The organism is Nocardioides sp. Root151 (assembly GCF_001427925.1).
Taxonomy (GTDB): domain Bacteria; phylum Actinomycetota; class Actinomycetes; order Propionibacteriales; family Nocardioidaceae; genus Nocardioides.
In genome coordinates, this window is record NZ_LMGG01000001.1 from 631,064 (window position 1) to 956,934 (window position 325,871).

315 protein-coding genes, 1 tRNA gene, 2 pseudogenes and 1 riboswitch are annotated in these 325,871 nt (G+C 69.6%); of the genes and pseudogenes, 98 read left to right on the plus strand and 220 right to left on the minus strand.

Annotation, left to right across the window (positions count from 1 at the left end):
• Nucleotides 1-383 precede the first annotated feature (383 nt).
• Nucleotides 384-800, plus strand: a 417-nt coding sequence (locus ASD66_RS25125; protein ID WP_235529944.1) for an HNH endonuclease signature motif containing protein, incomplete at its 3' end; no start/stop codon positions are given.
• Nucleotides 801-1,074: 274 nt separating this feature from the next.
• On the opposite strand, the gene tsaD is transcribed toward ASD66_RS25125, so the two are convergent.
• The 10 genes from tsaD to glmS form a co-directional block, all read right to left on the minus strand.
• A complete protein-coding gene (gene tsaD, locus ASD66_RS02935; RefSeq protein WP_056681638.1) occupies nucleotides 1,075-2,118 on the minus strand; it encodes a tRNA (adenosine(37)-N6)-threonylcarbamoyltransferase complex transferase subunit TsaD in 1,044 nt (347 codons plus the stop codon).
• Nucleotides 2,115-2,567, minus strand: coding sequence for a ribosomal protein S18-alanine N-acetyltransferase (gene rimI / locus ASD66_RS02940; protein WP_056889991.1), 453 nt, complete (start codon nucleotides 2,565-2,567; stop codon nucleotides 2,115-2,117). The genes tsaD and rimI overlap by 4 nt, the downstream gene beginning before the upstream one ends.
• The gene (gene tsaB / locus ASD66_RS02945; RefSeq protein ID WP_056889992.1) at nucleotides 2,564-3,202 is read right to left on the minus strand and encodes a tRNA (adenosine(37)-N6)-threonylcarbamoyltransferase complex dimerization subunit type 1 TsaB; all 639 of its coding nucleotides are present in this window, start codon (nucleotides 3,200-3,202) and stop codon (nucleotides 2,564-2,566) included. Before tsaB ends, rimI begins: the two co-directional genes overlap by 4 nt.
• 66 nt (nucleotides 3,203-3,268) lie before the next feature.
• A complete protein-coding gene (gene tsaE, locus ASD66_RS02950) occupies nucleotides 3,269-4,189 on the minus strand; it encodes a tRNA (adenosine(37)-N6)-threonylcarbamoyltransferase complex ATPase subunit type 1 TsaE (RefSeq protein ID WP_056889993.1) in 921 nt (306 codons plus the stop codon).
• The gene (locus tag ASD66_RS02955) at nucleotides 4,186-5,286 is read right to left on the minus strand and encodes an alpha/beta fold hydrolase (protein ID WP_056889994.1); all 1,101 of its coding nucleotides are present in this window, start codon (nucleotides 5,284-5,286) and stop codon (nucleotides 4,186-4,188) included. Before ASD66_RS02955 ends, tsaE begins: the two co-directional genes overlap by 4 nt.
• A 49-nt stretch (nucleotides 5,287-5,335) precedes the next feature.
• The gene (alr, locus tag ASD66_RS02960) at nucleotides 5,336-6,493 is read right to left on the minus strand and encodes an alanine racemase (protein WP_056889995.1); all 1,158 of its coding nucleotides are present in this window, start codon (nucleotides 6,491-6,493) and stop codon (nucleotides 5,336-5,338) included.
• A 37-nt stretch (nucleotides 6,494-6,530) separates the two neighbouring features.
• Nucleotides 6,531-7,205 (minus strand): lysophospholipid acyltransferase family protein, encoded by a 675-nt coding sequence (locus ASD66_RS02965; RefSeq protein WP_056889996.1) that lies wholly within the window; start codon nucleotides 7,203-7,205, stop codon nucleotides 6,531-6,533.
• A gap of 9 nt (nucleotides 7,206-7,214) precedes the next feature.
• Nucleotides 7,215-8,603, minus strand: a complete 1,389-nt coding sequence (locus ASD66_RS02970; protein ID WP_056889997.1) for an NAD(P)H-hydrate dehydratase — start codon at nucleotides 8,601-8,603, stop codon at nucleotides 7,215-7,217.
• Nucleotides 8,604-8,639: 36 nt separating this feature from the next.
• The gene (locus ASD66_RS02975; protein ID WP_056681646.1) at nucleotides 8,640-8,990 is read right to left on the minus strand and encodes a holo-ACP synthase; all 351 of its coding nucleotides are present in this window, start codon (nucleotides 8,988-8,990) and stop codon (nucleotides 8,640-8,642) included.
• Between the two features lie 124 nt (nucleotides 8,991-9,114).
• The gene (gene glmS / locus ASD66_RS02980; protein WP_056889998.1) at nucleotides 9,115-10,959 is read right to left on the minus strand and encodes a glutamine--fructose-6-phosphate transaminase (isomerizing); all 1,845 of its coding nucleotides are present in this window, start codon (nucleotides 10,957-10,959) and stop codon (nucleotides 9,115-9,117) included.
• 56 nt (nucleotides 10,960-11,015) lie between these two features.
• Between glmS and coaA the strand changes: the two genes are divergently transcribed.
• Nucleotides 11,016-11,993: a type I pantothenate kinase gene (coaA, locus tag ASD66_RS02985; protein ID WP_082563808.1), complete on the plus strand. Its 978-nt coding sequence runs from the start codon at nucleotides 11,016-11,018 to the stop codon at nucleotides 11,991-11,993.
• Nucleotides 11,994-12,045: 52 nt separating this feature from the next.
• Here coaA and ASD66_RS02990 read toward each other — a convergent pair whose 3' ends face one another.
• The 6 genes from ASD66_RS02990 to rplM form a co-directional block, all read right to left on the minus strand.
• Entirely contained in the window at nucleotides 12,046-12,822 is a 777-nt protein-coding gene (locus ASD66_RS02990) for a hypothetical protein (RefSeq protein WP_056889999.1), read from the minus strand.
• 7 nt (nucleotides 12,823-12,829) lie between these two features.
• A complete protein-coding gene (locus ASD66_RS02995) occupies nucleotides 12,830-13,876 on the minus strand; it encodes a GNAT family N-acetyltransferase (protein ID WP_156388516.1) in 1,047 nt (348 codons plus the stop codon).
• A complete protein-coding gene (locus ASD66_RS03000) occupies nucleotides 13,873-14,877 on the minus strand; it encodes a GNAT family N-acetyltransferase (protein ID WP_056890001.1) in 1,005 nt (334 codons plus the stop codon). The genes ASD66_RS02995 and ASD66_RS03000 overlap by 4 nt, the downstream gene beginning before the upstream one ends.
• A gap of 165 nt (nucleotides 14,878-15,042) precedes the next feature.
• A complete protein-coding gene (gene glmM, locus ASD66_RS03005; protein WP_056890002.1) occupies nucleotides 15,043-16,392 on the minus strand; it encodes a phosphoglucosamine mutase in 1,350 nt (449 codons plus the stop codon).
• Between the two features lie 20 nt (nucleotides 16,393-16,412).
• Nucleotides 16,413-16,922 (minus strand): 30S ribosomal protein S9, encoded by a 510-nt coding sequence (rpsI, locus tag ASD66_RS03010; RefSeq protein WP_056684904.1) that lies wholly within the window; start codon nucleotides 16,920-16,922, stop codon nucleotides 16,413-16,415.
• Between the two features lie 20 nt (nucleotides 16,923-16,942).
• Entirely contained in the window at nucleotides 16,943-17,386 is a 444-nt protein-coding gene (gene rplM / locus ASD66_RS03015) for a 50S ribosomal protein L13 (protein ID WP_056681660.1), read from the minus strand.
• 356 nt (nucleotides 17,387-17,742) lie between these two features.
• On the opposite strand from rplM, the gene ASD66_RS03020 reads away from it, so the two are divergent.
• Genes ASD66_RS03020 through ASD66_RS03030 form a run of 3 tightly spaced genes read left to right on the plus strand, consistent with a single transcriptional unit; the run spans nucleotide 17,743 to nucleotide 20,460 of the window.
• The gene (locus ASD66_RS03020; RefSeq protein ID WP_056890003.1) at nucleotides 17,743-19,062 is read left to right on the plus strand and encodes a citrate synthase; all 1,320 of its coding nucleotides are present in this window, start codon (nucleotides 17,743-17,745) and stop codon (nucleotides 19,060-19,062) included.
• Nucleotides 19,063-19,108: 46 nt separating this feature from the next.
• The gene (locus ASD66_RS03025) at nucleotides 19,109-19,921 is read left to right on the plus strand and encodes a ceramidase domain-containing protein (RefSeq protein ID WP_056890004.1); all 813 of its coding nucleotides are present in this window, start codon (nucleotides 19,109-19,111) and stop codon (nucleotides 19,919-19,921) included.
• Nucleotides 19,922-19,929: 8 nt separating this feature from the next.
• Complete coding sequence (locus ASD66_RS03030; protein ID WP_056890005.1) at nucleotides 19,930-20,460, plus strand: DoxX family membrane protein; 531 nt, start codon at nucleotides 19,930-19,932, stop codon at nucleotides 20,458-20,460.
• A gap of 36 nt (nucleotides 20,461-20,496) precedes the next feature.
• Here ASD66_RS03030 and ASD66_RS03035 read toward each other — a convergent pair whose 3' ends face one another.
• The 4 genes from ASD66_RS03035 to ASD66_RS03050 form a co-directional block, all read right to left on the minus strand.
• Complete coding sequence (locus tag ASD66_RS03035) at nucleotides 20,497-22,071, minus strand: long-chain-fatty-acid--CoA ligase (protein WP_056890549.1); 1,575 nt, start codon at nucleotides 22,069-22,071, stop codon at nucleotides 20,497-20,499.
• A 110-nt stretch (nucleotides 22,072-22,181) separates the two neighbouring features.
• Nucleotides 22,182-23,882 (minus strand): ABC-F family ATP-binding cassette domain-containing protein, encoded by a 1,701-nt coding sequence (locus ASD66_RS03040; protein WP_056681668.1) that lies wholly within the window; start codon nucleotides 23,880-23,882, stop codon nucleotides 22,182-22,184.
• Between the two features lie 55 nt (nucleotides 23,883-23,937).
• Complete coding sequence (locus tag ASD66_RS03045; RefSeq protein WP_056681672.1) at nucleotides 23,938-24,969, minus strand: hypothetical protein; 1,032 nt, start codon at nucleotides 24,967-24,969, stop codon at nucleotides 23,938-23,940.
• Complete coding sequence (locus ASD66_RS03050; RefSeq protein ID WP_235529945.1) at nucleotides 24,962-25,465, minus strand: SigE family RNA polymerase sigma factor; 504 nt, start codon at nucleotides 25,463-25,465, stop codon at nucleotides 24,962-24,964. The genes ASD66_RS03045 and ASD66_RS03050 overlap by 8 nt, the downstream gene beginning before the upstream one ends.
• A 143-nt stretch (nucleotides 25,466-25,608) precedes the next feature.
• On the opposite strand from ASD66_RS03050, the gene ASD66_RS03055 reads away from it, so the two are divergent.
• The gene (locus tag ASD66_RS03055) at nucleotides 25,609-26,628 is read left to right on the plus strand and encodes a phosphatase PAP2 family protein (protein ID WP_082599299.1); all 1,020 of its coding nucleotides are present in this window, start codon (nucleotides 25,609-25,611) and stop codon (nucleotides 26,626-26,628) included.
• Between the two features lie 37 nt (nucleotides 26,629-26,665).
• On the opposite strand, the gene ASD66_RS03060 is transcribed toward ASD66_RS03055, so the two are convergent.
• From ASD66_RS03060 to ASD66_RS03070, 3 genes are all read right to left on the minus strand, one after another.
• On the minus strand, nucleotides 26,666-27,265 hold the full coding sequence (locus ASD66_RS03060) for a class I SAM-dependent methyltransferase (protein ID WP_056681681.1): 600 nt from the start codon (nucleotides 27,263-27,265) through the stop codon (nucleotides 26,666-26,668).
• Entirely contained in the window at nucleotides 27,258-28,094 is an 837-nt protein-coding gene (gene truA, locus ASD66_RS03065) for a tRNA pseudouridine(38-40) synthase TruA (protein ID WP_235529946.1), read from the minus strand. Before truA ends, ASD66_RS03060 begins: the two co-directional genes overlap by 8 nt.
• A gap of 69 nt (nucleotides 28,095-28,163) precedes the next feature.
• Nucleotides 28,164-29,075 carry a PfkB family carbohydrate kinase gene (locus ASD66_RS03070; protein ID WP_056890008.1) on the minus strand — a complete coding sequence of 304 codons (912 nt, stop codon included), beginning with the start codon at nucleotides 29,073-29,075 and terminating at the stop codon, nucleotides 28,164-28,166.
• 48 nt (nucleotides 29,076-29,123) lie between these two features.
• Between ASD66_RS03070 and ASD66_RS03075 the strand changes: the two genes are divergently transcribed.
• Nucleotides 29,124-29,483 (plus strand): GntR family transcriptional regulator, encoded by a 360-nt coding sequence (locus ASD66_RS03075; protein ID WP_056681691.1) that lies wholly within the window; start codon nucleotides 29,124-29,126, stop codon nucleotides 29,481-29,483.
• A 78-nt stretch (nucleotides 29,484-29,561) separates the two neighbouring features.
• Entirely contained in the window at nucleotides 29,562-30,299 is a 738-nt protein-coding gene (locus tag ASD66_RS03080) for a DUF2786 domain-containing protein (protein ID WP_056890009.1), read from the plus strand.
• 80 nt (nucleotides 30,300-30,379) lie between these two features.
• Here ASD66_RS03080 and rplQ read toward each other — a convergent pair whose 3' ends face one another.
• From rplQ to rpsJ, 35 genes are all read right to left on the minus strand, one after another.
• Nucleotides 30,380-31,051 carry a 50S ribosomal protein L17 gene (gene rplQ / locus ASD66_RS03085; RefSeq protein WP_056681697.1) on the minus strand — a complete coding sequence of 224 codons (672 nt, stop codon included), beginning with the start codon at nucleotides 31,049-31,051 and terminating at the stop codon, nucleotides 30,380-30,382.
• A 236-nt stretch (nucleotides 31,052-31,287) separates the two neighbouring features.
• On the minus strand, nucleotides 31,288-32,304 hold the full coding sequence (locus ASD66_RS03090) for a DNA-directed RNA polymerase subunit alpha (RefSeq protein WP_056681700.1): 1,017 nt from the start codon (nucleotides 32,302-32,304) through the stop codon (nucleotides 31,288-31,290).
• A gap of 109 nt (nucleotides 32,305-32,413) precedes the next feature.
• Nucleotides 32,414-33,022 (minus strand): 30S ribosomal protein S4, encoded by a 609-nt coding sequence (rpsD, locus tag ASD66_RS03095; RefSeq protein WP_056681703.1) that lies wholly within the window; start codon nucleotides 33,020-33,022, stop codon nucleotides 32,414-32,416.
• Nucleotides 33,023-33,052: 30 nt separating this feature from the next.
• Nucleotides 33,053-33,460 carry a 30S ribosomal protein S11 gene (gene rpsK, locus ASD66_RS03100; protein ID WP_056681707.1) on the minus strand — a complete coding sequence of 136 codons (408 nt, stop codon included), beginning with the start codon at nucleotides 33,458-33,460 and terminating at the stop codon, nucleotides 33,053-33,055.
• 76 nt (nucleotides 33,461-33,536) lie between these two features.
• On the minus strand, nucleotides 33,537-33,911 hold the full coding sequence (gene rpsM, locus ASD66_RS03105) for a 30S ribosomal protein S13 (protein WP_056681710.1): 375 nt from the start codon (nucleotides 33,909-33,911) through the stop codon (nucleotides 33,537-33,539).
• Nucleotides 33,912-34,089: 178 nt separating this feature from the next.
• Nucleotides 34,090-34,203 (minus strand): 50S ribosomal protein L36, encoded by a 114-nt coding sequence (rpmJ, locus tag ASD66_RS03110; protein ID WP_056681713.1) that lies wholly within the window; start codon nucleotides 34,201-34,203, stop codon nucleotides 34,090-34,092.
• A gap of 74 nt (nucleotides 34,204-34,277) precedes the next feature.
• A complete protein-coding gene (gene infA / locus ASD66_RS03115; protein ID WP_026145687.1) occupies nucleotides 34,278-34,499 on the minus strand; it encodes a translation initiation factor IF-1 in 222 nt (73 codons plus the stop codon).
• A 290-nt stretch (nucleotides 34,500-34,789) separates the two neighbouring features.
• Nucleotides 34,790-35,857, minus strand: a complete 1,068-nt coding sequence (locus ASD66_RS03120) for an LLM class flavin-dependent oxidoreductase (protein ID WP_200949844.1) — start codon at nucleotides 35,855-35,857, stop codon at nucleotides 34,790-34,792.
• Between the two features lie 133 nt (nucleotides 35,858-35,990).
• Entirely contained in the window at nucleotides 35,991-37,163 is a 1,173-nt protein-coding gene (locus ASD66_RS03125; protein WP_056681717.1) for a hypothetical protein, read from the minus strand.
• On the minus strand, nucleotides 37,156-37,653 hold the full coding sequence (locus ASD66_RS03130) for a SigE family RNA polymerase sigma factor (protein ID WP_235529947.1): 498 nt from the start codon (nucleotides 37,651-37,653) through the stop codon (nucleotides 37,156-37,158). The genes ASD66_RS03125 and ASD66_RS03130 overlap by 8 nt, the downstream gene beginning before the upstream one ends.
• 197 nt (nucleotides 37,654-37,850) lie before the next feature.
• Nucleotides 37,851-40,454, minus strand: a complete 2,604-nt coding sequence (locus ASD66_RS03135) for an FHA domain-containing protein (protein ID WP_082599302.1) — start codon at nucleotides 40,452-40,454, stop codon at nucleotides 37,851-37,853.
• A gap of 54 nt (nucleotides 40,455-40,508) precedes the next feature.
• Nucleotides 40,509-41,330 (minus strand): type I methionyl aminopeptidase, encoded by an 822-nt coding sequence (gene map / locus ASD66_RS03140; protein WP_056890010.1) that lies wholly within the window; start codon nucleotides 41,328-41,330, stop codon nucleotides 40,509-40,511.
• Nucleotides 41,331-41,334: 4 nt separating this feature from the next.
• Nucleotides 41,335-41,904, minus strand: coding sequence for an adenylate kinase (locus tag ASD66_RS03145; RefSeq protein WP_056684915.1), 570 nt, complete (start codon nucleotides 41,902-41,904; stop codon nucleotides 41,335-41,337).
• Between the two features lie 20 nt (nucleotides 41,905-41,924).
• Nucleotides 41,925-43,226 (minus strand): preprotein translocase subunit SecY, encoded by a 1,302-nt coding sequence (secY, locus tag ASD66_RS03150; RefSeq protein WP_056890011.1) that lies wholly within the window; start codon nucleotides 43,224-43,226, stop codon nucleotides 41,925-41,927.
• A 194-nt stretch (nucleotides 43,227-43,420) separates the two neighbouring features.
• Nucleotides 43,421-43,861: a 50S ribosomal protein L15 gene (gene rplO / locus ASD66_RS03155; protein ID WP_056890012.1), complete on the minus strand. Its 441-nt coding sequence runs from the start codon at nucleotides 43,859-43,861 to the stop codon at nucleotides 43,421-43,423.
• Nucleotide 43,862: 1 nt separating this feature from the next.
• A complete protein-coding gene (gene rpmD / locus ASD66_RS03160) occupies nucleotides 43,863-44,045 on the minus strand; it encodes a 50S ribosomal protein L30 (RefSeq protein ID WP_056681735.1) in 183 nt (60 codons plus the stop codon).
• Entirely contained in the window at nucleotides 44,045-44,656 is a 612-nt protein-coding gene (rpsE, locus tag ASD66_RS03165; RefSeq protein ID WP_056681737.1) for a 30S ribosomal protein S5, read from the minus strand. Before rpsE ends, rpmD begins: the two co-directional genes overlap by 1 nt.
• 28 nt (nucleotides 44,657-44,684) lie before the next feature.
• Nucleotides 44,685-45,068 carry a 50S ribosomal protein L18 gene (gene rplR / locus ASD66_RS03170; RefSeq protein WP_056681741.1) on the minus strand — a complete coding sequence of 128 codons (384 nt, stop codon included), beginning with the start codon at nucleotides 45,066-45,068 and terminating at the stop codon, nucleotides 44,685-44,687.
• A 2-nt stretch (nucleotides 45,069-45,070) separates the two neighbouring features.
• Nucleotides 45,071-45,613 (minus strand): 50S ribosomal protein L6, encoded by a 543-nt coding sequence (gene rplF, locus ASD66_RS03175; protein WP_056681744.1) that lies wholly within the window; start codon nucleotides 45,611-45,613, stop codon nucleotides 45,071-45,073.
• 38 nt (nucleotides 45,614-45,651) lie between these two features.
• Complete coding sequence (gene rpsH, locus ASD66_RS03180; RefSeq protein ID WP_056681747.1) at nucleotides 45,652-46,071, minus strand: 30S ribosomal protein S8; 420 nt, start codon at nucleotides 46,069-46,071, stop codon at nucleotides 45,652-45,654.
• A gap of 82 nt (nucleotides 46,072-46,153) precedes the next feature.
• The gene (locus tag ASD66_RS03185) at nucleotides 46,154-46,339 is read right to left on the minus strand and encodes a type Z 30S ribosomal protein S14 (protein WP_011757321.1); all 186 of its coding nucleotides are present in this window, start codon (nucleotides 46,337-46,339) and stop codon (nucleotides 46,154-46,156) included.
• Nucleotide 46,340: 1 nt separating this feature from the next.
• Nucleotides 46,341-46,907 carry a 50S ribosomal protein L5 gene (gene rplE, locus ASD66_RS03190; protein WP_056681750.1) on the minus strand — a complete coding sequence of 189 codons (567 nt, stop codon included), beginning with the start codon at nucleotides 46,905-46,907 and terminating at the stop codon, nucleotides 46,341-46,343.
• A gap of 1 nt (nucleotide 46,908) precedes the next feature.
• Nucleotides 46,909-47,265, minus strand: coding sequence for a 50S ribosomal protein L24 (gene rplX, locus ASD66_RS03195; protein ID WP_056681752.1), 357 nt, complete (start codon nucleotides 47,263-47,265; stop codon nucleotides 46,909-46,911).
• The gene (gene rplN, locus ASD66_RS03200; RefSeq protein WP_056681755.1) at nucleotides 47,265-47,633 is read right to left on the minus strand and encodes a 50S ribosomal protein L14; all 369 of its coding nucleotides are present in this window, start codon (nucleotides 47,631-47,633) and stop codon (nucleotides 47,265-47,267) included. The genes rplX and rplN overlap by 1 nt, the downstream gene beginning before the upstream one ends.
• Before the next feature lie 118 nt (nucleotides 47,634-47,751).
• Complete coding sequence (gene rpsQ, locus ASD66_RS03205; protein WP_056681758.1) at nucleotides 47,752-48,030, minus strand: 30S ribosomal protein S17; 279 nt, start codon at nucleotides 48,028-48,030, stop codon at nucleotides 47,752-47,754.
• A complete protein-coding gene (rpmC, locus tag ASD66_RS03210) occupies nucleotides 48,027-48,275 on the minus strand; it encodes a 50S ribosomal protein L29 (RefSeq protein ID WP_056681761.1) in 249 nt (82 codons plus the stop codon). The genes rpsQ and rpmC overlap by 4 nt, the downstream gene beginning before the upstream one ends.
• A complete protein-coding gene (gene rplP, locus ASD66_RS03215; protein WP_056681764.1) occupies nucleotides 48,275-48,694 on the minus strand; it encodes a 50S ribosomal protein L16 in 420 nt (139 codons plus the stop codon). The genes rpmC and rplP overlap by 1 nt, the downstream gene beginning before the upstream one ends.
• Nucleotides 48,695-48,697: 3 nt before the next feature.
• Nucleotides 48,698-49,540: a 30S ribosomal protein S3 gene (rpsC, locus tag ASD66_RS03220; RefSeq protein ID WP_056681767.1), complete on the minus strand. Its 843-nt coding sequence runs from the start codon at nucleotides 49,538-49,540 to the stop codon at nucleotides 48,698-48,700.
• Nucleotides 49,540-49,977, minus strand: a complete 438-nt coding sequence (gene rplV / locus ASD66_RS03225; RefSeq protein ID WP_082563813.1) for a 50S ribosomal protein L22 — start codon at nucleotides 49,975-49,977, stop codon at nucleotides 49,540-49,542. The genes rpsC and rplV overlap by 1 nt, the downstream gene beginning before the upstream one ends.
• Nucleotides 49,974-50,255 carry a 30S ribosomal protein S19 gene (gene rpsS, locus ASD66_RS03230; protein WP_056681770.1) on the minus strand — a complete coding sequence of 94 codons (282 nt, stop codon included), beginning with the start codon at nucleotides 50,253-50,255 and terminating at the stop codon, nucleotides 49,974-49,976. The genes rplV and rpsS overlap by 4 nt, the downstream gene beginning before the upstream one ends.
• A gap of 6 nt (nucleotides 50,256-50,261) precedes the next feature.
• Complete coding sequence (rplB, locus tag ASD66_RS03235; RefSeq protein ID WP_056681773.1) at nucleotides 50,262-51,098, minus strand: 50S ribosomal protein L2; 837 nt, start codon at nucleotides 51,096-51,098, stop codon at nucleotides 50,262-50,264.
• 31 nt (nucleotides 51,099-51,129) lie between these two features.
• Nucleotides 51,130-51,435, minus strand: coding sequence for a 50S ribosomal protein L23 (gene rplW, locus ASD66_RS03240; protein WP_056681776.1), 306 nt, complete (start codon nucleotides 51,433-51,435; stop codon nucleotides 51,130-51,132).
• The gene (rplD, locus tag ASD66_RS03245) at nucleotides 51,432-52,346 is read right to left on the minus strand and encodes a 50S ribosomal protein L4 (RefSeq protein WP_056681779.1); all 915 of its coding nucleotides are present in this window, start codon (nucleotides 52,344-52,346) and stop codon (nucleotides 51,432-51,434) included. Before rplD ends, rplW begins: the two co-directional genes overlap by 4 nt.
• Nucleotides 52,343-53,002, minus strand: a complete 660-nt coding sequence (gene rplC, locus ASD66_RS03250; protein ID WP_056890013.1) for a 50S ribosomal protein L3 — start codon at nucleotides 53,000-53,002, stop codon at nucleotides 52,343-52,345. Before rplC ends, rplD begins: the two co-directional genes overlap by 4 nt.
• Before the next feature lie 11 nt (nucleotides 53,003-53,013).
• Nucleotides 53,014-53,322: a 30S ribosomal protein S10 gene (gene rpsJ / locus ASD66_RS03255; protein ID WP_008360994.1), complete on the minus strand. Its 309-nt coding sequence runs from the start codon at nucleotides 53,320-53,322 to the stop codon at nucleotides 53,014-53,016.
• Nucleotides 53,323-53,761: 439 nt separating this feature from the next.
• Here rpsJ and ASD66_RS03260 point away from each other — a divergent pair, with 439 nt between their 5' ends.
• On the plus strand, nucleotides 53,762-54,499 hold the full coding sequence (locus ASD66_RS03260; protein ID WP_156388517.1) for a tetratricopeptide repeat protein: 738 nt from the start codon (nucleotides 53,762-53,764) through the stop codon (nucleotides 54,497-54,499).
• 74 nt (nucleotides 54,500-54,573) lie between these two features.
• Here the strand turns inward: ASD66_RS03260 and ASD66_RS03265 are convergent, their stop codons facing one another.
• The 10 genes from ASD66_RS03265 to ASD66_RS03310 form a co-directional block, all read right to left on the minus strand.
• Nucleotides 54,574-55,974: a hypothetical protein gene (locus ASD66_RS03265; protein WP_056890015.1), complete on the minus strand. Its 1,401-nt coding sequence runs from the start codon at nucleotides 55,972-55,974 to the stop codon at nucleotides 54,574-54,576.
• Between the two features lie 5 nt (nucleotides 55,975-55,979).
• Entirely contained in the window at nucleotides 55,980-56,699 is a 720-nt protein-coding gene (gene trmB / locus ASD66_RS03270) for a tRNA (guanosine(46)-N7)-methyltransferase TrmB (RefSeq protein ID WP_056681793.1), read from the minus strand.
• 185 nt (nucleotides 56,700-56,884) lie between these two features.
• Nucleotides 56,885-57,457, minus strand: coding sequence for a mismatch-specific DNA-glycosylase (locus ASD66_RS03275; RefSeq protein WP_056890016.1), 573 nt, complete (start codon nucleotides 57,455-57,457; stop codon nucleotides 56,885-56,887).
• 219 nt (nucleotides 57,458-57,676) lie between these two features.
• Nucleotides 57,677-58,870 carry an elongation factor Tu gene (gene tuf, locus ASD66_RS03280; RefSeq protein ID WP_056681799.1) on the minus strand — a complete coding sequence of 398 codons (1,194 nt, stop codon included), beginning with the start codon at nucleotides 58,868-58,870 and terminating at the stop codon, nucleotides 57,677-57,679.
• Nucleotides 58,871-58,945: 75 nt separating this feature from the next.
• Complete coding sequence (gene fusA / locus ASD66_RS03285) at nucleotides 58,946-61,057, minus strand: elongation factor G (RefSeq protein ID WP_056681802.1); 2,112 nt, start codon at nucleotides 61,055-61,057, stop codon at nucleotides 58,946-58,948.
• Between the two features lie 56 nt (nucleotides 61,058-61,113).
• Nucleotides 61,114-61,584: a 30S ribosomal protein S7 gene (gene rpsG, locus ASD66_RS03290; protein WP_056681804.1), complete on the minus strand. Its 471-nt coding sequence runs from the start codon at nucleotides 61,582-61,584 to the stop codon at nucleotides 61,114-61,116.
• On the minus strand, nucleotides 61,584-61,958 hold the full coding sequence (rpsL, locus tag ASD66_RS03295; RefSeq protein WP_056681807.1) for a 30S ribosomal protein S12: 375 nt from the start codon (nucleotides 61,956-61,958) through the stop codon (nucleotides 61,584-61,586). Before rpsL ends, rpsG begins: the two co-directional genes overlap by 1 nt.
• A gap of 158 nt (nucleotides 61,959-62,116) precedes the next feature.
• On the minus strand, nucleotides 62,117-63,418 hold the full coding sequence (locus ASD66_RS03300; RefSeq protein WP_056890017.1) for an MFS transporter: 1,302 nt from the start codon (nucleotides 63,416-63,418) through the stop codon (nucleotides 62,117-62,119).
• A gap of 51 nt (nucleotides 63,419-63,469) precedes the next feature.
• Nucleotides 63,470-63,919, minus strand: a complete 450-nt coding sequence (locus tag ASD66_RS03305) for a MarR family winged helix-turn-helix transcriptional regulator (protein ID WP_056681812.1) — start codon at nucleotides 63,917-63,919, stop codon at nucleotides 63,470-63,472.
• A gap of 50 nt (nucleotides 63,920-63,969) precedes the next feature.
• Nucleotides 63,970-64,599 (minus strand): hypothetical protein, encoded by a 630-nt coding sequence (locus ASD66_RS03310; RefSeq protein ID WP_056681814.1) that lies wholly within the window; start codon nucleotides 64,597-64,599, stop codon nucleotides 63,970-63,972.
• 195 nt (nucleotides 64,600-64,794) lie between these two features.
• On the opposite strand from ASD66_RS03310, the gene ASD66_RS03315 reads away from it, so the two are divergent.
• From ASD66_RS03315 to ASD66_RS03330, 4 genes are read left to right on the plus strand one after another with little or no spacing between them, the layout of a single operon-like run.
• Nucleotides 64,795-65,559: a hypothetical protein gene (locus ASD66_RS03315; RefSeq protein WP_056890018.1), complete on the plus strand. Its 765-nt coding sequence runs from the start codon at nucleotides 64,795-64,797 to the stop codon at nucleotides 65,557-65,559.
• 22 nt (nucleotides 65,560-65,581) lie between these two features.
• Nucleotides 65,582-66,277 (plus strand): class F sortase, encoded by a 696-nt coding sequence (locus ASD66_RS03320; protein ID WP_056890019.1) that lies wholly within the window; start codon nucleotides 65,582-65,584, stop codon nucleotides 66,275-66,277.
• A gap of 22 nt (nucleotides 66,278-66,299) precedes the next feature.
• The gene (locus ASD66_RS03325) at nucleotides 66,300-67,013 is read left to right on the plus strand and encodes a YcnI family protein (RefSeq protein ID WP_056890020.1); all 714 of its coding nucleotides are present in this window, start codon (nucleotides 66,300-66,302) and stop codon (nucleotides 67,011-67,013) included.
• Entirely contained in the window at nucleotides 67,013-68,689 is a 1,677-nt protein-coding gene (locus tag ASD66_RS03330; RefSeq protein WP_056890021.1) for a copper resistance protein CopC, read from the plus strand. The genes ASD66_RS03325 and ASD66_RS03330 overlap by 1 nt, the downstream gene beginning before the upstream one ends.
• A gap of 36 nt (nucleotides 68,690-68,725) precedes the next feature.
• Here the strand turns inward: ASD66_RS03330 and ASD66_RS03335 are convergent, their stop codons facing one another.
• A complete protein-coding gene (locus ASD66_RS03335; RefSeq protein WP_056890022.1) occupies nucleotides 68,726-70,216 on the minus strand; it encodes an NCS2 family permease in 1,491 nt (496 codons plus the stop codon).
• A gap of 95 nt (nucleotides 70,217-70,311) precedes the next feature.
• On the opposite strand from ASD66_RS03335, the gene ASD66_RS03340 reads away from it, so the two are divergent.
• Nucleotides 70,312-70,581: a DUF2530 domain-containing protein gene (locus ASD66_RS03340; RefSeq protein WP_056684921.1), complete on the plus strand. Its 270-nt coding sequence runs from the start codon at nucleotides 70,312-70,314 to the stop codon at nucleotides 70,579-70,581.
• Between the two features lie 150 nt (nucleotides 70,582-70,731).
• Nucleotides 70,732-72,897: an RNA polymerase recycling motor ATPase HelR gene (gene helR, locus ASD66_RS03345; RefSeq protein WP_056890023.1), complete on the plus strand. Its 2,166-nt coding sequence runs from the start codon at nucleotides 70,732-70,734 to the stop codon at nucleotides 72,895-72,897.
• A gap of 45 nt (nucleotides 72,898-72,942) precedes the next feature.
• On the opposite strand, the gene ASD66_RS03350 is transcribed toward helR, so the two are convergent.
• Nucleotides 72,943-73,728: a DUF3027 domain-containing protein gene (locus tag ASD66_RS03350; protein WP_235529948.1), complete on the minus strand. Its 786-nt coding sequence runs from the start codon at nucleotides 73,726-73,728 to the stop codon at nucleotides 72,943-72,945.
• 121 nt (nucleotides 73,729-73,849) lie between these two features.
• Here ASD66_RS03350 and ASD66_RS03355 point away from each other — a divergent pair, with 121 nt between their 5' ends.
• On the plus strand, nucleotides 73,850-75,364 hold the full coding sequence (locus tag ASD66_RS03355) for an MFS transporter (RefSeq protein ID WP_082599303.1): 1,515 nt from the start codon (nucleotides 73,850-73,852) through the stop codon (nucleotides 75,362-75,364).
• 33 nt (nucleotides 75,365-75,397) lie between these two features.
• Here the strand turns inward: ASD66_RS03355 and ASD66_RS03360 are convergent, their stop codons facing one another.
• Nucleotides 75,398-75,793: a cold-shock protein gene (locus tag ASD66_RS03360; protein ID WP_056681834.1), complete on the minus strand. Its 396-nt coding sequence runs from the start codon at nucleotides 75,791-75,793 to the stop codon at nucleotides 75,398-75,400.
• A gap of 103 nt (nucleotides 75,794-75,896) precedes the next feature.
• The gene (locus tag ASD66_RS03365) at nucleotides 75,897-76,523 is read right to left on the minus strand and encodes an HAD family hydrolase (RefSeq protein WP_056890024.1); all 627 of its coding nucleotides are present in this window, start codon (nucleotides 76,521-76,523) and stop codon (nucleotides 75,897-75,899) included.
• Between the two features lie 113 nt (nucleotides 76,524-76,636).
• Between ASD66_RS03365 and ASD66_RS03370 the strand changes: the two genes are divergently transcribed.
• Nucleotides 76,637-78,763, plus strand: a complete 2,127-nt coding sequence (locus ASD66_RS03370; RefSeq protein WP_056890025.1) for a S8 family serine peptidase — start codon at nucleotides 76,637-76,639, stop codon at nucleotides 78,761-78,763.
• Between the two features lie 129 nt (nucleotides 78,764-78,892).
• On the opposite strand, the gene ASD66_RS03375 is transcribed toward ASD66_RS03370, so the two are convergent.
• Genes ASD66_RS03375 through ASD66_RS03395 form a run of 5 tightly spaced genes read right to left on the minus strand, consistent with a single transcriptional unit; the run spans nucleotide 78,893 to nucleotide 84,994 of the window.
• The gene (locus ASD66_RS03375) at nucleotides 78,893-79,735 is read right to left on the minus strand and encodes an ABC transporter permease (protein WP_056890026.1); all 843 of its coding nucleotides are present in this window, start codon (nucleotides 79,733-79,735) and stop codon (nucleotides 78,893-78,895) included.
• On the minus strand, nucleotides 79,732-80,928 hold the full coding sequence (locus tag ASD66_RS03380; protein WP_082599304.1) for an ABC transporter ATP-binding protein: 1,197 nt from the start codon (nucleotides 80,926-80,928) through the stop codon (nucleotides 79,732-79,734). The genes ASD66_RS03375 and ASD66_RS03380 overlap by 4 nt, the downstream gene beginning before the upstream one ends.
• Nucleotides 80,929-80,959: 31 nt before the next feature.
• A complete protein-coding gene (locus ASD66_RS03385; RefSeq protein ID WP_056890027.1) occupies nucleotides 80,960-82,207 on the minus strand; it encodes an RDD family protein in 1,248 nt (415 codons plus the stop codon).
• Between the two features lie 16 nt (nucleotides 82,208-82,223).
• Nucleotides 82,224-84,179, minus strand: a complete 1,956-nt coding sequence (locus ASD66_RS03390; protein WP_056890028.1) for an FHA domain-containing protein — start codon at nucleotides 84,177-84,179, stop codon at nucleotides 82,224-82,226.
• Nucleotides 84,176-84,994: a PP2C family protein-serine/threonine phosphatase gene (locus ASD66_RS03395; protein ID WP_235529949.1), complete on the minus strand. Its 819-nt coding sequence runs from the start codon at nucleotides 84,992-84,994 to the stop codon at nucleotides 84,176-84,178. Before ASD66_RS03395 ends, ASD66_RS03390 begins: the two co-directional genes overlap by 4 nt.
• A gap of 345 nt (nucleotides 84,995-85,339) precedes the next feature.
• Here ASD66_RS03395 and ASD66_RS03400 point away from each other — a divergent pair, with 345 nt between their 5' ends.
• From ASD66_RS03400 to ASD66_RS03410, 3 genes are read left to right on the plus strand one after another with little or no spacing between them, the layout of a single operon-like run.
• A complete protein-coding gene (locus ASD66_RS03400) occupies nucleotides 85,340-87,079 on the plus strand; it encodes a helicase-associated domain-containing protein (RefSeq protein ID WP_235529950.1) in 1,740 nt (579 codons plus the stop codon).
• A gap of 9 nt (nucleotides 87,080-87,088) precedes the next feature.
• Nucleotides 87,089-87,649, plus strand: a complete 561-nt coding sequence (locus tag ASD66_RS25130) for a CGNR zinc finger domain-containing protein (protein WP_056681856.1) — start codon at nucleotides 87,089-87,091, stop codon at nucleotides 87,647-87,649.
• Nucleotides 87,646-89,292, plus strand: a complete 1,647-nt coding sequence (locus ASD66_RS03410; RefSeq protein ID WP_056890030.1) for a DNA repair helicase XPB — start codon at nucleotides 87,646-87,648, stop codon at nucleotides 89,290-89,292. The genes ASD66_RS25130 and ASD66_RS03410 overlap by 4 nt, the downstream gene beginning before the upstream one ends.
• A gap of 52 nt (nucleotides 89,293-89,344) precedes the next feature.
• Here ASD66_RS03410 and ASD66_RS03415 read toward each other — a convergent pair whose 3' ends face one another.
• The 4 genes from ASD66_RS03415 to ASD66_RS03430 all read right to left on the minus strand — a co-directional run bounded on the left by ASD66_RS03415 (nucleotide 89,345) and on the right by ASD66_RS03430 (nucleotide 94,383).
• Nucleotides 89,345-90,022 carry a copper homeostasis protein CutC gene (locus ASD66_RS03415; protein ID WP_056681861.1) on the minus strand — a complete coding sequence of 226 codons (678 nt, stop codon included), beginning with the start codon at nucleotides 90,020-90,022 and terminating at the stop codon, nucleotides 89,345-89,347.
• A 214-nt stretch (nucleotides 90,023-90,236) separates the two neighbouring features.
• Nucleotides 90,237-90,956 (minus strand): GntR family transcriptional regulator, encoded by a 720-nt coding sequence (locus ASD66_RS03420; protein WP_056681864.1) that lies wholly within the window; start codon nucleotides 90,954-90,956, stop codon nucleotides 90,237-90,239.
• 124 nt (nucleotides 90,957-91,080) lie between these two features.
• Nucleotides 91,081-93,624: an ABC transporter permease gene (locus ASD66_RS03425; RefSeq protein ID WP_056890031.1), complete on the minus strand. Its 2,544-nt coding sequence runs from the start codon at nucleotides 93,622-93,624 to the stop codon at nucleotides 91,081-91,083.
• 6 nt (nucleotides 93,625-93,630) lie between these two features.
• Entirely contained in the window at nucleotides 93,631-94,383 is a 753-nt protein-coding gene (locus tag ASD66_RS03430) for an ABC transporter ATP-binding protein (protein ID WP_056681869.1), read from the minus strand.
• A gap of 120 nt (nucleotides 94,384-94,503) precedes the next feature.
• Here ASD66_RS03430 and ASD66_RS03435 point away from each other — a divergent pair, with 120 nt between their 5' ends.
• Nucleotides 94,504-95,127, plus strand: coding sequence for an alpha-ketoglutarate-dependent dioxygenase AlkB (locus ASD66_RS03435; RefSeq protein ID WP_056681872.1), 624 nt, complete (start codon nucleotides 94,504-94,506; stop codon nucleotides 95,125-95,127).
• Between the two features lie 7 nt (nucleotides 95,128-95,134).
• Here ASD66_RS03435 and ASD66_RS03440 read toward each other — a convergent pair whose 3' ends face one another.
• Both ASD66_RS03440 and ASD66_RS03445 read right to left on the minus strand, forming a co-directional pair.
• On the minus strand, nucleotides 95,135-95,539 hold the full coding sequence (locus ASD66_RS03440) for a YbaB/EbfC family nucleoid-associated protein (RefSeq protein ID WP_056681876.1): 405 nt from the start codon (nucleotides 95,537-95,539) through the stop codon (nucleotides 95,135-95,137).
• A gap of 9 nt (nucleotides 95,540-95,548) precedes the next feature.
• Complete coding sequence (locus tag ASD66_RS03445) at nucleotides 95,549-96,574, minus strand: hypothetical protein (protein ID WP_056681879.1); 1,026 nt, start codon at nucleotides 96,572-96,574, stop codon at nucleotides 95,549-95,551.
• A 96-nt stretch (nucleotides 96,575-96,670) separates the two neighbouring features.
• Here ASD66_RS03445 and ASD66_RS03450 point away from each other — a divergent pair, with 96 nt between their 5' ends.
• A complete protein-coding gene (locus tag ASD66_RS03450; protein WP_056890032.1) occupies nucleotides 96,671-97,309 on the plus strand; it encodes a hypothetical protein in 639 nt (212 codons plus the stop codon).
• 137 nt (nucleotides 97,310-97,446) lie between these two features.
• Here the strand turns inward: ASD66_RS03450 and ASD66_RS03455 are convergent, their stop codons facing one another.
• The 15 genes and pseudogenes from ASD66_RS03455 to ASD66_RS03520 all read right to left on the minus strand — a co-directional run bounded on the left by ASD66_RS03455 (nucleotide 97,447) and on the right by ASD66_RS03520 (nucleotide 113,459).
• The gene (locus ASD66_RS03455; protein WP_056890033.1) at nucleotides 97,447-98,052 is read right to left on the minus strand and encodes a hypothetical protein; all 606 of its coding nucleotides are present in this window, start codon (nucleotides 98,050-98,052) and stop codon (nucleotides 97,447-97,449) included.
• Nucleotides 98,049-98,666 carry a nuclear transport factor 2 family protein gene (locus tag ASD66_RS03460; protein WP_056890034.1) on the minus strand — a complete coding sequence of 206 codons (618 nt, stop codon included), beginning with the start codon at nucleotides 98,664-98,666 and terminating at the stop codon, nucleotides 98,049-98,051. Before ASD66_RS03460 ends, ASD66_RS03455 begins: the two co-directional genes overlap by 4 nt.
• A gap of 29 nt (nucleotides 98,667-98,695) precedes the next feature.
• Nucleotides 98,696-99,823 carry an MlaD family protein gene (locus tag ASD66_RS03465; protein WP_056890035.1) on the minus strand — a complete coding sequence of 376 codons (1,128 nt, stop codon included), beginning with the start codon at nucleotides 99,821-99,823 and terminating at the stop codon, nucleotides 98,696-98,698.
• The gene (locus ASD66_RS03470) at nucleotides 99,823-101,151 is read right to left on the minus strand and encodes an MCE family protein (protein ID WP_056890036.1); all 1,329 of its coding nucleotides are present in this window, start codon (nucleotides 101,149-101,151) and stop codon (nucleotides 99,823-99,825) included. The genes ASD66_RS03465 and ASD66_RS03470 overlap by 1 nt, the downstream gene beginning before the upstream one ends.
• On the minus strand, nucleotides 101,148-102,188 hold the full coding sequence (locus ASD66_RS03475; protein WP_056890037.1) for an MCE family protein: 1,041 nt from the start codon (nucleotides 102,186-102,188) through the stop codon (nucleotides 101,148-101,150). Before ASD66_RS03475 ends, ASD66_RS03470 begins: the two co-directional genes overlap by 4 nt.
• On the minus strand, nucleotides 102,185-103,201 hold the full coding sequence (locus ASD66_RS03480) for an MCE family protein (RefSeq protein ID WP_235529951.1): 1,017 nt from the start codon (nucleotides 103,199-103,201) through the stop codon (nucleotides 102,185-102,187). Before ASD66_RS03480 ends, ASD66_RS03475 begins: the two co-directional genes overlap by 4 nt.
• Complete coding sequence (locus tag ASD66_RS03485; protein WP_056681903.1) at nucleotides 103,201-104,208, minus strand: MCE family protein; 1,008 nt, start codon at nucleotides 104,206-104,208, stop codon at nucleotides 103,201-103,203. The genes ASD66_RS03480 and ASD66_RS03485 overlap by 1 nt, the downstream gene beginning before the upstream one ends.
• Nucleotides 104,205-105,497, minus strand: a complete 1,293-nt coding sequence (locus tag ASD66_RS03490) for an MCE family protein (protein ID WP_056681906.1) — start codon at nucleotides 105,495-105,497, stop codon at nucleotides 104,205-104,207. The genes ASD66_RS03485 and ASD66_RS03490 overlap by 4 nt, the downstream gene beginning before the upstream one ends.
• Nucleotides 105,494-106,348, minus strand: coding sequence for an MlaE family ABC transporter permease (locus ASD66_RS03495; protein WP_082563818.1), 855 nt, complete (start codon nucleotides 106,346-106,348; stop codon nucleotides 105,494-105,496). The genes ASD66_RS03490 and ASD66_RS03495 overlap by 4 nt, the downstream gene beginning before the upstream one ends.
• 1 nt (nucleotide 106,349) lies before the next feature.
• On the minus strand, nucleotides 106,350-107,129 hold the full coding sequence (locus tag ASD66_RS24880) for an MlaE family ABC transporter permease (protein WP_235529999.1): 780 nt from the start codon (nucleotides 107,127-107,129) through the stop codon (nucleotides 106,350-106,352).
• Between the two features lie 411 nt (nucleotides 107,130-107,540).
• Nucleotides 107,541-108,155, minus strand: a pseudogene (locus ASD66_RS03500) (ABC transporter ATP-binding protein); the annotation flags it as partial.
• Nucleotides 108,156-108,472: 317 nt separating this feature from the next.
• Nucleotides 108,473-109,735: an ATP-binding protein gene (locus ASD66_RS03505; RefSeq protein WP_056681908.1), complete on the minus strand. Its 1,263-nt coding sequence runs from the start codon at nucleotides 109,733-109,735 to the stop codon at nucleotides 108,473-108,475.
• 96 nt (nucleotides 109,736-109,831) lie between these two features.
• Nucleotides 109,832-111,037 (minus strand): hypothetical protein, encoded by a 1,206-nt coding sequence (locus tag ASD66_RS03510; protein WP_156388519.1) that lies wholly within the window; start codon nucleotides 111,035-111,037, stop codon nucleotides 109,832-109,834.
• Nucleotides 111,038-111,187: 150 nt separating this feature from the next.
• Nucleotides 111,188-112,249 (minus strand): hypothetical protein, encoded by a 1,062-nt coding sequence (locus ASD66_RS03515; RefSeq protein ID WP_156388520.1) that lies wholly within the window; start codon nucleotides 112,247-112,249, stop codon nucleotides 111,188-111,190.
• 214 nt (nucleotides 112,250-112,463) lie between these two features.
• On the minus strand, nucleotides 112,464-113,459 hold the full coding sequence (locus tag ASD66_RS03520) for a hypothetical protein (RefSeq protein ID WP_056890042.1): 996 nt from the start codon (nucleotides 113,457-113,459) through the stop codon (nucleotides 112,464-112,466).
• Between the two features lie 195 nt (nucleotides 113,460-113,654).
• Here ASD66_RS03520 and ASD66_RS24350 point away from each other — a divergent pair, with 195 nt between their 5' ends.
• The gene (locus ASD66_RS24350) at nucleotides 113,655-113,798 is read left to right on the plus strand and encodes a hypothetical protein (RefSeq protein WP_156388521.1); all 144 of its coding nucleotides are present in this window, start codon (nucleotides 113,655-113,657) and stop codon (nucleotides 113,796-113,798) included.
• A gap of 263 nt (nucleotides 113,799-114,061) precedes the next feature.
• On the opposite strand, the gene ASD66_RS03525 is transcribed toward ASD66_RS24350, so the two are convergent.
• Nucleotides 114,062-114,706: a hypothetical protein gene (locus tag ASD66_RS03525; RefSeq protein WP_056685541.1), complete on the minus strand. Its 645-nt coding sequence runs from the start codon at nucleotides 114,704-114,706 to the stop codon at nucleotides 114,062-114,064.
• 61 nt (nucleotides 114,707-114,767) lie between these two features.
• Nucleotides 114,768-115,508, minus strand: coding sequence for a hypothetical protein (locus ASD66_RS03530; RefSeq protein WP_156388522.1), 741 nt, complete (start codon nucleotides 115,506-115,508; stop codon nucleotides 114,768-114,770).
• A 366-nt stretch (nucleotides 115,509-115,874) separates the two neighbouring features.
• Between ASD66_RS03530 and ASD66_RS03535 the strand changes: the two genes are divergently transcribed.
• The 3 genes from ASD66_RS03535 to ASD66_RS03545 all read left to right on the plus strand — a co-directional run bounded on the left by ASD66_RS03535 (nucleotide 115,875) and on the right by ASD66_RS03545 (nucleotide 119,638).
• On the plus strand, nucleotides 115,875-117,149 hold the full coding sequence (locus ASD66_RS03535) for a helix-turn-helix domain-containing protein (RefSeq protein ID WP_156388523.1): 1,275 nt from the start codon (nucleotides 115,875-115,877) through the stop codon (nucleotides 117,147-117,149).
• A gap of 147 nt (nucleotides 117,150-117,296) precedes the next feature.
• Nucleotides 117,297-118,490: a helix-turn-helix domain-containing protein gene (locus ASD66_RS03540; RefSeq protein WP_056890044.1), complete on the plus strand. Its 1,194-nt coding sequence runs from the start codon at nucleotides 117,297-117,299 to the stop codon at nucleotides 118,488-118,490.
• Between the two features lie 131 nt (nucleotides 118,491-118,621).
• Nucleotides 118,622-119,638 (plus strand): HAD family hydrolase, encoded by a 1,017-nt coding sequence (locus tag ASD66_RS03545; protein WP_200949845.1) that lies wholly within the window; start codon nucleotides 118,622-118,624, stop codon nucleotides 119,636-119,638.
• 495 nt (nucleotides 119,639-120,133) lie between these two features.
• Here the strand turns inward: ASD66_RS03545 and ASD66_RS03550 are convergent, their stop codons facing one another.
• From ASD66_RS03550 to ASD66_RS03570, 5 genes are all read right to left on the minus strand, one after another.
• Nucleotides 120,134-120,901: an SRPBCC family protein gene (locus ASD66_RS03550; protein WP_056685527.1), complete on the minus strand. Its 768-nt coding sequence runs from the start codon at nucleotides 120,899-120,901 to the stop codon at nucleotides 120,134-120,136.
• A gap of 4 nt (nucleotides 120,902-120,905) precedes the next feature.
• A complete protein-coding gene (locus ASD66_RS03555; protein ID WP_056890046.1) occupies nucleotides 120,906-121,760 on the minus strand; it encodes an FAD binding domain-containing protein in 855 nt (284 codons plus the stop codon).
• Complete coding sequence (locus ASD66_RS03560; RefSeq protein WP_056685522.1) at nucleotides 121,757-124,213, minus strand: xanthine dehydrogenase family protein molybdopterin-binding subunit; 2,457 nt, start codon at nucleotides 124,211-124,213, stop codon at nucleotides 121,757-121,759. The genes ASD66_RS03555 and ASD66_RS03560 overlap by 4 nt, the downstream gene beginning before the upstream one ends.
• Entirely contained in the window at nucleotides 124,210-124,680 is a 471-nt protein-coding gene (locus tag ASD66_RS03565) for a (2Fe-2S)-binding protein (protein ID WP_056685520.1), read from the minus strand. The genes ASD66_RS03560 and ASD66_RS03565 overlap by 4 nt, the downstream gene beginning before the upstream one ends.
• A 217-nt stretch (nucleotides 124,681-124,897) precedes the next feature.
• Nucleotides 124,898-126,151, minus strand: coding sequence for a hypothetical protein (locus ASD66_RS03570; protein WP_056685517.1), 1,254 nt, complete (start codon nucleotides 126,149-126,151; stop codon nucleotides 124,898-124,900).
• Nucleotides 126,152-126,380: 229 nt separating this feature from the next.
• Between ASD66_RS03570 and mdo the strand changes: the two genes are divergently transcribed.
• The 5 genes from mdo (at nucleotide 126,381) to ASD66_RS03595 (ending at nucleotide 132,536) form a co-directional block, all read left to right on the plus strand.
• The gene (gene mdo, locus ASD66_RS03575; RefSeq protein ID WP_056685512.1) at nucleotides 126,381-127,673 is read left to right on the plus strand and encodes an NDMA-dependent methanol dehydrogenase; all 1,293 of its coding nucleotides are present in this window, start codon (nucleotides 126,381-126,383) and stop codon (nucleotides 127,671-127,673) included.
• An 85-nt stretch (nucleotides 127,674-127,758) separates the two neighbouring features.
• Nucleotides 127,759-128,955: an AAA family ATPase gene (locus tag ASD66_RS03580; protein WP_056890047.1), complete on the plus strand. Its 1,197-nt coding sequence runs from the start codon at nucleotides 127,759-127,761 to the stop codon at nucleotides 128,953-128,955.
• A 9-nt stretch (nucleotides 128,956-128,964) separates the two neighbouring features.
• Entirely contained in the window at nucleotides 128,965-130,488 is a 1,524-nt protein-coding gene (locus tag ASD66_RS03585; RefSeq protein ID WP_056890048.1) for a VWA domain-containing protein, read from the plus strand.
• 34 nt (nucleotides 130,489-130,522) lie between these two features.
• A complete protein-coding gene (gene mftM, locus ASD66_RS03590) occupies nucleotides 130,523-131,431 on the plus strand; it encodes a mycofactocin oligosaccharide methyltransferase MftM (RefSeq protein ID WP_156388524.1) in 909 nt (302 codons plus the stop codon).
• A gap of 484 nt (nucleotides 131,432-131,915) precedes the next feature.
• A complete protein-coding gene (locus tag ASD66_RS03595) occupies nucleotides 131,916-132,536 on the plus strand; it encodes an acetate uptake transporter (RefSeq protein WP_056890050.1) in 621 nt (206 codons plus the stop codon).
• Between the two features lie 8 nt (nucleotides 132,537-132,544).
• Here the strand turns inward: ASD66_RS03595 and ASD66_RS03600 are convergent, their stop codons facing one another.
• The 8 genes from ASD66_RS03600 to ASD66_RS03635 all read right to left on the minus strand — a co-directional run bounded on the left by ASD66_RS03600 (nucleotide 132,545) and on the right by ASD66_RS03635 (nucleotide 140,143).
• The gene (locus ASD66_RS03600) at nucleotides 132,545-133,228 is read right to left on the minus strand and encodes a MadR family response regulator transcription factor (RefSeq protein ID WP_056685498.1); all 684 of its coding nucleotides are present in this window, start codon (nucleotides 133,226-133,228) and stop codon (nucleotides 132,545-132,547) included.
• Complete coding sequence (locus tag ASD66_RS03605; RefSeq protein WP_056890051.1) at nucleotides 133,216-134,622, minus strand: MadS family sensor histidine kinase; 1,407 nt, start codon at nucleotides 134,620-134,622, stop codon at nucleotides 133,216-133,218. Before ASD66_RS03605 ends, ASD66_RS03600 begins: the two co-directional genes overlap by 13 nt.
• A gap of 2 nt (nucleotides 134,623-134,624) precedes the next feature.
• Nucleotides 134,625-135,845, minus strand: a complete 1,221-nt coding sequence (locus tag ASD66_RS03610) for an iron-containing alcohol dehydrogenase (protein WP_056685493.1) — start codon at nucleotides 135,843-135,845, stop codon at nucleotides 134,625-134,627.
• 82 nt (nucleotides 135,846-135,927) lie between these two features.
• Nucleotides 135,928-136,197, minus strand: coding sequence for a DUF4242 domain-containing protein (locus tag ASD66_RS03615; RefSeq protein ID WP_056890052.1), 270 nt, complete (start codon nucleotides 136,195-136,197; stop codon nucleotides 135,928-135,930).
• Between the two features lie 129 nt (nucleotides 136,198-136,326).
• Nucleotides 136,327-137,517 (minus strand): XdhC family protein, encoded by a 1,191-nt coding sequence (locus tag ASD66_RS03620; protein WP_056890053.1) that lies wholly within the window; start codon nucleotides 137,515-137,517, stop codon nucleotides 136,327-136,329.
• Nucleotides 137,510-138,631: a vWA domain-containing protein gene (locus tag ASD66_RS03625; RefSeq protein WP_056890054.1), complete on the minus strand. Its 1,122-nt coding sequence runs from the start codon at nucleotides 138,629-138,631 to the stop codon at nucleotides 137,510-137,512. Before ASD66_RS03625 ends, ASD66_RS03620 begins: the two co-directional genes overlap by 8 nt.
• A complete protein-coding gene (locus ASD66_RS03630) occupies nucleotides 138,628-139,509 on the minus strand; it encodes an AAA family ATPase (RefSeq protein WP_056685479.1) in 882 nt (293 codons plus the stop codon). Before ASD66_RS03630 ends, ASD66_RS03625 begins: the two co-directional genes overlap by 4 nt.
• Nucleotides 139,510-139,519: 10 nt before the next feature.
• Complete coding sequence (locus ASD66_RS03635; protein ID WP_056890055.1) at nucleotides 139,520-140,143, minus strand: NTP transferase domain-containing protein; 624 nt, start codon at nucleotides 140,141-140,143, stop codon at nucleotides 139,520-139,522.
• Nucleotides 140,144-140,327: 184 nt separating this feature from the next.
• Between ASD66_RS03635 and ASD66_RS03640 the strand changes: the two genes are divergently transcribed.
• The gene (locus tag ASD66_RS03640; protein WP_235529952.1) at nucleotides 140,328-140,675 is read left to right on the plus strand and encodes a hypothetical protein; all 348 of its coding nucleotides are present in this window, start codon (nucleotides 140,328-140,330) and stop codon (nucleotides 140,673-140,675) included.
• A gap of 152 nt (nucleotides 140,676-140,827) precedes the next feature.
• Here the strand turns inward: ASD66_RS03640 and ASD66_RS03645 are convergent, their stop codons facing one another.
• The 5 genes from ASD66_RS03645 to ASD66_RS03665 all read right to left on the minus strand — a co-directional run bounded on the left by ASD66_RS03645 (nucleotide 140,828) and on the right by ASD66_RS03665 (nucleotide 146,050).
• Complete coding sequence (locus ASD66_RS03645; RefSeq protein WP_056890056.1) at nucleotides 140,828-141,370, minus strand: hypothetical protein; 543 nt, start codon at nucleotides 141,368-141,370, stop codon at nucleotides 140,828-140,830.
• 188 nt (nucleotides 141,371-141,558) lie between these two features.
• The gene (gene groL / locus ASD66_RS03650; RefSeq protein ID WP_056685470.1) at nucleotides 141,559-143,196 is read right to left on the minus strand and encodes a chaperonin GroEL; all 1,638 of its coding nucleotides are present in this window, start codon (nucleotides 143,194-143,196) and stop codon (nucleotides 141,559-141,561) included.
• 207 nt (nucleotides 143,197-143,403) lie between these two features.
• A complete protein-coding gene (locus tag ASD66_RS03655) occupies nucleotides 143,404-144,612 on the minus strand; it encodes a hypothetical protein (protein WP_056890057.1) in 1,209 nt (402 codons plus the stop codon).
• Nucleotides 144,612-145,121 carry a SigE family RNA polymerase sigma factor gene (locus ASD66_RS03660; protein WP_056890058.1) on the minus strand — a complete coding sequence of 170 codons (510 nt, stop codon included), beginning with the start codon at nucleotides 145,119-145,121 and terminating at the stop codon, nucleotides 144,612-144,614. Before ASD66_RS03660 ends, ASD66_RS03655 begins: the two co-directional genes overlap by 1 nt.
• A gap of 59 nt (nucleotides 145,122-145,180) precedes the next feature.
• Nucleotides 145,181-146,050 carry an ATP-grasp domain-containing protein gene (locus tag ASD66_RS03665; protein ID WP_162254243.1) on the minus strand — a complete coding sequence of 290 codons (870 nt, stop codon included), beginning with the start codon at nucleotides 146,048-146,050 and terminating at the stop codon, nucleotides 145,181-145,183.
• Nucleotides 146,051-146,132: 82 nt separating this feature from the next.
• On the opposite strand from ASD66_RS03665, the gene ASD66_RS03670 reads away from it, so the two are divergent.
• A complete protein-coding gene (locus tag ASD66_RS03670) occupies nucleotides 146,133-146,942 on the plus strand; it encodes a hypothetical protein (RefSeq protein WP_056890060.1) in 810 nt (269 codons plus the stop codon).
• A gap of 12 nt (nucleotides 146,943-146,954) precedes the next feature.
• Here the strand turns inward: ASD66_RS03670 and ASD66_RS03675 are convergent, their stop codons facing one another.
• On the minus strand, nucleotides 146,955-147,770 hold the full coding sequence (locus ASD66_RS03675; protein WP_056890061.1) for an SGNH/GDSL hydrolase family protein: 816 nt from the start codon (nucleotides 147,768-147,770) through the stop codon (nucleotides 146,955-146,957).
• Between the two features lie 97 nt (nucleotides 147,771-147,867).
• Between ASD66_RS03675 and ASD66_RS03680 the strand changes: the two genes are divergently transcribed.
• The 3 genes from ASD66_RS03680 to ASD66_RS03690 all read left to right on the plus strand — a co-directional run bounded on the left by ASD66_RS03680 (nucleotide 147,868) and on the right by ASD66_RS03690 (nucleotide 151,205).
• Complete coding sequence (locus ASD66_RS03680; protein ID WP_156388525.1) at nucleotides 147,868-148,509, plus strand: hypothetical protein; 642 nt, start codon at nucleotides 147,868-147,870, stop codon at nucleotides 148,507-148,509.
• Nucleotides 148,510-148,513: 4 nt separating this feature from the next.
• A complete protein-coding gene (locus ASD66_RS03685; RefSeq protein WP_056890063.1) occupies nucleotides 148,514-149,392 on the plus strand; it encodes a hypothetical protein in 879 nt (292 codons plus the stop codon).
• A 181-nt stretch (nucleotides 149,393-149,573) separates the two neighbouring features.
• Nucleotides 149,574-151,205, plus strand: coding sequence for an AMP-binding protein (locus ASD66_RS03690; protein WP_156388526.1), 1,632 nt, complete (start codon nucleotides 149,574-149,576; stop codon nucleotides 151,203-151,205).
• A gap of 260 nt (nucleotides 151,206-151,465) precedes the next feature.
• Here ASD66_RS03690 and ASD66_RS03695 read toward each other — a convergent pair whose 3' ends face one another.
• The 3 genes from ASD66_RS03695 to thrC form a co-directional block, all read right to left on the minus strand.
• A complete protein-coding gene (locus ASD66_RS03695; protein ID WP_056685442.1) occupies nucleotides 151,466-151,930 on the minus strand; it encodes an OsmC family protein in 465 nt (154 codons plus the stop codon).
• Nucleotides 151,931-152,080: 150 nt separating this feature from the next.
• Nucleotides 152,081-152,359 (minus strand): MoaD/ThiS family protein, encoded by a 279-nt coding sequence (locus tag ASD66_RS03700; RefSeq protein ID WP_056685439.1) that lies wholly within the window; start codon nucleotides 152,357-152,359, stop codon nucleotides 152,081-152,083.
• A gap of 87 nt (nucleotides 152,360-152,446) precedes the next feature.
• Complete coding sequence (gene thrC, locus ASD66_RS03705) at nucleotides 152,447-153,715, minus strand: threonine synthase (RefSeq protein WP_056685435.1); 1,269 nt, start codon at nucleotides 153,713-153,715, stop codon at nucleotides 152,447-152,449.
• Nucleotides 153,716-153,724: 9 nt separating this feature from the next.
• Nucleotides 153,725-153,867, minus strand: a riboswitch (SAM riboswitch).
• A gap of 198 nt (nucleotides 153,868-154,065) precedes the next feature.
• On the opposite strand from thrC, the gene otsB reads away from it, so the two are divergent.
• Nucleotides 154,066-154,911 (plus strand): trehalose-phosphatase, encoded by an 846-nt coding sequence (gene otsB / locus ASD66_RS03710; RefSeq protein WP_056685432.1) that lies wholly within the window; start codon nucleotides 154,066-154,068, stop codon nucleotides 154,909-154,911.
• Nucleotides 154,912-155,052: 141 nt separating this feature from the next.
• On the opposite strand, the gene ASD66_RS03715 is transcribed toward otsB, so the two are convergent.
• The 3 genes from ASD66_RS03715 to ASD66_RS25135 all read right to left on the minus strand — a co-directional run bounded on the left by ASD66_RS03715 (nucleotide 155,053) and on the right by ASD66_RS25135 (nucleotide 156,661).
• A complete protein-coding gene (locus ASD66_RS03715) occupies nucleotides 155,053-155,553 on the minus strand; it encodes a LytR C-terminal domain-containing protein (RefSeq protein WP_056685430.1) in 501 nt (166 codons plus the stop codon).
• A gap of 4 nt (nucleotides 155,554-155,557) precedes the next feature.
• Complete coding sequence (locus ASD66_RS03720; RefSeq protein WP_056685427.1) at nucleotides 155,558-155,854, minus strand: DUF3263 domain-containing protein; 297 nt, start codon at nucleotides 155,852-155,854, stop codon at nucleotides 155,558-155,560.
• 195 nt (nucleotides 155,855-156,049) lie between these two features.
• A complete protein-coding gene (locus tag ASD66_RS25135; protein ID WP_235529953.1) occupies nucleotides 156,050-156,661 on the minus strand; it encodes a hypothetical protein in 612 nt (203 codons plus the stop codon).
• Between the two features lie 216 nt (nucleotides 156,662-156,877).
• Here ASD66_RS25135 and ASD66_RS25140 point away from each other — a divergent pair, with 216 nt between their 5' ends.
• From ASD66_RS25140 to ASD66_RS03740, 3 genes are read left to right on the plus strand one after another with little or no spacing between them, the layout of a single operon-like run.
• Nucleotides 156,878-157,288: a Crp/Fnr family transcriptional regulator gene (locus ASD66_RS25140; RefSeq protein ID WP_082563998.1), complete on the plus strand. Its 411-nt coding sequence runs from the start codon at nucleotides 156,878-156,880 to the stop codon at nucleotides 157,286-157,288.
• A gap of 42 nt (nucleotides 157,289-157,330) precedes the next feature.
• A complete protein-coding gene (locus ASD66_RS03735) occupies nucleotides 157,331-158,326 on the plus strand; it encodes an adenylate/guanylate cyclase domain-containing protein (protein ID WP_056890066.1) in 996 nt (331 codons plus the stop codon).
• A 44-nt stretch (nucleotides 158,327-158,370) separates the two neighbouring features.
• The gene (locus ASD66_RS03740) at nucleotides 158,371-159,807 is read left to right on the plus strand and encodes an alpha,alpha-trehalose-phosphate synthase (UDP-forming) (protein WP_056685418.1); all 1,437 of its coding nucleotides are present in this window, start codon (nucleotides 158,371-158,373) and stop codon (nucleotides 159,805-159,807) included.
• A gap of 152 nt (nucleotides 159,808-159,959) precedes the next feature.
• Here ASD66_RS03740 and ASD66_RS03745 read toward each other — a convergent pair whose 3' ends face one another.
• The gene (locus ASD66_RS03745) at nucleotides 159,960-161,504 is read right to left on the minus strand and encodes an FMN-binding glutamate synthase family protein (protein WP_056890067.1); all 1,545 of its coding nucleotides are present in this window, start codon (nucleotides 161,502-161,504) and stop codon (nucleotides 159,960-159,962) included.
• A gap of 55 nt (nucleotides 161,505-161,559) precedes the next feature.
• Between ASD66_RS03745 and ASD66_RS03750 the strand changes: the two genes are divergently transcribed.
• The 4 genes from ASD66_RS03750 (at nucleotide 161,560) to ASD66_RS03765 (ending at nucleotide 167,142) form a co-directional block, all read left to right on the plus strand.
• Nucleotides 161,560-162,807: an alpha/beta fold hydrolase gene (locus tag ASD66_RS03750; protein ID WP_056685412.1), complete on the plus strand. Its 1,248-nt coding sequence runs from the start codon at nucleotides 161,560-161,562 to the stop codon at nucleotides 162,805-162,807.
• Nucleotides 162,808-162,924: 117 nt separating this feature from the next.
• Nucleotides 162,925-164,250: a MinD/ParA family protein gene (locus ASD66_RS03755; RefSeq protein WP_200949846.1), complete on the plus strand. Its 1,326-nt coding sequence runs from the start codon at nucleotides 162,925-162,927 to the stop codon at nucleotides 164,248-164,250.
• Nucleotides 164,251-164,362: 112 nt separating this feature from the next.
• Nucleotides 164,363-165,721, plus strand: coding sequence for an MFS transporter (locus ASD66_RS03760; protein WP_056685408.1), 1,359 nt, complete (start codon nucleotides 164,363-164,365; stop codon nucleotides 165,719-165,721).
• Entirely contained in the window at nucleotides 165,718-167,142 is a 1,425-nt protein-coding gene (locus tag ASD66_RS03765; protein ID WP_056685405.1) for a pyridoxal phosphate-dependent decarboxylase family protein, read from the plus strand. The genes ASD66_RS03760 and ASD66_RS03765 overlap by 4 nt, the downstream gene beginning before the upstream one ends.
• Before the next feature lie 123 nt (nucleotides 167,143-167,265).
• On the opposite strand, the gene ASD66_RS03770 is transcribed toward ASD66_RS03765, so the two are convergent.
• Nucleotides 167,266-172,809, minus strand: a complete 5,544-nt coding sequence (locus ASD66_RS03770) for a carboxyl transferase domain-containing protein (protein WP_056890068.1) — start codon at nucleotides 172,807-172,809, stop codon at nucleotides 167,266-167,268.
• A 75-nt stretch (nucleotides 172,810-172,884) separates the two neighbouring features.
• The gene (locus ASD66_RS03775) at nucleotides 172,885-173,589 is read right to left on the minus strand and encodes a uracil-DNA glycosylase (protein WP_056890069.1); all 705 of its coding nucleotides are present in this window, start codon (nucleotides 173,587-173,589) and stop codon (nucleotides 172,885-172,887) included.
• A 129-nt stretch (nucleotides 173,590-173,718) separates the two neighbouring features.
• On the opposite strand from ASD66_RS03775, the gene ASD66_RS03780 reads away from it, so the two are divergent.
• A complete protein-coding gene (locus ASD66_RS03780) occupies nucleotides 173,719-174,498 on the plus strand; it encodes a dioxygenase (RefSeq protein WP_056890070.1) in 780 nt (259 codons plus the stop codon).
• 125 nt (nucleotides 174,499-174,623) lie between these two features.
• Here the strand turns inward: ASD66_RS03780 and ASD66_RS03785 are convergent, their stop codons facing one another.
• Together ASD66_RS03785 and ASD66_RS03790 are read right to left on the minus strand one after the other, a co-directional pair.
• A complete protein-coding gene (locus tag ASD66_RS03785; protein WP_056890071.1) occupies nucleotides 174,624-176,177 on the minus strand; it encodes a succinic semialdehyde dehydrogenase in 1,554 nt (517 codons plus the stop codon).
• A 4-nt stretch (nucleotides 176,178-176,181) separates the two neighbouring features.
• The gene (locus ASD66_RS03790) at nucleotides 176,182-177,804 is read right to left on the minus strand and encodes a GMC family oxidoreductase (RefSeq protein WP_056890072.1); all 1,623 of its coding nucleotides are present in this window, start codon (nucleotides 177,802-177,804) and stop codon (nucleotides 176,182-176,184) included.
• Nucleotides 177,805-177,921: 117 nt separating this feature from the next.
• Here ASD66_RS03790 and pdxY point away from each other — a divergent pair, with 117 nt between their 5' ends.
• Entirely contained in the window at nucleotides 177,922-178,773 is an 852-nt protein-coding gene (gene pdxY / locus ASD66_RS03795; RefSeq protein WP_056685389.1) for a pyridoxal kinase PdxY, read from the plus strand.
• The gene (locus ASD66_RS03800; protein ID WP_056890073.1) at nucleotides 178,770-179,309 is read left to right on the plus strand and encodes a DUF305 domain-containing protein; all 540 of its coding nucleotides are present in this window, start codon (nucleotides 178,770-178,772) and stop codon (nucleotides 179,307-179,309) included. Before pdxY ends, ASD66_RS03800 begins: the two co-directional genes overlap by 4 nt.
• A 153-nt stretch (nucleotides 179,310-179,462) precedes the next feature.
• Here ASD66_RS03800 and ASD66_RS24885 read toward each other — a convergent pair whose 3' ends face one another.
• The gene (locus tag ASD66_RS24885; protein ID WP_200949847.1) at nucleotides 179,463-180,224 is read right to left on the minus strand and encodes a hypothetical protein; all 762 of its coding nucleotides are present in this window, start codon (nucleotides 180,222-180,224) and stop codon (nucleotides 179,463-179,465) included.
• A 58-nt stretch (nucleotides 180,225-180,282) separates the two neighbouring features.
• A complete protein-coding gene (locus ASD66_RS03810) occupies nucleotides 180,283-180,864 on the minus strand; it encodes a TIGR03086 family metal-binding protein (protein ID WP_056685383.1) in 582 nt (193 codons plus the stop codon).
• Nucleotides 180,865-181,018: 154 nt separating this feature from the next.
• Between ASD66_RS03810 and ASD66_RS03815 the strand changes: the two genes are divergently transcribed.
• The 4 genes from ASD66_RS03815 to ASD66_RS03830 all read left to right on the plus strand — a co-directional run bounded on the left by ASD66_RS03815 (nucleotide 181,019) and on the right by ASD66_RS03830 (nucleotide 184,737).
• A tRNA-Thr gene (locus ASD66_RS03815) sits at nucleotides 181,019-181,094 on the plus strand.
• Nucleotides 181,095-181,151: 57 nt separating this feature from the next.
• Entirely contained in the window at nucleotides 181,152-181,595 is a 444-nt protein-coding gene (gene soxR / locus ASD66_RS03820; protein WP_056685381.1) for a redox-sensitive transcriptional activator SoxR, read from the plus strand.
• A gap of 23 nt (nucleotides 181,596-181,618) precedes the next feature.
• Complete coding sequence (locus ASD66_RS03825) at nucleotides 181,619-183,436, plus strand: glycoside hydrolase family 13 protein (RefSeq protein WP_082563997.1); 1,818 nt, start codon at nucleotides 181,619-181,621, stop codon at nucleotides 183,434-183,436.
• Nucleotides 183,437-183,522: 86 nt separating this feature from the next.
• A complete protein-coding gene (locus ASD66_RS03830) occupies nucleotides 183,523-184,737 on the plus strand; it encodes a DUF4032 domain-containing protein (RefSeq protein WP_056685378.1) in 1,215 nt (404 codons plus the stop codon).
• Here ASD66_RS03830 and ASD66_RS03835 read toward each other — a convergent pair.
• The 5 genes from ASD66_RS03835 to ASD66_RS03855 all read right to left on the minus strand — a co-directional run bounded on the left by ASD66_RS03835 (nucleotide 184,696) and on the right by ASD66_RS03855 (nucleotide 191,117).
• Nucleotides 184,696-186,276: a metallophosphoesterase gene (locus tag ASD66_RS03835; protein ID WP_056685375.1), complete on the minus strand. Its 1,581-nt coding sequence runs from the start codon at nucleotides 186,274-186,276 to the stop codon at nucleotides 184,696-184,698. The two genes, ASD66_RS03830 and ASD66_RS03835, sit on opposite strands and share 42 nt — an antisense overlap.
• Before the next feature lie 65 nt (nucleotides 186,277-186,341).
• On the minus strand, nucleotides 186,342-187,310 hold the full coding sequence (gene rlmB, locus ASD66_RS03840; RefSeq protein WP_056890075.1) for a 23S rRNA (guanosine(2251)-2'-O)-methyltransferase RlmB: 969 nt from the start codon (nucleotides 187,308-187,310) through the stop codon (nucleotides 186,342-186,344).
• A gap of 17 nt (nucleotides 187,311-187,327) precedes the next feature.
• Nucleotides 187,328-188,758, minus strand: coding sequence for a cysteine--tRNA ligase (gene cysS / locus ASD66_RS03845; RefSeq protein ID WP_056890076.1), 1,431 nt, complete (start codon nucleotides 188,756-188,758; stop codon nucleotides 187,328-187,330).
• A gap of 53 nt (nucleotides 188,759-188,811) precedes the next feature.
• Nucleotides 188,812-189,576, minus strand: a complete 765-nt coding sequence (locus ASD66_RS03850) for an SDR family NAD(P)-dependent oxidoreductase (RefSeq protein ID WP_056890077.1) — start codon at nucleotides 189,574-189,576, stop codon at nucleotides 188,812-188,814.
• Nucleotides 189,573-191,117 (minus strand): molybdopterin-dependent oxidoreductase, encoded by a 1,545-nt coding sequence (locus tag ASD66_RS03855; RefSeq protein ID WP_235529954.1) that lies wholly within the window; start codon nucleotides 191,115-191,117, stop codon nucleotides 189,573-189,575. Before ASD66_RS03855 ends, ASD66_RS03850 begins: the two co-directional genes overlap by 4 nt.
• Before the next feature lie 9 nt (nucleotides 191,118-191,126).
• Between ASD66_RS03855 and ispF the strand changes: the two genes are divergently transcribed.
• On the plus strand, nucleotides 191,127-191,600 hold the full coding sequence (gene ispF / locus ASD66_RS03860) for a 2-C-methyl-D-erythritol 2,4-cyclodiphosphate synthase (protein WP_235529955.1): 474 nt from the start codon (nucleotides 191,127-191,129) through the stop codon (nucleotides 191,598-191,600).
• Nucleotides 191,601-191,612: 12 nt separating this feature from the next.
• On the opposite strand, the gene ASD66_RS03865 is transcribed toward ispF, so the two are convergent.
• From ASD66_RS03865 to ASD66_RS03900, 8 genes are all read right to left on the minus strand, one after another.
• Complete coding sequence (locus ASD66_RS03865) at nucleotides 191,613-192,350, minus strand: sirohydrochlorin chelatase (protein WP_056890078.1); 738 nt, start codon at nucleotides 192,348-192,350, stop codon at nucleotides 191,613-191,615.
• Nucleotides 192,347-193,459 carry a uroporphyrinogen-III synthase gene (locus tag ASD66_RS03870; protein WP_056890079.1) on the minus strand — a complete coding sequence of 371 codons (1,113 nt, stop codon included), beginning with the start codon at nucleotides 193,457-193,459 and terminating at the stop codon, nucleotides 192,347-192,349. The genes ASD66_RS03865 and ASD66_RS03870 overlap by 4 nt, the downstream gene beginning before the upstream one ends.
• Nucleotides 193,456-193,800 (minus strand): nitrite reductase small subunit NirD, encoded by a 345-nt coding sequence (gene nirD / locus ASD66_RS03875; protein ID WP_056685357.1) that lies wholly within the window; start codon nucleotides 193,798-193,800, stop codon nucleotides 193,456-193,458. The genes ASD66_RS03870 and nirD overlap by 4 nt, the downstream gene beginning before the upstream one ends.
• Entirely contained in the window at nucleotides 193,797-196,364 is a 2,568-nt protein-coding gene (gene nirB / locus ASD66_RS03880) for a nitrite reductase large subunit NirB (RefSeq protein ID WP_056890080.1), read from the minus strand. The genes nirD and nirB overlap by 4 nt, the downstream gene beginning before the upstream one ends.
• Before the next feature lie 189 nt (nucleotides 196,365-196,553).
• On the minus strand, nucleotides 196,554-197,933 hold the full coding sequence (locus tag ASD66_RS03885; RefSeq protein WP_056685351.1) for an FAD-dependent oxidoreductase: 1,380 nt from the start codon (nucleotides 197,931-197,933) through the stop codon (nucleotides 196,554-196,556).
• A complete protein-coding gene (locus ASD66_RS03890; RefSeq protein ID WP_056685350.1) occupies nucleotides 197,930-200,074 on the minus strand; it encodes a molybdopterin oxidoreductase family protein in 2,145 nt (714 codons plus the stop codon). Before ASD66_RS03890 ends, ASD66_RS03885 begins: the two co-directional genes overlap by 4 nt.
• 7 nt (nucleotides 200,075-200,081) lie before the next feature.
• Complete coding sequence (locus tag ASD66_RS03895; protein ID WP_321163491.1) at nucleotides 200,082-201,584, minus strand: MFS transporter; 1,503 nt, start codon at nucleotides 201,582-201,584, stop codon at nucleotides 200,082-200,084.
• 295 nt (nucleotides 201,585-201,879) lie between these two features.
• A complete protein-coding gene (locus ASD66_RS03900; RefSeq protein ID WP_056685347.1) occupies nucleotides 201,880-202,365 on the minus strand; it encodes a CarD family transcriptional regulator in 486 nt (161 codons plus the stop codon).
• A gap of 214 nt (nucleotides 202,366-202,579) precedes the next feature.
• Between ASD66_RS03900 and ASD66_RS03905 the strand changes: the two genes are divergently transcribed.
• From ASD66_RS03905 to ASD66_RS03915, 3 genes are all read left to right on the plus strand, one after another.
• Nucleotides 202,580-203,365, plus strand: coding sequence for a UbiA family prenyltransferase (locus ASD66_RS03905; RefSeq protein WP_056685345.1), 786 nt, complete (start codon nucleotides 202,580-202,582; stop codon nucleotides 203,363-203,365).
• A gap of 142 nt (nucleotides 203,366-203,507) precedes the next feature.
• Entirely contained in the window at nucleotides 203,508-204,080 is a 573-nt protein-coding gene (locus tag ASD66_RS03910; protein WP_056685342.1) for a hypothetical protein, read from the plus strand.
• Nucleotides 204,080-204,823, plus strand: a complete 744-nt coding sequence (locus ASD66_RS03915) for a phosphoglyceromutase (RefSeq protein WP_056685339.1) — start codon at nucleotides 204,080-204,082, stop codon at nucleotides 204,821-204,823. The genes ASD66_RS03910 and ASD66_RS03915 overlap by 1 nt, the downstream gene beginning before the upstream one ends.
• Before the next feature lie 91 nt (nucleotides 204,824-204,914).
• Here the strand turns inward: ASD66_RS03915 and ASD66_RS03920 are convergent, their stop codons facing one another.
• Nucleotides 204,915-205,547 (minus strand): NAD(P)H-binding protein, encoded by a 633-nt coding sequence (locus tag ASD66_RS03920; protein WP_200949848.1) that lies wholly within the window; start codon nucleotides 205,545-205,547, stop codon nucleotides 204,915-204,917.
• Between the two features lie 142 nt (nucleotides 205,548-205,689).
• Between ASD66_RS03920 and ASD66_RS03925 the strand changes: the two genes are divergently transcribed.
• Both ASD66_RS03925 and ASD66_RS03930 read left to right on the plus strand, forming a co-directional pair.
• Entirely contained in the window at nucleotides 205,690-206,592 is a 903-nt protein-coding gene (locus ASD66_RS03925) for a hypothetical protein (RefSeq protein WP_056685336.1), read from the plus strand.
• 123 nt (nucleotides 206,593-206,715) lie between these two features.
• Nucleotides 206,716-208,719: a M4 family metallopeptidase gene (locus ASD66_RS03930; protein WP_082563995.1), complete on the plus strand. Its 2,004-nt coding sequence runs from the start codon at nucleotides 206,716-206,718 to the stop codon at nucleotides 208,717-208,719.
• Between the two features lie 102 nt (nucleotides 208,720-208,821).
• On the opposite strand, the gene phoU is transcribed toward ASD66_RS03930, so the two are convergent.
• Entirely contained in the window at nucleotides 208,822-209,472 is a 651-nt protein-coding gene (gene phoU, locus ASD66_RS03935) for a phosphate signaling complex protein PhoU (RefSeq protein WP_056890081.1), read from the minus strand.
• Between the two features lie 120 nt (nucleotides 209,473-209,592).
• Here phoU and ASD66_RS03940 point away from each other — a divergent pair, with 120 nt between their 5' ends.
• The 3 genes from ASD66_RS03940 to ASD66_RS03950 all read left to right on the plus strand — a co-directional run bounded on the left by ASD66_RS03940 (nucleotide 209,593) and on the right by ASD66_RS03950 (nucleotide 212,498).
• Nucleotides 209,593-210,723: a sensor histidine kinase gene (locus ASD66_RS03940; RefSeq protein WP_056890082.1), complete on the plus strand. Its 1,131-nt coding sequence runs from the start codon at nucleotides 209,593-209,595 to the stop codon at nucleotides 210,721-210,723.
• Complete coding sequence (locus tag ASD66_RS03945; protein WP_056685326.1) at nucleotides 210,720-211,397, plus strand: response regulator transcription factor; 678 nt, start codon at nucleotides 210,720-210,722, stop codon at nucleotides 211,395-211,397. The genes ASD66_RS03940 and ASD66_RS03945 overlap by 4 nt, the downstream gene beginning before the upstream one ends.
• 168 nt (nucleotides 211,398-211,565) lie before the next feature.
• Nucleotides 211,566-212,498 (plus strand): DMT family transporter, encoded by a 933-nt coding sequence (locus tag ASD66_RS03950; RefSeq protein WP_082599310.1) that lies wholly within the window; start codon nucleotides 211,566-211,568, stop codon nucleotides 212,496-212,498.
• Nucleotides 212,499-212,642: 144 nt separating this feature from the next.
• On the opposite strand, the gene ASD66_RS03955 is transcribed toward ASD66_RS03950, so the two are convergent.
• From ASD66_RS03955 to ASD66_RS03975, 5 genes are all read right to left on the minus strand, one after another.
• Nucleotides 212,643-214,025, minus strand: a complete 1,383-nt coding sequence (locus ASD66_RS03955; protein WP_056890083.1) for a peptidase C39 family protein — start codon at nucleotides 214,023-214,025, stop codon at nucleotides 212,643-212,645.
• Between the two features lie 217 nt (nucleotides 214,026-214,242).
• Nucleotides 214,243-214,599 carry a DUF1304 domain-containing protein gene (locus ASD66_RS03960; RefSeq protein WP_056685319.1) on the minus strand — a complete coding sequence of 119 codons (357 nt, stop codon included), beginning with the start codon at nucleotides 214,597-214,599 and terminating at the stop codon, nucleotides 214,243-214,245.
• A gap of 9 nt (nucleotides 214,600-214,608) precedes the next feature.
• The gene (locus ASD66_RS03965; RefSeq protein ID WP_056685304.1) at nucleotides 214,609-215,124 is read right to left on the minus strand and encodes a YbjN domain-containing protein; all 516 of its coding nucleotides are present in this window, start codon (nucleotides 215,122-215,124) and stop codon (nucleotides 214,609-214,611) included.
• On the minus strand, nucleotides 215,108-216,367 hold the full coding sequence (gene mshA / locus ASD66_RS03970) for a D-inositol-3-phosphate glycosyltransferase (protein WP_056685301.1): 1,260 nt from the start codon (nucleotides 216,365-216,367) through the stop codon (nucleotides 215,108-215,110). Before mshA ends, ASD66_RS03965 begins: the two co-directional genes overlap by 17 nt.
• Before the next feature lie 125 nt (nucleotides 216,368-216,492).
• Nucleotides 216,493-216,843 (minus strand): hypothetical protein, encoded by a 351-nt coding sequence (locus tag ASD66_RS03975; RefSeq protein WP_056685298.1) that lies wholly within the window; start codon nucleotides 216,841-216,843, stop codon nucleotides 216,493-216,495.
• A 138-nt stretch (nucleotides 216,844-216,981) separates the two neighbouring features.
• Between ASD66_RS03975 and ASD66_RS03980 the strand changes: the two genes are divergently transcribed.
• Nucleotides 216,982-217,731, plus strand: coding sequence for an SDR family NAD(P)-dependent oxidoreductase (locus tag ASD66_RS03980; RefSeq protein ID WP_056685295.1), 750 nt, complete (start codon nucleotides 216,982-216,984; stop codon nucleotides 217,729-217,731).
• 64 nt (nucleotides 217,732-217,795) lie between these two features.
• Here ASD66_RS03980 and ASD66_RS03985 read toward each other — a convergent pair whose 3' ends face one another.
• Together ASD66_RS03985 and ASD66_RS03990 are read right to left on the minus strand one after the other, a co-directional pair.
• The gene (locus tag ASD66_RS03985) at nucleotides 217,796-218,479 is read right to left on the minus strand and encodes a response regulator transcription factor (protein WP_056685292.1); all 684 of its coding nucleotides are present in this window, start codon (nucleotides 218,477-218,479) and stop codon (nucleotides 217,796-217,798) included.
• Nucleotides 218,476-219,702 (minus strand): sensor histidine kinase, encoded by a 1,227-nt coding sequence (locus ASD66_RS03990; protein ID WP_056890084.1) that lies wholly within the window; start codon nucleotides 219,700-219,702, stop codon nucleotides 218,476-218,478. The genes ASD66_RS03985 and ASD66_RS03990 overlap by 4 nt, the downstream gene beginning before the upstream one ends.
• A 171-nt stretch (nucleotides 219,703-219,873) precedes the next feature.
• Between ASD66_RS03990 and ASD66_RS03995 the strand changes: the two genes are divergently transcribed.
• The 4 genes from ASD66_RS03995 (at nucleotide 219,874) to ASD66_RS04010 (ending at nucleotide 223,840) form a co-directional block, all read left to right on the plus strand.
• Complete coding sequence (locus ASD66_RS03995) at nucleotides 219,874-220,191, plus strand: hypothetical protein (RefSeq protein WP_156388527.1); 318 nt, start codon at nucleotides 219,874-219,876, stop codon at nucleotides 220,189-220,191.
• Entirely contained in the window at nucleotides 220,175-221,605 is a 1,431-nt protein-coding gene (locus ASD66_RS04000) for a cytochrome P450 (RefSeq protein ID WP_200949849.1), read from the plus strand. Before ASD66_RS03995 ends, ASD66_RS04000 begins: the two co-directional genes overlap by 17 nt.
• A 47-nt stretch (nucleotides 221,606-221,652) precedes the next feature.
• Nucleotides 221,653-222,342, plus strand: a complete 690-nt coding sequence (locus ASD66_RS04005; protein ID WP_056890555.1) for an aspartate/glutamate racemase family protein — start codon at nucleotides 221,653-221,655, stop codon at nucleotides 222,340-222,342.
• Nucleotides 222,343-222,505: 163 nt separating this feature from the next.
• Nucleotides 222,506-223,840, plus strand: coding sequence for an ABC1 kinase family protein (locus ASD66_RS04010; RefSeq protein ID WP_235529956.1), 1,335 nt, complete (start codon nucleotides 222,506-222,508; stop codon nucleotides 223,838-223,840).
• Between the two features lie 139 nt (nucleotides 223,841-223,979).
• Here the strand turns inward: ASD66_RS04010 and ASD66_RS04015 are convergent, their stop codons facing one another.
• Both ASD66_RS04015 and ASD66_RS04020 read right to left on the minus strand, forming a co-directional pair.
• The gene (locus ASD66_RS04015; RefSeq protein WP_056890087.1) at nucleotides 223,980-225,356 is read right to left on the minus strand and encodes a protealysin inhibitor emfourin; all 1,377 of its coding nucleotides are present in this window, start codon (nucleotides 225,354-225,356) and stop codon (nucleotides 223,980-223,982) included.
• Between the two features lie 165 nt (nucleotides 225,357-225,521).
• Nucleotides 225,522-226,091, minus strand: coding sequence for a hypothetical protein (locus tag ASD66_RS04020; RefSeq protein WP_056890088.1), 570 nt, complete (start codon nucleotides 226,089-226,091; stop codon nucleotides 225,522-225,524).
• Nucleotides 226,092-226,288: 197 nt separating this feature from the next.
• Between ASD66_RS04020 and typA the strand changes: the two genes are divergently transcribed.
• Both typA and ASD66_RS04030 read left to right on the plus strand, forming a co-directional pair.
• Nucleotides 226,289-228,184: a translational GTPase TypA gene (gene typA, locus ASD66_RS04025; protein ID WP_056890089.1), complete on the plus strand. Its 1,896-nt coding sequence runs from the start codon at nucleotides 226,289-226,291 to the stop codon at nucleotides 228,182-228,184.
• A gap of 265 nt (nucleotides 228,185-228,449) precedes the next feature.
• Nucleotides 228,450-230,063, plus strand: a complete 1,614-nt coding sequence (locus tag ASD66_RS04030) for an ABC transporter substrate-binding protein (RefSeq protein ID WP_056890090.1) — start codon at nucleotides 228,450-228,452, stop codon at nucleotides 230,061-230,063.
• A gap of 223 nt (nucleotides 230,064-230,286) precedes the next feature.
• On the opposite strand, the gene ASD66_RS04035 is transcribed toward ASD66_RS04030, so the two are convergent.
• From ASD66_RS04035 to ASD66_RS04070, 8 genes are all read right to left on the minus strand, one after another.
• A complete protein-coding gene (locus ASD66_RS04035) occupies nucleotides 230,287-231,708 on the minus strand; it encodes an amidase (RefSeq protein ID WP_056890091.1) in 1,422 nt (473 codons plus the stop codon).
• Nucleotides 231,708-232,730, minus strand: a complete 1,023-nt coding sequence (locus ASD66_RS04040) for an ABC transporter ATP-binding protein (RefSeq protein WP_056688185.1) — start codon at nucleotides 232,728-232,730, stop codon at nucleotides 231,708-231,710. The genes ASD66_RS04035 and ASD66_RS04040 overlap by 1 nt, the downstream gene beginning before the upstream one ends.
• A 1-nt stretch (nucleotide 232,731) precedes the next feature.
• Nucleotides 232,732-233,769, minus strand: coding sequence for an ABC transporter ATP-binding protein (locus tag ASD66_RS04045; RefSeq protein WP_056688183.1), 1,038 nt, complete (start codon nucleotides 233,767-233,769; stop codon nucleotides 232,732-232,734).
• A complete protein-coding gene (locus tag ASD66_RS04050; RefSeq protein WP_056890092.1) occupies nucleotides 233,766-234,803 on the minus strand; it encodes an ABC transporter permease in 1,038 nt (345 codons plus the stop codon). The genes ASD66_RS04045 and ASD66_RS04050 overlap by 4 nt, the downstream gene beginning before the upstream one ends.
• Nucleotides 234,796-235,746 carry an ABC transporter permease gene (locus ASD66_RS04055; protein WP_056688176.1) on the minus strand — a complete coding sequence of 317 codons (951 nt, stop codon included), beginning with the start codon at nucleotides 235,744-235,746 and terminating at the stop codon, nucleotides 234,796-234,798. Before ASD66_RS04055 ends, ASD66_RS04050 begins: the two co-directional genes overlap by 8 nt.
• A 177-nt stretch (nucleotides 235,747-235,923) precedes the next feature.
• Nucleotides 235,924-237,639 carry an AMP-binding protein gene (locus ASD66_RS04060; protein WP_082599311.1) on the minus strand — a complete coding sequence of 572 codons (1,716 nt, stop codon included), beginning with the start codon at nucleotides 237,637-237,639 and terminating at the stop codon, nucleotides 235,924-235,926.
• Nucleotides 237,636-238,874 (minus strand): NADH:flavin oxidoreductase, encoded by a 1,239-nt coding sequence (locus tag ASD66_RS04065; protein WP_056890093.1) that lies wholly within the window; start codon nucleotides 238,872-238,874, stop codon nucleotides 237,636-237,638. Before ASD66_RS04065 ends, ASD66_RS04060 begins: the two co-directional genes overlap by 4 nt.
• Nucleotides 238,875-238,935: 61 nt before the next feature.
• On the minus strand, nucleotides 238,936-239,697 hold the full coding sequence (locus ASD66_RS04070; RefSeq protein WP_056688170.1) for an SDR family NAD(P)-dependent oxidoreductase: 762 nt from the start codon (nucleotides 239,695-239,697) through the stop codon (nucleotides 238,936-238,938).
• A 150-nt stretch (nucleotides 239,698-239,847) separates the two neighbouring features.
• On the opposite strand from ASD66_RS04070, the gene ASD66_RS04075 reads away from it, so the two are divergent.
• The gene (locus ASD66_RS04075) at nucleotides 239,848-241,482 is read left to right on the plus strand and encodes a class I adenylate-forming enzyme family protein (RefSeq protein WP_056890094.1); all 1,635 of its coding nucleotides are present in this window, start codon (nucleotides 239,848-239,850) and stop codon (nucleotides 241,480-241,482) included.
• Nucleotides 241,483-241,573: 91 nt separating this feature from the next.
• On the opposite strand, the gene ASD66_RS04080 is transcribed toward ASD66_RS04075, so the two are convergent.
• Genes ASD66_RS04080 through ASD66_RS04090 form a run of 3 tightly spaced genes read right to left on the minus strand, consistent with a single transcriptional unit; the run spans nucleotide 241,574 to nucleotide 245,581 of the window.
• Nucleotides 241,574-242,236 (minus strand): PaaI family thioesterase, encoded by a 663-nt coding sequence (locus ASD66_RS04080; RefSeq protein ID WP_056890095.1) that lies wholly within the window; start codon nucleotides 242,234-242,236, stop codon nucleotides 241,574-241,576.
• Between the two features lie 22 nt (nucleotides 242,237-242,258).
• On the minus strand, nucleotides 242,259-244,403 hold the full coding sequence (locus tag ASD66_RS04085; RefSeq protein WP_056890096.1) for an acyl-CoA dehydrogenase: 2,145 nt from the start codon (nucleotides 244,401-244,403) through the stop codon (nucleotides 242,259-242,261).
• 2 nt (nucleotides 244,404-244,405) lie between these two features.
• Nucleotides 244,406-245,581, minus strand: coding sequence for a steroid 3-ketoacyl-CoA thiolase (locus ASD66_RS04090; RefSeq protein WP_056890097.1), 1,176 nt, complete (start codon nucleotides 245,579-245,581; stop codon nucleotides 244,406-244,408).
• A gap of 251 nt (nucleotides 245,582-245,832) precedes the next feature.
• On the opposite strand from ASD66_RS04090, the gene ASD66_RS04095 reads away from it, so the two are divergent.
• Nucleotides 245,833-246,759: a 3-oxoacyl-ACP reductase gene (locus ASD66_RS04095; protein WP_056890098.1), complete on the plus strand. Its 927-nt coding sequence runs from the start codon at nucleotides 245,833-245,835 to the stop codon at nucleotides 246,757-246,759.
• A gap of 214 nt (nucleotides 246,760-246,973) precedes the next feature.
• Here ASD66_RS04095 and ASD66_RS04100 read toward each other — a convergent pair whose 3' ends face one another.
• The 5 genes from ASD66_RS04100 to ASD66_RS04120 form a co-directional block, all read right to left on the minus strand.
• The gene (locus tag ASD66_RS04100; protein WP_056890099.1) at nucleotides 246,974-247,720 is read right to left on the minus strand and encodes an SDR family NAD(P)-dependent oxidoreductase; all 747 of its coding nucleotides are present in this window, start codon (nucleotides 247,718-247,720) and stop codon (nucleotides 246,974-246,976) included.
• A 104-nt stretch (nucleotides 247,721-247,824) separates the two neighbouring features.
• Nucleotides 247,825-248,370: a TetR family transcriptional regulator gene (locus ASD66_RS04105; protein ID WP_200949850.1), complete on the minus strand. Its 546-nt coding sequence runs from the start codon at nucleotides 248,368-248,370 to the stop codon at nucleotides 247,825-247,827.
• A 255-nt stretch (nucleotides 248,371-248,625) separates the two neighbouring features.
• The gene (locus ASD66_RS04110; protein ID WP_056890100.1) at nucleotides 248,626-249,450 is read right to left on the minus strand and encodes an SDR family NAD(P)-dependent oxidoreductase; all 825 of its coding nucleotides are present in this window, start codon (nucleotides 249,448-249,450) and stop codon (nucleotides 248,626-248,628) included.
• Nucleotides 249,447-249,758 carry a hypothetical protein gene (locus tag ASD66_RS04115; RefSeq protein ID WP_056890101.1) on the minus strand — a complete coding sequence of 104 codons (312 nt, stop codon included), beginning with the start codon at nucleotides 249,756-249,758 and terminating at the stop codon, nucleotides 249,447-249,449. The genes ASD66_RS04110 and ASD66_RS04115 overlap by 4 nt, the downstream gene beginning before the upstream one ends.
• Nucleotides 249,758-250,921: a Rieske 2Fe-2S domain-containing protein gene (locus ASD66_RS04120; protein WP_056688142.1), complete on the minus strand. Its 1,164-nt coding sequence runs from the start codon at nucleotides 250,919-250,921 to the stop codon at nucleotides 249,758-249,760. The genes ASD66_RS04115 and ASD66_RS04120 overlap by 1 nt, the downstream gene beginning before the upstream one ends.
• Before the next feature lie 148 nt (nucleotides 250,922-251,069).
• Here ASD66_RS04120 and hsaA point away from each other — a divergent pair, with 148 nt between their 5' ends.
• Together hsaA and ASD66_RS04130 are read left to right on the plus strand one after the other, a co-directional pair.
• On the plus strand, nucleotides 251,070-252,236 hold the full coding sequence (gene hsaA, locus ASD66_RS04125) for a 3-hydroxy-9,10-secoandrosta-1,3,5(10)-triene-9,17-dione monooxygenase oxygenase subunit (RefSeq protein ID WP_056688140.1): 1,167 nt from the start codon (nucleotides 251,070-251,072) through the stop codon (nucleotides 252,234-252,236).
• Nucleotides 252,237-252,264: 28 nt separating this feature from the next.
• A complete protein-coding gene (locus ASD66_RS04130) occupies nucleotides 252,265-253,518 on the plus strand; it encodes a DUF1214 domain-containing protein (protein WP_056890102.1) in 1,254 nt (417 codons plus the stop codon).
• Between the two features lie 71 nt (nucleotides 253,519-253,589).
• Here the strand turns inward: ASD66_RS04130 and ASD66_RS24355 are convergent, their stop codons facing one another.
• Entirely contained in the window at nucleotides 253,590-253,754 is a 165-nt protein-coding gene (locus ASD66_RS24355; RefSeq protein WP_156388529.1) for a hypothetical protein, read from the minus strand.
• A gap of 237 nt (nucleotides 253,755-253,991) precedes the next feature.
• On the opposite strand from ASD66_RS24355, the gene ASD66_RS04135 reads away from it, so the two are divergent.
• Nucleotides 253,992-254,429, plus strand: coding sequence for a VOC family protein (locus tag ASD66_RS04135; protein WP_056688135.1), 438 nt, complete (start codon nucleotides 253,992-253,994; stop codon nucleotides 254,427-254,429).
• Nucleotides 254,430-254,498: 69 nt separating this feature from the next.
• Here ASD66_RS04135 and ASD66_RS04140 read toward each other — a convergent pair whose 3' ends face one another.
• The 3 genes from ASD66_RS04140 to ASD66_RS04155 form a co-directional block, all read right to left on the minus strand.
• A complete protein-coding gene (locus ASD66_RS04140) occupies nucleotides 254,499-255,851 on the minus strand; it encodes a cytochrome P450 (RefSeq protein WP_082599312.1) in 1,353 nt (450 codons plus the stop codon).
• Between the two features lie 99 nt (nucleotides 255,852-255,950).
• Entirely contained in the window at nucleotides 255,951-256,337 is a 387-nt protein-coding gene (locus ASD66_RS04145) for a hypothetical protein (RefSeq protein ID WP_056890103.1), read from the minus strand.
• A gap of 404 nt (nucleotides 256,338-256,741) precedes the next feature.
• Nucleotides 256,742-257,029: a hypothetical protein gene (locus ASD66_RS04155; RefSeq protein WP_056890105.1), complete on the minus strand. Its 288-nt coding sequence runs from the start codon at nucleotides 257,027-257,029 to the stop codon at nucleotides 256,742-256,744.
• Nucleotides 257,030-257,392: 363 nt separating this feature from the next.
• On the opposite strand from ASD66_RS04155, the gene ASD66_RS04165 reads away from it, so the two are divergent.
• A complete protein-coding gene (locus tag ASD66_RS04165) occupies nucleotides 257,393-259,228 on the plus strand; it encodes a DUF6461 domain-containing protein (RefSeq protein WP_414858561.1) in 1,836 nt (611 codons plus the stop codon).
• A gap of 158 nt (nucleotides 259,229-259,386) precedes the next feature.
• Here ASD66_RS04165 and ASD66_RS04170 read toward each other — a convergent pair whose 3' ends face one another.
• Both ASD66_RS04170 and ASD66_RS04175 read right to left on the minus strand, forming a co-directional pair.
• On the minus strand, nucleotides 259,387-260,922 hold the full coding sequence (locus ASD66_RS04170) for a DEAD/DEAH box helicase (protein ID WP_235529957.1): 1,536 nt from the start codon (nucleotides 260,920-260,922) through the stop codon (nucleotides 259,387-259,389).
• 832 nt (nucleotides 260,923-261,754) lie between these two features.
• Nucleotides 261,755-262,123: a hypothetical protein gene (locus tag ASD66_RS04175; protein WP_056890109.1), complete on the minus strand. Its 369-nt coding sequence runs from the start codon at nucleotides 262,121-262,123 to the stop codon at nucleotides 261,755-261,757.
• An 818-nt stretch (nucleotides 262,124-262,941) separates the two neighbouring features.
• Here ASD66_RS04175 and ASD66_RS04185 point away from each other — a divergent pair.
• From ASD66_RS04185 to ASD66_RS04200, 4 genes are all read left to right on the plus strand, one after another.
• A complete protein-coding gene (locus tag ASD66_RS04185; RefSeq protein WP_162254245.1) occupies nucleotides 262,942-264,684 on the plus strand; it encodes a P-loop NTPase fold protein in 1,743 nt (580 codons plus the stop codon).
• A 116-nt stretch (nucleotides 264,685-264,800) separates the two neighbouring features.
• Nucleotides 264,801-265,466: a hypothetical protein gene (locus ASD66_RS04190; protein ID WP_156388531.1), complete on the plus strand. Its 666-nt coding sequence runs from the start codon at nucleotides 264,801-264,803 to the stop codon at nucleotides 265,464-265,466.
• Entirely contained in the window at nucleotides 265,463-266,761 is a 1,299-nt protein-coding gene (locus ASD66_RS24660) for a hypothetical protein (protein ID WP_056890113.1), read from the plus strand. The genes ASD66_RS04190 and ASD66_RS24660 overlap by 4 nt, the downstream gene beginning before the upstream one ends.
• Before the next feature lie 19 nt (nucleotides 266,762-266,780).
• Entirely contained in the window at nucleotides 266,781-267,476 is a 696-nt protein-coding gene (locus tag ASD66_RS04200; RefSeq protein WP_056890114.1) for a TatD family hydrolase, read from the plus strand.
• 292 nt (nucleotides 267,477-267,768) lie between these two features.
• On the opposite strand, the pseudogene ASD66_RS04205 reads toward ASD66_RS04200, so the two are convergent.
• Nucleotides 267,769-269,026, minus strand: a pseudogene (locus ASD66_RS04205) (IS256 family transposase).
• Nucleotides 269,027-269,503: 477 nt separating this feature from the next.
• Between ASD66_RS04205 and ASD66_RS04210 the strand changes: the two are divergent.
• Nucleotides 269,504-269,926 (plus strand): hypothetical protein, encoded by a 423-nt coding sequence (locus ASD66_RS04210; RefSeq protein ID WP_156388532.1) that lies wholly within the window; start codon nucleotides 269,504-269,506, stop codon nucleotides 269,924-269,926.
• 46 nt (nucleotides 269,927-269,972) lie between these two features.
• On the opposite strand, the gene ASD66_RS04215 is transcribed toward ASD66_RS04210, so the two are convergent.
• The 10 genes from ASD66_RS04215 to ASD66_RS04260 all read right to left on the minus strand — a co-directional run bounded on the left by ASD66_RS04215 (nucleotide 269,973) and on the right by ASD66_RS04260 (nucleotide 280,218).
• Complete coding sequence (locus ASD66_RS04215) at nucleotides 269,973-271,055, minus strand: DUF1214 domain-containing protein (RefSeq protein WP_056890116.1); 1,083 nt, start codon at nucleotides 271,053-271,055, stop codon at nucleotides 269,973-269,975.
• A 15-nt stretch (nucleotides 271,056-271,070) separates the two neighbouring features.
• Nucleotides 271,071-272,258 carry a hypothetical protein gene (locus tag ASD66_RS04220; protein WP_056890117.1) on the minus strand — a complete coding sequence of 396 codons (1,188 nt, stop codon included), beginning with the start codon at nucleotides 272,256-272,258 and terminating at the stop codon, nucleotides 271,071-271,073.
• A gap of 69 nt (nucleotides 272,259-272,327) precedes the next feature.
• Entirely contained in the window at nucleotides 272,328-273,245 is a 918-nt protein-coding gene (locus ASD66_RS04225; RefSeq protein WP_056890118.1) for a VOC family protein, read from the minus strand.
• Between the two features lie 49 nt (nucleotides 273,246-273,294).
• On the minus strand, nucleotides 273,295-274,479 hold the full coding sequence (locus tag ASD66_RS04230) for an acyl-CoA dehydrogenase family protein (protein ID WP_056890119.1): 1,185 nt from the start codon (nucleotides 274,477-274,479) through the stop codon (nucleotides 273,295-273,297).
• A 98-nt stretch (nucleotides 274,480-274,577) separates the two neighbouring features.
• Nucleotides 274,578-275,378: a MaoC/PaaZ C-terminal domain-containing protein gene (locus tag ASD66_RS04235; protein ID WP_056890120.1), complete on the minus strand. Its 801-nt coding sequence runs from the start codon at nucleotides 275,376-275,378 to the stop codon at nucleotides 274,578-274,580.
• Nucleotides 275,375-276,547 carry a lipid-transfer protein gene (locus ASD66_RS04240; protein WP_056890121.1) on the minus strand — a complete coding sequence of 391 codons (1,173 nt, stop codon included), beginning with the start codon at nucleotides 276,545-276,547 and terminating at the stop codon, nucleotides 275,375-275,377. The genes ASD66_RS04235 and ASD66_RS04240 overlap by 4 nt, the downstream gene beginning before the upstream one ends.
• Entirely contained in the window at nucleotides 276,544-276,969 is a 426-nt protein-coding gene (locus ASD66_RS04245; RefSeq protein WP_056688089.1) for a MaoC family dehydratase, read from the minus strand. The genes ASD66_RS04240 and ASD66_RS04245 overlap by 4 nt, the downstream gene beginning before the upstream one ends.
• On the minus strand, nucleotides 276,966-278,090 hold the full coding sequence (locus ASD66_RS04250; protein WP_056890122.1) for an acyl-CoA dehydrogenase family protein: 1,125 nt from the start codon (nucleotides 278,088-278,090) through the stop codon (nucleotides 276,966-276,968). The genes ASD66_RS04245 and ASD66_RS04250 overlap by 4 nt, the downstream gene beginning before the upstream one ends.
• On the minus strand, nucleotides 278,090-279,061 hold the full coding sequence (locus tag ASD66_RS04255) for a bifunctional MaoC family dehydratase N-terminal/OB-fold nucleic acid binding domain-containing protein (RefSeq protein WP_056890123.1): 972 nt from the start codon (nucleotides 279,059-279,061) through the stop codon (nucleotides 278,090-278,092). Before ASD66_RS04255 ends, ASD66_RS04250 begins: the two co-directional genes overlap by 1 nt.
• Nucleotides 279,058-280,218: an acyl-CoA dehydrogenase family protein gene (locus tag ASD66_RS04260; protein ID WP_056890124.1), complete on the minus strand. Its 1,161-nt coding sequence runs from the start codon at nucleotides 280,216-280,218 to the stop codon at nucleotides 279,058-279,060. The genes ASD66_RS04255 and ASD66_RS04260 overlap by 4 nt, the downstream gene beginning before the upstream one ends.
• A 115-nt stretch (nucleotides 280,219-280,333) precedes the next feature.
• Between ASD66_RS04260 and ASD66_RS04265 the strand changes: the two genes are divergently transcribed.
• Nucleotides 280,334-280,936 carry a TetR/AcrR family transcriptional regulator gene (locus tag ASD66_RS04265; RefSeq protein ID WP_056890559.1) on the plus strand — a complete coding sequence of 201 codons (603 nt, stop codon included), beginning with the start codon at nucleotides 280,334-280,336 and terminating at the stop codon, nucleotides 280,934-280,936.
• A gap of 89 nt (nucleotides 280,937-281,025) precedes the next feature.
• Nucleotides 281,026-281,601 (plus strand): flavin reductase family protein, encoded by a 576-nt coding sequence (locus ASD66_RS04270; RefSeq protein WP_082599315.1) that lies wholly within the window; start codon nucleotides 281,026-281,028, stop codon nucleotides 281,599-281,601.
• A gap of 113 nt (nucleotides 281,602-281,714) precedes the next feature.
• Here the strand turns inward: ASD66_RS04270 and ASD66_RS04275 are convergent, their stop codons facing one another.
• Nucleotides 281,715-282,608 carry an IclR family transcriptional regulator gene (locus tag ASD66_RS04275; protein WP_056688077.1) on the minus strand — a complete coding sequence of 298 codons (894 nt, stop codon included), beginning with the start codon at nucleotides 282,606-282,608 and terminating at the stop codon, nucleotides 281,715-281,717.
• 171 nt (nucleotides 282,609-282,779) lie between these two features.
• On the opposite strand from ASD66_RS04275, the gene ASD66_RS04280 reads away from it, so the two are divergent.
• From ASD66_RS04280 to ASD66_RS04290, 3 genes are read left to right on the plus strand one after another with little or no spacing between them, the layout of a single operon-like run.
• Nucleotides 282,780-283,634: an LLM class F420-dependent oxidoreductase gene (locus ASD66_RS04280; RefSeq protein ID WP_056688074.1), complete on the plus strand. Its 855-nt coding sequence runs from the start codon at nucleotides 282,780-282,782 to the stop codon at nucleotides 283,632-283,634.
• Complete coding sequence (locus ASD66_RS04285) at nucleotides 283,634-284,128, plus strand: nuclear transport factor 2 family protein (protein ID WP_156388533.1); 495 nt, start codon at nucleotides 283,634-283,636, stop codon at nucleotides 284,126-284,128. Before ASD66_RS04280 ends, ASD66_RS04285 begins: the two co-directional genes overlap by 1 nt.
• Nucleotides 284,125-284,901, plus strand: coding sequence for an SDR family NAD(P)-dependent oxidoreductase (locus ASD66_RS04290; protein WP_056890125.1), 777 nt, complete (start codon nucleotides 284,125-284,127; stop codon nucleotides 284,899-284,901). The genes ASD66_RS04285 and ASD66_RS04290 overlap by 4 nt, the downstream gene beginning before the upstream one ends.
• 103 nt (nucleotides 284,902-285,004) lie before the next feature.
• On the opposite strand, the gene ASD66_RS04295 is transcribed toward ASD66_RS04290, so the two are convergent.
• Together ASD66_RS04295 and ASD66_RS04300 are read right to left on the minus strand one after the other, a co-directional pair.
• A complete protein-coding gene (locus tag ASD66_RS04295; protein WP_056890126.1) occupies nucleotides 285,005-285,844 on the minus strand; it encodes an SDR family NAD(P)-dependent oxidoreductase in 840 nt (279 codons plus the stop codon).
• A 61-nt stretch (nucleotides 285,845-285,905) separates the two neighbouring features.
• Nucleotides 285,906-287,504, minus strand: a complete 1,599-nt coding sequence (locus ASD66_RS04300; protein WP_056890127.1) for an ABC transporter substrate-binding protein — start codon at nucleotides 287,502-287,504, stop codon at nucleotides 285,906-285,908.
• Nucleotides 287,505-287,702: 198 nt separating this feature from the next.
• Between ASD66_RS04300 and ASD66_RS04305 the strand changes: the two genes are divergently transcribed.
• A complete protein-coding gene (locus tag ASD66_RS04305; protein ID WP_056890128.1) occupies nucleotides 287,703-288,467 on the plus strand; it encodes an IclR family transcriptional regulator in 765 nt (254 codons plus the stop codon).
• Between the two features lie 62 nt (nucleotides 288,468-288,529).
• Here the strand turns inward: ASD66_RS04305 and ASD66_RS04310 are convergent, their stop codons facing one another.
• The 3 genes from ASD66_RS04310 to ASD66_RS04320 are packed head-to-tail and all read right to left on the minus strand — an operon-like array spanning nucleotide 288,530 to nucleotide 291,620.
• Nucleotides 288,530-290,143: a class I adenylate-forming enzyme family protein gene (locus ASD66_RS04310; protein ID WP_056890129.1), complete on the minus strand. Its 1,614-nt coding sequence runs from the start codon at nucleotides 290,141-290,143 to the stop codon at nucleotides 288,530-288,532.
• Between the two features lie 26 nt (nucleotides 290,144-290,169).
• Nucleotides 290,170-290,994: an SDR family NAD(P)-dependent oxidoreductase gene (locus tag ASD66_RS04315; protein WP_056890130.1), complete on the minus strand. Its 825-nt coding sequence runs from the start codon at nucleotides 290,992-290,994 to the stop codon at nucleotides 290,170-290,172.
• Nucleotides 290,991-291,620: a PaaI family thioesterase gene (locus ASD66_RS04320; RefSeq protein ID WP_200949852.1), complete on the minus strand. Its 630-nt coding sequence runs from the start codon at nucleotides 291,618-291,620 to the stop codon at nucleotides 290,991-290,993. Before ASD66_RS04320 ends, ASD66_RS04315 begins: the two co-directional genes overlap by 4 nt.
• A gap of 98 nt (nucleotides 291,621-291,718) precedes the next feature.
• Between ASD66_RS04320 and ASD66_RS04325 the strand changes: the two genes are divergently transcribed.
• Genes ASD66_RS04325 through ASD66_RS04335 form a run of 3 tightly spaced genes read left to right on the plus strand, consistent with a single transcriptional unit; the run spans nucleotide 291,719 to nucleotide 293,867 of the window.
• A complete protein-coding gene (locus tag ASD66_RS04325) occupies nucleotides 291,719-292,600 on the plus strand; it encodes an LLM class F420-dependent oxidoreductase (RefSeq protein ID WP_056890131.1) in 882 nt (293 codons plus the stop codon).
• Nucleotides 292,597-293,067: a nuclear transport factor 2 family protein gene (locus tag ASD66_RS04330; protein ID WP_056890132.1), complete on the plus strand. Its 471-nt coding sequence runs from the start codon at nucleotides 292,597-292,599 to the stop codon at nucleotides 293,065-293,067. Before ASD66_RS04325 ends, ASD66_RS04330 begins: the two co-directional genes overlap by 4 nt.
• The gene (locus ASD66_RS04335; protein ID WP_056890133.1) at nucleotides 293,064-293,867 is read left to right on the plus strand and encodes an SDR family NAD(P)-dependent oxidoreductase; all 804 of its coding nucleotides are present in this window, start codon (nucleotides 293,064-293,066) and stop codon (nucleotides 293,865-293,867) included. Before ASD66_RS04330 ends, ASD66_RS04335 begins: the two co-directional genes overlap by 4 nt.
• A 9-nt stretch (nucleotides 293,868-293,876) precedes the next feature.
• On the opposite strand, the gene ASD66_RS04340 is transcribed toward ASD66_RS04335, so the two are convergent.
• Nucleotides 293,877-294,524 (minus strand): hypothetical protein, encoded by a 648-nt coding sequence (locus tag ASD66_RS04340; protein WP_056890134.1) that lies wholly within the window; start codon nucleotides 294,522-294,524, stop codon nucleotides 293,877-293,879.
• A 127-nt stretch (nucleotides 294,525-294,651) separates the two neighbouring features.
• Here ASD66_RS04340 and ASD66_RS04345 point away from each other — a divergent pair, with 127 nt between their 5' ends.
• Genes ASD66_RS04345 through ASD66_RS04355 form a run of 3 tightly spaced genes read left to right on the plus strand, consistent with a single transcriptional unit; the run spans nucleotide 294,652 to nucleotide 297,438 of the window.
• On the plus strand, nucleotides 294,652-295,497 hold the full coding sequence (locus tag ASD66_RS04345; protein WP_056890135.1) for a 3-hydroxybutyryl-CoA dehydrogenase: 846 nt from the start codon (nucleotides 294,652-294,654) through the stop codon (nucleotides 295,495-295,497).
• An 11-nt stretch (nucleotides 295,498-295,508) separates the two neighbouring features.
• A complete protein-coding gene (locus ASD66_RS04350) occupies nucleotides 295,509-296,687 on the plus strand; it encodes a thiolase family protein (protein WP_056688032.1) in 1,179 nt (392 codons plus the stop codon).
• A 1-nt stretch (nucleotide 296,688) separates the two neighbouring features.
• Complete coding sequence (locus ASD66_RS04355; RefSeq protein WP_056890136.1) at nucleotides 296,689-297,438, plus strand: enoyl-CoA hydratase/isomerase family protein; 750 nt, start codon at nucleotides 296,689-296,691, stop codon at nucleotides 297,436-297,438.
• A 130-nt stretch (nucleotides 297,439-297,568) separates the two neighbouring features.
• Here the strand turns inward: ASD66_RS04355 and ASD66_RS04360 are convergent, their stop codons facing one another.
• From ASD66_RS04360 to ASD66_RS04385, 6 genes are all read right to left on the minus strand, one after another.
• A complete protein-coding gene (locus ASD66_RS04360; RefSeq protein WP_056890137.1) occupies nucleotides 297,569-298,399 on the minus strand; it encodes an SDR family NAD(P)-dependent oxidoreductase in 831 nt (276 codons plus the stop codon).
• A complete protein-coding gene (locus tag ASD66_RS04365) occupies nucleotides 298,396-298,881 on the minus strand; it encodes a nuclear transport factor 2 family protein (RefSeq protein WP_056890138.1) in 486 nt (161 codons plus the stop codon). The genes ASD66_RS04360 and ASD66_RS04365 overlap by 4 nt, the downstream gene beginning before the upstream one ends.
• A gap of 99 nt (nucleotides 298,882-298,980) precedes the next feature.
• Nucleotides 298,981-300,330, minus strand: a complete 1,350-nt coding sequence (locus tag ASD66_RS04370) for an MFS transporter (RefSeq protein WP_162254246.1) — start codon at nucleotides 300,328-300,330, stop codon at nucleotides 298,981-298,983.
• Nucleotides 300,331-300,414: 84 nt separating this feature from the next.
• The gene (locus ASD66_RS04375) at nucleotides 300,415-301,077 is read right to left on the minus strand and encodes a nitroreductase (RefSeq protein WP_056688017.1); all 663 of its coding nucleotides are present in this window, start codon (nucleotides 301,075-301,077) and stop codon (nucleotides 300,415-300,417) included.
• A 76-nt stretch (nucleotides 301,078-301,153) separates the two neighbouring features.
• A complete protein-coding gene (locus tag ASD66_RS04380; protein WP_235529959.1) occupies nucleotides 301,154-301,771 on the minus strand; it encodes a TetR/AcrR family transcriptional regulator in 618 nt (205 codons plus the stop codon).
• Nucleotides 301,768-303,414, minus strand: coding sequence for an AMP-binding protein (locus tag ASD66_RS04385; RefSeq protein WP_056890140.1), 1,647 nt, complete (start codon nucleotides 303,412-303,414; stop codon nucleotides 301,768-301,770). Before ASD66_RS04385 ends, ASD66_RS04380 begins: the two co-directional genes overlap by 4 nt.
• A gap of 118 nt (nucleotides 303,415-303,532) precedes the next feature.
• Here ASD66_RS04385 and ASD66_RS04390 point away from each other — a divergent pair, with 118 nt between their 5' ends.
• Together ASD66_RS04390 and ASD66_RS04395 are read left to right on the plus strand one after the other, a co-directional pair.
• The gene (locus tag ASD66_RS04390) at nucleotides 303,533-304,702 is read left to right on the plus strand and encodes an acyl-CoA dehydrogenase family protein (protein ID WP_056688009.1); all 1,170 of its coding nucleotides are present in this window, start codon (nucleotides 303,533-303,535) and stop codon (nucleotides 304,700-304,702) included.
• Complete coding sequence (locus ASD66_RS04395; RefSeq protein WP_056688005.1) at nucleotides 304,702-305,463, plus strand: SDR family NAD(P)-dependent oxidoreductase; 762 nt, start codon at nucleotides 304,702-304,704, stop codon at nucleotides 305,461-305,463. The genes ASD66_RS04390 and ASD66_RS04395 overlap by 1 nt, the downstream gene beginning before the upstream one ends.
• Before the next feature lie 163 nt (nucleotides 305,464-305,626).
• On the opposite strand, the gene ASD66_RS04400 is transcribed toward ASD66_RS04395, so the two are convergent.
• The 4 genes from ASD66_RS04400 to ASD66_RS04410 all read right to left on the minus strand — a co-directional run bounded on the left by ASD66_RS04400 (nucleotide 305,627) and on the right by ASD66_RS04410 (nucleotide 308,677).
• The gene (locus tag ASD66_RS04400) at nucleotides 305,627-306,511 is read right to left on the minus strand and encodes a DUF559 domain-containing protein (protein WP_056890141.1); all 885 of its coding nucleotides are present in this window, start codon (nucleotides 306,509-306,511) and stop codon (nucleotides 305,627-305,629) included.
• Between the two features lie 267 nt (nucleotides 306,512-306,778).
• Entirely contained in the window at nucleotides 306,779-306,925 is a 147-nt protein-coding gene (locus ASD66_RS24055; protein WP_082564138.1) for a DUF1059 domain-containing protein, read from the minus strand.
• Nucleotides 306,926-306,945: 20 nt separating this feature from the next.
• The gene (locus ASD66_RS04405) at nucleotides 306,946-307,851 is read right to left on the minus strand and encodes an alpha/beta hydrolase (protein ID WP_056890142.1); all 906 of its coding nucleotides are present in this window, start codon (nucleotides 307,849-307,851) and stop codon (nucleotides 306,946-306,948) included.
• 58 nt (nucleotides 307,852-307,909) lie between these two features.
• Nucleotides 307,910-308,677, minus strand: a complete 768-nt coding sequence (locus tag ASD66_RS04410) for an N-acetylmuramoyl-L-alanine amidase (protein WP_082599317.1) — start codon at nucleotides 308,675-308,677, stop codon at nucleotides 307,910-307,912.
• A gap of 213 nt (nucleotides 308,678-308,890) precedes the next feature.
• On the opposite strand from ASD66_RS04410, the gene ASD66_RS04415 reads away from it, so the two are divergent.
• Entirely contained in the window at nucleotides 308,891-310,033 is a 1,143-nt protein-coding gene (locus ASD66_RS04415; protein ID WP_056890144.1) for an LCP family protein, read from the plus strand.
• A 2-nt stretch (nucleotides 310,034-310,035) separates the two neighbouring features.
• Here the strand turns inward: ASD66_RS04415 and rfbA are convergent, their stop codons facing one another.
• Nucleotides 310,036-310,896, minus strand: a complete 861-nt coding sequence (rfbA, locus tag ASD66_RS04420) for a glucose-1-phosphate thymidylyltransferase RfbA (protein WP_056890562.1) — start codon at nucleotides 310,894-310,896, stop codon at nucleotides 310,036-310,038.
• Between the two features lie 41 nt (nucleotides 310,897-310,937).
• Between rfbA and rfbB the strand changes: the two genes are divergently transcribed.
• Both rfbB and ASD66_RS04430 read left to right on the plus strand, forming a co-directional pair.
• Nucleotides 310,938-311,924, plus strand: coding sequence for a dTDP-glucose 4,6-dehydratase (gene rfbB / locus ASD66_RS04425; RefSeq protein WP_056890145.1), 987 nt, complete (start codon nucleotides 310,938-310,940; stop codon nucleotides 311,922-311,924).
• Nucleotides 311,924-313,303 (plus strand): sugar nucleotide-binding protein, encoded by a 1,380-nt coding sequence (locus ASD66_RS04430; RefSeq protein WP_056890146.1) that lies wholly within the window; start codon nucleotides 311,924-311,926, stop codon nucleotides 313,301-313,303. Before rfbB ends, ASD66_RS04430 begins: the two co-directional genes overlap by 1 nt.
• Nucleotides 313,304-313,337: 34 nt before the next feature.
• Here ASD66_RS04430 and ASD66_RS04435 read toward each other — a convergent pair whose 3' ends face one another.
• From ASD66_RS04435 to ASD66_RS04455, 5 genes are all read right to left on the minus strand, one after another.
• Nucleotides 313,338-313,631, minus strand: a complete 294-nt coding sequence (locus tag ASD66_RS04435; protein ID WP_056687985.1) for a DUF2516 family protein — start codon at nucleotides 313,629-313,631, stop codon at nucleotides 313,338-313,340.
• 211 nt (nucleotides 313,632-313,842) lie between these two features.
• Nucleotides 313,843-314,502, minus strand: a complete 660-nt coding sequence (locus ASD66_RS24890) for a hypothetical protein (RefSeq protein ID WP_056687983.1) — start codon at nucleotides 314,500-314,502, stop codon at nucleotides 313,843-313,845.
• 55 nt (nucleotides 314,503-314,557) lie between these two features.
• Nucleotides 314,558-314,938, minus strand: coding sequence for a helix-turn-helix domain-containing protein (locus ASD66_RS04445; protein ID WP_056687980.1), 381 nt, complete (start codon nucleotides 314,936-314,938; stop codon nucleotides 314,558-314,560).
• Nucleotides 314,939-315,073: 135 nt separating this feature from the next.
• Nucleotides 315,074-316,033 carry an asparaginase gene (locus ASD66_RS04450; RefSeq protein ID WP_056890147.1) on the minus strand — a complete coding sequence of 320 codons (960 nt, stop codon included), beginning with the start codon at nucleotides 316,031-316,033 and terminating at the stop codon, nucleotides 315,074-315,076.
• A 33-nt stretch (nucleotides 316,034-316,066) separates the two neighbouring features.
• Nucleotides 316,067-316,453, minus strand: a complete 387-nt coding sequence (locus tag ASD66_RS04455; RefSeq protein ID WP_056687973.1) for a hypothetical protein — start codon at nucleotides 316,451-316,453, stop codon at nucleotides 316,067-316,069.
• A 54-nt stretch (nucleotides 316,454-316,507) separates the two neighbouring features.
• Here ASD66_RS04455 and cysC point away from each other — a divergent pair, with 54 nt between their 5' ends.
• The 3 genes from cysC (at nucleotide 316,508) to ASD66_RS04470 (ending at nucleotide 319,869) form a co-directional block, all read left to right on the plus strand.
• Nucleotides 316,508-317,743, plus strand: a complete 1,236-nt coding sequence (gene cysC, locus ASD66_RS04460; RefSeq protein WP_056890148.1) for an adenylyl-sulfate kinase — start codon at nucleotides 316,508-316,510, stop codon at nucleotides 317,741-317,743.
• A 234-nt stretch (nucleotides 317,744-317,977) separates the two neighbouring features.
• Nucleotides 317,978-319,123, plus strand: a complete 1,146-nt coding sequence (locus tag ASD66_RS04465; RefSeq protein ID WP_056890149.1) for an FAD-dependent monooxygenase — start codon at nucleotides 317,978-317,980, stop codon at nucleotides 319,121-319,123.
• Nucleotides 319,120-319,869 carry an IclR family transcriptional regulator gene (locus ASD66_RS04470; protein ID WP_056890563.1) on the plus strand — a complete coding sequence of 250 codons (750 nt, stop codon included), beginning with the start codon at nucleotides 319,120-319,122 and terminating at the stop codon, nucleotides 319,867-319,869. Before ASD66_RS04465 ends, ASD66_RS04470 begins: the two co-directional genes overlap by 4 nt.
• Here the strand turns inward: ASD66_RS04470 and ASD66_RS04475 are convergent.
• Genes ASD66_RS04475 through ASD66_RS04510 form a run of 8 tightly spaced genes read right to left on the minus strand, consistent with a single transcriptional unit; the run spans nucleotide 319,866 to nucleotide 325,816 of the window.
• Nucleotides 319,866-320,261 carry a RidA family protein gene (locus ASD66_RS04475; protein ID WP_200949853.1) on the minus strand — a complete coding sequence of 132 codons (396 nt, stop codon included), beginning with the start codon at nucleotides 320,259-320,261 and terminating at the stop codon, nucleotides 319,866-319,868. The two genes, ASD66_RS04470 and ASD66_RS04475, sit on opposite strands and share 4 nt — an antisense overlap.
• Complete coding sequence (locus ASD66_RS04480) at nucleotides 320,258-320,620, minus strand: hypothetical protein (protein WP_056890151.1); 363 nt, start codon at nucleotides 320,618-320,620, stop codon at nucleotides 320,258-320,260. The genes ASD66_RS04475 and ASD66_RS04480 overlap by 4 nt, the downstream gene beginning before the upstream one ends.
• A complete protein-coding gene (locus tag ASD66_RS04485; protein WP_056890152.1) occupies nucleotides 320,620-321,702 on the minus strand; it encodes a Rieske 2Fe-2S domain-containing protein in 1,083 nt (360 codons plus the stop codon). The genes ASD66_RS04480 and ASD66_RS04485 overlap by 1 nt, the downstream gene beginning before the upstream one ends.
• A gap of 1 nt (nucleotide 321,703) precedes the next feature.
• Nucleotides 321,704-321,922: a recombinase-like helix-turn-helix domain-containing protein gene (locus tag ASD66_RS04490; RefSeq protein ID WP_056687956.1), complete on the minus strand. Its 219-nt coding sequence runs from the start codon at nucleotides 321,920-321,922 to the stop codon at nucleotides 321,704-321,706.
• Nucleotides 321,915-322,535 carry an alpha/beta fold hydrolase gene (locus tag ASD66_RS04495; RefSeq protein WP_200949854.1) on the minus strand — a complete coding sequence of 207 codons (621 nt, stop codon included), beginning with the start codon at nucleotides 322,533-322,535 and terminating at the stop codon, nucleotides 321,915-321,917. Before ASD66_RS04495 ends, ASD66_RS04490 begins: the two co-directional genes overlap by 8 nt.
• Before the next feature lie 5 nt (nucleotides 322,536-322,540).
• Nucleotides 322,541-324,238 carry a thiamine pyrophosphate-binding protein gene (locus ASD66_RS04500; RefSeq protein WP_056890153.1) on the minus strand — a complete coding sequence of 566 codons (1,698 nt, stop codon included), beginning with the start codon at nucleotides 324,236-324,238 and terminating at the stop codon, nucleotides 322,541-322,543.
• Between the two features lie 25 nt (nucleotides 324,239-324,263).
• The gene (locus ASD66_RS04505) at nucleotides 324,264-325,049 is read right to left on the minus strand and encodes an SDR family oxidoreductase (RefSeq protein ID WP_056890154.1); all 786 of its coding nucleotides are present in this window, start codon (nucleotides 325,047-325,049) and stop codon (nucleotides 324,264-324,266) included.
• A 23-nt stretch (nucleotides 325,050-325,072) separates the two neighbouring features.
• Entirely contained in the window at nucleotides 325,073-325,816 is a 744-nt protein-coding gene (locus ASD66_RS04510) for an SDR family oxidoreductase (RefSeq protein WP_056687947.1), read from the minus strand.
• Nucleotides 325,817-325,871 lie beyond the last annotated feature (55 nt).

The following is a 325,871-nucleotide window of genomic DNA, read 5'->3' on the forward strand; positions in this document are numbered from 1 at the left end:
GGGTGACACCGACACCCTCGGCCAACGCAAGGCCAAGGCCCTCGGCGTGATCGCGGATCGGCAGGCCAGCGCAGACCTCCTCGGCCTCATCGGCGACGACAACGGGACCGACGACCATGCCAACAGGAACCGTGACGGCGACGGCAACCACGACGGTGCAGGAGTCGGTGAAGGCGACGGCGACGGCGATGCAGCCAGTGAAGGCGACGGCGCCGGCAGTCACGGTGCGGGCAAGCAGGTCACGCCGCGCAAGTCCTACCTCAAGACCCGGCTCTACATCCACGTGAACCTCGCCGACCNGCACCACAACCACTGGAACCAACGACTCAGCCACTGGCACCGCCGGAACCGACTGCGCCGGTGACCACGAGACGGCACCGGGGATGGCGGACACGAACCTGTTCGGCGCCGTCACGACCGAGAAGATCCTCGACTGGATCCGTGACCTCGGCCCCGACGCCACCCTCACCCCAGTCATCGACCTCAACCACGACTGGGCCGTCGACCAGCACGACCCACCCGAAGCCATGCGCGAACAAGTCATCACCCGCGACCAGCACTGCGTCTTCCCACACTGTTCGGTTGATTCGAGGCGTTGCGACCTCGACCACATTGAGTCCTACGACGACCACGGGCCACCGGGCCAGACCAGCCCCGACAGACTTGCCCCGTTGTGTCGACGACATCACCTCGCCAAAACCCATGGCCGGTGGTCCTATGTCAGGAACAAGGACGGGACCTATACCTGGACCAACCAGTACCGCCGGACCTGGCTGGTCACCACCCACGGGACCATCGAANGCGGGCAACGTCATCCGCAGCAGCTTCGGGAACAGCACAAACAGCACCGGCCCCACAGCACCACCAGCGCAAGCCCCGCCACCACAGAACACGGTGAACGGGGCCACCGCCACGCCCGCACCCGCCCACACCAACTGCACTGGCCTGGCCAAGCGTGGTCTCGAGACGGCACTGGCGCGCCTCCTCAACCACCGACGCGAGCGGCACTGGCGCGCCTCCTCAACCACCGAGAAGGGCACACGAAGCGGACGCGGCCTCCTCAACCAGCAGAAGTCAGACCAGGACCGTCGTGATCGGCTGGGAGGAGTCGGCGGGGAGGTCGAGGGCGGAGGGCGTGCGGCCCCGGGCGACCATCTCGGACCCGAGGGCGGCCACCATCGCGCCGTTGTCGGTGCACAGGCCGGGCCGCGGGACCCGCACCCTGATGCCCCGTGCCGCGGCGCGTTCCTCGGCCAGCACCCGGAGGCGTGAGTTCGCCGCGACCCCGCCGCCGATCAGGATGTCGTCGATCCCCTCGGAGACCGCGGCGTCGATCGCCTTGCGGGTGAGCACGTCGCAGACCGCCTCCTGGAACGAGGCGGCGACGTCGTTGACCGGCACCGGCTCACCGGAGCGCTCGCGGGCCTCGACCCAGCGGGCGACCGCGGTCTTGAGCCCGGAGAACGAGAAGTCGAAACGGTGTCGCTCCAGGTCGCGTCGCGAGGTGAGGCCACGGGGGAAGTCGACGTACACGCTGGAGCCCGAGGCGGCAGCGCGGTCGATGAACGGGCCGCCGGGGAACGGCAGGCCGAGCAGGCGGGCCACCTTGTCGAACGCCTCGCCGGCCGCGTCGTCGATGCTGGCGCCGAGCGGGTCGACGCCGGTGGTGATGTCGGCGACACGGAGCAGCGAGGAGTGACCGCCGCTGACCAGCATCGCGATGCACGGCTCGGGCAAGGGCCCGTGCTCCAGCTGGTCGACCGCGACGTGCGAGGCCAGGTGGTTGACGCCGTAGAGCGGCTTGCCGAGTCCGAGGGCCAACGACTTGGCGGCGGCCACGCCGACCAGCAGGGCGCCGGCCAGTCCGGGGCCGCTGGTGACCGCGATCGCGTCGACGTCGCGGAGCGCGATGCCGGCCGTCGTACAGGCACGCTCGATGGTCGGCACCATCGCCTCGAGGTGCGCCCGCGAGGCGACCTCGGGCACGACGCCGCCAAAGCGGGCGTGCTCCTCCACGGACGAGGCGACCGCGTCGGCCAGCAGTGTGTGGCCGCGCACGATGCCGACGCCGGTCTCGTCGCAGGACGTCTCGATGCCAAGGACCAGGGGTTCGTTCATGAGGGGCTCCTGGACGGGCCGATCGACCGGCGCATCACGATCGCGTCGGAGCCGTCCTTGTAGTAGCGGGGTCGTACGTCGATCTGCGCGAAGCCCGACGCGGCATAGAAGGCCAGCGCCTCCGGGTTCACCGCGGACACCTCGAGCAGCATCCGGTCGGCGCCGTCGTCGTCGGCCGCGTCCAGCACGTGCTCGAGCAGTGCGGCGGCGATGCCCTCCCGCTGCCGCGACGGGTGTACGCCGATGCGCGCGAGGTCGACGAAGTCACCGGCCAGGGTCGTGATCGCATAGCCGACCGGCTCGTCGTCGTCCTCGAAGACCACGAACAACCGGCCGTCGCGCTCGAGGTCGTCGAGGAGGGAGTCCTCGTCCCAGGCCTCGGCGCCGAACAGGTTCTCCTCGAGCTCGGCGACGGCAGCGCAGTCCGCGGCGAGCGCCGGCCGGATCACGAGACCCTCTTCGGCTTGCCGGGCATCACGGCGTCGGGTCTGCGCAGGTAGAGCGGCTCGGGGTCGAGCAGCTCGACGCGCTCGTCGGCGACTGCGACCGCGAGCCATCCGGCGCCGGGACGTTGCGGACCGACCGAGGTCGGGAAGCTCTCCGGATAGAGCGCGGCACCCTCGCCGACGACGGGCATCGCGGTGGCCACGTCGGAGGGCCGGCTCACCTGAGGTTCGTCGAGACGCGCGCCCGACTCGTCGTACGGCGCCCAGTAGACCTCCTTGCGCCGGGCATCGGTGGCCACCACGAACGGCTGGTCCACCGCGCCGACTGCGACCGCCTCGACGGCCAGCACGTCGAGCGAGCACACGCCGTACACCGGCACCTCGAGCACGAAACCGAGCGTGCGGGCGGTGACCAGCCCGACCCGCAACCCGGTGAAGGGTCCGGGCCCGACGCCGACGGCAATCGCGGTGACGTCCTGCCGCACCGCACCGGCCTGGGCCAGCACCGCCTCGATCAGCGGGGCCAGCTGCTCGCCGTGCTTCATCGACTGCTCGGAACGCAGCTCGGCCAGCACGTCGTCTCCCTCGGCGAGGGCGACGGTGACCTGGGGGGACGCGGTGTCGAAGGCGAGGAGCACGAGGACGAGGTTAACCGCGTGCCGGCGCGAGCGCGATCACGAGGGTCCCGCGCGCGACGAAGCCGCTCAGACCGGCCAGGCGATGTCGGCCCAACGCAACCCCACCGGCTGTACGACGGCCTCGCGCACGTCGTGGTCCTCCAGCGACGAGACGTCACCGGTGGCCCGCAGCAGCGAGATCTCCAGGCGGTCGTCGGCCAGGCCCTCCGCGACTCCGGCGCCCCACTCGACGACGGTGACCGCCTCGTCGAGGGACGTGTCGAGGTCGAGGTCGTCGAGCTCGTCGATCGAACCGAGACGGTAGGCGTCGACGTGCACCAGCGACGGGCCTCCGACCAGCGAGGGGTGCACCCGCGCGATGACGAACGTCGGCGAGGTGACGTCGCCCCGCACCTCGAGCCCGGCCCCGAGGCCGCGGGTGAAGGTGGTCTTGCCGGCCCCCAGCTCGCCGGTCAGGATCACCAGGTCACCGGCCCGCATCAGCCCGGCGATCCGCTCACCGAACGCCGTCGCGTCCTCGGCGGTCGGCAGGGTGAACCTGCGTGGGAAGACCTTGACGAGGTGCAGGAACGCTCCTTCGCGGGCGCCGCGGACGAAGCCGTTGTGCTCCCAGAACGCGACGGAGGCGGGGAGCTCGACGCGGGCCACGACCCGCACCGACGTGCACCCGAGAGACTCAGCGTGCTCCTCCGCGGCCCGCACCAGGTCTCCGGCGACGCCCGAGCCCTGGGCGCCGGGCACCACCCCGAACCGACGCAGGGCCAGGGTTGGTCCCTCCCGGTCGAACAGCAGGGAGCCGACTGCCTTGTCGTCCTCGAGGGCCAGCAGGCCACCCTGGTCGGCGAGCGCCTTGCCGATCGACTCGACAGTCTCGGCCAGCGCACCTGCCGGCGGGTCGAGCGGTGGGCGAGCGCCGAACGCGGCGCGCACCACGGCGTACACGTCGCCCGCGGCCGCCTGGTCGACGGTCTCGATCCGCCGGCTCACGAGGGCTGCTCCCTTTCGTGCTCGAGCGCGGCCGCGAGCAGGTCGTCGAGCGCGGCGTTGACCTCGACGTGCCGCTCCATGATCACCATGTGCCCGGCGCCGTCGAACTCGACGAGGCGCGAGTGCGGCAGCAGCGAGTGCATCTTGCGGCTGTGCCCGATCGAGGTGAGCTTGTCGGCGGTGCCGCAGATGATCGTGGTCGGCACCCGTTCGAGCGCGTTCAGCACGGCGAACTTGTCGAGCGCGTCGAAGCTCGGGAAGAACTCCGCCAGCACCTCGAACGGCGTCCCAGAGAGCATCGAGTCGACGAACGTGACGTACTCCCCCGGCACGTCGCTGCCGAACGCGAAACGGTCGGTGGCCACGATCGCGAAGTCCTTGCCGAGGCGTCGTACGCCGTCGACCACGCGCGCACCACGAGCCAGCCCGGCGATCAGTCGCGTCGTCATCAGGCCGGCCACGCCGCGCGGCACCATCGGCAGCACGATGCGGTGCGGGCTCAGGCCACCGGCGGTCGTGGAGATCAGCGCGACCCCGGCGATCCGGTCGCCGAACAGCTCGGGGTGCACCTCCGCCAGCGCCACGATCGACATGCCACCCATCGAGTGCCCGACCAGCACGACGCGGCCGTGGGGCACCACCTGGTCGAGCACCTCGCGCAGGTCCTGGGCGAGCTGCTCGATGGTCGCGTTCTTCGACGACGACCGTCCGGACCGGCCGTGTGAGCGCTGGTCGTAGTAGACCGCCCGGACCAGCCCGCGGTAGCCGGCCCGCTGGAAGTGCCAGCAGTCGAGGGTGAGCGCGTAGCCGTGCACGAAGACGACGGTGAGGTCGTCGTCAGCGAGCTCGCCGGCTCGACGGGCGCCCTCGGGGGCGGTGTACTCGTCGACCTCGACGTGGAGCGGTACGCCGTCGTCGGCGATGACGGTGACCGGTGCCGAGTGCAGGGAGCCGAGCTCGAGCGCATCGCCGACACCGCGGCGGGCGATGATGCGTCGCTGCCTGACCACGCGTACGGCGGTGCCCGCGACCGTGCCGGCCGCCGCGACACCCGCCACCCCGGCGGCGACCTGCAGGACCCGTCTACGCACGCTCATTCGGGGTCCCCGCGTCGGTGCGAGCGCAGCGAGCAGCGTCGTGGGGTGTTCATGCGGGCGATCCTTCACTGTCGACGTGTACCCGCTGCAACCGGCCACCGACCCGCGTGACGATCTCGTAGTTGATGGTGCCCGCGGCCTCGGCCCAGTCCAGGGCGGTCGGTGCGCCGTCGTGCCCGGTGCCGAAGACCTCGACCCGGTCGCCAGCGTCGGCCGGTTCACCGGAGAGGTCGACCATGAACTGGTCCATGCAGATGGTGCCCCGGACCGGCCGCCGTCGTCCGGCGTACCACGCGTCGACCCGGTTGGAGGCGATGCGGGGCAGGCCCTCGGCGTAGCCGATCGGGACCAGCCCGATCGTGGTGTCGGCCTCCGCGGTCCACGTGTGGCCGTAGGAGACGGACTCGCCGGCCGCGACCTTCTTGACCATCGCGAACCGCGCACGCACGGTCATCGCCGGCACCAGCCCGAGGTCACCGGTGACGCCGGGCGCCGGGTCGAGTCCGTAGCTGGCGATGCCGCAGCGCACGAGGTCGAAGTGGACGCTGGGGCGGAGCACGGCGGCCGCACTGTTGGCCAGGTGACGCACCTCCGGCGTCAGGCCGGCCGCGTCGACCACTGCCAGCGCGTCACGGAAGACCTTTTCCTGGCTGTCGTTCGCGGGGTGCTCCGGCTCGTCGCTGCAGGCCAGGTGTGACCAGATGCCGGTGATCCGCACGTGCCCGCGCTCCTCGGCCGCGCGGGCCTCGGCGGTGAGCGCAGGCCAGTCGGCCGGCAGGCAGCCACCGCGCGAGAGGCCGGTGTCGACCTTGAGCTGCACACGAGCGGTCGTACCGAGATCGCGGGCCGCGGCCTCGATCTCGGCCAGCTCGGCCAGGGAGTACGCCGTGACGTCGATGTCGCGGGTGATCGCGGCCGCCCAGTCCTCACCGGGCACGGTCAGCCAGCACAGCAGTCGTCCGGAGTCGCCGCCGGCGCGCACCGCCACGGCCTCGTCGATGGTGGCCGCGCCCAGCCAGTCGGCGCCGCCCTCGCGGGCCGCCCGGGCGGCCTCGTGGACGCCGTGTCCGTAGCCGTCGGCCTTGACCACCGTCATCATCAGCGGTCCGGAGCCGGTCGAGCCCTTCACGATCTCCCGCAAGCGCCGGACGTTGTGCCGGATCGCCGCGACGTCGACCACGATCTCGGCGCGCGCACCTTCAGTCATGGCCGCGATTCTGTCAGGCCGAGTGCCCGGACGAACGTCAGGACTCGTCCTCGACCGGACGGTCGTTGTACTGCCCCGCCAGTTCCTGGCCGCTCAGCTGCGCGATGGCAGCCATGATCTCGTCGGTCGCCTGCCGGCGTGCCCGGCCGGCCGGCACGTCGTCGAAGCGGCCGGTGAAGTCGAGCGGTTCGCCGATCGCGACACGCACCTTGGCCAGCCGCGGCAGGCGTGAGCCGACCGGCTGGAGCTCCGCGGTGCCCTGCAGCCCGACGGGCACGACCGGCACGCCCGCGGTCAGCGCGAGGTGGGCCACGCCGGTGCGTCCGCGGTAGAGCCGCCCGTCGCGCGACCGGGTGCCCTCGGGATAGATGCCGAACGCCTCGCCCTTGCCGAGGACCTTGAGCGCCGTGTCGAGGGAGGTGAGCGCTGCCTGCGCGTCGTCACGGTCGACCGGCAGCATGCCGAGGCCCTCGAACCAGGCCTTGGACAGCGCGCCCTTGATGCCCGACCCGGTGAAGTAGTCGGACTTGGCCAGGAAGACCACCTTGCGCGGCGCCACGATCGGGATCACGAGGCTGTCCGCGAACGAGAGATGGTTGCTGGCGACGATCACCCCACCGGAGGCGGGGATGTTCTCGAGGCCGGTGATCTCCGGACGCCACACGGCTCGTGCCACGGGCGGGACGACGGCGTGCAGCGCGGTGTAGAGCATGGGGTCAACCTAGTCATGCTCCGTGCACACCATGTGAACGATCTCAGGAATGCCCCTGGCGACGTCACCGGCCACGATCGGCCCACCGTCGGAGGCCAGGGTCGCTGCCGCACCGTGCAGCCAGGACCCGACCGATGCCGCGTCGAAGGGGTCGAGGCCCGAGGCGAGCAGCGCGCCGGTGACCCCGCCCAGCACGTCGCCTGCCCCGGCGGTGGCCAGCCAAGGCAGCCCGGTGGTGGTCACCCGGACCCGTCCGTCGGGGCGTGCGACGAGCGTGTGGCGCCCCTTCAGCACGCACACCGCTCCCCACCGCTCGGCGGCGGCGCGGGCCCAGTGGAGCTGCCGGTCCTCGACCTCGGCGCGGTCGATGCCCAGCATCCTGGCCAGCTCGCCGGCGTGCGGGGTGAGCACGACGCCCTCCGGCAGGTCGGCGGGCAGGTCCACCAGTGCGTCGGCGTCCAGCACCACCGGTACGCCGTCACGCAGTGCGGCTGCTCGCTCGTCGACCGCGTCGGCACCGCCACCGGAGCCGACCACCCAGGCCTGCACGCGTCCGGCTCCCACGAGCACCTCGGGGTGTGCCGCGAGGACCTGTTCGGCGACCTCGAGGGGACCGACGTAGCGGACCATGCCGGCCAGCCCGCACGAGGCGCCCGCAGCGCTCAGCAGTCCGGCACCCGCGAAGGCCTCACCGGTGCGCAGGCCGACGACCCCGCGGGTGTACTTGTGGGCGTCCGGTCCGGGGCGGGGCACGAGTCGCGCGAGGTCGGCGGGCTGGAGCGACTCGACACCGGCCTCCGGCAGGTCGAGTCCGAGGTCGACCAGGGCCACGGTGCCGCAGGCGAGAGCGGCCGGGTCGACGAGGTGCGCGACCTTGTGTGTGCCGAAGGTCACGGTCACGTCGGCCACGACATGGGGTCCGGGTGTCTCGCCGGTGTCGACGTCCACGCCGCTGGGCACGTCGACGGCGACCACGGGCACGCCGTCGTACGCCGCCAGCTCGGCGACCGCCTCGGGACGCAGGCCCGGGCGTCCTCCGATGCCGACGATGCCGTCGACCAGCACGTCGGGACGGGCGCCACCGCCCGGCTCCCGGACCAGGCCACCGGCCCTGCGCAGGGTGGCCAGCCCGGCCTCGTGGACGCGCGTGGAGAGCAGCACCGCCTCGACCGCGCAGCCGCGGCGGGCCAGCATCGCACCGGCGTGCAACGCGTCGCCGCCGTTGTCGCCCGAGCCGACCAGCAGCAGGACGTGTCGCCCGTAGGCGCCGCCGAGCAGGTCGATGACGGCGGTGGCCAGGCCGGCCGCGGCACGCGCCATCAGCGCGCCCTCGGGCAGGCGTGCCATAAGTGCCGCCTCGGCCGCCCGGACCTGCTCCACGGTGTGTGCTCCACGCATGGAGCCCAACGTACCTACACCGACGAGAGGGCCGCGTCAGCCCTCGAGTACGACGAACGCCGACGCGATGCCACCGTCGTGGCTCAGCGAGAGGTGCACCGACGACGCACCGAGTGCGTCGGCCGCGGCCCTCACGGTGCCCCGCAGCTCGAACCTCGGTCGGCCGGAGGTCTCGGAGATCACCTCGGCGTCGTGCCAGGCCAGTCCCGCCGGGGCACCCAGCGACTTGGCCATCGCCTCCTTGGCCGCGAACCGGGCGGCCAGGGACTGCGGGTGGAGCGATGCCTCCGCGGGGGTGAAGAGCTTGTGGCGCAGCGCCGGCGTGCGTTCGAGGGAGGCGATGAAGCGCTCGATCTCGACCACGTCGATGCCGACCCCGACGATCACCGGGTGTCCTGGGATGGGGTGGTCATCGGGGTCCCCGCGGGAAGGCAAGCGAAGCGCGTTCTCGTGGGGTGATTCATCGGGGTCCCCGCGGGAAGGCAAGCGAAGCGCGTTCTCGTGGGGTGTTTCATTCGACGGTGACGGACTTGGCCAGGTTGCGGGGCTGGTCGACGTCGTGGCCCATCAGGGTGGCCAGCTCGCAGGCGAACAGCTGAAGCGGCACGACCGCGACCAACGGCTGGAGCAGCGTGGGCACCTTGGGCAGCGGGATGATCTCGTCGGCGTACTTCGCGACCGACTGGTCGTCCTCCTCCGCGAGCACGATCGTGCGGGCGCCGCGGGCCCGGATCTCCTGGATCGCGCTGACCATCTTGTCGTGCAGCTGGTCGCGGCCGCGGGGCGGCAGCACGCAGAAGACCGGCAGTCCGGGCTCGATCAACGCGATCGGGCCGTGCTTGAGCTCGCCCGCGGCGAAGCCCTCGGCGTGGATGTAGGCCAGCTCCTTCAGCTTGAGCGCACCTTCCATGGCCACCGGGTAGCCGGCGTGACGGCCCAGGAACAGCACCGCCTTGGAGTCCTTGAGCGTGGCAGCCAGCGCGTAGACCTGGTCGGCGCGGTCGAGCACCTGCTGGATCTGCGCGGGGATCTGCTGCAGGTCGCGCACGACCGAGGCGATCTCGTCACCGAACTTCGTGCCCCGAAGTTGCGCGAGGTAGAGGCCGAGCAGGTAGCAGGCCACCATCTGGGTCAGGAAGCCCTTGGTCGAGGCAACCCCGATCTCGGGTCCGGCGTGGGTGTAGATGACCGCGTCGGACTCACGCGGGATCGTGGCGCCGTTGGTGTTGCAGATCGCCAGCACCTTGCCGCCCTGGGCGCGGGCATGCCGGATCGCCATCAGGGTGTCGGCGGTCTCGCCCGACTGGCTGATCGCGACGACGAGCGTGTTGCGGGTCAGGATCGGGTCGCGGTAGCGGAACTCGTGGGCCAGCTCGACCTCGACGGGGATGCGGGTCCAGTGCTCGATGGCGTACTTGGCCACCTGACCGGCGTACGCCGCGGTGCCGCAGCCCACCACGATGATGCGGTCGATGTCGCGCAGCGCCTCGTCGTCGATGCGCACCTCGTCGAGCATGAGCTGGCCGTCCTCGGTGTGGCGGCCGAGCATCGCGTCGTACACCGACTCGGGCTGCTCGAGGATCTCCTTGCGCATGAACCAGTCGTGGCCGTCCTTCTCCGCGGCCGCGAGGTCCCAGTCGACGTGGTAGCGCCGGCCCTCGGCGGGCGAGCCGTCGAAGCCGGTCACCTCGACGCCGTCGCGGGTGATCGTGACGACCTGGTCCTGGCCGAGCTCGAGCGCCTCGCGGGTGTGCTCGATGAACGCCGCGACGTCGGAGCCGAGGAAGTTCTCTCCCTCGCCCAGCCCGACCACGAGCGGGGAGTTGCGGCGGGCGGCGACCACGCGGTCGGGGTCCTGGCCGTCGACGGCGACGAGTGTGAAGGCGCCCTTGAGGCGTCGGCACACCTGCTGCATGGCCACGGTGAGGTTGACGCCGGTGGCCAGCTCGCGCTCGAGCAGGTGGGCGGCCACCTCGGTGTCGGTCTCGGAGACGAGGGTGTGGCCCTCAGACTCGAGCTCGTCACGCAGCTCGGAGAAGTTCTCGATGATCCCGTTGTGCACCAGTGCCAACCGCGACTCCTGGCCCAGGTGCGGGTGCGCGTTGGTGTCGTTGGGGGCACCGTGGGTCGCCCAGCGGGTGTGGCCGATGCCGGTCGACGAGGTCGGCAGCGGGGCCTCGGCGATCGCCTTGTCCAGGTTGGCCAGCTTGCCGGCGCGCTTGTCGGAGGCGATCGCTCCCTCGTGCACCAGTGCGATGCCTGCGGAGTCGTAGCCCCGGTATTCGAGTCGACGCAGCCCCTCCATCACTACCTGCTGAGCCTGCTTGCTGCCGACGTACCCAACGATTCCACACATGGCGGGAAGTGTATCCGCCCGAAGCAGTGGCCCTTCCCCCTGCAACAATGCTTGGCATGTCCTCACCGGCAGGCTCCGAGAGCCGCGAGCAGGCGCGCGAGACCTCGCCGTACGTCGAACTCGACCGCGCTGCCTGGGCCGCGTTGGCCGAGCACACCGAGCAACCCCTCTCCCCCGAGGAGATCGACCGGGTCAGGGGCCTCGGCGACGAGCTCGACCTCGACGAGGTGCAACAGGTCTACCTGCCGCTCTCCCGGCTGCTGAGCATGTACGTCGAAGCGGCCGGCAAGCTCCACCGGAGCCAGCAGGAGTTCCTGGCCCGGCCGACGCCACCGCGCACGCCGTTCGTGATCGGACTGGCCGGGTCGGTGGCCGTGGGCAAGTCCACCACTGCTCGCGTGCTGCAGCAGATGCTGGCCCACTGGCCCGAGCACCCGTCGGTCGCGCTGGTCACCACCGACGGCTTCCTGATGCCCAACGCCGAGCTCCAGCGCCGCGGCCTGTTGTTGCGCAAGGGCTTTCCGGAGTCCTACGACCGCAAGGCGCTGCTCCGCTTCGTGGTCGACATCAAGTCCGGCAAGGACGAGGTCGAGGCACCGATCTACTCACACCTGACCTACGACGTGGTGCCCGACGAGAAGATCGTGATCCGGCATCCCGACATCGTGATCATCGAGGGCCTCAACGTTCTCCAGCCGGCCCGGGTCCGCGATGACGGCCGCACCGGCCTTGCGGTCAGCGACTTCTTCGACTTCAGCGTGTTCGTCGACGCCGCGACCACCGACATCCGTCACTGGTACATCCAGCGGTTCCAGCGGTTGCGCGAGACCGCGTTCCGCGACCCCGAGTCCTACTTCACCCGCTACGCCAGCCTGACGGAGTACGAAGCGGTCGCCGAGGCGACCCGCATCTGGGAGAGCATCAACGGGCCCAACCTGGTGCAGAACGTGTTGCCGACCCGTTCGCGGGCGACGTTGGTGCTGCGCAAGGACGCGGACCACTCGGTGCGCTACGTGCGGCTCCGCAAGCTCTGACCCGCACTGGTCCACTCTGCCCTGCACTGGCCCGCGCCGGCCTGCTCGACGCTCAGTCCTCGAGCGACTGGCCGATCGCCCTCCACTGCGTGTCGGTGATCCCGACCGCCGAGACGTAGCGCGCCTGCACGAGCGTCTTGGCGCCCTCGGAGGTGTCGATCGTGGTGACCGAGACCTGCGCCTTGGTCGGCAGGCAGACCCCGCTGAAGATGCTCATGTCGATGTCGATCGACGCTCGGGCGGCCGTCGTGCCGTCGTCGAGGGTGACCTCCTTGGCCACCGCTCGGGTCATCGTGCCGGTGGTCCCGTTGGCGTTGGTGCCGTAGCCGCGTGCCCAGCCGCGCGCGGCGTCCTCCGCGATGGTCTTCAGGTCGCCCGAGGGGACGGTGTCGGCCAGCACGGTCCAACCGCCCGGGACCCGTTCGCCGCCGTCCTTGCACCTGTTACCGTAGTAGTTGGCCAACGCGTGACCACTCACGTAGGCCTTGCCGCTCTTGTCGGTGAAGCTGACCGCGTAGTCGGAGGCGAAAGGTTTCCAGCTGGTGGGCGGCAATCGGTAGCTGGCCACCTCACCGGAGTCGCCGGGCATGCCGTTGACGACCTTCCAGCCGGTGTAGTCGAAGCCCGGGTCCTCGGTGGTGCTCGTCTCGGACGGCCCCGTCCCGGACTCCGTCGGGTCGCCCTTGCCGCGGACCAGGGTGCCCGAGCCGTCGGGGTCGTCACCCTGGCCGGCCGCGACACCCGCGGTGATCCCCGCGCCCAGGGTGGTCAGGACGCTCACGACAGCAAGCGCCAACGCTGCCTGGCGCAGGCCTCCCCGTTCGTTCATGACTCCATCATGACGCACCGGGATTCTTCTGAAACTCCCCCAGTCGTTCGACCGGGCGGAAGCCCAGCAGGTCGTTGACCGCCACCATGTGGTCGTTCACCTCCGCGTTCCAAGTGCGTACGACGCCCAGGTCGGGGCGTTCACGTTGCAGGGACACGAGGTTGCGCGCCTTGAGCGCCAGGCCGAGCCGGTGGCCGCGATGCGCCGACCAGACCAGGGTGCCCCACTGGTAGCCGCGGCCGCGGTCGTGGGCGCTGGCGACGATGTCGGTGTAGCCGGCCAGTGTGCCGTCGTCGGCGATGGCGACCGTGCCATAGCGGGTGCGCCCCTGCCGCTCGAGGACCTCCTGCTCCGCACGGAAGGCATCGACGTCGACGTGACTCGACTCGAGGACGAGGTCACCGGTGGGCGCCTCGGTCATCAGCGCTCCGCACAGGGCGGCGTACTCGGCGAGGAGCTCCTCGGGGATCTGCCCGGCGAACGAGCGGAAGGTGTACGACGCGTGGCTCGGCGCAGCTGAATCGACGAGGGCATGCAGGTCGTCCTCGGGGACCGGCAGGTCGAGGATGCGCTGCACGTCACCGATGCCGAAGGTGAACCCGCGGTGCCGCAGGAAGTCGGCGTACGGGTGTCCAGAGCCGTCCTGGGGCGCGTCGATCGGGTAGCTGCACTCGGCGAGCAACCGGGTGCGGCCGGCCGCCCGGGCCTGCTCCTCGAGCACCGCCAGCATGGCCGAGCCGTGCCCGTGGGTGCGATGGGCCGGCTCGGTGAAGACCTCCACCATGGCGAGGTCGCGGTTGTCGTGGTGGGTCAGCCTGAGCTTTCCGGCGACCACCGTGCGGCCCTCCAGCAGCCCCGACCACCACGCGCTCTCCTGGTGCTCCTGCACCGCCTGTCCCTGGGCCCGCAGCTCGGCCAGCGTCCAGGTGCCGGCCAGCTCCTCGCGTCCGTGTGCGTCGGCAGCGGCGTACGTCGCGTACCAGGCCTCGAAGGCCTCGTCGTCGAACGGGTCGACCCGGACGATCTCGCAGCTCATGCCCTTCCCTTCCGTCATGCCAGACGCTTCTGCACGTCGAGGCAACGCTCCACCACGCGATAGCCCATGCGCTCGTTGACCGCGTTCATCGGCGCGTTGACCCCGGCGTTGCCGGTCTCGATGAACTCGCACTCGGGGAAGAGCTCCCTCACCCGCCCGTGCGTGAGCAGCTTCATCGCCAGGCCCAGCCGATGGCCCCGGTGTTCGGGGACCACCAGCGTGCCACCGACGCCAGCGTGCCGTGGGTCGGCCCGGCTCAGGCGTACGTCGGAGAACCCGCAGACCTCAGCGGTCGGGGTCAGCGCCAGCGCCGTGACGTTGACCCGGCCGGCCTCGACGCGTTCGCGCTCGCCGAGACGGATGCGCTCGGGAGTCCACTGGGCGTCCTCGAGGTCGAGGTCACCGGACGGAATGGCACCGATGAAGACCGAGAGCACGTCGGCGAACCCCTGGACGTGCTCCTCGGGGCACGGGCCGTCGAAGACGATGCAGGAGTAGCCGTCGAGTCCGGCGTCCGCCTCGTCCTGCAGGGAACCCCACGACTCTGTCGCGGTGGCCAGGTCGACCAGCTTGGTCTCCTCGGCACTCCCCACGGGGTATCCGCGCGCGGCGGCGAAGAGCGAGCCCGGGCTCTCCCCGTCGACCGGGGCGAAGGCACTCGAGATGATCGAGGTGCGGCCGCTGCGGCGTACCCGCTCCTCGGCCTCGTCGAGCAGCTGCGTGCCGAACCCGCGCCGGCGCTGTGCCGGGTCGACGTACACGGTGACCTCGGCGAGGTGGGTGTTGTCGAGGAGGAACTCCACGACCAGTGCCGTGCCCACTGCGGCGCCCGCGTCGAAGGCGGTGAGCAGGGTGATCGCGGAGTCGGTGCGCGGGAACGGCAGCGCCACCCGCGAGACCTCCCACGCCGGCCATGCGTCGAAGGGCCGCTCCGCGCTGGCCGCGTGCCCGACCTCCCACCAGGTGCGCAGCGCGGCCTCGTCATGGACGTCGACCTCGCGGATCTCCAAGTCACTCACGGGGCGACCCTAGGCACTGGGGCAGGCCGGGTCGACCCGTTTTCGTCCCACCCCGCCCCGGGTAACGCGGGGTTACGGTCGCTCCACACGCGTCACGCCACGGGCGAACCGACCACAGCACCGCACAAGTGCGGCCCCGTATCCGTTACCCGTACCCGCGCTCGGTCAGAGCGACAGGCGCTCGCGCACGACGGCGGCGAGCTGCTCGGCCACCGAGGCGGCCTGTTCCTCGGTCGGGGCCTCGACCATCACCCGCACCAGCGCCTCGGTGCCCGAGGGGCGCAGCAGCACCCGACCGGTGTCGGCCAGCTCGGCCTCGGCCTCGGCGACCGCCGCAGCGAGTACGGCGTCCTCGTCGGCCCGCGACTTGTCGACGCCGGGGACGTTGATCAGCACCTGCGGCAGCCGGGTCATCACCGCGGCCAGCTCGGCCAGGGAGGACCCGGTCGAGGCCATCCGCTCCAGCACGTGGAGTGCGGTGAGGATGCCGTCGCCGGTGGTGGCGTGCTCGCTCATGATCACGTGGCCCGACTGCTCGCCGCCGAGGCCGTAGCGACCGGCCTTCATGGCCTCGAGCACGTAGCGGTCGCCGACCTTGGTCTGGCGCACCTTCACCGAGTTGGCCTTCATGGCCTGCACGAAGCCGAGGTTGCTCATCACCGTGGCGACCACGACGTCGTTGGGCAGCCGACCGGCGTCGCGCATGGAGAGCGCGAGTACGGCGAGGAGCTGGTCGCCGTCGACGACCTCGCCCGAGGCATCGACGGCGAGGCAGCGGTCGGCGTCGCCGTCGAGGGCGAAGCCGACGTCGGCGCCGTCCTTGATCACGGCCTTGCGAAGGGACTCCAGGTGGGTCGACCCGCAGTCGTCGTTGATGTTGAGCCCGTCGGGCTGGGCGTGGATCGCGGTGACGTCGGCCCCGGCGTCCGCGAGCGCCTTGGGCCCGGCCTCGGCGGCCGCACCTTCGGCGCAGTCGAGCACCACGCGCAGTCCGGTGAGCGGACGGGTCGTCGTACGGACCAGGTGGGCGCAGTAGTCGTCGACCGCCGCGTCGTACGTCGCCACGCGGCCGACGTCGCCACCGGTGGGACGGTCCCAGGGCTCACCCAGGCGCTGCTCGATCGCGTTCTCGATCGCGTCGTCGAGCTTTACCCCGCCCCGGGCCAGGAACTTGATGCCGTTGTCGGGCATGGGGTTGTGCGAGGCGCTGAGCATCACGCCCAGGTCGGCCTCGAGCGCACCGGTCAGGTAGGCCACGCCCGGTGTCGGCAGCACGCCGAGCAGGAGGACGTCGACCCCGGCAGAGGCCAGGCCGGCCACGACGGCAGCCTCGAGGAACTGCCCGGAAATGCGCGTGTCCCGACCCACCACGGCGACGGGGCGGTGCCCCGCGAACTCGCCGCGGTCGGCCAGGACATGTGCAGCAGCCACGGAGAGGTCCAGGGCCAGCTCTGCGGTCAGTTGACCGTTCGCCAGACCCCGGACCCCGTCCGTGCCAAACAGTTTCTGCGGCATGGACCCAGAAACCTGCGCGATCAGCGCTTGGAGAACTGCGGTGCCTTGCGGGCCTTCTTGAGACCGGCCTTCTTGCGCTCGATGACGCGCGCGTCGCGGGTCAGCAGCCCGGCCTTCTTGAGCGACGGGCGGTTCGCCTCGACGTCGATGGCGTTCAGGGCACGGGCCACGCCGAGACGCAGGGCGCCGGCCTGGCCGGTGATGCCACCACCGTGGATGCGGGCGATGACGTCGAAGCGGCCCTCGAGCTGGAGGTTCGCGAACGGCTCGTTGACAACCTGCTGGTGCAGCTTGTTCGGGAAGTACGAGTCGAGGTCGCGGCCGTTGACGGTCCACTGGCCGGTGCCGGGAACGAGGCGGACGCGGGCGACGGCCTCCTTGCGGCGGCCGGTGGCGTTCGCGGGCGCGATGGTCGCGGGACGCAGCGGGGCGTCGGCGGACGGGGCGGACTCCGAGGAGTACGCGACGCCGTCTTCGTTGGTCTCGAAGGTCTCTTCGACCTCGGCGGTCTCAGCCTGGTTCTCAGTCACGTTGATGTCCTTGTCTGCAATCACTGGGAGATCTGCGTGATCTCGAACGGCTTGGCCTGCTGGGCCGCGTGCGGGTGCTCGGGTCCGGAGTAGACCTTGAGCTTCTTCAGCATCTGGCGGCCGAGGCGGTTCTTGGGGAGCATGCCCCAGACCGCGTTCTCGATGGCCTTGCGGGCGTCCTTCTCGAGGAGGTCACCGATCGGCGTGGTGCTCAGGCCGCCCGGGAAACCGGAGTGGCGGTAGACCATCTTGTCGGTCTTCTTCTTGCCCGACAGGGCGACCTTCTCCGCGTTGACGACGATGACGAAGTCACCCATGTCCATGTGCGGGGCGAAGTTCGCCTTGTGCTTGCCGCGGAGCAGCGTCGCGGCCTGGACGGCGAGGCGGCCGAGGACAACGTCCTGGGCGTCGATGACAAGCCATTCGCGCTGGATGTCAGCGGGCTTGGGGCTGTACGTACGCACGTATGTAGCCTTTTCGTTCGTTGGGCCCGGGCAGAGGTCCTGACCGGGTGGTGACGCAGCGCTTCTGACGAACTCTGCCCGGTTCCATTTCGTCCGGGTCTGCACCCGTGCGGGCGCGGCAGGAGACGCGACTGTCAAGAATAGGCGGCGCGCTCCCCCACGGTCAAAACGGGCGAACCCACCCGATCGTGGCCACTGCCCGTCGTACGACGCACGGCGTACCGGCGCGGCTTGCTACTCACGGGTCACGACCACGATGAGGGACGCCGCGTTCGCGTCATCGACACGGACGGAATAGGTTGGCATCCGACACATATACGAGAGTCAACGACACTCTTTCACCGACAGGAGCCGACGTGACCGACGTACCGGCCGTCACTGCCAACGAGGCAGGCTCGCTCACCGTTCGAGACAACCGCACGGGCAGCGAGTACGAAGTACCCATCACCGACGGCACCATCAAGGCCGCCGACCTGGGCAAGATTCGCGTTTCCGAGGAAGAGCCCGGCCTGGCGGTCTATGACCCCGGCTTCGTCAACACCGCATCGTGCCGCAGCGCGGTCACGTTCATCGACGGCGACAAGGGCATCCTCGAGTACCGCGGCTACCCGATCGAGCAGTTGGCCGAGAAGTCCAACTTCCTCGAGGTTGCCTACCTGCTCATCCACGGCGAGCTGCCGACCAAGGAGCAGTACGACAACTGGGAACACGAGATCACCTACCACACGTTCGTGCACGAGAACGTGAAGACCTTCATGCAGGGCTTCAGGTACGACGCCCACCCGATGGGCATGATGATGGCCTCGGTGGGTGCCCTCTCGACGTTCTACCCCGACGCGCGCAACATCGGCGACCCGGACAACCGGCACATGCAGATGGTGCGCATGATCGCCAAGATGCCGACGCTCGGCGCCTGGTCGTTCCGCCACGCACAGGGCAAGCCCTACATCTACCCTGACAACGACCTCGGCTACACCGCCAACTTCCTCTCCATGCTGTTCAAGATGAGCGAGAAGAAGTTCGAGGCCGACCCGCGCCTGGTCAAGGCCCTCGACGTGCTGTTCATCCTGCACGCCGACCACGAGCAGAACTGCTCGACCAACGCGGTCCGCTCGGTCGGTTCCAGCCAGGTCGACCCCTACTCGGCGGTGGCTGCCGGCGTCGGCGCCCTCTACGGCCCGCTGCACGGTGGCGCCAACGAGGCCGTGCTGCGCATGCTTCGGCGCATCGGCAAGAAGGAGAACATCCCCGCGTTCATCGAGGGTGTGAAGGCCGGCAACGAGAAGCTGATGGGCTTCGGCCACCGGGTCTACAAGAACTTCGACCCGCGCGCCACGATCATCAAGAAGGCCTGCGACGACGTCTTCGAGGTCACCGGGGTCAACCCGCTCCTCGAGATCGCCAAGGAGCTGGAGAAGATCGCGCTCGAGGACGAGTACTTCGTCAAGCGCAAGCTCTACCCGAACGTCGACTTCTACTCCGGCCTGATCTACGAGGCCTTCCAGTTCCCGCCCGAGATGTTCACCGTGCTGTTCGCCATCGGCCGTACGCCGGGCTGGCTGGCCCAGTGGCTCGAGCTGGTCCAGGACAAGGAACAGAAGATCGCGCGTCCGAAGCAGATCTACACCGGCGACCGCCAGCTGGACTTCGTGCCGGCTTCCGAGCGCTGGAAGTGAACTGACCCAGCACCTCGACCCGGGCCCCGGACGCCGGCTTCACGCCGTGCGTCCGGGGCCCGTGGTCTGTGCCGGGGTGGTGGCCGTCGCCGGTGTGGGGCTCCTGCTCCTGGCGGCGTACGACGGGTGGCTGGGCGCCGACGTCGGCCGCGGCGACACGTTCTGCGAGGCCGCCCGCGGCGGGTTCATCAAGCAGCCGGCCAACACGTGGAGCAACCTCGGGTTCGTGGCCGCCGGACTGGCCATCGCCTGGTCGTTGCTGCGCCACAGCCCGACCCGCGGCGCCCTGGGCCGGCACCGGTCACTCGCCCCCGCGTTCGCAGTCCTGGTCGTGCTCCTCGGGCCGGCCAGCATGGCCATGCACGCCACGCAGTCCAGCCTCGGTGGCCACCTCGACATGGCGAGCATGTACCTCGTGGCCTCGTTCATCGCCGGCTACGCGCTGATGCGGCTCCTCGGCCGCGGGCCGGGCTTCCTGGCGATCATCTTCGTCGTCTTCGTCGCCGCGTGTGAGATCGCCGGGCTGTGGAGCCGCGAGATCCCGGTCGTGATGTACGCCGGCAACGTCGCGTTCGGCTTCCTCCTCGTGGTCGGCCTGGCCATCGAGGCAGTCCTGGTCCGCCGCGGTCTCTTCCCGCACGCACGGTGGGCCTGGGCCGCGGTGGCCTGCATGGTGGTCGCCTTCACGATCTGGAACCTCACGGCGTCGGGCACCGGCCTCTGCTCGCCCGACTCGCTGCTGCAGGGTCACGCCGTCTGGCACGTGCTGTGCGCGGCGTCGGCGTACTGCCTCTATCGCCACTACGCGACCGAAATCGACCGGGACCCGACTCCCGCCCGACTTGGCGGTCGGGTATGAATGGAGGCATGACTCTCGTGCGACTGATCGCCCGTCCGCTCCTCGCGACCACGTTCTTCTTCGGCGCCACCAACGCCCTGAAGAACTCCGACGCGCTGGCCGCCAAGGCCGCCAAGGTCACCGACCGGGTCGTCCCGCTCGCCCAGCGCGTCGCGCCGGGTGCGCCGGTGCCGTCGAACCCGCAGACGCTCGTGCGCCTCAACGCCGGCGTGCAGATCGCGGCCGCCGCGGCCCTGGCCCTCGGCAAGGCGCCGCGTCTGTCCTCCACGGTGCTGGCCGCGAGCCTCGTGCCGACCACCGTCGCCGGTCACCCCTTCTGGGAGGAGACCGACCCCGCCGCGAAGAACATGCAACGGCTCCAGTTCTTCAAGAACGCCGGCGTGCTCGGCGGCCTGCTGCTGGCCGGCGTCGACACCGAGGGCAAGCCGGGCGTGGCCTGGCGCGCCCGCCACGCCGCCACCTCCGCCCGCAAGGACGCACGCCGCCTCGCCAAGGACGTACGCCGCGAGGCGAAGCTGGCCAAGGCCCAGCTCTCCTGATCCCGGTCCGCCCGGCGCCGGGCGGACCGCCGCGTGCTAGACGATGGCGGAGTCGCGGCCGCCCCAGTGCAGCTTGCGCAGCTCACGCTTGAGGATCTTGCCGCTGGGATTGCGCGGCAGCGCCTCGATCACGTCGATGGAGCGCGGGCACTTGAACGACGCCAGGCTGGCCTTGCAGAACGCGATCAGCTCGTCGGCGGTGGCGGTGGTGTCCGGCTTGAGCGCCACGACCCCCTTGACCGACTCGCCCCAGGTGTCGTCCGGCACGCCGATCACGGCGACCTCGAGGACTGCCGGGTGCTCGGCGAGCACCCGCTCGACCTCGGGCGAGTAGATGTTCTCCCCGCCGCTGATGATCATGTCCTTGATGCGGTCCTGCACGTAGACGAACCCGCCGTCGTCGACCTTGCCCATGTCGCCGGTGCGGAACCACCCACCGTCGACGATGACCTCGGCAGTCTCGTCGGGCCGGTTGAGGAACCCCTGCATCAGCTGCGGCGTGCGCAGCCAGATCTCACCCTCCTCACCCACTGCCACGTCCCCGAGGGATGCGGGGTCGACGATGCGCACCTCGACTCCCGGGATCGGGATTCCCGCGGAGAGCAGTCGCTCCGGGTGGCCCGGGTCGCGGTGGTGCTCGGGCAGCAGGTGCGTGGCGACACCCGCGACCTCGGTCAGTCCGTAGACCTGGAGGAAGTCGGTGTCGGGCCAGGCCTCCATGGCGGCGCGCAGCAGCGGCGGTGGCATCGGGGCCGCGCCGTAGGTGTAGGTCTTCAGCTTCCCGAACACCTTCACCGCGTCGGGGCCGGACTGGAGCACCTGTGCCAGCACCGCCGGCACCAGGAACGTGCGGTTGGCGCCCTTCATGATGGCGCCGGCCAGTGACGCGCCGTCGGGGTCGCGGGTCATCACGCTCGGCACGCCGTCGTGCATGCCGAAGAGCACGTACGACGACCCGCCGACGTGGAACAACGGCATCGAGACCATCGACTTGTCGCCGGGCTCGAAACCCCATCCGTCGTGGGCGTTGATCGTGTGCGCGAGCATGTTGGCCTGCGAGAGCATGATGCCCTTGGGCCGGCCGGTCGTGCCGGAGGAGTACATCACCAGGCAGGTGTCCTCGGGAGTCACGTCGTCGGCGCGCCCGACCGGCTCCGATGCCGCCAGCCACCGTTCGTACTCGTCGCCGTCGGCGCCGTCGGGCGTGACCACGATGACCTTCTCCACGGCGGTCAGCCGGTCGCGGATCGCCTCGATGGTCGGCATCAGCTCGGCTCCGACGAAGAGCACGCGGGCCCCGGAGTCGTTCACCGCGTAGTCGACCTCGTCGCCCGCGGAGCGCCAGTTGACGATGGCGTTGGCGGCGCCGCGCGAGGCGGCCGCCTGACTGATCTCGACGCAGGCCGGGTGGTTCTTGTCGAGGAACGCCACCACGTCACCGCGGCCGATGCCGAGGTCGCGCAGGCCACCCGCCGCCCGGCGTACCCGGTCGTTCCACTGCGCCCAGGTCCAGGTGCGGTCGAGGTAGGTCATCGCCTCGCCGTCCGGGTCGTGCTCGGCCCACCACGCCAGCCGCTCGTCGAGGAACTGCGGGATCGGTGCTTCGGTCACGGGGATCTCCACTCGGGTCGTGTCCGCGGATGCGCTCGCCGCATTGTGACCCGCGTCACGCGCCACGGCAAGGGCGTCGTACGCCGGACGTGGCCGCCGTGTCCCGTCGCTCAGCGGACCCGCTCGACCCGGCCCTCGTCCCAGACCGGCCCGTCGGACTCGTAGACCGAGCCGTCGGACCCGTAGACCAGGAACCGGTCGAACCCGCGTGCGAACCAGCGGTCGTGGGTGACCGCGAGGACCGTGCCGTCGAAGGCGGACAGCCCGTCCTCGAGCGCCTCCGCCGACTGGACGTCGAGGTTGTCCGTCGGCTCGTCGAGCAGCAGCAGGGTCGCCCCCGACAGCTCGAGGAGCAGGATCTGGAACCGCGCCTGCTGGCCGCCCGAGAGCGACTCGAACCGCTGCTCACCGGCGTGCGCCAGCTCGTAGCGGTCGAGCACGCGTGAGGCCTGCTCGCGCCCCATCCCCTGGCGTCCTCGGCCGTCGGGCTGGGCCTCACCCCGGTGCAGGATCTCCAGCAGGGTGCGACCGACCAGCTCGGGGTGCTCGTGGGTCTGCACGAACCAGCCGGGCCGCACCCGGGCACCCAGCTTCGCCTTCCCGTTGTGGAGCACCGGTACGACGGGGACGTCGCCGACCGGCTGGTGCTCGATGTCGGGGTCGGTGCCGCCGGCGGCGAGGAGTCGCAGGAAGTGTGACTTGCCGGAGCCGTTGGAGCCGAGCACGGCCACCCGCTCGCCGTACCAGACCTCCAGGTCGAAGGGCCGCATGAGACCGGTGAGCTCCAGGGACTCGCAGACGACCGCGCGCTTGCCGGTGCGGCCGCCCTTGAGGCGCATCGTCACCTGCTGCTCGCGGGGCTGCTCCATCGGCGGCCCGGCCTCCTCGAACTTGCGCAGCCGGGTCTGGGCCGCGCGGTACTGCGAGGACATGCCGTCGTTGTACTCCGACTTGATCTTGAGCCGGAGCACGAGTGCCTTGATCTTGGCGTGCTCCTCGTCCCAGCGGCGGCGCAGCTCCTCGAAGCGCAGGAACCGGTCCTTGCGCGCCTCGTGGTACGACGCGAAGCCGCCCGGGTGGGTCCAGACCCGGTTTCCGGCCGAGCCGAGCTCGACGGTCACCACCCGGGTCGCGGTGTTGTCGAGCAGCTCGCGGTCGTGGCTGATGAACAGGATCGTCTTGTCGGACTCGTTGATCCGCTGCTCGAGCCAGATCTTCCCCGGAACGTCGAGGAAGTTGTCGGGCTCGTCGAGCAGCAGCACCTGGTCGGGCCCGCGGAGCAGGTACTCCAGCACCAGCCGCTTCTGCTCACCGCCGCTCAGGGTGGAGAGGTCGCGGTACTTCGCCCGGTCGTAGGAGACGCCGAGGGCGGCCGTCGTACAGACGTCCCAGATGACCTCGATGTCGTAGCCGCCGGCGTCGGTGAAGTCGGAGAGCGCCGTGGCATAGCGCATCTGGGTCTTCTCGTCGTCGGATTCCATCAGCGCCCGCTCGCACTCGTCGACGGCGGCCGCCGCCGCCCGCACACGGGGTGGGGCGACCGAGAGGAGCAGGTCCGCCACCGTCGGCGCCTCGGCCAGTCCGGCGTTGACCATCTGCCGCATGACGCCCAATCCGCCGGTGCGGGTGACCGCGCCGGCGTGCGGCGTCAGCTCACCGGTGACGATGCGCAGCAGGGTCGTCTTGCCAGCGCCGTTGGCACCGACCAGCGCAACCTTGGCGCCCTCCCCCACCCGGAAGGAGACGTCGTCGAGGAGCACCCGGCCGTCCGGGAGCTCGTACCGGACACCGGCGACATCGACATGGCCCACGAGCGGATTGTTCCCCGCCGTGGGCCCTGCCAGCAAACGAGTTCTTGCGCGGGGGTCAGCCCAGCGACATCGTGGCCGGGTCGACCGCGTCGAGCAGGGCGTAGTCGAGCTGCTGTGGGCCGTCACCGGTCACGATCTGGGTGCCGCCGCAGTCGCTCGAAGCGATGTCGACCAGCACCACGTCACCGACCTGGAGCCGGTGCACGAGGACCGGCGGCGCACCCTTCGACAGCGTGCACCCGGGGTCGACCTTGGCTGCGTTCGCCATCGTCCGTGTGCTGGTCAGGGCCGCGGTCAGCTGCTCGCCCTGCGCCTCCTTCAGCGTGCGCGAGGAGTCGAGCACGGGCGTGCTGCGGTCAGACCCGTATCCCCCGATGACGTAGTCGCACATCGTGACGGCTCCCTCGGCCTCCCCGAAGGCCGCGGTGCCGAACTCGATCGATGGTGCACAGCCGAGGCTGTCGGTCTCGGTGATCTCGTGGGCCGAGGCGACGACCTGGTCGAGGGTCTCCTGGTCGGCGGCGACCACGTCGAGGGTGTTGCCGGCGAGGCTGACCCGTTTGGCGACCCCGTCGCCGGCCGCGATCGGTTCCTTGGGGGTCCCGGCCAGGAAGGTCACGCCCTGCGGGCAGCTTGCCGTGCCCTCGACGTCGGGCTCGAAGTCGGCCTGGTAGGCGTCGCGGCTGATGTTGCCCGCGGGCTGGTTGGGCGCGCCCGGGATGCAGAGGTCGTACGCCGAGCCGTCGCGCCAGTCGCCGGGCACCGCGACCTCGACGTTGCGCCACGACTCCCACCGCCAGCCGTCGGGGATCTCCGGAAGGTCGGAGGCGGGGTCCGCGGCCCCCGTGTCAGGGCTCGTGCTCTCACGGGCCGCGCTGTCACGGCCACCGGAGTCGCCGCGGTCGACGAGGGCCAGCCCCAGCGGAATGGCAGCCACCACGGCCGCGGCCACGACGGCACCGCCGATCGCCGTACGCCGGCGGCCACGACGAGCCCTGGCCGCGTCGGCCAGCCCGGAGGCGTCGCCGGGTGCCTTGTCGGCCTGCCCGGCGAGGGTGTCGCGCACCCTCTTCTCGAAGTCACTCATCTGCCGTTCCCCTTTCGTGGTCGTGGTCACCGAGCTCGGCCCGCAGCGCGTCGAGCCCACGCGAGACGCGTGACCTGACGCTGCCCTCGCGGACGCCGGTGATCGCGGCGATCGCCGCGTAGTCCATGTCTTCGTAGAACCGGAGCACGATCGCGGTCCGTTGGGCCTCCGGGAGTCGACGGCAGGCCTGCCAGAGCCGGTCGTCGTACGCCGGCGGGCCGGTCACCTCTGAGCCGTCGGTGCGCACCTCGGCGACCGGGGACTCCCTGCGGCGGAACTTGCGCCACCAGGAGGTGTGCGCGTTGACCACCATGCGGCGGACGTAGGCGTCGGGGTCGTCGGCGGCACAGATCCGCGGCCAGGCGCCGATCGCCCGGGAGAGGGCGTCCTGGACGACGTCCTCGGCGTCCGCGGCGTTGCCGGTCAGCACGTAGGCGAAGCGGAGCAGGCCACCGCCGCGCGCGGTCACCCAGGACTCGAAGTCCGGATCGGTCACACCCACTCCATCCAAGGTCATCGTGCTCATGCAGAACAGACGCGTTCGGGGTCCATTGTGTTGCGAACCCCGGCAATTCTTCGTCCCGACACCTCCCGATAAGGAAATGCCACCTTTACATGGGTTGACGTAGCATTCCGCTCATGGCAGAAGCAACGGGGGACACATCGGTCCGCTCTGCCCTTCCCTCTCGACGGGGTGTGACGCGGCCCGGAATCCGGGCACTGGCCTACGCCGTCTTCGCCGTCGCGCTCGGCGCCTGGATCGTCCGGTTCGGCATTCCGAGTGACACGGTCCAGATCTTCCTGTGGTTGTGGCTCGCCACGATCTGCTGGAACGTCGAGGAGGAATGGCGGTACCACCTCAACTTCGTGCGCGACTGGTGGATACCGGTGGCCGCGCTCGTCGTCTACTTCTACAGTCGCGGCCTGGCCGACGAGCTGCTGAAGATGCCGGTGCACATCCGCATGCCTGTGCAGGCCGACCAGGCGTTGTTCGGCGAGCTGCCGTCGTACTGGCTCCAGGAGCGCATGTGCGGCTCCCCCTGCGACCCCGACAGCCCCGCCCGGTGGTACGACATCGCCCTGGCGGTGGTCTACACGAGCCACTTCGTGGCCGGCCTGATCCTGGCCATGGTGCTGTGGCTGCGCAACCGTGGCGAGTGGAAGAAGTGGATGCGCCGCTACGTCGGGGCCAACCTCGTCGCGCTCGTGATCTACATCCTCTACCCGATGGCCCCGCCGTGGATGGCCTCCGAGGACGGCTACCTCGAGCACCCGGTCTTCCGGATCACCCACCGCGGCTGGGAGGCGGTCGGACTGGGCCGCTTCCACCTGGTGCTGACCGGCGTCGGCAACCCGGTGGCCGCGATGCCCTCGTTGCACTTCGGCATCTCGTTCCTGATCGCGGTCTACGCCATCATCCGGCTCCGCTCGGGGCTGCGCTGGCTGCTGCTCGCCTACCCCGCGACCATGGGCCTGGCCCTGGTCTACTTCGGTGAGCACTACGTCATCGACATCATCTGCGGCGCCATCCTGGCCGGCTTCGTGCTTGCCGTGTGTGCCTGGTGGGAACGCTCGCGTGACACCCTCGACCGGGCGGCCCGTGACGGGCTCGACCGGGCCGAGCACGAGTCCGTCGACGAGGCAGCGCCCCTCCAGTAGGAGTCCGCTCGTACGACGACTCAGCCCGGCCGCGGGCTCAGTCGGCCCGGCGCGTCTCGAGCACCCGGAAGCCCTTGGCGCTGGCCAGCCGGGTCGTCGGGTAGCCCTGGTCGCCCAGCCACCGCTGCAACGAGTCGGCGCCCAGGTGCTTGCCCACCACCATCACTGCCCGGCCGCCGGGAGCCAGCCGGGGCAGCCAGGTCAGCAGCAGCTCGTGCAGGGCCTCCTTGCCGATGCGGATCGGCGGGTTCGACCAGATCTCGTCGAAGAGGTACGTCGAGGGCACCTGCTCCGGCGTACAGGCCACGAAGCGGCCGTCGAGCCCGAGGGACTTCGCGTTCTCGTTGGCCAGCAGCACGGCGCGGGCGTTGACGTCGACACCGGTGACGTTGGCCAGCGGCACCGCCCGGGCGACGGCCAGCCCGATCACGCCGTACCCGCAGCCGAGGTCGAGCACCTGGCCCTGGGCTGGTGGTTCGGTCTCGCGGAAGAGGATCGCGGTGCCGTGGTCGAGGTGCCCGCGCGAGTAGACGCCGGAACCGCTGGTCAGGGCGAGCTCGTTGCCCCAGACCTCGCAGGTGAAGTCCTCACGGGTGAACGGCACCGACGGGTCGGCGGAGAAGTAGTGGTCATCCATGCGGGAGCTCCCTCTTGTTGCGTGCCCGGTCGGCCTGCGCGCGCAGTTCGTCGCCGTCCGGGTAGCCGACCTCCTCGAGCGTGAGGCCACGAGCCTGCACCACGGTCACGGCCGGGTTCCGGGCGCCCGCGACCAGCACCTGTGCCGGCCACTCACGAGGTCGCCGTCCGTCGCCGACGGCGAGGAGGCACCCGACCAGGGAGCGCACCATGTTGTGGCAGAACGCGTCGGCGCGCACGGTGAGCTCGGCCAGGCCGTCGTCCGCGCGCGCCCAGTGCAGGTCGATCAGGGTGCGCACGGTGGTGGCGCCCTCGCGGCGCTTGCAGAACGACGCGAAGTCGTGGAGGCCCAGCAGGTCGGAGGCGGCGAGGTTCATGGCCTCGATGTCCAGCGGCTTGGGCCAGGCCAGCACGTGGTTGCGGCGCAACGGGTCGACGGCCGCGGCGGTGTCCGCGACCCGGTAGACGTAGCGGCGCCAGCTGGCCGAGAACCGGGCGTCGAAGCCCTCAGGGGCCGGCGAGATGCGCAGCACCCGGATGTCCGGCGGGAGGAGCCCGTTGAGCCTGCGTCGCAGCGCGTCCATCGGTGGGTCCTGGGAGCGCCCGCCGCCCTTGGCCACGACGGCTTCCTCGAGGTCGACGTGGAGCACCTGGCCACGGGCGTGCACGCCGGTGTCGGTGCGGCCGGCGACGGTGACGGTGACCTTCCCGATGCGCAGCACCGTAGCGAGTGCCTTCTCGAACTCGCCCTGCACCGTGCGGAACGCCGGTTGGCGGGCCCAGCCCCTGAAGTCGGTGCCGTCGTAGGCGAAGTCGATCCTGATGCGCACGGTCGGCAATCCTGCCATGGCTCCGGCACGCGACGGGCTGCCGGTCGGCCGGTCACTCCTCGCCCGGCCTCAGCGCTCGAGCTCGCGGCGGTACGGCGGGTCGGCGCCGGCCCGCGAGACGGTCACCGCGGCCGCCGCCGCACCGTGCGTCAACACCTCCTGCCACCCGGCCGGGTCCAGGGCGCGCAGGCGAGCTCGTGCCGGGGCCCCCAGCAGGTCCCTCGCCCACAGTGCGTCGACCACGGCCGCGGAGAAGGTGTCTCCCGCACCGATGGTGTCGACGACCTCGGTCTCCAGCGCAGCGACCTCGACGGTCGCCTCTGCGGTGAAGCACGTCGCGCCCGCGCTCCCCCGGGTCAGCACGACCGCGGCAGGTCCGAGGGCCAGGAGGGCGGCAGCCGACTCCGGCGCCGAGCGCAGCGGGAACAGGCCCTTGAGGTCCTCGTCGGAGGCCTTCACGACGTCACTGAGCCCGACCAGGTGCTCCGCCCGCCGTCGAACCTCGTCCCCGCGACCGCTGACCTCGGGGCGCAGGTTCAGGTCGAAGCTGACCGTGGCCCCGGTTCGCATCCTGGCGACCAGGTCGCGCACGTCGTCCGCACCGGGGCTCAGCACGGCGCCGAGGGAGCAGAGGTGCACGACGACCGGTGCCAGGTCGGTGGGCTGCGCCATGCGCCACTCGATGTCGAAGTCATAGCTGGCCCCGCCTCCCGGGCCGATGGTGGCGACCGCCGTCGACGTCCTCGCCAGCTGCAGCGGGTCACTGGCCAGGCCGACCCCGTTCGCGGCCAGGTGGTCGGCCAACAACCGGCCGTGCTCGTCGTCGGCCCAGCTCGTGGCCAGGAGTGTGGGCCGCTCCAACCTCGACAGGGCGACCGCGACGTTGGCCGCGCTGCCACCGGGGAACGCGGTGACGCTTCCGTCCGCCGCGTGCACGACGTCCACCAGTGACTCCCCGACGACCAGCGCGACGTTGTCCATGCCCCCTCTCTACCGCATCGGCCCCGCGCCACCTCATAGGGTGCGGGCATGGAGTTCACACCGCTCGATCCGGAGTCGGCCACGCCGCCGTACGAACAGCTGCGCGTGCAGATCGCCTCGCGGGTGGCCTCGGGCGAGCTCACGCCGGGCACGAGGCTGCCCACAGTGCGGGGCCTCGCCGGACAGGTCGGGCTGGCCGTGAACACCGTCGCCCGGGTCTACCGGGAGCTCGAGGCCGACGGCGTCGTGGTGACTGAGGGCCGGCGCGGCACGTCGGTGGCCAGCACTGCGACGGCCTCCGGCGGGGAGGCCCGGGCAGCCGCCGCGGCGTACGTCGCGACCGCGCGCCAGCTGGGCCTGGAGCTGTCGGAGAGCCTGCGCCTGGTCGAGCAGCACTGGCGCGCCTGACGATGCCTGTGGAGAACCTCCGCCGCTGTCGGTGCGGTGTCGCAGAGTTGTCCACCCACCGACGAGAGGATTCCCTCCATGCACGCTGACCACCCCATGCTGGCCAAGATCCGCAAGCTGCTGGCCAAGGCCGAGAACGACGCCTCGACGCCCGAGGAGGCCGAGCTCTACACGGCCAAGGCGGCCACGCTCATTGCCGACTACGGCATCGACCAGGCGCTCCTGGCCGCCGAGGTGCCGCAGTCCGACGTCGTGGGCGACCGCGTCGTGCATCTCGAGGCGCCCTATGCCCGCGACAAGGCCGACCTGCTCAGCGCGGTGGCGGTCAGGTTGCGTTGTCGCGCGGTGCACATGACCGATCGCACGCCTGACGGCAAGCGGTTCGCGGTGCACCTGTTCGGACACGAGTCCGACCTGGCCCGCGCCGACCTGCTGTTCACCAGCCTGCTGATGCAGGCCTCGACCTGGCTGAGCCGCACACCGGTTCCGGCCTGGGACCACAAGGCCGCCTTCCGGCGCTCCTGGCTGGCCGGTTTCCGGCTGGCCATCAGCCGCCGCCTCGAGACCGCGGAGCGCCTCGCGGAGACCGGGGCCGCGGGCCGGGCCGCCGCGGCCGGCCGCTCCATGGGCCTCGTGCTCGCCGATCGCTCTCTCGACGTCGCCCGGGCGGTCACCGACACCTACCCCCGCCTCGGCACGGCGCGGCCGCGCCAACTCTCCGGCTCGGGCCTGCCCGGTGGCTATGCGGCCGGTCAACGCGCCGACCTCGGTGGGTCGCGCCTGGGGTCCGACCAGGATCCTGCCCTGCTCCCCTGACCTCTGCCGAACCGCTGCCGGGAAATGACGAAGGCCCGCCACCGCGAACGGTGACGGGCCGACGAGTGCGAGCTGAGTGGTCAGCCGGCCTTGGTGAAGCCAGCGGCCTCGGCGGCTTCCTCGGTCTTGAACCAGACCTCGGCAACCGTCGCGTCGTACCACTGCGACTCGGTGGTGTGGAACTTCATCGAGTCCTGGTTGCCCTTGATGGTGAAGCCCTCGGGGGCCGAGCCGTCCTCGAGAGGAGCGGCAGCGTCGTCGCCGAGGTCGGCGAGACCCTTGACCTCGGTCTCGTCAGCAGCGGCCTCGGTCTCGGTGGTTTCCTCCGCGGGAGCCTCCTCGACGGGAGCAGCGGCCTTCTCGACCTTCTTGGTCGACGGGGCCTTGGGGCTGTAGGCCTCGGTCACCAGCTCGATGACCGCCATGGGGGCGTTGTCGCCCTTGCGGGGGCCGATCTTGGTGATCCGGGTGTAGCCACCCGGACGGTCGGCGAAGGTCGGCGCGATCTCGGTGAAGAGGGTGTGCACGACCGACTTGTCGCGGATGGTCTTGAGGACCTCGCGACGGTTGTGCAGGTCGCCCTTCTTCGCCTTGGTGATCAGCTTCTCGGCGTGCGGACGCAGCACCCGGGCCTTGGCCTCGGTGGTGGTGATGCGACCGTGCTCGAACAGAGCAGTGGCCAGGTTGGCGATGATGTGACGCTGGTGCGCCGGGCTTCCGCCGAGGCGGGCACCCTTCATGGGGGTGGGCATTGTGTTCTCGATTCTCCCCGGCCGTGTCAGGTACCGGAGTAGATGTTGCGGGAAGTGTGGTGCCGATGGCGACCGACGTACGAAGGTGACCCCAGGTCCGTCAGCCGCCGAGAGCGACCGACGTACGAGGGTGACCCCAGGTCCGTCGGCCGCCAGCCGACCTCAAGACGAAGCGGACTTCGACGCGAGGCCGGCAGCGAGTCAAGCGAAGCGCCGACTCGCTCGGCCAAATTCAATTAGTACTGCTCGTCCTCGACGAAGGTGTCGTCGTCGTCATCGCCGTACGCGGCGAGGGCGGTGGCCGGGTCGAAGCCGGGCGCGCTGTCCTTGAGGGACAGGCCCATCTCGACCAGCTTGCCCTTGACCTCGTCGATCGACTTGGAACCGAAGTTCCGGATGTCGAGCAGGTCCTGCTCCGAGCGCGAGATGAGCTCACCCACGGTGTGGATGCCCTCGCGCTTGAGGCAGTTGTAGGAGCGAACGGTCAGCTGCAGGTCCTCGACCGGGAGGGCGAGGTCGGCAGCCAGCTGCTCGTCGACGGGCGACGGGCCGATGTCGATGCCCTCGGCCTCGACGTTCAGCTCGCGGGCCAGGCCGAAGAGCTCGACCAGCGTCTTGCCGGCCGAGGCGATCGCGTCGCGGGGACGGATCGACGGCTTGGTCTCGACGTCGATGACCAGCTTGTCGAAGTCCGTGCGCTGCTCGACACGGGTGGCCTCGACCTTGTAGGTCACCTTCAGGACGGGCGAGTAGATCGAGTCGACCGGCATGCGGCCGATCTCGTTGTCCCCGCCCTTGTTCTGCACGGCGCTGACGTAACCGCGACCGCGCTCGACGACCAGCTCCATCTCCAGCTTGCCCTTGTCGGACAGCGTGGCGATCTTGAGGTCGGGGTTGTGCACCTCGACACCGGCCGGCGGCAGGATGTCGGCAGCGGTGACGTCGCCGGCACCCTGCTTGCGGAGGTACATCGTGACGGGCTCGTCGTGCTCCGAGGAGACGACCAGACCCTTCATGTTGAGGATGATCTCGGTGACATCTTCCTTGACGCCCTCGATGGTCGAGAACTCGTGGAGAACGGTGTCAACCTTGATGCTGGTGACGGACGCACCCGGGATGGAGCTGAGGAGCGTACGGCGCAGCGAGTTGCCGAGCGTGTATCCGAAGCCGGGCTCCAGGGGTTCGATCACGAACCGCGAGCGGAACTCGTCGACGGACTCTTCCGACAGGGTCGGGCGCTGAGCGATAAGCACTGATTCTTTCCTTTCCGGACCCACCCACTATTTGACGGGCCCGATTTCAAAGGTATTCGGCGGATAGTCGTCTGTGGTCGCAGACTGAGCATCGACCACCGAACAGGTGTTACTTCTTCGAGTAGTACTCGACGATCAGCTGCTCCTGGACCGGGATGTCGATCTGGGCCCGGACGGGGAGCTGGTGCACGAGGACGCGCATGCGGTTCGGCAGCGCCTCGAGCCAGGCGGGGACGACGCGCTCGCCGTGGGTCTCGCGAGCCACGATGAACGGGGTCATCTCCAGCGACTTCTCACGCACGTCGATGACGTCGTGGGCGGTCACCTGGAACGACGGGATGTCGACCTTCTTGCCGTTGACCTTGAAGTGGCCGTGCACGACGAGCTGGCGGGCGTGGCGGCGGGTGCGGGCGAAGCCGGCACGGTAGACCACGTTGTCGAGGCGGCACTCGAGGAGCTGAAGCAGGTTGTCACCGGTCTTGCCGGCGCGGCGCGAGGCCTCCACGTAGTAGTTGTGGAACTGCTTCTCGAGGATGCCGTAGGAGATGCGGGCCTTCTGCTTCTCGCGAAGCTGGAGGAGGTACTCGCTCTCCTTGATGCGGCCACGGCCGTGCTGGCCGGGCGGGTAGGGGCGACGTTCGAACGCCTGGTCGCCGCCGACGAGGTCGACACCGAGACGGCGCGACTTCTTGGTCATGGGGCCGGTGTAACGGGCCATTTCTCAAAGTCTCCTAAGGTCTCGGGGTGATCAGACGCGACGGCGCTTGGGCGGCCGGCATCCGTTGTGCGGAGTGGGCGTGACGTCCTGGATGGTGCCGACCTCGAGGCCGATTGCACCAAGCGAACGGATCGCCGTCTCGCGACCCGAGCCCGGGCCCTTGACGAAGACGTCGATCTTCTTCATGCCGTGGTCCATGGCCCGACGACCGGCAGCCTCGGCTGCCATCTGTGCCGCGAACGGGGTGGACTTGCGCGAGCCCTTGAAGCCGACGGTGCCGGCAGAGGCCCACGAGATGACCGCACCCGTGGGGTCGGTGATCGTGACGATGGTGTTGTTGAACGTGCTCTTGATGTGGGCTTCGCCCTGAGCGATGTTCTTCTTCTCCTTGCGGCGCACCTTCTTGGCGCCAGCCGCGGTGCGGCTCTTGGGAGGCATTCAATATCTCCTGAAGTTTGCTGGTAGCTGTGTGTACGAGGAAGTGGGCGTCAGTGCCGTGCCGTGAGGCAGCGGGTCACTTGGCCTTCTTCTTGCCGGCAACCGTGCGCTTGGGACCCTTGCGGGTACGCGCGTTGGTCTTGGTGCGCTGGCCGCGGACCGGGAGGCCCATGCGGTGGCGGCGACCCTGGTAGCTGCCGATCTCGATCTTGCGACGGATGTCTGCCTGGACCTCGCGACGGAGGTCACCCTCGATCTTGAAGTTGGCTTCGATCTCGTCACGGAGCTTGACCAGCTCTTCGTCGCCCAGCTCGTGGACGCGGAGGTTCGGGTTGACCCCGGTGGCTTCCAGCAGCTGCTGGGAGCGGGTACGGCCGATGCCGTAGATGTAGGTGAGTGCGATCTCGATGCGCTTGTCGCGCGGGAGGTCAACACCAACAAGGCGTGCCATGTGATGGCCCTTTCTGTGAAGAGCTTGCGCCCTTCGGTAGTTCACAGAGGTTTCGGTCGTGTCGCGCCCTGACGAGTGCCAGGCCCCGGCCTTCTGCTCCGGAGGTGGTTTCGGCCCTGAGGCCTAAGCGATCACGTTGTCTTGGTGTTCAGTTGTGTGGGTTGGTCGCTGTTGCGACCTAACCCTGGCGCTGCTTGTGGCGCGGGTTCTCGCAGATGACCATGACGCGGCCGTGGCGACGAATCACCTTGCACTTGTCACACATCTTGCCGACGCTCGGCTTGACCTTCACGAGGACGGTCCTTTCGGTTTGAATTCGGCTGGCACAAGCCACCGACCCGGTCACGCAGGCGCGACCGGTTGCGATCACTTGTAGCGGTAGACGATCCGACCGCGAGTGAGGTCGTACGGCGAAAGCTCCACCACGACCCGGTCCTCGGGGAGGATGCGGATGTAGTGCTGGCGCATCTTGCCGCTGATGTGGGCGAGAACCTTGTGTCCGTTGCTGAGCTCAACACGGAACATGGCATTCGGAAGGGCCTCAGTGATGGTGCCCTCGAGTTCGATCACGCCTTCTTTCTTCGGCATGTCCTCCACAATCTGTTGTAACGGATACGTCTACCGTGGTGCACTGCGACCGGATGGCCGGTCCCAGCTGGCCCGGGAACCTCTCCCACGTGAGTGGAAGTGGACCTCGTGAACCGCCGCATGGGCCTCATTTTCCCCAGACACACTCCCTCACCCGGGGGTGAGGAAACTCGATGTCCGGGCAGCCGCGAGGCACCACGAAACAGACCCACGTTGGGCCGACGCACCAGTCTAGTTGGTGGGCGCCGACATCCCTAATCAGGCCGGTTCGGCCGGTTCAGCCTCGAGGCTCAGCCCACGAACGCGGGAATCGCCGCGGCCAGGTGCCTGAGGGTCGCCTCACGGGTGGCTGCGGAGTCGACCGGCTCGCCGACGTACGACCCGGCGACGGGGTGCACCATGACCTCGTCGACGTCGAACTCCGCGGCCAGGTCCGCGATGCGCTCGGCGGCGGTGGCCGGGTCACCGATGACCCAGCGGCCGCGCATGCCGTTGACCAGTGGCAGGTGCGCGTCGGGGAAGCCGATCGCCTCGGCCTCCTCGACCAGCAGCTGGGGCCGGAGCTGCCCGCCTGTGCGGAGGGTGACCATCGCGTGCAGCTGCGGCAGCGCGAGTCGCTCGGCCTCCTCGGTCGTCTCGGCGACGGAGGCGTTCACGGTCAGGAAGGTGCGGGGCTCGGGGTTCTCGGGCGAGGGCCGGTACGTCGACCGGTAGAGCTCGAGGGCCTCCGCCGTACCGCGGCCCGAGAAGTGGTGCGCGAAGACGTAGGGCAGGCCCTGGCTGGCGGCGAGGCGGGCCGAGTAGTCGGAGGAGCCGAGCAGCCACACGGTCGCCCGCGACGCGGCCCGGGGCGTGGCCCGCAGCTCATGGGTACGTCCCGCAACGGACAGGCCGACGCCGCCCTCGTCCATCATCGCGACGATGTTCTCGACGTACTCGGGGAACCGCTCGACCGCGTCCTCACCGACCCCGCCGGCACCGTGGCGCAGGGCGAAGCTGGTCACCGGGTCGGTGCCCGGCGCGCGTCCGATGCCGAGGTCGATGCGGCCGGGGAACGCGGCCTCGAGGAGGGCGAACTGCTCGGCCACCACGAGCGGCGCGTGGTTCGGCAGCATCACGCCGCCGGAGCCGACCCGGATCCGCTCCGTGGCCGCCGCCAGCAGGGCGATCATCACCGGCGGGTTCGTCGCGGCGACGGCCGGCATGTTGTGGTGCTCGGCCACCCAGTAGCGCCGGTAGCCGGTCTCGTCGGCCACCCGGGCCAGGCCTCGGGTGGCGGCGACGGCGTCGGCAGTCGTCTGGTCGGTGCGCACGGGCACCAGGTCGAGCACGGACAGGGCAGGAGCGGGTGACGTCACACCCGGCCCAACGACGTCCGCACCGCCCCTATTCCAGCGACCCGTCGTGAGTTCGTGTCGACCTGTCGCCAGTTCTGGAACAAGCGACGGGTCGATCCGTATTCACGACAGGTCGATCAGAACAAGCGACAGGTCAACCGAGGAGACCGCGGAACATTCCCTCGCCGTCCTTGCCGGCGTACTCACCCCAGTTGACGGGCCCGGCAAGGTAGCCGCGGGTCCAGGAACTGGCCCAGGGCGCCACCGTCCGCGGAACCACAGGTGAGGCGGCGAGCGACTCGGGATCGCCCTGCGCCTTGTAGTGCCACAGGATCTGCGCGCACTCCCCCATCACCACGCCGGTCCACGCGGTCTTGCCACCGGCGCCGTTGACGCCGATCGCCAACCACTCGCCGTCGGGCTGCTCGGTGCACGGCCGGATCGGGTCGTAGTTCGCCGACGACTCCTCCACGACCTGGGCGTACTGCGCCGCGTCGTCCGTGTCGCGTCGTGCCGACCAGACCAGCGTGGTCTCGCCGCGATAGGTCATGTAGCTGCACACGGACAGGGACTCCGGCTCGATCTCGCGCAGTGTGCCGTCGGGCACGTCGTCCCACGTGGCGTCGGTGGCACAGCCGTTGGCGTCCACCTCGACCGACTCCGCCGTGGCCAAGATCTTCGTGCGGAGCTCGGGATCGTCGCTCGTGACCGTGACCGTGTCGTCCCCGACCTTCACCGTCTCGCGGACATAGCCGTTGCCGACGTCCACCGTCCCTGGCTGCACACCCACCGCGTCCAGCCAGACCGAATCCGACGTCGGCACACCAAGCTCCGACAGCTCGCGCCCGGTGAGGACCGTGCAGGCGTCGGTCATCATCACCGGACGTCCGACATACGGCGTGTTCTTCGGGATGAACTCGTAGTCGGAGCTGCCGGGTCGCACGAAGGCGGCAGCACCACAGTCGAGAGGTCGATCGTCGCCCGGGTCCACGTTGCGCATCGGCGCGCCACCCCATCCCCAGCTGGGTGGGACGCGCACCTGCACGCCGCCGTACGACTCGACCCGCCACGCGGGCGGTCCCCCGTCGTCGGTGGCCACCTCGTCGCCGCCGGTCGGTCCCGTGTCGTCACGGTCGATCGCCTGCCAGGCCAGTGGTACGCCGACCACCAGTGCGGCCGCGACGGCTGCCGCGGCGAGCCAGTTGCGTCGGCGGCCCGGGCGCGTGGCCAGCGGTTCCTCGAGGGAGTCCGCGGCCTCCTCGGCCCGTTCGGCCAGGCCCTGTCGCATGATCCGTTCGAGATCCTGCTCGGTGTACTTCTCAGTCATCGCCGGCCTCCTGCCGTTCGAGTTCGACCCGGAGGGCCGACAGTGCACGGTGGATCTGGGAGCGGACGGTCGACTCGGAGCACTCGAGGATCGCCGCGATCTCGCGGTCGCTGAGGTCCTCGTAGAAACGGAGCACCACGGCGGCACGCTGTCGCTCCGGCAGCGCCTGGCACACCCGCCAGACCGCATCGGCGTTGCTGACGCCTTCGGCCGGGTCGGGCGTACGCGCAATGTCGAAGACCTCGGCCACCGGGGACTGTCGCTTGCCCCAGCGGCGCCACGACGTGACGTTCTCGTTGATGATCATCCGCCGCACGTAGGCGTCGGGATCGTCGGTACGACGCACCGTGCCCCACCGCTCGAACGACCTGGTCAACACGCTCTGGAGCACGTCGTCGGCGGCCTCACGGCTTCCGGTGACGAGGTAGGCGAACCGGAGCAACGCGGGCACCCGCGCACTCACCCATTCGTCGAACTCGAGATCTGCCACCACCACATCCATGCACATCTCACGCCCCGGAGCCTCCCCATGTTGCACCAACCCCGAACTTTTTCTCCCCCTCCTCCGCGAACCGTGGGTTGTTGATGCGCGAGCCGTGGGTTGTTGATGCGCGAGCACCGGATTGTTGGTGGTCGAGGAGCTTGCGCCCGGGCCCGACCGCCTCCACCATCGAGGCCGGCCGGAGGTCAGTGTCGGGGGGTGGCGCTGCGGCGGACCAGCCAGAAGGAGACGGCGAGGATGATCGCGGCCAGGATCCAGAGCATGCTCATGTCGAGGATCCACTGCGCGACGGTCTGGTCGTAGAGCGAGTCGAGGTCTCGTTCGTCCTTCGGCAGGCCGCGCTTGGCCTTGTCGAGATCGACGACCGCGGCGGTGGCCGCGAACGCCCACCGCGCCGGTGCCAGCCAGGCGAGCTGCTCGAGTACGGCGCGTCCGGCGACGGGCACGAGTGCACCGCACAGCACGAGCTGCACCATCACCAGACCGACCAGCGCCGGCATGGTCTGTTCGTTGGAGGTCACCACGGCCGAGACCGCGAGCCCGAGCACCGCCATCGCGAAGGACAGTCCACCGATGGCCAGCGCCACCTCGAAGTTGCCCATGCCCAGAGCGCCGTCCTTGTCGGGACCGGGCAGGCCGACGGTGGCGATCCAGGTGACCAGCATGCCCTGCAAGAAGCACGCGGTGCCGAGGACGCTGACCTTGCTGAGGAGGTACATGCCGGGAGACAGGCCCACGGCGTACTCGCGCTGGAAGATCGGCCGCTCGCCGACCAGCTCCCGGATCGTGACCGCGGTCCCCATCAGGGCGGCGGCCATGATCAGGATCGTGAGCCTGGTCAGGGCTTCCTTGTGGTCCATCATGCCGCGCTCGTTGATCGTCCGCGCGATGCTGAACCCGTCGTCGCCGGGTACGACGCGACTCAGGCCGCCGAGCACCAGGGGCAGCAACAACAGCATCATCAACAGGAGCCGGTCGGAGACGGTCACCGCCAGGTTGCGGCGGACCAGGGTCCAGTACTGCCGGCTCATCGACTGGAGCGGCGGCTGCGTGACACCGGCATTCATCGCCGGCAGGCGGCCGGTCTCGACGGACGCCGGAGGGGCCGGGATGCGCTGCCACAGGTCGGGCTCGTCGAGCAGGTCGAACACCTGCGGGTAGTCCCTGCAACCGAAGTGCGCGAGCACGCCGTCGGGCGGCCCGAAGTAGGCACGACGCCCACCGGGCGCGAGCACCAGCACGTTGTCGCACACGTCGAGCGCCAGCACGGAGTGGGTCACCACCATCACGACGCGACCTTCGTCAGCGAGGGTGCGGAGCTGGTGCATGACGTCGCGGTCCAGGCCCGGGTCCAGCCCGGAGGTGGGCTCGTCGAGGAAGAGCAGCGGCGGTGCGGTGAGCAGCTCGGTGGCGATGGACACCCGCTTGCGCTGGCCACCGGAGAGCTGGGTGCCGATGCGGTTGTCGATCTGGCGCTCGAGCTGCATCTGGCCCACGACGCGCTGCACCCGGCTGGCTCGCTCGGCGGCCGTGGTGTCGGGAGGGAGCCGCAGCATCGCGGCGTACGACAGGCCCTGGCGCACGGTCAGCTGCGGGTGCTGGATGTCGGACTGCGGCACCAGTCCGATCTGGAAGCGGAGCTGTTCGTAGTGCGTGTAGAGGTCCTGACCCTGCCAGATGACTTGGCCGTGCGTGGCCGGGTTGGAGCCGGTCAGCGCTCCCAGCAGGGTCGACTTGCCCGCGCCGGACGGGCCGATCACCGCGGTCAGGCTGGACGGCCCGAGCTCGAACGACATGCCTTCGAGCAGCCGTTTGCCACCCTTGGCCACCGTGGTGAGGTTCTCGGCGAACAGGGTGAGGTCGGTACGGGTGGCTCGCACCGACAGGTTGGCGCCGGTCCAGCTGAAGGTCTGGTTGCCGAAGATGACCTCGTCGCCCGGGTTCAACGGGGTGCTGCCGACCAGTCGGTGGCCGTTGACGAAGGTGCCGTTGAAGCTGCCGAGGTCGTGGAGTAAGGCGACGTTGCCGAGCGCGATCGTGGCGTGCTGCCGCGACACCAGGGGGTCGTCGATCACCACGTCGCACGTGCGCGAACGGCCGATGGTCAGCACCCGACCCTGCGGCTGGTTGGACGGGATGACCGTCTGGCCGTGCACCATCTGGCCCGGCGGCGCCAGCGGGATCGAGCTCTCGCCCGCGGGGTACCACGGCTGGGTCGGTGCCCCGGGTGCCATCGGCGGCGGCTGGAACTGCTGGGGCTGGTTCGGTCCCGGGTACGACATCGGCGGGACCCCGGCCTGCGGCGGGTACGTCGACGGGCCCGTGCCTGCCCGGCCTGCGTCCGGCTGCTGTGTCTGCGGGGGCGGGAACTGTGGCGCCGGGGACTGTGCGGCCGGGGACTGTGGCATCGGCGACTGCTGCGCGCCCGGCTGACCGGTGCTGGTGCCCGGGTTCGTGAGCGGAGCCGGGACCACCTCCACCTCGAAGGCGGGGCCCTCGGTGCCGCCGACGACCACGGTCACCGGATGCCCCGCGGGCAGCAGCTCCTGCGAGACCGGACGCGACCCGATGCAGGTGCCGTTGGTGGACTCGAGGTCGACCAGCACCCAGCCCTGGCGGGTACGCCGGAACTCCGCGTGCCGGCGTGACACGTCGGGGTGCGGCAGCGAGATCAACGCCTGCCCGTCGCGACCGACCGTCACCACCGCGTCGGCGAACTCACGCGTCTGGCCGGCGACGGTCACCCGGAGGGTCGACAGCATGGCGGGCTGATGTGCCATGGTGCCCATGCGCTCCAACCTGTCCCGGATCGTCTACGTCGCGGCCCACGCTAACCGAATCGGTCAGCGTCCGCCGTACGGGACACCCAGTTCAGCGAGCTTGGCCTGGCCACCGTCGAGTGCGGTCAGGATCCACGCACCGTCGGGTGTGAGGGTGAAGGTGTGCTCGTAGTGGGCGGCCCAGCTGCCGTCGGTGGTGACGATGGTCCAGTCGTCGTCGAGCACCGCGGTGCGCTTGGTGCCGAGGGTGACCATCGGCTCGACGGCCAGGGCCAGCCCACGCACGATCTTGGGTCCGCGACCACGCCGTCCGACGTTGGGGACGTTGGGCGGCTGGTGCATCTCGGTGCCGATGCCGTGGCCGGTGAAGTCCTCGAGGATGCCGTAGTCGCCCTGCGAGCGCACATAGCTCTCGACCGCGTGGGAGATGTCGCCGACCTTGCCACCCAGGCGTGCGGCCGCGAAGCCGCGCCACATGGACTCCTCGGTGACCCGCATCAGCTCGGCGACCTCGGCAGGGACCTCGCCGATGGCGACCGTGATGGCCGCGTCACCGTGCCAACCGTCGACGATCGCGCCGCAGTCGATCGAGATGATGTCGCCCTCGGCCAGCGCCCGGTCGCCCGGGATGCCGTGCACGACCTCATCGTTGACCGAGGCGCAGATCGAGGCCGGGAACGGCGGGTCGGCGTACCCCTTGAACGAGGGGATGCCGCCGCCGGACCGGATGTTGTCCTCGGCGATCGCGTCGAGCTCACCAGTCGTGACCCCGACCTTGGCGGACCGGCGCAGCAGCTCGAGGGTCTCCCCCACGAGCAGGCCTGCGACCCGCATCTTCTCGATCTGCTCGGGGGTCTTGATCTGGATCCCGCGCTCGAACACGATCGGGTCAGCTGCCTCGGGACTCGAGGGCGTCGAAGATGCGGTGCGTCACGGCGTCGATCTCGCCCATGCCGTCAACGTCGACGACGAGTCCGCGGCCGCCGTACACCTCGATCAGGGGTGCGGTCTGCTCGGTGTAGACCTCCTGGCGGCGACGGATCACCTCTTCGGTGTCATCGGCGCGGCCTTCGATCTGGGCACGCTGGAGCAGCCGCGAGATCAGCTCTTCCTTGTCGGCGGTGAGTACGACGACCGCGTTGACCGGGTGGCCCTCGCCGACCATCTCGTCGAGCTCCTCGACCTGGGCGAGCGTGCGCGGGTAGCCGTCGAGCAGGAACCCGGGCTCCGCGTCGGGCTGGGCCAGACGGTCGCGCACCATGGCGTTGGTGAGCTCGTCGGGGACGTACTCGCCGGCGTCCATGTAGCGCTGGGCGTCGACGCCGAGCGGGGTCTTGCCGGCCACGTTGGCGCGGAAGATGTCACCGGTGGAGATGGCGGGGATACCGAAGTGGTTGGCAATCACCTTGGCCTGCGTGCCCTTGCCGGCACCCGGCGGGCCCATCAGGATGATGCGCATTCCCTTGAGGTTGGAGGTCATCAGCGGAGGAATCCTTCATAGTTGCGCTGCTGGAGCTGGCTCTCGATCTGCTTCACCGTGTCGAGCGCGACGCCAACCATGATCAAGATGGAGGTTCCGCCGAACGGGAAGTTCTGGCTGGCCTGGATCACTGCGAAGGCGATCAGGGGGATCAGCGAGATGAGACCGAGGTAAAGCGCGCCCGGGAAGGTGATCCGGGACAGGACGTAGGACAGGTAGTCCTCGGTCGGCTTGCCCGCACGGATGCCGGGAATGAAGCCGCCGTACTTCTTCATGTTGTCCGCGACTTCCTTCGGGTCGAAGGTGATCGAGACGTAGAAGTAGGTGAAGAAGATGATGAGCAGGAAGTAGATCGCCATGTAGCCCGGGTGGCTGCCGTCGACGAGGTACTTCTGGACCCAGTTGATCCAGCCCGGCTGGTCGGCCTTGCCCTGGTTGAACTGCACCGCCATGGCGGGGAGGTACATCAGCGACGAGGCGAAGATGACCGGGATGATGCCGGCCTGGTTCACCTTGAGCGGGATGTACGTCGAGCTGCCGCCGAACATCTTGCGGCCGACCATGCGCCGGGCGTATTGCACCGGGATGCGGCGCTGGGCCTGCTCGATGAAGATGACGGCCGCGACCAGGATCAGGCCGATGACCATGACGATGGAGAAGGTCAGCCAGCCCTTGCTGGTCTGCACGCCCCACAGGGCACCCGGGAACGTCGCCACGACCTGGGTGAAGATGAGGATCGACATGCCGTTGCCGATGCCGCGCTCGGTGATCAGCTCACCGAGCCACATGATCACGGCGGTGCCGGCGGTCATGGTGATCACCATGACGAGGAACGTCTGGGTGTCTTCCTTGTGCAGGAGCGGGAGGTCACAGCCCTGCAGCAGCTGGCGGTTGCGGGCCAGGGCCACGATGCCGGTGGCCTGGAGCAGCGCGAGCGCGAGCGTGAGGTAACGGGTGTACTGGGTGATCTTCGTCTGGCCGGACTGCCCCTCCTTCTTGAGCGCTTCGAGCCGCGGGATGACCACGACGAGCAGCTGCAGGATGATGGAGGCGGTGATGTAGGGCATGATGCCCAGCGCGAAGACGGTGAGCTGCAGGAGCGCTCCACCGGAGAACAGGTTGATCAGGCTGTAGACCGAGTTGTCCTGGACGTCACTGATGCAGGACTGCACGTTCGCGGTGTTCACACCGGGTGCAGGGAAGGTCGAGCCGAACCGGAAGATCACGATGATCCCCAGGACGAAGAGCAACTTGCGTCGCAGGTCCGGTGTCCGGAAAGCGTTGGCGAACGCGCCTAGCACGTGATCCTCTTTCTCAAGTCAGTCGGTGATCGAGCTCGTCGAGCGCTGTGTCGAGCCTGTCGAGATGACCACACTGCCCCGGCCGGGCCAGAACTCGGGGAAGCCTAACAGGCAACTCAATGCCGCCCGCAGTCGAGACAGGGCGAGGGGCGCCGGACGAATCCGGGCCCCTCGCCTGTACTACGAATGTTCGATCAGAGCACCGTGACCGAGCCGCCAGCGGCCTCGATCTTCTCCTTGGCCGAACCGGAGAACGCGTTCGCGCTCACCTGGACGGCGACGGAGATGTCACCCTGGCCGAGAACCTTCACCGGGTGACCGTCGCGGACGGCACCCTTGCTGATCAGGTCTTCGACGGTGATGGTGCCACCCTCGGGGAAGAGCTCCGAGATGCGGTCGAGGTTGACGACCTGGAACTCCACCTTGAAGGGGTTCTTGAAGCCCTTGAGCTTCGGCAGACGCATGTGCAGGGGCATCTGGCCACCCTCGAAGGCAACCGGAACCTGGTAACGCGCCTTGGTGCCCTTGGTACCGCGGCCCGCGGTCTTGCCCTTGGAGCCCTCACCACGACCAACACGGGTCTTGGCGGTCTTGGCACCGGGGGCAGGACGCAAGTGGTGCAGCTTGAGCGTCATGTCAGTTCACTTCCTCAACGGTCACGAGGTGGCGCACGGTCTGGACCATCCCACGGATCTCGGGACGGTCCTCCTTCACGACCACGTCGCCGATCCGCTTCAGGCCGAGCGAGCGCAGGGTCTCGCGCTGGTTCGCCTTGCAGCCGATCGTGGACTTCTTCTGCTCGACCTTGAGCTGAGCCATTACTGGGCCACCTCCGCCCGAGCCTTGAGCAGGGCGGCCGGGGCCACCTGCTCGACGGTCAGGCCACGACGGGCGGCAACAGCCTCGGGCTCTTCCAGCATGCGCAGCGCCTCGACGGTCGCGTGCACGATGTTGATCTGGTTCGAGGAACCGAGCGACTTGCTCAGGATGTCGTGGATGCCGGCGGCTTCGAGCACCGCGCGCACCGGACCACCGGCAATGACACCGGTACCGGGGGCTGCCGGACGGAGCATGACGACGCCAGCCGCCTTCTCGCCCTGCACCGGGTGCGGGATGGTGCCCTGGACGCGGGGAACCTTGAAGAAGTTCTTCTTGGCTTCCTCCACGCCCTTGGCGATCGCCGCGGGAACTTCCTTGGCCTTGCCGTAACCGACACCAACCATGCCTTCGCCGTCACCGACGACCACCAGGGCGGTGAAGCTGAAGCGACGACCACCCTTGACGACCTTGGCGACACGGTTGATCGCAACGACGCGCTCGATGTACGCGGTCTTGTCGGCCTGCTGGCCTCCACGACCGTCGCGTCCACGGCGGTCACCGCCACCCTGGCGCTCACCACCGGCGCGCTGTCCGCGCTGGGGTCCGCTCATGAGAACTACCTCTTCCTTGTCTTTGCGATCAGAACGTCAGGCCGCCCTCGCGGGCGCCATCGGCAAGGGCCGCGATGCGGCCGTGGTAACGGTTGCCAGCGCGGTCGAAGACCACGCCCTCGACGCCAGCTGCCTTGGCACGCTCGGCAACGAGCTCGCCGACCTTCTTGGCCTTGGCAGTCTTGTCGCCTTCGAAACCACGCAGGTCGTTCTCCATGGTCGAGGCCGACGCGAGCGTCTTGCCGACCAGGTCGTCGACGACCTGAACACTGATGTGCTTGGTCGAACGGGTCACGACGAGGCGGGGGCGCTCCGTCGTACCGTGCAGCTTCTTGCGACCACGCTTCTGGCGACGCAGACGCGACGCAGTGCGGGTGGCCGTGTGCTTGTTGTGCTTCAGTGAGATCGCCATGGTCACTTACCAGCCTTTCCGACCTTGCGGCGGATGTGCTCACCCGCGTAGCGAACGCCCTTGCCCTTGTAGGGCTCGGGCTTGCGCAGCTTGCGGATGTTGGCCGCAACCTCGCCGACCAACTGCTTGTCGATCCCGGAGACACCGAGCTTGGTCGGTCCCTCCACGGTGAACGTGATGCCCTCGGGGGCGTTGAACGTGATCGAGTGGGAGTAACCGAGCTGGAACTCCAGCTGGGTCGGGCCCTTCGACAGGACGCGGTAACCCACGCCGACGATCTCGAGCTTCTTCTCGTAGCCCTCGGTGACACCCACGACCATGTTGCTGATCAGGGTGCGGGTCAGACCGTGCAACGAGCGGCTCTCGCGCTCGTCGTTCGGACGCTTGACCTCGAGTACGCCGTCCTCACCGCGCTCGACGGTGATGGGAGCGGCCACGTTGTGGCTCAGGCTGCCCTTGGGGCCCTTGACCGTCACGAGGCTCTGCTCGATCTGGACGTCGACACCCGAGGGGAGCGTGATGGGGAGCTTGCCAATGCGCGACATGCTTGTTCCTCTACCTTTCCTTGCTCTCGGTGTGCCGACTACCAGACGTAGGCGAGGACTTCCCCACCCACGCCCTTCTTGTTGGCCTGACGGTCGGTCAGCAGGCCCTGGCTGGTCGAGATGATCGCGACCCCCAGTCCGCCGAGGACGCGGGGCAGGCCCGTGCTCTTGGCGTAGACCCGCAGGCCGGGCTTGCTGATGCGGCGAACGCCCGCAATGGAGCGCTCGCGGTTGCGGCCGTACTTGAGCGTGATGGTCAGCGTCTTGCCGACCTCCGGCTCGCCCTCGGCTGAGACGTTGTCCTTCACCTCGAAGGAGGTGATGTAACCCTCCTGCTGGAGGATCTCGGCAACGCCCGCCTTGAGCTTGCTGTACGGCATGGCAACCGAGTCGTGGAACGCCTGGTTGGCGTTGCGCAGACGCGTGAGCATGTCTGCGATCGGGTCAGTCATCGTCATGGCCGGATTGGCCCTTTCTCCACCGTGGTTTCGTGCCCGCATCTCGGGCACGACCTTCAGCGATCGTTTTTGGTTTGGGGTCTTACCAGGAGGACTTGGTGACGCCGGGCAGCTCGCCGCGGTGCGCCATCTCCCGGAGGCAGATCCGGCACAGGCCGAACTTGCGGTAGACGGCCTTGGGCCGGCCACAACGCTGGCAGCGGGTGTAACCGCGGACAGCGAACTTCGGCTTGCGGGCGGCCTTCACCTTGAGGGCGGTCTTCGCCATGTCAGTTGCCTTCCTTGAAGGGGAAGCCGAGCTGCTTGAGCAGCGCGCGACCCTCATCGTCATTGGTGGCGGTGGTCACGACGGTGATGTCCATACCGCGCGACCGGTCGATCCGGTCCTGGTCGATCTCGTGGAACATGACCTGCTCGGTCAGACCGAAGGTGTAGTTGCCACGGCCGTCGAACTGGTTGCCGTTGAGGCCGCGGAAGTCGCGGATGCGGGGCAGGGCCAGGGACAGCAGGCGGTCGAGGAACTCCCACATGCGGTCGCCGCGCAGCGTGACGTGCGCGCCGATCGGCATGCCCTCACGCAGCTTGAACTGCGCGATGGACTTGCGGGCCTTCGTGACCTGCGGCTTCTGACCGGTGATCGCGGTGAGGTCCTTGACCGCACCCTCGATCAGCTTGGAGTCGCGGGCAGCCTCGCCGACGCCCATGTTGACCACGATCTTGGTCAGGCCGGGAACCTGCATGACGTTCGCGAACTCGAACTCGGCCCGGAGGGCGGGAACGATCTCTTCGCGGTAGCGCGCCTTGAGACGCGGTGCGTTGGTCTGGGTCTCAGTCATCTCAGATTTCCTTACCGGTCTTGCGCGAGACGCGGACGCTGCGCTGAGCGGTGTAGGTCGAACCGTCGGAGCGACGCTTGGTGACCTCGTCGCGACGGAAGCCGATGCGGGTGACGCCGTCACCCTCGACCAGCATCACGTTCGAGACGTGGATCGGGGCCTCGGTGGTCACGATGCCACCGGTGTTCCCGCTGCCCTGGTTGACGACCTTCTCGTGCTTCTTGACGCGGTTGACGCCCTCGACGATGACGCGGTCCTCGTCACGGAGAACGCTGATGACCTTGCCCTCGGCGCCCTTGTCCTTGCCCGCGATCACCTTGACGGTGTCGCCCTTCTTGATGTTCAGCGACTTACCCATCACAGCACCTCCGGGGCGAGCGAGATGATCTTCATGAACTTCTTCTCGCGCAGCTCACGACCCACGGGGCCGAAGATGCGGGTACCTCGCGGCTCGCCGTCCGCCTTGAGGATCACGGCTGCGTTCTCGTCGAAGCGGATGTAGGAACCGTCCTGACGACGACGCTCCTTCACCGTGCGTACGACGACAGCCTTGACGACGTCACCCTTCTTGACGTTGCCACCGGGGATCGCGTCCTTCACGGTGGCAACGATGGTGTCGCCGATACCGGCGTAGCGCCGACCAGAACCACCGAGAACACGGATGCAAAGGATTTCCTTCGCACCGGTGTTGTCGGCGACCTTGAGTCGCGACTCCTGCTGGATCATCGGGTTTTCTCCTGAATGTCGTGCCGGTTCTCAGCGCCCATCCCGAGACGAACGGGGCGTGAGCCTTGCCGAACTGATATTTGACGTAGAGCTGGTGAGGGCCTGGCAGGCCCTCCGATCACTTGGCCTTTTCGAGGATCTCGACGAGGCGCCACCGCTTGGTGGCCGACAGGGGGCGGGTCTCCATGATCAGGACCCGGTCGCCGATGCCGCACTCGTTCTGCTCGTCGTGGACCTTGAGCTTGCTGTTGCGGCGAAGGACCTTGCCGTACAGCGCGTGCTTCACGCGGTCCTCGACGCTGACCACGACGGTCTTGTCCATCTTGTCGCTGACGACGAGACCCTCGCGAACCTTGCGGCTCGACCGGTCTGCCTCAACTGCGGTCTGCTCGCTCATGCGGCGCCACCATCCTTCTCGGCCTCAGTGCTGGTGCCCGGGGCGGATCGAATGCCGAGCTCGCGCTCGCGCACCACGGTGTAGATCCGGGCGATGTCCTTCTTGACCAGGCGAAGCCGGCCGTGGCTCTCCAGCTGGCCGGTGGCCGCCTGGAAACGGAGGTTGAAGAGCTCCTCCTTGGCCTCCCGAAGCTTGGCTTCGAGGTCGACGCCCGAAAGGTCGTCGAGTTCAAATGCGGTGCTCATCAGAATTCACCAACCTCACGCGAGATGAACCGGCACTTCATCGGAAGCTTGTGCGCGGCAAGGCGCATGGCCTCGCGGGCAACTTCTTCGGTGACACCGGAGAGTTCGAACATGACGCGGCCGGGCTTGACGTTGGCAACCCACCACTCCGGGGAACCCTTACCGGAACCCATGCGGGTCTCGGCAGGCTTCTTGGTCAGCGGGCGGTCCGGGTAGATGTTGATCCAGACCTTTCCGCCGCGCTTCATGTGACGGGTCATCGCGATACGAGCGGACTCGATCTGACGGTTGGTCACGTAGGACGGCTCGAGCGCCTGGAGACCGTACTCTCCGAAGGAGATGCGGGTCCCACCCTTGGCAGCACCGGTCCGCTTGGGGTGGTGCTGCTTGCGGTGCTTGACACGACGGGGCATCAACATGGCTCAGGCCTCCCCAGAGGTAGCAGCGGTTGCCTCGGCCGCGGGGGCCTCGGCTGCGGGAGCCTCGGCGGCAGGCGCCTCGGCGGTGGCCGAACGGTCCGAGCGGTTGGGACGGTCGCCACGCGAGCCACGGCTCGGGCGCTCTCCGCCACGGCCGCCACGACCGCCACGACCGGGGGCACCGGCGCGGGCAGCAGCCTGCGCCTCGCGCTCGGCACGGGTGCCGGCGACCTCGCCCTTGTAGATCCAGACCTTCACGCCGATGCGGCCGAAGGTGGTGCGAGCCTCGTAGAAGCCGTAGTCGATGTCCGCACGCAGGGTGTGCAGCGGCACGCGACCCTCGCGGTAGAACTCGGTACGCGACATCTCCGCGCCGTTCAGTCGGCCCGAGCACTGGATCCGGATGCCCTTGGCGCCGGAGCGCATGGACGTCTGGATCGCCTTGCGCATGGCACGACGGAACTGGACACGGCCGGAGAGCTGCTCGGCAACGCCCTGGGCGACCAGCTGCGCGTCGACCTCGGGGTTCTTGACCTCGAGGATGTTCAGCTGCACCTGCTTGCCGGTGAGCTTCTCGAGCTCGCCGCGGATGCGGTCGGCCTCGGCGCCGCGGCGACCGATGACGATGCCCGGGCGGGCCGTGTGGATGTCCACGCGGACACGGTCACGGGTGCGCTCGATCTCGACCTTGGAGATGCCGGCCCGCTCCATGCCCTTGGAGAGCAGCTTGCGGATCGCGACGTCTTCGCCGACGTACGACTTGTACAGCTTGTCGGCGTACCAACGGCTCTTGTGGTCCGTCGAGATGCCGAGGCGGAAGCCGTTCGGGTTGATTTTCTGCCCCATCAGGCAGTCCGTCCCTTCTTCACGTTCTTCTGCGCAGCGACGACGTCCGCCGGCTGCACAACAAGAGTGATGTGGCTGGTGCGCTTGTTGATCCGGGTGGCCCGGCCCTGCGCACGCGGGCGCCAACGCTTCATCGTCGGACCCTCGTCGACCATCGCGGTCGAGATCACCAGGGTGCCGGCGTCCAGCCCCTCGGTGGTCTCGGCGTTCGCAACGGCGCTCTCGAGGATCTTGAACACGGTCTCGGCGGCCGACTGCGGCGCGAACTGCAGCAGCGCGAGGGCGTCCTCGACGGGCAGACCGCGGACCATGTCGACGACACGGCGGGCCTTCATCGGGGTGATCCGCACGAAGCGGGCGCTCGCGAAGGCGCCGGGCTGGTCACCGAGAAGCGAATCGCGGCGTGCGCTGGTGCGCTTACGCTCTGTGACACTCATCGACGACGTCCCTTCCGGTCTTCCTTCACGTGCCCGCGGTAGGTGCGGGTCGGGGCAAATTCACCGAGCTTGTGGCCGACCATCGAGTCGGACACGAAGACGGGAACGTGCTTGCGACCGTCGTGCACGGCGATGGTGTGACCGATCATGTCGGGCACGATCATCGACCGGCGCGACCAGGTCTTGATGACGTTGTGCGAGCCCTTTTCGTTTTCGGCGTCCACCTTCTTCTGCAGGTGGCCGTCGACGAACGGGCCCTTCTTCAGGCTACGAGGCATAGTCGGTTACTTCCTACCCTTGCCGGACTTGCGGCGACGAATGATCTGGGAGTCGGAGGCCTTGCGCTTGCGCGTGCGGCCCTCGGGCTTGCCCCAGGGGGACACCGGGTGGCGACCACCGGACGTCTTGCCCTCACCACCACCGTGCGGGTGGTCGACCGGGTTCATGACGACACCACGGACGGTCGGGCGCTTGCCCTTCCAGCGCATGCGGCCGGCCTTGCCCCAGTTGATGTTCGACTGCTCGGCGTTGCCGACCTCACCGATCGTGGCGCGGCAGCGCACGTCGACGAAGCGCATCTCGCCGGACGGCATGCGCAGCGTGGCGCGCGAGCCCTCCTTGGCGACGAGCTGGGCCGAGTTGCCGGCCGAGCGGGCGATCTTCGCGCCGCCGCCCGGACGAAGCTCCACACAGTGGATCGTCGAACCGACGGGGATGTTGCGCAGCGGCAGGTTGTTGCCCGGCTTGATGTCGGCGTTGGCGCCCGACTCGACCGGCGTGCCCTGCTCCAGGCCCTTCGGCGCGATGATGTAACGCTTCTCGCCGTCGGCGTAGTGCAGCAGCGCGATGCGCGCGGTGCGGTTGGGGTCGTACTCGATGTGCGCGACCTTGGCCGGGACACCGTCCTTGTCGTAGCGACGGAAGTCGATGACGCGGTAGGCGCGCTTGTGACCGCCACCCTGGTGACGCGTGGTGATGCGTCCCTGGTTGTTGCGGCCGCCCTTCTTGGGCAGCGGGCGCGTCAGCGACTTCTCCGGAGTGGTCCGGGTGATCTCGACGAAGTCGGCGACCGACGAGCCACGACGGCCCGGGGTAGTCGGCTTGTACTTGCGGATAGCCATTTTCTCTCAGTCCTCTGCTAGAAGGCGCCGGTCAGGAGACCGGGCCCCCGAAGATGTCGATGCGGTGGCCCTCAGCGAGGCTGACGATGGCGCGCTTGGTGTCCGCGCGCTTGCCCATGCCGAAACGCGTACGACGCGTCTTGCCCTGGCGGTTGATCGTGTTGACCGACGTGACCTTGACGTTGAACACCTTCTCGACCGCGATCTTGATCTCGGTCTTGTTGGCGTCGGGACGCACGACGAAGGTGTACTTGTTGGCGTCGAGAAGGGCGTAGCTCTTCTCGGACACGACCGGCGCGATCAGGATGTCGCGGGGGTCCTTGTTCAGGGTGCTCACTTGTCGTCCTCCTCAGTGGCAGCAGCCTTCTTGCCGGCCTCGACGAAGCCAGCGGCCTCGGCGTCGGCAGCGGTCTTGAACCAGACCTCGGCCACCGTGGCGTCGTACCAACGGCCACCGGGGGCGTGGTACTTCATGGAGTCCTTGTTGCCCTTGATCTCGTAGCCCTCGGGCGCGTCGCCGTTCTCCAGCGGCTGTGCGCCACCGGCGTGGTCGGCGTCGTCGACGGCTGCGAAGGCCTTGACCTCGGCGGCCGGGGCCTCCGTGGTCTCGGACTCAGCGGCAACGGCCTTGACCGACTTGCCCTTCGGCGTACCGGCCACCAGGGCGTCGAACGAGCCCTTGGTGAAGACCACGTCGTCGGAGTGCAGGACGTCGTAGGTGTTGAGCTGGTCGACGGCCAGGATGTGGACGTTCGGCGCGTTGCGCAGGGACAGCCACGTGAGGTTGTCGCCACGCTCGAGCACGACCAGGAAGTTCTTGCGCTCGCTGAGCGAGGCCAGGGCGGCAATGGCGTCCTTGGTCGACGGCTTGGAGCCGGAGACGAGGGACTCGACCACGTGGATGCGGTCGTTGACGGCCCGGTCGGTCAGCGCGCCCTTGAGGGCGGCGGCCTTCATCTTCTTGGGGGTGCGCTGGTCGTAGTCACGCGGCTGCGGACCGTGGACGATGCCACCGCCGGCGAACTGCGGCGCGCGGGTCGAGCCCTGACGGGCGCGGCCGGTGCCCTTCTGCTTGTAGGGCTTGCGACCACCACCGCGCACCTCGGCGCGCGTCTTGGTGGAGTGCGTCCCCTGACGCGCAGCGGCCTGCTGGGCCACGACGACCTGGTGGATCAGCGGGATGCTGACCTGGACGTCGAAGATCTCGGCGGGGAGGTCGACCTTGGCGACCTTCGCGTTGGTGCTCACTGGGAGACCTCCTTCTTGACGGCCGAGCGCAGGACGACGACGCCACCCTTGGGGCCGGGAACGGCACCCTTGAGCAGCACGAGGCCCTTCTCGACGTCGACGGCGTGGACGGTGACGTTCTGGGTGGTGATCGTGTCGCCACCCATCCGGCCGGCCATGCGCATGCCCTTGAAGACACGACCCGGAGTGGCGCAGGCGCCGATCGAGCCGGGCTTGCGGTGGTTGCGGTGGGCACCGTGCGAAGCGGACACACCGTGGAAGCCGTGACGCTTCATGACACCGGCGTAGCCCTTGCCCTTGCTGGTGCCGGTGACGTCGATCTCGTCGCCGGCGGCGAACAGCTCGGGGCTGATCTCCTGGCCGACGGAGTACGACGCGGCGTCAGCGGTGCGGATCTCGACGAGGTGACGGCGCGGCGTGACGCCGGCCTTCTCGAAGTGACCCGAGGCAGGCTTGGTGACCTTGCGTCCCTCGATCTCGCCGAAGCCGATCTGGATGGCGTTGTAGCCATCGGTCTCGGGCTGGCGGACCTGGGTGACGACGTTGGTCGAAGCCGCGATCACGGTGACGGGGACGATCTTGTTGTTCTCGTCCCAGGTCTGGGTCATGCCCAGCTTGGTGCCTACAAGGCCCTTGATGTTGTGTTCAGTAGTCATGACTCCCGACCTCAGAGCTTGATCTCGATGTCGACACCGGCAGGCAGGTCGAGGCGCATGAGCGAGTCGACCGTCTTCGGCGTGGGGTCAATGATGTCGATGAGGCGCTTGTGGGTGCGCATCTCGAAGTGCTCGCGGGAGTCCTTGTACTTGTGCGGCGAGCGAATCACGCAATAGACGTTCTTCTCGGTCGGCAGCGGCACAGGGCCGGCGACCTTCGCGCCCGTACGGGTCACGGTGTCAACAATCTTCCGCGCCGAGGTGTCGATCACCTCGTGGTCATAGGCCTTGAGCCTGATGCGGATCTTCTGTCCCGCCATAGGTCTCTCTCGTCCCTTGTCTCTAGTACCGGTGTGGGTACCGCGTGCAGTCTGTCTCGACACGACTCCGGGTGAAGTCGTCCCGCCGTGCTCCGCCGACCCCCGCGGTCGGGCGTGTCGCGCTGACTTCGCGCAACTACAGCCGTGATTCCGCTGGATTTGTTGGTGGCGCCCGACGGGTTCGTCGAGCTGATCGGGTCTCCCTCTGATGGCTCAGAGCGGTGCGGACGCACGCCGACCACCGATCTCGAACTCAAGAGACGCGATTCAGTAGTCAAGTTTGCCGCACCCCGGCGACCCGCCGGAGCAACCGGACTATCTTGGCAGAGATCACCCCGACTTACCAAATCGGTTGGGGCGGGGATCCTGCGACACTCCGGTTCGGGGCACAATCGCCCCGTTGATGCCTCCGAAAGGTACCCCGTTGGACACTGAATCGGTGATTCCTGAGCAGTTGTGGGACTTCGAGGACCCCTCGTCGAGCCTCGAGAGGTTCCGGGCCCTCCGTGCCGCCGCGACCGGCGACTCACCGGCCGACTCGGTGCTGGCCAGCCAGGAGGCCCGGGCGCTCGGCCTGCTCGAGCAGTACGCCGAGGCGCACGGCGTGCTCGACGGCCTGGACCCTTCCCTCTCCCCCGAGGTCGCCACCCGCATCCATCTCGAGCGTGGCCGCCTTCTCCGCACCGCCGGCCACGACCCGGCGCACGCCGCCACGGAGTTCGAGGCAGCCGCGTCCGCGGCCGGCGAGGCAGGGCTCGAGGCACTCCACGTCGACGCCCTGCACATGCTGGCCCTGATGGTCGAGTCACCCGCCGACCAGGCCGCCGCGAACCGCCGCGCCCTCGACGTCGCACTCGCCTCGCAGGAGCAGCGGGCCCGCGACTGGGACGCCTCCCTGCTCAACAACTTGGGCTGCGCGCTCGTCGACGACGCTCAGCTCGAAGAGGCCCTGGAGACCTTCCGCCAGGCCCTGACCGCCCGGATCCGCATCGGGTCGGCGCGGGAGATCCAGATCGCCCGCTGGATGGTCGGCTGGACCCTGCGGCTCCTGGGCCGGACCGACGAGGCGCGCACGGTGCAACACGGCCTGCGACTCGAGCTCGACGCGGCCGGCATCGAGGACGAGTACGTCGACGAGGAGCTCGCCCTGCTGGGTCCGGCCGACGAGCCTTCCTGAGCCACTCCGCCGACGCTGACGTGTTCAGTGCCACCGGATGTCGGTGGTTCGACCAGCTCTCGACGGGTCTCGTGTCAGAGGTCTCCCACCTCGGCGGCGTCCTGCAACTGCTCGTCGGCAAGGATCTCGATGCGGTGCAGGGCCCAGATGCGAGCGCACAGGTCATGACTGTCCTCGCGCACCTCGGTGCGGTCCTGGTCGGCCAGCACCCCGAGCACGGCCGCGCTGCTCTCTGCTGACCTGCTCTCCGCAATCCGCCGGGCCTGATGATCCTCGAAGAGGATGCTCAACGCGGCTCGGGCACGGGGCTCCGCCGCCCCGATCGCGTGCACCGACCCGACCGCGGCGCGACCGCTGGCGACGAACTGCGCGGCCGCCATGACGTCGGCCCACGGCATCGCCAGCTCCGCCGGCATCACCACCATGTGCAGGTGAGGGTCCTCGGGAGTGATCACCCCGAACATGCCGACAGCCAGGATCGCCGCGACACCGGCCAGCACGCAGGCGAGCACCGGTCCGGTGAAGGCGGTGACGAGCAGGATGCAGAAGCTGACGAGCGCGAGCAGGGCAAGCCCAGTGGCGGCGCCGCTGCGCACTCCGTGAACGCGACGCCGAGTCCGCGCCTTCTTGACGTCGACAAAAGGTCGGCGTGGATTCGGCAGTTCGAGGTCGGCCCCGGGCGCGGCGTAGTGGCGGCGTCGGAGCTGCACCAGCGACGCGAAGACGATGTCGTCCTCCCGGCCTCTGAGCGGCGCCAGGCCGGCCGACACCACGGTCTCGGTGGCCGAGGCCGCCGAGGCCAGCTCGTCGGCGTCGAATGCTGGGAGGGTGTCGATCAGCCCGCGTCGTACGCCGGTGTCCCCGGTCTGTGAATCGAGTGATCGGCTCACCCGCTCGGCATGGGCCCGTAGCGCGAACGCTTCGGCGCCGAGCTCGTCGGCCCGGGACTGCAGCCGGGCCCTCTCGACGTCGGAGAGCTGGTCCTCCCCTAGAGCGGTCACGGTGGCCCGCATCTCGGCCTCGTGTGCTGCGAACACGGACCAGGACAGGTCGAAGTGGTCACGGTCCGCGGTGTCGGCGGCCGCGGCGAAGTCGGTCCAGGGGCGAGCCACCCGGCGGGCCATGGCGACGTCGATGAACCGGCCTCCCATGAACGCCAAGAGCTTCGCGACGCCCAGCCCCACGAGCATCGCCAGGCCCAGCATGATCCAGCCGAGCGACGTCTGACCATGGCGCCAGTAGTTGGTGGCGAGAGACGTGGCAACAAGCATCGCGACGACGACGATCAGGCAGCCGAAGGCCGGGCGATCGTTGCCCGGCCGTTCGGGTCCGCCTTCCTGACCCGGCACCGCGTACGCAGGATTCGGCACCTGGTCGAACCTGAGCTCCTCGCCTGCTGCGGCGTACCACTCCTGGCGACTGACCCTCAGGATGCCGAGGTCGGTGCAGCTCTCGTCGGAGTGGTCGGGCGGCACGCGAGTCAGACCTTGCGGTAGAGAAGCTCGATCGGCGCACGGCCCTCGGCCAGGCCCCGTCGTTCGAAACGGGTCACCGGACGGTCGTCCCAGCGCGGGACCACGCCACCCTTGAGTGCCGGCTCTGCGTCGAGCACCTCCACCATCTGCTCCGCATAGTCGGCCCAGTCGGTGGCCAGTCGCCACACTCCCCCGCCGACCAGTCGGCTGGCCACCAGCGCGGCGAAGTCGGGGGTCACCAGGCGACGCTTGTGGTGCCGCTTCTTGTGCCACGGGTCGGGGAAGAACGTCCACAGCTCGGCGAGCTGGCCCGGCCCGACCAGGTGCTCCATCGACCAGACTGCGTCGACACTGCTCATCCGCACGTTGTCGACGCCTGCCTCGCCGAGCCGACCGATGGTCTCGGCCACCCCGGGGTGCCAGACCTCGAAGCCGACCACGTTGTACGACGACCGCGCGGCGGCCAGCGCAGCGGTCGCCTCACCGACTCCGCAGCCGATCTCGATGATCAGCGGCTGGTCCGTCGTGAACTGCCCGGTCAGGCTGAACTCGGGCTGGTCCACTGCGTCGTCGGGGATGACGTAGCGGTCGGCGTACGCGTCCCAGGCCAACTGTTGCTTGGGTGTGAGCCGGCTGCCCCGGCGCGAATAGGTGAGCACTTCGCGCACCCGGCGACCGTCATCGGTCACCTTGTTGTGCGGTCGGGCGGGGCGGGACTGGTTCATGGCCGGACAAGTCTAAGGGCGCGCGCTCGCGAACTGCCCGTCAGGCGTCGTGGTAGGGCGGGAGCGGCGGCGGCTCCGGCCAACCACGCTTCTGAGCCGCGTAGGCATAGGCCCCGCAGCAAACTTGGTGAGCAGCACCCTGACCGGATTCACCGACACGTGTCCGGCGCCATCCACAGGCACGCTTAGACGTCGAGCAGGCCGGCGGCACGCGCCGGTGCGGCGTACGCCTCGGCGAGGGAGGCGACGGTCTCGTGGGCGTTGAGGCCGCTCGGGTTGGGCACCACCCAGAGGTCGGCGCCGGCCAGGCCTTCGGTCTGGCGACCGGCGAGTGCCTTCGGGAGCCCGAAGGCGGTGCGGTACGCCGTGATCCCGGCGACCGCCACCACGAGTGGCCGGTGCTCGGCGACGAACCCGGCCAGCCTCGCGGAGCCGGTGCGGAGCTCCGCGCGATCGAGCTCGTCGGCCCTGGCCGTGGCCCGGCGTACGAGGTTGGTGATGCCGATCCCGCGGGCGATCATCATGGCCCGGTCCTCGTCGGTCATGCCCGCGGCCGGGTCGATCGGTCGCGGAGTGATGCCCGAGGCGTACAGCGCCGGGTAGAAGCGATTGACCGGGTGCGCGAAGTGGGTCTTCGTGGCGGCCGTCCAGAGACCGGGGTTGATCCCGACGAACAGCAGGCGGAGGCCGGGGCCGACCAGGTCGGGCACCTCGGCGTCGCGGAACGACTCGAGCTCGGCACGCGAGAATCGGGGCATGCCCCCATCCCACCAGACCGCACGAACCGTGTGTTCTTGCGTCGCGAACCGTGGATGGTTGCGCCCCGAACCGTGGGTTCTTGCGGTCTTGCACCAAGAACTCACGGCTCGGACGTCAAGAACCCACGGCTCGCGCATCAAGAACCCACGGTTGGGGATGCGAAAGGCCCTGCACCGCGAGCGGTGCAGGGCCTTTCGGGTGAAGCAGGTGAGGCTAGATCACTTGGTGATCTTGGTGACGCGACCGGCGCCAACCGTGCGGCCACCCTCGCGGATGGCGAAGCGCAGACCCTCGTCCATGGCGATGGGCTGGATCAGCTCGACGACCATCTCGGTGTTGTCACCGGGCATGACCATCTCGGTGCCCTCGGGAAGGGTCACAACGCCCGTCACGTCCGTCGTACGGAAGTAGAACTGCGGACGGTAGTTGTTGAAGAACGGCGTGTGACGGCCGCCCTCCTCCTTCGAGAGGATGTAGACCGAGGCCTCGAAGTTGGTGTGCGGGGTCGTGGTGCCCGGCTTGATGACAACCATGCCGCGCTCGATGTCCTCGCGCTTGGTGCCACGAAGCAGCAGACCGACGTTCTCACCGGCCTGGCCCTCGTCGAGCAGCTTGCGGAACATCTCGACGCCGGTGACGACCGACTTCTGAGCGGTGTCGCGGATGCCGATGATCTCGACCTCCTCGTTCACCTTCACGATGCCCCGCTCGATGCGGCCCGTGATGACGGTGCCGCGACCGGTGATCGTGAAGACGTCCTCGACAGGCATGAGGAACGGCTTGTCGGTCTCACGCTCGGGAGTCGGGATGGACTCGTCGACAGCCTTCATCAGCTCGAGGATCGACTCGCCCCACTTGGCGTCGCCCTGCAGCGCCGGGAAGGCGGCAACGCGAACGACCGGGATGTCGTCGCCCGGGAACTCGTACTCGGAGAGGAGCTCGCGCACCTCCATCTCGACGAGCTCGATGAGCTCCTCGTCGTCGACCATGTCGCACTTGTTGAGCGCCACGACCAGGGCCGGCACGCCGACCTGGCGGGCGAGCAGCACGTGCTCACGCGTCTGCGGCATCGGACCGTCGGTGGCGGCGACCACGAGGATCGCGCCGTCCATCTGGGCCGCACCGGTGATCATGTTCTTGATGTAGTCCGCGTGACCCGGGCAGTCAACGTGCGCGTAGTGGCGCGCCTCGGTCTGGTACTCGACGTGCGCGATCGAGATCGTGATGCCGCGCTGGCGCTCTTCGGGCGCCTTGTCGATCTCGTCGAATGCGGAAGCCGCGTTCAGCTCCGGGTACGCGTCGTGCAGCACCTTGGTAATCGCCGCGGTCAGCGTCGTCTTACCGTGGTCGATGTGACCGATGGTGCCGATGTTGACGTGCGGCTTGGTCCGCTCGAACTTCGCCTTAGCCACTGTGGGCTCCTCCTGGGTTGTGTGTTTCTTGACTCGTAAATGTGGGTGTTGCTGTGCCGAGGATCCGGACGAGTGTCACTCGCCGCGAACCTTCTTGATGATCTCGTCGGCGACGTTCGTGGGAACCTCGGCGTACGAGTCGAACTCCATCGAGTACGACGCCTGGCCTGAGGTCTTGGACCTCAGGTCGCCAACGTACCCGAACATCTCGGAAAGCGGCACGAGCGCGTTGACGACCATGTCGCCGTGACGCTCTTCCTGTGCCTGGATCTGACCGCGACGCGAGTTGATGTCACCGATGACGGTTCCGAGGAAGCTGTCAGGGGTGGTCACCTCGACCGCGAACATCGGCTCGAGCAGCACCGGCTTCGCCATGCGGGCGGCCTCCTTGAAGGCCTGGTTGCCGGCGAGCTTGAACGCGAGCTCGGACGAGTCGACGTCGTGGTAGGCGCCGTCCTCGAGCGTGAACTTCACGTCGACCATCGGGTAGCCGGCGAGCACGCCGAACTCCATGGCGGCCTGGCCACCCTGGTCGACCGACGGGATGTACTCGCGCGGCACGCGGCCACCCGAGACGTTGTTCACGAACTCGTAGCCGGCACCAGTGCCGGTCTCCGGGTCGATGTTGGGGCCGAGCGAGATGACGACCTTGGCGAACTGACCCGAACCACCGGTCTGCTTCTTGTGGGTGTAGCTGTGGTTCGTGACGTCCTTGCGGAGCGTCTCGCGGTAGGCCACCTGCGGCTTGCCGACGGTCGCCTCGACGCGGAACTCGCGCTTCATGCGGTCGACGAGGATCTCCAGGTGGAGCTCGCCCATGCCGGCGATGATCGTCTGGCCGGTCTCTTCGTCGGTCTTCACCGTGAAGGTCGGGTCCTCGTCGGAGAGGCGCTGGATCGCGGTGCCCAGCTTCTCCTGGTCGGACTTCGTCTTCGGCTCGATGGCGACCTCGATCACCGGGGCCGGGAACGACATGGACTCGAGGACGACCGGGTTCTGGGGGTCACACAGGGTGTGACCGGTCTTGGTGTCCTTGAGGCCCATGACGGCGACGATCTGGCCAGCACCCACCGACGCGATCTCCTCGCGCTTGTTGGCGTGCATCTGGTAGACCTTGCCGATGCGCTCCTTGCGGCCGTTGACCGGGTTGAGCACCGTCGAACCGGCCTCGAGCTTGCCGGAGTAGACGCGGACGTAGATCAGCTTGCCGAGGTGCGGGTCGGTCGCGATCTTGTAGGCAAGACCGGAGAACGGCTCGTCGTCGGAAGGCTGACGCACGATCTCCTTCTCCTCGTCGTTGGGCGCGTGCCCGACGATGCCCTCGATGTCGAGGGGCGAGGGAAGGAACTTGACGACCGCGTCGAGCAGGGGCTGGACGCCCTTGTTCTTGAAGGCGGTGCCACAGAGGACCGGGTTGAGCTTGTCGGCGAGCGTCGCGCGACGGATGGCCGCCTCGAGCTCCTCGACGGTGAACTCACCCTCCTCGAGGTACTTCTCCATGATCTCGTCGTCGGCCTCGGAGAGCGTCTCGAGCAGCTTGATGCGGTATTCCGCGGCCTGCTCGGCCAGCTCGGCGGGGATCTCCTCGACGGTGTAGTCCTCACCCATCGTGGTCTCGCCACGCCAGGTCAGGGCACGCATGCCGACCAGGTCGACGACACCGAGGAAGTCGCCCTCGGCGCCGATCGGGATCTGGAGCACCAGCGGGGTGGAGTTGAGCCGCTCGACCATCATGTCGACGCAGCGGAAGAAGTCGGCACCGGTGCGGTCCAGCTTGTTCACGAAGCACATGCGGGGGACGGAGTACTTGTTGGCCTGGCGCCACACCGTCATGGTCTGGGGCTCGACACCGGCAACACCGTCGAAGACCGCGACGGCCCCGTCGAGGACGCGCAGCGAGCGCTCGACCTCGGCGGTGAAGTCGACGTGACCCGGGGTGTCGATGATGTTGATCTGGTGCTTCTTCCACCAGCAGGTGGTCGCAGCAGAGGTGATCGTGATGCCACGCTCCTGCTCCTGCTCCATCCAGTCCATCGTGGCCGCACCCTCGTGGACTTCACCGATCTTGTAGGTGATGCCCGTGTAGAACAGGATGCGCTCGGTGGTGGTGGTCTTACCGGCATCGATGTGCGCCATGATGCCGATGTTGCGGACCGTGTTGAGGTCCGTGGTGATGTCGACAGCCACTTAAGTGATGTCCCCTCGAAAAGAGTTGGTCGCGATGACAGGCTCGAGAGCCTGCGTCACCAGCGGTAGTGGGCGAAGGCCTTGTTGGACTCGGCCATCTTGTGAGTGTCTTCGCGCTTCTTGACAGCGGCACCGAGGCCGTTGCTGGCGTCGAGGATCTCGTTCATCAGGCGCTCGGCCATCGTCTTCTCACGACGGTCCTTCGCGTAGCCGACGAGCCAGCGCAGCGCGAGCGTGGAGCCTCGGGTGCCCTTGACCTCGACCGGAACCTGGTAGGTCGCGCCACCGACACGGCGGGACTTGACCTCGATGGCCGGCTTGACGTTGTCGAGTGCACGCTTGAGCGTGACGACGGGGTCGGTGCCGGTCTTCTCGCGGCAACCCTCGAGCGCGGTGTAGACGATGCGCTGGGCGACCTGCTTCTTGCCGTCCATCAGCACCTTGCTGACGAGCTGGGAGACGACAGGCGAGCCGTAGACCGGGTCGACGTCGATCGGGCGCTTGGGAGCGGGACCCTTGCGAGGCATTAGCTCTTCTCCTTCTTCGCGCCGTAGCGGCTACGGGCCTGCTTGCGGTTCTTGACACCCTGGGTGTCGAGCGAGCCGCGAATGATCTTGTAGCGAACACCGGGGAGGTCCTTCACACGACCGCCGCGGACGAGCACGATCGAGTGCTCCTGGAGGTTGTGGCCAACGCCCGGGATGTACGCCGTGACCTCGACGCCGCTGGACAGGCGCACACGGGCGACCTTGCGCAGGGCGGAGTTCGGCTTCTTCGGGGTGGTGGTGTAGACGCGGGTGCAGACGCCTCGGCGCTGCGGCGATCCCTTCAGGGCAGGCGTCTTGTTCTTCGACACCTTGTCCTGGCGGCCCTTGCGGACCAACTGCTGAATGGTGGGCACCTTGGTGGTTCCCCTTCGTTGTCTCTCACAGGACCCGACGACTTGTCGGGAACGAAAACTGCTCAAATGCCCGGTTGGGCATGGTGTCCGGGTGGTGCTTGGCAACCCCGTCTGGCCACCCCCGCGCTCGGGCGTGTCGGCCGTTTCAGATGCGCCGACTATTTTCGAGCACGCGCAACGGCCGGGTTGTCCCAGACACGAGGGAACACGTTACCCGGTGCCCCAGCGGGGGTCAAAACGGAACGAGAGCCCCTGTTCATGCGCCAGAACACCAGCACGGCCACGCCGACACCGGCGATGGTGAGCAGACCACCGAAGATCAGGGTCCAGCGCGCTCCGAAGGACTCCCCGATCCACCCGATCACGGGTGAGCCGAGCGGCGTACCGCCCATCACGATGGTCATGTAGAGCGCCATCACCCGACCACGCAGCTGGGGGTCGGACTCGAGCTGCATCACCGCGTTGGCGGAGTTGAGCAGGGTGAGCGTGCAGAAGCCGATCGCGGGACTGAACAGCGCGAAGGCGACGTACGACGGCATCAGGCCGGCCACCACCTCGGCGATGCCGAACCCGAGCGCGGCCACGACCAGCAGCCGCATGCGGATCCGGACCCGGCGGGCGGCCATCAGGGCACCGGCCAGCGAACCGATCGCCATCGTCGAGCCGAGCAGGCCGAACTCACCGGCGCCCTTGCCGTAGACGTCGGTCGCCATCAGCGCGGAGGTGATCTGGAAGTTCATCCCGAACGTGCCGGCGAAGAAGACCAGGATCAGGATCATCACCATCTTGGGCTTCCCCCTGACGTAGCGGACCCCCTCCCGGAGCGCCCCCGGGGCGCGTTCGACCCGTTTCGGCGTGTGGAGGAGGTCGGCGTCCATGCGCTCGAGCTGCCAGATGACGGCGGCGTAGGAGACGGCGTTGATCAGGATCACCCAGCCGGTCGCCCAGGCGCCACCGCCGAGGGCACCGATCATCAGGCCGGCCAGGCCGGGGCCGAGGATGCGGGCCATGTTGAACGTGGCCGAGTTGAGCCCCACCGCGTTGGTGAGGTCGTCGGCGTCGACCATCTCCGAGACGAACGACTGGCGGGCGGGGGCGTCGAAGGCGGAGGCGATGCCGAAGACGAAGGCGATCGTGTAGACGTGCCAGACCTCGACCACACCGAGCACGGTGATCAGGCCGAGGGCGAACGAGGCGACACCCATGGCGGCCTGGGTCACCTGCAGCAGGCGGCGCTTGTCGAAGCGGTCAGCGATCACGCCGGCGTACGGCGAGAGGAGCAGGACGGGCAGGAACTGGAGTCCGGTGGTGATGCCGAGGGCGGTGCCGCTGGCCGTGAGGACCAGGATCAGCCAGTCCTGGGCCACTCGCTGCATCCAGGTGCCGACGTTCGAGACGAGGCTGCCGGCGGCATAGCGCCGGTAGTTCGGGTTGTGCAGGGAGCGGAAGGTGGGACTCACGGCCGAGCCTCAGCTTGCTGACGAGGGAAGGGGTGCGGGATCAAAGCGTGGTCAGTCCTCCTCTGCCATGCGTTGCAGGATCGGGGCGGCGGCACGCAGGACCGCGCGCTCCTCGGTGGTCAGGTCGGAGAGGCGCCGGGCCAGCCACGCGTCTCGACGTGCACGGTCGGCCAGGAGGGTCTCTCGACCCTTCTCGGTGAGTGCCACGACGACCTGGCGGCCGTCGGACTCGTGGGGGCGGCGGGTGGCGTAGCCGCCGTCGACCAGGCTGTTGACGGTGCGGGTCATCGACGGCGGCTGGACCCGCTCTCGACGGGCCAGCTGGCCGACGGTGCAGTCGCCGTGGCGCGCCAGGCAGCCGAGCACCGCCATCGTCGGGATGCTCAGCTCGTTGTCGGGAGCACGCTCGGACGTGAGACGTCGACGCAGGCGCATGACCGAGAGCCGCAACTCCGAGGCCAGCCCCGCATTGGTGCGGACGGCTTTCTCAACAGTTGGCATGTGTTTAGCATAGGTCATTACCCATGCTAAGCAAATTCAAGGGACGCGACTCAGGTGTGCTTCTCCCAGCACGCCAGCACGCTGGTGGCCACGGCGTAGGCCAGGTCCGCCTGCGTCATGTCGCCGTCCGGGCCGAGCCCGTCGGGCAGTGCCGTGGCGTCGACCTCGAGCGTCTTGTCGTCCTTGATGAACACGGCGACGCCGTCGCCGGTCTCGTAGGCGGGCAGGCCGAGGCTGGTCATGCCGACGATGTCCTGGGCGTCGTCGAGCGTCGTCCGCAGTGTCTCGTAGTGGTCGCGCCCGGACTGCGCGTCGGTGGCGTCGTGGACCGAGAGGACCAACGGACCCTCGGGGAGGCTGTAGGTGCAGGTGTACATCGGCTCGGACCACGACGCCTGGCGCGTCGGGGCCTTCCCGAGACCGGAGATGCGCTGCACGTCGTCGGCGACGTCACCGTCACACACCATGCGGGCCGCGGGAGACGGCTCGGCGCCCGCTGGTTCGGCGCCGCCCGACTGCATCTCGTCGTCGGACATCACCGAGCCGTCGGGCATCGTGTGGGAGCCCGTCGAGCTCTTGTCCGGCGCGGGCTTCGACTCGTTGTCGGCCGCCGTCGAGCCGCAGCCGGTCAGCAGCACCGAGGCCGCAGCGACCGCAGCCCATCGTGTCGTGCGGTTCATTCCAGACTCCCGTCGTCGTGCCGGATCGCGAACGGTTCACCAGTGGTTCGTCCCGGAGGCACACCCGGATTGGTGTGGCTCCGTCCCGGAACTTGGCAGATCCCACCAATCCGATGGGACGAGTGGTCCGAATCACTCGCAACTGTGCTCGCCCGCACGATTCAGAAAGGGCGAGCCATGGAGGAGGAGTCTTCAATGAAGAAGCCGATCCGATTGCTCATTCCCCTTGCGGCAGCAGCCGTGACCATTGCGATGTCACCCACTGCCGCGTTCGCTGACGGCGCCGACGGCACCTACCAGACGAGCCTCGACCCGCTGAACGGATCCTCTGGGTCCGGCATGGCCATGATCACCGTGAAGGGCGACCAGGCCACGGTCGAGCTCAGCTGGAGCGGGCTGCCCAAGACGTTCATGAACGCCGACTACCCGCACGTCCAGCACATCCACATCGGAGCCCAGGGCACCTGCCCGTCGGGCCTCGCCCTCGACAAGAACGGCGACGGCATCGTCGACACGGTCGAAGGCACTCCGGCGTACGGCGACATCGGCACCACGCTGTCGGTCAAGGGCGACACCAGCCCCAAGGCCGGCACCAACATCAAGATCGCACCCGGAGGCGACAGCCTCGAGTACAACCGCACCATCACGCTCAGCCAGGACACCGTCGACCAGCTGAGCTCGGGCACCGGCGTGATCGTGGTCCACGGGCTCGACCCGGCCACGCTGAGCAAGAAGGCCGCCAACGCCAAGAGCAAGCTGGTGCCGTCGCTGCCGCTGGCCGCAACCGCCCCTGCGCTCTGCGGCGCCCTGGACAAGACGCCCAGCGGTGGCGTGGACACCGGTAGCGGCTCGACCGCCGGCGTGGAGAACCTGGGCATGTTCGCCCTGGGTGGCGGCCTGCTCTCGGTCGCAGCCGTCGGCATGATGGCCCGCCGCCGCCGCGTCGAGCAGGACGCCTGACCGGAAGGTCGAAGGTCCTGACATGTCGGTCACTGGCGGTCGCCGCGGCGGGCTCCTGCTCGCCGCGGTGGCCGCCGTCGGCATCCTGGTCCTCGTCCTCGCCCTGAAGGGCCAGGACCCCGACCCGCCGCCGGCACCTGACGACACCGGTTCCCTCGACGCGACCCGCGACCCCGGGAGCGCCTCACCTGACGACTCCCCCGGTTCCTCGACGCCGGGCAAGGCGGCCGAGGAGAAGGACCCGCCGCTCGGGCCCTCGACCCCGATCACCCTCACGGTCCCGAAGATCGGGGTCGACTCCGAGGTCATCACCGTCGGCACCGCGGACGACGGGACCCTGGAGGTTCCGCAGCCCGGCCCCGACCTCGACAAGGCGGCGTGGTTCGACAAGTCGCCGACACCGGGGCAACCGGGACCTTCGATCATCGAGGGACACGTGTCCACGGAGGAGGGCGCGTCCGTCTTCCTCGACCTCGGCCGACTGCGTCCCGGGGACAAGGTCACCGTCGACCGGGAGGACGGCACACGCGCGACCTTCACGGTCTACGCCCTGCGCACCTTCGACAAGGACCGCTTCCCGACGAAGCTCGTCTACGGCGGGGACCTGAGCACTCCGACGCTGCGGCTGATCACCTGCAGCAACTTCGACCCCAACGTCGGACACCACACCGGAAACCTCGTCGTGTTCTCGAAGCTCACCGCCGTCCACGACGGGTGACCCCCACCTGAGGAGATGCCCCATGAAGGCAGCTCGACTGCTCGCCCTGCCCTGCGTCACCGCCCTGGTCGTGCTGGGTACGCCGACCGCCGCCGACGCCCACGTCACGATCACCGCCTCTGAGACCGGCGCCGGGGCCTCGACCGTGCTCACCGCGAGTGTGGGCCACGGCTGCGAGGGGTCCGCGACCACCCGGATGACCTTCCGGATCCCGGAGCAGATCCTCTCGGTGACCCCCACCCGCAACCCGTTGTGGAAGGTGCGCACGCAGATCGTCCCGCTCGACGAGCCGGCCACCGACGCCCACGGCAACACGGTCACCGAACGGGTGGGCACGGTCACCTACGAGGCAAGGACTCCCCTGCCCGACGGCGTACGCGACACCTTCGAGCTGTCGTTGACCCTTCCCGACACCGAGGGCGAGACCCTCGCCTTCCCGGTGATCCAGACCTGCGAGAAGGGCGAGACCGCCTGGACCGAAGTGGCCGCCGAGGGCCAGGACCCGGAGCAGCTCGAGTCGCCCGCGCCGACGGTCACGATCAGCGGTTCGGACGAGGCGGGCGCCGAGGGCACCGGGCACGCCGAGAGCGCCGCGCACGAGGAGGGCACTGCGAGCGACGCCTCCGGGGACTCCCCCGAGGCAGCATCCCGCTCGATGGAGATGGCCGCCTTCGGGGTCGGCATCCTGGGACTGTTGGTGGGAGGGGCGGCGCTGGTCCTCGTACGCCGACGCTGATGGCGCGGCGTCTGGCGCGGATCGCGCTGGCCGTCGTCGCCGGGCTCCTGGTCGTGCTCGGATCGGCGGGACCGGCCTCGGCACACGCCACCCTCGTCGGCTCCGACCCGGCCGAGGGCGAAGTGCTGGTCTCGGCACCCGACCGGGTCACGCTCACCTTCGACGAGGGCGTCACCCTTCCGTCCGACGCGGTCTCACTCTTCGACGCCGACGGTCGGTCACTCGACTCCGACAGCGCCGCCCGGGACCGTCAGGTGACCGTCGATCTCCCCGACGAGCTGGGCGACGGCACCTACGTCGTCACGTGGCGCATCGTCTCCGACGACGGTCACCCGGTGGCGGGGTCGCTCACGTTCTCCGTCGGCAAGCCCAGCGAGCACGTGGCCGCGCCGGGTCAGGTCAGGGACCCGTCGACCGCGGTCTCGGGCACGCTCGGTGTCGCGCAGGGCGCGTTGTACGTCGCGTTGCTCCTGGCCGCGGGACTCATCGCCTTCGCCTGCCTGCTGCTGCCTCCGGGGGCGAACGTGGGCCGGGTGCGCGGGCGGCTCACGGTGGTCACCCGGGTGTGTGCCGCAGTCGCCGGGCTCGCCGCACTCGCGGTGGTGCCGTTGACCGCCGTGCACCAGCAGCTCCTCGGTCTCGGCGACCTCGCATCGGCTGGTGCGTGGGACCTCGCACTGGTGGGCGACGACCTGACGATCGCCCTCCTGGTGGCGTCGGGCCTGGGCGTCGCGGTCGTCGTACTCACCGCGGCGGGGCGTGCCCGGGGCTGGACCCGACGCCTGCACGCGGTCGCCCTCGCCGGAGCGACCGTCGCGGTCGTCGCTCCCGCCCTGGTCGGGCACGCCCGCACCACTGGTCCACAACCGCTCGTGCTGGCCACCGACATGCTGCACCTGGTGACCGGAGCGGTCTGGCTCGGCGGACTCGTCGGGCTCGCCCTCACCCTGGGAGCCCTGCGCCGACACGGCGATCTCGCGGCCCGCACGCTCGCCCGGTTCTCGACCGTGGCGGCCGGCACCCTGGCCCTGCTGGTGGTCGCGGGATCGTTCATGGCCTGGCGCATCGTCGGCTCCTGGGACGCGCTGTTCGGCACCCGCTACGGCACGGTTCTAATGGTCAAGGTCGGCATCGCGGTGCTCGTCATGGCGGTGGCCGCCGCCAACCGCTGGGTGCTGCTCCCCCGCGCGCTGGCCACCCCCGACGACGGCACTCCGCGCCATGCCTTCGACCTGGTTGGCCGCTCGGTCACGGTCGAGGCGTCGCTGCTGGTCGTCGTGCTCGGGCTGACCGGGTTCCTGGTCTCCCAGTCACCCGAACCCCGACCCGCGGAGCCGGCACCGGCTGCTGCTGCGGAGTTCGTCTCGGCCGACATCGGTGACCTGACCGTGCTGGTGCTGCTGACGCCGCCGTCCCCTGGCCGCACCACGCTGCACGTGCATCTCGAGGACTCGGCCGGACGGCCCGTGTCGCCGTACGCCGCACCCGTGGTGTCGATGCGCTCGGACGACGTCGACCTCGGCGCCGTACCCCTGGAACGCTCGGGCACTGGTGTCTACACGGCCCCCGTCGTGCTCCCGGAGCCCGGCGACTGGCAGGTCCAGGTCAGCCTGCGGGTCGACGAGTTCGACAACCCCGTCACCACCCTCACCGTCCCCGTCCCCGTCCCCCGTTGACCCGTCGCCAGTTCTGGTCGACCCGTCGCCAGTTCGTCAGTTGATCCAGGAGCTGATCGGGCTGTAGGCGAAGTAGACGACGAACAGGACGGCCACGATCCACATCAACGGGTGGACGTCGCGCAGCTTGCCCATCACGACCTTGAGCAGCACGAACGCGAGGAACCCGGCGCCGATGCCGACGCTGATCGAGTAGGTGAACGGCATGAGCACGATGGTCAGGAACGCCGGGATCGCGATCTCAGGGTCGCGCCAGTCGATGTCGCCGACCTGCTGCATCATCATGAAACCGACCAGCACCAGGGCCGGCACAGCGGCTTCCGAGGGAATCGCTCCGACCAGGGGCGTGAGGAACATCGCCAGCAGGAACAGCACGCCGGTGACGATCGAGGCCAGTCCGGTGCGGGCGCCCTCGCCCACGCCCGACGCCGACTCGATGTAGGACGTGTTCGACGAGACGCCGCCCGCGCCACCGGCGATCGCGGCCACGGAGTCGACGATCAGGATCCGCTGGGTGTTGGGCGGGATGCCCTGCTCGTCGTTCAGGCCCGCCTCGGCGCCGATCGCGGTCATCGTGCCCATGGTGTCGAAGAAGTCGGCGAGCAGCAGGGTGAAGACCAAGAGTACGGCGGCCAGGATGCCGCCCTCGACGGAGTCGAAGGCGCCGAACAGGTTGAACTCGCCGAGGGTGGCGAAGTCGGGCTTGTCGAACACGGAGCCGTCGAGCGACGGGACGCTCAGCGCCCACCCGTTGGGGTTGCTGCCGTCGGACTGCACGGCGCCCAGGTCACCGATCGCCTCGACGATCACGGCGAGCACGGTGCTGGCGAGGATCCCGATCAGGATCGCGCCGCGGACCTTGCGCACCCACAACCCGACCATCAGCGCCAGCCCGACGACGAAGACCAGGACCGGCCAGCCGAGCAGGTGGCTGTCGACGCCCAGCTGGACTGGCACGGTGGTGGTGAACGCGTCGGGGATGCGCGTCACGAAGCGCGCGTCGACCAGGCCGACGAGCGTGATGAAGAGCCCGATGCCGACCGAGATGGCCACCTTCAGCTGCCGTGGCACGGCGTGGAAGACCGCCGTACGGAACCCGGTCAGCACGAGCACCAGGATCACGATGCCCTCGAGCACGACGAGCCCCATCGCGTCGGACCACGTCGACTGCCGGGCGATCGTGTTCGCCACGAACACGTTGAGGCCAAGGCCGGTGGCCAGCGCCAACGGGAAGTTCGCCACCGATCCCATCAGGATGGTCAGCAGACCGGCGATCAGCGCCGTCCCCGCGGCGATCGCCGGGATGCCCGAGCCGGGATCGGTGCCTCCGCCGAGGAAGTTGCCCTCGGAGTCGGGCACGTAGCCGAGGATCAGCGGGTTGAGCACGACGATGTAGGCCATCGTCAGGAACGTGACGAGACCACCGCGGAGCTCCTGTCCGATGGTGGAGCCGCGTGCGGAGATCTTGAAGAACGAGTCGATGCCGGAGGTCGCCCGAGGCTGCGCAGGTGAGTTCACGATCCGCATCGTGGCAGATCCGGGGACCTGTTGGCACTCCTCCCCGTTACGGCGACGTCACGGGGTGGACTAGGTTTCGTCCTGTGGAGCACGAGGACCAGCCGATGACGCACGAGATCGGCAACCGCACCTACATCGTCGCGGACGTCGATCCGCTCGACGTCGACGGCGTGCGCACCCTCGAGGTCGGCACCGGGCTCTGGCTGCTCGGTTTCCTGGCCCTGCTGCCGTTCTACGGGCGTCTCTCCGACGACGGCCACCTGTGGTGGCTGTGGACCTGCATGGCCGGATTCGGGCTCGGCCTCTTCGGGCTGGAGTTCTGCCGGCGCCGGCGCAAGGCCCGCGAGGAGCGCACCGCCGAGGGCCCCGCCTGACCTGCGGTTCGCAGACTCAGGGCACGAAAAAGGAGAGGCCCTCGCCTCTCCACTCCCAAGGTATAGCGCAGGTGGGGGCTTGCCGCAAGGCCCCGTTCATGCCGCAGAATCTCCGGGCCATGGCCTCCTGCAGCGATCGGAACTGATGCCGTGAACCCCTTGCCCACCAGTGCGTTCCACCTTCCCGACCACCTCACCCACAAGGACGACCCGGCCCTCGTCGCCGGCGACGAGAAACACTTCGCGGTCATCGCGGAGAGCCTCGAGCAGGCCATCGCCGACCTGGAGCAGCGCCTCGACGAGACGCGCAAGGCCCCCGGGGGCACCGGCCAGGCGGCGATGGACCGCGACCTCGAGGTGCACCGGCTGACCAACCGGCTGCGCACCATGCGCCGCTTCGGGCTCGACCTGTGCCTGGGCCACATGGTCGCCGTCGACGACCAGGAACCGGTGTACGTCGGGCGCCTCGGCCTCACCGCCCCCGACGGGCGGCGCCTGCTGGTCGACTGGCGCTCCCCCGCCGCCGAGGCGTTCTTCGGAGCCACCCACGGCAACCCGATGGGGCTGGCCAGCCGACGCAGGTACCGCTGGACCAGCGGCCAGGTCACGGACTACTGGGACGAGGTGTTCACCCCGGACGGCATCGAGGCGCGGGCCGCACTCGACGACCAGTCCGCGTTCATCGCCAGTCTGGGCAGCAACAGGTCGGCCCGGATGCGCGACGTGCTCGGCACGATCCAGGCCGACCAGGACGCGATCATCCGGGCCGGGTCCCGTGGCACCCTCGTGGTCGACGGCGGGCCCGGCACTGGCAAGACCGTGGTGGCCCTGCACCGCACGGCGTACCTCCTCTACTCCGACCCTCGGCTGGGTCACCGGCGTGGCGGCGTGCTGTTCGTCGGTCCGCACCAGCCCTACCTGGCCTACGTGTCCGACGTGCTCCCCAGCCTCGGCGAGGAAGGGGTGCAGACCTGCACGCTCAGGCACCTGGTCCCCGAGGGCGCCACCGCACCGGACGAGGCCGACCCCGAGGTGGCCCGCCTCAAGGCCACCGCCGACATGGTGCGGGCCATCGAGCCGGCGGTCCGCCTCTACGAGGAGCCGCCGAAGGAGGGCATGGAGGTCGATACCCACTGGGCGGACCTGTGGCTGAGCACCGCCGACTGGGTGGAGGCCTTCGAGTCGCGCGAGCCCGGCACGCCGCACAACGAGGCCCGCGACCAGGTCTGGGAGGAGCTGCTCACCATCCTGGTCGACAAGCACGAGACGGACGACGAGGTCACTCCCGAGATGGTGCGCTCGTCGCTGGCGCAGAACGCCGACCTGCGCGCCGAGTTCGGCAAGGCCTGGCCGTTGATCGAGCCCACCGACCTCGTCGGCGACCTCTGGGAGGTGCCGGCCTACCTGCGCATGTGCGCCCCGTGGCTGACGCCCGAGGAGGTTCGCGCCCTGCAACGCGACGACCCGTCGGCGTGGACCGTCTCGGACCTCCCGCTGCTCGACGCAGCCCGGCAGCGCCTCGGCGACCCGGAGGCGTCCCGTCGCCGGCGTCGGCACGAGGCCTCCGTCGCCGCCGAACGCGAGGAGATCGCGGCGGTCGTCGACCACCTGATCGAGGACGACGACTCGGAGATGAAGCTGATGTCGATGCTGAAGGTCTCGGACGCCCAGAGCATCATCGTCGACGAGTCGGCCCAGCCCGGCGTGGAGCCGGACCTGCTGGCCGGGCCGTTCGCGCACGTCGTCGTCGACGAGGCGCAGGAGCTGACCGACGCGGAGTGGCAGATGCTCCTGCTGCGCTGCCCCTCACGCAGCTTCACCATCGTCGGCGACCGCGCCCAGGCCCGGCACGGCTTCACCGAGTCGTGGCAGGAGCGGCTCGAGCGCGCCGGCCTCGACCGGGTCGAGATCGCCACCCTCGGCATCAACTACCGCACGCCCGAGGAGGTCATGGTCGAGGCCGAGCCGGTGATCCGGGCCGCGCTGCCCGACGCCAACGTGCCGACCTCCGTCCGCAGCAGCGGCCTGCCCGTGGTGCACGGGCGTACGGCGGAGCTGGCCGCGACGCTCGACGAGTGGCTGGCCGGGCACGAGGAAGGCGTCGCCTGCGTCATCGCGACCTCCCCGGAGAACTGGGCGATCCCCGACGACCCGCGGGTCCGGGCCCTCACCCCGGAGCTGTCCAAGGGGCTCGAGTTCGACCTCGTGGTGCTGATCGACCCGGACACCTTCGGCTCGGGGATCGAGGGCGCCGTCGACCGCTACGTCGCGATGACCCGCGCCACCGAGCGACTGGTGGTGCTGCGCAGCACGTGACGCGCCGGCCGTCGTACGGCGGTCAGGCGGCCGTCGTGTGACGGGTCAGAACGCGTCGACCTCGTCGATGGTGAGGGTGTCGAAGACGTGGTCGGGCATCGGGAGCGGCTGCTGCTTCTTGGTCAGCTGGGCCTCGGAGTGCGCACCGCAGCCGTGGCCCAGTGCGACCACGCGTCCGTCGTCGTTGGCGTTGCCGTTGGCGCAGACGCCGAAGGTCACCGACAGCGGACCGGCCAGGCGCACGAGGAACCCGCACGACCAGCAGTTGGCCGGGGCCTGCTGCGCGATGGGTGCCAGCGGGCCTGCCTCGCCGTCGTACCACCGCTCGGCAGCCAGGTCGCGGCCCTCGAGCGAGAGCGTGCGCACCCGGCCGAGGCCGAGGTCGTCGGCCACCTGGCGCAGCTGTGCGTCGTCCTGCTGGTCGAGCGGGTCGACGGCGCTGTCTCCGACGAGGTACGTCGGGACCAGGCGGGCGTCGTCGTCCTCGACGGGCAGCAGGTCGCCGGGCGACATGTCGCCGGGCTGGATGCGCTCCTTGTAGGGCACCCAGGCCGGGGCGGTGATCGACTCGGGGCCGGGAATCAGCACGATCTCGTCGACCGTGGCCGCCTTCTGGCGGGAGGCCCGGGTGATCGTCACCGACCAGCGCCAGCCCGTGTAGCCCGGACGGGTGCAGTCGAAGTAGTGGCTCAGGACCCGGTCGCCCTCCTCCTGGTGACCGAGGTGCTCACCGATGTCGGAAACGGGCACGTCGGCGGCCAGGGCAGCGCGGGCCGCGTCGACGGCAGCGACAAGGGCGCTGTCGGACTTGGTTCGGGTTGTCACGGTCACGTGCGTGATTGTGTCCCATGCGAGCACGTATTGTCTTGCCGGGTAGGGGTTCGGCAGGCGATTCACCAGACGGGGAGGGTTCGGCTCGCATGATGTCGGGGGCACCGGGCAGGATGACGGCATGACCACACGGCCGCCCGACGATCCCCACCAGGACCCGTCCCGCGATCCCCACCAGGGCCCCGGTGACGCCACCGACGGCCATGGGTACGACCCCTACGGGCCCACCCACACCAAGGGTGAGAACGCGATCCGCTTCGCCAAGGCCACCGGTGTCGGTGCCCGGGCGGTGGCCCGTGGCACCGCCAAGGCGAGCAAGGCGACCTTCCGGGTGGCGCGCCGCGCCTCCCACGCCGAAGGAGCCGGAGACTCGGGCCTGTTCCGCCTGATCGAGCTGCACGCCTTCAACGCCGCCGGAGACACGGCGGTGGCGATCTCGTTGGCCGGCACGCTGTTCTTCCAGGTGCCGACCGGTGAGGCGCGCGGCCAGGTGGCCCTGTTCCTGGCGATGACGATGCTGCCGTTCGCAATCGTCGCGCCGCTGATCGGCCCGTTCCTCGACCGGTTCAGCCACGGCCGACGCTGGGCCATCGGCAGCACGATGGCGATCCGCGCCTTCCTGTGCTGGGTCCTCGCCGCGGCGGTGGTCACCGAGTCGACGTGGTTGTTCCCTGCCGCCCTGGGCGTGTTGGTCTCGTCGAAGGCCTACGGCATCACCAAGGCCGCGGCCGCGCCACGCCTGGTGCCCGAGGGCGTCACGCTGGTGAAGGCCAACGCACGCATCGGTCTGGCCGGTGTGGTCGGCGCCGGTGTCTCGGCCCCGTTGGCTGGTCTCGCCGCCACCTTCGGTCCCGAGTGGTCGTTGCGCTACGGCTTCGTGGTCTTCATCGGTGCCACCATCCTGGCCATCCTGCTGCCCCGCAAGGTCGACTCCTCGGCCGGCGAGGCGCACCTCGAGCTGATGCCCGGGCCGTCCGCGCGGGCCAACCCGCAGCGCCAGAGCATGCGCATCCCCGCACCCGTGGCGTTCGCGCTGCGGGCCAACTGCGGGCCACGGTTCCTCTCCGGCTTCCTCACGATGTTCATGGCGTTCCTGCTTCGCGAGAACCCCATCGAAGGCTGGGAGGACAGACAGGCGATGCTCCTCGGCCTCGTGATCGGGGCCGCGGGGCTGGGCAACACCCTCGGCATCTTCCTCGGCTCGATCCTGAAGAAGGTGAACCCGTCGGTCACGGTGGTGGTCGCACTGCTCGCCGACGCGGCGATGGCGCTGGTGGCTGCCCTGTTCTACGGGCTGATACCACTGGTCGCCCTGGGTCTCACGGCAGGACTCTCACAGTCGCTGGCCAAGCTCTCGCTCGACTCGACGATCCAGACGCACGTGCACGAGCGCGTGCAGACCAGCGCGTTCGCCCGCTCCGACACCATGTTGCAGCTGGCCTGGGTGGTCGGTGGGTTCGTGGGCATCGCGATGCCGCTGATCCCCCGCCTGGGCCTCGGGGTCGGGTTCGCCGTGCTCGCCGCGTGGGCCGTGTTCGTGCTCGTCGTACGCGGTGGACCGGCGCGGCGGCCGCGGCCGCCGTACCCGCACCAGCCCCCGCACGAGCCGCAGACGGTGCCCGGCGAGAGCTACTGACCGCTGGGGCCTGGGCCGTGTGAGAGATACGGCCTAGAGCTCGAGCTCGTCGGCCAGCGCGCGGAGCAGCTTCGCGGTCGGTCGGGCGGTCTTCGCCTCGGGGTGCCGGCCGCGACGGTAGCCCTCGCCCACGTCGTCGAGCAGGCGGATGAGGTCCTCGACGATGGTGGACATCTCTTCGGGGGTCTTGCGCTGCGCCTTGGACTTGTTGCGCGCCACGGACACCGGGGCGTCGACCAGCTTCACCTGGAGGGCCTGGTCGCCCTTGCGGCCCTGGGCGATGCCGAACTCGACCTTGGTGCCGGCCTTGAGCACGGTGGTTCCCTCAGGAAGGGCCTCGGCGCGCACGTAGACGTCGGGGCCGTCCGTCTGGGACAGGAAGCCGAAACCCTTCTCGGCGTCGTACCACTTCACCTTGCCAGTAGGCACTGGAGTGCCCCTCTCTGATGTGCGCTACCTGCGTGCGCGCTGCCTGATCGTGCTGCGCCCGGTCGTACGACGCAGTCCTGCATGCGGAGCCTATGGTGCGACGTCACCCGGAGGCCAATGCGATTCCGAGGTGGTCGTCGAGCCAGGCCGGAAAAGCGGTGAGGTCGTCGAGCACGACGTGGGTCCCGGCCGCCTCGAGCTCCTCGCGGGTGCAGCCGCCGGTGAGCACGGAGACGCTGAGGATGCCCGCCGCCAGCGCGCCCTCGACGTCATGCACGTGGTCGCCCACGTAGATCGTCGCGCCCTCCTTGCGGAGCACGTCGGCCTTCCCGACACCCCACACCCACCCTTCGAGGTGGTCGATGTCGAGACCGAGGTGGTCGACGTGGCGTTGCGCGTTGGTGGCCACCTTGCCGGTGACCAGGATGTTGCGACCGCCCAGTCGGCGTACGGCGGCCAGGGACTCGTGCGCGCCCGGGAACACCGACACCGAGGCAATGGCCAGGTCCGGGTAGAGCGCCCGGAAGCGGTCGCCGGCCGGGTTGACCTGCTCCTCCGGGAGGTGGTCGCGCAGCATCATCTCCAGCGGCGGGCCGAGCCGGCGGGTCATCTCCTCGACCGGGAAGTCGACGCCGAGCTCGTCGCCGAGCGCCGTCAGGGTGGCCGCGAATCCCGGAACGGTGTCGATCAGCGTCATGTCGAGGTCGAAACCGACCACAGGGCCCGTCATGTGTGACAGCCTAGGTGCAGGTGCCCAGCGCCTTGTGGGGACGGAATTGAAACCGCCCCCCGACGCTGCCACCATGGGGGTTTCGGTAACTGCTGCGACTTGTGGGTTCTGTGATGCGACGCATGGTGCTGGGCGCCGCCCTGGCAGGGGTGGGCCTGTGTGCTGCCCTGAACCCGGTGCCGGTCTCCGCCGAACCCACCGATTCGCTCTACCTGATCACCCTCGACGGTCCCGGCACGGCCGGTGACCGTAGTGCTGAGTCCGCAGCCAACCTTCGCACGAGCATGCTCGCCCAGCAGGACGACACGCTGGAGCTCCTCGACGCCGACGACCCGGTCTACCGCTGGACCACCGCGCTCAACGGCTTCGCCGTCGAACTGTCCGCCGACCAGGCCCGCCTCGCGCGCGGCCTCCCCGGCGTCGCGCTGGTCGAGCGCAACGACATCCGCTCCCTGGCCGGTACGACGACCGCCGACTCGGCGTCCGCCGGACCCGTGCCGCGCGGTTCGGGTGGTCGGGGCACGGTGATCGGCGTGGTCGACAGCGGCATCTCGCCCGACACCCCGGCCCTGGTGTCCACCACGTCACTGGGCGCCCTCCCGACCGACTTCCGCGGCACCTGCGAGGCGTCCGCGACCTGGTCGAGCAGCGACTGCAACGGCAAGATCGCCTCCGCGACCTGGTTCGTGACCGGCTTCGGCGCCGACAACCTGCGCTCCTCCGCCGAGCTGTCCCCACGCGACGACTCCGGCCACGGCACGAAGGTGGCCTCGGTCGCCGCCGGCAACGCGAAGGTCACCGCGATCTCCTCCGGACGCCGGCTCGGCACGTTCTCCGGCACCGCCCCCGATGCCCGCCTGGCCGTCTACAAGGCGTGCTGGTCGGCCCCCGACCCGGCCGACGACGGCTGCTCGACCGCCGACGTGGTCAGCGCCATCGACCGCGCGGTGCACGACCGGGTCGACGTGCTCAACGTGTCCGTGGCCTCGCCCGGTGCCGGTGCCCCCGACACCGTCGACCTGGCCTTGCTCGGGGCGGCCGAGCGCGACATCTTCGTGACCGCCGCCGCCGGCAACGACCACCGTTCGGCCGGCTACCAGCACCCGTGGGTGACCACGGTCGGCGCCAGCTCCGGCCCCGACCGCAGCGGCGCGCTCGAACTTCCCTCCGGTGCGCCGATCACCGGCATCCTCACCGCGCGCAGCCTGCCTGACCGTGCACCGGTGGTCCTGGCCGCCGACGTCCCCGCTCCCGGTCGTACGCCGGCCGAGGCCCGACTGTGCCTGCCCGGCGCGCTCGACGCCGCGCGTGCCGCCGACCGCATCGTGCTGTGTGAACGCGGCCAGGTGGCCCGGGTCGACAAGTCCGCGGCCGTCCGCCTGGCCGACGGCGTCGGCATGGTGCTGGTCAACGCACCCGGTGAGAGCCTGAGCGCCGACTTCCACTCCGTGCCGACTCTCCACGTCGACGCCACCGAAGGCGCCCGGCTGCGTCGTGCGGTCGCCGCTCCCGGAATCCTGCGCGGCCGGCTCGTGCACACCCGTGGTGCGGCCGGTGCGCCCGCCGTACTCCCCTGGTCGGCGCGCGGCTCCGCAGACGCGGGCGTGGTCAAGCCCGACCTCGTGGCACCCGGTTTCGGACTGCTGGCGGCCACGTCCCCGGCGGCCGGCAACGGCAACTGGGAGCTGCTCAGCGGCACGTCCGGCGCCACGGCACGAGTGAGCGGCCTGGCCGCGAGCCTGCGCTCCGCCCACCCGAACTGGAGCGCCAACCGCGTGCGTTCGGCCCTGATGACCACCAGCCGGCAGGCCGACCACCGCCCCAGCGCCCTCCGTCAGGGTGCCGGCATCGTCCGCTCGGACGACGACGCGCGGCCCGGCCTGGTCTTCGACCTGCCGCCCTCGGCGTACCGCCGCGCGCTCGACGCCGGTCGTGATCCCTCCGTGCTGAACCTGCCCTCGGCCGAGCGCCGGGTGCCGGCCCGCGGCACGATCATCACTCGCCGGGTGACCAACGTCGGCCCCAAGGCGATGTACTACTCGTCCGAGGCGACTGGCTTCGACGCGCACATCGTCACCGTGGTGCCGGCCGCCCTCAAGATCGCCCCGGGAGACACCCGCTCGTTCCACGTGCACGTGCTGCGGCGTACGCCGATGCGTGGTGCCGCCGACAGCGGGTCGGTGACCTGGCGCGGGGCCAACGGCACGCGGGTCCGCATCCCCCTCGTCCTCACCCGCTGACCTGTCGCCAGTGCTCGGCGACCCGTCGCCAGTTCGGGGCGACCCGTCGCCAGTTCGGGGCGACCCGTCGCCAGTTCTGCCGGAGGACCCGAACTCACGACGGCTCGATCAAAACTCACGACGGCTCGATCAGGCGTCGCGGGTCTTGAAGCTGTAGAGCGAGCCGGCCATCAGCACCGCGGTCATGCCGCCGAAGATGATCAGCGCGCCCAGCGGGCTCAGCGGATTGTTGAAGAGTCCGGAGTTCGACTCGTAGCCGTTGGTCAGCCCGAAGTCCTGGATGATCCGGCCGCCCGCGTTGAACGGCAGGAAGCGTGCGGAGTCGGAGATGCCGGGGTTGAAGATGCCGAAGATCAGCAGCATCGCCCGCAGCAGGGTCTCGACGCCCAGCGGCCACAGGTAGAGCAGCACCAACGCGAAGGTCTGGTGCCGGATCAGCTCGGTCACCGCCATCACCAGCCAGGTCAGCAGCACGGTGTAGACCATGCGCTGCAGGATGGAGAGCCCGAGCTCGGCCCAGTCGTACTCGAAGTCGAGGCTGGCGAACCACAGCAGCGTGCAGGCCAGCGACAGCACGCAGGCCACCAGCACGGCCGCGGCCACCCAGGCGCCGACGGTGATGAACTTGGCGCTCCACACCGCGGTGCGGTTCGGCACGGCGGTCAGGGTCGCGCGGATCATGCCGTGGCGGTACTCGTGGCCCCACGACAGGATGCCCAGGATCGCGATGGCGAAGGCGATCAGGTAGAACACCGGGTCGACGTTGGAGAACTGGGTCATCCCGGCCTCGAGGAAGAACCGCGAGTCGTCCTTGTCGACCGACCCCTTCAGCTCAGAGGGGATGTTCAGCCGGATCAGCATCGCCACCACGAACGTGAAGCCGGCGCTGACCGCGATCGCGGCACCGGTGATCCACCACGTGGAGTGCAGGGTGGTCAGCCGTCGCCATTCGTACCTCAACGCGGCGGTCATGCCCGGTCTCCTGACTGGTCGTCGCCGCCGTCACGGGGCGCCTGCTGGGGTGGTGGGGTCTGCTGGGGCGGCTGCGCCCACTGGCCGGGCTGCTGGCCGGGCTGTCCGTAGGTCGGCGGCTGCTGCTGCTGGCCGGCGTACGGCGGCTGCTGACCGGGCTGGCCGGCGTACGGCGGCTGCTGGCCGTACTGACCCTGCGGGGGCTGACCGTAGGAACCCTGCGGTGGGCCGGACTGCGGGCCACCGAATGCGGGGCCCTGCGGCCGGTGGTGCACCGGGTTCTGCGCCTGGTACTCCTCCGACCCACCGGTCAGCTCGAGGAACGCGTCCTCGAGGCTGGCCTGGATCGTGGACAGCTCGTGCAGCCGGATCTGGTTGTCGAAGGCCATGTCGCCGATGTCGTCGGCGGTCAGGCCGACCACGCTGAGCTCGCCGGGAGTGACCGCCTTGACCGAGCCCTGCCCGGCCAGCCTCTGGCCGATCAGCGCGGCCAGGTCGTGCGCCTGCGGGGTGCGCACCTTGATGTGGTTGGCACTGCTCTGCCTGGTGAAGTCCTCCACCGGGCCGTTGGCGATCATGCGACCGCGACCGATGACCACGAGCTCGTCGGCCATCAGGGCCATCTCGCTGAGCAGGTGGCTGGAGACGAAGACCGAGCGGCCCTCGGAGGCCAGGCTCTTGAGCAGGTCGCGCATCCAGCGGATGCCCTGCGGGTCGAGGCCGTTGGCCGGCTCGTCGAGGATCAACGTGTGCGGGTTGCCCAGCAGCGCGGCGGCCAGGCCGAGGCGCTGGCCCATGCCGAGGGAGAACGTGCCCGGCTCCTTGTTGGCCACGTCGGCGAGCCCGACCATGCCGAGCACCTCGTCGACGCGGGTGTCGGGGATCGAGTTCGGCGCGGCGATCATGCGCAGGTGGTTGCGCGCGGTGCGCGTCGGGTGGAACGGCTTGGCCTCCAGCAAGGCGCCCACGTGCTGCATCGGGACGTCGTACGACGCGAACGGGTGGCCGTCGAACGTGCAGGTGCCGTGGCCGTTGTCGAGGCCGAGCATCAGCCGCATCGTGGTGGACTTGCCCGAGCCGTTGGGCCCGAGGAAGCCGGTCACCGTGCCGGGCCGGACGTCGAACGACAGGTTGTTCACGGCGGTCTTGCCCTTGTAGGCCTTGCCGAGCCCCCGTGCCTGGATCACAGCCATCGACAGATCTCCTCGAGCATGCAGTGTGTGTTCATTGGTCCTCCCTGGAAACCTTCATCTGGCGATCGCCGAAGACCACGCGGTCACCGTCGACCAGCGTGGCAGGGCGACCCGCCGTGAGTTCGCGCGACACACCCTTGCGGACGAGCAGCGAACCGTTGGTGGACCCTCGGTCGATGAACACCAGTGCCCCGTCGGAGGCCAGGTGAAACTGTGCGTGCGTCTTGGAGATCGACATGTCCTCCGAACGCAGGGGTACGACGTGGCGCACCGGCTCCCCCGGCCGCCCGACGGGCTGGCGTCCGAGGACGCCGAGACCTTCCACCACGAACGTCTCACCGGAGTCGAAGGTGATCCGCCAGGTGACCCGCGTCCGCGGACCGGGGCTGGTCGACGGGGCGTCGGGATGCTCGACGACGCCGCCGGGCACCGTGCGGTCGGACAGCCCGTCGTTGCGCCCGGCCTGGCGAGGGGCCGTGGGCGCCTGCGGCAGCTGCGCGGCTGGCCGCGGTGCCGGCGGTTGCGGCTCCGGTGCCTGGACGGGTCGGGCCGCAGGCACCTGGGTGGGTGGGGCCGGTGGCTCCGGGGAGAGCGCGGGCGGTGCGGTCGGCGTGCTGGTGGGCCGGCCCGTTGGTGTGCCGGTCGGCGTGCCGGTTGGTGGGCCCGTGGTGGGGCCGGTCGCCGGGCCTGCCGACGTGCGGCCGGGCGCACCCGAGAGGGCCGCCCCGACGGGCTTCGGGGCGTGCCGCACCGGCACCAGCTTCATCGCCGTCAGGTTGACCACGTGGCGCGGGCGTTCCTCGACGGCCACCTCGGCCACCGGCCGCGGGCGTACGTCGACGACCACCGATCCGGCCACCTGGTCGTGCCAGCCACGGCGTTCGCGGGAGCGGTCCTCGACCGCGGTCCACGCGAGCGTGGCCAGCCCGAGCCCGAACATCGGCAACGAACCGAGGCCGACGACGAGGGTGCGCAGCAGGGCCTTGCCGACGCCGATCGGTCCGCCGCCCTCGTGGGAGACGACGCGGAGTCCGAACAGGGCCTTGCCGGGCGAGGTCCCCCTGGTGCCGAGCAGCACCGCGAAGACCACGCTGACCACGAGGACCGTGCCGGCGACGAGCGCGACGCCGGGCCACGGACTGCCCTCGCGGAAGAACCACCACCACGCCGCCACACCCGCGGCCGCGAACAGCGACCACGCCACCGCCCGGTCCACGACGAACGCCTGGAAGCGCCGTTCCGGCTCGGCCGCGAGCGCGCTCTCGGGGTTCAGGGACATGGCGGCGGGCGCCGGCTCAGAGGCTGGTGACCTGGATGGTGACTCCGTCACCGAGGTCGATCACCGAGCCGGGCAGCAGCTGTACGGCAATGCCGGGCTGGAGGTCCTCGGGGGCGAACCCGGGCTGGGTCAGCACGGTTCCGTTGGTCGAGCCCATGTCGGTGACGATGGCGCTGCCGTGGTCGACGCCGGAGCCCGGACGCACCTCGAGGTGGGTCGAGGAGATCTCCTGGTTCGGGCTCGGCACGGTGACCAGGCGCGGCTGGTCGGTGGAGGTGAACCGGCGCGCCTCGGGGGCGCGCCCGACCAGGACGGCACGGTCGACGTCGATGGTCTCGCCGCTGGAGAACACCAGGCGGGCGACCGCGTGCGCGGTCACGCTGGGCGCCGGCGGCTGGCCGGGGATTCCTGGGTGCTGGCGCGCGAACTGGTCGGCCTGGTAGCCGCCGGCGGCGGTGTTGCCGTCGTGGTCGGCGTCCTGCACGTCACCCTGGTTGCCCCAGGCCGGGGCCTCGGGCGCCTGCGGTGCTCCCCACTGGGGTGCGGACGCCGAGGCCGGCGGCTCCCACATCGGCGGCTCGGCGGGGTTGTCGGCCCCGGGAGCGAACGGGTTCGAGGGCGCCTCGGACGGCGTGTAGACGTTGCCCTGCTGCGGCTGGCCCCAGGCCGGTTCGGCGGGAGGCGCGGACGGTGGCTGGGTCGCGTCGGCAGGAGGCTGCGGCTGGCCCCACGCGGGTTCGGACGGGGGTGCGGCTGCGGCAGGTGCCTGGCCGGTCTCAGCGGCGGGCTGCTCCGGCTGGCCCCACGCGGGTTCGGCGGGCGGGGCCGGCTCGGGGTCTCCCCAGGCGGACTTGGCGGGCGCCTCGGGCGCCTGCTCGACCGGAGCCTCCTCGGCAACCGGCTCTGGCACGGGCTCCGGGTCGCCCCACGCGGACTTGGTGGGCGCCTCGGGCGCCGGCTCGGGCACCGGCTCCGGGTCGCCCCACGCCGACTTGGCGGGCGCGTCGGCGTCCTGCACGGCCGGCAGCTCGCCGGTCTCGGGGTCGGGGTCGTTGAAGAACGGGAAGGCGTGGGCCTCGGTCGGTGCGTCGGCACCCGCCTCGGGCACCTCGTCGGCGACGGGCTCGTCGACGACCGGCTCGTCGGCGATCGGCAGGTCCTCGACCGGCGCCGCCGGGGGTTCGTAGGCGACGGGCTCGTCGACGACCGGCTCCTCGACCGCCGGCGCCTCGACGCTCGGCGTCTCACCGGACCGCGCACCGGCGATCTCGTCGGCTGCGGGTTCCTCGACCACGGGCTCCTGCGCGTAGGCGTGCTCGGGCAGGTCGTCGGTGAGTGGGTCGAACCCGACCACGGGCGCCACCACCGGGGCGGCGTACGGCGTGGCGGGTGCACCGACACCGACACCCGCACCGGCACCGCTCGACTGGCCGGCGTCGGCCGGCGCCACCTCGGACTCCCCCGAGGCAGCCGTGGGCACGGACGCGGCGGCGGCACCGGCGACCGGGGCCACCGTGCCTGAAGAGACCGGCGGCTGGTCGACGCGCGAGACCCGGACGAGTCCGCCACGGATGCCGAAGTCGACCGCCTCCTCGGCGTCCTCGAGCACCAGCTGGAGCGAGGCCACACCCGACAGCGCCTGCTCGACCCAGGTGGCGGCGGCGCCACCGTCGACGTCGACGGCCTCGCCGCTCTCGAGGGTCACCACGGCGCGGGCGGCGCCACGCAGGACGATGCGGGTCGGGTCCTCGGCAGTGCTGACCAGCACGAAGCCGGGCAGGGAACGCAGTCCCGTCGCGATCAGCGCGTCGAGCAACTCGTCGAAGCCGGCTCCGGCGTCGACCAGCTCCCAGAGTGCGGCCACCCGCGGCTTCTCACTCTCCGGCAGGAGCACGCAGGCGTGCTCGCCGAAGACGGCGTACCACCCGCCCGGGCGGTAGCTGCGGATGGCGTTCTGTGGAGCGTCGTTCATGGGAGTGCCCCCAACTTCTCTTCCAGGCTCACAGGTTCGGTGCGCAACACGTGGGGCGTCGCGCTCTCGGTCAATCCCACCACATCGACCACGACAGCGGTCGCGTTGTCCTCGCCGCCCGCCGCGACCGCCGCCGAGACGAGTGCCTCGGCCGCGTCGCGCGGGTCGTCGGTGGTGGACACGATCTGGTGGATCACGTGGTCGGTGATCATCCCGCTGACCCCGTCGGAGCAGAGCACGAGACGCTCGGCCGACGAGAGCGGCAGCACGAAGAAGTCGGGGTCGCGGAACACCGGTCCGCCGAGCGCCCGGGTGATCACGTGCCGCTCGGGGTGGGTGGCGGCCTCCTCGGCGTTGATCTCGCCGGAGTCGAGCAGCTCCTGCACCAGGGAGTGGTCGACCGAGACCTGGTCGAGGCTGCCGTTGTGCAGCTTGTAGATGCGCGAGTCACCGAGGTTGGTGAGCAGCCACTTGGCGCCCTCCTCGTCCTCGCAGAGCACGGCAGCGGCGACCGTCGTACCGGCGTACCAGTCGCCGTCGCCCTCGTTGCGGTGCTCCTCGCCGTACTGCTGGATGCTGCGCTGGCAACGCTTCAGGGACTCGGTGACCACCTCGGGGGCCTTGCTCGAGTCGTAGCCGTCGTGGGCCAGGCGGGCGAACTCCTCGACGACGATCGCGCTGGCGATGTCTCCGGCCTGGTGGCCGCCCATGCCGTCGGCGACCACGAAGACGGGTGACGACGCGAAGTGCGCGTCCTCGTTGGTCGAGCGCACCCGCCCGACGTCGGTGGCGGCACCACACTGGAGATGAACCACGGCCACGCCACTCCTCACTGTCCCGGTCAACATGCGGGTCACTCCCAGCGCTCCCTGAGATGCCCGCACCGACAGGTTAGGGCCTCAGCCACACTGACTAGTAGCGTGAGTGGGATGGTCGCCTCCCCCGCCGCCGGATCCGATCCGGCGTTCCGCTCATTGGCGGACCAACTTCGTGCGTGGCCCGAAACTCGTCTCGCGCAGTTGCTGCGCGCCCGCCCCGATCTGGCCACTCCCGCTCCTCAGGATTCGTCTCAGCTTGCCTCGCGGGCGGCCACCAGGGCCTCTGTCCTCCGCGCGCTCGACCGACTCACCCGCGCCGAGCTCTGGCTGCTTCATGCCCTCGTGACCGACGGCGAAACCCGATCGGCCGACGATCCTGACCTCGCCCGACTGCTCGACCTCGCCCTGGTCTGGGAGTCGTCCGCCGGACCCCGACCGCTCAGTGTCGTCGCCGAGCTGCTGCCCCGCGGGGGCGAGTACGACGGCGCCGCCGTACCCCTGCCGGAGCTGCTGACCAGCGAGCGCGACGCGTCCATGACCTCAGGGGCCGCGGCCGGTGCCGCGTTCGACGTCGTACGCCGGGTGGAGCTTCTGCTCGATGCGTGGGGCACGGCTCCGCCACCCGTCCTGCGCACGGGCGGGCTGGCCGTCCGCGACCTCAAGGCCGCCGGCGTGCTGCTCCACGTCGACCTGCGCGAGGCCGGGTTCCTGGTCGAGCTGGCCGCCGCCGCCGGCCTGGTCGCGACCGTCTCGGCCGACGTCGCCGACAACTGGATCCCCACCGACGCGTACGACGCGTGGTGCCGCAAGCCGTTCGCCGAGCGCTGGGCAGACCTGGCCCAGGCCTGGCTGTCCAGCCCACGCGTCTCGGGGATGGTGGGCGCCAAGGACTCCGCCGGCAAGTCGCTGAACGCGCTGGCACCCGGCCTGGTGGACCCGCACCTGGTCGACACCCGGCTGGTCTCGCTGGCCCAGCTCGCCGCACTCGAGCCCGGCACGGTGCTGGCAACGGCCACCGGCGTCCCGTCCCTGGTGGCGCGCGTGCAGTGGCTGCGGCCCCGTCGCCCCTCCACACTGCCCCGCCTCGTCGCGTGGTCGACCGAGGAGGCGGCCCTGGTCGGCGTGACCGGGCTCGGCGGGCTCTCCGACTTCGGCCGGCGACTGGTGTCCGGCTCCCGCGACGAGGCCGTCGCAGCCCTGGCGCCGCTGCTGCCCGAGCCGCTCGACCACATCCTCATCCAGGGCGACCTCACCGCGATCGCCCCGGGGCCGCTGGAGTCCGCGCTGGCCGCCAAGCTGCAGCTGATCGCCGACGTCGAGTCCCGCGGCGGCGCCACCACCTACCGCTTCTCCTCCTCGTCGGTGCGTCGGGCCCTCGACGCCGGCTGGACCTCCCACGAGATCCACGCGTTCCTCACCTCTGTGTCGCGCACCGAGATCCCCCAGCCGCTGGCCTACCTGGTCGACGACACCGCTCGCACCTACGGCTCGCTGCGGGTCGGCTACGCCGAGGCGTTCCTCCGCACCGACGACGAGGCCGCCCTCGAGGCCCTCCTGCACCTTCGCGGCGCCTCCACGCTCGGCCTGCGGCGGATCGCCCCCACGGTGTTGATCAGCACCACCCCGATCGACGTGCTGCTGCCCCGCCTGCGCGAGCTCGGCGCCGCACCCGTGGTCGAGGCCGAGGACGGCACCGTGCACGTCGCGCGCCCCGCCGTACGCCGGGCCCGCACGCCCAAGCAGCGCACCACCGGGCGTGACGCCGCCCGCGCGCAGGCCCAGGTGACCCACGCGGTCGCGGCGATCCGGGCCGGCGACCGGGCCCGCGACCTGCGTCCCGAGGCCCGCACCGCCACCACGCCGGCCGACTCGCTGGCCATGCTGCGAGCCGCGATCGAGTCGGGCACCAGCGTGTGGATCGGCTACCTCGACAACCACGGCACCGCCACCGAGCGCGTGGTCGACCCGGTGCGCGTCGAGGGCGGCCAGCTCACGGCGTACGACCACCGCAGCGACGACCGGCGCGCGTTCTCGATCCACCGGATCACGGCCGTCCGGAATGTCACTGGTGCGGAAACGTAGACTGGGCCCGTGGATTTCATCAGGTACGCCGAGTCGGCTGCGAGTCTGCTCAACGCAGACATCGCAGACGTCGACGACCTCATCGACTTCCTCTCCCGCCGTGAGTGGCTGCACAGCCAGACCACCGAGAAGGACGTCGCGCACCTGCGCCGGTTCGCCGACGACCTGCGGCCCGTCTTCGTGGCCTCGGGCGACGACGACGTGAAGACTGTCGTGGCCGGCCTCAACGACCTGCTCGACCGGCACCCGGTGACGCCGATGATCTCCGACCACGACCTGGGCAACCTGCACCTGCACGTCGCCAACCGGGCCGCGTCGGTCTCCGAGCTGCTGGTCTCCGAGGCCCTGCTCGGGCTGGCCACGCTGGTCTGCGACCTCGGCCCCACCCGGCTGGGAGTCTGCGCGGCGTCGCCGTGCACCAACGTCTACGTCGACACCTCGCCGAACCAGTCGCGCCGCTACTGCTCCGACCGGTGCTCGTCGCGGGCCAACGTGGCGGCGTACCGCGCCCGCAAGAAGGTCGCCTCCGTGCCACTCGCCGACGAACTCCCCGAGAGCAAGGCCCTGTGAACGGACCCCTGATCGTCCAGTCCGACAAGACGTTGCTGCTGGAGATCGACCACGACGACGCTGCCGACTGCCGACGGGCGATCGCGCCGTTCGCCGAGCTCGAACGCTCGCCGGAGCACGTGCACACCTACCGGCTGACGCCGCTCGGGCTGTGGAACGCCCGCGCCGCCGGTCACGACGCCGAGCAGGTCGTCGACACGCTGCTGAAGTACTCCCGCTACTCCGTGCCGCACGCACTGCTGGTCGACATCGCCGAGACGATGTCGCGCTTCGGGCGGCTTCGCCTCGACAAGCACCCGGTGCACGGGCTGGTGCTCTCCTCCACCGACAAGCCGGTGCTCGAGGAGGTGCTGCGCGCCAAGAAGATCAAGGGCATGATCGGCGACCGGGTCGACGACGAGACGGTCGTCGTCCACGGCTCCGAGCGCGGCAATCTCAAGCAGGCACTGTTGAAGCTCGGCTGGCCGGCCGAGGACTTCGCCGGCTACGTCGACGGCGAGTCGCACCCGATCGCATTGCGCGAAGAGGGCTGGCACCTGCGCAACTACCAGGCCGAGGCGGCCGAGTCGTTCTGGCACGGCGGCTCCGGTGTCGTCGTGCTCCCCTGTGGTGCGGGCAAGACGATCGTCGGTGCCGCGGCGATGGGCCACGCACAGGCGACCACACTGATCCTGGTCACCAACACCGTGTCCGCGCGGCAGTGGAAGGACGAGCTGGTCCGGCGGACGACCCTGACCGAGGACGAGATCGGCGAGTACTCCGGCGCCGTCAAGGAGATCCGGCCGGTCACCATCGCGACGTACCAGGTGCTCACGCTGCGGCGGAAGGGCGCCTACCCGCACCTCGAGCTGCTCGACGCGCGCGACTGGGGCCTGGTCGTGTACGACGAGGTGCACCTCCTTCCCGCGCCGATCTTCCGCATGACCGCCGACCTGCAGGCCCGGCGACGCCTGGGCCTCACCGCCACGCTGGTGCGTGAGGACGGCCGCGAGGGTGACGTGTTCTCGCTGATCGGGCCGAAGCGCTTCGACGCGCCGTGGAAGGACATCGAGGCGCAGGGCTACATCGCGCCGGCCGACTGCGTCGAGGTGCGGGTGACGCTGCCGTCTGCCGAGCGGATGGCCTATGCGGTGGCGGAGCCGGAGGAGCGCTACCGGCTGGCCGCGTGCACGCACCACAAGATCGACGTGGTCAAGCGGCTGGTCCAGCAGCACTCCGGCCAACCCACGCTGGTGATCGGGCAGTACATCGACCAGCTCGACGAGCTCGCCGCGGCCCTCGACGCGCCGGTGATCAAGGGTGAGACGACCGTGCGTGAACGGCAGCGGTTGTTCGAGGCTTTCCGGTCCGGCGAGATCGGGCTGCTGGTGGTCTCGAAGGTCGCCAACTTCTCCATCGACCTGCCCTCGGCGGAGGTCGCCATCCAGGTCTCCGGGTCCTTCGGGTCACGCCAGGAGGAGGCCCAGCGCCTCGGCCGGCTGCTGCGCCCCAAGTCGGAGGGCAAGTCCGCGCACTTCTACACGATCGTCTCGCGCGACACGGTTGACGCGGACTTCGCGCAGAACCGGCAGCGGTTCCTCGCGGAGCAGGGGTATGCCTACCGCATCGTCGACGCCGACGACCTGCCCGCGCTCGACGCCTGACCTCACCATCGACATCGTGTGGGTTCTGCCCGGTCGAGTCGCCCGCCCCGGCTCAGGAGTCGAGCAGGAGCCGCCACGAGCGGACGTGACCGGAGTCGACGTACGACTTGTACGACGCACCGGGGCGAGCCTGGATGCCGATGTGGAACTTGGTGACCCCCGCGCGGGCCAGCCACGGCACATGCTCGGGCAACAGGCCCTGACCGGGCAGCATCAGCGCCGCCGCCCGTTCGTCCGCCTGGGCGGTGGCCAGCAGGTCGTCGTACCCGACGCCGAGACCCTGCGGCGATCCCGAGGTGAGTACGCCGTCCAGGCCGGGCAGCTGGAGAAGTGAGCGCCAGACGCGGCGGGTGTCGAGGCCCGAGTCGACCGCGTCGTGGAACGTCCACGGCACGCCCTCGAGTGACTCGGCGAGCGCTCGGCAGGTGGCTTCGTCGATGTCGAGGTCGGCGTCGAGGAACCCGAACGCGACACCCTCGGCGCCCAGTGCGACGTACTCCTGGGCGAGGCCGACCAGCCGGGTGAACTCGCCGCCGGTGGTGGTGAACGAGTCGTTGAGGCGCAGCACGATGCGCACCGGGATGTCGGCCTCACGCAGCGCCACGGAGGCGGCGGTGAGGTCGGGCGAACGCCCGTTGGCGTCGGTCAGCAGCAGCCGGTCGGCTCCGCCCTCCTGGGCTCCCATCACGTCGCGCTCACTGCGGATCGCGACTTCGAGGAGGAGGCTCATGCGGCGCAGCCTATTGCCGTTGCCACTCCCGACGCGGCATTGATCGACCTGTCGTGAGTTCTGGTCGACCCGTCGTGAGTTTCTGTGCGCCGCGTGAACTGGCGACAGGTCGACGTGAACTGGCGACAGGTCGACCTGAACTGGCGACGGGTCGACGTGAACTGGCGACGGGTCGACGTGAACTGGCGACAGGTCGACGTGAACTGTCGACAGGTCAGTGGGCGGCGAACTGGACCCAGAGGGTGAAGCGGTCGGCGCGGTAGGTCGAGCGTGAGACCTCGACCGCCTTGTCGTCCATGAACGCCCGCCGCGCCACGCGCAGCACCGGCGATCCGGCGGCGATGCCGAGCAGGTCGGACTCCTCGGCCGTGGCGATCGCGGCGCTGACGGAGTCCTCGGCCCAGGTCGGACGCAGGCCGCGGTCCTCGAGCTCGGCGTAGAGGCTCACCGGCAGTGCGGCCTGCAGGAAGCCGGGCAGCAGCACCTCGGAGAGGTAGGCGTTCTCGATGCACATCGTCTCGCCGTCGGCACGCCGCAGCCGCTGCCAGCGGATCACGGCGTCGCCCTCACTGATCGTCAGCGCGCGCGCCACGCCGGGGCCGGCCTTCTCGAGCCTGGCGACGAGGGTCTGCGACTCCGCGAGGAGGCCGCGGCTGCTCATCTCGTCGGTGAAGCTGCGCAGCTCCCCGACGCGGGTCCGGGGCTCGCTGACGAAGGTGCCCTTGCCGGGGATCCGGTCGAGCAGGCCCTCGGCGACCAGCGCCTCGATGGCCTGACGGACCGTCATCCGGGCCACGCCGAACCGCTGCACCAGCTCGCGCTCGGAGGGCGCCGGCGACCCGGCGGGCAGGCCGTGGATGAGGTCGCGCACGTATTCGCGCACCGCGACGTGCTTGCGCGGCGGCGCGGTCGTGAAGTCGAGGGCCTGGTCCACGTCGCGAGTGTCGCAGCGCCCGCGCCCGCCTCTCCGGCGTTTGCGGTGAAGATGACCCGTTGGGACTACGGAGTCTGACTGTTCGGCTGGGGCAGGTCGTCCCGGGAGACACGACCCCCTCGGGCTACTCGGTGGCGATCGCCCGCAGCACGTCGAGCTTCGCCGCACGCCGGGCCGGGAACACCGCGGCGAGTACGCCGAGCACCCCGGAGGCGACCACGAAGACGACCAGCAGCCCCCACGGGATCGAGAGCTCGGTGAGCCCCTGGTCGGCCAGCGCCCACACCAGCGTGGACCCGAAGACCACGCCCATCACCATGCCGAGCAGGGCACCGAAGACCGCGACGACCACCGACTCGAGCCGGATCATCGTGCGCAGCTGGCGCCGGCTGAGGCCGACCGCGCGGAGCAGGCCGACCTCGCGGGTGCGCTCGATGACCGAGAGGCTCAACGTGTTGACGACGCCGAGGATCGCGATGATCACCGACAGTCCGAGCAGCCCGTAGATCATGTAGAGGAACTGGTTGATCTGGGTCTTCTGCTCGTCGGCGTACCCCTCGGGGTCCTTGACGGTGACGGTCGGAAGGTCCTTGGTGATCTCGTCGATCTGGTCCTTCAGGTCGTCGGTCGAGGCGCCGTCCTTCTTGGTCACGAAGACCATCGAGTCGAGCGGCACGAGGCCGCCCTTGGTGAGCGTGTCGGGGGTGACGAGGTAGTTGCCGGGCACCACGCCGACGCCGTCGAAGATCGCGACGACCTCGAGTTTCACCTTGCCTGCCTGGAAGTCGAGGGTGACCGAGTCGCCGATGGAGAGCCCCTTGTCCTCGGCCTGCCCTTCGGCGACAGCCGCCTTGCCGGGGCCGAGATCGGCAAGGTTGCCCGACGAGACCGGGATGCGGAAGGCGAACTTGATGTCCTGTGCGCGCATCGCGGCGGCGTAGACGGTGCTCCCCTTGACCTTGGGGTAGCCCTGGCGCACCGAGGCCACACCCTCGACGGTGTCGAGCTTGCGGACCTGACGGGCCACGTCGGGCGAGAACGGCTGGCCCACCACGTTGGAGACGATGAACTGCGAGGTCAGCGACGTGCCGATCGCGGCATCGGTCGACGCCGACGCCGACGCCCCGAAGATCGACATCATCGACATCAGGGCCAGGCCGATCATCAGTGCGCTGGCGGTCGCGCCGGTGCGGCGCGGGTTGCGCAGCGTGTTCTGCGCGGCGAGGTTGCCGACACTGCCGAACAGCCTGCGGTAGATCGCGCCGAAGAGGGTGAGCAGCGGCCGGCCGAGCAGCGCGCTCATCAGCGCCACGCCGATCAGGATCAGCAGGATGCCGCCACCGATCAGCACCAGTCCGAGCGTGCCGGACCCGATCAGTCCACCGGCCATGCCCGCGGCGCCCAGCACCACCAGCACGGTGCCGACGACCATCCGCTTGCGCAGGGTCGCCTCGGGCAGAGCGACGTCGTCGCGGAGCGCCGCGATCGGCGGGATGCGGGATGCGCGTACGGCGGGCAGCACCGCGGCGATCGTGGTGACGACCAGCCCGACGGCGTACGACCAGAAGACGGTCCAGCCGGTGACCGGGAACTCGGCGCCCCCGAGGTCGAGCCCGAACTGCCCGAACAGGAATCTCAGGAACAACGCGAGCAGGTAGCCCACTCCGAGCCCGAGGGTCGACCCGACCAGCCCGACCACGACCGCCTCGCTGATCACCGACCGGTTGACCTGCCCGCGCGAGGCGCCGAGGGCCCGCAGCAGGGCGAGCTCGCGGCTGCGCTGGGCGACCAGGATCGAGAAGGTGTTGATGATCAGGAAGACGCCGACCACCAGGGCGACGCCGGCGAAGACCAGCAGGAACGTCTTCAGGAAGCCCAGGATCTCGTCGAGGCTGGCCTGGTTCTCCTCGACCGCGTCGTCACCGGTGCGCGCCTCGACTCCCTTGGGCAGCACCTTCTGGGCGGCGTCGCGCAGCTGGGTCTGGGAGACCCCGTCGGCGGCGTTCAGTGAGATGGAGGTGTAGACGTCGCGGCCGCCGAAGAACTTCTTCTGGAGGAACTTCGTGTCGAAGACGGTCAGGGTCGCGCCGTTGAGGCCGCCGGAGCCGAACTCGACGAGCCCGGTCAGCTTCGCCTTCATCGTCGGCGGGGTGGCGCCGGTGGCCAGCGTGACGGTGTCGCCGATGTCGTAGTCGGCCTTCTTGGCGGCGTCGACGTCGATCGCGATCTCGTCGGGGCCGTCGGGCAGCTCACCCTTGGCGGTGACCAGCACCGGGTTGCCGTTCATCGAGGTCGCCGTGGTCGGGTTGAAGGCGAGCCCGGGCGGGCCGCTGCCACCGACCACCTTGCCGTTGTTGCCGATGATGAAGACCGACTGCAGCACGTTCTGCGGGTGCGCCGACTCGACCTCGGGCAGCTTCTCGAGGTCGGCGACGACGGAGGCGGGAATCGTGCGGTTGTCCTGCATGGAGTCGAAGTCGCCCGCGCCGGCGTACGCGATCTCGACGTCGGCCGTGGAGCCCTCGATGATGTCGTCGAACGCCCCGCCCATCGCGTCGGTGAAGATCATCGTGCCGGACACGAACGCGACGCCGAGCACGATCGCGAAGGCGGAGAGCATCAGCCGCACCTTGCGGGCCAGCAGGTTGCGCCAGGTGACCTTGAACATCGTCGGTCAGGCCTCGAGCTCGCGGGCGGTGAGCTCCTGCATCTTGCCGAGGATCTGCTCCCGGTCGGGGTCGCGCAGCTCGTCGACGATGCGACCGTCGGCGAGGAAGACGACGCGGTCGGTGTACGCCGCCGCCACGGGGTCGTGGGTGACCATCACGATCGTCTGGCCGTAGTCGTCGACGCTGGTGCGCAGCAACCCGAGCACCTCGGCGCCCGACTTCGAGTCGAGGTTGCCGGTCGGCTCGTCGGCGAACATGATGCTCGGCCGACTGGCCAGGGCACGCGCCACCGCGACGCGTTGCTGCTGGCCGCCGGAGAGCTCGTTCGGCTTGTGGCCGAGCCGGTCGCCGAGGTCGACGGTCGAGATCACCGTGTCGTACCACTCGGGGTCGGGCTTGCGACCGGCGATCGCCATCGGCAGCTTGATGTTCTCCTCGGCGGTCAGCGTCGGCACGAGGTTGTAGGACTGGAAGACGAAGCCGATCTCGTCGCGCCGCAACCGGGTGAGCTCCTTGTCGCCCATGCCGCTGAGCTGGTGCTCGCCGATGTGGACGGTGCCGCTGTCTGCGGTGTCGAGCGCCGCACAGCAGTGCATCAGCGTCGACTTGCCCGAACCGCTCGGGCCCATCACCGCGGTGAACTCCCCCGCGGCGAGGTCGAGCGTGACATCGTCGAGCGCCTTGATCAGGGCCTGGCCGGTGCCGTAGGTCTTGGTCAGGTTCTGCACGCGTGCCGCGGGCGCGGAGCCATTCGTCATGGGCTCCAACCTAGGGGATCGCGGGGCCGGGCTCCCACTGCTTTTGGCAGGTTCCGGGGGTGGTTCAGGGACTTCCCCGACTTCGAACGCCTGTTCGATGAATCTGCTAGCCTTGCACGCATGAGCGTCGAGTTCCAGGCCAACCTGTTCGACGTGGCCACCGCGCCGTCCGTCGGTGGTCTGGCGCCTGCTCGGCGTACGACGCTCTCGCGTGGCGCCTGGGTCGACGTACGACCGAACTGGATCGCCGGCGCCGACGACGTCTTCACCGCACTGGTCGAGACGGTGCCGTGGCGCGCGGAGCGGCGCGAGATGTGGGACCGGGTCGTCGACGTGCCGCGTCTGGTCCACACGTACGGCGTGGGCGAGCCGCTGCCCCACGCCGTCCTCGGATCAGCCCGTGACGCGTTGAGTGCGCACTACCTGCCCGAGCTGGGTGAGCCGTTCGAGACCGCCGGATGCTGCTACTACCGCGACGGTCGCGACTCAGTGGCCTGGCACGGCGACACCATCGGTCGTGGACGACATGAGGACACCATGGTCGCGATCGTCTCCTTCGGCGACCCACGCAAGCTGATGCTGCGCCCGCGCGGCGGTGGACCGTCGGTGTCGTTCACGATGGGGCACGGCGACCTGCTGGTGATGGGCGGATCCTGCCAGCGCACCTGGGAGCACTGCGTGCCCAAGACGGCGCACGCGGGACCTCGCATCTCGGTGCAGTTCCGGCCCCTCAACGTGTTCTGACGACGACTCAGATCCCGTGGCGGCGCATGGCCTCCTTGGCTTCGTCCACACGCTTGTCGATGTCTGTCTCGACGTCGGCGGACCCCTGGATCAGTGACGCCACGTCGAGGTCGCTCTGCACCCCGTTCTCCGCCCAGATCTCACGCACGCGGACCGCGGCGTTCTGGGTCGCCACTCGGGAGGCCTCCACGATCGCCTCGGCCAGGTCCTCGCTGGGCATCCGCATGGCCTTCGGGTCGAGGTGTACGCCGACCAGGGAACCGGTCGCCGTCACGGTGACCTTGATGTGTCCCTCGGCCACCTCACCCTCGACCTGCAGCTCGGCCACTTCCCTTGCCACGGCCTTGGTCTTCTCGACCTGCGCAGTCATCTGCTCCAGCATGCGCTTCATGTCGGTTTCGGGCTTGATCACTGCACTCTCCTAGATGTCCGCGGCCCAGTCGATCCGGGGCAGCTGCTCGAAGTGGGGTTGGGCCTGGTTGCCCGGCTGGTTGATCTGGAAGCCGTCGGCATTGTTGGCCTGCTCGTTGAGGTTCTTGATGAGGTCGAAGACCAGGCCGCCGATGCCGATGACGGTCGCGATCGTGCCCAGGGTCAACCCCAGACCGGCCAGCTGCTTGATCGGCTGGATCACCGCGGATGCGCCGGGAATCAGCTCGAGCGCGGTGAGCGTGATCAGGAGCGCCAGGGTGCCCACGACAATGCCGAACATGAGGTCCTCGGAGGTCCCGATCGCGTCCACCACGTTGTCGAAGGTCGTCTCGACGCCCTGGAGGCTCTGGATCAGCAGGTCGAGGTTGCTGTCGTAGAGCAGCTTCCAGCTGTCGTAGGCCTCGCGGGCCGTCTCGCTGCTCGGCCAGGCGTCGTTGAGGCCGGACAGCTTGGCGGCGAGCTCGTTCTTCGCCATCTGCGAATCCATCCGGGCCGACCCCCAGGCACTGAAGGCCCGCGAGAGCGCGGCGTCGTCGGGCTGCACAACGGCCCACGCCGTCATCGCGCCGAGGGCCGTGGGCGCCAGTGCCGAGCAGCCGACGATGGTGGCGCCGGTCAACGACCACATCACCAGCAGCCCGACCTCCGCCCCGACAACGGCGATCTGGCCGCCCGTCGAGTCGCCGGTGCCGTCGATGTTGGTCGGTGGCAGCTCTGGCAGCGATGCGTTCACCGTGTTCACCGCCTCGGCCGAGCCGTAGGCGCGGGCGACATCGCCCAGGCCACGGGCCAGGTTGAGGGTCGCCTCCGTGCCCTGCTCCGTCGCCGTACCCATGAAGGCGCGCGCCCCTTCATAGCTCGAGCTGACGAACGCGCTCGGCAGGATGCCGAAGGCCAGCGGTTGCAGTGGACACTCGTTGGCCACCGTGTGGTGAGCACGTTGCACGTAGGCGTGTGGTTCAGCTGCGACCTTCTTGGCGATCGCGAGCACCTGGTCGGGATTGACTTCACCCATGGTCTGCTCCTCTCATCCGTTGCGCACGTCCTACCCCGAAGTGCGGGACCTAACCGCCCGGGATTCGAGCGCCTCGTGCGTGGGTACGGTCAGGTCATGGAATCGGGTTCGCGAACGCTCTACCGCGTGGCGACCCGGAGCGCCCTCAAGGCCCATGCCCTGGCGCTGGTGTTGCTGCTGATCGGAGCGGCCGCCCTGGTCGGTGCGGTCACGGTCTGGACGGGTGACCTCTGGACCGGCCTGATCGGGCGGAAGGAGCTGTCCGACGCCGGCGAGTGGGTGCGCACCGAACCGACGACCGCGGTGCGGGTGGTCTGGAGTCTGGGCCTCGGAGTGTGCGGCACCCTGCTGACTGCGGGAGGCATCGCAGTCGTCGTGCAGACCCGCCGCAGTACGACGGGACGCTACGGGCTGGTGGTCGGCAGCGACGGCCTCCGTGTCGAGTCGAGCACCACGAGGTTCACCACGACCTGGCAGCGAATCCAGGACGTGGCGGTTGCCGATGAGGAACCGGGACGAACCCTGGTCGTCACGTGCGCGGGGACGGACCTCGCCGACCACCTCGGACCCAAGGAGGTGGCCCGCCGCGAGCGGCAGCTGCGTGACCTCCTCCATCCGCGGGTGACCAGGGCGGAGAGCGGCGAGGTCGTCCGCTTGAGCCCGCTGAGCGCCCTGGGCGTGCGGGAGTCAGAGTTCCTGGACGACGTACGCCGCCACGTGGCCGCGCGCGACTGACGGTCTTTCGGTGGTCGAGTGCCGCCGAGGAACGAGGCGGTGCATCGAGACCAGACTCGCCTCGAAGCCACTCCCCCCGAGACGGAGTGGCTTCGAGACGGCGCTGGCGCCGCCTCCTCAACCAGCGAGGCGAAGAGTCACAGTGGGCGGAGCTGGGTGATGGTCCAGGCGCCGTCGACCTTGCGCGCCTCGATGGACAGCTGTGCGGCGGAGATGCTGGCCTCCTTGTCGTCGACCCGCTTGCTGGTCTGGTCGAGGAAGACCAGCAGCGTGGCCCTGTCGTCGTTGAGCTCCTTGACCGCAGCGGCCTGCACCTGGGCGGTGAGCACCAGCTTCTGCCCGGGCGCCTTCTCCTGGAGGTTCTTCAGGAGTACGTCGTACTCCTTGCGCGCGTCACCGGTGAGCACGTTGTCGACAATCTTCTGCGAGACCGACTGGTCGGCGTAGTCATAGCTGAGCACTCCGGTCAGCGCCCGCGACACCTCGGTCGAGACCTCGCTGGTCGCGGCCTTGTCAGTCAGCGCGTGGTTGTCGGCGGATGGCGCCTCCTCCTCGGAGTCGAGGCTCGCCAGCCAGCCGAACGCTCCGACCAGCAGGAACACCACGGCCACGACGTACAGCGCGTTGCGGCGGAGCAGTCGCTGCCATTCGCCCGGCATCGAGGCCCCGGCCGACGTGTCCACTGAGGTCTCGGTCGGTGCTTTGAAAGTGGTCTCGGTTGCTTCGTTCTTCTCGCCGCTCATGAGAGATCCACCGCCACCTGCTGGAGGTTCTCCAGCTTCCATTCACCGTCGACCTTGGCCAGATCGGCCGTGTAGCGATTGCGCTTGGGTGGCGTCTGGGCGTCTGGGTCCTTGTCGTCGATCACGGTGAGTTCGAGTGAGGCGATGACCGTCGCCGTGGTGGGCGTGATGTCCACGACCGCGGCGTCGACGACCTTGGCGGTCGAGATCGCCTTCTGCTCCTTCAACAGCTGGCGCTGCTCGTCGGTCAGGTTCACCGTCTGGTCGTAGAGCAACCCGGTGGTGACCTCCTGCCACGCCGCGATGCTCCCGTCGATGTCGCGGTAGTCGAGGGTGTTCATCACCTCGATGTCGTGCTTGGCCGCGATGAGTGCTGCGTCGCGACTGTCGCCCAGGGTGGACGCCGGCTCCTCGTTGCTGCTGTGCCACCAGGCGAAGAGCCCTGTGCCGAGTACGACGGTCGCGAGCAGCAGTGCACCGACCTGGAACCAGAACGCCTTGCCGGCCAGCGGCTCGGCACCGGAGTCCTTTGACGACGACACCGGCGACGCCGAGTCGGCAGCAGAAGCCACCGGTGCCGTCGAGTCTTCTCTGTCTTCGTCGGGCGCGGTCACGCGCTCCCCCTCCGTTGTGGACAAGGCCATCATTCCCCCATGAGTTCGGCCAGAGTGGAAGGAACACGCACGCTCATCGGTCCGCGCACGTTGGCCCCGCTGCTCGGTGCGAGCGTGCAACCCGCGTTGGTGTTGAACTTCTTGCCACCTGACGTGTCGAGGCCGGGGCGCACCGTCGTGTCGCCGTACCCCGTGGTGCAGGGCAGCGGGTCGAAGTAGGTCTGCACGAGTCCCATCTCCATGCCACTGGACTTGGTGATGGCGTAACCGACGCTGAACGCCTCGGGCATCCTGATCAACGCATCCTCGACACCGGACGCGTTGACGCCGAAGATCTGCGCGGTCGAGACCAGGTTGGCCATCAGCGCACCGATCGGGCCGCCGACCTCGTTGAAGAGCTTGCCGATCTCCTGCGAGGCGGCCGGGGTGGCGCCGATCAGGTCACGCAGCGGCTTGTCGGCGTCCTTCAGCCCGCCGGCGATCAGGCGGAGGTTGCGGCTGAACGCCTTGATCGACGCCGCCGACTCCTCCTGGGTCTTCAGCACGATCGTGGAGTTCTCGATCAACCCCTTGGTGACCAGGAAGTTGCGATCCGCGCTCTCGGCGAAGTCCTTCGAGGTCTGCACCAGCCGCGGCAGGTTTCGGTTGGCGCCCTTGGAGAAGTTGTAGGTCTCGTCGATCACCGTGGTGAGTGCGTCCTTAGGCACCGAGTTCACGAACTCGTAGCCGGTGCGCAGCAGCTCGTCGATCGACGGCGGCAGGGACGCGTCGGTGCCGACGATGCGGTCGCCGCTCTCGAGCTTCGGGCCGTCGGTCGTCTCGGAGCTGAGGTTGATGTACTGCTCACCGATCGCGGAGCGGTTCGACACCTGAACCTTCACGTCGGCCGGGATGTCGGGCGCGTCCTTGTTGATCCGCAGCGTCGCCTCCATGCCGTCGTCGGTGACCTTGAGCGACTCGATCCGGCCGACGGGTACGCCGCGGTAGGTGACCTCGCCGTTCTCGAAGATGCCGCCGGCCTGGGGCAGCGCCACGGTCACGTTGTACGACGACTTGAACGGGTCGAGTCCGACGTACCGGGCGCTCAGGTAGGTCGTGGCCAGCAACGCGATGATCACGAACGCCAGCACCTGGATCTTCATCCGTGCGGTCAACATCACTGATCACCCTCTCGGGGAGCGAGGGACGAGTCCGCCTGTGGGGACGACGAGTCCGTCGGGTCGGACGGCGAGGGGTCGGACGGCGACGGGTCGGACGACGTGGTCGGGTCCGAGGACGACGGGTCGGACGACGGGGACGGGTCGGTCGACGGGTCAGTCGGGTCTGCCGAGGGCGTCGGCACCGTCATCGTCGGCGTCGGGATGCCCGGTGCCGGCGAGTTGGTCGGCTCCAGCAGGGTCGGTGGTGCGTTCGTGTTCAGCCCCGGCGACGTGCGGGTCGCCGGTGCGGTGCCCGACACCTGCGGCCACACGCACCCGATCGCGTCGCAACCGGCCGGCAGGGTGCGGAAGTTGGTCGTGATGAACACGTTGAGGAAGTCGCCCTTGATCGCGCCCAGCACCGAGTCCGGGAACGGGTAGGTGAGCAGCATCTGCAGCGACTCCGGCAGGTCGGAGCCCGACTTGGCGAGCTGGGCCAGGATCGGCTCGAGGCTCTGCAGGTCGGCGACGATGTCGTCCTGGGCGGCGTTCAGCGTCTCGACGGTGACGTTGGAGAGTGTGTCGAGCGAGCTGAGCATCGCCACCAGCTGCTTGCGCTGGTCGACGATCACCTGCATGCCGGGGCTCAGCTCGTTGAGCGCGTTGGTGATCTTCTCCTTGTCGCCGTCGAGGGTCTCCGACAGCCTGGCGAGTCCGTCGATGGCCGCGGTGATCGACTCCTTGCGATCGTCGAGCCCGGTGACGAAGGTCTGCATCTGGCCCAGGAACGCCTTGATCTCGCCGGGTCGGCCGGTGGAGATCTTCTGCAGCTCGCGCGAGATCTGCTGGAACTTGTCGATGCCGCCGCCGTTGAGCACCATCGACAGGGCACCGAGCACCTGCTCGACCTCCGCGGCCTGCGAGGTGGCGGCCAGGCCGAGGTTGTCGCCGTCACTCAAGGAGCCAGAGGGGCCGGATGTGGAGGCGGCCGGCCGTACGAGGGCGACGTACTTCTCACCGAGCAGCGAGGTCTGCGAGAGGCGGGCCTGCGTGCCGGCGGGCAGGTCGACGTCGCTGTTGACCACCAGCTCGACGTGGGCGCTGTGGCCGTCGTCGTTGAGGGTGATCTCCGAGACGCGTCCGACGGCGACGTTGTCGACCTTGACGCTCGACTGCGGCACCAGGTCGAGGGCGTCCTCGAAGTCGGCGCTGATCTTGATCGGGTCGTCGCCGACGTCGGCGCCGCCGGGCAGCGGCATGTCGTAGGCGCCGCGGCTGATGCCGGAGCAGCCGGCGAACAGCAGCACCGAGGAGGCGGCCAGGGAGCCGAGGGCAAGACGCTTCATCGGGTCTCCCCCACTCCGGGCAGCAGGTTCGGCGGCGCGTCGGAGGACGTCCGGCTGTCGAGGCCGTTCCTCGACCACAGCGTCAGCTCGTTGAGGTTGCCGCGACCCTGCAGCGTGTTGGACTTCGGGTCGTAGGCCTTGAGGTAGTTCTGCAGCACCAGCGGGATCAGGCGCACCGACTCCTCGAGCGACTTCTTCTGATTGACCAACACCTTGGTCGGGCCGACCAGCTGGCTGACCGACGACTTCAGGTTGCCGCGGTTGTCGCGGATGAAGTCGTCGAGGATCACCAGTGCGTCGCCCAGGTTGGTGACCGCCGTGGTGAGGTCGTCGCGGTCGTCGGCGAGGTAGTCGGTGACTGCCGCGAACTGCTGGTTGACGTTGCCGACGGTGCGGTCATTGGCGACCAGCATGTCGTTGAACTTCTCCAGGTTGGTGACGGTCGAGAAGAAGTCGGTGTCGGTCTTGCTCAACGTGGCGGTCGCCTTGCTGAACTCGCTGATCATCGTGTTGAGGTTGGTGCCCTGCCCGTCGAGGTTGGCTGCGGCCACCTCGAGCAGGTCGGAGAGCGCACCGTCCTTGTTGGCTCCCTCGGGACCGAGCTTCTTCCCGACGTCGTTGAGCGACTTGTAGAGGTCGTCGATCTCGACCGGCACCGCCGTGCGCTCGCGCGGGATCTCGTCGCCGGACTCGAGCTTGGCGCCCCCGTCGTACGGTTCGGTGAGCTGCACGAAGCGGTCGCTGACCAGGGTCGGGGCGACGATCACGGCGGCGGTGTTGGCGCCGACCTCCTGGTCCTCGTCGATCTCCATGCTGACCCGCACGAGGTCGCCCTCGGGGTCGACCGCGGTGACGTGGCCGACGGGTACTCCGAGGATCTGTACGTCGGAGCCGGGGTAGAGCCCGACGGTCGACTCGAAGAGCGCCTCGACCTTGGTGGGCTCGGGCTTGAACCAGGCCTTGGCGCCGACCACGATCGCGGCGGTGACCAGTGCCAGGGCGATCACGATGACCGCGATCCGCTTGACGAGCTTCATCGTCCGCCTCCCTTGGCCGGCGAACAGTTGCGTTCGACGTCGTTGTCGAGCAGGGGTGCCTGCGAGGCGTCGAAGAGCCCGCAGATGTAGCTGTCGATCCAGCGGCCGCTGCCGGTCGCGGAGGCGAGCACCCGGTAGTAGGGACCGAGTCTGGACATGGCGGCCTCGAGGTTCTGCTGGTTGCGGTTGAGGATCTCGGAGACCTTGTCGAGCTTGGCCAGCGCGGGGCTGAGCGTCTTCTCGTTGTCCTTGACCAGGCCGCGCAGCTGGGTGCCCAGTGCTGTGGTGCCGGTGAGGAGGTCCTTGACGGTCTGGCGGCGGGTCTCGAGCTCACCGAGCAACGCGCTGCCGTCGGTGATGATCTTGGCGAACTCGGCGTTGCGGTCGGCCAGCGTGCCGGTGACACTGCTGGCCGACTGCATCAGCCCGGCCAGCTCGGCGTCGCGGCTCGACAGGGTGCGCGACAGGTCGGTCAGCCCGGTGACGATCGAGCGCACCGACTGCGGGGTGTTGCGGAACGTGTCGCTGAGCACCTGGAAGCTCTTCTCGAGCTGCGCGGTGTCGATCTCGTCGACGGTCGTGGAGAGGTCGGAGAACGCCGCGTTGACGTCGTACGGCACGGTGGTTCGCTCGACCGGGATCGGCTCGTCGAGCTCACCGCTGCCGAGCGGGTCGATCGAGAGGAACTTCTGGCCGAGCATCGTCTTGACCTTGATCGAGGCGGTGCTCTCGCTGCCGAGGTCGACGTCCTTGACCCGAAACTCGACCTCGACCACCTTGCCGTCGAGCGAGACGTCGGTGACCTCGCCGACCTTCACCCCGGCGACGCGCACCTCGTTGCCGGGGCGGATGCCGCCGGCCTCGGCGAACTGGGCGGTGTAGGTCTTGCCGCGCAGGCCGGGCAGTGCCTCGGCGTAGAACGCGCAGAGGAAGACCAGGACCATGGCGGTGATGCCGACCAGGGCCAGGACCACCTTGTTGCGTTCGGCGAACGCTGTGCGATAGCGCGTCATCATCGGCACCTTCCGGCGATCGGCTGGGCTCCGAGGTCCCCGTAGTACCCCTCGGGCATCGGGATGCGTCCTTCGATGGAGCAGAGGTAGAAGTTGACCCACGAGCCGTAGCTGGCCGCGCGTCCGATCCGGTCGAGCTTGGTCGGCAGGGTCTGGAGGAACTTGTCGATCACCGGCGCCGAGTCGTCGAGGTTCTCCGACAGGTCGCCCAGCGCGGAGATCGCACCCTTCAGCGGCTTGCGGCCCTCATCGAGCAGTCCGGCGACGCTGGTGGTCAGGTCGCCCAGCCCGTCGAGGGTGTTGCCGATCGTGACCCGGTCGCCGGCCAGGCCGCTGACCAGCTGCTGGAGCGTGGTGATCGTGGTGTCGAGCTGGCCGGACGGGTCGTTGAGCGTGGTCAGCACGTTGTTGAGGTTGGTGATCAGGTCGCCGATCACGGCGTCCTTCTCGGCGATCGTCGAGGTCAGGCTGGCCGTGCTCGACAGCAGCCCGTCGACGGTGGCGCCCTCACCCTGGAAGACCGCGATGATCTGGTTGCTCAGGTTGTTGACGTCCTCGGGGTTCAGCAGCTTGAACAAGGGGCGGAAGCCGTTGAACAGCATGGTCAGGTCGAGCGCCGGCTCGGTGGCGTCGGTGGAGAACGTGTGGCCCTCGCTCAGCTTCTTGCCCGGCTTCGTGGGCAGCTCGAGCGCGATGTAGCGCTGGCCGACCACGTTGCGGAACCGCAGCTGCGCTGTGGTGCCCTCGGTCAGGTCGACGTCGTCGCTGACCGTGAAGGTCACCTTCGCCAGCCGCTTGTCGGCCACCTCGACGTCGGAGACCGTGCCGATCTTGACGCCGGCGATGCGGATGTCGTCGCCCTTGTTGAGACTGGTCGCGTCCTCGAACATCGCGCTGTACTCCCGCGAGCTGCCACCGGAGTCGTTGCGAATCGTGGAGGCCAGGATCGCGGTCGCGAGCACGGTGACGATGGTGAACACCAGGCTCTTGATGATCGTGCTGGTCATTGGAGAACCACCTTCGTGTTCCGCAGGGCCGGGCCGAGCAGCAGGCTGGCCCAGTCGGGGTAGTCCTCGGGTGCCAGCCCCTGCGTGGGCGCCATCAGCTCGGCGATGAGCTGGTTCTCCGCCGGGGAGTTGGCCTCGCCGAGTCCCCGCGCACTCGGCGAGACCGACAGCTGTGCCGGTGCGATGCCGGGCGGTGCCGAGATCGCATCGGGCTCACCACTGGCCCGCGGCCTCGTGGTGTCGCCGGTGATGTAGGGGCAGCGCGCCTTGCCACCGGTCGAGAACGTCGGGGCGTCCTTGCCGGCGAGGTACTTGCCCCGCGAGGGCTCGATGTTGAGCCGCACGTGCAGGCCCGGCTCGTCGGTGCCTTTGCCGAGCACCTTGTCCATCGTGGGGATGAAGTTGCGCACCGCGCGGAACATGCAGGGGAACTGCGAGGCATACGGGCGTACGGCGCCCAGGGCGGCCCGCGACTTGTCGGAGAGGATCTCGATGGTGTCCTTGTTCTGGTCGAGGAACCCGTTGCTCGCGTTGGCCGCCGTGATCACGTTGGTGTAGACGTCGCTGAGCTGGGTCTGCTGGTCGACCAGCGTCTTCGAGGTCACCGTCATCGTGTTCAGCGCGTCGAGCAGGTCGGGGAACGCGTCGTTGTAGCCGTCGGCGACCGTGGCCAGGCGGGCGAAGTCCTGCGTCATCTGCGGCACCAGCGGGTTGAGCTTCTCGAGGTAGGCGCCCCACTGCGTCATGGAGTCGCCGATCGCCTCACCCTGCCCGGCCAGCATCGCGGAGAGCTCGCCGAGCGAGGCCGAGAGCTTGTCGGGCTGCAGGGTCTGCAGCAGCGGCAGCAGCTTGTCGAAGAGCTTCTCGAGCTCGACCGCCTCCTGCGACTTGTCCTGCTCGATGACGTCACCGTTGGAGAGTCCGTCACCCGGTGCGCCGGCGGCCGGCATCAGGACGACGTACCGCTCGCCGAAGAGGGTCTTGGGCAGCAGCCGGGCCAACGTGTCGCTCGACAGCGTCTTGGCGGTGTCGGGGTCGAGCGAGAGGGTCAGCGTCGCGCCACTGTCGGTGGCCTCCACCGAGGAGACCCGGCCGACGGGCACGCCGTGCACCTTGACGTCGGAGCCCTCCTGCAACGCGTTGCCGACCGCGCCGGCCTCGAGCTTGACGTCGACGGTGTCGGTGAAGGCCTTGTTGTAGACCATCAGTGCGACCACGCAGAGCAGCAGCGCGAGCGCCAGGGATCCGAGGCCGAGGCCCACGTCGGTGAGCTTGTAGGGGCGCTTCATCCGGCGATCCTCACCGTGGTCGTCGTGCCCCACATCGCCAACGACAGCACGAGGTCGAGGACGGCAACGGTGACGATGCTGCGGCGTACGGCGGTGCCGACGGCCATGCCCACCCCGGCAGGTCCGCCCTGGGCGGTGAAGCCGAGGCGACAGTGGATCAGGATGATCAGCACCGAGAAGATCAGCACCTTCACGAACGACAGCAGGATGTCGATCGGGGGCAGGAACAGGTGGAAGTAGTGGTCGTAGGTGCCGGCCGACTGCCCGTAGAAGTAGACCGTGATCAGCCGTGATCCGGCGTACGACGTGAGCAGGCCGATCATGTAGAGCGGGATGATCGCGATGAAGCCGGCGATCACCCGGGTGGTGACCAGGTAGGGCACGCTCGGCACTGCCATCACGGTGAGGGCGTCGACCTCTTCGTTGATCTGCATGGCACCGAGCTGGGCCGTGAAGCCGGAGCCGACGGTGGCCGACAGCGCTAGGGCCGCGACCAGCGGGGCGATCTCGCGGGTGTTGAAGTAGGCCGAGATGAAGCCGTTGAGGGTCGAGGTGCCGATCTGGTCGAGGGCGGCGTAGCCCTGCATGCCGACCACGGTGCCGACGAAGAGCGTCATGCCGAGCATCACGCCGATCGTGCCGCCGATGACGGCCAGTGCACCGGAGCCGAAGCTCACCTCGGAGAGCAGCCGCAGGATGTCGCGGGGGTAGCGCTTGAGGGTGGCCGGGATCCACGCCATCACCGCGCCGTGGAAGCGCAGGTCGGCGCCAGCGTTGGCGATCGGCTTCAGGATCCTGTCGAACCAGCGCGGCTCCCGCACCTTGCCCCGCGTCGCGGTGTGTTGTGCCATCTCAGGCGCCCTTTCCGGGGAACAGCTGCAGATACAGCGTGGTGACCACGAAGTTCACGAAGAACAGCAACAGGAACGTGATCACGACGGACTGGTTGACCGAGTCGCCGACGCCCTTCGGGCCGGGCGCGGTGTTGAGCCCGCGGTAACACGCGATGACGCCGGCCAGGAAGCCGAAGATGACCGCCTTGAGCTCTCCGACGTACAGGTCCTCGATCTGGGCGAGCGCGGTGAAGCTGGAGAGGTAGGCGCCCGGGGTGCCGCCCTGCACGATGACGTTGAAGAAGTAGCCACCGAGCACGCCGACCACGGAGACGAGCCCGTTGAGCAGCACGGCGGCGCCCATGCAGGCGAGCACCCGTGGCACGACCAGGCGTTGCACGGGCGAGATGCCGATGACCCGCATCGCGTCGATCTCATCCCTGATGGTGCGGGCGCCGAGCTCCGCGCAGATCGCGGCACCACCTGCTCCGGCGATGACGAGCGTGGTCACGATCGGCGCCGCCTGTTGTACGACGGCCAGCACGCTGGCCGCGCCGGTGAACGACTGCGCACCGATCTGCACGGTGAGGGTGCCGAGCTGGAGTGCGATGACCGCGCCGAACGGGATCGCGACCAGCAGGGCCGGGATCCACGACACGGAGACGACGAACCAGAACTGCTCGATCACCTCCTTCAAGGCGAAGGGGCGCCTGAAGCTGAAGCTGACCGTGTCGAGGGCCAGGGCGAAGAGGTCACCCGTGGAGTTCAGCGCACGGGTCGGAAGACTGGGACGGCGGATGGGCCGCGCTCGGTCCTTCTCCTCGTCGTCGGCGGTGTAGAGCTGCGCCGCCCCGGAGTTGACGCGTTCGCGGTGCCGCAGCCCGGCCGCACGCGGCGCCCCGGAGACCGGGGTCAGCTGGCGCGGCAGCACCTCGATGGCGCGGGCGCCGCCACCGCGCATCATCACCGCGGTGCCACCGTCGGGACCCGCAGGCCCACCCGACATCGCCGGCTCGTAGGAGTCGGGGTCGTTGGTGCGGTGGTCGGTCTCTTCGCTCATGCCGATCGGGCCCTGCGGGTCGCCGGTCATGAACTGGGAGACGACCGGGTGGTCGGTCATCAGGAAGTCCTCGCGCGGGCCGAACATGACCAGCTCGCGGCGATAGAGCATGCCGAGGTTGTCGGGCAGGGTACGGGCCAGCTCGATGTTGTGGGTGACCACGAGCATGGTCGCGTCGGTGGCGGTGTTCACCTCGACCAGCAGCTGGGCCAGGTTGGAGGTGCGCACCGGGTCGAGACCCGAGTCGGGCTCGTCGATCAGGATGATCTCGGGGTCGGTGACCATGGCCCGGGCCAGCCCGGCGCGCTTCTTCATGCCGCCGGAGATCTCGCCGGGGAGCTTCTTCTCGGTGCCGGCGAGGCCGACGAGATCGAGGTTGGTGAGCACGATCTCGCGGATCTCGGACTCCGACTTGCGGGTGTGCTCCCGAAGTGGAAAGGCCACGTTGTCGTAGACGTTCATCGAGCCGAAGAGCGCGCCGTCCTGGAAGAGCACGCCGAACTTCTTGCGCAACGCCAGCCGCTTCGACTCCTTGGCGGTGACCATGTCGACGCCGTTGACCAGGATCTGGCCCTCTTCGGGTTCGATCAGGCCCATCACCGACTTGAGGAAGACCGACTTGCCCGTGCCCGACGGTCCGAGCAGTGCCGTGATCTCACCGGGCGGAAGGGTGAGGGTGACGTCGTGCCAGATGTTCTGGCGACCGAAGCTCTTGGTGAGTCCGGTGACCTCGATCAGTCCGCCCATGGTGGTTCCCCTGCTCATCGCTTTGTCGGCGCACGCCGGTGTCGGCGGCTTCAGGTGGGCGGAAACGACCGTGGGTCCCCCGCCACGACAGACCCTGCTGTGTGGCGTGGCTCATACGCAAGCACCTGGACCCGACTGGCAGCGAATGGCTGGAGAAGTTGTCACGCGGGTGACAAGAACGGGTGGCGGCGACCTGCTGGGCACGCGCGTACGCCGAGCAGAGGGTCGGCCGCGACCGCGCGCGGGTGACAGCCCGACGGTCCTCGAGAGTTGCAGTTCGTACGCCTAGCGGCACCGAAGTGGTACGAACTGCAACTCTCGCATCACCCTCTTCGTCACGGAGCCAAGGCTCCTACGGGAACCACTGCGATGCCATCCGGTCGGCGATAGCCATATGTGCCGTTCGTGATGACCCCGAGCACGGTGGGCGCGCCACTCCTCTGACTGTCGATCGAGGCGGCGAACCGACTCAGCGACGCCGCGGCTTCATCGACGCGTTCCGGACCCAGCTTGACCTCGAAGGCGCCCCATCGCCCGTCGGGCAGTTGCACGATCAGATCTGCCTCGACTCCGTTGGAGTCCCGGTAGTGAGAAATCGTCGCCCCCAGCGGTGCCGTCAATGCTCGAAGGTCTCTGATCACCATCGACTCGAAGATGAAGCCGGCAAAGTTCAGATCCGCCATCAGCCTCTCCGGACTGGCGGCGAGCGCGGCCACTGCGAGCGACGGATCTGCGAAGTGACGCTTCGACTCCTTCCGCAATGTGGCCCTCGACCGCAAGTGCGGCGACCACGCCGGAACGTCTTCGATGAGCATCAGACGCTCGAGCGCCGAGAGGTAGTCATAGATCGTTGTGCGGGCGAGCGGCGTCTCGCGCCCATCACCTCCCGTGGTGTCACGGGCGAGCACCGAGATCTTCACCTCCGTCGCGGTGTTGCGTGCGAGCGACTCGATGAGCCGACCGAGGCGTGCCGGGTCTCGGGAAGCGCCTGCGACCGATGGCACGTCCACCTCTCGGGCATTCGCGAGGTAGTCGATGTTGCTCTGGGCGGCCGCGTCGACCGACCGCCCCAGATTGATCGGCCATCCACCGACGACGAGCAACTCCAAGAGTTTGTGGATGGAGATTCCGGGATCGCTGCACGGCGTCATCTCGCCTGACATCAGGGCTCCCACGGACACCTCTTCGGTCGACAGGCCCATCTCGAACAAGCTCATCGGGCGCATGCGGAGGCGACTTATCCGACCAGCGCCGGAGTGACGAGTCACGTCGTCGCGAGGAGTCGCGGATCCAGTGAGGACGAATTGCCCAGGTAACTGCCTGTCGTCAACTTCACGACGCACTTTGTTCCACAGCAGCGAGCCGCCGAGTTGCCACTCGTCGACGAGCCTCGGAGCAGTTCCACTCAGGATGATTGCGGGATCCACGGCAAGCGCTTCTCGCGCACCGAGGTCGACGTCAAGGAGCACCTCGCTCGCGCAGACCCGTTTCGCGGTCTGCGTCTTGCCGCAGGCCTTGGGTCCCTCGATCAGGACGGCACCGGCACTCGCCAACCTGTTCTTCAGTGGCCCGTCGATGACTCGAGGTAGGTATGCCATGCGAACCACGCTACAGTTTGAGGCCAACTCAGGCTACAGAATATGGGGGTTTCAGGCTACAAACTGTGGATCTGCTCGCAACGAGACCGCGACGGCCTAGCTGGTGCTCGTGGTCTCCGGAGCGGGCTCGGTGGGCGACTCGGTCGGCGGATCCGTGGTCGGCGGATCGGTGGGGCAGTCCGTCGAGGGCGGGTCGGATGGCGGGTCCGTGGGTGTCTCCGGGTCCGTGGGCGACGGGCACTCGGTGGGAGGCTCCGGATCCGTGGACGTGGGCGGGTCGCTGGGCGTGCCCGGATCCGTCGCGGGGTCGGACGGCTTTACGGGCCCGGCGGGACGGGTCGTGCCGTCGCCGTCCTTGTTGTCACTCCCCTGCTCGCGCCCGGGCTTGTGGTCGTCGGACTTCTCTGCCGTGCGGGCCGCAGGAGTGTCGCAGTCACACACCGCCGGCATGTTGTCAGGAATCTCCACGCCACCCGGCGGGGTGTAGTCCGGCACCTTCGAGGCCTGCTTCTCGTAGCGCTTCTGCAGCGCCAGCACCGTGCTCACGAAGCGTGGCGCCCGGTGGTACGTCGCGAGCGCCCGGCGCAGCTGGGCCGGCTGCCTGAGTTTGCGGCCGTCGGCACACAGGAACACCGCAGCCCCCAAGGCGGCGTCGTCGATGTCTTGCGGGTTGCGTCGCTGGTCACCGTCGGCGTCGACCGCCACGGTGCTCCAGGTGCTCGGCATCAGGGCGAGGGCGCCGACGGGCGCGTCCCAACGCTGGTTGCGGTCGAGGGTGCCGGCGTCGGTGTCGGCGAAGGAGCCCAGACCGCGTCGGCCGTTGAGCACGTGACCGACGATGGCCGGCCTGGCGACCCCGACCTTGGTGAGCCGGTGCTCGAGCTGCGCCCCGCGGGAGTGGTTGGACTCGACCCGACCGATGGCCGCCAGAGTGAGCCAGTCGAGCTGGCACGACGACGCGGCGTTCATGACGGCACTCGCGCGCTGGTACGCCGCCACCGCGACCTCTGGCGCCTTGGCGATCGAGCCGGGGTAGGACGTCGGGCCGCCGACGGCCTCTCGGCGTACGTGCGCATTGGCCTGCACCTCGGCGCCGTCAACGCGGGCCGCCTCGAGCGCCGCCGGGAGCACCGCGACGCCGTCGGTCGGCGGCGACTGCGACGACTTCTGAGGTTGGTCACCCTCGGAGATCATCACCGCGGCGCCAGCGACACCGGACGCTCCGGCAATCACGCACGACAGCGCGATGGCCGCAGCACGCGCGCGGGTCGAGAGCGGACGTCGCCGAATACCGAGATGCATGCGCTGTTCCCCAGAGGTGGTGTCGGAGGTGGTGACCATGAGTCAAGGTGCTCGCGGAGAGGAGTGCCACACCTTGGCAAGACGTACTTTCACCAGACGCAAGAAGTTGTCACCGGCGTGACAAGTTCTGGACTTGGCCGGGCACGAGGTTCACGGCGTCTCCCCGTCCGGCAGCGGCGGCATCTCCGGCGCGGCCGGGGCGGGCAGCGGGCAGCGACTGGGCGAGTCGCACTTGAGGAGGTCGTCGGGGTCATAGGGCGTGAACATCGGACCACCCTGGTTCACGCGAACGGGGTTGTTGGGGCCGGATGCCATGGCGGTCACCAGCGGGCTGAGGTCGTCACCGCCCGAGCCGCAGCCGATGAAGGGAGGGATGTCGACACCACGCGGATCGGGAATGCTCTTTCCGTTCAGCTCCTGGTAGTAGGGAGAGTCGAGCGGGCCGGTGGACCCGCGCAGCGGGTCTCCGTTGCGGTCGACGACGCCTTCATACTGCCCCAGGGACCCGCCCTGCAGAGGTATGTACGGCTTGACACCCCAGAGCCACACATCGGCTGGGTGCGCGGCCCGGCACGAGGGACCTAGGTCGACCGGGACGCCGTCGACCACCAGGTCACTGAGGCTGATCTGCACCTGCCCTGCGATCAACGTTCGAAAATAGCTGTTCGCCGTCGGGCCGTCACAGCCGGGGAAGTTGGTCGCGCCCGTCACCCACGTCGCCACCGTCCACGGCTGAATCGCCCCGTTCTTGCGGACCATCTTCATGCTCAGCGTTGCCGTGGCGGGGATGGACCCGAACGCCACGAGTCTGACCGTGGTGTCGGGCAGAGCACCGACCTCCTTGGGCTTGCCGTCGTCTGTGATGGTGACCACGGTGAGGTCTGAGAGGTCGATCCGGGTCTTCTTGTATTGATCGACCGGCACCGTCGCGCAGGGCACGGGGCCAAAGGGCCAGTCGACGTTTGCCACGCGCGCGCTGTAACGCGTGGGATTCTCGATCGGATCGTTGAAGCGCGCATAACGGAGGATCCCGATGATCGGGTTGTCCGGTCCGAGGGTGATGTAGGTCTTGGACCGGCGCGAGACCGCCCCCTGGGTCGACGACACCACCCCCGCAAGGACATACCCCTCACCCGTCGGCAGGTCATCAGCTGCCGCCTGCCCTTCGGTGCGGTTGGGCTCGTCGCTCTGGACGGCACCGCTGGGTAGCACCAGGACGCTGCCGACCAGGACAACGACAGCAACGACCGTACGGCGAGCACGTGACCCGATTCGTGGGCGAGGTAGGCGCATGGACAGCTCCCGGGAGCAGGTGGACAGTTGGTCAGATGCTGAGCGGGACCGCACGTCGCTGCGGTCTGCAGCGATCGCGGCCGTGGTTCACGCAGGTGTTGTCATCTCACTCATGTGGTTCGCCGCCCCGACATCACTCGTCGCCCTCCGGAAGCGGAGGGTTGGCCGGAACGTCCGGAATCACGTCCTTGGGGCACACGTTGCTGCAGGTGCCGAGGTCGTCCAGGGGCAGTTCGTCAAATGAAGCCATCGGGCTCTGGACCGCGCGGACGGGGTTGTTGGGTCCGGACGCCATGGCGCTGACTATCGGGCTCAGGTCCTCGCCACCGACGCCGCAACCCGTGAACGGTGGAATCGTAATCCCCGTGGACGCTGGAATCTGTTGGCCGTCGAGTTCCTGGTGGTAGGGCGAGTTCAGTGGGCCCAGCGAAGGACCATGAAGACCGTCGTAGGCGGCCAGAGTTCCTCCACCGCCAGGTGTGTAGGCACCCTCATTCCACATCCGCAGGTCGACAAGGCTCTCGGTTCGGCACGATTTCCCGAGGTCGACTGGCACCCCGTCCACCGTCAAGTCACTGAGCGTCACCTCAAGTTGCCCCTCGACCATGGTGGTCGTCGGAGGGGTTGAACTCGGATCGCAGCCCTTGATCTTCCCATCCCAAATATTTGCGGTGAAAGGGCGGAGCTTGCCGTTCAGCTTGGGCTGCCGCAAGGTCAACGTCGCGGTCGCCGGGATCGAGCCGAAGGCGACCAGGTTGACGGGCACCCGGGCCACGAGCCCAGCGTCCACTCCCCCGGACGTGAGCGGCGAGACCGCGTAGATCGCCACGCGCAAGAGACTGCCCTGGTTCATGGTGGTGGGATCAGATGGATCGGCGCAGTCGGGTTGATCGAACGGGTTGACGACACACGGCCGGCCGCGGATGCACAATGCCGCATAGGACACCGGGTTCTCGATCGGAGTGTTGTACAAGCCTTGGTAGAGGCCGCCCCAGATTGGTGAGTCAGGACCAATCGTGATGAACATCTTGGACGCCCGAGCGGCGGCCGTCTGTGTCAACGTGACGAGGCCCTGGGTCAAGGCGATCTTCTCTTGAGGAAGGTCCTCCGAACCTGGCAGCCCGCTCATGACAGTGGCTTCGGCCTGTGCCGGGGTTGCAGCTTCGTGTGACTCATCGGCGGGTGCCGCACTCGAGGGAAACGTCAAGGCACCGAGGAGTGCGACGCATGTCAGAGCAGCCGTGCGGTGGTATCGCCTTGTTCTGCGCGAGAGCATGAACGGGGTTCGCACGGTCTGTGGCCCTCCTGGCCTCGAATGGGGCGGATGAAGCACATCACCATTCCGATGATGCAGTTCAGGTCCAGTGTCGATAGTGGTGCTGGCACCAGTGAAGGTGATCCAGATGACGCGCGCTACTCGTTGGCAGAGCCGATCTCTGTGCAGCGCCGGAAGTTGTCACCGACGTGACAAGTTCTGGTCGGTCACGGGTTCGCAATCGCTGTCGGGTCCCCAGCCTTCGTCCACGAACCCGAGGCCTCCGTCGGTCGTCGGGCCCGGAGGAACTGAAGTCAGGCAAAGAAGGCCGACGACGCCGTGCGAACGCGATCAACGCAGCTGCCCTCGGGTTGGCTTCTTCACGGATTCCCTGTGGTTGTCACCCACACGAGAAGCCGGTGGTGCAGGTCGCGTCATGCGACCTGCACCACCGGCTTCGGATCAGGCCGTTGTCGTCACGGGTTGGTGATGGTCAACCCGCTGGTCGTCCAGTAACCGCCGACGTCGATCGGGTCACCGAGCTGGACGTCGAGCAGAAGGCAGGTCGAGCCCACCGGGGTGCTGGAGATCTCGAGCTCGATGTTCGGGTCCGTGGCGTACGCCGTGGGGGTGAACCGCTGGTTGGTCTCGTTGAACGTGCCGTCCACTGAACCAGCCACGTCGAAGGTGCACCCTGCTGCGGTCACGTCCGCGTTCACGTCGTACAGCGTTGCAGGGGAGACGCCACTCACCTCGTCGCCAGTGATCTTCACCTTCCAGGTGCCGGTGGGCGTGACCGTCGTGGCGCCAGCGATCGGGTTCGTGCACCCGCTGGAGGTCAGGGATCCGAGGCTGCCGGCCTCGGCACCCATGAGCCTGCTGACGCCGTTGTTGGTGACCGTGCCAGTGAGGTTGAAGGTGGTGCAGGTCAGCGTCTGGCTTGCCGGGATGTCCGTGAAGCTCACGTTGGTGCCCGTGAAGGTCACGGCCGCGCCGGAGTTGCTGCTGGTCGGCGTGTAGTTGGTTGCCAGTGCGTGCGCCGGGCCGGACATCGCGAGGACAGCTGCTCCGACAGCGGAGGTTGCGACCAGGCCTGTGGCCAGCTTGTTGCGCTTCATCATCTGTTTTCTCCTTGGGTTGGATGTTGCCGGGCTGTGCAGATTCGTCAGGTGAGGCTTGGGGCTAGAGGCCGTCGCCGTTGCGCGGGTTGCTGAGGTTCAGCTCAAGCGTGTTGTTGCTGCCAGGAACCAGCGCGTTGATCGGCACCGACCCGAACCACGGGAAGAAGCCGGGGATGTCGAAGAAGTTCAGCGGCGTACAGCCGGTGAAGTTGCCGATCGTGTAGTTGGCCACGAGCGGGCCACCTGCATTGATGGTGAAGTAGCCGGTCGGCGGTGTGGTGTTGCTGATCGGGCTCTTGGCATTGATCGTGGCCGGGTTGATCGTGTGGCAGTTGCTGCCCACGGCCAGCGGCCACCAGACGCCGAACACCTTTGCCTCGACGTTGCTGAGCCTGATGTCGTACTTGACCTGCGTGTCCAGGCTCAGCGCTTGGCGAGGCGAGGGCAGCTTGGTCAACGTGCCCGTGACCGGGCCTACCTGGGTCATTGTGACCCTTGCCCGCGACGGGATCCCGAAGATGTCGAAGTTCATCACCTTGCTGGGGATCGTCAACGTTCCATCGACGATCTGTGCCGTCACCAGATCCATCACGACCTTGATCTCGGTGGGCCCGAGAGCCAGGTCTGCGTCGACCTGCGCGCCGACGTGAGTGGAGCCGACCGCGTCGTAGATGACGCTCAGGGTGGGATTCTCGTCCTCGGCCTGCGCGGACGGCGCGGCCGCAACGAGCAGCATGGACAGGACGGCGGCGGCTGCCATCGCGAGGCGAGAGCGCCGTCGTGGCGCCAACTGAGATTTCACGGATTCCCCTGTGGTTCGAGACTGACGCGATGCCGGCCTTCTGCGGACCAAGGCCACACTCGCGATGACATCGCCATTCAGGTGGATCCGTGCTCACGGCGACAACCCCGGCCCCGACATTGGCTCCGAACTGGGCCGAAAACTGTCAGATAGGTGACAGTTTCTGCGTCGCCCGGGGCTGGCCGATCACGCATTGGGGGGAGAAGAACTTGTCACGTGCGTGACAAGTCTCCCGACCAAGTTCGCTCCACGTGCCCGACAACCTTTACGTGCGCGCCGCCGACGCATTCACTGTGCTCGGGAGAACCATTTGACGGTGCCCCTCGCTCCCAGGAGCGCGTGGTCCGTCGTGCGGGAGGAGAAGTGATGTCGCTGCCAACGCCGAGCCCCACACAGCGAGTCGGAGGTCGCCTGCCCCAGGCACGAGCACCGCGCCTGACCATCGCGGCGCCACCTCCCTCGATCACGCCGGAGATGGTGGCGATCTACCGCCCTCGCGCTGTCGAGCTCACCCGCCGCATCGCCGAACGCATCAGCTGCGACGTCGTGGGCTTCCGCGATCCGCGCCTCCGCGACCTCATTACCCAGGCAATCGACTCCGCCGTGACCCTGTTCGTCGACGCCCTCGCCGGCGCCCCCGTGCGTGGCGCCTCCGTGGCCGCGGCCTACCGGCGACTCGGGAGTTTGGAGGCAGAGGCCGGTCACGACCTCGACGCGATGCGGGCGGCCCACCAGATAGCCACCCAGGAGTCGTGGGATGACCTCCGCACTCTGGCCCGTGAACTCGACCTTCCGCTGGTCGCGGTCGACCACCTCATGCACGCGCTGTTCGACTACCAACGACAGCTCCTCGAGCACGCGCTCCTCGGGTTCGGCGCACCTCGGCGCACGCCCGACGTACGACTCCGGCTGTTGACGGCGCTGGCCACCGGTGCGGACGACGCCGACGTACGCGCCCTCGCGCAGCGAGTGGGCTGGACGATCCCCGACCTCGTCGCGGTCGCGGTGGCGGGCGACCCTTCCCCTGCAGCATTCACCGCACCGTGTGGCGCCGTACTGGTCGGGACGTACGACGGCGCACTCGTGCTGCTCGGTGCACCCGACGACGTGGAGCAGCAGGCCCGCGTCATCGCCACCTCCCACGGCCCGGTCGCGATCAGCTGGGGAGTCGAGCCGGACGCGTCAGCACATGCCCTGCGCTGGGGACTCCAGACCCTGAAGCTCGTCGCCGATCGGATCATCGATGCGCCCGGCGACGGCGTCGTCTGGTGTGAGGCCCACCAGGCCGAGCTGTGCCTGCATGCCGACCCCGTGCTGCGCCGCTGCGCCGATGAACAGGTGTTGGCGCCACTGCTGGCCGAGACCCCGAAACGACGCGCGGCCCTGGCCGAGACGATGCTGGTCTGGCTGCAGACCGGGCACACCGCACCCGCTGTGGCTCGCCTCCTGAAGGTGCACGAACAGACCGTGCGCTCGCGTCTCAAGCACATCAAGCACCTGTTCGGCGATCGCCTCGACGATCCGGCGGAGACGGTCGGCCTGTTGACGGCGCTGGAGTCGATGACGCCACGCTGGCTGCGCGAGCCGGACGACGGACGTCGTCGTACGGCGGTACTGGTGCAGAGCGTTCGTCGCCGTTGACCACCACCACCGGACACGGTAGGCATGTGCGCAGCGCCCATCGCCCGACGAACCGTCGGGACGACGTCACTGGAGGGCGCCACGACCGGGGGCGGGGAGCATGCAATGACGGGGGTTGACCCGGGTCAGCCAGTCACGATCTCAGCGGTGCAACTGGCGCGCCTGTTCCGGCCGATGATGCCGTCACTGGTCTCCGAGATCGTGGCGACCATCCACGGACAGATCGACCGCTACGGCCAGTCGACCACCGGACGGCGGCACCAGCTGATCGAGTTCGCGGTGTCGAGCGCGATCAACGAGTTCCTGGAGAACCTCGAGAACCCGACGATGACGGGCCGTCGCGCCGACGAGCTCTTCCGGCGGATGGGCCACGGCGAGGCCATGGACGGGCATCCGCTCGAGGCCATGCAGACCGCCTTCCGCCTCGCCACGCAGGAGTCGTGGGAGTACCTCCGCTCCTTCGCGATCGAGAACCAGCTCTCGGCGGCGGCGCTGGCCAACCTGGGCGACGCGCTCTTCGCCCACATCGACCACCTCGCCGAACAGGCCCGGCTCGGCCATGTCGGCGCACTGAAGGCGCTCGACCGCGACCAGGGAGTCGCCACCTCGCGGCTCCTGGAGGGCCTGCTCCGTGGCGACGGCACTGCCGAGCTCGAGCACCAGGCCTCACTGGCAGGTTGGGAGCTGCCCAACGAGGTCGTCGTGCTCAGCGTCCAGACCCAGCGCAACGCCGACGCGCTCTCGCTCGACGACCTGACCCCGTGGTGCCTGGTCGGCTCCGACCCCACGGGGCGGGTGCTGGTCACCGCGCAGGAGCGCAGCGACGAGGTCCTGACCCGGCTCGACAAGGAACCGCTGGTCAAGGCGATCGCGATCTCCTGGCCGGTCGCGATCACCGAGGCTCGCAGCGCCTACCGCTGGGCGACGCGCGCGGTGCGCCTCGCACTACGCGGCGTGATCCCCTCGGAGCGGGTGATCCGCTGCGAGGACCACCGCACCCAGCTCTGGCTGCACGCCGAGCCGACGCTGCGTCAACAGCTGTGCCAGGAGCTGCTGCCGCCACTGCTGGCCGAGACCCCCAACTCGCGCGAGATCCTCTCCGAGACCCTGCTGGTCTGGCTTGAGACACGAGACAGCGCTCCCGCCATCGCTGCCAAACTGGGCGTGCACCCGCAGACGGTTCGCTACCGGTGGAAGCGCATCAACGAGCTGTTCGGCGAAGACCTCCACGACCCGGATTTCGTGACCACGATGACCATGTTGCTCAAGGCCAGCGTCCCGCTCTGGAAGGCGGGCGACCAGAGCGACTTCGAACGCTTCCGCGCGGACGAGGAGGAGTGATGACCTCTCTGAATCGCCGCTCTTCTTCTGTGTCTTCGGGCCTTCCGACGGTCGCCGTACTGTCGACCGTCTGTGCGGCTGTGGTGGCTCTCGGCCTCGCGTGGACCATCCTGGACGACGCTTCCGCTGGCATGCGGGTCGCCACCTCCGCGTTGCTGGCGGCGTTCCCGCTGGGCTACCTGTTGTCGGCGTGGCTGCCGCTGCGCCTCGCTGTACGACGCGGGGCCGCTGTCGGGCTGCGCCTCACCGAGCCGGCGCTGCACACGGCCCAACGGATCACGGTGATCGTGCTCGACAAGAGCGGCACGATCACCGCGGACGAGCTCGCCGTCGTCTCCGTCGACCCGGTCGAGCCCGACCACGACCGCAACCTGCGGTGGTTCGCCGGCGCCCTCGAGCACTCCGCCGAGGACCCGGTCGGACGTGCCATCGCCAAGCTCGCCGGACGCGGACACCTCACCGACGTCGTGCAGACCCCCGGGTTCGGGATCAGCGGATCCGTCGACCGGCACCCGGTGCGGGTCGGACGCCCCGACTGGATCGGGCTCGACCACGTCGGCGGGGACGGCACCACCGTCGCCGTCGAGGTGGACGCCCGGGCACTGGGCCACATCACCGTCGACGACGTGGTCCGCGAGGACGCCCTGGCCTCCGTCGACCGACTGCGCACACTCGGCCTCGCGCCGGTGCTTGTCTCTGACGGCACCAGCCACAACACCGAACGACTGGGTGTTGCCGTCGGCATCGACGTGCTGCATGCCGAGGTCGCGCCCGAGAAGCGGGCTCGCGTGGTGACCGAGCTCCAGGAGGCGGGTCAGGTGGTCGCGATGGTCGGGCCGTCCCCTGCGAATGCCGACGCGTTGGAGGTTGCCGACCTGGCCGTGTGCTCAGGGCCAGCGCCGGGCCCGTCGTCGATCGGGCTCGACACGCTGGCGGTCGACGCGGTGGCCGGCGCGTTGTCTCTCTCGCGGACTGCCCTGTCGGTGATACGCACCAACCGGGTCATCGGTCTCGTCACGCCTGTGGTCGGACTCGTCGGCGCCGGGCTCGGTGTGCTCAGTCCCCTGCTGGGGTTGGTGTTCGGCGTCGTGGCGGCCCTGCTGGTCGTCGGGAACTCCCTGCGCCTGCGGGCTGCCGCCAAGCTCTGACCTGATCGGGCTGGTGACCCGGTCTCGATACGCTCGCTGGCGCTCGCTGCTTGACCAACGAAAGCTCCGCTGTGCGAGTGCCGCCGAGGGACCTTCGGTGGTCGAGTGCCGCCGAGGGACGAGGCGGTGTATCGAGACCACACCGCGAAGGCTCCGCCGGTCGACGCTCGCCACTCGGCCAACGAAAGGCGGGACGGCATTTCTTGTCACGTAGGTGCCAAGTTTGAGGTTGTTTGTCAGTGCGTTGGACGTTTGCCCTTGCCGTGCGGTTGTCGTACTGGCTCAATCGTTGTCACGGGCCGCCTCTCCCTCCCAAGAACTGGCGGCGCCCACGGTCTGCATCAGCCCGCATACCTGATGCCTGACCGGCCAAGGAACGCTCGCGGGCCCGCCTACCCCACTCCACCCGGCCGGCCCGCGGGCGTTCATCTCGCGGCGTGGTCTCGAGATGGGTTCCGAGGAGGCGAGGGACGAGCCGTCTCGAAGGGCGCTCGTTCAGCAGCAGCGGCGGCGGGTGATCCAGACGACCAGGGCGAGTACGCCGAGGGCGGCAGCCAGCTGCTTGCCGTAGGTCTTGAGCAGGATCGGCAGCACGGTCGCACCGAGGTCGAGTGCGTCGTCCGAGCCGGAGGAGCCCGAGGATCCGGAGGACTCGGCCTTGTGGCGCGACGGCGTACTCGCCTGTGGGGCGGGCGCGGCCGAGCTCTCCGCGGCGGGCGCCGACGCCGGACCAGCGTCCGGGTCGCCGCCGGGTGCGGAGACCGCCGCAGCACCCGTCGGCACCGAGGCCGGTTCGGAGTCCGCGTCTGGCTCGGGCGTGCCGCCGACCTTCGTCTTCAGGCAGTCGACGAACTGGCCCAGCAGCTTGTCGCTGATGTCCTGGATGACACCGCGGCCGAACTGGGCGGGCTTGCCGGTGATGTTGAGGTCGGTGACCACCTCGACCCGGGTTTCGCCGGGGCCGGCTTCGCTCATGGTGGCCACGACGTCGGCGCCGGCGGTGCCGTTGCCGCGCTTGTCCTTGCCCATCGCCTTGATCTTCATGACGCCGGCGGACTCGTCCTTCTCGGTGAACGAGCCGGATCCGTTGTAGACAAGGGCGATCGGGCCCAGCTTCACCTTGCAGCTGCCGGTGAACGTGTCGCCCTCGAAGGACGTGACCGTGGCGCCCGGAAAGCATCCGGCCACCGACTCGATGTCGTTGAAGGCGGCCCAGGTCTCGGCGCGCGAGGCGGGCACGGTGAACTCGTGGGTCAGCTGCACGGGCTCACGCTCCCGCGGCCGCGAGCACGGCCCGACGGGTCAGCACCGTCGCCAAGTGTCGGCGATAGTCGGCGTCACCGTTGAGGTCCGACGGCGGGTTGGTGCCCTCCGCGGCCGACTCAGCTGCCCGGCGTACGGCCTCGTCGGTGGCCGGCTGGCCGACCAGCGCCTGCTCGACGGCGGTCGCGCGCAGGGGCGTCGAGCCCATGTTGGTCAGGCCGATGCGCGCTTCGGCGATGGTGCCGCCCTCGGCGCGCACGGTCGCGGCCACCGCGACGATCGGCCACTGGTGGGCGACCCGCACGAACTTCTCGTAGTGGCCACCCCAGCCGGTGTGCTTGGGAATGCGTACGGAGGTGAGGATCTCGTCGTCGCCGATCGCGGTGGTCATGAAGTCCTCGAAGAAGTCGGACGCCGACACCCGGCGCTCTCCCCCGCTGCCGGTGATCACGAACTCCGCATCGAGCGCCAGCACCGGTGCCCCGAGGTCTCCCGCCGGATCGGCGTGCGCGAGGGCACCACCGAACGTGCCGCGGTGGCGGACCTGCGCGTCGGCCAGGTGCTCGATCGCCTTGGTGATCACCGCCGCGTGCTCGGCGACGAGGGCGTTCTTGCCGACGTCGGTGTGGGTGGTCATCGCGCCGATCACGAGGGCGTCGCCGTCCTCGGTCACGCCGCGCAGGGACTCGATGCGGCCGAGGTCGATGATCATCTCGGGTGCGTTGAGGCGCATCCGCAGCACCGGCAGCAGGCTCTGCCCGCCGGCGATGATCTTGGCGTCGTCACCGTGCTCGGCCAGGGCGGCCAGGGCCTCCTCGACCGTCGTGGGCGCGAGGTAGTCGAACTTTGCGGGGATCATTCCGGGGCTCCGTCCGCGATGGCTGTGTCGCCGCTGTCGTCGAAGTGCGGAGCGGCCGCCTCCGTGGTCTTGTCGCCGCCGCCGCCGTCGTTGATCGCCTTCCACACTCTCTCCGGCGTGCACGGCATGCGGACGTCGTTGACGCCGAACTGCCGGATCGCGTCGACCACCGCGTTGACCACCGCCGGTGTCGAGGCGATCGTGCCGGCCTCGCCGACGCCCTTGGTGCCGAGCGTGTTGGTCAGCGACGGCGTGGTGGTGTGGTCGACGTCGAAGCTGATCGTGTCGGCTGCGGTCGGCACCAGGTAGTCGACGAACGATGCCGAGACCAGCGTCCCGGAGTCGTCGTACACGGCTTCCTCCCAGAGCGCCTGCGCGATGCCCTGCACCAGTCCGCCGTGCACCTGGCCGGCCACGATCAGCGGGTTGATCACGTTGCCGATGTCGTCGACGCAGGTGTACTTGCGCATCTTGACCGCACCGGTCTCGGTGTCGACCTCCATCGCGCACAGGTGCGTGCCGTGGGGGTAGTTGAAGTTCACCGGGTCGTACGTCGCGTCGCAGTCGAGCGACGGCTCCACACCGTCGGGCAGATTGTGCGCGGCGAAGGTCGCCAGCGCCACCTCGGCCATCGCGAGACCCTGGTCGGTGCCACGGACCCCGAAGCGACCGGCCGAGAACTCGATGTCGTCGACCGATGCCTCGAGCAGGTGGGCCGCGATCGGCTTGGCCTTCTCGATCACCTTGTCGGCGGCCCGCACGAGCGCCTCACCACCGACGACGAGCGACCGGGAGCCGTAGGTGTCGAGGCCCTTCGGCGCGACCATCGTGTCGCCGTGCAGCACCTCGACGTCCTCGAAGGCCACGCCGAGCCGGTCGGCGACGATCTGGCTGAACGCCGTCTCGTGACCCTGGCCGTGGGCGCTGGCTCCGGTGACCACCTCGACCTTGCCGGTGGCCAGCATGCGCACGGTCGCGTGCTCCCAGCCGCCGGCGCCGTAGTCGAGGCTGCCCAGCACGCGGCTCGGCGCCAGGCCGCACATCTCGGTGAACGTCGAGACACCGATGCCCAGCTGGATCGGGTCCTTCGACTCACGTCTGGCCTTCTGCTCGGCCCGGAGCTCGTCGTACCCGAAGTGCTCCTTGGCCAACGCGGTGGCGGCCTCGTAGTTGCCCGAGTCGTACTCGAGCCCGGCCACCGTGGTGAACGGGAACTCCTCGTGCTTGATCCAGTTCTTCTCACGCACCTCGAGCGGGTCGACACCCAGCTCGGCGGCCAGCTCGGTCATCATGCGCTCGATCCCGAACGTCGCCTCGGGGCGCCCTGCACCCCGATAGGCGTCGGTCCAGGCCTTGTTGGTGAGCACCGTCTGCACCGCGAAGTGGTAGGCGGGGAACTTGTAGATCGCGTTGAACATGAACGCACCGAGCACCGGGACGCCGCCACCGACGAGGGAGACGTGCGAGCCGAGGTCGGCCAGCAGCTCGACCTTGAATCCGGTCACCGTGCCGTCCTTCTCGGCGGCCAGGGTGAGCTTCTGCCACTGGTCGCGGCCGTGGTGGGCGGCCATCATCGACTCGGAGCGGGTCTCGGTGTACTTCACCGGCTTGCCCAGCCGCCGGGCCAGCACCATGGTGATGAACTCCTCGGGCGTGGTCTGCAGCTTGCCGCCGAAGCCGCCGCCGACGTCGGGCGCGATGACTCGCACCTTCGCCTCGGAGACACCGAGTACGGCGGCCAGCAGGAAGCGCAGGATGTGCGGGATCTGGGTCGCGCTCCACATCGTGATCTGCTCGCCGGTCGGGTCGACCACGGTCGAGCGGGGCTCCATGAACGCGGGGATCAGCCTCTGCTGGCGGTACTCGCGCTCGAGGACGATGCCGTCCTCACGCGCCTTGGCGATGGCCTCCTCGACGTTGCCGCCGGTGCCTGCGTCGGCCGAGTCGAAGACCCAGAGTGCCGACTTGTTGGTGCCGAGGTCGGGGTGCGCGAGCACCTTGTCCTCCGCCGACTCCTTGAGGTCGAGGGCCGCGGGCAGCTCTTCGTAGTCGACGTCGACCAGCTCGGCCGCGTCACGCGCCTCGGCGGCACTGCGGGCCACCACGACCGCGACGATCTCGCCGGCGAACGTGGCCCGGTCGATCGCGACGGGCGGGTGCGGCGGGGTGACCTGGTCGGGCGTGATCGGCCAGGCGTTCGGCAGGGAGCCCTGCTCCTCGCCGAGGTCCTTGCCGGTCACCACCGTGACCACGTTGGGCGCCGCCTTCGCCTCGTCGACGTTGATGTTGACGATCTTGGCGTGCGCAAAAGGACTGCGCACCATGGCCAGGTGCAGCATGCCCGGGAGGGTGATGTTGTCGGTCCAGCGGGTGCGACCGGTGATCAGTCGCTGGTCCTCCTTGCGGCGCCGGTCCCGGCCGATCTCCATCTGCGGCTCTTCGGTCACGGTCATTTGCCGACCTCCTGCCCGGACGCGGTCTGCACGGCTCGCACGATGTTGTGGTAGCCGGTGCACCGGCACAGGTTGCCCTCGATGCCCTCGCGGATCTGCTTCTCGTCGGGCTTCGGGTTGTCGTTGAGCAGGTCGATCGACTGCATGATCATGCCCGGCGTACAGAAGCCGCACTGGAGGGCGTGGCACTCGTGGAACGCGGCCTGCATCGGGTGCAGCTCGCCGTTCGTGGCCAGCCCCTCGATCGTGGTCACCTCGTGGCCGTCGGCCTGCACGGCCAGCACGTTGCACGACTTCACGCTGCGCCCGTCGAGGTGCACCGTGCACGCCCCGCAGTTGCTGGTGTCGCACCCGATCACGGTGCCGGTCTTGCCGAGCTTCTCCCGGAGGTACTGCACCAGCAGCATCCGTGGCTCGACGTCGTCGGAGACCTTTGCTCCGTCGACGGTGACTTCGATCCTGGTCATGGACGACTCCTCGCAGACGCACTGGCTACCTGTGACCCGGCTCACGCTATGAACCCGAGGTTGGCGAAAGGTTGGATACTCCCTGACGTTTCGGCCCTCTCGCCGCGATACTCCCTGACGTTTCGGTCCCTCCGGGGCGCGAACGTCAGGGAGTATCCCGATTTGGGGGCCCGAACGTCAGGGAGTATCCCGAATTGGGGGGCCCGAACGTCAGGGACTATCGGGAGGATGAGGCGGCGGCGAGCTTGCCGCGGAGCAGGGGCTTGAGCGGGTGCGGGGCCTCGCCGAGCGAGGCCAGGCAGGCCTCGATCACCTGGGTGTCATAGGGCGCCAGCTCGGTGTAGCGCACCACCGCCGCCGGCACCGGGTCGGCCAGCAGCGCCTCACGCACGGCGACTGCGAGATAGTCGGCGTACTCCCCCAGCCCCGGGGACTCGGTGCCGGGCAGCAGGTCACCGCCGTACGCCGCCACGGCCTCGCGCACCTTGCCCTGGCGGAGCAGGCGTACGACGGTCTCGACGTCGGCCTGCACCGGGAGCGTGAGGCGATAGGGCCGCGACGCCAGCTGGCCACCGACCGCGTGCCGCAGGTGCGAGACCTCGGCCTTGAGCGTCGACAGGGTGATCGACTGGTCGCCGTAGAGCAGCGCGTGCAGCTGCTCGAGGGTGAGCCCGTCGGGGTGGAGGGTGAGCAGCGCGAGGATCTCGGTCTGCCGTCGGTTGAGCAGCAGGCGCTCGCCGTCGAGATGCACCTCGGCCGAGCCGAGCAACCGCAGGCTGAGCCCGATCTCGTCGTCGGGCAGCACCAGGTGAGGGGCCCGACCACCGGCATGCATCGACCGGGGCATCGCCCCCTCGATCACCCGCGCCATCATGCGCGCGGTGGCCAGCCCGATCGGGTGGGTGCGGTCCCAGGTGGTCGACAGGTCGATCACGCCGAGCACCTCACCGGTCGCAGGGTCGTGCACCGGCGCCGCCCAGCACACCCAGTTGTGCACGATCGGCGCGAAGTGCTCCGCACTGAACACCATCGACGGCCCGCCGGTGCGCAGCGCGAGGTCGAGCGCGTTGGTGCCGACGCTCGCCTCGTCCCACTTGCCGCCGACGACGAAGTTGACCGACTCGGCCTTGCGGCGCATCACGCGGCCGCCGTACGTCCACAGGATGCGGGTCTCGGGGTCGGTCACGGCGAGCACCAGGTCGCCGTCGTCCGCCGTACGCCGCAGCTCGTCCTCGACACGTTCGACGCCGACCTGGAGCGGCGAACCGGCCCAGTACGCCGCGGTGTCGGCCTCGTCGGCCAACGGGGCCTCGGTCACGTCCGGCCTGATCAGCGAGCCGGACCGTCGCCACGAGTGCAGGATCTCGGGACGGACCAGCTGCTCGGCCCGGTCACCCTGCTCGACGAAGGCGGTCCAGGCGCGCACGGCATCGATCCTGCGCTCGTGCAGCTGCTGACGATCGACGGACATCGGCTCTCCTGACGGTCTCTCGCAACCGTAGCCCGTGGACCGTGACGGCGTCACCGGTTCCGTCTCGACGCCCGAGAACGCCACAACCATCGCAGCGGTCGGTGGCACCTGTCGGGAAGGACAGGTGCACCCCTCCCCCCGCGGCCGGTTTCGCGATCCTCGTCTGTTCGGGGCCCTTCCGACGGACCTAGCGTCCGAAGCACCCACCCCGAATCCGGAGGTTTCTCTGATGCAAGTTGACGAGTTGCTCAAGCCGTTCCCGATCAAGGAGTTCCACCCGTTCCCGCGGGCCCTGATGGGCCCCGGCGCGCACGAGATGATCGGCCCCGAGGCGCTCAAGCTCGGTTTCCGCAAGACGCTGGTGATGACCTCGGGCCTGCGCGGCACCGACATCGTGCACAAGATCGTCGAGTCGATGAAGTACCACGGCCTCGAGGTCGTGCTCTACGACAAGGTGGAGTCCAACCCCAAGGACTACAACACCATGGACGCGGTGAAGCTCTACCAGGAGAACGCGTGCGACTCGTTCGTCTCCATCGGTGGCGGCTCCTCGCACGACGCCTGCAAGGGCGCCCGCATCTCGGTGGCGCACGACGGGCGCAACGTCAACGAGTTCGAGGGCTTCAACATGTCCGAGAACCCGAAGAACCCGCCGCACATCGCGGTCTCGACGACGGCCGGCACCGGCTCCGAGACGTCGTGGGCCTACGTCATCACCGACACCACGACCGACCCCGACAACCCGCACAAGTACGTCGCCTTCGACGACGCCTCTGTCGCCACCCTGGCGATCGACGACCCGGTGCTCTACTTCGACTGCCCGGTCGACTACACCGCCCAGTGCGGGTTCGACGTGCTGGCACACGCCTCGGAGCCGTACGTGTCACGGCTCAACTTCGAGCCGTCACTCGGCAACGCGATCCGGGCCATCAAGCTGACCTCGGAGAACCTGCGCGAGGCAGTGTGGAACGGCCAGGACCTCAAGGGCCGCGAGGGCATGATGTACGCCCAGTACATCGCCGCCCAGGCGTTCAACTCCGGCGGTCTCGGCATCATCCACTCGATCTCGCACGCGGTGTCGGCGTTCTACGACACCCACCACGGGCTCAACAACGCGATCGCGCTGCCCCGGGTGTGGGCGTTCAACATGCCCGCGGTCTACGGCCGCTTTGCCGACATCGCCGAGGCCATGGGCATCGACACCCACGGCATGACCAAGGTGCAGGCTGCCGACGCCGCCCTCGCCGCGTCGATCCGGCTGCTCCGCGACGTGGGCATCCCGGAGAAGTTCACCGACGTCACCCAGGACAGCTACTCGAAGAACCGCCTGGGCACCGGCCCGACGGCGTACTACGAGAACGCACCGGTGATCAAGGGCGACGACGAGGACATCGACCGCATCACCCACCACGTCCTCGGTGACGCCTGTACGCCGGGCAATGCCAAGGAGTGCACGTTCGAGACCGTGCGCCCGGTGATCGATCACTGCATGAACGGCGATCTGGACGACCTGATCAGCTGACAGAGCCCCGGTCCGGTCGCCGTCCATCGAGCCGGCGGCCGGACCGGATCCCACCGGCCACGCAACCACTGCCTGAGGAGAGAACGTGAGCACGCTGCCCGAACCGGCCCCCGCCTTCGCCGACGTCGAGGAGGCCCGGCTGCGCCTTGCCGAGCACGGCTATCTCTCCGACGACCGCCTGGCCACCACCGTCTTCCTCCAGACCCGGCTCGACAAGCCGGTGCTCCTGGAGGGCCCGGCCGGCGTCGGCAAGACCCAGCTGGCCCTGAGTCTGGCCCATGCGACCGGCCGGCGACTGCTCCGCCTCCAGTGCTACGAAGGCCAGGACGAGACCAAGGCGCTCTACGAGTGGGACTACGGCAAGCAGCTGCTCTACACCCAGATCCTGCGCGAGAAGATCGGCTCGATCGTCGAGGACGCCGCCGACCTCAACGAGTCGATCGAGCGCATCGCCAAGCAGGACTCGGTGTTCTTCTCCGAGCGCTTCCTCGCCGCCCGTCCCCTGCTCGAGGCGATCGACTCCGACGACCCCGTCGTACTCCTCATCGACGAGGTCGACCGGGCCGACGAGGCGCTCGAGGCGGTGCTCCTCGAGCTGCTCTCCGAGTTCCAGATCTCCATTCCCGAGATCGGCACCATCCGCGCCAAGCACCTGCCGTACGTCGTCCTCACCTCCAACAACACGCGTGACCTCTCGGCGGCCCTCAAGCGGCGCTGTCTGCACCTCTTCCTCGACTACCCCGACGCCGAGCGGGAGCTGGAGATCATCCGCTCCAAGGACACCGGCCTCTCCGACGCGCTCGCCGTACGCCTGGTCGAGATCGTGCGCGACCTGCGCGACCTCGACCTGCGCAAGGCGCCGAGCATCTCCGAGACGATCGACTGGGCGCGCACCCTCGCCGTGCTGGGCGTGGAGGAGCTGACCTCCGACATCCTGTCCAGCACGCTCAACGTCGTCGTGAAGTACGAACGCGACCTCAAGAAGGCGCTCGCCGCGATCCCGAAGATGGTCGACCCGAACGCCGTCGTGCCCGACAGCCTGCACGGTCACGGGCACGGTCACGGGCATGGCCACGGTCACGACCACGACCCCGCGCCGCAGCCGCCCGCGTCACGGGATGACTCCGGCGACGTCGACGGCAAGGCCGCCCGCGCCGCCAAGGACAGGCCCGGCCGCCACGACAAGGGCTACTACGGCGCGGACAACAAGCTCGGCCCGTCGCGTGCGGTGTCACCCGGCCAGGGCAGCCGGTCCTTCTCGGCGCGCAAGCGCCCGGTCTAGGCCGACGGCATGGAAGGCGCGGTCCACCGGTTCATCCGCCTGCTGCGACTCCACGGCGTGCGGGTGAGTACGGCGGAGGTCATCGACGCCATGCACGCGGTGGCCCAACCGAGCGTGCTCGACGAACGCGAGGTGCTCCGCGCGGCGCTGGCGGTCAGCCTGGTCAAGGACCGGCGCGACCTGGCCACCTTCGACCGCGTCTTCGACCGGTTCTTCGGACTGCGTCCCGTCATCGACGAAGCCGGCGAGGAGCACAAGCACACCCACGACGACCTGAGCGACGACGGCGAGCTGACCGACTTCACCCTGTCGGAGGAGCCCGGCGACATCCCCGAGGACGGGCACTCGCACGGCAAGCCCGACGACATCAAGGAGTTCTTCAAGCCCGAGGACATGGCCCAGCAGTACAACCTGCACCAGGAGGCCAACAAGATCGACATCGCCGCGCTGACCGACGAGATCGTCCTCTCCAACGACACCCAGACCAGCGCCGGCGAGGCGGCCAGGGTGCAGCTCTCGACCCGCCGGATGCACAACCCGGGCAACCCCGGCGACCTGGTCCGCAGCCCCGGCATGGAGCTCGACACCGAGCTGTCGGTGCACGAGGAGATGGCGCTGCTGAGCTGGCTCGAGGAACGCCTGCCCGAGGACACCTTCGTCGACGACGGCGACCTCGCCGCGCTGCGCAAGGCGCTGGCGCCCTGGCTGGCCAGCCTGCCCGAGCGGATCCGCGACCACCTCCAGCAGCTGATGGAGACCGAGCGCGAGATCGAGACCCGCGAGCTCCAGGCCGCACAGGCCGAGACCGTCGACGAGCACGAGCGTGCCGAGCTCGAGGAGTCGCTGCGTCGCCTGCTGCGCAGCCTGCACGGCGCGCCCCGCCCCCGTCGTACGACGGCCGCGCGCGGCGTGGTCGACGGCCGGCGCACCATGCGCAGCAACATAAAGTACGACGGCGTCCCGTTCCGGCCGGTCACCGTCGCCAAGGCACACGACCGACCCAGATTGCTGGTGCTGTGCGACGTCTCGCTGTCGGTGCGCTCGACCGCGCGGTTCACCCTGCACCTGGTGCACAGCCTGCAGTCGGTCGCGTCGTCGGTGCGCACCTTCGCGTTCGTCAAGGACATGGTCGAGATCACCGACCTGTTCTCCGAGCACCGCATCGAGGACGCGCTGTCCCTCGTGATGGCGGGCCTGCCAGCGGGCGGCATCCTCGACGTCGACGCCGACTCCGACTACGGGTCGTCGTTCCGCCAGTTCCTCGACCAGTACGGCTCGGCGGTCAACCGGCGTACGACCGTGATCGTGCTCGGCGACGGTCGCGGCAACGGCAAGGACCCCGGGCTCGAGGCGTTCGAGGAGATCACCCGCCGGGCGCGCTCCACGATCTGGCTGACCCCGGAGCCCAGCTATTCATGGGGACTGGGTGGTTGCGACCTGCCGGCGTACGCCGAACACACCGACAAGGTGCAGGTGGTGCGCAACCTGCACGGCCTCGAGGAAGTCACCACCTCACTGAAGGTGACGACGTGAGGGTCCGGCGGTGCGGTTCGCCCAGGGGCCCGGCATGAGCGCCGTCGAGCCGGTCTCGGCGATCGACCCGTTCGTCGCGACCCACAACGGCGTCTACCGCGACGCCATGGTCGAGGTGACGGCGCTGCACGGCCCCCGCCCACGCCGGCAGCTGCGCACCGTGCGCACCGAGCACTTCGACATCCTCCACGAAGGCCCCCTGATCAAGCTCTCGCACGCGCTGCGGCCCGACCAGATCGACGACGACCTGGCGGGCCTGATCGCCGAGGAGCTGTTCCAGCCCGGCTGGCTGCGCGGACCCGACCTCTTCGAGCGGCTGCTCACCGGCATCGTGCTCAGCACCCGTGCGGAGCCGCTCGACGCGTGGACCGACTTCTACGCCAACACCCTCGCCCGGGTCGCTGAGTCCCTCACCGGTGACCCGACCGGCACCCGGCACGGGACCATCGCCGACTACGCACCCGTCTACGGCCTGGCCGAGCAGGCGCTGGCTCCCGGCACGGTGCTCGAGCTGGGCTGCTGCTTCGGCTTCCTGTCCCTCCGGCTCGCCGCCGCCGGGCGCGCGGTGATCGCCTCGGACGTCTCCGCCGGCACCGTCGGCCTGCTCGACGCGGTCGCCCCGCGCCTCGGCCGCGAGGTGCACACGCGCACCGCCGACGCCGGCCGGCTGCCGTTCGCCGACGACTCGTGCGACAACGTGCTCGCCGTCCACCTGCTCGAGCACCTGGAGCCCGACCATGGCGAACGCGTCGTCCACGAGGCCCTGCGCGTGGCCCGCCGACGCGTCGTGATCGCGGTCCCCCTCGAGGACGAGGCCGACGCGACCTGGGGCCACGTACGCACCATCTCCCTCGACGACCTCGACGCCTGGGGTGCCGCCACCGGCCACCCGTACGACGTCCGCGAGGCCCACGGCGGCTGGCTCCTGATCGACCTCGCCTGATCCTCGACCACGACGTGGTGGATCGCACCCAGTGGCTGTTGCGGTCACAGGCAGCACTCACCGACACGGCCGGCACCTGGTCGACGCGACGGGGGCGGACCGTAGGACAGGTGAGCAGGCGGGTCAGGGAGCGGTTCACGCTCAGACGGGGCCGGCAGCCTGCGAGTTACCTGTCGGACGGTCCGGTGCAGGCCGTCAGCGAACGGCCAGCGAACGACGAGCTGGCCGCCCCAAGGTCAGGTGCTCACGTCAACCACGTTGTCGTGTCTTCGGGCGTTCGGCTCGATCATCATGCCTGCGCACCTCTCCCCGACTTCACCCACCCGTACGCCGGCACGCGGGCGACGCACGCCGTACCTGTACTTCGGCTTCACGCAGGGCCGGGAGAGGACTGTCCGGACAGGCCCGGCACCCCGCCGCTCGGGCGGTCCGCCGGGAACCCGCGACTCCTAGCGTCAGAAGCCCAACCACTCCTGGAGGAAACATGACCGACATCGACAGTCGCCCGGCCCATGCGGCCACGATGCCCGCCCCTGCCGCGGCACCTGCGCCCTCCGGCTGGGGCGACCCGTTCCCGCTGGGCCTGGCCAGCTTCGGCATCTCCGCACTCGTGCTCTCGACGGTGATGTCGGGGCTGATCGACCCGCTCGCCACTCCCGCCGTGCTCTCCCTGGCCCTCTCGCTCGGCTTCCTCACCGAGCTGGTCGCCGGCATCATCCACTTCCAGCGCGGCGAGACGTTCCCGGGGCTGGTGTTCACGGCGTACGCCGGCTTCTGGCTCAGCTACGCGCTTCTCGTGCAGTTCTACGGCCCGATGGTGACCGCGGACGCCGCCGCCATCACCGGGATGTTCCTGCTGGCGTGGGCGATCTTCTCGACGTACATGCTGCTCGCCGCGCTGCGCACCAACCTGACCACGATCGTGATCTTCACGTTGCTGTGCGCGGTGTTCTACCTGGCCGCCTTCGGCGCGTTCTTCGAGAGCACCGGACTCGGCCACCTCGCCGGCTACCTGCTGATCGCGGACGCCGTCGTCGCGCTCTACGCCTCGGCCGCGATCATCGTGAACACCACGTGGGAGCGGACGGTGCTGGCCGTTCCCTGATCAGTCGATCAGATGACGCCCAGCTTGGAAGCCTCGTAGACCGCCTCCGCGCGGCGGGTCACCCCCAGCTTGCGAAGGATGTTCCCGACATGGAACTTGGCCGTGGTCTCGGAGATGTAGAGCCTCCGGCCGATGTCACGGTTCGACAGGCCGCGGGCGAGCAGTGCCAGCACCTCACACTCACGAGGAGTGAGGTGCTTCTGCTCGGCCGCCGTCGGCGCGTTCAGCCCGCGCACCATGGCCGCGGCCGAACGCGCGTCGAAGGCGCTCTCGCCTCGCGCCACGTCACGGATCGCCCGGATCAGACCCGAGGTGTCGACGTCCTTGACCACGTAGCCGCGGGCCCCGGCCCGCACCGCACGCAGCACCAACGCGTCGTCGAGGAACGTGGTGAGCACCAGGATGCCGAGATGGGGGTACTGCTCGGACAGCTCGGCGCAGAGGTCGAGGCCCTCGGAGTCCGACGAGGTCGAGAGCTTGAGGTCCAGCAGGACGATGCGCGGGCGGGCCGCGGCGATCACGGCCAGCGCCTCCGCACGGCTCGACGCCTCGGCGATGACCCGCAGGTCGGACTCGCGTTCCAGGATCGAGCGCAGTCCCTGCCGCACGATCGCGTGGTCGTCGACGAGCATGATGTCGACGGTGTCGACGTCGGGCCCGGTGGGCGCCTCGGGTGGGCTCAGGGTGGGCATGCTTCCTCCTCTGGCCTGGCTCCCACCAGGCCGGTGATCATCCCCGGGCGGTTGACCGCCAGGGGCAGCGGGACACGCATTTCGATCCGTACGCCGCCGATGCGGGCGCGGCGGAAGGCGAGCGACCCCCCGATGTCGGAGAGGCGGCTGTAGATGTTGGCCAGGCCGCAGTGGCGCCCGTCGGCCGGCCGGCCCCGACCGATGCGGAGCTTGCGGGCCAGCTCCCCCGGGTCTCCGACACCGTCGTCGGCGACGCTGACGAACAGCTCGTCGGTCCGGTAGCGCATCCGGATCACGGCCCGCGTCGCCTCGGCGTGCACCGCCACGTTGAACAACGCCTCGCCGACCGCCCGGGCGATCTCGTGGTCGGCGTCGGCCGGCAGCACCTGCACCTCGCCCTCGATGTGCAGGTGCACCGACAGGTGCGGCCGGTGGTGCTCGGCCACCTCCTGCAACAGCTCGGGCAGCGTCCAGACCGTGTCGCGGTGCGGTTGGTGCAACGCGTAGATCGCGCGGCGCAGCTGGTCGACGGCCTCCTGGGTGAGGTTCTTGGCGGTGCTGAGGTGCCCGAGCAGCCCGGCCGCCGACGCGCCCAGGTCCTCGGCCTCTCCACGCGCGATCTCCATCGACATGCCCGCCGAGAGCACGAACTGCGTGACGTTGTCGTGCAGCTCACGGGCGATGCGGTGCCGCTCGTGGTCGACCAGCTCACGCTGGTGGGCGACCAGCAGTCGCTCCTCGGCCTGGCGAAGCTCGCGGGTCCGCTCCTCGAGGTCGAGTGCCTGGGACACCGCGTCGTCGTACAACCGCTGGGCCCGGCGGTGCAGGGCCAGGCCGGCCTGGTACTGCTCGCAGTTGTAGAGGGAGACCGCGGCCTCGTTGGCCAGGATGCGCAGCACGGAGAGGTCGCCGGGCTCGGGCTCCGCGTCGAGACCGTGCAGCCCGACCAGGCTGCCGATCATGGCGTTGTCGAGCGTCATCGGCACCCGCACCCACCGGTCGAAGCCGGGTGCACCGGTGGCGTGTCCGGCACGGATCGCGCCGAGCTCGCGGCGTACGTGGTGGGGCAGGTCGGCGTCGTCGTCGATCACCCGGCCGACGTGGTCGACGGCCAGGAAGCGCGGGCGTGCGCCCGGCAGCTGGCCGTCGGAGAGGGCCAGCACGGTCCACTGTGCGTCGAGGTGCTGGGCGGCCGCACGGGCCACCTCCTCCAGGAGCGCGCGCGGGCCCTCCGCCGTGCGCACCAGGGCGCGGCTGATCGAGTCCATCGCTCGTACGGCGTGCTGCATCCGCTCGTCGGAGCGCACGTACGCGCGGTAGTAGGAGCCCTTGCCCGACCGGACGCCGGTGAGGGTGGTGAGATCGCTCCCCGTGGGAGTGTGCCGATCACTCATCTCTAGAGAGCGTTCCGGAAGAGCTCGGCGATTTCCTGCTCACTCGCCAGCCGCGGGTTCGTGGTCAGGCAGGCGTCGTCCAGCGTGGTGCGGGCCAGCCGCGGGATGTCCTCCTCGGTGACCCCCAGCTCCCTCAACCCACGGGGCACGCCGATGTCGTCGGCCAGCAGGCGGATGTGGTCGGCGAGCATCTCGGCCGCCTCCTCGCCGGGCATGCCCTGCACCGACAGCCCGGCCGCAGCGGCGAGCTCGACGAACCGCTCCGGCGTGGCCCGGGCGTTGTAGCGGACCACGTGCGGCAGGAGTACGCCGTTCACGACGCCGTGCGGGGCGTCGAGCAGTCCGCCGACCTGGTGGCTCATCGCATGGGTGGCACCGAGGATCGCGTTGGAGAACGCCAGCCCGGCCTGGAGGCTGGCCTGGGCCATCTTGCGCCTCGCCTCGGCCTCACGCGGCGTGGTCATCGTCGTACGCAGGTTGCGACAGACCAGCCCGACGGCGCTGATCGCATGGGTGTCGGCGAGCGGGTTGTGGGCCAGCGAGACGAAGGCCTCGATGCCGTGGGTCAGCGCGTCGAGGCCGGTGGCGGCGTTGAGGTCCTCGGGCATCGTGACCAGCAGCCGCGGGTCGGTGATCGAGATGTCGGGCACGAGGGCCCGGCCGAGGATGGTCACCTTCACCGACCTCTCGGTGTCGGTGACGATGCAGAACTGGCTGACGTCGGCGCCGGTGCCCGACGTCGTCGGGATGATCAGCAGCGGCGGGATCGGGTGCGTGATCAGGTCGACCCCGGCGTAGTCGAGGATGTCGCCGCCGTTGCCGGACAGGATCGCCACGCCCTTGGCCGCGTCGGCGACCGAACCGCCGCCGATGCCGATGATCACGTCGCAGTCCCACTCGGCGTAGTGCGCGTAGGCCGCGCGGATCTCGTGGTCGCGCGGGTTCGGCGTGACGCTCGAGAAGACCACCGGCTCGAGACCGGACTCGCGAAGGTGGCCGAGCAGCTCGTCGACCCAGCCGGCCTCGATGATGCCCGGGTCGGTGACCACCAGCGGACGCCGGGCGCCCAGGCGCCCGGCCGCGAAACCGGCCTCGGCGAGGGAGCCGGTGCCCAGCACCACCTCGGGCGCATGGAACTTGGCCAGTTCAAAGGTCTCCACGGGGCCTTCCCGCAGAGTGCTGCCGTGGCGTTCCCCGCTGGCCGGGACCATCGTCGTGCTCATCAAAGTCTCCCAACTGTGTGACCTGCACCACTGTGCACCGCCAAACGTTGCGAGAACGTTGGGTCCGCCCTGGCGGAGTCTCTCAGCGACCGGTCTCCGGCGAGATCGTGCCGGTCACCGGGCTGACCCGGTCGCACGGGAACCCGCCCTGGCGGGCGTGCTCGGCGATGTCCTCGGGGTTCGCGGCGTCGTACACGCAGTAGAGCTTGTCGTCGGTGACCCACGACTGGACCCACTCGATGTCCGACATGCCTGCCAGCACCTCGTTGGACCTGGCGCTGATGTCGTGGAGCTGCTGCTCGTCGAGCTCTCCGGCTCCGGGCAACTCCCGCTCGATGACGTACCGCCCCATGTCGTGGCCTTCCGTGGTGGTGTGTGCGCCGACCAGACGCCTTCACCCACGACAGTAGGAGCGTGCCCGGCCCGGAGAGCCCGGCAAGGTGACGGGTCCGGCCTGCCCGAACGGACAGGTGGCGGTTCGCTACCGGTGGATCCGGCCCTCGAGTGCGGCCAGTGGCTGACCACTGCCGCCCCAGGTCGACGAGACGATCTCGGCGGCGATGCTGACCGCGGTCTCCTCGGGGGTGCGGGCACCGAGGTCGAGGCCGATCGGGCTGGACAGCCGGTCGATCTCCTCGGACGTCACGCCGGCCTCCTTCAACCGCGCCAGGCGGTCGTCGTGCGTACGCCGCGAGCCCATCGCGCCGACGTACCCGACCTCGGGCAGCCGCAGCGCCACCTCGAGCAGCGGTACGTCGAACTTGGGGTCGTGCGTGAGCACGCAGAGGACCGTGCGCGAGTCGATGCGCCCGGCCTCCTGTTCGGCGGCGAGGAAACGGTGCGGCCAGTCGACGACCACCTCGTCGGCCTCGGGGAAGCGGGTGTTGGTCGCGAACACGGGGCGGGCGTCACAGACCGTCACGTGGTAGCCGAGGAAGCTGCCGATCCGCGCCACCGCCGCGGCGAAGTCGATCGCGCCGAAGACCAGCATGCGGGGCTTGGGCGCGAAGGCCCACACGAAGACGCGCATGCCCTCGCCGCGGCGTTCGCCGTCGGGTCCGTAGGACAGCGTGCCGCTGTGCCCAGACGCGAGCAGCCCGAGCGCGTCGTCGCGGACCGCGTCGTCCACCCGCGCACTCCCCAGAGATACTCCCTGACGTTTCGGCCCTTCCTCTGGGATAGTCCCTGACGTTTCGGTCCTGCTGGGGGCCTGAACGTCAGGGAGTGTCGCGGAGTCAGGGCGGATGAGGGTGCGACGGCCCACCCACGACGGGTCGGGGTGCTCGATCACCGTCGCCACGGCGACCGCGCGACCGGCCTCGAGGTCGTCGGCGATCTCACCCAGCTCGGGGAACGTCTCCTGGTTCACCTTCTCGACGTACACGTCGAGGATGCCGCCGCAGGTCAGGCCGACCGCGAACGCGTCGTCGTCGGAGATGCCGTAGCGCTGGAAGACGGGTGCGCCGGACTCGACCACCTCGCCGGCCAGCTCGTAGACCGCACCCTCGACACAGCCGCCGGAGACCGAGCCCACCGCCGTACCTTCCGGGCCGACCAGCATCGAGGCGCCCGGGGGCCGCGGTGCGGACTGGAAGGTCGCCACGACCGTGCCCATGCCGACCGTCTCGCCGGCCCGCCACCACTCCAAGAGCTCCGGGAGCACTTCACGCATCTGCCACGACCTCCAACAGTTCGGCGTACGTGGTCAGGGTATGACCCGCAAGGAAGTCGTCGACGTGCGGGAGCGCCGCGGCGATGCCCTGCTGCACGGGCAGGTAGCCGGCCTTGCCGCGGTGCGGGTTCACCCAGACCACCTTGTGCGCGAGGCGGTGCAGGCGCGCCATCTGCTCGCCGAGCAGGGCCGTGTCGCCGCGCTCCCAGCCGTCGCTGAACACCACGACCACGGCACCGCGGGCCAGGCCGCGGGCGCCCCACCGGTCGAGGAAGACCCGCATCACCTCACCGAGTCGGGTGCCACCGGACCAGTCCGGCACCGTGTCTCCGGCCGCGACCAGGGCCCGGTCGGGGTCGCGCTGTCGCAGCGCGCGGGTGATGTGCGTCAGCCGGGTGCCGACCGTGAACGCCTCGACGTGACGGCCCTCGTCGGTGGTCGCGAAGCGGTGTGCCAGACGCAGCAAGGCGTCGGCGTAGCTGCTCATCGACCCTGACACGTCGATCAGGAGCACCACCCGGCGCGGCCGGGCACCCCGCCGACGCCACGCGAGGTCGGCGGGCTCCCCCATGCGCCGCAGGCTGGCCCGCAGGGTGCGGCGGGCATCGACGGAGCCCCTGTGCCACGCGTGCTGTCGGGCAGTACGCCGCATGGGCAGGCGCGGGTGCAGCGCGCTGAAGAGCGTGGTCAGCAGGCGCCTCTCGGAGGCCGACATGGTGCCGACGTCGCGATGCCGGAGCAGCTCCGTGCGACTGGCCATCGCCCGCACCGGGTCATCACCCGCCGCGTCGTCACCGGCCAGCTCGTCGTCGTCACCGCCCAGCAGGTCGGTCGTGAGCGGGGCCGACGCCTCGGTCGACGGCGCCGGGCGCGGCAGTCCGTCGCGGTGGTTGAACCAGGCGTGGAACACCTGGTCGTAGCGCTCGAGGTCGTCGGGTCCGGCGCAGAGCGTGGCGCGGCCCGCCCAGTACGTCGCCCGGTGGTCGTCGGCGCCGAGCAGCGCGACCGCCGAGGCGAACCCATGGGTTCGGTCCTGGGTGACAGGGACGCCGGCGGCGCGGAGCGCGCGGGTGAAGCCGAGCAGGATCTCGTCGGCGGCGTGCGGCACCGTCACACCGCCATCAGCCGGTCGAGGGCCTGGCGCACCCGGTCGCCGTCCTCGCGGTACTTCACCAGCGCGCCCAACGTCGCCGAGGCGGTGGCCAGGTCGAGCTCGGTGGCACCCAACGCCTGCAGGGCCCGCGCCCAGTCGAGGGTCTCGGCCACGCCCGGAGGCTTGAGGAGGTCTTCGGTGCGCAGCGACTGGACGGCGGTGGCGACCTGACGCGCCAACGTCTCGCTGACCTCGGGGTTGCGCGAGCGCAGGATCTCGACCTCGCGCTCCAGCCCCGGGTGGTCGATCCAGTGGTAGAGGCAGCGCCGCTTCAACGCGTCGTGCAGCTCGCGGGTGCGGTTGGAGGTGAGCACCACGATCGGCGGCGTCGCCGCGCGCACCGTGCCGATCTCGGGGATGCTCACCTGGTACGTCGAGAGCACCTCCAGCAGGAAGGCCTCGAACTCGTCGTCGGCCCGATCGACCTCGTCGACCAGCAGCACCGCCGGGCTCTCACGCAGCGCCTGGAGCACGGGTCGGGCGAGCAGGAAGCGTTCGTCGTACAGGCTCTTCTCGGCCTGCTGCACGTCGGCGTTGCCCGAGGCTTCGAGGGCACGCAGGTGCAGGATCTGGCGGGGGAAGTCCCAGTCGTAGAGCGCCTGCGTCGCGTCGATCCCCTCGTAGCACTGCAGCCGGATCAGGGGCAGCCCCTGGGCCTCCGCGATCGCCTCGGCGAGTGCCGTCTTGCCGGTGCCGGGCTCGCCCTCGAGCAGCAGGGGTCGTTGCATGGTGAGCGCGAGGAACACCACGGTCGCCAACGACTCCTCACACACGTAGCCGGTGTCACCGAGGAACTTCTCGACCTCGGCGACCGAGCCCGGAGTGTGTGGAGTGTCCATGCATTCAAGGCTACTCAGCGCGACGTTGGTCGCGGGTTGGGCTGTCGACGTCCTGCCCCGTGGCCAGGTCGCCACACTCCACCAGCTCGACCTCGCGGGCGGCCAGATAGGCGCGGGCGCCACGGTCACCCTCGGCAGATGCGCGTACGCCGGACCAGTGGTCGCGGCCGATCAGCACGGGGTGCCCGGGCACGCCGGCGTACGACGCCCGGCGGAGCACGCCCAGGGTGATCGACTGCGTCCGCGACTCACCGCCCGCCGGCTCCGACCCGGGGCTGGTCTGCGGGGCGGCGAGCACCCGGCGTACGACGTCCGCGCCGACGTCCGGGAGGTCGACGAGGGTGACCAGTGCTGCGTCCGGCAGTGCATCGAGCCCGGCCAGGGCGGCCAGCCCGGCACGCAGGGATGCGCCCATGCCGTCGGCCCAGTCGTCCGCCTCGACAATGCCGACCTCGACGCCTTCGAGCAGGGAACGGGCCTGAGCGGCCGCGGCACCGAGCACGACGGTCACCTCGTCGCAGCCTCCGTCGCGCAGGGCGGTCACACCGCGCGACAACCAGTCGTCGACCAGCGCCTTCGGCGTACCCATCCGCCGGCCGGCCCCCGCGGCGAGCAGCAGTCCATGAATCCTCACCCGGTCACTCTAGGGCCGCGAACACCGCCCTTTTGATGCGCGAACCCCGCAAGATTGCGCTTCGAACCGTGGATTCTTGGTGCCCACCCCAACGAGCCACGGTTCGCGCATCAACCGCACCCGGTTCGTGCATCAAGAATCCACGGTTGGCGGGGTCTCACCGGGGGCGACGCACAATGGGAGGGTGACCGACCAACTGCTCTCCGCCCGCGCCGTCGTGATGCGAGACCTGGAGGCCACGGGGGTCGCCTCCGCAGAGACCGTCTCGCTGCTGGAGGACGCCGTCTCCGAACGCCGATGGTGGGCCGAGCAGTGGCCGGCCGGCGAGCCGTACGTCGGCGGGCTGGTCGCCCAGGACGTGCAGGACGCCCTCCTGATGCGCGTCGGCCGCTGGCCGGTGTGCCCACGCTGCGAGGACGCCGTACACGCCCTGCACATCCACCCCGAGCTCGGCGGCCCCGACCCGGTCTGGGTCTGCGAGGAGTCCGGCGCCGTGGTCGCCGCACTGGGCCAGCTCAGCACCGACTCCTGAGCCCGGCAGCGGGCGTACGGCGCGTTTGGGCGTGCGCGGGTGTACGGCGAGAGTTGCAGTTCATACGTGTTCCGAGCCGGGAGTGGTACGAACTGCAACGCTCGATGACCAGGAGACTGGCGAACGGCGGATCCGGGTCGACCTCGAGCAGGTCAGCTCGAGGGCATCACGGTGGGCAGGTCGCTGGGCAGCAGCGAGAGCAGCTCGGACGGGATGTCCTTCAGCGCCGGGATGATGTCCGCCACGAGGTTCTGCCCGCACGTGGTGGTCAGGTAGGTGGCCAGCGCGTTGACCTTGCCGCGCTTCTCCGACGAGAGGTCGGTGTAGGCCTTCAGAGCCGTCGAGGTCTTCTCGAGCTGCGGCGCGATGTCGATCAGCACCTGGATACCGTCGACCGCGTCCTGCGGCATGTCCTCGGGCAGGCCGTCGGCGACCACCGTCGCCACCTGCTGCAACACCTGGCTCGCCGAGTCGCCCTTCAACGCGTCCTTGGCGTCGTCGCAGAACTGCTCCGAGGTCACCGGCTCGGTCGGCTGCGTCGAAGGTGAGGTCGAAGAGTCCTCGCTGGGCTCGGTCGTCGTCGACGTGGTCTCGCTCGGCTTCGACTCGTCCTTCTTGTCCTTGTCGTCGTCTCCGCAACCGGCGGTGAGGGCGAGAACGAGCAACAGCGGAACGGCCACGAGAGATCTGCGCATGGTGGCGAGTCTAGGCCCCGGTTCCAGCCGGCCACGTGCACGGAGCACCAAGAATCCACGGTTCGCGCATCAACCGCACACGGTTCGCGCATCAACAATCCACGGCTCGCGGGACGAAATGGCCGAACGGCCCCGGGAGAACCCGGGGCCGTTCGGTTGATGCTGTGTGCAGCGTGGTGATCTGGCGATCAGAAGTCCATGCCGCCCATGCCGCCCATGCCGCCGGACGGGTCGCCCATCGGAGCAGCCTTCTCGGGCTTGTCCGCGACGACTGCCTCGGTGGTGAGGAACAGCGCGGCGATCGACGCAGCGTTCTGCAGCGCCGAGCGCGTGACCTTGGCGGGGTCGATGATGCCCGCGGCGATCATGTCGACGTACTCGCCGGTCGCGGCGTTGAGGCCGTGGCCCGACTCCAGGTTGCGCACCTTCTCCGCGACGACGCCGCCCTCGAGGCCGGCGTTGATCGCGATCTGCTTCAGCGGAGCGTCGGTGGCCACGCGCACGATGTTCGCGCCGGTGGCCTCGTCACCCTCGAGGTTGATCTTCTCGAACGCGGCGTCGGCAGCCTGGACCAGCGCCACGCCACCGCCGGCGACGATGCCCTCTTCGACGGCAGCCTTCGCGTTGCGAACGGCGTCCTCGATGCGGTGCTTGCGCTCCTTGAGCTCGACCTCGGTGGCCGCGCCGACCTTGATCACCGCAACGCCGCCGGCCAGCTTGGCCAGGCGCTCCTGCAGCTTCTCGCGGTCGTAGTCGGAGTCGGAGTTCTCGATCTCGGCGCGGATCTGGTTGACCCGGCCCTCGATCTGGGCCTGGTCGCCCGAGCCCTCGACGATGGTGGTCTCGTCCTTGGTGATGACGACCTTGCGGGCCTGGCCGAGCAGCTCGATGCCGGTCGACTCCAGCTTGAGGCCGACCTCTTCGGAGATGACCTGGCCACCGGTCAGGATCGCGATGTCCTGGAGCATGGCCTTGCGGCGGTCACCGAAGCCGGGGGCCTTGACGGCCACGGACTTGAAGGTGCCACGGATCTTGTTGACGACCAGCGTCGAGAGGGCCTCACCGTCGACGTCCTCGGCGAGGATCAGCAGCGGCTTGCCGGACTGCATGACCTTCTCGAGGAGCGGGAGCAGGTCCTTGACGTTGGAGATCTTCTGGTTCGCGATGAGGACGTAGGCGTCCTCGAGAACCGTCTCCATGCGCTCGGGGTCGGTGACGAAGTAGGCCGAGATGTAGCCCTTGTCGAACCGCATGCCCTCGGTCAGCTCGAGGTCGATGCCGAACGTGTTCGACTCCTCGACCGTGATGACGCCTTCCTTGCCGACCTTGTCCATCGCCTCGGCGATGGCGTCACCGACGGTGGTGTCGCCACCGGCGGAGATGGTGGCGGCAGAGGCGATCTGCTCCTTGGTCTCGATGTCCTTGGCCATGGCGAGCAGCTGCTCGGACACGGCGGCGACAGCGGCCTCGATGCCGCGCTTGAGGCCCATCGGGTTCGCACCCGCGGCCACGTTGCGCAGACCCTCGCGGACCATTGCCTGGGCGAGGACGGTGGCCGTCGTCGTACCGTCACCGGCGACGTCGTCGGTCTTCTTGGCGACCTCCTTGACGAGCTCGGCCCCGATCTTCTCGTACGGGTCCTCGAGCTCGATCTCCTTGGCGATCGACACACCGTCGTTGGTGATCGTGGGGGCGCCCCACTTCTTCTCCAGGACGACGTTGCGGCCCTTGGGGCCGAGGGTCACCTTGACGGCGTCGGCGAGGGTGTTCATGCCCCGCTCGAGGCCGCGGCGCGCCTCTTCGTTGAAAGCAATCAGCTTCGGCATAACTCCTGCGATTCCTTGCTGTGCATAAGAGTTGGAACGGAGTCGGAGAGCTGCCCGCGACGGACGATCCGGCTGACCCGGCGGACCCTTCCCGCCGACGCTTCGGACCTCAACTCACCGGTCCCGTTGTTGTCACTCTCTTGATGAGAGTGCCAGCCTCATGTTTAGCACTCGACCCATGAGAGTGCAAATGATCTCGGGTCGTGGTCAGGACCAGATCCGGGAGTAGCTGGAAACGGCGTACTCCTGGTCGGGCTTCAGTCCCGTGAGCTCGGAGACCCTGCGGAAGTCATGGGTTCCGACCTGCCAGGCGATCAACCGGGGGCTCCCGTCCTGTGCCTCATAGACCACCCAGTCGTCGTCGAGCCAGAACTTCACGGGACAGCACTCCTTGTTGCGTTCGCCACCCAGGTCGGCGAGGCCCTTGGAGCCGAAGACCAGCAGCGCGCTGTCGCTCTCGTCGAAGCCCTGCACGACCATCACCTCGGACGGCGTGACCTCGTGGTCGGCGACCGGAAGTCCGTCGGCCCCGGACCAGCTCTGGGCGACGCCCTTCGGACCCGACCGAGCGAGGCCGTACGGCGTCACGTCGTCGCCCGGCGGAGCCGTCGGCAGGCCTCGTCGGGACGCACCCGTCCTCTGGCCGTCGACGCGGTAGAGCGGACCCGCGCCTCCGACGGTGCTCGGCAGGTGGAGGTCGTCGCCCACCCACGTCGCGTGCTCGGTGACCGCCTCGCCGACCTCGATCGTGCGCCATTCGCCCGTGGCCAGGGTGAGCATCAGGACGCTGCCGTTCTGCGGGAACTGCAGGTGGTCGCCCTTGGGCGACAGCATGTTGGTGCCGGCGGCGATCACGTTGCCGGAGTCGTCGACCAACGGCTGGACGCGGGAGACGTCGACCCTGCGCAGGGAACCGTCGGGAGCGAGCAGGAGCACCGTGCGCAGTCCGCTGCCGTCCATGACGGCGTACGCCGCGAGGGCGGTGTCGATCGGGTCGTCCGCGAGGTCGGTGGCATCGGCCGAGAGGTCGACCTGCCGTGGCAGCGGCGAATCCATTCGCGGCAGGCGCGCCTCCTGCTTGTCTGCCGGGCCCCAGTAGACCCGCCAGTCACCGTGGCGCCCGTCGGGCTCGGTACCCGTCGACGCCGCGTCGGTCGAGTTCGGCAGGCGGGGGTCGGCGGGCCTCGTGTTCGACGGCTGCGTGGCCGGGGGCGCGCTCCCGTCATCGTCGGGACCACCCAGCAAGGAGACCGACCCGGCGATCACCGCCACCGCGGCGACCGCTGCCGCCGTACCGGCGATGCGGGTGCGGCGCCGGCGCCGTACGGCGTCCGTCCACGCGGCGTCGGCGAGTGGCACCGGGGGCAGTCCGTCGACGCTCTCGTGGAGCAGGTCCTTCAATCGTCGTTCGGTCATCAGGAGTCCTCCGTCAGGAGTTCGGCCAGTTGGGGCGCGGCTTCGCGCAGTCGGCGCAGGGCCAGGTGGGTCTGGCTCTTGACCGTGCCGACCGCGACGCCGAGGACGTCCGCGGTCTGGGTCTCGGTGAGGTCGTCGTAGAAGCGCAGCACGATCACCGCCCGCTGTCGGGCGGTCAGCCGGGCGAGCGCGTCACGCAGCATCAGCTGCCGCTCACTGGTCGCACCGGAGACCGGGGCCGCGCGGTCCTCGTACTCGGGAAGGCCGACCCTCTCGCGGCGATGCCGGCGCCACCAGGAGATGTTGTCGCGCACGATGACGGTCCGGGCGTAGGCGTCCGGCTGGCCGTCGCGCAGCCTGCCCCAGCGCAGCGCGACCTTGGTCAGCGCCTCCTGCACCAGGTCCTCGGCGCGCTGGTGGTCGCCGGTGACGAGGACGGCGGTGCGCAGCAACGCGCCCTGCCGCTCGGTCGCCCACAGCGTGAACGACTCCCTGTCACCGGTGGTCATCTGGTCTCCCCGTTCGCTGCATGACAGTCAAACGCGGGCGACAGCCAAATGGTTGGAGGTCAGGAGACTGTTCTGGCCACCATCTTCGCGAAGGGCTCTGCATTGCCCGGCAGCACGTCGAGATAGAGGCCCGGCTCGATCAGCTCGAGTTCACTGACCGCAAGGGATCCGTCGGCCAGCCGCATCATGTCGACCCGCCCGTAGTGCAGGGTCCGACGGAGCTTTCGCGACGCCGCCGTACACGCCTCGGTGGCCAGATCGGCGCACTCCGGGCGCAGCGGCACCGGTCGCGACGAGCCACCGAAGTGCTCATGGACCCGGATCTCGTCGCCCGCGGGCAGCTTGTCGACCTGGGAGACCGCGCGGCCGCCCAGCACGAAGACCGACGTCTCGCCCTCGGTGCGCACCGACTCGACCAACGGCTGCACCACCCATGGCCCTTCCGGCCGCGGCAGCAGCGGGTGCTCGTGCTCTGCGCGGCCAAGGTTCGGGTCGTCGGGGTCGTCGAAGACGAGCACGCCCGAGCCGCCGCCGCCCACGCGCGGCTTCACCACGGCGGTGCCGAACCTGCGCACACCGTCTGCCAGCTCGGCGACCGAGTCTGCGGTCATGGTGGGTACGGCGGGCACGCCGTCGAGGTGGGCCAGATAGGCCTTGTCGAGGTTCCAGGCGAACACGTCGGCGCCGTTGAGCAACACGGTCTCGCGCTCCACCTCGCGTGCCCAGGTCACGAACTCGGCGTACCTGTTGACGTAGTCCCACGTCGAGCGCACGGCGACCACGTCGGCCTTCGACCAGTCGACCGTCTCGTCGTCCCAGGCCACCCAGCGCGACGACAGTCCACGGGCGGTCAGGGCCTGTTCGAGGGCCGGCGCCCCCGGCTCGCCATCGGGCCAGCCGGTGCAGGTCGCCAGCAACACGTTGGTCATGCGGCGAGCGTAAGCCCGGGCGAAGGGTGCGCGGCCCTCGTGCACCAACCGGGTTTCGGTGAGATGCGTGAGACTGGGGAGCATGTCGATCGCGAAGCGACTGGGCGGCGCCCTGTTGTTGCTGACTGCCGGGTGCGCCGTGGAGACCCAGCCCGAGGTGCCCGACGTGGCGATGTCGTTCGTGCAGCAACGTGTCTTCGAGGGCACGCCACGCGCACAGCTGCGGGTGGTCAACTCCTCGTCGGACGACCTCACGGTCACCGGCGTGGGGCTCGACTGGCCCGGCTACGGGAAGTTCCTCGACGACTACTCCACGACCGTCGAGGCTGGTCGGACGCTCGATCTCAACATCACACTCCCCACGCCGGACTGTTCGGCACTCGCGCCGACGAGCGAGCCGGTGATCGGCCGGGTCCGCGTCGGGGACGACGTCGTACGCCGCACGCTGGATGCGAGTGGCACCGGCTTCGTCACCCGCATCTGGCAACGGGAGTGCGACGAACGCCGGGTCGAGTCCGCCGTACGACTCTCCTACGACGGGCCGTGGCAGCTGGTCGGGAGCGGCCGGCGTACGGAGCTGGCCGGCCACATCACGCTGACCCGCCGGTCCGAGGAACGCCGGATCGTGGTGCCCGAGATCGTCGGATCCGTCCTGCTCGAACTGCATCTGGACCAGCCGGCGGTGCTGCCTCCCGGGGTGGACCGACGGACTTTCCCCATGACGATGGTGGTCCCGCGGTGCGACGTGCACGCACTGATCGAGAGCAGCCAGACCTTCCACTTCCTGATGGCTGCGCGGCTGGGTGACGATCCGCTGGTGAGGGTGCTGCGGCTGCCCGACGTGCGCACCCGGGCCCGGGCACAAGCCTTGCTGGACCAGGCCTGTCGCTGATCCGGACTGAGGTCAGGCCGGGGCGTGGTGGCCGAACGGCACGTCGTCGGCGATCCCGAGCGCGGCCAGCACCGAGGGCAACACGGCCTTGGCGGTGCGCTTGTAGCCGAGCGACGACGGGTGGAAGCGGTCGAGGCTGAACATCTCGTCGGGGTTCGTGATGAAGAACGGCCCGACCACTTCGGCCAGGTCCACTGCCCGGGCACCCAACGTCAACGCGGCCGCGCGTTGCGCGACGGCGAGCTGTCGAGACGCCCGCGAGCCGAGGGCCCGCAACGGCTGCGGCACCGGTCGCAGCATGCCCAGGTCGGGGCAGGTGCCGACGACGACCGACGCTCCTCTTTCCTGGAGTGCACTGATGCAGGCCGACAGGTGGTCGACCGACTCGGAGACCGGCACCCGGTGGGTGACGTCGTTGCCCCCGACGATGACGACCGCGACGTCAGGGCGGTACGACGACTTCAGCACGCCCAGCTGGTCGGCCAGCATCGAGCTCTCCGCCCCGACCTGCGCGCCGGTGTGCAGCACGACAGACCGGTGCGCCTGCTTCGCGACGTACTTCGCGAGCCTGGCCCCGGGGGTGTGGCTGGGCAGCTCGGCACCGAGTCCGGCAGCGATCGAGTCACCGAGCACGAGCAGGTGGATCGGGTCGCCGTACCTCTTCTTGAAGGTGCGGTCCGCGTCTAGCGCCTCCTCCCCGAGCGGCTTGCCGATCAACGCGCGGGCCTGGGCGGCCTGGGCGCGCAGCAGTTGGCGCGAGCCCACCAGGAAGCCGGCGGCGCCGACGCTGATCGCTCCCGCGACGAGGGTGAGCGGTCGAAGTCTCATCACTCCACTTGAACCATGCGGAACCGTCCGGGCGCCCAACGGCGTTGGGGTCCGGAGTGAACGGTCGGTTTCGACAAAGGTCGGGCCGGGTAGTTTCATGGATGCCCCGCCGACGAAACTTGGAGACCCTGTGGTGCGAAAGCTCGGGATCGTTGCTGCTGTCCTGTCGTTGACCCTCATCGCCGCCTGCGGCGATGACGAGAAGGATCGCGACCTCAACCTCGACAAGTCCGCCTCGTCCAGCCCCTCGGAGACCTCGAGCGAGTCGAGCGATGTGCCAGCCAACCTCCCGGCGGGGATGACACAGCCCAGCGCACCTGAGAACCAGACGAAGACCTTGGCCTCTGCCAAGGAGTTCACGGGCTTTGCCCTCCAGCTGGTGCAGTACGGCTTTGCAGCCCGCGATGTCTCCGTGGCCCGGGAGATCGTCGCCGACTGGAGCAAGTGCAAGTCATGCAAGAGCGATGCCGAGGTCACTCGACAGCAGATCGAGGAAGGCATCGCCTACATTCCGAACCGACTGCCCACTGCCGAGCAGGTCTACGTCATGGATCAGTCGCCTGACCGTTACTCCCTTGTGACGACGTTCAAGATGCCGGCAGGAAAGAAGATCAACGATGCCGGAAGGAAGCTCGGGCCGAAGACTCCGACACCAGGATCGTTCGAGGCCGACCTGCGCTGGTCGCAGAGCGACAAGTCGTGGCTCCTCGAAGATTACCGACTCACCTACGGGGGTTGAGCAGATGAAGGCGTACCGCGCACTTGGGTCTCTGGCGCTCTTCCTCGGCCTTCTCCTGGCACCCGTCAACGCAGCGATCGCCGGCGACGACGACGGCTGGGGTAGCGGCGAGACGGAACACGGCACCGAGATCACCGGCCAGCAGGGCAACGACACCCAGGACGTCATCGACCACAGCATCGGCGACGACGGCACCTACACTCCCCCGACCCAGTGGCCGGAGTACAAGTACGTGCCCACCTGTTCGATCAACGCGCCCGAGGGCGGTGCGGACGTCCTGTGCGGTGCCGCGGTCAACACCTGCGACGCCATGGGCGAAACAGGCGCGATCCGCTTCTGGGTCTACCGCCGCACGATCTTCGCCGACGGCCGGAAGCCCACCGCGTGGGATCAGGTCGCGACGGTGTGCAAGGGCCCTGATGACCCGATGCCGACCACGCCCGTCGTGACCACCGAGATGGTGGTCCAGGTGGCCCGTGCTCTGGCGCCCAAGACACAGCCGCACGTCGAGCCCGCGACGCAGTCCTACGTGAACATCCCCAACAACTACTACGCCGACGCACCAGACGTGACCCGCACGGTCAACCTGTTCGGCCACTCCATCGCGGTCCGGTTCACCGGCGGCGAGACCACATGGGACTTCGGCGACGGCAACAGCGCGACCGGCACCGGCATCGAAGGTGCCGAGGTGGGCCAGGCGGGTTCCGTCGAGCATGGCTATGACCGCAAGGGCGAATACTCCGTGACCGTGTCCACGGCCTATGACGTGTCCTTCACGCTTCCCGACGGCCAGGCAGTCACGCAGCAGGTCACGGGCGTGCCCGGCCCCGCCGCTCAGCTGCAGATCGGCGAGATCCAGACCACCGTGAACGACGTCGGCTGACCCACGCGACTTCAGCACGACGCACTGGGAAGACTGGCCCGAGTTCGGCGACTGGACCTCCCTCACCCGGCCCCCCCGCCCCTGACTCAATGACCCGGCGTTCGACGCCGACGACCTCGACCCGAGCCATCCACCGAGACCCGCCATTTACGCGCGACGGCCCAACCGCGATCCTTCTCGTGTGACCCAGACCACAGCACCGGGGCGTCCCGTCACGTTGGCCGACCTGATCGAGGCCATGGCCGACGCGATCCCGGACCGCGCCGCCGTACGCACGATCGACCGCGACTGGAGCTTCGCCGAGATCGACGACCGGTCGACCCGGCTGGCCAACCACCTGGTCTCGCTCGGCATCCGGCCCGGTGACCACGTGGCGGTGCACTCCGCGAACCGCATCGAGTGGGTCGACGCGTTCTACGGCTGCCTGAAGGCGCGCGCCGTACCGATCAACATCAACTACAAGTACCTCAGCGACGAACTGGCCTACCTCTACGACAACGCCGACTGCGTCGCCACCCTCGTGGACCCGGCGTACGTCGACGCCGTACGCGCGCTCGACCTGCCGCTGCTGGAGCACATGGTCGAGCTCGGTCCGGCGTACGACGACGCGCTGGCCGCGGCATTATCGACACGGCTGACGGGGCGTTCGTCCGACGACCACTACGTGCTCTACACCGGAGGCACGACCGGCAGCCCCAAGGGCGTGGTCTGGCGCCAGGAGGACCTCATGCGGGCGGCGTTGAACCAGAGCAGGTTCGGGGCGCCCTTCGACTCCGTGGAGCAGTTGGCCAACGAGGCCACGGCCAACGAGAACCCGCTGGTGCTGCTCGCCTGTGGCCCGATGATGCACGGCGGCAGCCAGTGGATCATGGGCAACGCGCACATGGCCGGCGCCGCGGTGGGGCTCTTCACCGAGCCCAACTTCGACGCCGAACGCATCCTCGACCTGGTCGAGCGGGCGCGGGTCAACTCGTTGACCTTCCTCGGCGACGCGATGGGCCGACCGGTGGCCGAGGCGATCCTGGCCGCCCCTACCCGATGGGACCTCTCATCCCTGGTCGCGGTGTCGAACGGCGCGGCGCCCCTGTCGGAAGGCGTGCGGGAGCAGATCCGTCGGGCCCTGCCGGACCGCTTCATCCTCGACTCGTACGGCGCCTCGGAGTCCGGCGCGACCGGTGCCCGCATCGACGACGGCTCCACGGCCGCAGCGGGTGCGCCGCGTTTCGACGTCAGCGACCAGGTCGAGGTCTTCGACGCGTCCTTCAACCCCTGCCCGCCGGGGGTGACCGGCATGCTGGGTCGGTCCGGGCCGGTGCCTCTGGGCTACTACAAGGACCCGGTGAGGTCCGCGGCGACGTTCCGCGAGATCGACGGGGTGCGGTGGGCGGTCCCGGGCGACTTCGCGCGCCGCGAGGACGACGGCTCGGTCACCGTCCTCGGCCGCGGTTCGGTCTGCATCAACACCGGCGGCGAGAAGGTGCACCCCGAGGAGGTGGAGGCGGTGTTGCTGCGCCACGACGACGTCTTCGACGCGGTTGTGGTCGGCACGCCGCACGAGCGCTGGGGGCAACAGGTGACTGCTCTCGTGCAGCTGCGCGAGGGAGTCTCGGTGGACGGCGCCGGTGCCGACTCCGGACCCGGCCTGGTGTCCGTCTCGGCCGAGGAGCTCCGCGAGCACTGCCACGCGCTGATCGCGAACTACAAGGTGCCCAAGGTGTTCCTCTTCGTCGACCAGGTGCCGCGCACCCCGGTCAGCAAGGTCGACTACCGCGCCAGCGCGTCCCTCGCGTTGGAACTGCTGAACGAGCCGTGAGCCGTGAGCCGTTCATTTCAACAGGCAGTTCGCGGAGGTGGTCGCGGTCGGCCGGCTCAACCCCGTCGTTGCCGGGTCGAACTGTATGTCGAAATGAACGCAGGGCCGCTCGTCGTACGCCCTCCCCACGTCATCCAGGCGACCCGTCGCCAGTTCTGGGTGACCTGTCGCCAGTTCCAGGTGACCCGTCGCCAGTTCCAGGTGACCCGTCGCCAGTTCGCGAACTCACGACGGGTCGATCAGAACTGGCGACAGGTCGATCAGGGGGCGACGGTGACCGTCGGCTCGTGCGTGACCGGGAAGTTCACCGATGCGGCGATGAAGCAGTTCTCGCTGGCCTCGTGGTGGATGGCCAGCGCGGTCTCGACCTGGTCCGGCGCGGCGACGACCACGCGAGGACGCAGCACCACCGAGGTGAAGCGTCCGCCCTGGCCGACCTGTGCCATGGTGCCGACCGGCGAGTCGTCGTACGCCGTGACCACGACGCCGTGGTTGACCGCGGAGTGCAGGTAGGACAGCAGGTGACACTCGGCGAGCGCGGCGAGCAGCAGCTCCTCGGGATTCCAGCGGCCGCGGTCACCGCGGAAGGTCGGGTCGGCCGATGCTTCGAGGTCCGGCTTGCCGTCGGCGCGCAGGAGGACGTCGCGGGTGTAGTCGCGATAGCCGCTGGTGCCGGTGCCGCGGTTGCCCTGCCAGGTCAGGTCGAGCGCGTAGGTGTGGTCCATGCGCTCATCATCGCGCGTCAGGAACTACGGCAGTTCACCCACACCGGGCAACGGCGCCCGCTCAACACCACGCCGAAGCGGTCGAACTGCCGCACTTCTTCACGGCGCGGCGTCCGCACGTCCGGCACCGCAGCTGCGGCGGGCCCGGGCTCAGCAGCCGCCGGCCACCGCGGGGATGATCGAGACCTGTACGCCGTCAGCCGTGGGCGTCTCGAGGTTGTCGAGGAAGCGGACGTCCTCGTTGCCGACGTACACGTTGACGAAGCGACGCAGGGCGCCGTTGTCGTCGAGCACGCGCGCCTTGATGCCCTCATGGTTGGCGTCGAGGTTGTCGAGCACCTCGGCGAGAGTGCCGCCCTCGGCGGTGACCTCGGACTCGCCACCGGTGTAGGTGCGCAGGATGGTCGGGATGCGGACGGAAACGCTCATGGCTACTCCTGGGGTCGGGTGTGCATCAAGGATTGCGGGTTCGAGGCGCAAGAACCCACGGTTCGCGCATCAAGAATCCACGGTTCGTCAGATGATGTTGGCGGCGACGAAGGCGTCGTAGGACGGGGCGATCGTGACCCGGGCGCTGACTCGTTCGGAGACCGCGTCGAGGGTCTTGAGACCGTGACCGGTGTTGATCACGACGGTCTCGAGCGAGGTGTCGAGCTGTCCGGTCTCGACCAGCTTCTTGAGTACGCCGACCGTGGTGCCGCCGGCGGTCTCCGTGAAGATGCCCTCGGTGCGGGCCAGCAGCACGATCGCGTCGCGGACCTGGTCGTCGGTGATGTCCTCGACCGCTCCGCCCGAGCGCCGGCACACGTCGAGCACGTAGATGCCGTCGGCCGGGTTGCCGATGGCCAGCGACTTGGCGATGGTGTCGGGCTTGACCGGGCGGATCGCGTCGACGCCGGCCTTGTAGGCCACCGAGACCGGCGAGCACCCCTCGGCCTGCGCGCCGTACACGCGGTAGGGCTTGTCCTCGACGAGGCCGAGCTTGATCAGCTCCTGGAAGGCCTTGTCGACCTTGGTCAGCTGGGAGCCGGAGGCCACCGGGATCACGATCTGGTCGGGCAGGCGCCAGCCGAGCTGCTCGGCGATCTCGTAGCCGAGCGTCTTGGAGCCCTCGGCGTAGTAGGGACGCACGTTGACGTTCACGAACGCCCAGCCGTCCTCTTCGCCGGCGATCTCGGAGGCCAGTTTGTTGACGTCGTCGTAGTTGCCGTCGACGGCGATGAGGTTGTCGGTGAAGACCGCCGAGTTCACCTGCTTGGGCTGCTCGAGGTTGCTCGGGATGAACACGACCGTCTTGATGCCGGCACGGGCACCGGCGGCGGCGACCGCGTTGGCCAGGTTGCCGGTGCTGGGGCAGGCGAAGACCTTGGCGTCGAACTCGCGGGCGGCGCTGAGTGCGCAGGCGACGACGCGGTCCTTGAACGAGTTGGTGGGGTTGGTCGAGTCGTCCTTCACCCACAGGTTGTCGATGCCGAGCTCGCGACCGAGGTTGTCAGCCTTGAGCAGGCGGGTGAAGCCGGGCTCGGTGTTGGGGCTCTGCTCGATGTCGTCGGGCACCGGCAGCAGGGCCTTGTAGCGCCAGATGTTCGCGGGGCCGGCCTCGATCTGCTCGCGGGTCACGGCCGGGAAGTCGTAGGCGATCTCGAGGGGTCCGAAGCACTCCGGACACGCGTAGTGGGGACCCAGCGCGATCTGGTGGCCGCACTCGCGACACGACAGGCCGGTGGCATTGCCGAAGGCGCCTTCGCGGAGTGTCTTGCCGGCCTCGACTGTTGGTGCGCTCATGAGTCCTCCTTCTCATCTTCCCCAACGGCGTATCTCGCCGCGGGCCGGAATTAGCACCGTTTCCACGACTGATCCGGCGGGGCCGGGTCAGGGGGCTCGTGGCGGTTGCCGGGACTTCACTGGGCCGTTCCCTCAGTCCCTCTCGATGAGCTGTTGCTCAGCCTACGCAGCCTGTCTCACGATGTGCACATCGGGTCCGGGATGCGGACACGCTCGAGGCGTCGGAGTCGCGTCATCCGTCGTCGTGCGTCGCCACGCGCGGTCGTCGTACGCCGTCTCGCACCAGGGCGCCTCGTCGTACGACGGCAGCATCCGGAACGCGCAGCGAACGGACATGATTGGGTGGACCCATGGAGTTCATCTCCGCGACAGGTGAGGAGCGGTACGCCGCGCTGGTGCGTGTCGCCGCTGACAGTGTCATCGGACTCGACCTCGACGGCACCCTGTCGCCGATCGTCGACGACCCCAGCCTGGCCCGGATCCACCCCGACGCCGGCGAGGTCCTCGTCGAGCTGGCCGAGCACGTGGCCGCGATCGCGATCATCACCGGTCGGCCCGCCCGCCAGGCCCTCGCGCTCGGCGGACTCGACGACGTCGGCAACGCGATCGGCGAGATGGGCAAGGAGCTCTACATCTTCGGGCAGTACGGCAACGAGCGGTGGTCCTCGGTCAACCGCCGGGTGATCTCGCCGCGTCCGCCGCACGGCCTGGCCAGCTTCCTGCTCGGGTTGCCCTCACTGCTGCGACGGGCCGATGCATTCGACGCGTACGTCGAGGAGAAGGGGCTGGCGGTCGCCGTACACACCCGGCGGCTGCCGGACGCGACCGCCGCGTTCGAGCGACTCCTTGGCCCGGTCTCCGAGCTCGCCGCGGCCAACGACCTGACCGTGGAGCCGGGGCGCAGCGTGATCGAGGTGCGCGCGCCGGGCACCCACAAGGGCGACGCCGTGCACACCATCGCCGAGGAGCTGTCGACGCGCGGCTTCATGTTCGCCGGCGACGACCTGGGCGACCTGGAGGCCTTCGCGGCAGTCGAGGAGCTGCGGCAGGCGGGCCAGGCCACGTTGCTGGTGTGCTCGTCGTCCGACGAACAGGGCGCGCTGCTGCGGCGTGCGGACGTCTCGGTCGACGGGCCCGAGGGCGTGCTCGACCTCCTGCGGCAGCTCAGTCGCGACGCCGCCTCCGCCCGACTCTGACCGCTCGCTCCGCGTCGTACGCCGGCCCGAGGCTCACCCGGGCGTCGTACGGCCGCACTTGTGCGGTGCTGTTGTCGGTGTGCCCGCGTCACGACGCGTGTGGAGCGACCGTAACCCCGCGTTACTCGCGGCCGGGGCGGGTCAGGAGGTGTAGTCGGGGGTGAGGATGACGGTCAGCCGGTCGCCGCCCATGGGGTCGACCGCGGGGATCACGCGGGCGATGCCGAGGTCCTTGGCGAGCAGCTTGCCGGCCGCCTTGAGCCGGGCGGGGTAATAGACAGTGGAGGCCGGGATCGTGCCGTGCCAGTTGTCGGAGGCCACGACCTGCCAGCCGAACGACTGGGCCTTGGACGCGGTGGAGCCCGCCAGTCCGGAGATGTTGGAGTTGTTGTAGACCTCGACGTAGACCTTGCCCTTGACGACCTTCTTGGGCTTCTTCTTCACCACGGGCGCCGGCTCGGGGTCGGCCGTCGGCGACGACGAGGTGGGCGAGGGTGCCGGCTGGGAGACGGACTCCATCTTGCCGTCGCCGCCGCGGTCCATGGTGGTGACGTAGGCGATGCCGGCCATGGCCACCGCGATGATGCTCAGGATGACGAGCGGAGAGGGGAAGGCGACACCACGGTCGTCTCTCGCGCGCACCGGATCAGACCTCGAAGCCGAGTCGGCGGGCCGAGCGCTGGCGTTGGCGTGCGGCCCGGAGGCGGCGCAGGCGACGGACCAGCAACGGGTCGGAGGCCAGCGCCTCCGGCTTGTCGATCAAGGCGTTGAGCACCTGGTAGTAACGCGTCGAGGACATGTCGAACTTCTCGCGGACCGCCTGCTCCTTCGCGCCGGCGTACTTCCACCACTGGCGTTCGAACTCGAGGATCTCACTGTCACGCGTCGACAGGGAGACCCCGTCCGCGGACTGCTCGTGGTTGACGGACTCTGCAGCGTCCATGCGTCTCGACCCCTAACTGCTGTGATTGCCCGAAGGCTCGACCCTCATCCTAGACGCTGAATCACACGCATGTCATTCGATTCGCGGCGAGTCCTTGACGACGCGCCCGAGGAAGCGGTACGGCGACCGACCAGCGGACACCGACTGCCTTTTTCTGGACAGCCGGCGACCCCGTCAACGGGGCGATCCGCCCGGTCAGTCCTGCTCATCGGCGGGGTGCTGGGCGATCCAGCCACGGACGAACGCGACGAACTCGGTGTCGAACGCGACCCAGTCCGGGTCCGTCGCGAGCGCGCCCAGGCTCTGCTCCAGCTCGTCGGAGGGGCCCTGCGTGGCGAGCATCACGGCCAGCGCGATCTCGGGCCGCACGCTGATCTTCCGGCCCGGTCGGGGCAGGGTGCGGGCATAGCCCAGAAGCAACGCCGGGTCGAGCAGGCCCAGGATCTCGGGCAGACGTGCGGACAGCTCGGTGGCCAACAGGTCCCCCGCCGGCTCGTCGACCAGGTCGAAGGACCAGTGATCAGCCATCGGTGGGCGCCGTCCGGGCACCATCAGCCGGTCGGCCCAGAGCACGTCCCGGGTCTCTCCCCCGTCGCGGCCGAGCCAGTCGGCCCAGATCCGCGGCTGCACCCCGAGGTCGACGAAGAACTCGGCCTCACGGAAGCCGAGCTTGAACGGGCGCACCTCGACGTACGCCCGATCACCGGACGCGCTGTCGAACCAGAAGTGGCGGCGCCGGCGCTGGAACCCGGCGCGCCTGAGCACCGGCGCGATCCGGTCGCGGACCACCTCGTCCACTGGTTTCACCGATGTCCTCCCCTGCCTGGTCGGTCCGCATGCTCCCATGTGTCGTCCCGCGCAACCAGCATCTCGCTGGCCTCCGTGGCGGCACGCTCGCCCACGCCGCACGCTCGATCCGCGGACAGCAACGGCCGTTCTCTGGACAGGCGGCGACCCGACCGCGAAGATCTACCCGGGACGGAGCGCGGCGCCACACGTCGACCCTTCGAGAGGATCAATCACGTGAACCATTCACAAGAGAAGGCGGCTCTCGCCCGCCTCGACCGCTTCGCCGACCTCAGCGACTCCGAGGTCAAGGCACTCGTCGAGCACGGCACCGCAGTCACCATCCCGGCCAACTGGTCGTTGATCTGGGAGAAGACACCGGCAGACAAGGCCTACATCCTCCTTGAGGGCGAGGTCTCGGTACGGCGAGGTGGCCAGGAGATCGCCCGGCTCGGTCCGGGCGACACCGTGGGCGAGACCGCGATCGTGAACCACAAGCTGCGCAACGCGAGCGTGGTGTCGCTGACGCCACTGTCGGTGCTGCACTTCACCAGCGAGGCGGTGCAGGACCTCATCGACACGGTCCCGACCTTCCGCACCGCCCTCGAGCAGACCGCGCACGACCGCCTGCCCGACACCCCGGCCTAGCCATGACGCTCAGACGGGCGCCGTTGCGAGACACGGCCTGAGGTGGCCGAGACTCCCGGGCTCGACCCGGCGCTCTTCGCTGCCCTCGAGGCCACGCTGCTCGGCCAGGCTCCGCACCTGACCCGGCTCGACGTCATCGAGCAGTCCGGCGTCACCGACGAGCGCGCCCGGGAGCTCTGGCTCTCACTCGGCTTCCCCTCCCCCGCCTCCGACGACGAGGTGCTGTTCACCGACGCGGACGTCGAGGCGGTGCGCACCCTGGAGGGGCTGGTCGCCAGCGGAATGGTCGACCCACGCACCGAGAACGCGCTGACCCGCAGCATGGGCCGCAGCTTCGCCCGCCTTGCCGAGTGGGAGATCGCCGAGGTCGCCACCATGATGCTCGGCTCGGGCGCCCGCCTCGACTTCGCCGAGATCGAGCCGGTGATCAAGACCGCGCTGCCCGCCCTCTCCGACCTGCAGGAGTACGTCTGGCGGCGACACCTGGCCAACGCCGCCGGCCGGCTGCTGTTGCAGGCCTCCGACGATGCCGTCGTACAGGCCGTGGGGTTCGCCGACATCGTCGGCTACACCCGCCGCACCCGCAGCCTCGACGCCGACGAGCTGGCCGACATGGTCGAGCGCTTCGAGTCGACGGTGAACGCGGTGATCTCGGACGACGGGGGCCGGATCATCAAGACGATCGGCGACGAGGTGCTCTTCGTGGCCGACGACCCGGTCGCGGCCGGCCGCATCGCGCTGCGCCTGGCCGGCGCCCATGAGATCGACGAGGACTTCCCGCAGGTGCGGGTCGGCATGGCACACGGCCGGGTGCTCGCGCGGCTCGGCGACGTGTTCGGCGAGGTCGTCAACATCGCCTCTCGACTCACCTCGATCGCCCGGCCGGGCCGCGTTCTGGTCAACCGCGAGCTCGCCGACGAGCTGCGTGAGCACGACGACCTCTTCCGTGTACGACGGGCGCGGACGACACCGGTGAAGGGCTACTCCCGGCTCGAGACGTGGGCCGTGAAACCGCCGAAGACCCCGCGCGGGGATTAGCGATTGGCGCCCACCCACCGAGGTGGGCCCTATAGGGTCGGGGCGTGACGACCGGATCCGCAGACCTCGTGATCGTTGCCAACCGCCTGCCCGTCGACAGGGTGACCCTGCCCGACGGGTCGCAGCAGTGGCGCCGCTCCCCCGGCGGACTGGTCAGCGCCATGGAGCCCGTGATGCGCAGCAACGACGGGGCCTGGATCGGCTGGACCGGCGTCGCCGACGACACCAGCGAGCCCTTCGTCGACGACGGCCTCTCGCTCGTCCCGGTCCCGCTGAGCGAGCTCGAGATCGAGGAGTTCTACGAGGGCTTCTCGAACGGCACGCTGTGGCCGCTCTACCACGACGTCGTCGCCAAGCCGGAGTTCCACCGTGAGTGGTGGGACTCCTACGTCACGGTCAACCAGCGCTTCGCCGACCGCGCCGCCGAGATCGCCTCGAAGGACGCGACCGTGTGGGTGCACGACTACCAGCTCCAGCTGGTGCCGCAGATGCTGCGCGAGCTGCGGCCCGACCTGCGCATCGGCTTCTTCCTGCACATCCCGTTCCCGCCCGGCGAGCTCTTCCAGCAGCTGCCGTGGCGGCGCCAGATCCTCGAGGGACTGCTCGGCGCGGACCTGGTCGGCTTCCAGCTCTCCGGGGCCTCGCAGAACTTCGTCCGGCTGGTCCGCCAGCGGGTCGGCCACAAGACCCACCGCGACCTGGTCTACCTGCCCGACGGTCGCACCGTGCTGGCCGCCGCGTTCCCGATCTCGATCGACACCGCCGGCTTCGAGGAGCTGGCACGTTCGGAGTCGGTGGCCGAGCGCGCCGCACAGATCCGGGCTGCGCTGGGCAACCCGAAGCGGGTGCTGCTCGGCATCGACCGACTCGACTACACCAAGGGCATCTACCCGCGGCTGCGCGCCTACTCGGAGCTGGTCGCCGACGGCCATTTCGACGTCAAGGACAGCGTGTTCGTGCAGGTCGCGACCCCCAGCCGTGAGCGCGTCGAGCAGTACCGCGTGCTCCGTGACGACATCGACCGCCTCGTCGGCCGCATCAACGGCGACCTCGGTCGCATCGGGCAGCCGGTGATCGCCTATCTGCACTCGGCGTACCCTCGCCACGAGATGGCCGCGCTCTACCGGGCGGCCGACATCATGGTGATCACGCCGTACCGCGACGGCATGAACCTCGTCGCCAAGGAGTACGTTGCCTGCCGCTTCGACAACGACGGTGCGCTGGTGCTCTCGGAGTTCGCCGGGGCTGCCTACGAGCTGCGGCAGGCGTGGCAGGTCAACCCCTACGACATCAACGGCATGAAGTCGGCGATCCTCGATGCGGCGCGCTCCGACGACAAGGACCGCACCCGCCGCATGAAGGCGATGCGCAAGACCGTCACCGAGAACGACGTGGCCAGCTGGGCGAACAGCTTCCTGTCCGAGCTGACGTCCGTGCGCCCCTCACACGGCAAGCCCGTGCGCCCCGCCCGCCTCTCCTGACCCCTCCCCTCCCGCCTCACCAACCGTGGATTCTTGATGCGCGAACACCGGATCCTTGATGCGCCAACCGTGGATTCTTGATGCGCGAACACCGGGTTCTTGATGTCTCAGATCAAGAACCCGGTGTTCGAGGCGCAAGGGCACACGGTTGGTCAGGGAGTGGGCACGTGGGGCGCCATCAGCGCCGTGATGTCGCTGCGCACCGACTCCGGCGGGAGGCCCCAGCCGGGACGGTAGCCGTACACCTCGCCCAGCGACCGGGTCTGTTGTACGCCGTCCACGATGTCGACGTCGTCGATCCCGATCAACCCGGGGTGGGGCACACCGCAGGCCTCGGCGATCTTGAGCAGGTCGCGCCGCATCGTCTTGATGTAGTTGGCCACCCGCACCGACTTCAGCTCGGGGTCGAGGCCGTGTGCGAGCCACGGGTTCTGGGTCGCGACGCCTGTCGGGCAGTGGTCGGTGTGGCACTTCTGGGCCTGGATGCAGCCCAGCGCGAGCATGGCGCCGCGGGCGGTGTTGACCATGTCGGCACCCAGTGCCATCGCCACGATCGCGTTCTCCGGCAGGCCGAGCTTGGCCGAGCCGATCCAGGTGATGTCACCGTCCTTGTCGGCCTCGGCGAAGAGCTTGAAGACACTGCTGAAACCCAGCCGCCACGGCAGCGCGACCGAGTCACTGAAGACCAGCGGAGCCGCGCCGGTGCCACCCTCGCCACCGTCGATGGTGATGAAGTCGACCGAGCGCTCCGGGGTGATCTGCTCGAGCAGGTCCTGCCAGAAGTCCATGTTGCCCACTGCGGACTTGATGCCGACGGGCAGGCCGGTGGCGTCGGCGATCGTCTCGACGAAGTCGAGCATGCTGTCGACGTCGCTGAACTCGGTGTGCCGCGAGGGACTCGAGCAGTCGTGCCCCATCGGGATGCCGCGGATCTCGGAGATCTCCTGGCTGATCTTGGCCGCCGGCAGCATGCCGCCCAGTCCGGGCTTGGCGCCCTGGCTCAGCTTGATCTCGATCGCCTTGACCGGCGCCGAGGCCACCACGTCCTTGAGCCGGGACAGGTCGAACCGCCCCTGCTCGTCGCGGCAGCCGAAGTACGCCGTACCGATCTGGAAGACCAGGTCGCCACCCTGCTTGTGGTGCGGCGAGAGGGCGCCCTCACCGGTGTTGTGCAGCGTGCCGGCGAGTGCCGCCCCCTTGTTGAGGGCCTCGATCGCGGCTCCCGACAACGAGCCGAAGCTCATCGCCGACACGTTCACGATGGAGTTCGGCCGGAAGGCGTGCGTGCGACCCCGCGGCCCGCCCATCACCTTCGCCGACGGCAGCGGCTGCTCCTCGCCGTCGTGGATGCTGGTGTTCGGCGCGACGTCGGAGAACGTGCGGTGCCGGATGATCGGGTAGCCGACGTTGTTCTCCATGTTGTTGTCGGTGCCGAACCCGAAGTAGTTGTTCTCCAGCTTCGACGAGGCGTAGACCCAGCGCCTCTGGTCGCGACTGAAGGGCCGCTCCTGGTCGTTGTCGGTGATGATGTACTGCCGCAGCTCGGGGCCGATCGACTCGAGCAGGTAGCGCAGGTTGGCGACCACCGGGAAGTTCCGCTTGAGCGCATGCCTCTTCTGGGTCAGGTCGTGCACCGCCACTGCACCGATGGCCGCGACTCCCGCGGCCCCCACTGTCCTGATCGCGTTCCACTTCATGGTCAGTGTCTAGTCGTCGCGCCCACGAATGTCGAGGTTCGGGTACTTTGCGAACATGGATCTGATCCCGAAACCCGATCAGGTCGTCTCAGCCGCGAGCAACGTCGCCCACAAGATGTTGTACGGCGGCGTGGCGGACCTCAGGAAGATGCCTCGCACCCTGATCGACGAAGGGCTCCTGCGGCAGGTCTATCACTACCGTCCGAGCGGCAAGGTCAAGGAGGACGGCGACCCCGTCCTGCTCGTGACACCGCTGGCCGCGCCGTCGATCTGCTTCGACCTGCGCCGCGGCTGCTCCCTGGTCGAGCACCTGGTCACCGGCGGACGACCGACGTACCTCGTGGAGTACGGCGAGGTGTCGTTCCGCGACCGCAACCTCGGCATGGAGCACTGGATCGACGAGGTCGTGCCGATGGCGATCCGGGCCGCCTCCGAACACGCCGGGGGTCGACCGGTGCACGTCATCGGATGGAGCCTGGGCGGAATCTTCATGACGCTGGCCGCCGCCGACGACCCGACGCTCCCGATCGCCTCGATGACCATCGTCGGGTCGCCGTTCGACGTGGCGAAGGTGCCGCTGATGGCGCCCCTGCGCCCGCTCGTGAAGATGGCGGACCGGCCCTGGCTCGGCGGCCTGACCGACGGCCGCGGCCCGGTGACGCGGGTCTACCAGGCCATGGGCGGCGCCCCGAAGCCCCTGGTGCGGTGGGCGTTCCAGCTCTCCGCCGCCCAGAAGCTCGTCTCCAAGCCGCTGGTGAAGCTGCAGAATCTCGACGACACGGACTTCCTGGCGCAGATCGAGGCGGTCGAGGTCTTCACCGCCAACATGATCGCCTACCCCGGCCGCACGTTCGGGCAGCTCTACCATCGGTTCTTCAAGACCAACGACCTGAAGTACGGCTACTTCGCGTTCGGTGATCGTCGCATCGAGATCAAGGACGTCGACAAGCCGGTTCTGGTCTTCGGCGGCGCCACCGACGGGATTGCTCCGGTCGCGTGCGTGAAGGCAGTTGTTCCCCTACTCACCGGGTCACCCGAAGTGCGCTTCGAGGTCGTCCCAGGAGGTCACCTAGGCATGCTCACCGGACGCTCGGCACGCGAGACGACGTGGAAGTTCATCGACGGCTGGATCAGCAAGTGGTCCAGCGACAGGGAGCCCGAGGAGGCTTCCCCGCCCGACAAGGCCCCTGCCAGGAAGCCTGCTGCGAAGAAGGCCAAGCCCGGTGCCTCGGAGGCGGCCGGCATCGGTGCCAGCCCGACCCGGCGCTACGGATCGGGCAGCTCACGCTCCCTGGCGAAGTAGCGCCCTCGGGGTTGGTGGACGCCCGCGGCCTGTGAGCCGTGCCGTCGGGGCCACCGAGTCACCGTGGCGGGATGCAACAATGCCAAGCGGATGCTCGAACCACACTCGGAGGTAACGATGCCCGACGACGCCCCGGTCAGCGGAAACGGCCCGGACCAGCACCCTCGCTGGCAGCTCCAGCCCAGTCCGGTCGCGGGGCCTTCGGGGCCGTACGCCGCGCATCCCCCGACGGCGACCGGTCACCAGAACAGCCAGCAGAACGGACCGTCGACGAACCCGGGCGCCCGTAGGCGCCAGCCCGGGCCGACAGACGGTGCTGCGGCGTACAACGGCGCGCCACCGTCCTACGCACAGCCACCCCAGCACCAGCGACCACCTGCCGGCGCCCACCAGGCGCAGCCGCCCACCGGCCAGCAGCCACCGCCGGCCGGCCAGCAGGGGCCTCCCCAGGGCGGGCAGTACGCCGGCCAGCAGCCGAACCTCCCACCCCAGCAGGAACCTGAGCCCGTTCCCACCGCCCAGGACTTCCTGCGTGCCCGGCACCAGGCGATCGACATCGGCCCGGCGACGTGGGGCTGGCGGGGCGTCGTCCGCAAGCTCACGTTCGGCCTGATAAAGCCCAAGATGGGCAAGGCCGAACGCACGTGGCGCCAGTCGCGGGCCGCCGTACAACGCTCGTTCGCGGGGCCGCGCACCGTCGTGTTCGCGAACCCGAAGGGTGGCGCGGCAAAGACCACGTCGGTGCTCGCGGCCGGCTACACGTTCGGCACCGTGCGCGGCGGAGGCGTGGTCGCGTGGGACAACAACGAGACCCGCGGCACGCTCGGCATGCGTGGCGAGCAGGTCGGCCACCACAACACGACCCGCGAGCTGCTCGACGACCTCGAGCGGTTCCAGGACGTCTACGAGTCGCGCATCGGCGACCTCAGCGCCTTCGTGCGCAGCCAGGGCGACGCCCACTTCGACGTGCTCGCCTCCGACGAGCGGGCCGACGTGACCGGCACGATCAAGGCCAACGACTTCGACGCCGTGCACCGGCTGCTCGAGCGGTTCTACCACCTGATCCTGGTCGATACCGGCAACAACCTGCGTGCGGAGAACTGGCTGGCCGCCGCCAAGATGGCCGACCTGATCGTGGTGACCTGCACGGTGCGCGAGGACACCGGCTACTCCGGCCTGTGGATGCTCGACGCGCTCGCCGACGCCGGGCACTCGCAGATCAAGGACAAGACGATCACCGTGCTGGCCGACCCGTCACCGAACGTCGACGCGCAACTGGCCAAGGACCTCACGGCCGTCTATGCGCAGCGCACGCGTGACGTCTTCCGGATCCCCTACGACCCGGCGCTGGTGGCCGGTTCGGTCGTGCAGTACGACCAGCTCTCCGACGCCACACGCTCGGCGTGGTTGAAGGCCTGCGCCGCCATGGCCGAGGCCCTCTGACCGAGCTGGCATTCCTTGCGTCCCGACCCTGCAATTGTTGGTGCCCGAACCGTGGATCCTTGACTCTTCGCAACTCCCGGCGCCAAGCCGGTTGCATGGCTAGTGTTCGGACATGTCCGAGCCCCTGACCCGCGGCGTACGCGTCGGCTACGCCACCGGCTCGGTCGCGACCGGGGCGTTCGGCACGGTGCCGGGCCTGATGTTGCTGCCGTTCCTGACCGACAGCCTGGGCATCGGCGCGCTCTACGCGGGACTGATCGTGTTCCTGCCGAAGGCGTGGGACGTGATCCTCAACCCCGTCGCGGGCCGGATCAGCGACCGGACCGACGACCCGCGCGGCCCGCGGCGTCCGTGGCTGCTACGCGGTGGCCTGTCCCTCGCGGTGGCGTTCGCGCTGCTCTTCGCGGGGCCGTCGTCCGGCTCGCAGGGTCTCGACGCGCTGTGGGTGCTGGTCTGCTTCCTCGGCTGCGCGACGGCGTACGCCTTCTTCCAGGTGCCGTACGTCGCGATGCCCGCCGAGATCACCGACTCGTACGACGAACGCACGCGACTGATGTCGTGGCGGGTGGCGATCCTGGCGTTCACGATCATGCTCGCCGGTGCGACCGCGCCGCTGATCCGCGACGCGATCGGCGGCCGTGACGGCTACCGCGTGATGGGCGTGGTGATGGCCGTGCTGATCGCGATCGGTGTCGTCGGCACGTACGTCGGCACCCGCAACGCGCCCCATCGAGAGGTCAGTGCCGGCGCCGGGTCGTTGGCCGACCAGCTGAGAATCGTCAGCCAGGCAAGGGACTTCAGGCTCCTGCTGATCACGTTCGTCCTCCAGGCACTGGCCACGGGCTGCATGCTCGCCGGCGTCGACTACCTCGCCGGCGACGTGCTCGAGTGGCAGGGCGCGTCGACGATCCTGTTCGTCTGCTTCGTCGGGCCGGCACTGCTGTTGACGCCGCTGTGGGCGCGGCTCGGCACCCGGGTGGGCAAGAAGCAGGGATATGTCGCGGCGTCGTTGGTGCTGGCCGCCGGCGCGCTGCTGGCGATCGTGTCCCGCGAGGCCCCGGCCGCCGTGGTGTTCGCCGCCACCGGCCTGATCGGCGTGGGCTATGCCGGCGCCCAGGTGTTCCCGATGGCGATGTTGCCCGACGCCGCCGCGGCCGACGCCCTGCGCACCGGCTCCAACAGGGTCGGGGTGTTCACCGGCGTGTGGACGGCGGCCGAGACGCTCGGGCTCGCTCTCGGACCGGGGCTCTTCGCCCTGATGCTGGCCGCCGGCGACTACCGTTCCTCGACCTCCGGCGACGTGGATCAGCCCGACTCGGCGGTCACCGCGATCGTGCTCGGCTTCTCACTGGTGCCGGCTGCCCTGACCCTCGCATCGCTGTGGTGGCTCTCGCGCTACTCGCTCGGCGACCCCACACTGCTGGTCCCCTCGATCGAGGAGACCGCACCCGACTCCCAGGAGCCCGTATGACCGACGTCCTCGCCCGCCTCCGCGCCCTGCAGGCCGGCGACCTCCCGGTCCACGGCGGACGCACCCTGGCCTACGTCTACGACTCGGGACTGCCCGACGTCGACGAGGTCGGCCGGGCCGCGGTCGCGGCGTACGCCGGCTCGAACGGTCTCGACCCGACCGCCTTCCCGTCGCTGCTCACCATGGAGAACGAGCTGGTCGGCTTCGCCTGCGGCCTCCTCGACGCACCACCGTCCGTGGTCGGCTCCGTGACGTCGGGCGGCACCGAGTCCGTGCTGCTGGCCGTGCAGGCGGCTCGCGACGCCAACCCGTCCGTCGAGCGCCCGCGCATGGTGCTGCCGTCCACCGCACATGCCGCATTCCACAAGGCCTCCCACTACTTCGGGGTCGAAGCCGTCGTGGTCCCGGTGACGTCCGACTTCCGCGCGGACGCAGATGCAATGGCCGCTGCGATCGACGACCGCACCGTCCTCGTGGTGGCCAGCGCACCGTCGTACGCCCATGGCGTGGTCGACCCGGTGACCGACATCGCGGCGGCTGCCGCGGCCCGTGGCGTGCGCTGCCACGTGGACGCCTGCATCGGCGGCTGGGTGCTGCCGTACGCCGCCCGGCTGGGGCGGCCGGTGACGCCGTGGACGTTCGCGGTCGACGGGGTCACCAGCGTCTCGGTCGACCTGCACAAGTACGCCTACGCACCCAAGGGCACGTCGATCCTGCTGCACCGCACGCCCGCGCTGCGCAAGGCGCAGTACTTCGCCTCGGCGGACTGGCCCGGCTACACGATGCTGAACTCGACGATGCAGTCGACCAAGTCGGGTGGCCCGCTGGCGGCGGCGTGGGCCGTGGTGCAGTCGATCGGCGACGACGGCTACCTGCGCCTGGCCGAGGATGTGTTCACCGCGGTCGACCGGATCGTCGAAGGCATCACGTCGATCCCCGAGCTGCGGGTCGTCGTACAGCCGGATTCGACGCTGGTCGCGCTGGCCTGCACCGACGCGTGCGACCCGTTCACGGTCTGCGACGAGATGGCCGCGGCCGGGTGGTACGTCCAGCCGCAGATGTCGTACGCCGACGCGCCGGCCACGATCCACCTGTCGGTCTCGGCGGCGACCCTGGCCCATGTCGACGACTTCCTCGCAGCACTGAAGGCGGCCGTCGAGTCCGCGGTGACGGCTGGCCCTGTGTCGGTCGACCCCGAGGTGGTGGCCTTCATCGCCGCGCTCGACCCGACGACTCTGTCCGACGACGACTTCGACGGACTGCTGGCCGCCTCGGGGCTGGTCAGCGCGTCCGACGACGGCTCACTGGCCCTGCCTGCGCGGATGGCCGAGGTCAACGCCATGCTCGACGTGGCCTCCCCCGCCATGCGCGAGGCCCTGCTGATCGCGTTCCTCGACCGCCTCCAACGCCCTGTCCCCTGACCCACGAACCTGCAGTTCTTGCGGTTCGAGCCGGCAGTCCTTGCGGTCTGCCGGACCGCAAGGACTACCGGCTCGCGCATCAAGAATCGCAGGTTCGCGACGCAAGAACTGACGGCTCGCGCATCAACAACTGCCGGCTCGGGCGCCTCTCTCGATCGCTTCGATGATCTTCGGCCGCAGCTGCGCGGCGGAGATGACCTCGTCGACCGATCCCACGCGAACGGCGCGGTGGATGTCGTGGACACCGTCGAACTCGGCGGCGACCTCGCTGATCTTCTCGGCCCGCAACTCGGCCCGCAACGTCGCCAGCTCGAGCACCATGCCGGCACGGTCGGTGCCGGAGGCCTCGCCGATCCGCTCCTCGAGGGCAGCCACTCGCGGGTCGGCCGCGGCGCGCTTGTCGACCTCGCCGGCGAAGACCACGGCCGCGGCCGGGGCGCCACCCAGCACCGAGGCGTAGGAACCCTCGATCGCCAGCACGGTCATCCGCGGGTTGAGCCGCTTGGAGAAGACCACGAAGGCACCACCGTGGTAGCGCGAGATCACGCAGAAGACGATCGGACCGTCGAAGTTGACGATGGCCCGCCCGATCTCGGCGCCGTACTCGAGCTGCAGGTTGCGCATCGAGTCGGGTGAGCCGTCGAAGCCGGAGAGGTTCGCCAGCACCACCATCGGCCGGTTGCCGCTGGCGGCGTTGATCGCCCGGGCCGCCTTCTTCGACGACCTGGGGAACAGCGTGCCCGCGGTGTAGGTGTCGGGGCCGTCGGTGGGCGGGAAGCCGCGTCGTGCCACCGGCCGGGACTCGATGCCCAGCAGGCACACCGGATGGCCACCGAGGTGGACGTCCTGCACCACCGCGGTGTCGGCGTCGGCCATGCCGGCCCAGCGCTCGAGGGTCGGGTGGTCCTGGTCGGCCAGCGCCCGCATGACGGTCCGGATGTCGAAGGCCTTCTTGCGGTCGGGGTTGGTCGCCGCGGAGAAGATCTCGCCCACCGTCGCGAAGTCGCTCCCGGGTGCCGAATGCGGGAAGGACGTGATGTCCCGGTCGGCCGGGTCGTTGCTCGGCGCACGCCGCGGACCCGAGGCACCGGGTACGACGTACGTGTGGTCGTAGTGGGCCATCAGCACACCGAACGCGCTGGCCAGGTCGGGCGCCCAGTACTGCGCCTGGCCGTTGGGGCCCATCACCCGGTCGTAGCCGCCGATGCCGAAGTTGTCCTCAGCGGAGACGCCTCCGGAGAAGTCGAGCGACTGCTTGCCGGTCAGCACCATGGCACTGTCGGGCGTCATCACGAGGATGCCCTTGGTGTGCATGAGCATCGTGGCCTCGGCGTTCCAGTAGGGCTGGGCGCCGACGTTGATGCCCGCGACCACGATGTTGATCTCGCCGCCCGCCTGGGTGAACTCGATGATCCGCTTGAGGCCGGCGGCCACCCAGTCCATGTTCTCGGTGCCGGACTCCATCGAGATGCGGGCGCCTGCCGAGATCGCGAACCACTCGACCGGGACCTGCATCTGCTCGGCCAGGTCGATCGCCGCGATCAGCCGCGCGCACTCGGCCTCGGAGACCGCTCCCAGCGCCTTTGTCGGGTCACCGCAGAGCACCACGCGGGTGACTCCCTCGGGGTGCAGGGTCGTCGGGGTGGTGACCACGGCCACGAGGATCCCGGCCTTGTTCAGGCCCGGTGCGCGGTCGACCGGAACGAGCACACCGTTCTCGTCGAGGTCGTGCTCGACCAGGGTTCCGCCGTTGCCGGCCAGGACTCCGGTCAGCTCGTAGGGGTAGACCATTCCGCGGCGACGCGACCGGAGCACCTTGCCGGCGTACTCGTCGAGAGGCTTGAGCGGTTCGGTGGGCGGCGGCTCGATCGAGGCGGTGACGCCGGACCCGGGCCGGGCGTGGAACCGGATGGCGACCGGGGTCGCCTGCCCGTCGGGCCCGGCGATGCGGCCCTGGGCCACGACCTCCTCGATGCCCGCGCCGTCGGTGAGCGGCGTGATCTTGCCCTGCAGGGTGGTGAGCTGGTCGACGTCGGCGTCGACCACCGGCCACACCTGCACCCACACGTGGTTGACGTCGAGCTTGCTCCCCGCGGCCCCGCGGGAGGTGCGCACCCGACGGATCGCCTCGAGGCAGTTCTCGACCGCACGCTCGGCATGGGGTACGGCGATCACCCGGCCCTCGTCGTCGCGGATGATGGCGAGCTGGCGCACCTGGGCCAGCGCCACCAGGCGCCGGTCCTGGGTGTTCTCCCGCGCCACGCACTCGTAGAGCAGGACGTCCTCGGGGGCGTCGAGGCGGGTGACGTGGAAGTTGCGCAGGCGCCACAGGTCGAGGCGGCGCGCGACCATGGGGTGCAGGCCGCGCACGAGGGTGTCCTCGACGGCTCCGCCCTCGGCAGGCCGGAAGGTGAAGTACTCCACGGGACGGCCGGACCCGGGGCACACCGCGATCACGAGGCGGCGTACGGCGGCGGAGAACGAGAGCGCGTTGACCAGGCGACCCAGCTCGGCCGACATCGCGTCGGGGGTGGCCGGCGCGTCGGCCCAGCCGAGGTAGAGGTCGGCGACGACGTCCACGCCGTCCCCGCCCCCGTCGACCAGCTGGTCGACGGCGTCGCCCAGTCCGCTGCCGGGGACGAGCTCCGAGACGTGTCCGACGGTGGAGACCAGGTGGGTGGGGCGTCCGTCGAGCGTGTAGTCGGCGACCGCGCAGGGGCGGTCGTCGATGTGGACCGGCCGGGCGTCGTGCAGGTCGTACTCGCGGTAGTGCCTGCGGAAGAGGACCTCCAGCATCGGCTCGTGGGCGGGGATGCCCTTCTCGAGCCGCTCGGCGAGGAACCCGACGATCTGCTCCGGGATGTCGGCCAGGGCGTCGAGGCGGGCGTCGCGATCGGAGAGGTCCGGGTCCGCGGCCAGCGCTGCGGCCTCGTTGCGCCCGGCCGCGAGTACGCCGGCGCGCTCGGCGTCGACGGCCGGCTGGTCGAACCAGCGGAACCGCACACTGCGGGCCAGGTCGCCGACCACCGGGAACCGGAGCTGCGTGGCACGCACCAGGCGGTCGAGGAGCTCGCGCACGCCGGCGCCGATCTCGGTCGCCGGCGGAGGCTCGGCCATCCAGCGCTCGAGCAGCGACGTGGCCAGCGCGAGGTCGGTGGCGAATCGCTGCTGGGAGAGAAAGATCCGGAAGACCGCCTCGTCGAGCTGCGGCGTACGGTCGAGGTCGACCACCCCGTAGTGGGCCAGCACACGGATCAGGCGCTGTCGGAACTCGTCGGGCAGGCCGCCGCGCTCCACGTCGAGGCTCTGCAGGTAGGTGTGGAAGTGCTCACGCGAGCTGTGCACCCGGAGCTCGGTGTGCAGCTGCTCCCCGGCCGGCCGGTTGCGGCTGAGCTCGGCGAAGTCGGCGAACATGGCGAGCAGGGCCAGCTCGTCGGTCAGCACGTCGCCACCCTCGGCACGGAATGCCTCGCGGGCGCCCAGGTAGTCGTCGACCACCGCACGGTCGGCCCTGTGGTCGAGGTCGAAGCCCATCAGGACGGCACTCAGGTCAGCGAGACCCCGGCGTACCCGCTCGTCGAGCGTCACCTCACCACGGGCGACCGGCAGGTCGAGGCCGGGAGCCTCGCCCGGAGCCGCGGTGGCCGGAGCCGCATCGGCCTCGGCGTCGGGCTCGAGCCTGAGCAGCGGCGCGCCGGTCTCGACCTGTGAGCCCGTGGTGACCAGCAGCTCCTTCACGGTCCCGGCGACGGGGGCGTGGAGGACGGTCTCCATCTTCATGGACTCGAGCACGAGAACGGGCGTACCGGCCTCGACCACGTCGCCGGCACGGACGGGCGTGGCCACGACCAGCGCCGGCGCCGGCGAGCGTACGACGCCGCCCTCGTCACGGCTGACCCGGTGCGCGACCCCGTTGACCTCGACGAGGTGCATCGGGCCGTGGGTGGCGCTGACCAGTCGGAACCTCTGGTCGTCGATGGTGAGCCGGGCGTGGAACTCGTCGAGCCGGTCGAGGGAGGCCGTCAACGTCTCGGACTGGTCCCCGAGCGCCACGGTCACCCGATAGGTCTCGGGACCGGTCTGCACCACCGTGACTCGATAGACGGTGCCGCGCAGCTTGAGCTCGACCGGCCGTCCGACGGTGTGCTGCACCTGCGGGCGACCGCCACGGGCGGTCTCGAGGAGGCGGGCGATCTCGACCGCTTCCTCGTCCTCGTAGGCCTCGATCGCCGCGGCCACCAGGGCCACTCCCGAGTGCTTGTGCGCGACCAGCCGGCCCTCGGCACGGACCCGGTCGATCCACCCGGTGTCGGCCCATCCGACCGCGCTGCCGTCGACCATCGCATTGCCGTCGACGACCTCGGGCTGGTCGAGCAGGTCGAGGATGAAGCTCTTGTTGGTCGCGCCGCCCTCGATCACGACGGTGGTGTCGGCCATGGCGCGGCGCAGCCGGGCGAGTGCCTCGGCACGGGTGCGGCCGTAGGCGATCACCTTGGCGATCATCGAGTCGAAGTCGGCGGGGATCGTGTCGCCCTCCGCGACGCCCGAGTCGACCCGGATGCCGGGGCCGGCGGGCAGCTCCAGCAGGGCGATGCGGCCGGGTGAGGGCGCGAAGTCGCGGTCGGGGTCCTCGGCGTTGAGCCGGGCCTCGACGGCGTGGCCGACCTCGGCCGGGCGCTCGCCCTCCAGGCGGCCACCGGCCGCGACGTGCAGCTGCGCCTTGACGAGGTCGACGTCGGTGGTGACCTCGGTGATCGGGTGCTCGACCTGCAGCCGGGTGTTGACCTCGAGGAACGCGAAGGTGCGCGTCTCGGGGTGGTAGAGGAACTCGACGGTGCCGGCGCCGCGGTAGCCGACGGCCAGCGCCAGGCGTTCGGCCGACTCCTTGACCTCGGCGACCTGGGTTTCGTCGAGGAGCGGGGAGGCGGACTCCTCGATCACCTTCTGGTTGCGGCGCTGCACGGAGCAGTCGCGTACGCCGAGCGCCCACGCCGTACCCTGCCCGTCGGCGATCAGCTGCACCTCGACGTGGCGGGCGCCGGTCACGAGGCGCTCGAGGAAGACCACGCCGCTGCCGAAGGCGCGCTCGGCCTCGTCGCGGGTGCGCTGGTAGGCGTCCTCGAGGTCGGCCGGGTTCTCGACCTTGCGGATGCCTCGGCCGCCACCGCCGGCGGTGGCCTTGAGCATCAGGGGGTAGCCGACCTGCTCGGCGGAGGCCAGCGCCTCCTCGAGGGTGTCCACCCCGCCGCGGCTCCAGGGGGCTACGGGCACCCCGACCTCCTCGGCGATCAGCTTCGAGCCGATCTTGTCGCCCAGCTTGCGCATGGACTCACCGGACGGGCCGATGAACGTGATGCCCAGCCGGTCGCAGAGGTCGGCGAAGGCGGGGTCCTCGGCGACGAAGCCCCAGCCGACCCAGACCGCGTCGGCACGGGTCTCGACTAGGGCGCGCTCCAGGACCGCGTGGTCGAGGTAGGGGCGCGCGGAGGCGGGGCCGAGGCCGTAGGCCTCGTCGGCCTCGCGCGCGAACATCGCTGACCGTTCGTCGTCCGTGAAGAGGGCGATCGTGGTGAGCTGGGCACCGCCCTCGGCGTTGAGGTCTCGCACGGCACGGATCAGCCGGATCGCGGCCTCTCCTCGGTTGACGACAGCGATTCGAGTCAGCAACGCAGACCTCCCTGGTGACGGTGGCGCACAGTGTGCACGTCCGCAGGCTGCCACGGGTTGAACGTTACGAACCAGTCACATCGCCGCAGCGACCTGCGGCAACCTCCAGTCCACCGCCCGGCCACCTTGCTCCTCCAGCATCCGGTTCACCCGGCTGAACGGCCGCGACCCGAAGAAACCGCGGTGCGCCGACAGGGGCGACGGGTGAGCGGACTCCACCCACGGCACGGCGCCCAGCATCGGCTTCAGCGACTGCGCGTCACGGCCCCAGAGGATCGCGGCGAGCGGCCCTCCCCGGCGTACGACCGCCTGGATCGCGCACTCGGTGACCGCTTCCCAGCCCCGCCCGCGGTGCGACGCGGCCTCGCCGGGGCGCACGGTCAGCACCCGGTTCAGCAGCATGACGCCCTGGTCGGACCACGCGGTCAGGTCTCCGTGGGCGGCAGGTTCGAGGCCGAGGTCGGTGTGCAGCTCCTGATAGATGTTGGTCAGGCTGCGCGGGATCGGTCGTACGTCGGGCGCCACCGCGAAGCTCAGCCCGATCGGATGGCCGGGCGTGGGATAGGGGTCCTGGCCGACGACCAGCACGCGTACGTCGGCGAGCGGGCGCTGGAACGCGCGGAGCACGTGATCGCCGTGCGGAAGATAGGGACGCCCGGCCGCCAGCTCCTCGCGCAGGAACCGCCCCATCGAGGCGATCTGGTCGTCGACCGACGCCAGGGCAGCGGCCCAGTCCTCGGCGACGAGCCCCTTCTCGACCAACCCCGACAACACGCTCATGCCTCCCGACCCTACCGAGATGGTCCCCCACGTCTGACACCCGATTCGAGCAGGGAGAGGTGCCAGACGTTGGGGACTGTCCAGAAAGAGGGGTGGAATAAAGTTGAAGGTTAAACTATTGTGAGGGACATGGACTCCACGATGACGATGCCGGCGCTCTACATCGGCCACGGCGCTCCCCCGCTCCTCGACGACCCGGTCTGGGCGGGTGAGCTCGCGTCCTGGGCGCGCGACCTGCCGCGCCCCAAGGCGATCCTGATCGTGAGTGCTCACTGGGAGTCCGCGCCGGTCAGTCTCACCGCGTCGAACGTGCCGCTGGTCTACGACTTCGGAGGCTTCGCGCCGAAGTACTACCAGATGACCTATGCGACGCCCGACGCGAGCGCACTCGCGAAGCGCGTCGCGGCGATGATGCCGCAGGGTGAGCCCGTGCACCAGCACCGCAGCCGCGGGCTCGACCACGGCGCGTGGGTGCCGCTGAAGATCATGTACCCCGACGCCGACATCCCGGTCCTGCAGATGTCGCTGCCGACCGAGGACCCCTACAAGCTGCTCAAGCTCGGCGAGCGCCTGCGCCCCTTGAGGGACGAGGGCGTGCTGATCATCGGCTCCGGATTCCTGACCCACGGCCTGCCGTTCCTCAAGGACTGGTCGATCGAGGCCGCCGCACCGGGATGGTCCAAGGACTTCGACCTCTGGGCCGCCGAGGCCCTCTCACGTGGTGACATCGACGAGCTGGCGGCGTACAAGACGAAGGCGCCGGGCATGCCCTACGCGCACCCGACCGTCGAGCACTACATCCCGCTGTTCATCTCGCTCGGCGCCTCGCGCAATGCCGACGACCCGCGGGACAAGAGGATCGACGGCTACTGGATGGGCCTGTCGAAGCGCTCGTTCGAGCTGGCCTGATCGGGGTCGCGAGGAACGAGCGAACGCGCAGTCAGGCCAGGTCGAGCAAGCCCCTCGAGCGAGGAACGAGCTCGAGACGGGCGGGTCGAGACCCCCGCACCCACGCGCCTGCTCGCGAGCGAGGGTCAGCGGATGCGGAGCTTGCGCATGATGGCCAGGCCCTTGATCTGCTGATCGACGTTCTTCTCGAACGGGATGCCGTCGGGCGCGCCCATCACCTGCTTGCGCAGGATGCCGACGTTCTGGACGTCGGTGTACTTCAGCAGGCCCTGGTCTCCGTGACGCGCGCCGACGCCCGACTGCTTCACGCCGCCGGACGGCGTGCCCTTCGAGGCGTACGCCGTGGCGAGGATGTCGTTGATGTTGACGTTGCCCGAGTGGATCCGCCGGCCGACGCTGGTCGCGTGGTCGATGTCGCCGCCCCACACCGAGGCGTTCAGCCCGTAGTCGGTGTCGTTGGCCAGCGCGATCGCCTCGTTCTCCGACGAGTAGCGGTGCAGCGCCACGACCGGCCCGAACGTCTCGCCGACGCCGGCCAGCATGTCCTTGGTGACGCCCTCGAGGATCGTCGGCGCGTAGAACGCCGGCCCCACCTCGGGCAGCTCGCGCCCACCGGTCACCACGACGGCGCCCTTGGCGACGGCGTCCTCGACGTGCGCGGCGACGCGGTTCTTGTGGTCGACCGAGACCAGCGAGCCCACCTCCGCCTCGAAGTCGTACGTCGCCCGCACCCGCAGCTTCTCCGTGGCCGCGACGAACCGTGACCTGAAGTCGTCGTAGATCGAGTCGTGGACGTACATCCGCTCGATGTGCATGCAGATCTGGCCGGTGTTGCCGAACGCACCGAACAGGGCACCCTTGACCACGTCGTCAAGGTTGGCGTCGGGCAGCACGATCATCGGGTTCTTGCCGCCGAGCTCGAGGCAGCAGCCGATCAGGTTGCGCCCGGCCCGCTCGCCGATCACCCGCCCGGTGGCCGTGGAGCCGGTGAACATCACGTAGTTGGCGTTGTCGATCAATGTCGGCCCGACGTCGGGACCTTCGCCGCACACCACCTGGAAGAGACCGCGCGGCAGCCCGGCCTCCTCGAGCAGCTGCACGCCGTACAGCGGCGAGAGCGCGGTCTTGTTGTCGGGCTTGACCACCACGCCGTTGCCCGCGATCAGGGCCGGGATGGCGTCGGAGATGCCGGTGGCGAACGGGAAGTTCCACGGCGCGATGATGCCGACGACGCCCTTGGGCTGGCGCACCTCGAGGGAGGACGACACCACGGGCACCGGGCCGGCGTGCTTCTTCGGCGCCAGCAGCCTGGCCGCGCGCTTGAGGTAGTAGCCGGCCACCATCGGGATGTCGAGGGTCTCCTCGAACGCCATCCGTCGAGCCTTGCCGCTCTCGACCTGGATCAGGTCGACGATCGTCTCGTTGCGCGACAGCACCAGCGAGTGGAACCTCTTGAAGACCTTCAGCCGCTTCTTCAACGGCCACTGCGACCACTCCGCCTGCGCGCGGCGAGAGGCCTCGAAGGCCGCCGTGATGTCGTCGGGCGTCGACTGGGGCAGCTCGACCAGCACCTCGCCGGTGTAGACCTCGGTCAGCTTCCACGTGCCGCCCGAGGTCGAGGGCACCCGAGCGACGAGCTGCTGGAGGAAGGCATCGGTGACGGAGACAGGTCGGTTCATGGCGTCAGGCTCCCTGGAGGATGAGTTCGGCGGCCTTCTCGCCGATCATGATCGACGGCGCGTTCGTGTTGCCGCGGATGATGGTCGGCATGATCGAGGCGTCGGCGACGCGCAGGCCCTCGATGCCGACCACCTTGAGCTCGGGGTCGACCACGGCACGGTCGTCGACGCCCATGCGGCACGAGCCGACCGGGTGGTAGACCGTCGTGGCCCGATTCAGCACCTCGTCGACCAGTTTCTGGCCGTCGTACGCCGGTCCGGGTTCGTACTCACCCTTCACGGTGGCGGCGATCGATGGGTGGTGCATGATCTCGCGGATCATCTCGAGCCCCTCGACCAGCACCTTGAGGTCGTCAGGCTCGGCGAGGAACTGCGGGTCGATGATCGGCGCGACGGTCGGGTCGGCGCTGGCCAGCCGCAGGGTGCCGCGCGACTTCGGCTGGATCAGCGTCGAGAACGCACTCCACGACGTGCGCTGGTCGGGCTTCATCCGGACCGGGGCGTCCTGGTTGGGCGCCGGGTAGGACCACGGCAGGGCCAGCAGCTGCATGTCGGGTCCACCCTCGGCCAGCGACGTGCTCACGAACGCGCCGGACTCGAAGACCGAGTGGGCCATGAAGGTCCGGCCGGGCTTGAGCCGGTCCTTGAGGATGCCCTTGCCGAAGTAGAAGGCGTTGCCCTTGTGCGGCGAGTTCGTGACGTGCCAGGTGGTCGGCACGAACAGGTGGTCGTGCAGGTTGTCACCCACCGGAAGGTCGGCGTGCACCTGGATGCCGAAGCCGGCGAGGTGGTCGGCGTGGCCGATGCCGGAGAGCTGCAGGATCTGGGGCGATCCGAAGGCACCGGCGCTGACGATGACCTCCTTGGTGGCCCGGATCGTGCGCCGAGAGGTGCCTTCGATCACCTCGACGCCGGTGGCCCGGCCGGCCTCGATCACCACACGTGCCACGGTCGCGCCGGTCTGCACGGAGAGGCCGGGCGAGGCGTTGTCGGTGACGTAGGCGCGGGACGCGGAGTAGCGGACGCCGTCGCGGGTCGACTCCTGGATGACGTGCATGCCGGACTGCTCGGCGCCGTTGTAGTCGGGCGTGCTGGCCACCCCGAGGGCAGCCTCGCCGGCCTGCACGAACGACTTCGCCGCGTCGGTGATGTCGTGGTTCTCGATCACCTGGACCGGTCCGCCGGTGCCGCGGTAGTCGTCGGCGCCGCCCTCCCAGTTCTCCAGCTTCTTGTAGGTCTCGAGCACGTCGTCGTACGACCAGCCCTTGTTGCCCTCGTCGGCCCAGGAGTCGAAGTCGGCCCGGTTGCCGCGCACGAAGATCATCCCGTTGACCGAGCTCGAGCCGCCCATCAGCTTGCCGCGGGTGGCCGGGATCCGGCGGTTGTTGAGGTGCTCCTGCGGGGCGTTGTAGTAGCCCCAGTCGAACTTCGCCTTCAGTTTCGGCTCGGCATGGATCATCGTGATCATGCCGGGCTTGCGGAACATCATCGACTTGTCGGAGCCGCCGGCTTCGAGGAGTACGACGCTGTGCCCGGCGTCGGCGAGCCGACCCGCCACGGCGCATCCGGCACTCCCGGCGCCCACCACGACGTACTCGGCCTCGTTGACGCTCCCCTGCTTGGCCATCGCTCTCCACCCTCATGTGTTCGATCTCGCCCGACAGCCGACTGTAACAAGTTCTAGTTTCGCCGGGAAGGGGTTTCCGTACCTTGAGTACGCCAATCCGGATGGGAGGATGTGCCGGTGAAGATCCTCTCCATCCAGTCCTCGGTCGCCTACGGCCACGTCGGCAACTCCGCCGCCGTCTTCCCGCTGCAGCGCCTCGGCCACGAGGTGTGGCCGGTGTTCACCGTGCACTTCTCCAACCACACCGGGTACGGCGCCTGGCGTGGGCCGATGCTCGCCGCGGACGACGTGCGCGAGGTCATCACCGGCATCGAGGAACGCGGCGTGCTCGACCAGGTCGACGTGGTGCTGTCCGGCTACCAGGGCGGCGAGGAGATCGGCGACGTGATCCTCGACGCCGTCGCCCGGGTCAAGAAGGCCAACCCCGCCGCGATCTACGCGTGCGACCCGGTGATGGGCAACGCGAAGAGCGGCTGCTTCGTGAACCCGGCGATCCCGCCGCTGCTGCGCGACCGGGTGGTGCCCGCGGCCGACCTGATCACGCCCAACCAGTTCGAGCTCGGCTTCCTCACCGACACCTCGCCACTCTCCCTGGACGAGACACTCGCCTCTGTCGACCTGGCCCGCGCCATGGGCCCCTCGACCGTGCTGGTGACCAGCGTCGAGCAGCCCGACGCGCCCGCCGACACCCTCGAGATGCTGGCGGTCACCGACGACGGGGCGTGGATCGTGCAGACGCCGCGGCTGCCGTTGAAGGCCAACGGGTCCGGCGACCTCACCGCCGCCCTGTTCACCGCCCACCTGCGCACGACCGGCGACCCGGCGTACGCCCTGGGCGCCACGGCGTCGTCGGTGCTCGGCGTGCTCCAGGCGACGATCGACTCCGGTGAACGCGAGCTCCAGATCGTGCTCGGCCAGGAGTCGATCGCCAACCCTGCCTCGCAGTTCGACGTACGTCGGGTGCGATGAGGTTCCGCCTGCTCGTCACCGGCCTGCTGGCGTTCCTGCTGTTCGGCTGCTCGTCCGACGACTCCGACGCCAAGGACGGCAGCGCCGACCGCGCCGCCTTCGCGACCGAGCTGATGCACCGCGACGCGGCGCTGCTCAACCTGCTCGACGCCTCCCTCGGCCAGAGCTTGCCCACGACCACCTCGACGGCGGTCGAGACGGTCCGCGCCGACGTCACGGCGCGCATCGAGACCTCGGCCGACCTGCTGGCCGAGTGGGGCGCCGACGTGCCCGTGACCGTGCGCGACCACGGGGTCGACCACGGCATCGAGGCGGACGCCCCCGACCTCGAGGGCACGCCGACCGAGGACGACATCCACGGCCTGGAGGAACTGTCCGGCGACGACTTCGCCACGGCGTTCACCGAGCTGCTCCGCGCCGCACTGGACGGTACGACGACCGCGGCCTCGGCGTACGACGGCACTGATCCGTCGGCCGGCGAGCTCGCCGAGGCGGCCGAGCGCCAGTCACAGGCCGCCCTCGACACCCTGGGCTAGGCGCTCCCGGGGCTCACGCGGACCGTCCGACATGCAGGTCGGGCTTCCACGTCCGTCCTTGAGCGTGAGAGCCGCGCCTCAGCGACCGAACTGCATGTTCCACGGTCCGCCGGACGCGGCAGGGTTCGGAGCGCCGGACGGCTCAGTCCGGGCTCACTCCTCCGGGCGCGGGCGGATCCGGGTGCGGTTGTCGAAGTCGGGCTCGTCGAGCTCTCCCGACTGCCAGGGGTCGGCCTTCTTCGGGGCCGGCGGCTCGGGCGCCTGCTGCGGAGCCGGCCACTGCTGCTGCCCGGGGGCGGGGGGCCACTGCTGCCACTGGTCCTGCGGTGCGCCCTGCGGGCCCGGCGCGGGCCACTGCTGCTGCGGAGCCGGCCACTGGTCCTGCGGTGCGGCGTACTGCTCCTGCGGCGCCGGCCACTGCTGACCCTGGGGCGCGGAGTGCTGCCCCGGCGCCTGCCACTGGTCCTGCCCCGGGAACTGCTGCCCCTGCGACTGCTGCCCCTGCGACTGCGCGTGGCCGCCGAGCGGGATCTGCTGCGGCGGGACGCCCGACTCCATCAGCGCCGTGTCGGCGGCGAGGACGTCCTTGTGGAAGCGCTTGTGCACGTAGAGCTTCTCGCCGAGCGTCAGGCACTTCCACCACAGGCCACTGGCCGGCCCGATGATCACGTTGCGCGGCAGCTCCGCGACCACACCCTTCGGCTTGGTCATCGACCACCTGCCGGTGTCGAGGACGAGGATGCGCTGGTCGGTCACCAGGACCGCGCGGTAGCGCAGCCAGAAGAAGAACAGGTAGGTGAGCAGGGCCCACCACCCGGTGATGGTCTGCCCGGCCAGGACCGCCTGCACCTGCTCGCCGGGGCGCAGGTAGGAGGCGGAGTTGTTCACGATCTTGTGACGCAGCGGTGTGGCCATGCCCGCCATCGTAGGCCCGTCTGCCGGCGTGCCGGAGCCCACCGGCGGGGAACGTCGCTCAGGGCTGCCAGCGCGGGTCCCGACCGCTCATCGCGACCAGTTCCTCCAATGGCGAGGCATCGGCGGGCGGCGCCACCTCGGGGCCGAACGCGTCACCGCGCATCCCCTCCGTGCCGGGTCCGCTGAACATCGCCACGAACGCCCGGGCCCGCGCCACGCTCTCGTCGTCGATGGGGAACTCCTGCCCGGAGGCCCGGGCCAGGTCCCAGCCGTGCACGACCACCTCGTTGGTGGCGACCAGTCCGGCCGTCTCGCCGTCCAGCTCGACGCCACCGGCCGCGGTCTGTCCGGTCCAGGCGTCGGGCTCCCGCCAGGCCGCGGCCAGCGCCTCGAGCTGCTCCGGCACGCGGGTGCGCCAGTCCGGGGCCAGCCTGCTGACGTCGCCCGCGGGCGGCGCGCCGGCCGAGGTTGGCAGCTCCTTGCGGGCAGCCATGGCGAAGGCGAGGCTCAGGCCGTCGACGTGTTCGAGCAGGTCACCGAGCGCGTACGCCGGGCACGGGGTGCGTACGGCGAGCTGGTCGTCGCGGATTCCGGCGACGACGGCCGCCATCGCGCTCGTGGCGTTTCCGAGATCGTGCATGTGTCCTCCTGGTGGTTTTCAGGTGAGACCCGCGAAGAGCCCGGAACTCATCGGTGCCGGGCGACCGGGTGTGCGGCCGGGTCTGCGGCCGGGTCTGGGCGACGACGCACCGGACCAGCAGATAGACTTCCTGCCGCGCTGCACGACGGCGCACGCCGCGTTAGCTCAGATGGCAGAGCATCGCTCTTGTAAAGCGAATGTCGAGAGTTCGATTCTCTCACGCGGCTCCACCACGACCGTGGCACCATGGACAACAAGTTGAAGGTCACTTGAAGTCTGGAGCCACCATGAAGCAGTGGACGATCGGGCATCTCTCCGAACGCGCCGGGGTGGCCACCTCGGCGATCAGGTTCTACGAGTCGCGCGGCCTCGTGCAGTCCGTGCGCACGACGGGCAACCAGCGCCGCTACCCGCAGTCGACCCTGCGCCGGCTGGCGTTCATCCGCAGCGCCCAGACCGTCGGGCTCAGCCTCGAGGAGATCGGGGAGGCACTCGCCACGCTGCCCGAGAACCGTACGCCGACCAAGGCCGACTGGGCCCGGCTGAGCAAGCGTTGGAGGGACCGTCTCGACGAGCAGATCGAGCGCATCGAGCGGCTCCGCGACCGGCTCGACGGCTGCATCGGCTGCGGCTGCCTGAGCCTGAAGACCTGCGCGCTCAGCAATCCGCACGACATCGTCGCCCCGCGCGGCCCGGGCGCCGTGTTCCTGGAGCCCAGCAGGCCGCGGTGAGCCCGACCCGCCACACTGGAGCCATGGATCTCCTGCGCGAGCCCCACCACGACGGGTCACCCCTCTACGTCGACGACGAGTCCCCCGCCCCCGGCGACCTGGTCGGCATCCGCTGCCGGACCCACCGCGATGACGCGATCACCGAGGTCTGGGTGCGTACGACGACCGACGCAGAGCCGATCTTCCTGCGCGCCGCAGCGACCGAGGACGACAATCACCAGTGGTGGCAGGCGAAACTCCCCCTGCACAACCCGGTGATGAACTACCGCTTCCTGCTCGTGCACGCTGACCGCACCCAACGCTGGCTGACCGGGGCCGGGGTCTTCGACCACGACGTCCCCGACGCCTTCGACTTCAAGCTGTCCTCCCACGACCCGGCGCCCGACTGGTCCCGCGACGGCGTCGTCTACCAGGTCTTCCCCGACCGCTTCGCCCGGTCGCGCGCGGCCGACGAACGCGAGACCCCGACCTGGGCCACGCCGGCCGGGTGGGACGACACCGTCGTCTTCGAGGGCAGCGACCCCCGCACTCCCCTGCAGTTCTTCGGCGGTGACCTCGACGGCATCACCGACCACCTCGACCACGTCGCCGAGGTCGGTGCCGACATCGTCTACACGACGCCGGTCTTCCCCGGTGAGTCCAACCACCGCTACAACGCCTCCACGTTCGAGTCGGTCGACCCGCTGCTCGGCGGCGACGAGGCCTACGTGCGACTGTCCGACGCGGTGCACGAACGCGGTTGGCGGATCCTCGGTGACCTGACCACGAACCACACCGGCGACACCCACGAGTGGTTCACCTCGGCGGCCGGCAATGAGCAGGACCCGCACCGCAGCTGGTACTGCTTCGAACCCGACGGCAGCTACGCCACCTGGATGGGTCACCACACGCTGCCCAAGCTCAACCACGGCGATCCGGCCCTGCGGGCTGCGTTCACCGAAGGGCCCGACTCGGTCGTGGGGCGCTGGCTGCTGCCGCCGTACGACCTGGACGGGTGGCGCATCGACGTCGCCAACATGACCGGGCGGCTGCGCGAGGTCGACCTGAACCACGAGGTGGCTCGCGCCGTACGCCGCACGGCGACTGCCATCCGCGACGATGCGCTGGTGCTCGGCGAGCACAACCACGACGGGTCGGAGGACGTGCCCGGCGACGGGTGGCACGGCACGATGAACTACTCCGGCTTCTCCTGGCCGGTGTGGGAGTGGCTGCGCGCGGACGACACGGCGGCACGCTCGTTCGGCACTCCCGTGCCGGTGCCGACCCGCACCGGCGCGCAGGTCGTCGCCTCGATGCGGATGTGGCTGGCCCGCTACGGCTGGCGCACGTTCTCGTCGTCGTGGAACATCCTCGGCTCCCACGACAGCGCGCGGATCCGCACGGTGACGGGGTCGGCCGCGCGTCACCAGGTCGCCGCGACCCTGCAGTTCACCCTGCCCGGGGTGCCGATGGTCTTCGCCGGCGACGAGATCGGCCTCGAGGGCGTGCTCGGCGAGGACTCCCGCCGCACCATGCCGTGGCACCGTCCCGAGTCCTGGGACCGCGACACCCTGGCCGTCTACTCCGCGCTCTCACGGTTGCGTCGGGAGCACGTCGCACTGCGCCGTGGTGGCCTGCGCTGGGTCCACGTCGAGGACGACGTGCTGGCGTTCGTGCGGGAGCACCCCGACGGCGACGTGCTGGTCGTCGTACGCCGCTCCGCGGGACCGGCGCTCACGATCACGGGACTGCGCGCCTCTTCCGTGCTGCTCGCCACGGGGTCGGCCACCCTCGACCAACAGGACCAGCACCTCGTCGTCGCCTCCGCCGACGGCCCCGGGGCGTTGGTCATCTCCCTCTGACCGCCCTCCCGGCGTTCGGTGGTCGCGGGGACGGGTGTCGGAACCACCACCTTGTGCCCCCGCGGGCGAGCCGCCACGATGGGCAGATGGCGTTGCGCGTGGTGGCGACTCGACCCGATCCTGCGCTGTTGCCCCTGCCCTGGTCGCAGCCCCTGGCCGACTGGGACGAGGTGCACCTGGTGCCGCTCCCGCGCGGGCTCTCGCGCCACGTCGTGCGCATCATCACCACGGGTCCGGGCGGCAACACGTATGTCGCCAAGGAGACCGAGGAGGAGATCGCCAACCGGGAGTACCGCATGCTCCGGGAGCTCGGCGCCAAGCGACTGCCGTGCGTCGAGCCGCAGTGCGTGATCTCCGGCCGCACCGACAACCAGGACCGCCCGCTGCCGTCGGTGCTGGTGACCCGGCACCTGCGCTACTCGCTGCCCTACCGCTGGCTGTTCTCCAACGGGCTGGGCGCAGCAGAGCTCCCGGCGATCATCGACGCGATGGTGGTCCTGTTGGTGCGGCTGCACCTGACCCACTTCTACTGGGGCGACGTGTCGCTCTCGAACGTGCTGTTCCGTCGCAACGCCGGCGAGTTCTCGGCGTACCTCGTCGACGCCGAGACCGGCGAGCTGAAGGCGACCCTGTCCGACGCGATGCGCGAGCACGACGTCGAGGTCGGCTGCGAGAACGTGTACGCCGAACTGCTCGACCTCACCGCCAGCGGCGACCTGAAGGACTCCGTCGACCCGGCCGAGGTGATCGCGCTGCTGCGTGAGCGCTACGACCTCCTGTGGGCCGAGCTGACCCGCGCGGAGGAGTTCGGCCGCGACGAGATGTGGCGGGTCGAGCAGCGCATCGAGCGACTCAACGAGCTCGGCTTCGACGTCGACGAGATCGAGATGGTCGCCGCACCCGAGGGCGACTGCTACCGGCTGCAGCCGAAGGTCGTCGAGCTCGGCCACCACGCCCGGGAGCTGCAGGGGCTGACCGGCCTGAGCGTCGAGGAGAACCAGGCCCGGCGACTGCTCAACGACCTGGCCGCCTACACCGCGCACCTCGGGCTGGCCGGCGAGAACCCGGAGATCGTGGCCAACCAGTGGCTCGTGCGGGTCTACGAGCCGATCAAGGCGATGGTGCCGCCGGAGCTGCGTGGCCGTCTCGAGCCGGCGGAGATCTTCCACGAGATCCTCGTCCACCGGTGGTTCCTCTCCGAGGCGGCCGGCCACGAGGTGGACATCTTCGACACCGCCCGCGACTACATCGCCGTCGAGCTACCGAAGCGCCCGGTCCTGCCCGCCGCCGGACCCACCTGAGCCGTTCGCACCCACCTGGCGCGTGTCCTCACTCCGGTAGGTGAGCGGGAGGTAGTCGCCGACGTCGAAGACGCCGTTGGTCTGCAGGGTCACCGGCTGGAGGCCGACCGGGCGGCCGTCGCGGTAGGTCACCAACGTGACCTCGGCCGGACGGCGCAGCTTGCTGCCCACGGCCACGGCGTACGCCGCACCGCCGGTGGTGCCGTTCGTGTAGTTGTAGCCGGACTCGCCGTTGGAGCCCTTGACCAGGTCGGGTCCGACCTGCACGTGCACGTGGCCGGAGATGACGAGGTCGACGCAGCCGCGCTCGAGGGCGACCGTGCCCATGTCGATGTCGTGCACCAGCAGGGTGTTGATGCGCTGGCCCGCCTCACAGGCCCGGTCCGCGATGTTGACCGCAAGCTCGTCGATGCTGATCCCCGGCTGGTCGCGCCAGGTGCCCAGCCCGCTGGAGCGCGGGTCGTTGTAGGCCAGGAGACGCCCACCACCCGGTCCCTCGAGCACGCTGCCGCTCGCGGTCTGCCAGCCGAGGTCGTCGAGGTAGCCCTGCACGAACGTGCCGTGGTCGTGGTTGCCCTGCACGGAGAACCGGCCGTCGTAGTCCTTGAACGCGTCGTCGAGGGAGTCCAGGGAGAAGGCCTCCCACTCCGATCCGGTCGACGTGTCGTCACCCGCGTTGAGCACCGCGCTCGCGTCGGCCCGGTCGGCGATGGCACGAGCCACCTGGTCCATGCCGATGTTGTCGTGTCGGTCGGAGACGATCACCGCCACGGACTCGTCCTCGCCGGGCCTGCGCAGCTCGAGCGTCTCGGCCTTGTCGCGCGCGGCGTCGTAGAACTCCCGGCTCATGCGGTAGGTGTCGACCGCGCTGAGCACCAGCCGCTTGGTGCCGCTGGCGGCCAAGGTGCCCTGCACCTCGATGTCGCGGGCCTCGGCCGGTACGTCGAACTCCGGCAGGTAGGACTGGAGGCTCTGCCACTGGGACTGGTCGACGACCTTCGTCTCGTCGGTCTGCCAGGGCTTGATGACCAGCACCACCACGGCCGCGATCGTGGTGCCGGTGGCCAGTGTCGCCACGATCAGGTGCTTCGGCGTACGACCGAAGATCTCGGTGCGGCGCTGCCTGCCGATCAACGCCCACAACAGCAGGGGAAACACGGCGAGGACGGCGCCGCGCGCTGCGGCGTCCCAGACCAGCCGGGTGACCGCGCGTTCCACGATCGCGACCTGCGACTGGGGCTGGCTGGCGATGAACGCGTAACGCTCGACCAGCATCTCGGTGGAGTCGGCCTCGGTCTTGCCGAGCACGATGTCGACGCCGATCGGGCCGCCGGAGTCACGGCGCACGTCGGGCAGGAACGGCCCGGTGCGGATCGTGACGTACTGCCCCAGGCTCGGGCTCACCGTCGCGTCGTGGCTGGCCACCGTGACGGTGGTGCTGGAGCTCAGGAAGATCGCCAGCGCCGAGGGCACGGCGAGCAGCAGCCAGGCCAGCACGTAGCCGCCCGCACGCAGCACGTTCCGTTTCCCGACAGCCATGCCTTCGACCCTAACGACCCGCCAAGGCCCACGCAGGCGAACCCCTCAGGCCTGGCGGGCCCGGCTCAGCCCTGGCGGGCCTGAGCGATCGCGTAGAGCGTGATCGAGGCGGCGACGCCGGCGTTGAGCGACTCGAGGCCGGTGGCCATCGGGATCGAGACGAGGTGGTCGCAGGTCTCGGCGACCAGTCGGCCCAGTCCCTTGCCCTCGGAGCCGACCACCACGACCAGCGGGTTCTTCGAGAGGTCCACCTCGGGCTTGTCGAGGTCGGTCAGCGACAGGTCACCGTCGGCAGCGAGGCCGATCACCATGCAGCCGGCGTCCTGGTAGGCCTTCAGCTGGCGCACCAGGTTGACCGTCTGCGCGACCGGCAGGCGGGCCGCCGCACCGGCGGAGGTCTTCCAGGCCGATGCCGTCATGCCGGCGGCCCGACGCTCGGGGATGACCACGCCGTGCGCACCGAACCCGGAGGCCGAGCGCACGATCGCGCCGAGGTTGCGCGGGTCGGTGACCGAGTCGAGGACCACGATCAGCGGCTTCTCGTCGTTCGCCGCCGCGAAGTCGATCAGTTCGTCCGCGTCGGCGTACTCGTAGGCAGGGACGCGCGCGGCGAGGCCCTGGTGGACGGCGCCGCTGGTGAGGCGGTCCATCTCGCCGCGCGAGACCTCGAGCAGCGAGACGCCGCCGTCGGCCGCCAGCGCGAACGCCTCACGCAGCCGGGCGTCGCGCTCGGTGCCCTCGACGACGTACAGCGCGGTCACCGGCATGTGCGCGCGAAGCGCCTCGACCACGGAGTTGCGGCCGGCCACCCACTCGGAGTCGCCGCCCTTGGCGGTGCGGCGCTTCGGGCGCGCGGCAGCCGACTTGTCGACCTTGTTGATCTTCTTGTAGACCTTGTGGTTCGGGCGGTCCTTCGCCTTAGGCGTGGGGCCCTTGCCCTCGAGGCCGCGCTTGACGCGACCGCCGGAGCCGGCAGTGGGGTTGCCCTTGCCCGTCTTCTTGATGGCGCCTCGACGCTGGGAGTTCCCGGGCATGTCAGTTGTGCTCCACTTCAGTTGCTCGTGTCTGTCTCGAGAGACCACTTCGGACCGCTGGGCGTGTCCTCGATCTCGATGCCGGCCGCCTTGATGCGGTCGCGGATGGCGTCGGCGGTGGCGTAGTCCTTGGCCGCGCGCGCCTCGTTGCGTTGTTCCAGCAGGGTGTTGATGAGTACGTCGACGGCGGCGCTCAGCTTGTCCGTCTGGCCGGTCGAGCCGGTCGCGAACGACGGGTCCTGGGGGTCCAGGCCGAGCACGTCGAGCATGGCGCGCACCGAGGCCGCATTGCCCCGCAAGGCGTCAGTGTCGCCGGTGCCGATCAGCTTGTTGCCCTCGCGCACGACGTCGTGGATCGCGGCGACCGCGGCCGGCGTACCGAGGTCGTCGTCCATGGCGTTGACGAAGTCGGCGCAGAGCAGCCCACCGGTCGGCACCTCGCCGACCTCGGCGGCCGCGCGGGCCAGGAAGTTCTCGATGCGACGGAAGCCGACGGCGGCCTCGTCGAGCGCCTCGAAGCTGAACTCGACGTGCGAGCGGTAGTGCGCGGAGACCATGTAGAACCGCAGCTCGATGGGCCGCACCCGCTCGAGCACGTTGGGCACCAGCAGCGAGTTGCCGAGCGACTTGCTCATCTTCTCGCCGGAGGTGGTGATCCAGGCGTTGTGCAGCCAGTACGACGCGAACGGGTGCCCGGCCGCGCGGGACTGCGCCTGCTCGTTCTCGTGGTGCGGGAAGCGCAGGTCGAGGCCGCCGCCGTGGATGTCGAAGGCGGTGCCGAGGTACTTGCCGGCCATCGCCGAGCACTCGATGTGCCAACCCGGACGTCCCGGACCCCAGGGGCTCGGCCAGGCAGCGGTCTCGGGCTCGGTCTCCTTCTTCCACCCCTTCCACAGGGCGAAGTCACGGGGGTCGCGCTTGCCGCGCGGGTCGGCGTCGGCGGCCGCCTCCATGTCGTCGATGCGCTGCCCCGAGAGCTCGCCGTACGACGGCCAGGAGCGGACGTCGAAGTAGACGTCGCCCGAGCCGTCCTCGGCCGCGTAGGCGTGGCCGCGGGTGATCAGCTCGGAGATCAGCTCGACCATCTCGGGGATGTGACCGGTGGCCGCGGGTTCGTACGTCGGCGGGGCCACGTTGAGGGCGGCGTACGCCTTGGACAGCTCGCGCGCCATCTCGTAGGCGAGGTTGTACCAGGGGCGACCCTGCTCGGCGGCCTTGATCAGGATCTTGTCGTCGATGTCGGTGGTGTTGCGGATGAACGTGACCGCGTAACCAGAGGCACGCAGCCACCGTTGCAGCACGTCGAAGTTCACGCCCGAGCGGATGTGCCCGACGTGCGGCTCCGACTGCACCGTGAGCCCACACAGGTAGATGCCGACCTTCCCCTCCTCGAGGGGCACGAAGTCACGCACTTCGCGGGTCGCTGTGTCATAGAACTTGAGGCTCACCCGGGCAATCCTAGAGGTCCGGCCACCCCCCTGACGATTTCCGAGGCAGGAGGTCAGACGGTGTAGCCGCCGTCGACGTCCAGCTTCTGCCCCGAGATGAAGCCTGCGGCGTCGGAGGCGAGGAAGCAGACCGCCTCGGCGATGTCGCGGGCGTTGCCGAAACGGCGCAGCGGGATGTTGTCGCGGGTCACGTCGAGGGCGGCCTCGGACAGCTCGCCGGAGGTGATCAGGCGGGCCGCCATGCCGTCGGTGAGCATGCCCGGCCCGACCGCGTTGACCCGCACGCCGAACCGGCCCTCCTCGGCGGCCAGTCCGCGCACCAGCGCCTCGACCGCTCCCTTGGGCCCTGCGGAGAGGCCGTCGCGCACCGGGAAGCGGGCGGTCGCCGCCGTGGTGACCGCCACGATCGACCCGCCGTCGGCCCGCAGGTGGGTCAGCGCGGGATGCACGACGTTGAAGAACCCGCCCGCGTCGTCGGCCAGCTGGCGCGCCATGTCGTCGGGTGCCACGCGGGACAGGTGCACCATCGGCACGTGCGGTCCGGCCGCGTGGACCAGCGTGTGCAGGCCGCCGTACTCCTCGACGACCTTCGCCACCACGTCGGCGCAGTCGGTCGACGAGCCGACGTCGAGACGGTACGCCGAGGAGCGCACGCCCCACTCGCGGCAGGACGCCGCGGTCGTCGTACCGGCGGACTCGTTGGCGCGGAAGGTGACCGCGACGTTGCTGCCACGCTCGGCGAGCAACCGCGCGATCGCAGCACCGAGCCCGCCGCTGCCGCCGACGACGAGGGCCACTCCGTCTGAGGTGAAGGTCATGAGGCGCTGATCTCAATCTGGTGCCAACCGGTGGCACCATCCGGCCGGGTGTCGCGCTCGACCCCGGTCTGTGTCTCCCCGTCGGAGCCGACGGCCCGCACCAACACGGTGTGGTCGCCCTCCTCGAGATCGACCTCTGTCTTCCACTGGACCCAGGTGTCGGTGTTGGGACTCGAGCCGATGTCGACCCGCGTCCACTCGCCGCCGTTGATCGCCACCTCGACGCCGCTGATACCGGTGTGCTGCGCCCATGCGTGCCCGCCGATCCTGACGGTGCCAGTCTCGACGTCGTCGCCGTTCTCCGGCACGTCGATGCGGGAGGCGATCTTCACCGGACCCTTCTCGGACCAGCCCTTGTCGGTCCAGTAGGCCTCGAAGTCCTCGAACTTCGTGACCTCGATGTCGACCACCCACTTGCAGGCCGAGACGTAGCCGTACAGCCCCGGCACCAGGGTGCGCACGGGGAAGCCGTGGTCGATCGGCAGCGGCTCGCCGTTCATCGCGATCGCCAGCATCGCGTGCCGCTGGCGATCGGTGACCATGTCGAGCGGGGTGCCACAGGTCCAGCCGTCGTGCGAGGTCTGGAGGATCGCGTCGGCGTCGCCGGACACCCCGGCCTCCTCGAGCAGGTCCGCGAGCAGCACGCCGGACCACCAGGCGTTGCCGATCAGCGGTCCGCCGACCGGGTTCGAGACGCAGTTGAGGGTGATCCAGCGCTGGATCAGCGGCCGGTCGACCAGCTCCTGGTAGGTCAGGGTGATCTCGCGGTCGACCTTGCCGTGGATGCGCAGCGACCAGTCCTGCGGCTCGATCGTCGGCACCACGACGGCGGTGTGGATCTTGTAGAACTCCCCGGTCGGCGTCTTCCACGACGGCATGTCGGGGACGTCGACCATCGTGCCGCGCGGCGACTTGGGGTCGGTGACGGGAAGGTTCAGCAGGCGCCTGGTCTCCTCGACGTGACGCCGCTTGGCGCCGAAGTTCTGGCCGAAGATGCCCACCCCGATGCCGGCCACGCCGAGCACTCCGGAGCGGATCAGGAAGCTGCGCCGCGACTTGCCGTCGGACTGGGTGTCGTCCTCCGCATCGGCGTGGTGCAGTGGTTCGGTGAGGAACGACAACGCGACGATCCACGTGACCACACCCGCGGTCACCGGGAGGTAGTCGAGCGCGGTCGCGTCGAAGCGGGTGAGGACGGCGAGCAGGCCGACGGCGCCCATGCCCACCCAGACCAGGATCGGCTTCCACCACGAGTGCTCGGCCAGGCGCCCGGCCCACATCGCGAAGAGCATCATGATCAGGAAGATGACCACGACGAGGAACGGCTTGTCGTTGCTGCCGAGGACCTTGATCGCCCGCTCGGCGAGACCACCCGGCACGTGCTGGATGATCAGCTCGGCCACGGCCACCAGGGGCGAGGAGCGCAGGGTGAGCACCATCGTCGCCGCATGGCTGATCGCCAGTCCGGCCACACCGGCCACGGCGCCGGCAGCCGACCAGGCACCTCGGGGAGTCGTCACGCCGTCCATGGTCTCAGGCATGATCATCTCGTGACTTCGACCCCCCGCACAGGCATCGGCACCGACGTACACCGCTTTGCCGTCGATCGACCCATGATGCTGGCCGGTCTGGCCTGGCCCGACGAGCCGGCCGGGCTCGAGGGGCACTCAGACGCGGACGTCGCCGCGCACGCCGCCTGCGACGCACTGCTCTCGGCCGCCGGACTGGGCGACCTCGGCACGAACTACGGCACCGCAGAGCCCGAGTGGGCCGGTTCCTCGGGCAGCGCGCTGCTGGCCGAGACCGTACGACGCGTGCGCGCGGCCGGCTTCACGATCGGCAACGTGGCGATCCAGGTGATCGGCAACCGGCCACGCCTGGGCGACCGCCGTACCGAGGCCGAACGGGTGCTCTCCGAGGTGGTCGGCGCTCCCGTCTCGATCTCGGCCACCACCACTGACGGCCTCGGCCTCACCGGCCGCGGCGAGGGCGTCGCCGCGATCGCCACCGCCCTCATCGTCTGACCAAACGTGGGGTCAGGCGGCGAGGGTGTGGTCGCGGGTGCAGGCGAGATACCGGCGTACGACGAGCTCGGCGACCAGCGGGTCGGCACCGATCACATCCGCCACCACGGTCGCCCCGGCCGAGGCCGCCCGACGGCGCACCTGTCCGAGGAAGTGTCCGGGCGCCAGCAGGTAGGGCACGACGGCGACCCGCCCCCCGGCGCGCGCGGCCGCGACGGTGTCGTGCACCCGACGGCCGCGACCGCCGACGGTGGCCAGGTGCACCGGACCGTCCCAGCGACGCCGCAGCAACCGGGTCATCTCGGCGAGGTCGACCAGCGCCGCCGGATCGTTCGAGCCCGCGGCGGCCATCACCACCGGGTCGTCGGGTCGGGCGCCGGCCCCCAGCAGCCGCCGCACCATCACCTCGGCCAGCAGCGGGTGCGGGCCGAGAGGCCCGGCCAGCCGCACCGGGTACGCCGAGCGGGTCACCGCCCCCGGCAGGTCGACGCGGGTGTGGAATCCGGACGAGAGCAGCAGCGGTACGACGACCGTGGGGCCCTGGGCGCTCGTCATCACGTCGGCGAAGTGCGGCTGGCACAGCTCGACGTAGGACGCGGTGGCCGCGACGTCCAACCGGCGTCGGGCCTGGGCGGTGATCGCCACCGCGATCCGGTTGCCGGCCGACATCCTGGTGCCGTGCGCAACGGTGACCAGCGAGGGCCCGGCGGCGGGGCCGGCGTCCGGCAGTGCGGTGACCGCGCCGGTCATGGCGTCGCCAATCGGTAGCCCCGCTTCACCACTGTCTCTACGACGCGGGTGCCGAGCGCGGCACGCAACCGGGCCACGGCCATCTCGACCGCGTGCTCGGAGGCCGCCTGCCCCGTCGGCAGGGCGGCCAGGAGCTCCCGGCGAGGGACCACGTGACCGGGATTGACCGCCAGCGCCTGGAGCACCGCGAAGGGAGAGGGCGAGAGGTGCACCGCCACCCCGTCGAGCAGCACCTGGTCACCATGGAGCAACAGCACGTGGCCCGCTACGTCGAAGGCCTGCCCTGCCCGGCGTACCGGCAGCTCGGTCTCGAGCAGCTTCACCATCGCGGCGGTGCGGGCACGGTCCGGCTGGACCGTCGGCACGCCCCACATCTCGAACGCGGCGGCGGTCACCGGGCCGACACAGACGGCGACGACGTCGGCCTGGAACGCGGCGATCACCTCGTCGCGGCGGCCCATCGCGCCGGCGACGTCCATCAGGGACGCCACCGCCGGCGCCGCGGTGAAGGTGACCGCGTCGAGCTTGCGGTCGGCGATCAGGTCGACCATGCGGAAGACCGGTGCCGGGTCTGCAGGCCCCTCGACGCGGTAGACCGTGACCACGTCGACGGTGGCCCCCTGACGCCGAAGCGCGTGCGCGACGTTCGAGAGCGACTGGCCGTGCTCCTGCACGACGATCCGCCGGTCGGTCAGGTCGCGGCCACGCAGGTGGGCCAGCACGTCCTCGAAGCACTCCGACTCCGGCGCCCACAGCTCGCGCAGCCCGGCACGACGCAGCGCGCCGACCGACTTCGGGCCGCGGGCCAGGATCTCCGCACCGTTGAGGGACTCGAGGAGCGGCTCGAGCAGGCCCCACTCCTCCGCCGCCGCGAACCACGACTTCAGGCCGATGCCGGTGGTCGCGATGAACAGGTCGACGGGGGCGGTGAGCACCTGCTCGGTGGCTGCCCGCAGCGCCACCGCGTCGATCTTGTTCGGCTCCACCGACAGCACGGGCGCCCACTCGACCTGCGCACCGCGTCGCTCGAGGAGCGTGCGTTGCTCCTCGGCCTTCCGGGCGGCGGTGACGCCGATCCGGAAGGAGGCCAGCGGCCCGTCGACGGTCATGCGACCTCCAGGCGAGGCCCGACCTGTACGACGCCCGCAACCACGCGCACGTCGTACGACGGCACCTGGACGTGGTCGTCGTCGAGGCAGCGGCCGGTCCTCAGGTCGAAGGCGTGCTTGTGCATCGGCGAGGCGACGAACGGGATCTCGCCGCGGGTGCCGACGATGCCGCGGGCCAGCACGCTGGCCTTGGCGAACGGGTCATAGTTGCCGAGCGCGAAGACCTCGTTGTCATGGGTGCGGAAGATCGCCACCGCCTGCCCGTGCACCAGCGCCGTCGCACCGCGCTCCACCTCGAGGGCGGCGAGGTCGCAGATCGGCTCCCACTCCCGCGAGGTCACAGCGCACCCGCTCCGGTCGGGGCGCCCACGGGGATCGTGGCGCCGAGCGAGACCGGCTCCTCAGACTGCGACGGGACGATCTGGCCGCGCGTCGTGGAGAACGAGATGTTCGGGTCGGGAACACCCGGCGCGTTGACGAAGGAGACGAAGCGGGACATCTTCTCCTCGTCCTCGATGGTCTCCTTCCACTCGTCGAAGTAGGAGTCCACGTGCCGTGCCATCTCCGCCTCCAGTTCGGCGCCGAGACCCAGGGCGTCGTCCACCACGATCTCACGGACCCGCTCGAGCCCACCGTCGATCGTGCCGAGCCAGGTCGACGTACGTTGCAGCCGATCGGCGGTGCGGATGTAGTACATGAGGAACCGGTCGAGGTAGCGGACCAGGTCCTCGGAGCTCAGGTCGCTGGCCAACAGCTGTGCGTGCGCCGGGATCGCTCCCCCGTTGCCGCAGACGTAGAGGTTCCAGCCCTTCTCGGTCGCGATGACCCCGAAGTCCTTGCCCCGGGCCTCGGCGCACTCGCGGGCGCAGCCGCTGACGCCGCCCTTCAGCTTGTGCGGGCTGCGCAGCCCCCGGTAGCGCAGCTCGAGGTCGATCGCCATCTGCACCGAGTCCTGCACGCCGAAGCGGCACCAGGTCGAGCCCACGCACGACTTCACGGTGCGCAGCGACTTGCCGTAGGCGTGGCCCGACTCGAACCCGGCGTCGACGAGTCGCTTCCAGATCTGTGGCAGCTGCTCCATGCGGGCGCCGAACAGGTCGATCCGCTGCCCACCGGTGATCTTCGTGTAGAGGTCGAAGTCGCGGGCCACCTCACCGATCACGATCAGCTTGTCGGCGGTGATCTCGCCGCCGGGGATACGCGGGACGACGGAGTAGGTGCCGTTGCGCTGGATGTTGGCGAGGTAGGCGTCGTTGGTGTCCTGCAGGTTGGCGGTGGTCTTGTCGAGCACGTGGCCGTTGAACTGGCTGGCCAGGATCGACGCGACGGCCGGCTTGCAGATGTCGCAGCCACGACCGCGGCCGTGCGCGGTGACGATGTCGTCGAAGCGCTGGAAGCCGTGGACGGCGATGACGTCGAAGAGTTCCTGGCGGGTCAGGTCGAAGTGCTCACAGATGCCCTTGCTGACCGCCTTGCCGGCCGCCTCGAGCCGTTCGGCGAGCAGGTTCTTCACGATCGGCACGCATGAGCCGCACACCGTGCCGGCCTTCGTGCACGACTTCACGCACGGCAGGTCGGCGCAGCCCTCGGCGTCGATGGTGCCGCAGATGGAGCCCTTGGTGATGTTGTTGCAGGAGCAGACCACGGCCTCGTCGGGCATGCCCAGCTTCGCGGCCCCGCCCCCACGCGCGGCCGGGAGGATCAGCTCCTCCGGGTTCTCCGGCAGCGCCATGCCACTGGAGACCATCGGCCGCAGCACGCCGTACGCCGACGCATCGCCGACCAGCACGCCACCGAGCAGCCGATCCCCTTCCGAGGAGACGACGAGCTTCTTGTAGACGCCGGCAACGGCGTCGGCGAAGACCAGCTCGAGGGCACCCTCGGTGGCCGCGAACGCGTCACCGAAGCTGGCCACGTCGACACCGAGCAGCTTGAGCTTGGTGGACATGTCGGCACCGGTGAACTCACCCGGTCCCTCGAGCAGGCCGTCCACCGCGACCTCGGCCATCTGGTAGCCCGGCGCGACCAGGCCGTACATCTTCCCCCCGGGCGCCGCACACTCCCCGATGGCCAGGATCGACGAATCGCTGGTGCGCATCTGCGGGTCGACCAGGATGCCGCCACGCTCGGCGACCTCGAGGCCGCAGTCGCGGGCCAGCTGGTCCCGCGGACGGATGCCGGCGGAGAAGACCACCAGGTCGACCGGGAGCGGCTCGTCGGCGTCCTTGAACTTGAGCCCGCTGACCAGGCCGTCATCGTTGCCGTCGATGAACTCCGTCGTCACGCCGGTGTGCACGGTGAGGCCGAGCTGCTCGATGTGCCGCTTGAGAGTGGCACCACCGGCATCGTCGATCTGCACCGCCATGAGTCGCGGCGCCATCTCGACCACGTGGGCCTCGATCCCCAACTGGTGCAGGGCATTCGCGGCCTCGAGGCCGAGCAGCCCGCCGCCGATCACGGCACCGGACTTCGCGGTCCTCGAGGCCTCGCGGATCGCCTCGAGGTCCTCGATCGTGCGGTAGACGAAGACGTTGCCGAGGTCCTTGCCCGGCACCGGCGGCACGAACGGCGCCGCACCGGTGGCCAGCACGGCGACGTCGTAGTCCACGACCTCGCCGTCGGCCAGGGTCACCGTCTGCGCGTCACGGTCGATCGCGGTGACGGGGGTGTCGAGCACCAGCCGCACCCGCGGGTCGTCGTACGCACCGGAGGGCAGGTAGGAGAGCTGCTCGGCGCCGACCTCGAAGAACGAGGTGAGCGCCACCCGGTCGTACGCCGGACGCGGCTCCTCGCCGACCACCACGAGGTCGAACCGCTCGGTGAGGCCCCGCTCGATGGCAGCCTGGACGAAACGGTGACCGACCATGCCGTGCCCGATGACGACAAGTGTCTTGCGTGTGCTCATGAGGAGTCCTTCCTGACAACCTGTGACAGGAAGTTATGCGGCCCATGTTGACTGGAGGGTTTCGCTTTGTTTCGGGCATGAAAACCCTTCTTCACCGACCTGTCGCCAGTTCCGGTTGACCCGTCGCCAGTTCTCGAAACTCACGACGGGTCGATCCAAACTCACGACGGGTCGATCAGGACTCGTCCGTCAGCGGGCGAGCAGCTGCTCGACGACGGAGCTGCAGCCGCCGCAGCCGGTGGTGGCCCGGGTCGAGCCGCGCACCTCGTCGAGCGTGCGGCAGCCGCGGATCCGGCCGGCGCTGACGCCGGCGCAGGCGCAGACCTCCGCGTCGTCGGGCAGCTCCGTCGCCTCCGAGGCGGTCGCGCGCTCGGCGGAGAGGAGCTCCCCCGGCTCGTGCGCGCCCAGGATGGTGCGCCGGTCGTAGAGCTGGGTGATGAGTCCGACCCGGGCCAGGTCCCCGACCAGCGCGGCGGCGACGATCACCCCGCCCCGGACGACGAGCTTGCGGTGCGTCCCGGCGATCGGGTTGGTCACCTCGACCACCTCACCATCGGTGTGCTCCGGGTCCCCGAGCACGGCGACCTCCAGGTCGCTGGCCCTCAGCCGCGCCACCGAGCGTGATCCGTCGTACGCCACGTCGCCGCCACAGAGGTGCTCAGCGAGGACGACGGCCTGCTCCCAGGCAGGTGGCACGAACCCGGTCACCTTCCCCGCGAATTCGGCGCAGTCGCCGACAGCGTGCACCCGTGGGTCGGTGATCGAGGCGAGGTGGCCGTCGACCACGATCCCGCGCCGCACGTAGAGCTCCGCCTGCCGAGCCAGTGCCGTCGACGGGCGTCCGCCGGCGGTGAGGATGACCAGATCGGTCTCCAGGGTGTAGCCGTTGTCGAGCTTCAGACCTTCGTCGGTCAGGCGTACGGCGCGTGCGCCGGTGTAGACCTCCGTGCCGAGTTTCTTCAACCCACGCTTGAGAATCGAGCCCCCGCGCTCGTCGAGCTGGGTCGAGAGCAGGTGCTCCGTGCCCTCGACGATCTCGGTCGCGACGCCGCGCACGCTGAGGGCGCGCGCGACCTGGAGCCCGAGCAGTCCGCCGCCCACGACCACGGCACGTTGTCCCTCACGTTCCGCCAGTGCGGACAGCAGCCCGTTGCAGTCGGCAAGGCTGCGGAACGCGTGCACCTTCGGATGCAGCTGGCCGTCCATCTGCACCAGCCCGCGGATCGGTGGCAGCGTCGGGATGGCGCCGGTCGCCAGCACCAGCCGGTCCCAGGGGATCGTCGTCCCGTCGACCAGCATGACGTCGGACTCCTTGCGCGAGACCTGCAGCACCCGGCTGCCCAGGCGCAGGTCGACCCCCACCGAGGCGAACCACTCCGGGTCGCGCATGGTCAGGGCCTCGGCGCGGTGGGTGCCCTCGAGCACGGCCGACAGCAGGATCCGGTTGTACGCCGGCACCGGCTCCTCGCCGATCACGGTGATGTGTCCGTCGTACCGCCGCGCGACGAGCATCTCGACCAGCCGGGTGGCGGCCATCCCGTTGCCGACGATGACGAGCCGTTCGCTCATGACGCAGCCACCACGTCGGGCAGGTCACGACCGGACGCAATCAGATCGGCGCGCGACACCGCCACGGCGCAGGCCTTGAACTCGGGCATCCGCGAGGCGGGGTCGAGGGCGTCGTTGGTGAGGAGGTTGGCACCGACCCAGTGGAACGGCACGAAGACGGTGTCCGGGCGGATCGTGTCGACGACCCGCGCCGGTGCGGTCATCACGCCGCGTCGCGTGGCCAGCCGGACCTCCTCTCCGTCATACACCGACAGGCGCCGGGCCAGCATCGGGTGCAGCTCCACGAAGGGTCCGGTGTCGGGCAGGTCGCGCACCCGGCGGGTCTGGGCGCCGGACTGGTACTGCGCGAGCACCCGCCCGGTGGTCAGGTGCAGCGGATAGTCGGCGTCCGGCTGCTCGACCGCGCCCCGGTGCTCGACGACGTGGAAGCGGGCCCGACCGTCGGGGTGGCCGAAGGCCGTGAGGAACATCCGCGGTGTGCCCGCGTGGTCGGGTGAGGGGCAGGGCCAGAACACGCCCTGCTCGTCGCGGATCCGGTCGTAGGTGATCCCGGCGTAGTCGGCCTTGCCACCGGCGGAGGCCCGGCCCAGCTCGGCGAAGATCTCCTCCGGCTCGGTGGAGAAGTCGACCGGCGAGTCCAGCCTGGTCGCCAGCCCACGCAGGACGGCCAGGTCGCTGACCACTCCGGCCGGCGGCGTGATCGCCTGCTGACGCAGGATGACGCGTCCCTCGAGGTTGGTCATGGTGCCAGTCTCCTCCGCCCACTGCGTGACGGGCAGTACGACGTCCGCGCGCGCGGCGGTCTCGCTGAGCACGATGTCCGCGACGACCAGGAGGTCGAGGGCGTCCAGGCGTTGCGACACGAACGAGGCGTTGGGTGCGGAGACCACGATGTTGGAGCCGAAGACCAACAGGGCCTTCACCCCGTCCGGTTCACCGAGGGAGGAGAGCAGCTCGTAGGCCGATTTCCCCTTGCCAGGCAGGGAATCGGGGTCGATGCCCCACACCGACGCGACGTGCGCGCGAGCCTCCAGGTCGTCGATCATGCGGTAGCCGGGCAGCTGGTCGGCCTTCTGCCCGTGCTCGCGTCCCCCCTGCCCGTTGCCCTGCCCCGTGAGGCAGCCGTAGCCGGCGTACTCCTTGCCGCACATGCCCAGTGCCAGCGCCACGTTGATCCAGCCCAGCACCGTGTCGGAGCCGGACGCGTGCTGCTCCGCGCCGCGGGCGGTCAACACCATCACCTTGTCCGCGGAGCCCAGCAGCGCAGCCAGGGAACGGATCTCCGACGCCGGCACCCCCGTCACGCGTTCGGCCCGCTCGGGCCACCACGACGCCACCGAGTCGCGCACGGACGAGAAGCCCGTCGTCCGAGCCTGGACATAGTCCGAGTCGACGTTGCCGTCGGCGACGACCTGGTGGAGCACGGCCTGCGCGAGCGCGAGGTCGGTGCCCGGAACGGGCTGCACGAACACGTCGGCCTGCGCGGCGGTCGAGGTCTGGCGGGGGTCGATCACCACGACCTTGCCGCCCCGCTCACGCAGTGCGGCGAGGTGACGCGCGGCCGGCGGCATGGTCTCGGCCAGGTTCGACCCGACCAGCACGACGACGTCGGGCTGCTCGATGTCCGCAAGGGGAAAGGGCAGACCGCGGTCGAGACCCAGTGCCCGGGTGCCTGCAGAGGCGGCCGACGACATGCACCAGCGACCGTTGTAGTCGATCTGGCTGGTGCCGATCGCGACCCTGGCGAACTTGCCCAGCTGGTAGGCCTTCTCGTTGGTCAGCCCGCCCCCACCGAAGACGCCGATCGCGTCGGCCCCGTGAGCGTCGCGCACGGCGAGCAGGCGGTCGCCGATCAGGTCGAGGGCCTCCTCCCACGACGCCGGCGCCAGCTCCCCGGTCTCGGCGGAGCGCACCAGTGGCTGGGTCAACCGCTCGCGATGCCTGTGCAACCCGGTCGACGTCCAGCCCTTGCGGCACAGGGCCCCCTGGTTGACCGGGAACTCCGGCCACTCGGTGACCTCGAGGGCGGCCCGTGCGGGGGCGGGCTTCGCGCCGGTCGAAGCCCCGACGGAGGCCCCGGCCGGCGCGAGCCGCATCCCGCACTGCAGCGAGCAGTAGGGACAGTGGGTCTCGGTGCTCATGCAGGTCCTAGATTCCGGCGCCGGCCAGGCTCGGCACCCGGCCGACCAGGAACGCGCGTCGGGTGTAGAAGAACCACGTCACGCCCAGACACACGGCGTAGAAGGCGGTGAAGACGAGGAAGGCACCCCTGACGGCCGACACCGGGTCCTCGATCCACGGGGCACCGAACGTCATCGGGATCAGGAAGCCGCCGATGGCGCCCACGGCCCCGGCGATGCCGATCACGGCCGACGACTCCTTGGTCGCGCGGGCCAGTGCGTCGGCCTGCTCGGGGGTGCCCTCCGCGGTGGTGGTGCGGGCCTGGCGGGCCCAGATCAGCGGGATCATCCGGTACGTCGACCCGTTGCCGATGCCGCTGGCCGCGAAGACGAAGAGGAAGAAGCCGAGGAACCAGGGGAACCACTGCTGGTTCTCCTCGGCGATCGCCACGCTCGCGGTCGGGTTCGGGGTGAGCTGCGAGAGGGTCCACAGCACCGCCAGCGTGCCGGCGATCATCGCGCCGAACGTGAAGAGGGTGACCCGCGCGCCGCCGTACTTGTCGGCCAGCCAGCCACCGAAGGGGCGGGCCACCGAGCCGACCAGTGCGCCGAGGAAGGCGTAGTAGGCGAAGTTGATGCCGGCGCCGGCACCGTCGGCGGTGGGCACCCAGAAGTTGAGCTTGATCAGCAGCGGCATCGCGGCGGAGTAGCCGATGAACGAGCCGAAGGTGCCGATGTAGAGGAACGACATCACCCACGTGTGCTTGTACTTCACGACGGCCAGCTGCTCGCGCGGCTTGGAGCGGGCGGCGGCCAGGTTGTTCATGAAGAACCAGGCGCAGACCGCACCCAGCACCGCGAGTGCGGCGTACAGGTAGCCGGCACGCTGCAGGGCCAGGCCGCTCTCGCTCGCCTTGACCAGGCCGAAGGCACCCGCGCCACCGACCACGATCGGCAGGAAGAACTGGATCACCGCGACGCCGAGGTTGCCGCCGGCCGCGTTGAGGCCCAGCGCCGTGCCCTTGCGCTTGGCCGGGTAGAAGAAGTTGATGTTCGCCATCGAGGAGGCGAAGTTGCCGCCGCCGAAGCCGGCTGTCGCCGCGATCACCAGGAAGACCCAGTACGGCGTCTCGGGGCGCTGCACGAAGTGCGCGAACAGCAGGGTCGGGATCAGCAGCAGCGTGGCGCTGACCACCGTCCAGTTGCGCCCGCCGAACTTGGGCACCGCGAAGGTGTAGGGCAACCGGATCAGCGACCCGACCAGGTTGGGTACGGCGACCAGCAGGAACAGCTGCGACGTGGTGAAGTCGAAGCCGACCTTGAGCAGCATGGCGGCGCTGACGCTCCACAGCAGCCACACGGAGAAGCCGAGGTGCTCGGAGAAGATCGACCAGATCAGGTTGCGGCGGGCGACCTTGGCGCCGCCGTTCTCCCAGAACTCGGGCTCCTCGGGGCGCCAGTCCTCGATCCAGGTGCCGCCCTTCATGGCGGACGGCGCGGGCCGGGAGGGCAGGGGTGCGGTGGTGGTCACGATCGACTCCTCGAGTGTGCGGATGTCGAGGAACCTAGGCAGTGCAGATTTCGGGCCGGGAACGGTTTGTTTCACGCAGGTGTCAACTTGTCCTCACCACCTCACGGCCACTGGACAAGCGTCCGCCGACCCGTCGCCAGTTCCGATCGACCCGTCGCCAGTTTCCATCCCTGGTCGCAGTTCACGACAGGTCAACCGCAGTTCACGACAGGTCAACCGCAACTCACGACGGGTCGATGGAATGACGAGAGCCCCACGGCCCTGGGGACCGTGGGGCTCTTGCGTGAAACAGGGATCAGGAAGCGAGGACCTCGTCGAGGATCGCCTCTGCCTTGTCTTCGTTGGTGTGCTCGGCCAGGGCCAGCTCGGAGACGAGGATCTGGCGTGCCTTCGCCAGCATCCGCTTCTCACCGGCGGACAGGCCGCGGTCACGCTCACGGCGCCACAGGTCGCGAACGACCTCGGCAACCTTCATCACATCACCCGAGTGCAGCTTCTCGAGGTTCGCCTTGTAGCGACGCGACCAGTTCGTCGGCTCCTCGACGTGCGCGGCACGAAGGACGTCGAACACGCGGTCGAGGCCCTCCTTGTCCACGACGTCACGAACCCCGACCAGGTCGAGGTTGCAGGCAGGAACCCGAACGACAAGGTCCTGCTGTGCGACGATGCGGAGAACCAGGTATTCCCTGTCTTCTCCCTTGATGGTGCGCGTCTCGATGTCCTCGATGACAGCCGCTCCGTGATTTGGGTAAACAACCGTTTCGCCGACGGTAAATGTCATGTGCCAAGTACCCCTTCCTAGGTGACCAGTCTAACACGAGTTCTAGACACCCCTTTCCACGTTTGCGCAGGTCAGGTGCCCAATCCGGGCTTGACAGAACCGCATTGCCTGTGGTGGGCAAGTGTTCTCGAGGCCTCGATCGGGCGCCGCCGCCGTACCGCACTGGCGCGTCGAATCCCTGCAATCACGGGCCCCTTGGTCAATACTTCGGCCTATGTCTGCCAAGAACTACAAGCCCGCACGACGCGTCCGTTCGTCGCGCGCCGACGGCACACCGGGCGCGGTCTTCGAGCTCGGTCGGAGCCTGCCCGTCGCGTTGTTCCGGGCCAGCCACCCGCGGCAGGCAGTGCTGGTCACGCTCGGCCTCACGGTCGCTGCCGCCCTGGCCGGCCGCCCCACGCGCGAGGTCGGCCTGGTGCTGGCCACCGCACTCGTCGGACAGGTGCTGCTCGGCTGGCACAACGACCTCGTCGACGCCGACCGCGACAAGTCCCACGCCCGCGAGGGAAAGCCCGTCGCCGCGGGCTACCTCGAGAAGGGCACGGTGGTCTTCTCGATCGCCGTCGCGGCACTGCTGGTGATCCCGCTGGCGATCTCCCACGGCCTCACGTCCGGCCTGACCTGGCTGGGCATACTGCTGATCGCCATGCTCACCAACGCCGGGCTGCTGCGTCGCAGCCAGTTCTCCTACCTGCCCTGGATGGCCACGTTCGGCCTGTTCCCCGCGTTCCTGTCGTACGGCGGCTGGGGTGGCGACGGCGCGGGTGGTCCGCCGACCCTGGCCCTCACCGTGTGCGCCGCACTGCTCGGCATCGGCGTCCACCTGCTCGTCTCCCTGCCCGGCCTGGTCGACGACAACAAGGACGGTACGACGAGCTTCCCGCTCCGGATCGCGTTGAGGACGGGGGCTCCGAAGCTGATGGTGATCGCCGTCATCTACACGATCGTGGTCGGGGCAGCGCTGATCGCGACCGCCCTCACCGTCGGCCTCGTGCAGTGAATGAATGAGGCGTGAACCCGCCGCCGGGTCGGGATGCGGACACCGCGAGCCCGGCATCTCCCACTCGGAATATGTCGTCTAGGCTGTGACCCGACTGCGGTCCGGTCAGACACGGCCCGCCGACGACACCAAAGGCCTTCAGATGCTGCTTCGCAACCGGATTGCCCGCGCCATCGCTGCCGGCACCTTCGTGCTCGCCGCGCCCATGCTGGCGTCGTGTGGCTTCAACTACGCCACGGACAAGGTCTACACGCCGGCTCCCGGCGCGAACAACCGTGACCACGCCGTCGACGTGCTCAACGCCGTGATCGTCGCCACCGCCGACGGCGAGGGCACCCTGGTGACCACGCTGTCGAACAACGACCTCGAGAACGAGGACACGCTCACCGGCATCACCGGCGAGGGTGTCACCGCCCAGGTCAAGGGCAAGGTCACCGTCGCCCCCGGCGGCGCCACCCGCATCGCGAACACCACCGACGACCTGCCCGCCGCCAGCGGCGACTCGGTCGACGGCATCAAGGTCACCGGCGACTTCAAGATCGGCGGCTGGGCCACCCTGACGCTGAGCTTCAGCCACTCCGACCCCGTGAAGGTGGAGGTGCCGATCGTGGCCAACGCCGGCCAGTGGGCCGGCCAGGACGGCGACGAGCTGACCGAGGGCCAGGAGGTCGGCCACTCGGGCGAGGAGCACGCCACCGAGGGCGACGACCACTGATGACCTACACCCTCATCCTGCTCCGCCACGGCGAGAGCGAGTGGAACGCGAAGAACCTCTTCACCGGCTGGGTCGACGTGGCCCTGACCGAGAAGGGCCGCGCCGAGGCCGTCCGCGGCGGTGAGCAGCTGGTCGCCGCAGGCCTGTTGCCCGACGTGGTCCACACGTCGCTCCAGCGCCGCGCGATCAACACCGCCGTGCTCGCCCTCGATGCCGCGGACCGCCACTGGATCCCGGTCAGGCGCAGCTGGCGCCTCAACGAGCGCCACTACGGCGCCCTGCAGGGCAAGGACAAGAAGCAGACCCTCGCCGAGTACGGCGAGGAGCAGTTCATGACCTGGCGCCGCTCGTTCGACACCCCGCCTCCGCCGTTGGCCGACGACGACGAGTTCTCCCAGGTGGGCGATCCCCGCTATGCCGACCTGGGCGACGAGATGCCCCGCACCGAGTGCCTCAAGGACGTCATCGCGCGACTGCTCCCCTACTGGGAGTCCGACATCGTCGCCGACCTGCGCGCCGACAAGACGGTGCTGGTCGCCGCCCACGGCAACAGTCTGCGCGCGATCGTCAAGCACCTCGACGGCATCAGTGACACCGACATCGCCGGGTTGAACATCCCCACCGGCATGCCGCTGGTCTACCGCCTCGACGACGACCTCGCACCGACGGTCAAGGGTGGCGAGTACCTCGACCCCGAGGCCGCCGCCGAGGCCGCCGCCGCCGTGGCCAACCAGGGCCGCTGACCACCCACCCCGCGAGTAACGCTCCGTCCATGCTGCTTTGCACCCTGCTGGCGGGGGTCGAAGTGTCCGCAGGGGCGCAGCAGACCAGCGGTCAGAGCGACTCGCTCTGACGCACGTGCACGCCGGGGTCGGCGGCCACCGCTGACCCGACGAGTGCCGCGGCCACCCGGTCGACGTGCACGGGACGATATCGGGCCGGCATCAGCGGCTTGATCGCGCGACTGGCCTCGACGAGGTGGTCACCGATGCCGGTCGCACGGGTGCGGACACCACCGACCAGGCCGGCAGGGCGCAGCAGGGTCAGCGACTCGAAGCCGCACTTCTCGAGAGCGTTCTCAGTCTCGCCCTTCACCCGCAGGTAGAACGTGTGCGACCTCTCGTCGGCGCCCACCGACGAGACCAGTGCGTACGACGACGCCCCGGCCTGGCGGGTCAGTTCGGCAACCCGGAGTGGGAGGTCGTGGTCGACCTGTCGGAACGCGTCACGCGAGCCAGCCAGCTTGCGCGTCGTACCCAGGGCGCAGGCGACGGCGTCGACGCTCCAGATGTCGCTGTCCCCGGGCAGGTCGTGGAAGTCGAGCACCGGGTTGGTCAGACCGTCGCGCTCGGCGAGGGGACGCCGGGTGGGGGCGACGACGCGGTCGACCCGGGTGTCGGCGAGGGCCATCTCGAGAGCTCGGGAGCCCACGGCACCCGTGGCGCCGAGGATGAGGAGTGTGGTCACTGATGCAGGCTATGCGACCCACCCGGGTCGATCACGAGTCGGACCCGATCACGCGTGGAGGCTCAGCAGCAGGCGGCCTGCCGGGAGCGTGCTGCTAGATTTCGACGCTCGGGGAGATGGGTTGGGGCACGATCGGAGAACCGTGCCCGCGCTGATCACACGCCCCAACGACTTCGCCACCGCGCTGCGCGAAGCGGTCGAACGCAGCGGGCTGTGTCTGGAGAACATCCAGCAGCGTCTCGCCGAACGCGGGGTCGAGGTCAGCGTCGCCACGCTGAGCTACTGGCAGAGCGGCAACCGGGTCCCCGGCCGCAAGCGCTCGCAGATGGTCGTCGCCCACCTCGAGAGCGTGCTCGGCCTGGCCCCACGCAGCCTGCGGGTGCTGGTCCCGGCACCACGTCCACGAGGCCCCGTCCGGGCCCCGAAGCAGGTCGGCCTGGTGCCGCGCTTCGTCGAGCGCGAGGCCGTACGTCGCATCGCCGAGAAGGTGCAGGCACACTCGGGCGGCCAGCACCTGACACGGATCAGCCAGCACGACGTCGTACGCCTGGACGCCGCGCGACGCATCGAGTCGGTGCGCATCCGCACCGTCGCCCGGGCCGACGCCGACGGCCTCGAGGGCATCGGGGTCACCCAGTTCTTCGAGGACCGCACCGCCGGGACCCCCTGGCTCACCGTCCATGCCGGCGCCGAGGTCGCCTCCCGGCACGTCGACACGGCCCACCGGGTGCTCGGCACGGAGCTGCGCTTCGCCCAGTCCTTGAGCCGTGGCGACACCGTCGTGCTCGACTACGAGATCACCGCCGACGGGCCCGGCCCGCTCGACACGTCGTACGACGCCAGCTGTGCGCGTGCGATCCGCGAGTACGTCGTCGAGGTGCACTTCCCGACGAATGACCTGCCGGAGTGGGTGGAGGCCTACCACCGGCCCCGTGACGAGGGTGGCGACTCGGCCCGGCGGGTGACCGTCGACTCGCTGGGGCACGCGCACTACGTGGTGCTCGACTGTGCCCCCGGCACGACCGGGCTCGCCTGGCACTACTGACCTTCGGGTCGGCCCGTCCACGAGTCAAAAGTTAACAAGCCCGCCTCTCTTGCCTGCCGGCGTACGACGACACAAGGTCGAAGGCAGTGTCGACTCCGGCACCAACTCGGGAAAGAGAGATCAATGAGTCACAACCTCATCTCGCGCAGGCGCCGCACACTGGTGGCCTCCGCGACGATCGCCCTCATGTGCCTCGCGCCGACCGCGCAGGCATTCGGGGGCGACGACGACGTCCAGAAGCCGCGCGAAGACCGCTCGTCCGACCTCCAGGCCCAGCAGCGCAACAGCGCCAAGACGGTCACCGTCAAGGAGCAGAAGCAGCTGCTGTCCCGGGCCCGCTCCGGCGAGGCGACGATGGCGAAGAAGATCGGGCTCCCGGCCAGCCAGGAGCTCACCGCCACCGACGTGGTCAAGGACACCGACGGCGTCACGCACACCCGCTACCAGCGCACCTACCAGGGCATGCGGGTCATCGGCGGCGACATGATCGTCCACGCCAACGCCAAGGGAGCGGTGACCGGCGTCCAGCACGCCAGCCGGGCCGCGGTGAAGCCGACCAGCAGCACGGCCAAGGTCAGCAGGGCCAGGGCCCTCGACGCGGGCGTCCGCACGGCCGGCTACAAGGTCACCGGCAAGTCCGCGGAGCAGGTCGTCTTCGCGACCGACGGTGGCGACCGGCTGGCCTACGACGTCGTCGTGAAGGGTGTGAAGAAGGACCAGACGCCCAGCCGCCTGCACGTCATCGTCGACGCCCAGACCGGCAAGACCCTGGCCAGCTGGGACGAGATCCACACCGGCACCGGCCACGGAATCTTCGTCGGCGAGGTCGAGATCGGCACCAAGGCCGTCAGCGGTGGCTTCGAGATGACCGACACCGAGCGCGGCAACGGCACGACCATAGACCTCGGCAACGGCGAGTCCGGCGGCTCGGTGATGACCGATGAGGACGACGACTGGGGCGACGGAACGATGGCCGACCCGCACTCGGCCGGTGTCGACGCGCACTACGGCGCCGCGCAGACGTGGGACTACTTCCTCGACAAGCACGGCCGCCACGGCATCTTCGACGACGGCGTCGGCGTCCCCTCGCGGGTCCACTACGGCGACAACTACGTCAACGCCTTCTGGGACGGCCAGCAGATGACGTACGGCGACGGCGAGAACAACGAGAACCCGCTCACCGAGCTGGACGTGGCCGGCCACGAGATGAGCCACGGTGTCACCGAGGCGACCGCCGGGCTGGTCTACTACGGCGACGCGGGCGGCCTCAACGAGTCCACCAGCGACATCTTCGGCACCGCGGTGGAGTTCAACGCCAACAACGCAGAGGACGTCGGCGACTACCTGATCGGCGAAGAGATCGACATCAACGGCAACGGGACACCCCTGCGCTACATGGACCAGCCCTCCAAGGACGGTGCCAGCTACGACTGCTGGACCCCCGAGATCGGCAACGACGACCCGCACTACACCTCGGGTCCGGGCAACCACTTCTTCTACCTGGCCTCCGAGGGCTCGGGCGCGAAGGAGATCAACGGGGTCAGCTACGACAGCCCCACCTGTGACGACTCGACCGTCGAGGGCATCGGCCGTGAGAACGTCGAGCAGATCTGGTTCAAGGCCCTCGACGCCTACATGACCTCGACCACGACCTACCCCGAGGCGCGTGACGCGACGGTGCAGGCCGCGACCGACATCTACGGTGCCGACAGCGCTGAGTGCGCCGGAGTCGAGAAGGCATGGGACGGCGTGGGCGTGCCGGAGAACGACGTCGCCTGCACCGGCGGCGGAACCGACCCGGAGCCGGGCACCTGCCCGGACCTCACGCTCACCGACAACGGCAGCCTGACCGGCACGAACGACTACTCGTACGAGCCGGGCGCCGAGGGTTACTACACCTCGGCCGCTGCGGGCACGCACAAGGCGTGCCTCGACGGTCCGGAGGGCACCGACTACGACCTCTACCTGGAGAAGTGGAACGGCAGCTCGTGGGTGCGGGTGGCCAAGAGTGACTCCTCGAGCTCGCATGAGGAGATCACCTATGAGGGCACGGCGGGTTCCTACTCGTACGTCGTCCAGTCCTACCGCGGATCGGGCGACTACTCGATGAGGCTCTCCAAGCCCTGACCGACGACCGGGTCCCCCGAGGGCCTGGCCGAGAAGGGCATCGGCCCGCACTCCACAGTGGAGTGCGGGCCGACGTCTTGTCCTTGCGGTCCCAGCCTGGACTCAGTCGTCGACGACGGTCTCGCCGGTCACCACGAAGACCACCCGACGGGCGACCGAGACGGCGTGGTCCGCGATCCGCTCGTAGTAGCGGCCCAGCAGGGCCAGGTCGACGGCCGGCTCGACACCGTGGGTCCACTCCGAGCTGAGCAGCTCACGCAGGGAGTTGCGGCGCAGGCGGTCCATCTCGTCGTCGTCCTGGGCCAGCTCGGCGGCGGCCTCGACGTCGCGCTTCTCGATGATCTCCGCGGTCTTCGCGGTCATCATCTCGGCCACCGTGGCCATCCGGCGGATGGTCGGCTCCGCCTGCGCCGGTACGGCGACCGACGGGACGCGCAACCGGGCGATCTTGGCGACGTGCACGGACAGGTCGCCCATGCGCTCGAGCTCGGCCACCATGCGCAGCGCGGCGACCACCGTGCGGAGGTCGCCGGCGACCGGCTGCTGCAGCGAGAGCAGCTCGAAGGACTTGTCCTCCACCGCCTCCCGGGCGAGGTCGATCGCCTTGTCGCCGCTGATCACCTCCTCGGCGATGTGCACGTCACCGGTCATCAAGGCTTCGGTGGCACGCGACACGGCGTGCTGGACCTGGCGGGCGATGCCCGCAAGGTCGACAAAGATGGAATCGAGTTCGTCATGGAAGGCCTCACGCATGCGGGAGACAGTAAGGGGCGCAAGTGACCAGCCGTCGCTGATGCGTGAACTGGGGATGAACAGTGTGAAGCATTGGACTCGTTGGCGAACTCCAGGTGAAACGCTGCGTACGATCATGGCGTGACGACATCGCAAACGGTCCTGTTTGCGCTGCTCATCGGCCTTTTCGTGGCCGGGGTCGTGCTGGCCTTCGTGATGAGCGAGCGGCAGCAGCAACGGATCCCCGACACCGCCGAGCCCGTGGTTCCCACCGGCGTGGCCCAGGTGCTGTCGGTGCTGCGTTCCAGTGCGATGGTGATCGACGACGACGACGTCGTACGCAAGGCCTCCGCGCCGGCGTACGCCCTCGGGCTGGTCGGCGGTCACGAGCTCAAGGACTCCGGACTCTCCGAGGTCGTGCGCCAGGTGCGCCGCGACGGGCAGATCCGGGAGACCGAGATCGTCGTCGCCCGTACGTCGGCCGCGCCCGCGCGCCACGTCACCGCCCGCGTGGCGCCGTTGGGTGCCCGGCTGATCCTGGTGCTGGTCGAGGACCGCACCCGTGAGCGCCGGGTCGAGGCGATCCGCCGCGACTTCGTCGGCAACGTGAGCCACGAGCTGAAGACCCCAATCGGCGCGATCCGCATCCTCGCCGAGGCCGTGCAGGAGGCTTCCGACGACCCCGAGGCGGTCGAGCGCTTCGCCGGCCGGATGATCATCGAGAGCGAGCGACTGGCCCGCCTCGTGCAGCAGATCATCGAGCTCTCCCGGCTCCAGGGCGACGACCCGCTCGACCAGCCGCTGCCGGTCGACGTCGACTCGATCATCGCCACCGCGGTCGACACCGTCGCGATCGACGCCGAGTCGCGAGGGCTGTCGGTGGTGGCCTCGGGCGAGAAGGGCCTCAAGGTCCTCGGCAACACCGAGCAGATCGCCGTGGCGGTGGGCAACCTGGTCGCCAACGCCGTGAACTACTCCCCCGACCGGTCGTCGGTGCTGGTCGCCGCGCGCGCCACCGAGGAGTCCGTCGAGATCTCGGTGACCGACCAGGGCATCGGCATCCCGACCGAGGAGATCGACCGAATCTTCGAGCGGTTCTACCGGGTCGACCCGGCCAGGCACCGCTCCACAGGTGGCACCGGCCTCGGCCTGTCCATCGTCAAGCACGTCGCGGCCACCCACGGTGGCGACATCCGCGTATGGTCCGTCGAGGGACAGGGATCCACGTTCACCCTGACCCTTCCCAGGAAAAAGCAGGAGGCACGTCCGTGACCCGGGTACTCGTTGTCGAAGACGAAGAGAGCTACAGCGACGCCTTGGCGTACATGCTCCGCAAGGAAGGCTTCGAGGTCGCGGTGGCCAACACCGGCCCCGACGCCCTCACCGAGTTCGACCGGGCGGGCGCCGACATCGTGCTCCTCGACCTGATGCTGCCGGGCATCCCCGGCACGGAGGTGTGCCGTCAGATCCGGCAGACCTCGACGGTGCCGGTGATCATGGTCAGCGCCAAGGACGACGAGGTGGACAAGGTGGTCGGGCTCGAGCTGGGCGCCGACGACTACGTCACCAAGCCCTACTCCCCCCGCGAGTTGGTCGCGCGCATCCGCGCCGTACTCCGCCGCGGGCAGGAGCCCGACCTGTCGCCGGCCACGCTCGAGGCCGGCCCGGTGCGCATGGACGTCGAGCGCCACGTGGTGACCGTCGACGGCAACGAGCAGCGGCTGCCGCTCAAGGAGTTCGAGCTGCTCGAGATGTTCCTGCGCAACCCCGGCCGTGTGCTCACCCGCGGCCAGCTGATCGACCGGGTGTGGGGGTCGGACTACGTCGGCGACACCAAGACGCTCGACGTGCACGTGAAGCGGCTGCGCGCCAAGCTCGAGCCCGACCCCGGTGAGCCGAAGTTCCTGGTCACCGTCCGCGGCCTCGGCTACAAGCTCGACCTCTAGCTCTCCGATACTCCCTGACGTTTCGGCCCTTCCTTGGGGATACTCCCTGACGTTTCGGCCCTTCGAGGTCGGACATCTCAGGCAGTATCGGGGAGTACGGCGGGATGTCGCGCAACGCTGTCCGAAAACCGCTCGGCAACGACGCACGCCGGTCCCTAGGCTTGGTGAGTGACGAACTCCCCAGCCCTGACTCGCACCTGGCTGCCCACCGCAGCCGCCGGATTCACCCTTGTGTGCTGGGCGTCCGCCTTCGTGGCGATCCGGCACCTCGGGCACGACGTGACCCCGGGTGCGCTGACCATCGGGCGGCTCGGCATCGCGGCGATCGTGCTCGGCATCATGGTCTACCGGCGTCCGCGCACCTGGCCCCGTGGGCGTGAGTGGCCGCTGCTCATCGCGTGCGGCGTGATGTGGTTCGGCATCTACAACCTCGCCCTCAACGAGGCCGAGCGCCGCATCGACGCCGGCACTGCGGCCATGCTGATCCAGATCGGCCCGCTGCTGGTCGCGCTGCTTGCCGCGGTGTTCCTCGACGAGCGCCTCACCAAGTGGCTGGTGGTCGGCATCGCCATCGGCTTCACCGGCGTCGCGATCATCGCGCTGGCCAACGACCAGTCCGGCGACCGCGACCTGTGGGGCGTGCTGCTGACCGTGCTCGCGGCAATCACCTACGGCATCGGCGTGGTCTGCCAGAAGCCGTTGACCCGGCGACTGCACCCGTTCGAGATCACGTTCCTGGCCTGTGTGATCGGCTTGCTCACCGCGTCGCCGTTCACCGGTGAGTTCGTCGACCTGGTGGAGCATGGCAGCGCCGCGTCGTGGCTCTGGATCCTCTACCTCGGCGTCTTCCCGACCGCCCTCGCGTTCTCGACCTGGGCCTTCGCGCTGACCCACATGGACGCCGGCCGCCTCGCGATCACGACGTTCCTGGTGCCGGTCATCGCGATCGTGCTGGCTGCCGTGCTGCTCGGCGAGACGCCTCCGGCACTGGCGTACGTCGGAGGGGTGCTGTGCGTGGTCGGCGTGCTCGTCTCGCGTCGGCGTACCCGCGTCAAGGAGCCGTTGGCCGCCGTACCCGCCGACCAACCCGTCACGACATGACTGCCGCGACGGCCGACCACGGAATCGTCGGGGACTATCCCGGGTGGAGGGCCGGAACGTCAGGGAGTATCGCGGGTGAGGGGCCGGAACGTCAGGGACTATCGCGGGTGAGGGGCCGGAACGTCAGGGAGTATCGCGGGTGGGTCACCAGCGGGGGGAATCGCCGGGAAGGGCTCTGCCGGGCGGGCGGATCACGTAGGCCACGCCGCCGGACCCACCGAGCCACGCGCGCTCGAACTGGTCGCGACGGTAGACCCGGCGTACACCGGCATTCGTCGCGGCAGACGGGTCGTTGACGATCACCCGGCCGTCGGCCGCGAACCCCGTGATCACCACCAGGTGGCCCGGCGTCGAGGTCAGCGGCGACCCGTCGAGACCGCCACGCGCGAACGCGATGGAGACCACCACGGGAATGCCGGCCCGGATGAACCGCTCGGCGTCGCGCAGGTTCAGCAGGCGGGTGACGAAGGCGTCCGTGGAGTACTGCCCGGCATAGGCGGTGTTGAACGGCCAGTTGCCGGTGCCCTGGTAGTTGTGGTCGTAGGTGTAGCGCGCAGCGTGGTCGACCTGGCCATCGCGTTCACCGGTCCACGCGTAGTGCTCCGGACTCGGCCCGCGGCCGTAGTAGCGCAGCACCATGGCCGTCGACGTCGGCGAGCACCAGGCCTCGCCGCCCGCGTCCCACTGCGGGTAGTGGCCGGTGTGGATCATCTGGGAGAACTTCGGCACCGCCCTCTCGCTGGTCGCGCGCATCGAGGTCGGCGAAGTCGCCGCGGTGCGCGTGGTGAAGTTCGCCGCGACCGCGCCGATCGAGTCGAGGCGCGGCGTCGCGGTGGTGCCACTGCGCCGCATCAGCGTGACGCGGAGCTGCCACTGGCGCATCCGGCTGGTGCCCTGGCTGACCAGGGTGTCGGTGTTCAGCTTGTTGAGGTCGTCGGTCTGCGCCTCACCGGAGTAGCGATGGATGCTCTCGACGGTGAAGCCCCACACCGCGAGCGTGTCCCACGAGCTGGCCGCCGTCGCCGACTTCGTGCGCGCGTCGATCCGCAGGTAGGTGCCGGCCGGCACGCGGGCGTTCCACGATGCGATGAGGTTGGTCGCGTCGAAGCCCGGCGCCACCCACGGCGAGGTCCAGCGTGCGTAGTCGTAGCGGACCGAGCGCCCCGAGCCGTAGGGATCACGCAGGCTGGCCGACCCCATCGGCCGGGCTGCGAACTGCAGCGATCCGTTGCTGATCAGGCTGCCGTTGCGCAGGCCGGTCGCGAGCTCGGCGTTGCTGCTCCAGCGGGTGGTCTGCACGCGCGGTGTGACGGCCCCCGCCCGCTGTACGACGACCGCGGGCGACGCGTGCGACGTACCGGCTGAGGACGTGATGGCTGCCGGAGCGGCAACCTGCGCTGCGGCCAGGGGCGCAGTCGCGGCCGGACGCGCAGCCGTGGCCAGGGGTGCGGCGGCGGCCAAGGGCGCGGCGATCAGGAGTACGACGGCCAGGCGTGACGGCGTACGACGAGCGGAGGGGAAGACCATGCCCGACAGCGTAAGTGACGAAAGTGACGCGTGGGACTGACTTCACGCGACCCGTCGCCAGTTCAGGTTGACCTGTCGCCAATTCTGGGCGACCCGTCGCCAGTCTTTCGTGCCGGTCGAAACTCACGACGGGTCGATCAGAACTCACGACGGGTCGATCGAAACTAACGACGGGTCGATCAGAACTGGCGACGGGTCGATCAGAACTGGCGACGGGTCAGGTGAGAGCGGGGATGAGGAGGATCAGGCCGATCAGGGCGGGCACGGCTTGGACGAACAGGATCTTGCGGCTCACGGTGGCCGCGCCGTAGACGCCGGCCACCACGACGCACGCCAGGAAGAACGCGATCGTCGGTTCGTCGCCGCGGATCATCCCGAAGACCAGGCCGGCGACGAGGAACCCGTTGTAGAGGCCCTGGTTGGCGGCCAGCGCCTTGGTCTCCTCCGCGAACTCCGCCGTGAGCCCGAAGGCCTTGCGACCGGCCGGCGCCGTCCAGAGGAACATCTCGAGCACCAGGAACCAGAGGTGCAGTGCGGCGACGAGGCCGGCGATCACGTAGGCAACCGTTGTCATGGGCGGAACCTACTCCTGCTCGAGCCACCCGCGGAACGCTTCGAGGTTCTTCGTGGACTCGCCCCGCGAGATGCGCCACTCCCACTCCTTGCGGATGGAGGAGGCGAAGCCGAGCTCGAGGATGGTGTTGAACGACTCGTCGGCGGTGGCCAGCACCGTGCCGAGCAGGCGGTCGAGGTCGTCGGCGTTGGTCGACGAGAGCGGCAGCCGGGCGTCGAGGTAGATGTCACCGTGCCGGTCGATGGCGAACGCGACGGCGTACAGCCGCAGGTTCTTCTCCAGCAGCCAGCGGAAGACGCCCTCGTGGTTCTCGTCGGGGTTGCGGCACACGAACGCGTGGACGCCGAGCGCGTGCGGGCCGACGTCGACGCGCACCGGAGTCTGCAGCTTGTTCTCACCCGGGAGCGAGAACGAGAAGACGCCGGGGGCGCCCTCGTCGTAGGCGACCTCGTTGTCGACCAGCCAGGCGCGGACGACCTCGACCCGATCGTGATCGGGCCGTTCTGCCTCAACCTGCGGTGACAATCGCCTCGTCCTCCCTCATCAGTCCGGCAGCCCGGCGGTAGACCTCGAGGGTACGGTCCGCGGTGCGCTCCCACGAGAACTGCCGCGCCTGCTCGACCGCACCGGCGGCCAGGCGGGCGTGCAGCCCGGGCTCCCGGAGGACCCGGCCGAGGGCGTGCGCCCAGTCGCGGGGCTCGTGGCTGTCGACCAGGAGGCCGGAGTGCTCGTCGCGGACGACGGTCGGCAGGCCGCCGACGGCAGCCGCGACCACGGGCGCTCCGGCGGCCTGCGCCTCCACGGCGACCAGGCCGAACGACTCGTTGTAGGACGGTACGGCGACCAGGGTCGCGGCCGAGCACCAGTCGGCCAGCACGGACTGGGCGACCGGCGGCACGAACCGCACCACGTCGTCGAGCCCGAGGTCGTGGGCCAGGTCGGCCAGGGCCTCCGGGTGCTCGAGCCCGGACCCGGAGGGTCCGCCCACGATCGGCACCACGAGGCGCGCACGGAGGGACGGGTCCTCGGTCAGCAGCACGTGCACGGCCTTGAGGAGGACGTCGGGCGCCTTCAACGGCTGGAGCCGACCGGCGAAGAGCAGCACCTGGGCGTCGGCCGGCAGCCCGAGGCGTTCGCGGGCGTCGATGCGGGGACGGAACACGTTGAGGTCGACACCCGGGTGCACCACCTCGACCCGTCCGGGCTCGGCGTCGTACAGCTCGATCAGCTGCTTGGCCTCGAGGTCGGTGTTGGCGATCAGCATGTCGGCGGCCTCGACGACCTGCTCCTCGCCGAGCACGCGCGCGATCGGCTCGGGGGTGTCTCCCTCGGCCATCGCCTCGTTCTTCACCTTCGCCATGGTGTGCATCGAGTGGACGAGCGGGACGCCCCAACGGTCACGGGCCAGCGCGCCGACCTGTCCGGAGAGCCAGTAGTGCGAGTGCACCGCGTCGTAGTGGCCGGGCAGGTTCGCCGCCTCGGCGCGCAGCACCTCGCGCGCGAAGACGCACAGCTGCCCCGGGAGCTCGGACTTGGTCAGCCCCTCGAAGGGTCCGGCGTGCACGTGGCGCACCAGGATGTTGTCGGAGAACTCGACGATCGGATCCAGTGTCGACGACGTGGCCCGGGTGAAGATGTCGACGGCGATGCCGCGACGGGCCAGCTGTCGGGACAGCTCGACCACGTAGACATTCATGCCGCCTGCGTCGCCGGTGCCCGGCTGGTCCAGCGGCGAGGTGTGCAGGCTGATCATCGCGATGCGGCTCATCTGCGCGTCGTACCTCCTCGGGTCATCCTCCCCAGAACCACGGTGGCAGGCCTGCTATTCCCGGCTGTTCCCGCCGGCAGGCGGCAGGCGGCAGGCGGCATGCGGCATGCGGGAGGGTGCAGGCGTCAGCGGCTGTGCGAGCCGTGGGTGCGTGGCGCACGGGACCCACGCCACCGGACGGCGAGGAACAGGAACAGCAGGACGGCCAGGACACCGACGCCGAGATCGACCGGGTCAGGGTCGAGCTCGCTGTGCAGGGTGACCAGCACCGAGCCGGCGAGGCACACGACGCCGACCGCGACGATGGCCTGCAGCCAGACCGGAGCCTTCGGGACCAGCATCAGCCCGATGCAGAGGACCGCGACGCCCAGAAGTCCGAAGCCCGCCCACTGCAAGGGATCGGCACTGTCGATGAAGTGGCGGACGACAAGGCACAGCCCACCCAGGATCCCGGTCACGGCGGCCAGTCCACGCACGTCGACGCTTCCTCTCTGTGCACACGCAGGCGCGCTCTCGTGCACGCGCAGGCACGCCACCCCGACGCGCCACCGACCCAGTGTGCCGTGGCTGGCCCGTCCCTGCCACTCGTCTCTCCATCCGGCACAATCCTCGCCATGAGCACTCGCCGCACAGCAGTCGTCACCGGAGCCTCCAGCGGGATCGGCGCCGCCACCGCCCGAGCGCTCGCCGCCGAGGGGTTCCGGGTGGTCTGCGCCGCACGCCGTACCGACCGGATCGAGCAGCTCGCCGCCGAGATCGACGGCCTCGCGGTGGCCTGTGACGTCACCGACGCCGCGTCGGTCGACGGCCTCGCACGAGCCGTCGGCGAATCGGTCCACGTGCTGGTCAACAACGCCGGCGGCGCCTTCGGCTCCGCGCCCGTCGAGTCGGCCGACGCCGAGCAGTGGCAGGCGATGTACGACGTCAACGTGGTCGGGCTGATGCGGGTGACGCAGGCGCTGCTGCCGGCCCTGCGAGCCAGCGGGGACGGCGTCATCGTCAACGTCGGCTCCACGGCCGGGCGGGTCCCCTACGAGACCGGCGCCGGCTACGTCGCGGCCAAGCACGGCACGAAGGTGGTGACCCAGACCCTGCGCCTCGAGCTGCTCGGCGAACCGATCCGGGTCAGCGAGATCGCGCCCGGCATGGTGCACACCGAGGAGTTCTCCCTGGTCCGCTTCGGTGGCGACCAGGCCAAGGCCGACGCGGTGTACGCCGGCGTACCCGACCCCCTGGTCGCCGAGGACGTCGCCGACGCCATCGCGTGGGTGGCCACCCGACCGGCCCACGTGAACATCGACGAGCTGGTCATCAAGCCGCGTGCCCAAGCCGCCCAGAACAACGTGCACCGCACCAGCGACTAGTGCCCGGGCGCCGTCGATTGTGGCTGCAGGAATCCCCGGTGCACCGGGTAAACGTGCAGGGCGGCTAGGAGCCACCGGGCGTGACGATGCCGTGGTCGAACGCGTAGACCACGGCGGCCGCACGGTCGCGCAGGTCCAGCTTGGTGAACACCCGGCCGATGTGGCTCTTCACGGTCAGCTCGGAGATGTGCAGCGCCGAGGCGATCTCGCTGTTGGCCAGGCCGCGCCCGATGGCCTGGAGCACTTCGTACTCCCGGGCGGTCAGCTCCTCCGGGCGCTGTGCCGACTCGGGGCCGGTGCGCACGTAGGTGCTCAGCACCCGCCCGGTCACGCCGGGGTCGAGCCACGAGTCACCCGCGGCGACCGCGCGCACGGCGCGGATGAGGTCCTCGGCGGGCGAGTCCTTGAGCACGAACCCCGCGGCACCGGCGCGCAGCGCACCGGAGAGCAGCTCGTCGTCATCGAACGTGGTGAGCGCGAGCACTGGTGGCGCCTCCGGATCGGTGCGCAGCCGTGTGGTCGCCTCGATGCCACCGACCCGCTTCATCCGCAGGTCCATCACCACCACGTCGACCGGGGCACCCGTGCCGTCGTACGCCGCGGCGAGCTCGGCCAGCGTGCCCGGGATCTCCGCACCGTCGGCACACTCGCCGACGACCTCGAACCCGTCACGGCGGCGCAGGATGCGCTGTAGCCCGGACCGCACCAGCTCCTGGTCGTCGACCAGCAGCACCCGCACCGGGTTCATCGAGCCCTTCCCTTCATCCGCTTCACCACGCACCACTCCGCCGAACCCGGGAGGTCCACCTCCACCAGCCACTGGTCGGCCGCGCCCGGATCGCGTCCGGCGTACAAGGTGCCACCGAACTGCTCGACCCGGGCCGCCATGCCGGCCAGCCCGGAGCCGCCGGTGCCACGTCGCGCCGCCGCCGGCGCCGGGTTGCGCACCGTCAGGGTCGCGCCGCGCGGCGAGTAGTCGACGCGCACCTGCGCGGGCGCGGACGGCGCGTGCCGGGCCACGTTGGTCAGTGACTCCTGCACCGCACGGAACAGGCAGAGGCCGGCCGACTCGGGCACACCGGACGGGTCGCCGGACTCCGCGAAGTCGACCTCGAGCCCGGCGGCCCGGATGTCGTCGACCAGCCCCGGGATGTCACCGGCCGCGGGCAGGGCCGCCTGTACGTCGGAGCGCGGGCCGTTGTTGAGGACGCCGACGGTGCGCCGGATGTCGGCCATCGCCTGGCGTCCGATCCGTTCGGCGTCCTCGAGGGCGTGGACGGCGTCGTCGACGTCGCGGTCCTCGGTCAACGCCCGGCGGGCACCGGTCACGTGCAGCAGGGTGACGCTGAGCGAGTGCGCGACGAGGTCGTGGATCTCGCGCGCGATGCGCTGGCGCTCCTCGAGGGCGGCACGGGCGCTGGCGCCGTCGACTGCGTCGCGTTCGGCGGAGATCGCGCGCATCTGCCACCGCAGCGTGTAGCCGATCATGAACGCCACCAGGATCGACGGCAGCCCCAGCTCGAGGGCATCCGGTCCTTCGATGACGAACATCATCACCACCGACAGCCCGCCCACGAAGAGGCCGAGGCGCGCACCTTCGGTGGTGGTCATCTCGCCGACCAGCAGGGCCAGGGCGAGCACGGTCGCGTCGGCGTTGGTGTCGACGACCATCGGCGCGGACAGCATCCAGCCCACACCGGCCAACCCGAACGCCGTGCCGATGCTCCAGTGCAGCCAGTCGCGCAGCACGAAGTGCAGGGCGTGCGGGACGGCGATCAGCAGCACCGCCAGGACCACGGGCTGCGGCGTCCAGAGAACGTCGCGCTGTGCGGCCGCGACCAGCATGGCGCCGACCTGGCCGACCGAGGTGATGACCGCGATCCACCACGGGTAGACGAGTCCGCGGGAGGCGCCCTTGTCCTCGATGCGGGCGCGCAGCGCACGCACGAACGCGCCCAGGTCGACAGACATGTGGCCAGCCTAGGGAACTCACGCGCCGTTGCCATCACTCCGCGGGCGGGTGCCGACTCCTACCAGGGTCGGAGCCCGGATAGGTACCGCAGCGCGATGCCCGGCCAGGGTGCCCGCGCCTAGCGTCGCTCTTGACCGATCCAGTAGCAACGGTGCGAAAGTGAGATGACCATGACCTGGCAAGAAACCCACCGACGCTGGCAGGCCCTGCGCGAGATCGAGGAGTCGACCCGACTCGACCTCTCCGGCGAGCTGCCGTGGAACGACGAGATCGCGCTGATCTTCGGTGACCGCGACTGCCTGGTCGCCCACCTGCGCTACCGGTGGAACCTCACCGTCGAGGCACAGCTCGACCAGGACCTCGGTCCCGACGAACGCGTGGCAGTGCTGCGCGAGCTGCGCGCCCGCCATGCCGGCGTGCTCCGCATCCTGGCCCGCTACCCGGAGCGCGGTGCCACCTCGGGAGGGCCCCTTGTCCACGCGTCCTGAGACCCCGCCGACCGGCTGTCCGGTCGAGCACACCGGCACGGTCGAGGCGACTCCCCGGCCGAACCGGCAGCGACAGGACACAGGCACGCGCACCCCACCCGGGCGACTGGCCCGGATGCCCGGCAGCCGGCGCCTGGCCTGGCTGTTCGACCACGGGACCGCCCGTTACGGCATCCGGTACGGCGCCCGCCGCGGCGACCTGATCGCCCGGCTCAACGTCGACCCGGAGCTGTTGGCCGACCCCTACCCGGCGATGGCGGAGCTGCGGGCGCGGGGTCCTGTGGTGCCCGGTCCCCTGGTCTGGGCCAGCTGCAGGTACGAGAGCATCAACCGGGTGCTGCGCGACGACACCTTCGGTGTGGGCGGCGGTCACGCCGAGCTCCCCGAGCCCGTGCAACGGCTCCTCCACCTGGTGGCCGACCCGTTGCGTTTCGGCCCGCTCGACCCGCCCTCCCTGCTCGCCGTCGACGCCCCCGACCACACCCGCTATCGCAAGCTGGTCTCCCGGGTCTTCACTCCGCGCTCGGTCGCCGCCCTCGAGCCCCGCATCCGCGAGGTCGCCGAGTCACTGCTCGACGGCCTCGAGGCACGCGGGCGCACCAGCTTCGACCTGATCGAGGAGTACGCCGCCCAGCTGCCGCTGGCCGTGATCGCCGACGTGCTCGGCGTACCGGACGAGATGCAGCAGAGCCTGCTCCAGTGGGGCAACGGCGCTGCCCGGCTGCTCGACCCCGGCCTGTCGTGGCGCGACTACCGTCAGGCGACCGACGACGTGGGGCACATGCACACCTGGTTCGACCAGCACGTCGCGCGCCTGCGCCGTACGCCCGGCGACGACCTGCTCAGCCGGTTGGCGATGCTGGACGGCGACGACCGGCTCACCGACATCGAGCTCGCGGCCACCGGTCTGCTGGTGCTCGGCGCCGGCTTCGAGACGACCGTCAACCTGATCGGCAACGCGGTCGTCCTCCTCGACCAGCACCCCGACCAGCTGGCCGCCGTACAGGCCGATCCGTCGTTGTGGACCAACGCGGTCGAGGAGTGCCTGCGCGTCGAGTCGCCGGTGCAGCTGACCATGCGGCAGGCATACGCCGACACGACCGTCAGCGGGACTCCGGTGCCGAAGGGCCAGCCGGTGCTCCTGATGCTGGCCGGGGCCAACCGCGACCCCGACGTGTTCACCGACCCCGACCGTTTCGACGTACGCCGGGAGAACGCCGCCGAGCACCTCGCCTTCTCGGCGGGCGTGCACTTCTGCCTTGGCCCGAGCCTGGCCCGTCTGGAGGCCCGGGTCGCACTCGAGACGCTCTACACGCGCCTCCCGACACTGCGGGTCGACGGCACGCCGCAGCGGCGGCCGAACCGGGTGCTGCGCGGATTCGATCGCCTGCCGGTCGGCCCCGGCGCCAATTGACGAGACCCGGGGTGGCCGAATCGTCCGCGGCACGGGAGACTGCGCGTGTGCAGACCATCGGACTCATCGGCGGAATGAGCTGGGAGAGCAGCGCCGCCTACTACAAGGACCTGAACCTCGGCGTCGAGACGCGGCTGGGCGGCTACTCCTCAGCGAAGACGGTGATGGCCTCCGTCGACTTCGCGGAGGTCACCGCGCTCGAGGAGGCCGAGGACTGGGACGGCGTCGCCACGATCCTGGCCGAGGCCGCGCGCGGGGTGGAGAAGGCCGGCGCCGACTTCCTGATGCTGTGCACCACGACCTTCCACCGGGTGGCCGAACAGGTCGAGGCAGCGGTCGACACCCCGCTGCTGCACCTGGCCGACGTGGTCGCCGAGGCTGCCAAGGCGCGGCGGGTCGACACCGTCGCACTCGTCGGTACGACGTTCGCGATGTCGCGCACGTTCTTCACCGACCGGATCGCCTCGCACGGCCTCCAGGTGCACGTGCCGGCACCGGAGCAGCACGAGATGGTGAACGCGATCATCTACAACGAGCTCGTGCACGGCAAGGTGCTCGACTCCTCGCGGCGCAAGATCGTCGAGCTGATCGACCAGCTCTGGGACGGCGGCGCGCAGGGCGTGATCCTGGGCTGCACCGAGCTCGAGCTGCTCATCGAGCAGGCCGACGTCGAGGTGCCGCTGTTCCCGTGCACCACCCTGCACGTCGAGGCCGCCCTCAACCGCGCCCTCGCCTGATCGACCCGTCGCCAGTTCTGATCGACCTGTCGTGAGTTCTGATCGACCCGTCGTCAGTTCGTCGCGGATCGTCGAATTCGCGTCGGGTCCTCGCGAACTGGCGACGGGTCGGCACTAACTGGCGACAGGTCGTCGCGAGGGTGGTCCGGATAGGCTCTGGCTCGTGGGTGAGGAACCGGGGAACTCGAAGATGCGCCAGTCCGCGATCGGACGCACGGCGCGTCTGGCCAGCCTGCCCGCCGCCTACGCCGGACGCACGACCATCGGCCTCGGCAAGCGCCTCGTCGGCCGACCGGCCAACGCCGTCCTGACCGAGGTGCAGGCCCGCACCGCCGACCAGATCTTCAAGGTCCTCGGCGAGCTCAAGGGCGGCGCGATGAAGTTCGGCCAGGCGATGAGCATCTTCGAGTCGGCGCTCCCCGACGAGCTGATCGGCCCCTACCGCGACGCCCTGACCAAGCTGCAGGACTCCGCGCCACCGATGTCGGTGCGCATGCTCGAGTCAGTGCTCTCCGAGGAGCTCGGCGACGACTGGCGCACCCGGTTCACCGCGTTCGACGCCTCACCAGTCGCCTCCGCGTCGATCGGCCAGGTGCACCGCGCGACCTGGGCCGACGGCACCGAGGTGGCGGTCAAGGTGCAGTACCCCGGCGCCGCGAAGGCGCTGCGCTCCGACATCCGCCAGCTCGGCCGGATGGCCCGGCTGTTCACCGTGCTTGCTCCCGGACTCGACATCAAGCCGCTGCTGGCCGAGGTCGAGGCCCGGGTCGCCGATGAGCTCGACTACACCCTCGAGGCCGCGGCGCAGTCGGTCTTCGCCGCCGAGTTCGCCGACGACCCCGACTTCGTCGTACCCGCGGTGGTGGCGCACACCGAACGCGTGCTGGTGACGACGTGGATGGAGAGCCCGTCGTCCCTGGCCCAGGTGATCAAGTTCGGCACGCCGGAGCAGCGCAACCACTTCGGCGGGCTCTACGCCAGGTTCCTCGTCTCCGGCCCCACCCGCACCGGCCTGCTGCACGCCGACCCACACCCCGGAAACTTCCGGATCCTCGACGACGGCCGCCTCGGCGTCGTCGACTTCGGCGCGGTCGCCCGGCTGCCCGACGGGTTCCCGCGTCCGCTCGGCGAACTGCTCTCGCACGGCCTCTCCGACGACTGGGAGACGGTGGTCGACGGCCTGCGCCGCGAGGGCTTCCTGCTGCCGCGCACCGAGTTCACCCCCGAGGACCTCCGCGACTACCTCGGCCCGTTCCTCGACGCGGGCCGCTCGGAGTCGTTCCGGTTCAACCGTCAGTGGCTGCGCTCGCAGACGGTTCGGGTCGCGACGCCCACCCAGGAGAACCTGGCCCGCGCCTTCAAGCTCAACCTGCCGCCGGAGTACATGCTGATCCACCGGGTCTGGCTCGGCGGGTTCGGCGTGCTCTGCCAGCTCGAGGCCGAGGTGGAGTTCCGCGCGCTGCTGGAGGAGTACGTCCCCGGGTTCGAGCCAGCCTGACGCGTTGGCCCGTCGCGACCGTCGCCCGCTGGCCGTCGCCCGCGACCCGAAGTCTGCACCTGCACGATCGTGGTCGCTTTCCAGGCGACTCCGGTGTCACGACTCGCCACCTGCACGATCGTGGTCGCCCGGGGCAGCGTCAGGAGTCGTCGGGGGTCTGCTCCAGCACCAGCGCGGTCAGTCGGCGCAGGTCTTCGGTCAGCTGCGTCTCGGCCAGGGTGACCTCGTCGTCGTCGACGCGGATCACGTAGGAGTACATGTCGGGGTAGGTGCGGGCCGGCTTCGCGGGCCGCAGGTCGACCCTGGACAGCAGCGCCCGCACCTCGTCGAGGTGGGCGCCCTCGCCGCCGAGGTCGCAGCGGCCGGTCGCCGTGCGGCCCGCGAAGCCACCGGTACGGCGGACCTCGACGACGGTCGGCGCTGCCTCTGCGGAGTGGTCTCGACTCTCCGGGCTCGTCCCTCGCCCTGCTCGACCACCGAATGCGGCCACGTCGTCCGCCGTCGCACCGCCAGCCGCGTCGCCTGCGGGCTGCGCGACCTCGACGCCGACCTGCGCCCAGGCATCGCGTACGGCGTCGGCGTGGTCGCCGGCCGCCTCGACCGTGGCCGCGGCGAACCCGGCGAAGTCGACGTCGGGGGCCACCGTGCCCAGCGCCGTCCACCAGATGCGGCCGGCGCCCTCGGCTGAGGTGCCGCCGATCGCGAGCGCGGCCAGCACGAACGCACGGTTCGGGATGCCGGAGTTGAGGTGGACTCCGCCGTTGTCGTCGGTCGTCTCGACGTAGGCCGACATGTCCGCCCCCTGGGGGTCCTTGCCGAGCACCGGGTCGTCGTACGCCGTGCCGGGGTTGTGCATGTCGCGCAGCCCGCGGCCGTTGACGCCCGGCAGGAAGAGTCCCTCGCCGACGACCCAGTCGGCCTCGGCGGCGCCCTGGCCGAGGACCCGCTGCTTGAGGCAGGCGCCGAACACGTCGGAGACCGACTCGTTGAGCGCACCGGACTGCCCCTCGTAGACCAGCCCCGCGACAGACTCGGTCACTGCGTGGGTCAGCTCGTGGGCCAGCACGTCGACCGGCTTGGTGAACCTGTCGAACACCTCGCCGTCGCCGTCTCCGAAGACCAGCTGGGTGCCGTTCCAGAACGCGTTGTCGTAGTTGCGCTCGTAGTGCACGGTCGCCAGCACGTGGGCACCCTGCCCGTCCCACGAGTTGTGCGCGTAGACGTCGGCGTACATCGCCAGCGACGCCTCGAGTCCGGCGTACGCCTCGTCGACCGCGACGTCGCCCGAAGCAGGCTCGCCGGAGGCGCGCACGGCGCGGCCCGGCAGGTCGGTGCCGTTGTCGGCGGTGTGCACCGTGAACCCGCCGTCGGCGGCCGCCACGGCCCGTGGCGCACGGCGCCCGGCCCGGAAGCGCTCATCGATCTCGAGGGTGCGATGGCAGTGGTCGGTGGCCCGGGCGTCGGGCTCGGAGGCGATCTGGCGGAGGAGGTACGGCGGCACGATGGAACAGCTCATGACTTCAGTCCTATCGCGACCCACCGACATGCGAAAGGCCCGAAGTGCGGCAGTTCGACCCCGTGAAGGGCAGGCCTGCGCAGGGAGGGGGCGCAGGCCCGGTCGAACTGCCGCACTTCGGGCACGGAGCTGCACGGTGCTGGGAGGTGCCCCGTGCAGCGGCGATCAGTAGGTGACGAAGCTGATCGTGTTGTTGACCAGCGTGCCGTCCATGTTGCGCTGCTCGAGGTTGAACACGTCGCCGGACTTGGTGACCCCGATCGAGTTGTAGCCGCTGACCGGCATCGCGACACCGAGCGCAGCCGGGTCCCCGACGAACTGCACCTGGTAGTTGCCGGCGCTCGTGTGGCGCACGAGGATCTGGCCGCCGGAGCAGTTGTGGCCGTTGTCGGCGTTGCGCCAGATCGCGTCCTGCGGGATGCCGGACAGGTTGGTGAAGCTGTGCACGAGCCCGACCTGGCAGCCGGCCGAGGCCATGTTGAGGCTGTGCTCCCGGACTGCGTCGCCGGTCACCGAGTTGTCCTTGAAGTCGATACCGAGGAGCGAGTGGTTGAGCACCGTGCCCGACCGGACCGCGCCGGGCGCGATGTCGACCGCCTTCACCTCACGGTTGATGATGTCCCCCGAGTCGACGGTGTTCGTGCCGGGGATCGCCGAGGCGCTGGCCCCTCCGGCGGTGGCGAGGACCACGAGCAGTCCGTAGCCGATGACGTGCCTGAAATTGCTGAGACCCATGGCGTTGCTCCTGTCGGGGGCGGAACGCACGGTGCGTTCCGACACTGCCAACAAAGGACGGGCAAACCAGACATTTGATACATGCCGCAGTGAAAATCACGCAGGGAACGATTCGGAGCGCACCGTGTCGGCGCCGTAGACTGACCGGGCTGTCCCATGGCCGGGCAGGAATCCATCGCGAACGAAAGCGCTGCCCCATGTCTGGAAACACCTCACGCTCCGATCTGCGCAACGTCGCAATCGTCGCCCACGTCGACCATGGCAAGACCACGCTGGTCGACGCGATGCTCCACCAGGCCGGCGCGTTCACCGCGCACCAGGCCGAGGGCGTCGCCGAACGCGCCATGGACTCCGGCGAGCTCGAGCGCGAGAAGGGCATCACGATCCTCGCCAAGAACACCGCCGTCCACTACGCCGGACCTGCTGCCGACGGCAAGCCGATGACGATCAACATCATCGACACCCCGGGCCACGCCGACTTCGGTGGCGAGGTCGAGCGCGGTCTCTCGATGGTCGACGGCATCGTGCTGCTGGTCGACGCGTCCGAGGGCCCGCTCCCCCAGACCCGCTTCGTGCTCCGCAAGGCGCTCAACGCCGACATGCCGGTGATCCTGGTGGTCAACAAGACCGACCGTGGCGACGCCCGCATCGACGAGGTCGTCGACGAGACCTACGAGCTGTTCATGGACCTGCTGGACGAGTCCCACAGCCAGGACGCCCTCGACTTCCCGGTCGTCTTCGCCTCGGGCAAGGCCGGCATCGCCAGCACCGTCAAGCCCGCGGACGGCACGATGCCCGAGGGCAGCGACCTCGAGCCGCTCTTCAAGACGATCCTCGACACCATCCCGGCCCCGACGTACGACGAGGGCGCGCCGCTCCAGGCCCACGTCACCAACCTGGACGCCTCCCCGTTCCTCGGGCGCCTCGCACTGCTGCGCATCAAGCAGGGCAACCTGAAGAAGGGCCAGACCGTCGCCTGGATCAAGCGCGACGGCGACGTCAAGAACGTCAAGATCACCGAGCTCCTCGTCACCGAGGGCCTCGAGCGCAAGCCCGGCGAGTCCGCCGGCCCCGGTGACATCGTCGCCGTCGCGGGCATCCCCGAGATCACCATCGGCGAGACCCTGGCCGACCCGGAGAACCCGGTCGCGCTTCCGTTGATCCACGTCGACGAGCCGGCTATCTCGATGACCATCGGCACCAACACGTCCCCGCTGGTCGGCCGCGTCAAGGGCCACAAGGTCACCGCCCGCCTGGTCAAGGACCGCCTCGACTCCGAGCTGGTCGGCAACGTTTCGCTGCGGGTGCTCCCGACCGAGCGTCCCGACGCGTGGGAGGTGCAGGGCCGTGGCGAGCTGGCGCTGGCCATCCTCGTCGAGCAGATGCGTCGCGAGGGCTACGAGCTCACCGTCGGCAAGCCGCAGGTGGTCACCAAGGAGATCGACGGCAAGGTCCACGAGCCGATGGAGCGCCTGACCATCGACGCTCCCGAGGAGTACCTCGGCGCGATCACCGAGCTGCTGGCTGCGCGCAAGGGCCGCATGGAGCAGATGACCAACCACGGCACCGGCTGGGTGCGCATGGAGTTCGTCGTCCCGGCCCGCGGCCTGATCGGCTTCCGCACCGAGTTCCTCACCGAGACCCGGGGCACCGGCATCGCGCACCACATCTCCGAGGGCTACGAGAAGTGGGCCGGCGAGATCCGGTCGCGCAACAACGGCTCACTGGTCGCGGACCGCGCCGGCGCAGCCACGGCGTACGCCATGACCAACCTGCAGGAACGCGGCATCATGTTCCTCGAGCCGACCACCGAGGTCTACGAGGGCATGATCGTCGGCGAGAACTCGCGCGCCGACGACATGGACGTCAACATCACCAAGGAGAAGCAGCAGACCAACATCCGGTCCGCCACCTCCGACAACTTCGAGAAGCTGATTCCGGCCAAGCGACTCTCCCTCGAGCAGTGCCTGGAGTTCTGCCGCGAGGACGAGTGCGTCGAGGTCACCCCCGAGACCGTGCGGATCCGCAAGGTCGTGCTCGACGCCCACGCCCGCGCGAAGACCGCGTCGCAGGCGCGCAAGGCCAACAAGTAACAGGCGCCCCGACCGGGCCGAAGGCAGCACCCGGCAGAGACGACGCCGGCCAGAGTCGCGAAGCGGACCACTCCCGAGCAGGGGATGGTCCGTTTCGCGTTTCCCGCCGTAGATGGCCACGCCGGAAAGGCGGAGAAACCGGACAACCCGACATTCCTCCCGGTGAGTGGGACCTCCGCCGGACCGCGCCCGCGGACCGCACGACGCTGTGACCACAGACACAGAATGCGGTGACCTCGGACCACCCGTCACACATGGAGGAACAGTGAAGACACGCATCTCGACCCGGGCGCGATGGGCGGTTCTGCTCTCAGCAGCCGCCCTCGTCGTCACCGGGTGCGCCGACACCTCGGCCGACGACGGCGGGACCAAGGGGTCCTCCTCCGACGTGGACTACTCCACCCGGATGATGAACGTCGAGGAGGCGTCGGGCGACCCCGTGAAGGGCGGCACTCTGCGTGTGTCGGAGTACTCCGAGGCGCGCACCCTCAACCCGACGCAGACCTTCCCCACCGGCTCGACCGGCGGCAACATCATGGCCGCGGTCTACGACACCCTCATGCGCTACAACGGCGACGAGGGAACCTTCGAGCCCCAGCTGGCCGAGTCCCTGGAGTCGAGCGACAACCAGACGTGGACCCTCAAGCTGCGTGAAGGGGTCACCTTCACCGACGGCACCCCGCTCGACGCCGACGCCGTGATCGGCAGCGTGAACTACTACACCTCGGCCTACGGCCTGAACGCCCTGCTGATGAAGCAGGAGGTGAAGTCGCTCAAGGCCGTCGACCCGTTGACCGTCGAGATCAGCCTCGCCCACCCGTGGGCCACGTTCCCGAACGTGTTCACCAACGGCCCCGGCATGATCATGGCTCCGGCCGCCTACAAGAACCCCGAGGCCTTCAAGCCGATCGGCGCCGGCCCCTTCAAGTTCAAGAGCTACGCGCCGGCCGAGAAGACCGTCGTCGTGGCCAACGACGACTACTGGGGCGGTCGCCCCGCCCTGGACTCCATCGAGTTCGTGCTGCTCGGCCCGGACAGCACCGGCTACGAGACCCTGAAGTCCGGTGGCGTCGACGTCGCGTTCCTCCGCGGAACCGAGACCGTCGACGAGGCCATCCAGGCCAAGGTCTCCGGCATGGTCAACCACGCCGGCATGGCCAACAACCTGTGGATCAACAACCGCGAGGGCTCGCCCGGCGAGGACAAGCGGGTGCGCCAGGCGATCGCCCTGGCCTTCGACCCGGAGATCTACCTCAAGCGCATCGCCAACGGTGCCGGCAACCCGAGCAAGCTGCTCCTCGGGCCGGACTCGAAGTGGTCCCCGGGCGTCGAGGCGACGCCGACCGACTCCAATCAGGCCAAGGAGCTCGTGAAGGAGGCCAAGGCCGACGGCTTCGACGGCAAGATCCGGGTGCTGGCCCGAACCGACCAGGACTCGCAGTCGGGGGCGATTGCGATCCAGGCGATGCTCGAGGCGGTCGGCTTCGAGGTCAAGCTCGACCTGGTGCAGAACGTCGCGGACCAGATCCAGAAGGTCTACGTCGACCACGACTTCGACATCGCCACGTCAGCCACCTCGATCCAGGAGGAGAACGTCTACGGCCGCCTCGTGTCGGCCCTCAGCGCCCAGTCGCCGACCAACGTCCCCGGCTACTCCAACCCCGAGATGGACAAGCTCTTCGCCGAGCTGGAGGGCAAGGACACCCCGGAGGCGGCCAAGGAGGTCCTCACCAAGATCGAGGAGCTCTTCGCCGAGGACGCGCCCGGCGTGGCGATCAACTCCGGCGCCATGGTGAACGCGTGGAACAAGAACGTCCACGGCATCAAGGGCAGCGGCGAGACGATCATCCTCTTCGACAAGGCGTGGCTCGAGAAGTGAGCTGACAGACCGAACGCCCGGCTCCTCCCCCGTGGAGCCGGGCGTTCTCTGCATTTCGTCGTACGACGAGCAGCCGGCGCACCACGCGTGCCGTCGTCGTACGACGGGTGCACGCGTGCCGTCGTACGACGGGTGCCCACGTCGTACGACGAGTGCCGGACGAACAGACAACGGTGCCCACGGGCTCTCGATCGCGAGAGCGCGTGGGCACCGTTTGGACGGGTCAGGCCGTGCGGACCCAGGGTGCGGCGGCCTCGAGCTGGCCGGCCAGCGAGAGCAGCAGCCCTTCCTCGCCGAGGTCGGCCGCGAACTGCACGCCGACCGGCAGGCCGTCGGAGTCGGTGCCGAGCGGCACCGACATGGCCGGCATCCCGGTGGCGTTGAAGACGCTGGTCCACGCCGAGAAGGTCGCGGCGTGCTGGTAGATCGACTCGGGGCGGGTGGTGTCGAGCAGCCCCAGGGGCGGCACCCGCCGGGCGACCGTCGGCGTCAGCAGCACGTCGTACTGCTCGAAGGTCGCGCCGACCTCCCAGCCGATGCGCTGGGCCGCACTGAGCGACCGGGAGAGCGCCGTGGCCGGCAGGGCGCGGTAGTGCTCGAAGAGCTGATGGGTGAAGGGCTCGAGGTCGTCGTCGAGGAGCTCGCGGCCGAGCACGGCCAGCCGGTCCTGCACCGCGACCGTGAAGGCGATGCCCATGAGCGGCGCAGTCTCCGCGCTCACCTCACCCGGCACCCACGGGGCCTCGAGCGGGACGACGGTGTGCCCGAGCGACTCGCACAGGGCAGCGGCCCGCTCGACGATCGCGAGCACTTCCGGATCCGTCTCCGGTCCGTCGGCGAACGCCGTGGCCAGGCCGATCCGCAACGGCCGGGGCGACTGCGCGGCGAGGGTCGCGAACGACTGGGCGGGAGTCGGGACACCGATGGCGGTGCCCGGCAGGCGTGCCGACGAGATGTCCAGCAGCAAGGCGCTGTCGCGCACCGTGGTGGTCACGGCGTGGTGCACCGAGGCGGGACCGCTGAGGGTCGACGGTGCCGGCGCGCTGGTCACGCGTCCTCGGCTCGGCTTGAGCCCGAAGAGGCCGTTCATCGAGGCCGGGATGCGGATCGAGCCGCCCCCGTCGCTCGCGTGGGCGACCGGCACGAGGCCCGCGGCCACGGCGGCGGCGGAGCCACCGCTCGATCCGCCGGGTGACCGGGTGAGGTCGCGCGGGTTGTGGGTCTGCCCGTGGAGCTGCGGCTCGGTGCTGGCGTTCAGGCCGAACTCGGGGCTGTTGGTGGTGCCGAGCACGACCATGCCGGCCCGCTTGTAGCGGGCCACCAGCTCCGAGTCGCGGTCGGGCACGTACTCCGCGAAGAGCCGGCTGCCGCGGCTGCTGGGCAGCCCGGCGACGTCCATGTTGAGGTCCTTGACCAGCACCGGTACGCCGCGCAGCGGACCGTCGGGCAGCCCGGCGTCGACCTCGGCCAACGCCTCGTCGAAGCGGGTGGCGATCACGGCGTTCAGCGCCGGGTTGTGCTTCTCGATCCGGGCGATCGCCTCGTCGACGACCTCACGCGCGGAGGTCTCCCCGTTGCGGATCGACGCCGCAAGGGCGATGGCATCCAGGGGCTGGTTCAGGTCGTGGGCGTCGATGACGGACATCAGACGGCCACGTTGTGGCAGGCGATGAAGTGGCCCTCACCGACGGGCCGCAGCTGGGGCTCCTCGGCGGAGCAGCGGTCCGTGGCGAGCGGGCAACGGGTGCGGAACCGGCAGCCCGAGGGCGGGTTGAGCGGTGAGGGGAGCTCTGTCGCCGCGGCGGACATCGGCCGGTCGGAGGCCACCGGCCCGGTGACCGGGTCGCCGGGGGTGGCGATCTCCTCGCCACCGGGGATCGAGGCGATCAGGGTGCGCGTGTAGGGATGCAGGGCGGCGGTCTCCATGCCGGTCGACGGCAGCACCTCGCAGGTCTTGCCGAGGTAGAGCACCATCACCCGGTCGCTGATGTTCTTCACGACCGAGACGTCGTGGGCAATGAAGATCATCGAGAAGTCGAACTTCTCCTTCGTCTTCTCCAGCAGGTTGAGGATCTGCGCCTGGACCGACACGTCGAGGGCCGAGACCGGCTCGTCGCAGATCAGCACCTCCGGGTTCATCATCAGTGCCCGCGCGATGCACACCCGCTGGCACTGGCCGCCGGAGAGCTCGTGCGCCCGCCGGTCCCACACCACGTCGGGGTCGAGACCCACCGCGACGAGTGTCTCGCGGACGGCGGCGTCCTTGTCGTCCCCCTCGAAACCCCAGATCGCCAGGCCCTCCGCGACCAGGTCGCGGACCTTCCGGCGCGGGTTCAGGGAGGAGACCGGGTCCTGCATGATCATCTGCATCTTCGAGCGCGCGCGACGCAGCTCACGCGGCTTGAGGCCGGTCAGGGCCTGCCGATCCAGTCGCACCTCGCCCGAGGTCGGCGGCGGCTCCTGCATGACGGCACGGCCGGCGCTGGACTTGCCGCACCCCGACTCGCCCAGGATGCCGAGGGTCTCCCCCGGCAGCAGGTCGATGTTGAGGCCGGACACGGCGTGGACGACCTGCTTGCGGCCGACCGGGAACTCCACGACCATCTGGTCGACGGTGAGCACGGGGGACGCGTCGGGGCGCATGTGTGCGGTTCCGCTGCCGGCCATGTCAGCCCACTTCCTGTCGTTCGGTGACCTCGGTGAGGGGGAAGTGGCAGGCGCCGAGGTGTGACGCCTCGGCGTGCAGGCCACGTACCCCGTCGCTCATCTCCCGGAGCTGGGGTTGTTCTTCACGGCACCGGTCCTGCGCCAGGCGGCATCGCGGCGCGAAGCTGCAGCCGCCGGGCGGTGCGAGCATGTTGGGTGGCGCGCCCTCGATCGCCCGCAGCACCGTGTGGGGTGCATCGGCGATCCGCGGGATCGACGCGAGCAGCGCCTCGGCGTACGGGTGCGCAGGTCGGGCGAAGACCCGGGAGGTCAGTGACGTCTCCACCGTCCGGCCGCCGTACATCACGGCGACCCGGTCGGTCCGGCCCTCCACGGCGCCGAGGTCGTGGCTGATCAGGATCGTCGCCATGTTGCGCTGGGAGGCGAGGGACGCGAGAAGGTCGAGGATCTGCTTCTGCACCGTCACGTCGAGCGCGGTGGTCGGCTCGTCGGCGATCAGCAGCTTGGGGTCGCAGGCCAGTGCCATCGCGATGACCACGCGCTGCCGCATGCCTCCGGAGAGCTCGTGCGGGTACTGCTTCATCCGGCGCGCGGGCTCGGGGATGAACACCTGACGCAGGAGGTCGATCGCCCGCTCGTGCGCGTCCTTGCGGTTCAGGCCCAGGTGCAGTCGGAGCGCCTCGGTGATGTGGGCGCCGACCCGCTTGACCGGGTTCAACGAGGTCATCGGGTCTTGGAAGACCATCGCGACCTCGGGGCCCCAGAGCTTGCGCCGGTCCTTCGGCTTCATCGCGTGTACGTCGTGCCCGCCGATGCGCACCGAGCCGGAGACGGCCGTGGTGGCGTTGTCGGCGATGAGGCCCATGACGGTACGGCCGAGCACGGACTTGCCGGAGCCGGATTCGCCGACGATGCCGAGGGTCTCCCCTGCGCGCAGTGACATCGAGACTCCGTCGACTGCCCGCATCACTCCGCGAGGGGTGGTGAAGACGGTGTGGAGGTCGGCGACCTCGAGGACGAGTTCGTTGGTGTCGTTCACAGCTTTGCACTCCTCGTGTCCCACCGCTTCTGGGCCTTCTCGCCCAGGAGGTTGAAGGAGAAGACGGTCAGGAACAGGAACGCGCCGGGAACCAGCACGATGTGTGGGTAGTCCTCCATGGCGCCACCCTCACCCTCCGCGATCATGTTGCCCCAGGTCGGGTCGGGCTGCTGGATGCCGAGGCCGAGGAAGCTCAGCGAGGCCTCGGCCACGATCAGCGCGGAGATCATCACAACCGCCATCGAGCAGACCGGGAGCAGCACGTTGGGCACCAGCTCGCGGGTCATCACCCGGAACCGGGTGGCCCCCATCAGCCGGGCCGCCATCACGAACTCGCGCTGGGCGAAGGCGATCGTGTTGGCGCGGGCCAGGCGCACCATGCTCGGGATGGTCAGCAACGACAGGGCCAGGGCCATGTTGCGCAGGCTCGGGTCGAGGAAGGTGCTCAGCGTGATGAGCAGGATCAGTGGCGGCACCGCGAGCAGCGCGTTGGTGAAGATGCCGACCACGCTGTCGACGCCCTTGCGGAAGTAGCCGGCCATCACACCGATGGCGCCGCCGACGACGGTGCCGATGGTCACCGCCAGCAGCGAGATCGCCAACGACGTACGGGCCCCGTGGAGCGAGCGGGAGAGCAGGTCCAGGCCCTGGTTGTTGGTGCCCAACGGGTGGTCGGTGAGCAGGCTCGGCGCCATGTTGGTCGGCTCCACGAGGGTCTTCGCGACGTCGTTGTGCTCGCCCAGGGGCAGCAGGGGTGCGAGCACCGCGGCCACGCAGATGCCGACCAGCCAGACCACGGCCAGGACGAACAGCAGGTCGACCGGCTTGCCGCGGAAGCCCACGACCAGGCGGGCGATCCCGTGGAAGATGAGCCCCAGCCCGGCCAGGACCAGCACGGCCTTGCCGGCCAGGACGAGGGTCGGTGTGGTCCAGCCGAAGCCGGCCACGGCACCACCGGCCACCAGGAGCGCCGCTCCGACCAGGAGGGTGCGGGTGCGGTTCTCCGCGCGGGCACGGGACTTGTCACTACGCATGAACACGGCGGGTCCTCGGGTCGAGATAGCCATACGAGACGTCGATGCTGGCGTTCACCACGACGTAGACGAGGGCGATGATCAGGACCGCGCCCTGGACCAGGGGGAAGTCGCCCTGGTTGGCGGCGGTGACGATCATCGATCCCATGCCCGGCAGTGCGAAGAGGTACTCCACGATCACGGTGCTCCCGATCAGGCGCCCCAGGCTGATGCCCATCAGGGTCACCAGCGAGAACGACGACGGGCGCAACGCGTCGGTGACCATGATCCGCCACGGCGGCATGCCCTTGGCACGGGCGGCGAGGATGTAGTCCTCGTTGAGGGTGACGATCAGGTCGTTGCGCAGGATGCGGGTGAACAGCGCCAGCTCCATCATCGCGATGACCAGCGCGGGCAGCAGGGCATGGTGCAGGTTGGCCGGAAGGTCCTCACTGATCCGCACCCACTGCGCCCGCGGGAACCAGCCGAGGCCGTTGGCGAAGACCATGATCAGCAGCAGGCCGGCCAGGAAGGACGGGATCGACAGGATCGCGAACATCGACGCGCTGATGATCCGGTCGACGAGGCCACCGGCGTGGGCGGCGGACCACATCGCCAGCGGGACGGCCAGCACGAGAGCGATCAGCAGGCCCATGGTGGCCAGCTGGAAGCTGACCGGGAGGGCGCCGAGGATGCGATCGGTCACGTCCCCCTGAGGCGGCACCAGGGAGCGACCGAGGTCGCCGGTGACGGCCGAGGAGAGCCAGTGCCAGTAGCGCGTCAGCAGCGGGTCGTCGAGACCCAGCTCCTGGCGCAGGTCCACGTAGTCCTGCTTGGGGTGGCCCTCCCCGAGGATGGCGACCGCGGGGTCGCCGGGCATCAGGGTCACCATCGCGAACACGCCGAAGCTGACCACGAAGAGGACTGCCAGCAGCTCGCCGGCACGGAGCGCGATCCGGCGCATCAGCGACCGTCTCCGCTCCGGGGGCGTCGGACAACCAGGCTCATCAGCGGTGGTCCTTTCGTCGGATGGGGCACGGTCGGTGACCGGGCGAGGACATTGTGGGAAGACTAGGTCTGGTGACTGCGACCACACCGGCCGCGATCCCGCTGACCGGAACCGGTGGTGACGGGTTCGGATTCAGGGCAGGAATCGGCGGCGCCCGTTGGCGTCGAACTCCGCGACCAGGGTGGCCTTGTCGGCCTCGGTCATCGGCTCGTACGCAGGCTCGCCGCGCCCCACCCACCAGAAGACGGGGTCGCCGGTGCGCCACCCGTCGAGCTGGATCTCCTTCTTGCGCAGCTTGTTGGAGCCGGTGCTGGGCAGGGCGTGCGAGACCCGGACGAAGCGCGGGGCCCCCTTGGTGCCGAGGTCCTGCTGCCGGGCCAGGAAGGCCCCCAGGTCGAGGTCCTCGAAGGTGCGTCCCTCGGGGATCTCCACGGCGGCCATCACCTGGTCCCCCGCCCGCGGGTCCGGGACCGCGAAGGCGGCCGCGGTGAGGATGTCGTCGTGGCGACGCAGCGCCCGCTCGGTGAGCAGCGCGGAGATGTTCTCCGAGTCCACCCGGATCCAGTCGCCCGAGCGTCCCGCGAAGTAGAGGAAGCCCTGGTCGTCGAGGAAGCCGAGGTCCCCGGTCCAGTACCACCCGTGGCGCACCCGCTCGGCGTCCGCCTCCGGGTTCTTCCAGTAGCCCTCGAACGCGGCCGCGCCGGTGGTGTTGACCAGCTCGCCCACGGCCAGCTCGGCGTTGAGCACCCGGCCGTGCTCGTCGAGCTCGGCGACCGCGCACTCCTCGCGCGACTCCGGGTCGACGACCTTGACGCCGTCGTGGGCCGGACGGCCCAGGGCACTGGTCGGTGCGGCGGGGTCGAGGGCGACCATGCCGGCACCTTCACTGGACCCGTAGGACTCGAGCAGGGTGGCGCCGAAGCGCTCCAGGAACCGGGCCCGGTCCTCCGGGGACGCCTCGGTGCCGAAGCCGTGGGTGAGCGCGATCGTGTGGTCGTCGGGGCGTTCGGGGGTGCCGAGCACGTAGCCGATCGCCTTGCCGACGTAGGTGAAGTACGTCGCCCCGTAGGCACGCACCTCGTCGACGAAGCGGGACGCGGAGAACTTGCGGCCCAGCGCCACGGTTCCGCCCGCGGTCAGGGTGGGCACCCACAACCCCATCACCGCGTTGCCGTGGAAGAGCGGCATCGAGCAGTAGGAGATGTCGTGGCGGCGCACGTCGTACTTCGCGGTGTTCTGGTAGCCGAGGCCGACGAGGCGTCCCTGGCTGACCCGTGCTGCCTTCGAGGCACCGGTGGTGCCGCTTGTGAACAGCAGGAGCATCTGGGTCTTCGCGTCGATCTCCGGCCGGCGGGTGGGTTCACACGCGTGGGCCGCCACCTGTTCGGCGTACGACGGCTCGTCTGTGCGCAGGAACCTGTCCTTCGGGACGCCGATGTCGAGACCGTCGAGGAGGGTGTCGCCGGATGCGTCGGTGACCACGAGCTGGAGCTCGGTGTGCCGTACCTCCTGCTCGAGGTAGTCACCGCTTCGGGTGCTGTTGATGCCGACGACGGTGGCGCCGGCCAGGGCAGCCGCACCCAGCCAGAAGATGAACTCGGGCTGGTTGTCCAGCAGGATGCCGATGTGGAACGGGCGCTCCGGGTCGCGCAGCTCCTCGGCCCAGGCGGCGCGGGCCGCGCTCTCACGGACCACCTCGTCCCAGGTCCAGGAGGAGTCGCCGTCCAGCAGGCCGGGGTGCTCGTCGCCCAGGCGGGCCAGCAGCAGGTCCGCGATCGTCTCGAGCCGTTCCTCCGCAGGGACCTGCGGCCGGCCGACGGGCGCCTTCTTGGCAGTGATGGCGTTCATCGGACCGCCCCGACGTAGCCCTCCGGCTTGCCCCAGCTCGCGGAGCGCGTGGTGCTCCGGTCGACCAGGACGCACCGGGTTCCGGTGAAGTTGGTGGGCATGCACTTGTTGCAGTGGATGCACAGGGAGGCGGTGTCCCGGTCGGCGGCGATGCGGTTGATCAGGTCGGGCTCACGCAGCAGGGCACGCGCCATCGCGACGTACTCGAAGCCGGAGGCCATCGCCTTGTCCATCATCGCCTTGTCGGTGACCCCGCCAAGAAGGATCATCGGCAGCTTGACCGCGTCGCGGATCTGCATGGCGTCCTCGAGGAGGTAGCCGTCGGTGTAGGGGTAGCTGTGCAGCAGCCGCTTGCCGACCAGCTTCACGCCGAGCTTGATCGGCTGGGGCATGACCGCTGCGAAGTCCTCGAGCGGGGCGTCGCCCTTGAAGAGGTACATGGGGTTGAGCAGGGAGCTGCCCGCGGTCATCTCCAGCGCGTCGACGGTGCCGTCCTGCTCGAGCCACTGGGCGACCGGGATCGCCTCGTCGAGCCAGAAGCCGCCGGGCACGCCGTCGTCCATGTTCATCTTGGCGAGGATCGCGATCTCGCTGCCCACCTCGTCACGGACGGCGCGCATGATCTCGCGGGCGAACCGGGCCCGGTTCTCCAGGGAGCCACCGTAGGAGTCGGTGCGGTGGTTGACCTTCGGGCTGAGGAACGAGGAGGCCAGGTAGTTGTGGCCGAGGTGCACCTCGACCGCGTCGAACCCGACCCGCACGGCCCGGCGGGCCGCCTCGGCGTGCTGGCGGACCACACGCTGGATGTCGTGGACGCCGATCTCCTGGGCGAAGCTCAACGAGGTCTTGTGGAAGTGCCGGCTCGGGGACAGCGCAGGCAGGCCGTTGCCCTTGGGGCTGGCCACCGGACCGCCGTGGCCGATCTGGGCCGAGACGGCGGCTCCTTCGGCGTGCACGGCGTCGGTCAGTGCCCTCAGGCCGGGCAGCGACTCGTCGGTCCAGTAGATCTGGTGGCGGTCGGTCCGCCCCTCCTTCGCCACGGCGCAGTAGGCCACCGTGGTCATCCCGACCCCGCCCTTGGCGTAGCCGACGTGGAAGTCGACGAGGTCCTGGGTGACCAGAGACTTGTGGCTGAGGCCTTCGTAGGTGGCCGCCTTGATCACCCGGTTGCGCAGGGTCAGCGGGCCGAGGGTGGCCGGCGACAGCACGTCGGGCACGGGGGTGGAGGTCGTCATGCTCCGCACGCTAGGACGGCGCCGTCGGGCCGGCGTTCCGCTCTCCCACTGACCGGAACCGTCAGCCGAAGAACGCCTGGGCCCCGTCGAGCGGGATGGTGGCCCCGGAGAGGTACTGCAGCTCGGGGCTGACCAGGGCGGCCACCGCCCGCCCGATGTCGGCCACGGGATCGCCGATCCTCCGCAGCGGGATCGAGGCGACGAACGCCTCGGCCTCCTCCGGGTTGCGTTCGGCCCACCCGGCCAGGCCCGGCGACAGTGCGTGCGGGGCGATCGAGTTGACCCGGATGTTGTCGGGCCCCCACTCGACCGCCACGGTGCGGGTCAGCGACCGCAGGGCCGTCTTCGCGGCCGCGTAGGCGCCGTACGTCGTGGGGTCCCAGCGCACCATCGCCGAGGTGACCAGGTTGACGATCGAGCCGCCGCCCTGGGCCACGAGGTGGGGGTGCGCGGCCTTCATGAACTCGAAGGCCGCGAACGGACCGCTCCGGAATCCTCGTTCGAAGTCGTCACGGCTCATCCCGAGCAGGGGCCCGTAGGCGCCGACGTAGGCGTTGTTGACCAGGACGTCCAGGCGGCCCAGGTCGCCGACCACGCGGTCGACCAGGCCAGGGATGCCGTCGTGGTCGGTGACGTCGAACTCGTAGGGCCGCGCGGTGACGCCGAGGCCGGCCAGCTCCGCGCAGGAGTCCTCCAGCTTGGCCAGGGTGCGGCCCACGACGGCGACGTCGGCGCCTCGTTCGGCGAGTGCGACGGCGATGCCGCGACCCACTCCCTGTCCGGATCCGGTGACCAGCGCGACATGTCCTGCAAGACTCTTCATGGCGACATGCTTCGCCGCGGAACACGTCCGGGTGGGGACCCGTCCCGGTCACCGGGAGGCACCCGCGTGGCGGCGGTCACGGCTCCGCAGACTGGACGGACCGGCGGAGTACGCCGTCCGACGTACAGACACATGAGGAGCTCCAGCCCGATGACGACCACTCACGACCCGATGGCCGCCTACGCCCGACTCGTCGGCCCCGGTGGGCCCTTCGAGATGGTCGAGGACGACGTCCTGGGCACCCGTATGCCGGTCTACCGCAACCGGGCGCACGCCCTCCACGAGGTCCTCGCCGACTCGGTGCAGTACGCCGACCGCACCTACGTCGCCACCGCCGATGATCGGGTCACCTTCGCCGAGCACGCGTCCCGGGTCTCCTCCCTGGCCAAGGCCCTCACCGACGAGTACGGCGTGAAGAAGGGCGACCGGGTCGTCATCTCCGCCGCCAACACCATCGAGTGGATCGAGAGCTTCTGGGCCGTCGTGTCCCTGGGCGCGGTGGCGGTCGCGTTCAACGCCTGGTGGTCAGACCGCGAGGTCGAGCACGGCCTCGGGCTGACCGAGCCCGTGCTGGCCATCGCCGACGCCAAGCGCGTCGACGCGCTCAAGCAGCACGGGCTGCCGGTGCTGACCGTCGAGGACGACGTCCCCACGCTGCGCGCCGCCCACCCCGACGCACCACTCCCCTCGGCCGACGTCGCCGAGGACGACCCGGCGGTGCTGATCTTCACCTCCGGCACCTCCGGCCACCCCAAGGGCGCCACCCACTCGCACCGCAACCTGCTCGCGGTCGTGGAGTACCACCGGATGAACGACGCTCTGCTCGCCGCGTTCGGTGACCCCACCGACCCGCGTGACCGCGCCTACCTGCTGGTCTCCCCGCTGTTCCACATCGCCAGCCTGCACAACCTGGCGCTCCCGCGGCTGGCCACCGGCTCCAAGGTCGTGCTGCACCTGGGCGCCTTCGACGTCGAGCGCATCTACGCGCTGATCGAGAAGGAGCGGGTCACCAACTGGGGCGCCGTGCCGACGATGGCCTCGCGGATGCTGGACGCCGACATTGCCGACAAGTTCGACCTGAGCTCGCTGACCTCGTTCTCGCTGGCCTCGGCACCGTCGTCGCTGGCGTTGAAGCAGCGGCTCCGCGAGAACCTGCCCTTCGCCACCGCGCTGGTCGACAGCTACGGACTGACGGAGACCTGCACCGGCGTCTCCGCGGCCACACCGGCCGACCAGGCCGAGGTGCCGGGAACCGTCGGCCGGGCGACGTACGGCGTCCAGCTCGAGATCCGTGACCCGTTGGGCAACGCGCTCGGCCCCGGTGTGGAGGGCGAGGTGTGCGTGCGCAGCTGCTACAACATGGTCGGCTACTGGCGCAACGACGAGGCCACCTCCGACACCATCCGCGAGGACCGCTGGCTGCACACCGGAGACCTCGGCGAGATCGACGAGCAGGGCCGGCTGCGGCTCAGCTCGCGGCGCTCGGACCTGATCATCCGCGGCGGGGAGAACGTCTACCCGGTGGAGGTCGAGAACGTGCTGACCGAGCACCCCGACGTCGTCGAGTGCCTGGTGTACGGCGTGGCCCACGAGGACCTCGGCCAGGAGGTGGCCGTGGTCGTCGTGCACGGTGAGACGGAGCCGTCGGTCGACGACCTGACCGCGTTCCTGAAGCGGGAGCTGGCCTACTACAAGGTGCCCGCGCACTGGCGGCTGACGTCGGCGCCCCTGGCCCGCAACGCGACCGGCAAGGTCAAGCGCTCCGCCGTCCTCGCCGAAGACTGAGATACTCCCTGACGTTTCGGCCCTCAATAACAGATACTCCCTGACGTTTCGGCCCTTGGCAGAGGGACCGGAACGTCAGGGAGTATCTGTTTCAGTGGGGGCGGGCGACCTGGGCGTTGATGAAGAGCGCCTCGGCCGAGACGCACAGCTCTCCGTCGACGGTGATCTCGCCGGTGGTCCAGATCTTGCGTCCCTCGACCTTCGTCTGACGGCCGGTGATGGCGAGCTCGCGGAACAGCGGTGTCGGCCGGTGGTAGGTCAGGGTCAGCACCTTCGTCATCCCCGAGTCACCGGCCCACGCGTTGGCGACGCCGAGCACGTGGTCGAGCAGCATCGAGGAGACTCCACCGTGCACGTGGCCGGGTGGGCCCTGGTAGGGCAGGCCCAGGGTGACCACTCCCCCGATCGAGCCGTCGTCGCGGCCCGCCAGCGCCAGGGGCGGGGCGATCGCGTTCTCCGGTCCGGTGATCGGGTCGTGGCGGCTGACGCCCTCACCGGCCCACATGTCGACCAGGCGTTCGTCGATCGGGCCGACGTGCTCGTCCAGGTGGTCGGCGACGGCGTTGAGCTGGGACGCGATCGCGCCCATCTCGGCCGAGGTCCGGTCGCCGGCGTGCAGCAGCGTCTCGATGACACGTCGTGTGGCGACGACCGCCTTGTCGACGCCGTCGTTGTTGGGCGCCGCGGTCAGCACCTCGAGTCGCCGGGTCTCGCCCTTCACCACCAGGGGTCGCTGGGCAGTCTCTTCGGTCATGTCGTCTTCCTTCCGGAGGAGGTCAGCGGGGAAGGCGGAGAATCCGCTCACCGATGATGTTGAGCTGCACGTCGGTCGTGCCGCCGGCGATGGTCAGTGCCCGGCTGCTGAGGAACCACCAGGTGGCGGTCCGCTCCTCTGGGTCGACGACGAGCGAGGCCCCGCCCTGGAACTCCATCAGCGTCTGCCAGGTGTCCTGGATGTTCTCCGCCGTGACCAGCTTGGCCAGGCTCGACTCGGCACCGGGCTGGAGCCCCGACACCGACCGGATCGTCTGGCGCAGGCCGAGCAGCCCGCCCGACTGTGCGTCGGCGATCAGGCGCCCGAGGGCGGCGACCTGCAGCGGGTCCTCGCGGTCGACGTGCTCGAAGAGCAGCTCGGCGGTGCCGGTGGCCGAGTTCGAGGTCATGTGGACCCGCTCGTTGGCCAGCGTGGTGATCGCCAGCTTCCAGCCGTCACCCGGCCGGCCGACGAGCATCTCGTCGGGGATGAACACGTCGTCGAGGAACACCTCGTTGAAGTGCGATCCCCCGGTCAGCTCACGCAGCGGTCGGATGTCGATGCCGGGCGTGGTCATGTCGAGCACGAAGTAGGACAGGCCCTTGTGCTTGGGCACGTCCTTGTCGGTGCGGGCCAGCAGGATCGCGAAGTCGGAGCTGCGTGCTCCCGAGGTCCAGACCTTCTGGCCGTTGATCCGCCAGCCACCCTCGACCTTCTCCGCGCGCGTGCTGAGCGCGGCCAGGTCCGACCCGGCACCGGGCTCGGAGAACATCTGGCACCACTCGATGTCGCCCCGCAGGGACGGCGGCACCAGACGGTCCTGGATGGCGGAGTCGCCGTGCGCGAGCAGCGTCGGGACGGCCCAGTTGCCGATGATCATGTCGTGCGGTTCGAGGCCACGCTCGGTGAGCTCCTCGGCAATCACCACCTGGGTGACCGGGTCGGCATCCTTGCCCCACGGCGCCGGGAAGTGCGGTGCGGTGTAGCCGAGCTCTGCCAACCTGGCTTGAGGATTCTCGTCGGTGACGGTGTCCAGCTCGGCGCCGATCGTTGCGCGGATCGCCTCCGCCTCCGGCGGCAGGTCGAGGCCGAGCGGGCGTCGTACGCCGGCCAGCGCGAGGCGGGCCACGCGTTGCTCCCAGACGGCCTTCGAGCCGAGCAGGATCGAGGTCGAGCCGGTCCGGCGCAGGGCGAAGCCGGCCAGGTGCTCCCACGTGTAGCCGATGCCACCGAGGGTGTTGATCAGGTCCTTCACGACGACGGAGGCGCCGGGCACGGTCGTGGCACCGGCGATCGCGGCGGCCAGCGAGGCCTCGTCGGACGAGGCACCCGCCTGTGCGCGCGCCGCGTCCCAGGCACAGGCCCGGCCCTGCTCGGTGCGCACCAGCATCCGGGCGACCCGGTGCTTGACCGCCTGGAACTTCGCGATCGGCTGGCCGAACTGCTCACGGGTGGTGGCGTACTCCGCCGCCGTCGCGGTCGCCCAGTCGGCGATGCCGGCCGACTCCGCGGCGAGGAGTACGGCGGCCAGGTCGAGGGGCCGCTGTGGGTCGAGGTCGAGCACGTCGGCCTTCGACACGTGGAGGTCGTCGACGGTGACGATGGCGAAGCGGCGCAGCAGGTCGTGGCTGGGCTGCGAGGTGACCTGTCCCGAAGACCTCGTCACGACGATCCAACGGGTCGCGCCCGAGACCTGTACCGGAAGCACGAACACGTCGGCCAGCTGCCCACCCATGACCACGCCACTGGTGCCGGAAACCCGCAAGCCGTCAGGGGTCTGCGTTCCGACCAGGCCGTCGCGCGAGAGGTCGACCGCACCCGTCGTCGTACCGTCGGCGAGCCCGGGCAGGTGCTGCTCGTGACCGCCGGCGTGGAGCACGGCGGAGGCCAGCACGGTCGGCAGGAACGGGCCGGGTGCCAGCACCCGGCCGAGCTCCTCGGCGACCACGGCCACCTCGGGGAGGCCGAACCCGGCGCCGCCCACCTCCTCGGGAAGGTGCAGCCCGAACAGGCCCTGTGCCGCCGCCTGCGGCCACCACCCGGGGAGTTGTTCGTCCTTCTGCTCGACGGCGGCGCGCACGGCGTCCTCGGTGACGTGGCGGCTCAGCAGCCCCCGCACCGACTCGGCCAGCGCGGTCAGGTCTTCGTCGAGTCCGATGCTGCCCACAGTCAGATCCGCTCGATGATCGTGGCGGTCGCGTGCGCTCCGCCGGCGCACATCGTGACCAGCGCGGTGGACTTGTCGGAGCGCTCGAGCTCGGCCAGGGCCTGGGTGAGCAGGCGGGCACCGGTGGAGCCGACGGCGTGGCCGAGCGCGATGGCGCCGCCGTTGACGTTGACCTTGTCCATGTCGGCCTTGTGCTCCTTGGCCCACGAGAGCACGACGGAGGCGAACGCCTCGTTGATCTCGACCAGGTCGACGTCGCCGAGCTTCATGCCGGCCTTGCCGAGCACGTGGTGGGTGGCCGCGATCGGCCCGTCGAGGTGGAAGTGCGGGTCCGACCCGATCATGCCGGAGGCGACGATGCGGGCGCGCGGGCGCAGGCCCTCGGCCTCGGCGCGCTCCCGGCTCATCAGCAGTACGGCGGCCGCGCCGTCGCTGATCTGTGAGGAGTTGCCGGCCGTGTGGATGCCGTCGGGGACGACCGGCGAGAGCGTGGCCAGCTTCTCGAGCGTGGTCTCGCGCAGGCCCTGGTCGCGGGTCACCTCCATGGTCTGGCCGGTGGCGCGCAGGGTGCCGTCCTCCTGCTTCTCCATCACCGGCGCGGTCAGCGGCAGCAGCACGTCGTCGAAGCGACCCTCTGCCCAGGCGACGGCGGCACGCTGTTGGGAGATGAAGCCGAGCTCGTCAGCGGCTGCGCGGGTGATGCCGTAGTGCCGGGCGATCCGCTCGGCCGCGGTGAACTGGTCGGGCAGGTCGATCTCGAACCCGTCGGGGATCGGCATCCCGGTGCCGGGAGCCAGGGCGGCGCCGAGGAAGACCCGGCTCATCGCCTCGACCCCACAGCCGATGCCGGCGTCGATCTGGCCCGAGGCGATCAGTCCGGAGATCATGTGCACGGCCTGCTGGGACGAGCCGCAGGCGCAGTCGATGCTCGTGCAGGCAGTGGTGTGGGGCAGTCCGGCCACCAGCCAGGAGTTGCGGGTCACGTTGTTGGCCTGGGCGCCGGCCTGGGTCACGCACCCGCCGACGACCTGCTCCACGGACGCCGGGTCGATGCCCGCGCGCTCGATCACGCCCCGCTGGGCGGCACCGAGGATCTCGGTCGGGTGCAGGCCGGAGAGCCATCCGTTGCGACGGCCTACCGGTGTGCGGATGGCCTCGACGATCACTGCTTCGGGCATGACTGTTCCTCCTGTGTCGGACTGTCCCAGCAGGGTCGCCCGTTCTCGTGGTCTGGCGGCGTCCGGCGTCCCACTCACCGGGCGTGATCCGTGTCGCGGCCCCGTCGGCTCCACTGACCGGGACTCGTCCGGGCAGCGCTGCCGACGTACGACGTACTTTCGCCGCACCCGCTGTCCCGAGCCACCTGTGGCCGGGCCGGCGTCGACGCGGCACGAGACGCGTCGGATCCGCACCGAGTCGAAGGAGCAACATGAGCGAGACCAGCCTGGCCGGACGCACCGCGATCGTCACCGGAGCCGGCGGCGGACTCGGCCGCGCCGAGGCGCTGTCGCTGGCCGCGGCCGGTGCCCGCGTCGTGGTCAACGACTACAGCGAGGCCGGCGACGCCGTCGTCGCGGAGATCAAGGAGGCCGGTGGCGAGGCACTCGCCGTCCGCGGCGACGTGGGCGACTGGGCGCTCGGCGACCGGCTCGTCGAGGCGGCGGTCGACACGTTCGGCTCCCTCGACATCGTGGTCAACAACGCCGGTGTACTGCGCGACTCGATGATCTTCAACCTGACCGAGGACGCGTGGGACGACGTGATCCGGGTGCACCTGAAGGGCCACGCCTCGCTCTCCCGCGCAGCCGCCGTGCACTGGCGCGCCGCCTCGAAGGCCGCTGGTGGTCCGATCTACGGGCGCCTGGTCAACACCACCTCCGAGGCGTTCCTGTTCGGTTCGGCCGGGCAGCCGAACTACTCCGCTGCCAAGGCGGGGATCGTGGCTCTGACGCTCTCGGCCAGCCAGGGCCTCTCCCGGTACGGCGTGACCGCGAACGCGATCGCCCCGCGCGCCCGCACCGACATGACGGCGCACGTGTTCGCCGGTGACCCCGACAGCGAGCGGACTCTCGACATCCTCGCGCCCGAGCGCGTCGCGACGCTGGTGTCCTACCTGGCCTCCCCCGCGTCCGCGGAGATCAACGGCCAGGTCTTCGTCGTGTACGGCGACATGGTCGCGCTGATGGACTCGCCCAAGGTCGAGAAGAAGTTCACCGCGGCCTCCGGGGTCTTCTCGGCCGAGGAGCTGGCCGTGCAGCTCGGCTCGCACTTCGAGGGGCGCTCGCCGTACCAGACCTACGCGGCGTACTCGGTTGCCGAGCTCGACACGACCGGCGTGGAGAACATCGCCAACTGATCGGCCGGCCTGCGAGCGGCGGCGACCTCCGTGGGTTCGGGTCGTCGTCAGCTCCGGGTGGCCCCGCCTCCTCCGGGGAAGCAGGACGAGCACTAGGGGCTGCGGCCCGATCGGACCGAGTAGCCCTCACACTCCGTCCGACCGGACCGAGTAATCGGGCGAGTTGGCCCAGGTGGGCCGCACCACCGAGTGCCGCCCAGCCTCGGTCGGAGGCTCAGGTGTGCGATCCGCCGTCCACCCGCAGCTCAGCACCCGTGAAGTACGACGCATCGGGCGAGGCCGCGAACGCGATCGCGGCGGCGATCTGCTCGGGCTGGGCGGTGCCCAGCAGGGAACGCACCCGGTCGAAGTAGCTGAAGTCGAGGTCGCCGGGGCTCACCGCGGCGGTCAGCGGCGTGGCGGTGTTGCCGGGCGAGACCGGTACGACGCGGATGCCGCGTCCGACCAGCTCGGCGGCCAGCGTCTTGCTCAGCGCGAGGACCGCCCCCTTCGACGCGGCATAGGCGCTCATGTACGGGTTGCCGTGATCGGCCGCGGTCGAGGCCACGTTGACGATCACACCGACTCCGTCGGGCAGGTGGCGCAGGGCCTCACGGCAGAACAGCGCGGTGCCGATGGTGTTCACCTCGAACAGCTCGCGCATGTCCTTCACGCTCAGCGTCTCGATCGGCGTGGTGCGCTGGATGCCCGCGACGTTGATCAGCACCTCGATGCCGCCGAGTCGTTCGGCGGCGATCGCCACTGTCGCGATCACCTGCTCCTCGTCGGTGACGTCGACGACGCCCGTCTCGATGCGTCCCGGGTTGCCGACGGCGCACTCGGCGGTCTCGGCCAGGCCGGTCTCGTCCCGGTCGACCGCGAACACCGCTGCGCCCTCGGACACGAGACGAAGGACGGTCGCCCGACCGATGCCCGACCCGGCGCCGGTGACCAGTGCATTGACCCCGCTGAACCTGTTCATGCTCGCGACCGTAGGGGTGGGCGGGCCCGGTGCGGCCGCCCGCTCCCGTTCAGTGGTACGCCGAGGGGCCGGCGACGCGGTCGCAGATCAGACGCGGTCGCAGATCAGGAGTGCGACCACTCGGCCAACAGCAGCGCGCAGGAGACCCGGATGTCGTCTTCGACCTGCTCGATCGGATTCCGCTGGTTCAGCGCGGCGGTGATCACGCCGTACCACGCCTGCTCGATCAGTCGGGCGAGCTGCTCGTCGCGAGCGCTCGGCTCGGCGAGACCCGCAGCACCCAGCAACAAGGCAGAGAACGACGCATGGGTGACGTTGGCGTCGGCGTGCGTCGCGTGCAACGCCGCGTTGTTGGAGACCATCATCGCGTGCGTCAGCAGCGGGGTCTTGAGCATCTGCCGGGTCGCCAGGATCAAAAGCTCGGTGACGGTCACCACCGGGTCTGCGTCCGGGTCCACGTCGGCCACCGCGCCCTCCATGCGCTGGATCTGGCTCTGCATGACCGCGGTGAACAGGTGCATCTTCGAGGGGAAGTAGCGGTAGAGCGTCGCGATCGCGACGCCGGACTCCTTGGCCACCTCGAGCATCTGCACGCGCTCGAGCCCGTTGGCGGCTCCCTGGCGGGCGGCGGAGCGGAGGATGCGCTCCACCCGCTCCTGCTGTTGTGGTGAGTTCGGCTGCGCTGGCGGCCTCACCTCGCCGATTCTCGGCACGTCATTCCCCTCGTCGATGTCGGAGCCATCGTCTCGCGAGGCTCTCACCGTGCGCGCGGAACTCTACCGGTGAGCGGGATCGGCGCCGGGCGACAACGCGCCCGACCGGCGCTCGCCCGCCCGGCGCTCGCCCGCCCGGCGCTCGGCAGACCCTGGGCTCAGCAGACCTGCTGGCAGTGGCTGGGCGCCAGGTCACTTCGACGAGGGCGGCAGCATCCGCTTGGACGCCTCGTGCGCCCCGAGCACCAGCTTGCGGCGATCACTGCCGCTGCGGATCTCCACGGCCTTCTCGTTGCCCTCGGCGACCTGGATCGGTCCGTGGGTGAGTGCGGCGAGTGCCTGCCGGGCAACGTCGTCCGGCTCGGAGACGTGCATGCCGGGGATGTCGAAGTTGAGCCCGGCCCGGGCCATTGCCGGCGTACGGGTGACCCCGAGCACGAACTCGACCACGTCGACGTCGTAGTCGCGCATCTCGAGCCACAGGCCCTCGGCGAAGATCCGGCCGAAGGACTTGGCCGCGGCATAGATGCTGATCTGTGCCGAGCCCAGGAGGCCGGCCAGCGAGCCGACCAGCAGGATGCCGCCGCGGCGACGCTCCTTCATCGGTGCGCCGAACAGCTGCACGAGTGCCAGCTGGGCGGTGATGTTGAGGTCGATCACCCGGCTGAACTTCTCCAGGTCACCGCTGACGAACTCGTGGCCGTAGGTGTTGGCGCCGGCGTTGAACACCAGCAGGCCGACCTCGAGATCCTCGGTCACCTCGGCGACCCTCTTGGGCGCGTCGACCTCGGTCAGGTCGACCGACAGGGTGCGCACCTCGACACCCTTGGCCCGGACGGCCGCGGCGGTCTCCTCGAGCGGCCCCGTCTTGCGGGCCAGCAGGACGAGGTTGAGGCCGGCGTCGGCGAGCTGGTGGGCGAAGGAGGCACCCACGCCCTCCGAGCCGCCCGCAATGACCGCCCAGGGGCCGTAGTTCTCCGCGTTGATCTGCTTTACGTCGTTCGGGTTGGTCGTCATGCGTGCGCGTGCTCGCCTTCCGGGTTCGTCTTGAGTGGTTCGTCGACCTGCACGTCCACGTCGCCGCGGTGGACCGCCTTGATGACCGAGTCGCGCAGGCTGGCGCAGCCGGCGAAGGCGGCACCGTTCGGGCCGGGTCGGGGCGAGGCTGCCCGCCGTTCGACACAGGTCTGGGCCGCCTCGTCCGACCACTGGATCGAGGTCTGCTCCCAACTGCTCTTGCGCGCGAGGACCCGTGCCCCACAGGCCTCGCAGTCGACAGGCTGCATGGGCCCGTCGGCCAGCCGGTTGTCGGGGCGGACGGCCATCAGACCGTCTGCTCCTGCGCGGCGGACGCGTCCCGCGCCTTGATGTTCGCGGCGACCTCGGCCTTCCAGGCCTCGTTCGGCCGCGTGGTGTCGATCTCGAACTCGAAGCGCTCGGTCATCTCGGGGGTGACCTCCTCGACGTCGACGTAGAACTGCTCGTACCAACGGCGCAGCTGGTAGACGGGTCCGTCCTCCTCGCAGAGGAGGGGGTTGTCGACGCGTGCCTTGTTCTTCCAGATCGTGACGTCCTGCTCGAAGCCGATCTTGATGAAGTCGCCCATCTTCTGGGCCATCGCGTCGGCCTCCTCGTCGGCCATGCCGACCCGCTTCTCGACGATGACGCCGTACTGCAGCACGAAGGAGTTGGCGTCGATCGGGTAGTGGCAGTTGATCAGGACGCTCTTCAGGTCCGCGTCCTCGTAGTGGTAGACGAGGTCGTCGATCATGAAGGACGGACCGTGGTACGCCGCCACGGAGCTGTTGCCGGTGGCCTTCGGAGCACCACTGCCCTCGGACTGGGGACGCGCGACGTCCTCACGCCCCTCCCCCTCCATGAACTGGGTCGCCACCGGGCCCTCGAAGACGTTCTTGAAGTACGTCGGGAACGAGTAGTGGATGTAGAAGAAGTGCGCCATGTCGACGATGTTGTCGACGATCTCGCGGCAGTTCGCGCCCTCGATGACCGTGGTGTACCAGGTCCAGTCGGTCCAATTGTCGTCGGTGGCGCCGGCGATCCGCGGGATGGTGACGTCGGCCGGCGGCGGGTTGCCCTGCGGGTCGTTCCAGACGAAGAGCATGCCGTCCTGGACCAGCGTCGGCCAGGACGCCGTACGGGCCCGCAACGGGACGCGACGGGCGTAGGGGATCGCCTTGCAGCGGCCGTCCCCACCCCAGCGCCAGTCGTGGAACGGGCAGGCGATCTCGTTGCCCTTGACGGTGCCCTGCGACAGGTCGCCGCCCATGTGGCGGCAGTAGCCGTCGAGCACGTTCACCGTGCCGTCCTCGCCGGCGAACACGACCAGCTTCTGTCCGAAGGCCAGCACCTGGTGCGGCTCGCCGTCCTGGAAGTCCTTGGCCAGGCCGAGGCAGTGCCATCCCCGGGCGAACCGGGTGGGTGCAGCGTCTGCTTCGATCCGGCGAACCTCGTCCTCGACTGCAGTCATGTCCGTCTGTCTCCGTCCGTGCCTGGGGGTGTGCCACTCAGCGATCTGTCCTGCGAGTCTCGACCCGCCCCCGAGCGCGCGCGGACCGAAGTCCCACTCAACGGAAGAAGTCGCCGATCGCGTGCCCGAGTGGCCGCATTCTGGCCGCATGAGCCAAGACGTCCTGGACAACGTGCGAGCCCTCCTCCCGGCGATCGCCGAGCGTGCCGTGTCGACCGACGAGGCCCGCGTGGTGTCGAAGGAGACCATCGCGGAACTCACCGACACCGGCCTGTTCCGGATGCTCCAGCCCAAGAAGTACGGCGGCCTCGAGCTCGAGCCGCTGAGGTTCTACGAGGCGGTCCGGATGATCTCCGGCGCCTGTGGTTCCACCGGCTGGGTCAGCTCCGTGATGGGCGTGCACCCGTGGCAGGTGGCGCTCTTCGCCAAGGCCGCCCAGGACGAAGTCTGGTCCGACGGGCCGGACGTGCTGCTCGCGTCGTCGTACGCCCCGGTGGGGCAGCTGAAGCGGGCCTCGGGCGGCTACCGGATGAGCGGCCGGTGGAGCTTCTCCTCCGGGTGCAACCACGCGGAGTGGCTGCTCCTCGGTGCCCTGGTGATCGGCCCGACCGGCAACCCCGTCGACTTCATCACCGCCCTGGTGCCGCGCGCCGACGTCGAGATCCTCGATGTGTGGAACACGGTCGGGCTGCGCGGCACCGGCAGCAACGACGTGGTGGTCGAGGACGTCTTCGTCCCCGAGCACCGCACGCTCCGCAACTTCGAGCACGCCCGCCTCACCGGGCCGGGACAGAAGGTGAACAAGGGGCCGCTCTACCGGATGCCGTTCGGCGCGATCTTCACCACCGCCGTCACCGCGCCGGTGCTCGGCGCCGTGGCCGGCTGCCTGGAGACGTACGTCGGCGAGATGGCCGACCGGCTCCGGCTCAGCCTCGGCGGCGGTCGATTCGCGGAGGACCAGTTCGCGCAGGTCGCGGTGGCGCGGGCGTCGTCGGCGGTCGACGGGGCGGTGCTGCAGATGGACCGCAACATGTCCGAGATGTACGCCGCGGCAGCGGCCGGCGGCGAGATCCCGATGGAGCTGCGACTGCGCACCCGGCGCGACCAGGTGCTCGGCACCGAGCGCGCCCTGGAGGCCATCGACATCCTCTTCAAGACTGCCGGCGGCAGCTCGCTGCACTGGACCAGTGCGATCAGCCGGGCCTGGCGCGACGCGCACGCGGGTTCGGTGCACGTGGCCAACGACGTCGAGCGCACCCTCGCCCTCTACGGCAAGGGCGTCTTCGGCATCACCGTCGAGGACAACCTCATCTGAACCGACAGCTCGACCGAGAAGGAGCACCATGACCGGCACCGGTCCCCTGTCCACCGCGAGCCAGCTCGCTCTCGAACGGCGGGCGCTCGACCTCCTCGCCACACCGGAGCTCCGGGCCGCACGCGACCGGGTCGCAGCGCTCTACCGAGCCGACCGCAACTACGGTTCGCACCCCGCCGGCGTCGCCTCCCTCGAGGCCGCCGCCGCGTCGATCACGGTCGCCGCAGTGCAGCACGCACTGGTCGCGGACCCGGCCCGGCCGGTCTTCCTGTGGTCGGCCTGCTCGGCCCACGGCTGGCACGGGATCGACATGCCCAACTCCGGCTACGGCATCGACAATCCCGACAACGTGCACCGCCGCAGCGCGGTCGACGGCGAGTCGACGTACGTCGTGCGGGGTCGGGTGCCCGAGGTGCCGGCCGCTCAGTTCTCGTTCATCTGCTACGGCGCCCCGGAGGCCGACGGAAAGGTGACCCGTGAGGGCGCCGCGATCGCCTCCGTGGTGCTCTCGTCACAGCTTGTGCCGGACGCCGACGGTCGCTTCGAGCTCACGGTCGGGCCGACGCCGGTCGACGACCGACCGCACCTCCGGACCGCACCGACCTCCACGTGGATGCTGGTGCGCGACGCCCTCACGGACTGGGAGTCCCAGGACCCGTTGTGGCTGGAGATCGAGCGGATCGCCGGGCCCGACGCCGCACCCGAGCCGACGGACGCCGACCTGGTCGAGCTGGCCGTGGCCAACGTGGAGCGGTTGAGCCGCTACTGGTTGGACTACGACAACGAGCTGATCCACGACGTACGACCGCTCAACGCGATCAAGCAGCCGACGCCGCGGCCCTTCGGGGCCTCGGTGGTCGGCCGGTTCGACGTCGCCGCCGACGAGGGGCTGCTGGTCACCCTCGACCCGTGCGGCGCCGACTACCTGGGCTTCGAGGTCACCGACCCGTGGGGCGTCACCCGTCCCAGCGTCGAGGCGACCGGCGGTCTGAACAACCGCCAGGCCAAGGCGAACGCCGACGGCACGCTCACCTACTTGGTGGCCGCGACCGACCCCGGCGTGCACAACTGGCTCGACACCGGCGGGCTGACCGCCGGCATGGTCGCCGCCAGGTGGCAGGGCGGACAGGTTGCCGAGGACGCCGAGCCGGTGCGCGAGGTCCGCGTGGTCCCGCTCCGTGACGTCGCCTCGTTCTTCAGCGACGGGCACCGGATCACACCCGAAGGACGTGCGGAGCAGCTGCAGCAGCGGGCCGCCGCCTTCGCCCGACGCCTGCGCTGAGGCTCAGGAGGCCTGCGCTGACGGTCAGGTGGGCTGCTTTGACGCCCAGGCGACGCGCGGCAGGCGGGTCGTCAGTGCGTGGACCGGGTCGGGAAGGTCGGGGCCTGGAGCCTGGCCAGCTTTGCGATCTCGCCGGGCGTGGCGCGCTGGCTGCGGGTGAAGTCTCCGGCGTAGTAGCCGTTGTGCCGGCGGACGGGGCCCCGGTAGGTGCCGCGGTCTTCTTCGATCGTGAACATCTGAGTCATCTCCTTCGGGTCCCGAGGCGACCGCCCGGTTGGCGGTCCGTGTCGGCCTCTCATCAGTTCCACGAACGGCCCCGACCGGATTCGACAGGTCAGCCCGGACGACTTTCTCCCGAGCGAGACCTCGACTGAAAGCTTCCGAAGAAAATCTCGTGACGGATGTCGAGAAACTCTGGTCGGCTCCGACCAAGGGGTGGAAGGACCAACCACCCGTACAGGAGGATCAATCCCATGGCACGCATCAAGCGCTTCGACCACGTTGGCATCACCGTCTCCGACATCGACAAGGCGGCCGAGTTCTTCGTCGGGCTCGGCCTCGAGATCGAGGGCCGCACCTTCGTCGAGGGCGAGTTCCTCGAGACGGTGTGCGCCGTCCCCGACTCCCGCACCGAGGTGGTGATGCTCAAGTCCCCCGACGGCATCCGGCTCGAGCTGGCGCGTTTCGTGCGGCCCGACCACCAGCCGGGCTCACCCGACGCCCTGGCCACGGAGGTCGGCCTGCGCAACGTCAGCTTCGAGGTCGACGACCTCCACGGCGCGGTCGACGAGCTGGCCGCGAAGGGATACGGGCTCGTGGGCGGCATCGGCGAGCACGAGAACGTCGTACGCATGGCCTACGTGCGCGGCCCGGAGGGAATCGTCGTGTCCCTCTTCGAGTACTTCGGCTGACGCCGGTACGCCGGTACGCCGCGACGCCGCCGCTCGGCCCCACACGGCGACCTCAGTGACGCAGGACCGTCAGGGCGTACGTCGGGTCACCACGAGCCGGGCGCCGCGCTTAGGGACACTGGTGATGTTGCGAACCTTGGCCACGTCGTCACCCTGCGCGCTGAGGTCGTGGCGGGTCAGCACCTCACGCAACACGGTCACGCCCTCCATCAGCGAGAAGCCGGCGCCGATGCAGCGTCGTACGCCGCCCCCGAAGGGAATCCAGGTGTTGGCCTCGACCTTGCCCTCGATGAAGCGCTCCGGCCGGAAGGCCTGCGGGTCCGCGAAGTTCTCGCTGTGGGACAGCTCGATCGACGCCGCCACTGCCGCACCGGCCGGCAGCGACACTCCCCCGACGACGGCCGGCTTCATCAGCAGCCGCGTCACGATGGGAATCACCGGGTGCAGCCGCATCGACTCCTTCAGCACCGCCTCAAGGTAGGCGTCGTCGCCGGAGTCGGCTGCCGCCTGCGCCTTGCCGAGGAGCTGCGGTGAACGGCCGAGCTCGTAGAGCGACCAGGCCAGCGCGGTGGCCGTGGTCTCGTGACCGGCCAGCAGGAGCGTGACCAGCTGGTCGCGCAGCTCGGCGTCGGTCAAGGGGTCCTCGCCCTCGTGGTCGCCGACGTGCAGCAGCTGGGAGAGTACGTCGGTGCGCGTGGCGAGGTCGGCGGCCTGTCGACGCTCGGCGATCTCGGCGTACAGCACCCGGTTGAGCTCGCGCTGGTTCTGGTGGAACGCCTTCCACATGCCGATCTTCCCCAGCTGCGGGTAGCTCGCGCCGACGAGGACGAGCGGGTTCACGTTGACCACGTTGTCGATCAGGGGTTGCAGTTCGGCGACCCGGCGCTCGTCGGTCACGCCGAAGACGACGCGGATGATGACCGCCAGGGTCAGGGCGTTCATCCGCTCGAGCGACGCGAACGTGGTGCCGACCGGCCACTCGTCGACCTGGACCTTCGCGATCTGGGCGATCAGCTCTTCGTAGCCCTTGAGCGCGCGGGCACTGAACGCCGGCATCAGCAGCTTGCGGGCGCGCTTGTGCTGCGACGCGTCGAGCAGCAGCACCGAGTGCTCCCCCATGACCGGCCCGAGGATGGCGTTTCCCTTGCCTGCATGGAAGTTCTCCGGGTCGCCGGCGAAGATGTCCTTGATCTGGTCGGGCTTGGAGTAGACGACGAGTGGCCGCCCATCGGGCAGGAGCCGGATCGTGAAGACGTCGCCGTACCGTCGCCGCAGACGTGGGACGAACGAGCTGCGGAACCGCATGAAGGCCAGGGTCTGTACGACGGACGGCAGTCGCGGGCCGGGTGGGAACTCCCCGGTCGGCAGGGGCGGCCAGCCCTCGATGTACGCCGGGACTCTCGGCTCCGCGGAGGTAGTCATGCGATCGAGTCTGTCCCCGGCTCTGGCGCCCGGCAACCTCCCCAGGTAGGAGTTCCACGATGCCTGGGAGTCGCTGCGGCTCCGGTCTCGTCGAAGGTTCTAGCGCTGGATCCGCCGTGGGAGGGCGTCACTGTCATCCGTCGACGGAGCGATGAAGAGCCACCAGCCCGTCTCCAGGGCGACTGTGGAGTGGCTGACTCCGAGGTATTCGATCTCGACAGTCCTGCCCGGTGACGTCCGCCCCCAGATCGACACCATCTGCCAGGACCAGTGGGTGCCCTGGTCGTCAGCGCTGCCGCTCCCCGCCTCCTGCCACTCACCGTCCGGTCCGCGCACGTACTCGTCGAGGTCGATGTCAGCCTCGTCGCCGTTGGTGTCGACCAGCGCCGCGGCAACGCCGTCCTGTACGGCGACAGCAAGGGTCACGGCGTACCGCGGATCCCAGCCCCCGGCCTTGATTGCAGACTCCGCGTTGAGTTCCATCATCTAGGCATCGTGGCAGCAACGAGCCTGGACAGCGATCGAGTTCCCCAGCCCGGTCGGCTGAGCAAGACGGCGCTCATGACGTCAGCAACAACGCCAACGTGATCACGCTGAGCGGGAGGCCGACCCACCGAACAGCAGGCTTCGACCCGTGCCAGAACACCTGATCAGTGCCCACCAGCATCAGGCAAGCTGCAGCGCCCAACGTCCCCAGGTCACTCCGGGTCACGCCAGCCGCGATGGCCGTGGAGGTGCTGATCGCGGCGACTGCGCCGCCCACGAGCATGAACCAACCTAGGGGCCTTGGAAATGTTTGACCAGTCGACATGAGGCCATCATCCGCGATGTTGGCGACCTGAGTGACCAATTCTCGCTGCGTTCGTGGAGTGGTCAGACCCAAGGGAGACCTAGTCTCGCTCGTATCCATCTCGGAACGACCTGCCTGCCTCGCGAACCGATCGAGCTCCGAGGACGAGGATCGGAAGCCAGAGGAGCAACACGAACAGGCTGACGAGCAACCAGGCCAATGGTCCAGAACGCCCGTCGTTCAGGTCGAGCACGAGGACGGCGCACAGGATCGCCGAGATCCACCACTTCCGCCGATACAAGCCTCCCAAGACTCTTGAGGCGCGGCTCGGCATCTTCGTGTCCATTCCGGAATCCTGGCGCAGCTCGGCTTTGCCGGTCTCGGTCATGCCCCTCGCCCACGCCTTTGCCACGCCTTCAATGCGGCAGGCAAGGAGAACACCAGCCACAGGACCAGGAACACGAGGCCGAACGCTGCCCCGGTGATGACAACTTCCACGATTTGCGGCGAGAGCGTCGAGAGCTCGCCGGTCCCGGGCTCCTTGGGCTCCCCGAGAAGGAGCAGAACCTGCACGACCAGAAGGAGCACTGTGATGGCAGCCGCGGCCTGCCAAGGTCTCAAACGCTGAAGCACTGAATTGACCGTTCTGCTTGGACCGGCTCCGGAGACGCCGAGGATAGTTGATGAACGCCGCGTCGCGCGGAGCTTCCAGAGAAGCCAGCAAATCAGGGCAAGTCCGCTTGGAGACGCCATGCGGCTCTGGCCGCCCAATACGTTTTCGGGGGAATCGATTCGGTGGGTCACGGCGTCCGGAAGATTGAGGAACGGCCGTGACTCTGCGAGCGGACCCGACTGTGGCGATTCCGGCGTGCGTCGCCGCAATCGTGTCGTACGGTGCCTGCGTGTCCACCTTCATTGCGCGCACGTTCACCGGTGGTTCCGCGTGCTGAGCGCCCGACACGAAGCAATGGTCTCGGCCTGCACCTGGCTCTCGGACTCCTCTGCAGCGAGTTGCTTGTCCGTGATTGTCGGGAGCGATGTTGTCGCTTCCGCCAGCGCCTATGGAGTTGACCTGGCTGATTCAGTCGCACTGGATTCGGAGCAGTGGTCATCGGAGCGCCTCGCCGCCGTCGTCGCCGTACAGGGTCTCAACTCGGCCAACGGTCCCGTGAGCTTCGTGCTCGAAGACAACGGTTTCGAGGGTTCGAGGGAACTCGTGCTTCGAACTGCATCAAAGGGCGGCAAAGCAGCAAGCATCTTCTGGAACGTCGACGGCATGGTCGTGTTCTCCTGCGCACGGCGGGGCAAGCTGCTCTGGTCGGGCGAACTCGGCATGGACGACGATCTGGACGCCCTGCCGCGCTCGCTGATGCCATTCGCGGAGGTGGTGGCAAGCGACGAGGAGCGGGATCCCGTGGCAGTGGGCGGAGCAATGGTTGCGGCATTCACTGGGATTCAGATCCGTTCCGAGTGGGTCACCGATGTCAACTGGTGCGTGGTCTCGCCGCACGTCGAGCAGCCTGAACTCCTCACTGCCGAGTCCTCTGGCCTGCGGTGGGACCACAGCGATGTGGCCTTGGCGCTCGTGGAGGTCTCCTCGCCCAATCGTCGACTGTTCGTCCACACGATGGTGCGTGCCGCCGCACTTCAAGCCAGCCTGGCCGAGGACGAGGTGGTGGCCGCAACACTCGCCAGCGTGCGCGTGGATGGTCCTGGAACGGTTTCGCGCGAGTTCGAGTCCTGGGAGCGGCAGCGGGCGCGAGAGAACGATCAGCTCTGGCTTCTTCAGGACCAAGCGATCAATGCTGGTGGCGTCGGCCCACTGCCTGAGGAGAAGAATCGCATCTACCGTGCGAACTCTCTTGCCAGCGCTCTGAGGTACGCGTGTCACGACGACGACTTGACTGCGCTGCTTGGCGTCGCAGATGCGGCGGTGAACATCTTCCGATTGGACGGTCACGAAGATCAAGCGGTGCGCGCGCTGATGTCCGCGGCTTCTGCGGCTCACGTAGCCGAGGTCACGACGATCCAGGGTTTGCCGAGACCTCCCAGCGCTCAGGATCGCGACCTGGCGCTCGATGAGCAGCGCAGCGCACGACAACGCGCCCGTCGCGACGCTGAACTCGCGGAGGAAGCGACCTTCTGGGGCGGGAGACCACCCACAAGCAGAATGCGCACTTCGGGAGGCGCGTACTCCCTGGCCAGCCGGGACCGGGATCTGCTCGATCTGTTGGAGCCTCTTCCTGACACCGTATTGACGGCGATCAGGGACTGGGCGGCGCATCGAGTGCTATCCGACGCGGGCTTGTGGGACTTGTCGTGGGTGCAGGAAGCGACTCGCGGGCAGTCGCAGCTCGACGCGCTCTTTGATCGGCTCTTCAGCGACCCGCAAGTCGAGCACACTGACTTCCTCGATAGAGATGGCATGCGAGTCTCGCGGCAGGCAATGGCGCTTCCAGCCGTTGCCGCGTACTCCAGCTCGGATCCGTTCGACGCCGCCTGCACTGCACTTGCCGCTGGCGGCGACGGTCCGCCAGGCGAGGCTGCAGCTTTCTACAGAGAGACCCGCCAGCGTCTCGGATTCTGATGACCTCGGCGGTAGACACCGACACCACGCAACCAGACGACCTCGCTCGACCAACGAGCATCAGCACCCATGCCCGCACGGGCATACGCGGAATGCAGCGGCTCCTCACTGCGTGGTTGCCCCGTGCAGCCCATGACCCTCCCGTGAGCCGAGGCCACTCAGGCACCGTCTTCGGTCAGGGTCGTGGTCGGCAGCCAGTCGGCTCCGAGGAGGTTGGCGAGGTCGGTGAGGCCCGTCGTGTCGCCTCCCACCGTGTCGGAGGCTGCGGCGATCCGCTCCACCATCACCTTGCCGACCTGCTCCTCAACGGTGCCCTCGGCGTACGCGATGTGCCACGGCGAGACCTGGTGGTCGCGGTGGGTGCGGCCGGTCACCTGTCGTGCGGCGATGCCCGAGAAGCGGGCTTGGTGGAAGACGCCGACGCGCGGCTCGGTGCTCGCCTGGCGGCCGTCGGGGAGGGTCTCGCCGGCGTGCAGGCTGATCGAGGCGACCGTGGTGAAGACGCAGACCTTTGCCTGTCCGGTCTGGAACCTGAGCCGCTCGGCCTCGGGGTCGAACCGGTCGCGGCCATAGATTGTGGCGACTTCGATGCCGGAGTCACGCAGCCGATCGGCGATCGGGTCGGCGGCGGTCGCGACGAACTCCACCGAGCACGCGACTTGTCGCTCGGCCTGGACCTGCTGGGCGATCCAGGCGACCGTTGAGTCGACGCGAATGAGCCCGGCCTTCTGCCGGAAGCGCAGCAGCGCGGCCCGGCCTTTCGCGACATTGCGGCCGCGCCGAGCGATGTCCATCTCCCGACAGAACTCTCCCCACTCGGCCTCGTACGCCGTCCGCTCCGCCGGCGTGAGCGCCACCGGCATGCCGGAGATCGGTACCGGACCCCACGGCGCAGCGCGGTGCAGCATCGCCGGGGGACGTTCCTCGGCCAGCCAGCCGCGCACCAGTTTGAGGTCCGCAGTGCGCCGCGCCGGATCGGTGGTCCACGTCGCTCCGTAGCGTCCTTGCTCCACTCCCACGCCGTGGCGTTCGAGGGCGGCCGCGAACGCGGCACCGGGTTGCGTGGCCGATGCCCAGTCCTTCATGGGCTCGCCGAGCACCTGCGCATATGCCGGAGCGAGGTAGGGCAGCTCCAGTGGCGTGTGTCCGGGCGTCGCAGTCGTTGCGATGACGAACGGCGCCTTGTCGTGCGGCTTCCCGTGTCCCGAGATCCGCGCCCACAGCTTCCACCGTTTCGTCGTCGTACGTCGCAGTGCGTGGGCCTCGTCGGCAATGATCACGTCCCACGTGTGGTCCTTGACCTTCTCGAGTCGATCCCACGTGATCACGACCCATTCGAGACCGCCGTGACCCAGCGCCATGATCGTGCGGCACCAGTGACCGATCGTGATCGCGGCAGGTCGATCGGCGATGACGAGAACGCGTCGCGCACCGCGCAGGTCAGCCACAGCAGATGCCCCGAGGACCGCGGAGATCGTCTTGCCCACGCCGGGTTCGTCAGCCAGCAGGAACTGCCGTCCGCCTGCTGCGGCATGCGCCGCGATCGCATCGGCCGCCTCGTACTGAATCATCCGGGGTTCGAGTGCGTCGGTCGGCTCGGGGCTGGGCGTCGGATTGCCGGGATTGAGGGTGTTCTCGATGAACCGACCGAGCGTGTACGGCCCCGGTGCGTACGGCGCGAGGTGCGCGGGCACAGCACGCCCGACGTACAGATGGGCCTTGACTGTTGGGTGCCAGGTGGCACCGTCGACCTGTGTCCCGTACGGGACGTCAAGCACCCACAGTCGCTCGCCCGGACCGGCGACCGGCAACGGCCGCTGTGACTGTCGCGTCCCGCCCCGGCGCGGGGACGAGCTGCGCCGACGAGCACTGGATCGGCGAGGACTGGCCACCCCCGGACACTATCGGGGCCGCCCCCACGCACAGGGTCGGCTCGCCCACGTCCGCGGCGCCCAGTGCAGACGCCGACTTGCGCGGCATCCAGTGGCTCATTGGCGGTGGAATGACGCGGCCTTCGTGACCTGGTGCGGGAAGCCACACGTGTCACCTGGTTCGTCCAGCGCCCTTGCTTTCAAGCGGTCTGTGTGGACGCAATCGCGCGGTCGGCCATGTGTAAGGCGTCGGTGTACGTCAATCGACTTGGCGTTTGGTCCGATGAAGGGCCATGCCAGCAGGTCGCGACTTGGGCCCAATCAGCGTTCCCGATGCCGTCAACAAATTCAACGAGTCGTTGCCCGGCGACCCGGATGCTTTCGTTGGTGCCCCAGGGCGCATTTCTCAGTTGCAGCGGGCCGCAGGTCGTGCTGCGACGACCGGCGGCCTGCAACAGTCGTTCAACGGCCCTGAGCACGGCCGGGCGTTCGTGGGTCTCAACCACGAGAATGGCGGCGAGTATTCGGCTGGTCTGGCTGACTGCTGGGGACAAAAGAGCCTCACGCTGGATCCGTGCGAGTGCCCTCTGAATTGATCCCTTCCGCAAGTGATCGACGTAGATCCAGTAGTAGCCGGCCAGGGCATCGTTCGACTTCAAAATTCTTCCGCCCCCTGACGTTCGCGGCGTTCAGCCTCGTCGCTTGTCGTGCGAAATGCCAATCTAAACAACAAGATTGCAACCAGCGTTGTGAGCCACAGCAAGATGGTGGAGACCAATTGCTCGGCCAGCCATCCGCGGACATCGCCGTCAGCGAACTTCAGAACGAAGCGGTAGAGCGCGAGGCCCGCCAGGCTCGAAAGCCCACACGCAACAATGAAGGAGCAGTAGAGAACGGGAAGGTGCCAAGAGTGACGAGGGACGTACCAGGGCAAGCCCCCGAACAACACGGGCCAGATGAGGAGCGCTGCCGCCAGTGCCCCGGTCGCCGCAATGTCGGACGCTGCCACATGGGCCCAGGCCATTAGAAATCCACTATGCACGGATATGCGAATCGTCGTACCAGTGCGAGTCGGCGCTGATTGTCGCTGTACCAAAATCGTGAGCCGATGCCTTCAGAACCGGCGATCAAAGCAGAGAGTGCGAAGTACGGTCCCACGACCTTCGCATCGATCCTCGTAGCGAGCGCGACGAGTACAGCCGGGAGCAGGACTACAGGCCAATCAGCCACTGGATTCCTCTCACACTCATGAGCAGATCGTCCCGATCTGCGGTTCTGTTCTACCGCCTTAGCCCGCGGCATGTGCGAACATTCGAAGATCCGTGCCTCAAGGACCAGAACATTGCTTCGATTGTCATTGGCGGCGGAATGACGTGGCTCGGCTGACTACCCGCGAGGGGCATAGAAATCGGTGTGCCTCGTAGTGCCGCGCGTCGTCACTGCGGCTTCCCCGTCCACGTCCAAGGACTCATCGTCACTGTCCACTCCCAGCGCGTCGTCATCAAGCGTGAGGCCGACGACTGACGTCGACGACAGCTTGCGCAACCTCATCAGGTGGGTCTTACGCCACGGGGAAATCCACGCCCCCGACGCGCTCGACGCCGCCTGGGAGGCCGCGCGATGCTCCACTTCCTGGCGTAGTAAGCAGCGAGAACGTCACAGAACTGAAGGTCCCACTGGGTTGCTGCTAGCCCAAGGCTAGGTAGGTCGTCCGACATTATCTTGCCGACTCTCCGAGGAAGTGTCGGTGTCGACCCGTATCTTCGGGCCTATGAGATGGGACCAGGCGCGGGCCTGGACCCGAACAATCTCGTCACCGGCTCCGGCCAGCAAGTGGGGAACATGACAAACAGCATGCGATTGTGGGATGACAACCCCACGGTCACGGACCTTCTCGGCATCGACACCGTCGTCGACGCGGTCGCCGCCGCACTCCTCGCGAGGGATCTCGACCCGGTCACCGTCGCTTTGCAGTCACCGTGGGGTGGCGGCAAGTCGTCCGCACTCGACATGCTCGCCGAGCGGTTCGAGGCTAACGACCGTGTCCTCGTTGTTCGGGTCGATCCGTGGGAGTTCGAGGACAGCGACGACGTCCGGGCCACCCTGATCGGCCACCTTCTCACCGAACTGCGCGCCCAGCGCCCGGCCTCCTTCACCGAGAAGGTTGGCGACCTGCTCACCCGGATCGCGTGGAAGCGCGTGGGAGCTACGATCGCCAAGAGCGCGATCACGATGTCGGCCAATCCACTCGACATCATCAAGGCTTTCACACCAGACGCGAAGGAACAGCCCACCAACATGGCGGGCTTCCGCGACGAGTTCGACAAGATGATCGACGCTGCCAAGGACATCGACAAGGTCGTCGTGCTCGTTGATGACCTCGATCGATGCAAGCCCGCCTCCGTCGTCGCCTCCCTCGAAGCCATCAAGGTGTTCCTTGCGGTGCCGAAGATGGCGTTCGTACTCGCCGCCGAGGAAGACATGATCAGGTGGGCCATCGCCCAGGACATCCACGCGGGCGGCCGCAGCGAGTTCGCCGACCGCTACCTGGAGAAGATCGTCCAGTTGCCGGTCTCACTCCCGCGTCTCACCCCGGAAACGACCGAAGACTTCGTAACGCTTCTGCTGTGCCAGAAGCACTGCGAGGCAACCGACACTCAGCCCGCCTTCGAGGAACTGGTGGCCCACGTCGCCGAGCGACGACGCAAGCGTGAGTACCCGCTTATCCACGACGACGACTACCCCGAGGCCGCCCACCGTCCCGACGCTGCAGACCGACGCATGGCCAATCTCGTGGCGCGCGGTCTGAGTGGCGACCAGTGGTCGAGCCCGCGAGCGATCAAACGGTTCCTCAACGCGTGGGGTGTCCGCGAAGCCATCGCGAACGCCCGCGAGGTCACCATCAAGCCGGACTTGTCGCTCAAGTTGTATCTGCTTGAGCAGCGCTTCCCAGAAGACTTCGAGGCCCTCCAGCAGGTCGACCCCAACGATCGAACGATGTTCGTCAGCGCTTGGGAAGCCTGGGGCAGGGAAGAAGAGGCCGCCGAGAAGCCCGACCAGGTGTCCGAGACCACCCGGTTCTGGGCCGGATCCGAGCCCTCCATCGCAGCAGCCATGGACCAGTTCGACCGGTACGTGAACCTCGCCGCCTCGTTCACCTCGTTCAGCGCCGGATCCGGTCTTACCGATGCTGAACTCTCGATCCTTGCCGAACTGACCCACCAGTCCGACGGCACACGCATCGGCGCAGTCGCGCACGTCCTAGACGTCGAGCCGACTGTCCGGCGCACCATCGTGGAACGCCTGTTCAGCCGCCTCGTCACGATCGACAACCCGTCGGACTCCATCGAATCTGCCTGCCGCATCACCCTCGGAGACTCGTCATTGGTCGCCGACGTGTGTGGGTGGTTGCGTCGTTACGGCCTCACCCGGATCGAAGTGATCGACGTCTTCGAAATCGCACAAGTCCCCGGTGCCGAGGTCGATAAACTGCTCCACGACATCGCCAACGACCAGCAGGTGACCTCCGGGGTCCGTGCGGCCGCGCAGGAGAAGCTCGACGAGCGGACCGGAGCAGGTGCCTGATGGGCACCTCGGGTGCCTACGGGGGCAGCGGGTCGCGGTCATGGGGTGACGCACACGATGCCCTCAGCGCCCTCCCGTCATCCGGACCGGCGACACCGACACAGGTAGCGACGACGGTGCAGCAGGTCGCCGCTGCGGTGCACCGCTTGTTCCCGACGCCTCGTACGCCCCCGACCTACAACTACGACCCCGGTGCGCTCCTCGGACGCCGTTCCGGGGCCGACGGCTCCCCCAGCAGTGGTCGCAGCCGCAGTTCCGGCGGCGGCATGTCTTCCTCGAACGCCGCACGCGGCGGGGCTGCGGTCTACGCAGGACATGCCGCCATCGCAAGAAGACAGGCCGACCTCGACGCCCTCGGCGTTGGTCTGCGCCTCGAAGACATGCGCGACATGTCCATCAACAACCGTTGCAACTATATCCTCGACAAGGTGCTGGGAGCACCGGGCTCGCCCGACGAAGAAGTGCTGCGTCGGGCAGCCCTCGAAGCGCTCAAGGAACTCAGCTTCGATCCCACCCGAAGCACCGAGGACTCCATCACCGCGTTCATGTCCGCCTACATCTACCAAACCGCCCTCGTCGAACTGACTTCACACAAGGCCTCGCTGAAGCTCACCCCCGACCAGGTCCTCAAGCACGAGAAAGACCTCAAGCAGTACATCCGAGGCACCGCCAAGTACAGCGGCGTCACCGATGGCCCTCGCATCGGTGTCAAGACACTCATGAACAAGGTCGCCGATTACCGCGACAAGGCACTGGGGTTCCTGCGGAAGGCAATCGGATGACCGACCAGACGCGACACTTCGAACTCCTCGCACCCAACGAGCTCATCACCCTCCCATCCCGCACGGGCGTGCAGCGGCTCTGGTGGCCCGCCAAGGGCCAAGAGACCGCCATTCGCACCGCACTAGAATGGGACCTCACCACCTACGGCGACCTCGGCGCCCCAGCCACTGACCTCCTCCACATCGCCGCAGCCGCTTATCTCGCCGACCTCCGCACCCGACGCCCAGCAACCTTCGGACGTAAACTAGCCATCACCGTGCACGTCCACGACCCCAAGACGTGGACCGGCACAGCAGGCGAGACCACCGCCGACCTCCTTGCGTGGATCAGCGGCGACGAGTGGACCCTGCATCCCGTGCCGATCGGCAAGCACACCCTCACCCCGGATCTGGCGATCACTGCCCCTCACCAGTCCGCCACCTCAGCGATGCTCCTCTCTGGCGGACTCGACTCCTTCTGCGGAGCCGTCGACCACCTCTCCACGGCCACCACCCGAGTACACGTCGGGCATCGCGACGCAGCCACCTCCGTCAAGCACGCCCAGCGCTCCATCGGCGCGTGGCTGACCGAACAGGTCCCCGAGTTCACGTGGCTGCGCGACGAACTGCGCCCCCGTGACCGCAAGAAGGAGAACACCACCCGCACGAGGTCGTTCCTGTTCATGGCCATGGCGATCGCTGCCGCCGACGGCGTCAACGCACCCACCGTCATTGTCCCCGAGAACGGCTACACCAGCCTCAACGTGCCCCTCGTCGCCTCCCGCGGCGGCGCCCTGTCGACTAAGTCCACCCACCCGTGGACCTTCCACCTCGTCAACCAGATCCTCACCGAGACTGGCATCAACGTCGAGGTCACCAACCCGTACCTGAGCCTCACCAAGGGCGAACTCCTCAAGCAGACCCTCGTTACCGCACCCGCTGGCTTCCTTGACACCACCAAACACACTCTGTCCTGCGCCAAGTTGGACTCTGGTCGCATGAAGAAGGCTCTCGGCGGTGACCCAAACATCAACTGCGGTCTCTGTTACGCATGCCTGGTCCGACGCGGCTCCTACGACGGAGCCGCGGTGAGCGACCCCACCGACTACCTCGTGAACCGCCTCAAGAAGCCTGTCCTCAAGGCGTATCGCAAGCGCAGGCACGATGACCTGTGGGCACTCGAACTCGCCGAGAAGCGCACCATCACCGAAGACGACCTCATCGCGTCCGCCTCATGGCCACCCGGCTACGACCTTACCGCCGCGCTTGACCTCGTTAACCGCGGCAGGAAGGAACTGTTCGGTGTCCCCAGATGACAACCGCGATCCTAGGACCATGAACCAGCCGATGCTCGACACCCACGCGCACATCGCACCCGACGTCACACCCGCACAAGTCAAAGCACTCGGCAACGCCCACGTCTTCGCCGTCACCCGCAGCATCGCAGAAGCCCGCCTCGTCGCCCGCCGCAAGGACACCAACCTCACCTGGGGCCTCGGCGTCCACCCCGGCAAGCCCGACGCACTCGCCGCCTACAACGAAGACACCTTCACGCGAGCCGTCGACTACTTCACCCTCGTCGGAGAAGTTGGCATGGACCGCCGCGGAGACCGCACCCGACAACGCGAAGTGTTCGACAGCATCCTCACCGCCTGCACCAACCGGCCGGTGCTCATCTCCATTCACAGCACGGGCCGCACCAAAGACGTCCTCGAAGCCCTTGCCGAACAACCCCACCCCGGCGCGATCCTCCACTGGTTCACCGGCACGCTCGACGAGATCGACCAGGCTGCTGCTCTCGGCTGCTACTTCTCCGTCAATGCTGCGATGGCCTCCGAAATCATCGCCCACATGCCAGTCGAGCGACTGCTCACTGAAACCGACTTCCCCAGCTCCCGTCGCAAGACCCGGGCCTCTAAACCGGGTGACGTCCAGGCTATCGAACGTCTCATCGCGGACATCCACCAAGCCGATGCCCGGAGGCTGGCCCGAACCAACCTCGACGCCCTGGGGCTCGCTGCCCGCCTCTGATTCGGACGTGGCCTCACAATCTTCGAAAGGAAGAGCCATGCCGAACCCAACGTCACTGCTCCTCTTCCTTGCCGACGGCGCAGCTCCCGTCAGCGGCGCAATCGGAGCAACGCGTGGGGATTAATACATGTGGCAGAGGGGGCAGCAGGAAGCATCCAAGAGATTGCGGCACGAAGACCCGATAGCTGCGAAGGAAGCATTGAGGACGAATTCGAGGTCGCGGCTCCGCGTATGAAGATCGAGTCCCGTGGCGTGGTGGAAGTAGCGGCGCGTGGCGCTCTGCTTGGTTGAACTATGCCGTGGCTGCGGCGGGAGTGTCGATCACCTCCTGATCAGTGCTGCTGCCCGGAGCGAGGGTGGTGGGCGCAGGCGGCGTGAGTAGGGCCATGGATCCTTCGGAGAGATAGCAGCGTTCGGCGACCTGCCATTCGTCGTGTGCCTTTATCAGGACGCAGGCGGTGAGCCGGTGCAGGGCGGCGGGGTTGGGGAAGATCCCGACGACCTCGGTGCGGCGCTTGACCTCACGGTTGAGCCGCTCGAGCGGGTTGGTCGACGAGATCTTGGGCCAGTGGCCTTCGGGGAAGTCCGCGAACGCGGTGATCACCTCACGAGCATCACGCAGCATCGTCGCCACGTCGGGGAGCTTGGCCTCGAGCATGGTCGCGACGACCTCGACCTGCTCGCGCACCAGGGGGCCGGTGGGCTGGGCGGCTCGTGCGGATCGTGGTCGCGACCATCGCCGAGGACGCCTTCGGGACCCGGGTGAGGACGTTGCGCATGAAGTGCACCCGGCAGCGCTGCCAGGTCGCGCCGGCCATGACTTGGTCGACTGCGGCAATGAGCCCGCGCTGGTGATCGCTGATGACCAGCTGCACGCCGTCCAGGCCGCGTTCGCGCAGGCCGCGGAGGAACTCGGTCCAGAACGCCTTGGACTCGCTGTCACCGACCTGGGAGCCGAGCACCTCCCGGCGCCCGCCCGCGGAGACCCCGGTGGCAATCACGACGGCCTGGGACACCACCCGGCCGTTTAGCCGAGCCTTGCAGTAGGTCGCGTCGAGGAACACGTACGGGAACGCGCAGTGGTCCAGCGGCCGGGTGTCGTAGGCGGCGACCTGCTCGTCCAGGCCGGCGCAGATCCGCGACACCTCGGACTTGCTGATTCCGGTATCCACCCCAAGTGCTGCCGCCAGGTCATCGACCTTCCTGGTGCTGACGCCGTGGACGTAGGCCTCCATGATCACCGCGTGCAACGCGACATCGACGCGGCGGCGGGGTTCGAGCAGGGTCGGGAAGAACGACCCGGTGCGGAGCTTGGGGATCTTGACCGTCAGGTCACCAGCAGTCGTGGAGACCGTCTTGGGTCGGGGGCCGTTGCGGTGCGTGGTGCGGTCTTCGGTCCGCTCGTGCGGCTCGGCGCCGATCACGCTGGTGGCCTCGGCATCGACGAGTGCTTGGAGCATGAAGCCGAGCATCTGACGCATCACATCGCCGTTATCAGCGGTTCGCAGCATTTGGGTGAGCTCGAGCAGGGCAGACTGATTCAGGGTCATCGCGTGAGTCCTGTTCTACGAGTTGACTAGAGTCTGCTCGCAGAGCCTCACGCGATGGCCCGCCCTCGTCTCGGAGACACCCCGTACAGGAGGTGGCCCGTGGTCAGGGCCGGGCTGCTACTTCCACCACCCCAGGGGACTCACCCCGTATGGAAGGCTCAGAAGGCGGGCCTGGATCCGGGCCAAGTGATCGCAGGCTATTCGGCATCTGCGCGGCAAGCAGGAGACTCCGGGCCAAGTGCTGGATGGATGCCCTCCAGCGGGCCCCGCTCACTGACCAGTGACCCAGCCCCTCACGAGTTCGTGCGGCAGTCCGAAATCCTGAGCCACCACATTCGTGCCCAGGCCCGGCTACACCGTGGACTGTGACGAGCCCCTATGTGCCGAGCCGGAGCACTTGCGTCCTTCTGGGTGGAAAGACGCGGGATGACGTGGGAACGGCTGCGCGCACACGCAGGCCCGGACACAATGACGCACGTGAACACGACCGGCGTCCCCGCCGCTGAAGCCCAGGCCGCGCCAAGACGACTCGACCGACCCGTGCTGGTGGCCAACCTCGTCTCGGGAGCAATGTGGCTTCTGCTGTTGGCTTCGCTCGGCTCCTGGGTCCTGGCGCTGATGGGCGCGGTGTACGTCGCCGCGGCAAGCGTGTTCCTTGCCGCGGTCTATGGGCGCGAGTCGCTCACCGTGCGCCAGGAGGCGCTGGCCTGGGCGACGCCCTGGCTGGTGGCAGTGGCGCTGTGGACCTGGGTGGGGTCCCGCATCGAGGGTGGAGACTCAAGCTGGGCACTGAACCTGTGGTTCGGCGTTGTCATCGCGACCGGCTGCTACCTGGCGTGGCAGTTGCTGGCCCTAGCTGGACGACAGCTCATGGAATGGAAGGCACGAATGCGCCGCTGAACCGGTCCCGGCCCCGCAGGTCTGCCGGGAGCGAGGCGACGACCGGTCAGGGGATGCGCACCACGGCCGTCGTGACCGGCGGGATCGGCCCGGCGCTGCGGGCATGTCGAAGGGCGATCATCCCCTCTAAGTGCCCTTGGGTGGCGAGCCAGTCGTGCCCGGCGAGGCCTGGGTCCTGCTCCGCCAGCACCAGCCGTACGACGCCGTCCCGGTTCGGGCTGGTGTCGAAGCTCGTGGCGTGCACCCGGTCGCCGAAGCGCCACTCGAAGGACTCCATCCAGAAGTTCATCGGCACCAGGCTCCAGTAGCCATCGGGGTCCGGAGTGAACTCGATCGTCAGCGCCTGGCCCGGTTCCAGCGACCAGTAGCCGGTCAGGTAGCCGTGGCCGGCAGGGGTGTGGATGTCTCCCGCATCGGGCATCGCCTCGAGCACGTTGAGCCGCTGCGACCGTTCACGGTGTGCCCACTCAGCCCACACGCGGGTGTTGAACCTCGCGAACCCGATCGCCTTCTCCGTGCCGACCGCCAGGTCCTCGGACGTCAAGGGCTCCCGCGGGGGCGCCGGCGTCGTACGCCGGATCGAGAGCGGGCGCGGTCGGTCCCGCAGCGGGTCGCGCAGGTAGCGGCGCACGGAGATCGAGTTGGCGTCCGGCTCCATCCGCAGGGCATTGCGCCCGCCGCGGGCGTCGAGCCGGAGCTCGAAGCTCCCATCGTCGTCGAGGTCGAGGTCCTGCTCGGTCACCGACGCGATCATCCGACGGGGCGAAGCGTTGAGTCCGGTCAGGTCTCCGGCGTAGAGGCTGAACTCGATGAACTCGGTCTCGGCCATCGACCCGGAGACGACGTACTCATGGCCGAAGCTGACCAGTGCGGCGTCGTAGAGCTGACCCGGGCTGTCCCCGGCGAACTTGCGGACGCCGTCGCGGGTCTTGCTGTGGAAGGCCGGCCAGACCGGGTCGCCGTAGTCGATGAACAGCTCCAGGCCGATGGTGAGGTAGCGCAGGTAGAGCCGGTGCCCCTCGGCCGAGTCCAGCGGCCGGTCCGGCGCGTCGAGCCGGGCGAGGTCGCCCGGTGCTGCGGCCACGGCCTCGGCGAGCCGGGCGAACCCGGCGCCGTCCTTGTTCGTCATCGGTCACTCCCTCGGTCAGTTGCCGAAACGCTGTTGGACGTGCCGGCGGCGTACGGCGATCTCCTGGGCGCGGTCTTCCGGACCCAACCTCGGAGTGTCTGCCGGCAGCACGTCGCCGAGCGCGTCGATCTTCACCGTGACCGCCCGTGGATGCTCGTCCTCCGGGAAGTCCGGGGTGGTGGACCCGTCGTAGCGCATCAGGATGACCCCCTGGACCAGACCCATGGTGTCGAGCCAGTTCGGGACCCCTGGATCGCGGGCACTGACCACGAACCGGTAGGCGCCGTCCGCGTCGCGGTGCGCCTGGTCGCCCGAGAGGCTGGTCTGCCGATTCGCGTACTCCAGCGAGGAGAACCACGGGTCGAGGAGCTGGATCCCCTGATAGTCGCCCGAACCCGGCCAGGCGGTGATCACCATCGCCTCGTCGTCGCCGAGGGCGAAGTTTCCCCGGACCATCCATCGTCCCGGCACGCCGCCGCGGGACCCGGGGTCGAACGGCTCCGACAGGGTGTTCGGCGACGCGTCGAGGTAGCCCTTCTTCACCAACGCCGGCCAGGCGCGCGCCTGCGCGACCAGGTCGGAGGTGGCCTCGCGCAGACGCGCGGCCAGGTCGTCAGGCTGCAGGGCGGGACGCAGGTCGCCCTCGTGACCCACCCGGTCGATGTGCACCTCCCCCGGAGTCGCCGCGGACGCCCAGTCGCTGTAGATCTGGCGCACCAGGACGCGGGTCGCGTCGGCCGGATTCTCCAACCAGTTGCCCGGCTGCTCGACCGACGACGCGATCACCTCGAAGGTGCCGTCCTCGCTCACTTGGAGATCCTCGGCCGCCAGGTACGACGCCATCCGGCCGGAGCCGAGGTAGGGGTCCCCGGCATAGATCTGGACCTCGAGTCGCTGCGCGTCTCCGAGCGTGCCCCAGATCCGGTAGGTCTCACCCGGGTTCAACCGGGAGATCAGGTACCGCTGGTCACTGTTGTCGCCGCCCTCACGGATCCGGGTGTCGAGCACCCGGAAGAACGGGAAGTCTGGTTCGAAGAGGACGTGCTCCTCGAGCCGGGCGATCGTCATCCCCAGCAGGAACCTGTGGGCGCTGGCACGGCTCTCCGGTGACGAGTAGAGCTCGTCGTCCCGCAGCTCGCCGGCCAGTCGGCCGATGGTCTCCACGAAGCCGTCGAAGCTCTCTGCGAGTTCATCGGCGCCCATGGGAGATCCCTTCAACTGCGTGAGATGTGACTGATGAAAGCCTGGCGTCGGGAGTCCTGCGGGCCTCTGTCACGGGGTCGTGAAGGCGGCCAGCGGCTCGGAGCCCGACCAGTCGTGGCCCCAGTAGGAGTCGGCGGTGATCTCCTCGGCGGTGTAGTGGGTCTCGTCGACGAGCATGCCCTCGAAGCCGTACTCGAGGTCCCAGCCGCCGGGCGCGCGCACGTAGAACGACACCATCTTGTCGTTGGTGTGCCGGCCCAGGGTCGAGGAGAGCGAGAAGCCGGCCTTGTTCACCTTGTCCAGCGCCCGGCCGACGGCGTCGAGCGAGTCGACCTCCATCATCAGGTGCACCAGACCGGGCGCCTCGCCGTGCGGGGCCGGGCAGACCGCCAGGCTGTGGTGACGCTGGTTGACGCCGAGGAAGCGCACTCGCCGTACGGGCGGCGGCGAGTCGAGCCCGCCCAGCCGGATCGCGCCGCGTGGCAGGAAGTCGAGCACCTCCGTGTAGAAGTCCACCGTCTCCTCGGCGACCGTGGTCGGCAGCACGACGTGCCCCAGGCCCTGGTCACCAGTGACGAACTTCTGCGCGTGCCCGGTGAGGACCGGGCTGTGGTCGAGGACGGGGCCGAAGAAGACCTCCACGGGCGTCCCGGCCGGGTCCTCGAAGAACACGCCGGCCTCGACGCGACGCTCGTCGCACTCCTCCTGGCTGAGCACCTTGACGCCGATCCCGGAGGCCTCGACGGCACGGCCGACGGCGGCGAGGGCGAACTGGTCGCGCACCTCCCAGCCCACGGCGAGCACCTTGTCGGTCTCCCCCGGTACGACGACCAGACGGGCCGCGCGCTCGTCCATGCGCAGGTAGAGGCCGTCCTCGTCGGGACCGGTGGTCTCCTGCATTCCCAGGCAGTCGACGGTCAGCTCGCGCCACCGCGGGATGTCCTGGCTCTGGACCTTCAGGTAGCCCAGTTGGCGGATGTGGGTCATGGCTTCGTCCTTCGTCAGGTGCGGGAGGGTGCGGCGGAGTGAGGGTGGGTCAGATCATCGACAGCATCGGGCCGGGCGGCGGCGTGATGTCGATGTCGGTCAGTGCGGTGGCGTGGAAGACGGAGCCGGGCACGTGGATCGCGTGGGCGAGCCCCATGTGGCCGTCGCGCCAGAAGCGCTGGATCGGGTTGTCCATGCGCAGGCCGTTGCCGCCCGAGCGGGCGACGACCTCGTCCATGGCCCGCACCGCGCGCCAGGCAGCGGCCACCTGCGTACGACGGGACGCGGCGCGCTCGGCGAATGTGACCTCCTCGCCCGCGGCAGCCTTGTCGTAGAAGCGGGTGACGTTCTCGAGCATCGCCGTGCGCGACGCCTTGATCTCCTCGGCCGCCGCGCTGATCGCGAACAGCACGTAGGGGTCGTCCTTCACCTTCGTCCCGGTGATCTGCACCCGGGTCTTCTGGTAGGCGAGGTGGGCGGCCAGCGCGCCCTCGGCGATGCCGACCACGGCCGACGTGATGCCCAGTGGGAACGCGGTCGTGAACGGGATGTGGAAGCTGGGGTCGGTGTGGCCGGACTCGGCCGGCTGCGAGCCGTCGAGGAACTTGGCGAACTCGACGACGCGGTGCTCGGGGATGAACGCGTCCTTGACGATGACGTCCTTCGACCCGGTGCCGCGCAGGCCCACGACGTCCCACGAGTCCTCGACGATCTCGTAGTCGGAGCGCGGCAGGATCACGTGGTAGTTCTTCGGCGGCATGAGGGTGTTGCCCTCCTCGTCGCCCAGGAAGGCGCCGAGGAAGATCCAGTCGCAGTGGTCGGTGCCCGAGGAGAACTGCCAGTGCCCGTTGAAGATGTAGCCACCCTCGACCGGGCGCAGCACCCCCATCGGGGCGTACGGCGAGGCGATCCACGTGTCGTGGTCCTCACCCCAGATCTCCTCCTGCACACGGGGGTCGCACATCGACATCTCCCACGGGTGCACGCCGACGATGCCGGCCACCCAGCCGGTGGAGCCGTCGAGTGAGGCCAGGCGCATGACCACCTCGGCGAAGTCGCGCGGGTGCGCCTCGGCGCCGCCGTACTTCGCGGACTGGAGCATCCGGATCACCCCGGTCTCACGGAGCAGCTCGACGGTGCGGTCGGTCAACCGGCCGAGCTTCTCGTTCTCCGGGCCGAGAGCAGCGAACTCCTCGGCGTGGGCCTCGACGGCGTCGAGCACGGTGTTGGTCATCCTGGCCTCTTCTCTGGTGGTGCCTCCCACCAAAGATCACAGCCGGTGCCACGGGGCGTGCCGCGGGCTCCCGCTGATCGGGACGATGCGCAGGAAGGTCAGGCGAAGGAGGCCGAGCAGCCGGTCAGTACCGCGCGGTCACCGACCGTGGCCGTGAACGACGCTGAAGCCGCCGCCCGATCGGTGGTGGCCCCGACGGAGAGCACGTCGCCGGGGAAGACCGGCCCGGCGAATCGCGCCGACAGGCTGGTCAGGTCGGCCGGGTGGGCACCGAGCGAGGCGGCGAGCGGGAGCGTCACGGCAGCCACGGAGCACAAGCCGTGCAGGAACGGCCTCGGCTGTCCGGCGGCCTGTGCCGCGGCCGGGTCGACGTGCATGTGGTGCCGGTCGCCGAGCAGGCGGTAGAGCGCGGCCTGCTCGGGGCGGGTGGGCAGCTCGAGCTCGAGGTCGGGGGCAGCGGGAGCGGCCGGCGACGAGGGTCCCCGCTGGCCACCGAACCCGCCGGCGCCGGGGGCGAACAACGACCAGGTCGCCACGAAGTGCTCGCTCTCCACGGCCACCTCGAAGACCGCGGCGGACCCCTTGTCCCACACGTTCGCCACAGACGCCTTCATCGTGAAGGAGCCCGCGCGCGGCAGGGGCGCGCGGACGTCGAGGCGCTGGGCACCGTGCACCGCCGTACGGATGTCGAAGGCGCCGGCCGAGCCGAGCGCGTCGGGTGCCCACTGGGCCAGGGTCAACGCGAAGGTCGGCAGCACCCGGAGCCGCTCCTCGAAGACCAGGTCGAGGTCGTCGGCCGGGGCGCCGACGGCAAGTGCGTAGAGGATCGCGTCGCGTTCGTCGTACGACACCTGCCGCTCTCCCAGGTCGCGGCCCGCCCAGTCGCCGGCGTTGCTCACGCCACGCCCACGATCACGCCGCTGGTCGGTACGCCGGTGCCGGCGGTGACCACCACGTTCTCGACGGTGCGCGGCTGGTTCACCGAGGTGCCGCGGACCAGCCGAACCGCCTCCGCGATGCCGTTCATGCCGTGCAGGTAGGCCTCGCCGAGCTGGCCCCCGTGCGTGTTGAGCGGGAGAGATCCGTCGAGCTCGAGGTGCCCGTCCTTGATGAAGCCGGCCGCCTCGCCGCGCCCGCAGTAGCCGAGCTCCTCGAGCTGGGTCAGCACGAACGGGGTGAAGTGGTCGTAGAGGATCGCGGCGCCCATGTCGGTCGGGCGCAGCCCGCTCTGCCGCCACAGCTGGTCGCCGACCAGGCCCATCTCGGGGATTCCCGAGATGGAGGGCCGGTAGTAGGAGGTCATCATGTGCTGGTCGTCGGCGGAGCCCTGGGCCGCGCCGAGCACGTACGCCGGCGGGTTCGGCAGGTCCTTCGCGCGTTCGGCCGAGACCAGCACCAGCGCCTGGCCGCCGTCGGTCTCCTGGCAGCAGTCGAGCAGGTGCAGCGGCTCGGCGATCCAGCGCGAGGCCTGGTGCTCCTCGAGGGTGATCGGCCGACCGAAGAAGTGCGCCTTCGGGTTGGTGGCCGCGCGGGCGCGGTCGATCACCGAGATGCGGCCGAAGTCCTCCGACGTGGCGCCGTACTCGTGCATGTAGCGCTGGGCGAACATCCCCACCCACTGGGCCGGCGTGGACAGGCCGTACGGCGTCATCCAGGAGTACGCCGCCCGGTCGGCGTTGGTGTCCATCGGGCGACTGGCCTGCCCGAGTCCGTAGCGCTCCCCCGAGCGTTCGTTGAACGACCGCCAGCAGACCACCACGTCGGCGAGGCCCGCATGGATCGCGGCCGCGGCATGGGCGATCGTGCCGCACGCGGCGCCGCCGCCGTACCCGACCCGGGAGAAGAAGCTGAAGTCGCCGATGCCGACGTTGCGGGCCACGTGGATCTCGGAGCTCGACTCGGCGGTGAACGTGACCAGGCCGTCGACGTCGGAGGGTTTCAGGCCCGCGTCGGCGATGGCGGCGGTGACCGCCTCGCAGGCCAGCTGCAGCTCGCTGCGGCCGGACTCCTTGGAGAACTCGGTGGCACCGATGCCGACGATCGCGGTCGCGCCCGAAAGCCCGCTCATGCTGCGTCCTCCGGAAGCTCCACGACGACCGAGCCGGTCGCGTGCGGGCCCAGGCTGTTGATGCCCTTGACGTCGACGGTGACCAACCGGTCGTCGACGGCGGTGACGGAGCCGCTCATCGTCATGGTGTCTCCCGGGTAGTTGGGCACGCCGAGCCGGATCTTGATCTTCTTCACCCGCGCGGCCGGTCCGGCCCACTCGGCGACGTAGCGCTCGACCAGCCCGTTGCTGGTGAGGATGTTCATGAAGACGTCCTTCGAGCCGCGCTCGACCGCGAGGCCCGGGTCGTGGTGGACGTCCTGGTAGTCGCGACTGGCGATCGCGGTGGCCACGATCAGCGTGCGGGTCAGCGGAATCGCCAGCTCGGGCAGGTCATCGCCGACGGTGACCGAGCTCGGCGTACGTGTGGGTGCGAGGCTCATGAGGTGACCTCCTCGACGGCCAGCAGGGCGCCGAGGTCGGCCAGTGCCGCCGAGGATCCGCCCAGGGTGCTGGAGATCTGCTTGCCCCACAGGAAGTGCCGGTGCACCGGGTAGTCGACGTCGACGCCGATCCCGCCGTGCACGTGCTGGACGCGGTGGACGACGTCGAGGCCGGCCTGGTCGCACCACCACTTGGCCACCAGCGCGGAGCGGCCGGCGCCGTTGTCGTTGTCGCTGCCGTTGCCCGCGTCGGCGTCGTCGGTCAGCGCCTGCCACAGCGTCACGCGCATCGCGTCGACGTCGATCCAGCAGTCCGCGAGCTGGTGCTGCACGGCCTGGAACGACCCGAGCGGGCGACCGAACTGCTCGCGCGTCGAGGTGTACGCCGCGGCGAGGCGCATGGCGCCGTCCGCGACGCCGACCTGGACGGCGGCGAGGGCGAGGGCGGACTGACGCAGCGCGGCAGCCAGCGCCCGACCACCGGGCTCGCCGAGCGCCTCGGCCGGGGTGTCGGTGAGGGTCAGGGTGCCGGCCAGGTCGAGGCTCGTGGTCTCGGCCTGCTCCCAGGCCAGGTCGGTGTTGGCGACCAGGAACAGCCCGGTGCCGTCGGGCGTGGTCGCGGAGACCAGCACGTGGTCGGCGCCGCCGGGGGTGGGCACGACGGCCTTGACCCCGTTGAGCAGCCAGCCGTCAGCGGCACGGGTGGCCGTGGTCGTGGGCGCCGAGGGTGCGGCGCCGTCGAACTCCTCGAGGGCGAGGGTCAGGCGCAGTGACCCGTCCGCGGCACCGGGCAGCAGCGCGTCACGCTGGGCCGGTGAACCGTCGCGGGCGACGGCGAGTGCTGCGACGACGGCCGACCAGAGGGGCACCGGTGCGACGTGGCGACCCTGCTCCTCGAGCACGACGCATGCCGCGTCGAGGCCGAGCCCGGCGCCGCCGTACTCCTCAGGCAGTGCGAGGCCGAGCAGCCCGGTCTTGGCCAGGTCTCCCCAGAGCACGTCGTCGACGCGGGTCGCGGTGGCCTCGACCTCGCGGACCCGGTCGGTCGCTGCGCGGCCGTCGAAGATGTCGCGGGCCAGGCCCTGGACGTCGATCAGCTCTTCGTCGAGGTTGAAGTCCATCAGCTCTCCTCGGTGGGTTCGGGCGTGGCCGGGCCGAAGACCGGCAGGGTCAGGTCGGGTCCGTCGTCGATCCACTGGACGGCGAGCGGCATGCCGATCGTGACGTCCTCGGGGGTGACACCGGTCAGGTTGGTGATCAGGCGGGTGCCCTCCTCGAGCTCGACGACCGCGATCAGCAGCGGGTAGTCGAAGGCGGGGTGGCGTGGGTGATGGGCGACGACGTAGGAGTAGAGCGTGCCGCGGCCCGAGCACTCGACGGTGTCCCACTCGAACGACTGGCACTCGGGGCACTCGGGCCCCGGTGGGTGCCGCAGCGACTGGCACGAGGTGCAGCGCTGCACCACGAGCCGGCGTTCGCGCGCCGCCTCGAACCAGAAGGCGTTGTCGAGGTTGATCGCCGGCTTCGGGCGCTCGGCGCGGGGCTCGACCTTGGCGGCTGGCTTGAACCGCAGGGTGCGCCAGCGCTGGGTGGCGACCACCTCGCCGGCACCGTCGCGGTAGGTCTTCATCGTCGTCACGAAGCGCCCGACGCCCAGGCCGGTGGCCTTCTCGGGCGAGATCGAGTCGACGACCTCCTCCACGGAGATCTCGTCGCCGGGCACCACCTCGCGCACGAAGTCGAACTCGGAGTCGGTGGCCACCACCGAGGTGTAGCCGCCCTCGTCGAGCAGGGCGATCAGCTCCTGGAAGCCGCCGGCCGCTGCCTGCGGGCGCACCGTGGCGGCGTACCCGCGCATCGTCCAGGCCTGGATCATCGAGGCCGGGGCGACCACGTCGTCGCGCCCGGTGGCCCGGGCGGCGTCGGCGTCGAGGTGCACCGGGTTGGCGACCTCCATGGCCTCGACCCAGTGCCGGATCATCGGCAGGTTGACCGGGTCCTGCCCGGGGGTGCGCTCGTTCAGCACGCGGCCGACGAAGGCTTCCAAGCGCTCGTCGTACTGCCTGTCGTCGTACGACGTCCCGGCGCTCATCGCTTGCCCCTCGGCATGCCGAGCCCGACCGTGGCGACCATGTCGCGCAGCACCTCGTTGACCCCGCCGCCGAACGTGTTCACGATGCCCTGGCGGGACAGCTGCTCGACCTGGCCGTGCAGCACGGCTCCCTCCGAGCCCGGACGGATCCGGCCGGCCGCGCCGATGATCTGGGTCAGCGTGCGTTGCACGTCGATGTGCGTCTCGGTGCCGTAGGTCTTGGCGGCGCCGGCGGTCTCGCCGCGCAGCGACCCGTCGCCGACGGCCGCGGTCAGCTTCCAGTTCATCAACCGCATCGCCTCGAGCTTGGCGTGGGTGCGGGCGAACTCCTGCTGGACCCACGGTCGCTCGATCACGCCGTTGCCCTTGGCCCAGGCCAGGGTCTGCTCCCAGAGCTGGATCATCCGGCCGCCGAGGGCAGCGAGGGCGACCCGCTCGTGGTTGAGCTGGGCGGTGATCAGCTGCCAGCCGCCGTGGAGCTCGCCGACCAGCTCGGTCGACGGCACCCGGATGCCGCTGTAGTACGTCGCAGTGACCGTCATCCCGCCGACCGCCTTGATCGGGCTCCAGCTGAAGCCCGGGTCGTCGCACGGCACGATCAGGATCGAGATGCCCTTGTGCTTGGCCGCCTCGGGGTCGCTGCGACAGGCCATCCAGACGTAGTCGGCGGTGTTGCCGCCGGTGGTGAAGATCTTGGCGCCGTCGACCACGAAGTCGTCGCCGTCCACGACCGCCCGGGTGGAGACCGAGGCGAGGTCGGTGCCGGAGTTCGGCTCGGTGTAGCCGATCGCGAAGACGATGTCGCCGGTGAGCATGCCGGGGAGGTACTTGCGCTTCTGCTCCTCGGTGCCGAACTGCATCAGAGTCGGGCCGACGGTGTTGATCGTGACCAGCGGGAACGGCACGCCGGCGCGCTGGATCTCGTCGTAGAAGATGAACTGCTCGTCGGCGCCCAGCCCGCGCCCGCCGTACTCGGTGGGCCAGCCGACGCCGAGCCAGCCGTCCCGGCCGAGCATCTTGACGACTTCGCGGAACCGGTCGCCGCCGGCTCCGGCCTCGCCGACCGCGCGGCGCTCGTCGTCGGGCAGCAGCTGGGCGAAGTAGGCCCGCAGCTCCTTGCGCAGCGCCGTCTGGGCGGGGGTCTCACGCAGGTCCATGACACTCCTGATTCCGGGCCCGGTCGTGGGCCCACTCGTGCAGATTGACACTTGAATAGACACGTGTCAACCACATGTCTATTCAGCGGGAGTGAACCCGGTTAGAGTGACCGGCATGACTGCCCACCGCGTCGTACGCAACATCCTCTCGCCCGCGCGTGCCGCGACGCGGGAGCGCCTGATCGACGCCGCGATCGAGCTCGCCACCGAGGGCGGGTACGACGCGGCCGGCATCCGCCAGGTGGCCGCGCGCGCCGGCGTCTCGGTCCCGACCGTCTACCAGCACGCGAGCTCCAAGGACCAGCTCCTGGTCGAGGCGCTGATGGCACTCGGCGAGCGGTCCACGGAGGGCGTCCGCCAGCGCCGCCCGCGCGAGAAGACTCCGGCGGCCCGGCTGAGCGCGGTGTTCCGCCGGGTGATGCGCCAGGCAGGAGAGAAGCCGCTGCTCTACCAGGCCCTCTATCGGGCGTACGTCGCCAGCGCGCCGGCGCTCACCGCCCTCGACGGGCCGGTCGGGTTCGGTCCCGAACGCGCCCGCTGGATCGGCGAGACCCTGCGCGCCGGCGACGTCGGCGACCACACCGACGAGGAGATCGAGTCGGCCTCCCGCATCCTCAGCATGATGTTCCTCGGCGCGATGATCGGCGTCGCGGCGGGACGCGACGTCGACGAGGTGCTCCGGATCCTCGACGAGGCCACCCACCAGCTCATCCGCTGAGGCCTGCGCCGAGGCGTTCCCGCGCGACGAGCGGCCACTGACCGGGATTGGTCGGACACACGGCCCTCCGACTCCGGATGATTCGAGGCATGAGCACCGACGTCCGCCCCACCGACACCACGCCCACCTCCGGGGACATGCGCGCCGCGATGGGCATCTTCGCCTCCGGGGTGACCATCGTGACCGGCATCGACAGCGACGGGCCGGTCGGCTTCGCCTGCCAGTCCTTCGCCTCGGTCTCGCTCGAGCCGCCGCTCATCCTCTTCTGCGCGGACCACGGCGGCCGCAGCTGGCCACGGATCCAGAAGACCGGGCGTTTCTGCGTGAACGTGCTCGGGGAGGCCCAGTCCGAGCTGTGCGCCCGCTTCGGCTCGAGCCGCGGCACCCGCTTCGAGGGTCTCGACTGGGAGCTGTCGCGTTGGAGCGCCCCGTCATTGCCGGGCGTGATGCTGCGGGTGCACTGCGAGGTCGAGGACGTCCACGTCGCCGGCGACCACGACGTGGTGATCGGCCGGGTCCGCGAGCTCGAGTACGACGGCTACGAGCGGCCGATGATCTTCTACCGCGGTGCGTTCGGGACCGACTTCGACGAGCGGGCACAGAGCCACCACGACGCGACGCCCGCCTCCATGCTCACGTGGGGCGACGGCATCCGCTGGGGCTGAGGACCGCAAGAACCCACGGCTCGCGCATCAAAAGCACGCGGCTCGCGCATCAAGAACACGCGGCTCGCGCATCAAAAACCCACGGGTCGCGCATCAAAAGGACGCGGGTCGCGTCACATCCAGCTGCTGCGACCGGCGGCCATCAGGCGGCCCATCGTCTCGGGCGACCAGGTCTGCTCGGGGACGAGGCCGTCGGTACGACGACGCGGTCGCACCGGCTTGGCCAGCTGCGGGGAGAGGGCCTGGGAGAGCTCACGGGTGGCGGCTGCCACCAGCCCGGCCACTCGCTCGAGCGGCGCCTGGGAGTCACCGACCAGCGAGATCGCGCCGATCGGACCGTCGGCGTCACGCACGGCGGCGGCGACGCAGGCGATGTTCGTGAAGCACTCGCCGCGCTCGTAGGCCAGACCACCGCGGGACCGGATGCGGTGCAGCTCCTGGTGCAGCGTGTTCAGGTTGCCGATGGTGTTGCGGGTGGTGCGGTCGAGCTCCTCGCCGACGATCTCGTCGACGGTCTCGGGCTCCAGCCAGGCCAGCATCGCCTTGCCCAGCGCGGTCGAGTGGGCCGGGGCCCGTCCTCCGACCCGCGACGGCACGGCGCCGGCGAAGCGGCCGCCCATCTTGTCGAGGTAGTGCACCTGGCCCTGGTCGAGAACCGCCAGGTGGACCACGAGACCGGTGCGCACCATCAGGTCGTGGAGCATCGGCGCGGCCTCGGTGCGCAGGTCGTTGATGCCGCGGTCGCCGGTGGCGCCCAGCGTCAGCGAGCGCGAGCCGAGTGCGTAGCCGAAGCTCGTGTGGTCGAGCCAGGCCAGCTTGACGAGCTGGTCGAGGATCCGGTGCGCGGTCGAGCGCGGCAGGTGGGTGGCGCGGGCGATCTGCTCGAGCGTCAGGCGCGTCGTCGGCCCGGTGAACGCATCAAGGATCAGCGTCATCCGCTCGACCATCGACGGCGGCAGCTCGCGATCGGCCTTGGCCGGCATCTCGACACTCTCGACAGCAGACATGTGCGCCACTCCCTTGCAGAACGGATCCCCCAAACTGAAATGAATTCTAGGTGACCGCAGCCACAAGGACAAGCCCTTCGCGAAGTTCCGTTCACCGGGAGGCCCGGACCCGGCCGAGCTGACCGGTGGCAGCATCCGCAGCAACCACCCCACCGCGTGTCAGGAGAGCCCATGCGCATAGGCATCGTCAGCCCGATCGTGACCGCAAATCCCGGAGCACACAGTGACTGGGAGGCAGCAGCCGGCATCGCCGAGCTCGCCACGATCGCCGAGGCCGCGGACCGACTCGGCTTCGACCACCTGACCTGCAGCGAGCACGTGGCGGTCCCGACCGGGGTCGCCGAGCAGCGCGGCGCGACGTACTGGGACCCGCTGGTCACCCTCAGCTACCTCGCCGCCCGCACCACCGACATCCGGCTGGTCACCCAGGTGCTGGTGCTCGGCTACCACCACCCGCTGGAGATCGCGAAGCGCTACGGCACCCTCGACCTCGTCTCCGGGGGCCGGGTGGTGCTGGGCCTCGGCGTCGGGTCGCTCCAGGAGGAGTTCGACCTGCTCGGCGCCACCTTCGAGGGCCGCGGCGCCATCGCCGACGACGCCCTCAAGGCCCTGCGGGCCAGCCTGGGTCGTCGTACGCCGACCTACCACGGCTCGCACTTCGACTTCGAGGACCTGGTCATCGAACCGCACGCGATCCAGGAGCACCTGCCCCTGTGGATCGGCGGGCGTACGCCGCGCTCCCTGCGCCGCGCGCTGACCCTGGGCGACGGGTGGGTGCCCTTCGGCCTCTCCCTCGACGACCTCACCCGGATGCTGGCCGACGCCGACCTCCCCGACGACTTCCAGGTCTCGCTGAGTGCCGGACGACCGCTGGACCCGATCGGAGAGCCCGAGCGCACCGGGGACCAGGTGGCGCGCGTGCTGGAGGCCGGCGCCACCGTGGTGAGCACGGCGATCGACGCCACGTCGGCCGGCCACTACGTCGAGCAGCTGGAAGCCCTGGCCGTGCTCGCGAAGGAGATCTGATGGACGTCGCCGCACTGGAAGAACGCCTGCGCCGCCTCGAGGACAAGGAGGCGATCGCCGAGCTGATCGCGACCTACGGACCGCTGGTCGACGGCGGCGCCGCCGACGACGTCGCCGCCCAGTGGACCGAGGACGGCGTCTACGACGTCGACGAGATCACCATGAACGGCCGCGACGAGATCCGCTCAATGGTGCGCTCGAAGAACCACCAGGGCTGGATCGCCGGTGGCTGCGCCCACTTCCTCGGACCCGTGAAGATCACCGTGACCGGTGACGAGGCGGTGGCCGTCTGCCACTCGCTGATGATCGTCAACCGCGGCGGAGACTTCGAGAAGGACCCCGAGTTCGTCGTACGCCGGGCCACCGCGCACCACTTCGAGCTGGTTCGTGGCAGCGACGGCTGGCTGGTCGCCAAGCGGACCAGTCGGGTGCTCGACGGCCGGGCCGAGGCGCCCGCACTGCTGGTCAAGGGCGCCCATGGGGAGCGCGCATGACCGGACAGCTCGAGGGCAGGGTCGCGATCGTCACCGGCGGCGGTGACGGCATCGGGGCCGGCGTGGCGCGGGCGTTCGCGGCCGAGGGCGCGAAGGTGGTGGTCGCCGAGCTCGACGCGACGAAGGGACAGGCGGTGGCCGACGAGATCGGTGGCAGCTTCGTGCGAACAGATGTCGGCCGGCGCGACCAGGTCGAGGCGATGGTCGCCCACGCACTCGACGAGCACGGCTCGGTGGACGTCCTGGTGAACAACGCCTGGGGCCGCGCCACTGTCTCCCGGGTCGAGCACAAGACCGACGAGAACATCGACCACGGCCTGGACGTCGGATTCCGCGGTCCGTTGTGGGCGATGCAGGCGGCCTTCCCACACATGAAGGCTGCGGGCTGGGGTCGGGTGATCAACATGGTCAGCCTCAACGGCATCAACGCCCACATGGGAACGCTGGAGTACAACGCGGCCAAGGAGGCGCTGCGCGCCCTGACGCGGACGGCGGCCCGGGAATGGGCTCCGACCGGCATCGTGGTCAACGCGATCGCTCCCGGCGCCAAGAGTGCGGCGTACCACCGGGTGATGGCCGAGAACCCCGCGCTGGCCGCGGCGGTCGACGGCCAGAACCCGATGGGGCGCGTGGGCGACCCGCTGGCCGACATCGCACCCGTGGCGGTGTTTCTGGCCAGCGACGGCGCACGCTACGTCACCGGCAACACGATCTTCGCCGACGGCGGCGGGCACATCAACGGGGTGGCCTGGGCGCCCGAGCTCCCGGACTGAGCCTGGAACGGGCCTGACCGAGCACGCGAGCCACAGCGCGGAACATCCCAGTCACCGGGTGACTGGGATGTTCCGCGTTACAGGGATCTCAGCGGCGCACGGCTCAGGGCAGGCGCGCCGAGAGCCGCGGGGCGTCGATGACCGTGCCCAGCAGTGCGTTGGCCTCCGGGTCGTCGTGGCCCGAGCGCGCCAGCCAGGCGATCACCCTGCCTGACGCCTCGACGGGCGCTCCGGTGAAGCCACGAGCCTCGATCTGGTCGGTGCCGCCCCGGGCACGGCCCGACTCGGTCACCACGAATCCCGGTTCGAGGTTGAACGCACGGATGCCTTGGTCACGGAACTCCGCGTTCACCGCACCGGCGATCCGGCCGATGCCAGCCTTCGCCGCGGCGTACGCCAGGCCCCAGCCGCCCTCGCCGGGAGGACCCGGTGGATCGATGCTCGCCGACCCCGAGCACATGTTCGCGACGATGCCTCCGCCCGCGGCGACCATGGCCGGCAGCAGCGCCTGCACCAACGCCACCTGTCTCACGAGGTTCGACTCGAGGCTGTCCCGGAGGTCACCGAGGTCCAGCTCGAGGAAGCGCGCGTGCGGGACGTGGTGCACGGCGTTGTTCACCAGCACCGTCGGCGCACCCCACTGCTCCAGGAGCAGGTCGGCGACCACCGCCGGACCGGCCGGGTCGGCCAGGTCCATCCGCAGGGGCAGGGCCCGTACGCCGAGTGCCTGGATTGCCGCAGTCGTCGAGTCGAGGCTGCCCGGCACCGAGTGGAGGACACCGGCCTCCCGCGTGGTTCGTCCCGGAACCGAGCCCTCACCCTCGGTGACGGTGCGGGCGGTGAAGGCCACGTCGGAGCCGTCTCCCGCGAGGGCCAGCGCCGTGCTCCGGCCGATGCCCCGACTGGCGCCGGTCACCAGCGCGATCCTGCGTGGTGAAGTCATGTCAGACCCGCTCGATGATCGCGACGATGACCGGCCTGCCCATCAGGGTCGATCCCACCGATCAGCCGATCCAGGCGTCCTGGAGCAGCACCATGCTGTTGGTGGTGTCGACGACACCGTGCACGTCCTTGCTCCACATCAGGAACTCACCGGTCGGGCTGAAGATCAGCGCCGGCACCTGCTCGTTCCACTGCGCCTGGATGCGGCCCATGATCTCGCGCTGCTGGTCCTCGGTCTCGGCGGCCTGGAACTCGTCGAAGAGGGCGTCCATCTCGGGACCGGTGGGCATGCCGACGTTGAGGTTGCCCTCGCTGTGCAGCGTGGCGAACATCCGGCCGTAGGGGCCGGCCTCACGCCAGCTGATCCCCCACCCGGCGACGTCGTAGTTGCGGTCGACGGCGACCTTCTGGATCTGCTCCTGCACGTTCGAGACCAGGTCGAGCTTGACCGTGAGCCCGACCGCCTCGAGGAACGCCTTGACGGTCAGCGCAGTCTCCTTCGAGGCCGCGTCGGAGGCGTCCAGGTAGGTCACCTTGCCGTCGAAGCCGTCGGCCTTGGCCTCGGCGACCAGCTTCTTGGCGGCGTCCGGGTCGTAGGGCAGTGGCTTCACGTCGGTGTGCCACACCGACGAGCTCGGGAAGACCTCGTTGCTCGGCAGCCCGGCGCCGCCGTACGACCGGTCCGCGATCACCTTCGGGTCGATCGCCATGTGCATCGCCTGGCGCACCCGCGGGTCGCTGCCTGGGTGCCCCTCCTGGCCGTTGATCACGGCCACGCTGCCGAGGGAGACCATGTTGAGGAAGCCGCTCTGTCCGGCCTGCACGGCCTCGTCGACCAGGTCGGGCTCGCGCGTGAACGCCGCGTCGAGCTCGTCGGACTTGAACGAGTCGTACGTCGCACTCGGGTCGTTGAGGAACACGACCTTGATGCCGTCGAGGTTGGGCGCACCGCCCCAGTAGTCCTTGTTGGCCTTGAGCTCGATGCTCTCCGCCGTCTTGTGCGAGGCGAAGGTGAAGGCGCCTGCACCGACCGGCTTGAACTTCTCGCCCTCGCCAGCCGACTTGGCGACGATCATGCCCGGCCCGGTCGTCAGCATGTAGTCGAAGCTGGGCCACTTCGTCGCGAGCTCGAACTCGACCGTCAACGGGTCGGTCGCCGAGACCGACTTCACGTTGTCGCTCCACAGCATCGCCTCGTCGGCGCCGAGGCGCACGTAGCGCTCGATGCTGAACTTCACCGCGGCGGCGTCGAGCGCCGTACCGTCGCTGAACTTCACGCCGTCGCGCAGCTTGAGGGTCCAGGTCTTGTAGTCGGCGCTGTGCTCGAGGTTCTCGGCGAGCTGCGGCTGCACCGTGTTGTCGGCGCTGTTCCAGCGCATCAGCACGTCGTAGATCGCGGACATCTCGAGACCACCGGTCGAGCCGGCCACGATCGTCTCGGCCGGGTCGAGCACTGCGGGCTCGGAGTAGGCGCCGAAGGTGAGCGTGCCGCCCTGCTTCGGGTCGCCGGCGTCGGCGATGTTCACCAGTCCGGTCTCGTAGGTGGCGGCGTCGCCGTGCTTCTTCTCCCCGTCGTCGCCCGAGGCGCACGACGTGAACATGGCCGCGGTCAGCACCAGTGCGGCGACGCCGCCCAGCTGGCGCCGCGCGCGGATCTTCATTGATGTCATACGAATGGACTTCCTTCCACTGCCAGGGATCCACGCCTCGTGCGGGCAGCCCGGCCTGCAGCAAAGCAACCCGTCGGCCGGAGCGCCCGGACCACTCCCACCCAGCGAGAGCCACAGCCGAAACCCGGCGACAACCAGACCAAGCAAGTGCTAGGTTTCAAGACCTCGGGAGGAAACGGAGGGCACCCCATGAGCGTGCTGCAGATCGAACCGACACCCGCACCCCGACCGGGGGTCGCCGAACGTCTGACCTGGATCCTCGACAGCTTCGTCGACGGACCCGAGGTGATGTTCCTCGAAGACATCACCGAAGCCACCGGCCTGCCCCGCTCGACCGCGTTCCGGCTGGTCACCCAGCTCGTCGACCTCGGCTGGCTCGAGCACGCCGTCTGCGGCTACCGACTCGGCCCGCGGGTGCTGGCCCTCAGCGCCCAGGCCCAGACCCACGCCACCCTGCGCGCGGCAGCGTCCGACACGCTCAACGACCTGCACGAGGCCACCGGTGCGGTGGCCCACCTCGGGGTGCTCGAAGGAGGCCGGGTGCACTACCTCGACAAGATCGGCGGGCCCCTGCGCAACAGCATCCCGGTCACCGGCGTCGGCAAGCGGATCGCCGCCGACCGTGGAGTCAGTGGGCGGGTGCTGCTGGCCGGGCTGCCGCCGGAGCAGGTCGACGTCCTGCTCGCGCAGGAGAACCGGACCCAACGACTCCCGAGCCTGCACCAGCAGCTCGATGCGGCACGTCGCCGCCACGGCATCGTCCAGTCCCCCGCCGAGAACTGCCCGATGCACATCAACGCGGTCGCGGCACCGATCCTCTCGCCCGCGGGTGCGATCGGGGCGATCGGAGTGGCGAGTCGTCGACACCTGCGCCTCGACGCGCTGGCTCCCCAGGTCGCCCGGGCCGCCCGCCAGATCAGCCTGGCGATGTTTCCCGGCTGGACCGGCCGCTGACCCCTGCTGGTCCGTTCACCCGGGTCGTCGTACGCCGCCCCGGCGACGCCGCAGCCGCGCGGTCACCAGATGATGTCGCGTCGGTTCACCTTGCCGGTCGCGTTGCGCGGCAGCGGTTCGGTGCCGATGTGCCACACGGTGGGCGTCTTGTACTTCGCCAGCCGCGGCGCGAGGTGCGCCCGCAACGTCGCCTCGTCGACCTGGCTGCCGGGTCGCACGACCACCGAGGCCGCCACCGCCTGACCCATGTCGGGGTCGGGCACACCGAGCACGATGCACTCGAGCACGTCGGGCAGCAGTGCCAGCTGGTTCTCGACCTCGGCCGGATAGACGTTCTCCGCACCGCGCAGGATCAGGTCCGAGCGTCGGCTCGAGAGACGCAGGTGGCCGTCGACGAGACATCCCAGGTCGCCGGTCCGGAACCAGCCGTCGGCCGCCTCGGACTCGGCGGTGGCCTCCGGGTTGCGCCAGTAGCCCAGCATCATCTGGGGTCCGCGCAGGCAGACCTCGCCCTCGACCCCGTCGGGCACCGCCCTGCCTTCCGCGTCACGCACCTCGACCTGCAGGGTCACCACCGGGGTGCCCACCGACTGGGGGTCCACCTCGAGGTCCGCGGCGGTGGCCAGGGTGGCACCCGTGGACGACTCGGTCAGGCCGTACGTCGTCCCCAGCGCTGCACCGGCCACCGGCAGGGCCACCCTCAGCCGCTCCTTGAGCACCGGCGCGGACGGGGCGCTGTTGACCGAAAGTGCGCGCAACGAGGACAGGTCGTACGCCGACAGGTCGCACTCGAGCAACCGGGTGAGCATGGTCGGAACCGCACCCCAGTTGGTGATTCCCTCCTTCTCGATCAACCGCAGCACGGCGTCGATGTCGAAGCGCCCCAGGTGGAGGACGGCGGTGTCGCCGACCGCGAGCCTGGCGATCGCCAGGTTGTGCAGCCCAGCGATGTGGAACAGCGGAGTGGCCAGCAGGTAGCGGCGGTGGCTCGGCGGGAAGCCCAGCTCGGTGGCGACCGCGTCGTTGAGCAGGTGGAACCAGACCGCGCAGAGCACGTTGCGGTGCGAGTGCGTGGCGCCCTTCGATCGGCCGCTCGTGCCACTGGTGAACAGGATCACCGCCGGGTCGTCCTCGTCGACGTCGGCGACGGGCATCGGGGTCCCGCGGTGCCGCTCGACGAGGGCGGCCAGGTCGGTCTCGAACGACAGCACGGGCGCCGCGGTCTCCGCGACCAACGCCGCACGCGGACCGTCGGCGAAGATCACGGAGGGTTCGGTGAGCTCCAGGCCGTGGGCGATCTCGTCGGTGACCCACATCGAGTTCACCCCGACCGCCACGGCACCCAACGCGACGGTGGCCCAGAACGCCACGATCCACTCCGTCGAGTTCGCGCCGCACAACGCGACCCGGTCGCCGGGGTGGACGTCGTACTCCTCACGCAGTGCGGTGGCCAGCGCGGCGACCGCCTCGTGGTGCTGGGCGAACGTCATCCGGCCCTCGGTGGTGACGAGGTAGTCGGTGTCACCGAAGGCCGCCGAGGCGTGGAGCAGCTCGGTCAGGCTGCGGTGCCGGTTGCGGAACACCTGCATCGGCACACCGCGCACCAGCTCCTCGTGCAGCTCGAAGGGCTGGCCGGGGCCGGTGAGTCGAGCCATCGCCTGCTCGCGGGGCGTCATCCGTTCGTCCTCCAGAAGGGGTGGGCTCACCGGACGGTGAGCTGGCCACCGTCGATGTTCCAGCACTGCCCGGTCACCCACGCGGCCTGGTCGCTGGCCAGGAACACCGCGGCGTGGGCGATCTCGACCGGTTCGCCGACCCGGCCCAACGGCAGGTTGGCCCGCACGTAGGTCTCCCACGCCTCGGGCGACCAGTCGTCGAGGCGGCTGGTGGCCGTGACGCCGGGACAGAGTGCGTTCACCCGGATCCCGTGCTGGCCGAGCTCCTTGGCGGCGGTGGAGGTCAACGACTGCACGCCGGCCTTCGACGCCGAGTAGACGCCGGTGCCCGGACCCGACAGCTTGCCGCCGATCGAGGAGATGTTGAGGATGCTTCCTCCGTCACCGCGTTCGACGAAGGCCCGGGCGAAGGCCTGGGTCATCAGGAACGTGCCGCGCAGGTTGATGCGGACCACCCGGTCGAAGTCGGCGACGTCGAGGTCGAGCAGCGGCGCACGGTCGCCACCGCGGGAGGCCGCGGCGTTGTTGACGAGTACGTCGACCCGGCCGAACTCCTCAAGCGTTCCCGCCAGCAGCGCATCGACCTGGTCGGGTTCGGAGACGTCGCAGACCACCGGCAGGGCGCGGCGTCCGAGCGCACGGACCTCGTCGGCCACCGACTCGATGTCGCGCCACCCCGCCTCCTGCTCGTCGGCCGGCCGGTGTGCCGGCGTACGACCGGTGCCGGTGACCACCACGTCGCACCCGGCCCGGGCCAGCTCGACGGCGATCTGGCGTCCGATCGACCGCATCCGGCCGGCACCGGTGACGACCGCGACCTTCCCGTCGAGCCCGGTCAGCTCGTAGCTCATGCGTGCACCCCGTCGATCGTGATGAAGAGGCCGGTCACCTCGACGCACCGGACACCCTCGTGCTCGATCCAACCCACGGCGTGGATCTTCCGGCCGCTGCGCCCGGTGATCTCGGCGTGCAGGTCGAGCGGTGCGTCCAGCGGCGTACGGCTCAGGTAGCGCAGGTCGAGGGTGCCGGTCACCGCCCGTTCGCCCGTGCCCTGGACGAGGCTGCCGAGCAGGCAGTCCATCAGGTGCGCCGAGAAGCCGCCGTGCAGGTGATCGGGCGGGCCCTCCAGGAGTGCGTCGCCGACCAGGGTGGCCCGCGCGGTGTCGCCGTCGAAGTGGATCTCGAGCGGGATGCCGAACGGGTTCACACCGTAGGTGCGCCACGGTTCGCCGGCCCCGCGCAACTGGGCGGGCAGCTCGAACGATGTCCTCAGCACCCGGGTCCGCGTCTCGGTGCCGAGCAGGTCGGCCAGGCCGGAGATCGACTTGGTCGCCTCGACGAGGTCGTCGACCGGCAGGTCGGTGGTGGCCACCGCGAGCATCAGGGCCCGGGTCGCCTCGACGAGCTCGACGGTCGTGGCCCGGCGCTCGGGGTCCGTCACAGGGATGGCTTCGGATTCTCGGGGGTTGCTGGACACGCACTGTTTCTAGCGGCTGGGCCTCGGATTCGATGGGACCGCTCCCGGCCACCGGGAACACCTGCACCGCGGGGTGGGTCCGCGCCTAGGTTCGCGACATGAAGTTCGCCGTGATCGCACCCACCGCTGCCGGAACCACCGCCGATCCCGTCTGGATGACGGCCTACGCCCAGCACGTCGAGGCCTGCGGCTTCGAGTCCCTGGTCCTCGTCGAGCACGCGGTGGTGATGAGCCGCTACTCCAGCGTCTATCCCTACGACGCGTCCGGGAAGATGGAGCTGGCCGACGACCTCGACATCCCCGACCCGCTCGACCTGCTGGCGTTCCTCGCCGGTCAGACCACGACGCTCGGCCTGGCCACGGGCGTGCTCGTCCTTCCGAACCACCACCCCGTGGTGCTGGCCAAGCGGCTGGCCACCATCGACCGCCTCTCTGGCGGTCGGCTGCGGGTCTGTGTCGGCATGGGCTGGATGAAGGAGGAGATCGAGGCCTGTGGCGCCCCGTTCGAGTCCCGTGGCCGCCGCGCGGACGAGCAGCTGCAGGTGCTCCGCGAGCTGTGGGCCGACTCGTCGCCCGACGGCGCGGACCACCACGGGGAGTTCTTCGACTTCGACGGCGCGATGTCCTACCCGAAGCCCGCCCAGCCCGGCGGCGTACCCCTTCATGTCGGCGGCCACAGCAAGGCCGCGGCGCGACGAGCGGGCCGGTACGGCGACGGCTTGCAGCCGCTGGGCGTAGCCGGTGAGGAGCTGGCCGCACTGGTCAAGCTGATGAGGACCGAGGCCGAGGGCGCCGGGCGCGACCCGGAGGCGCTCGAGGTCTCCCTGGGGCACCTGGTCTCCAGGATCGACCAGCCGCGCGCCGAGCGGCTCGCCGCCCAGGGCGCCGACCGGATCGTGCTCGCCGCCGGCGAGACCGCCGACCTCGACCAGGCCCGCGACGAGCTGTCGGCCTGCGCCCAGCGCCTGGGACTCTCATGAGTGGCCCGGCTCTGACGCCGGAGTCCGCCGACCTCGTCGAGCTGCGCCACCTGGTCCACCGTTATGCCGGGGCCGTCGATGACCGCGACCCGGCCGGGGTCGCCGGGCTCTTCACCGACGACGGGGTGCTGGCGACGGCGCGGCCCCCGACACACCTGGACCCGGTCGAGGAACACGTCGGGCAGGCCGGCGTACGTGCCGCGATGGAGCAGGTGCTCGGACTGCGCGGCACGTTCCACGCGGCCTGTGGCGAGGTTTTCACCGCCGGAACGGACGCGGACACCGCGACCGGGCGGATCGCCTGCGAGGCGCACCACTACACGGACTCCCCCGACGGCCCACGTGACCTGGTCTGGACGGTGACCTACCGCGACCACTACCGGCGTACGCCGGCGGGCTGGCGGTTCAGCCGCCGGGAGGTGCACGTCGGCTCGGTGCGGACCCAGACGTTGAAGGCCGTCCGGTGAGCCGGGTCAGCGTGGTGACGGGTGGGGCGCTCGGCATCGGCGGCGCGACCTCGAGGCGCCTGGCCGCCGACGGGGACACGGTCGTGCTGGTGGACATCGACGCCGCGGCGGCCGACTCCACGGCCACGGAGATCCGGGCCGCGGGAGGGACCGTTCACGTGGTGGTCGGCGACGTGGCCGACGACGACGTGGTCGAGGCGGTGTCGACGCAGGTCGGCGAGCTCGGCCGGGTCGACGTCCTGGTCAACAACGTCGGCGACTTCCGCCCGGCGTCGAAGACGTTCCTGCACAGCAGGCCCGAGCAGTGGCAACGGCTCTACGAGCTCAACCTGCTGCACGTGCTCAAGGTGACCCACGCCCTGCTCCCCCGGATGGTCGAGCAGACCTCCGGTGCGATCGTGAACAACTCGACGGTCGAGGCGTTCCGCGGCATCCCCGGCAACGCCGCCTACTCGGCGTACAACGCGGGCGTCTCGGCGTTCACCAAGAGCCTGGCGGTCGAGGTCGGGCAGTACGGCGTCCGCGTGAACGCCATCGCGCCCGACCTGGCCGACACCCCGCAGACCTCGCGCGACGCGATGCTGCGCGGCCGCGACCCCGACCTGCTGCGCACCTGGATCCCACTGGGCAGGTTCGGGCACGTCGACGACTACGCCGCGGTGATCGCGTTCCTCGCCGGCGACGAGGCGAGGTTCGTCACCGGCCACACCATCCCCGTCGACGGCGGCACCCTGGCCGCGTCGGGCTGGTATGCACGCGAGGACCGCAAGGGCTGGACGAACATGCCCGACCACCCCTAGGCGGGCCGCTCAACGTGAGCTGAACTGCACGCTCTCGCCCTTGACTCCCTGACGGCTGTTGGCGGCGATCGCGACCCCTGCAAATCCGACACCCATGAACACGATCGTCCACGACCCGAACAGGCGCGGCGCCAGCGCACCGAGCGGCAGGGTGGCCACGTGGGCCAGCAGCAGGGCGGGCACCCACTTCGACGTGGTGCCGGCCCGCAGCAGGGCCAGGCCGATCAGCAGCTCGCCCAGGTAGAACGCGGCCACCCACCCGAGCAGGAAGCCGTTCAGTCCGGGATCGGCGACCACCTCGTCGAGTGCCTCCGCGCGCACCGCACCACTGAGGGCAAGGGCCCGGAAGAACGCCAGCAGCATGGCGTAGCCGGCCGTTCCGACACAGCCGATCAGGAAGATGCAGCAGCCGACCAGGCCGAGCAGCCCACCACGCTTCTGGAACAGGGTGAGCACCGCCGGGAGGCCGAGGACGAGTGCGATCGCGGCGATGAAGAAGAGCACCGAGACCGCGAGCCACTGCGAGTCGTGCTGCTCGACGAGGTGCAGGGACTCCGTCGGGGTGTCTCCGCCGGGCAGCAACGTCGATCCCAGGGCCAGCGTCACCGCGCCGGCAATCAGCGACGCCGCCGAGGCCGGCACCCAGTCGAAACGCATGGAGACACGGTACGGCGTACCGCGGCCGCGGTGCAGGCGTTCCCGCGAGTGGACGCGGTGAGAGTTACCTATCGGTAGCGGTTAGCGTCGTTGTGACAGTCGTCGATCGGATCAACGAGGAGAAGACATGGAGAAGATCGGGGTCGTCGGATGCGGCCTGATGGGAGCCGGCATCGCGGAGGTCTGCGCCCGCGCAGGGCTCGACGTCGTGGTCGCCGAGTCGTCGCAGGGTGCCGCCGACACTGGCCGGTCGCGACTCGAGAAGTCGCTGGCCCGTGCCGAGGCCAAGGGCAAGATCTCCTCCGCTGCCGACGTACTGGCCCGGATCCGTGTGGTCATCGACCTCGACGAGCTCGCCGACCGCGACCTGGTCGTCGAGGCGATCCTCGAGGACGAGGACGCCAAGACCGAACTGTTCCGCCAGCTCGACAAGATCGTCACCTCCCCCGACGCGATCCTGGCCTCCAACACCTCCTCGATCCCGATCATGAAGCTCGGCGTGGTCACCAACCGCCCGCAGAACGTGCTCGGCATCCACTTCTTCAACCCGGTGCCGGTGCTCAAGCTGGTCGAGCTCGTGCCGTCCATCGTCACCGCGCCCGAGGTCACCGAACGCTCCCGCGCGTTCGTGCAGGACGTGCTCGGCAAGGAGGCGATCGACTGCCAGGACCGCGCCGGCTTCGTGGTCAACGCGCTGCTGATCCCGTTCATCCTCTCCGCGATCCGCATGATGGAGTCGGGCTTCGCGACCGCCGCCGACATCGACCGCGGCCTGGTGCTCGGTGCCGCCCACCCGCAGGGCCCGCTCGCGCTGGCCGACCTGATCGGGCTCGACACCACCAAGGCCGTCGCCGAGTCGCTCTACGAGGAGTTCAAGGAGCCGCTCTACGCCGCCCCGCCGCTGCTCAACCGCATGGTCGACGCCGGCCTCCTCGGCCGCAAGACCGGCCGTGGCTTCTACACCTACAACTGAACGAGGAATCCATGCCTGACGAGAAGATCGTCCTGGTCGACGGCGCCCGCACGCCGGTCGGCAGCTTCGGCGGAGTGTTCAAGGACGTGCCCGGCTTCGAGCTCGGCGCGACCGCTGCCCGCGAGGCCCTGAGCCGCGCCGGCGTCGACGGCGCCGACATCGAAGAGGTGGTGATGGGCTGCATCGGCCAGGTCGGGCCCGACGCCTACAACGCCCGCCGGGTCGCGATCACGGCCGGCCTGCCGAAGAACGTGCCCGCCTACACCGTCAACCGGTTGTGCGGCTCGGGGCTGCAGGCCATCTGGTCGGCCGCCATGGAGATGCGCTGGAACGACCTCGGCCTCACCCTGGCCGGCGGCGACGAGTCGATGACCCGCATGCCGTTCTACGACTTCGGTGCCCGCAACGGCTACAAGCTCGGCAACCGGTCGCTGGTCGACGGCACCGTGATGATGCTGACCGACCCGTTCCACGACATCCACATGGGCGTCACCGCCGAGAACGTCGCCACCAAGTACGGCGTCTCGCGCCAGGAGCAGGACGAGTTCGCCCTGCTCTCCCAGCAGCGCGCCGCCAGCGAGGCCGCCAAGGCCGCGTTCGCGGAGGAGATCACCCCGGTCGAGGTGGGTGGCCGCAAGCCGTTCACCGTCACCGAGGACCAGCACCCGAAGCCCGACACCACGCTCGAGACGCTGGCCGGACTGCGTCCTGCGTTCAGCAAGGACGGCACGGTCACGGCCGGCAACGCCTCCGGGATCAACGACGGCGGCGCGGCCGTCGTACTCGCCCGTGAGTCGGTGGCTGCCGAGCGCGGCCTGACCGGACTGGTCTCCATCGAGGCCGTCGCGACTGCGGCGATGGAGCCCGAGCTGATGGGCTACGCACCCGTGCTCGCGTTGCAGAACCTCTTCGAGAAGACCGGCACGAAGCCCTCCGACATCGGCTCGATCGAGCTCAACGAGGCGTTCGCCTCGCAGGCCGTCGCGGTGATCCGCGACGCGAAGCTCGACCCCGAGCAGGTCAACCCGTACGGCGGCGCGATCGCGCTGGGCCACCCGGTCGGCGCGACAGGGGCGATCCTGTCGCTGCGGGTGGCCAAGGACCTCGTGCGCCGCGACCTCGAGCTGGGCATCGTCACCATGTGCATCGGCGGCGGCCAGGCCCTGGCTGCCCTGTTCCGGAGGATCTGACATGAGCGACCTCGTCTCGTACGCCGTGACCGACGGTGTGGCCCGCATCGAGCTCAACCGCCCCGAGGTCTCCAACGCGGTCGACCTGCCCACCGCCCACGCACTGTCGGCGGCGATCAAGTCGGCGGCCGCTGATGATGACGTACGCGCCGTGCTCGTGACGGGTGCCGGCAAGCGGTTCTGTGCCGGTGGCGACGTGGCCTCGATGGTCGCGTCGGACGGCGACCAGGCGGCGTACCTCCTCGAGCTGGCCGGCGCACTGGACGGCGCGCTGCAGGAGCTCACCGCGCTCGAGAAGCCCGTCGTCGGCGCCGTCCAGGGTGCCGTGGCTGGAGCGGGTCTCGCGGTGATGCTCAGCTGCGACCTCGTGGTGGCCGATCCTGGCACGAAGTTCGTGACCGCCTACCCCGGTGTCGGGCTGACCCCCGACTGCGGTGTCTCGTGGCTGCTCCCCCGCGCGATCGGACAGCAGCGCGCCCTCCACATGGCGCTCACCAACACCCCGATCACCGCCGACGTGGCCCTCGACTGGGGCCTGGTCACCGAGGTCGCCGGCGCTGACCGCGCCCTCCAGCTGGCCACGACGCTGGCGGCCGGGCCGGTCTTCGCGTTCGGCCAGGCCCGGCGACTGATCCGTGGTTCGTGGGAGTCCGACCGGGCCTCTGTCGGACGCGACGAGGCGGTCACCATCGCCAAGGCCGTCGGCACCGACGACGCCCAGCGACTGCTCGCTGCCTTCACCAAGCGCTGAGCTCGGCTGGCGCGTCCCTGACCTGGGACGCCTTCGCACTTGTGCGGCGCTGTGGTCGCCTCGCCCGCGTCACGACGCGTGTGGAGCGACCGTAACCCCGCGTTGCACGAGGCGGCGCGGGTGTTCGGGGTCAGGGCAGCGGCGGGAAGATCGGGCCGCCACCGAACATCCGCCTCGGCGACACCGGGGTCCCACCGCCGGGCTCGACGATGCCCAGCTCGGCGGCCGCCTCGGCGGTGATCACCACGCCGCCCGTGCGCCGGTGCAGGTCAGGATCCGCGGCGATCGCGGCCACCACCCGCCCCTGCAGCTCCGGCGTCTCGGTGTCCGACACCGAGACGCCCGCGATGTTGTCGACCCCGCTGGCCAGCAGCTTCTCGGTGCGGACCAGGCCGGGCCACAGCGACAACACGGTCACCCCGTGCTCGCGCAGTTCCAGTGCCGCGTCGTGGGTGAGTTTGTCCAGCCCTGCCTTGGAGATCCCGTACAGCGTGGAGTGCAGGTAGGCGCGGGTGCCGACGGAGGAGATGTTGACGACCAGCCCCGTGCGCCGGGCGATCATGAGGGGCGCGGCGACGTGGGTGGCCACGTAGTGCGCGCGCAGGCCCACGCCGATCAGCGTGTCCCAGTCGGACAGCGGCCTCTCCCAGAACTTCTCCGGCGTCACGTGGTTCATCGGCGGACCGGCCCAGGCGTTGTTCACGAGCAGGTCGAGACGTCCCGCGTGGTCGTGCACCGTCGTGACGAGTCGGCGTACGTCGTCATCGTCAGTGTGCTCGCAGGTGTGGGCGTGGCCCGTGCCTCCTACGGCGTCGACGCGGTCGACGGTGGCCTGCAGGCGCTCGCGGTCGCGGCCGGAGACGTGCACGGTCCAGCCGGACTCGGCCAGGCCCACCGCGATCCCCTGGCCCACGCCCTTGCTGCCCCCGGTGACCAGGGCGACCCGGCTCCCGCCGCTCACGAGAACGACTCCGTGACGGCGAAGCCCTCGGGCAACGGTGTGGTCAGGGTCCACAGCACCGTGACCTCGCTGCGGGCGATCCGCCACTCCCCGTCCTCGACGACGTAGCGGTCGGCGTACTCGACGGCGCTGACCGACTCGGTGCTCCGGGTCAGGTCGACCTGGCGGAAGCGCAGGGTCCAGGCTCCGGTGGCCTCGTCGTCATCGACCTCGATGTCGGCGTGCAGGGCGTGGTGCATGTCGAGGACGACGACCTTCCCGTCCACCCGCTGCAGGGCGATCCGGCGAAACACCGCCGCGATGCCGTCGGCGTCGTCGAAGCTCCCGATCCGTGGCCCGTAGTCGAGCATCGCACCGCGCTCGATGAAGCAGGCGCGGAAGTCCTCGGGACGCTTCGCGTCACAGGCCCGCAGGTAGCGATGCTTGAGTGCCTTGATCTTCTCGACCGCCTCGAGGCGGGAGACACGTGCTTCCAGGTCCACGGGGACACCTGCCCTTTCGCGGGGTGGTCGGTCTCGCGCAGGAACCAACGGCCCCGAGCGTTGCTGCAAGGCAAGCACTGACTCGCCGTCAGCTCGACGTCAGTCCCGCCCAGTGGGCACCGTGGTCAGGCTGGGTGCCGGAGCCGTCCGGTCACGCAGCATCGGCAGCAGGGCGGCCAACCCCACCAGGGGCAGCAGCGCGAGCGCCACCAGGCTCCAGTCGATGCCGACCACGTCGCCGAGACCGCCGACGACCGCGGAGCCGATGGACCCGCCGACCAGGAACAGCAAGGTCGCGACACCCAGGGCCACACCGCGTACGTCGGCGTGCACGGCGTCACCGACCGCGGCACTGAGCGCGGGCTGGCCCATGCCGAACGAGGCGGTGGCCAGCATCACGGCGACCAGCAGCACCGGCGCCCACGTCTGGTGAGCACCGACCGCGGCCACCAGCATCGCGACCGACACGATCGCCCCCGATGCGGCCAGGGTGTTCGTGGCGCCGACCCGGTTCAGCAGCGGACCGGCGAAGCGAGGGGTGATCAGGCCGACCGCAGCGCTGGGCACCATCAGCAGGCCGACCTGCCACGGCTCCCAGCCGTCGCCGACCAGCACCGCCGGGATGGCGATCAACAAGGCGAACCATGCGGCGGGGATGGCCATCGCGGCCAGCGCGCTGCGCACCACGACAGGGTTGGTGATCACCGAGGCGGGCAGGAAGCCGTGTGGTCGGCGGCGGACCCGCAGTACGACGGCCGGTGTGCCCAGTGCCATCAGCAGGACGCCGGCCACCGCCACGGCCACGCCGGTCGACGGTGACTGCACCAGCAGGACGGCGCCGGCGGCCGTGGCCGCGACCAGCACGGCACCGACGATGTCGAGCCGGGCCCCGGTGCCCTCGTTGTGCAGGGCGTGCCAGAGGAACGGGATCACGAGCAGTCCGAGGATCGGCAGCGCCATCACCGCACGCCAGCCGAACTGGTGCTCGACGATGCCGCCGATGAGGGGGCCGAGGCAGCTCAGTGCCGCGGCGAAACCGGCCAGCCGGCCGAACGCCAGGCCCCGGATCTCGCCGTGGTAGCGCGCGCTCAGCACCGCGACCCCCATCGTGGGTACGGCGGCCGCGCCCGCACCCTGGAAGATGCGGGCCACCAGCAGCACCTCGAAGTTGGGGGCGAGGGCAGAGACGATCGCGCCGCTGGTCATCAGCGCCACGCCGACCAGCAACGGCAGGCGTACGCCGACAAGGTCGGCCACCCGTCCGTAGACCGCGGTGGTGACCGCGAGCATCAACGCGTAGAGCGTGATGGTCCAGGTGCTGACACCGACGCTCACACCGAGGTCCTGGGAGATCAACGGCAGCGCGATCGCGGCCGAGGAGGAACCCATGCCGGCGAGGCCGAAGAGGAGTCCGAGCAGTACGGACACACGTCTCGCGTCTTTGGCCATCACAACCTTCACCAACCGCCGCCCGGCACCATTCATTCCTCTCCGGCGGGGGCGGATGTCGGGCGAGGCCCCGACTCGTCACACTCAGGAGACGAAGACGACCGAGTCCTCGAACGTGGCCCGGCTGGTCCGGAAGGCGTTGACCGGGTGATCGGTGTCAGCGAAGCCGAGAGAGACCGCGCAGACCACCAGTCGGTCCGCCGGCAGGTCGAGGACGTCGCGAACGGTCGGCGACTGCATGGCGATGGCAGCCTGCGGGACGGTCGCGACCCCCAGCTCGTGGGCGGCGTTGAGCAGGTTGGCGACATAGCCACCGCAGTCGACCGCCCCGTAGACACCCTGGTTGGCGTCGGTGGTGATGATCGCGACGTGGGGTGCGTCGAAGAACGTGAAGTTCTTCAGCATCTGGAGATCGCGCGCCACGCGGTCATCACGGGCGATGTCGAGGCTCTCGTAGAGCGCGTAGCCTGCCTCGCGCCGACGCTCCTGGTGGACCCCGACGTAAGCATCCGGCATCGGCAGGTCGGAGCCACCGGCTCCAGAGACCACAGCGTCGACAAGGCCCTTGGCCAACCGCTCCCTGGCCTCGCCGCTGAGCAGGTGCACCTGCCACGGCTGGGTGTTGCACCACGACGCCGTGCGTTGTGCGAACGCGAAGATCTTGCGCAGAGTCGTCTCGGGCACCTCGTCGGTGGTGAAGGCGCGGCAACTCCAACGCTCTTCCAGAACACTGTGAAACTCCACCATCACTCCTGTCTCGTGTCTGGCACCCGTCTGGTACCCGTGTGGTGCCCGTGGTGCTTGGTCGACCGAGTCAGAGGCCTCACACGGTCAGCGCGCCGACGACGAGCGCGGCGAGCTCGGTGTACGCCTCCGCGTCGCTCATCTCGAGCCGCGCGAACATCTCACCACGCTGGATCTCGAACATCGTCGCGGCCACCATCTCCGCGGCGAACGCGGCGTTGACCGCGCGGAACTGGCCGGCTGCGATGCCTTCCGCGATCAGCTCGCGGATGCGGTTGGCCGCGGCGATGGTGTTGGTGCGATAGACCTCCGCAGCCGGCGCGAACGACGCCACGTCGTCCATGAAGTCGCGCGAGAGCGGGGCGAGGTAGTCGGCAACGGCGAGCAGGTAGGCCGTGACCCGATCGGCCGGCGCCTCGGCCGCCGCCACCGACTCCTCCATGCGTGGCACCGAGTTGCGGAAGTACTGCTTGACCACCTCGACCACGAGCTCCGGCTTCGAGGGCGCCAGCGCATAGAGGGTGGTCTTGGAGCACCGCATGCGCACGGCGATGTCGTCGAGGGTGAACCGCGCGAAACCCTCGCTCGTCATCAGGTCGACCAGGCGGTCGAGCAGGTCGAGCTGACGGGGCGTACGCCGACGGCCGGTGCCGCGCACCACCGCGCGGCCCGGCCCCTTCGACGTACCGGCACTCACGACTGCGACGCCGCCGCGATCTCGGAGGCCCGCTGCGACCGGAGCTGGAAGCGCTGGATCTTGCCCGACGGGGTCTTCGGGAGCTCGGCGACCAGATGGATCTGGCGCGGGTAGGCGTGCGCCGCCAGCTTGGTCTTGACCCGCTGCTTGAGCTCGTCGACGAGTTCCGGCGTGGCCGAGGTTCCGGGGGCGAGCACGACGAACGCCTCCACGACCTCGCCGCGCAGGTCGTCGGGGACCCCGACCACGGCCGCCTCGACGACCCGCGGGTCACCGACCAGCACGCTCTCGACCTCGAACGGGCCGATCCGGTAGCCGGCCATGATGATCACGTCGTCGTCGCGCGACGAGAAGTAGACGTAGCCGTCCTCGTCCATCGAGCCGGCGTCGCCGGTGTAGTACCACCGGCCGTCGGCGCTGAACCGCTCGGCTGTCTTCTCGGGAGCGTCGACGTAGCCGGTGAACCACATCAGCGGACTGCCCTGGAGGTCGATGGCGACCCGGCCCAGCTCGCCGGCGTCGGCGGGTTCGTCGGCCTCCTCCTTGAGCACGGCGGCGTCCCACCCGGGCATGGGGCGCCCCATCGAGCCGTGGCGCAGCTCGCCGGCGACGTCCGCCTGCCAGCCGTTGACGATCGACATGCCGAGCTCGGTCTGGCCGTAGGTGTCGTGGATCGCGGCGCCGAGGACGTCGGCGCCCCAGGTGACCACGTCGGGGTTCAGCGGCTCGCCGGCGCTGGAGATGCGGCGCAGGTCGAGCCCGGCCGGGGCAGGCGTCTCGGCGCTGCGCAATGACCGGAACACGGTGGGCGCGGCCGCCAGGTTCGTGACGCCGAGCGACTGGATCACCTGCCAGGTGGTCTCGGGGGTGAACTTGGCCTGCAGCAGGATGTTGCGGCGACCAGCGGCGAGCGGACCCGCGATTCCGTAGTAGAGGCCGTAGGCCCAGCCCGGGTCGGCAGCGTTCCAGTAGACGTCGTCGGCGGTGACGTCGAGGCCGTACTCCAGGTAGACCACGAACGTCGCCAGCGCCTTGACCGGGATCGGCACGCCCTTGGGGGTTCCTGTGGTGCCCGAGGTGAAGAGCCGCACGAACTCGGCGCTCCCGGCAACGGCCACGTTCGGGGCGGCAGCCGGGTCGGCCTCGGCGAGCAGGGCGGTCAGCGAGAGGTCGCCCGACGCGACCCGGTCGCCGGCCACGATGACCTGCCGGGCCGGGTCCTCGGGGAGGTCCTCGCCGGGCTCGAGCTTGGCGCGCTGGTCGGCGTCGCAGACGACGTACTTCGCATCACTGCCCTCCAGGCGCAGTGCGATCGCCGGCGTCGCGAAGGCAGTGAACAGCGGCACGTGCACCGCGCCGGCGCGCCAGATGCCGAGGATGACGGTGACCAGGTCGGCCGACTTGCCCATCAGGGTGGCCACCCGGTCACCGGGCTTCACACCCTGGTCGGCGAGGTAGGCGGCGAAGCGGCGCGAGCTCTCGGCCAGGTCGCCGTACGTCAGGTCGAGTGTGGACAGGTCGGGCTGGATGACGGTGAACGCGACCGCGTCGGCCGGGTGGCCGTCGCAGAGGAGTTCGCCGAGGTTCACCTCCGCTGCGTCGAAGGTGTCCAGGAGTTGCGCCACGCGGGCCTCGGGGGTCATCTGTTCTGCCTTTCGGATGCGCTCGGGGTCACTCCGTCGTGACAAGATCGTACTCGCATTAGTACGCTAGGTTCAGCCACAGTATCAATATCGCATGACCCAAGCCACAGGAGTGACCATGCCCGCCAGCCGCGTGCTGCCCACGTCCGAAGCCGCCGACCTGCTCAGGCTGGTCCGCGACCTGGCCACCAAGGAGCTGCTCCCCCGCGCCGCGCAGGACGAGGCGACCGAGACCTTCCCGCGCGACGTCTTCAAGCTGCTCGGTCGCGCCGGCCTGCTCGGACTCCCCTACTCCGAGGAGTACGGCGGCGGAGGCCAGCCCTACGAGGTCTACCTCCAGGTGCTCGAGGAGATCGCCTCGGTCTGGTCGAGCGTCGGCGTCGGCGTCTCGGTGCACGCGCTCAGCTGCTTCGGCCTCCACGAGCACGGCACCGAGGAGCAGAAGCAGGCGTGGCTGCCCGACATGCTCGGTGGCGAGCTGCTCGGCGCCTACTGCCTCAGCGAGGCGCACGCCGGTTCCGACCCGGCCGCAATGAAGACGTCGGCCCGCCGCGACGGCGACGACTACGTGCTCAACGGCGCGAAGGCGTGGACCACCCACGGCGGCAACGCCGACTTCTACAAGGTGATGGCCCGTACGTCGGACGACCGCAACGGCATCTCCTGCTTCCTGATCCCGGCCGACACCCCGGGCTTCGAGGCCGACCCGCCCGAGAAGAAGATGGGCCTGACCGGCTCCTCGACGACCACGATGCGCCTGAACGACGTACGCATCCCGGCGTCGCGACTTCTCGGCAACGAGGGCGACGGGCTCAAGATCGCGCTGGCCGGGCTCGACTCCGGCCGCCTCGGCATCGCCGCGGTCGCCACCGGCCTCGCCCAGGGAGCGCTCGACCACGCCGTCGCCTACGCCAAGGAGCGCGAGACGTTCGGCAAGAAGATCATCGACCACCAGGGGCTGGCGTTCGTGCTGGCCGACATGGAGGCGGCGATCCAGTCGGCCCGCGCGATGGTGCTGCACGCCGCGCGGCTCAAGGACCGGGGGCTGCCGTTCAGCCGCGAGGCGTCGATCGCGAAGATGGTGGCCACGGACAACGCCATGAAGGTCACCACCGACGCCGTCCAGGTGCTCGGCGGCTACGGCTACACCCGCGACTTCCCGGTCGAGCGCTTCATGCGCGAGGCCAAGGTCATGCAGATCTTCGAAGGCACGAACCAGATCCAGCGCATGGTGATCAGCCGCGCGCTGGCCAAGGACAACAACGGAACCATCAAGGAGAGCAACTGATGCAGGTCGAGAACACCGCGGCGATCGTCACCGGCGGAGCGTCGGGTCTGGGTGCGGCGACCGCCGCCGCCCTCGCCGGTCGCGGAGCCACCGTCTACGCCTTCGACCTCCCCTCGGCGATCGACGGCGCGCCAGCCGTCGACGGCGTGCACTACGTCGGCGTCGACGTGACCGACCCGGAGCAGGTCCAGGAGGCGGTCGACCAGGCCGCCGCCGACCCGACCACTCCCCTGCGCGTCGTCGTCAACTGCGCCGGCATCGGTCCCTCGGCGCGCATCCTGTCGAAGAAGGGCGTCCACGACCTCGCGCTCTACGCCAAGATCGTGCAGATCAACCTGATCGGCTCGTTCAACGTGCTGGCGCTGGCGTCCGAGAAGATCGCGGCCACCGAGCCGCTCGAGAACAACGCCCGCGGCATCATCATCAACACCGCCTCCATCGCCGCCTTCGAGGGCCAGATCGGGCAGGCGGCGTACGCCTCGTCGAAGGGCGGCATCGTCGGCCTGAACCTGCCGGCCGCGCGCGACCTCGCGCAGCACGGCATCCGCGTCAACACGATCGCCCCCGGCATCGTCGAGACGCCGATGCTGGCCACGGTCTCGGAGGAGTTCCGGGCCGGCCTCGCTGCCGGCGTACCGTTCCCGCAGCGCCTCGCCAAGCCGTCGGAGTACGCCGACCTCGCGCTGTTCCTGGTGGACCACGACTACCTGAACGGCGAGGTGTTCCGCATGGACGGCGCCCTCCGCATGGCCCCCCGCTGACAGTTCCCGCTCGTCGTGTCGTTCACGCCGCGGGCCGTCCGGGAACCCACCGGTGCAGACTTCGGCTCAGCATGACCGCTCGACTGTTCAGGTGAACATACAGTTCGCTGTCCCGGCCCCGGATCCACGCTCACCAGCGTGGATCCGGGGCCGAACTGCGTGCTCAAATGAACGGTGCTCCGCCAGTGGCGGCGAGGCACGAGCAGGCTAGGCGAGTCTTGACCAGCAGGTGCAAGGCTTCGCGGACCCGTTCGGGCGCGTGCATCACGTCCTCCCAGAGGAACCGCGCAACCACCCATTGCTGCGTCGCGAGCCACGTGTAGCGGCGCACGTCCGCGCGGAACAGCTCCTTGCTCCCGTGGAAGGCGTAGGACTCGGCCTCGATCACCAGCCGGAGCCGGCGGTCGGCCAGATCGACGCGGTGAGGCCCGATCTCCACCTGCGGCTCTGCGCAGAGTCCGGTCACTTGTGCGGCGATCACGCGAAGACAGCTCTCGAACGGGTTGGCGGCGCGGCCATCGGCGAACTCGACGACCGCCATCGCTCGTGAGCGACCAGTCCTCGGCAGCGACACGACAACAGCTCGGAGGTCCTCCTTCGTCACCAGCCTGCTGCGCAGAGCGGAGTCCGCGACACACACCGCCTCGTCGAACGGGAGCCAGCGCGCGCAGTCGGCCACTGTCCGGGCGAGTGAGGTCACGCCTTGGAAGACGTGGCCGGCAGGCAGGGTGTCGCGATGAAGCTGGACACCCTCGCGGCGCGATGCGTCGACCCGGCGACTGCGAGGCACGGTCACCGTCGGATGCTCCGGTTCCTTCTTCATCTTGAGGCCCCAGTGCAGGGCAGCACTCAGGCCTGAGACGACTCCGCAGAGTTCCCCGGCCGCGCGACGATGATCGTCCCTCGGCAGTGCATAGCTCCCGTGCCTGTGCTTGACGATCACGCCCAGCTGCAGTGCCTTGTCGAGGCCTCGACGGTTGGTCAGGCCCTTGAGCTCTGCCCACGTCGCGCTGCCGCCACAGCGGTGCAGAGCGGTCAGAGCGTCCATGGACCCAGTCTTCTTCGCATGGCGCGGCGGCGCATCTCGCTGTCCACAGGCTCTGCGCTCGGAGGCCTGTGGAGTCAGCGTGCGTGCAGATGGACCTGCAGTTCGCGGCGCCGCCTGTCGATTCACGCTCGACTGCCGGGCGACCGGTCCGAACTGTATGTCGAACTGAACATCTCGCGCTGGGTTGTCGCGTGGTACGGCGGTGTACGGCGGTGTGCGGATCCGTGCGCGTGTCGCCGGAGGCAGCTGCGCCGTGTGACGCGCAGATCAGCGGGCGATGAAGAGGATCTCCTCGCGCCCGTAGGTCATGCCGGGGTGCTCGGCCGCGAGGTGGGCCTGTGTCTTCTCGACCAGGTCGTCCTCGTCGGTCCCCTTGATGTGCGCCCCACAGGGGCAGTGCAGCTGCGTCTTCATGGTCGTCACCCTACGACCGGTCAGTGCAGGAGCGCCGCGAAGCGGCGGTTCATGTCGGCCACGGCGGCGTCGGCGGCCGGCGAGAACGGGGGCATGTCGACGAAGCCGTGGATCAGGCCGTCGTAGGTCACCGAGTCCACGGGTACGCCGGACGCGGCCAGTGCGTCGGCGTACGCCCGGCCCTCGTCGCGCAGCGGGTCGAACTCGGCGGTGACCACGATGGCTGGCGCCAGCTCGGGTCGTACGCCGTGCAGGGGCGAGAGGCGGGCGTCGTCGGGTGCGGCGGCGGACTGCAGGTAGTGGCCCAGGAACCACTCCATCAAGGGCAGCTCGAGGAAGTAGCCGGTGCCGTTGGACTCACGGGACGCGTAGTCGCCGAACACGTCGACGGCCGGGTAGATCAGCAGCTGCGCGGCGACCCCCGGCACCTGCTGGGCGACGACGGCGGAGAGGTTGCCGCCGGCACTGTCGCCCGCGACCGCCCAGACGTCGGAGCCGCCGTAGGCCGCGAGGTCCTCGCTGATCGCCGTGGCTGCCGCGAGCGCGTCGTCGACCGCGGCCGGGAAGGCGTGCTCGGGTGCCACGCGATAGTCGACCGAGACGACCACGGACGACGTGTCGCGGCACAGCCGGCGGCAGGTGTTTTCGTGGGTCTCGATGTCGCCGACCACCCAGCCGCCACCGTGGAAGAACACGACGGTGGGCACCGGGCCGTCGACCGCCGGACGGTAGACCCGGGCCGCGAGTCCGGCGACCGAGGTGTCGACGACCGATCCGACCTCGATCCGGCCCGACTGCGCGACCGCGATCTGGGCCAGGCCGGCGAAGGCCTTGCGCGCATCGTCGGGCGACGACTCGTGCATCGGCGGGTTCCCCGACGATTCGATGAATTGGAGCAGGGCCGAGATTCCTGGGTCCAGGGGCATGTCCGCGACGATATCGGTGCGCCGTGCCGAACTCCGGCAGTTCCCGCGGTGGGTCGCCTCAGCGGGCCAGGAAGACGCGCAGGCCGCTGGTCAGCCCGGCGGCGTACGACGACCGCCCGCGCGGCGTGGTCATCCGGCGGGCGTCGGCGGCCGAACGCATGTTGCCCAGCTCGACCATCACCGCGGGCATCGCGGAGAGGTTCAACGTGCCGAGGTCGCCGCGCACGTCGAGGCCGTCGCCGCCTGCGATGTAGCCGGCGTACGGCAGACGACGCGCGCGCAGTCCGGCGCGGACGTCGAGCGCCAGCCGACGCGCTGCGCGGTCACGGGGCGGCGTGATCACGTGGAAGCCCGGGCCGCCGGCGTACGACCCGTCGCCGTGGAGGCTGATCTTGACGTCGGCCCCGAGCGCGTTGCCGCGGCGGCCGCGGACGTCGACGCACGGCCCCCAACGATCGAGGCGGTTCGACGTGCGGGTCAGCACCACCTTCGCGCCCAGGCCGGTCAGTCGGGACCGGAGGAGGCGGGCGACCTGCCAGGTGAAGGTCGCCTCGGGGTAGCCGTTGTTCGTCGAGGCCCCCGTGGTGTTGCAGGGTTTGCGGAAGCCGCCGGCCGGCACGAGGCGGTTGATCTCGCTGGGGAAACGCGCGTTGCCGAGCTGGTGCCCGGGGTCGATCACGATCACCTTGCCGGCCAAGGGCTTGGGAGCGGCGGGGGCCCGGACGGCCGCCGGGTGGGTCGGCGCCTCCACCGGCGGCACCGGCAGCAGGGCTCCCGCACAGGCCGCGGCGGCGACCACGAGCGCAACAAGACCGGACCGGAGCATGGCCGCCAGCCTACGTGGCCGCGTGGTTGCGAGACGGGTTGCGGAGCAGCAGGCCCGCGACCGCGTCGACTGACGAAATGGCGTACCCGCGAGTAGGTCCGGGAACCCCCGAATGGCCGTCACCTCGGCGTGCTGGCGTCGTTGGGCAGGTCAGCGGTCACCTGCCGGCCGCACTGGTCGACAGCGGCCACTCGCGAGACAACGGGGACCTGTGTGAGCAACGACGTGGAACTGGACGGACCGCAGGTCGGCACTGTCGGCACTGCACCGACGTCCGGCGAGCCAGTCCTGGTCCGGCGGCGTCGGCGCCGCAGCTGGATCAAGCGCCGCTGCGCATGGTTCCGCAGGCACAAGGCGATCACCACGCTCGTCGTGATCGCCCTCGTGCTGCTGGCGATCCTGATCGGCTGGCTGCTCTACCTGAACTCGAAGCTCGGCGACGTACGCCGGTTCGAAACCGACCTCGGCGACAACCGCCCGCCGCAAGGCCAGGGCACGGACATCTTGCTGATGGGAGTCGACGACCTCGACGGCTCTCGCGAGGTCGGCGACAGCGTCTACGAGATGCTCGAGGCCGGCACCTGGAAGCCGGGCACCGCCCGCAGCGACACGATGATGGTGCTGCACATCGAGGCCGACCACCGGGCCGCCCAGCTGGTCTCGATCCCGCGCGACTCGTACGTCGCCATCCCGGGCCACGGCCGGTCGAAGATCAACGCTGCGTTCTCGTGGGGCGGGCCCGACCTGGCCGCGCGCACCGTCGAACAGACCATGGGCATCCGCATCGACCACCTCGTGATCGTCGACTTCGACGGCTTCAAGGACGTCACCGGGGCCATCGGTGGCGTCAACGTCTTCGTGCCCAGGACGGTGAGCGATCCCCGGTCCGGCACGGTCGACTGGGAACGAGGATTCCACCACCTCGAGGGTGACGAGGCGCTGCACTACGTGCGCACCCGCTACAGCCTGCCGAACGGCGACTTCGGCCGCATCCAGCGGCAGCAGAACTTCCTCCGCACGGTGCTGGAGAAACTGACCACGCGTGGCGTGATGTTCAACCCGGTGCGCCTCACCAGGCTGGCGCGGAACCTCTCGAGCCTGGTGATGGTCGACGAAAGCCTGACCAGCGCGAAGATCCGCGACCTCGCCCTGGCGAACAGGCACCTGCGCAGCGGGTCGTTCCGCTTCCTCACCCTGCCCAACTCGGGCAGCGGCATGGTCGGCGACGCGAGCGTCGTGAAGGTCAAGCCGCGCCAGGCCCGCGCCATGTTCGAGGCGATCTCGAAGGACCAGTTCGAGTCGTGGTACGCCCATCACCCGGTCAGCGAGCTGCCTGCCGGCAACGAGGTGCCGTGACGTCAGTCGAGCAGGCCGAGCAGGTACTCGCCGTACCCGCTCTTCGACAGCGGCTCGGCCACTCGCCGCAGGTCGTCGTCGCTGAGCCAGCCCTGACGCCAGGCGACCTCCTCGGGCGCGCCGATCTTCATGCCCTGGCGGCTCTCGATGGTGCGCACGAAGTTGCTGGCGTCGTTGAGGGAGTCGAACGTGCCGGTGTCGAGCCAGGCCGTGCCGCGCGGCAGCACTGTCACCTGCAGCTTGCCCTCGTCGAGGTAGAGCCGGTTCAGGTCGGTGATCTCCAGCTCGCCGCGCGCCGACGGCTCGAGCGTGGCGGCCCGCGCCAGCACGGAGTTGTCGTAGAAGTAGAGACCCGGAACGGCGTACGACGAACGCGGCGTGGCCGGCTTCTCCTCCAGCGACAGTGCGCGTCCTTCGTCGTCGAACTCCACCACGCCGTACGCCGTCGGGTCGGCCACCTGGTAGCCGAAGATGGCCGCACCGTCGAGATCGGCGAAGCGGGTCAGCTGGTTGCCCAGGCCGTGGCCGTAGAAGACGTTGTCGCCCAGCACCAGCGCGACCGACTCGTCGGCGACGTGGTCGGCGCCGATCAGGAAGGCCTGGGCCAGACCGTCGGGCGAGGGCTGCACGGCGTAGGTCAGCGAGACGCCCAGCTGCGACCCGTCACCGAGGAGTCGCCGGAACGCCTCGGCCTCGTGAGGGGTGGTGATCACCAGCACCTCGTGGATGCCGGCCAGCATCAGCGTGGAGAGCGGGTAGTAGATCATCGGCTTGTCGTAGACCGGCACCAGCTGCTTGCTGATGCCCTGCGTGATCGGGTGCAGCCGGGTGCCGGTGCCACCGGCCAGGATGATTCCACGCATGGCGGTCAGCATAGGTGCGAACGCGTGAATAGGGTGGCCGCATGAGACTGCTCGTGACCGGTGGCGCCGGGTTCATCGGCTCCAACTTCGTGCACCACGTCATCACGCACACCGACCACCACGTGACGGTGCTCGACAAGCTGACCTACGCCGCCTCCCGCGAGGCACTGGCCGGACTGCCCGTGGAGCTGGTGGTCGGCGACGTCGCCGACGCGGCCGTGGTCGACGCACTGGTGGCGGAGGCCGACGCAGTCGTGCACTTCGCCGCCGAGTCGCACAACGACAACTCGCTCGACGACCCGTCGCCGTTCATCCGCACGAACCTCCTCGGCACGTTCGCGATCCTCGAGGCGGTGCGGAAGCACGACGTACGCCTGCACCACGTCTCGACCGACGAGGTGTACGGCGACCTGGCGCTCGACGATCCCAAGCGGTTCACCGAGGACACCCCCTACGCGCCGTCGTCGCCGTACTCCGCGTCGAAGGCCGGGTCCGACCACCTCGTCCGTGCGTGGGTGCGCAGCTTCGGGGTGCGCGCGACGGTCAGCAACTGCTCCAACAACTACGGACCGTGGCAGCACATCGAGAAGTTCATCCCGCGGCAGATCACCAATGTCATCGACGGCATCCGGCCGCGCGTGTACGGCGACGGGCTCAACGTGCGCGACTGGATCCACGCCGACGACCACTCGTCCGCGGTGCTGCGGATCCTCGAGGCGGGCCGGATCGGCGAGACCTACCTGATCGGTGCCGACGGCGAGAGGAACAACCTCGAGGTGGTGCGGCTGATCCTCACGCTGATGGACCAACCGGCCGACGCGTTCGACCAGGTGACCGACCGGGCCGGACACGACCGGCGCTACGCGATCGAGTCCGGCAAGCTCCGGGCCGAGCTCGGGTGGGCGCCGCGCTTCGAGGACTTCCAGCAGGGCCTGGCCGACACCATCGAGTGGTACCGCACCCACGAGGAGTGGTGGCGCCCGCACAAGGCCGCCACCGAGTCGTCGTACGCCGCGAAGGGCATGTGATGGGCGGTCCCTCCCTGGAGGTCGAGGCCACCCCGATCCCCGGCCTGCTGGTCGTCCGCCTGCCGGTGATGGCCGACAGCCGCGGCTGGTTCAAGGAGAACTGGCAGCGCGAGAAGATGACCGCGCTCGGGCTGCCCGACTTCGGACCGGTGCAGAACAACGTCTCGTTCAACACGCGCCGCGGCACCACCCGCGGCGTGCACGCCGAACCCTGGGACAAGTTCGTCTCGGTGACGAACGGCCGCGTGTTCGGTGCCTGGGTCGACATGCGTGAGGGCTCGAGCTTCGGGACGTCGTACTCGATCGAGATCGACCCGTCGGTGGCGGTGTTCGTGCCGCGCGGCGTGGGCAACAGCTACCAGACGCTCGAGGACGCGACCACCTACAGCTATCTCGTCAACGAGCACTGGCGGCCGGGCGCGGCGTACCCGGCACTCGACCTGGCCGATCCGACGGCGGCGATCCCGTGGCCGATTCCGCTCGCGGAGGCGGAGATCTCGGAGAAGGACCGGCACAACCCGCGCCTCGACGAGGTCGCCCCGATGGCGCCGCGGCGTCCACTCGTCATCGGCGCCCACGGACAGCTCGGCCGCGCCCTCGTCGCCGAGTTCCCGGACGCCCGTGCCGTCGACGCGGACGAGCTCGACATCACCGACGCCGAGGCACTGCGAGCCTGGCCGTGGCACGAGCACGACGTGGTGCTCAACGCGGCGGCCCACACCGCGGTCGACGCCGCGGAGACCGAGCGCGCGGAGGCGTGGGCGGCCAACGCCGCAGGTCCGTCACTGCTGGCGGCGATCGCCCGCGAGCACCGGCTCACCCTGGTGCACTGGTCCAGCGACTACGTCTTCGACGGCACGGCCGAGTCCTACGACGAGGACGACGCGGTCTGCCCACTGGGCGTCTACGGGCAGTCGAAGGCGGCTGGCGACCTGGCCGTGGTGACGGCCCCCCGGCACTACCTGGTCCGTACGTCGTGGGTGATCGGCGACGGCCACAATTTCGTCGCGACGATGGCGCGACTGGCCCGCGACGGGGCGTCTCCAGGCGTCGTCGACGACCAGGTCGGCCGGTTGACGTTCACCACCGAGCTGGCCCGCGCCGTACGACACCTGCTCACCACGCGCGCGCCGTACGGCATCTACAACGTGACCGGCGGCGGCCCCGCGACGAGCTGGGCCGACGTGGCCGCCGAGGTCTTCGAGCAGTGCGGGCGCTCCCGCGGCGACATCGGCCGGGTCACGACGCAGGAGTACGCCGCCGGCAAGGCGCTGGCACCACGTCCGGCACGCGGTGTGCTGTCGACCAGGAAGATCGAGGCCACCGGCTTCACCCCCGAGGACGCGATGACGACCCTGCGCCGCCACGTGGCGGGCTGAACGAAGGGGCCGGCGGCAGGCGCCGGCCGCAGAGTCAGCGGCGGGTGAGCTCCTGGACCGCCGGGCGTACGTCGACGAGATAGACGATCGCGGCGATCGAGCCGATGAGGTGCAGCAGGTTCAGCGGCGAGGAGTCGATCAGCAGCAGCTGTGCGGCCAGGGCAACGCCGAGGATGCCGACCCACGCGGGCTTGGTCAGCTTGTTGGCCGCGTGGTAGGCCTCCGCGGGCCAGAGCAGCGCGTTGACGAACGCGAAGACCTTGACGGCGATCGCGATGAAGACCACGGCAAGCATGACGTAGCCCTCGACGGCAAAGATGTTCAGCACGCCCCAAAGCCTACCGGGGACACTCCCGGAGGCGGATTCCGCGCGAGATCGCGTGCCGCGGCGCGCGACCTGCCGGCACTGGGGACTCGGGCCCGATCGCCCCCAGAACGTGCACAACCCCGGACCGCATACGTCCGGGGTTGTGCACGCCCCCGAGTTCGGGGCAATGAAGTCAGAACAGCGTCAGCTGTTCCGATTCAGCCTCAGTCCTTCAGGCCTGCTCGGCCGCCGGCGCCTTCTTGGCGGCCGGGGCCTTCTTGGCCGGAGCCTTCTTGGCGGCGGGCGCCTTCTTGGCGGCCGGGGCCTTCTTGGCCGGAGCCTTCTTCGCGGCCGGCTTGGCGGTGCCGGTGGTCGACTTCGCCGAGGCGGAGACGGTGGTCTTCGTCTGCTTGGCGTCGACGTCCAGCTTCAGCTCGACCTTGCGGAGCTTGGCAACGGCCTTCTCGCCGCGCTTGGCGAGCTCGGTGTAGGTGTCGGTCGCCTCGCTGACCGCGTCGGCGACGAAGTTCTGCGCCTTGGCGGGGAACGCCTTGGCCTCGGCCTGGAGCTCGTTGACCTGGGCCACGAAACGGGCCTGGGCCTTCTTCGCCTCGGCCTGCAGCTCGGCGAGCTTCGCCTCCAGCTTGGCCTGGGCGTCCTTGGCTTCCTTGGTCACCGTCTCGACGCGGGCCGACACGACGGTCTGGGCCTGCTTGTTGAGGTTCTTGGGCTCGAACTCGAAGCCGGCAACCTTCTTCTGCACGTCGGCGACCTTGGCCTGCACGTCGGCGGCGTACTGGCGGGCGTACTCGACGGTGAGGTCGGTGGCGCCGACGGTGGCGTAGAACGGGCGAGCCGCTTCGGTCTTGATGTCGAACTTGGCCTTGGCCATGTCGATCTCCTTGGTTTGTACGTCGCGATCCCGGGGACCGCTCCGAGTGGGATGGTCAGCTGTCGGTCGGCTCGTCGTCCGTGGCGTTGAGCGCCAGGAACGAGGAGTAGACGTCGAGCAGGGACTGCTTCTGACGCTCCGTGAGCGCAGGATCGGCCAGGACGGCCAGCTCGACGGAACCGCCCGCGGTGTCCTCGGGGCTGAGGATGCCGGCACGGATGTAGAGCTGCTCCGCGGAGATGCGGAGCGCCTTGGCGATCTGCTGGAGAACGTCGGCGGAGGGCTTGCGCAGACCACGTTCGATCTGGCTGAGGTACGGGTTCGACACGCCGGCCTGCTCGGCGAGCTGCCTCAACGAGAGCTTCGCAGTGGTGCGCTGCTCCTTGAGGTAGTCACCGAGTGACTCGACGGTCTTGCCGACCACGCCCTTTGCCATGGCTCCATCGTGCTAACAAAAGTTAGCAAATGCAAGCCGTCGCGACGTGTGACGGGCCACAGCTGCCGTGGAACCCGCACAGGACAAAGAGATTGCGTCTTCAACCACTGCTAACTGCAGTTACCGCCCTGTCGATCAGAAGGAGGCGCGGATCTCGCCGACGGGCTTCCCGCCACCGAGCAACGGAAGCTCACCGGTCCTGTTCATCGCCGCGACGTCGACGCCGTCCAGCTTGTCGACCCCGGAGCGGCGCAGCGCCTCGGCCATCAACACCGGCCGGACCCGCGGCGCCCCGTCGTCGCACTTCAGTGCGAACGCCTGGCCGTTGGGCAGCGCCACGGCGTAGCAGGACTCGGCTCCGGCCTTGCCGATCGCGCCGGGGATGGCCGTGAAGAGCGCGAGCTCGTCGCGGGTCGAGCCGGACACGTTCTGCGGGAACTCCCGCATGGCCCGGGCGATCGCCGCCTCAGGACCGGAGGTGGCGACGGCGAGCGTGCGGAACGCCCGTGCCAGGCCGATCAACGAGGTCGAGAGCAGCGGGGCCCCGCACCCGTCGACAGCCACGTGGGCGACCGCCTCACCCGTCAGCTCGGCGAACGTCTCGGCGATCACGACCTGCAGCGGGTGGTCGACCGCGAGGTACGTCGCGGTGTCCCAGCCGTTGACCACGCAGGTGGCCAGCATCGAGGCGTGCTTGCCGGAGCAGTTCATCAGCACCGGCGCCTTCTCACCGCCGGACCGGATCAGCGCCTCCTTGGTGGCGTCGTCCAGCGGGTAGTCGGGCGGGGTCTGCAGCGCCGACTCGCCGAGCCCGGCGCCGGCGAGGATGCGGCGTACGCCGTCGACGTGGAAGGGCTCACCCGAGTGGGAGGCGCAGGCCAGCGCGAGCAGGTCCGGCGGAAGGTCGAGACCGGCCCGGACCATGCCGAGCGCCTGGATCGGCTTGTTGCACGAGCGCGGGAAGACCGGCTGGTCCACCATGCCGACCGACCACTCCACCTCGCCGGAGGTGTCGAGTGCGACGACGGAGCCGTAGTGGTGGCCCTCGACCACTCCGGAGCGGACGATCTCGGCGGCGACAACGGGTGCAGACATGAGTCCGACGCTATCGCCCACGCGACGGCGCTGTTACCGCGCCGTCTCCAGGGGCACGATCTCCCCCCGCTGGCCCGGACGGACGGCGCGACACGGCCGACTGACCCGATCACCGTGGTGGACGATCTGCTGCACACAGAACCCGGGTGCCGACGCGTCACCGCGTCCGGGCGTCAGGATCGCGCCACATCCGCCAGCGACACGACCGATCGCGTGCCCCGACCCGGCGCTGCCCGCGGGGATGACACAGGCCTGCGGGTCACCGAGGTCCAACTGCGCCTCAGGTGCGAGAACCCGCTCGGGGCCCGGGAAAGCCGCCCGGGAGTGGCCCGACGCCACAGGCACGGCGGTTCCGGCCGGGGCGGCGCCGAGCAGCACCAGCGCAAGGAGTGCGCAGACCGCGACGATCCTCAGGTCCATGCGCCGAGTATCCGCCCGAGCAGGTCATCGCGGCAATGAGGCAGGATTGCGCCCGTGTCGACGACTCCGCAGAACAGCCCGGCCCAGCACTGCCCGACCCAGCGCGAGCTGGACGACCTCGAGCTCCTGGTCACGGGCGCCTACTCGCCCCTGACCGGGTTCAACGAACCCGGCTCGCCGGTCAAGCTGCACCTCCCCGAGGGCCTCGGTGACGAGGTGGAGCTGGTCGACCCCGAAGGCCTGCCGCTGGCCACGGTCACCCGTGACGGCAGCGTCACGCACCTGACCCACGCGCAGTACGGCCCGTTCCGTCGGCTCTACCTCTCCCCCGGCGATGTGCGCGAGCAGCACGCCGGCGCCACGTTCGTGCCGATCACCGACGCACTGACGCAGGCCGAGCTCGACTCGCTGCCGACGGGACGCATCGTCTTCCTGGCGCTGGTCGGCGCGGGCACTCCCGACGACCTGAGCCCGGTCGGACTCATCCGGGCCACGCTCGCTGCGGCGGCACTGCTGCCGGACGCGGCCGTGGTCGCCGTACCACTCCCCTCGCACGACGACCCGTCCGCCGACCACCTGCTCGGCACGCAGGTGGTGGCCCACTACGCCGCCGGCGATCCAGTCTTCGCGTTGCCCTCGAATGAGAGTTCGGGTCTCGATACGGGCGCAGAGCGCCCTACTCGACCAACGAATGCTCACCCGGCCGAGATCCAGGCCGTCGTCGACTTCGACCGCCCCGCGCCCGACGAGCGCGGGCTCGTGCTCTTCTTCACCGGTCTCTCCGGCAGCGGCAAGTCGACCATCGCCCGGGCCCTGCAGGACAAGCTGCTCGAGCAGGGTCGTCGTACGGTCACCTCCCTCGACGGTGACGTCGTACGCCGCAACCTGTCGGCCGGCCTGACCTTCTCCAAGGAGGACCGCGAGACCAACATCCGTCGCATCGGCTGGGTGGGCGCGGAGATCTCCCGCCACGGCGGCCTGGCGATCTGCTCGCCGATCGCGCCGTTCGACGAGACCCGCCAGCAGGTCCGTGCGATGGTCGACGCGGCCGGCGGCGAGTTCTTCCTGGTCCACGTCGCGACCCCGCTCGAGGAGTGCGAACGTCGCGACCGCAAGGGCCTCTACGCCAAGGCGCGCGCCGGCGTGATCCCGGAGTTCACCGGCATCTCCAGCCCGTACGACGAGCCGACCGACGCCGACGTACGCGTCGACACCACCGGCCGCACGATCGAGGAAGCCCTCGACGACGTGCTCGACGCGCTGCGTGAGGCCGGCCTGCTCGACCTCTGATCCATCGACCCGTCGCCAGTTCCGATCGACCCGTCGCCAGTTCGGATCGACCCGTCGCCAGTTCGGATCGACCCGTCGCCAGTTCGTGCGACCGGCCGCGAACTGGCGACAGGTCGACGTGAACTCACGACAGGTCGACGTGAACTGGCGACGGGTCGACAGCCTTGCCATTTCGGTTTCTCGGGCATATCGTCAGTTCTTGAACAGATTGTTCGTATCTGAACAGGAGACATCATGCGGGTCGGAATCATCGGTGGCGGGATCGGCGGACTGGCCACGGCCATCGCACTCGAGCTCAGGGGCGTCGAGACCATCGTGCTCGAGCAGGCTCCCGGGCTCGGCCGGGTGGGCGCCGACATCAACCTGACCCCCAACGCCGTCCGCGCCCTCGACGGACTCGGCGTCGGTGACCGGATCCGCGAGACGGCGGCCCGTCCCACGCACCGGATCAGCCGAACCTGGGACACCGGCGAGGAGACCTCACGGCTCCCGATGTCCGATGCGGCGCAGGAACGGTACGGCGCACCCCAGCTCACGATGCACCGCGCCGACCTGCTCGACGCCCTGACCGCGGCGCTCCCCGCCGACCGGCTGCGGCTGGGCAAGAGGCTGGTGCGCATCGAGGAAGGACCCGACTCGGTGGTGGCCCACCTCGAGGACGGCAGCACCGAGACCGTCGACCTGCTGGTCGGCGCCGACGGCATCCACTCGGTCGTCCGCTCCGCGCTCCTCGGCGAGGAGCACCCCGAGTTCACCGGAGTCGTCGCCTACCGCGCGGTGGTCCCCGTCGAAACAGTCTCCGCAACCGTGCAGAACCTCGACGCGTTCACCAAGTGGTGGGGTCCCGACGCGGCCACGCAGATCGTCACCTTCCCGCTGAACCAGGGCAAGGACGTCTTCATCTTCGCGACGACTCCGCAGGACTCGTGGCGCGAGGAGTCGTGGACCTGCCCCGGCGACGTGGTCGAGCTGCGGGCGGCGTACGCCGGCTTCCACCCCGAGGCCCGCACCCTCCTCGACGCCTGCACGAGCGTGCTGAAGTCGGCGCTCTACGTGCGCGACCCACTGCCCCGCTGGAGCACCTCACGCGTCACCCTCCTCGGCGACGCCTGTCACCCGATGATGCCGTTCATGGCGCAGGGAGCCGGCCAGGCGATCGAGGACGCCGTCGTGCTGTCGCGATGCCTGACCGAGCCCGGCGACGACATCCGACCCGGCGCCCAGCGCGACCCGGCTGCGCGCCTGCAGCGCTACGAGGAGACCCGCCGCGAGCGCACCGCGCTGATCCAGGTGGGCTCGCGCGAGAACAACTGGCTCAAGGCGGCCGGCAACGGCGACTGGGTCTACGAGTACGACGCGTGGACGGTGCCGCTCGCATGACCGAGCCGAACTCTCCGACCGAGCGCGTCTTCGCGCTGTTGCGTCACGTGTCCGAGGGCGGGTCCACGGCCAACCTCAGCGAGCTCGCTCGCGCCACCGGCATCAACCGGGTCACCGCGATGCGGCTGCTGGAGGACCTCGAGGCGGCCGGCATGCTGGAGCGGCAGGAGAGCGGCGGTCACCGCATCGGGTTGGCCTTCCTCAAGCTCGCCGGGCACTCCCTCGGGTCTGTCGACCTGACCAGCCTCGGGCGTCGTTGCCTGCGGGCCTTGAGCAACCGCCTCCAGCTGACCGCCTACCTCGTGGTGCTCGACGGCAACGAGTGCCTCTACCTGATGCGCTCCGTGCCGGCCACTCCACTGGTGAGCAACATCGCCGTGGGCAGCAGGGTGCCGGCCCACTGGGTGGCACCGGGCCGGGTCCTGCTCGGCGGGCACACCGAGCCCGACCTCCGCGCCCTGCTCGGGCCGGAGCCGCTGCCCACGGTGAGTGACCAGACTCCGTCGACGTACGACGCGCTCACCGCGCTGCTGGCCGAGGAGTCTGCACAGGGCACGGCGTGGAGCTCAGGGGCCTACGAAGCGGGCGTCGATGCCTGCGCCGCCGTGGTCAACGGTCACCACGGCCGACCTGTGGCAGCACTCTCGGTCGCGGGGCCCACCGCGCAGCTCACCGACCGGCGCGACGAGATCGAGCGGGCCGTCGCCTACGAGGCGACCGACCTCTCCACCATGCTCAGAGGTTAGGCCCGGCCACCGGCGCCGATGATGCCCTGCGCCTCGACCTCGACGGTCAGGCCGGGCTCCACGAGCGCCGACACCTCGACCAGCGTCGACGTGGGCATCACGCCGGTGAACACCTCGCTGCGCGCCCGACCCACCAGCGCCTTGTCGGTCATGTCGGTCAGGTAGACGCGCAGGACGAGGATGTCGTCGACCGCCGCCCCACAGGCCTCGGCCAGGGCCACGACCCGTCGGAACGCCTCGCGCGCCTGGCGCAGCGTGTCGTCGCCGCCGACGACTCCGTCCGGTCCCCCGGCGTGCATCCCCGAGAGGAAGAAGTGCTCGCCGTGCACGCGGGCATTGCTGAACATGCCGGGCCGCGGGGGCGCCGGAACTCCCGCGGCGTCGGGGCTCACGACGGCACGCCGGAGCGGCTCGCTTCGGAGAGGCTCGCGTCGGAGAGCCGGGCGTCCGACTCCCGGGTCAGCCGCTCACGCACCGGCACGAAGTCGTACGTCGGGTAGAAGTCGGTCTCGAAGACGCCCCAGGCCCGACGCTCCAGCTCGACGTTCACCTGGGCCAGGCGACTGGCCGGGAGCCGGAGCGTGACGACCTGCCCGAGGCCCATCGCCACCACCCAGGAGACGACCTCGCAGCCCTCCGGCGGGAAGCCGTGCCACCAACCAGCATCGTCCAGCCTGCCCTGCAGCTCCTCGAGGTTCTGGGACTGGTCGTGTCGCAGGACCACGGTGAGCAACAGCGTCTCGGACGACATCAGCGTGCCGGCGTACCGGCCAGCACGGCGGCCTGGGCGCGTGCGTCGGCACGGTAGATCCGCCGGATCCGCGACACCCCGAGGTCGTGCTGGTAGAGGTGCTCCTCGGTGTCCGCGTCACTCGCCAGCGCCTCGAGGACCTCACGGTCCTGCTCGAGGACCGTCCAGTGCTTCGCCTCGAGCTGGGTGCGGTAGAGGAAGCGCCAGACCTCGCGCTCCCAGCCCTGCACCCGGCGGGTGCGCCAGTGGAAGATTGCCGAGTTGTCGGCGTCGATCGGCGTGGCCATGCCGACGATGCCGAACACGCCACCGGGGCCGGCGTTCGGTGCGTAGGGGATCTCCAGGTCGACGTAGTCCATCGAGCCGCGCACGTATTCGACCCAGTCGAAGTTCACCCCGACCTGGTCGGTCTTCTCGAAGAAGAACCCGCGGTCGGTCTCACGGATCCGGAAGCGTGCGGACGTGTCGCCGCCGAACATCGAGTGCGAGTCGCGGTGCAGGAACGCGCCGTGCATCGGGTCGAGCACGTTGTCCATGTAGAAGCGCCAGGGCCCCGCCCACTCGGCGTAGTTGGGGAACCACGACACCTCGTCGTCGGTGAGCCGGTCGGGCAGGACGAACGGAGTCGGCTCGGAGTCGGCGGTCAGCGGCACGAACGCGAAGATCGTGTCGGCGGCCTCGACGACCTGCAGCGAGACCGTCGCCTGCTTGCCCTCCAGTGCGCAGCCGGGCATGCCGGGCACGGAGACGACCGTGCCGGTGCCGTCGACCTGGACGCCGTGGTATTTGCAGGCGACCCGGTCCCCGAGGTGCTGACCGACCGAGAGCGGTGCACTGCGGTGCGGGCACCTGTCCTCGAGCATGAAGAGCTTGCCCTGGGCGCCGCGGAAGAGCAGCCAGTCGACACCGAGTCGGGTGACCTTGACCATCGCGCCGGGCTTGACCATGTGGGACGGGTAGATCGGGTACCAGCGGTCGCGAAGTCCGGTGGCGGCGAGGTCGCCGGCATCGAGCGGGCGTCGTACGCCGACAGCGCGGCGAGGTGCCGACGTGGCGGTCGTGGGTGCAGCAGTGGTGGTCATGTCAGTCTCCCAGTCGGCGCATCTCGGCGCGGAAGTTGGCTTCGTTCCAGGCGTCGCCCTCGGGGGCGTTGAGCCCCATGGCGTTGAGTCCGGCCAGGAGCCCGTCGAGGTCGTGCACTCCGGTGCCGAAGATCTCCATGAGCGCGCCGGAGAGCTTCTGCTCGTAGGGGCTCAGCGGCTCCGGGTGGGTCTGGTTCTGGACGAGATACTGCTCAGGCATTGATGTCCTCCTGTCGTTGCGGCGCCAGCGCCATGAGGCCCTCGGCGATGATCGTGAAAGAGCTGACCCATTCGTTGAACGAGCTGCCGCGCTCCCGGTGGGCCGGGACCCGGCAGCCGTCGATGATGACGAACACGCCGTTGTCGATGCCGCCGGCGAGCGCCTGGGCGTCGGCTGTGCCGTGGCCCGGATCAGGGGCCGAGGCGATCACCAGCGTGGGTGCGACGATCGAGCGCAGCAGGTCGGCGCGCTCCGTCTCTGCGCCGGCTGCGTGTGCCAGCTCGGGGTCACCGAGCAGGAGGCTCACGACCAGCTCCGGGTGCCGGGAGGCGAGCACGATCGCGCCGTACGCCGCGGCGCCGGTGGCCAGCACGTGCACGGGACCTTCGCCACGCGAGGTCACCGCGGTGACCGCTCCCTCGACCCAGCGGTCGACGGAGCCCGGGTCGGTGGCGTCGAGGGCGAGGTCGCCCGGAGTCTCCCAGGCGATCACGTCGAGGTCCTCGTGCTGCTGGTCGAACCAGTCGGCGGCACCGGGTGTCGGGTGCAGGCACACGATCGGCCGCACCGCTGTGCGCTCGGCCTCGAGGAGACCTGTCACAGGATCTGTCATCGGACTCACCCCTCCTTCGTGGGCACGTGGACGGGTGGCACGAAGGCGCCCGGCTTCGGTTCGACGGCGGCCACGTCGACCTCGACGATCACCGGGCCGCGGACCGCGAGGGCGTCACGGAAGGCGCCCTCGAACTCCCCGGGCCCCCGGACGAGGTGGTACGGCATCGCCAGCGAGGCGGCCAGCAGGGCGAAGTCGGGTGTGAAGAGGTCGACGCCGGCCTCGTCGAAGCCGTTGGCGCGCTGCATGTTGCGCAGCACGCCGTACCCGCCGTCGTTGAAGACGACCACGACGCACCAGGCGCGGGAGCCGGCCAGCGAGGCCAGCTCACCCAGGTGGACGGCGAGCCCGCCGTCGCCGGCCATCACGACCGTGGGTACGTCGGTGCGCGCCGAGGCCGCACCCAGTCCCATCGCCAGGCCCTGGCCGATCCCGCCACCGAGCGGGAAGATGTTGGTCTCACGGGAGTAGAGCTCGAGCAGCCGGTTGCCCCATTGGCTCGACGGAATGGTGACGTCGCGGGCCACGACCGACTCGCGGGGCAGCATCGCCCGCATCGTGGAGCAGATCTCCGCGTAGCCACCGATGTAGTCGGTGAGCGTCCTGCGCGCATCGGCCCGCACCGTGCGTACGGCGTGGGTCCACGTGGACTCCACCGACGTGTCGACGAGGGCCTCGTTGATCGCGGCCAGGGTGGCCGCCGCGTCCCCGGTGACGCCCACGTCCGCGGGGTGCACCCGTCCGATCGCCGCGGGGTCCACGTCGATCTGGATGTGCGGGGTCGGCAACGGCAGGTGATAGCTCTTGGTCTCGTTGGACCGGAAGTGCGACCCGACGCTGAGCAGCAGGTCGGCCCGCTCGAGGAGGCGCGCCACCTGCGGGGTGGAGGCGAAGTTCCCGATCACCAGGTCGTCGTCCTCCGGGACGATCGCCCGGCCCGAGTTGCTGGTCAGCAGCCCAGCCCCGAGGGTGTGCAGCAGCTCGGTGAGCTCGGCCCGGGCACCGGCCGCCCCGCCGCCGACCCAGATCAGGGGCCGCTTGGCCGTGGACAGCAGGCGCACCGCGTCGGCCACGTCGGTCGGTTCGGGGGCGACGGTCGCGTCGACGACGGCCTCGAAGGGCAGCTGCTCGTCGGGGCGTGCGAGGTACTGAAGATCGCTGGGCCACTCGACACTCGCGGGACCCTGGGGTGCGGACAGGATTCGGGCCACCGCCTGCTCCAGGTCGGCCTCGACGCTCTTCGCGTCGGTGATCGTGTGGGCATGCTTGGAGATCGCGTCGAGCATCTGCAGCTGGCGCGGCACCTCATGGATGACGCCGCGTCCCGAACCGAGGTGCTCGGTCTCGATCTGGCCGGTCACGTGCAGGACCCGGCTGCCCGCGGTGAGGGCCTCCAGCATGGAGCCGGCTGCGTTGCCGGCACCGGTGCCGGTGCTGGTCAGGGCGACGCCGATCTTGCCCGAGGCACGGGCGTAGCCGTCGGCGGCGTTGACCGCGGCGGCCTCGTGCCGGACCTCGACGAAGGTGAGCTCGCGGGCCACTGCCTCGACCAGGGGCAGGTTGTGGATGCTGATCACGCCGAACGCGGTGTCGATGCCGTGACGGCGCATGACCTGCACCAGCACGTCGCCGCCGGTGGGCTCACGAGCAGGCAGCTGGCCGGCGGGTCGGCCGGTGGGGTGGAGCGTCTTGTCGTTGCTCATCTTCGAGTCCTTTGTCCTTGCCTGGTCAGACGTAGCGGCCGATGCCGCCGCCGACGTCGATGGAGGCACCCGTGGTGTAGCCACTGAGCGGTGAGAGCAGGGTGACGATCTGGAAGGCGACCTCGTCGGCCGTGCCGAAGCGGCCGAGCCCGATGCCGCGCTCCGCGGCGATCTCCGCGCTCCAGGCGTCGTAGTCGAGGTCGGTGTCTGCGGCCTCGAAGCGCCGACGCCACTGGCCGGTGTCGACCAGGCCGAGCAGGACCGAGTTGACCCGGGTGCCCTCGGCGGCCAGCTCGGTGGCCATCGAGTGGGTGAGGTTGAGCAGGGCGGCCCTCGCGGCGGAGGTGACCGCCAGACGACCCTCGGGCTGGCGGGAGAGGATCGCGTTGACGTTGACCACAGCACCGCCGTCCGACTTCGCCAGCGCTGAGCGCGCACCCCGGACCAGGTTCCACGAGCCGAAGATCTTGAGCTCGAGCTCTTCGCGGATCTGGTCGTCCTCGGTCTCGCCCAGCCGCGCCATCAGCGAGCGTCCGGCGTTGCAGACGAGGCCGTCGACACCGCCGAAGACGCCGACGGTGCTGGCGACGAAGTCCTCCGCGGCCGCTCGGTCGGTGACGTCGCACGAGGCGAGGTGGACCCGATCGGGATCGGCCCCCAGGCCGCCCACCGCGTCCTCGAGCCGGCCGAGGTCGCGGGCGCATCCGGCCACCCGGGCTCCCTCCTGCAGGAGGAGGCGCACCGTGGCGAGCCCGACGCCGGAACTGGCGCCGGAAACGATCACGGTGCGATCTGCGAGCTTGAGGTCCATGTGGGTCTCCTGGATCTGGATGGTCAGGTGTTCATGACGAAGCCGCCGTCGACGACCAGCGTCGAGCCGGTGACGAAGCCGGCGTCGTCGGAGAGCAGGAACGCCACCGCTCCGGCCACGTCCTGCGGGGTCTGCTCGCGGTCGAGCACCTGGTGGTCGGCGTACAGCTGGTAGCGGGAGGCCGGCACGGTCTCGGTGGCCTCGACCCGGGTGAGGCCGGGCGCCACGGCATTGACGCGTACGCCGTGCTGCCCGGCGTCGCGGGCCATCGACCGGGTCATCGCGAGGACGGCCCCCTTGGAGCCGACGTAGTGGACGAGCCGCGGCGAGCCGTAGAACGCCGCGTCGGAGGCGATGTTGACGATGGCGCCGTCGCCGGTGGCCGCGAGCTGGCCGAAGAGGTGCTTGCTGACCAGCCAGGTGCCGTAGGCGTTGACGTTCATCACCCGCGAGAAGGCTGCTTCGTCGAGCTCCCAGAAGGTGTCGCCGCCGACGCCGTCGGCCAAGGCCGCGTTGTTGACCAGCCGGCTCGCTCCGCCCAGGGACGCGGCGTGCTCGGCGAGCGCCGCGACCGAGTCCTTGTCGGAGATGTCGGTGACCACGGCGTGCGCGTCGACGCCCTGGTCCCTCAGCTGCTTCTCGGCCTTCTCGGCGAGCTCGGGGCGCAGCTCGGCGACGATGATCCGGTCACCGTCGGCGCCGAGTCTCTCGGCGATCGCGAAGCCGAGCCCGCGACCCGCTCCCGTGACCACGGTGAGAGTGCTCATGCGGGGTCCCCGGCGAGTTGTTCGGCGGAGGAGCGCAGCGGAGGAGTCGAAGAAC

Bases quoted from the DNA above. Each gene is read 5' to 3' on its own strand.
- tsaD (WP_056681638.1), bottom strand. From the start codon at position 2,118: ATGAACGAACCCCTGGTCCTTGGCATCGAGACGTCCTGCGACGAGACC.
- ASD66_RS02955 (WP_056889994.1), bottom strand. From the start codon at position 5,286: ATGAGCGTGCGTAGACGGGTCCTGCAGGTCGCCGCCGGGGTGGCGGGT.
- alr (WP_056889995.1), bottom strand. From the start codon at position 6,493: ATGACTGAAGGTGCGCGCGCCGAGATCGTGGTCGACGTCGCGGCGATC.
- ASD66_RS02965 (WP_056889996.1), bottom strand. From the start codon at position 7,205: ATGCTCTACACCGCGCTGCACGCCGTCGTCCCGCCCGTGGCACGAGCC.
- ASD66_RS02970 (WP_056889997.1), bottom strand. From the start codon at position 8,603: ATGCGTGGAGCACACACCGTGGAGCAGGTCCGGGCGGCCGAGGCGGCA.
- glmS (WP_056889998.1), bottom strand. From the start codon at position 10,959: ATGTGTGGAATCGTTGGGTACGTCGGCAGCAAGCAGGCTCAGCAGGTA.
- coaA (WP_082563808.1), top strand. From the start codon at position 11,016: ATGTCCTCACCGGCAGGCTCCGAGAGCCGCGAGCAGGCGCGCGAGACC.
- ASD66_RS02990 (WP_056889999.1), bottom strand. From the start codon at position 12,822: ATGAACGAACGGGGAGGCCTGCGCCAGGCAGCGTTGGCGCTTGCTGTC.
- ASD66_RS02995 (WP_156388516.1), bottom strand. From the start codon at position 13,876: ATGACGGAAGGGAAGGGCATGAGCTGCGAGATCGTCCGGGTCGACCCG.
- glmM (WP_056890002.1), bottom strand. From the start codon at position 16,392: ATGCCGCAGAAACTGTTTGGCACGGACGGGGTCCGGGGTCTGGCGAAC.
- ASD66_RS03030 (WP_056890005.1), top strand. From the start codon at position 19,930: ATGACTCTCGTGCGACTGATCGCCCGTCCGCTCCTCGCGACCACGTTC.
- ASD66_RS03045 (WP_056681672.1), bottom strand. From the start codon at position 24,969: ATGAGTGACTTCGAGAAGAGGGTGCGCGACACCCTCGCCGGGCAGGCC.
- ASD66_RS03055 (WP_082599299.1), top strand. From the start codon at position 25,609: ATGGCAGAAGCAACGGGGGACACATCGGTCCGCTCTGCCCTTCCCTCT.
- ASD66_RS03060 (WP_056681681.1), bottom strand. From the start codon at position 27,265: ATGGATGACCACTACTTCTCCGCCGACCCGTCGGTGCCGTTCACCCGT.
- ASD66_RS03070 (WP_056890008.1), bottom strand. From the start codon at position 29,075: ATGGACAACGTCGCGCTGGTCGTCGGGGAGTCACTGGTGGACGTCGTG.
- ASD66_RS03075 (WP_056681691.1), top strand. From the start codon at position 29,124: ATGGAGTTCACACCGCTCGATCCGGAGTCGGCCACGCCGCCGTACGAA.
- ASD66_RS03080 (WP_056890009.1), top strand. From the start codon at position 29,562: ATGCACGCTGACCACCCCATGCTGGCCAAGATCCGCAAGCTGCTGGCC.
- rplQ (WP_056681697.1), bottom strand. From the start codon at position 31,051: ATGCCCACCCCCATGAAGGGTGCCCGCCTCGGCGGAAGCCCGGCGCAC.
- rpsD (WP_056681703.1), bottom strand. From the start codon at position 33,022: ATGGCCCGTTACACCGGCCCCATGACCAAGAAGTCGCGCCGTCTCGGT.
- rpsK (WP_056681707.1), bottom strand. From the start codon at position 33,460: ATGCCTCCCAAGAGCCGCACCGCGGCTGGCGCCAAGAAGGTGCGCCGC.
- rpsM (WP_056681710.1), bottom strand. From the start codon at position 33,911: ATGGCACGCCTTGTTGGTGTTGACCTCCCGCGCGACAAGCGCATCGAG.
- infA (WP_026145687.1), bottom strand. From the start codon at position 34,499: ATGCCGAAGAAAGAAGGCGTGATCGAACTCGAGGGCACCATCACTGAG.
- ASD66_RS03125 (WP_056681717.1), bottom strand. From the start codon at position 37,163: ATGACTGAGAAGTACACCGAGCAGGATCTCGAACGGATCATGCGACAG.
- ASD66_RS03135 (WP_082599302.1), bottom strand. From the start codon at position 40,454: ATGGGCACCATGGCACATCAGCCCGCCATGCTGTCGACCCTCCGGGTG.
- ASD66_RS03145 (WP_056684915.1), bottom strand. From the start codon at position 41,904: ATGCGCATCATCCTGATGGGCCCGCCGGGTGCCGGCAAGGGCACGCAG.
- rplO (WP_056890012.1), bottom strand. From the start codon at position 43,861: ATGACGCTCAAGCTGCACCACTTGCGTCCTGCCCCCGGTGCCAAGACC.
- rpmD (WP_056681735.1), bottom strand. From the start codon at position 44,045: ATGGCTCAGCTCAAGGTCGAGCAGAAGAAGTCCACGATCGGCTGCAAG.
- rpsE (WP_056681737.1), bottom strand. From the start codon at position 44,656: ATGAGCGGACCCCAGCGCGGACAGCGCGCCGGTGGTGAGCGCCAGGGT.
- rplR (WP_056681741.1), bottom strand. From the start codon at position 45,068: ATGGCGATCTCACTGAAGCACAACAAGCACACGGCCACCCGCACTGCG.
- rplF (WP_056681744.1), bottom strand. From the start codon at position 45,613: ATGTCGCGCATTGGCAAGCTCCCCATCACGCTCCCCTCGGGTGTCGAC.
- rpsH (WP_056681747.1), bottom strand. From the start codon at position 46,071: ATGACGATGACTGACCCGATCGCAGACATGCTCACGCGTCTGCGCAAC.
- ASD66_RS03185 (WP_011757321.1), bottom strand. From the start codon at position 46,339: ATGGCGAAGACCGCCCTCAAGGTGAAGGCCGCCCGCAAGCCGAAGTTC.
- rplE (WP_056681750.1), bottom strand. From the start codon at position 46,907: ATGACTGAGACCCAGACCAACGCACCGCGTCTCAAGGCGCGCTACCGC.
- rplX (WP_056681752.1), bottom strand. From the start codon at position 47,265: ATGGGTAAGTCGCTGAACATCAAGAAGGGCGACACCGTCAAGGTGATC.
- rplN (WP_056681755.1), bottom strand. From the start codon at position 47,633: ATGATCCAGCAGGAGTCGCGACTCAAGGTCGCCGACAACACCGGTGCG.
- rpsQ (WP_056681758.1), bottom strand. From the start codon at position 48,030: ATGAGCGAGCAGACCGCAGTTGAGGCAGACCGGTCGAGCCGCAAGGTT.
- rpmC (WP_056681761.1), bottom strand. From the start codon at position 48,275: ATGAGCACCGCATTTGAACTCGACGACCTTTCGGGCGTCGACCTCGAA.
- rplP (WP_056681764.1), bottom strand. From the start codon at position 48,694: ATGTTGATGCCCCGTCGTGTCAAGCACCGCAAGCAGCACCACCCCAAG.
- rpsC (WP_056681767.1), bottom strand. From the start codon at position 49,540: ATGGGGCAGAAAATCAACCCGAACGGCTTCCGCCTCGGCATCTCGACG.
- rplV (WP_082563813.1), bottom strand. From the start codon at position 49,977: ATGAGTGTCACAGAGCGTAAGCGCACCAGCGCACGCCGCGATTCGCTT.
- rpsS (WP_056681770.1), bottom strand. From the start codon at position 50,255: ATGCCTCGTAGCCTGAAGAAGGGCCCGTTCGTCGACGGCCACCTGCAG.
- rplB (WP_056681773.1), bottom strand. From the start codon at position 51,098: ATGGCTATCCGCAAGTACAAGCCGACTACCCCGGGCCGTCGTGGCTCG.
- rplC (WP_056890013.1), bottom strand. From the start codon at position 53,002: ATGACTACTGAACACAACATCAAGGGCCTTGTAGGCACCAAGCTGGGC.
- rpsJ (WP_008360994.1), bottom strand. From the start codon at position 53,322: ATGGCGGGACAGAAGATCCGCATCAGGCTCAAGGCCTATGACCACGAG.
- trmB (WP_056681793.1), bottom strand. From the start codon at position 56,699: ATGAACCAGTCCCGCCCCGCCCGACCGCACAACAAGGTGACCGATGAC.
- ASD66_RS03275 (WP_056890016.1), bottom strand. From the start codon at position 57,457: ATGCCCCGATTCTCGCGTGCCGAGCTCGAGTCGTTCCGCGACGCCGAG.
- rpsG (WP_056681804.1), bottom strand. From the start codon at position 61,584: ATGCCTCGCAAGGGTCCCGCTCCCAAGCGCCCGATCGACGTCGACCCG.
- ASD66_RS03305 (WP_056681812.1), bottom strand. From the start codon at position 63,919: ATGCCAACTGTTGAGAAAGCCGTCCGCACCAATGCGGGGCTGGCCTCG.
- ASD66_RS03310 (WP_056681814.1), bottom strand. From the start codon at position 64,599: ATGAACCGCACGACACGATGGGCTGCGGTCGCTGCGGCCTCGGTGCTG.
- ASD66_RS03315 (WP_056890018.1), top strand. From the start codon at position 64,795: ATGAAGAAGCCGATCCGATTGCTCATTCCCCTTGCGGCAGCAGCCGTG.
- ASD66_RS03320 (WP_056890019.1), top strand. From the start codon at position 65,582: ATGTCGGTCACTGGCGGTCGCCGCGGCGGGCTCCTGCTCGCCGCGGTG.
- ASD66_RS03325 (WP_056890020.1), top strand. From the start codon at position 66,300: ATGAAGGCAGCTCGACTGCTCGCCCTGCCCTGCGTCACCGCCCTGGTC.
- ASD66_RS03330 (WP_056890021.1), top strand. From the start codon at position 67,013: ATGGCGCGGCGTCTGGCGCGGATCGCGCTGGCCGTCGTCGCCGGGCTC.
- ASD66_RS03335 (WP_056890022.1), bottom strand. From the start codon at position 70,216: ATGCGGATCGTGAACTCACCTGCGCAGCCTCGGGCGACCTCCGGCATC.
- ASD66_RS03340 (WP_056684921.1), top strand. From the start codon at position 70,312: ATGACGCACGAGATCGGCAACCGCACCTACATCGTCGCGGACGTCGAT.
- ASD66_RS03355 (WP_082599303.1), top strand. From the start codon at position 73,850: ATGACCACACGGCCGCCCGACGATCCCCACCAGGACCCGTCCCGCGAT.
- ASD66_RS03365 (WP_056890024.1), bottom strand. From the start codon at position 76,523: ATGACGGGCCCTGTGGTCGGTTTCGACCTCGACATGACGCTGATCGAC.
- ASD66_RS03370 (WP_056890025.1), top strand. From the start codon at position 76,637: ATGCGACGCATGGTGCTGGGCGCCGCCCTGGCAGGGGTGGGCCTGTGT.
- ASD66_RS03375 (WP_056890026.1), bottom strand. From the start codon at position 79,735: ATGACCGCCGCGTTGAGGTACGAATGGCGACGGCTGACCACCCTGCAC.
- ASD66_RS03380 (WP_082599304.1), bottom strand. From the start codon at position 80,928: ATGGCTGTGATCCAGGCACGGGGGCTCGGCAAGGCCTACAAGGGCAAG.
- ASD66_RS03385 (WP_056890027.1), bottom strand. From the start codon at position 82,207: ATGTCCCTGAACCCCGAGAGCGCGCTCGCGGCCGAGCCGGAACGGCGC.
- ASD66_RS03390 (WP_056890028.1), bottom strand. From the start codon at position 84,179: ATGAACGACGCTCCACAGAACGCCATCCGCAGCTACCGCCCGGGCGGG.
- ASD66_RS03415 (WP_056681861.1), bottom strand. From the start codon at position 90,022: ATGAGCCTCCTCCTCGAAGTCGCGATCCGCAGTGAGCGCGACGTGATG.
- ASD66_RS03425 (WP_056890031.1), bottom strand. From the start codon at position 93,624: ATGTTCAAGGTCACCTGGCGCAACCTGCTGGCCCGCAAGGTGCGGCTG.
- ASD66_RS03430 (WP_056681869.1), bottom strand. From the start codon at position 94,383: ATGACGAATGGCTCCGCGCCCGCGGCACGCGTGCAGAACCTGACCAAG.
- ASD66_RS03435 (WP_056681872.1), top strand. From the start codon at position 94,504: ATGAGCGTCGAGTTCCAGGCCAACCTGTTCGACGTGGCCACCGCGCCG.
- ASD66_RS03445 (WP_056681879.1), bottom strand. From the start codon at position 96,574: ATGGGTGAAGTCAATCCCGACCAGGTGCTCGCGATCGCCAAGAAGGTC.
- ASD66_RS03450 (WP_056890032.1), top strand. From the start codon at position 96,671: ATGGAATCGGGTTCGCGAACGCTCTACCGCGTGGCGACCCGGAGCGCC.
- ASD66_RS03455 (WP_056890033.1), bottom strand. From the start codon at position 98,052: ATGAGCGGCGAGAAGAACGAAGCAACCGAGACCACTTTCAAAGCACCG.
- ASD66_RS03465 (WP_056890035.1), bottom strand. From the start codon at position 99,823: ATGTTGACCGCACGGATGAAGATCCAGGTGCTGGCGTTCGTGATCATC.
- ASD66_RS03470 (WP_056890036.1), bottom strand. From the start codon at position 101,151: ATGAAGCGTCTTGCCCTCGGCTCCCTGGCCGCCTCCTCGGTGCTGCTG.
- ASD66_RS03475 (WP_056890037.1), bottom strand. From the start codon at position 102,188: ATGAAGCTCGTCAAGCGGATCGCGGTCATCGTGATCGCCCTGGCACTG.
- ASD66_RS03480 (WP_235529951.1), bottom strand. From the start codon at position 103,201: ATGACGCGCTATCGCACAGCGTTCGCCGAACGCAACAAGGTGGTCCTG.
- ASD66_RS03485 (WP_056681903.1), bottom strand. From the start codon at position 104,208: ATGACCAGCACGATCATCAAGAGCCTGGTGTTCACCATCGTCACCGTG.
- ASD66_RS03490 (WP_056681906.1), bottom strand. From the start codon at position 105,497: ATGAAGCGCCCCTACAAGCTCACCGACGTGGGCCTCGGCCTCGGATCC.
- ASD66_RS03495 (WP_082563818.1), bottom strand. From the start codon at position 106,348: ATGGCACAACACACCGCGACGCGGGGCAAGGTGCGGGAGCCGCGCTGG.
- ASD66_RS03505 (WP_056681908.1), bottom strand. From the start codon at position 109,735: ATGGCATACCTACCTCGAGTCATCGACGGGCCACTGAAGAACAGGTTG.
- ASD66_RS03510 (WP_156388519.1), bottom strand. From the start codon at position 111,037: ATGCATCTCGGTATTCGGCGACGTCCGCTCTCGACCCGCGCGCGTGCT.
- ASD66_RS03520 (WP_056890042.1), bottom strand. From the start codon at position 113,459: ATGAGCGGGCTGCCAGGTTCGGAGGACCTTCCTCAAGAGAAGATCGCC.
- ASD66_RS24350 (WP_156388521.1), top strand. From the start codon at position 113,655: ATGAAGCACATCACCATTCCGATGATGCAGTTCAGGTCCAGTGTCGAT.
- ASD66_RS03525 (WP_056685541.1), bottom strand. From the start codon at position 114,706: ATGATGAAGCGCAACAAGCTGGCCACAGGCCTGGTCGCAACCTCCGCT.
- ASD66_RS03535 (WP_156388523.1), top strand. From the start codon at position 115,875: ATGTCGCTGCCAACGCCGAGCCCCACACAGCGAGTCGGAGGTCGCCTG.
- ASD66_RS03545 (WP_200949845.1), top strand. From the start codon at position 118,622: ATGCGGGTCGCCACCTCCGCGTTGCTGGCGGCGTTCCCGCTGGGCTAC.
- ASD66_RS03555 (WP_056890046.1), bottom strand. From the start codon at position 121,760: ATGATCCCCGCAAAGTTCGACTACCTCGCGCCCACGACGGTCGAGGAG.
- ASD66_RS03560 (WP_056685522.1), bottom strand. From the start codon at position 124,213: ATGACCGTGACCGAAGAGCCGCAGATGGAGATCGGCCGGGACCGGCGC.
- ASD66_RS03565 (WP_056685520.1), bottom strand. From the start codon at position 124,680: ATGACCAGGATCGAAGTCACCGTCGACGGAGCAAAGGTCTCCGACGAC.
- ASD66_RS03570 (WP_056685517.1), bottom strand. From the start codon at position 126,151: ATGTCCGTCGATCGTCAGCAGCTGCACGAGCGCAGGATCGATGCCGTG.
- mdo (WP_056685512.1), top strand. From the start codon at position 126,381: ATGCAAGTTGACGAGTTGCTCAAGCCGTTCCCGATCAAGGAGTTCCAC.
- ASD66_RS03585 (WP_056890048.1), top strand. From the start codon at position 128,965: ATGGAAGGCGCGGTCCACCGGTTCATCCGCCTGCTGCGACTCCACGGC.
- mftM (WP_156388524.1), top strand. From the start codon at position 130,523: ATGAGCGCCGTCGAGCCGGTCTCGGCGATCGACCCGTTCGTCGCGACC.
- ASD66_RS03595 (WP_056890050.1), top strand. From the start codon at position 131,916: ATGACCGACATCGACAGTCGCCCGGCCCATGCGGCCACGATGCCCGCC.
- ASD66_RS03600 (WP_056685498.1), bottom strand. From the start codon at position 133,228: ATGCCCACCCTGAGCCCACCCGAGGCGCCCACCGGGCCCGACGTCGAC.
- ASD66_RS03605 (WP_056890051.1), bottom strand. From the start codon at position 134,622: ATGAGTGATCGGCACACTCCCACGGGGAGCGATCTCACCACCCTCACC.
- ASD66_RS03610 (WP_056685493.1), bottom strand. From the start codon at position 135,845: ATGAGCACGACGATGGTCCCGGCCAGCGGGGAACGCCACGGCAGCACT.
- ASD66_RS03615 (WP_056890052.1), bottom strand. From the start codon at position 136,197: ATGGGGCGGTACGTCATCGAGCGGGAGTTGCCCGGAGCCGGAGAGCTC.
- ASD66_RS03620 (WP_056890053.1), bottom strand. From the start codon at position 137,517: ATGCGTGAAGTGCTCCCGGAGCTCTTGGAGTGGTGGCGGGCCGGCGAG.
- ASD66_RS03630 (WP_056685479.1), bottom strand. From the start codon at position 139,509: ATGGACACTCCACACACTCCGGGCTCGGTCGCCGAGGTCGAGAAGTTC.
- ASD66_RS03645 (WP_056890056.1), bottom strand. From the start codon at position 141,370: ATGCGCAGATCTCTCGTGGCCGTTCCGCTGTTGCTCGTTCTCGCCCTC.
- groL (WP_056685470.1), bottom strand. From the start codon at position 143,196: ATGCCGAAGCTGATTGCTTTCAACGAAGAGGCGCGCCGCGGCCTCGAG.
- ASD66_RS03655 (WP_056890057.1), bottom strand. From the start codon at position 144,612: ATGACCGAACGACGATTGAAGGACCTGCTCCACGAGAGCGTCGACGGA.
- ASD66_RS03660 (WP_056890058.1), bottom strand. From the start codon at position 145,121: ATGACCACCGGTGACAGGGAGTCGTTCACGCTGTGGGCGACCGAGCGG.
- ASD66_RS03665 (WP_162254243.1), bottom strand. From the start codon at position 146,050: ATGACCAACGTGTTGCTGGCGACCTGCACCGGCTGGCCCGATGGCGAG.
- ASD66_RS03670 (WP_056890060.1), top strand. From the start codon at position 146,133: ATGTCGATCGCGAAGCGACTGGGCGGCGCCCTGTTGTTGCTGACTGCC.
- ASD66_RS03675 (WP_056890061.1), bottom strand. From the start codon at position 147,770: ATGAGACTTCGACCGCTCACCCTCGTCGCGGGAGCGATCAGCGTCGGC.
- ASD66_RS03680 (WP_156388525.1), top strand. From the start codon at position 147,868: ATGGATGCCCCGCCGACGAAACTTGGAGACCCTGTGGTGCGAAAGCTC.
- ASD66_RS03685 (WP_056890063.1), top strand. From the start codon at position 148,514: ATGAAGGCGTACCGCGCACTTGGGTCTCTGGCGCTCTTCCTCGGCCTT.
- ASD66_RS03695 (WP_056685442.1), bottom strand. From the start codon at position 151,930: ATGGACCACACCTACGCGCTCGACCTGACCTGGCAGGGCAACCGCGGC.
- ASD66_RS03700 (WP_056685439.1), bottom strand. From the start codon at position 152,359: ATGAGCGTTTCCGTCCGCATCCCGACCATCCTGCGCACCTACACCGGT.
- thrC (WP_056685435.1), bottom strand. From the start codon at position 153,715: ATGAGCGCACCAACAGTCGAGGCCGGCAAGACACTCCGCGAAGGCGCC.
- otsB (WP_056685432.1), top strand. From the start codon at position 154,066: ATGGAGTTCATCTCCGCGACAGGTGAGGAGCGGTACGCCGCGCTGGTG.
- ASD66_RS03720 (WP_056685427.1), bottom strand. From the start codon at position 155,854: ATGGACGCTGCAGAGTCCGTCAACCACGAGCAGTCCGCGGACGGGGTC.
- ASD66_RS03745 (WP_056890067.1), bottom strand. From the start codon at position 161,504: ATGAAGTGGAACGCGATCAGGACAGTGGGGGCCGCGGGAGTCGCGGCC.
- ASD66_RS03750 (WP_056685412.1), top strand. From the start codon at position 161,560: ATGGATCTGATCCCGAAACCCGATCAGGTCGTCTCAGCCGCGAGCAAC.
- ASD66_RS03755 (WP_200949846.1), top strand. From the start codon at position 162,925: ATGCCCGACGACGCCCCGGTCAGCGGAAACGGCCCGGACCAGCACCCT.
- ASD66_RS03760 (WP_056685408.1), top strand. From the start codon at position 164,363: ATGTCCGAGCCCCTGACCCGCGGCGTACGCGTCGGCTACGCCACCGGC.
- ASD66_RS03765 (WP_056685405.1), top strand. From the start codon at position 165,718: ATGACCGACGTCCTCGCCCGCCTCCGCGCCCTGCAGGCCGGCGACCTC.
- ASD66_RS03775 (WP_056890069.1), bottom strand. From the start codon at position 173,589: ATGAGCGTGTTGTCGGGGTTGGTCGAGAAGGGGCTCGTCGCCGAGGAC.
- ASD66_RS03780 (WP_056890070.1), top strand. From the start codon at position 173,719: ATGGACTCCACGATGACGATGCCGGCGCTCTACATCGGCCACGGCGCT.
- ASD66_RS03785 (WP_056890071.1), bottom strand. From the start codon at position 176,177: ATGAACCGACCTGTCTCCGTCACCGATGCCTTCCTCCAGCAGCTCGTC.
- ASD66_RS03790 (WP_056890072.1), bottom strand. From the start codon at position 177,804: ATGGCCAAGCAGGGGAGCGTCAACGAGGCCGAGTACGTCGTGGTGGGC.
- ASD66_RS03800 (WP_056890073.1), top strand. From the start codon at position 178,770: ATGAGGTTCCGCCTGCTCGTCACCGGCCTGCTGGCGTTCCTGCTGTTC.
- ASD66_RS24885 (WP_200949847.1), bottom strand. From the start codon at position 180,224: ATGGCCACACCGCTGCGTCACAAGATCGTGAACAACTCCGCCTCCTAC.
- ASD66_RS03810 (WP_056685383.1), bottom strand. From the start codon at position 180,864: ATGCACGATCTCGGAAACGCCACGAGCGCGATGGCGGCCGTCGTCGCC.
- soxR (WP_056685381.1), top strand. From the start codon at position 181,152: ATGAAGCAGTGGACGATCGGGCATCTCTCCGAACGCGCCGGGGTGGCC.
- ASD66_RS03825 (WP_082563997.1), top strand. From the start codon at position 181,619: ATGGATCTCCTGCGCGAGCCCCACCACGACGGGTCACCCCTCTACGTC.
- ASD66_RS03830 (WP_056685378.1), top strand. From the start codon at position 183,523: ATGGCGTTGCGCGTGGTGGCGACTCGACCCGATCCTGCGCTGTTGCCC.
- ASD66_RS03835 (WP_056685375.1), bottom strand. From the start codon at position 186,276: ATGGCTGTCGGGAAACGGAACGTGCTGCGTGCGGGCGGCTACGTGCTG.
- rlmB (WP_056890075.1), bottom strand. From the start codon at position 187,310: ATGCCCGGGAACTCCCAGCGTCGAGGCGCCATCAAGAAGACGGGCAAG.
- ASD66_RS03850 (WP_056890077.1), bottom strand. From the start codon at position 189,576: ATGACCTTCACCTCAGACGGAGTGGCCCTCGTCGTCGGCGGCAGCGGC.
- ASD66_RS03855 (WP_235529954.1), bottom strand. From the start codon at position 191,117: ATGCCTGAGACCATGGACGGCGTGACGACTCCCCGAGGTGCCTGGTCG.
- ASD66_RS03865 (WP_056890078.1), bottom strand. From the start codon at position 192,350: ATGACCGGCGCGGTCACCGCACTGCCGGACGCCGGCCCCGCCGCCGGG.
- ASD66_RS03870 (WP_056890079.1), bottom strand. From the start codon at position 193,459: ATGACCGTCGACGGGCCGCTGGCCTCCTTCCGGATCGGCGTCACCGCC.
- nirB (WP_056890080.1), bottom strand. From the start codon at position 196,364: ATGAGCACACGCAAGACACTTGTCGTCATCGGGCACGGCATGGTCGGT.
- ASD66_RS03885 (WP_056685351.1), bottom strand. From the start codon at position 197,933: ATGAGCGAACGGCTCGTCATCGTCGGCAACGGGATGGCCGCCACCCGG.
- ASD66_RS03890 (WP_056685350.1), bottom strand. From the start codon at position 200,074: ATGAGCACCGAGACCCACTGTCCCTACTGCTCGCTGCAGTGCGGGATG.
- ASD66_RS03900 (WP_056685347.1), bottom strand. From the start codon at position 202,365: ATGACATTTACCGTCGGCGAAACGGTTGTTTACCCAAATCACGGAGCG.
- ASD66_RS03905 (WP_056685345.1), top strand. From the start codon at position 202,580: ATGTCTGCCAAGAACTACAAGCCCGCACGACGCGTCCGTTCGTCGCGC.
- ASD66_RS03910 (WP_056685342.1), top strand. From the start codon at position 203,508: ATGCTGCTTCGCAACCGGATTGCCCGCGCCATCGCTGCCGGCACCTTC.
- ASD66_RS03915 (WP_056685339.1), top strand. From the start codon at position 204,080: ATGACCTACACCCTCATCCTGCTCCGCCACGGCGAGAGCGAGTGGAAC.
- ASD66_RS03930 (WP_082563995.1), top strand. From the start codon at position 206,716: ATGAGTCACAACCTCATCTCGCGCAGGCGCCGCACACTGGTGGCCTCC.
- phoU (WP_056890081.1), bottom strand. From the start codon at position 209,472: ATGCGTGAGGCCTTCCATGACGAACTCGATTCCATCTTTGTCGACCTT.
- ASD66_RS03955 (WP_056890083.1), bottom strand. From the start codon at position 214,025: ATGGTCTTCCCCTCCGCTCGTCGTACGCCGTCACGCCTGGCCGTCGTA.
- ASD66_RS03960 (WP_056685319.1), bottom strand. From the start codon at position 214,599: ATGACAACGGTTGCCTACGTGATCGCCGGCCTCGTCGCCGCACTGCAC.
- mshA (WP_056685301.1), bottom strand. From the start codon at position 216,367: ATGAGCCGCATCGCGATGATCAGCCTGCACACCTCGCCGCTGGACCAG.
- ASD66_RS03980 (WP_056685295.1), top strand. From the start codon at position 216,982: ATGAGCACTCGCCGCACAGCAGTCGTCACCGGAGCCTCCAGCGGGATC.
- ASD66_RS03985 (WP_056685292.1), bottom strand. From the start codon at position 218,479: ATGAACCCGGTGCGGGTGCTGCTGGTCGACGACCAGGAGCTGGTGCGG.
- ASD66_RS03990 (WP_056890084.1), bottom strand. From the start codon at position 219,702: ATGTCTGTCGACCTGGGCGCGTTCGTGCGTGCGCTGCGCGCCCGCATC.
- ASD66_RS03995 (WP_156388527.1), top strand. From the start codon at position 219,874: ATGACCTGGCAAGAAACCCACCGACGCTGGCAGGCCCTGCGCGAGATC.
- ASD66_RS04015 (WP_056890087.1), bottom strand. From the start codon at position 225,356: ATGAGCTGTTCCATCGTGCCGCCGTACCTCCTCCGCCAGATCGCCTCC.
- ASD66_RS04020 (WP_056890088.1), bottom strand. From the start codon at position 226,091: ATGGGTCTCAGCAATTTCAGGCACGTCATCGGCTACGGACTGCTCGTG.
- typA (WP_056890089.1), top strand. From the start codon at position 226,289: ATGTCTGGAAACACCTCACGCTCCGATCTGCGCAACGTCGCAATCGTC.
- ASD66_RS04035 (WP_056890091.1), bottom strand. From the start codon at position 231,708: ATGTCCGTCATCGACGCCCACGACCTGAACCAGCCCCTGGATGCCATC.
- ASD66_RS04040 (WP_056688185.1), bottom strand. From the start codon at position 232,730: ATGGCCGGCAGCGGAACCGCACACATGCGCCCCGACGCGTCCCCCGTG.
- ASD66_RS04050 (WP_056890092.1), bottom strand. From the start codon at position 234,803: ATGCGTAGTGACAAGTCCCGTGCCCGCGCGGAGAACCGCACCCGCACC.
- ASD66_RS04055 (WP_056688176.1), bottom strand. From the start codon at position 235,746: ATGCGCCGGATCGCGCTCCGTGCCGGCGAGCTGCTGGCAGTCCTCTTC.
- ASD66_RS04060 (WP_082599311.1), bottom strand. From the start codon at position 237,639: ATGAACGCCATCACTGCCAAGAAGGCGCCCGTCGGCCGGCCGCAGGTC.
- ASD66_RS04065 (WP_056890093.1), bottom strand. From the start codon at position 238,874: ATGACGACCTCCACCCCCGTGCCCGACGTGCTGTCGCCGGCCACCCTC.
- ASD66_RS04070 (WP_056688170.1), bottom strand. From the start codon at position 239,697: ATGAAGAGTCTTGCAGGACATGTCGCGCTGGTCACCGGATCCGGACAG.
- ASD66_RS04075 (WP_056890094.1), top strand. From the start codon at position 239,848: ATGACGACCACTCACGACCCGATGGCCGCCTACGCCCGACTCGTCGGC.
- ASD66_RS04080 (WP_056890095.1), bottom strand. From the start codon at position 242,236: ATGACCGAAGAGACTGCCCAGCGACCCCTGGTGGTGAAGGGCGAGACC.
- ASD66_RS04090 (WP_056890097.1), bottom strand. From the start codon at position 245,581: ATGCCCGAAGCAGTGATCGTCGAGGCCATCCGCACACCGGTAGGCCGT.
- ASD66_RS04095 (WP_056890098.1), top strand. From the start codon at position 245,833: ATGAGCGAGACCAGCCTGGCCGGACGCACCGCGATCGTCACCGGAGCC.
- ASD66_RS04100 (WP_056890099.1), bottom strand. From the start codon at position 247,720: ATGAACAGGTTCAGCGGGGTCAATGCACTGGTCACCGGCGCCGGGTCG.
- ASD66_RS04110 (WP_056890100.1), bottom strand. From the start codon at position 249,450: ATGACGACCAACCCGAACGACGTAAAGCAGATCAACGCGGAGAACTAC.
- ASD66_RS04115 (WP_056890101.1), bottom strand. From the start codon at position 249,758: ATGGCCGTCCGCCCCGACAACCGGCTGGCCGACGGGCCCATGCAGCCT.
- ASD66_RS04120 (WP_056688142.1), bottom strand. From the start codon at position 250,921: ATGACTGCAGTCGAGGACGAGGTTCGCCGGATCGAAGCAGACGCTGCA.
- hsaA (WP_056688140.1), top strand. From the start codon at position 251,070: ATGAGCCAAGACGTCCTGGACAACGTGCGAGCCCTCCTCCCGGCGATC.
- ASD66_RS04130 (WP_056890102.1), top strand. From the start codon at position 252,265: ATGACCGGCACCGGTCCCCTGTCCACCGCGAGCCAGCTCGCTCTCGAA.
- ASD66_RS24355 (WP_156388529.1), bottom strand. From the start codon at position 253,754: ATGTTCACGATCGAAGAAGACCGCGGCACCTACCGGGGCCCCGTCCGC.
- ASD66_RS04135 (WP_056688135.1), top strand. From the start codon at position 253,992: ATGGCACGCATCAAGCGCTTCGACCACGTTGGCATCACCGTCTCCGAC.
- ASD66_RS04140 (WP_082599312.1), bottom strand. From the start codon at position 255,851: ATGACTACCTCCGCGGAGCCGAGAGTCCCGGCGTACATCGAGGGCTGG.
- ASD66_RS04145 (WP_056890103.1), bottom strand. From the start codon at position 256,337: ATGATGGAACTCAACGCGGAGTCTGCAATCAAGGCCGGGGGCTGGGAT.
- ASD66_RS04155 (WP_056890105.1), bottom strand. From the start codon at position 257,029: ATGACCGAGACCGGCAAAGCCGAGCTGCGCCAGGATTCCGGAATGGAC.
- ASD66_RS04165 (WP_414858561.1), top strand. From the start codon at position 257,393: ATGCGGCTCTGGCCGCCCAATACGTTTTCGGGGGAATCGATTCGGTGG.
- ASD66_RS04175 (WP_056890109.1), bottom strand. From the start codon at position 262,123: ATGGCCTGGGCCCATGTGGCAGCGTCCGACATTGCGGCGACCGGGGCA.
- ASD66_RS04185 (WP_162254245.1), top strand. From the start codon at position 262,942: ATGACAAACAGCATGCGATTGTGGGATGACAACCCCACGGTCACGGAC.
- ASD66_RS24660 (WP_056890113.1), top strand. From the start codon at position 265,463: ATGACCGACCAGACGCGACACTTCGAACTCCTCGCACCCAACGAGCTC.
- ASD66_RS04200 (WP_056890114.1), top strand. From the start codon at position 266,781: ATGAACCAGCCGATGCTCGACACCCACGCGCACATCGCACCCGACGTC.
- ASD66_RS04215 (WP_056890116.1), bottom strand. From the start codon at position 271,055: ATGACGAACAAGGACGGCGCCGGGTTCGCCCGGCTCGCCGAGGCCGTG.
- ASD66_RS04220 (WP_056890117.1), bottom strand. From the start codon at position 272,258: ATGGGCGCCGATGAACTCGCAGAGAGCTTCGACGGCTTCGTGGAGACC.
- ASD66_RS04225 (WP_056890118.1), bottom strand. From the start codon at position 273,245: ATGACCCACATCCGCCAACTGGGCTACCTGAAGGTCCAGAGCCAGGAC.
- ASD66_RS04230 (WP_056890119.1), bottom strand. From the start codon at position 274,479: ATGACCAACACCGTGCTCGACGCCGTCGAGGCCCACGCCGAGGAGTTC.
- ASD66_RS04240 (WP_056890121.1), bottom strand. From the start codon at position 276,547: ATGAGCGGGCTTTCGGGCGCGACCGCGATCGTCGGCATCGGTGCCACC.
- ASD66_RS04245 (WP_056688089.1), bottom strand. From the start codon at position 276,969: ATGAGCCTCGCACCCACACGTACGCCGAGCTCGGTCACCGTCGGCGAT.
- ASD66_RS04250 (WP_056890122.1), bottom strand. From the start codon at position 278,090: ATGGACTTCAACCTCGACGAAGAGCTGATCGACGTCCAGGGCCTGGCC.
- ASD66_RS04255 (WP_056890123.1), bottom strand. From the start codon at position 279,061: ATGAGCGCCGGGACGTCGTACGACGACAGGCAGTACGACGAGCGCTTG.
- ASD66_RS04260 (WP_056890124.1), bottom strand. From the start codon at position 280,218: ATGGACCTGCGTGAGACCCCCGCCCAGACGGCGCTGCGCAAGGAGCTG.
- ASD66_RS04265 (WP_056890559.1), top strand. From the start codon at position 280,334: ATGACTGCCCACCGCGTCGTACGCAACATCCTCTCGCCCGCGCGTGCC.
- ASD66_RS04270 (WP_082599315.1), top strand. From the start codon at position 281,026: ATGAGCACCGACGTCCGCCCCACCGACACCACGCCCACCTCCGGGGAC.
- ASD66_RS04275 (WP_056688077.1), bottom strand. From the start codon at position 282,608: ATGTCTGCTGTCGAGAGTGTCGAGATGCCGGCCAAGGCCGATCGCGAG.
- ASD66_RS04280 (WP_056688074.1), top strand. From the start codon at position 282,780: ATGCGCATAGGCATCGTCAGCCCGATCGTGACCGCAAATCCCGGAGCA.
- ASD66_RS04285 (WP_156388533.1), top strand. From the start codon at position 283,634: ATGGACGTCGCCGCACTGGAAGAACGCCTGCGCCGCCTCGAGGACAAG.
- ASD66_RS04290 (WP_056890125.1), top strand. From the start codon at position 284,125: ATGACCGGACAGCTCGAGGGCAGGGTCGCGATCGTCACCGGCGGCGGT.
- ASD66_RS04295 (WP_056890126.1), bottom strand. From the start codon at position 285,844: ATGACTTCACCACGCAGGATCGCGCTGGTGACCGGCGCCAGTCGGGGC.
- ASD66_RS04300 (WP_056890127.1), bottom strand. From the start codon at position 287,504: ATGAAGATCCGCGCGCGGCGCCAGCTGGGCGGCGTCGCCGCACTGGTG.
- ASD66_RS04305 (WP_056890128.1), top strand. From the start codon at position 287,703: ATGAGCGTGCTGCAGATCGAACCGACACCCGCACCCCGACCGGGGGTC.
- ASD66_RS04310 (WP_056890129.1), bottom strand. From the start codon at position 290,143: ATGACGCCCCGCGAGCAGGCGATGGCTCGACTCACCGGCCCCGGCCAG.
- ASD66_RS04315 (WP_056890130.1), bottom strand. From the start codon at position 290,994: ATGAGCTACGAGCTGACCGGGCTCGACGGGAAGGTCGCGGTCGTCACC.
- ASD66_RS04325 (WP_056890131.1), top strand. From the start codon at position 291,719: ATGAAGTTCGCCGTGATCGCACCCACCGCTGCCGGAACCACCGCCGAT.
- ASD66_RS04330 (WP_056890132.1), top strand. From the start codon at position 292,597: ATGAGTGGCCCGGCTCTGACGCCGGAGTCCGCCGACCTCGTCGAGCTG.
- ASD66_RS04340 (WP_056890134.1), bottom strand. From the start codon at position 294,524: ATGCGTTTCGACTGGGTGCCGGCCTCGGCGGCGTCGCTGATTGCCGGC.
- ASD66_RS04345 (WP_056890135.1), top strand. From the start codon at position 294,652: ATGGAGAAGATCGGGGTCGTCGGATGCGGCCTGATGGGAGCCGGCATC.
- ASD66_RS04350 (WP_056688032.1), top strand. From the start codon at position 295,509: ATGCCTGACGAGAAGATCGTCCTGGTCGACGGCGCCCGCACGCCGGTC.
- ASD66_RS04355 (WP_056890136.1), top strand. From the start codon at position 296,689: ATGAGCGACCTCGTCTCGTACGCCGTGACCGACGGTGTGGCCCGCATC.
- ASD66_RS04370 (WP_162254246.1), bottom strand. From the start codon at position 300,330: ATGGCCAAAGACGCGAGACGTGTGTCCGTACTGCTCGGACTCCTCTTC.
- ASD66_RS04375 (WP_056688017.1), bottom strand. From the start codon at position 301,077: ATGGTGGAGTTTCACAGTGTTCTGGAAGAGCGTTGGAGTTGCCGCGCC.
- ASD66_RS04385 (WP_056890140.1), bottom strand. From the start codon at position 303,414: ATGACCCCCGAGGCCCGCGTGGCGCAACTCCTGGACACCTTCGACGCA.
- ASD66_RS04390 (WP_056688009.1), top strand. From the start codon at position 303,533: ATGCCCGCCAGCCGCGTGCTGCCCACGTCCGAAGCCGCCGACCTGCTC.
- ASD66_RS04395 (WP_056688005.1), top strand. From the start codon at position 304,702: ATGCAGGTCGAGAACACCGCGGCGATCGTCACCGGCGGAGCGTCGGGT.
- ASD66_RS04400 (WP_056890141.1), bottom strand. From the start codon at position 306,511: ATGGACGCTCTGACCGCTCTGCACCGCTGTGGCGGCAGCGCGACGTGG.
- ASD66_RS24055 (WP_082564138.1), bottom strand. From the start codon at position 306,925: ATGAAGACGCAGCTGCACTGCCCCTGTGGGGCGCACATCAAGGGGACC.
- ASD66_RS04405 (WP_056890142.1), bottom strand. From the start codon at position 307,851: ATGCCCCTGGACCCAGGAATCTCGGCCCTGCTCCAATTCATCGAATCG.
- ASD66_RS04410 (WP_082599317.1), bottom strand. From the start codon at position 308,677: ATGCTCCGGTCCGGTCTTGTTGCGCTCGTGGTCGCCGCCGCGGCCTGT.
- rfbA (WP_056890562.1), bottom strand. From the start codon at position 310,896: ATGCGTGGAATCATCCTGGCCGGTGGCACCGGCACCCGGCTGCACCCG.
- rfbB (WP_056890145.1), top strand. From the start codon at position 310,938: ATGAGACTGCTCGTGACCGGTGGCGCCGGGTTCATCGGCTCCAACTTC.
- ASD66_RS04430 (WP_056890146.1), top strand. From the start codon at position 311,924: ATGGGCGGTCCCTCCCTGGAGGTCGAGGCCACCCCGATCCCCGGCCTG.
- ASD66_RS24890 (WP_056687983.1), bottom strand. From the start codon at position 314,502: ATGGCCAAGGCCAAGTTCGACATCAAGACCGAAGCGGCTCGCCCGTTC.
- ASD66_RS04445 (WP_056687980.1), bottom strand. From the start codon at position 314,938: ATGGCAAAGGGCGTGGTCGGCAAGACCGTCGAGTCACTCGGTGACTAC.
- ASD66_RS04450 (WP_056890147.1), bottom strand. From the start codon at position 316,033: ATGTCTGCACCCGTTGTCGCCGCCGAGATCGTCCGCTCCGGAGTGGTC.
- ASD66_RS04455 (WP_056687973.1), bottom strand. From the start codon at position 316,453: ATGGACCTGAGGATCGTCGCGGTCTGCGCACTCCTTGCGCTGGTGCTG.
- ASD66_RS04465 (WP_056890149.1), top strand. From the start codon at position 317,978: ATGCGGGTCGGAATCATCGGTGGCGGGATCGGCGGACTGGCCACGGCC.
- ASD66_RS04470 (WP_056890563.1), top strand. From the start codon at position 319,120: ATGACCGAGCCGAACTCTCCGACCGAGCGCGTCTTCGCGCTGTTGCGT.
- ASD66_RS04480 (WP_056890151.1), bottom strand. From the start codon at position 320,620: ATGTCGTCCGAGACGCTGTTGCTCACCGTGGTCCTGCGACACGACCAG.
- ASD66_RS04485 (WP_056890152.1), bottom strand. From the start codon at position 321,702: ATGACCACCACTGCTGCACCCACGACCGCCACGTCGGCACCTCGCCGC.
- ASD66_RS04490 (WP_056687956.1), bottom strand. From the start codon at position 321,922: ATGCCTGAGCAGTATCTCGTCCAGAACCAGACCCACCCGGAGCCGCTG.
- ASD66_RS04495 (WP_200949854.1), bottom strand. From the start codon at position 322,535: ATGACAGATCCTGTGACAGGTCTCCTCGAGGCCGAGCGCACAGCGGTG.
- ASD66_RS04500 (WP_056890153.1), bottom strand. From the start codon at position 324,238: ATGAGCAACGACAAGACGCTCCACCCCACCGGCCGACCCGCCGGCCAG.
- ASD66_RS04505 (WP_056890154.1), bottom strand. From the start codon at position 325,049: ATGGACCTCAAGCTCGCAGATCGCACCGTGATCGTTTCCGGCGCCAGT.
- ASD66_RS04510 (WP_056687947.1), bottom strand. From the start codon at position 325,816: ATGAGCACTCTCACCGTGGTCACGGGAGCGGGTCGCGGGCTCGGCTTC.